This is a genomic window from Stenotrophomonas sp. Y-13 (assembly GCF_046267925.1).
GTDB lineage: Bacteria > Pseudomonadota > Gammaproteobacteria > Xanthomonadales > Xanthomonadaceae > Stenotrophomonas > Stenotrophomonas acidaminiphila_A.
This window is the reverse complement of record NZ_CP176501.1, coordinates 3,340,695-3,673,123: the sequence shown is the minus strand read 5'-3', so window position 1 is coordinate 3,673,123 and position 332,429 is coordinate 3,340,695. Positions and strand designations below refer to the sequence as shown.

The window sequence follows — 332,429 nt, the reverse complement described above, 5'->3', positions numbered from 1 at the left end:
CAGGAATAATCGTAGAAGGCACGCGGGACGGGCGCAGCGAGCCGCCCGGCCACGTGCCGGAGTAGGGGAAAGTGGATGGCCCAGACTACCACCGCGCGGCGGGGGCGGGAATGCTTGTCCCTGACTTGTTCACAGGATCATCCACAGCCTGTGGATGAAACCCCTGCGGCGCAGGCCGGACAAGGCTTGACGCAGTGGGGGTGGGGTCTATAGAATTTCCGGTTCTTTCCGTCCCATTCATACAGGTGCCCCCATGGCCACCAAGCGCACGTTCCAACCCAGCAACCTCAAGCGCAAGCGCGATCACGGCTTCCGCGCGCGTATGAAGACCGCTGACGGCCGCAAGATCCTGTCGCGTCGCCGCGCCAAGGGCCGCAAAGTCCTCAGCGCTTGATTGCGTTGCCGCCCCGTGCGGCAGATGCAACTCCGATCGTGAGCAGCACCGACCCGCGCAAGCGATTTCCTCGCTCTGCGCGGGTTCGTACGCGTGCCGAATATACAACGGTCTTCAACGGCGCCCGCCGTGTATCCGACCCGCTGATGACACTGCACTGGCTGAAAGGGGATTCCCCCGCCCGGCTGGGCTTGGCCGTGTCACGCAAGGTCGATACGCACGCGGTGGGCCGCAACCGTATCAAGCGTGTGCTGCGTGATGCCACACGCCACCTCCGGGCGGGCATGGCCGGGGGTGACTACGTCGTGGTCGCCCGCTCGGCGGCCAGACTTGCCAGCAACCGGCAGATCCGCGAGGCGTTCGAACGCCTGCTGCGCCGTGCCGGCGCATTGCCCGCCGTGGTCGCTGACGGCACAATGCCGCCGCGCGAGGGCAACGAACCCTCTTCTTCCTTGAACGCGCCGGGCACCCTGCCTGGTCGAGCCGAGCCTGCCTGCTGATGAACCAGACCCGTGTATTCCTGATTTTCGCCTGGCTGATGGTGGCGGTGCTGCTGTGGATGGAGTGGGGCCGCGAGAAGAACGCGCCGGACCCGGCCACCGTCGCCGCGACCCAGCCCGCGGTACCGGCGGCAAACGATGCCGACCTGGCACCGCCGGCCGCCGGCAACGTACCGCAGGCGGCCGTTCCCGGGCAGGCCACGGCCACGCCTCCGCCGGCGCTGGAAGCGGCCACCACCGCGCCCCGCGTGAACGTGACCACCGACGTGCTGAAGCTGGTGCTCGACGGCCGCAGCGTGCTCGACGCCGACCTGCTGCAGTTCCCGCAGACCAAGGCTGCCGGCAGCCCGCCGGTGCAGCTGCTGACCGAGGAAAAGGCGCATCCGTACAGCGCCACCAGCGGCTGGGTCGGCCAGGGCGGCTCGGCCGCGCCGGGCGCCAACGGCTTCCAGCCGGTGCAGGCGGCGAAGGACTACACCCTGGCCGATGGCCAGAGCGAGCTGCAGGTGCCGTTCGTCTGGAACGGCCCGAACGGCGTCAGCATCCATCGCACCTACACCTTCAAGCGCGGCGACTACGCCATCGGCGTCAAGGATGAAGTGGTCAACGCCGGCACCACGCCGTGGCAGGGCTATGTGTTCCGCAAGCTGGACCGGGTGCCGCCGGTGCTCAGCCGCAGCATGACCAACCCCGATTCCTTCAGCTTCAACGGCGCCACCTGGTACGACAACGACAAGAAGTACCAGCGCCGGCCCTTCGCCGATTACCTGGAGGACGGCAACCTCAACCAGACCATCACCGGTGGCTGGGTGGCGATGCTGCAGCACCACTTCTTCACCGCGTGGATCCCGCAGGCCGACCAGGCCTCGCTGTACCTGCTTTCGCAGAACGGCCCGCGCCATGTCATCGAGGCGCGCGGCCCAGGCTTCACCGTGGCCCCGGGCCAGAAGGTGAGCACCCAGGCACGCCTGTGGGTCGGCCCGAAGCTGGTCAGCCAGATCGCCAAGGAAGACGTCCCCGGCCTGGAGCGCGTGGTCGACTACAGCCGCTTCTCGCTGATGGCGATCATCGGCCAGGGCCTGTTCTGGGTGATGAACCAGGTCCACAAGCTGGTCGGCAACTGGGGCTGGTCGATCATCGGCCTGGTGATCCTGCTCAAGCTGGCATTGTTCCCGCTGGCCAATGCGCAGTACAAGTCGCAGGCCAAGATGCGCAAGTTCCAGCCGCGCATCGCCCAGCTCAAGGAACGCTATGGCGACGACCGCCAGAAGTTCCAGACCGCGATGATGGAGCTGTACAAGAAGGAAAAGATCAACCCGATGGGCGGCTGCCTGCCGCTGCTGATCCAGATGCCGATCTTCTTCGCCCTGTACTGGGTGCTGGTGGAATCGGTGGAACTGCGCCAGGCACCGTGGTTCGCGTGGATCCAGGACCTGACCGCGCGTGACCCCTACTTCATCCTGCCGGTGATCAACGTGGCGGTGATGTGGTTCACCCAGAAGCTGACCCCGGCACCGGGCATGGACCCGATGCAGCAGAAGATGATGCAGTTCATGCCGCTGGTGTTCGGCGCGATAACGGTCTTCATGCCGTCCGGCCTGGTGCTGTACTGGGTGGTCAACGGCGGGCTGAGCCTGGCCCAGCAGTGGTGGATGACCAAGAAGCACGGCGAGGACGCACCGACGCCGCCGGCCAAGGCCGAAGCCAAGTAAACGCGAAAGCCCGCCGCAAGGCGGGCTTTTCGCATGCGCGGCGCGGGTGCGCGCCGTCGTGCTGCCCACGGGGCCAGCGGCGCAGGCGCCGCTCCACTAGAATCGTCCGGCCTCCGCCCGTCTTCGCCTGCCATGTCCCGTTTTCCAGCACTGCGCGGTTTCCTGTTGCCCGTGGCGATCGCCGCGTTGCTGGGCGCGTGCGGTGGCGGGCAGCAGGACGTACCGCCGGCCCCGGCAGTGGAACAGGCCGCGGCCGCCGACCCTGCCGCCGCGCCCCTGCTGGCGGCATTGCAGAAGCAACTCGACGGCCACCGCCGCATCATCGTGCTGCTGGCCGACGAGGGCGCGCAGGGCGAGCGCGACCGCGCCACGTCCACCCGCATCGGCCAGCAGTTGTTCCACCAGGGGCTTGAGCAGCGCGAGGCGATCGCCGCGCAGTTCGATGCGCTGCTGCGCACCGCCAGCCCGCAGCGCTTCGCCACGCTCGGCGTGGTGCTGGACTACATCGAGTCGGCGCCGGATCTGTTCGATGCCGACCGCCTGGCGTTCCGCGAGGTGCTGCGCGACCTGCACGCGCGCATCGGCGCCGATTCCTCGCTGCCGGCGGTCAAGCTGCACCAGCGCATCGGCGAGGATCTGGAGGCGCTGGACGAGATCGAGCGCAACTACAACCAGGAAGTGACCCGCATCTTCAGCCGCTTCGATCGCACCCGCGCCATCGCGCTCAAGCGCGAGAAGTGGGAGGACTACCTGGCCCACCTGCGTACCCGTTACGAGCGCGAGGCGATCCTGCGCGACCATGGGGTGATCGAGCCCTACCCGATGTCGATGAAGGACAGCGAGCGCGAGATCTTCGGCCGCGACCTGCCGGCCAAAACCGTGGTGCTGACCTTCGACGATGGTCCGCACAAGGCGCATACCGAGGAGATCAGCGCCATCCTCAAGCGCTACGACGTCCCCGGCGTGTTCTTCGAGGTGGGCCGCAACATCGGCACCGTCGCTGCCGACGGCACGGTGACGCTCGGTGCGATGGCGGGCATCAGCCGCCAGTTGATGGCCGACGGCTATGCGGTGGGCAACCACAGCCTGACCCACGCGCAGCTGTCGCGCACCAGCGGCGACGCGCTGCGCGAGCAGGTGCTGGGCACCGACACGCTGCTGCGCCGGGTCGGTGGCGAGCGCGCGCCGCTGTTCCGCTTCCCCTACGGCGCGCGCAACGCCGAAGGCCTGCAGCTGCTCGGCGAGGCCGGGCTCAAGTCGATCATGTGGAACATCGATTCGATGGACTGGGCCGACCCGGTGCCGGAGTCCATCGTGCAGCGCGTGCTCGAGCAGGTGCAGAAGGAGCAGAAGGGCATCATCCTGTTCCATGACATCCACGATCGCGCGGTGAAGGCGCTGCCGCAGATCCTGGACCGGCTGATCGCCGACGGCTACCAGTTCGCCGGCTGGAACGGCCGCGATTTCTCCGTCAGCCGCGCGCGCCGCGATGCCGGCAACCCAGCCACCGTTACCACCGGCTACGAGAAGTCCTGGGCGATCGTGATCGGCATCGACGACTACGCGAAGTGGCCGAAGCTGGAGTATGCCAGCCGCGACGCGCAGGCCGTGGCCGACACCCTGACCGCCCAGTTCGGCTTCCCTTCCTCGCAGGTGATCGTGCTGAAGAACCACGAGGCCACCCGCAACAACATCCTGGCGGCGTTCCACGACCGCCTCGCCGATGGCCGCACGCAGAAGAACGACCGCGTGTTCGTGTTCTTCGCCGGCCATGGCGCCACCCGCCAGCTCGCCTCCGGGCGCGACCTGGGCTACATCATCCCGGTGGACTCGGACCCGCGCGAGTTCGCCACCGACGCGATCGCGATGACCGACGTGCAGAACATCGCCGAGAGCCTGCAGGCCAAGCACGTACTGTTCGTGATGGACGCCTGCTACAGCGGCCTGGGGCTGACCCGCGGCGGCGCGTCGTCTTCCGCGTTCCTGCGCGAGAACGCGCGGCGTGCCGCGCGGCAGATGCTCACCGCCGGTGGCGCCGACCAGCAGGTGGCCGACAGCGGGCCCAATGGCCACTCGGTGTTCACCTGGGTGCTGCTGCAGGCACTGTCCGGCAAGGGCGACCTCAACGGCGACGGCCTGATCACCGGCACCGAACTGGCCGCCTACGTCGCGCCGGCGGTGTCGGCGGTATCGCGGCAGACCCCGGCGTTCGGCAGCCTGCCAGGCTCGCAGGGCGGTGAGTTCGTGTTCCAGGTACCGGACAGCCAGGAATTCCTCAACGCCGGCACCACCCAGCTCTCGGCCGACGCCATCGCGCTCAACAGCCGCGTCGATGCGGCCCAGGGCGGTGCCGAGGCCGCGGTGAAGGTGGCCAGCCTGCAGGGCGGCAGCAGCACGCTGGTAGTGCCGGCGGCGGTGCCGGCGTCCGACCGCCAGCGCGCCCAGCAGGCCAACGACCGTGGCCTGCAGCTGTACCGCGAGAAGCGCTACGACGAGGCGGTGGCACAGTTCACCGAAGCGCTCAAGCTGCGCCCGGATTTCGCCCAAGCCGCCAACAATCTGGGCTTCGTCTACTACCGCCAGCAACGCTACGCCGAAGCGGCGCGCTGGCTGGAGAACACACTGAAGATCGACCCGTCGCGCGCGGTGGCCCATCTCAACCTGGGCGACGCCTATTTCCACGCCGGCGACAAGCCCCGGGCGAAGCAGGCCTACGCCACCTACCTGGAACTGCAGCCGCAGGGCAGCGGCGCCGCGCAAGCCCGCGCGCAACTGCAGAAGCTGTAAGCCATGAACGACAGCGCCGGGCGCGACACCATCATTGCCATCGCCAGCGGCGCTGCGGCCGGCGGCGTCGGCATCCTGCGGCTTTCCGGTCCCGCATCGGCGGCGATCGCACGCGGGCTCGGCTGCCCCGCGCTGCAACCGCGGCATGCGCACTACGCGCGCTTCCGCGATGCGGACGGCGAGGTGCTCGACGACGGCATCGCGTTGTACTTCCCCGGTCCGCGCAGTTTCACCGGCGAGGACGTGGTGGAACTGCAGGGCCACGGCAGCCCGGTGGTCCTGCGCCAGCTGCTGGAGCGCTGCGTCGCGCTCGGTGCGCGCCAGGCGCGGGCCGGCGAGTTCAGCGAACGCGCCTTCCTCAACGGCAAACTCGACCTGGCCCAGGCCGAGGCCATCGCCGACCTGATCGCCGCCGGCGACGTACGTGCCGCCCGCGCTGCCCGCCGCTCGCTCGACGGCGTGTTCTCGCGGCGCGTGGAGGACGTGGCCGAACAGCTGGTGCGGCTGCGCATCCACGTCGAGGCCGCCATCGATTTCGCCGACGAGCCACTGGATACGCTGGGCGGCGCGCAGGTACGCGCCGGCGTGGCCCAGGCGCGCGCGGCGCTGGCGCGGCTGCGCGCCGACGCCGAACGTGGCCGCAAGCTGCGCGACGGCCTGCACGCGGTGCTGATCGGCCCGCCCAACGCCGGCAAGAGCTCGCTGCTCAACGCCCTGGCCGGCAGCGAGCGCGCCATCGTCACCGACATCGCCGGCACCACCCGCGACACCCTGCGCGAGACCATCCGCATCGACGGCCTGGAGCTGGAGCTGGTCGACACCGCCGGCCTGCGCGAAGGCGGCGATGCCATCGAGCGCGAGGGCATGCGCCGCGCCCGCGCCGAAATGCAGCGCGCCGACTTGGCCATCGTGGTGCTGGACGCACGCGACCCGGAAGCGGGCCGCCAGGCGGTCGGCGATGCCGCCGCCCAGGCCGCGCGCCAGCTGTGGGTACTGAACAAATGCGACCTGCTGCGGCAATGGCCGCAACCAGCGGGCGGCGACGTGATCGCGATCTCCGCCGCCAGTGGGCAGGGGCTGGATCAGCTGCACGCGCGCCTGCGCGAACTTGCCAGCGAAGGCGCCGGTGAAGGCCAGCAGGGCGAGTTTTCCGCGCGCCTGCGGCATGTGCAGGCCATCGCCCTGGCCGCTGCGCACCTGGACGATGCCGATGCGCAACTGCGCCACGACCACCTGGAACTGGCTGCCGAGGAACTGCGCCTGGCGCACCAGGCGCTGGGCGAAATCACCGGCCGCATGACCGCCGACGACCTGCTGGGCCGGATCTTCTCCAGCTTCTGCATCGGCAAGTAGCCGGCCGCCGGCATTGAAACGTTCATCGGCGGCCGGTTAGTCTGCGCGGGCCGCCGTGATGGCGGCCCTGAAGGAGTCCGGTCCAATGCGCCATTGATGCCCGCCCCGCCAGCACGCGCTGGTGAGGCCTCGCGAAGTCCCGCTGCCGCCGGCAGCCGGGTGATCCGGGCATGGATGGAATGCAATGACCACGACTCCCTTCCTGACGCTTGAACGCGTCTCCTGGCAGCTGCCCGACGGCCGGCTGCTGTTTTCCGATCTGGACGAAACCTTCGACGCGCGCCCGACCGGGCTGGTCGGGCGCAACGGCGTGGGCAAGAGCGTGCTGGCGCAGGTGCTGGCCGGCCGCCTGGCGCCCACCCGCGGGCGCTGCCTGCGCTCCGGGCCGGTGGCGTGGCTGCCGCAGCAGATCGACGCTTCGCCGTCCGCGAGCGTCGCCGAACTCGCCGGCCTGGGCGATGCGCTGGCGGCGCTGCATCGTATCGAGCAGGGCAGCAGCGACCCCGCCGATTTCGAAGCACTGGGCGAGCGCTGGCAGCTGCGCGAACAGCTGCAGGCCGCACTGGAGCGTATGCAGCTGCACGGCGTCTCCGCCGAGACGCCGGTGCGCCGGCTCAGTGGCGGCCAGCGCATGCGCGTGGCCCTGGCGGGCGCGTTCCTGTCGGACGCCGATTTCCTCATCCTCGACGAGCCCACGAACCATCTCGACGCGCCGGGCCGGCAGCTGCTGCGCGACCAGTTGCGGGGCTGGCCACGCGGCCTGCTGGTGGTCAGCCACGACCGCGAGCTGCTGGGCGACATGCAGCGCATCGTCGAGCTGTCCTCGCTGGGCCTGCGCAGCCATGGTGGCAACTACGACTTCTACGCGGCGCGCAGCAGCGAAGAGCGGCGCCAGGCCGCGGACACGCTGCAACAGCGGCGCCACGAACGCCGCCAGGGCGAACGGATGCTGCGCGAGCAGCAGGAACAACGCGAGCGTCGCGCCGCCCGTGGCAACCGTGAAGCGGCGCACGCCAACCAGGCACCGATCCTGCTGGGCCGGCAGAAGCAGCGCGCGCAGGCCAGCGCCGGCAAGGCGCTGCTGCAACGGCAACAGCAACGCGAGCAGCTGCAGGAACAGGTACGGCAGGCGGCGGCGCAGGTGGATGCCGCGGCCCCGGTGGTGTTGCTGCCGGCCGCCGCCGCCGGCGCTGCGCCCGCCCGGGTGGCCGCACTGCAGGACGTGGTGCTGCCGTTCGTCGAAGGTGCGCTGGCGCGGATCGACCTGCTGCTGGGGCGGGGCGAGCGGCTGGCCCTCACCGGCCGCAATGGCAGCGGCAAGTCGGTGCTGCTGCAGCTGCTGGCCGGACGGCTGGCACCGCGGCACGGCACGGTGCAGGTCAACGTGGCGCATGCCTGGCTCGACCAGCATCTGTCCCTGCCGGTGCCGCAGGGTACGGCGGTGGAGCAGCTGCGCCATGCCACCCCGGGCATGGCCGAACCCGAGCTGCGCACCCGGCTGGCGCTGCTGGGCCTGGCTGCCGGGCACGCCGACGCGCCGGTCGCCGCGCTCAGTGGCGGCGAGCGCATGAAGCTGGCGCTCGCCTGCGCCGTGTACGCGCAGCCACCGGCGCAGTTGTTGCTGCTCGACGAACCGGCCAACCATCTTGATCTGGAGGCGACGCAGGCGCTGGAAGCGCTGTTGCGGCATTGGCCGGGCACGCTGCTGGTGGCGGCACACGACGAAGCGTTCCTGCGTGGCATCGGCATCAGCGGCCGCCTGCATGCCGGCGCCGGCGGCTGGTGCCGGTTGCCGCCGTGAATCACGCCAGCCGCACGCGATGCGGGCAGTGGCGGCGCTGGGCGCGGCCATGTCCCATGCCGGTCACATCCACCCCGCACACTCCCGCTTCCTTCAATGACGGCAACAGGAGCGGGCGGTGTCCGGCAAAGCGGTGATGGCGGTGGTGGCAGGGCTGTGCATGATGGCATCCTCGACGGCAATGGCCGCCGCTCCCGTTCCCCCATCGCCGCAGGTATCGGTGTACGCGCACCGTGGCGCCAGTGCGCTGCTGCCCGAGCACACGCTGGCGTCCTACGCGCAGGCCATCGTCGATGGCGCCGACTACATCGAGCCGGACCTGGTGATGACCCGCGACGGGGTGATGGTCGCGCGCCACGAGAACGAGATCGGCGCCACCACCGATGTCGCCGCGCACCCGGAGTTCGCCGCCCGGCGCACCAGCAAGGTGATCGAGGGCAGGCGCGTCGAGGGCTGGTTCAGCGAAGACTTCACCCTGGCCGAACTGAAGACCCTGCATGCCCGCGAGCGCCTGCCGGAGCTGCGCGGCACCGCGTTCGACGGCGAGTTCCGCATTGCCACCCTGGACGAAATCCTCGAGTTCCTGGTGCAGCAGGCGCGGCGCAGCGGGCGCGGCATCGGCCTGGCGCCGGAGATCAAGCACGGCAGTTACTTCCGCGGCATCGGCCTGGCGATGGAGGAGCGCCTGCTCGACGCCCTGCGCGGCAATCCCTACACCCGTGTCGCACCGGTACTGGTGCAGTCGTTCGAGACCGCCAACCTGCGCCAGCTGCGCGCGCGCATCGGCCGCCAGTCCAACATCCGCCTGCTGCAGCTGCTGGGCGACGCCCAGGCGCGGCCTGCCGACGTGGCACTGGCCGGTGGCGAGCTGACCTACGCGCGCATGGCCACGCCGGCCGGCCTGCGCGAGGTGGCCGGCTATGCCGATGCGATCGGCGTCGAGCGCCGCGCGCTGCTGCCGCTGGATGCGCAGGGGCGGTTGGCCGCGCCCACGCCACTGATCGCCGACGCGCATGCCGCCGGCCTGCAGGTGGTGGCCTATACCTTCCGCCCGGAAAACCCGTTCCTGCCGCCGGACCTGCGCCAGGGCGCAGCCGATGCGCGCAACCCACAGGGGTCCATCGCCGAGATCCGTGCCTATCTGCGGGCCGGGATCGATGCCTTCTTCACCGACGACCCGGCGCTGGGCCGCCGCGCGGTGGACGGCGATGCCCCCGTTGCCGGCGGCGCCGGCTGATGCCCGGTCACGACGGGTCGCGGCGCGGGCGCGGGCGCAGCTGCACCACCACCTCGTAGTCGCGGCCCTCGCGCGGCTGCCACAGCACCGGCACCTGGCCGGGCGACGGCGGCTCCAGCTCGGCATCGGCCAGCGGCGCATCGGCGTCGTCCTGTTCGTCCTCGTCCTCCCAGCTGTAGCGCTTGCGCGGTGCCAGCGGGTCGGCATGGCGGAACAGCAGGGCGGCGATCACGCCTGCGGCCGCGCCACCCATGTGCGACTGCCACGACACGCCGGGCTCGTGCGGCAGCACGGTCATCACCATGCCCCCGTAGAACAGCACGCCGATCATGCCGGCGGCGATCGCGGCGCGGTCGCGGCGCAGCAGGCCCAACCCCAGCACCAGGAACATCAGGCCATGGGTGATGCCGCTGGCGCCCAGGTGGTGGCTGCCGGGCTCGCCCAGCATCCACGCACCGACGCCCGAGCCCAGCCACAGCAGTGGCAACGCGCGCAGCGTCGCCTTCGGGTAGACGGCGCCGGCCAGGGTTCCCAGGATCAGCAGCGCGGCCGCGTTGGCCGCCAGGTGTTCGATGGAACCGTGCAGCAGCGGCGCGCCGAGCAGCCCCAACAGGCCCGCGGTGTCGTGCGGGCCCACCGCCCAGGGCCGCCAGTCCCAGCCGGTCTGCTGCAGCGCGAACATCGCCACCAGCAGCAGCACGAAACCCAGGCTCAGGTTGAAGGCGCGCAGCACGCGACGGCGGTCGCTGCTGCGGTCGGTGGCCGAGGTCTGGCCGGTGTCTGGCGTGTTGGAAGTGTCCATGGCTTTCGGGATTGCGGCGCCCTGCAGTGAATGCAAGGGCGCCGCCTCGGGACGCCGGCGTACCACCGGCGGGACAATCGCGGCGTGTGCCGGTTCCGGGTCAGGCCTTGTGCCCGCCCTTGGGCGGCAGCTTCAGGCTCAGCACCATCGTCACCACCAGGATCGCGGCGACCACGCCCAGCGACACCGGCACCGGGATCTTGTACAGGTCGATCAGCAGCATCTTGGCGCCGATGAAGCCCAGGATCACCGCCAGGCCGTACGGCAGCAGGTGGAAGCGGTCGGCCATGCCGGCCAGCAGGAAGAACATCGCGCGCAGGCCCAGCACCGCGAACACGTTGGAGGTCAGCACGATGAACGGGTCGGTGGTGATGGCGAAGATCGCCGGGATCGAATCCACCGCGAAGATCACGTCGGTGACCGCGATCAGCACCAGCACCACGAACATCGGGGTGAACCAGCGCACGCCGTTCTTCTCGGCCATCAGGCGGTTGCCGTTGTACTCATGGGTGATGCGCAGGTGCCGGCGCATGAACTTCAGCGCGGGGTTGTCGTCCAGGCTCGGTTCCTGGCCGGCGGCGAACCACATCTTCCAGCCGGTGAACAGCAGGAACGCGCCGAACACGTAGAGCAGCCAATGGAACTGGCTGACCAGCACGGTGCCGGCGAAGATCATCACCGTACGCAGCGCAATGGCACCCAGGATGCCGATGATCAGCACGCGCTGCCGCGCCGTCTCGGGCACCGCGAAGTAGCCCATGATCAGCAGGAAGACGAAGATGTTGTCGACCGCCAGCGCCTTTTCGATCAGGTAGCCGGTCAGGAACTGCAGGCCGATTTCATTGGCCACCGCGGTACCGGCGGTCTCGTTCAGGTAGTACCAGAGGCCGGCGTTGAAGGCCAGGGCCAGGGCGACCCAGCCGATCGACCACAGCAGGGCTTCCTTGAAGGTCACCTTGTGCGGGCCGCCGTGGCGCATCAGCACCAGGTCGATCAACAGGGCGGCGATGACGACGGCGACGAAGCCGCCCCAAAGCCAGGGATTACCGATTGTCTGGATCATGGGAGTTCCGGTCATGTGGAGGTTCTGGGAACCGCAGGGGCCAAGAACTGGACACGGAATCGGGGAGACCGGGGACAGAGCTTCGCCTATGCGGCGAAGGTCTTGCTCACAGCCCCGGGGCCGGGACTGCCGTTGCACCGGAGCCTTGCGGCTCGAACTGACGGCGACAACGTCTGGGAGCTACTCCCCTTCAGCCGCCGATAGTGCCGGTTTGACGCTTTGCCGTCAATGAATGCGCCGCGGCGGCGGCCCGGCGCCCGTTACAATGGCGCCCATGAATACCCCCCTTCCCGTCGTACGCCTGAAGAACGCGTGGCGCTCCAGCCACCCGTGGATTTTCCAGAAGCTGGTCGAAAAGCCCGTCGCCAAGCCCAAGCCCGGCACCATCGTCGACGTGGTCGGGGTGGATGGGGAGTGGATCGGCCGCGGCTTCTACAACGGCCACTCGCGCATCGCCGTGCGCATCCTGGAAACCCGCCGCAACGTAGACGTGGACCAGGCCTGGTTCGCCGCCAGGATCGCCGACGCGGTGTCGCTGCGTCGTGACGTGCTCAAGCTGGACCAGGTGTCCAACGCGTGGCGCGTGGTGCACAGCGAGGGCGACGGCCTGTCCGGGCTGGTGGTGGACCGCTACGACGACCTGATCGTGGTCGAGTTCTTCGCCGCCGGCATGTTCCGCCACCGCGAGTGGATCTACGAGGCGCTGCGCGCGCAGTTTCCGGGTTGCCGCTTCCACAGCTTCGCCGACGAACACGTGCAGAAGCAGGAGAGCTTCGACTTCCACGGCAACACCACCACCGAACCAGCGGTCATCACCGAGTACGGCATCAAGTTCCGTGCTGACCCGGCCGGCGCGCACAAGACCGGCTTTTTCGCCGACCAGCGCGAGAACCGGCAGTGGCTGAGCCAGCAGGTCGAAGGCAGGAGCGTGCTGGACCTGTGCTGCAACACCGGCGGCTTCGCCGTGTACGCGGCCGCGCGCGGCGCCAGCGAGGTGCTGGGCGTGGACATCGACCAGGACGTGATCCAGATCGCCAAGGGCAACGCCCGGCTCAACAACGCCAAGCCGAAGTTCGTGCAGGCCGACATCTTCCCGTGGCTGCGCGATGCCGCCAACCGCGGCGAACAGTACGACGTGGTGATCCTGGATCCGGCCAAGATGACCCGCGACCGCGACCAGGTGATCAACGCGCTGAAGAAGTACCTGGACATGAACAAGCTGGCGCTGGGCGTGGTCAAGCCCGGCGGCCTGTTCGCCACCTTCTCCTGCACCGGCCTGGTGTCCGAGGAGCAGTTCCTGGACATGCTGCGCCGCGCCGCGTTCTACGCCGGCCGCACCCTGCAGATCCTGAAGGTGGCGGGCGCCGGCCCGGACCACCCGTTCATGGCGCACGTGCAGGAATCGCGCTATCTCAAGGCGGTGTTCTGCCGCGTCGTGGACTGAGCATTCCAGGGGAGCGGCAACGGTCGCTCCCATAGCGCGCGGATCGGGCGCCATGCCCGGCGGCTATGGCTGTAGCAACGGCGGGTACTACCGGTCCGCGCCGCGGCGGCGGTATGGTCGTGGCCTTTCCCCGAAGCCGAGGCCCGCATGTCGCTGCGTCGTCTGTCCCTGCTGCTCGCCCTGGCGCTGGGCGCCCCGTTGTCCGCCCAGGCCGTCGAATTCACCCAGGCCGAACTGGCGCGCGCCAAGGCCCTGCAGCAGCGCCTGCTGACCCTGGACAGCCACCTGGATACTCCGGCCAACCTGGCCCGGCCCGGCTTCGACATCCTGCACCGCCACGACCACAACGCGCTGTCGCAGGTGGATTACCCGCGCATGCTCGACGGCGCGCTCGACGGCGGCTTCTGGGCGATCTACACCGACCAGGGCGACCGCAGCCCCGCCGCGCACCTGGCCGAGCGCGACCACGGCCTGATGCGGCTGATCGAGATCCGCGAAATGCTGGCCGCGCACCCGGACCGCTTCCAGCTGGCGCTCACCGCCGACGATGCCGCGCGGATCAAGGCCGCCGGCAAGCGCGTGGTCTACATCAGCATGGAGAACGGCAGCCCGCTGGTGGCCGACCCGTCGCTGCTGGGCTTCTACCACAAGGCCGGGCTGCGCCTGCTGTCCACCGTGCACTTCGCCAACAACGAGTTCGCCGATTCGGCCACCGACCCCAAGGGCGCGGAGTGGAAGGGCCTGAGCCCGGCCGGCAAGGCGCTGGTGCACGAGGCGGTGCGGCTGGGCATCGTGATCGACCAGTCGCATGCGTCCGACGCGGTGTTCGATGACCTGGCGGCGATGCTGCCGGTGCCGTTCATCCTCTCGCACAGCGCCGCCAAGGCGGTGTTCGACCATCCGCGCAACCTGGACGACGCGCGCCTGCGCCAGCTCGCCGCCAAGGGCGGGGTGATCCAGGTCAACGCCTACGGCGGCTACCTGCTCGACGAGACCCCCAGCCCGGAGCGCAAGCAGGCCGAGGAAGACCTCGAAAAGCGGCTCGGCGGCTGGGATGGCATGCCGATCGAACAGGGCGTGGCGCTGGCGCGGGGGATGGCCGAGCTGGACCAGCGCCTGCCGCGGCGGCGGGCGACGCTGGACGACTTCTTCGTCCATTTCGCCCACCTGCTCGATGTCGTCGGCCCCGACCACGTCGGCATCGGCATGGATTGGGACGGCGGTGGCGGCCTGCCGGGCATGCGCGACGTCACCGACCTGCCCAAGATCACCGCCTGGCTGCAGCGCCGCGGCCTGAGCGATGCGCAGATCGCCAATATCTGGAGCGGCAACGTGCTGCGGGTGATGCGCCAGGCGCAGGACTACGCGGCGAAGAACGCCGCGAAGTAACCGGGCGCCATTGCCACCGCTGCGTCGCGTGGCCGCGCTGGCCGCGCGACGGCGACAACGAGCGCCGCATGCCCGGCGCCTTCGCTGCCACGGCAGCGGCAGCGCCGGTTCCCGGGTCGGCCGGTCTGTCCGCGGCCGTGATCGGCCGCCGCCGTTTCCCTGGGATGGATCCGCCCTGCGCGCCTGGCGCTGCGCTGCGTACCCGGGCACGAAGCCGCGGCGGTCGCCGCGTGCGCGCGTTGCCCGCGTGGGTCAACGCACGTTGCCCCGCCGCATGGCGGGGTCGCCGCCGGGGTCAGCCCGGCTGCTTGCCGAGCACCGCATTGCGGCGGCTGTAGAGCACGTAGACCACCAGACCGAACACGTTCCACAGCGCGAACCACAGCTGGGTGCGGGTGGGCAGGCTGAAGAACAGGTAGATGCAGCCCAGGATCGCGATCGGGCCGACCACCCACGCCAGCGGCGTGCGGAAGGTACGCGCGCGGCCGGGTTCGCGCCGGCGCAGCACCAGCAGGCACAGGCCGACCGCGGTGAACGCGGCCAGGGTGCCGGCATTGGCCAGCGCGGCGATCTCGTCCAGCCGCGCCACCCCGGCCAGCGCGGCCACCAGCACCGCGGTGAACACGGTGATGGTCACCGGGGTGCCGGTGCGCGGGTTCACCAGCGACAGCCCGCGCGGCAGCAGGCCATCGCGCGACATCACGAAGAAGATGCGGCTCTGGCCGTAGAAGAACGCCAGCAGCACGGTGGGCAGGGCGATGATTGCGACCACGCCGATCACCAGCGCGGCGGTGCCGTGGCCCAGTTCGCGCATGATCAGTGCCAGCGGCTCGGCGCTCTTGCCGAACACCGTGTAGCTCATGGCGCCGACCGCGGCCAGCGCCACCAGCAGGTAGATCAGGGTGCAGCCGACCATCGAGCCGATGATGCCGATCGACAGGTCGCGCCTGGGGTTCTTGGTTTCCTCGGCGGCGGTGGAGATCGCATCGAAGCCGTAGAAGGCGAAGAAGATGATCGCCGCCGCGGCCATCACCCCGCGCTCGACCCCGTCCGGACCGAGCGACTTGGGGAAGCCATAGGGCATGAAGGGCTGCAGGTTGGCCGGGTCGAACGCCGGCAATGCCACCCACACGAACACCGCCAGCGCGATCAGCTTGAGCACCACCAGCACCGCGTTGACCGTGGCGCTCTCGCGGGTGCCGGCGATCAGCATGCCGGCGACCAGGAAGGTGATGACGATGGCCGGCACGTTGAGGAAGCCGCCTTCCACGTGCGGGCCCGCGGCCAGCGATGGCGGCAGCACCACGTTCCAGCCGAAGGAGGTGTGCAGCCATTCCAGGAAGCCGACGAAATAGCCGGACCAGCCCACCGCCACCGTGCTGACCACCAGCGAGTATTCCAGGATCAGGCTCCAGCCCACCACCCAGGCGATGGTCTCGCCCAGCGCGCTGTAGCTGTAGGTATAGGCGCTGCCGGCAGCCGGCATCATCGTCGACAGTTCGGCATAGGCCAGCGCCGCGCAGGCGCAGACGATGCCGGCGACGATGAACGAGATCAGCACTGCCGGGCCGGCCTTGTCCGCACCCACGCCGATCAGGGTGTAGATGCCGGTGCCGACGATGGCGCCGATGCCCAGCGCGACCAGGTGGGGCCAGCTCAGCGACGGGATCAGGCGGCGGCCTTCCTCGTGCTGGGTGAGCTGGTCGATGGATTTGCGCCGGAGCCAGGACTGCATGCGGACCTCGCGGTTCGTGGTATTCGGGAAAGGGGCCGAGTTTCGCCGAACGCAGCGCAGCAAAGCCAGAATTTCCCGTTGCTTTCATGGGCTTTGGCGATGGGCGGTAGCCGGGGCGACGGATCCGGCACAAAAGCCGCCAGCCAGGTGTTGATGGCGCCGCCCGCCAATGCGCCCGGGGGCGGCGTGGACGAAGCGGGGCAGGGCGCCCGATGCAGCGCCTGCGGTCGATGGCGGGGACAGGAGCTGCCGGCAAGATGCGGCGCATCCACGTCGTGGCCATGGGGCTCACTGTGCCGGGCTTCGCCGATGGCGCGCCGCGGCGAACCCCGTACGCGGCAAGCCCCGTACCTACGCGCGGCGCGGATGCGCCAGCAGGTACTCGCGCAGGGCCACGGCCTGGTTGTGTTCGGTGTCGCGGGCGGCGTACACCAGGGTCACCGGCCCGGCGTCCAGCGCATCGCGCAGCGGCGCCAGCAGCCGTGGCTGCGCGGCCAGCTCGCGCCAGTAGCGCTGGCGGAATGCGTCCCAGCGCTCGGCGCGGTGGTCGAACCACTGCCGCAGTTCGTTGCTGGGCGCCACGTCCTTGAGCCATTGCGCCTGCAGCCGGGCGCGGCTGACCCCGCGCGGCCACAGGCGGTCGACCAGGAAGCGCTGGCCATCGGTGGCGGTGGCGGCTTCATAGGCGCGCTTGCAATGGATGGGCATGCCGACCTCCCGGCGCCGGGGCTCAGCCTTCCAGCCCGAGCCGTACCCCGAATGCGATCAAGCATACGCCGACCGCGCGCCGCAGCCACACGCCCACGCGTGGGTACCCGGCCAGGCGCCGGGCGATGAACTGACCGCCGAAGATCAGCACCGAGCACCAGCCCACGCTCAGCACCGCGATCAACCCGGCCATCAGCCCCAGGGTCAACGCGCCACGCTGCGTGGCCGGGTCGATGAACAGCGGGAAGAACGCCATGTAGAACAGGATCGCCTTGGGGTTGAGCACGCCCACCAGCAACGCCTGCCGGAACCAGCGCCGGCCCCATTGCTGCGCCGTGGCGCCGGCCGCGGCGGCCGGTTCGCGCAGCAGTTGCAGGCCAACCCAGACCAGGTAGGCCGCGCCGACGTAGCGCAGCCCGGCGAACAGCAGCGGATGTGCCTTCAGCAGCGCGGCCACGCCGGTGGCGGCGATGGCGATCAGGATCTGGTCGCCCAGCATCAACCCGGCCAGCGTCGCGTAGCCGGCGCGCACGCCGCCGCGCGCGGTGGCGGTGAGCAGGGTGAAGGTGCCCGGCCCGGGCAGCATCAGGAACAGGATGACGGCCACCACGAAGGTGCCCAGGTCGTTGATGCCCATCCACGGCATGGCGTTGGTCCCGGCCGGCTCAGCGCGCGCGCTGCATGGCAAGGCGCTGTTTCACCGCGGCGATCAGCGCCTGCAGGTCGTCATGCCGCGGTACCTGGTAGCGGTCGCCGGTGATGTCCAGATTGCCCTTGCGCCAGAAACCCGCCGGCGCGGCCACCAGCAGCTTGCCCGAGCGCGCATACAGGCCGAACTCGAGCAGGGTGACCGGACTCTGCGTGCCCGGCGCGAAGTACATCAGCACGATGTCGGCCTGTTCCAGTGCTGCCAGCTCCCATTCCACCTGGCGACGGAACTCCGGCTCGTCGGCCTCGGCGCGCCAGGCCGGGTTCCAGTCGGCGCGGCGTGGGTTGAGCAGCACCACGTCCTCGTCGGCCAGCGCCTGCTGCACCTGCTGCTGCCAGTCGCCGGCCCTGCCCATCTCGATGCTGCCGGCCAGGAACACCCTGGGCCGTGCATCGCCCGCGGGAATGGGGGCGGGCGAGGTGATCGTCTGCGAACCCGCCGCGGCGACCGGCGACAGCAGCAACAGGCAGGACAGCAGCAACGGCTTCATGGCGGGCGGGAATGCGCGTGGGGTGCACATGATCGCAGAAGCGGCGCAGCCGGTGAGACGCGCGGGGCTACACTTTGCCCCATGCAAACCGAAACCCTGATCCTGGCCGGCCTGCTGTTGGCCGTCATCGTGCTGCTGGTGTTCCTGTTCCGTCGCATTGGCGGCAACGGGCACGCCGAAGCGCTCGCCCGCGACCTGGACACCGAACGCCAGCGCGCCAACGCCGCCGCCATCGACGCCGGCCAGCTGCGCGGGCGCCTGGAATCACTGGCCGCGGAAATGGAACACGAGCGTCGCGAACAGACCGAGCAGGCCCGGCAGCTGGCCGCCCTGAACCAGCGCATCGAACGCGAAGCCACGCAATCGGCCGAGGCCGCGGTGCGCCTGGCCGAGCGCGAGGCGGCGCTGGCCGACGCCCGCGCGCAGCTCGCCGAACTGAGCGCGTCGCTGGAACGCGAGCGCCAGGCCCTGCACGCCGCGCGGGCCGACAGCGCGCGCCTGCAGGCCGAGCTGCAGCATGCGCGACAGGCGCAGGAACAGCTGCGCGACTGGATCGCCGCGGCGCGCGAGAACCTGTCCGGCGCCTTCACCGAACTGGCCGCCAAGGTGTTCGACGAGAAGGGCCAGCAGTTCGAGAAGAACGTGCGCCTGGCCACCGGCCAGTCGCGCGCCGACATCGAGACCCTGCTCAAGCCGTTCGCCGACAAGCTGGGCGAGTTCCGGCAGCGGGTGGACACCCTGTACGGTGAAGAGGCGCGCGAGCGCGCCAGCCTGCTCGGCGCGGTGGGTGAGCTCAAGACCCTCAACCAGGACATGGCGGCGCAGGCCGCCGCGCTGACCAGCGCGCTGAAGGGCAGCGCCAAGGTGCGCGGCGACTGGGGCGAACTGATGCTCGACAACGTGCTGCGCGGCTCCGGCCTGGAAGAGGGCATCCACTACGAGCGCCAGGCCCATGCCACCACCGACGAAGGCGACAGCCTGCGCCCGGACGTGGTGGTGCGTTTCCCCGACCAGCGCGCGGTGGTGATCGACAGCAAGGTCAACCTCATCGCCTGGCAGGAAGCGATGAACGCGGCCACGCCCGAGCAGCAGGACGAAGCCCTGCGCCGCCATGCCATCGGCCTGCGCCAGCACGTCAAGGACCTGGGCGACAAGAACTACCCCAAGGCCATCGGCGGTGACGCACTGGACGTGACCATCGCCTTCGTCCCGATCGAAGGCGCGCTCTCGGCCGCGCTCGGCGTGGACATGGACCTGCAGTCCTATGCGTTCGATCGCCGCGTGGTGTTCGCTTCGCCGAACACGCTGATGGCGCTGCTGCGCGTTACCGAGCGGCTGTGGACGCGCGACAAGGTGCAGCGTCAGGCGCTGGAGATCAGCGACACCGGCGGCAAGGTGCTCGACGCGCTGGTCGCCTTCCTGGCCGAGTTCGACATGGTTGGCAGGAAGCTGGAGGAGGCGGGCAAGGCCTTTGCCCAGGCGCGCAACCGCCTCACCGAGTCGCCGCAGTCGGTGTCCAACCGCGCCCGCCGCCTGGCCGAACTCGGCAGCAAGGCGCGCAAGGCGCTGCCGCCGGAACTGCAGCCCGAAGCGGTACGCGCGCTGGCCGATGGGTCGGGAACCGGCGACGACGCGGTAGCGGACTGAAGGCACCGCGGCGGTTGCCGGCCTGTCTTCATGGGCCGGGCTTCCGTCCTGCTGCCGCCGGTCCTGCCTTTCCGGTAGCGGCCCAGGGAACGGGATCACGTCGCGGCGTTCGGCCAGGGCAATTCCCGCCCCCCGGCGCGGCGACGGGAAACGTGCGGCACCCGGTCCCGCGCGGGACCGGGTGCCGCCCTGTTCAAGCCGCCATCAGAACTCGTAACTGGCGGAGAACGTCACCGTGCGCGGATCGTTGTAGTCCGGCTGCATCCACAACTTGTTGATCGCCGTGCGCGACGAGGTGGACTGGGTGTTGTAGATCACCGCAGTGCGGGTATCAAGCACGTTCATCACGTCCATCGACAGCTTCAGGCCCTTGGCCCACTGCGGGCTGTAGCGCAGGCCGAGGTTGAAGGTGACCAGCCATGGCGTCCGCCCTTCGGAGCCGCGCCAGGTCGTCTTGAACGCATCGGTACCCGCCACGCCACAGTAGAAGTAGTAGGCACTGTCGTAGCTGGGCAGCTTGGTCGGGTAATGCGCGTAGCAGTTGATCGGCCGGCCGCTGACCGCGCTCATGCTCCCGCCCAGGCTCCACTCGTCGTTGAACTGGTAGGTACCGTAGGCCTTGAGCTGGTGGCGGCGATCGTTGTTGAGGTAACCGTTGGCGCGCTCCATCAGCAGGGTCTTGTCATAGTCCTGGGTGGTGCTGGTGGAGTCGTTGAAGCCGGAATCGGCGCTGGACGCGCGGTCGCTGTTGACCGGGCCTTCGGTGTTGCCGTAGCTCTTGGAGAAGGTGTAGAGGAACTTGGCGCTCCATTTGTCGTTGAACGGGTGCTCCAGGTAGAAGTCCAGCGCGTAGTAGCTGCGCTTGGCCTTGGGCATGCCCAGCTGCTCGGCGGTGTAGCTGACCTTCTCGTATGAACCATTGTCCTGCTGCACCCAGAAGGTGTTGCCCTTGCCGGCGTTCACGATGTAGCACTTGCCGTTGAAGATGTCCGGGCAGGTGTCATCGACCACGTTCTTCAGGTCGCGGTAGGTGCCCTTGACGCCCCAGATCCAGTTCTCGCTCAACACCTGGTCCAGCCCCAGGATGAACTCGTCCTGGTACATCGGCTTCAGGTCCGCCGCCACGCGCGCCCGCGGATCCTTGGCCGCACCGCAGTCGAAGTTGGACGAATACAGGTTGGTACCCGGGCAGATGGCCGCATCGGGAGCATTCGATACCGCGATCGGGTTCAGCCCGGTCGGTACGCCGGTGACCGGGTCGATGCCGGTGTAGGTGTAGTACTGGTTGCCGCGGATGGTGGCCGACAGCACGCTGGCAGTCGCCAGTCGTGCCGGCAGCGCCAGGTGGTACCGGCCCAGGTTGCCATACAGCTTGATGCTGTCGTCGCCGCGCAGGTTCCAGGTGAAGCCCAGCCGTGGCGCCGGTTGCCAGGTCTGCTTCATGTAGGCTTCGCCGGCGCTGGTGTAGTTGGTGAACTGCTCGTTGCGCAGGCCCAGGCTCAGCAGCAGGTTGTCGGTGACATGCCAGCGGTCTTCGATGAACTGCGAAAGCTGTTCGGTGGAAGGGGTTTCATGGCTGTGCCGGACCACGTAGTAGGCGTAGTAGCCCTGCGGGCCGTAGCCACCCGCGGCGCCGGGCGCGCCAACACTGCCATTGATGGCTTCGTTGGGCTTGTTGGCCTTGGTGAACACCCAGTAGCCATTGGCCTTGTCGCCGGCATCGCCGGTGGGTGCACCGGTGTAGCGCGTACCGGTCAACGATTCGGCCTCCAGGTTGTCCACGCCGAAGTGCAGTTCGTGGTCGCCCAGCACCCACGCCACGTCCAGGCGCCAGCCCTTGGTTTCGTCGTAGGCACCGGCGATGTCCACCGACTGGACACTCTGGCAGCTGTCGACATAGGTCAGGCCAGGCGCCTTGTTGGCATTGGCCGGTGGCGCGAAATAGGCGCAGTTCGCCGGGCCCAGGCCCGCTGCGGTGGAACCGTGCTTGATCTTCTGGGTGCCGTACAGCGCGGACAGGGTCAGGTTGTCGGTCAGATAGCCGGTGTACTTGGCCACGTACAGCCGCGCATCGTCATCGGTGAAGTTGCCTTTGGCTTCGTGTTCGTTGCCGTGGCTGAGGGTGGCGTTGTCCCAGCTGGATTTGTAGGTTTCGTACTTGCGCCGGTCCTGTACGCCGGTCAGTTCCAGCAGATGGTCGTCGGTGATGTACCAGTCGACCTTCGCCGTCCAGCGCGGATACGTGTAGCTGTAGTCGTTCCAGCCCGTGGGCGAGCCCGATACGCCGAAGTAGTTGGTGCTGTTGCTGTGGCCGTCGGTCTTCTGCCGCTCGGCGTTGGCGAACACGAACAACCTGTCCTTGACCAGCGGACCACTGACCCACAAACCGGTGTTGAGCGATTCGGTGCCGTTGTCGCGGTTGTAGCGGTACAGCTTGCCGTCGGAATAGTCGGCTTCGCCCTTGGTGGCGAAGGGATGGTTGCTCTCGTTCCAGTAGCCGGTGTCGGGGTAGTAGTCGTTCTTCGGCGTGCCCTTCAGGCTTTCCGGGGTGTAGCGGGCATAGACCCCGCCGTGCCACTCGTTGCCGCCGCGCCGGGTGACGATGTTGATCACGCCACCGGTGGAGCGGCCGAACTCGGCGCCATAACCGCCGGTCAGCACCTGCTCCTGTGCGATGGACCGGAACGGCAGGCTCTTGTAACCCAGGTTGTTGAGCGGATTGGTGACCGGGAAGCCGTTGATGAAATAGGCGTTCTCCGCACCCGAGGAACCGCCGAAGCTGATGTTGGACGAACCGGTGGAGGCCACCACGCCCGGGGCCAGCATGGCCACACTGGCGATATCCTGGAGGTTGCCACCGAAGGGCAGTGCCTCGATGTCCTCGGCGGTGAAGACAGTACGCACGTCGGTCTGCGACAGGTCCACCGCCACCGGAGTTCCGGTGACCTGCACCGCGTCCAGCAACGTCGCGTCCGCGCCGGCCGCGGGCACAGCGGTGAAATCGATCTGTGCACCGCTGGCAATCTGCACCAGCACGTTCTCGCGCACGCCCACGATCCTGCCGTCCTTCTGCAGTTCCACCTTGTAGCGGCCGTTCGGCAGCGCCAGCGCGCGGTACTTGCCGTCCGTTCCGACCGGCACCGTACGGGTGAGCCCGGTATCCAGGTTCTGGATGACGACCGTCTCGCCAGGCTGCGCCGAGCCGTAGATGCTGCCGGTGATGTTGGATTGTGCGTAAAGGTTCGCACTCAGGCACAGGCCCGCGCCGAGCGCGATGCTCAGGGCCGAGCGACGGAATTTCCTCCGGCGCGGGCCGGACGATTGCATGGTCATGCAGGATTTCCCCGAAATGATTGCGTGTCTTGAAAGAGTCCGTGGCGTCGCGGATGTGACGCACATCAGACAGGCCCTGTCTCCCTGGGGGCCTGGACCGAACTTAACCAGCCGGTGACCTGACTTCCACGAAAGGTTTCAATTGTGCTTTTTGTCTTTTGCCGGCAAACCGCCGCGCGACGGGCGTGTCCACGTTCTATGCTTGGCATCTTCCCCAACGCCATAGACAGCCATGACCGCATCCATCCAGGACATCCCCCTGACCACCCTCGACGGCGCCCCGGCCTCGCTGGGCGACTACCGCGGCAAGGTGCTGCTGCTGGTCAACGTCGCTTCCAAGTGCGGGCTGACGCCACAGTACGAAGGGCTGGAGAAGCTCTACCGCGAGAAGAAGGACGCCGGGCTGGAGGTGCTGGGTTTCCCGGCCAACAACTTCAACGGCCAGGAGCCGGGCAGCGAGGACGAGATCCGGCAGTTCTGCTCGCTCACCTACGACGTGACCTTCCCCATGTTCGCCAAGATCAGCGTCGCCGGCGCCGACGTGCACCCGCTGTACCAGCAGCTGATCGCGGCGCAGCCGGTGGCGACCGGCGAAGGCCCGATGCGCGAGAAGCTGGTCGGCTTCGGCATCGAACCCAACCCGGCGCCGGGCATCCTGTGGAATTTCGAGAAGTTCCTGGTCGGCAAGGACGGGCAGGTCATCGGCCGCTTCTCGCCGGATACCACCGCCGATGACGCCGGCCTGCGCGCGGCGATCGATGCCGCGCTCGCGGCCTGAGCCCCGCCACCGATCGCGGCCCGGGCGGCAGCGGTCGGTTTTCGCGCCCCGCATCGGGCAACAGACTGAAGAGGCGATCGCAGGATGACGGCAGGCAATTCCGGTGGGTTCGCGGTCGGCTGGTTCACCCTGGCGCTCATCAACGCCGGGCTCGCCCAGGGCAAGGGACGCAGTGGCATGAACTGGGGGCTGCTGTCGCTGCTGCTTGGCCCGCTCGCCACGCTGTTGCTGGTGCTCCAGGCATCCCGGCACCCGGACGGCAGTTGAGTCCCGGTCCAAGGCGCCGACGCCGGCCCGGAAAAAAGAAAGCCCGGGATTACCCCGGGCTTTTTTCGTACCTGCATTGCACACCGCGTGCTCAGCGCCCCCATTCGGGCATCGGCATCGCATCGACCGGGATGGTGGTCTGCTCGTCGTCGCCGTGGCGGCGGCGGTCGTGGCGCAGGTCCTTCTCGATCTGGTAATTGCGCCGCTGCAGCCAGGCATCGCGGGTGAGCGCGTACTCGTCCACCGCGTTGTCGCGGATGTCGTCCAGCGACAGCAACTGCACCCGGGTGTCGACCAGCTGCAGGCCCTGCAGGCCGATGCGCAGCGTGTCCGTGTCCACCCGGCGTAGCGGCGACAACGGTACGTCGCCGGCCAGGCCGAACACGTCGCGCACGGTACGCGGGCCGAAGAACGGCAGCTCCACGTAGCGCGACTGGCGCCAGCCCCAGGCACCCAGGGTCTGCCCGAAGTCCTCGCTGCGGCGCGGCACCATGGCCTTGCTGGCGGGGTCGAACAGGCCGCCGATGCCGAGCGTGGAATTCATCAGGAACCGGCCCAGCGAGTCCCAGGCGTCGTCGGCATGGCCCTGCAGCAGCTGGTTGACCATGGTCACCGGCAAGCGCAGGTTGCTGAAGAAGTTGCTGACCCCGGTGCGCGCCACGCGCGGCACCACCTGCACGTAGGCGGTAGCCAGCGGACGGGCGATGCCGCGGTCCACCGCCAGGTTGAAGCGGTGCATACGGCGGTTGTACTTCTCCCACGGATCGTAGGTCGGCGTGGCACCATCGCCGCCGCTGCCGGGCTCCGTACCGGGGGGGCCGTACAGCGCGGCGAAATCGTCCTCGGCATCGGTCGCCGCGGTCGGGCTGGGCGGGGTCGCCTGCGCCTGCGCCGGGGTACCCGCGAGCGTGTCGTCGGATGCCCGGGTGGGCTGCGCCGCCACGTCGGCGACCGGGACCGGCGCCGGTGCAGTGGCCGGCGCCGGTGCGCCCGCGCAGGACGCGGCGTTGGCGCAGCCGGACGGCTCCGCGCCGACGCTGGCGCTGGCGGGCGGTGCGGTCGCGCGCACGGGCTTGCCGGCGCAGGCGCCCAGCACGAGCACGGCGGCCAGGAGCGGGAGGGTGCGGAAGAGGTTCATGTCAGTGTTCCGCCGAAGAGGCGTTGAAATCCAGGTCCGGTGACAGCCGGTACGCCGCGCGCAGCTCGTCCAGGCCCACCGGTGCGCCGACGATGGTAGCGCCGCCATTGCTACGCATGCGTGCAGACAGCTCGGCCAGCAGTGCCACCCCGGCGCTGTCCACGCGCTCGACGGCGTTCAGGTCGAGCCGGCGCAGCCCGCCCACCTGGCGCAGCAACTGCGGCCACAGCGCTACCGCCGCGGCGCGGTCCAGCGTGCCGGCCAGGTGCAGGGCGTCGCCTTCGACGCGCGCGGTGGCGTCACTTGCCACGGGGTGCCGGGCCCGCGGTGGCCTGCATGCTGCCGTTGCGCAGTTCGGCCGCCACTTCTTTGATCGACTTCTGCCGCAGCGGGGCGTCGAACTGGTTCTTGAAGGTCTGCACGTAGGAGATGCCTTCGATCATCACGTCGAAGATCTTCCACTGGCCGCCGACGTTGCGCATCAGGTATTCGACCGGGGTCGGCTCGGCGCCGGTGCGCACCAGTTCGGTGGACACCTTCACGCCACGGTTGCCCGGCAGCGCGGCCTCGCCCTTGTAGCGGAAGCTGGGCTTGCCCTGGATGTCGAGCAGGGCCGAGCCGTAGCGGGCCATCAGGTTGTCGGCCATCGCGTCGGCGAACAGCTTGACGTCGGCATCGGCCGCGCCGCGGCCATGCACGCCCAGCACCAGGCGGGCGGCGTAGTCGCGGTCGAAGCCACGGCTCAGTTCGCTGTCGATGAAGCCGCGCAGCGCGGTCGGGTTGGCGCGGAACTCGCCGCGGCGGGTTTCCAGCGTGGACAGGATGCGCGAGCTGGCGTCGAGCACGGTGCGCGCGGCGGCCGAAGGCTGCGCGGCGCTGGCTGCCGGGCGCGCCTGCGCCATCGCCAGCGACGGGGCGGCGGCGAGCAGAGCCGCGGCGAGCGCGGTGGTGAGCAGTCGGGTTTTCATGATTAGGGTTCTTCCTTGGTGGGCGTCTCGTGGGGGCCCGGGGGGGACGCGGCGTTGTTGCCGCCGCCGCTGAACATGTACTTGCCGACCAGCTGGATCAGGTCCACCGCCGGCTGCGTGAACACGATCTCGTCGCCGGACTTGAGCACGTCCGGGTCGCCGCCCGGCTGCAGGCCGATGTAGCTTTCGCCCAGCAGGCCGCTGGTGAAGATGCCGGCCGAGGTGTCGGCGGGCAGGTCCTTGAACTTGCCGTCCAGCGACAGGGTGACGATGGAGTCGTATTTAACGGGGTCCAGCTGAATATCGGCCACTTGGCCGATGGTCACCCCCCCTACCTTCACTGGCGCCTGCGGCCGCAGTTGGCCGATCTGGCTGAAACGCGCCTTGAGCACGTAGTCGCCGCCGCCGATGCCGAAGCGCTGGTTGGTGGATGCCACCGCCAGTACCAGCAGCGACGCCAGCGCCAGCAGCAGGAAGGCGCCGACGGAGAATTCGAGTCGAGGTCCACGAATGGCCATGTTGTTGTCTCACTCCTGATCCAGCAGGTGCCTCGCCGGTGTGGGCGAAGCGGGTTGTTCGTCGGATCCGCGCACCGCCACGCGCGGGTACCCGGCAGGGATTGGCATCAATGGAACATCAGTGCGGAAAGCACGAAGTTGAACATCAGCACCAGCAGCGAGGCATTCACCACCGCGCGGGTGGTGGCCACCGAGGTGCCTTCGATGGTGGGTTCGGCGTGGAAGCCGACATAGGCGGCGACCAATGCGGCGGTGCCGCCGAAGATCGCCGACTTGAGCAGCGCCACGGCGAAGTCGTCCCAGAAATCGACGCTGCTGCGCAGCCCCGACCAGAACGTGCCGTTGTCCTGGCCCAGCACCTTCACCGCCTCGAACCAGCCGCCGGTGATGGCCAGCGAACAGAACACGCCGGTCAGCAGCGGCACGGTCAGCACCGCTGCCCAGAAGCGCGGCGCCACCGCCTTGGCCACCGGGTCGATGGCCATCAGTTCCAGTGCCTTGATCTGGTCGGTGGCGCGCATCAGCCCCAGCTCGGCGGCGATGGAGCTGCCGGCGCGGCCGATGAACAGCAGCGCGGTCAGCACCGGTGCTAGTTCGCGGTACAGCGACAGCCCGAGCAGGGTGGACAGCGCATCGGCGGCGCCGAAGGTGGTCAGCGTGCGGTAGCCCTGCAGGGTCAGCACCAGGCCGACGAAGGCGCCGCCCACGGCGATGATCGGCAGCGAGCGCGCGCCGATCTTGTAGATCTCGCGGGTCAGCTCGGCGAGGAAATCGGGCGTCGGCAGCGAGCCGCGCAGCACCGTCAGCGAGAACAGGCCGGCGCGGCCCAGCGAGCGGATCGAGGACACGAACGGCATCAGGCAGCCCTCGGCCGCGGCGCGGCGTCGAACGGGATCGGGCCGTCGGGCTGGCCGTGCAGGAACTGCCGCACCAGCGGGTCGCTGCTGGCCTGCAACTGGTCAGGCGTGCCGGAGAACACGATGCCGGCGTTGGCGATGACCACGGCGTGGTCGCAGATCGGCAGGGTCTCGTGCACGTGGTGGCTGACGATGACGCTGGTCAGCCCCAGGCTGTGGTTCAGGCGCTGGATCAGGCTCATGATCACCCCCGAGGCGATCGGATCCAGCCCGGTCAGCGGCTCGTCGTAGATCATCAGCGGCGGGTCCAGCGCCAGCGCGCGGGCCAGCGCCACGCGCCGCGCCATGCCACCGGACAGTTCGCGCGGCCATGCATCGGCCGCGGCCAGCAGGCCCACCGCGTGCAGCTTCATCCGCACCAGGCGCTGCAGCACCGGCTCGGGCAGGCGGGTGTGGGTCCGCAGCGGCAGGGCGACGTTCTCGGCGACCGTCAGGTCGGTCAGCAGGCCGTTGCCCTGCAGCAGCACGCCGATGTTCTTGCGCATTTCCAGCAGCGCGCGGTTGCCCTGCGGAATGTCCTGCCCGAACAGGCGCACCTGGCCGCTGACCGGGCGCAGTTCGCCGGTCAACGCCGCCAGCAGCGTCGATTTGCCGGTGCCCGAGGGGCCGAGCACGGCGGTGATGCTGCCGCGCGGCACGTCCAGCGAAACGTCGCGCAGGATCGTGCGCCCGCCGCGGTCGATGCGGACGTCGGACAACTGCACCAGGGGTGTCCGGGGAAGGGACATGGCGGCCTTTAACGGAAAACCAACGTGGCAGGATTATCGGGTCCGCCTGAACAAAAGAGAACTGGACCGTGCAGTATTGTCGCCGGACCGGCGCCGGGCGTCAGTGACCATGCGCGGAACGCCCAGTCTCCCTGGTGTCGTCACACGCGCCGCGGCGGCGCGTGCCCGCGTCCGTGGTGGACGGCACGCGATCCGCGCTGTCCGCCGCCGATCACCGCCGCGTCCACGTCGCGCCCGCGCGCGTCGCAGTCAACGCGACGCCGCTCCGGCACAATGGCGCGGCCATGCCTGATGCCGCCGCGGATTTCCGCCTCTACCACTCCAATGCGCTGGACGTGCTCGCCTCGCTGCTGGCGCACGCGCTGCGCGCGCCCGCGCCCGGGCAGCCGCTGCTGGCGGCCGACACGGTCCTGATTCCGCAGGTGGCGATGCGCCGCTGGCTGCAGTCCACGCTGGCCGCCGAATACGGCATCGCCGCCAATCTCGAATTCCTCACGCCGGGTGAGTTCGTTGCCCGCGCGCTGCAGGAAAACGTGCCCGGCGAGCAGGACGACCTCGGCGCGCCCGGGCTGCAGTGGCGGCTGTACGCGGCCCTGACCGACCCGGCGCTGATGCGGCAGCCGGCGATGGCCGCGCTGCGCACCTATCTGGGGGCCGACGCGCCCGGCGCCGGCGACCCGCTGCGGGCGTGGTCGCTGGCCGCCGAACTGGGCGGGGTATTCGAGAAGTACCAGGCCTGGCGCCGCGACTGGCTGCTGCGCTGGGAGGCCGGCGCCGATCCCGCCGATCCGCAGGCCATCCTCTGGCGCCGCATCGCCGGCGGCCAGCAGCACCGCGCGCGCCGCATCAACGACTACCTGGCGCGGTTCGAGGGCGCCGGCCAGCCGCTGCCGCGCGGCCTGCCGTCGCGCCTGTTCGCCTTCGCCACGCTCAACGTTTCGCCCGACGTGCTGCGGGTGATCGCCACCCAGGCGCGGGTCGGTACGCTGCATTTCTACCTGCCCACGCCCACGCGCGCCTATTGGGGCGACCTGCAGACCCTGGCCGAACGGCTGCGCGGCGGCGTCGACGATCCGTTTGGCAGCGACGCCGGCGAGAACCCGTTGCTGCAGGCCTGGGGCGCGGCCGGGCGCGACTTCATGGCGGTGCTGGGCAGCTACGAAGTGGTGCACCCGTCCGGCGAGATCGCCGCCTATGCCGATCCCGAGCGACGCGACGGGCCAACGCTGGACCAGGGCGGCCTGCGCGACAGCCTGCTGCATCGCCTGCAGGCCGACCTGTTCCACCGCCGCGCGCGGCCGCCGGCGCCGCTGCGCCCGGCGCTGCGGCTGGACGACCCCAGCGTGCAGGTCCACGCCTGCCATACCCGCCTGCGGGAAATGCAGGTGCTGCACGACCAGTTGCGCGCGCTGCTGGACGACCCGCGCTTCGACCCGCCGCTGCAGCCGCGCGAGATCGCGGTGCTGGCGCCGGACATCGACCCCTACGTGCCGTACCTGGAATCGGTGTTCGGCGGCCGCGGCGGCGGCGAGGGCCACATTCCGTGGGCACTGGCCGACGCCAGTCCGCTGCAGGGCGAGCCACTGGCCGACGTGTTCGTGCAGCTGCTGGGGCTGCCGGTGTCGCGCTTCGGCCTCAACGAGATCCTCGACCTGCTCGCCAGCCCGCCGCTGGCCGCCGCCGCCGGACTGGACGCGGCCGCGTTCGAGCGCCTGCACGGCTGGCTGCAGGCCGCCGGCGCGCGCTGGGGGCTGGATGCGGCGCACCGCGGCCAGCACCAGGCGCCGCTCGACGACGCCTGCACCTGGCAGTTCGCCCTGGACCGGCTGCTGCTCGGCCACGCCAGCGGCAGCGACGACGACCTGGCCGGCGTCGCGCCGTGGCCGGAGCTGGAAGGCAGTGCACTGGCCGCGCTGGATGCGCTGATCCGCCTGCTGCGCGTGCTCGCCCGCCACCAGAAGGCGCTGGCCGAGGCGCTGGCGCCGGCGCAGTGGCGCGAACGCCTGCTTGGCCTGCTGGACGCGCTGTTGCCGGAAACGCCCGCCGAGCCGTCCACCCAGCGCGCGCTGGATCGGCTGCGCAAGCTGATCAACGCCTTCGCCGAGGACGCGGAAAAGGCCGGCTTCGATGCGGCGGTGCCCGCCGAGGTGGTGCGTGCGCACTTTTCCACGGTGTTGTCCGAGGCCGACACCCGCGCGCCGCTGCTCACCGGCGGCGTCAGTTTCGGGCGCATGGTGCCGATGCGGCTGCTGCCGTTCCGCGCGATCTGCGTGCTGGGCCTGAACGACGGCGACTTCCCGCGCCGCGACCCGGCCGCCGGTCTGAGCCGGCTCACCGCCGAACTCGGCACCGGGCGGCGCCGCCACGGCGACCGTTCGCTGCGTGAGGACGACCGCTTTCTGTTCCTGCAGTTGCTGGCGTCGGCGCAGGACGTGTTCTACCTGAGCTACCTCGGCGCCGACGCGCGCGACGGCAGCGAACGCGAGCCTTCGGTGCTGGTCAGCGAGCTGATCGACGCGGTGGCTGCCTGCCATGCCGATGCGGCCAGCGCGCGCCAGGCGATGGTCGTGCGCCATCCGCTGCAGCCCTTCGCCCCGGCCGCGTTCGGCGGCGATGGCGAGCAGCGGCGTTTCAGTTACCGCCGCCAGTGGCACCCGGCCGCCGGCGCGGTCGGTGGGCAGCGCCAGCCGCTGGCGCCCTGGTCCGCCGGTGCACTGGACGCGCCGCTGCCCGACGCCCTGCGCGAACCCACGCTGTCGCTGGATGCGCTGCGCCGCTTCCTGGCCGACCCGGCCGGGCAGTTCCTGGAACAGCGGCTGGGGCTGCGCCTGGGCGGCGAGATCCTGCCCGGTGACGACCTCGAACCGCTGGTGCTGCCCGAACGCGGGCGCGAGCACAGCGCGTTGCAGCAGCAGGTACTCGGCGCATTGCTGGAAGGCAGCGAACAGGGCCTGTACGAGCGCCTGCGGGCGCGCGCGCTGCTGCCCTCCGGGGCGCTGGGCCGGCAGCAGTTCGAGCAGCTGCTGGGTCGCATCCGCCCGTGCGCGGACAGCTTCGCGCAGTGGTACGACGGCGCGCCATTGCAGTCGCAGCGGCTGGAGGTGGCGATCGACGGCACCACCGTCCACGGCCGTGTCGCACAGATCCATCCACAGGGGCTGCCCCGCCTGCAGGCCGGTGCGCCGGGCGTGGCCTGGGTGCTGCGCAGCGGGTTGGAATGGTTGCTGGCCAATGCCGCCGGCGTGCCGCTGCCGCTGCTGCAGTTCATTGATGCCGGCGATGGCGGCTTTGGCCCGCACATCCTGCCGCCGCCACCGGCTGAACAGGCCCGCGCCGCCCTGCAGGCCCTGCTGCAGCTGCGTGCGCGGGGATTGCAGGCGCCACTGCCGTTCGCCCCCTACACCGGCTGGGCGATCTACAACGCCGATCCGGACGCCCGCGAAAAGGTCGCGCGCGAGAAGTGGCATGGCAGCGACCGCAGCTGGGGCGAGCGTGACGGCGAAGCCCTGCAACTGGCGCTGCGCGGCGCCGATCCGTTCGCCGATGCGGCCACTACCAACAGATTTATCCACAACAGCCTGGTGGTGTTCACCGCGCTGCGCGAGGGCCGGGTGGCGACCGGCGGCGGGGACCGCGCATGAGCGCCGCAGCACCTGCGAACGACCCGTACCTGGAGCTGCCGCTGGACGGCCTGCGCCTGATCGAGGCCAGCGCCGGTACCGGCAAGACCTTCACCCTGGCCACCCTGTTCACCCGGCTGGTGGTGGAACGGCACCTGCGCATGGGCCAGATCCTGGCCGTCACCTTCACCGAAGCGGCGACCCAGGAACTGCGCCGGCGCATCCGCGAGCGCCTGGACCTGGCGGCGCGGCTGGCCGAGGCCGCGCCGGCGGCGGACGCGGGCCACGAGGCCGCGCTGACCGGCGCCATCCTGCGGCGTTACCTGCAGCTGGGCACCGAAAGCGCCGCGCAGCTGGCGCGGCGCCTGCGCATCGCCGCCGAGGAAACCGACCTGGCGGCGATCTTCACCATCCATGGCTTCTGCGCCCGGGTACTGGCCGAACACGCGCTGGAGAGCGGCCACAGCTTCGCCGCGCCGGAACTGCTGACCAATACCCGCGCGCTCCACGCCGGGCTCGCGGCCGACCTGTGGCGGCAGCATGCCGCCCGCGGCGATGCGCTGGCGGCCCTGACCGCGCTGTGGAAGGGCCCCGACGCCCTGGCGGCCGACCTGCCGGTACTGGTCGCCGACCTGCCGCTGCTGCCGGCGCTGCCGCCAGCGCCGCTGGACGATGCCGGCCCGCTGCGCGACGCCGCCGCGCGGCGCCTTGCCGGCGGGCTGGCCGCGCATGGCGACGCCTACCTGCAGCAGCTGCGCGCCGCGCTGGAGGGCGGCGTGCTCAACAGGAGCAGCTACAAGGCCGAATGGATCGAACCGCTGTTCCGGCAGCTGCTGCACTGGGCGCGCCATCCCGATCCGGCCGCCGCGCTGGACGAGCGGCTGCAGCGGCTCACCCTCGACGCGCTGACCGCCCGCACCGTGAAGGCCAAGGCCGGCAGCACCCCGGTGTCGCCGCTGCAGCCATTGATCGCCGACTACGTGCAGGCGCAGGCGCGCTTCGCCGAATGGCGCCGGCAGCAGTCCATCGTCCTGCTGCATGCACTGCGCGACGACGCCCGCCAGCGCCTGGCGCGGCACAAGCAGCAGTACCGGGTGCAGACCTACGACGACCTGATCGACGGCGTGCATGTGGCGCTGGACGGCGAAGCCGGCATGGTGCTGGCCGAACGCCTGCGCGCGCAGTACCGCTTTGCCCTGGTCGACGAATTCCAGGACACCGACCCGCGCCAGTGGGACATCTTCCGCCGGGTGTTCGCCGAACCGCCCGCCGCCGCCGCGCTGTTCCTGATCGGCGACCCAAAGCAGGCCATCTACGGCTTCCGTGGCGGCGACGTGCACACCTACCTGCAGGCCCGCGAGCGCGCGGCCGAGGCGCCGCGGCTGGCGCACAACTTCCGTTCGCGTCCCGGGCTGCTGCGCGCGATCGACGCGCTGTACGCCAACGCCGGCGAACAGGCTTTCCTCGACCCGCGCATCCGCTTCGAGCCGGTCGAGCCCGGCTCCAAGCGCAGCGATGCCGACTACCTGCTCGACGGCGTCCCCGCGCCGGCGCTGACCCTGCACCTGCTCGACGCCGACGCCGATGGCAAGCCGCTCAAGGCCGATGACTCGCGCCACGCCGCCACCGTGGCCTGCGTGGCCGACATCCACCGCGTGCTGTCCGCGGCGCGCCAGGGCAGGGCGCTGGTCGATGGCCGCCCGGTGCGCCCCGGCGACATCGCCGTGCTGGTGCGCTCGCACCGCGAGGCCACGCGCATCCAGCAGGCGCTGGCCGCTGCCGCCATTCCCGCGGTGGCCGCCGGCAAACACAGCCTGTTCGCGACCGCCGAGGCGCACGAGCTGCGCCTGTTGCTGCTGGCGCTGCTGCAACCGGCCGACGAAGGCCGCCTGCGCGCCGCGCTGGCCACCGTGCTGCTGGGCGAAAGCGCCGCGTCCATCGCCGCGATGGAGCACGAGGGCGACCGCCAGCGCCGGCACCAGGAGCGCCTGCTGCAATGGCGCGAGCGCTGGCAGCGCGGCGGCGTGCTGGCGATGCTGTCGGACCTGTGCGCCGAACAGGCCGAGCGCCTGCTGGCGCTGGTCGACGGCGAACGCCGCCTGACCAACTACCTGCAGCTGGGCGAACTGCTGCAGGAAGCCGGCACCCGCAGCATCGGCCTGCATGGCCTGCTCGACTGGCTGCAGGCGCGCATCGCCCACGCCGACGATGGCGACGAGGCCCAGCTGCTGCGCCTGGAATCGGACGCGCACCGGGTGCAGGTCATCACCCTGCACAAGAGCAAGGGCCTGGAGTACCCGCTGGTGTACCTGCCATTCGTCGGCATCGACGGCGGCGCGCCGGCCACCGATGGCCACCGCATCGTGCACGATGGTGAGCGCCGCGTACTGCACTGGAAGATCGACAAGGACGCGGCGGAGTGGAAGGCGGTCGGCCAGCAGGCCGCCGCCGAGGAGGCGGCCGAAGCCGCGCGCCTGCTTTACGTCGGCCTCACCCGCGCCGAGCACGCGCTGTGGATCGCCGGCGGCGCGCTGGCCGGGCTGCCCGGTTCGCGGCTGGGGCCGCTGCTGGATGACATGCAGCGGCTGGCCGCGCACCCCGACATCCAGATCGTCGCGGGCAGCGTGGATGCGCTGCCCGCGCGGCTGCCGCCCGCGCACGAGCCGGCGGTGCCGCCGGTGCGTGGGGTGCGCCGCGCGCTGTCGCTGGACTGGTGGGTCTACAGCTTCACCCAGCTCGCCCACGCCGAGGCCGGCCACGACACGTCGGCCGCCGCCACGCAGGACAGCGGCGGCGCCGCCGACGAACCGGCGCAGGGCGAAGACGATGCCGGACAGGATCCCGTCACGGCGCAGGAGGCCTTCGATCCGCGCTTCGCCGGCAGCCGTTTCGGCAATGTGCTGCATGCCGCGCTGGAGAACACCGACTTCGGCGCCTGGCGCGGCTGGCGGCCGGGCGACGCGGCGCCTGCGGGGCAGGCCGGAGTAATCGCCGCGGCACTGCGCGCCGAAGGCTATGCCGGGGCCGACATCGACGACGGCGTGGCCCTGCTCACCGTGCTGGTCGGCCAGACCCTGACCGTGGACTTGCCCGAAGGCGGCGCGCTGCATGCGCTGGCCGCGGGCGAGCGCCGTGCCGAGATCGAATTCCACTTCGCCATGCAGCCCACCGCGGTGCCGGTGCTGCTGCGCGTGCTGCATGCGCACGGCGTGGTGCGCGGCCGCCACGGCTTCGGTGCGCGTGGCCGCCTGGAAGGACTGATGACCGGCAAGATCGACCTGACCTACCTGCGCGACGGCCGCTGGTACGTGCTCGACTACAAGTCCAACCGCCTGCCCGGCTACGCCCCGGCGCAGCTGGAGGCGGCCATGCGCCACAGCGAGTACGACCTGCAGGCGCTGATCTACACCGTGGCGCTGCACCGCTGGCTGCGCTTCCGGTTGGGCGACGGCTATGACTACGCGCGTGATTTCGGCGGCATCCGCTACCTGTTCTGCCGTGGCCTGGATGCGACCCGCACGCCTTCGCCGGGGGTGTACGCGCATGCCTTCGCGCCGGAACTGGTGCACGCGGTGGACGCGCTGTTCGCCGGCGGTGACGACGCCCACGCCGCGCTGCTGGCCCGGCTGGGAGGCCAGCCATGAGCCTGCTGGCCGCACTCAACAAGGCCGGGGCGCTGCGTGCGCTCGACCACGCGTTGGCGCAAAGCCTGCGCCGGCTCGATCCCGATACCCCCGACGCGGTGCTGGCTGCCGCGGCGCTGGCCTCGCTGGCCGTCGCCCACGGCCACGCCGGGTTCGACCCGGCGCGGCCGACGCGGCTGGTCGAGGCCGCGCTGCCCTGGCCCGACGCGCAGGGCTGGATCGCGCAGCTGCAGGCATCGCCCTGGGTGGCGCGGCCCGACGACGATGCCGACGAGGCCACACAGGCGCCGCTGGCCTGGGAACACGGCCTGCTGTACCTGCGGCGCTATCGCGAGTACGAGCGGCGGCTGGCGCTGGGCCTGCAGCGCATCGGCCAGGCCCCGCTGCAGGCCGCCGATCCGGCGGCGCTGGCGCCGCTGTTCGCGCGGCTGTTTCCCGGCAACGCGGCCGCCGCGCCGGGCACGGCGGTCCTGCAGGGTGACCTGTTCGCCCAGGTGTCCGCCGCTGCGGCCGCCGGACCCACCGACGCTTCCCCCGCTGGCGACCAGCAGGCCCGCGCCGCGGCGCTGGCCCTGCGCCACGCGCTGCTGCTGGTCACCGGCGGGCCGGGTACCGGCAAGACCACCACCATCGCGCGCCTGCTGGTGCTGCTGGCCGCGCAGGCCCAGGCTGCCGGCCGCGCGCCGCCGCGGGTGGCGCTGGCCGCGCCCACCGGCCGCGCTGCCGAGCGCATGGCCGAAAGCCTGCGCAACGCCGTGCAGCAGCTGCCGCGGCTGGGCGTGGACGCGGCGCTGTGCGCGCAGCTGCCGACCACCGGCACCACCCTGCACCGCCTGCTGGGCGTGATTCCGGATTCGCCGCGCTTCCGCCACCACGCCGACAACCCGCTGGCGTACGACACGATCGTGGTCGACGAGGCCTCGATGATCGATCTGCCGCTGATGGCCAAGCTGGTCGAGGCGGTGGCCAGCGGCACCCGGCTGGTGCTGCTGGGCGACCCGGACCAGCTGCCCTCGGTGGAAGCCGGCGACGTGCTCGGCGCCATCCTGCGCGCCGCCGGCGACGGCACGCGCATCGCGCCCGACGACGCGCAGGCGTTGCAGGGCCTGCTGGGCGCGCTGCCGGCGGCATCCATCGCGCCGCCGGCGACCGGTTTCGCCGGCACCCGCGTGCAGTTGCAGCGCGGCTACCGGCAGAGCGAGGCGCTGCAGCTGGCACCGCTGGCCGCGGCGATGCGCGGCGGCGACGCCGCCCGCGCGCTGTCGCTGCTGCGCGACGCGCAGCTGCCCGGCGTGCACTTCCACGAGAACGAGGACGATCCGCTGCAGGCCTGGCGTGAACCGCTGCAGCGCTACTGGGAAGCACTGGCCGCCGCGCAGACGCCGGCACAGGCGCTGGCCCTGGCCGGGCGCCTGCGCCTGCTCACCGCCGTGCGCGAAGGCCCGCAGGGCGCGCGCGGGCTCAACGCGCGCATCGAGGAACTGCTCGGCGGCACGACCCCGCGCGGCGGCGCCCCCGCCCACTTCCACGGGCGCCTGCTGCTGGTTACCGAGAACAGCTATCGCCACCGCCTGTTCAACGGCGATGTCGGCATCTGCCTGCGGGACGGCACCGGCCGCGGTACCACCGCCTGGTTCGCCGGCGACGATCCCGACGCGCCGCGGCCGTTCCACCCGGCGGCATTGCCGGCGCACGAAAGTGCCTTTGCCATGACCGTGCACAAGGCGCAGGGTTCGGAGTTCGACGAGGTCTGGCTGCAGCTGCCGCACCGCGACAACCGCGTGCTCAGCCGCGAACTGCTCTACACCGGCATCACCCGCGCCCGCCACGCCCTGCACCTGGCCGGCGACGCGGCGGTGATCGAAGCGGCGCTGTCGCGCCACGCCAGCCGCTGGTCGGGCCTGGCGCAGCGGCTGGGCCGCTCGTAGGAGTACAGCTTGTGCTTGCATCCTAGACTGTCGCGGACAGGTGAACGGGGCGCTGGAATAATGAGAGATGATAAGGAAGCGCAAGGTAGGAGTAGCCAAGGATGATCGAATCACTGCGTACCGTTGCCGATTTCGAGGCTCTGGCTGAAACAGCGGATCTGGAATGCAAGCTGGCGGAAGGCAGGGACGGCAAAGGTGCCATCCCCAAGGATTTCTGGCCCAGCTATTCCGCGATGGCTAATGCCGATGGCGGCTGGATACTGCTTGGCGTGCGTGAGCAGCAGGGGCGCTTCACTCCGGCAGGCGTGGCCAATGCGGAGGTTCTGCGGCGCGACCTCTTCAACGCCTTGAACAACCGCGAGAAAGTCAGCATCAACTTGCTCACCGAGGCCGATGTCCGTATTTGCAAGGTGGATGACAAGCAAGTCTTGGCAGTCCACATCCCCCGAGCCAGCCGCCGGCAGCGACCGGTTTTCATCAACGGCCAGCCGTTGGGCAACACCTGGCGCCGTCTGCATGACGGTGATCGACGATGCGATGATGAAACCGTCAAGCGCATGCTCGCCGAGCAGGTGGAGGATGAACGCGATGCCCGTATCCTGCCGCATTTCAGTTTGGCTGATCTGGATATAGATAGCGTTCGTGTCTATCGCCAGATGCTGCGGGATGAAAAGCCCGCGCACCCGTGGCTGGAGCTGGCCGATGCGGACTTTCTCCGCCAGTTGGGTGCATGGCGACGCGACCGCGAAACGAACGTGGAGGGGCTGACCCTTGCTGGCTTGTTGATGTTCGGCAACTGGCCATCGATACAGGAGGCCTTGCCGCATTACTTCGTTGATTATCAGGAGCAGCCTGAGGCGCGGGCCGAGCGGCGCTGGGTGGATCGTCTGGTGCCGGACGGTACCTGGTCAGGCAACCTCTTCGAGTTCTATAGGCGTGTCTATCGCAAGTTGGTGACCGACCTGAAAGTGCCGTTCGCACTGCAGGATGGGCAACGCAAGGAAGACACTCCCATACATGAGGCGCTCCGCGAAGCACTGGTCAACACCTTGGTACATGCCGATTACAGCGGCCGTGTATCCGTCCTGGTGGTCAAGCGGCCGGACATGTTCGGCTTTCGTAATCCCGGTGGGTTGCGCTTGCCTCTGGAGCAGGTACTGACGGGAGGTGAGAGCGATTGCCGCAATCGTCTCATGCACCAGATGTTCCTGATGATAGGTTTGGGCGAGCGCGCTGGTTCAGGCATGCCCAAGATCGTTAGTGGCTGGAAAAGCCAGCATTGGCGGCAACCCTTGCTGCGCGAAAAGAGCGAGCCGGAGCAGACCCTGCTCGAACTGCACATGCTTGACCTGCTGCCGGCCCCGGTGCTAGCCGAGCTCAATGAACGATTTGCCGAGCGCTTCGGTGAGCTGGGCGAACTGGAACGGGTAGTGCTAGCCACGGCGGTCATTGAACGGGTGGTCAACCATGCGCGCCTGGCGGAAATCTGCCAGCACCACCCGCGCGACCTGAGCGCTGTGCTGGCAAGGTTGGAGCGCGAGGGCTTTCTTGCTTCCCAAGGACAATCCAAGGGCAAGGTCTACTACCTGACGGGCCAGGCCCCGTTGTCGCCCGAGCAGGTGTTCATTGACATGGACAGCTCGGTACACAGTGCCACCAGCTTGGTACATAACGGCCCCAGCTTGGTACATAGCGCCTCCAGCTTGGTACATAGCCCCCCGGGGGACGGAGTGGAGGGCGCCTCCCTCGAATCAAGCCCTCCAGGTCGCGACCCCAATGGCCGCCTGTGCGTTCCCGAGCTCGATGCCCCGTTGATCGACCGTCTGGACCTGTTGGTCGAGGCTGAACGTACCGCTTTGCACGAGCTGGCCCGCCTGCCACGGGTCAAGCGCCGCCTGGCACCGGATGAAATGGCCGAAGCGATCCTCGCCCTGTGTCGGGACTGCTATCTCACCGTCGGCGTGCTGGGGGAAATCACCGACCGCAACCCGAAGGCACTGCGCATGCGTCACCTGGACCAGTTGGTGAAGGATGGCCGACTGCAACGTGCCTTCCCGGCCAATCCCACGCATGAAAAGCAGGCCTATCGAGCTACCGGAAAGCGCGCCTGAGCCATGCCGGTAGAGAACTGTCATCCGCCTGGGTAATGGGCACGAGCGCAGTATTTTTTAGTTCATCAACATCTGTTGCCGGCGGGGCCAGCTGCTCGCTTGGCACGCGAATCAGTGTACCTCCGTCGCCCACGGCGCGCGTTCCAGCCCGGCGGCGAGGTAGTCGATCAGCCGCTGTACGCGCGCCGGGCGGCGCAGGCCGGGTGGGGTGACGATGTGCAGCGCGATCGGCTCCACCTGCCAGTCGTCCATCGCCGTTTCCAGGCGGCCGGCGCGCAGGTCGTCCCAGACCATGAACTCCGGTTGCAGGGCCAGTCCCAGCCCGCCGCGCAGCGCCGCGGCGAACACTTCGGCGTTGTTGGCCTGCAACTGGCGCGGCACGGTCTGCGCATATTCGCCGTGGCGCGGGTGGCGGAAGCGCCAGGTGTTGCCACCGCGGGTGTAGCTGTACTGGAAGCCGCGGTGGCCGGCGAGGTCGCGCGGGTGCTGCGGCCTGCCATGCTCGGCGAAATAGGCCGGCGCGCCGACCAGCAGGATCCGCACCTGGCACAGGCGCCGCGCGCGCAGGCTGGAGTCGGCCAGGGTGGAAATGCGCAGCGCCAGGTCGAAGCGCTCGGCCACCAGGTCCACCTGCGCGTCGCTGAGCTGGATATCCAGCTCCACGTCCGGGTGCGCACGCATGAACGCCGGCAGCAGCGGCGCCAGCTGCGCCACGCCGAAGGACATCGGCGCGGCCACCCGCACCAGCCCGCGCAGCGTGGCCGAACGGTCGGCGACCTCGGCCTCCACCGCCTCGCCCTCGTCGAGGATGCGCGCGGCGCGCTCCAGTGCCGCGGCGCCGGCGTCGGTCAGCGACATGCGCCGCGAGGTGCGGTGGAACAGGGTGGTGCCGATGCGCGCTTCGAGCCGGGTGATGGCCTTGGACACGGTGGTCTGCGACAGCCCCAGCGCTTCGGCCGCACGGGCGAAGGAGCCGGCTTCGGCGACCCTGGCGAAGATGGCCCAGGCTTCCAGGTCGGGCAGTTGGCTCATGGCGGACGCTGTGGGAGGAGGAGATTGGATCATGTCACAAACGGAAATGATGTATTTTCATTCCTTCCATTCCGGATGCAAACGCGCGTGCCTAGACTGGCCCCCATCGCAACCACCCCGCAGGACACGACCATGATCGAGCGTCGCCCGTTTGCCACCCTTGGCGGAGCCAACCACGGTTGGCTGGATGCCAGGCACCACTTTTCCTTTGCCGGCTACCACGACCCGGCGCGCGTCCACTGGGGCGCCCTGCGGGTGTGGAACGACGACACCATCCAGCCCGGCACCGGCTTCCCGCCGCATCCGCACGCGGACATGGAGATCGTCACCTATGTGCGCGAGGGCGCCATCAGCCACCAGGACGACCAGGGCAACAAGGGCCGTACCGAGGCCGGCGACGTGCAGGTGATGAGTGCCGGCACCGGCATCCGCCATGCCGAATACAACCTGGAGCCGGGGGTGACCCGCATCTTCCAGATCTGGATCATCCCGGATGCGCGCGGCGGCGCCCCGGCGTGGGGTACCAAGCCCTTCCCCAAGGGCGGGCGCTCCGGTCGCTTCATCGCCCTGGCCAGTGGCATGCAGGGTGACGAGGAGGCCCTGCCGATCCGCGCCGATGCCCGCGTACTGGGCGCGTCGCTGAAGGCCGGCGAGAGCACCACGTACCACTTCCGCGACGCCACCCGCCACGGCTACCTGGTGCCCAACACCGGCAAGGTGGAAGTGAACGGCGTGCCGCTCGAAGCCCGCGACGGTGCCGCCATTGCCGGTGAGGGCAGCATCACCGTGCGCGCGCTGGAAGACGCCGAACTGGTGCTGGTGGATACCGCCGCCTGAGCGGCGGGACCGCCTGGTGATCGACGCAAGGGCGCGGGCGACCGCGCCCTTGCGTCGTCCGCGAAGGCAAGCCGGATGCGGGAGCGACGCAGACACCCGTGCCTTCCGCTAGAACCCGGGCGCCACTGCCGCTGCGGATTCGCCGCGACATTCCCGGCGCCGCGCGGGTTCTCCCCGGCATGGCGTACGAACGCGGGTGGGTCAGCGCATCGCTTCGCGACGGCGGGTCGGAGGCGACCGGCCTGCGCATGCGCGGACAGCGCCGGGCCGGGGAGCCGCAGGAAGCAGGCACCTTGTCCGCCAATCCGTGCAGGGCGCCACAGGCAGCGGTTGCGCTTGCCGCCATACTGCGGACTGGCCGGCCACGGTACCGCGACGACATGCGTGACTTCCTCTACTACTCTTCCCTGCTCCTGCTGGGATGGGCCTGGTACCGGTTCGGGCAGAAGCAGCTCCAGAAAGCGCCCTTCGACGAGAACGGCGCACCGACCCAGGGGCTGGTGGGGCCGGTGGGCTTCCTGATGACCGCCGGCGTGGCGGGCTATGCGCTGTTCGCCGTCATGCGCGCGCTGGCGCGGGGCCAGATACCTTGCCTCGGCAAGGGCTGCGCCGGGCAGGTGTATACGCTGGTCGCGCATGCGGGCGCGTACTGGGCCAACGTTCTGTTTCTGGTGTGGCTGGTGCTGGCGCTGGGTTATGGGCTGTACGTGACGCTGAAGATCTGGTTCCGCTGATGGTCTACCGTGGGCTTTGCGGGTAGCGCCGGCACCGGCAATGGCGGCATGCGCGGTCCCCGCCTAGACTGCTTTCCTTGCCAACCCGGGAATCCCGTCATGCAGGCCAAGGGCGAGTTCGACATCACGCGCGTCCCGCAGGAATCGCTGGACATCGGCGGCGGCGCGGTCGTCGGCCATGTGCGTTTCGACAAGCGCTTCCATGGCCCGTTGGACGCCAGCAGCGTGGTGCACATGCTGGCGATGATGTCGCCGGTATCCGGCTCCGGCGCCTACGTCGCTCTGGAACGCATCGAAGGCACCCTCGACGGCCGCCGCGGCAGCTTCCATGCCCAGCACAACGGTGTCATGGACCGCGGCGCGCCGCGGCTCGACCTCACCGTGGTGCCCGACAGCGGCACCGGCGAGCTGGCCGGCCTGCACGGCCGCATCGCCATCGACATCGTCGACGGCAGGCACCACTACACCTTCGATTACGGCTTCCGCGATACCTGAGGCGAAAGCCAAGCCGCCCGCGTCCGCCCAGGAGCGCGTTTGCAGGAGCGTGCTGCGGTGCGCGATGAAGTTCTTCCTGTCAGGCCCCGTCGCGCATTGAAGTGCGCTCCTGCGGGTGCGTGGGTCATTGCGGCTTTTTGCGCCGCTGGCTGCGCGTGGGCCTGCGGGCGGCCGCGGCGCCATCGGCGTCGCCGCCGCTGGCCGTGCTGCCGCCGAGCTGCTCCAGCCACGACAACGCGTCGGTGTAGGCGACGAAATGCTGCAGGTAATCGGGGCAGACCTCGCGCATCAGCGCCATGGCGCGGTAGGTGAGCACGCTGGAATGCAGCGGGCCGGCGTCCTCGGGCAGGTCGTCGAGGCAGTGTCGCAGCAGGCCGTCGATGCGGATGCGGGTCCACAGCTGCTGGAACTCGTCCAGTACCGGCATCGGCGCGGCCAGATCGACGACCGGCACGGTGTCGCCGGCGTCGCCCGCTGCACCGGGTGCAGCCGGGGCGGCGGACTGCGCCGGTGCCGCCGCCGGCCGCGCCTGGCCGAACCGGTCCAGCAGCTGTCGCAGCGGGCTGGCACCGGCGGCGTGCGTCGATTGCGGCAGCCCGGTGGGCGGTGGCAGTGCGGCATAGGCATCGGCCAGCTCCTGCAGGCGGGCGTCCAGGCGCTGCCGCAGCGCGCCGTCGTGGCGCGCCGCGTGCCGTGCCAGCGCGCGCATCAGCGCGAAGCGCAGCGGATCGATGCGGTCGGCGCCCTGCTGCTGCCAGGCCTCCAGCCGCGCGTGGACATCGCCGGCCTCAGCGGCCATCGGCCTTGCCATCGGGCGCGTGGCGCGGGATCGGCGCGATCTCCACGCGCCGGTTCTTCGCGCGGCCGGCCTCGTCGTCGTTGGAGCTGACCGGCTGCTCGGCGCCGAACGCGGCGGCGAACACCGACGACGACGGCACGCCGTCGGTGATCAGGGTGCGGGTGACGGTGAGCGCGCGCGCCGCCGACAGTTCCAGGTTGTCGGCGAAGCGGGCGTTGGCCGCGCGCACCGGCTGGTTGTCGGTGAAGCCGCTAACCATCAGGATCTCGTCGCGCGCGGACAGGTAGTCGCGCAGCGGCCCGGCGATGCTCTGCAGCAGCTCGCGGCCCTCGGGCTGCAGCTGGTCGGAGTTGAGCGCGAACAGCACGCTGCCGCTGATGCCGATGCGGCCGTCGATCACGGTCACCCGGCCGGCCGCCAGCGGCGCGGCCAGTGCCTGCTCCAGGGTCTTCAGCCGCGCGGCCTCGGCCTGGCGCTGCTTCACTTCCTCGTCCAGGCGGTTGTGCAGCAGCAGCTGGATGCCGATGACGCTGGCCAGGATCAGCACGAACGCGCCCAGCAGCACCGACATCAGGTCGCCGAACGCGGCCCAGGTGGTGGCGCTGGATTCGGCGTCGAACTCGATCTCGTCGCTCATGCGCCGGCGGCCCCGTCGCCGGTCCTGGCCAGTTGCTGCAGCTGGCCGATGATCTGCTTCTGCGACAGCATGCTCAGCTCGATCACTTCGCGTGCCTGCGCCACGTAGTAGGCGAGCTGCTCGTCGCTGCGCGCCAGCGATTTCTCCAGCGCCGATTCGATGGCCTGCAGGCGTTCATTGAGGCTGCCGGTGGCGTCGCCGAACGCCTGCACCGCGCCGCCGAACGCTTCGCCCAGGCTCGCCACTTCCAGCGCGCTGCCGGTGACGTGCGCGGCGGCGGCGTCGAGCCGCCCGGCCTCGCCTTCGACCTGCGCGCTGAAGCGGCTGCCCACGCGCTCCAGCAGCTCGGCCGAGGTCGAGACCAGCGCGTCGATGGCGCCGCGTTGTTCGTGCGATGCATGGTTGACCGCGTCGAGCAGGGTCTGCAGGGTCTCCAGCAGGCGCCCGCGCTCTTCCAGCATGGCGGTGTCGCGGACCATGCTGTCGGACAGCTTCTGGCGCAGCTCGGCGACCACTTCGGCGGCGGCGCGCGGCGCCTCGGACGCGGTGGCGACCAGCCGCCCGATCTCGGCCAGGGTATCGCGCGCCTGTGCCTGCGCCTGTGCGTGGATCGCCTGGGTGGTCTGTACCAGGGTGTCGCAGACCTGCTGCTGCTGCGCGGCGACCTGGGCGCTGCTGTGTTCCCAGCGCTGGCCGAATTCGCCGGTCAGCGTAGCGAAGGCATCGCGCCATTGCGCCAGGCGCTCGGCGTCGCGCGCCTGCAGGGCGTCCTGCAGTTCGCCATGCGAACGCTGCAGGGCGTCGATCATGGCGTCGCTGCGCCGGGCGAAGTCGGCGGCGGCGTCGGTCAGCGCCTGCGCGTTGCCGGCGATGCCCTCCAGCGCGCCGCCGGCCGCGGCCTGCAGCTGGGCCGAGACCTCGCCTGCGGTGCGCGCCAGCGCGTCGCACACCTGCTGCTGCTGCTGCGCGACCTGCGCGCCGTTGCGCTGCCAGTTCTCCTCCAGCGTGGCGAGCATCGCCGCCAGCGACTGCGACCAGTGCGCCAGCCGCTGTTCGTCGCGCGCGGCCAGTGCCGCCTGCAGTTCGCCGTGCGCCTGTCCCAGCGTGTCGACCAGCGCGCGTGCATGCCGGTCGAGGTGTTCGGCGGCGGCCACCAGCGCCTGCTCGTTGCGCTCGGCCAGCGCCGCATGGGCGTCGTGCTGGCGCGCCAGTGCGCTGTTCCAGGCGTCGGCGGTCCGGCTACTGCTGTCTTCCAGTCGCGTTGCCACCCCGTCGACCAGCGCGGCCGAGCGCTGCTCGAAGGTGGCGGCGAACTGCTGCAGCGCCTGCTGCAGGCCATCGGCCAGTGCCGCGTTGCCGCGCTGCTGCTCGGCGACGGCGGCGCTCCAGCTCTCGCGCGCGGCGCTGGCCGCGCCCTGCACGGCACTGTCCAGGCCGTCGAGCTGGCGGTGCACGGCCTGTTCGATGGCTGCCTGCAGGCGGTCGGACTTCTGCGCCAGCGCGGTCATGGTGGTGTCCACCACCGGCTGCAGCGCGGCACCGACGGCGTTGGCCTGCTGGGCGATGCCGTCGCGCAGCGCCTGCTGCAGCGAACCGGCCAGCTGCGTCCACGCCGCCTCGCTGTGCTGGTGGAATGCCTGCTGGCTGGCCTGCAGGCGTTGCCCGGCGTCGTGCTGCTGCCGCTCCAGGGTGTCGGCCAGGGCCTGCAGGCGCTCGACCAGCGCTGGCATCAGCGCGTTCTGTTCCTGCAGCAGGCGGAAGGTCTCGCGGCGCTGCACCGTGTGCGACAGGTGCCCCAGGTGCGTGGCGATGCCCGCGTCGAGCTGCTGTACCGCCTGCGCGCGTTCGCGCCGCAGCAGCGCCGACAGCAGGCCCAGCGCGGCCGAGCTGGCGACGCCGGCGATGGAAGTGCCGAACGCGAAACCCAGGCCCTTGACCGGCGCGGCCAGCGAACTGCGGATGGCGTCCAGGTCGGTGGCGCTCTCCAGTGCCAGCCCGGTGCCGCGCAGGGTCGCCATCATGCCCAGCAGGGTGCCGAGCATGCCCAGCAACACCAGAAGGCCGACGAGGTAGGGGGTCAACGCCGGTGCCGGCAGGCCGACGCGGTCGCCCTGGATGCGCAGCCGCACGCCGTGGCGCAGGCCCGGCTGCAGCCGCGACAGCCAGCCATCGAGGTCGCCGGCGGCCTCGCCCAGCGATGGCAGCGCCTGCACCAGGGTGGCGGTGGCCTGCCGGTAGCGCAGCAGTTCGAAGCCGCCGGCCAGGTAGCACGCGGCGATCAGCGCGGCCACCGCGGCGGCCAGCGGATGGCTGCCGAGGTAGCCGATGCCGATCCAGCACACGGCCAGCAGGCCGGCCAGGAACACGACGGGAACGATGGGGTTTCTGGACATGGAGAGGCGGTTACCGGGTGCGCAACGCGGCGAGCAGGCCGTCGATGGGGTGGAAGCGGACGTCCAGTTCGGCCAGCAGCGCGGTGCGCATGTCCTGGCGGAACCGTGCCAGCCAGGGGCCGGCGGCGGGAGCAGCGGGAGTGTCGTCCGCCGCGTCGGCGGCGGCGGTATCGGGGGTGTCCGGGGCGCCGGCATCGCGCAGCCGCTGGAAGTGCAGGCCGAGCAGGCCGGGGACGATCGCCAGCAGCGCCTGTTCGCGCGGGCTGAGCGTGGCTTCCATCACCGCGTCGACCTCGGCCAGGCGTGCCTTGGCCGGCGACTGCAGTGCCAGCATGTCGCGCAGGCGGCCGCGCAGCAGGCCGGTGGCCGCCTGCATCGCGCGCTGCGCGGCCAGGCAGTGCTGCCGGTAGGGCAGGTAGCCGGGGTCGATGTTGGCGGCGCTGGCGTCCTTGCGGCGCGGCGCGGACAGGTCGACGTCGGCGTCGATGGTGTCCAGCAGCGAACGGCGCAGGCGCGCGCATTCGGCTTCCTGGGCGGTGTCGAAGGCGGGACCGTCGGCGGGGGCCGGCAGCCGGTTGTCCAGCGCGCGCGACAGGGTGATGGCGCGGTTCCAGTCGAACCACTGCGCCAGCCGCTCGGTCAGCACCGGCGGCGTGCGCGGGAGGTCGGCGTCGCCGAAGCGGGCCAGCAGGCGAATGAACGCCGGGCCCAGCACGGGCGCCCGTGTGGAAGCTTTCGCCATGGTCCTGACCGAAAAATCGGGCATTTTACATGGCCCGCCAGGGGGTGCCCCGGCAGCCCGCATTCATGCCTGGCCGGCGGGCCCGGGCGGCGTCACCGCGCGTGCCGCCTGAGCAGTTCCAGCAGCACCCCGGCCTCGTCCGCGCGCCGCGCCGGATCGGCCTCGGCCACGACATGGTCGCTGAGATGGCCGGCCATCACCTCCAGCATCAGCCCGTGCATGGCGCCCTTGGCGGCGGCAATCTGCACCAGGACCGCGTCGCAGTCGTCGCCGGCTTCCAGCGCCTGCTGCAGCGCGGCCACCTGGCCGGCGATGCGGCGCACCCGGGTGAGCAGCTTCTTCCTGTCGCGCTGGATATGGGCCATGGCCGGATCGTATACCCTATGGGGGTATCTGAGAAGGTGTCACGCCATGAATCCCGAAACCCTTGCCCGCTCCCGCCAGCACAGCCACGCGTTCAGCCATGGCAACCCGATGGCCGAAAAGAACACCCGCCGCGCGATGGCGCTGACCCTGGTGATGATGGTGGTGGAGATCGCCGGCGGCTGGTGGTTCAACTCCATGGCGGTGCTGGCCGATGGCTGGCACATGAGCTCGCATGCGCTGGCATTGGGCCTGGCCGCGTTCGCCTACGCCTGCGCGCGGCGCTACCGCGACGACCCGCGCTTCGCCTTCGGCACCTGGAAGATCGAGATCCTGGCCGGTTACACCAGCGCGATCCTGCTGCTGGGCGTGGCTGGGCTGATGGCCTTCGAGTCGATCGCGCGGGTGTTCAAGCCCAGCCCGATCCACTACCAGCAGGCCATCGCCATCGCCGTGGTGGGGTTGGGGGTGAACCTGTTGTGCGCGTGGTGGCTGCGCGACCAGCACGACCATCACCACGACCATGGGCATCACCACCCACATCACCACCATGGCCACGAACCCCACGGCCACCATGAGCACGACCTCAACCAGCGTTCGGCCTACCTGCACGTGCTGGCCGATGCCGCCACCTCGGTGCTGGCGATCATCGCGCTGCTCGGCGGGCTGTACTTCAATGCGTCGTGGCTGGACCCGCTGATGGGTATCGTCGGCGCGGTGCTGGTATCGGTGTGGGCCTGGGGCCTGATCCGGCAGACCGGCCGGGTGCTGCTCGACGCGGAGATGGACGCGCCGGTGGTGGCCGAGATCCGCGAGGCGGTGGAACAGGGGCCGGTGCCGGCCCATATCAGCGACCTGCATGTCTGGCAGGTCGGCCGCGGCCGCTTCGCCTGCGCGATGGAAGTGGCGACCGTGCCGGGTGTCGACGCCGAGCTGTTCCACCGCGCGCTGTCGGTGCACGAGGAGATCGTGCACGTCACCGTGGAAGTGCGCAGCGCCGCGCCCTGAGCACGGCGGCGCTCAGATGACCCGCAGCGTGATCGCCTTGAGCACCGCGCGGGTACGGTCGCGGGTGTCGAGCTTGTCCAGGATGGCCGAGACGTAGTTCTTCACCGTGCCCTCGGCCAGGAACAGGCTGGCGGCGATCTCGCGGTTGCTGTAGCCGCCGGCCATCAGCCGCAGCACCGCCACTTCCTTCTGGCTGAACAGCTCGCGCGGCGCATCGTCGGCGTGGTAGCGATAGCGCTGGCGTACCGGGTCGGTGCTGACCGGCTGCAGCAGGGTCTGCCCGGCGACGATGCGCACGATGGCGTCGCGCAGGTCTTCCGGCGCGGCGTCCTTGAGCAGGAAACCCTGCGCGCCGGCCGCGGTGGCACGCAGCAGCAGGTCGCTCTCGTCGAAGGTGGTCAGGAACAGGCAGGGCGTGAGGTCGCCGCGCGCGCGCAGCGCCTGTAACGCCTGGATGCCATCCAGGCCCGGCATGCGGATGTCGGAGACGATCAGCTGCACCGGCTGCTGCGCCAGGCGTGCCAGCAGCGCCTCGCCGCTGTCGGCTTCGAAGGTGATGTCGATGCCCTGTTGCTGCAGCAACGCGCGCAGGCCGGCACGGATCAGGGCCTGGTCGTCGACCAGGGCGATGCGCGGGGCGCTGCTCATGCCGTGAACTCCGCCTGGATGTGCAGCGCGCCGTCCGGCTTGCGCCGCAGCTGCAGCCTGCCGCCGTGCTCGGCGACGCGTTCGCGCATGCCGGTCAGGCCGTTGCCCTCGCGCAGTTCGCCGCGCAGGCGGCCGTCGTCGTGCATGTCCAGCAGCAGGCGCCCGTCGTGCTGCCGCAGGGCGACGTGCAGCACCTGCGCGTCGCCGTGGCGCGCGCTGTTGGTCAGCGCTTCCTGCACACAGCGCAGCAGCGCCTCGGCCAGCGCGGTGTCGCGCACCCGCACGTTGTCGTCCAGCTGCAGGTGCAGGCGTGGCCGCGGCAGCGGCGCGGCCAGCGCGTGCAGGGCGGTGGCGATGTCCAGCCCGCCGCCGTCGCGCAGTGACTGCACCACGGCGCGGATGTCGCCCAGCAGTTCGGCGGAAAGCCGTTCGCACGACGCCAGCCCAGCCGGTGCGCCCGGCTGCGTGGCCAGCGCGCGCAGCTGCAGGCGCAGCGCGGTGAGCGTGTGCCCGGCGACATCGTGCAGGTCGCGCGACAGCCGCAGGCGCTCGGCGTCGCGCGAGCTTTCGGCCAGCAGCGCACGGGTGGCGAGCAGGTCGGCGTTGACCAGCGCCAGGCGGTCGCGGGCCAGCTCGGCGCTGCGCGCGTAGTGCGTGGTCAGCATGGCGAAGGCTTGGAAGCCGGCGAAGATCATCACCACCACCCCGGCATGCGCGTTGACTCCGTGCAGCACGGCGTACATGCCCAGGTCCAGCGCGGCGACCGCCAGCAGGGCGATGCGCAGCGGCCAGGTGGCGGCGACCTGCGCCGCCAGCATCACCAGCAGCGCCGGCGCCACCCCGCTGTAATGCGCCAGCCGTACCAGCGCCAGCGCCGCAATGGCTTCCACCAGCAGCAGCGCGGCGCGTTGCCAGGACGCCCGCGGCAGCGCCGTGGCCACCAGGAAGGCGGCCAGGAACAGCAGGGCACTGCCCCAGCGCCAGGGCAGCAGCGCGGTGTCGCCATAGGACAGGGTGAAGGCAACCGCACACCAGGTGAGCAGTCCGGCCAGATTGAGGGGGTGGAGAAGTCCGCGCCAGCGCGACTGCGAGCCGAGTTCCATGCATGCATGCTGGTGGGCGCGCCGGCCGGCGGCAAGGGGGACGCTGCAGAAAGTGACTTCCGGCAGGGTCCGGAGGTGACCACGGCGACTGCCGTGGCCGACGCCGTGCAACGAATCTGTGCACCAGCCGCCGCATTCCGCCGGCCGCCATCGGAGGATGTCATGCCTGGGTATTCGTTGTTCGTCGCGCTGCATGTGCTGGCCGGGGTGGTCGCGCTGGCCGGCTTCTGGTCGGCGGCGCTGATGAAGAAGGGCTCGCCGCGGCATCGTGCGCTGGGCAAGGTGTACCTGCTGGCGATGGCGGCGATCGTCGCCACCGCGCTGCCGATCACCGTGGAGTACGCCTGGTTCCGCAAGCAGCCGCTGTCGGCGCTGTTCCTGGCCTACCTGATGGCCCTCACCGGCAACGCCGCCTGGCTGGCATGGCGCGCGGTCACCGACAAGCGCGACTGGAAGCGGCTGGTGGCGCGCGTCGGCTGGAAACTGGCGCTGTGGCCGGTGCTGCTGCTGGCGCTGGCCACGCTGGTGGTCGGCGTCCGCCATGGCCAGCTGCTGTTCCTGGGCTTCTCCACGATCGGCCTGTGGGTGGGCGGGCGCATGTGGAAGTTCGCCCGTCGCGGCCCGTCGCGCCCGGACTGGGCACTGCGCCAGCACTACCAGTCCATGCTGGGCGCGGGCATCGCCACCCACGTGGCGTTCCTTGGCATCGGCATGCGCCCGCTGTGGCAGTGGCTGCAGGCGCACGCCGCGGTGCCGCCGCTGCTGGTCGAGCTGTTCCCGTGGATGGCGCCGGTGGTGGTGGCGGTGGTCATCGGCCTCCGCCTGGACCGCAGGTACGGCCGCCGGACCATGCCCGCGCGGTGAGCCGCGGCGGGCGCCAGCTGCCAACGAAAACGCCGCCCGTGGGCGGCGCTTTGATGTGCATGTCCCGCGATGCGCCGCTCAGACGTCGCCGCCGTCGGCCCAGCCTTCGCCGCTGCCGCGCTGCAACACCCGGTCGCCGTCCTGCACGTCGCCGGCCGGCAGGTGCGGCTGGTCGGCGAGCCGTGCGTAGAGCGGGGTGAAATCCGGCTCGGTCGCCGCCATCAGCTGCTCGAAGCTGTCGATCACGAAGTAGGTCTTCTGGAAGGTGTCGATGCGGTAGCGGGTACGCATGATCCGCTCCAGATCGAAACCGATGCGGTTGGGCGCCGCCGACTCCAGCGAATACAGCGACTCGCCCTTGGACGAGACGATGCCGGCGCCGTAGATGCGCAGGCCGTCGGCGGTGTCGATCAGGCCGAACTCCACCGTGTACCAGTACAGGCGGGTGAGGTTCTGCAGCGCGTCCGGACCGATGGCGTGCGCCTTGACGCCGCCGCGGCCGTAGGCGGCCATGTAGTCGGCGAACACCGGGTTCATCAACAGCGGCACGTGGCCGAACAGGTCGTGGAACAGGTCCGGCTCGGCGATGTAGTCGATCTGGTCGGGGCGGCGGATCCACCACGTCACCGGGAACCGGCGGTTGGCCAGGTGCTCGAAGAAGTCCAGTTCCGGCAGCAGCCCCTCCACGCCCACCAGGGTCCAGCCGGTGGCCGCGCCCAGTACCTCGTTGAGCTGGTCGAAGCGCGGGATCATATGCTCGCTCATGCCCATCTCGTCCTGGGCATCGAGGAATTCGCGGCAGGCGCGGCCGACCAGCAGTTCGCGCTGGCGCCGGTACAGCGTGCTCCAGGTGGCGTGGTCGTCGGCGCTGTAGCCGTCCCACGGCTGCTCCACCACGGCGGTGGTGTAGACCGGCACATAGCCCTTGTCGGTCTGCTGGTGTTCTACGCGGCGCGGGGACGTGTCCATGGCGGCATTCCGGAAAGTGGATCGCCCTGATGGTAGAAATCCGGCCGCGCAACAGGTGTGCGAAATTGCGCTGGGCAAGCGGCATGGCGCAAGATTATTGCGTCGATTCAATGTTGCGGGGCAACAAAATGAACGCCATCTCCCTCGACCGCACCGATCTGCGCCTGCTGGCGGAGATCCAGCAGCAGGGTCGCGCCACCAATGCCGAACTGGCCACGCGGGTGAACCTCTCGCCGTCGGCCTGCCTGCGCCGGGTGCAGCGGCTGGAAGCGGACGGGGTGATCGCCGGCTACGGCGCGCGCCTGGAGCCGCGCGCCATCGGCCTGGGTCTGCAGGCGTTCGTGCGCGTGCAGTTGTCCAAGCACGGGCAGGCGGCGATCGGCCATTTCGTCGAGGCGGTGCAGTTGTGGGACGAAGTCGTGGCCTGCCATGCGCTCACCGGCGACATGGATTACCTGCTGCACATCTACGTGCGCGACCTGGACCACTTCTCGGCGTTCCTGCTCGACAAGCTGCTGGACGCCACCGGCGTGGCCGACGTCAATTCCAGCTTCGTGCTGCGTACCGTCAAGGAGTTCCGCGCGCTGCCGTTGTCGCAGCTCGGTCGCGGTTGACGCCGGCCGGCGCTGCCCGACGCACTGCGGCCGGGCGCCGGATCCACCGGTGATCGCCGTTGGCTTGATCGGCGTCATGGTGGTCGCGGGGGCCGGCGCCGACGATGGCGCCATCCCCACCCGGAGCACCTCCATGTCGATCCGCCTTGCTGCTGCCCTGCCTCTCCTGCTGGTCGCCGCCCCGGCGCTGGCGGCCGATGCCGGCGGAGCGCCGTTGCTGGACCTGCGCTACCGCTACGAGCATGTCGCGCAGGACGGCATCGCCCGCGACGCCGACGCCCACAGCGCCCGGCTGCGGCTGGGTTATCGCACCGCGCGCTGGCATGGCTGGTCGGCGCTGGGCGAGGTGGATGGCGTGGCCCACCTGGGCGGCGAACGCTTCAACGACACCCGCAACGGCCGCACCCGCTACCCGACCGTGGCCGACCCGGACTACGTCGAACTCAACCAGGCGCTGCTGCGCTACGACGGCGGCCACGGCAACGTGCAGCTGGGCCGCCAGCGCATCAACCTGGGCAACCAGCGCTTCGTCGGCGGCGTGGGCTGGCGCCAGAACGAGCAGACCTATGACGGCGCGATGATGGAACTGGCGCCGGCCGCGCGCTGGAAGCTGACCTACGCCTACGTGACCAACATCAACACCGTGTTCGGCCCGGACCAACCGCCGGCCCCCAGCCTCACCGCGCCGGCCAACATCCACGGCGACAGCCACCTGCTGCAGGCGCGGTTCGCGCCCGGCACGCAACTGGCGTTCACCGGCTATCACTACCGCCTGGACCTGGAGAACGTGGCGGTGGCCGCGGGCGCGCCGCGCGGCACGCTGTCGGCCGACACCACCGGCCTGCGCGTGCAGGGCAGCCACGGCGCCTTCGGCTACGTGCTGGAACATGCGCGCCAGGTCGATGGCCACGGCAACCCGTGGTCGCTGGACAGCCGCTACTGGCTGGGCGAGGCCAGCCATGCCGCCGGCGAGGTGAAAAGCACGCTCGGCTATGAAGTGCTCGGCGCCGGTGCAGGTGGCCCCGGCAATCGCGCGTTCCAGACGCCGCTGGCGACCAAGCACGCCTTCCAGGGGTGGGCCGACCAGTTCCTGACCACGCCCGCCGATGGCCTGCGCGATGCGTATGCGGGCGTGGTGGTGCCGTTGGCCGGCGGCAAGGCGCAGGCGTGGTACCACGATTTCCGCAGCGATCGCGGCAGCTACCGCTACGGGCACGAACTCAACCTGTCGTGGGAGCGCGCGGTGCCGCAGCTCAAGGGCCTGAGCGTGCTGCTCAAGGCCGCGCGCTACCGCAGCGCCGACGCCGTGCGTACCCGCGATGCCGACAAACTCTGGGTGCAGCTGCAGTACACGCGGTCCTAGCCGCGGCGTGCCGCGCTCAGCGCGCCGGCGCGGTGCAGCTGCCTTCCTTGCCGCGCAGCTTGTCCAGCCGCGAACGCCCGTCCAGACAGCGCTGGTAGGCCTCGGCCGCGGCGGCGCTGGCCCGCGCATCGGCGTTGCGTGCGCTGGCCGCGTGCGCCTGCTGCAGGCGGGCGACGCCGGCGCGGATCTGCGCCATCGCCGCCATGGCCGCTTTCTCGCCCTCGAGGATGGCGCGCCCGCGCTGTTCGAAATCGGCCGCGCCGATGTCCAGCACCTGCGGCCGGATCACCACGTCGGCACGCGCCAGCTCCTGCTCGCCCAGGCGCTGGCCCATGATCGCGATGGACTGGTTGACCGTGCCCAGCAGGCCGCTCGGGCGCTGCCCACTGGCCTTGCTGGAAATGTCCACGGCGATGACGAACTCGGCGCCGAGCTGGCGTGCGGCATCCACCGGCACCGGGCTGACCACGCCGCCATCGACGAACGTCTTGCCGCCGATGGTGACCGGTTCGAACACCCCCGGCACCGCGCTGGACGCGCGCACCGCCTGGCCGACGTTGCCACGCACGAACACCGCGCGCTCGCCGGTCTCCAGCTGCGTGGCCACCGCCGCGAACGGCTTCTTCAGCTGCTCGGCGGGCTTGTTGGCGACCTGCGCGTTGACGTAGTCCTGCAGCTTCTGGCCCTGGATCAGGCCGCCGGAGAACAGGCGCACGTCGCGGATGCTGGCCTGGTCCAGCGATACCGCCTTCTGCTGCATGTCGAAGGCATTCATGCCACTGGCGTACAGCGCGCCGACCACGCTGCCGGCACTGGTCCCTGACACCACCACCGGCTCGAAGCCGTTGGCTTCCAGCATCTTGATCACGCCGATATGGGCGAAGCCCTTGGCCGCGCCGCCGCCCAGCGCCACGCCGATCTTCACCGGCTTGGCCGCGGTGACCGGCCGGCCCGCGGCCGGCGCCGCGGGCTTCACGTTCTCGCCGCCGCACGCGGCCAGCAGGCCGGACAGCGAAAGGGACAGCAGCAGGCGGACGGTGCGCGGCTTCATGATGAACGGGTGGGGGCGTTGAAAAGGGCGCCAGCATAGCGCTTTGCGCCGGGCACGGGCCGCGCCGGCCGCGCGGCCGTTTAGGCGCCACTTCGTTGCCGCCGCGTGGTGGTGGTCAGGCGTCGCCGGTCAGCAGCACCAGGCTGGCCAGCGACATCAGCCAGAACAGGCCGCCCGGCACCAGCCAGAGCCAGTTGGCCAGCGTCAGCCGCGCATTCGCCGCGCCCGCGGGGTCGCCGCTGGCCAGGTTGGCCGCGCGCTGCGCGTGGACCATCGCCAGGGTGCCGCCGGCCAGGCTCAGTACGATCAGCCCGAAACCCGGCCCGAATGGCAGCACCGAATCGGGGAGGCGGCTGATGATGCGGCCGCTGATCGCCGAGACCACGAACAATGTGGCCCAGGCGCCGGGTGACCAGGCATGGCGGCTGCCGGAGCGTTGCAGCCGCTGGTCGATTTCGCGGTTCAGGCCGTGGGCGAAGAAGATCGAGAAGAGGGCGCGCGGGACCGGCCAGATGTCGAGCTTCCTGTCGAGCTTGTGCAGTTTCCAGTGACGCCAGAACCAGTACAGCGAATACAGCCCCAGGGTGGCGAACGAGAGCAGTACCAGCTTGGTGACGGACACCACGTAGAACGGCGGCAGGCGCGGCCGTTCCGTGGGAGCGGCGACCAGCGCCGCCCGTGGTGCCGCGTAGACATCGTCCTGCGCGTCCATGCCACCCCTCCATCCCTGCAGGTGATTGCGGCGAGTATGCGAGGGCGCGCGCACGCCGACAAGCGGCGCCGGCCCGCGCGCCGGTCTGTCCGGCCGCGGTGGCTCAGAACCGGTTGTCGCCGTCCAGGATGCGCCCCAGCCCGCCCAGCACCGAGCCCTCGCCGCGGCTCTGGCCGCCGCCCTGCGGTGCGGCCGCGTACATGCGCCCGGCCAGGCGCGAGAACGGCAGCGACTGCAGCCACACCTTGCCCGGTCCGGTGAGGGTGGCCAGGAATACGCCTTCGCCACCGAAGAACATGCTCTTCAGGCCGGCCACGCGGCGCACGTCCATGTCCACCCCGGCGTGGTAGGCGACCACGCAGCCGGTATCCACGTCGATGCGCTCGCCGGCGGCCAGCTCGCGTTCGACCACGCAGCCGCCGGCGTGCACGAACACCCAGCCGTCGCCCTCCAGCTTCTGCATGATGAACCCCTCGCCGCCGAACAGGCCGGTCATCACCTTGCGCTGCAGGTGCACCCCGACCTGCACCCCGCGCGCGCCGGCCAGGAAGCTGTCCTTCTGGCAGATCAGCTTGCCGCCGTGCTCGTCGAGCTTCATCGGCAGCACGGTACCCGGGTAGGGCGCGGCGAAGGCGACCCTGGCCTTGCCCTGGCCGCCGTGCGTGTAGAGCGTGGCGAACAGGCTCTCGCCGGTGATCACGCGCTTGCCCGCCGACAGCAGCTTGTCCATGAACCCGGTGCCCTCGCTTTCGTGGCGGCCGTCACCGAACACGGTATCCATGCGCACCGCGGCGTCCTTGTACATCAGCGCGCCGGCCTCGGCGATGGCGCTTTCGCCCGGGTCCAGCTCGATCTCCACGAACTGCATCTCGTGGCCGACGATGCGGAAGTCGATGTCATCGGCGCGATTGCGGCGCCCGCCGACCGGCGGCGGCATCGGCGGTGGCGAGGCCTGCCCGCCGAGCTCGGGCAGCGACCCGGCCGGCTGCCAGCCCTGCAGCCCCTCGCGCCAGGCCAGGGCGTCACGGTGCAGCTGGGCGTGGCGGCGGGCGGCCTCGTCGTCGAGCGGGCCGATACGGTCGGAGTGTCCGGGGGTGTGGAAGTACCACTGGCTCATGGGCGTGCCTGGCGGGAAGAAGACCGCCAGTCTATGACGCGCTGGCATGCGCAGGCACCTGCGGTCGCTCCACCGGCCGCTGGCCGGTCAGCGCGCGTGCAGCGCCTTGTGCAATACGTCCAGCAACTGGCCGTCGTCCAGCCGCTGTTCCCAGTACATGATGCCGCCGAGCCGGTTGCGCCTGACGTACGCGGCCTTGATCGCCAGCGACTGCGGGTCGTCGTAGGTGATCAGCTGGCGGGTGGCGGGGTTCCACAGCCACGGCGCCTGCGCCTGGGGATCCCAGTGGCGCTCCCAGCCCGGCGCGCCAAGGCGGCCGCGCACGATCTCGCGCCAGTCGATGAAGCCGCCTTCGCTGCCGTACTTCCGGTACAGCCCGGCGTCGACCGGCTCCACGTCGCCGAAGCGGCGGCCATAGAACGGCACGCCGACATTGATCTTGCCCGCCGGCACGCCGGCCTCCAGGAAGTAGCGCACCGCGCCTTCGGTGGTACGCGCGCCCGCCGGTGCCCGCGCCGAACGGGCCAGCCCGCTGTGGTGGCCGGTGGCCGGTGGTCGGGGTCAGGCTGCCGTGGAAGTCGTAGGTCATCAGGTTGATCCAGTCCAGCGAGCGGGCGATGCGCGGCAGTTCCAGGCCGTCGGCGAAGCGGCCCTCGGCGGCGGCGATGGTCAACAGGTAATGGCGCCTGCCGCCGCCTTCGCGGTCCAGGCGCGCGCGCAGCGCTTCCAGCAGCACGGTGAAATTGCGGCGGTCGTCCGGGCTGTGGCTGATGTCGGCGTCGCCCAGGGTCGGGTACTCCCAGTCGATGTCCAGGCCGTCCAGGTCGAAGCGGCGCAGCAGGGCGACGCCGCTGTCGATGAAGCGCGCACGCGCCGCTTCGGTGGCCGCGGCCTCGGAGAAGTTGCCGGCGCCCCAGCCGCCGATGGACAGCACGATCTTCAGCGCGGGGTTGTCGGCGCGATGCGCGACGAGCGCGTGCACGTGCGCCGGGTCGACCTTGTCGGGCAGGTACACGCTGCCATCGGGTGCGACCTTGGCGAAGGCGAAGTTGACCACGTCCAGCTGCGCGGCCGGCAGCCGCGGCGGCGTCGGACCGTCGGTCACGTAGCCGATCAGGCGGAAGGGCTGCGCCAGTGCGGTGGCGGCGAATGCGAGCAGCGCGGTCGCCAGCAGGGCACGCAGGCGGCGATGGGGTGCGGACATGGAAGGCCCCGGCATGGATCAGCGCCCCACTCTAGCCGCAACGGCGGACGCCGCCGCGTGCGGTAACGCCTGAAACCGTGTGAAGCGCGGCGGGGCGGGCGCACGCCGCCGGCCCTGCCCAGCCGCGCCCGGGTCAGCGCGCTTCGCGCAGATCGGTCGCCAGCGCCGCGGCTTCGGCGGCACAGTCGCGTGGCAGCGGTCGCGGGTGCCTGCGCGCGGCGGCGATTTCGCGCTTCGCCGCGTCCAGGTCGGCGCGGAACGCCGCGTTGTCGTGCAGGCGCGCGACCGTGGCCGCGGCCAACGCCTGGCCCTGCTGCACGTCGCTGTACCAGTGCACGTTGCACACCAGCCGGCTGTGGCCGTAGTTGCGGCCGCGCTCGAGCAGCGCGGTGGCTTGCCCGGGGGCGATCTCCGACAGGATCAACGCCCAGGCCCAGCCGATGGCGGTGTGCCCCGACGGATAGGAGCCGCTGCCGCGCAGGTGCGGTTCGTCGTCCGGGGTACAGGTCGGCTGGCCGTTGACCATGAACGGGCGTGGCCGCTGGTACCGGTTCTTGGCCGCGCGGGTGGCCGCGCTGGCGTCGATCAGGCTGCGCTGCAGCAGGCGGTACAGGGCCGGCGTGTGCGTGTCGTCGACGGCCACCCCCAGCGCGCAGCTGAACTGCCCGGCGCCGGCGGGAAAGCGCAGGTCGGCGTCGGCGCTGGCCTGGGTGAAGCGCGCGCTGTCGCGCAGTGCGATGGCCTCGCCGGCGACGGCGTCGTCCAGCGCCGCCCAGGCCGAGCCCGGCGCGGGCGGTGGCGGGCTCAGTGCCAGGCTGTCGGGAATCGCGTCCGCCTGCAGGTAACCGGTGGGCGCCGGTGCAGCCGGCGCGTCGTGGCCGGGGGCGTGCCGGGCAGGCGTACCGGCGCAGGCGGCGAGCGCGACGGCCAGGACGGTGACCGCGCCCAGGCGCAGCGCAAACGGGGAACGTGACATCAACGCGGGCATGATCGGCGGAACGGACCGGCATCATCGCACCGATGCCCCCGCCGACCTAGATGGCGCGGGCCCACGCGCTCAGCCGGCCGTCTTCCTCCTGCACCTCGATCGGGCCGCCGAACACCTCCGACAGCGGGCCCGCGCGCAGCAGCTCGCCGCGCGTGCCGTCGGCGAAAATGCGCCCGCCCTTCATCAGTACCACCCGCTGGATCTCGGGGATCACCTCCTCGATGTGGTGGGTGACCAGCACCAGGGTGATGCCCTGCCCGGCGAGGTGGCGGAGGCTGTCGATCAGGTGCTGGCGCGATACCAGGTCCAGGCCGGTGGACGGCTCGTCGAGCAGCAGTGCACGCGGCTGGTTGACCAATGCGCGGGCGATCAGCACGCGGCGGGTCTCGCCGGCGGAAAGTTCGGCGTAGCTGCGGCCGAGCAGCGGCAGGGCGCGCGCCAGTGCGAGCGCCTGGCGCGCGCGCTCGCGCATGCTGTCGGTGACGTCGCGGTGCGCCGGCACCACGTAACTGGCGAAGAAGCCGGAGATCACCGCCTCCTCCACCCCCAGCCCGGGCATGTCGGCCAGGTTGCCGGACAGGTCGCCGCTGACGATGCCCAGCTGCGCGCGCAGCCGGTCCACCTGCCAGCGGGTCTGGCCCAGCACCTTGACCGGCACATGGCCGTCGGCGCGCGCCAGCGGGTACAGCTCGCGGGTGATCAGCTTGATGAAGGAGGACTTTCCGCAGCCGTTGGGGCCGAGGATGGCGGTGTGCTGGCCCTGCTCGATGCGCAGGGCCAGGTCGTGCAGGACCCGAACCTGGCCGCGGACGACGCAGGCGTGGTCGAGCTCGATCAGGGGGGCCGCGGTGGCGGCGGTGGCGGTGGACATCGTTCAGGCGGGAGTGGGCGGGGGGCGGCGCAGCTGAAGGATTGGACCAAAGTCGGGCGCCGGGTGGATGAAGTTTGCCGCCGCAGGCCCCATCATGTGTATCCACAGTTTCATCCGCCACCGAACGGCCTGGAGTTCCGCGATGCCCGATACCCTCCTCGACTTCCTCACCGGCGGCGTCGCCGGCCTGGGCTGGTGGGGCATGCTGGCAGTGCTGCTGGTGTTCACCCAGCTCACCATCTTCGCGGTCACCCTGTACCTGCACCGCAGCCAGGCCCACCGCGGCGTGGACTTCCACCCGCTGGTCGCGCACTTCTTCCGCTTCTGGACCTGGCTGACCACCTCGATGATCACCCGCGAGTGGGTGGCCATCCATCGCAAGCACCACGCCAAGGTGGAAACCGACGAGGACCCGCACAGCCCGGTGACCAAGGGCATCGGCCGCGTGTTCTGGCGCGGCGTCGAGCTGTACCGCGAGGCCCGCACGATGCGCGCCGACATCGAGCAGTACGGCCGCGGCGCGCCCGAGGACTGGATCGAACGCCGGCTCTACACCCCGCACGCCAACCTCGGCCCGGTGGTGCTGTTCGCGCTGAACTTCGTGCTGTTCGGCCTGCCGGGCATCGCCCTGTGGGCGATCCAGATGGCATGGATCCCGTTCTGGGCCGCCGGCGTGGTCAACGGCCTGGGCCACTGGTGGGGTTACCGCAACTTCGAATCGGCCGACACCTCGACCAACCTGACGCCGTGGGCGTTCTGGATCGGCGGCGAGGAGCTGCACAACAACCACCACGCCTTCCCCAGTTCGGCGCGCTTCTCGATGCGCCGCTGGGAGTTCGACATCGGCTGGCAGGCGATCCGCCTGCTGCAGGCGCTGGGCCTGGCCAAGGTGCTGCGCGTGGCGCCGACCATGGACATCCGCCCGAACATCGCCGTGCCCGATACCGACACCCTCAAGGCACTGCTGTCGCACCGCTTCCAGGCGATGACCGATTACCAGCGCAACGTGTTCGCCCCGGCCCTGCGTGAAGAGGCGGCCGCCGCCGGCGCCAAGCTGCGCAAGATGCTGCCGCGGCGCATGCGCAAGGGCCTGGTCAATGACGGCCGCTGGCTCAAGCCGGCCTGCCGCGAGCAGCTGCAGCAGTGGGTGAGCCAGCGCCCGCGCATCCAGCTGCTGGTGGAGCACCGTGCGCGCCTGTCGGCACTGCTGGAGGCGCGCACCCATGACGCCGCCGAGCGCCTGCGCCACCTGCAGCAGTGGTGCCACGAGGCCGAGGCCAGCGGCGTGGCCGCGCTGCAGGCCTATGCGGCGCGGCTGAAGGGTTACTCGCTCAACGCGGCATGACCACCCGCGCCGCCGCACCGGGCCATGGGCGCCGCCCCGCGCGGCGCCTGCCGGCCCTGCTGGCGGCGCTGCTGCCCTGGGCCGCACCGGCACAGGTGCAGGACGCCGGCGACTACCTGCGGCGCATGGATCTGGATGGCGACGGCCGGGTCGCGCCGGACGAATACCTGCGATGGATGCGCTACGCCTTCGAGCGCATGGACCGCGACGGCAACGGCGTGCTGGAGCCGGCGGAACAGCCCGGCGGCCGCGGCCGGCCGATCACCCGCGACCAGCACGAGCAGGCGATCCTCGCCCGATTCCACCGGCAGGATGCCAACGGCGATGGCTTCCTGGATGCACGCGAGCTGATGGCGCCGCCGCGTTGACCGTGGCTCTCCCGGCCTGGCGGGGCCTGCCCGACAAGCGGCCATGCCGGGAACGCCCGGGCGCGGGGCAAGCCCGCCTCTGCCGTGGCCTGCCGCCTGCCTGGAGCGACAGCGCGGCGCGGTGGCGTGGTCCCACGCCTACAATGGCCGCCATGCCCGAACTGCCCGAAGTAGAAACCACCCGCCGCGGCCTGGAACCGCACCTGCAGGGGCGCCGCATCCATGGCGTGATCCTGCGCCGGCCGGACCTGCGCTGGCCGATTCCACCGGACATCGAGCGGGCGTTGCCCGGCCAGCGCATCGCCGCGATCCGCCGCCGCGCCAAGTACCTGCTGCTCGATACCGATGCCGGCAGCGCGCTGCTGCACCTGGGCATGTCCGGCAGCCTGCGCGTGCTGCCCGGCGACACCCCGGTGCGCGCGCACGACCACGTCGACATCAGCCTCGAGGACGGGCGCCTGCTGCGTTTCAACGACCCGCGCCGGTTTGGTTGCCTGCTGTGGCAGCCGCCGGGCCAGACCCACGAACTGCTGCGCGGGCTCGGCCCCGAGCCGCTGGACGCGGCGTTCGACGGCGACTACCTGTTCGCGCGCAGCCGCGGCCGCAGCGCACCGGTCAAGACCTTCCTGATGGACCAGCGCATCGTCGTCGGCGTCGGCAACATCTATGCCGCCGAAAGCCTGTTCATGGCCGGGATCAATCCGCTGCGCGAGGCCGGCAAGGTGTCGCGCGAGCGCTACCAGCGCCTGGCCACCGCGGTGAAGGACATCCTCGGCCATGCCATCACCCGCGGCGGCACCACCCTGCGCGATTTCATCAGTCCCGACGGCGCCCCCGGCTACTTCGAGCAGGAGTTGTCGGTGTACGGACGCGAAGGCCAGGCCTGCGTGCGCTGCGGGCGCCCGCTGCGCCATGCCAGCATCGGCCAGCGCGCCAGCGTGTGGTGCGGCCACTGCCAGCGCTGAGCGGCCGCGGCGGGCCGGCGCGTGGCCGGGCCGGCCTTCACCCGCGGCTTACCTTCGTTCACCCGCCGCTGCCTATCATCCGCCCACCCCTCACCGGACGACCGCATGGATCGACGCGACTTCCTCCAGCGCGCCTCGCTGGCCCTGGCCGCCTTCGGACTGCCGGCGCTGCCGGCCTGCGCCGCCGCCGAACGGCAGGTGGGCCTGCGTCGCATCGGCCAGCCGCAGCCGTTCGACTTCGCCGCGCTCAAGGGCCAGGCGCGCGCGCTGTCGCAGGCACCGTACCGCAGCCACAAGCGCACCCTGCCGCCGGAAGTGGAAGCGCTGGACTGGGACCAGTACCAGTCCATCCGCTACCGCCAGGACCACGCGCTGTGGGCCGACCAGCCCGGCAGGTTCCAGGCGAAGTTCTTCCACCTGGGCCTGTACTTCCATTCGCCGGTGCGCATGTTCGACGTGGTCGACGGCCAGGCGCAGGAGCTGGCCTACGACGGCGCCGCGTTCGATTACGGCAACAGCGGCATCCACGGCGGGCGGCTGCCGCCAGACCTGGGCTTCGCCGGCTTCCGCCTCAACACCCGCAGCGACACCGAGCGCGACTTCGCCGCGTTCCTGGGCGCCAGCTACTTCCGCGCGGTGGGCAAGGAGGGCCAGTACGGCCAGTCCGCGCGCGGACTGGCGATCGACACCGGTACCGGCAGGCCGGAGGAATTCCCTGATTTCATCGCCTACTACCTGGAACAGCCCGCGCGCGATTCGGACACCGTGGTCGTCTATGGCCTGCTGGATTCGCCGAGCGTGGCCGGCGCCTACCGCTTCGCCATCACCAACGGCGACGTGCTGCTGATGGACATCGACAGCGCGCTGTACCCGCGCCGCGAGATCGAGCGGCTGGGCATCGCCCCGTGCACCAGCATGTACCAGGTGGGCGAGAACGACCGCCGCATGGCCTGGGACTGGCGCCCGGAGATCCACGATACCGACGGCCTGTCGATGTGGAGCGGCGCCGGCGAGTGGATCTGGCGCCCGCTGTGCAACCCGGCGCAGCTGCGCTTCAACATGTTCGTGGACAACAACCCGCGCGGCTTCGGCCTGCTGCAGCGCGACCGCGATTTCGACCATTACCAGGACGACGGCGTGTTCTACGAGAAGCGCCCGTGCCTGTGGGTCGAGCCGAAGGGGCAATGGGGAGAGGGCTCGGTGCAGCTGGTGGAGATTCCCACCGTCGACGAGACCTTCGACAACATCGTCGCGTTCTGGAACCCGAAGCAGAAGCCGCAGCCGGGGCAGGAACTGCTGGTCGGCTACCGGCTGTACTGGGGCGCGCAACCGCCGGCGCGGCCGCCGCTGGGCTACTGCGTGGCCAGCCGCACCGGGCTGGGCGGGGTGATCGGCAAGAAGCGCGAGTATTTCTCCTGGCGCTTCGCGGTGGACTTCGAGGGCGGCGACCTGGCCAGCCTGATCGACAAGGCCGAGGTCGAGGCGGTGGTGCAAGCCAGCAGTGGCCGGGTGGAAGTGGTGTCGGCCCGGCCGCTGCGCGAGATCAACGGCTACCGCGCCATGTTCGACCTGGTGCCGCCCGACAACGGGACCGGGCAGATCGACATCCGCCTGTACCTGCGCAGCGGCGGCAAGGCCCTTACCGAGACCTGGCTGTACCAGTACAACCCGCCGCCGGCGGACCAGCGCACGCTGTACTGAGCCGCCGCGTCCCGGCATGTCCGGCAGTGTGCGGCCGGGGGCTGCGGCGCAACGGCCGGGCCGTCGGCCGGCACCGTGCACGCGCGCTGACCGGTGCATCGGCAGGCATCCGTTGACAGCATCGCCGGATCGCGCCTAAAACGGCCGACGGTCCGTCGCCGCCCGGGGAAGGCGCATGGCGCGAGGCGACCGTAGCGCAAGGGCCCTCCACGGCGCCGCAAGGGCGGACCTGGCGCGCCCGCGGTGACGACGACAACGAGATCGGGATGCCATGACGCAGAAAACCCGCTGGTCGCAGTTCGGTGTGCTCATCACGGTGTTTTTTTTCTGGGGCTTCGTCGCCGCCAGCAACGACATCCTGATCCCGGTCTTCCAGAAGGCCTTCAACCTCAGCCACGCGCAGAGCCAGCTGGTGTCGTTCGCGTTCTACATCGCCTACACGGTCGGCTCGCTGGCCTATTTCGGCGTCTCCCGGCTCGCGGGCCAGGACCTGCTCAACCGCATCGGCTACCGCAACGGCATCTGCCTGGGCCTGCTGGTGTCGGCACTGGGCACGCTGCTGTTCTATCCGGCGGCCAACAGCGGCTCGTTCGTGCTGATGCTGTCGGGCCTGTTCATCGTCGGCCTGGGGTTCTCGCTGCAGCAGATCGCGGCCAACCCGCTGGCCATCGTGATGGGCAATCCGGCCACCGGCGCGCAGCGCCTGACCCTGGCCGGTGGGGTCAACAACTTCGGCACCACCATCGGCCCGCTGCTGGTCAGCGTGGCGATCTTCGGCAGCGTGGCCAGCGGCAACACCGAAGCCAGCATCGAGAGCGTCAAGATGCCCTACCTGGTGCTGGGCGCGGCCTTCGTGCTGGTGGCGCTGTTCCTGAAATTCTCCTCGGTGCCCAACCATATCGACCTGGAGGGCGTCGCCCGCAGCGAGGCGCAGGACACCGCCAGCCTGGCGCACCGGTCCTCGGCGTTCGCCTACCCGCAGCTGCTGCTGGGCATGCTCGCGATCTTCCTCTACGTCGGGGTGGAAGTGTCCACCGGCGCGCACCTGCCGGCCTACATGCGCGAGCACCTGGGCGTGGACACGGCCGCGGTCGCGCCCTACGTGTCGCTGTACTGGGCCAGCCTGATGATCGGCCGCTGGACCGGCGCCGCCGGCGCGTTCGAGATTGCCGGCGGCGCCAGGCGCATGCTGACCCTGGTCCTGCCGTTCGTCGCCTTCGGCGTGTTCCTGGCGGTGAACGCGGCGCTGCGCCACGAGGTGGCGCAGTTCTACGGCTATGCCGGGGTGATCGTGGTGATGATCGCCGCCACCCTGCTCAGCCGCGGCAACCCGGCGCGGATGCTGCTGTACTTCGCCTTGTGCGGCATCGCCGCGCTGCTGGTGGGCATGGCCAGCGACGGCCGCACCAGCGCCATGGCCTTCATCAGCTCGGGCCTGTTCTGCAGCACCATGTGGCCGTGCGTGTTCGCACTGGCCATCGCCGGGCTCGGCCGCCATACCAACCAGGGCAGCAGCCTGCTGGTGATGATGATCATGGGCGGCGCGCTGGTGCCGCTGCTGCAGGGCGTGCTGGCCGACACCGCCGGCATCCACATGAGCTTCTGGGTGGGCGTGGCGTGCTTCGCCTACCTGGCGTTCTACGCGCTGCGCTCGGCCGCGATCCTGCGCCGCCAGGGCATCGACCTAGACCGGCTGGCCGCCGAAGGCGGGCATTGAGCCCGCCGCTGGCCAGCCGCCGCGCCGGCCGCGGATGCCGGCGCCACGGCCGTGCCGTCACAGGGGCAGCGGCGCCTGCATCGGTTCGATCCGGCCCTCGCCGCGGGTGATCTTCTTGAACTCGGCGCGGCTGACCGACACGTAGCGGTCGTTGCCACCGATCTCCACTTGCGGCCCGTCCTGCACCGCGAAGCCGTTCCCGTCCACGCGCACGGTCATGGTCGCCTTCTTGCCGCTGTGGCAGATGGTCTTGATCTCCTGCATCTCGTCGGCCCACGCCAGCAGGTACTGGCTGCCCTCGAACAGCTCGCCGCGGAAATCGGTGCGCAGGCCGTAGCACAGCACCGGGATGCGCAGCTGGTCCACCACCTCGCTCAGCTGCCACACCTGCGCCTTGGTCAGGAACTGCGCCTCGTCCACCAGCACGCAGCCCAGCCGCCCGTGCGCGGCGATGTCGCCTTCGACCAGGCGCTGCAGGTCGGTGTCGTGGTCGAAAGCGGTGGCCTCGGCCTGCAGACCGATCCGCGAGGCGACCACGCCGTGGCCGGCGCGGTGGTCCAGGCGCGGGGTCAGGATCGCCACGCGCATGCCGCGTTCGCGGTAGTTGTGCCCCGATTGCAGCAAAGTGGTGGTCTTCCCGGCGTTCATCGCCGAGTAGTAGAAGTAGAGCTTGGCCATGGGGCATTTTAGCCGGGCGCGTGGTCCAGGCGCGCACCGATATCGAGGGGCTCCCCCAAGGGCACCGGTTACCCGGAAACCGAGCTCAGCTCATGCCGACGGCTGCCGAAACCCGGGCGCGCAAGACGCAGGCGATTACGGCCTGTCCATGACCGGTCGGCCGACCCTGACCTGGGAGAAAAGTGTGGGACCAACACGCTCCTTCCAGTCCATGTCCTGTTGTCGAAAGTATTGCTGGGGTTGCCAGAGCGAAGAGTGATAGAACTTGCCGCCCGGAATACGTGTCGATGGGACGGCCGCCGCATCGTGAGAGGCCGATGGAGCCCCGCTTCCACCTTCCAGCAGAGGCCCCACGATGGTCACGCTGCCCCCGAAACCCGTGCGGCTTCCGGTCACTTCGCGCATGCCTCGCCGCAGCACCCTCGCCAGCTTCGGCCTGGCGACTTCGTCCCCGTAGCGTGTATATATCGAAGAGCCGGACGCCAGAGCCTGAGAGCGTTCTGCCGCAGTCAGGTTGGCCCAGTATTTTTCACGAAGCACTACGAGTTCCGGATAGCCCCGTTCGGCGGCCATATCCATCCATACGTAGGCCGTGGCGGGATCGCGGTGAAGTCCAAACCGGCCTTCCAGGTAGGCCTCGGCGATGATGGCCTGTGAGGGCTTGTCGGAATAGCTTGCTGCACGCAGAAGCGCCTTCATCCCCCTCTCGTGGTGGCCGCGTCCCAGAAGGTCCATGCCGAAATTCCGATACAGGATGTCCGGGTGGGACGACAGGAGCCCCGCAGCTACAAGATCCTGGTCGAATTCCTGTGGCACGCCCGACGACTGTGCGGTTGCGGCGCTGGTGGGTAAAACAGCGATACAGACGGCTGCAAGTAGCAACACCCCTACATTCCCTATTCTGCGCATACAGCCTCCGGATCCTTGGCTGTGGCGGAGCGTAGCACATGGATTCTCGCTAGAATCCATAACGATATCCCCCCCCATACCCATGCTGGACTCCCTCAATCCCCCCCAACGCGCGGCGGTGCTGCACACCCAAGGCCCCCTGCTGGTGCTGGCCGGCGCCGGCAGCGGCAAGACCCGGGTGATCGTGGAGAAGATCGCCCACCTGATCGGCAGTGGCCGCTACAGCGCCCGCCGCATCGCCGCGATCACCTTCACCAACAAGTCGGCCAAGGAAATGCGCGAGCGCGTGGCCAAGCGCCTGCACGGTGGGCAGGCCGAGGACGTGACCATCTGCACGTTCCACGCGCTGGGGCTGAAGTTCCTGCAGATCGAACACGCCGCGGTGGGGCTGAAGCGCGGGTTCTCGATCTTCGATGCCGACGATGCGGCCGCCCAGGTCAAGGACCTGCTCGGCGGCGGCAATGCCAAGCCCGACGACATCGAGGACATGAAGAACCTGATTTCGCGGGCCAAGAACAGCGGCCTGTCGCCGGAACAGGCGATGGCCGCCGCGCGCAGCAACCGCGAGAAGGACGCGGCGATGGTCTACGCGCTGTACCAGGCGCGGCTGACCGCCTTCAACGCGGTCGATTTCGACGACCTGATCCGGTTGCCGGTGCAGGTGCTGGAAGAGAACCCGGACATCGCCCTGGCCTGGCGCGAACGCATCGGCTACCTGCTGGTGGACGAGTGCCAGGACACCAACGATGCCCAGTACCGGCTGCTCAAGCAGCTGGCCGGCCCGGCCGGCAACTTCACCTGCGTGGGCGACGACGACCAGTCGATCTACGCCTGGCGTGGCGCCAACCCCGAGAACCTGCAGAACATGGCGCTGGAATACCCGTCGCTGCAGATCATCAAGCTCGAACAGAACTACCGTTGTTCCAACCGCGTGCTGCGCGCGGCCAACGCGCTGATCGCGCACAACCCGCACGAGCACCTGAAGACGCTGTGGTCCGACCAGGCCGACGGCGAGCGCATCCGCGTGTGGGAATGCCGCAACAGCGAGCACGAAGCGGAAAAGGTGGCCGCCGAGATCCAGTTCATCGCCACCAGCCGGCGCGTGCCCTGGAGCGATTTCTGCATCCTGTTCCGCGGCAACTTCCAGAGCCGGCCACTGGAAAAGGCGCTGCAGATGGTCGGGGTGCCCTACCACCTGACCGGCGGCACCGTGTTCCTGGAACGGCAGGAAGTGAAGGACACCCTGGCCTGGCTGCGGCTGCTGGTGAACCCCGACGACGACACCGCGTTCATGCGCGCGGTGCAGGCGCCCAAGCGCGACGTCGGCGCCGGTACCCTGGCCAAGCTGGCGGAGCTGGCATCGGACAAGGGCATGTCGATGGCGCAGGCCGCCGAGGCGATGGGCGCGCTGGCGCAGTTGCCGCCGCGCGCGGCCAACAGCCTGAGCCGCTTCACCGACATCCTGCGCGCGCTGCGCATGGACATGCGGCAGATGTCCTCCGGCGACCTGGTGCGGCGCGTGGCCAAGGATTCGGGCCTGCTGGCCGAGCTGCGCCACCAGGCCAAGGACACCGCCGGCTACGAGCGCCGCGCCGCCAACCTCGAGGAGCTGGCCTCGTGGTTCGAGAACGGCCCGCGTGGCGCCAGTGCCGCGGACATGGCCGCGCAGCTGGCGCTGATCTCGCGCAGCGACAAGGACGACGGCGGCAACCAGGTGCGGATGATGACCCTGCACGCCTCCAAGGGCCTGGAGTTCCCGTATGTGTTCATCGTCGGCTGCGAGGACGGCGTGCTGCCGCACCAGGTCAGCCTCGACGAGGGCAACCTGCAGGAAGAGCGGCGCCTGCTGTACGTGGGCATCACCCGCGCCAAGATCCAGCTGTGGATGAGCTACAGCCGCCTGACCCGCAAGTTCGGCGAGCACGTGCGGCTCAAGCCCAGCCGCTTCTTCGACGAGCTGCCGGCGGCCGAGATCCAGCGCGACGGCGCCGACCCGGTGGCCGACGCCGCGCACAAGAAGGAACGCGCGCAGGCCGGGTTGGCGGCGATCCAGGCGCTGTTCGACTAGCCGCCGGCGGACGCTTGCGCCCACGCCTGCGTGGAGCGACCCTGCATGCAACGACCGCGGCGGGCCAGGCAATGCTGATAGAAACCGAACGACTGCGCCTGCGCCTGCTGCGCGACGACGACGGCGATGCCGCGGCGATGCTGGAGCTGCTCAACGAGCCGGGCTTCCACCGCTACATCGGCGACCGCGGGGTGCGGACCCTGGAACAGGCGCGGGACTGCATCCGCAACGGGCCGATGGTGAGCTACGAACGGCACGGCTACGGCATGTACGCGGTCGAGCGGCGCAGCGACGGCGCCTGGCTGGGCAATGCCGGGCTGGTGCACCGCGCCGCGCTGCCGCATGCCGATCTCGGCTACGCCCTGCTCGCGCGGCATACCGGCCAGGGCTATGCGCTGGAGGCGGCGCGGGCGGTGCTGGGCCATGCACGCGCTGTGCTGCGGCTGGGGGCGCTGTGCGCGATCGTGACGCCGGGCAACGCGCGGTCGGTCGCATTGCTGGAAAAGCTTGGATTCCAGGCCAACGGCAGCGTGCGCCTGCCCGGCAAGGACGAGGACCTGCTGCTGTTCCTCAACACGCCGGCGACGGGCTAGCTGTGTAAACCCAGCAGGTTGTTCAGTGGTATGCGGGAGATGGGTGGTTTGTAGCCAAGACTGGCGTGAGGGCGGTGCCAGTTGTAGTGGTGCAACCAGCCATGGAGGGCATCGGCGCGCTGCCCGGAGTTGTCATAGGCGCGGGCATAGGCCCATTCGCGCAGGCTGGTCTGCACCAGACGTTCGGCCTTGCCGTTGGTGCGGGGCGTATAGGGACGCGTGCGCAGGTGGCGCAGGCCGAGCCGACGGACCAGGCGCTGGAAGCGGCGCGACCTGTAGCAGGTGCCATTGTCGGTCAACACCCGCTCGAAGCACACGCCCAGGCTGCGGTAGTAGCGCACCGTACGGATCAGGGCCTTGCAGGCACTGGTCCCGCGCTCGTCCGGCTCGATGGAGGCGAAGGCCACGCGCGAGTGATCGTCGATGGCCAGGTGGACGTATTCCCAGCCGATGCCCCGGTGCCGGCGCGACCGGTCGCCGGTGACACGGTGGCCGGGGGAACCGATCCGCCCCAGCTTCTTGATATCCAGATGCAGCAGTTGGCCCGGCAGGGCGTATTCGTAGCGGTTGTGCGGCAGCGCCGGTTCCAGTTCGGCCAGCCGATGCAGGCCGGCGCGGCGCAGCACCCGGGCGATGGTGCTTGGCGCCACGGACAGGCGCTGGGCAATCTGGCGATAGGTCTGGCATGAGCGGCGCTGCTCCAGCACCTGCGCCACGATCACCGGGGATAGGGCGTGGGGACTGGAATGCGGTCGGGAGCTGCGGTCCGTCAAACCATCCGGACCCTCCTCCCGGTAGCGCTTGAGCCACTTATAGGCCGTGCGTACGCTCACGCCGGCCGCGTGGGCGGCCTCTTCAATGCGCAGGCCCTGCACCAGGATGCGGTCCACAAGCAGGGCTCGACCGCGTGGGCTCAAACGGGCATGTTTATGCAGGTTCATCCGGGGCTCCTGGGGGCTGGTTGGCTTCGTAACCCCCATCTTCCAGCGATGCCCCGGATGAACAACCTACTGAGAGATCACAGCTAGCCCGGGCCGCACCTGGGACGTGCCCGGGCGGCGGGGCGCGCCTGCCGGAGGCATGGCCGCGGCATGCATCGCGGCGCGGCGGTGGGCCTTGGCCGCTGGCGGGGCGTCCACGGTGATGCCCCTGCGGGGCAAGCCCCGCAGCTACGTTGGCTCAACCGTTCCGGGCAATGCCCTCTGTGGGGCAGGCCCCGCAGCTACGTTGGTTCAATCGTCCAGCCGGGACTGCAGCTGCGCCAGCTGTTCCTGCAGCGCCGCCACGGTGGCTTCGAGCTGCGCCACGCGGTCCTCCAGCGCGCCGTTGTCCGCCGCCGCACCCGCGGGTGCGCGGAACTGCGCCGCCAGCGCGTCCACGTCCACCGGGCCGCCGAGCAGGTGCATGTAGCGGTCCTCGCGCTGGCCGGCCGCGCGTGGCAGCTGCACCGCCAGCCCCCGCTGGATCAGGCGCCCGAGCTGGTGGCGCAGGTCCTCGGCGTCGGCGAACTTCGCCATCCGCTCGCTGCGCGTGGCCAGCTCGCCGGCGGTCTGCGGGCCGCGCAGCAACAGCAGGCCCAGCAGCGCGACCTGCTGCCGTGGCAGGTCCAGCTTGCCGCCAAGCAGGTGTTCATAGCGTTCGGCGCGCGCGGAGAAATGCTGGCGGGCCAGGCCCATCGCTTCCAGCTGGCGCAGGGCGTGCTGCACGGTACCCGCATCCAGGTTCATCACCGGGTCGCGCGCGGTCTTCTGGTTGGCCGCGGTCTGCGCGGCGTTGACGGTCAGCGGGTAGGTCTCGGGCGTGGTCGCTTCCTTCTCGACCAGGCAGCCGAGCACGCGCATCTGCGCGGCGTCGAGCACGGGTACGGGCAAGGGGGCAGGGGTGTCGGTCATCGTGTCGGCATCCGGTCGCGCGAGGGGGCGCAAGCATAGCCGAGGGCACGTCGCCGACGCCGGGCGGGTGGCGAGCCGGTAAACTTGCCGGGTTTTCGTTCTGTCCGGTAGCCGTGCCCATGTCCCGAATCCGCCACTCCCTCCTGCTCGCCGGCGCGCTGCTGTCGCTGGCCGCGTGCAGCACGTCCCGGCCCCTGGTCCACGGCGAGCCCGCCGTCCCGGCGCCGCTGGCGGCCGCCAGCGATGGCCCCAATGACAACCTGAACGCGGTGCTGTGGGTGCAGCGCTCGCAGGAATACCGCGCCAACGCCCTGCAGACCTGGCGCGCCGCCGCCGCGCAGCTGGACCGCGCGCTCGCCGATCCGTCCTGGACCGCGCTGCTGCCGCAGGAAGGCGGCAGCCAGCAGTCGCCCGGGCTGAAGCCGGCGGTGGTGGTGGACGTGGACGAAACCGTGCTGGACAACTCGCCCTACCAGGCGCGGCTGGTGCGCAACGGCGGCAGCTACGACGACGTCAGCTGGGACGCCTGGGTGTCCGAAGGCAAGGCCGGCGCGCTGCCGGGCGCGGTCGAGTTCGCGCAGGCCGCGGCGGCCAAGGGCGTGACCATGATCTACGTCACCAACCGCACCGAGCACATGAAGGACGTCACCCTGGCCAACCTGCGCCGGCTGGGCTTCCCGGTGGCCGGCGACGACGTCTACCTGGGCCTGGACAAGTACGTGCCCGGCTGCGAGCAGGAAGGCAGCGAGAAGGCCTGCCGCCGCCAGCTGGTGGCGCGGCAGTACCGGGTGCTGATGCAGTTCGGCGACCAGCTCAGCGACTTCGCCGCGATCGGGGTCAACACCCAGGCCGGCCGCGATGCGCTGCTGCAGGCCCACCAGGGCTGGTTCGGGCAGCGCTGGTGGATGCTGTCCAATCCCACCTATGGCGGCTGGGAGCCGGCGCAGTTCAACAATGCCTGGTCGTTGCCCGAAGCCGAGCGCCGCACCGCCAAGCGCGCCGCGCTGGAGCTGGCCCAATGAGCCGCGGGCCGCTGCCGCTGCGCACCGACGAGCGCCTGATCTTCGCGCTGGACGTGCCTGGGCGCGCCGAGGCCATCGACTGGGTCGAGCGGCTGGGCGATGCGGTGTCGTTCTACAAGATCGGCATGGAACTGCTGGCTTCGGGCGAGTACTTCGCCGTGCTGGACGAACTGGCCAGGCGCGACAAGCGCGTGTTCGTGGACCTGAAGTTCTTCGATATTCCGGCCACCGTCGCCGGCGTCATCCGGCGGCTGTCGCAGTGGCCGGTGAGCTACTGCACGATCCACGGCTGGCATCCGGCGATGATGCAGGCCGCCGTCGCGGCCAACACCTCGGACATGCGCCTGCTGGCGGTGACCGTGCTGACCTCGATGGGCCGCCCCGACCTGGCGCAGATGGGCATCGACCGCGAGCCGGTGGACGTGGTGGTGGAACGCGCGCTGGCCGCGCAGCGCGCCGGCATCGACGGCGTGATCGCCTCCGGCCAGGAGGCCGCGCCGATCCGCGCCGCCACCGGCCGTGGTTTCTCCATCGTCTGCCCGGGCATCCGTCCCGGCGGCCCGGTGGGTGACGACCAGCAGCGCACCGTCGGCGTGGACCAGGCGTTCGCCGATGGCGCCGACGCCATCGTCGTCGGCCGGCCGATCCGGCTGGCGCCGGATCCGCGCGCCGCAGCCCAGGCCATGCAGCGCGAGATTGCGGATTTCTTCAATTGAAAATCAATGAGTTAAGTATTGATTTATGAAGTGTTGCATTAACTGAAGCGGGCGCGTAGGCTGTGCCCCGTCCCGGCCCTGCCGGTGATGTGTCACATGTCCCCGGCTCCGCCGGCTTGAGGAGGTTCGCCACCGGCAACGGGGCGGCCTCTTTTTTTTTGCCTGTAACCCGGGCGGCGCCGGTTTCGCGTCCGCGCTTGCCGCTGTCACCGTACAGGCCGCAAGATGCGACGGCCCCGGGGGAGGACCAACGACGCCATGCCACGCCGTTCATCTCGCAGCCGTTCGCGTCTGGTCCTGCTCTCCCTCTGTGCAGTGGCGGTCCTCGCCGCCGGGTGCCGGCGCACGCCGGAGCCCTTGCCGGGTGCGGCTACCGAGCCGGCAGCGGCCGTGCGCCAGCTGGTCCAGCACCTGCACGACAACGACCTGGCCGGCTATGCCCGCGCGGCGGTGCCGCCGGCGCAGTACGCGGAGCTGGAGGCGGCCTGGGCCCAGGGCCACAGCCGCTGGCCGCTGGACCAGTTGCCCCTGCACGACAAACTGCCGGCGCTGCTGGCCACGCTGTCCGCGCCCGATGCCGAAACCCGGCTGCAGCGCGCGTTCAAGGCGCAGATCGCCGGGCAGGCCGCCGGCGTGCGCCAGGCCGCGCACTCGCTGGGCCTGTTCGGCGAGCAGTACATCAGCCACCAGGGCGACTACAGCGACGACGAACGCGCCCACTACGTGCAGCTGGTCAAGGCACTCAGCGCCTGGGCGCAGGCCGCGCCGCTGTCCGATCCCAAACTGGCCGGCTCCACCATCACCACCCTGACCACCGCCGCGCGCGCCACCGGCCTGGACAGCGACGCCGCGCTGCAGGCGGCGGGCATGACCGGCAGCCTGCAGCGGCTGTCACCGTTCGCCGCGGCCAGCAAACAGGTGCTGGCCAGTTACGGGTTGTCGCTGGACGACAGCGTCGCGCAGATGCGCACCGGCCTGGCCAGCCAGGACGGCGACCATGCCGTGGTCCACGTGCAGTACCCGCTGGCCGGCCATGACATCGACCTGCAGGTGGCGCTGCAGCGCCGGGAGGGCCACTGGTACCTGGCCCGCACCCTGGCCGAAGTGGACGCGGTGCTGGCGGCCGCGCGTGCCGCCGCGCCGCCGCCGGCGGACACCGTGTCCCCCGGGGCCGGCACCGCCGCCGACGCGGATGCCCACGCCGGGAACAGCCGGGCGGCGGCAGCTACGCCATAATGTCGCCGATGTCGAAACAGAATCCAGGGCCCGACCAGGGCGAACTCCTGCCGCCGGGCGACACCAGCGCCGCGGCCGCCTCCCCCCTGCCGGCCACGGCCGGCCGACCGCCCGTACGCCCGGGCCGGCGCCCGCTGTGGGCGCGCCTGCTGGGCCGCCTGATCGAGCCGTGGCTCGGCCTGAAGATCGAGCCCGAGCAACTGCAGCACGACCCGGCGCAGCCGGTGGTCTACGTGCTGGAGGACTACGGCCTGTCCAACGCGCTGATCCTGGACAAGGCCTGCCGCGACGCCGGGCTGCCGTCGCCGCTGGTGCCGCTGGCCGGCGACCCGACCGGGCGCAAGCGCGCCTATGTCGCGCTGTCGCGGCGCTCCAGCAACAACGCGCTGATCCCCGAGCAGCGCGGCGCCCGCACCCATTCCGACTCGCTGGCGCGGCTGCTGCAGGCGCACCGCGCCAACCCGGCGCTGGACGTGCAGCTGGTGCCGGTGTCGATCTTCGTCGGCCGCGCGCCGGACAAGCAGAGCGGCTGGTTCGCGGTGCTGTTCTCGGAGAACTGGGCGCTGGTCGGCCGCTTCCGCCGCCTGCTGGCGGTGCTGCTCAACGGCCGCGACAGCATCGTGCGCTTCGCCGCGCCGATTTCGCTGCGCGAGACCGTGGAAGAGGGGCTGGAGCCCGAACGCACCGTGCGCAAGCTGCAGCGCGTGCTGCGCGCGCACTTCCGCCGCATCCGTGAATCGATCATCGGCCCGGACCTGTCCACCCGCCGCCTGCTGGTGGACAAGGTGCTGGAGGCCGAGCCGGTGCGCGAGGCCATCGCCGCCCAGGCCAAGCGCGACAACTCCCGGCCGGCCGATGCCTGGAAGAAGGCGCAGGGCTATGCCTGGGAGATCGCCGCCGACTATTCCAGCCCGGTGGTGCGCTCGGCCAGTTTCATGCTGACCCACGTCTGGAACCGCATCTACGCCGGCGTGCTGGTCCACCACCTGGACAAGTTCAAGGAAGCCGCGCCCGGGCACGAAGTGATCTACGTGCCCAGCCACCGCAGCCACATGGACTACCTGCTGCTGAGCTACCTGTTGTACGACCGCGGCATCGTGCCGCCGCACATCGTGGCCGGCATCAACCTCAACCTGCCGGTGGTCGGCACGCTGCTGCGCAAGGGCGGCGCGTTCTTCATCCGCCGCAGCATCCGCGGCAACGCGCTGTACTCGGCGGTGCTGAGCGAATACGTGGCGCAGCTGGTGGCCGGTGGCTATTCGATCGAGTACTTCGTCGAGGGCGGGCGCTCGCGCACCGGGCGCCTGCTGCAGCCCAAGGGCGGCATGATCTCGATGACCCTGCGCGCGTTCCTGCGGCAGCCGCGCAAGCCGGTGCTGTTCCAGCCCATCTACATCGGCTACGAGAAGCTGATGGAGGGCAACAGCTACCTGGACGAGCTGTCCGGGCGGCCGAAGGAAAAGGAGTCGATCTGGGCGCTGCTGTGGGGCATCCCCAAGGTGCTCAAGCAGAATTACGGCCAGGTGGTGGTCAACTTCGGTGAGCCGATCGCGCTGAACGACGTGCTGGCCGAGAAGGCGCCGGAATGGGATGGCCAGCCGGTGTCCGAGGACGAGAAGCCGTCGTGGCTGTCTAGCACGGTCGATACCCTGGCCGAGCAGATCCAGGTACGCATCAACGGCGCCGCCGACGTCAACCCGATCAACCTGCTGGCGCTGGCGCTGCTGTCCACGCCCAAGCACGCCATGGGCGAGGCCGACCTGATCGCGCAGATCGAGCTGTGCAAGAAGCTGCTGGTGGAGCTGCCGTATTCGGACCGGGTGACGGTCACCCCGCATTCGCCCGAGCGCATCATCGCCCACGCCGAGGAGATCAACGTCCTCACCCGGGTCAAGCACCCGCTGGGCGACGTGCTCAGCGTCAGCGGCGATACCGCGGTGCTGCTGAGCTATTTCCGCAACAACGTGCTGCACCTGTTCACCGCGTCCTCGTGGGTGGCCTGCTGTTTCCAGAACAACCGCCGCATGAGCCGCGCCGGCCTGCTGCGGCTGGGCCGCGGGCTGTACCCGTTCCTGCAGCAGGAGCTGTTCCTGCCGTGGACCGAGGACGAATTCGCCGCGCGCATCGAGCAGACCATCAACGTGTTCGTGCGCGAAGGCCTGCTGCAGCAGGTGGGCGAGGACGAGGGCGGCATGCTCGCGCGCAGCACCGGCCAGACCGATGAAGTATTCCGCCTGCGCGCCATCGGCCACTCGCTGCAACAGGCGTTCGAGCGCTATTACATCGCCATCTCGGTGCTGGTGAAGAACGGCCCCGGCGTGCTCGGCGCGGCCGAACTGGAGAGCCTGTGCCAGCAGGCCGCGCAGCGCCTGAGCCTGCTCTACGCTCCGGCCGCGCCGGAGTTCTTCGACAAAACCCTGTTCCGCGGTTTCATCCAGAAGATGCGCGAGCTGCGCCTGGTGTGGCCGGACGAGAACAGCAAGCTGCTGTTCGACGAGCGCCTGGACGCCTGGGCCAAGGACGCCAAGTTCATCCTCGGCCGCGAACTGCGCCACACCATCGAGCGGGTGAGCCCGGAGGCGGTGAAGCCGGAGGAACCGGCGGCGGGCTGAGGATTCCCCTGCACCGGGCAGTGGAAGGAGACGGCAATGCGGCCATCGGATTTTTTTTGGGGGGTGGCGATCGCCAGCGTGTTCGCCGCGCTGCACGCCCTGCGCCCGCCGCGTGATGTTTCCGCCTTGCCCGACCCGTCGGACGCGGTGAAGGCGCTGCTGCGCAGCGGGAACAGGATCGCCGCGATCCGGGCCTACCGCCGGCAAAGCGGTGCATCGCTGCTGGAAGCGAACCGGGTCATCGCCCGCCACGCGGCCTGAGTGGCGGGCGTGGCGGCGCTGCGGTTCAGGCCGGCTCGTCGGGAATCAGCATGCTTTCCAGGCGGGCGATGCAGTCCTTGAGCTGCAGCCTGCGCTTCTTCAGCCGCTTCGCGTCCAGTTCGTCATCCGGGTTGGCGGCGAGCCTGCCGATGCGTTCGTCCAGGCTGCGGTGCTCGGCCCGCAGTTCGGCGATGCGCTGGCTGATCTCGGCGAGGGACGGCAGCTCGGACATGCCGCCAGCTTAGCCGGTCAGCGGGACCAGTTCACGTACACCGGATTGCCCAGCATCAACAGGCTGCCGTCGGCATCGCGCGCATCCACGCGCAACCAGTGCCGCTTGCCATCCGAGCGCCAGCGCAGGCTGGCCCGCTGGCTGCCGTCCGCGCCGGTTTCCACCGTGGCGGGGTGGCGCTGGCCGTCGATGACGAACTCGACGCGCAGCGGGCGGGGATAGTCCAGCTCGGCGTGCACGGTGGCCCACTGTCCGGCGGCCAGGTCCCGTTGCTGGCCCATCCCGGTGCGCTGGCCGTCCGCGCCGCGCAGCCACAGGTCCAACCGGCTGCCGGCGACGTTGCGCACGTCCACCACCACCCGGCCCTGCCTCAGCGCGGCGAGGATCGCGTCGCGCGACAGCGCCGGCGCATGCACCAGGGTGGCGGGCCGGCCGATCGGCGAGGGGCCATCGGCCGCGCCCGGATCATGGCTGTCGCTGCCGCCGATGGCGGTCATGCGCCGGCCCTGCTGCAGCTGCTGCTCCCAGAAGCCGACGCCCGCGCGCGGGCCATCGGCCTGGCTGGCGTTGACCACCTCCACCGCGGCGACCGCGTCCATGTCCACCGGTCTGGCGGGGGTCCAGCCGCAGCCCATGCACGCCTCGCCCGAGGCCAGCGCCGGGTGGTTGATCGACAGCAGCGCACCGCTGTCGTTGACCTGGCGCAGCAGCGGGTTCCAGTCGGGCAGGGTGTCGCCGAGCCGGAACGGCAGCGGCCCGTTGACGCCGAACACGTTGGCGTGGCCCTGGAAGGTGGTGACCTCCATGCCCGGAATCAGCAGCAGGCGGTCGAACCATGGCTGGTGGCGGGCGAGCTCCTCCAGGTGCGAAGCCGTGTTGTGCTCGGTGACCGCGACGAAATCCAGGCCCTGCCGCGCCGCCGCCTGCAGGCTCAGGAACAGCGGGCAGGGCACCTTGTTGCCCTGCTGGCTGGCGCAGCTGCCGTCGCTGTGGGTGCTGTGCATGTGCAGGTCGCCGCGGTACCAGGCCGGCTCCTCGCGCAGCACCTGCGGCACGCGGTCCCTGCCGGCCTGCACTTCGCCCTCGTCCCACAGCGTCACGCTGACGGTGTAGGGCGTGCGCGCCGTGGCACGGATGTTGGGAATGCCCAGCAGCACCTTCCACTGGCCTGCCGGCAATGCGCCGGGCAGGTAGCCACCCGTGGCGTCGTAGCGGGAAACCGTGACCGCGCGCCGCGAACCGCCGCTCCAGCCGCGGAAGCCCTGTGCGTCCAGCAGCCCGAGGTCGATGACGGTGCGCTCGCCGGCGCCGTCATGATGCAGGGTGATGTCCACCCTGCCGGTGCCCTCGGGCACGCCGAACGGCAGCTCCAGGTAGCGTTGATGGTCCTTGCCGCTGAGCGTGCCCTGCAGTTGCAGGGTCTGCGCGGCGTGGGCGCCGGGGCTGGCGGCAAGTGCCGCCAGCATCATCGCGGACAGGGCGCGCATCAGAACCGGTACATCAGGGCCAGGCGGTAGTTGCGGCCCAGCAGTGGCCGCGCGATGAAGGCGCTGGCGCCCGCGTCGCTGCTGGCCAGCTCGCCGGCGCGCGGATTGCCCTCGGTCAGGCCCAGCGAGTTGGTGACGTTGTCGATGTAGCCGTACATCGACACGCGGTCGGTCAGCTCGTAGCGCGCGCTGAGGTTGAGCAGCCGGTAGGACGGCAGCCGCACCGAGTTGGCGGTGTCCACGTAGCGCTCGCCCTGGTGCTCGGCGGCGGCCTGCAGGCGCAGGCGCTGGTCGAGCAGGTTGAGGCCCGCGACCACGCGCGCGCCCAGCTCCGGTACCCGGATCAGCTGGTTGCCGACGAAATCGCGCAGCACCGGCGCGCCATTGACCAGTTCGCTGTAGCGCAGGTCGCGGTACTGCGCATCCTGCCAGGTGGCGTTGACGCGCAGGTCGAACCAGTCGCTGGGGTACCACGCCGTCTCCAGTTCCAGGCCGAACGTGCGGGTGCTGGCATAGCCGGCTTCGCGGGTGGACACGCCGGTGTCCGGGTTGAAGCGGTAGTTGCTGAAGCCGACGTTGTCGTACTTGGTGTAGAACGCCGTGGCGTAGGCGCTGAACAGCGGGTTGGCGAACTTGAAGCCGACTTCGGCCAGGTCCATCGTCTGGGTGTCGGCTGCCTTGCCGTTGGCCGCTGCGCAGGCGGCGACGGTCGCCGCCGAGGTCGGGTCGCAGTTGTCGTTGCGGGTGAGGTAGTTGCCCAGGCTGGGCAGGCGGAACGCCGAGGTCCAGCGGCCGAACACGCCCATGCCGTCGTTGAACTGCCAGTTGGCGCCGACCGACCAGCCCAGGTCGTCCGACGCCAGGTCGTGGTTCACGTACAGGCCCGAGCCGGTGAGCATCTGCGAGGTCGCCAGGGTGCCGCCGTTGACGCTGCGGCGCACCTCGTTCCAGCCGCTGCTGCTGGCCTTCTCCCAGCGCATGCCGCTGTCGATGCGCAGCCTGTCGTTCACCTGCCACTCGTCGCTGACATAGAAGGCCTGGGTCTTCTGTTCGCCGGAGGCGTTGTTCCACTCGTAGCCGTAGCGCCACACGCCGTTGTCGCTGAGCGTGCGCACCACGTTGCCGTTGGCATCCAGCGCGACCAGGTCGAGCAGGCGGGCGTTGTTGGCCGCATCCATCAGCACCGAGGACGAATAGCGGGTGTAGTCCTCGCGGGTGGAGGCCAGGTAGTAGCCCACGGTGAGGTCGTGCTGCTGGCCACCGAGCGCGAAGCTGCGCATCAGCCGCGTGTCGCTGACGAACTCGCGCACCGGGATGTCCAGCCCGCGCAGGCCGCCGACCACCAGCAGGCCGTTGCCATTCTGGCTGGCGGTGTCGAAGCCGCCGCTTCCATTCACGTAGCGCAGGCCCAGCGCGGTGGCGCCCGGCACCGACGCCAGCAGCTGTTTCTGCCCGGCGAGGAACGTGGCCGCCGGCGTCAGCGAGTTGGGGAACACGCCGTTGCGGATGGTGTCAGTGCGGCTGAAGCGCGCCGATTGCGCCAGTTCCCAGTCGCCGCCCAGTGCGGTCTCCAGCTTGAACGTGAGCTGGTCGCGTTTCACATGGGTGCCTTCGCTGTTGTCGAAGTCCCAGCCGCGGCCATCGGCGGTCTTCATCGACAGGTAGCGCGTTTCCGGGCCGGCCAGCGTGCCATGGTTGCCATCGAAGCCGGGCACCGCGCGGATGTCGCCGTTGCCGTTGGTGTACATCGGGATGCCCAGGTACAGGGCAACGCGGTCATCCATGCGCTTGGCGTCGATGCTGAAGCGCCCGCCCTCGAATTCCCGGGCCAGGTTCAGCCGGAACTGGCCGCCGTCGTTGCTGTTGAAGCCCGGGTCGCGCACGCCGTCCTCGACCCGGTAGAAGCCTCCCAGCAACAGCTTCCAGCCATTGGCCAGCGGGCTGCCGTAGGCGAAGTCCAGGCGGTTCAGGCCGCTGTCGCCGGCGGTGTACTTGAACACGCCGCTGGCGTCCTCGCCGACCTGGCGCGGGATGAAGTTGATCGCACCGGCCGGCGCGTTGGAATACATCACCGACGCCGGGCCGCCGCGGACCACCTCGATGCGTTCGATGGTCTCGTCCAGGCGGAACGCCTGGTCGCCGTTGAGGTAGCCCAGCGCCGGGTCATGCACCACCGGGATGCCGTCTTCCAGCAGGGTGACCGAGCCGAAGCCGTCGACCGGGATGCCGCGAGCGCGGATGTTGCCGCTGGCCTCGCCGCCGGAGGCTTCCACCCAGAACCCGGGCACCGACTTGAGCGCTTCGGTCACGCTGGTCGGTGCCTGCATGCGCAGCTGCTCTTCCTCGATGTTGGTGATCGAGTAGCTGGTCTCGGCCTTGGTGCGCACGCCGGTGCCGCTGCGGCCGGTGACGATCACCGTATCCAGGTCCTTGGCGGAGGAGTGGGAGGCGCTGGCGGCCTCCTGGGCGAGCACGGAAGCCGGGGCAAGGGCGGAGGACAGCAGCAGCGCACGGCAGACAGCGGAAGCAAGACGGTTATCGAGCACGATGGACCCAGGGGCTGGACGGGGGAGCCCGGGATGCTGTCAGCGCGGCGTGACGTCGCCATGACGCTTTTGTGCCAGCCCGTGTCACCCGCCCCTGTGGAGCGCGGGGCCAGCCGGTAGAATGCATGCGATGAGTGCCGTCATTCCCCTTCCCGATCCCGCCCCGCGCGCCCGCGATCCACGCGTGGCCGAACGCGAACACCACAAGCTCGGCAAGCGCCTGCGCCGCCAGGTCGGCCAGGCCATCGCCGACTTCGGCATGATCGAGGCCGGCGACAAGGTCATGGTCTGCCTGTCCGGCGGCAAGGACAGCTACACCCTGCTGGACATCCTGCTGCAGCTGCAGAAGAAGGCGCCGGTGCCGTTCGAGCTGGTGGCGGTGAACCTGGACCAGAAGCAGCCGGGATTCCCCGAGCACGTGCTGCCGGAGTACCTGGCCGGCATCGGCGTGCCGTACCACATCATCGAGCAGGACACCTATTCGGTGGTCAGCCGGGTGATCCCGGAAGGCAAGACCATGTGTTCGCTGTGCTCGCGCATGCGCCGCGGCTCGCTGTACAGCTACGCCGAGGCCAACGGTTTCACCAAGATCGCGCTGGGCCACCACCGCGATGACATGGTGGCCACGTTCTTCATGAACCTGTTCCACCACGCCAAGATCTCGGGCATGCCGCCCAAGCTGCGCAGCGACGACGGCAAGCACGTGGTGATCCGCCCGCTGGCCTACGTGCGCGAGAGCGACATCATCGATTACGCGGCGGCGCGCCGGTTCCCGATCATCCCGTGCAACCTGTGCGGCAGCCAGGAGAACCTGCAGCGCAAGCAGGTCGGGCTGATGATGCAGCAGTGGGAGAAGGACCACCCCGGCCGCATCGAGCAGATCGCACGCGCGCTGGGCGACATCCGACCCTCGCAGATGGCCGATCCCAACCTGTTCGATTTCATGGCGCTGGGCCGCCGCGACGACGCGCCGCTGCCCGATGCGCACGCATGGCTGGCCGGTGGCGACAAGCAGGCCGCGCTTCCGCAGGAAGAGGACTGAGGCGGCGCGGCCGTCATGATTCATGCGCCGCGTCGCGGCGCTTTTTCCGGGCGGGAGGATTCCTTCCGCCGATCACGCATTTCGCAGGACATCCATGTTCTTCAAGAATCTCACCCTGTTCCGCTTCCCCACCTCGGTTGATTTCTCCGAGGTCGACACCCTGCTGCCGCACGTCGCGCTCAAGCCGGTCGGTGCGCTGGAAATGAGTTCGCGCGGCTTCATCTCGCCGTTCGGGCGCGAAGAGAAGGAGCAGTTCTCGCACCGCATCGGCGATGCGCTGTGGCTCACCGTCGGCGGTGAGGAGAAGATCCTGCCCGGCGCGGTGGTCAACGACCTGCTGGCGCGGAAGCTGGAGGAGATCGAGGAGAAGGAAGGGCGCAAGCCCGGCGGCCGCGAGCGCAAGCGGCTCAAGGACGACCTGCTGCACGAGCTGCTGCCGCGCGCCTTCGTCAAGAGCTCGCGCACCGACGCCTTCCTCGACCTGCAGCACGGTTACGTCGCGGTGGACAGTTCCAGCCGCAAGACCGGCGAGAACGTGATGAGCGACATCCGCGGCATGCTCGGCAGTTTCCCGGCGATGCCGCTGAACGCCGAGGTCGCGCCGCGCGCGATCCTGACCGCGTGGATCGCCGGCGAGCCCCTGCCCGACGGCCTGAGCCTGGGCGAAGAGTGCGAGATGAAGGACCCGGTGGAAGGTGGCGCGGTGGTCAAGTGCCAGCACCAGGAACTGCGCTGCGACGAGATCGACAAGCACCTGGACGCCGGCAAGCAGGTCACCAAGCTGGCGCTGGTGTTCGAGGACAACCTGTCGTTCGTGCTCGGCGACGACCTGATCGTGCGCAAGCTCAAGTTCCTCGACGGCGCCCTGGACCAGCTCGAACACATCGACGAGGAAGGCCGCCGCGCCGAACTCGACGCCCGGTTCGCACTGCAGAGCGGCGAGATCCGGCGCCTGTTCCTGCTGCTGGAGCAGGCGTTCAAGCTGAGCAAGGCCGACAGCTGAACGGGCGATCCGCCGACCGTCCCGGCGGCCGCCCAGGGACTATGCTGGAGCGATGACCACCCTGTTCCGCCGCCTGGCCGCCGTCGCCGCGCCCGTCATCCAGCGCGACACCGTGCGGCTGCGCCTGGACGATGCCGAGATCGACGTGCTGCGCGTGCGCGACCCGCGTGCGCGGCGGCTCAAGCTCAGCGTCGATGAACGCGGCGCGCGGCTGACCCTGCCGCTGCGCGCCAGCCTGGCGTCCGGCGAGCGCTTCCTGCAGGCCAACCGGCAGTGGCTGCAGCAGCAGCTGGCGCGGTTCGATGGCGAGGGCCTGCTGGCGCCGCCGCTGGCATTGCGCGAACCCGGCGTGCTGCCGCTGCGCGGGGCGTTGCTGCCAGTGCGCTGGCAGGAAGGCCGTTTCACCCGGATCGAGGTGGATGCCGGAGGCGCCTGCATCCAGCTGCCGGCGCGGGCCGGCGACGCTTCGCTGCGGCGCGTGCTGCGCGAGTTCTACGAGGCGCGGATGCGCGCCGATGTCGGGCACTGGCTGCCCGCTTACCTGCCGGGGCTGCCACGCGCGCCCGCGCGGGTGCGGCTGAAGGTGATGTCCTCGCAGTGGGGCTCGCTGGCGCCGGACGGTTCGCTGGCGCTGGACCTGGCGCTGGCGCTGGCGCGGCCGGCGGCGTTCGAGTACGTGCTGGTCCACGAGCTGTGCCACCTGCTGCAGGCCAACCATTCGCCGGCCTTCTGGGCCGAGGTGGAGGCGCGTTTCCCGCACTGGCGGCACGAACGCGACTACCTGCGCGAGGAAGGCCGCCGGCTCAAGGCGACGCTGCGGCAGTTGCTGCGCGGCGCCTGACGCAGCCGCCCGGCGCGCATCCGCGCGCGGTCGCCGCGGTCTCAGCCGCCGGGAATCGTCCCGAGGAAATCGCGGATCACCGCCGCCACCGCTTCGGGCTGGTCCATGTGCAGGTGGTGGTGCCCGGGCAGGGTGTGCAGGCGGCCATGCGCCAGCAACGCCGCGCGCTGGCTGCGCTCGGGCTCGGGAAAGTAGGGTTGCGCCGGCGTGGCGTAGATCACCTGCGCCGGGCATTGGATCGCGCCCAGCACGTCGCGCACCTGCTCTTCGGTCATGCGCACCGCGGTGGGCAGCATCAGCCGCGGGTCGCTGCGCCATCTCCAGCCCCCGGCGACCGGGCGCACGCCGCGTTCAACCAGCAGCCGCGCCGAGGCCTCGTCCAGCTGGTTGGCCAGCATGCGCGCGCGCACCGGCGCGGCGATATCGGCGAACACGCGCAACTGCTTGTCGCTGAACGCGGCCAGTGCCGCCACGTGCGCGCGCAGGCGTTCGACGGTCTGCGAGGCGGGTGCGGCAAGGCCGCCCAGCGCCTCGATGGCGACCAGCGCCTGCGTCCGCCGTGGCGCCACCGCCGCCACCAGGCTGGCGATCGCCGCACCCATCGAGTGGCCCAGCAGCACGCAGCGCTCCCAGCCCAGCGCGTCCATGATCGCCAGTACCTGCACGATCGCCTGCGGCGTGGTGTACGCCGCCTCGGCAGGCAGAGGGTCGCTCAGGCCGTGGCCGGGCAGGTCCACCAGCGCCCAGTCCAGCGCCGGCAGCCGCGCCGCCAGCGGGACGAAGCTGGCGGCGTTGTCGAGCCAGCCGTGCAGTGCCAGCACCGGCGTGCCGCCGCGGGTGCCGGCGCGGAGCCCGGCCACGCGCAGGCCGCCGGCGTCCAGTTCGAACGGTGTGGTCATGCGCCCTGGGCGACGGCCAGCGCGGCCAGCGCGCGGGCATGTGCGGGAGCGTCGTTCAGGCAGGGGATGTAACGCATGGTGGCGCCGCGCTCGGCGACGGTGGCGGTGAAACCCATCGCCACTTCCTCCAGCGTTTCCAGGCAGTCGGTGGCGAAACCCGGGCAGACCACGTCCAGCGTCCGCGCGCCGCCCTCGGCCAGCGCCCACAGCGTGGGTTCGGCATAGGGCTGCAGCCAGCGCTCGCGGCCGAAGCGCGACTGGTAGGCCAGCTGCCAGTCGCCGTCGCCCAGTTCCAGCGCCGCGGCGATCGCCCGCGCGCTGGCTTCGCAGCGCTGCGGATACGGGTCGCCAGCGTCCGCCAGCCGCTGCGGGATGCCATGGAAGGAGAACACCAGGCGGTCGCCGCGGCCGTGCGCCTGCCAGTAGTCGCGGATCGAGGCGGCCACCGCCGCCACCCATTGCGGGTCGTCTGCATAGTCGCGGATGGTGTGGACCTGTACGTCGCGGTGGCGGGCCTGCCACTCCTGCACCTTGTCCTCGACCGAGGCCGTGGTGGTGGTCGAATACTGCGGGTACAGCGGCAGCACCACGATGCGCGTGGCACCGGCCGCGGCCAGCGCGTCCAGCGCCGGCTGCAGCGCCGGCTGGCCGTAGCGCATGGCCTCGCGTACCTGCCAGTGCGGCAGTTCGCGGGCGATGTTGGCCACCAGGCGGCGGGTATGCACCGCCAGCGGCGAGCCCTCCGCCATCCACACCTGTGCGTACTTGTGCGCCGAGCGGCCGCCGCGCAGCGGCAGGATCAATCCATACAGCAGCGGCTTCCACAGCAGGGGGGGAATCGAGACCACGCGCCGGTCGCCGAGGAACTCGGCCAGGTAGCGACGTACCGCCGGGGCGGTGGGTGTCTCGGGCGTGCCTAGGTTGACCGCGAGCAGCGCGGTGGTGGGTGCGTCGGACATGCGCGCATTGTGGCTGAAAGCCGGGAACGAGTGGAGAGGGACGAGAGGGCAGAGTAGGGGAAGGGGAGTGAGGAGTGAGGAGTGAGGAGTGAGGAGTGAGAGAGAAGCAACGGCAAAGCCCAAAACCAAGGCTGTCATCCATGACAAAAGGTAGAGTCGTCATCCGCCGTGCAGGCGGGAATCGCTCCTGCTCTGCCTTTTCTCACTCCTCACTTCTCTTCACTCGCCCTCGTCCATTCCTCGCCCGTTCATCGCCCCGCTTCCAATCTCGACACCTTGCCGTATCTTTCCGTGCATCGACCTGTGGAGTCCGCCATGCGCCGCCTGCCGTACATCGCCCTGCTGTTGTCCGCGAGCCTGTTGTCCGCCACTGCCCTGGCCGGGCCGCAGGAGGACCAGCGCGCCCGCAACGCCGTGCGCGTGCTCGGCGAGATCCAGGAGATCCCGGAGCAGGCCATTCCCGACAAGCTGCTCGACGAGGGCCGCGCGATCATCGTCATCCCCGACACGATCAAGGCCGGGCTGGTCCTCGGCGGCCGCCGCGGGCATGGCCTGATGTCGGTCAAGAACCCCGATGGCAGCTGGTCCAACCCGGTGTTCGTCAAGCTCACCGGCGGCAGCATCGGCTTCCAGGCCGGGGTGCAGTCCTCCGACGTGATCCTGGTGTTCCGCAACAACCGCAGCCTGGACAACATCGTCAACGGCAAGTTCACCCTGGGCGCCGACGCCGGCGTGGCCGCCGGCCCGGTCGGCCGCAGCGCCGCCGCCGCCACCGATGGCCAGCTCAAGGCCGAGATATGGTCGTGGTCGCGCGCCCGCGGGCTGTTCGCCGGGGTGGCGCTGGACGGCGCGGTGCTGTCCATCGACGATGCCGCCAACCTCGACGCCTACGGCCAGGGCACCACCCCGCGGATGATCCTGGAGGGGCGCCTGAATGCGGCGCCTTCGGCCGACGTGGTCGCCTTCCGCGACCGCCTGGAGGAGTCCACCTACGCCGCGCGCGAGAAGCGCGGTACCCAGGGCACCGCCGCGCCGGTGGCGTCGTCGGCGCCGCGCACCCAGCCGGTCGCCGTGTCCGGCAACGCCCCGCAGCAGGGCAGCGAGGCGACCACCCAGCCGCTGCAGCCGGCCACCGCCGAGCCCGCGCCGCAGCAGGGTTTCCAGCCGGTGTCCGAAGGCGAAATCCGCACCGAATCGCTGGACGGCGGCAACTGACCTTCGGCACGGGCGTCCGGCGGGGCCGGGTGCGCTATGCTCACTGGCCTCCACACCGAATAACGCGAGCGGATCATGGGCAGTTTCAGCATCTGGCATTGGTTGATCGTGCTGGTCATCGTCGTGCTGGTGTTCGGCACCAAGCGGCTGACGAGCGGCGCCAAGGATCTGGGCAGCGCGGTCAAGGAATTCAAGAAGGGCATGCGCGATGACGACACCCCGCCTGCGCGCCTGAACGACGAATCGCGCGAGCGCGAATCCAGCCGCGATACGCAGGCCGAGCGCGACCGCGAGACGCGCTGAACCGAAGGTTCCCCGCGTGTTCGATATCGGCTTCAGCGAACTGCTGCTGATCGCGGTGGTGGCGCTGGTGGTTCTGGGCCCCGAACGGCTGCCCAAGGCGGCGCGCTTTGCCGGGCTGTGGGTGCGCCGTGCGCGCAACCAGTGGGATTCGGTAAAGCAGGAGCTCGAGCGCGAACTGCAGGCCGAAGAGCTGCAGCGCAACCTGCGCAGCGTGCGCCAGTCGGTGCAGCAGGCTGAGCGCGACCTGCACGAGGGCGCCACCCGGCTGCGCGGCGACGTCGATGCGCTGCGCGATGAAGTCGATGCCGTTGCCGCGCCCGCGCCGCCCGCCGCCGATGCAGCCGCGGACCCTGCGGCGCAGGCGCTGCCGGCGCCCGACGCCGTGCAGACCCCGGCAGCGGACCTGACCGGAACGACGGGTGCACCGCTGCCGCCGGAGCGCGCGCCATGAGCGAGAACTTCAACGAAAGCCCGCTGATCGAGCACCTGGTGGAACTGCGCGCGCGCCTGGTGCGCGGGCTGCTGGGGCTGGGCGTGGTGCTGCTGGCGCTGCTGCCGTTCGCGCGCACGCTCTACAACCACCTGGCCACGCCGCTGGTGTCGCAGCTGCCGGCCGGGCAGTCGATGATCGCCACCAATCCGGCCGGGGCGTTCTTCGCGCCGCTCAAGCTGACCTTCTTCACCGCCGTGTTCATTGCCGTGCCGTGGCTGCTGTACCAGGCCTGGGCATTCGTCGCGCCGGGCCTGTATGCGCGCGAGAAGCGCCTGGCGGTGCCGCTGCTCGCCTCGGCGGTGGCGCTGTTCTACATCGGCTGCGCGTTCGCCTATTTCCTGGTGCTGCCGGCGGTGTTCCATTTCCTGACCACCTTCCGCCCGGAGGTGATCGCCATCACCCCGGACGCCAATGCGTACCTGGATTTCGTGCTGGCGATCTTCTTCGCTTTCGGTGCGAGCTTCGAGCTGCCGGTGGCGATGGTGATCCTGGTGCTGCTGGGCTGGGTCACGCCGCAGCAGCTGCGCGAGGGGCGCGGCTACGCCATCGTCGGCATCTTCGTGCTGGCCGCGGTGCTGACCCCGCCGGACGTGGTTTCGCAGCTGATGCTGGCCATCCCGATGTGCGTGCTCTACGAGCTGGGCATCCACGCCGCGCGCTGGCTGCAACCGCGCAAGCAGCCGGTTTCCGAACCGTAGGCAGGCGCGCGGCGGCGCACGACGCCATGCCCACCGCCTGGCCGGCGCGGTTGCGTACCGCACCGCCGCCGTGGCGCGGCTCAGGCTTGATGACGTGCATGTCCGGCGCCGCTGCCGTCTTGGCCGCGGCCGGACCGAGCCTCTGTGTCCAGGCCGCTCAAACCGGCCGGCGAACACCGGCATCAGCACCGCCATCAGCAGCGGCTGCGCCAACGCCATGGCCACGGTCTGGCCAGCCAACAGGTCGACGATGATCGCCAGGCACGACGCCGTGCCACCGCTTGGCCGGCGCGGTTGCGTACCGCTCCGCCGACGTGGCGCGGCTCAGGCTTCGATGACGTGCATGTCCGGCGCCGCTGCCGTCTTGTCCGCGGCCGGGCCGAGCATCTGCTTCCAGGCCGCGTACACCGCGCCGGCGAACACCGGCATCAGCACGGCCATCAGCAGCAGCTGCGCCAACGCCATGGCCACGGTCTGGCCGGCCACCAGGCCGACGATGATCGCCAGGATCATCACCGCGAAATAGATCGCGAAGATGGCGATGAAGGCCAGCACGAAGAACACCAGCATCGCCGGCAGGTTGCGCAGGCTCGAGCGCAGGCTGCGGCGCAGCGCATGCCAGCCGCCGATGCGCTGGAACATCACCTGCGGCGGCATCACGAACAGCGCCAGGGTCAGTGCGGCGAAGGTGGCCAGCATCAGCAGCAGCCACAGCAGGATGCGCCCGGCCGGCAGCGTCGCCACCAGCGCCTCGATCTGCGCCGGGTCCGGCTGCGCGCCGGACTGGCTCAGCTCGTTGATCCGCAGCATCACCTCCGACAGCCGCTGCAGGCCGTCGCTGCCGACCAGCACCAGCAGCAGCGTGCCCAGCAGCAGCGCGGCCACCAGCTGCGGCAGCAGCGCCACCAGCAGGTGCGGGGCGCGGCCTTCGCGCACGCCCTCGAGCAGGTGCGCCGGCCGCGCCGGCCGGTTCTGGTCCACTTCGCGCACGGCCCACAGCAGGCCGCCCATGAACAGCGGCCCGGCCAGCAGCAGCAGGAACTGCACCAGGGTGCCCAGCGCCGGCACCAGCAGCGACAGCGACAGCACCAGCGAAGCGCCCACGCCCCAGAGGATGCCCAGCGAACCCAGCGCCAGCGGCGCGCGCCTGAGCAGGCCGAAGCCGGCCAGCAGCCATTCCGCGCCGGCGGAGGCCGGCACCTTGCGAATATCGCCCATTGCAGTTCCGAAAAGGGGGAGCGCCGGCACCACGCCAGCGTGGGCGGATTATCGCCCGAACCCGGCTGACGGGCGAGTCGCGCCGCGGAACCCCGCATTCCGCCAGCGGCGTGGAGCCGGTGCGCGCGCCGGCGCGGGCATCACACCGCGCGGGCGTGGCGCACGAAACGGCGCAGCAGCTGGCGCGCCTGCGGCGCGGCGCTGACCTGGCGCGCCACGGCGCGCGCGCAGCCACCGTGGCGGGCAATGCAGTCGGCGCGGGCGCGCACGTAGCCGCGCATGTGGTGGGTGGCGAATTCCGGGTGGAACTGCAGGCCCCAGGCGTGCTCGCCCCAGCGGAAGGCGTGGCAGCCGTCCTGCGCCGAACGCGCCAGCACGGTGGCGCCGACCGGCGCCTGGAGCACGGTCTGCAGGTGGGTGGCCTGGGCCGGGAAGCTGGGGGGCAGGCCGGCGAATAGCGGGTCGGCGGCGGCGGCCGGGTCCAGTTCCAGGCGGATGGTGCCCGATTCGCGCCCGGCCGGGTTGTAGTCCACCTGCCCGCCGAGCGCATGCGCCAGCAGTTGGTGGCCGTAGCAGATGCCCAGCAGCGGCATGCCGGCGTGGGCGGCGTCGCGCAGCCAGTCGGCGCTGCGCTCGCTCCACTCGGCGCGGTCGGTGACGAACGCGGCCGAGCCGGTGACGATGGTGGCGGCGAAACCCTGGCGCGCGGGCAGGCGTTGACCCTGTTCGACGTTGACCACCACGGTCTCGGCCTGTTCCAGGCCCGCGGCGACGCGGATCCAGTGCGGGAAACGGCCGTAACGGCGCAGGCTCGGGAACGGCTGCCCGGTTTCGATGATGAGGAACGGCGGGGGTTTCATTCCGCTGGGGGCAGGACCGACAGGACTTCCTCGATTGTAGTCAGCCCCTGCGCCACCTTTTCAAGCCCGGTCCGGCGCAGCGTGCGCAGCCCCTCGGCGCGCGCGGCATGGCTGAAACCGGCCAGGTCCATGTCCGCGCGGATCAGCGAACGCAGCCGCGGGCCCAGTGGCAGCAGCTCATACAGGCCGATCCGGCCCAGGTAGCCGGTGCGCCGGCACTCCAGGCAACCCACCGGCGCACAGGCGTGGATGGCATCAGGTAATGCCTCATTGCCATCACGCAGCGGCGCCCAGTCCTCGTCGTCGAGCACGTCGGCGCGCTTGCAGTGCGGGCACAGCGTGCGCACCAGCCGCTGCGCCAGCACACCGTTGACGGTGGAGGCGATCAGGTAGTGCGGTACGCCCAGGTCGAGCAGGCGGGTGATGGCCGAGGGGGCGTCGTTGGTGTGCAGGGTGGACAGCACCAGGTGGCCGGTCAGCGAGGCCTGCACCGCCATCTGCGCGGTCTCCAGGTCGCGGATCTCGCCGATCATGATGATGTCCGGGTCCTGGCGCAGCAGGGTGCGCACGCCGCTGGCGAAGTCCAGGTCGATGTTGGTCTGCACCTGCATCTGGTTGAACTCGGGCGCGATCATCTCGATCGGGTCCTCCACCGTGCACACGTTGACGTCCGGCGTGGCCAGCCGCTTGAGCGTGGAGTACAGGGTGGTGGTCTTGCCCGAGCCGGTGGGGCCGGTGACCAGCACGATGCCGTGCGGGCGCGCGACCAGCTCGTTCCAGCCGGCGGCCTCCTCCGGGCTGAAGCCCAGCTGCTCGATGCTCTTGAACGCCGCGTCCGGGTCGAAGATGCGCATCACGCACTTCTCGCCGAACGCGGTGGGCATGGTCGACAGGCGCATCTCGACCTCGCGCCCGCCCGGGGAGCGGGTCTTGATGCGGCCGTCCTGCGGGCGCCGGCGCTCGGCCAGGTCCATGCGCCCGAGCACCTTGATGCGGCTGACCACGGCGGTCATCACCGCCGGCGGCAGCTCGAACACCTTGTGCAGCACGCCGTCGATGCGGAACCGCACCCGGCCCATGTCGCGGCGCGGTTCCAGGTGGATGTCGCTGGCGCGCTGCTCGTAGGCGTACTGCAGCAGCCAGTCGACGATGCTGACCACGTGGTGGTCGTCGGCGTTGACGTCGCCGGCGCGGCCCAGTTCCACCAGCTGCTCGAAGCTGGGCAGGCTGCTGCCGTCGCCGCGCGCGTCGCTGCGGGCACTGCGCACCGAGCGGGTGACGCCGAAGAACTCCATCGAGTAGCGGTGCAGGTCCAGCGGGTTGACCAGCACGATCTCGATCCGGCGCCGGGTCAGGTGCTGCAGGTCGGGTATCCAGTCGCGCGCCATTGGCTCGCTGGTGGCCACCAGCACCCGTTCGGCGTCCATCGCCAGCGGCAGGATCCGGTGGCGCCGGGCATAGGCGTGCGAGACCACGGCGGTGGCGTTGGCCACGTCCACCCGGGTCGGGTCGATGCGCAGGTAGCGGACCCCGGTGCGGCCGGCCAGCCATTCGGTCAGCCGCTCCAGCCCGAGTTCGCCGGAAGCCGGGGGCGCTGCGGCCAGCTTGAGGTTGGCCAGCAGCACCAGCGGGTGCACCTCGCTGGCGTTGCGCGCGCCCTGCGCCGAGAAGCGGATGCGTTCCTGGTCGTGCGCGGCCACCAGGCCGTCGCCCAGCACCGCCGCGGCGATGTTGGCGAACTGCAGCCGGCCGGGGGCGATGGCCACCGGGGATGGCGGGGTCGGGACGCTCGATGCGGCCGTGTGTTCCACCTGAAACTCCTTGCTGGCGCGGCCGCCGCGCGGTCGCTCGCTATACTAGCGCACCCATCCGTACGGCCCAGGCAGCATGTCCGCGACTCCCACCGTTCCCATCACTTTCCAGGGCCTGATCCAGACCCTCAACGACTACTGGGCGAAGCAGGGCTGCGTGCTGATCCAGCCGCTGGACCTGGAAGTGGGCGCCGGCACCTTCCACCCGGCCACGTTCCTGCGCTCGATCGGCCCGGAAAGCTGGAACGCCGCCTACGTGCAGCCCAGCCGCCGCCCCACCGACGGCCGCTACGGCGAGAACCCCAACCGCCTGCAGCGCTACTACCAGTACCAGGTGGCGATGAAGCCGAGCCCGGACAACATCCAGCAGCTGTACCTGGATTCGCTCAAGGCGCTGGGCATCGACCCGCTGGTGCACGACCTGCGCTTCGTCGAGGACAACTGGGAATCGCCGACCCTCGGCGCCTGGGGCCTGGGCTGGGAAGTGTGGCTCAACGGCATGGAGGTCACCCAGTTCACCTACTTCCAGCAGGCCGGCGGCCTGGAGTGCAAGCCGGTGCTGGGCGAGATCACCTACGGCCTGGAGCGGCTGTGCATGTACCTGCAGAACTGCGACAACGTCTACGACCTGGTGTGGACCTACGGTCCGGATGGCACCCCGGTCAGCTACGGCGACGTCTACCACCAGAACGAGGTGGAGCAGAGCACCTACAATTTCGAGCATGCCGACGTGGCCGAAATGTTCCACCGCTTCGACGCCTGCGAGCAGGAAGCGCAGAAGCTGGTCGAGGCCGGGCTGCCGCTGCCGGCCTATGAGCAGGTGTGCAAGGCCAGCCATTCGTTCAACCTGCTGGACGCGCGCCGCGCCATCTCGGTGACCGAACGCCAGCGCTACATCCTGCGCGTGCGCGCGCTGGCCCAGGCGGTGGCCAAACTGTACGAGGCCAAGCGCCTGGAAGCGGTGGCGGCCAAGGAGGTGCAGGCATGAGCATGCAGCCGCTGCTGATCGAACTGGGCGTGGAGGAGCTGCCGGTCAAGGCGCTGCCGGGCCTGGCGCAGGCGTTCTTCGACGGCGTGATCGACGGGCTGGCCCGGCGCGGTATTGCCTTCGAGCGCGACGACGCCAAGCCGCTGTCCACCCCGCGCCGCCTGGCGGTGCTGCTGCCGGGCGTGGAAACCGAACAGCCCGAGCAGCACTCGGAAGTGTTCGGCCCGTACCTGAACATCGCGCTGGACGCCAATGGCGAACCGACCAAGGCGCTGCAGGGCTTCGCCGCCAAGGCCGGCATCGACTGGACCGCGCTGGAGCGCACCACCGACGCCAAGGGCGAGCGCTTCGTGCTGCGCTCGGTGACGCCGGGCGCGAAGACCGCCACGCTGCTGCCGGAGATCGTGCGCGAGGCCATCGCCGCGATGCCGATCCCCAAGCCGATGCGCTGGGGCGCGCACGAATACGCCTTCGCCCGCCCGGTGCACTGGCTGGTGCTGCTGCATGGCAACGACGTGGTCGACGCCGAGCTGCTCGGCCTGAAGTCCGACCGCTTCAGCCGCGGCCACCGCTTCATGGCCGACAAGCAGGTGTGGCTGAGCCACCCGTCCGACTACGTCGAATCGCTGAAGGCGGCCTGCGTGCTGGTCGACGCCGACGCGCGCCGCGAGCGCATCGTGCACGAGGTCAACGCCGCCGCGGCGCAGGCCGGCGGCGTGGCGCGCATCACCGACGACAACCTGGAGCAGGTGGTCAACCTGGTCGAATGGCCGTCGGCGGTGCTGTGCAGCTTCGAGCGCGAGTTCCTGGCGGTGCCGCAGGAAGCGCTGATCGAAACGATGGAGATCAACCAGAAGTTCTTCCCGGTGCTGGATGCCGCCGGCAGGCTGACCGAGAAGTTCATCGGCATCGCCAACATCGAATCGAAGGACGTGGCCGAGGTGGCCAAGGGCTACGAGCGGGTGATCCGCCCGCGCTTCTCCGACGCCAAGTTCTTCTTCGACGAGGACCTCAAGCAGGGCCTGGCGGCGATGGGCGAAGGCCTGAAGAGTGTCACCTACCAGGCCAAGCTGGGCACGGTGGCCGACAAGGTGCAGCGGGTCAGCGCGCTGGCGCAGGTGATCGCGCCGCAGGTGGGCGCCGACCCGGTGCAGGCCAGGCGTGCCGCCGAGCTGGCCAAGAACGACCTGCAGTCGCGCATGGTGGGCGAGTTCCCGGAACTGCAGGGCATCGCCGGCCGCCACTACGCCGTGGCCGGTGGCGAATCGCCCGCGGTCGCACTGGCCATCGACGAGGCCTACCAGCCGCGCTTCGCCGCCGCCGACATCGCCGCCTCGCCGCTGGGCAAGGTGCTGGCGATCGCCGAGCGCCTGGACACCCTGGCCGGTGGCTTCGCCGCGGGGCTGAAGCCGACCGGCAACAAGGACCCGTTCGCGCTGCGCCGCAATGCGCTGGGCCTGGCGCGCACGATCATCGAGTCGGGGTTCGACCTGGACCTGCCGGCGCTGCTGGCCGCCGCCAATACCGGCCTGGCCGGGCGCGGGGTGCAGGCGGACCCGGGCGAACTCTATGACTTCGTCATCGACCGCCTGCGCGGCTACTACGCCGACAGGGGCGTGCCGGCCACGCACTTCAACGCCGTGGCCGAGCTGAAGCCGGCCTCGCTGTACGACTTCGACCGCCGCATCGACGCCATCGGCACCTTCGCCCAGCTGCCGGAAGCCGAGGCGCTGGCCGCGGCCAACAAGCGCATCCGCAACATCCTGCGCAAGGCCGAGGGCGACATCCCCGGCACGATCGACCCGGCGCTGCTGCGCGAGCCGGCCGAGAGCGAACTGGCCGAGGCGGTGGCCGCCGCAATCGACGACACCGGCGCGGCGCTGGCGCAGAAGGACTACGTCAGCGTGCTGGGCCGGCTGGCGCGGCTGCGGCCGCAGGTCGATGCGTTCTTCGACGGGGTCATGGTCAACGCCGAGGACCCGGCGCTGCGTGGCAACCGCCTGGCGCTGCTGCGCACCCTGGGCGACCGCCTGGGCAGCGTCGCGGCGATCGAGCACCTGTCCGGCTGACGCATGGACGTGGCCGCCTCCTGGCAGTCCGCGCAGGCCGCCCTGGCCCGTCGTGACATGCCGGAGGCGCGCCGGCACCTGCTGGCGGTGCTGGAGCGGCAGCCCGCGCACGCCTACGCGCGGGTGATGCTGGCCGGCACCGTGCTGGCCCAGGGGCGCGTGCGCGAGGCCGTGCAGCAGCTGCAGCAGGCTGCCACACAGGTGTATGACGATCCCGCGCTGCTGCTGCGGGTGGCGCAGGCGCTGCTGCGGGTGGGCGACAGCGAAGCCGTGGCCACGCTGATGCGACAGGCCTGCGTGGCGCGCTGCGACGATGCGTCCACCCTGGCGGCGCTGGCCCACGTGCTGCAGTCGCTGGGCCTGCACGCCGAGGCGCTGCGGCTGATGCGGCGCGCCGCCGCGGCCGGTTTCGACAACGCCGACTTCCACTACTTCCTCGGCGTGCAGCTGCAGTTCAACGGTGAGCTGGAGGCGGCCGGGCAGGCGCTGGCGCGCTGCCTGCAGCTGCGCCCGGGCCATGGCCGCGCCGCGCTGACGCGCGCGCGCCTGCGCCGCTGGGACGCCGGCGAACACCATGTCGACGCACTGCGCCGGCAGTTGCAGGCGGTGGCGGCCGACAGCGAGGACACGGCGGCGTTGTGGTTCGCGCTGTACAAGGAACTGGAGGACCTGGGCGATCTCGACGGCGCCTGGGAAGCGCTGCGCCAGGGCAACGCGGTGATGTGGCGGCGGCTGCGCCACGACCCGTTGGCCGATGGCGCCCAGCACGCGGCCATGGCGCGGCTCGCGGCCGACGGGGTCTTCGCCGCGGCCGATGGCGCCGAGGACGACGGCGGCGCCCAGCCGATCTTCATCGTCGGCATGCCGCGCTCGGGCACCACGGTGCTGGAGCGCATGCTCGGCAACCATTCGCAGGTGGCCGCGGCCGGCGAACTCGGCGATTTCGCCCAGCAGCTGCGCTGGGCCGCCGACCAGGCCGGGCGCGCGCTGCTGGACCCGCCGCTGCTGCAGGCGCTGGCGACACTGGATTACCGCGGCATCGGCCGCGGCTACCTGCGCCAGGTGCGCTGGCGGCTGCAGGGCCAGCGTCGCTTCATCGACAAGCTGCCGCCCAACTACCTGCTGGCCGGGCCCATTGCCCGTGCGCTGCCGCAGGCGCTGATCGTATACGTGCGCCGCGACCCGATGGCGGTGTGCTTCTCCAACTACCGGGCGATGTTCGGCGACTCCTACGGCTACAGCTACGACCTGGATGCGCTGGCCGCCCACCACCACGCCCACGCGCAGCTGATGCGCGCCTGGCAGCGGCACCTGCCCGGGCGGGTGCTGGAGATCGACTACGAAGCGATGGTGCGCGATCCCGACGCCGCGCTGGCGCAGGTGCTGGCCCGCTGCGGGCTGGCCCCCGAGCAGGGTGCCAGCGACCTGACCCGCAACGCCGCGGCCACCGCCACGCTGAGCAGCGTGCAGGTGCGCGAGCCCGTGCATGCGCGCAATGTCGAGGAGTGGCGGCGTTATGCCGACCGGCTCGCACCGCTGCGCGGGCGCCTGCAGGCGGCGGAATGAAAAAACAGGGGCGGCCATGGCCGCCCCTGTTCGTTCCCCTGGCCGCGCGGATTACTGGCTGCGCCCGAAACGCCAGTTCACCTCGAGCATGTAGGAGCGGCCGTAGCCGTTGTAGTTGAAGATGTTGTAGTACGGATAGCTGGTGTAGGTACGGTCGCGTGGCGGCCGTTCGCCGGTCAGGTTGTTGGCGGTCAGGCTCAGCGAAACGTCGTCGGTCACCGCGTAGTCGACGGTCAGGTTGAAGGTGGTCCACGCCTTGACCCGGCCGGCGTTGTTGGCGGCATAGCCCTGGGTGCTGTCCTGCGCGGCGAAGTTCGGCGTGCGCCCGTAGCGGATGCCGTACAGGGTGGTGGTCCAGTCGCCCATCTGCCAGCCCACGGTGCCGCTGAAGATGTTCTTGAACTCGGACGAATAGTACGGATCGCGCAGCAGGTCGATCACCGGGTCTTCCGGATACTGCTGGCTCTCATGCTTGAGGGTGACGTTGTAGCGCGCGCCCAGCATGAAGCTGCCCCACGCATCGGTGGCCCAGCGGTAGTCCATGTTGGCGGTGATGCCGCTGACATCCTCCTTGGCGACGTTGATCGGGTTCACCGCCACCGTATTGATCTGGTTCGGCTGCGGCGCGTTGGGCCCGGCGCGGCCGATGCGCTGCAGGGCATCGACGCAGGTGGGCGAGCTGGCGTCCAGCTGGCCCTGGCGGCAGGCCGCCTCGTTGCGCAGCAGCAGGTCCAGGTCGAGATCGGCGACCTTGTTGTCGATCTTGATGCGGTAGTAGTCGGCGCTGACGGTGAACTGCGCATTGGGCGACCACACCACGCCGCCGCCCCACGACTTGGCGGTGATCGACTTCAGGTCGGGGTTGCCCGCGCGCGAGCCGCGTACCTGTTCGTCGTTGTAGGAGCACTGGCTGATCGGCACGCCAGGTTCCTCGGTGGCGCAACGGTAATAGTCGGGCACGAAGGTGTAGAAGCCGCTGTCGCCGGCGAACACGTAGGCCATGTCCGGCGACTTGAACGCGGTGGCGTAGTTGGCGCGCAACAGCAGCGAATCCAGCGGCCGGAACTCCAACGCCGCCTTCCACGTCGCGCGCGAATCGCTGCCACCGCCCTTGTTCTTGTAATCGTCGTAGCGGCCGGACAGGCTGGCGGTGAGCCGGCTGAAGATCGGCACGCGCAGTTCCACCGCCGCGGCCCAGTTGTCGCGCTTGCCCGCGCCCTGGGTGCCGCTCAGGCCCCAGAACTGGTCGTTGACCACGCGCGGGTCGGTGGGGTTGCTCCAGGACTGCTGGCCGGCCTGCAGCACGCCGGCGAAGCCGACGTCGCCGGCCGGCAGCGAGAACAGCGAGGTGTTGGTGAACTGCAGGTTGACATTCTGCGTCCAGGTCTTGGACTTGGTGCGGATCTCGCCCTGGAAGCTGCGGTACTGTTCCGGCGTCAGCGGCTTGTAGAAGCCGGCATCGTTGGGCTCGTAGATCGGGTAGCCGTAATAGTCGCCCAGCTGCGGCCCCAGGAAGTGCTCACGGAAGAAGTCTTCCATCTTGTCCTTCAACGGCCACCACTGGCGGCTGTCGATGTGGTACTCCGAGCGCGCGTAGTAGGCGTTGTAGTCCCAGTTGGACTGGCCCACGGTGCCCTTGATGCCCAGCGCGACGTTGTAGGAATCGGCGGTCTGGCGCTCGTTGTTGAAATCGCGGTCCCCGGTTTCCTCCGGCGAGAAGATGCGCTGGTAGCTTTCCAGGTCGCCGGTGAGGTTGTTGAAGATGTAGCCGCTGGTATCGATCGACGGCTGCCAGAAGCGCGAACCGGAGTTGCTCTCGTTCTTGGTGCGGTTGAGCAGCACGGTGGCGTAGAGGTCGGTGCTGTCGTTGAGCGCATAGTTCAGGTTGGCGTAGCCCGATGCGCTGCGTTCCTTGTTGAGGATGGTCGAATACCCCGGCTCATAGCGGCTGCCGCAGTAGTTGCCGCGCCCGGGGCGGGTGTCATAGATGGTGGTGCCGCCGAACAGGCCGGACAGGGGCGCGCAGGCAGCGGCGCCCGGATCGATGTACGCGCCATTGCTGGCGTTGTGGACGAAGGTGCGGCTGCCATAGCGCGCGGCCGGGTTGGGATTGTCGTTGGTGGAGTCGAAATCCTTGCGGTTGAAGCCGTAGATCGGGTCCTGGTTGCTCAGCTGCAGGCCGGCGGTCAGGTCCAGCTTGTCCCAGCTGTGGCCACTGGTCAGCTGGAAGCGCTGGTTGCCGCCGCCGCCGCCGTCGTAGCTGCCCATGCGGAAGCTCATCTGGGTGCCGTCCAGCCGCTTCTTCAGGATGATGTTGACCACGCCGGCGATGGCGCTGGAGCCGTAGATCGACGACTGGTTGCCGGGTGCGATGTCGATCCGCTCGACCATCGAGGTGGGGATGCTGGCCAGATCGACGAAATTGCTCTGGCCGTTGTAGAGCAGCGGGTAGTCGGCCATGGGGCGGCCGTCGATCAGGACCAGGGTGAAGCCCGGGTCCAGGCCCAGCAGGCTGATCGGCTTGGCGCCGGGGGTGAAGCCGCCGGAGAACTGGCTGTCCTGTACCGCACCGGTGGCCAGCGGCTGCGAGCGCAGCACCTCGTAGACGTCCTTGAAGCCCTGCTTCTGGATGTCCTGCGCGCTGATCGAGGTGATCGGGGTGGCGGTTTCCACCTGGACCTGCGGGATCAGCGAGCCGGTGACGGTGATGCGGTCGAGGGTCTCGACGCCCTTCTTGTCGCCGCTGTCGTCGGACTGGGCGAAGGACAGTGGCGAATAGGCGGTGATGGCGGCGCAGATCGCGGCGCTCAGCAGCTGGCGTTTCATTGGATGGATTCCTGGCTCGTGGCGGGTGGACGGTGGAACCAGTCGGACCGGTGCTCTTCCATGAGCGGGCTCGCCCGCGGCGGTGCCGCGACGACGCATGCATGACCGGAATGGCTGGATGCGTTCACGATAATTTAACCGTCCAGGTGAAACCGCCGTGATGATTCCGGCCTTCACAAGCGCCCGGTATGCTGTCGCTATGCTGCCCAAGACCCCCGCATTTGCCCTTGTTCTGGCGACGTTCGCCGCCGTTCCCTTCGCCCATGCCCGCGGCACGATCGAAAAGGTCCAGATCAAGGGGCTGGACAAGGGCGACGACGCGGCGATCATCGAGAACATCGAGGTGTCGCTGTCGCTGTACGACACCATCGGCAAGGTGCAGGGCGAGTCGCGCCTGGAATACCTGCTGTCGCAGGCCGAGCGGCAGACCCGGCAGGCGCTGGAACCGTTCGGCTACTACAACCCGACCATCAGCGTGGACGCCCCGCGCGAGGGCGACACCGTGCGGGTGGTGATCGAGGTCGACAAGGGCGAGCCGGTGCGGGTACGGCAGTCGGAGGTGGTCATCACCGGCCCGGCCGCGCGCGACCGCTACCTGCAGCGGGACCTGGAGGACTTCCAGCCGCGCGAGGGCGAGCCGTTCGACCACAGTACCTACGAGGCCAGCAAGGTCGTCATCACCCGGCGCCTGTCCGAGCGCGGCTACTTCGACTCGGACTTCACCCAGCGCAAGGTCGAGATCACCCGCGCGCAGAACGCGGCCGACATCTTCCTGAGCTGGGACAGCGGCCGCCGCTACAACATGGGCCGGATCAGCTTCAACCAGGACTACTTCCGCCCCGGCCTGTTCGACCCGCTGGTGTATTGGGAGCAGGGCAGCTACTGGCACGAGGGCAAGCTCGACCGGCTGCGCGAATCGCTGACCAAGCTGGACTACTTCAGCACGATCGACATCCAGCCGCGCCCGGAAGACGCCTATGGCGACGGCGAGGTGCCGGTGGACGTGAACCTGACCCTGGCCAAGCGCACCATCTACACCGCCGGCCTCAGCTACGGCAGCGAGAGCGGCCCCGGTGTGCGCGGCGGGGTGGAGCGGCGCTACGTCAACAGCCGCGGGCACAAGCTCAATACGCAGCTGGACTATGCGCAGAAGCGCAAGAGCCTGGTCACCAGCTACCGGATACCCGCGTTCCGCTGGCTCGACGGCTGGTACACCTTCGCGGTCAGCGCCTACGACGAGCAGACCCGCTACATCGACATGCGCAATTTCAAGCTGATCGGCAGCCGCAGCGGCGAGATCAACGAGTACTGGACCGCCATCGCCTCGGTCAACGCACTGCGCGAGCGCTGGCGCTACAGCTCCGGCGACCAGTTCACCGACGCGGTCTACCAGTACTCGACGCTGGTGTACCCGCAGTTGACCGCCGACTACGTGGACGTGGACGACAAGGCGTTCCCGCGCCGCGGCTTCAGCGGCAACGCCACCCTGCGCGGCGGCATCGAGGGCGCCGGTTCGGATACCAGCTTCATCCAGGCCGATGCCACGCTGCGCTGGTATGTGCCGCTGGGCGACAGCGACCGCCTGATCCTGCGCGGCCAGGCCGGCACCACCTGGACCAGCGACCTGGTGGCGATGCCGCCGAGCCTGCGCTACTTCGCCGGTGGCGACCGTTCGATCCGCGGCTACGCATGGCGTGAAGTGGGGCCGCGCACGCCCGCCCCGGACAAGTACGCGCTCGGCGCCAAGCACCTGGTGGTCGGCTCGGCCGAGTACGAGCATTACTTCGGTGGCGGTCCGTGGGGCGCGGCGGTGTTCGTCGATACCGGCAGCGCCTTCGACAACACCATCGACCTGCATACCGGCGTGGGCCTTGGCGTGCGCTGGAAATCGCCGGTCGGGCCGGTGCGCATCGACATCGCCCATGGCCTGAACCACCCCGACTCGCAGTTCCAGCTGTACCTGAACATCGGAGCCGACCTGTGAGCCGCCGTCCCGCGTCCGCCGCGCCTGCCGACATCACCCCCGAGGAACGCGAGGCGCGCATCGCCGAACTGCGCGCGCGGCGCCGCGCGCGGATGCGCACGCTGGCGATCCGCAGCGGCATCGGCATCGGCGTGCTGGTGGTGCTGGCGTCGCTGGCGCTGTACTGGCTGCTGCAGACCGTGGCCGGCCGCGACGTGCTGCTGGCGCAGGTGGTGGCGCGGCTGCCGGCCGATTCGTCGCTGACCTGGAGCAAGGTCGAAGGCCCGCTGGCCGGGCCGCTGGTGCTGCACGACCTGGACTTCCGCTACCAGGACATCCACTTCAGCGCCGCCCAGGCCTACCTGGACCCGGACATCCGCCCGCTGCTGGGGCGCAAGCTGCGCCTGGACCTGCTGCGCATCACCGACGCGCAGCTGGAACTGGGGCCGCCGGAGGACAAGCCGTTCGAGCTGCCGCGCTGGCCGGACGTGCTGCCGGCCATCACCCTGCCGCTGGCGTTGCAGGCCGACACCATCGAGATCGATGGCCTGCGCATCGTCCAGCAGGATGCGCCGCCGATCGACATCACCCGCCTCCGCGGCGGCCTGGAAGCGGCCGACGGTGAGTTCCGCGCCATCGGCCTGCAGGTGGACGGCAACCTGGGCGATTTCCGCATCGACGGCCACTACCTGCCGCGCCAGGACTACCGCACCGACCTTACCGTGCGCGCGCTGATGCCGGCGCGGCCGGGCCAGCCGCGGGCGCGGTTGGGGCTGGTCGCGCGCGGCGACCTGGCGCACATGGAGGTGGCGCTGGCCGGTTACGCCCCGCGGCCGCTGCATGCCAGCCTGGTGCTGGACGGCCGCGACGACCCGGTATGGAGCGTGGCCGCGCGCAGCGAGGAACTGGACCTGGGCCAGCTGGTGCCGGCGCAGTATCTGGCGCAGGCGCCCGCGCCACTGGCGCTGGATTTCAACGCGCGCGGGCGTGGCGGCAGCGCGCGGCTGCAGGGCCGCGTGCGCCAGGGCGACCAGGAACTGGTGCTGGCACCGTCCAGCATCGTCATCGACAACCAGGTGCTGACCGTCTCGCCGCTGGTGGCCGAGGCCTTCGGTGGCGAGCTGCGCCTGCAGGGCAGCGCCGACTTCAGCGACACGCAGAACCCCGGCTTCCGCTTCGCGGTGGTCGCCAGCCAGCTGACCTGGACCCCCGCGCCCGATCCGTCGGCGCCCGGCGTCACGCCGGTGCCGCTGCACCTGAAGGAAGCGCGCCTGGGCGTGGCCGGCACCCTGAAGAACTGGGCGGCGATCGGCAAGGCCGAGGTGGCGCGCGAGAACCAGGACGCCCGCCTCGACTTCGACCTGCGCGGCAGCGACCAGCAGGCGCGCATCGAGAAGCTCGAGGCGAGCACGCCCGGCGGCTCGCTCGGCCTGACCGGTTCGGCGGCCTGGCAACCGGCGCTGTCGTGGGACGTGGATGCGCGCCTGGCCAGCTTCGACCCCGGCTATTTCGTGCCCGGGTGGGAAGGCAACCTGTCCGGCACGCTGGCCTCGCGCGGCAAGCAGCTGCCGTCGCCGGCCGGCGCCGCGGACATGCGGTTCGAGGCCACCCTGGACGTGCCGCAGCTCAAGGGCAGGTTGCGTGGCCGCAGCGTCGACGCGCGTGCCCGGCTGGCCTTGCAGGGCACCCAGGGCGAAGGCGACGTGCGCCTGGTGATGGGCGACAGCCGCATCGAGGCCAAGGGCAAGGTGGGCGAGCGCCTCGCCGTGGATGCGCGGCTGCAGCCGCTGCACCTGTCCGACCTGCTGCCCGGCGCCAGCGGCAGCCTGGCCGGGACCCTGCAGCTGCGGGGCACGCCGGCCCAGCCGGACGTCACCGCCGACCTGCGCGGCGACGGGCTGCGCTGGGACGACTGGAAGGCCGGCCACGTCAGCATCACCGGCCACCTGCCATGGAAGGGCGACAACGGTGCGCTGCAGGTGCAGGGCAGCGCGGTGGAGGCGGGCGTGCTGCTGGACAGCGTGCGCCTGGATGCGCGTGGCAGCGTGCAGAACCTGCGGCTCGACGCCGATGTCCGCAACGACCTGGCGGCACTCGCCCTGGGCGGCAGTGTGCGCCAGGCCGGGCCGGCATGGCGCGGCGAACTGGCGGCGCTGCGGGTGGCCCCGGCCAAGGGCGCACCCTGGCAGTTGCGCCAGGCCGCGGCCTTCAGCGTGCAGGGCGGCAACATCGCCCTGGGCGACACCTGCCTGGGTTCGGACACCGGCGGCGCGCTGTGCGTGGGCGCCAACTGGCCGCGCGAAGGCGTCCACCTGCGTGGCGATGCATTGCCGCTGGCGCTGGTGCAGCCGTGGCTGCCGCCGAACGCGGGCCGGCGCATCTACCTGCGCGGCGAGGTCACCCTCGATGGCCAGCTGCGCCCGCGCGGCAAGGCCTGGGAAGGCAGCTTCAAGGTCGCCTCGGCCGAAGGCGGCATCCGCCTGGGCGACAACGCCCGCGGCGAACTGGTGCGCTACGACCACTTTTCCGTGAACGTGGACATGCAGCCCGGTGGCATCAACGGCTACCTCGGCGTCGGCTTCCAGGGCGACGGCTTCGTCGACGCCAAGGTGCGGACCGGCTGGGAGCCGAGCGCCGCGCTCAACGGCGAGCTGTACCTGAACATGTCGCGGCTGTACTGGATGGAGCTGTTCTCGCCCGACCTGGTACGGCCCAAGGGCCTGGTCGAAGGCCATGTCAGCCTGCGCGGCACGCGTGCCCAGCCTTCGCTTGGCGGCGAGGCCAGGCTCAGCGATTTCAGCGGCGAGTTCCCGGCGCTGGGCCTGGCCCTGAGCGAAGGCAAGGGCAGCTTCACCGCGCAGCCGGATGGCTCGGCGCGCATCGCCGCGGAGGTGAAGACCGGCGGCGAAGGCGCGCTGAAGGTGCAGGGCGGCCTGTCCTGGTTTGGTGACGCGCAGCCGCTGCAGCTGCACATCGGTGGCGACAGGGTGCTGGTGTCCAACACCAGCGAACTGCGCGTGGTCGCCAACCCCGACCTCGATTTCACCCTGGCCGGCACCGCCATGGAGCTGCGCGGCAGCGTGCACGTGCCCGAGGCGGCGATCGACCTGGAGCGCCTGGACCGTGGTACTTCGGTGTCCGAGGACGTGGTGGTGCTCGACCCGGTCGATCCGGAGGAATCGCGTGCCTCGCCGCTGGACATGGACCTGGCGGTCAGCCTCGGCGACAAGGTGAAGATGAGCGGCTTCGGCCTGAAGGGCGCGCTCACCGGCAAGATGCAGGTGCGCGCCCGCCCCGGCCGCGAAATGACCGCCAACGGCGGGCTGGAAGTCAGCGGCCGCTACAAGGCCTACGGCCAGGACCTGACCATCACCCAGGGCCAGCTGCTGTGGAACCACGGCATCGTCTCCGACCCGCGCATCAACATCCGCGCCCAGCGCGGCATCGGCGAGGTCACCGCCGGCATCGTCGTCACCGGCCGCGCGCAGCAGCCGCGCGTGGACGTGTGGTCCGATCCGGCGATGTCGCAGTCCGAGGCACTGTCCTATCTGGTCCTCGGCCGCAGCCTGAGCATGGCCAGCAGCGACCAGGCGCAGCAGGTCAATGCCGCCTCCGCGGCGCTGTCGGCCGGCAGCGGCCTGCTCGCCGCGCAGGTCGGCGCCCGGCTCGGCCTGGACGACGCCGGGGTCAGCCAGTCGCGCGCGCTGGGTGGCGCGGTGATCGGCGTGGGCAAGTTCATCACCCCCAAGCTGTACATCGGTTATGGCGTATCGCTGATCGGCAGCGGCTCGGTGCTGACCCTCAAGTACCTGCTGCGCCGCGGCTTCGACATCGAGGTCGAATCGAGCACGGTGGAGAACCGCGGTTCGGTGAACTGGCGCAAGGAGAAGTAGCCGGCGCCGCGCCGGGCCCGCGTGCCGTGTCCGCGGTCTCCCGGGCTACCGGTCCACCGACCGGGCGCGGCATGGCCAGGCGCATGCGCGGCGGGCAACGCCACACCGCCGCGCCGCCCGGTTCACGGCGCGGACGCGGCGGCGACGGGGGAGACGACCGTCCCGCGCAGCACCGGTCTGCCGGCGACCACGTCGGTCCATACCAGGCGTGCGTTGCCGCGGTCGGCGAGCAGGCGCGGGAAGCCGGTGCCGCGCCCGCGGCCCTGCAGGAGCGCAACCCGCAGGCGGCCGAGCTCGCGCTCCAGCGAGGGGCTGTAGCGGGCAAGCCACAGCGATTGCCCGCGCGCATCCTCGCGCAGCCATGCCAGCCACAGGCCATCGGCGTCGGCTGCTACCTGCACCCGTCCCTGCACCGCGGTGCCGCGGTCCGGCACCCGCGGCGCGCCGAAAGTGGCGCCGCCGTCGCCGCTGTGGGCCAGGCGCAGCAGTGGTTCGCCCTGCGGCGCGGTGTACCACGCCACCCAGGCCTCGTCCCCGTAGGCGGTGACCGCGGGGCCGTTCACCGGACACGCCGGCATGACCCAGTCGTCGGCGTGCACCCGCCGTGACGGCTGCCAGCCGCCGGCGACGCGGCGGCGCAGGTGGATGTCGCGGACCTCGCCGGCGTCGCGACCGCGATACACCAGCAGGATGCCGCTGGCGCCGGCGTGGGCCCCGGTCTGGCAACAGTCGCAGGTCATCGCGTCCAGCTCCTGCTCGTCGTGCTTGCGCAGCCGGGCATCGAAGCGCGCACTGCGCAGGGTCATCGCGCCTTGGCCATTGCCTTGACCGTGGCCGTCGCCGTCGCCGTGCCCGGTGCCTGCGGTGCGACGTCCATCCAGCCAGGCGATGCCCATGCCATCGGCGCCTTCGGGCCACAACGAGACGAAGCCGTGCTCGGTGGCCGTCCCGTCATCGTGTACGGTGACCGGTGCCGACCACTGCCGGCCATCGGCTGAGCGCGCCAGCAGCACGTCGTAGGCATGCGGGTTGCCGGCGGACCGGCGCAGCCATTGCGCCCACAGCGCGCCATCGGCACTGGCGCGCAGGTGCGGGGTGTCGGCCCAGTTCACGAACCAGTCGTCGCCGCGTGCGATCTGCCGCGCAGGCTGCCAGCGGCCAGCGGAAAAGCGCGCGTAGCGCAGCTGGTGGCCGCGCGCGTCCGGCGCCAGCCACGACAGCAGCAGGCTGCCGTCGGGTGCGGCCACCAGGTCCGGCTGCGCGGCGCTCGCATCGGCCGGCAACGGCCACGGTTCGGCGTGCAGCTGCAGGGCCGGGCCGGCGGCCGGCGTCGTGGGCGCCGGCACATCGGCGGAACATGCACCGAGCAGCGCGCACGCCAGCGCGAGGGAAGCGGGGAAGATGCGCATGTGCGCAGGATAGCGGCATCGTGACCGTTGGCGGTTGCCCGCCCACCGGGGCCCGGCTACTGTCGCCGCCTGTTCTGTACCTGCTGGAGTTCCGATGAAGCGCACACCGCTTGCCGCCGCCATGGCGCTGGGCATGAGCCTGGCTGCCGCCGCCAACGCCAACGAGGGCATGTGGATGCCCACCCAGTTGCCGGCACTGGCGAAGACGTTGAAGGAGGCCGGTTTCAAGGGTGACCCGTCGACGCTGGCCGACGTCACCGCACCGCCGCTGAGCGCGGTGGTGCGGGTGGGCGGCGGCACCGGCGCGTTCGTCTCCGGCGATGGCCTGCTGCTGACCAACCACCACGTTGCCTACGGGGTGATCCAGTACAACGCCAGCAAGGAGCACGACACCATCAACGACGGCTTCATCGCCCAGGGCCGCGATGACGAGCGCGCGGCCAACCCGGACTACCGGGTGCTGGTGACGGTGGGCTTCGACAAGGTCACCGACGAGGTGCTGCAGGAGGCGCGCGGCAAGACCGGCCGCGCCTACTACGACGCGGTGGAGAACGCGCGCAAGCGCATCGTCGCCGACTGCGAGGCCGAGGGCGGGGTGCGCTGCTCGGTGGCCAACATGTACTACGGCAGCGATTTCTACCGCATCCGCCAGCTGGAGCTGACCGACATCCGCCTGGTCTACGCGCCGCCGCGCGCGATCGGCAATTACGGCGACGAAATCGACAACTTCATGTGGCCGCGCCACACCGGCGACTTCACCCTGCTGCGCGCCTACGTCGGCAAGGACGGCAAGCCGGCGCCCTACAGCAAGGACAATGTGCCGTACCACCCGCCGGCACACCTGAAGATATCGCTGGACGGCCCCAGGGAAGGCGACTACGCGATGCTGGCCGGTTACCCGGGCACCACCTACCGGCTGCGCACCGCCGCCGAGTTCGCCAACCAGATTGACACCGTGCTGCCGCGCCGCGTGGAAGTGTTCCAGCAGCTGATCGACGTGATCGAGGCGCAGGGCAAGGGCAATGCCGACGCGCGCACCCGCTACGCCTCGCAGCTGCAGTCGCTGAAGAACAACCGCAAGCGCGCCGCCGGCGAACTGGAAGGCCTGCTGCGCAGCGACGCCAAGACCCAGCGCGCGCAGGACGAGCAGGCGATGCTGGCCGCCACCGACGCCCGCTACAAGGCCGACATCGACGCGTTGTCCGCCTCGCTGGCCGCCGAGCGCGACGCCGGCGCCGGCGACTTCCTGGTGACGCTGATGTCCAGCCAGACCCAGCTGCTGCGCTCGGCCATGCTGCTGGAGCGCCTGCGCATCGAATCGGCCAAGCCCGACGCCGCGCGCGAGAGCGGTTACCAGCAGCGCGACCAGGCGCTGATCGAAGGCGTGCTCAAGCAGGTGCAGCGCCGCTACGACCCGGCGGTGGAGAAGGCGCTGCTCACCGCGTTGCTCACCCGTTACCAGCAGTTGCCGGACGCCCGCCGCGATGCCCGCTACGACGCGTTGTTCGGGCGCACCCCGGAACAGCTGCGCAAGGCGCTGGACACCCTGTACGCCGATACCCGGCTGGGCGACGAGGCGCAGCGGCTGTCGCGCTTCGAGGCGGCGCGCAAGGGCGGCGCACTCGAGGCCGACCCGCTGCTGGCGGCGGCCGCCACCCTGGTGGCGGCGCAGCTGGACGCCGAGCGCGAAAGCAAGCAACGCGAGGGCGAACAGCTGCGCCTGCGCCCGTCCTACATGCAGGCGCTGTTCGCCTGGCGCGCCAGCCAGGGCCGCGCCGTGTACCCGGACGCCAACAGCACGCTGCGCATCAGCTACGGCAAGGTCGAGGCGCTGCATCCGCGCGACGCGGTCAGCTACTCGCCGGTGACCACCGTGGCCGGCATCGTCGAAAAGAACACCAACACGGTGCCGTTCGACGCACCCAGGCCACTGCTGGCGGCCATCGCCAAGGGTGATTTCGGCAGCACCGCCGATCCGGCGCTGAAGACCCAGACGGTCAACTTCCTGACCAACCTGGACACCACCGGCGGCAACTCCGGTTCGCCGGTGCTCAATGCGCGGGGCGAGCTGATCGGCCTGAACTTCGATTCCAACTGGGAGTCGGTGAGCGCCAGCTGGTGGTTCGACCCGCGCTACAAGCGCGCCGTGCACGTGGACATGCGCTACCTGCGCTGGCTGCTGGCCAAGGTCTACCCGGCGCCGGCGCTGCTGGCCGAGATGGGCCTGCAGCGGGAGTAGGCGCCTGCGCGACGCCGGGCCCGGCCGGATGCCGGTCGGGTCTTGGCGCCGCCCCGTCCGGCCAGCGCGGCCGGGGTAGTGGGACACCGCTGGCCTAGAATGGCCGGGCGAACAGGGCGGGACAGGTCGTGGGGAAGCACTGATGCAGGTGGATCGTGAACTGGCGGCGGCCGAGGCCGGCGCCAGGCTGGATGGCATACGGATCTGGGTCGTCGAAGACGACCCCGAGTGGCGCGGCATGGTGGTCGACGAGCTCGAGTACCACGGCGCCGAGGTGCGCGGCATCGACAGCGTCGAGGCGCTCTACCGCGAACTGGCGGTGGACCGCTGCGACATCCTGGTGCTGGACGTCGGCCTGCCCGGCGAGGATGGCTTGAGCGCCACCGGCCACCTGCGGCGGATGGATGGCATGGGCATCGTGCTGGTCACCGGCCGCAGCGGCACCGCCGACATGGCCCACGGGCTGTCCGTGGGCGCCGATGTCTACCTGCCCAAGCCGCTGGAACTGCCGGTGCTGGTGGCCGCGCTGCACAGCCTGCACCGGCGCATGTCGCAGTCCGCGCCGGCGCTGGCCGCCGCCGGCGAAACCGTCGCCGCGTGGAGCCTGCGCTCGGACGGATGGGATCTGCAGGCCCCCAGCGGCAAGGTACTCACCCTGACCGTGGCCGAACGCGGCTTCCTGCGCGAACTGTTCGCCGCCCACGGCGAGGCGGTCGAGCGCGAGCGGCTGATCGCCGCGGTGACCGACCAGCCCTGGGATTTCGACCCGCACCGGCTCGAGGTACTGGTGCACCGCCTGCGCACCCGGGTACGCAACGCTACCGGCGCCATGCTGCCGGTACGCGCGCTGCGCGGCGTCGGCTACCTGCTGGCGTCCGAACCCGCCGGCTGACTCCGGTTCCGCTTTCCAGCTGCCGCTGTGGGTGAACGCCGGAGAGCGACGGAGATTCTCTGATACTGCCGCTGCGCCGGCTGCTGCCGAGAATTCCACCCCGACGCCGGAGCCGCGCATCGCGTGGCCGGCGTGCATGGGGAGCGGCATTGGAAACGACACAGGAAGGGCCGCCGCCAACCGCGCCGCGCCCGCTGCAGGGCATCCGCATCCGGGTGGTGGAGGATGATCCGGAGTGGTGCGCGCTGGTGGTCGACGAACTCGCGCGGCAGGGCGCGGCGGTGCGTGGCCTGGGCAGTGTCGAAGCCCTGTACCGCGAGCTGGCGGTGGACGCGTGCGACATCGTCGTGCTCGACGTCATGCTGCCGGGCGAGGATGGATTCAGCGCGACCCGCCACCTGCGCCGCACCGGCGACATGGGCATCGTGCTGGTGACCGGGCGTGGCGCCGCCGCCGACATGGCCCATGGGCTGTCCGTGGGCGCCGATGTCTACCTGCCCAAGCCACTGGAGCTGCCGGTACTGGTGGCGGCATTGCACAGCCTGCATCGGCGCATGGCCGCGCGCACCGCTGCACCGCCGTGCCCGGCGCCGGAGCCCGCGCCGCCTCCAGGCGACGGCTGGAGCCTGCGGGCAGGCGGCTGGGAACTGGGGTCGCCCGGCGGCCACGCCGTGGCCCTGTCCAGCGCCGAGCGCGCGCTGCTGCACGCACTGATCGCCAGCCCCGGCACGCCGGTCGGCCGCGAGCGGCTGATCGCCGCACTGACGCCCACGCCCCGGGATTTCGATCCGCACCGCCTGGAAGTGCTGCTGCACCGCCTGCGCGCGCGCGTCCGCGACGCCACCGGCCTGGCCCTGCCGGTGCGCGCACTGCGCGGCCAGGGATACCTGTGGGTGCCCACGCATTCGTGATCCCCGGCTCCCGCTGCATGGCGCCGCGCGGCGCCGCTGAGAGCGAGTGTGAGCGAGCGTCAGGAACTGCTACTGCCTTGGCTGCGCCCGCTGCAGAGAATGCCGCCCGGATGCCCTGACCGGGTGTCCCGCGCCTGCCCGCAATGGCAGGCACCGACAACACGCAAGGCCCGGCACGTCGTCAGCCGGGTGGGGCGCAACAGCTGCAGACGCAGGGGAACACCCGTGTACCAATCTCACGAACAGGCCGCTCGCGCGACGTCTTTGCGCGCGCACGCAAATGGATCTGCCGTCCGCGCGATGAAGCTCGCCGGCCTGTTGGCCGCGGTCGGCTTCATGGCGCCGGCGGCCCACGCCGCCGTTACCGCGACCCAGGTGACCACGGCCGCGGACATCGGCATCGGCCAGGACGTGAACGTCACCGTCGACTGGACGCGTACCAGCGCGGGCGGCGACACCGTCACCGTCGTCATCCCCGCCCAGCTCGGCGCCAACCCGCCCGCGCCCCCGGCCGGCTGCACCTACACCGCGCCGAACATGGTGTGTTCGACCACCGCCGGCAGCAGCGGCACGGTGAGCTTCCCGGTGCGTGGCGTGACCGCCGGTGGCTTCAACCTGACCGCCACCGGCACCTCGGGCCCGTCCGCCGCGTTCTCCGGCAACGTGCGCAACGCCGGCGACCTCACCGTCGGCAAGGCCATGACCGTGCCGGCGAGCGGCAGCCCGCTGACCGGTGGCAACAGCACCTTCCGGCTGACGCCGAACATCGCCGCCGGCGGCAACAACGTGCCGGTGGGCGGCAGCATCGTCATCACCGACAACCTGCCCGGCAGCGCGGCCACCGGTTTCGTGGTCACGGGAATCACCTTCGGCGGTCCGCTGACGCCGGCGTGCACCGCGGTGGCCACGGCCAACAGCAGCCGCGTACTGACCTGTACCTATACCGCCGGCGGCTCGGCGATCAGCGCCGCGCAGCTCAACAGCAGCTGGATCGATGTCAGTGGCACCACCCGCAGCTACGGCAGCTTCGTCAACACGGCGTCGATCAGCTCCGCCAATACGCTCTACATCGACCTGGCCGCGGGCAACAACAGCGCCAGCCTCAACTACAACACCGAGCCGGCCACCGACCTGGTGGCGACCATCGCCACCACGCTCAGCAACAGCTCGGCCTCGCCCTCGGCGGGCCTGAGCAACCAGACCATCACCCTGGGTGTGACCAACAACGGGCCCATGGTGTCGGCCGCCGGTGCCGTGGTGGAGACCCTCGTTCCGGCCGGCTTCACCCTCGGTACGCTGCCAGCCGGTTGTACATCCACGCCGGCCAGCAGCCTGACCATTGTCCCGCCGGTGAGCGGCGGTACCCAGACCGGGACCTGGAACGGCACCAAGGTCAGCTGCACCGCGGGCACGCTGAACGTGGGGCAGTCCGCACCGTTCGTGATCCCGGTGACCCTGGACAACGTGCGCCGCACCGGCGAGTACCTGCCCGCCGTGCTGACCCTGCCGCCCGGCCAGGACGATGGCCAGCCGAACAACAACAGCGCCACCGTCCGTTACTGGATGGCGCCGTCGGCGGCCGACCTGGGGCTGATCAAAAGCAAGCCGGCCAAGGTGGCGCCGGGACAGACCATCAACACCACCCTGACCGTCACCAACCGGGGGCCGGAAACGGTCAGCTGGAGCCCGTCGCAGCCGCTGCGCGTGGTGGACTGGCTGGATCCGCGCGAAATCACCAATGCCTCGGTCACCGCCAGCAACGGCTGGGTGTGCACCGTCACCCCGGCCTCGCCGCGCGCCGATGGCGCCAACCCCGCGCAGACGACGCAGGTTTCGTGCGAGCTGCCCGGCCCCGGCACCCTGAACGTCGGCCAGGCGCGTTCCTTCAGCTTCGCCCACACCATCGCCGACGCCGCGACCCTGGGGCCGAACCCGGTGACGCTGACCAACATCGCCTGCACCGGCAGCGAGGTGCTGCGCCTGCTGGGGCTGAACGCGGGCAACGGCCCGCAGCCGGCCGACCCCGACGAGGCCGGCGCGACCGGCGGCATCGCCGAGAACGGCACCAACGGCCAGGACTGCCAGTCCGCCAACGGCATCGGCACCACCCTGGAAGACGTGCGCGTGGGTATCCGCAAGGAGTCCTCGGTGGACGGCACCACCTGGCACGACGACGTCGCCGACGCGCCGACCCTGGCCGCCGCCGACAACGACATGCACTGGCGGATGACCATCACCACCGCCGCAGCGCAGGCGACGATCCCGACCCTGCAGGTGAAGGACATCTATCGCGGCCTGATGCGTGCCGCCGCCGCGGCACCGACCTATGTCACGCCGAACATCAGCTTCAACTACGACCTGAGCCAGGCCGCGGGCGCGACGCACAGCTGCCTCGCCAGTATCCCCGGCAATCCGAACTCGTACGGCCAGGGCGGCAATACCATTGAATCCGGCAATACCACCGAGCAGGTCTGCAGTTTCAACAACGTGCCGGCCGGCGCCACCATCGTGGTCACCGCCACGCTGTCGCGCCCGTTGGGGGCGCCCACCGGCCAGCTGGACAACACCGCCACGCTGGATTCGCCCAATGCGTTCCTGAAGGACCTGTCCGGCGGCAACGTGATGAGCGACAGCGCGCGGGTGCGGGTGCTGCCGCGGGCCGACGTGGCCATGGCCAGCAAGACGGTGACGACCAGCATCCCGGCCAGCGGCGGCAACAACCCGATGGCATCGGTGGGCGAGACCGTGCTGTTCACCCTGGTCGCCCGCAACCAGGGCCAGGACCACATCGCCGCCGGCAATTTCCGCATCACCGACAGCCTGTTCACCGGCGCGGCGACGTTGTCCACCCCGGCCTTCGAGGTGCTGGAAGTCAAGCCGGCCGACGTGGCCAAGATGAGCTGCGCGGCCAGCAACCTGGCCAGCGGTTCCATCTCCTGCGTCAACGTCACCACCCTCTCCCGCCATGAGGTGCAGACGGTGACCGTGCGCGCGCGCGTCAAGAAGCCGCCGAGCTACACCGGTGCGCTGGGCGACAAGCTGTACGAGAACGTCACCAACACCGCCCAGGTCCACCTGGACAACATGTGCGAATACCGCGCCGATGGCGTGGCGAACTCGAGCAGCTGCGGCGACGCCAACGCGCTGGCGAACAACACCGCCTCGGCCGTGTTCGACGTCACCGTGCCGTCGTTCGACCTGCAGCAGGGCAAGGTGCCGGTGTTCCCGGCCGGGCAGAGCGAGTTCCGCGCCGGCGACGACCTGCGCTACCGCTTCAGCATCCGCAACGCCGGCCCGTCGATTGCCGAAAACATCGAAATGACCGACACCCTGACCGTGCCGTCCGGGTTCACCCTGGCGCTGCAGGGCACGCCGCAGAACCTGAACGCGGGCGCGGCAAGCGCCGGCTACAGTCTGGCCAGCAAGACCGTTGCCTGCACCCAGGCGGCGCCGAACGCCGCGACGGTGTGTACGTTCGGCACCCTGGACGTGAACGAGGAAGTCAACTTCGAGCTGGTGTTCCGGCCCACCGGCGTGTCCACCGCGCCGGTGATCTTCGGCAATGCCGTGCACGTCTGCGCCGACGAGACCAACAGTTACGAATCCTCCGGCAAGTGCACCGCCGATCCGCTGCAGGCCGGCAACAATCTGGCTGCGATCAACAACGTGCTGTTCCCGAGCACCGACCTGGAAGTGGTGAGCAAGACCGCCATGGTCTCGCCGGCCGACGTCGGCCAGGCCGTGCCGTGGCAGATCGTGCTGCGCAACAACGGCATTTCCACCTCCACCCAGATGCGCGTGGTGGATACGCTGCCGTCCGGCTTCGAGTGGATTCCCGGCACCGCCCCGGGCGTGGGCAGCGCCACCGGCGGCGCCACGCTGGCCGCGGCCGGCGGCACCCTGGCCGTGCAGCCCGGCCCGCCGGCGCCGGACGCGGCCGACGTCTGCTACGTCTCCAACGGCGTGGCCAGCGTCACCAGCGCGACCCCGGTGCAGCAGGTGACCTGCCACGTCAACGGCAACTTCCCGGCGGGCAGCGGCTACACCCTGACCCTGCATGCGCGTCCCAAGGCGGGCGTGTACGCCGGGCCGTGGCTGACCGACGTGGACAATCACGCGGCCGTGCAGCCGGGCAAGGACGCGGCCAACGAGGACCTGGCCAAGGACAGCAACCCCAACAACAACGAGCAGGACGGCCCGGTGCAGGTGCGCAACGCCAGCATCGCCGGCCGCGTATTCCTGGACCAGAACAACAACGGCGACACCGACGCCGGCGACACCGGCCTGGCCAATGTCAGCGTGCGACTGACCGGCACCGACGTGTACGGCAACGCGATCGACGTGACCGTCACCACCGACGCCAACGGCGACTATGCGTTCAACGGCCTGGCGCCGTCCGACGCCGCCGGTTACACCCTCAGCCAGGACCAGAGCACCGTGTCCGGCGGCTACAACAACGGCATGCCGCAGCCCAACAGCGCGCGCAGCGTGCGCAACGGCGCCAGCACCGGCGTGACCGACAAGGGCAGCGCCGGCATCGTCGCCAGCGGTGGCGTCATCAGCGGCGTGGTGCTGGGCAGCGGCGGCCAGGGCGTGCAGTTCGACTTCCCCGAAGTCACGCTGTACACGCTGTCCGGCCACGTGTTCCTGGACAAGAACGTCAACGACGTGCGCGACCCGGGTACCGACGAGCCCATCGCCGGCGCCACCCTGGAACTGCTGGAGCTGGTCGGCGGCGACTACGTGCCCGTCGGCGGCCCGACCGGCACCGCGCTGACCGATGCCAACGGCTTCTACAAGTTCGTGGGCCTGGACCCGGCCAGGACCTATGCCGTGCGCGAAGTACTGCCGGCCGGCCATCTCAACCGCCCCAGCGCGGTCAAGCCCGGCACCTGCGGTGGCGCCGGCTGCAGCGCCGGCAGCGCGCAGACCGGCGTGGCCGGCGACGCGCCCACCACCGACCGCATCAGCGGCATCCGGCTCACCGGCAACGGCGAGAACTACGACTTCGGCGAGCAGGAAGGCGCCGAGATCCACGGCCGCGTGTTCATGGATTACGACAACGACGGCGTGCAGAACGGCAGCGACGGCGGCATCGGTGGCCAGACCATCGAGCTGCGCGATGCCGGCGGTACCGTGGTCGCCACCACGACCACCGCCAACGACGGCACGTTCTCGTTCACCCAGCTGCTGCCGGGCACCTACACCCTGCACCAGCCGAACCAGCCGGCCGGCACCGCCAACGGCATCACCACCGCCGGCACCGTCGGCGGCATCACCACCGGCACCGCGACCGGGGTGAACACCACCCCGTCGCAGATCGCCGCCATCACCGTGGCCCCGGGCCAGAAGTCGCTGGAGAACCTGTTCGCCGAGATCCCGACCCGCAGCACCGTCGCCGGCCGGGTATGGCTGGACGGCAACGACAATGGCGTCATCGACGTGGGCGAGCAGGGCATCGCCGGAGTCACGGTCGAGCTGACCGGTACCGACGTCAACGGCAACGCGATCACCCGGACCACCACCACCGGCACCGACGGCAGCTACCTGTTCGCCGACCTGCCGGCGGGCACCTATGCGCTCACCGAGCCGAACCAGCCGCCGCTGACGCTCAATGGCAAGACCGTGGCGGGCAACATCGGCGGCGTGCCGCTGGCCGGCGCCACCGCGACCGGCAAGGCCACCACGCCGTCGGCGATCGGCAACCTCGTGCTGGGCGAGAACCAGCACGCGGTGCAGAACAACTTCGGCGAGATCCCGATGAACGGCTCGATCGCCGGGCGGGTGTGGCTGGACCGCAACAACGATGGCGTCATCTCCGTCGGCGAGACCGGCATTGCCGGCGTCACCGTGCGCCTGACCGGCACCGACGCCCAGGGTATGCCCGTGGTGGCCGAGGTGCGGACCGACGCGAACGGCGACTACCTGTTCGACGGGCTGGCGCCGGGCACCTACACCGTGACCGAGCCGGAACAGCCGGCCGGCACCTTCAATGGCCGTACCCGCGCTGGCAGCCATGGCGGCGACGCCACCGCGGTGGCGACCACGCCGTCGGCGATCAGCGGCATCGTGCTGGGCGCCAACGAGAACTCGGTGGCCAACAACTTCGGCGAGATCCCGCCGGCATCCATCGCCGGCCAGGTCTGGTACGACGACAACGACAACGGGCGCGTCGACGCCGGTGAAACCGGCATCCCCGGCCAGGAGATCGTGCTGGAAGGCGTGGACGACCTCGGCAACCCGGTCCGCGTGACCGCGGTCACCGACGGTGACGGCCGCTACTACTTCCCCGACCTGCGCCCGGGCCGCTACAAGCTGACCCAGCCCAACCAGCCGCCGCAGACGCAGAGCGGGCAGACGGTGCCGGGTACCACCGGTGGCGACGGCACCCCGAAGAGCGAGCCGGTCTCGGTGATCAGCGGGCTGACGCTGGAGCCGGGCATCCACTCGCAGTCCAACAACTTCGGCGAGCTCAACACCGACGTGCCCGACCTGCGGGTCAGCAAGTCGGTGGAGCCGGCGACCCTGGTCACCGGCGGCGCCGCGAGCTACCGCCTCGTGGTGCGCAATGCCGGCCTGGCCGCGACCAGCGGCGAGTACGAGGTAGTTGACCGCCTGCCGCAGGGCGTGACCCTGGCTGCTGTCCCCACGGGCGACGGCTGGAGCTGCACCGGCAGCGCCGGCGACACCCGCTTCAGCTGCCGCAGCAGCACCGTGCTGGCCGCCGGGCAGACCTCGGCCGCGACCCTCAGCGCGCCGGTGCGGGTGGGCGCCGATGCCAGCGCCGGCACCGTCAACAATGCGGTGCTGGTCGCCGGCGGCGGCGAGCCGGAATCGCGCCGTCCGACGCCGGAAGAACAGCAGGCGCTGGAAGGCGGCGATGTCGGCACCCTGCCGGTGTGCGGGGCCGAGGTGGTGCACAACGCCTGCCGCCTGCCGAGCGAACTGGTGAAGGCATGGCCGGACGTGGTGGTCAGCAAGGCCGCCGACAGCGCCGTGTTCACCGTGGGCCAGCCGGCCAGCTACCTGATCCGGGTGCGCAACATCGGCGAGCGCGCCACCGACGCCGAGTACGTGGTCAGCGAACACCTGCCGGCCGGCATCGTGCTGTCGGGCCTGCCCGCCGGTGACGGCTGGGCCTGTACCGGCAGCGTGGGCGAGCGCCGCTTCGCCTGCGCCAGCGCGCGCGAACTGGCCGCCGGCGCGACCCATCCGGGCGCGATCAAGGTGCCGGTGGACGTGCTGCCGGAAGCCGTGGGCCAGGGCACCGTGAACAACGCGGTGATCGTGTCCGGCGGCGGCGAGGATCCGCAGCGCAAGCCCACCGATGAGCAGTGGAAGCAGTTCGAGGAAACCCCCGGGCAGCTCGACCTGTGTGACCCGCAGATCAGCCAGAACCTGTGCCGGGTGCCGAACGAGGTGCAGGACGCGCCGGAAGACACGCAGCTGGTGATCAGCAAGCGCGGCGACCGCGCCATGGCCGAGATCGGCGACACCGTGCAGTACACCATCGAGGTGCGCCACGTGTCCGGCAGCGCCGCGCGCACGGTGAACATCGTCGACGTGCTGCCGCGTGGCTTCACCTACCTCGACGGCAGCGCCCGCGTCGACGGCCGTGCGCTGGACGAACCGCGGGGCAGGCCGGGGCCGCGCCTGGGCTTCGACCTGGGCCCGATCGCCGCCGGCGGCCAGCTGCTGCTGACCTACCGCGCGCGCATCGGCGTGGGCGCGCTGCAGGGCGACGGCATCAACCGCGCGCAGGCGCACGGCTGCTCCATTGCCGGCGGCTGCATCGACCCGGTGGGCCTGAACCCGCTGCCGGGCTCGACCCCGTCCAACCACGCCCAGTACCGCGTGCGCGTCACCGGCGGCGTGTTCACCGACGAGGCCTGCGTGCTGGGCAAGGTGTTCGTGGACTGCAACAACAACCACGTGCAGGACCAGGAAGAACTGGGCATCCCCGGGGTGCGCCTGTACTTCTCCGACGGCACCTGGCTGGTGTCCGATTCGGAAGGCAAGTACAGCTACTGCGGGCTGCCGCCGAACAGCCACACGCTGAAGGTCGATCCGTCGACCCTGCCGGTCGGCTCGCGCCTGACCACCAGCAGCAACCGCAACCTGGGCGACGCCGACAGCCTGTTCCTGGACCTGAAGAACGGTGAGCTGCACCGCGCCGACTTCATCGAGGGCAGCTGCGCCAACCCGCTGCTGGAGCAGGTCAAGGCGCGCCGTACCCAGGGCGAAGTGCGCGCACCGGAGAGCGAGCCGGGCCAGTCGCCGCTGCGTTTCGAAAGCAAACCCGTCCGTGCGCCGCAGCAGGCCACGGATTCGGCCAACCAGAGACCGATCGTGGAACCCAGACCCAACCCGCCCACCGCATCGGCTTCGCAGGAGGTGCAGCCATGAGCCGCCGTCGCGTGCGCGCGATGCCGCGCCTGAGCCTGCTGGCCTGCGCGCTGGCCACGGCCGCAACCCCGGCCCTGGCCCAGAACGTGGGCAGCAGCACCCGTTTCACCCCGGTGCTGGGCGACGCCTCGACCCTGTACCCGCGCTCGCCGGCGAGCGTGGACGCGGCGCCGGAAGTGGTCGCCGCCCGTCCGGGCGCGCTGGACTACAGCCGCAACGGCGGCGTGGATCGGGTCCGCGTCGAGGTCGATCGTGACGGCGTGCCCGCCGACGGGCAGACGCCGGTGCATGTGCGCGTGCAGCTGCTCGACGGGCAGGGCAGTCCGCTGTCCGGTACCGCCTACGCCACCATCGAGCACAGCGGCGGCCGCATCCGCCTGCCGGGCTCGCGTACCGACGAGTTCGGCCCCGGCGCCGCCGATGCCGACAGGGTCACCCCCGGCGTGCAGCTGGTGGTGCGCGACGGCGTGGCCGAGTTCGACCTGCTGGCTCCGCACGAGCCGCAGGACGTGGTGCTGCGCATCACCGCCGGCGGCCAGGCCGCCGAGGGCGTGATCGGCTTCCTGCCGGAAATGCGCGAGCTGCTGGCCACCGGCCTGATCGAAGGCATCGTCAACTTCCGCAACAAGTCCAACGCCGGGCTGATCTCGCCGGTGCAGCACCACGACGCCTTCGACCGCGACATCCGCCGCTGGGAGAAGCAGTTCAACAACGGCAAGGCCAATGCCGCCGCGCGCACCGCGTTCTTCGTCAAGGGCCGGATCAAGGGCGAGTACCTGCTCACCGCTGCCTACGACTCGGACAAGGACGTGCGCGGCCGCCTGCTGCGCGACATCCAGCCCGAAGAGTTCTACCCGGTGTATGGCGATGCGTCGCTGCGCGGTTTCGACGCGCGCTCGGCCGAGCGCCTGTACGTGCGCATCGACAACAAGCGCAGCTACCTGCTGTACGGCGATTTCCAGACCGGCGACACGCTGGCCACGAGTACCGGCATCGGCGGCAGCGGGCCGATCCCGCAGCGCAGCCTGGGCACCTACAACCGCACCGCCACCGGCCTGGGCTGGCATTTCGAAAGCGAGCGCGCGCGCGGCAACGTGTTCGCCATCGAGGACTCGCTGCGCCAGGTCATCGAGGAGTTCCGCAGCCAGGGCAGTGGCCCGTACGCGCTGCGCAACAACGCGGTGCTGGAAGGCAGCGAGCGGGTGGAAGTGATCGTGCGCGACCGCAACCAGCCCACCCGCATCGTCTCGGTCCGCCCCTTGGCCAGGCTCGTCGACTACAGCTTCGAGCCGTTCTCCGGGCGCATCCTGCTCAACCAGTTCATGCCGTCCTTCGACAGCGACCTCAACCCGGTGTCGCTGCGCATCACCTACGAGCTGGACCAGCAGACCGAGAAGTTCTGGGTGTTCGGCGCCGACGGCCAGTTCAAACTGACCGACCGGCTGGAAGTGGGCGCCTCGGCGGTGGAAGACCGCAACCCGTACGCCGAGTTCCGCCTGGGCAGCGCCAACGCCGCCTACCGCTTCGGCGAGAACACAATGCTGGTGGCCGAGTTCGCGCGCACCCGCAGCGAGGTCAACACCAGTTCGCTCAACCAGATCACCTCGCAGGGCCTGAAGGACGTGGTCGGCGAGGTCGAAGGCGATGCCTGGCGCGTGGAGTTCGCGCATGACGGCGACAGGTTCGATGCGCGCCTGTTCGCCGCCCGCACCGACCCGGCGTTCAACAACCCGGCCTCGCCGCTGTACGGCGGTCGTGGCGAGTACAACGCGCGGCTGGGCTACGCGGTCGGACCGCGCCTGGAGCTGTATGTCGAAGGCCTGCGCAGCGAGGACCGCAATCCCGATGGCGGCAAGCGCGATGCCGGCGGCGCCGGCGCGCGCGTGGGCGCCACCGAGCGGCTGACCCTGGATTTCGGCCTGCGCAGCGTGCGCGAGACCATCGGCGTGACCTCGCCGTGGTCGATGGGCGCGCCGTTCGGGCAGACCGGCGGCCTGACCGGCGGCTTCGCCACCGGTGCCGGCGGCGGCGCGCTGGGCTATGGCCAGCAGGCGCTGGACCCGGCTACCGGCCTGATGGTCATCAACGGCCCGTCGTCCGGCAGCCCCATCACCAGTGACCTGCCGATCGGCACCAGGCTGGAATCGGACAGCGCCCGCATCGGCCTGGGCTACCGCTTCAGCGAGAAGTTCAGCGGCGGCGCCGAGGTCGAGCAGAGCGTCAGCGGCGAGGACCGCCACCGCGTCGCCGCCGGCGTCGACTACCAGGTGTTCGAGCGCAGCCGCCTGTATGGCCGCTACGAGAAGCAGACCGGCCTGACCAGCGCCTACGGCATCACCACCACCGACCGCGAGGCCGATGCGCTGGTGTTCGGCGTGGACAGCAGCTACCTGCGCGACACCCAGGCGTTCAGCGAATACCGGCTGCGCGATGCGATCAGCGGCCGCGACGTGCAGGCCGCCTCGGGCATCCGCAACAACTGGGACATCCGCCAGGGCCTGCGCCTGAGCAGTTCGGCCGAGCGGGTCAACGTGATCGCCGGCGACACCGGCGACAGCACCGGCCTGGCGCTGGCGCTGGACTACAGCGCCAACCCGCTGTGGCGCGGCGCGGTGCGCGTGGAGCACCGCATCTCCGAGGACGTGGCGCACACCGAGGCCAACGAGGCGTTCGACACCACGCTGCTGCAGTTCATGCTGGCGCGCAAGCTCAGCCGCGACTGGACCCTGCTGGGCCGCAACTACCTGTTGGCGACCAACTACAAGGAACGCGGCGACGTCCTGCAGGACCGCTTCCAGCTGGGCCTGGCCTACCGCGACACCGACCGCAACCGGGTCAACGCGCTGATGCGCTACGAGTACAAGCTCGAGCGCGACGAAAGCGGGCTGACCCTGCTCGACGGTCAGGCGGTCAATGGCACCAGCCAGGACGTGCGCACCCGCGCCCACATCGTCTCCTCGCATGCCGACTGGCATCCGTCGCGGCCGTGGTGGCTCACCGGGCGCGTGGCCGGCAAGTGGCAGCGCGACCAGTTCGCCCTGGGTGACGGCGCCCGCGTCAACAGCAGCTTCCGTGCGCTGCTGTTGTCCGGCCGCATCGTCTACGACATCACCGAGAACTGGGACATCGGCGTGCTTGGCTCCACCTTCCGTGGCCAATCCGGCAGCAACCAGTACGCCTATGGCGTGGAAGTGGGCCGCCTGCTGCGGCAGAACCTGTGGCTGTCGGCCGGTTACAACTGGACCGGCTTCGAGGGCGACCGCGACCTCAACGGCTACGAATACACCCAGCAGGGCGCGTTCCTGCGCCTGCGCTTCAAGTTCGATGAAGACCTTTTCCGCCGTGACCCGGTGCGCTACCGCGACCCGGCCCGCTGAGGACGACCCGATGAAATCTCCGCATAACCGTTCCACCCTGTCCCGCGCGCTGCTGTCCGCCGCCCTCCTGTCCATCGTGGCCGGCAGCACCGGCGCCCAGCAGACCCGGCTCAACCCGCAGGAAAAGCGCATCACCGACGAAGCCATCCATGCCGACCTGCAGGGCTACGAAGCCACCCAGGGCCGCATCCAGGCGCTCAACGACGCCGGCCGCCCGGTGCGCGACTACGGCATGGCCAAGGCGCAGTGCTGGCTGGACGTGTCGTTCCACGAATACACCCGCAACGACCGCAGCGCGTTCCCGCAGGACGCGCTGACCGAGTCGGAGAAGCTGATCGTGGCCATGGAGAACGGCGTCGCGCCGCTTCCCACCGACACGCCCCTGGTCAACAACGCCAGGTACCTGCGCGACGACCTGTGGCAGCGCCTGAAGGCGATCCACGGCACCCCGGGCTTCAGCTGCGCACAGCAGGCCGTGGCCTGCGGCGAGGTCGAGCTGGTGCACGCCGGCAACGAGTTCAACCAGCAGCAATGGCGCCACTCCAAGCCGTACATCCAGATCGCCGAGGACCTGGTGAACGATGCCGAGGCGCTGGCGCGCCAGTGCGGCGTGGCGCCGGACGCCGCGCCGGCGGCCACGCCGGGCCCGCTGATCGCCAACGTGCTGTTCGAGTTCGACCGCGACGGCCGCAAGGACATCCGTACCTACTCGCTGGAGAGCATCGACCGCGCGCTGGCCACCCTCGCCGGCGAGAAGCGCGAACTGGCCGGGGTCACCCTGGTCGGACACGCCGACCGCATGCAGGGCAGGGGCTTCGACTACAACCAGGGCCTGTCGCAGCGGCGCGCGCAGACGGTGCGCGAGCTGCTGATCGGCCGCGGCATCGACCCGGACGCGATCCGCTACGAATACCGCGGCGATACCCAGCAGGTGCAGCAGTGCGACGGCGTCACGCTGCGTGCCGCGCTGCTGGAATGCCTGCTGCCCAACCGCCGGGTCGAAGTGCGCTTCGAACTGGCCCGATGAGCGCACGCGCCAGGTGAAAGGCCGCGGTCTGCATCGGTTGCCGGGTGCGCGTGGCCGGCGGATGCCGGGTTCAGGGCAGATGGGACATCCGGTTGGGGCCGCGGTTTTCGTCGCGCGCCGGCGCGGCGGCGACCTCGCGCGGTGGCGCCCACGACATCGGCCGGCCGCCGCCGATCGCGATCCAGCCCTGCGCCAGCGCGTGCTCGGGATCGCGCAGGATGCTGTAGAGGTCGACCGTGCGACCGTCGGCCAGGCCCCACAACCCGGCCCAGGTGCCGACGCCGCTGCGGCGCGCCACCTGCAGCGCCCGGCTGACCGCGCGCAGGGTGTCGGTCTGGTTCGCGGTGGCCCCCGGGAACAGCGGATGCGGGGCCACGCCGGCGGACAGGCTGGGGGTCAGGCACTGGCCCGGGGCGACATCCACCTGCAGCCGTTCGATGCGGCGGCACAAATGCGCGGCCAGTGCGAACGCCGCGGCCTGCGACGTGTTGGCGCGGATCACCACGAACGTGGCCCCGCCCCAGCGCGCCACGTGGTCGTGCTGGTCGCTGCCGCGGACCAGTTCCTCGGCCACCGCGCGCAGCAGCAGGTCGCCGGCGGCATGGCCATGCAGGTCGTTGAGCGCCTTGAAGCCGTCGATCTCCAGCAACAGCACGGCGCTGCGCGCCTCGCCGGTGCGCGCTGACATGGCGGCGTCCAGCAGGCGCTGCGCCTCGCGCCGGTTCGGCAGCCCGGTGAGCGCGTCGATGGTGCCGAGCCTGCGCAGCTGCCGCTGCTGGCGGCGCATGCGCAGGTACAGGGCGCCGCCGCCCAGCAGCAGGATCAGCGCCGCCGCCAGTGCGGCATTGCGCAGCAGGCGGTCGCGGCTGGCTTCCTGGACGGCGTTGATGCGGGCCGGGTCCAGCGCCTTCTCGGCGGTGGCCTGCAGCCTCGCCAGCCGGTTGAGGTCGTCGCCCTTCATCCGTGCCTGGTCGATCTGCCTGGCCTGGCGCAGGTAGTCGCGCGCCTGGGCGGTATCGCCGAGTGCCACGCTGGTTTCGGCCAGAATGTCCAGGCTGTCGCGGGTTGCTTCGGGGAACTTGCCGGTTTCGGCCAGCGCCAGCGCCTGTTCGCCCAGCTCCCGCGCCTGCCGCGGCTGCTGCTGCTCGAGCGCGATCCGTGCCAGCCGCTGCAGGGTGACGATCTGCCCGAGCGGGTCGTTCTTCGCCTGCCACGGCAGGATCGCGAGGAACTGCGCCCTGGCCGCCTCCAGGCGGCCGCGGGCATGCTGGATTTCGGCCCGGTGGCCGCGGATCCGGTGCAGCATCACGTCCTGGCTGGACACGCGCCCGGCGATGGATTCGGCGCGGGCGAACGCCCGCTCCGCCTCGTCATGGCGCTTGAGCCGCAGCAGCGTGTAGCCATGGTTGTAGTGCAGCATCACGTCCTGCGGCAGCGGCGGCCGGCGCAGGTGGTCGGACAGCGCCAGCGCCTGCTTCAGGTAGTGCAGCGCGCCTTCGGGGTCGTCCATCTGCTCGCCGCGGATCAGGGCGATGCCGGTCAGCGCGGTGATCTGGCTGCCCACGTCGCCCTCGGCGATGCCGCGCTCGAGCATCGATTCGAGCAGCTGCAGGCCTTCCGTGGTCTGGCCATTGCGCTGCAGCAGGGTGGCGGCCATCTGCAGCGCACGGCCGCGTTCGAAGGCCGGTAGCCCCGGTGTCCGCAGCAGTGCCTGCAGGCGCGCGGCCGATTCCAGGCTGGCGTCGCCCTGGCCCAGCAGCTGGCTGGCGAAGCCGCGGCACCCTTCGGCGCCGATTTCGACCACCACGGGCAGCGCCGGCGTGGCCAGCAGCCGGGTGGCGATTGCCAGCGCCTCGCGCGGGGCGCCGTGCACCGTCGCGTGGCAGCGTGCCACCTGGTCCATCAGCCGTGCATCGGCTTCCACGGTCTGGGCGCCTGCGGGGCCGGCCACGACCGTCGCCAGCACCGCCCATGGCATCAGGCGGCGGAATCGGGTGGCACGAAGCGGTCGGGGCATGGCGTCCGGTGGTTCCAGGCGGGGGAGCGTCCGGCCGGCTGGCGGCGCGGCAGATCGCGCGACGGACGCCGGTAATATAGCCGTACTGCCCGCATGCCGGGCGCCGCCGGGTGGCCATCCGGCGCCGCGTCCGCGCCGCGCCGGCCCATTGCCGCCGGCGGGCCCGTAATATGGCGGCGACCCATCCATTTGCCGCGTGGCCGCCCGCCGCGCCGGGGATTCCGCCCGATGCTTTCCCGCACTACCCGGCCCGGGGATCCGGCCGAGTCATCCCGGCGCATGCGTGCCAGCGACGCGCCGCGCGCGCCGGCGGTGGTCGACGCCACCGAGGCACGCGCCATGGCCATGCTGTTGCGCCTGCTGCTGGCCGTGGCCGGCTACCAGTTGCTGCTCCTGCTGTGGGAGGGGCCGGCGGCCGGCGCGCTGCCGCGGGTGCTGGGCGTGGCCGGCATGCTCACCTGCCTGGTTTCGCTGGAACTGCTGCGGCGCCGGCGCCTGCACCTGTCGGCAATGGCCTTCGTGGTGCTCAACCTGGTGCTGACCTCGGTGGCCTACGGTTACTGGGGCCTGCGCGCGCAGATGCACGGGCAACTGCTGCAGCTGCTGCCGGTACTGCTGGCCGGTGCGCTGCTGGGGCGTCGCGCGCTGTGGCTGGCGACTGCCTGGCTGGGCGCGCTGCTGGCGCTGGGCGCGTGGCAGGACGCGGCCGCCGGCTTCTACCTGCCCTCGCGCGTGGAGCTGGTGCTGCGCGACCTGGCGCTGTCCGGCTTCGGCACGGTGGTGGTCGCCTTCGTCCTGGACCAGTCGCTGTCCGCGCTGCGCCACAACCTGCGCATCGCCCAGCGCCGCGGCGCCGACCTGGCGCGCAAGCGCGACGCGCTGCAGCTGGAGATGCAGGAAAAGGAACGCTCGCGCGAGCAGCTGGTGCATGCGCTGAAGATCGAGAACGTGGGCCGGCTGGCCAGCGGCGTGGCGCATGATTTCAACCATCTGCTGGCGCTGATCATGGGCTACGCCGGCAAGGGCCGCCGCAGCGACGATCCGGCCGAGCTGAAGGCGGCGCTGCAGGGCGTGGAGTCGGCGGCGCGGCGCGCCGGCGCGGTGACCCGCCGGCTGCTGGACTTCAGCCGCCAGGACGTGGCCCGGCCGCAGCTGCTGGACGCGGCCCCGACCATCGCCACGATGGAGCCGATGCTGCGCCAGTTGTTCGACGCGCGCACGGTGTTCGAACTGGATACCGGCCGGGTGCAGTGCCAGATCCATTTCGATCCGGCGCAGCTGGAACTGGTGCTGTTGAGCCTGGCCGCCAATGCCCAGCAGGCGATGCCCGACGGCGGCACCTTCCGGCTGGCGCTGTGCTGCCCGGAGCCGGGCAACGAACTGCGCATCGAAGTGAGCGACAGTGGCCATGGCATGAGCGAGGAAGTGCGGCAGCGCTGCATGGAGCCGTTCTTCACCACCAAGCCCAGCGGCCAGGGCACCGGCCTGGGCCTGGCGGTGGCCGGCAACCTGGTCGCCGCGGCCGACGGCCGCATCGAAGTGGACAGTGCCCCGGGCGAAGGCACCCGGTTCCACCTGTACCTGCCGGCGCGGCCGCTGCCCGCCGGGCCGGTGCCCGCGGCCGGGGGCGGCGAAGCGCTGCCCTGCTGACCGGCGCCGGGTGGCCGCCGCGGCGCGGGCCTGGCAGCGGCTACACTGCGGCACGGCCCGTCCGGAAACTCGTCCTTGGTCTCAAGCTGGATCCTGCTGCTGGTCTCGCTCGGCTATGCCGCGCTGCTGTTCGGCGTGGCGTGGTGGGGCGACCATCGGCCGATGTATCCGGACCGGCCATGGCTGCGGCCGGTGGTCTACAGCCTGGCACTGGCGGTGTACTGCTCGTCGTGGACCTTCTACGGCGCGGTCGGCACCGCGGTGCGCTATGGCATCGGCTACCTGCCGATCTACCTGGGGCCGCTGCTGCTGCTGCTGTTCGGCTGGCGCATCATCGAGCGGCTGGCGCTGATCGCGCGCAGCGAGAACGTGGTCTCCATCGCCGATTTCATCTCCTCCCGCTATGGCCGTTCGCGGCGCCTGGCCGCGCTGGTGGCGGTGATCGCGCTGATCGGCGTGGTGCCGTACCTGGCGCTGCAGTACAAGGCGGTGGCGATGAGCCTGCAGGTGCTCACCGGCGACAGCGGCGGTGGCGGCGTGCTCACCGATCCGGCGCTGTACGTGGCGCTGCTGATGGCACTGTTCGCCACCCTGTTCGGCACCCGCCAGGTGGACGCCACCGAACACCACCACGGCATGATGCTGGCCATCGCGCTGGAGTCGATGATCAAGCTGCTGGCGATGGTGGCGGTCGGGGTGTTCGCCTACGTCTGGCTGTCCGACCGCGGCACCGCGGTGGTGGCCTCGGCGCGGACCCTGTTCGAAGGCACGCCGCCGGTCGGTTTCGTCTCGCAGACCCTGCTCAGCTTCCTGGCGCTGATCTGCCTGCCGCGCCAGTTCCACGTGGCGGTGGTGGAGTGCGGCGACGTCGGCGACGTGCGCCGCGCGCGCTGGCTGTTCGGTGGCTACCTGGTGCTGATCTCGCTGATGATCGTGCCGATCGCGGTGGCCGGCAACGCGCTGCTCGGCAGCGGCGGAGTGGTCGACGACGCGCTGGTGCTGGCGCTGCCGATGAGCACCGGCAACACCGCGCTGGCGCTGGTGGCCTATGTCGGCGGCTTCTCGGCGGCCACCGGCATGGTGATCGTGTCCTCGATCGCGCTGGCGACGATGATCAGCAACGACCTGGTGATGCCGCTGCTGCTGCGCCGCAGCGGCGACCACCGCGAGGCCGCCGACGTCGCCTCGCGGGTGCTGTGGATCCGCCGCCTGGCGATCCTGCTGCTGGCGCTGGTGGCGTACGGCTATTACCGCGGCAGCAACAACGACACCATGCTCGCCACTTACGGGCTGATGGCCTTCGCCGCGGTGGCGCAGTTCGCGCCGGGCCTGATCGGCGGGCTGTACTGGCGCGGCGCCAGCCGCCGCGGCGTCGGCGCCGGCATGGCGGTGGGCTTCGCGCTGTGGGTCTACACGCTGCTGCTGCCGGCGCTCAGCCACGGTGGCTGGCTCGACGTGGCGCTGGTCGAGCACGGCCCGTTCGGCATCGACTGGCTGCGCCCGGAACAGCTGTTCGGCCTGCGCGGCTGGGACCCGCTGACCCATGGCACCTTCTGGTCGCTGCTGCTCAATGCCGCGACCATGCTGCTGGTGTCGATGCGCTGGCGCCCGGGGGTGGCCGAACGGCTGCGCGTGGCGCCGTTCCTGGAGCCGTATGCGCGGCGCCCGGCGGTGGCCGGCGACTGGCCGGCGCACGTCAAGGTGCGCGACCTGCTGGCGCTGGCCACGCGCGTGGTCGGCGACGTGCGTGCGCGGCGCGCCTTCGTCGAGCAGGCGCAGGCGCTGCAGCGCGAGTTCCAGCCGGCCGCCGCCGCCGACCGCGCCTGGGTGCAGTTCACCGAACGCCTGCTGGCCGCGTCGATCGGCGCCGCCTCCGCGCGCCTGCTGCTGACCAGCCTGCTGCGCGGCTCGGGCATGGACCTGGGCGAAGTGGTCGCGGTGCTGGACGAGGCCGGGCAGGAGCTGCGCTTCAACCGCGAGATCCTGTCGACCACGCTGGAGAACATCAGCGCCGGGGTCAGCGTGGTCGATCCGGACATGCGCCTGACCGCGTGGAACCGCCGCTACCAGCAGATGTTCGGCTACCCCGACGGCATGCTCTACGTGGGCCGCCCGGTCGCCGACCTGATCCGCTACAACGCCGAGCGCGGCGAACTGGGCGAAGGCGACATCGAGGTGCAGATCAACCGCCGCATCGGCCACATGCGCGCCGGCACGCCACACGTGTTCGAGCGCACCGGCGCCGACGGCAAGGTGATCGAACTGCGCGGCCAGGCCCTGCCCGGCGGCGGCTACGTCACCAGCTACAACGACATCAGCGACTTCAAGCGCGCCGAGCAGGCGCTGCTGGAGGCCAACGAGACCCTGGAACAGCGCGTGGCCGAGCGCTCGCAGGCGGCCGAGGCGGCGCAGCAGTCCAAGACCCGCTTCCTGGCCGCGATCAGCCACGACGTGCTGCAGCCACTGAACGCCGCGCGGCTGTTCGCCTCGGCGCTGCGCGACGGCCTGCACGAGAACGACGAACAACGCCATCTCGCCGAGCGCGTGGATGCCTCGCTGCGCGCGGCCGAGGAGCTGCTCGACGGCCTGCTCGACGTGTCGCGGTTGGATGCCGGCGGGCTGCGCCCGACCCTCACCGATTTCGATGCCGCGGTGCTGGTGCGCGAGCTGGCCGCGCAATACACCCCGGTGGCGGCCGGGCGCGGGCTGCGGCTGCACGTGTTCGCGCGCCCGGCGTGGGTGCGCAGCGACCGCCGGCTGCTGCGCCGGGTGCTGCAGAACTTCATGGCCAACGCGCTGCGCTACACGCGCAGCGGGCGCATCGTGCTGGCATTGCGGGTGCGCGGTGGCCAGGTCGAGCTGCAGGTGTGGGATACCGGCCCGGGCATTCCCGAGCACCACATGCAGCAGATCTTCAACGAGTTCCACCGCTACCAGCAGCCGTTCGACTGGGGCGAGCAGGGGCTGGGCCTGGGCCTGTCGATCTGCCAGCGCATTTCGCGCCTGCTGGGCCATGGCCTGGATGCGCGCAGCCAGCCCGGCCGCGGCAGCATGTTCTCCATCACCCTGCCGCGGGTGCCGACCCCGGCGGTGGCGCCACCGCCACGCGCCATGCCGGGGTTCGGCGGCGACGAGGCGCTGGCCGGGCTGCGCGTGCTGTGCGTGGACAACGACCAGGAAATCCTCGACGGCATGCGCGCGCTGCTCGGCCGCTGGAAGGTGGAAGTGATCGCTGCCAGCACCGTGGACATCGCGCTGCAGAAGATCGCCGAGCACCCCGACGTGATGCTGGTGGACTACCACCTGCATGACCGCATGGACGGGCTCGACGCGCTGGTTGCACTGCGCGCCGCCGCCGGCCGGCCGCTGCCCGGCGCGCTGCTCACCGCCGACGGCCGCGACGAGTTGAAGCGGATGGCGCGCGAGCGCGGCTACCGGGTGCTGACCAAGCCGGTGAAGCCGGCCTCGCTGCGCGCCTTCCTGACCGCCTGGCGGTAGGGCCTCGTGGAAGCCGGTTGCGCCGGCGATTGCCGGCCGCACCGCTTCATGTAGATGCGCTGCTTGCCGCGCATGGGGTCTCACCGGGAAAGCCCGTGCGGGGCGAGCCCCGCACCTACGTGGAGCTTCGTTGCTGCCCGGCGGTAGAACCTCGTCGGCGCCGGGCGAACCGGTGATTGCCGGCCGCGCCGCTCCGCGTAGATGCGCTGCTTGCCGCGCATGGGGCCTCACCGGGAAAGCCCGTGCGGGGCGAGCCCCGCACCTACGTGGAGCTTCGTCGTTGCCCGGCGGTAGAACCTCGTCGGCGCCGGGCGAGCCGGCGATTGCCGGCCGCACCGTTTGCGTAGATGCGCCGCTTGCCGCGCATGCGGCCTCACCGGGATAGCCCGTGCGGGGCGAGCCCCGCACCTACGTGGTTCCTCGCCGCCTGATGGTAGAGGCCCGTGGGCGCCGGCCGCACCGCTCCGCGTAGATGCGGGGCTTGCCCCGCATGCGGCCGCTCCGCGTAGATGCGCTGCTTGCCGCGCATGGGGCTTCACCGGGAAACCCGTGCGGGGTGAGCCCCGCACCTGCGTGTCAGGCCGCGCCGTGCAGGTGTTCGTACAGGATGCTGGCGCCGATGACGATCAGGATCACGCCGCCGACGATCTCGGCGCGCTTGCCGACCAGCGCGCCGAGCACGCGCCCGAGCATGATGCCCAGGGTCACCATGACCAGCGTGCACAGGCCGATGACCAGCGCCACCACGCCGATATGCACGTCCAGGAAGGCCAGGCTCACGCCGACCGCGGCCGCGTCGATGCTGGTGGCCAGGCCGGTGGCGGCCAGCGTCAAGAAGCGGTGGTGGCGGTTGTCGCCGGCGTCCTGGGTTTCCTCCTCGGCATCTGGGCGCAGCCCGGCCACGATCATGTGCACGCCCAGCGCGCCGAGCAGGACGAAGGCGATCCAGTGGTCGAACGCTTCCACGTACTGCGAGGTGGCGCGGCCCAGCAACCAGCCCAGCAGCGGGGTGATGGCTTCGATCACGCCGAAGATCAGGCCGGCGCGCAGTGCGTCGGGCAGGCGCGGCCGGCGCATCGCCGCCCCCTTGCCGATCGCGGCGGCGAAGGCGTCGGTGGACATGGCGAAGCCGATCAGGAGGATGGAAAGTGGGGACATCGGGTTTTCCTGGCCGGGCGGACACGGACGGCACGCGGCGCGCCCGACCTGACGTTGCGCTCGCATGCCGTTGGTCTCGCCAACCGTGGAACCGGTCGCACGCGCCACGACGCAATGGTCGAGTGTGTTGACGCGTGCGCTTCCAGACGCTGGAAGCAGGCTACTCCCCAAGGGAGCGCGGATTCTAGCACGCCGCCGTGGCGCCCGCGGCCCTCGCCTGCGGCCGCTGACATGCGCCTGTCATCAGGCGCTGGCCTCATTGCGCCGCGCGCCGCCCGCGGCGCGCCTGCGTTCGCCGGACGTCCTAAAGAAAGCGCGGCAGCGGCCGATCCAGAGGCGTTCCCACGCCCGGAGTCGTGCAATGAAGTTCCCGCTTGGAATCGCCCAGAAGCTGCGGTTGAGCCTGTTGGCCCTGGTGGTCGGCCTGGCCGTCATCGGTTCAGCCTATGCCTGGCTCAGCGCCGGCACCCGTGCCGCCGACCAGCGCCTGCAACGCTACCAGCAGGACGCGGCGCGGCTGGAGAACCTGGCGCGTGCCTTCGCCGAAGCGCGGCGCGCGCAGGCCGAGTATGCCATGTCGTTCTCGACCACCGCCGGGCAGGCGTTCGGCAAGGCGCGTGCGCAGCTGGGCCAGGCATTGGCGCCGGTGCCTGGCGCCGAACCGTGGCCGCCCGGGCTGGCCACCGCGCTGCAGGCCTACCTGGAATCGGCGCGGCTGCTGGACGAGCGCATCGGCGAGCTCGGCCACGATGCCGACAGCGGCATGCAGGGCGAACTGCGCGCCGCGGTGCATACCGTGGAGAACCTGATCGGCGAATACCGCGAACCGGAGCTGCAGGTGTCGATGCTGAGCATGCGCCGCCACGAGAAGGACTTCATCCTGCGCCGCGACCAGAAGTACGCCGACGAACTGGGCGCCGAAGCGATGCCGTTCGAACTGCTGCTGCAGCGCGCGCGCATGCCCGAGCCGGTGCGCGCGCAGGTGCGCGAGGCGATGCAGCGCTACCAGGGGGCATTCCTGTCCTATGCGGCGGCGCGCTTCGGCGTGGACAGCGAGACCCAGGCGCTGGACGACTATGCCGCGCAGGTGGACCCGGTGATCCTGCGCCTGCAGCGCGACCAGCGCAGCGCGCTGCAGGCGCAGCAGGCCGGGCAGGCCGCCGCGCGCAACTGGATGAACGCCGCCTTCGCCGCCACCGTGCTGATCGTCGGCGCGCTGCTGGTGACGCTGCTGGTGCTGCTGCTGCGTGCCATCGACCGGCCGCTGGCCGCGGCCGCGGCGTTCGCCGGGGCGATTGCCGACGACCACCTGGACGGCACCCTGGTGGTGCGCAACCGGCATGACGAGATCGGCCGCCTCGCCACCGCGCTGATGCAGATGCAGGCCAGCCTGCGCGAACGCATCGCCAGCGAACGCGTGGCCGCGCTGGCCAACCAGCGCGTGCGCCAGGCGCTGGACGTGGCGCGCGCCGCGGTACTGGTCACCGATGGCGACGGACGCGTGGTGTACGCCAACGATGCCCTGCGCCAGACCTTCGCCGAGGCGGGCGTCGATGCCGCGGTGGATACCGGCGCCGACGTGGCTGCACTCGGCACCGAGGTGGCCGCGGTGCTGGCGCGGGCCCGCGGGGAGGGCGCTACGGTCGATGCCGAAGTCGAGCTGGGCAACACCGGCTTCCTGCTGCGCGCCAGCCCGGTGCTGGAACAGGCGCGGGTGCTGGGGCTGGTGATGGAATGGCAGGACCGGCGCCTGGAGCGGGTGATCGCCCACGAAGTCGCGGCGGTCGTGGCCGCGGCCGCGGCCGGCGACCTGCAAGGGCGCATCGAACTGGCCGACAAGCAGGGCTTCGTGCGCGAGCTGGCCGGGCGCATCAACGCGCTGCTGGACAGCGTGCAGACCCAGGTCGGCGATGCCACGCGGGTGATCGGCCACTTCGCCCGTGGCGACCTGAGCGCGCGCATGCGCGACGATGGCGACGGCATCTACGCGCGGCTGCGGCAGGGGCTGGAGGTGGCGATGCGCCAGGTCGGGGCCATTGTCTCCAGCATCCAGCAGTCGGCCGGCAGCGTGCAGTCGGCTGTGGCCGACATGGCCAGCGGCACCCGCGAACTGTCCGCGCAGGTCCAGCAGCAGGTCGACGACGTGCACGACGCGCTGCAGCGCGTGCGCTCGGTGGCCGGGGAGGCACGCGAGAACGCCGACAGCGCGCGCCACAGCGCCGAGATCTCCGAAGCCGCGAGCGTGGCCGCCGAACGCGGACGCGAGGCCACCACCGCCGCGGTGGCCGGCATGGAGCGGCTGCGCGCGTCCTCGCGCCATATCCGCGAGATCGTCGCCACGGTCGACAGCCTGTCGTTCCAGACCAACCTGCTGGCGCTCAACGCGGCGGTGGAAGCTGCGCGCGCCGGCAGCCATGGCCGCGGCTTCGCGGTGGTCGCCAGCGAAGTGCGGCAGCTGGCGCAGCGCTCGGCCGCGGCGTCGCAGCAGATCCGCGCGCTGGTGGATGCCTCGCTGCAGCAGGTCGAGGCCGGCGCCCATCTGGTCGACAGCAGCGGCGAGGCGATGCAGGACATCGGCGGCCGCGTGCAGCAGGTGGTGGTGGCGATGGCGCGCATCGACGCGGCGTCGGCGCGCCAGGTCAGCGCGGTGGACGACGTCGAGCGGCTGCTGCGGCGCATCGGCGACGGCACCCGCCAGAGCGGCAACGTCGCCCGTGCGTCCTCGCAGGCGGCGTTGGCCATGCACGAGCAGGCGCAGGAGCTGGCGGCGGCGGCGGAAACCTTCGTGGTGGACGGCGCCGCCGCGCCGCGGCTTTCGCCGGCGGCCTGACCGTGGACGCGACGGCGGGGCGGCGGCGTGCCGCCCCGGCATGGCGTGGCTCAGTCTTCTTCCGGCGGCAGCACGATGCTGTCGTCGTCGATGGCCAGCTTGCCGGCCATCAGCACCGCCTGGGTGCGGTTGGTGACGCCGAGCTTGCGCAGGATCGCGGTGACGTGCGCCTTGATCGTGGCCTCGGACACGTTCAGGTCGTAGGCGATCTGCTTGTTGAGGCGCCCGGCGCCGAGCATCTGCAGCACCCGGAACTGCTGCGGGGTGAGTTCGCGCAGGCGCTGGCCGACCTCGCGTTCCTCGTGGTCGGTGGGCGGCACGTTGTGCGCCTCGGCCGGTGCCCAGCGCTCGCCGTCGAGGATGGTGCCAAGGGCATGGCCGATGGTGTCCGAATCGGCCGACTTGGGGATGAAGCCGAACGCGCCATGGTCGAGCGCGCGGCGCATCACCGTCGGTTCCTCGCGCGCGGACACCACCACGATCGGCAACTGCGGGTGCAGCGAGCGCAGGTGCACCAGCGCGTTGAACCCCTGCGCGCCTGGCATGTTCAGGTCCATCAGCACCAGATCGGCATCGGGATGCTGCTCGGCCAGCGCATACAGCGCCTCGACGCTGTCGGCCTCCAGCAGCTGCACCCCGGGAATGACCCGCTGCACCGCGCCGCGCAGCGCTTCGCGGAACAGCGGGTGGTCATCGGCGATCAGCAGGGTAGGCATTGGAGCAGGAGTGGCTGAAGAGGAGTGAGGAGTGAGGAGTGAGAGAAGGCAAAAACAAAAGCCGGTCTGCTTGCGGGGAGAGGTTGGGAAAAGGGCGGAGTGAGAAGCGGGCAATCAAACCACTGCTGCTTTCTCTCACTCCTCTTCACTCATCTCCTGGCCTCACCGAACCTTGCGCTCTTCCACCAGCGACGCCACCACCGAGGGGTCGGCCAGGGTCGAGGTGTCGCCGAGCTGGTCCGGCGCATTTTCGGCGATCTTGCGCAGGATGCGGCGCATGATCTTGCCCGAGCGGGTCTTGGGCAGCCCCGGCGCCCACTGCAGGTGGTCCGGTGCGGCGATCGGGCCGATCTCCTTGCGCACCCACGCCACCAGTTCCTTGAGCAGCTCGTCGGTCTGCGCCTCGCCGGCCACCAGGGTGACGTAGGCGTAGATGCCCTGGCCCTTGATGTCGTGCGGGAAGCCCACCACCGCGGCCTCGGCCACCTTCGGGTGGCTGACCAGCGCGCTTTCCACTTCGGCGGTGCCGATGCGGTGGCCAGAGACGTTGATCACGTCGTCGACGCGGCCGGTGATCCAGTAATAGCCGTCCTCGTCGCGGCGGCAGCCGTCACCGGTGAAGTAGCTGCCCGGGTAGGTGCGGAAATAGGTGTCGATGAAGCGCTGGTGGTCGCCGTAGACGGTGCGCATCTGCCCCGGCCACGAGTCGCGGATGATCAGGTTGCCTTCGGTGGCGCCTTCCTGGATCTCGCCGTCGGCGTTGACCAGCGCCGGCTGCACGCCGAAGAACGGCAGGGTCGCCGAGCCGGGCTTGAGGTCCACCGCGCCGGGCAGCGGCGCAATCAGGATGCCGCCGGTCTCGGTCTGCCACCAGGTGTCCACGATCGGGCAGCGCGCGTCGCCGACCACGTCGTGGTACCAGCGCCAGGCTTCGGGGTTGATCGGCTCGCCGACGCTGCCGAGCAGGCGCAGGCTCCTGCGCGAGGTGCGCTTGACCGGCGCCTCGCCGTCGCGCATCAGCGCGCGGATCGCGGTGGGCGCGGTGTAGAAGATCGTGACCTGGTGCTTGTCGATCACCTGCCAGAAGCGCGAGGTGTCGGGGTAGTTCGGCACGCCCTCGAACATCACCGAGGTGGCGCCGTTGGCCAGCGGGCCGTAGACGATGTAGCTGTGGCCGGTGACCCAGCCGACGTCGGCGGTGCACCAGTAGACGTCGTCCTCGCGCAGGTCGAACACCGCCTCGTGGGTGTAGGCGGCGAACAGCAGGTAACCGCCGCTGGTATGCAGCACGCCCTTCGGCTTGCCGGTGGAACCGGAGGTGTAGAGGATGAACAGCGGGTCCTCGGCGTTCATGCGTTCCGGCTCGCACTGCGCCGGCTGGGTGTCCACCACGTCATGGAACCAGCGGTCGCGCGGCGCCTGCATGTCCACCGCCGCACCGGTATGGCGCACCACCAGCACGGTTTCCACGGTGTGGGTGCCGGGCAGCTTCAGCGCGGCGTCGACGTTGGCCTTCAGCGGCACCTTGCGGCCGCCGCGCAGGCCTTCGTCGGCGGTGATGATCAGCTTGCTGCCGCAGTCGCCGACGCGGTCGGCGATGGAATTGGCGGCGAAGCCGCCGAACACCACCGAGTGGATCGCGCCGATGCGCGCGCAGGCCAGCATCGCCACCGCGGCGTCGACGATCATCGGCAGGTAGATGGTGACGCGGTCGCCCTTGCCGACGCCGAGGTTGCGCAGCGCGTTGCCGAGCCTGCACACGCGTTCGTGCAGCTCGCGGTAGGTGACCTTCTGCGCCGGCATGTCCGGGCTGTCCGGCTCGAACAGCAGCGCGGTCTTGTCGCCGCGGGTGGCCAGCTGGCGGTCCAGGCAGTTCACGCTGACGTTGAGTTCGCCGTCCTCGAACCACTTGATGCGGAAATCATCCAGCTGGTAGCTGACGTTCTTGATCCGGGTGGGCTTGGTGAACCAGTCCAGGCGCTCGGCGGCCCTGGCCCAGAACGCATCGGGGTTTTCCACCGATTCGCGGTACTGCTGCTGGTACGTGGTCTTGTCGATCCGCGCCCGGGCGGCGAACGCGGGATCGACGGGATAGAGATCAGCCATGGCAATACCCTCACCTTTGCACTTGTAACCAATGGGGGAGCCGCATCTGCGACGCGGCCGCGACCTCCCAAGTGTGCCGCATCACCCCAGTCGCGCGCTGCCCCCCGGCTTAGACGATGGTCGAATACCCGCACGCTTTCGACTAATGGCGAATAGCCGCCCGCGGTGAACGCCGCGCACCCTGCCGTGGACCGTGCGACCGACGCGGCCGTCAACGCCAGCCGGAGAGAGGCAGACCTGATGAACAGACACGTGTTGAAACGCGCGGACCGCGCGTTCCCCGCCACGACGATGGTGCGCCGGCCACTTGCCGCCGCGTTGTTCGTGGCGCTGCTGGCGCCGGGCATGGCCCTGGCCGGCACGGCGAAGGAGAAGGCGCTGGAAGCGCGCGTCGCCGAACTCGAGCGCCAGGTGCAGCTGCTGCTCTCCACCCAGCAGCAACAGCAGGGCGCGATCGCCCAGGCCCAGGGCGATGTGCAGCAGGTGCGCGCCGAACAGGCGGCGGCCGCCGCCGCACCGGCCAGGCCCGCGGTGCCGGCCGGCAAGCAGCCGATCCAGGTGACCAGCATCACCCCGGGCGCCACGCCGGGCACCACCTTCAAGTTCGGCGGCTTCATCAAGGCCGACTTCCTGGCCACCCGCACCGGCGACGGCCAGCTTGCCGACGACGCCACCGGCCGTTCGCTGTACCTGCCGGGGCAGACCCCGGTGCATGGCGCCGGCGGTTCGGGCAAGGCCTCGGGCGTGGACTACAACGCCCACGCCAAGTTCTCGCGCTTCAACCTGGGCGTGGACCACGTCGCCGAGAACGGCGACAAGGCCGGCGCGCTGGTGGAGATGGACTTCTTCGGCAACGCGCTGGGCAACCAGACCGCGACCAACACCTATGGCGTCACCCTGCGCCATGCCTACATGTACTGGAACAACTGGCTGGCCGGCCAGACCTGGTCCAACTTCATGGACGCGGCCTCCATTCCCGAGGCGGTGGACTTCGTCGGCCCGACCGACGGCGTGATCTTCGTGCGCCAGGCACAGGTGCGCTACACCCGGGGCGGCTTCAGCGCCGCGCTGGAGAACCCGGAAACCACGCTGGTCGGCGCCACCAGCTCCGACCGCGGCTCGCTGCCCGACCTGACCGTGCGCTACGGCTGGAAGGGCGACTGGGGCACCTTCGGCGTGGCCGGCCTGCTGCGCCAGCTGAAGGTGGACAGCCAAGCCACCGGCGCCCACGCCACCGCCACCGGCGGCGGCCTGACCGTGGGCGGCAAATGGGTGATGGGCGGCAGCGATTCGCTGCACTACCAACTCACCGGCGGCCAGGGCATCGCCCGCTACATCGGCCTGGGCATCACCGGCGACAGCGCCTGGGACGCGGTGCGCGACGAACTCGACCCGACCGGGGTGATCGCCGGCTACGTCGGCTGGCGCCACGCCTTCACCCCTAAGCTGCGCACCAACCTGATCTACGCGCGCAGCGACTACGACAACGATGCCTCGCTCACCGGCGCGCTGGTGACCAAGAGCGTGCAGTCGATCCGCGGCAACGTGTTCTACACGCCCATGCCCAAGGTCGATATCGGCGCCGAGCTGATGTACGGCGTGCGCGAGATCGAGAACGGCCGCAAGGGCGACATCAGCCGCGTGCAGTTCACCACCAAGTACAGCTTCTGAGTCCGGCAGCGGCGTCGCCACGGCGCCGCTGCCACCGCGGTAAACGCAGTCCCCTTCTCCCTACCCCCACGGGGAGCACTCATGCCCGCACCGGCGCGCAGCGCACGCCGGGGCCCGTATTCCCGAAATCTGGAGAATCCCGATGAATGCTTCCGTCGATCCCCGTGTTGAGCGGATCGCCTCCCACCCGGCCTACCGGCGGCTGCGACAATCGCGCAACCGCCTGGGCTGGATCCTCACCGTGCTGATGCTGCTGGCCTACTACGGCTACATCGGCCTGATCGCCTTCGACAAGGCGTTCCTCGCCACCCCGCTGGGCGCGGGCCGCATCACCACCATCGGCATCCCGATCGCGCTGGGGCTGATGGTGTTCACCATCCTCATCACCGGCTTCTACGTACGCCGCGCCAACAAGGAGTTCGACCAGTTGACCCAGCAGATCGTGGAGGACGCGCAATGACCCGTCCGTTCCTGCGCCCGGCCGCGCTCATCGCCCTGCTGGCCGCCAGTGGCGCGGCCCTGGCGGCCGGTGGCGACATCGGCCAGACCGTGCGCCAGCCCACCAACTGGACGGCGATCGTGATGTTCGCCGCGTTCGTGCTGGCGACCCTGGGCATCACCAAGTGGGCCGCCGCGCGCACCCGCTCAGCGTCCGATTTCTACACCGCCGGCGGCGGCATCACCGGCTTCCAGAACGGCCTGGCGATCGCCGGCGACTACATGTCGGCGGCTTCGTTCCTGGGCATCACCGCGGCGGTGATGGCCAACGGCTACGACGGCCTGATCTACGCCATCGGCTTCCTGGTCGGCTGGCCGATCCTGACCTTCCTGATGGCCGAACGGCTGCGCAACCTCGGCCGCTTCACCTTCGCCGACGTCGCCGGCTACCGCTTCGCGCAGAAGCCGATCCGGCTGTTCGCCGCCTCCGGCACGCTGGTGGTGGTGCTGTTCTACCTGATCGCGCAGATGGTCGGCGCCGGCGCGCTGATCAAGCTGCTGTTCGGCCTGGACTACTGGATCGCGGTCGTGCTGGTGGGCGTGCTGATGATGGTCTACGTGCTGTTCGGCGGCATGACCGCCACCACCTGGGTGCAGATCATCAAGGCCTGCCTGCTGCTGTCCGGGGTGACCTTCATGGCGCTGATGGTGATGTGGCAGTTCGGCTTCAGCTTCGAGAAGCTGTTCGCCACCGCGGTGCAGGTCAAGACCCAGATCGCCGCCAATGGCGGCAAGAGCGCGGAAGAGGCCGCCGCGGCCGGCCTGTCGATCATGGGCCCGGGCGGGTTCGTCAAGGATCCGATCTCGGCAATCTCCTTCGGCATGGCGCTGATGTTCGGCACCGCCGGCCTGCCGCACATCCTGATGCGCTTCTTCACCGTTCCCGACGCCAAGCAGGCGCGCAAGTCGGTGTTCTGGGCCACCACCTGGATCGGCTACTTCTACATCCTGATCTTCATCATCGGCTTCGGCGCCATCGCCCTGGTGCTGACCAACCCGGCCTACGCCGACCCGGTCACCGGCACCATCCAGGGCGGGCCGAACATGGCCGCGGTGCTGGTCGGCAAGGCGGTGGGCGGCAACCTGTTCATGGGCTTCATCTCGGCCGTCGCGTTCGCCACCATCCTGGCGGTGGTGGCCGGGCTGACGCTGTCCGGTGCCTCGGCGGTGTCGCACGACCTGTACGCCACGGTGATCATGAAGGGCAGGCCGCCGGCCGGCACCGAACTGCGCGTGTCGCGCGCCACCACCCTGGTGCTGGGCGTGGTCGCGGTACTGCTGGGCATCGCCTTCGAGAAGCAGAACGTGGCCTTCATGGTGTCGCTGGCGTTCGCCATCGCCGCCTCGGCCAACTTCCCGGTGCTGATCCTGTCGCTGCTGTGGAAGGACTGCACCACCCGCGGTGCGGTGATCGGTGGCTTCCTCGGGCTGGCCTCGTCGCTGCTGCTGACCCTGCTGTCGCCGTCGGTGTGGGTCGACACGCTGGGCAACCCGGCCGGCAGCGCGCCGTTCCCGTACACCAGCCCGGCGCTGTTCTCGATGACCATCGCCTTCGTCGGCATCTGGCTGTTCTCGGTGCTGGACAACAGCGCGCGGGCCAAGGCCGAACGCGCCGCATACCCGGCGCAGCAGGTGCGTGCCGAGACCGGCGTGGGCGCCAGCCGGGCCGCCGATCACTGATCGCGGCCTGGCAGCAGCCACGACGAAGGCCGCCCGCGACGGGCGGCCTTCGTCGTTTGCGGGGGTGCCCCCTGGATCGGCCGTGCCGTTACCATGCCGGTCGCACTCCCGCATCCGTTCCATGCCAGAGGATCTTCCATGACCGTCCGCGTCCGTCGTTCCCCGCACCCGCGCCTGCAGGCGTCCCTGCTGGCCTCTGCCCTGCTGCTGGGCAGCCTGTGCGCCCTGCCGACGGTAGCCATGGCACGGCAGGCGCCGCCGCAGCCGCTCGCGCTGCAGGCCGAGGCCGAGCGCCTGGCGGCGCAGCTGCCGGGCGACGTCGGCGTGGCGCTGGTGCATCTGCAAAGCGGTCGCGCGGTCTATCTCAACGCCGACCAGCCGCTGCCGATGGCCAGCACCATGAAGGTGCCGGTGGCCGTGCACATCCTCAAGCTGGTCGACGAGGGCAAGCTGGGCCTGCAGCAGCAGGTACTGCTGGGCCCTGACGACATCTACCCCGACATGGGCGGGCCGATGGACACCCATCTCAGCGCCGGTTCGGCCATCACCATCCGCGACCTGCTGCACATGATGATCACGGTCAGCGACAACAACGCCACCGACATCCTGGTCCGCACCGGCGGCGGCCCCGAGGCAGTGCAGCAGCGCATGCGCGCGCTGGGTGTCGAGGGCCTGCGCGTGGACCGCTACATCTGGGAACTGCTGGCCAACTACTACGGCGACGCCGCCTCGCACGCGCAGCCGCTGGGCCCGGCCGCCTATGGCGAGCTGTCGCGCAGCGAACGCAGCGAGGCGCAGCGGCGAACCAACATGGACGCCTGGAACGCCGACCCGCGCGACACCAGCAGTGCCCGCGCCATGGCGCAGCTGCTGCAGCGCACCTGGAAGGGCGAGATCCTGTCGCCGCAATCGACCCGGGTGCTGCAGCAGATCATGCTCGACACCCGCACCGGCAGCGCGCGCCTGCGCGGCATGCTGCCCAGCGGCACGCCGGTGGCGCACAAGACCGGCACCGTCGGCGATGTGATCAACGACGTCGGCGTGATCGAGCTGCCGAACGGCCGCGGCCAGGTGGTGGCCGCGGTGTTCATCCGATCGCGCGCCTCCACCGAAGCCCGCGACGCCGCCATCGCGCAGCTGGCGCGCGCCGCGCACGACTACTTCCTGTTCGTGCCCTGAGCGGCGGTCCGCGCTAGCCGCGCCGGCGCAGCGGCTCGACCGCGTCAGCCGCCTCGCCGCCGTCGAACACGTCCTCCAGGTTGCGGTACTCGCTGGGCGTCATGCCGACGGTGGCCTTGAACTGGCGCGCGAACGCGCTCTGGTCGCTGAAGCCGCAGCGCTGGCCGATGCCGGCGATGCTGCCGGGCTCGCGCAGCAGGCGCATGGCCATCTCGATGCGCAGCTTGATCAGGTACTGCTGCGGGGTGAGCTGGAACACGTGGCGGAAATGCCGTTCCAGCTGTGCCAGCGACATGCCGGCCAGCTCCGCCAGCTGCGGCGCGCGCAGGTTGGATTCGAAATGTTCCTGCATGTGCGCCACCACCCGGTCGAGCTGGGCGAAGGCCGAGTGGCGGCTGTTGGGCCGGCCGAGATCGCGGGAAACGCCCATCAGCCCGCAGATCACGCCATCGCGGAACAGGGGCCGCTTGACGGTCAGGCACCAGCCGGGGCGGCGGTTCGGATACAGGTGCACTTCCAGGCGGTCGGCGATGGGATCGCCGGCCAGCACCTGCCGGTCCTGCAGCAGGTAGCGGTTGCCCAGCGGCGCTGGGAACACTTCCAGCGGCGAGCGGCCGATGACCTCGCCGCGCTTCCTGCGGCCCAGCCGCTGCACCAGGGTGAGGTTGCAGTGCGTGTAGCGCCCCTCGCGGTCCTTCACGAAGAACACGGTATCCGGCAGCGCATCGAACAGGTGCTGTACTTCGCTTGAGGAATGCTGGGCGTCCATGGGCGTCGTCTTCGCGTTGGCGGTCGTCGGCGTGGCGTGCGGCCGATGCTAGCGCATGCTTCCACGCCGTGGCGCGGCGTTCATGGGGTTGTGCCGAATTCCGCATGAGGGTGCCGAATGCACTGCTATTCGGCCCTGCGGCCGCGGTGGGAGCATGTCCGCATGCACCGGATAGACATCATCGATTCGCATACCGCCGGCGAGCCCACCCGGGTCGTGCTCGGCGGCTTTCCCGACCTTGGCGGCGGCAGCCTGCGCCAGCGCCGCGAGCGCCTGGCCAGGGAATTCGACCATTGGCGCGCGGCGCTGGCCTGCGAGCCGCGCGGCTCGGACACCATGGTGGGCGCGCTGCTGCTGCCACCGGAAGATCCGTCGGCGTGCACCGCGGTGATCTTCTTCAACAACGTCGGCTGCCTGGGCATGTGCGGCCACGGCACCATCGGCGTGGTGCGCACCCTGGCCGAGCTGGGCCGTATCCAGCCCGGACGGCACCGCATCGAGACACCGGTGGGCATGGTCGGCGTGGAACTGTTCGACGATGGCCGCGTGGCGGTGGACAACGTGGAGAGCTGGCGCCACCTGCACGATGTGGCGGTGGACGTGCCCGGCCACGGCGTGGTGCGCGGCGACGTGGCCTGGGGCGGCAACTGGTTCTTCATCACCACGCAGGCGCCGTGCGTGCTGACCCTGGCCAACCAGCGCGAGCTGTCCGCCTATACCGAAGCGATCCGCCTGGCGCTGGAGCGCGACGGCATCACCGGCGCCGATGGCGCCATCGACCATGTCGAGGTCAATGCGGCCGCGCCCGACGGCAGCGGCGCCGCGCGCAACTTCGTGCTGTGCCCGGGCCTGGCCTACGACCGTTCGCCCTGCGGCACCGGCACCAGCGCCAAGCTGGCCTGCCTGGCCGCCGACGGCAAGCTGGCCGAAGGCGCGAGCTGGGTGCAGCAGGGCATCCTCGGCAGCGCGTTCGAGGCGTCGTACCGGCGGGGCGCGCGCGGCATCCTGCCGCGGATCATCGGCCAGGCCTGGATCACCGCCCGCGCGACCCTGCTGATCGATGATGCCGATCCGTTCGCCTGGGGCATCGGCAGCCAGGCGCCGTGAGCGGAATCAGCCGCCACGATCTGATCGTCATCGGCGCCGGCATCGTCGGTGCCGCCTGCGCCGAAGCCGCGGTCGCCGCGGGGCTGCGCGTGGCGGTGGTCGAACGCGGCGCCATCGGCGGCGGCGCCAGTGCCGCCGCGATGGGCCACCTGGTGGCGATGGATGGCGACCCGCACGAACTGGCGCTGTGCGTGTACTCGCTGCAGCTGTGGCAGCGCTGGGCACCGTGGCCGGAGAGCGAACACCAGCGCTGCGGCACGCTGTGGGTGGCGCGCGAGGAAGCGGAACTGCAAGGCGTCGCCGCGCGCGTGGAAGCGTTGGCGGCTGTGGGGGTACATGCGGAGGCGCTCGACGCACGCGGGGTGCAGGCGTTGGAACCCGCGCTCGCCAGCGGCATGAAGGGCGGCATGTGCGTGCCTGACGACGCGGTGGTGTACCCGCCGCGCGTGGCCTGGCGCCTGATCGACGCGGCACGCGTGGGTGGTGCGCAGCTGTTCATCGGCGCGCGCGCCGAACGCCTGGTCGACGGCGGCGTGCGCCTGGCCGACGGCCGCGAGCTGCGGGGGCCGGTGCTGGTGGCCACCGGCGTGGCCGTGCCGGAACTGCTGCCGGAACTGCCGATGCGCCCGCGCAAGGGCCAGCTGGTGATCACCGAGCGCCATCGGCCGCTGCTGCGCCACCAGCTGATCGAAATGGGCTACGCCGCCGCCGCGCATGCTGCGGACGCGGCCAGCGTGTCGTTCAACGTGCAGCCGCGGCCCAACGGCCAGCTGCTGATCGGTTCCTCGCGCGAGTACGACGCCACCGGCACGGAGATCTCGCTGCCGCTGCTGCGGCGCATGCTGCAGCGGGCCATCGGCTTCGTGCCGGCGCTGCGCGAGGTGCGCGCGCTGCGCAGCTGGTGCGGCTTCCGCCCGGCCACCGCTGATGGCCTGCCGTATCTTGGCCCGGTGCCGGGCCGCCGCGACGTGTGGGTGGCCGCGGGCCATGAGGGCCTGGGCATCACCGCGGCGCCGGGCAGCGCGCGGCTGGTGGTCGACGCCCTGCTCGGGCGCGCGCCGGCCCTGGCGCTGGCGCCGTACCTGCCGGAACGCGCGCTGCGGGGCAACACATGAACAGCATCATCCTGAGCGTCGATGGCGTGCCGGTGGAAGTGCCCGATGGCGCCAGCGTGGCCGCCGCGGTCGCGCATCGCGGGCCGATCTTCCGCCGTTCGCCCAGTGGCCAGCCGCGCGCGCCGCTGTGCGGCATGGGCGTGTGTTTCGAATGCCGGGTCCGCATCGACGGCGTGGCCCAGCTGCGCGCCTGCATGGTGCTGGCGCGCGCGGGCATGCGCGTGGAGACGCAGTCATGAAGCAGCGGCGTTTCGACCTGCTGGTGGTGGGCGCGGGGCCGGCCGGCCTGGCCGCCGCGCATGCCGCCGCCCGGCGCGGGGCGAAGGTCGGGCTGGTGGACGCGCAGCCGCGCGCCGGCGGCCAGGTCTGGCGGCACGACCTGCGCTTCGGCGCGCCGGCGGTGGCGCGCGCGCAGATCGAGCGTCTCGGCGCTGCCGGCATCGAATGGCTGCCCGGGCATGAAGTGGTCCTGGCCGACGACCATGCCGTGGTCGCCGACCATGCCGACGGTGCGGTGGTGTTGCACTGGCGCAAGCTGGTGATCGCCACCGGCGCGCGCGAACTGATGCTGCCGTTCCCCGGCTGGACGCTGCCCGGCGTGACCGGTGCCGGCGGCCTGCAGGCGCTGGCCAAGCAGGGCTGGCCGCTGGCCGGCAAGCGCGTGGTAGTGGCCGGTACCGGCCCGCTGCTGCTGGCGGCCGCAGTGACGCTACGCCGCCATGGCGCGCGCGTGCTCGGCATTCACGAACAGGCGCGCAGGAGCACGCTGTATGCGTTCGCGCGGCGGCTGTGGCGCTGGCCGGCGCGGCTGGTGCAGGCGGTGGAGCTGCGCGCGCGCCTGGCCGGCGTGCCGTGGCACGCCGGCAGCACGGTGCTGGCCGCGCAGGGCGATGACCGGCTGCGTGCGGTCGAGGTGGACCGCGGCCACGGCCGCGAATGGATCGAATGCGAACAGCTGGCGGTCGGCTGGGGGCTGGTGCCGAACGTCGAACTGGCACGGCTGCTGGGCTGCGCGCTGGACAGCGCGGCCGTGCATCCGGCCGTGCGCGTCGATGCGTGCCTGCGCAGCAGCCAGGCCGACATCCACGCCGCCGGCGAGGCCCTGGGCGTCGGCGGACGCGACTGCGCGCGCATCGAAGGCGCGATGGCGGCCTGCTTCGCGCTCGGTGACGAGCGTGGCGGCGAAGCCCTGCGTGCGCGCCGCGACCGCGAGCGTGCCTATGCAACCCTGCTGCACGAACATTTCGCGCCCGATGCGCGCGCCCGCGCGCTGGCGACGCCGGACACGCTGGCCTGCCGCTGCGAGGACGTATCGATGTCCGCGGTGGCCGCGCATGCCGATCCGCGCCAGCTGCGGCTGGTCACGCGTTGCGGCATGGGCGCCTGCCAGGGCCGCGTCTGCGGTGCCGCGCTGCGCGAACTGCGGCTGGCCTCGCCCTCGTTCTCCCCCACTGCCGTGCGGCCGCCGCTGACTCCGGTCGCGCTGGCCGCACTGGCCGATGTTCCTTCCGACGAACCCGAACAAGGTAAAGAAAGATGAGCAATGCAGGTTTCTGGCGCGGCGTGCTGCCGGCCATCACCACGCCCTTCACCGCCAGCGGCGCGGTCGACCACGCTTTCCTGGCCGAGCACGCCAAACGCATGCTCGCCGCCGGCTGCAGCGGCATCGTGCCGCTGGGCTCGCTGGGCGAGAGCGCCACGCTCAGCTTCGAGGAGAAGATCGCCATCGTGCGCACCCTGGTCGCGGCCGTGGAAGGGCGCGTGCCGGTGGTGGCCGGCATCGCCGCGCTGTCCACCGACGAGGGCGTGGCGCTGGTGCAGGCGGTCAAGGCCGCCGGCGCCGGCGGCGTGATGGTGCTGCCGCCCTACGTGTACTCCAGCGACGCGCACGAGATGGGTACCTACATCCGCACCATCCTCGCCGCCACCGATCTGCCGGTGCTGTTGTACAACAACCCCATCGCCTACCGCACCGACTTCAGCCCGGCGCAGATCGCGCAGTTCGCCGCCGAGTTCCCGCACGTGCAGGCGGTCAAGGAATCCTCCGGCGACGTGCGCCGCCTGGCCGCGATCCGCGAGCTGATCGGCGACCGCCTGGTGCTGCTGGTCGGCGTCGACGACCTGATCGTCGAAGGCATCGCGATGGGTGCCGAAGGCTGGATCGCCGGCACTGTCAACGCCTTCCCGGAAGAAGCGGTACAGCTGTTCGAGCAGGCACGCAGCGGCGGCTACGCGGCCGCACGCGAGCTGTACGAATGGTCGCTGCCGCTGCTGCGCATGGATACGGTTCCCAAGTTCGTGCAGTTGATCAAGCTGATGCAGGCCCGCGTCGGCCTGGGCAGCGAGCGCGTGCGCGGACCGCGGCTGGTGGTGGAGGGCGTGGAGCGCGAACAGGCGTTGGCGCTGATCGACCACGCCATCGCCACCCGGAAGCGCTGAGGTGGAGACGCTCGCGCCCGTGTTCATCAGCGGCCGCTGGCGGAGCGCGGGGGACTGCACCGGCAGCTTCCACGCGTTCGATCCGGCCAGCGGACAGGCCATCGGGCCGGCATTCCCGCGCAGCGGCGCGGCCGACGTGGAACAGGCGCTGGCCGCGGCCAGCGCCGCCGCGCCGGTGCTGGCCGCCACCGACCCGGAACGCATCGCCGCCTTTCTCGACGCCTACGCCGCTGCGTTGGAGGCCGACGCCGACAGGCTGGTGCAGCTGGCGCAGGCGGAAACCGGGCTGCCGGCCGTGCCGCGGCTGCGCGGCAACGAACTGCCGCGCACCTGCGACCAGTTGCGCCAGGCCGCCGCCGCCGCCCGCGGCCGCAGCTGGACGCAGCCGGTGATCGACACCGCCGCCGGCCTGCGCGCGCACCACGCGCCACTGGGCAAGCCGGTGCTGGTGTTCGGGCCGAACAACTTTCCGTTCGCCTTCAATGCCGTGTCCGGCGGCGACTTCGCCGCCGCCATCGCCGCGCGCAATCCGGTGATCGCCAAGGCGCATCCCGCGCATCCGGCCACCAGCCAGTGCCTGGCCGGCCACGCGCAGCGCGCCGCCGAGGCCGCCGGCCTGCCGCCGGCCACGGTGCAGCTGCTGTACGACGTCGAGCCGGCGCTGGGCCTGGCGCTGGCCGGCGACGCGCGGCTGGGCGCGGTCGCCTTCACCGGCAGCCGCACGGCGGGCCTGGCCCTCAAGCAGGCCGCCGACGCCGCCGGCATTCCTTTCTTCGGCGAGTTGTCCAGCCTCAATCCGGTGTTCCTGCTGCCTGGTGCGCTGGCCGAGCGCGGGCCGGCACTGGCCGAGGAGTTCAGTAGCTCGTGCCTGCTTGGCAGCGGCCAGTTCTGTACCAACCCGGGGCTGGTGATCGTGCCGGAAGGCGCGGCCGGCGATGCCTTCGTCGCCGACGTGCAGGCGCGCTTCGCCGCGACCGCACCGCTGCTGCTGCTGTCGCACGGCGTGCTGGCCTCGCTGCGGCAGGCGATCGCCGTGCTGCGCGACGCGGGCGCGCGGCTGCTGTGCGGTGGCGAGGCGGGCGATGCCGGATTCCGCCATGCACCCACGCTGTTGATGGTACGCGCGGAGCAGTTCCTCGCCGATCCGCGGCGCTTCCAGTCCGAGGCCTTCGGGCCGTGCAGCCTGCTGGTGCGCGTGGCCGGTGCCGCGCAGATGCAGGCCATCGCCGCGACCCTGGAGGGCCAGCTCACCGCCACGCTGTACCGCGCCACCGATGGCCGCGACGATGCCGCGTGGCAGCCGCTCGCCGCCACGCTGCGGCCGCGCGTGGGCCGGCTGATCGCCGACCGCATGCCCACCGGCGTGCGGGTCAGCCCGGCGCAGCAGCACGGCGGTCCGTTCCCGGCTTCGACCCAGCCCGGCTTCACCGCGGTCGGCCTGCCGGCGGCGATCCTGCGTTTCACCGCGCTGCAGGCATACGACAATGTGCCCGATGCGCTGCTGCCGCCCGAACTGCGCGACCGCAACCCGGGTGGCCTGCCGCGCTGGATCGACCAGCACTGCACCACCACGGATATCGGAGCCACGCCATGACCACGCAGATCGGACACCTCACCCTGGAACAGGCGCGCGCGCAGCTGGCGCCGTGGCCGCACCGCGCCGCGCCCATCAGCGACGCCGAGCACGCGCAGCGGCTGGAACGCGCGCGCGGGCTGATGCGCGCGCAGGGCGTGGACGCGCTGCTGGTCACCGCCGGCACCTCGCTGCGCTGGTTCGCCGGCGTGCCGTGGGGCGGCAGCGAGCGGCTGGTGGCGATGCTGCTTACCCTGCAAGGCGAGCCATTGATGGTCTGCCCGGTGTTCGAGGAAGGCTCGCTGGACGCGGTGCTGCGCATCCACGCCGGCAAGCGCCTGTGGGAAGAACACGAGGACCCGCATGCATGGGTGGCGCAGGCCATGGCCGAGCGCGGCGCGCGCACGCTGGCACTGGACCCGGAAGCGCCGTACCGCGTGCAGGTGGGCCTGGCCGCGCATCTCGGCGCGGCTGCCATCACCTCGGCCGCGGCGATCATCGACGGCTGCCGCATGTGCAAGTCCCCGGCCGAACTGGCGCTGATGCAGCAGGCCTGCGACATGACCCTGCAGGTGCAGCGGCTGGCCGCCGGCATCGCCCGCGAGGGCATCGGCACCGACGAACTGGTGCGCTTCATCGACGAGGCCCATCGCGCGCTCGGCGCCGATGGCGGCTCGACCTTCTGCATCGTGCAGTTCGGCCATGCCACCGCCTTCCCGCACGGCATTCCCGGCGTGCAGCACCTGCGCCGCGGCGAACTGGTGCTGATCGACACCGGCTGCAGCGTGCAGGGCTATAACTCCGACGTCACCCGCACCTGGATCTTCGGCCAGGCCGATGCCGAGCAACGGCGCATCTGGGACCTGGAGCGCGCCGCGCAGCAGGCCGCGTTCGACGCGGTGCGTCCCGGCGTGACCTGCGAGGCGGTGGACCAGGCCGCGCGCGACGTGCTGGAAGCGGCCGGGCTCGGGCCGGACTACCGCCTGCCCGGCCTGCCGCACCGCACCGGCCACGGCTGCGGGCTGGCGATACACGAGGCGCCGTACCTGGTGCGCGGCAATCGCCTGCCGCTGGCACCGGGCATGTGCTGCAGCAACGAACCGATGATCGTGGTGCCGGGCCGGTTCGGCGTGCGCCTGGAAGACCACTTCCATGTCACCGCCGACGGCGCGCAGTGGTTCACGCCGCCGTCGGTGGCCATCGACCAGCCGTTCGCCGATTGACGCCAGGTGGGAGCGCCGCTTCCCCAATGCGAATCGCGGGGGGTGCGCGCCGCGGGGCGCGTAGCGGGGCAGGGCGCCTTCCCCCGACAAGGACAGCGCAGCACACCAAGGGAAACGACGCATGCTTCATTTCGCAGATCTTCGCCGCCACGCCTTCGCCTGCCTGCTGGCACTGTCCTGCGCCGCCATGCCGCCCTCGGCGCAGGCCTCTCCGCCCGACGCGCCGGATGAGGCCGCCTACCGGCGTTCGCTGCAGCTGCGCGAGCAGTGGATGTACCTGACCACCGGCCTGGCCGGCCCGGCCACCTGGATCGACGGCGAGCGCTACCGCTACCGGCGCACCACGCCGGACGGTTTTGAATTCGTGGTGCGCCGGCTGGGGCAGGCGCAGGCACAGGCCGCGTTCGATCAGGCACGGCTGGCCACCGCGCTGGCGCCGCTGCTCGGCCGCGCGGTGGACGGCCGGCGCCTGCCGTTCGCCGACTACGAGATGGACAAGGACGGCCAGGCGCTGCGCGCCTGGATGGACGACGGCTGGGTGCGCTGCGAACTGGGCGGCGAATACCGCTGCGCGCGCTGGAGCGAACCGGGCCCGGCGCCGCGGCCGCGCGCCTGGGGCGTGGTACGCGATCTTTCGATGGCGGCCGACGCTACGCCGCGGCGCTCGCCCGACGGGCGCATGGAGGCCTTCGTGCGCGACGGCAGCGTGCTGCTGCGCACGCTGGCCGATGGCAGCAGCAAGGTGCTGGCGCGCGACGGCGCCGACAACGATTTCTACGACCCGGAGAGCATCACCTGGTCGCCCGACTCCAGCCGCTTCATGGTGCTGCGGGTAAGGCCCGGCGACGCGCGCCGGGTGACGCGGGTGGAAACCGCGCCGCGCCACCAGGTGCAGCCGCGCGTGCGCACCCAGCTGTACCCCAAGCCAGGCGATGCGGTGGACAGCGACCGCCCGGTGATCTTCGAGGTCGCCAGCGGCCGCCGCATCGATGTGCCGACCACGGTGTTTCCCAACCCCTACGAGATCAGCGCGCCGCAGTTCCGCGCCGATGGCCGCACGCTGGCGTTCCGCTACACCGAGCGCGGCTTCCAGCGCGTGCGCCTGATCGAGGTGGACGCGCATACCGGCGCCGCGCGCAGCGTGGTGGAAGAACGCAGCGACACTTTCGTCAACAGCTGGTGGCACCGTGCCGATTTCCACGACGTGGGTGGGCGCGGCGAGCGCATCGTGTGGATGTCCGAGCGCGACGGCTGGAACCACCTGTACATGATCGACGGCCGCAGCGGCCGCCTGCGCCAGCTCACCCGCGGCCCGTGGGTGGTGCGGCAGATCGTCAAGGTGGACGAGCAGCGCGGCCAGATCTGGTTCGCCGGCAACGGCCGCGAGCCGGGCGACCCCTACCTGCAGCACTTCTACCGCGTCGACTTCGACGGCGGCAACCTGCGCCACATGACCCCGGGCGATGGCTGGCACGAACTGAGCCTGTCGCCGGACATGAACCACTACGTCGATACGTACTCGCGGCTGGACCGGCCCAACGTCACCGAGTTGCGTGATGCGCATGACGGGCGCCTGCTGGACACGCTCGAACGCGGCGACGCCGGCGCGCTGTTCGCCGCCGGCTACAGACCGCCGGAAACCTTCAGCGCGCCGGGACGCGACGGGCGGACGCCGATCTGGGGACTGGTCGTGCGGCCCACGCACTACGACCCGTCGCGCCGCTATCCGGTGATCGAGAGCATCTACGCCGGCCCGCACGATTCGCACGTGCAGAAGAAGTTCTGGCCGTTCGACAACCAGTCCAGCAACGAGCGCCTGATCGGCGCGCAGGCGCTGGCCGACCTGGGCTTCATCGTCGTGCAGATCGACGGCATGGGCACGATGAACCGCTCCAAGGCCTTCCACGACGTGGCCTGGAAGAACCTGGGCGACGCCGGTTTCGCCGACCGCATCGCCTGGCACCGGGCACTGGCCGCGCGCGACCCGTCCTACGACATCAGCGGCGGCGTGGGCATCTACGGCGCTTCGGCCGGCGGCCAGAACGCGCTCAACGCGCTGGAGTTCCACCCGGACTTCTACACCGTGGCGGTGGCCTACAACGGCTGCTATGACAACCGCATGGACAAGCTGAGCTGGAACGAGCAGTGGATGGGCTGGCCGGTGGACGACAGCTACGCGCGCGCCTCGGGCGTGGACAACGCGCACCGGCTGCGCGGCCAGCTGCTGCTGATCGTCGGCGAGCAGGACGAGAACGTCGACCCGGCCTCGACCTACCAGGTGGCCGATGCGCTGATCCGTGCCGGCAAGGACTTCGACCTGCTCACCGTGCCCGGCACCGGCCACGGCGTGGGCCGCTCGCAGGAGCCCATCGACTACATCCAGCGCCGCAAGTTCGACTTCTTCGTGCGCCACCTGCTGAAGCGGCCGACGCCGGACTGGAACGCCCGCGACTGAATACGATTCCGCTTTCCCGCGGTGGCACTCGCCACCACCGGCACGCGCCCGCAATCCCTTTCCCTGCGCGGGAGGGGCGCGCGCATTGGCGCATCGGCGCATTGGTGCGTTGACCGCGCGGCGCGCGCTGGAGCCGCGACGGCGTGGCGCTGAACCACCTGCGGCGCCGGCAGGACGTGGACCACCTGTCGGCCATGCGCAGCCGCAATGCGGCCATGGCGGCGCCGGCGGCGGGCCGTTCCCGCGGCGGCTGTGCCACGAGCAGGGCCGCAACGCGATGCGCGGCGACAGCATCGGGCTGCAGGTGCGCTGCGGCGCGCGGGGCGCACGCATGCCGATGTCCGGCGGGAACGACGGCCCGGCGTGGACCTGACCAGCGACGCGCGCTGGCGCCGGCCGGCACCGCGCAGCCCGATGATCTGCACCGACGGCCGCGCCGTGGCCCTGCATGAACGGCAACGGCCACCGTGACCTTGCCGTGTCACGGTGGCCGTGGTGCCGGGCATGCCCGGATGGCAGTTCAGAGCCGGTATTCGATGGTCATGAAGTACTCGGTGCCGGCCGGGTTGTACTTGCTGATGTCCGCGTACGGCCACCATTTCTCCGACGCATGGCGCCAGGGCTTCTTGTCCAGCACGTTGACCACGGCCAGGTTGAGGGAGAGCGCTTCGGTGGCGCGGTAGCCCAGCGACAGGTTCAACGTGGTCCATGGCTTGAAGCGCTCATACGCGTCGGCCCAGCGTACCGGCGAGGAACCGAGCCGGTTGATGTGCACGTAGCTGGACACGCGCCCGTAGTCCCAGCCCACGGTCATGTTGGAGCGGGTACGGAATTCGTTGTTCCACTGTCGGTCGCGGATGTTCTCGACTGCGTCCTCGGGCAGGTAGCGGCTGAGCGTCCTGAGGATGTGGGTATAGCCGATGCGCGCCGAGAAGCGGCCCCAGCGCTCGGTCGGCAGGCTCGAATTCCAGGTCATGTCCACGCCGTCCTGGCGGTACATGCCGGTGTTGAACGGGCTGGTGATGACCGACTGCACGCCGTCGCCGCGGCCACCGCGCTGCACGCGCGCCAGCATGGTCTGGCATTTGGGCGAGCCGGGATCCACGTCGCGGCCCTGGATGTCGTAGCCCAGCGTGCATTCGGCGGCATAGCGCAGCACGGCGTCGGCACCGATAACCCCGACCTGGTCGTTCAGTTCGACGCTGTACCAGTCCAGGCTGAAGGAATGGTTGCTGCCAAGCTGGGCGACCAGCCCGATGGTGTCGCTGGAGCCCTTCTCCTCGCGCAGCGCCGGGTCGCCTTCGGAGTACTGGCGGATCGACCCGGTGCCGTACTTCTCGCCGCAGCCCTGCCAGCTCGCGCCGCGCGCCAGGCCCTCGCCCTTCACGCAGCTCAGGTAATCCACGCCGCTGGTATAGGACGAACTGCGCTCGGCGAACATCACGTGCATGTCCGGGGCGCGGAACGAGGTGGCGCGGGAGGCGCGCAGCAGTAGCCAGTCCGACGGCCGCCAGCTCAGGCCCGCCTGCCAGGTGAAGGCGCCGCCGACGTCGGACGCATCGTCGTAGTAGTCGTAGCGCGCGGCCAGCTTGGCGTCCCACTGGCCGAAACCGGAGCCGGCGGCCAGCAGCGGCACCGAGAACTCGGTGCCCAATGCGTAGTGGTTGCGCTTGCCCTGGCCGCGGATGCCGCTCCAGCCGTAGATCTCGCCATCGACGGTGGGCTGGTCGGTGATGAAACGGTAGGTGTCGCGATTGGCCTCGGCCACGGCGGCGAACGCCAGCGGCCCGGCCGGCAGTTCGAACAGCGCGCCGGACAGGTCGGCGGTGAACGCCTGCGAGGTGGAGCGGCCATCGCCGACCGAGGTGTACATCGCGTCGCGGAACTGTTCCGGGGTGAGCGTGCCGAAGAAGTCCAGCGCGCCGTTGGGCAGCAGGTTGCCGTCGAGCCGGTCCTTGCCGACCCGTACCCAGCGGCTGCCGGCCCAGGGGAACGACCAGTCGCGGCCCTGCTGCCCGAACAGCAGCGAAAGCATGGCCTGGTCATTGAAGCGGTCCACGCTGTCGCGGTAACGGTAGCGGCCATAGTTGTAGTTGAGGCTGTAGTCCAGCGAACCCACGGTGCCGCGGATGCCGGCGATCAGCACGTCGTTGTCTTCCTTGAACGACTGGTTGCTGCCGCTGAACTCGGAGTTGCGGAAGGTGCGGTAGACGTGCCGCCACGCCGTCGCGTCGGGCACCGGCGCCTGCATGTCCTCGACCACTTCGTAGTCCACCGCGAAGCCATAGCGGTACAAACCGGCGTCGGCGCGCGAGCGGGTCGACAGCGCGGTGGCATACAGCTCGTGGTCGCCGAGGCGGTGGCTGAGGTTGAGGAAGCCGAACAGGCGCCTGCGGCCGTTGCGCACGGTGTAGCTGTCGAAATCGTTGTCGCCGCAGTATTTCTCGCTGCCGTCGCCGGCCCAGCCAGGACGCACCGCCTCGTAGCCCAGCGCGCCGCAGCGGTTGCCGATGTCCAGCAGGTCCCAGCCGGTGTCGCGGTCCCAGAACGACATCACCTGGGTCGGCTCACGGTACGCGGGGTCGGGCGAGCGCTCGGGCGAGGCGAACCAGCTGCGCTGGTTGCCGCGGATCGGCCAGCGCTTGTCCCATTCCAGCCCGGCGCTGACGCGGGTGTCGCCGAACTCGAAGCCGGTGGTGAGCGTGGCGCGCTCGGAGCGGCCACCGCCGTGCACGGTGTCGCCATGCCGCCAGGACACGGTGGTGCCTTCGATCCGGTCCTTGAGGATGACGTTGACCACGCCGGCCACCGCGTCCGACCCGTAGATGGCCGACGCGCCGCTGGTCAGGATCTCGACCCGGTCCACCGCCGAGGTCGGGATCATCGCCAGGTTGGTGACGTTGCCGCTCACGCCCCCCGACGGCTTGGGCAGCACCGGGATGCGGCGGCCGTTGAGCAGCACCAGCGTGTAGCCTGGCCCGAAGCCGCGCAGGTTCAGCGCCTGCGCGTTGGCGTTGAAATTGTTGGTGCTTTCCTCGCCGACGAAGATGCCGGTGTTCATCGACAGGTTCGACAGCGCGTCGTAGACGTTGGCGAATCCCTGGTGCTCGAGATCCTGCGCGGTGACGACCAGCACCGGGTCGATGCCCTCGATCTCGGTGCGCTTGATGCGCGAACCCGTGACTTCCACCTTGTCCAGCGACGTGGTGGTGCTGCCGGTTGCTTCCTGCGCGACCGCCAGCGATGGCAGCAACGCCGCGGTGACGGCACAGGCGATGCTGCTGCGTTTCAGTGAAATCCTCATATCCCCTCCCCGAAATGTGTCGGCCGCGCATGCGTTGCATGCCACGGCAGAAAAAGACGCAATGGCGCCTCTGCCATGGTCTTGAGTGCGGCGTGCCCGCCGATAGCACGAAACACGGAGCCCTGATGCGGAACTCCGCACAACGATTGCGGGCATCGGCGCGGGGGGGGGGGGGCGACAAAAAAAACGACCGTGCCATGGCGGCACGGTCGTGGCGATACCGGAGGGAGGGAGAGAGCGACCGGTAACGTAACCTGCAGTGATCAGTAAGCCGCGGCTGGCAGCGGCTGCGCCAGTGCCGCCGCGGTGGCCTCGCATCCGGCCACTGGCGCGGTGCCGCGCCGGCGCGCCATGGCCAGTTCCACGCGCGCCGCGTCCATGTCGCGGCGGAACCGCGGGTCGGCGTGCAGGCGTGCGACCACCGCCGATCCCATGAACCGCCCCGAGAGTACGTCGCTGTGCCAGTGCACGTTGCACACCAGCCGGCTTTCGCCATAGCTGCGGCCACGGGCGAGGATGGCGTCGCTGCGGTCCGGCGCCAGCTCGGCCAGGATCAGCGCCCAGGCCCAGCCGATGGACGTGTGGCCCGACGGATACGAGCCATTCTCCGCCAGCCCGGCCTCCTTGTCCGGCGTGCAGGTAGGCTCGCCGTTGACCATGAACGGCCGCGTGCGGTTGTAGCGGTGCTTGGCGGCGTCGCTGACCACCGCCGCGTCGGTGCGGGTACGGCGCAGCAGGCCGTACAGGCGCGGCGTGCCGGCTTGGTCGATGCGGGTGCCGATGGCGCAGGCGGAGATCGACGCGGCCTCGGGGAACTGCAGGTTGGCGTCGGCGATGGCCTGCTGCCAGCGTGGCGTGCCGCGCAGGGTATGGGCCTGGTTGACCTGCTCGTCCAGCGCGAACGCAGCCGAGCCCGGCGCGGGTGGCGGCGGCAGCAGGGCGATGCTGTCCGGCAGCTGCTCCGTCTCCAGATAGCCACGGGCGACGCCCGGACGGATCTCGGGCACCGCTGGGCGCGCGGCGGGCGTGGCGCAGGCGCTCGCCAGCAGGCACAGGCCGGTGGCGATCAGGAGCGGAAACGGATTGCGCAGCGTGCGCATGCCGGCCTCAGCCCAACCGCGCGGCGATGCGCTCGCGCAGCGCCTGCAGGTCCTTGGCGAAAGCATCGATACCGGTGGCCAGCTTCTCGGTGGCCATCGGGTCGGCGGCCATGTCGGCGTCGAACTTCGCCTGGTCGATCGGCGCGACGTCCACCGCCTCGGCGGCGCCCGGCACCAGCCTGCGCGGCAGCTCGCCCAGGTCGGCGTCGAGCTTTTCCAGCAGGTCCGGCGAGATGGTCAGGCGGTCGCAGCCGGCCAGCGCCTCGATCTGCGCGGTCGAGCGGAACGAGGCGCCCATCACCACCGTCGGCGAACCGCGGCGCTTGAACTCGGCGTACACCCCGCGCACGAACCGCACGCCCGGGTCCTGGTCGATGCTGGCTGGCGCCTGGCCATTAGCCACGTACCAGTCCAGGATGCGGCCCACGAACGGCGAGATCAGGAACGCGCCGGCTTCCGAACAGGCCAGCGCCTGGGTCGGGTTGAAGATCAGCGTCAGGTTGCAGTCGATGCCCTCGGCCTGCAGCACGCGGGTGGCTTCCACCCCGGCCCAGGTGGCGGCGATCTTGATCAGCACCTTGTCGCGCGGCACGCCGGCCGCTGCGTACATGGCGATGAACCGGCGCGCCTTGGCGATGGTCGCGTCGGTGTCGTGGGCCTGGTCGGCATCGACCTCGGTGGAAACGCGGCCCGGCACCAGCGCGGCCAGCATCGCGCCCACGCCGATGGTCAGGCGGTCGACCACCGCCTTGGCGACCTCGGCGCGGTCGCCGGGCTGGGCGCGGCCCCATTCCAGTTCGCGCTCGATCAGCCCGGCATACACCGGCAGGTCCAGCGCCTTGCGCACCAGCGTCGGGTTGGTGGTGCAGTCGACCGGGCGCAGGCGCTTGATGGCGTCGTAGTCGCCGGTATCGGCGACCACGACGGACAGTTCACGCAGCTGGGCGAGCTTGGATCGGGTCATGGCAGGTTCCTGGTCAGGGCGTGGCGTCGTCGTCGGCGACACGCGCGAGCACCGCGGCGGTGTCCTGGTCGAACACCGGCGCGGCGAACGGCTGCGGGCCGGGGGTGCGGCCGAACACGATGGGGCGGGTGATGCCGCGGTAGCTGCCCAGCACCGGGTGCGGCAGCGTGGTGATCATCCCGCCGGCCTGCACCTGCGGGTGCTCGAACATGTCCTCGACCTTGCGCGCGGCCGCGCACGGCACGTCCTCGCCGAACAGCGCTTCCCATTCCAGCGCGCCGCGTGCGGCCAGCGCCGCATGCAGCCGCGCCAGCAGTTCGTCCGAGTGCGCGGCGCGCTTGCGCACGGTGTCGTAGCGCGGGTCCGTGGCCAGTTCCGGCAGCCCGGTCTTCTCGCACAGCGCCTGCCAGAAGTGCGGCGTGTTGGCCGAGATGTAGAGCCAGCCGTCGGCGGTGGGATGGATGCCGGTGACGCCCCCCGAGCGCATGTCGCGACCCACCGCCTCCGGTTCGCCTTCGGCCCAGATCATCCGCGCCGACTGCATGGTCAATGCGCTGCGCAGCAGCGACACGCCCACGTACTGGCCTTCGCCGCTGCGTTCACGCTCGTACAGCGCGGAGGACACGCCCGCGGCCACCAGCGCGGCGGCGTAGTAGTCCACCACCGAGCCGTAGAGGATCTCCGGGGCACCGCCGGGCTTGCCCTGCATGGCGCACATGCCGGTCATGGTCTGCAGCACCTGGTCGTAGCCGGCCTTGTCGCGCAGCGGCCCGGTCTCGCCGTAGCCGGTGACCGCGCAGTACACCAGACGCCGGTTGAGCCGCTGCAGGCTGTCGAAGTCGATGCCCAGCCGCGCCGGCACGTCCGGGCGGAAGTTGTGCACCAGCACGTCGGCCTCGCGCACCAGGCGCATCAGCACCGCGCGCTGGTCGGGCTGCTTCAGGTCCAGCACCACGCCGCGCTTGGAGCGGTTGACGCCCAGGAAGGCGCGGCTTTCCGCTTCCAGCGTGGACGGGTACTTGCGCAGGTTGTCGCCGGTTGGCGGCTCCACCTTGATCACTTCCGCGCCCTGGTCGGCCAGCAGCGTGCAGCCGTAGGGGCCGGCGATGTACGCGCTGAGATCGAGCACGCGCACGCCACTGAGCGGGCCGCTGGCGCCGTCGCGACGGGCGATGTCGAAGGGAGAGGGGCTGGGGCTTCCTGTCATGGGGTGCGCTCGATTCCTTGATTGCAGTTTCCTCCGCGTGGCCGGGAAGAAACATATCGTGCGGGTATTTTCAGCGAGGACTTAAAGCGGTGAATGGCCGCGTGGCCGGCGCCTTCACGGCGCCAGCGACAGCCAGGTCAGCCGCCAGGCGCCGTGCTCGCGCCCGCCGCAGCGGTAGTAGGGCTCGAACACCAGCGGCGCGCGGCAGTCCAGCCGCATCGTCACCGGCGCGCCTTCGCCCTGGTCGTCTCCGACCTGCAGCCAATTCGCCTGATCGCCGGCCGGCAGCTTCACCGTCTCGTCGGTCTTGTAGCCGTCGATCAGCCCGGTGGCGTACACCAGTGGACCGTAGGTCAGGCCGATGTACTCCCAGCGCAGCACTTCCTGCGCCACCGGCGAGCCATCCGGCGCGCGCGATTCCTGCACGTTGACGTTGGCCGCGCGCTGCAGCTGCGGCCGCAGTGGCAGCACCACGCTGACCATGTCACCGGCCTGCCATTGCCGCCGCAGCTGCACGAAGCCGTCCGCACCCGCCTGCACCGGCACCTCGACGCCGTTGACCTGGATGCGTGCGTCCTCGGCCCAGCCGGGGATGCGCAGGCCGATGCCGAAGCTGGCGCTGTTTTCCGGTGTCACCCGCAGCGTGATCCGGCCATCGAACGGATAGCGCGTGTGCTGCTGCAGCGTCACCGCGCCGGCCTCCGGGTGCTGCAGGGTCGCCTGCCCGGCGCCGTACAGGTTGACCCGCAGGCTGCCGTCGGCGCTGGTGCCGTAGGCGACCTGCGGCAGTTCCTCCACCGCCATCGCGCCGGAGGACTTGCAGCAGCGCCAGTAGGTGGTGTGTACCCGCTTGCCGTTGGGGAAGGTGTAGTAGCACCAGTCCTCGCCATCGGGTGCCATCGCCGCCAGCAGGTCGTTGTAGGCGGTGCGTTCCAGTTCGTCGGCGTAACGCGCGTGGCCGGTGATCGCGAGCAGTTCGCGGTTCAGCTGCATCCATGCCAGCACCGAGCAGGTTTCCACGTAGGCCTGCGGGAAGAACGTGCGCGGCGCGTTGAACACTTCACGCGACCGGTGCGCCACGCCGCCCCACGGGCCGCCGCCCAGGGTGAGGTGATGGGCGCGGATGTTGTGCCACAGCGTATCGACCGCGACGCGGTACTCGTCCTTGCCGGTGGCCTTGTACAGCTTGGCCAGCCCGACCAGGTTCCAGCACAGCTGGTAGGCCTTGCCGGTGGCGATGAAGGCCGCGTCCTCGCCGGCCAGCGCCTTGTCCAGCAGCGCCAGGCGTGGGTTGGCGTTGGCCTGCTGCAGGATCTTCTCGGCCAGCGCCAGATAGCGGGGTTCACCGGTGGCCAGGTACAGGTCGGCGGCCGGGTCCAGCAGCACCGTGGCGGACATGCCGTGGTGGTTGCCCAGCGTGGTGATGTCGATGCCCGATTCCAGCGCCTGCCAGCACAGGTCGGCGATGCGCCGCGCGGCCTGCAGGTAGCGGTCGTCGCGCAACGCGCGCCAGGTCTCCAGGAACCCCAGGATCAGGTAGCTGTGGGTCCAGATGTCCCAGGTGCGCAGCGCCGGCTCGCCGTTCCAGCTTTCCGGCCGCGGCGGCTGCGGCACGGTGAAGCGGCGGTCGGCGGCGTAATTGCCGAGGTAGCCGTCATCGTCCTGCTGGCTGACCAGCCAGTCGGCCACGCGGCGCAGGTTGGCCTGCAGCTGTGGCTGCCCGCCCTGCGCCACCGCGCGGGCGGTGGCGGACAGCCATTTGCCGGCATGCTCGCCGTACCAGTCGCCTTCCTGGTTCTGCTGCTTGTGCGCCTGGCCGAAGATGCGGATCGACGGGCTGTCCTCATCGACGATGAAGTGGCTCAGCCGGCCGCCGCGATTGGCCGCCAGCATCTGCCCGAACAGGCCGTCGAGCCGCACCGCCGCGGGCGCGGCCAGCTGCTGGCCGCTGCTGATCGCCGCGCTCATGCCGCGTCCACCACGCAGCGGAAGCCGAGCATGCCGCTGCGGTCCTTGGCCGGCGCCATCAGCAGGTACTTGCCGTGCTGGTCCAGCCGGTAGGCCTGCGGGAAGTACCAGTGCGAGGTCTGCGGCTGATAGCTGGAACCGCCGCGCAGGATCGCCGCGCGGGTGTGCTCGTCGACGAACTCGTCGGTCCACTGCCACACGTTGCCGACCAGGTCCTCCACGCCGAACGGGCTGGCGCCGTCCGGGTGCGCGTCGACGTCGTCCGGCGGCAGGATGCGGCGGCCGCGGTTCACCCGCGGCACCCGGGCCGGGTCCCAGTCGTTGCCCCACGGATACCGCCGGCCATCGCTGCCCTGTGCGGCGTACTGCCATTCCCATTCGTGCGGCAGGCGCTTGCCGGCCCACGCGGCGTAGGCGCGCGCGTCCTCCAGCGATACCCAGGTCACCGGCTTGTTGCCCCAGCCGGGGCGCGGCGCGCCGTCCACCCAGTGGGCGAGGAAATTGATGTCGTCGGCCGGGTGGTAGCCGGTGGCGTCGATGAACGCCTTGAACTGCGCGTTGGTCACCGGATGGCGGTCGATGTGGAACGCGTCCATCCGCATGCGCCGGCGGTGGTGGCGACGCGGGCAGTCCTCCCACGGGAACTGCACGTCCTGGCCGGCCCAGTTGAAGCCCTCGATCTCGACCCCGCCGACGGCGAACACGAACTCGCCGGCCGGAATGGTGACCATGCCCGCCGGCGCGCTGGCCTGCGGCGGCGTCGGCGCGATCGCGCGCAGCTGCTGCGGGGCCGCCTTCCAGGCGCCGGAGTAGCTGTTGAGCGGCTGTGCCGCGCGCCGCGCGGTCTCGGCCAGGAACGCGTCCAAGCCATCCAGCACCACGCCCGGGCCGACGCTCAGCACCGCGCCGAAGCCCCGTGCTTCCATCGGCAGTTCGATCACCGCCACGCCGTCACGGATCGACGGCGACAGCTCCACGCCGTGCCACACGTCGTAGTAGCGCGTGCCGTCCACGTGCGGCAGGCCGATCTGCTCGCCGTTGACCGCGTATTCGTTGCGGTTGATGAAGGTATGCAGGCACAGGCCCTCTACCGGGAACTGGCTGGCGAAGATGCCGCCTTGGTAGCAGACCTGGTACGGCTCCCAGTCCTGCGACACCACCAGTTGCGGGAACTGGCGGTAGATCGCGGCGATGCGGCGCAGCGTTTCGCCGTCACGCGCGGTGAACTGGTTCCAGATGCCCCAGATGTTCTCCCAGGCGTTGTAGCCGATGCCGTTGAAGAAGCAGTACTGCAGGTCGTGGTTGCGGTTGCGGCCCCAGCGGTTCTCGTAGTTGACCATGTGCCGCGGCTCCAGCCACTTCCACTTGGACACCGGCGGCACCGGGCCATCAGGCGCCTTCTTGCCCCAGCTCTGCACGTTCCAGATCAGCTGTTCCTCCGAGCTGATGGTCGACTCGGGCTGCACCACCACCGGGTTGCCGTTGGCATCGCAGGCGTCGAAGAACGCGCGCGGCACGCCGTTGAAGGTGTCGCCGTTGATGCCGTCGGCGCCAGTGGCCTGGATGATCTGCGCCATCCCGTCCCAGTGCGTCACGCCCGGGTCGCGGGTGCCGTGGTCCCACGGCTTGGCCGGCAGGAACACGCGCACGCCGCGCTTCTGGAACGCCTGCACCGCGGCCTTCAAGCCTTCCAGGCCGCCGGGCAGGGTGTGCGCCAGGTCGAACTGGTTGCGGTCGTCGATGCCGATGTTCGGGTAGACGTACCAGATCAGCACCGAATCGATCCCGCCGAAGCGCGCGACCAGGTCGTCCAGGTACCTGTCCACGGTGTACTGCGCGGTGTCCACGTCGAAGAAATAGCGGTCCTCGACCATCATCTGCGCGTGCACGAAGTTGCGCTGCGCCCACTGCAGCTCCGGGCGCCGGTAGTTCACGTCGGTGTAGCCGATCCGCACCAGGTGCTCGCGGCGCCAGTCCTTCAGTTCGGTCAGCCAGTCACCGGCGCTGGCGTTGGCGTCGATCATCCAGCTGCCGATGTCGGCGAACGGCCAGGCTGGCGCCTTGCCCGGGGTGGGCAGGTAGCGGCCGGTGGTGACGTGGGAGAACTTGTACTCGGTGGTGATCGCCTCACGCCCGTGGTCGGCGGCTTCGTTGTCGTAATCGGGCGTGGTGTACGGCGTGGTCATGGCATTCATCCAGCGGAAAACGGAAAGGGTCAGAGCGCGCAGGCGGTCGCCAGCGCGGCATGGGCGTCGGCAGCGGGGACGCGGGCGGCATCGGCCAGCAGTGCGGCGACCTCGGCATGGTCGGGGATGCTGGCCTGCGCCCCCAGCCGGGTGCAGGCCAGCGCAGATGCGGCGCTGGCGCCGAGCAGCGCCTGTTGCAGCGTCTTGCCGCGCGCCAGCCACGCCACCAGCGTGCCGCAGAACGTATCGCCGGCGGCGGTGGTGTCCACCGGTTCGATGGCGAACGCCGGCTGCAGCAGGATGCGGCCCTCGCTGCGCGCCAGGCAGCCGCGCGCGCCCAGGGTGACGATCACGCACGGCACCTGCAGCCGCGCCAGGCCGGTGGCCAGGTCCGGCGGGTGGCCGGCGACCACGTCCAGTTCGCCCTCGTTGACGATCAGCATGTCCAGTTGCGCCAGCAGCGCCGCCGGCAGCACCTGCGCCGGTGCGGCGTTGAGCGCCACCTTGACCCCGGCCGCGCGTGCGGCGCGTGCGTAGGCCAGCACGGCATCGAGCGGGGTTTCCAGCTGCAGCAGCAGCCATTGCACCCCGTCCAGCGGCGGCAGGTGCGCCGGTTGCAGCGCCAGGTTGGCGCCGGGCGCGACGGTGATGGCGTTCTCGGCGTCGTCGGACAGGCAGACGAAGGCGGTGCCGGTCGGCAACCGTGCGTCGCGCACGAGATGCAGTTGCACGCCGGCATCGCGCAGGGAGGTTTCGATGGGCCTGGCGAAATCGTCCTCGCCCAGCGCCAGCAGCATGCGCGTATCGGCGCCGCCGGCGCGCGCGCAGGCCACGGCCTGGTTGGCGCCCTTGCCGCCGGGGAAGGTCTGGAAGTCGCGGCCGAGCACGGTTTCGCCCGGCGCCGGCACGTGCGCGGCGCGCACCACGAAATCGAGATTGGCCGAGCCGGCAACGAGGACGGTAGAGCTCATGGAATGGCCTGGTAGACGAGGTTGTAGAAGCGGGTCGAAGGCGAGGCCAGCGGCCGGTTGCCAGCGGGCAGGTACTGCAGCATCAGGATCGCCACCAGCTGCTCGCGGCGGTCGATGGTGAAGTAGGTCGATGCGGCACCCGACCAGCCGAACTGGCCGGCGCTGCCCAGCCTGCCGCGCGCGGCGGGGTCGGTGACGACATACCCGCCGAGGCCGAAGCCTTCGCCCGGCCCCTGGCTGGCCACCGCCGGCGCGAAGCCGCCGAGCTGGTCGGCCATCATCAGATCGATGGTCTTGCGCGACAGCAGCTGCCGCCCGTTGCCGCGGCCGCCGTCGAGCAGCATGTGCGCGAACCGCAGGTAATCGGCGGCGGTGGAATACAGGCCGCCGGCGCCGCTGTCGTAACCCTTCAGGCGTACGCCGGGGGTGCGGGCGCTGGCGGTATCGGCCAGGCGCAGGCGGCCGCCGTCGCCGCTGGTGGGCAGTTCGACCACGCGTCCGCGCTGGGCGACAGGCACCTCGAAGCCGGTGTCGTGCATCGCCAGCGGATCAAGGATGCGCTGCTGCAGGAACCGCGCGAACGGCTGGCCGCTGACCACCTCCACCACCCGCGCCAGCAGTTCGGTGTTGCTGCCTTCGTAATGGAAGTGGGTGCCGGGCGCGTCGGCCAGCGGCACGTTTGCCAGCCGCGCGGCCACGTCCGCCAGCGACGTGGCGCCGTCGACGCCGGCGGCGTCCAGCAGCCCGCTGGCGACCGGGTGCGCGGCCGGGTCCGCGGCCAGCCCGCTGGTATGGGTCAGCAGGTGGCGCAGGGTGATCGCCCTGGGCGACGGCGCCAGCCGCGGATGCGCGGGATCGCCGCCGACCACCACCTGGCGGTCGGCGAATGCCGGCAGGTAACGCGACAGTGGATCGTCCAGCGACAGCCGGCCTTCCTCCATCAGCATCAGCACCGCCACCGAGGTCACCGGCTTGGTCATCGAGTAGATGCGGAAGATGCTGTCCTCGCGCAGCGGCCGGGTGCCGGCGCTGTCGGCATGGCCGCGATGGCCGCGGAAGACCACGCGGCCCTGGTGCTCGACCACCGCCACCGCGCCGGGAAAACGGCCGGGGCCGGTAGTGTCCTGCAGGAAGGCGTCCAGCCGCTGCCAGCGGTCGTCGTCGCGGGCGCCGGCCGGCGCGGCGCAGGCGGCGGCCAGCAGCACCGCCAGCAGCCAGCGCGCGGGCGATCGCCCTGCCGGGGATGCGGTGGTGCCGGTTGTGGATGCCGTGGAGTGCATGCTGCGGTTCCGTATGGCCGGCCGTCGAGGCGCGGAAGGGAGCGGGGCGTGCATTGGCGCCGGGTGCGCCTTGCCGGGACCAGCCTAGACGCAGGGCGCGCCGGCGCAAAGGGAAGTCCGCTTGCTTCAGGCCACAGCGATGCCGGGGTGATGCCGGCGCGCGCGGGGTGCAAACGAAAGCGGCGCCCCGGTGAACCGGGACGCCGCTGGGGGTGACGCGATCAGAACTTGATGCTGTGGCTCAGCGAGACCATGCGGCCACGGCCGGACCAGTAGTTCTGCCAGCCCGGCAGCTGCGACCAGCTGAGGATGTACTGCTTGTCGAACAGGTTCTCGATGCCCAGCGACAGCTTGCCGTAGCGGCCGGTGTCGTAGTTCACCACCAGGTCGAACAGCACGTAGCCTTCGGTGTTCTCCTCGTTGCGGTACACCGTGCCGGTGTCCGGACGGGTGTGGGTGGCGCGCAGGTCGCGGTCCAGCAGCTTGGTGGCGCCGAGGGTGACATTGGCTTCGGGCAGGAAGTTCCACGCCACCGAGGCGCCGATCTTGTCCGGGTTGATGTCCAGCACGCCCATCTTCTTGATCAGGCCCGAGCCCGGGTAGTACTCGGTGGTGCCGCGGATGCGCGAGTACAGCGCGGTGACCTTCCAGGCGTCGCTGAAGCGCCATTCGCCGTTGGCTTCGAAGCCCTTGATGCGGGTCGGTGCGCGGCTGAGGATGAAGTCATTGGTGCGCGGGTCGATGGCCAGCGAGGTGCCGAACTCCGAGCGGCTGTCGTAGTAGGACATGCCCAGCGCGCCACGGTCGCCGCGCCAGTTGAAGCCGTACTCGCGGTTGTCGACGATGATCGCCTGCAGGTCGGCGATGCGGTCCACCGACTGCCCCGGCACGTTGATGTTGCGCAGCGGGATGCCGATGTTCGGCAGGCCGAAACCTTCGCCGTAGGAGGCGAACACCGACAGCTCGTCGGTCACGCGCCAGATCGCGCCGAGGTTCTTCATGTTCTCGGTGTACTTGAGCCCGCCACCCTGCACGAACACGCTGTTGCGGTAGGCGGTGGTGGTGTAGCTGTCGACCTTGAGCTCGCCGTCCTCGCGGCGCAGGCCGCCGCTCAGCGTCACCGGGCCGATGTCCCAGGTCAGCTGCGCGTACGGCGCGGTGCTGCTGTACTTCATCGGCGGCACCCACAGGCGGTCGGTCAGCGCCAGCCGCTGCGCGGCCTCGTCCTTGACCAGGTCCACGCCGGCGCGCAGCTGCAGGCCTTCCACGCCGAACACGTCGCCGCGGGTCCAGGAGCTGCGCAGGCCCTGTTTCTTCGAGGTGATTTCGGACTGGTCGAAGATGCGCTGGTTCTCGTCGAAACCGGGGCCGACCTTGACCAGCTGCTTGTCGTCGCCGTTCTCCGGCAGGTAGCGCATGGCCTGGTCGGCCCAGTAGTAGTCGGCCACCAGGGTGCCGCCGAACAGGTCGCCGTTGCTGTAGTTCAGCGCGAACTGGGTGAAGTCGTTGAACTCGGCCAGCGAGCCGGCGACAGCGCCGCGCTCGGAGGTATTGGTGGTCGGCACGGGGCAGGTCACCGGGTCGTAGCGGCAGCCTTCGACCTGGCGGTAGTTGGCCTTGCCTTCGATCTTGAAGCGGCTGTAGCTGGCCTGCAGGCGCTGCGCGCCGGATTCGCCGAAGTTGTAGCCGGCCTTCAGGAACAGGTTGCGGGCCTCGGAATCGGAGGTCGAGCCGCTGGTGTTCATGCCGATGCGGCGGCCATTGCCGTCGTAGGAAATGCCGCGGTCGATGTACGACGCGCTCAGCAGCGCATCCACGTCGTCGCCCTTGTAGGCGTGGTTCACGCCCAGCTTCCAGCCGGCGCTGTCGTCGCCGAACTGGGTGGAGTAGCGCGACACGACCTCGGTCTCGTGGCCCTCGACGGTCGGCACCTTGGAGATGTAGTTGATGATGCCGCCGGCCGCGCCGATGCCTTCGGAGGCGGACGGGCCGTTGATCACCTCGATGCGGCCGACCACGCCCATGTCGGTGAAGGTGCCGTTGCGGTTGCCCTCGCGCAGCGGCGAGCCCTGCGGGATGCCGTCGAACAGGCGCAGCGCGATGCGGCCGCGCAGGGTTTCGCCGGTGTTGCTCATCGCCTGCGACGACTCGGCGTAGCCGGGAACGGTGCGCGCCAGCACCGCGGTCGCGTCTTCGGTCAGGCTCAGCGTGCGCTGCACTTCTTCCTTGGACACCAGGGTGATGGCGCCGGGAATCTTGTCGATGGCGGTGGCGGTGCGGGTACCGGTGACGATCACCTGGTCCAGGTCGATGGCCTTGTCCTGGCGCTTGTCCTCGGCGTCCTGCGCCCAGGCGGCGCCGGTCATGCCGGCGAGCAGGGCCATGCCGATGGCGGCCGTAAGTGGCTTGATCATTGATTCTCTCCCCCCGAAGTGGATTGCGGCGCCGACGACCGGGGAGTCGACCGTGCCGGATATCGCGTCCGGGCTTGCGCCCGTCGGGCCGGGGTGGAGGACGATCCTCTACGGGATCTGGCCACGCACCGGCCGGTCTTGGCCGAAGACTAGGTGCGGCTTCATGACGATAGAAGCGCGCAATCGTATGTTCACTGCCTAGGATTTGTTGCCGATCGCGCCGCTCCGGCGCATGCGCACAGGGCGCCCGGCCGGGCGCGGCGGGCGTGGCTAGGACTTGCCGGGCAACAGTTCGGCGCGGCTTTCTTCCAGCAGCGCGTTGACCTGGCGGATGCGCACCGACGAGCGCGACCAGACCATGCCGATGCGGCGCGGCTCGCACGGTTCGGGCAGCGGCAGCCGCGCCACCGCCAGGCCTTCGGGCCATGGCCGCGCCCAGTCCGGCACCAGCGACACGCCCAGCCCGCGGTCCACCATGACCGCGATGGCGTTGAGCGCGTTGAGCTCGAACCGCTCGCGCGGCACGATGCCGACCCGGCGCAGGTACTCGTCGGCCTGGCGCCCGCCCCATTCATGGCGGTCGTAGCGGATCAGCGGCTCGTCGCGCAGCAGCGCGTGCGGGTCGCGCGAGGCCAGCCGCGCCGGCGCCAGCACCACCATGGGTTCCTCGCGCAGCAGCTGCCAGTCGCAGGTCTTGGGCAGCGAGAACGGCGCCTGCAGCACCATCGCCGCGTCCAGGTCGCCGGCTTCCACCGCGCCGTACAGGTCGGCCGAGTAGCCGGGGCGGATGAACACGTTGATCTCGGGGAACTTGGCCACCATCCGCGCCAGGATGTCCGGCACCAGCCCGGCCAGCGCGGTCGGGCAGGCGCCCAGCCGCAGCTCGCCGGCCATGCCGCTCTCGTTGGCCACGCTGCGCAGGTCGGAGACGTCGCGCAGCAGGTCGCGCGCGCGCTGCAGGATGCGTGCGCCCTCGGCGGTGACGCTGACCGTGCGCCCGGCGCGGGCGATCAGCGGCGCGCCCAGCTCGCGTTCCAGCGTGCGGATCTGCTGGGCCACGGCGGCCGGGGTGATGTGCAGCGAACGCGCCGCCGCGGCCATCGAGCCGCGGTCGACGACGGTGACGAAGGTATTGAGGAACTGGGTTTCCACGGCTATGCCCTTTGGCTCGGGGGCAACGCTACAGCAGGGTCCGGCGCGCGGCATCCGACCAACGTCACGGTCGCGCGCCGGCCGTTCATGTGGCGTCCTGGCGGTAGATGGTCAGGCCCTTGAGCGAGCGCGCCGGCGCCGGGAAGCACAGGCTGGCCAGGTAGCCGATCACGATGCACAGCAGGATCGAGATGCCCAGGTAGAAGTACGGGTGCACCAGGTCGAACGACCACGCCAGCAGGGTCAGGGCAATGCTGCCGGCGATGCCGATGGCCACCCCCGGCGAGTTGGCGCGGCGGGTGAACATGCCCAGCGTGTAGGCACCGGCGAAACCGCCGCCGAGCAGGCCGGCCAGCTCGATGGACACGTCGAACAGCGAGTGGATGTCATAGCGCGAGAGCACCAGCGCCAGGCCCATGCCGGCCAGGCCGACGACCACGGTCATGATCTCGGCGAAGCGCACGCTGCCGCGTTCGGTCGGGTTCTTCGCCAGCTTGTCGTAGAAGTCCACCGACAGCAGCGTGGCCACGCTGTTGATGATGCTCGACAGCGTGGACATGGCCGCGGCGAAGATGCCGGCGATGATCAGGCCGGTGACGCCCGGCGGCAGCTCGGCGGCGATGAACAGCGGGAACGTCGCGTCGATCGGCAGCAGCGGGTCCAGCCGCCCCGGGTTGTGCTTGTAGTACATCCACAGCGCGGTGCCGATGCTGTAGAAGATGAAGCCGCCGGGGATCATGATCGCGGCGAAGATCCAGATCGAGCGCCCGGCCTCCTTGTCCGACTTGGTCGCCAGCGTGCGCTGCATCAGCACCTGGTCCTTGGGGAAGGTCAGCACCACGTCGAACACCACCAGGAAGATGAAGCCCCACACCGTGGCCTTGGTCAGGTCGAAGCTGAAGTCCAGCAGCTTGGTCTTGTGCTCGGCCATCGCCGCTTCGCGGATGCCGTCGAAGTCGGCGCCCAGGGTCCACACGATGAAGCCGATGGCGAAGATCGCCCCGCCCATCTTCACGAACACCTGCACGAAGTCGGTCCAGACCACCGCGCGCATGCCGCCCATCACCGTGTAGATGATGGTGAAGATGCCCATGATCAGGATGCTCCAGACCACGTCGATGCCGGTGATGGTGGCGATCGCCAGCGCCGGCAGGAACAGGATCACGCTCAGCCGGCTGCCGACCTGCATGGCGATGGCCAGGGCGCTGGCGAGCATGCGGATGGCCGGGTGGAAGCGGGTCTCCAGGTAGGAGAACACGCTCATCAGGTCCAGCCGCCGCAGCAGCGGCACGATCCACACCGCCACGAACATCAGCCCCAGCACCGCCACCAGGTTGTTGGTCAGGTACTGCCAGTTGGTCTCGTAGGCCTTGGCCGGGATGGCGATGAAGCTGATCGAGCTGGTGTTGGTGGCGTACAGGCTGATGCCGGCGGCCCAGAACGGGATGCTGCGGCCGCCGACGAAGAACTCCGATTCCGACGCGGTCTGGTCCTTCAGGTAGAAGTACACGCCGATGCCGATCATGCCGGCCAGGTAGATGACGATCACGCTCCAGTCCAGCCAGCCCAGCAGGTGCTTGCCGCCCTGTACCTCGGCGTAGTGCACGCCGCCGTCGGCGCCGGTCCAGGCCAGGCCGTTGCCGCGCGCGGCGATCTGTACCGGCGGCGGCGCCTCGGCCGCGTCGAGCGTGGCCCAGGCGCTGGTGATCGTGTGGAAAGTGCGCAGGCTGACGTCGCCGGCCTCGCGCACCAGCATCAGCAGGTGCGCCTGGCCCAGCGCGCGCAGCGAGCCGGGCAGGATGTGCCCGCCCGGTGCCGGCGCTTGCTGCCAGCCCTTGTCCGCGGTCCAGCGCCACAGCGCATCACCGGTGGCGTCGCCGATGACCGCGTACAGGCCGCCCTTCTGGCCCTGCAGCGCCACCAGCCGCCCGGCGCCCGGCCAGGCCGGCTGTGCCTGCCAGCTGCCGCCCTCGGCCGCCAGCGCGTGCCGGTACAGGTGCATCGTGCCGTCGGCGCCGGTGCCGGCCACGTACAGCACGTCGCCGAGCGCGGTCGCCTGGGCCTGGCCCAGCGTCGCCGGCAGCGCCAGGGTGCGCCCGGTTGCCAGGGTGCCACCCTGCAGGCGCACGCCCTGCAGGCGGTCGCTGCGGTCGCCGCTGCCACCGCGCAGCAGCCAGGTCTGGCCGCCGGCGGCGACCGCCATGCGGATGTCGTCCGTGGCCGCGGCCGGCGCCAGCGCCAGCGGCTGCCAGGCCTTGCCGTCGGTGGACAGCGCCCAGGCCCTGTCGGCGGACAGGGCGACGTCGCGGCCGTCGATCACCAGCAGGCGCGGTTCGGCCGCATCGGCCGGCAGCGGCGCCAGGGTGCCGGACGTCACCGTGGTCAGGTTGTCCGCCGCGGCGGTGCCGCCCAGCGCCAGCAGTGCCGTCGCCGTGAGCAGGCGCAACCCGCGCAGCAGGCGTCGGGGCAGGGAATGGACGGGCGCTACTGCGGGTATCGGCATCGATGTGGCTCGGCAGGGCAGGGGGTCAGGACGCGGCGTGGGCGCGGCCGGCGGTGGCCAGCAGCGCTTCGGCGCGGCGCAGGAAAGGCAGGTCGATCATGCGTCCCTCGAACAGGAACGCGCCGCGGCCCCGGGCGCTGGCGGCCGCGGCGGCGGCGACGATGCGCCCGGCTTCGGCGAGCGCCGCGTCGGACACGCCGAACACCGCGTTGGCCAGGCCCACCTGGCGCGGGTGGATGCAGCTCTTGCCGATGAAGCCCAGGTCGCGGGCCAGCCGCGCCTCGGCACGGAAACCGTCCTCGTCGGCCACGTCGGGGAACGCGCCATCGCAGGCGAACACCCCGGCCTCGGCCGCCGCCATGCGCAGCGCGAACAGGGTGGCGTGGACGTTGTCCGTGGTGCGGGCGACGCCGTTGGGTGCGAACAGGTCGCCGAGGCCCAGCTGCAGCCCGGCCACGCGTGGATGCGCGGCGGCCAGCTCGGCGGCCAGGCGCAGGCCGCGCGGCGTCTCGATGTTGAGCAGCAGGCCGATCGGCCGCGCGACGCCGTTGCCGGCCTCGGCGCGTTCCAGCATCGCGACTGCCTGGTGCACCTGCGCCACCGATTCGACCTTGGGCAGGTTGAGCAGCCACACCGAGGGCAGCGCCACCGCGGCCAGGTCGGCGGCGAAATGGGCGGTGTCGGTGCCGTTGCAGCGTACGATCAGCAGCCGCCCGCTGGCGGCGACGTCCGCGCGGCGCAGGAACCCGCCGACCTGTACCCGGGCGGCGGCCTTGCCGGCCTCCGGCACCGAATCCTCCAGGTCGAATGACAGGACATCGGCCGCGCCGGCCAGCGCCTTGTCGAACAGTTCCGGGCGTGCGCCGGGCACGAACAGCTTGCTACGCATGGTTTCCCCTCATCCTGCGGGGCAGTCTGCGCGATTCGGAACGCTGAAAAAGTGTATTCCCCGACATTCATGCAATAGCGTTTGTTTGTAGTGCCGGCGCCGCCGCCGGCCCGGTGCGCGGCGCCAGGCCGTAGAATCGCGCCATGAAAATCGCCTCGTGGAACGTCAATTCGCTCAATGTCCGCCTGCCGCACCTGGAACAGTGGCTGGCCGGCTTCGCCCCGGACGTGGTCGGCATCCAGGAAACCAAGCTGGAGGATCACAGGTTCCCGGACACGCGGCTGCTGGAACTGGGCTACCGCAACGTGTTCGCCGGGCAGAAGACCTACAACGGCGTGGCGCTGCTGGCGCGTGACCCGATCGAGGACGTGCAGGTCGGCATCCCCGGCTTCGACGACGAGCAGAAGCGGGCGATCGCCGGCACCGTCAATGGCGTGCGCGTGGTCAACCTCTATGTGGTGAACGGGCAGGACGTGGGCACCGACAAGTACGCCTACAAGCTGCGCTGGCTGGAGGCGGTGCACGGCTGGATCGCCGACGAGCTGCGGAAGTACCCGAAGCTGGTGGTGCTGGGCGACTTCAACATCGCCCCCGACGACCGCGACGTGCACGACCCGGCGGTCTGGAACGGCGACCACATCCTCACGTCGACCGCCGAGCGTGGCGCGCTGAACAAGCTGCTGCAGCTGGGCCTGCACGACGGTTTCCGGCTGCACAACGACGCCGCCGGGGTGTTCAGCTGGTGGGATTACCGCGCCGCCGGCTTCCGCCGCGACCTGGGCCTGCGCATCGACCTGACCCTGGTGTCCGAGGCGCTGCGGCACAAGGCGGTGGCCGCCGGCATCGACCGCGAGCCGCGTACCTGGGACCGCCCCAGCGACCATGCGCCGGCCTGGGTGGTGGTTGAGGAGTGAGAGAAAAGAAGGAGTGAGAAGTGAGAGAAAGGCAGGGGCGCGCCCGCTTTTTCCCACTCCTCACTCCTCTTCACTCACTCCTTGGTTCTACCGGATGCTCTTGCGCGTGAACAGGTTGACGATGGCCAGCAGGATCACCGCGCCCACCAGTGACAACAGGAACGACCGCAGGGTGATGGCGCCGTTGATGCTGCCGCCGCTGAACAGGAAGCCGGCGATCATTGCGCCGATGATGCCCACCACGATGTTCAGGATGATGCCCTGCTGCGCGTCGCGGCGCATGATGAGGCTGGCCAGCCAGCCGACTACGCCGCCCACGATCAACCAGATGATGATGCCCATGCCGATGTCTCCTTTCGTGTGTGCACCCGGAGCGGTGCGACCGGTGCAGTCAAGACGATCGGGCGTGAAGCGCTTGTGGACCGCGGCGTGGCGTTGATGCAGACGCTTCAGGCCTGGCGCTTCGGGCAGGTCAGGGTATGGCAGCTGCCGCACCAGCCCGGCGCGCGTGGCGAGCCGCAGGCGCGCGAACTGCTGGCGGCCGAACTCGGCACCACGCCGCAGGCGCTGCCGCTGACCCGCGACGAGCGCGGGCGGCCCTGGCTGATCGGCGAACTGGCCCATTACGGCACCGGCTGGAGCCACAGCGGCGGCCACCTGCTGGTGGCGCTGGGCGAACACGCCCGGCTCGGCGTGGACCTGGAACAGCAGCGCCCGCGCCGGCAGATGCGGCAGGTGATCGCGCGCTTCTTCCATCCCGACGAGATCGCCTGGCTGGACGGCCTGGACGATGCCGCCCGCGAACACTGGTTCTTCCGCGTGTGGTGCGCCAAGGAAGCGCTGCTCAAGGCGCATGGCCACGGCCTGTCCTTCGGCCTGCACCGGTTGTGCTTCGCTCCCGGCGCGGACGGTGCGCTGCGCCTGGCCTGGTGCGACCCCGGGCTTGGCGAAGCCGCGCGCTGGCACCTGCACGAATGGCAGGCCACGCCGGACTTCCGCGCCGCGCTGGCCTGGTACCCGTTTTGAGGAGTGAGCGAAGAGGAGTGAGAAGTGAGTAAAAGCCAAGCGCTCCCGCTTCTTCTCACTCCTCACTCCTCTTCACTCACTCCTGCCCTTTGCGATAATCCGCCGATGAACGACATTTCCCTCCCGCCCGGCGTGGCCGACGAACTGCAGCGCGGCCTGCAGGCCATGGGCCTGGACGCCGCGCTGGCGCCGCCGCTGCTGGCCTACCTGGCGCTGCTGGTGCGCTGGAACCGCACCTACAACCTCACCGCCATCCGCGACCCGCACGAGATGGTCACCCGCCACCTGCTCGATTCGCTGGCGATGGTGCCGCACGTCGAATCCGGCACCCTGGCCGACCTCGGTACCGGTCCCGGGCTGCCCGGCATCCCGCTGGCCATCGCCCGCCCGCAGCTGCAGGTGACGCTGGTGGAGAGCAACGGCAAGAAGGCGCGCTTCCTGCGCGAAGCGGTGCGCCAGCTCGGCCTGGGCAACGCCCGCGTCGCCGAATCCCGCGCCGAAGCGCTGGACGAGCCGGCCGCCTACGACAACCTCACCGCGCGCGCCATGGACACCCTGGCCGGCATCGTCGCGGTCGGCGGCCACCTGCTGCGCCCCGGCGGCCACCTGCTGGCGATGAAGGGCGTATACCCGCACGAGGAAATCGCCGCGCTGCCGGCCGACTGGCACGTGCTCGAGGTGCGCCCGCTGCCGGTGCCGGGGCTGGTCGGCGAGCGCCACCTGGTGGTGTGCAGCCGCGGGAGCACCGGGCAGGACGGCAAGTAGGCCACCCTCGACGCGCTCTGGTATCCGCGCTTCCTTCCGTCCGTCCCGGGCCGGGCCGGGCCGGGGGCGGCGGTGGCTGGATCGGCAGCCATCGTTCCCGCTGAGAGCCGGCGCCCGGGTTGCCCGCAGCTCAATGTGGCGGAGAACCCGCCGTCCACGAGCGGATAGCCAGCAAGAGACTCCGTCCGCGCGCCGACAGGTTCCCGGGGTGCCGGTCAGCTAATGGCAGGCCGAGAGCTCCTCATGCAATCCGTTCATGCCCCTGACCTTGGCAAGTTCGGCTGATTTCGAGCGATATCCGATGGCCTGCGTGCAATCGGCATAGCCGTTGGCCAGGAGTACGCCGATGACATCAGCGCTGCCTTCAAGAATGGCGGTGGCCATGGCATCGGCGTGGCCCGGGGTGCGATAACCCGCGGGTACGCCAAGTTTCAGAATGGCCTGCGCCGACCTTGGGCTGTTGCACAGGGCCGCAGCGGCCAGGACGGCAAACTTCTGCTCTGTGGAAACATCGAACAGAACGCCGTCAGAGATGCGCTCCACCAGCTCGGCATCGTCGTAAGCGACGGCGATCTTTGAAATGGCCTCGTAATTGTCGCGTACCTGGTCCACATTGCCTTCCAGGATGGCTGCCCAGGGAGCGCCGTCCGCCCGGGCCCTTTTGCCGACGATCGTCAGGATTGGCGAGGCTTGATAGGTGACGTCCGTTTCGACGATTTCCCGGCAGGGGTACGCGCCGGCCAGGATTGGCTGGCCACAAAGCCAGAAGAACAAACAGACCGCCACTGCCCGGGGGATCATTCGCCACCTCCATGACCTTGACCTGGCCGGATTCCCGGCCAGGCACTCGCCCGCGTAGGGCACATCATTCCCGCATCGGCCACGGCAGGTTGCCCACGCCTGCCAGGGCGTGTGGCCCGCCGCGTCCGGGTTGGGCACGCCTTGGCGCTCAAGCAATTCATTGCCCGGGTTTCCCCTGCGTGACCGCATCAGGCCGTTGCCCGCGCCGGCTCACCGGATCATACCGTTGAAGCGATGGGATTCACCTGGCGTCCGGCGGGCCGCAGGCACTGCTGGATTCCCCTGCAGGCCTGGTGGGCAGGACCATACCGCGTCCGCATCGGGGTGGCACCATTGGTCCGGCTCGTGAGCATGGGCGGGCCTTGCCGAGGTGCCAGGGGTGATTCCCACGCCACCCACGCGCGGCAGGACCGTGTGGTCTCCACAAGGACAAAGACGCCGTTGGTCGTCTGGCAATGCTGGAATCCGCTGCGGCCCATCGCCCGGCCTGGCGGGCCCGGCCACAGGGTTCCCGGGGCGCCATCGTCTGTTCGCGGGCCCGGATTTCCCCGATCCGGCCCCCAGCCCGCATAATGGCCAGTCCCAACCTTCCAGCCCATGAGGCCCATCCGCATGGCTCGCATCATCGCCATCGCCAACCAGAAAGGCGGCGTCGGCAAGACCACCACCGCCGTGAACCTGGCCGCCGCCCTCGCCGCAGCGCCCCGGCGCGTGCTGCTGGTCGACCTGGATTCGCAGGGCAACGCGACCATGGGCAGCGGCGTGGACAAGCGCGAGGTCGCGGCATCGACCTGCGACCTGCTGCTGGGCGAGAGCGCCGCGGCCGATATCCGGGTGAAGGCGCCGGAGGGCTACGACCTGCTGCCGGGCAACATCGACCTGACCGCGGCCGAGATCCAGCTGATGGAGCAGGAAGGCCGCGAACAGCGGCTCAAGCGCGCGCTGGCGCCGATCCGCGGCGAGTACGACTTCATCCTGATCGACTGCCCGCCGGCACTGTCGCTGCTGACCCTCAACGCGCTGGCCGCCGCCGACTCGGTGCTGGTGCCGATGCAGTGCGAGTACTACGCGCTGGAAGGCCTGAGCGCGCTGGTGGAGACCATCGAGGCGCTGCGTGCCAACCTGAACCCGGCGCTGGAAATCGAAGGCGTGCTGCGCACCATGTTCGACGTGCGCAACAACCTGGCCAATGCGGTCTCGGCCGAGCTGACCGAGCATTTCGGCGACCGCGTTTTCCGCACCATCGTGCCGCGCAACGTGCGCCTGGCCGAGGCGCCGAGCCACGGCCAGAGCATCGTCGGCTACGACCGCACCTCGCGCGGCGGCGTGGCCTACCTCGGCCTGGCGGGCGAACTGATCCGCCGCACCGATGAACGCAACAGGGCCGTCAGGGCCATGGAGGCTGTCTGATGAGCGCTGCGAAGAAACGTGGACTGGGCCGTGGCCTCGATGCGCTGCTGGGCCCCAAGGGCGCGGTGACCCCGGTATCGGTGGCGGCGGTGGCCGAGCCGCAGCCGGGCGAGGTGCTGCGCAAGCTGCAGATCGACCTGCTGCAGCCGGGCAAGTACCAGCCGCGCCGCGAGATGGACGAGGCCAAGCTGTCCGAGCTGTCCGAGTCGATCAAGGCCCAGGGCGTGATCCAGCCGATCCTGGTGCGCCAGGTCGAGGGCGGCAGGTACGAGATCGTCGCCGGCGAACGCCGCTGGCGCGCCTCGCGCCTGGCCGGGCTGGACGAAGTGCCGGTGGTGGTGCGCGAACTGGAAGACCGCACCGTCATCGCCATGGCGCTGATCGAGAACATCCAGCGCGAGGATCTCAACCCGCTGGAAGAAGCCGAGGCGCTGCAGCGGCTGATCTCCGAGTTCTCGCTGACCCACGCCGAAGCCGCGCAGGCGGTGGGCCGCTCGCGCGCCTCGGTGTCCAACCTGCTGCGCCTGATCGACCTGCCCGCCGGCGTGCGCGTGCTGCTGGAAAGCCGCCGCCTGGAAATGGGCCACGCCCGCGCGCTGCTGACGCTGGCGCCGGAGCTGGCGACCAAGCTGGCGCAGGACGCCGCCGACGAAGGCTGGTCGGTGCGCGAAGTCGAGCACCGCGCCCAGCAGTTCGCCGCCGGCAAGGTGCCGGGCGCACGCAAGTCCAGGCCGGCGCCGAGCGCGCCGCAGGCCGACATCGCCTCGCTGGAGACCGAGCTGTCCGAATCGCTGGGCACCAGGGTCGCCATCAACCACGGCCGTGGCGGCAAGGGCAAGCTGGTCATCCACTACACCGACCTGGACACGCTCGACGGCGTGCTGGAGAGGCTGCGTACCCGTCAGCACGGCTGACGTTCCCTCCCACCCCCGAGGTGCATGCAAGGCAATGAACCCCACCAAGGTCGACCGCAATCACCTGTTGCGTCTGACCGACCTGCCGAATGTCGGGCCGGCCTGTGAAAAGGATCTCCGTCTGATCGGGATCGGGGTTCCCGCGCACCTGCGCGGGCGTGATCCCTATGACATGTACGCGCAGCTGTGCCTGAAGACCGGCGTGGTGCACGACCCCTGCGTGATCGACGTGTTCCTGTCGGTCGTGCGTTTCATGGAGGGCGGCGATCCGCAGCCGTGGTGGGCCTTCAGCCGCGAGCGCAAGGCCGCCCTGGCGCGGGACCCGCTGACGCTGTGAGCGGGCGTCCCGGTCCACGCCGGGAGGCGCGGCGGCGATAATGGCCGGCATCCACCCACCGCCGCCCCGCGGGGCCGGGTGTGCAGCGGCGGCCCAGGCGCCGCACGCCGCATGCCGCGCAACCGCTGCCGGCCGGTGGTGGTGCCGGCGCCGATGCCGCTTCCCCGTGGAGCGGCGCTTGACCCAGTTTTTTTCCGGACCAGACAGATGACCGTTCTCGTCACCGGCGCCGCCGGCTTCATCGGCGCCTACACCTGCCAGGCCCTGGCCGCGCGCGGCGCGCGCGTGGTCGGGCTGGACAACTACAACGACTACTACGACCCGCAGCTCAAGCGCGACCGCGTCGCCGCGCTGTGCCCGCAGGTCGACATCCGCGCGCTGGACCTGACCGACCGCGACGGCCTGGCCGCGCTGTTCGACGAGATCCGCCCGTCGCGGGTCATCCACCTGGCCGCGCAGGCCGGCGTGCGCTACTCGCTGCAGAACCCGCATGCCTACGTCGACAGCAACCTGGCCGGCTTCGTCAACATGCTCGAGCTGTGCCGCCACCGCGACGTGCAGCACCTGGTCTATGCATCCAGCAGCTCGGTGTACGGCGATTCGGCCACGCCGCCGTTCTCCGAGGACCAGCGCGTGGACCGGCCGCGCTCGCTGTACGCGGCGACCAAGGCCGCCAACGAGCTGATGGCATACACCTACGCGCAGCTGTATGGCCTGCGCGCCACCGGCCTGCGCTTCTTCACCGTGTACGGCCCGTGGGGCCGGCCGGACATGGCGCCGCTGCTGTTCTCGCGCGCGGTGCTGGCCGGGCGGCCGATCGAGGTGTTCAACGAAGGCCGCATGCGCCGCGACTTCACGCATGTTTCCGACATCGTCGCCGGTATCCTCGGCGCACTCGACCACCCTTCGGAGGACGGCGTGCCGCACCGGGTATTCAACCTCGGCAACCACACCCCGGTGGAGCTGGAACGCTTCATCGAGGTGATCGCCAGCGCCGCCGGGCGCCCGGCGCTGAAGGTCTACAAGCCGATGCAGCCGGGCGACATGGTCGAGACCATGGCCGACACCGCGCGCGCCCGCGCCGCCTTCGGCTTCGACCCGGCCACCCCGATCGAGGCCGGACTGCCGCCGGTGGTGGCCTGGTGCCGCGACTACTTCGGCGCCGCCGCCTGACCCCTCTTCCAGCCAGCCGCGTACCCGAAAATGCGCGGTCTTTCCTCTTACTGCACGAACGGATCCCGCGATGAGCCAACCCGCACTTTCGGTGGTCGTCCCCGTCTTCAACGAACGCGACAACGTCGCCCCGCTGGTCGCCGAGATCACCGCGGCGCTGCGCGGCCGGGTCGATTTCGAGATCGTCTACGTCGATGACGACTCCAAGGACGACACCCTGCAGGTACTGCGCGCGCTCAAGGCCGCCACCCCGGAGCTGCGGGTGCTGCACCACGTCAGCCAGAGCGGGCAGAGCACCGCCGTGCGCACCGGGGTCAAGGCCGCGCGCGGGCCGTGGATCGCCACCCTCGACGGCGACGGCCAGAACGACCCGGCCGACATCCCGAAACTGCTGGCCGCGCGCGACGCCGCCGCGCCCGCGGTGAAGCTGTTCGCCGGCTGGCGGGTCAACCGCCAGGACTCCGGCTCCAAGCGCTGGGCCAGCCGCTGGGCCAACCGCATCCGCGCACGCATGCTGCGCGACGACACGCCCGATACCGGCTGCGGCATCAAGCTGTTCGAGCGCGCGGCGTTCCTCGACCTGCCGTACTTCGACCACATGCACCGCTACCTGCCGGCGCTGATGCAGCGTGCCGGCTGGCAGACCGTGAGCGTGCCGGTCAACCACCGCCATCGCACCGCCGGGGTGTCCAAGTACAACAACCTCGGCCGCGCCCTGGTCGGCATCCGCGACCTGCGCGGCGTGGCCTGGCTGATCGTGCGCAGCAGGCGCACCGCGGTCGAGGAGGTCTGAGCATGGATTTCATGAGCCAGCCGCTGCCGTGGCTGGAATGGACCGGCGTGCACATGTCGCCGTGGAAGCTGATCGGCCTGACCGGCACCCTGATGTTCGGCGGCCGCTGGCTGGTGCAGTTCATCGCCAGCAAGCGCGAGGGCAAGCCGGTGATCCCGCGCCTGTTTTGGTACATGAGCATCCTCGGCAGCCTGATGACGCTGAGCTACTTCATCTTCGGCAAGAACGACGCGGTGGGCATCCTCGGCAACCTGTTCCCCACGTTCACCGCGCTCTACAGCCTGTACCTGGACATCCGCCACCGCGGCTGGAAGCGGGACAGGGCCGGGCACTGAGCCACCGGCGGCAGCCGCCGTCGCGCGGCCGCGCCGATCCGGCCCGCGTCCCGGCACGGCGCGTGCGGGCAGGACTTTCGAACCATGCACGGCCGCGCCGCCGGTGACATGATCGGGCTCTGTTTCCCGAAGAGCCCGCCGTTCGTGAAAACCACCCTGTCCGCCGCCCTGCTGCTCGCCCTTGCCCTGCCGGGCGCCATCGTCCACGCCGCCCCCGCCAGGACGTCCGCCCCCGCGGCGCTGGCCGTGCAGGATGCCGATGCGCAGTTCAAGGCGATCTACACCAAGGAATGGGCCTGGCGCCAGGCCGGTGGCGGCGAGGCCAGCGAGGACGCGGACGGCCCGGCCAACGCCACCCGCCTGCCGGACGTCGGCGCCGAGGCGCAGGCCGCGCGCCTGAAGGTGTGGGACGAAGTGCTGCAGCAGCTCAAGGCGATCGACCCGGCCACGCTCTCGGCCGAGAACCAGGTCAACTACGCCATCTACAGGTACCAGGTCGAGAACCTGGCCGACGCGGTGCGCCTGCGCACCTACGAGATGCCGTTCAACTCCGATTCCTCGTTCTGGTCGAACCTGGGGTTCATGGCCCGGCGCGAGATGAAGACCGCGCAGGACTACCGCAACTACATCGCGCGGCTGAACGACGTGCCGCGCTATTTCGACCAGCAGACCGCCAACATGCGCGCCGGCCTGGAGCGTGGTTTCAGCGTGCCACGCGCGGTGCTCGACGGCCGCGATGTGTCGATCTCGACCGTGGCCGCGCTCAAGGACCCCACCGAATCGCCGCTGTACGCGCCGTTCCGCAGGCTGCCGGCCGGCATCCCGGCCGATGAGCAGCAGAAACTGCGCGAGGAAGCGCAGCAGGCGATCGCCGGCAGCGTGGTCCCGGCGTTCGGCAAGCTGCTGGCGTTCTTCCGCGAGGAATACGTGCCGCAGGCGCGCACCACCCTGGCCGCGGAGAAGATGCCCGGCGGCAAGGCGTTCTACCGCCAGCAGATCCGCGAATACACCACCCTGGACATGAGCCCGCAGCAGATCCACGCGCTGGGCCTGAGCGAGGTCAACCGCATCCAGCAGGAGATGAACGCGATCATCGACAAGGTGGGATTCAAGGGAAAGAGCGAGCAGACCCGCTTCGCCGATTTCCTCGAGTTTCTGCGCACCGACCCGCAGTTCTATGCCAAGACGCCGGAAGAGCTGCTGTGGCGCGCGGCCTGGATCTCCAAGCGCGTGGACGGCGTGATCGGCAAGTTCATGACCCTGCCGCGGGCGCGCTTCACCATCGTGCCGGTGCCGCCGGACATCGCCCCGTTCTGGACCGCCGGCCGCGGCGGCATGGGCACCTACTGGGTCAACACCTACAACCTGCCGGCGCGCCCGCTGTACAACCTGCCGGCGCTGACCCTGCATGAGTCCGACCCGGGCCATGCGCTGCAGGGCGCACTGGCCGCCGAGCAGGGCGAGCAGCCGGATTTCCGCCGCGGCGCCTACATCTCCGCCTACGGCGAGGGCTGGGGCCTGTACAGCGAGAAGCTCGGCATCGAGATGGGCATCTACGAAACCCCGTACGAGGATTTCGGGCGCCTGACCTACGAGATGTGGCGCGCCTGCCGCCTGGTGATCGACACCGGCGTGCACCACTACGGCTGGAGCCGCGAGCGTGCCATCGCCTACCTGCGCGACCACACCGCGCTGAGCGAGCACGAGGTGACCACCGAGGTCGACCGCTACATCTCCTGGCCGGCGCAGGCGCTGAGCTACAAGCTGGGCGAAATCACCATCGTCAAGCTGCGCGCGCAGGCCGAGAAGGAGCTGGGCGACAAGTTCGACGTCAAGTCGTTCCACGACGCCATCCTCAGGCAGGGCTCGGTGCCGCTGCCGGTGCTGGAGCGGCAGATCAAGGCCTACATCGAGGAGCGCAAGAAGGCCTGACCGCCCGACGCTCGGTGCGTCCGCCGGCCCGCAGTGCGTCGTGCCGGGTGCCCGGGCATGCGGCCCGCCGCTGGCGGCACCATCCCGGGCCGTGCGCCGGCCGCTGCCAGTGCCAGTGGCCGGCGGCCCCGCACGGCGTCCGCGCGGCCGGAGCGCACGCCCGCAGCGCGTCGCACGCCCTCGTCCACGGCGACCGACGCCAGCCGCCTGCGCTACTACACGCCTGGCAATGCGCATGAACGCGTGGATCGCCGCGAGGAACGTGCGCGGATCGGCGCCGCGCGTGGCGCTCGCGCGACGGCGCGGGTTGCTGCAACGGGCCGATGGCCGTGGTGCCAGCGCACCGCCGCGCGATCGTGCGCCACTGCCACGCGCGTGTTCCCCCGCGAAGATGGCCGGCAGCCGGGCGCAGTTCATCCGCTGGAGCCGCAGCGCCGTTGGCGCACGCGTGTCGCGTCGTTTCCGCGGAGGGTCGTGGGCGCATGCCCGCCGGGGGCGCGGTGGCCGCGCTGCCGGCAACCGCGTTGGCACCGCCCAGTGGCTGTGCGCCCCGCACGGCTGTGGGCGCGGTCGGCAGGCCGCGTGCCTGAATGCAAAGGCACCGTGCGATTGTGTAACGCGGCAGGCCGCCGCTACCCTGCCGCGCATGATCGCGTTCCTGCGCCGCCGTCCGCCGTCGCTGCTGCTCCGCCTGCTGGTGCTGGCGGTGATCGCGCTCGGCACCGCCGGCGGCGCGCTGGCGTCCGCACTGGGCGAACTGCACGCCCTGAGCCACGCCGATCATCCGTCGGCCACGCACGATCCGGTGCTGGAAGCCGATACCGGCCATGACGACGCCGACGACAGTGCCCGCCTGCTGCACGCCCTGGTGCATTGCGGCCACTGCCATGGCCACGGCGGCGTGCTGCCGTTCGCGTCGGTGGCCTGGGACGTGCCCATGCCGCCGGCGGCGACGGGCGCCACCGCGCACGACACCCACTGGCGCCCGGCGCCCACCGAAAGCCTGCTGCGCCCTCCGATTCGGGCCTGATCCACGTCCGCCGCGCGGACGTCCCGATCCCTTCCCGAAAACCGGAGATTCCCCATGTGGAAACGCCTGGCCGCGCTTGCGGCCCTGGCGATCGCACCGTGCGCCATCGCGCAGGTGCCGTCGCCGCCTGAACCCTTGACCCTGGACGCGGCGATCAGCCGCGTCGCCCGCACCCATCCCGACCTGCGCCTGCCCGTCCTGCAGCGTGCCGCCGCCGAGGCCCGCTACGAGGGCGCCGGCTTCAAGCCACCGCTGGCGTTCGGGGTCGATATCGAGAACGCCCTGGGCACCGGCGCCAGCCGCGGCTTCGACGCCAGCGAGGTCACCGTCTCGCTGGCCGGCGTGCTCGAACGCGGCGGCAAGCTCGACGCCCGCCGCGCCTTGGCGCAGGCCAACATCGACACCCTCGCGCCGCAGCGCGAGATCACCCGCCTGGACCTGATGGCCGAGGTGGCGCGCCGCTACCTGGCCATCACCGCCGCACGCGGCCAGCGCCGGATCGCGCTGGACGACATCGAGCAGCGTCGCCGCGCGGTCGCCGCCGCGCGGGTGCGGCTGCAGGCCGGCGCCTCGCCCGCCTCCACGCTGATGACCGCGCAGGCGGCATTGGCCCAGGCCGAACTGGACCGCGACCGTGCCGTGCAGGCCGAGCGCGCGGCACGGCTGGCGCTGGCGGCGCTGTGGAACGCGCGCGAAGCCGACTTCACCGAGGTCAGCGGTGAGCCGCTGCAGCTGCCGGCGCTGGAGGACTTCCAGCAACTGGCGGCGCTGCTGTCCGATACCCCGGAGCTGGCGCTCATCGCCGGCGAGGCGCGGGTGCGCGAGGCCCAGCTGCAGCTGGCCCGCAGTGAGCTGCGCGGCAACCTGTCCTGGCAACTGGGCATGCGCAACAACCGCGACAGTGGCGACACCGCCCTGGTCGGCGGCTTCAGCCTGCCGCTGGGCAATGCCCGCCGCGCCGGGCCGGAGATCCGCGCCGCCGAGGCCGAGCTGGCGATGAGCGCGGTGCAGCGCGAATCGCGTGCGCTGCAGCTGTACTCGACGCTGGCCGAGGCCCATGGCCGTTACGCCACCGCGCGGCTGGAAGTGGCGCGCCTGGACAGCGACGTGCTGCCGCAGCTGCAGCGTGCCGAGAAGGCCGCCGAGAGCGCCTGGCGCGCCGGTGCCATCAGCTACCTGGAATGGGCGCAGCTGCAGGCCATGCGCATCGAGGCGCGGCAACGCCAGCTCGATGCCGCGCTCGCCGCGCAGACCGCCCTGATCGAAATCCAGCGCCTGACCGGGCAGCCCCTGGTCGCCACCGCTTCCGAAGGAAACACGCCATGAAGGCTTCGCTGACTGCTTTCCCGATGTTCCGCCTGGCCGCGCTGGGCCTGCTGCTGGCCGCGCTCACCGCCTGCGGCGGCGACCCCGCCGCCACCGCCAAAGATGCCGCCGCGGACGACCACGGCCACACCGGCGACGAGGGCGGGAACCACGCCGACGAGGACACTGCGCCCGAACAGACCACCATTCCCGCCGCGCGCGCCAAAGCCGCGGGCATCGTCAGCGCCGCCGCCGGCCCGGGCACCATCGCCGACGAACACGACGTGCAGGGCCTGCTGGCGCCGATCGACGGGCGCATGGCCCAGGTCACCGCGCGCTTTCCCGGCCCGATCCGCGCGCTGCGCGCCAACGTCGGCGACCGCGTGCGCGCCGGCCAGGCGCTGGCCAGCATCGACAGCAACCTGAGCCTGACCACCTATGGCGTCAGCGCACCGATCTCCGGCGTGGTGCTGTCGCGCCAGGCGCAGGTCGGCGGGGTCGCCGCCGAAGGCCAGCTGCTGTTCGAGATCGGCGACCTCTCGCAGCTGTGGGTGGACCTGCACATCTTCGGCGCCGATACCCAGCACATCACCGCCGGGGTGCCGGTCACCGTCACCCGCATGACCGATGGCGTCAGCCAGTCCACCACGCTCGAGCGCGTGTTGCCGGGCACCGCCACCGCCAGCCAGAGCACGGTGGCCCGCGCCACCGTGGACAACGCCGACGGCCTGTGGCGGCCGGGCGCGGCGGTGCGCGCGCGCATCGTCGTGGCCAGCACCCCGGCCGACATCGTGGTGCCGCTGACCGCGCTGCAGAGCATGGACGGCCGCGACGTGGTGTTCGTGCGCAACGGCGACACCTACCAGGCGCGGCCGGTCACCCTCGGCGCGCGCGACGCGCGCCAGGTGGCGGTCAGCGCCGGGCTGCGCGCCGGCGAAGAGGTGGTGGTCGAACAGAGCTACACGGTGAAGGCCGACATCGGCAAGGCGGGGGCGGGCCATGAGCACTGACTTCGCGCCGCGCCGCGGCCTGCTCGAACGCATCATCGGCGCGGCCATCGCCCATCGCTGGCTGATGCTGCTGCTCACCGGCGTGCTGGTGCTGCTCGGTGCCTGGAGCTTCAGCCGGCTGCCGATCGACGCCACCCCGGACATCACCAACGTGCAGGTGCAGATCAACACCTCCGCACCGGGCTACTCGCCGCTGGAAACCGAACAGCGCATCACCTTCCCGGTGGAGACGGTGCTGGCCGGGCTGCCGAAGATGGAGAGCGTGCGCTCGCTGTCGCGTTACGGGCTGTCGCAGGTGACGGTGGTGTTCGAGGACGGCACCGACATCTACTTCGCCCGCCAGCAGGTGGCCGAACGCCTGCAGCAGGCGCGCTCGCAGATCCCCGACGGGCTGGACCCGCAGCTCGGGCCGATCGCCACCGGCCTGGGCGAGATCTTCATGTACACCATCGATGCCGACCCCGACGCGCGCAAGGCCGATGGCAGCCCCTACACCGCCACCGACCTGCGCACCCTGCAGGACTGGGTGATCCGGCCGCAGCTGCGCAACGTGCCCGGGGTCACCGAGGTCAACACCATCGGTGGGTTCCAGCGCCAGGTGCACATCACCCCGGACCCGGCGAAGCTGCGCGCGCTGGGCTTCACCCTGGAAGACGTCGCCGCCGCGGTCCAGGCCAACAACCAGAACGTGGGCGCCGGCTACATCGAGCGCAACGGCCAGCAGTTCCTGGTGCGCGTGCCCGGCCAGGTCGCTGACCTGGAGCAGATCGGCAACATCGTGCTCGACCGCCGCGAAGGCGTGCCGATCCACGTGCACGACGTGGCCACGGTCGCCGACGGCCCGGAGCTGCGCAGCGGCGCGGCCACCCAGAACGGCCACGAAGTGGTGATGGGCACGGTGGTGATGCTGATCGGCGCCAACAGCCGCGAGGTGGCGCAGGCCGCCGCGGCCCGGCTGCAGCAGGCGCAGCGCAGCCTGCCCGAGGGCGTCACCGTCACCGCCAGCTACGACCGCACCGCGCTGGTGGACCGCACCATCCAGACCGTGGCGAAGAACCTGCTGGAAGGCGCGTTGCTGGTGATCGTGGTGCTGTTCCTGCTGCTGGGCAATTTCCGCGCGGCACTGATCACCGCCGCGGTGATCCCGCTGGCGATGCTGTTCACCCTCACGGGCATGGCCCGCGGCGGCGTGTCGGCCAACCTGATGAGCCTGGGTGCGCTGGACTTCGGCCTGATCGTGGACGGCGCGGTGATCATCATCGAGAACTGCCTGCGCCGCTTCGGCGAGCGCACCCATGCACTGGGCCGGGTGATGACCCGCGCCGAGCGCTTCGCCGAGACCGCCGCCGCCACCGCCGAGGTGATCCGCCCCAGCCTGTTCGGGCTGGGCATCATCACCGCGGTGTACCTGCCGATCTTCGCCCTCACCGGGGTGGAAGGAAAAATGTTCCACCCGATGGCGATCACCGTGGTGCTGGCGCTGAGCGGGGCGATGCTGCTGTGCCTGACCTTCGTGCCGGCGGCGATCGCGCTGTTCCTCGGTGGCCGCGTGCAGGAGAAGGAGAACCGGCTGATGGCGTGGCTTCGCCGGCGCTACCAGCCGCTGCTGGACCTGGCCCTGCGCCGCGGGCGCTGGATGGTGGCCGGCGCGCTGCTGCTGGTGGTCGGCTGCGGCCTGCTGGCAACAAAGCTCGGCAGCGAGTTCGTGCCCAACCTGGACGAAGGCGACGTGGCGATGCATGCCATGCGCATCCCTGGCACCAGCCTGACCCAGTCACTGCAGATGCAGCGCCAGATCGAGCTGCGGCTGCTGCAGTTCCCGGAAGTGGCCAAGGTGTTCTCCAAGATCGGCACGCCGGAGGTGGCCTCCGATCCGATGCCGCCGTCGGTCGCCGACACCTTCATCATGATGAAGCCACGCAGCCAGTGGCCGGACCCGCGCAAGCCGCGCGCAGGCCTGCTGGCCGAGCTGGAGGCGGCGGTGGAGGAGCTGCCGGGCAACAACTACGAGTTCACCCAGCCCATCCAGATGCGCATGAACGAGCTGATCTCCGGCGTGCGCGCCGACGTGGCGGTGATGCTCTACGGCGACGACCTGGACACGCTGGCGGAGGTGGGCCGGCGCATCGAAAAGGTGGTCGCCGGCGTGCCCGGCGCGGCCGACGTGCGGCTGGAGCAGACCAGCGGGCTGCCGCTGCTCACCGTCACCCCGGACCGGCAGAAACTGGCCGGCTATGGCCTCAACCCGGGCCAGGTGCAGTCCACCGTGGCCACCGCGGTCGGCGGGCAGGTGGCGGGGCAGCTGTTCGAGGGCGACCGCCGGTTCGACATCGTGGTGCGCCTGCCGGAGGAGCTGCGCCAGGATCCTGCGGCCCTGGCGGACCTGCCGGTGTCACTGGAAACCGCGCTGGCCAGCGGCAACGCCGATGAACTGAGCCGCGGCGGCGCCGCCGGCGTACTCACCGGCAACCCGCGTACGGTGCCGCTGCGCGAACTGGCACGCATCGACACCAGCGAAGGCCCGAACCAGATCAACCGCGACAACGGCAAGCGCCGCATCGTGGTCACCGCCAACGTCCGCGACCGCGACCTGGGCAGTTTCGTCGGCGAGCTGCAGCAGGCCATTGACGCCGGGGTGAAGCTGCCGGCCGGCTACTGGGTCGACTACGGCGGCAGCTTCGAGCAGCTGATCTCGGCCAGCCAGCGGCTGGCGGTGGTGGTGCCGGCGACGCTGGTGCTGATCTTCGCGATGCTGTTCTGGGCGTTCGGCTCGGGCAGGGACGCGGCCATCGTGTTCAGCGGCGTGCCGCTGGCGCTTACCGGTGGCGTGCTGGCGCTGGCCCTGCGCGGCATCCCGCTGTCGATCTCGGCGGGCGTGGGCTTCATCGCGCTGTCCGGGGTGGCGGTGCTCAACGGGCTGGTGATGATCAGCTTCGTGCGCAGCCTGCGCGCACAGGGGCGGCCGCTGCTGGAAGCAGTGCGCGAAGGCGCGCTCGGCCGCCTGCGGCCGGTGTTGATGACCGCGCTGGTGGCGTCGCTGGGCTTCGTGCCGATGGCCTTCAACGTCGGCGCCGGCTCGGAGGTGCAGCGGCCGCTGGCCACGGTGGTGGTCGGCGGCATCGTGTCCTCGACCCTGCTGACCCTGTTGCTGCTGCCGGTGCTGTACCGCTGGCTGCATCGCCGCGAAGCGTGACTCCAGCCCCGGCCCACGCCATCGGCGTGGGCCGGGGACGTTGCGCTGCGGGGTGCGCTGCAAGCCGTGCCCGCCGGTGGGACAATCGGCCCTGGCATCGTGTCTGGAAGCGGAATGAGCGACTGTTGCGGCTGTGGCCGGGCCCTGGAGGTCGGGCGCATGCAGGCACGCCAGCGGCGTGTGCTGGTGTGGGTGCTGGTGATCAACCTGCTGACCTTCGTGATGATGATGGCCGCGGCCTGGCACAGCGGTTCGGCGTCGCTGCTGTCCGGCAGCCTGGACAACCTGGGCGACGCGCTGACCTATGCGTTGAGCCTGGCGGTGGTGGGTGCCGGCCTCGCCGCCAAGGCGAGGGTCGCCCTGCTCAAGGCGGCCTTCATCCTGGGCGCGGCCATCGCGGTGGCCGTGGGCATCGGCTGGAAGCTGGGCCATCCGCACCTGCCGTTGTTCGAGAGCATGGGCATCGCCGCGCTGCTGAACCTGGCCGCCAACCTGCTGTGCCTGCGCCTGTTGTGGCCCTATCGCCAGGGCGACATCAACCTGGCCTCGGCCTGGGCATGCTCGTTGAATGACGCCTACGAAGGCGGCGCGGTGATCCTGGCCGCGCTGGCGGTGTGGGCGTTCGGTGCCGGCTGGCCGGACCTGCTGATCGCGGTGGCCTTGCTGCTGCTGTTCCTGCGCTCGGCCTGGAAGGTGGCGCGCACGGCCTGGCGTGAGCTGCGTGGCGCGCGGGCGCGCGCGTCCTGATTTGATCCGCACCTGCCGGGTTGGCTAGAGTCCGGCGGTATCTCCAGGGAGCGGACCCATGCGATCGCGCCAGCTTGTCGTGCCCTTGCTGTTGTCGCTGTGCGGCCCGGCCGCCGCGCAGGACAGCGGCATCTACATCGAGTTCCTGTGGTCCAGGACCCCGGCTGACGCGCTTGCCCGCCAGCAGACCCGGCAGTTCGTCATGACCGGCGATCACGCGCACCAGATCTGTGTGGCCGGCACTGCCGCGACCGGCGATGCCGGCGGCCTGCAACTGGAGTTGCGCGATGCCGACGGCAAGCGGGTGTCCCTGCAGCGTCATGACGACTACCGCGGCAGCAAGCGCTGCTACCGGGCCGACCTGGGCAGCGGTGGCCGGCCGGGAGACTGGACCGCGCATGCGGTCCTCGGCGACGGTGGCAGCAACACCGCGACGATCCGTGTCGATCCACGGCTGGAGGACTCGCCCTTGTTCCAGCAGCGCGACGTTCCCTATGTCGCCGGCCGCCCGAACTACGATGCCTCGATCGCCCCGGAACAATGGGGGGGCCGGCTGGTCTGGGCGATGGACGTCGATCCGCAGGGCAAGGTCACCCATGTGGAGGTCGAAGTGGCCGAAGGCGTGGGCGAACGCCTCCGCGACCGTGCCATCGCCGCCGGCTACCTGAGCCTGTTTCCGCCGGACCCGGGCCGGGCCGCCACGCCGCTGCGCTGGCGCCGGAGCCTGGATTTCGCGCCCCGGTAGGGCCGGCCGCGGCCGGCGGTTTGCACTCGGGGCCTTGGCCCGGCATAATTGCCGGCTCGCTGTGTCCGGAAACCTCCGGATCGGTGGCCGGGAACGTGTCATCCGCCCACCCTCGTCAGCGTAACCCTTTGATTCCCATGACACGTGGCGGGCAACCGCCGGGGCCGCCCTCTTCCTGGCCAAGGAAGAGACAACCGACATTACCGAGGTGCGCAATGTCCCGAGTTTGCCAAGTTTCCGGCAAGAAGGTGCAGACGGGTAACAACGTCTCGCATGCCAACAACAAGACCCGTCGTCGTTTCCAGCCGAACCTGCACGAGCGTCGTTTCTGGGTCGCCAGCGAGAACCGCTGGGTCAAGCTTCGTGTTTCCGCGCATGCACTGCGCACCATCGACAAGAACGGCATCGATTCCGTTCTGGCTGAGCTGCGTGCGCGCGGCGAAAAGGTCTGAGGAGTAAACCATCATGGCAGGCAAGCGCGACAAGGTCCGTATGATTTCCTCGGCCGGTACCGGCCACTTCTACACCACGGACAAGAACAAGAAGAACACCCCCGGGAAGATGGAATTCCTGAAGTATGACCCGGTGGTCCGTAAGCACGTGATGTACAAGGAAGGCAAGATCAAGTAATCCGCACGGATTGCCTGGATCGCCGTTCCACACCGGACCCGCCGCAAGGCGGGTTCGTTGTTTCCGGGGCATGCGCGGCGCCATCAGCATGCTCCATCAGCACATGCGGCGGCGGCATCATGCCGCGCCGGGCGCATCGCCTACAATCGGCGCATGACCGTTCCCGACCCGATGCAGACCTGCGACATCGCCATCATCGGCGGTGGCGCCGCCGGCGTGCTCACCGCGATCGGCGTGCTGCGTGGCGCGCGCGGCGAGCTGCGCGTGGTGCTTGTCGAACCGCAGCTCCCGCTCGGCCGCGGCGTGGCCTACGCCACCCGTCGTCCCGAGCACCTGCTCAACGTGCCGGCCGGCAAGATGAGCGGCTTCCCGGACCGGCCCGACGATTTCCTCGATTACCTGGTCGCGCACGACGCCCTGCCGGGCACCGGCCGCGACGCGCTGGCGCAGGCCTTCGTCGCCCGCCACCACTACGCCGCCTATCTGCGGCAACGCCTGCAGGAGGCGGTGGATGCCAGCCCGGCGCGGCTGGACGTGCGCGCCGCGCGGGTCCACGCCCTGGAGCGCCACGCCGACGGGCTGCTGCTGCAGCTGGACGCGGGCCCGCCGTTGCGGGCCGCCGCGGTGGCGCTGTGCAGCGGCAACGCGCTGCGGCCGCTGCCGGCGCGCGGCGCCGGCGCGGTGCCGCCGGGCAAGCGCATCGAGGCCTGGGACTACGACGCGGTGCAGGATGTCGCCGCCAGCGCCGACGTGGCCATCGTCGGCTCCGGGCTGAGCATGGCCGATTGCGTGGCCTCGCTCGCGGCGTCCGGGCACCGCGGGCAGGTGCACGTGCTCTCGCGCCACGCGCTGCTGCCACTGCCGCACGCCAGCGGCGCGGCCGCCGACTACGACCCCGGACCGCTGCTGGCGATGGGCCTGCGCCAGCGCATGCGCGCGCTGCGCCGGCATGCCGCCGACGCGGCGCGCCGCGGCATCCCCTGGCAGAGCGTGATGGAACGCATCCGCCCGCTGGGGCAGGCGCTGTGGCAGTCGCTGTCCTTCGACGACCAGCGCCGTTTCCTGCGCCACGTGGTGCGCTACTGGGACGTGCACCGGCACCGCATCGCCGCGCCGGTGCATGCGCAGCTGCTGGAGCTGCGGCGGCAGGGGCGCCTGCACCTGCACCGCGGGCGCCTGGAAACGGCCATCGCCGAAGGCGCCTGCGTGCGCCTGGGCGCGCTCGACCCGCGGCGGCAGCCGTTCCAGATCGACGCGCACTGCGTGGTCAACGCCACCGGCGTGGAGATGCGCGCGCAGGCCATGCGCAATCCGCTGCTGCAGCAGCTGCTGGGCAGCGGCATTGCGCGCCCGGGGCCGCACGGCATCGGCCTGGACAGCGCGGACGATGGCAGCCTGCTCGACGCCGATGGCGTGGCCGAGCCGCGCATACAGGTGGTCGGCAGCCTGCGTATCGGCCGGTTGTGGGAGAGCCTGGCCATCCCGGAACTGCGCGGCCAGGCCGCGCAGGCGGCCGCGCGGCTGTTGCCGCCGCAGGCATGAACGCGGCGGTGGCCCCCGCCGGGCCGGGTATTCCTCGTCCCGGCCCGGCCGCGCAGGGCGCCGGCGCCTGCGGTTTCTCGGCTTTTGGTCGCGCTACGCCCTAAAATGCCGGGATGGATGTTTCCCACCTGCTCGACGGGCTGAACCCGGCCCAGCGCGAGGCCGTTTCCGCTGCTCCCGGCCATTACCTGATCCTCGCTGGCGCCGGCTCCGGCAAGACCCGCGTGCTTACCCACCGCATCGCCTGGCTCAATGAAGTGCACGGCGTGCCGACCCACGGCATCTTCGCGGTGACCTTCACCAACAAGGCCGCCGGCGAGATGCGCCACCGCATCGACCTGCAGCTGCGCAACGGCGCGCGCGGCATGTGGATCGGCACCTTCCACGGCCTGGCGCACCGCCTGCTGCGCCTGCACTGGGCCGACGCCAGGCTGCCCGAAGCGTTCCAGGTGATGGATTCGGACGACCAGCTGCGGCTGGTCAAGCGCGTGGTGCAGGCGCTGGAGATCGACGACGGCAAGCACCCGCCCAAGCAGATCGCCTGGTGGATCAACGAGCAGAAGGACGAGGGCCGCCGGCCGCAGCACATCCAGCCCGAGCCGCACGATGCGTGGCTGGAAACCATGCGCCAGGCCTACACCGAATACCAGGCGCGCTGCGACCGCGCCGGCCTGGTCGACTTCGCCGAACTGCTGCTGCGCGCGCACGAACTGCTGCGCGACAACCCGGCGCTGCTGGCGCACTACCGCGCGCGCTTCGGCGAGATCCTGGTCGACGAGTTCCAGGACACCAATGCCATCCAGTACGCTTTCGTGCGGGTGCTGGCCGGTGATACGGGCCACGTGTTCGTGGTCGGCGACGACGACCAGGCGATCTACGGCTGGCGCGGCGCCAAGGTCGAGAACGTGCAGCGCTTCCTCAAGGATTTCCCGGGCGCGCAGACCATCCGCCTGGAGCAGAACTACCGCTCCAGCGCCAACATCCTCAATGCCGCCAACGCGGTCATCGCCCACAACCCGGACCGCATCGGCAAGCAGCTGTGGACCGACAGCGGCGACGGCGAGCCGATCGACCTGTACGCCGCCTACAACGAGATGGACGAGGCGCGCTACCTGGTCGAGCGCGCGCGGCAATGGGTGCGTGACGGCGGCAGTTACGGCGACATCGCCGTGCTCTACCGCAGCAACGCGCAGTCGCGCGCCTTCGAAGAGGCGCTGCTGTCCGAGCAGGTGCCGTACCGCGTGTACGGCGGCATGCGCTTCTTCGAGCGCGCCGAGGTCAAGGACGCGCTGGCCTACCTGCGGCTGCTGACCAACCGCAACGACGACGCCGCGTTCGAGCGCGCGGTGAACACGCCGGCGCGTGGCATCGGCGAGCGTACCCTGGACGAGGTGCGGCGCATCGCGCGCGCGCAGTCGCTGTCGCTGTGGGAGGCGGCGATGCTCGCCACCCAGGGCAACGACCTCGCGGCGCGCGCGAAGAACGCGCTCGCCGGCTTCCTCAACCTGGTCCAGCAGATCGGCAGCGAAACCGCGCAGATGACCCTGGCCGAGCGCATCGACCACGTGCTGGTGCGTTCGGCGCTGCGCGAACACTGGAGCAAGGAGAGCCGCAACACGCTCGACTCCGAATCGCGCAGCGACAACCTCGACGAACTGGTCTCGGTGGCCTCGCGCTTCGTCCAGCGCGACCAGGACGAAGAGGGCGCCGCCGACATGAGCGAGCTGGTGGCCTTCCTGTCCTACGCCTCGCTGGAGGCCGGCGAAGGCCAGGCCCAGGCCGGCGAGGACGGGGTACAGCTGATGACCCTGCATTCGGCCAAGGGCCTGGAGTTCCCGCTGGTGTTCCTGGCCGGGCTGGAGGAAGGGCTGTTCCCGGGCGCGCGCTCGCTGGAGGAAAGCGGCCGGCTGGAGGAAGAGCGCCGGCTGGCCTACGTCGGCATCACCCGCGCCCGGCACAAGCTGGTGCTGGGCTACGCCGAGTCGCGCCGCATCCACGGCCAGGACAACTACAGCCTGCCGTCGCGGTTCCTGCGCGAGATCCCGCGCGAGCTGCTGCACGAAGTACGGCCCAGGGTGCAGGTCTCGCGCCCGGCCTCGCTCGGCAGCAGCCGGGTGGCCGGCCATGCCGCGCTGGAGGCGCCGGCGATCCGCCTGGGCGCCAGCGTCAGCCACCCCAAGTTCGGCGAGGGCGTGGTCACCGACTACGAGGGCAGCGGCGCGCATGCGCGGGTGCAGGTGGAGTTCGCCGAGGCCGGCAGCAAGTGGCTGGTGATGGCCTACGCCAACCTGAACGTGCTCTAGGCCGCGGCCCGGCCCGGGCGGGGCGGTTTGATCAGGCTCAATGCACGCCGGTGGCATCGGGTGTGTAATGCTCGCCTGCCACCCTTGCCGAGGAACACCGCCATGTACAAGCGCATCCTGATCGCGACCGATGGTTCCGAGCTGGCCATGAAGGGCCTGCAGAAGGGCCTGGAACTGGCGGCGCAGCTCGGCGCCAAGGTCGACATCGTCACCGTGTCCGAGCCGTGGGCGGTGGGCATGTACGACGCCATGGGCTGGAGCGCCGGCTACGAAGCCAGCCCCGAGTACAAGCAGGACCGCGAGGCCGCGGCGCAGAAGATCCTGCAGCCGTCGCTGGACGCCGCGCGCGCCGCCGGCGTGGCCGAGGTGACCGGCCACCACGTACTCGACCGCTATGCCGCCGACGGCATCATCGAGACCGCCGATGCCTGCGGCAGCGACCTGCTGGTGATGACCTCGCATGGCCGCCGCGGCATGACCCGGGTGCTGCTCGGCAGCCAGACCGCCGAAGTGCTGGCGCGCAGCAGGGTGCCGGTGCTGGTGATCCGCTGAGGCAGGCCCTGCGCCTGCCCGGCCCGGGACGTCCCCCGCGGCGTCCCGGTGGCGGCCTGCGGCCGTCGCTTTCCCTTTTTCAGCGTACCCCCTTCATCGCCATCGTTGCCGAAGGGGGCTTTTCTTTGATGGCCGGGGTGATGGCCGGGGTGATGGCCGCGGGGTCGCCGCCGGGCGGCGCCCAGGCCGTGGCGCGGCTGGCTGGCCGCCGTCGCGGCAGCCGCCCCGGCATCACCAGCTGTACAGCTTCCAGTAGACCGGCGACACGCCGTCCTTGTCGTTGTCCATGCGGCCGTCGCCATTGCGGTCATAGAGGTAGAACGGCGCACCCCGCGCGGGGGTGACCTTGACCATGCGCAGCTGGCTGCCGACGCGGTACTCCTCGATGGTGTCGCCGTTGTCGAGGCTGCGGCGGGTGACATCGGCGCCGGTCACGTCCACCGGCGGCGCATCGGCGTCCCGACCCATGCTGGCGCAACCGGCCAGGGCGAGCAGGGGGATCAGCAGCAGGTGTTTCATGACGGCGGCTCCTCGCATCGGTGTCCGGGTGATTATGCCTGCCTGCGGCGGGTGCGCGCGTCGTCGTGGGCCGGCCGCGTAGAATCGCCGGATGAGCAGATTAGTCCTGATCGACGGGTCCAGTTACCTGTACCGCGCGTTCCACGCGTTGCCGCCGCTGTCCAATGCCGCCGGCGAACCCACCGGCGCGCTGTTCGGCGTGGTCAACATGCTGCGGGCCACGCTGAAGGAAAAGCCCGACTACGTGGCCTTCGTGGTCGACGCCCCCGGCAAGACCTTCCGCGACGACCTGTACGCCGAGTACAAGGCCAACCGCCCGCCGATGCCCGACGACCTGCGCGCGCAGGTGCAGCCGATGTGCGACATCGTGCACGCGCTGGGCATCGACATCCTGCGCGTGCCCGGGGTGGAGGCCGACGACGTGATCGGCACCCTGGCCCTGGCCGGCGCCGCCGACGGGCTGGAGGTGACCATCTCCACCGGCGACAAGGACTTCGCCCAGCTGGTGCGCCCGGGGGTGATCCTGGTCAACACCATGACCGGCAGCCGTACCGATTCCGATGCCGCGGTGATGGACAAGTTCGGCGTGCGCGCCGACCAGATCGTCGATTACCTGGCGCTGATGGGCGATGCCGTGGACAACGTGCCCGGCGTGGACAAGTGCGGGCCCAAGACCGCCGCCAAATGGCTGGCCGAGTACAACGACCTGGACGGCGTGATGGCCGCCGCGGCCACCATGAAGGGCAAGATCGGCGAGAACCTGCGCGCCGCGCTGCCGCGGCTGCCGCTCAACCGCGAGCTGGTCACCATCCGTACCGACGTGGCGCTGGAACAGGGCCCGCGCGACCTGCGCCTGCGCGAGCAGCACGTGGACAGCCTGCGCGAGCTGTATGGCCGCTACGGCTTCACCCAGGCGCTGCGCGAGCTGGGCGGCGTCGCCGCGCCGGCCGCCGCCGACGAGGCCAGGGTCAGCCTGCGCGGTACCGCCGCCGGCTTCGCCCGGTCCGCCGAGGCGGCGCCCGCCGTCGCCGCGGACCCGGCGCTGGCCGGCAAGGGCGAGTACGAAACCGTGTTCACCGACGAACAGCTGCGGGCCTGGGTCGAACGCCTGCAGGCCGCCGCCGAATTCGCCTTCGATACCGAAACCGATGCGCTGGATGCCATGCGCGCGCGGCTGGTCGGCGTGAGCCTGGCGGTCGAGCCGGGCACGGGCGCCTACATCCCGGTCGGCCACGACTACCCGGGCGCGCCGGCGCAGCTGCCGCTGGCGCGCGTGCTCGACGCACTGCGGCCGCTGCTCGAGGACCCGGCCAGGCGCAAGCTCGGCCAGCACGGCAAGTACGACATCCACGTGCTGCGCCGCCACGGCGTGGAGGTGCGCGGCTACGCCGACGACACCATGCTGGAGAGCTTCGTGCTCAACTCCACCGCCACCCGCCACGACATGGATTCGCTGGCGCATCGCTACCTGGGCTACACCACCACCAAGTTCGAGGACGTGGCCGGCAAGGGCGCCAGGCAGATCCCGTTCTCGCAGGTCGGCATCGAAGAGGCTGGCCAGTACGCCGCCGAGGATGCCGACATCACCCTGCGCCTGCACCGCGTGCTGGCGCCGCAGCTGGCCGCCGAGCCGGCGCTGGAAAAGGTCTACCGCGAGATCGAGATGCCGCTGGTGCCGGTGCTGGCGCGCATCGAGGCCAACGGCGTGTGCATCGATGCCGCCGAGCTGCGGCGGCAGAGCGCGGACCTGTCGGCGCGCATGCTGGCCGCGCAGCAGAAGGCCACCGAACTGGCCGGGCGCAGCTTCAACCTTGACTCGCCCAAGCAGCTGCAGGCGGTGCTGTTCGACGAGCTGGGCCTGCCGGCGCTGGTGAAGACGCCCAAGGGCCAGCCCAGCACCAACGAGGAGGCGCTGGAAGCCATCGCCGAGCAGCACGAGCTGCCGCGGGTGATCCTGGAGTACCGCGGCCTGGCCAAGCTGCGCAGCACCTACACCGACAAGCTGCCGGAGATGGTCAACCCCGACACCGGCCGCGTGCACACCAGCTACCACCAGTCCGGCGCGGCCACCGGGCGGTTGTCCTCGTCCGATCCCAATCTGCAGAACATCCCGATCCGCACCGACGACGGCCGCCGCATCCGCAGGGCCTTCGTCGCGCCGCCGGGGCGCCGGCTGATGGCCTGCGACTACTCGCAGATCGAGCTGCGCATCATGGCCCACCTGTCCGAAGACCCGGGCCTGATCCGCGCCTTCGAGCAGGGCGTGGACGTGCACCGCGCCACTGCCGCCGAAGTATTCGGGCGCGCGCTGGAGGATGTCACCGCGAACGAGCGCCGCGCCGCCAAGGCGATCAACTTCGGCCTGATGTACGGCATGAGCGCGTTCGGCCTGGCCAAGAACCTGGGCATCGACCGCGGCCAGGCACAGGATTACGTGGCGCTGTACTTCAGCCGTTACCCGGCGGTGCGCGATTTCATGGAGCGCATGCGCGTGCAGGCGCGCGAGCAGGGCTACGTGGAGACCCTGTTCGGCCGCCGCCTGTACCTGAACGACATCCACGCGCGCAACCAGGGCCTGCGCGCCGGCGCCGAGCGCGCGGCGATCAATGCGCCGATGCAGGGTACCGCCGCGGACATCATCAAGCGCGCGATGGTCAGCGTGGATGGCTGGCTCGCCGCGCACCGCGAACGCGCGCAGATGATCCTGCAGGTGCACGACGAACTGGTGTTCGAGGCCGATGCGGACTTCATCGACAGGCTGCGCGCGGAAGTGGAATCGCGCATGGCCGCCGCGGCGCAGCTGCGGGTGCCGCTGGTGGTCGATACCGGTGTGGGCGACAACTGGGACCAGGCCCACTAGGCGTGCGGGCGGCGCCACGGCTCACGCCTGTCGCGCCGCCCCGGGGGCCGCTGCCGGGTGCGGCCGGCACGCCGCGCTGGCGTCGCGGCTTCACCTGTATTCGTGTTGCCAATGGCGCCCAGTGGGTTTGGTGATGCCTGCCGCTGCAATTGCGGAATGCAGCACGGATTGTCGATGGATCGACGTGCGAAATGCCACTTCTGGAACGTTGCGTCACGCACGTAATGGGTAATGGCGCACACCTTGTTTTGCGGATGAATCCCTCCTTAATCGTCCGGAAATAAATAGCCGCTCTTCACGAACCATCAATGTGCGCGATGGTCATATAGCCCGTGACAGGTGCAACGCCTGTCGCGGATCTCTCCCATCCCCTGGAGCAGATCTCGGAGCGGGGATTCCTCCCCAAATCGCCGCTCCTCGAGCCCCGTCGACCCCCCCCTGGTCGGCGGGGCTTTTTTTGTGCCGGCCGCGCCCCGCGCAGCCATGTCCAGCGTGCACCGGTGCGGTGGTCTGGGCATCATGGCCGCACAGACAGAAAGGGGGGTGGGCCGATGTCGGACATGTTCGCGCTGGCGATGCCGTGGTGGGAGTTCGTGCTGCGCGCGGTGGTGGTCTACGTCGTGGTGCTGGGAATGGTGCGGCTGACCGGCAAGCGCGCGCTGGGGCAGATCACGCCGTTCGACGTGCTGTTGATCGTGCTGCTGGGCAACGCCGTGCAGAACGCGCTGCTCGGCCAGGACACCTCGCTTGCCGGTGGCCTGTTGCTGGCCGCGACGCTGATCACCATCAACTACGCGGTGGGCTGGCTCACCACCCGCAGCCGCCGGGTTGAGCGGCTGGTGGAAGGCGAACCGGTATTGATCGCGCGCGATGGCCGCCTGCTGGATTCGGTGCTGCGCCGCGAACTGATCACCCACGCCGACTTCGACGCGGCGATGCGCCAGCAGGGATGCCGTGGCGTCGATGAGGTCGAGCTGGCGCTGCTGGAAACCAATGGCCACATCACCATCGTGCCGCGCCGCCGCGACTGACCCGGCCATGGCCGCGTGCGCCGGCCGGTGCCGGCGCGGGGCGGCGGCCGTTACAGCCAGTCGCGCGGGACCAGGTAGCCGGCCAGCCGCGCCTCGTCGCTGCCGGCTTCGGGCTGGTAGCCGTACTCCCAGCGCACGCGCGGTGGCAGGCTCATCAGGATGCTCTCGCTGCGGCCGCCGCTCTGCAGGCCGAACAGCGTGCCACGGTCGTAGACCAGGTTGAATTCCACGTAGCGGCCGCGGCGGTACAGCTGGAACTCGCGTTCGCGCTCGCCATACGCGGTGTCCCTGCGGCGCGCCACGATCGGCAGGTAGGCATCGAGGAAGCCGTCGCCCACGGCGCGCATATAGGCGAAATCGCGCTCGAAATCGCCCTGCAGGTCGTCGAAGAACAGGCCGCCGACGCCACGGGTCTCGTTGCGGTGCTTGAGGAAGAAGTACTCGTCGCACCAGCGCTTGTGCGCGTGGTAGCGCTCGGCGCCGAACGGCGCGCACAGATCATGCGCCACCTGGTGCCAGTGGCGCACGTCCTCGTCGAACGGATAGAACGGGGTCAGGTCGAAGCCGCCGCCGAACCAGGCCGCGACCGCCTTGCCGTCGCGCTCGGCCTGGAAGTAGCGCACGTTGGCGTGGGTGGTGGGCAGGTAGGGATTGAGCGGATGGAACACCAGCGACACACCGCAGGCGCGCCACGACGCGCCGGCCAGTTCCGGGCGGTGCGCCGAGGCCGACGGCGGCAGGCGCGTGCCGGACACGTCGGAGAAGCCGATGCCGGCCTGCTCGAACACCGCGCCATCGCGCAGGACCCGGGTGCGGCCGCCGCCGCCCAGCAGCGGCGCGGAGCCGCCGGCGTCGGCGCGCTGCCAGCGGTCTTCGACGAAACGGGCCCGGCCGTCGGCGGATTCGATGGCCTGGCAGATGCGGTCCTGCAGGCCGGTGAGGTAGTCGCGTACGCGTTCGAAATCGTCCATGCGCGTACTGTAGCGCAGGCGTTCAGCGGAACAGCGCGCGGACCTCGTCGCGGCACAGCTTGACCACCAGCCAGGCGTGCAGGCCGGCGAACGCCAGCGCGGTGGCGCCGGCGCTGAGCAGCGCGGTCCAGCGGCTGGCCTGCATCTGCGCCATCGCATGGCGGCCGTCGGCCGAGTCGTGGAAGCCCGGTGGCAGCACCGCCTGCATCGCCGTGAACAGGCCGTCGACCAGCGGCAGCATGGCGAAGTTGGCCAGGGCCACCACGACCAGGAACACGATGAAGCCGATCCGTCCCCATTCGTGGTGGCGCAGCAGCGCCCACGACACCGCGAGCAGGGCCACGGACAGCAGCAGCATCAGCACGCTGAGCGACAGCGCGTGCTGTGCGGCCCAGTGCAGCGCCGCCGGCACCGGCAGGCCCTGCTGCTCGAGCCAGCCCAACGGGTCGAGCCGGCCGAGCAGGGCCACCAGCAGCAGCTGCAGCAGGCTCCAGCCGATGGACAGTACCGCCATCGCCAGCGACAGCCGGGCGGTGACGTCGACGAAGCTGGCGGCGGTCTGCGATGCGCGGTGGAGTGGCGGGGGAGCGGATGGGATCACGCGGAGGCGCTGTCGGTTGCGGTGGCGGGCACTATCGCCGGCTTCAGCCGGCTTGCCCAGCCCCCAGCCAGCGCCGCACCGCCGGCAGTACATGGCGTTCGCTCAACGGCGCCAGTACCACGCCATGCGGCGGGTGCAGCGGAATCCAGGCCAGCTCGGCGATCTCGGCGCGCGCGCGCGGCGTGCCGTCCACCTGCACCAGGAACGATTCGCCCTGCACGCGCCGCCCGGGTTCGTTGACCGCGTCGTCCTCGAAGGTGCCCAGCGCGTGCGCGCCGCCGGCACGCAGCGCCACGCCCAGTTCCTCGCGCAGTTCGCGCGCCAGCGTGTGCAGCGCCTGTTCGCCGGCCTCGCGCTTGCCGCCGGGCTGGATGAAGGCGCGCGAACCCCGCTTGCGCACCACCAGCACGCGGCCGGCGGGGTCCAGGATCACCGCGGTGACGATGCGGAAGGGGGAGGTCATCGGCTGGAATCCGCCGCGCGGCGTGGCCTGCCCGCGGCGGTACCCGGTGTCGTGGACGCCGTGGCCCAGGCCACGAGGCGGCGGCGCGCCGGTGCCACCGGAAAGGCGGCGCACCGCGCAGGGGCGGCGCCGGGCCGCCCCTGCCGGGTGCTCACTTCAGCGTTTCCTCGAACAGCTTGAGGATGCGCTTGTACTGGTCCAGCCAGGAATCGGCGCGGGTGTAGCCGTGGCGTTCCAGCGGGTACGGCGCGATCGACCAGTTGTCCTTGTGCAGCTCGATCAGGCGCTGGGTCATGTTGACCGAGTCCTGGAAGAACACGTTGTCGTCCATCATGCCGTGGGCGATCAGCAGGTGGTCCTGCAGGCCTTCGGCGTACTCGATCGGCGAGGACACGCGGTAGGCCTCCGGATCGATGTCCGGGGTGTTGAGGATGTTGCTGGTGTAGCCGTGGTTGTACTGGTGCCAGTCGCCGACCGGGCGCAGCGCGGCGCCGGCCTTGAACGTGCCCGGCGCGCGGTACAGCGCCATGAAGGTCATGAAGCCGCCATAGGAGCCGCCGTAGATGCCGGCGCGGTCGCGGTCGCCCTGCTGGGTCTCCACCAGCCAGTCCAGGCCGTCCAGGTAGTCCTCCAGCTCGGGGTGGCCCATGTTGCGGTAGATCGCGGTGCGCCAGTCGCGGCCGTAGCCCTCGCTGCCGCGGTAGTCCATGTCCAGCACGATGTAGCCCTTCTGCACCAGCAGGTTGTGGAACATCTGCTCGCGGAAGTAGGTGGGGTAGCGCTGGTGCACGTTCTGCAGGTAGCCGGCGCCGTGCACGAACATCACCACCGGGTACTTCCTGCCCGGTTCCTTCTGCGCGGGGCCGTAGTACTTGGCCCAGACCACGCCGGCGCCGTGCTTCGACGGCACCGCCACCAGCTGCGGCTGGATCCACTGCCGCGCCTTGAACTCGGCGCTGCGGGTGTCGGTGAGCACGCGCGCGCTGCCGCCCGCGGCCGGCACCACCGCCAGCTGCGGCGGCAGGTAGGCGCCGGAGTAGCGCACCAGCAGCTGCTGGCCGTCGGGCGAGAGCGAGAAGTCCTCCACGCCGTTGAGGTCGGTCAGCTCGCGCACCTGGCCGCTGGCGACGTCGACGCCGCACACCTCGTAGTCGTGCGGCGCCTGCGGGTTGCACAGCACGTAGAAGCCCTTGCCGTCGGCCGAGGGCACCGGCGCCGAGGTCTCCCATTTGCCGCTGGTGAGCGCGCGCGGCCTGTCGCTGCCGGTCTGGGTATACAGGTGCGAGAAGCCCGATTCCTCGGACAGCAGCCACAGCGTGCGGCCGTCGGCCATCCAGCCGAAATCGTTGAAGCCCCAGTTGATCCAGCCCGGGTCGGTGAGCCGGTGGCGGTTCTGCAGGCGGCCGTCGTCGCCGACGCTGACGATCCAGCGGTCCTTGTTGTCGTTGGCGCGCAGCATCACCGCCGCCTGCCTGCCGTCGGTGCTCCAGCGGATGCCGCCGCCCATGAAGTCGCCCATCACCTGCACGCTGCGGTTGCCCTTGAGCGGCTCCTTGCCGGCGGCCTTGCGCAGCGCGGCCAGCGGGTCGCTGCCGATGCCGGGCAGCGCGTCCAGCGCCAGCGGCCGTACCTGGCCGGTGCGGGCGTCGGCCAGCCACAGCGCGTGCGGGGCGAAGCCGTTGCGGCCGACCCGGGTGCGGGTGTCCTCGGTCTCCTCGTAGCCGGATTCGGTGACGTACAGCGGCATCTTGCCGCCGCGGCCGTCCTCGAAGTTCTTCGGCTTGGTCACCACGATCAGGCGGGTGGCATCGGGCGACAGCGCGCTGTCCACGATCTCCACGTCCGCGCCCAGGTAAAGCGGGCCCGGGGCGCGGGTCGGATCGGCCTGGCGCCAGCGCTCGCCCTGCTCGCGCAGCGCTTCGCGCTGGGCGCGGTCGCGGCGCAGGGTCTCCAGCGTGCGCATCTGCTGGTCGCGCAGCACGTCGGCCTTGGGCGCATCGGCGGGGTTCTTCTCGGCCTTGAGCTGGGCGACCACGGCGATGGCGCCGCTGCCCGCGTTCCAGTGGTACCAGGTGTTGCCGACGCTCCAGATCACGCCGCCGTCGGTGGCGAAATCCACGCCCGCGGCGCGCTCGTTGCCACGCGTGAGCTGGGTCAGCGCGCCGCTGCGCAGGTCGCGCACGAACACGTCGCCGTTGCGCACGAAGGCCATGCGCTGGCGCTGGCGGTCATACACGCGGGTGGCCGCGTCCAGCGTGCCGCGCTGGTCGTCGGCAACCTGCTGCGCCGCGCCGCCGTCGACCGCCTGGCGGAAGGTGTCGCGTACCGGGCTGCCCTTGCGCTTGAGCGTGTACTCCACCTGCTGGCCGTTCCACGACCACCAGGCCGATTCCACCGGCGGCCCGATCCAGTCCGGGTCGGCCATCGCCTGCTCGATGGTGATCGGCGTGGGCGCGGCGTGGACACCGCCGGCGGCGGCCAGCAGCAACAGGGACAGGGGCAGGAATCTGGACATCGCGGGCACCGGTGGAGAAAACCGGCAAAGCCTAGCAGCACGCCCCGCCGCAGGGCTGGGCCACAGGTCATGGACGGGCGCGCAGACCGCGCCCGGGCCCTGCGCGCCCGCGCTCCGGCGCGTCCGCGTTTGTGCGGCTTCCGCCAGCGGCTATGCTGGGCGCCGGCCGCGACCTCCGTTGCGCGGCGGTTTTTCCCGAAGGTCGTCCCGCGTGCCCGCTGCCCATCCGATTTCCTGCTGCCTGCATCCCCTCGCCACCGGCGCCCGCGCGCGACCACTGGCGATGGCCGCCGCGACGATCGACCTGGATACGTTCCTCGCGCATGTGCGCGGGGTGGCGGCACTGCTGCCGCCGGGGCGCCACGCGGTCAACCTGTGCGAGGACCGCTACCGTTTCCTGGTCGGTTTCTGCGCCATCGCCCTGCGTGGCCAGGTCAACCTGCTGCCGCCCTCGCGCGCGCCGGCGGTGGTGGACGACGTGCAGCGGCGCCACGAGCAGGCCTGGTGCCTGGGCGACACCGCTCCGGATCCGCTGCCGGCGGGCTGGTTCGCGTTGCCGGAGGTGCTGCCACGGCTGCCGGGCGAGGTTCCGTTGCTGGATGCGGCGCAGCTGGTCGCCATCGGCTTCACCTCGGGCAGCACCGGCGCGCCGGCGGCCAACCCCAAGACCTGGGGCGCCTTCGTCACCAGCACCGCGCAGAACCTGCAGGCGCTGGGCGACCTGTGGGGCGAGCGCATGCCGTCGGTGGTCGCCACGGTGCCGCCGCAGCACATGTACGGCATGGAAATGTCGGTGCTGCTGCCGCTGCTGGCGCCGGCGATGCTGCATGCCGGCCGCCCGTTCTTCCCGCAGGACGTGGCGCAGGCGCTGGCCGAAGTGCCCGCGCCGCGGCTGCTGGTCACCACCCCGGTGCACCTGAAGGCACTGGTCGAATCGGGCGTGGCGCTGCCGCCGCTGGCCGGCATCGTCACCGCCACCGCGCCGCTGCCGCAGCCGCTGGCCGCCGCGGCCGAAGCGCGTTTCGCCACGGAAGTGCGCGAGGTGTTCGGGTCCACCGAGACCTGCATCTTCGCCCGCCGCCGCACCGCCCGTGAACAGGCCTGGACGCTGCTGCCGGGCGTGCGCCTGGAGCCGCGCGACGACGGTACCCGGGTGCATGCACCGCACCTGGCCGAGCCGGTGCTGCTGGCCGATCTGGTCGAGCCGCTGGCGCACGACCGCTTCCTGCTGCGCGGCCGTCGCGCGGACCTGCTGGAGATCGCCGGCAAGCGCGCGTCGCTGGGCGACCTGACGCGGCGCCTGCAGGCGGTACCCGGGGTGCGCGACGCGGTGATGGTGCAGCTGGACCCGGAGCCGGGCCAGGCGGTGGGGCGCATCGCGGCGCTGGTGGTGGCACCGGAGCGCGGGGAGGCGGACATCCTGCGCGAACTGCGCGCGGGCATGGACCCGGTGTTCCTGCCGCGGCCATTGCGCCGGGTGGCGTGCCTGCCGCGCAACGAGACGGGGAAGTTGCCCAGGGATGCGGTGCTGGCGTTGCTGCGCGGCGGGGAATAGTTCTGCCGCTGCCGTGATTTTGCCGTTGCTCCCCGCTTTTGACTTCCGTGTCCCCTTCCGGAGCGACGGAGCCGGCGGGAATAACCCGAAGGGCGACGCACATGGATGTGCGTCGTTTTTCGACGAGACAGGGATGTCTCGTCGAAAAATCCCGCCGGCGGAGTGGACCCACGGCACGCAGTGCCGTGGGCGCGGAGGCAGGGGCGTGCTTTCTCTTGGTTACTTCTCTTTGCACGAGCAAAGAGAAGTAACTCGCTCCTGCGAAGCAGGGGCGAAAGCTCTGCTTTCAAGCTTTCGCTTCTCGCTTTGCCTCTGGCTCGATCCACCGACTTTTTGGCCACCGCTTTGGTACGGGTGCTCGGATCTTCGCTCTTGGCGACCCAAGGGAAGCCAGAACAAGGGCAGAAACAGAATCAAAGGCTTTCGCTCCCCTTCGGGGCGCGAGCCACCTTTCTTTGCTCGTGCAAAGAAACGTGGCCCAAAGAAAGCACGCCCTGCCTACGCGCCCTCCGTGCCTGCGGCACTCCGGGTCCACTCCGCCGACGGGATTTTTCGACACGACATCCCTGTCGTGTCGAAAAACGACGTGCATCCATGCACGTCGCCCCTGCGGGGTCTTGTCCGTCGGCTCCGTCGCTACGGAAGGGGGACCCGGAAGTCAAAAGCCAGGCAAAAGCAAAATCACGGCAACGGCAACGGCAACGGCAACGGCAACGGCGGTCAGGCGCCGTGGACCCCGTCGATCTCCACCCGCAGGTCGCGCCGGCACACTTCGGCATGCAGCACGATGTACGCCACCTCCGGCGGCAGATGCCGCGCCAGCGCCTGCCGTATCGCCGGGATCTCCGCCGCGTCGCGCACGTACACCTTCAGCCGGCTGCCCGCGCCGAAATGCGCCGGCAGGGACGGCAGGCGCGCGCGCGCGGTGCCCACCAGCGCATCGAGATTGGCGAACGTCTCCTCCAGCTGCCGCAGCGTGTCCTCGCCGTGCAGGGTGGCGTGGCCGACCACGCTGGCGGTGCCCGACAGCAGCAGCGGCACGCTGCTGCCCGGTGCGGCCAGCATGCCGCGGGCGAAGCTGGGCGACTGCGGGCCGTACTGCCTCGGGTAGCGCCAGGCGCTGACCTGGCGCGGGTTCTCCAGCGGCGTGCCCGGCACGCGCGCGGCCAGCCAGTAGACCTGCAGCACGCGCACGCCGTCGAGGCGGCCGATGGCGGTGGCCGCCGGCAGGGTGCCGGGGTCGATGGTGCCGATGCCGCGTGCGCGGCCCACGCAGAACTGGCGGTAGCGCTCGTCGTCGCCCTCGCCCTCGGTGATCGCGTCCAGGTAGTTCCAGATCCGCAGCAGGTGCGGATAGCCCTGCCGGGGCAATGACGACAGCAGCCGGGCATAGGCGTGCGCGCCGGCTTCCAGGATGCCGCCGTGGCGGGCTTCGTCGATCTGCAGCGCGCCGAACATCAGCGCGCCGTCGCTGGCCCAGGCCAGGCCGTCGGCCTCGCGGCCGCTGTGCACCGTGCCGGCGCTGCGCCAGACCTCCAGCCGTGGTTCGCCTTCCGGTTGCAGGCCGACCTGCAGGTAGCGCGGGTCGTCGCTGGCCGGGGCGCTGTCGCCGGCCTGGAAGCCGAACACCGCCAGCACCCGGGGGTCGGCCAGCAGCGCGGGCAGCCGCGCCGGGTCGGCGTAGTCCACCTCCAGCCCGGCCGCGGGCGCGAAGCCGGATACCGCGTTCATCGCGCGCTCCGGCGACCAGGGCGGCCGGCAGCGCGGGCGGGCGGGGGAGCGGAAGCGGGGCAGGGGAGCAGGGACGTCATCGTGCGGGCGGATCGGTGCTGCAGAAACCGCCATGATACCGCGCGCGCGGTGAGGGCCATGGTTGCGCCGCGGGCGGTGATACCGGATCGTTGCGCATCAATCTCTTCATGGAAGTGGCAATGTCGCAACAAACCGAGGCCGAGCGCGAGCTGGCCGAACTGCTGGTCGAGAGCCTGAACCTGGAAGACGTGGACCCTGCGTCGATCGACCCGGAGGCGGCGCTGTTCAACGACGGACTGGGCCTGGATTCGATCGACGCGCTGGAGCTGGCGCTGGCCATCGGCAAGCGCTACGGCTTCCAGCTGCGTTCGGACAACGACGACAACCGCCGCATCTTCGCCTCGCTGCGCGCGCTGTCCGCGCACGTGCAGGCGCACCGCACCACCTGAACGCCATGAACCACGCCGGCCATGCGCCCGGCCCCGGGGCGGCCGCCCACCTGCTGCGGATCGCGTTGCTGCTGTCCTACCCGGTGCTGTCGCACGTGGCCAGCCTGCGCAGCGAGGGCGGCTGGGCGGCGCTGGCGCTGTTCGGGCTGGTGCTGCTGTGCCTGCTCGACGCACTCGGGCGGCGCCGGCCGCTGGCGTGGGCCGCGCTGCTGGCATCGGCGCTGCTGCTGGCCTGGCTGGGGCGCTCGCCGTGGGCGTGGATGCTGCTGCTGGCGCCACCGGTGGTGTTCCCGCTGCTGGTGGCCTGGGGCTTCGCGCGTTCGCTGCGGGCCGGCCGGGTGCCGTTGATCACCCGCATCGTGCAGGCGCTGCACGCGCGCGCCGGGGTGCCGGTGGAGCCACGGCTGCAACGCTATGCGCGGCGCCTGACCGCGGCCTGGGCGCTGCTGCTGGCGCTGCTGGCGGCGATCAACCTGGCGCTGGCGATGAGCGCGGTGCCCGACGGCCTGCTGGCCGCGTTCGGCCACCAGCCGCGCTGGCCGCTGAGCCATGCGCAATGGTCGTGGTGGGCGAACGTCGCCGATTGGGGCCTGATCGGCGGCTTCTTCGTCGCCGAGTACGCGCTGCGCTGCCGGTTGTTCCCGCACCGGCCGTACCGCAGCGCCGGCGAGTTCGTGCGCCAGATGGGGCAGCTGGGCCCGGCGTTCTGGCGCGACCTGCTGCGCTGAACCGGCGGGGCCGCGGGTATCCTGTGGCCCCCGCCGCCGCCCGCCCCGCCATGCAGTTCAGCATCCATCCCGACCATCCCTGCCTGCCCGGCCATTTCCCGGGGCGGCCGCTGGTGCCGGGCGTGGTGGTGCTGGAACAGGTCCTGCGCGCGGCCGAGGCCGTGGCCGGGGAACCGCTGGGCGCGCTGCGCCTGCCGCAGGTGAAGTTCATGGCGCCGCTGTTGCCCGGGCAGGTCGCGCGGATCGAACTGGACGGCGCAGCGCCGCACTGGAAGTTCCGGGTGTGGCGTGGCGACGAATTGCTTGCGCGCGGCGAACTGGTGGCCGGCGACGGACCGGCGGCATGAGCGATGCCGACTGGAAGCGCCGTCCCGAGGGCGGTGGCCGCGCCGCGGTCCGCCTGATCGCGGCCATCGCCCGCCACGGCGGGCGTGGCATCGCCCGGCTCTGCCTGTACCCGATCACCGGCTACTTCCTGCTGGTACGCGCCAGCGAGCGCCGCGCCTCGCGCGCCTACCTCGGCCGCGTGCTGGGCCGCCGCGCCCGGCTGCGCGACGTGGCGCGCCATATCCACACTTTCGCCGCGACCATTCTCGACCGGGTATTCCTGCTCGGCGGGCGCATGGACCTGTTCGATATCCGCACCGAAGGCACCGGCGAGCTGCTTGCGCAACTGGACGAAGGCCGCGGCGTGCTGTTGTTCGGCTCGCACCTGGGCAGCTTCGACGCGCTGCGCGCGCTGGGCCGGCAGCGGCCGGACCTGAAACTGCGCGTGCTGCTGGACCGCGGCCACAATGCCGCCATCACCGAACTGCTGGCCGAGCTCGACCCCGGCCTGGCCGCGGGCATCATCGATGCCGGGCAGGGCGGGCCGGCGGTGGTGCTTGCGATCCAGCAGGCACTGCAGGAAGGGGCCATGGTGGCGCTGCTGGTGGACCGCGCGCGGCCGGGCGAAACCGCGCTGGCCGCGCCGCTGCTGGGCGCGCCGGCACCGTTCCCGACCGCACCGTGGCTGATCGCCAGCGTACTCAAGGCACCGGTGATGCTGGCCTTCGGCCTGTACCGCGGCGGCAACCGCTACGATCTGCTGTTCGAGCCGTTCGCCACGGCGGTCGACGTACCCCGCGCGCAGCGGGCCGAGGCGCTGTCGGCGCTGGTTCACCGTTATGCCGGCAGGCTCGAACACCACCTGCGCGGCGCCCCCTGGAACTGGTTCAACTTCTATGATTTCTGGCATTCCCAAGCCTCACTCCCCGCGCCGCTGGATGGTGGCGGTGCTCCTGGCCGCGTGCAGCAGCGCGCCGGCGCTGGCGGCCGACGTTGATGCCGGCTGGATCCTGCGCCGGCTGGCGCAACCGGTGCCCAGCCAGACCGGCTTCGTGGAACTGCGCGGTTCGGCGCTGCTGAAGGAGCCGCTGCGGGTGGAAGGCCAGTACCGCCGCCCGGACCCGGCCACGCTGGTACGCGAAGTGCGCGTGCCCTACGCCGAAACCACCACCATCGCCGACGGCAAGGTCAGCATCGCCCGCGCCGGCAAGCCGCCGCGGGTGTTCTCGCTGCAGCGGGTGCCCGAGCTGTCGGACCTGCAGGCCAGCTTCGGTGCGCTGCTGTCCGGCGACCTGGCCGCGCTGGAGCAGGCCTATCGCCTGCAGGCATCGGGTACCGCGCAGCGCTGGCGACTGGTGCTCACGCCCAGGGCACCGGCGCTGGCGGCGCGGGTACGCGCGGTGACGCTGCGTGGGCGCGAGGGCGAGCTGCGCTGCATCGAAACACAACCGGCGCGGGGCGAACTGCAGCGCACCCTGCTGGGCGCCGCGGCCACGGCCGCCGACCGCGTGCGCCAGGCCGATGCGCTGGCCACGCTGTGCCATGACGGCGCGCACGATGGCGCTGCCGCGGCCGGCCTGGACGGGAGCCGGCGTTGAAGCTGACCCCGCGCCTGCGCATCGGCCTGGCGATCACCTGGTTGCTGCTGCTGGGCCTGCTCACCGCCTGGCTGAGCGGGCGCATGCAGGTCAGCGGCGACCTGCGCAAGTTCATGCCCGATGCGCGCACCCCGGCGCAGAAGCTGCTGCTCGACGAACTGGGCGAAGGCCCGGGCGCGCGGCTGCTGCTGCTGGCGCTGTCCGGTGCCGCGCCGGAGCAGCTCGCCGGGCAGTCGCGGCAACTGCAGCAGGCGCTGGCGGAAGACCCGCAGTTCGAGCTGGTCGCCAATGGCGGCCAGGCCGGGCTGGAGGCCTTCCCCGAGCGGCTGCTGCCCTATCGCTACCTGATCGACGCGTTGCCCGCCGATGCGTTCAGTGCCGATCGCCTGGGCGAGGAACTGCAGGCGCGGCTGCAGGACCTGGGCTCGCCGGCGGGGGCGCTGGTCGAGCCGCTGCTGCCGTCCGATCCCACGTTGCAGGTGCTGCGCGTGGCCGAGGCGCTGCAGCCGGCCAACGCACCGCAGCGCATCGACGAGGTCTGGTTCGACCGCAGCGGCCGCCAGGCGCTGCTGCTGGTGCAGACGCGCGCGGCCGGGTTCGACCCCGGCGCGCAGCAGCAGGCGGTGGACACCATCACGGCCGCGTTCGCGGGCATCGCCGGCGACAGCGGCAGCCGCCTGGAGATGAGCGGGCCGGGCGCGTTCTCGGTGAAGATCGGCAACCGCACCGCGCGCGAAGCCGGCACCATCGGCACCATCGACACGCTCGGCATGATCCTGCTGCTGTGGATCGCCTACCGCAGCTGGAAGATGCCGATCCTGGGCTTCCTGCCGCTGGCCAGCGCCGGCCTGGCCGGGCTGTCGGCGGTGGCGCTGGCCTTCGACGGCGTGCACGGCATCACCATCGCCTTCGGCTTCACCCTGATCGGCGTGGTGCAGGACTACCCGATCCATTTCTTCAGCCACCAGCGCCCGGGCCGCTCGCCATGGGACAACGTGCGCGCGCTGTGGCCGACCTTGGGCACCGGCGTGGTCGCCACCTGCATCGCCTATCTCACCTTCCTGTTCTCCGGGGTCGACGGGTTGAAGCAGTTGTCGGTGTTCACCATCACCGCGCTGGCCACCGCGGCGCTGGCCACCCGTTACCTGCTGCCGGCGCTGGTCGACCCGGCGACCCGCGATTTCGCCGATTCGGCAGCCCTGGCGCGGCTGTGGCGCCACACCCGGCGGCTGCCGCGCCCGCGCCGTTCGCTGGCGCTGCTGGCGGTGGCGGCGCTGGGGGTGCTGGTATGGGCGCCGGGGCCATTCTGGCAGAACGACCTGGGCAAGCTGACCCCGGTGGATCCGGCCGACCTGCAGCGCGATGCGCAGCTGCGCGGCGAACTCGGCGCGCCCGACGTGCGCTACGTGATCACCGTGCGCGGCGCCGACGCGCAGGTGGCGCTGGCCGCCAGCGAAGGCCTGCGGCCGGTGCTGCAGCAACTGGTCGCCGATGGCGCGCTGGACCGCTACGACATGGCCGCGCGCTACCTGCCCAGCGCCGCGCTGCAGCGCCAGCGCCAGCAGTTGTTGCCGGATGAAGCCACGCTGCGCGGCGCACTGGCCACCGCGGTGGCCGGGACCCCGTTCCGCGACGACGCGTTCGAGCCGTTCATCGCCGATGTGCAGCGCGCCCGCAGCGCGCCCGCGCTGCAGCCGCAGGACCTGCACGGCACGCCGCTGGCCACCGCGGTCGATGGCCTGCTGCTGCAGGGCCAGGGCCAGGGCCACGCCACCGCGCTGGTGTCGCTGAGCGGACTGCACGACGTGGCCGCGGTCGCCACCAGCGCGCGCCTGCATGGCGCCGAACTGCTGGACCTGAAGCATGCCTCCGAATCGCTGGTGGCCGAATACCGCGGCCGCGTGCTGATGGCGCTGGCGGTGGCGGTACTGCTGTTGTCGGCCACGGTGTGGGCGGCGCTGCGCTCGCCGCGCCGCGCGCTGCGGGTGCTGCTGCCGATGCTGCTGACCACGCTGGTGGTGCTGGCGCTGCTGCGCGCCAGCGGCGTCGAGCTGAACCTGTTCCACCTGATCGGGCTGATCCTCGCCGCCGGCCTGGGCCTGGACTACGGCCTGTTCTTCGAGCACGCCGGCGACAGCCACGCCGACCAGCTGCGCACCCTGCATGGCCTGCTGGTGTGCAGCGCGATGACGCTGCTGGTGTTCAGCCTGCTCGGGCTGTCCTCGATCCCGGTGCTGCGCGCGATCGGCAGCACCGTGGCGCTGGGCGTAGTGTGCAATTTCGTGCTGGCGCTGCTGGTCTCGCGCCACCCCTGGCAGGAGGCCGCCGATGCTGCGGCGTGAGGACATCCTGCCGCTGGTGCCGCACCAGGGCGACATGTGCCTGTGGGACGAAGTGCTGGCGTGGAGCGCCAGCGACATCGTCCTGCGCGCGCACAACCACCGCGATCCGGCGCACCCGCTGCGCAGCGACGGCCGGCTGCGCGCGGTCCACCTGTGCGAATACGGCGCGCAGGCGATGGCGGTGCACGGCGGCCTGCGCGCGCGCCAGCGCGGCGGCGCGGTGCTGCCCGGCGTGCTGGTGGCGCTGCGCGACGTGCGGCTGCATGTCGCGCGCATCGACGATCTCGATGGCGCCATCGAAGCGACCGCGCAGGTCCTGGCCGAGACCGGGGCCAGCCAGCAGTACGGGTTCCGGATCAGCCACGGCGGGCGGCTGCTGGCCGAAGGACGCGCGGCGGTGATGCTGCAGCCCGGACAATGAGCGCAACGACATGCAGGAAGAAATCGTGATGAATACGAAGCGACGCGCGCTGGTGACTGGTGGCAGCGGCGACCTGGGCGGGGCGATCTGCCGGCGCCTGGCCGCGGACGGCGCGCATGTGATCGTGCATGCCAACGGCAACCTGGCGCGCGCGCAGGCGGTGGCCGCGGAGATCGCCGCCGCCGGCGGCAGCGCGCAGCCGGTGGCGTTCGACGTGGCCGACGGCGAGGCCACCGCGGCGGCGCTGGAAGGCCTGCTGGCCGACGGCCCGATCCAGATCGTGGTCAACAACGCCGGGGTGCACGACGACGCGCCGATGGCCGGCATGGACGCGGCGCGCTGGCGGCGGGTGATCGACGTGTCGCTGCATGGCTTCTTCCACGTCACCCAGCCGCTGCTGCTGCCGATGGCGCGCACGCGCTGGGGTCGCATCGTCAGCGTCTCGTCGGTGGCGGCGGTGCTCGGCAACCGCGGCCAGACCAACTACGCCGCGGCCAAGGCGGCGTTGCACGGGGCCTCGAAGTCGCTGGCGCGGGAAATGGCCAGTCGCGGCATCAGCGTCAACGTCGTCGCCCCGGGGGTGATCGAAGGGCGGATGGCCGGCGATGCGTTTCCGCCGGAGCTGATCCGGCAGACCGTACCGGCCGCGCGCGCGGGCCGCCCGGAGGAAGTGGCGGCACTGGTGGCGTTCCTGTGCAGTGACGACGCCGGTTACATCAACGGCCAGGTGATCGGCATCAACGGCGGCATGGGCTGAGCCGCGCGCAGGCGCAGCCGCTGGACCGGCTTCACCGCGGCGGCGCTTGCCCGCCCGCGCCGTCGTCGATCAGTGGCGGGTTGGCGCGGATGCGGCGGTGGACCCTGCGCACGTCGCCATGGCGCAGCGCCAGCCGCACGATGTGCACGGTGATCCGGGTCAGGTCGCGCAGCGGGCGGAAGTGGCTCGGGCGGAAGCACTCGTCGCGGTCGGCGCTGCGGTAGCGCGATTCGATCGGCACCGACACGCAGCGCGTACCGAGCTGCCGCGCCGCCGAGATCAGCAGCTGCGCCTCGAACACGAAATCCTCGCCGGGAATGTCGCGCATGGCGATCACCGCGGCCGGGTAGAAACGCTGGCCGCTCTGGCTGTCGGCCACCTGGTAGTGCGTACCCCAGGCCACGCCCCAGTCGCCGAATTCGTTGGCCAGGCGCCGCAGCAGCGGCTGCGAGGCGCGCTTGCGCAGCCGCGCGCCGATGACGATGCAGCCGGGGTGGCGGTTGGCGCAGGCCAGCAGCCGCGGCAGGTCGGCGGCCGCGTGCTGGCCGTCGCCGTCCATGGTCAGCACCCCGCGCAGGCCGCGCCGCACGGCTTCGGCGAAGCCGCTGCGCAGCGCCTGGCCCTTGCCGCTGCGCCGCGCATGGCGCAGCACGGTGACCGGCAGGTCGGCGATGCAGTCCACGGTCCCGTCGTCGGAGCCGTCGTCGACCACGATCACGTGCGGGCAGAACGCAAGCGCGCCGCTCACGACCTCGCGGATGCGCAGCGCTTCGTTCAGGGCGGGGATCACCACCGCCACGTCATCCGGGCCCAGCATGCGTTGCTCAGCCATGGCCGATCCCGACCTGCAGCCATTGCTCCGGCCCGGCCGGCAGCAGCACCTGGGGGCGCTCCAGCGCCAGCGCTTCGAGCAGCGGCAGCGCCGGCTGCATCGCGTTGCCGGCCAGCAGCCGCGTCAACGGCCCGGGCGCGTCGGCACTGCCGTCGCCGCTGCCGGTGGCCATCGCTACGCGCAGCGTCGGCAGCCCGGCGCAGGGGCTGTTCGACAGCACCAGGGCGACGCCCAGCAGGCCCTCGCTGGGGGCCATTTCGCCGAGCGGGCCACAGGCCGGGCCGTCGTAGGCGACCAGCAGCACCGCCTCGCTGCCGGCGGCCAGCTGCGCCATCGCTTCGATCAGGCCCTGCGCGAAACTGCCGCGACCGGCGCTGATCGCGGTGGCCGGCACATGCGCGCCGGTGCCGATCGTCCAGTAGCCGGCGGCGGCGTTGTGCACCGAGTTGTGGAAGCGGGTGGGCGACACCGCGCGCGGGTCGCTGGCCAGCGTGGTGCACATGTAGTCGCTGATCGACATTTCGCCATGGGTGGACGCGAACACCGACGGCAGCGTCGCTGCCTCGCGCCCGGCCGCCTCGCAGGCGGCGAGTGCGGCTTCCAGCGCCACCGCCACCGTGGCCGGCGCGCGGCGGCGCTCGTTGGCGGCCAGCAGCAGCGGGGCCGGGCGCGCCGGCACCTGCGCTGGATGCACGCCGCCCCGCGCCCAGGCGCACGCCGCGTCCCAGTCGGGCAGCCCGCTGCCCCAGAATCCGATGCCTTCGACGACCGCCTCGCGCATGCGCCTCATCCCACCTTGCTGAATACCAGCGAGCAGTTGTTGCCGCCGAAGCCGAAAGAGTTGTTCATCGCGTGGCGGATATCCACCCGCGCATTGTCGAACCGGATCTGCGGTCCGCAGGCCGGGTCGGGAACCGTGCTGTTGAGCGTGCCCGGCAGCAGCCCGTCGGACAAGGCCAGCAGCGCGAACACCGACTCGACGATGCCGGCCGCGCCCAGGGTGTGGCCGGTCCAGCCCTTGGTCGAGCTGGCATGCAGCGACGGTGGGAACAGCGCCGCCACCGCGGCGGCCTCGATGCCGTCGTTGGCCGGGGTCGAGGTGCCGTGCAGGTTGAGGTAGCCCAGCTGCGCGGGCTCGAGCCCGGCGCTGTGCAGCGCCTGGCGCATCGCCAGGCGCGCGCCCAGCCCCTGCGGATGCGGTGCCGACATGTGGTGGGCGTCGCTGGATTCGCCGTAGCCGCCCAGCTGCAGCGCGGTCTCCGGGCCGGCGCCGGCGCGTTCCAGCACCGCATAGCCGCCGGCCTCGCCCAGCGACAGCCCGCTGCGGCGCGCGTCGAACGGCTGGCAGGGCGCCGTGGCGACCAACTGCAGCGAATGGAAACCGAACAGCACGCTGCCGCACAGGGTATCGACGCCGCCGACCAGGGCCGCATCGGCGAAACCGGCATGGATCAGCCGCGCGGCCTGCGCGAACACCTTGGCGCTCGACGAGCAGGCGGTGGCCACGGTCACGCACGGGCCGCCGAGCCCGGTGGCGGCGCGGACGAAGTCGCCGAGCGCGTGCGGGGTGTGGATGCGCGGGCGCTGCAGCTCCGGCGGGAAATGCGCCACGCCCGCTTCATCGGTGTGCAGCCGCGCATATGCCGCTTCGGTGGCGCCGATGGCCGAGGTGGAGGTGCCCATCACCACCGCCACGCGGTGCGCGCCGTGGCGGGCGACAACCGCGGCCACCGCGTCGAGCAGGCCGTCCTGCTGCAGCGCCAGCCATGCCAGCGCGTTGTTGCGGCAGTCGAAGCCGGCCAGCGCCGGCGGCAGCGTCACGTCCTCCACGCCGTCGACGCGGCCGATCCAGCAGTCCAGCGGGTCGTTGCCGAAGTCGTTGCGGCGCAGGCCGCTGCGACCGTGCGCCAGCGCCTGGCGCTGCGCATCCAGTCCCGCGCCCAGCGCGGTGGTGGCGCTGTGCGCGAGGATGTTCAGTGGGAGCAGGCGCGGTGGCATTGCGGCGGTCACGCGGTCTTCCGGACATGGGGCGGGGCGCGAGTATATCGGGGTGCCCGTCCACCGTACGGCGTCCCGCCAGGGTGATGGCGTGCGCATTTCTTGATGAAAATGAATGAAGCTCCGGCAAAGCCGCGGACGGCTGCGTACGGCAATGCCTTTCACCGGCGTCGGGTTTCCGACACAATCTCCTGCATTCCCAAGCAGGGCAACGCCCGCGGGCATGCAAGCCTACGTCTACAAAAGCCAACGCAAGCCGGACACCTACGTCTACCTTGCCAAGCGCGACGACTTCGACGCGATCCCGGCCACGCTCGGCGCCACCCTGGCACCGTTCGCGTTCGTGCTGGAAGTCGCGCTGACCCCGGAACGGCGGCTGGCCCAGGCCGACGCCGCGCTCGTGCGCGCCAACCTGGCCACGCACGGCTTCCACCTGCAGCTGCCGCCGCAGCCCCTGGCGCCGGTGAAGATCGCCCGCATCGACGGCCGCGATGACTGACGCCCGCCGCAGCCGTGCCCTCGGCGCGCTGGCGCTCGGCGGGTTGCTCGCGCTCGCCACCGCGCTCGGTGGCCTGCCGGCCGCCGTGTGCGGCCTGCTGGCGCAGCCGGCGTTCGCGCTGGCGGTGTCGTGGTGGCGGCGCACGCGCGCCACCGCGCCGCTGGCCGCGCTGCCGCGGCATGACCTGCCGGGGCTGCTTGTGGTCTGGGCCGCGGGCACCGGGCTGCTGGCGCTGCTGGTGTCCTGGCCATTGGCGGCGCTGCACGACAGCGGCAGCCTGCAGGCGGTGCTGGCACTGTGCGTGGCGCTGAGCATCGCGGTGGCGGCGCTGTGGCGCACCTGGCCGCTGTGGCAGGCGCTGGAGCGCGAAGGCGGCACCCTGCGCGCGCAGGCCCAGGCGTTGTCCGCGCGCGCCATGGATTCCTGGCACGGCGTCGGCGCGGCGCTGCTGCTGTGCCTGCTGTGCGCGGCGGTGGTGGCGCCGGCCTGGCCGGGTCTGCTCGGCGACGGCCTGCGCTGGCCGCTGGCCATCGCCACCGCGCTCCTTTCGCCGGTGCTGCACGCTGCGCTGCAGGCGTTGCCCGCCGCGCCAGCGGCCGCGCCGGCGATGGTGGCGCCGGCGTTCGATCCGTTCGCCGAGGCCCTGGCCGAACCGGCGCCGCTGGAGCTGATGGCGCAGCACGAATGGGTGCCGCAGCTGTACGAGGCCGCGCGTGCCGGACGCGTGGACCGCGCCCTGCAGCTGCTCGACGCCGGCGCCGATCCGCATGCGCCGCCGCCGGCTGATTCGCGCGACCAGCGCAGCCTGGTGGTGCTGGCCGCGGTGCTGCCCGACCTGCGCCTGCTGCGCGCGCTGATCGGCCGCGGCGTGGACGTGAACCTGGCCCATCGCGGCATGACCCCGCTGCTGGCGGCCACCCGCGACAGCTGGCACGGGCGTCCCGAGGCGGTGATGACCCTGCTGGCCAACGGCGCCGATCCGCGCGCCACCGACGCCGATGGCAACACCCCGCTGCACCATGCCGCGCGCAGTTCCGACCCCGGCGTGGCCGCACTGCTGCGCGATGCCGCGGCTGAAATCGACGCGCTCAACCACGACGGTCACAGTCCGCTGGCGGTGGCCTGCCAGGCCGGCAACTGGCGGCTGGCGCGGTTCCTGCTCGAGCGCGGCGCCAAGGTGGAGCCCGCCGACGGCGTGCCGGTCCTCATTCCCGCCGCGGCCACCGAAGACGACGATGCCGCTGGCGTGCAGCTGCTGCTCAAGCACAAGGCACGGCTGGACGCGCGCGACCGCCGCCGCCGCAGCGCCCTGCACGAGGCCGCCGCGGCCGGCCATGGCGACATCGTCGATGCGCTGCTCGCGGCCGGCGCCAATGTCGAACCGCGCGATGCCGCCGGCCGCACGCCGTGGCTGGACGCTGCCGCGCATGGCCATGCCGGCGTGCTCGAGCGCCTGCTCGCGCACAAGCCCGATGTCACCGCGGTCGATGGCGAGGGCTGCAACGCGGTGCTGCTGGCCTGCCGCGCGGAGAACGTGACCGCGGCGCTGGTGCGGCGCCTGCTGGACCTGGGCATCGCCGCCGATGCGGTCGCCGCCGACGGCCGCCGCGCCATCGACCACGCGGCCGCGGCCGGGCGCTGGAGCATCGTCTCGCTGCTGGACCCGGCCTATCCGCTGCCCGCCGCGGTCAGCGACGCGCTGGCCGGCGCCGACGCCGGCGATGGCGCCGCCGCGGCGCCGCCGCTCAACGACCGCCCGCCGCTGGTGCTGCTGCGCGAGGCGCTGGCCTTCGGCAACACCGAGGGCATGGCGCCGCTGGCGCGGCTGTGTTCGGCGCGCGAGCTGGGCACCCTGCTGCACGCCGTGGAACTGGCGCTGCAGCCGCGCGTGGTCGACTGGCTGCTGGCCCACGGTGCCGATGCCGAAGTACTCGACGCCTGCGGCGACACGCCGATGTTCGCGTTGCTGGCGCGCGGGGTGGATGCCATCCCGACGCTGCAGGTGCTGCTGCGGCACGGCGTTTCGCCTGCCGGGCGCGGTGGGCTGGGGCGCCTGCTGGCCGCCTGCGTGCAGCACGACCAGGGCTCGCGCGGTACCGAACAGTTCGTACTGGAGCTGCTGGAGCGCGGCGCCGATCCGTTCGGCGGTTCGCCTGCCGGCGATCCGCCGCTGGCGCTGGCGGTACGCCTGGGCTGGTTGAAGGTGCAGCACTGGCTGCTGGTGCACGGCGCCGACCGCGAAGCGCGCGACAGCCACGGCATGACCGCGCTGCACCTGGCCACCGCGCTGGCACGCGAGGCGTCGCTGAAGCAGCTGGTGATGCAGGGCGCCTCGCCGGACGCGCGCGCCGCAGACGGGCAGACGCCGCTCGGCGTGGCCCTGTCCAGCGGTCGCCGCGACCTGGCCGACTGGCTGGACTGGCGTGGCTGGCCGCTGCCGCTGCGGCCGCTGCGCGAAGCCGACGTGCCGGCCGCGGCGATGGCCGGCGATGCCGACGCCGTGCGCCGGCTGATCGAACTGGGCCTGCCGGTGGATGCGGTCGATGCGCAGGGCTGCACCGGCCTGCTGCGCGCGGCCGGTGGCGGCCACGTCGCCACCGTGGACCTGCTGCTGGCGCGCGGCGCCGATCCGCAGCATGCGGCCGCCAGCGGCGCCACGCCGCTGTCGGCGGCGGTGAGCATGCGCCAGGCGGCCATCGTCACCGCCCTGCTCGACGCCGGCGCGCGCATCGACCACCGCCTGCCGGGCGGCGTCACCGTGCTGATGCTGGCTGCCGCGCTCGGCTTGCCCGACATCGCCGCCAAACTGCTGACCGCAGGCGCCGACGTGCACGCCGGCGATGACCAGCAGCTGGCGCCGCTGCACTGCGCCGCGCTCTACGGGTTCACCGCGCGCGACCGCACCCGGCTGCTGGCGCTGCTCGACACCCTGCTGCTGGCCGGCGCCGAGCCGGACCAGGCTTCGGCCGGTACGGTCACCCCGCTGCTGCTGCTGCTGGGCGCGCGCGCCGAGCCGGGCACCGCCTGTGACGAGCAGGTGGTGCTGGCCGCGGTCGAGCGCCTGCTCGATGAAGAAGTGGCGCTGGACGTGCGTGATCCGCGCGGCTTCGGCCCGCTGCACCTGGCCGCGCTGCATGGCCTGCCGTTGCTGGTGCAGCGCCTGCTGCGCGCCGGCGCCGACCCCGATCTGCGTGATGCGCTAGGCCGCAGCCCGCGCGAGATCGCGGTCATGCGCGGCTTCATCGATGTCGCCGGCGAGTTCGAGCCGGCGGTGCCGGGGGTGTCCTCGATGGCCCGGTTCCTGCGCGACCGCGGCTGAGCGCGGCCCGCCCGCGACCCTGGCGGCCGCCGCCGCTGTCACAGGCCGCCGCGCCGCGGTTTCAGTCGCCGCTGCCGCAGCGCGCGGGCCTCATTCGCGGTTCGTCGCCGGCCGCTCCGCCGTCCCGTCGTCCTCGCCGGCATCGGCCTCGAACAGCTGCATCAGGTCGGCGCGCGCATCGCGCGAGGTCTGCATCACCGCCGCCTCGTCGTCGTAGACCAGGTGCTGGGCCTTGAGCAGCTTCTCGTCATGCTCGCGGAAACGGCGCACGTGCTCGCGCGCGGTGTTCTCGGCGATGCCCAGCGCGGTCAGCACCCGTTCGCTGATCTCCAGGCTCGACCCGAACACTTCGCGGAACGGCTCGGCCGACATGTCCATCAGCTTCCAGGCGTGCTGGCGGTTGCGCGCGCGCGCCAGCACCTTGGCCTGCGGGTACAGCCGCCGCACCAGGCGCACCGCGCGCAGGTTGGTGTCGGGGTCGTCCATGGCCATCACGAACACCCGGATCTGGTCGCCGCCGGCCGCGCGCAGCAGGTCGGGCCGGGTGGGATCGCCGTAATAGAGGTGGTTGCCGAAGCGGCGCAGGTCTTCCACCGTACCCGGGTCGGCTTCCAGCGCGACGAACGGGATGCGCTGCGCGGTGAGCAGCCGCGCGACGATCTGGCCGAAGCGGCCCATGCCCGCGATCAGCACCTGCGGGTGCTGCGCCTGGGCCTCGTTCAGGTTGTCCGGCGCGCGTTCCGGGCCCCGGTTCGGGGCGCGCGGCCGCACCAGTTGCTTGAGCCCGATCATCAGCAGCGGGGTCAACGCCATCGACAGGCTGACGATGGCGACCAGGCGGTCGTGATTGATGCGCCCCAGCAGGTTGACGCGCTCGGCCTCGTTGAACACGACGAAGGCGAACTCGCCACCCAGCCACAGCACGCTGCCCAGCATCAGCGCGCTGCGCAGCGGCATCCGCGCGGCCAGGCCGATCAGCACCAGCAGCCCGAATTTCACCGCCAGCAGCACGCCGACGCCGATCGCGATCACGGTCGGCTCGGCGGCGATCCGCGCCAGGTCGATGCTCATGCCCACGGCGATGAAGAACAGCCCCAGCAACAGGCCCTTGAACGGCTCGATCTGCGACTCGATCTCGTGGCGGAACTCGGAGTCGGCCAGCAGCACGCCGGCCAGGAACGCGCCCAGGCTCGGGCTCAGCCCGGCCTTCTGCATCAGCCATGCGGTGCCCAGCACCACCAGCAGCGCGCTGGCGGTGAACACCTCGGGCATGCGCGTGCGCGCGACCATGCTGAACAGGTGGCGCAGTACCGGCCGGCCCAGCAGGATCACCACAGCCAGCGCGCCGACCGCGGTGGCCACGTTCTGCCAGGTCAGGGTCTCGTTGCGGATCCCGCCCAGCAGCGGAATCGCCGCCAGCAGTGGGATCGCGACCAGGTCCTGGAACAGCAGGATGGCGAAGCCCAGCCGCCCGTAGTCGGTGTTCAGGGCCTTGTGCTCGGACAGCAGCTGCAGGCCGATCGCGGTGGAGGACAGCGCCAGCGCGGTGCCGATCACCAGCGCGCTCTTCCACTGGAAGTGGTACAGCAGCAACAGCCCGCCAAGCACCCCGGCGGTGACCAGCACCTGCAGCGCGCCGCCGCCGAACACCGTGCGCCGCATCACCATCAGCCGCGACGGCGAAAGCTCCAGCCCGATCACGAACAGCAGCATCACCACGCCGATCTCGGCGGCGTTGAGGATGCGGTCGGCGTCGTGCACGAACGCCAGCACGTGCGGGCCCAGCACCACGCCGGCGGCCAGATAGCCCAGCACCGCGCCCAGCCCGAAGCGCTTGAACACCGGCACGGCGATCACCGCCGCCAACAGCAGCACCAGGGCCAGTTCCAGACCGCCGCCATGCATCGGGATCACGCTCGGAGAATAGAGAAGGGGAAAGGCGGAGCGGCGGCCGGGGCGGGCGCATGCCGATGCCTGTACGAAAGAGTACCGCGCGCCCGCGGCCTTGGAAAATTTCACGGCACGCCGCTTGACCGCGCCGCGCGCCGGTCGCAGACTCGCGCAGCCGCCGGCCCCTGCCGTCGCGGCAACCCTTCGGAGTCCCACCCATGCCCAGCGACAGTACAAGTCGATCTCGTCCGACGTCGGTGACGGCCAACGCCTGAGTGGGTGTTTCGCCGCTGCCGGCGTTGCGCCCGCAACCCAGCAGCCGACCCGGTCGGCAAGGCGAAACACGATGAACCAGAAGCAACTCCTGCGTCCGGCAGCGGACGCCAGCGCCCTGGGCGCACCCCTGGCCGGGTTCAACACCGCCGACGCGGTGGTCTATCTCAACCAGCTCGAACAGGCCGAAGCCGGCGCGGTGCTGGCGGCATTGCCGTTGCCGCGCGCGGTCAAGCTGCTGGAAGCGCCGGAGCTGCAGCATGCCGGCGAGCTGGTCGCGGCGATGCCGCCGGCCCGGGCCGCCGCGCTGCTGGGGCTGATGGCCGACGACCGCGCCACCGACATCGTCCATGAGCTGGACGAGGACGAGCGCGCGCGGCTGATCCCGCTGCTCGACCCGGCCGCGCGCCGCTCGATCCAGCTGCTGCTCAGCTACCCGCCCAACACCGCCGGCGCACTGATGACCACCGAGTTCGTCAGCGTCCCCGCCGACTGGACCGTGGCGCGCACGCTGCAGCACATCCGCGAGGTCGAGCGCAGCCGCGAGACGGTCTACGCGATCTACGTGCTCGACCCGCGCACCGCGCAGCTGCTGCAGGTGGTGACCATGCGCCGGCTGATCACCGGCGCGCCGTCGGACTCGATCCTCGACGTGGCCCAGGTCAACCCGCCGGTGAGCGTCGGCCCGGAGCTGGACCAGGAGGAAGTGGCGCAGCTGATCCGCCGCCACGACCTGCTGGCGATCCCGGTGGTGGACGCGCAGCGGCGCATGCTGGGCATCGTCACCGTGGACGACATCCTCGACGCGCTGATCGACGAATCCACCGAGGACGTGCACAAGTTCGGTGGCGTCGAGGCGCTGGACCGGCCGTACATGCAGATCGGGTTCTTCGACATGATCCGCAAGCGCGCCGGCTGGCTGAGCGTGCTGTTCCTGGGCGAAATGCTCACCGCCAGCGCCATGCAGCATTACGAGGACGAACTGGCGCGCGCGGTGGTGCTGACCCTGTTCATCCCGCTGATCATGAGTTCGGGCGGCAACTCGGGTTCGCAGGCGACCTCGCTGCTGATCCGCTCGCTGGCGCTGCATGAGCTGCGCCTGCGCGACTGGTGGAAGGTGGCGCTGCGCGAACTGCCGACCGGCGCGGTGCTCGGCGGCATCCTCGGCCTGCTGGCCATCGCCCGCATCAGCATCTGGCAACTGACCGGCCTGCACGACTACGGCGCGCACTGGAAGCTGCTGGCGCTGACCATCGGCGCGGCGCTGGTGGGCATCGTCACCTTCGGCTCGCTGTCCGGGTCGATGCTGCCGTTCGTGCTCAAGCGGCTGGGCTTCGACCCGGCCAGTGCGTCGGCGCCGTTCGTGGCCACCCTGGTCGACGTCACCGGGCTGGTCATCTACTTCAGCATCGCGGCGATGATCCTCGGCGGAACGCTGCTGTAGCGGGCGAGGGCCGGTTGGCACGCACGCGGCACGTGGCCGGCGTCGGCGCCGCCGGCGCTGCCACGGCAGGCGCGGGGCAGGGCTCCGGTGCCGTCGCCCGGGTGGCGCCCGGTGCTGCCCACCGGCATCACGCGCCGCGGATGGCCGCCCGTGGGGCGCGGTGCGCCAGGCCGGCACGGCCCGGCGTGCCCCGCCGCCAGCCGTCGCGACGGGTGCGCAGGGCACCGTGCCGCTTGATCGTGCTCATGCCGCGGGTACCGCGACGCGTGTACCTTTGACCGCGTTCCCGTTGCCGGCATCGCGATGAGCACCTACCACCTGCAGACCGTGTTCCGTCCCCGTTCCGTGGCCGTGGTCGGCGGCAGCCCGCGCGAGCGCTCGGCCGGGCGCGCGGTGGTGCGCAACCTGCGCGCGGGCGGCTTCGCCGGGCAGATCGGCTGGGTCAACCCGCGCCACGCCGAGATCGACGGCATGCGCACGGTCAAGCGGCTCAAGGACCTGCCGTGGATACCGGACCTGATGGTGGTGACCACGCCGGCGGCGATGGTGCCGCAGGTGGTGGCCGCCGCCGCCGGGCTGGGGGTGGCCGCGGCCATCATCCTCACCGCCGGGCTCGGCCGCGGCCCCGGCTCGCTGGCCGCGCAGGTGGAAGCGGCGGCGCGGCCGAAGGGCATGCGCATCCTCGGCCCGCACTGCCTGGGGGTGATCGCGCCGCACGCGCGGCTCAACGCCTCCATCGCCGCGCACACCCCGCAGGCCGGCGACCTGGCGCTGATCTCCGAATCCAGCGCGATCGCCGCCGCGCTGGTGGAGTGGGGCGTGGCACGCTCGATCGGGTTCTCGGCGGTGGTGTCGCTGGGCGACGCGCTGGACGTGGATTTCGGCGACCTGCTCGACTACTTCGCCGCCGACTACCGCACCCGCGCGATCCTGCTCTACGTCGACCAGATCAGCGACGCCCGCAAATTCATGTCGGCCGCGCGCGCGGCGGCGCGCGCCAAGCCGGTGGTGGTGGTCAAGTCCGGGCGCCAGCCGCGCAGCGCCGGGGCGCGCGCCGAGACCCACGCGCAGACCCTGGCCGCATCCGATGCGGTGTACGGGGCGGCGTTCAACCGCGCCGGCCTGCTGCGGGTGAACGCGCTCGACGAACTGTTCACCGCCGCCGAGACCCTGGGCCGGCTCGGCACGTTTCCGGGCAACCGGCTGGCGATCCTCAGCAACGGCGGCGGCATCGGCCGGCTGGCGGTGGACCAGCTGCAGGCCCTGGGCGGCACCCTGGCGGCGTTGTCGCCGGCGACCGTGGCGCACCTGGACCAGGCGCTGCCGCAGGGCTGGTCGCGCGACAACCCGGTGGACATCATCGTCGATGCCGGCGGCGACCGTTACGCCGCGGCGGTGGAGGCGCTGCTGGCCGACGAGGCCAACGACGCGCTGCTGGTGGTCAACGTGCCCACCGCGTTCACCTCGTCGGCCGATGCGGCGCAGGCATTGACCCGCACCCTCGGGCTGCGCTCGCGGCAGCTGCGCGACAAGCCGGTGTTCGCGGTGTGGCTGGGCAACGACGAGCAGGCCACCGCCACGCTCAATACCGCGCGGGTGCCCACCTATCCCAGCGAGGCCGAGGCGGTGCGCGGGTTCCAGCACCTGGTGCGCTACCGCCAGGCGCAGGCGGCGCTGATGGAGACGCCGCCCAGCCTGCCGGCCGATTTCGTGGTGGACGCGGCGGCCGCGCGCGCGCTGGTGGAGTCGGCGCTGGCGCGTGGCCAGCAATGGCTGGACCCGGTGGCCACGCACGCGCTGCTGCAGGCCTATGGCATCCCGTCGCTGGCGGTGATGGTCGCGCGCGACGCGCACGAGGCGATGGAGCTGGCGCAACCGCTGCTCGAGCGCGGCGCGACCGTGGCGGTCAAGGTGCTGTCGCCGGACATCCCGCACAAGTCCGACGTCGATGGCGTGCGCCTGAACCTGGGCACGCTGCAGGCCGTGCACATGGCGGCGACCTCGATCCTGCAGCGCGCGCGCGAACTGCGCCCGCAGGCGCGCATCGAGGGCGTGCTGCTGCAGCAGACCCTGGTGCGGCCCAAGGCGCGCGAGCTGATCGCCGGCATCGCCGACGATCCGGTGTTCGGGCCGGTGCTGGTGTTCGGCCGCGGCGGCACCGCGGTGGAAGTGATCGACGACAAGACCCTGGCGCTGCCGCCGCTGGACCTGCGCCTGGCGCACGAGGTGATCGGCCGCACCCGGGTCTCGCGCATCCTCAAGGCCTACGGCGACGTGCCGGCCGCCGACGAACGCGCGGTGGCGCTGGTGCTGGTCAAGCTGGCGCAGCTGGCCGCCGACATCCCCGAGATCCGCGGCCTGGACCTCAACCCGCTGCTGGCCGACCGCGACGGGGTGATGGCGCTGGACGCGCGCATCGCCATCGCCCCGGTGCGGCGCCTGCACAAGGGCCGCGGCCATCCGCGCTTCGCGATCTTCCCGTATCCGACCGAATGGGAGCGCAACATCGAACTGTCCGACGGTGCCCGCGCCTTCGTGCGCCCGGTGCGGCCGGAGGACGACGCGCTGTTCCGCGCGTTCTTCGCCCGCGTCACCGACGACGACCTGCGCCTGCGCTTCTTCCAGTCGGTCAAGCATTTCAGCCACGAATTCATCGCGCGCTTGACCCAGCTCGACTATGCCCGCTCGATCGCGCTGGTGGCGATCGACCCGAAGAGCGGCGACATGCTCGGCGCGGTGCGCCTGCACGCCGACGCCGACTACGACCGCGGCGAGTACGGCATCCTGATCCGCTCCGACCTCAAGGGCCACGGCATCGGCTGGAAGCTGATGCAGATCATGATCGAGTACGCCGGCTGGCAGGGCCTGAACGTGGTCGAGGGCCAGGTGCTGCGCGAGAACAGCACCATGCTGGCGATGTGCCGCACGCTCGGTTTCAAGGTCAAGCCCGATCCCGACGACCCGGCGATCATGAACGTCACCCTGCCGGTGCATTCCACGGGTGACGGTACCGGCTGAGTGCCGGCGGCGCGACAATGGGCGCCATGCACACCACCGCCGCCGGGAATGCTCCCGGGAAGATCCCGCTGCTGTTGCTGCCGGGCCTGCTCAACGACGCCGAGCTGTGGCGCGCGCAGATCGCCGACCTGTCCGGCATCGCCGACTGCATCGTCGGCGACCAGACCCGCGGGACGACCCTGCAGGCGGTGGCCGCCGACGTGCTGGCGCAGGCGCCGCCGCGGTTCGCGCTGGCCGGGTTCTCGCTGGGCGGCTTCGTCGCCCAGCAGATCCTGCGCGTCGCCCCGCAGCGGGTCGGGCGGCTGGCGCTGATCGGTACTTCGATCCACGCCGATTCGCCGCAGCGCGCCGCGCAGCGCCGCGCGCAGCTGGCCAGCGTGCGCCTGCCCGGCACCTTCCACGGTTTCGGCGACCGGCTGATGCGCAGCTACATCGACGCCTCGCGCCTGCACGACGAGGCGCTGGTGCGGCGCGTGCGCGACATGACCACGCGCCTGGGCGCGGCGGTGTTCCTGCGGCAGAGCGCACTGGAGCGGCGCGATGGCCACGACGTGCTGGCCGCCTACCGCGACCCGCTGCTGATCGTGTGCGGGGCCAACGACCGCATCACACCGCCGGCGGTCAGCGAGGAAATGCATGCGCTGGCGCCGCACTCGCGGCTGTTGCTGCTGCCCGGCTGCGGGCACCTGGCGCCGATGGAAAAGCCCGATGAGGTCAGTGCGGCGCTGCGCGACTGGTTGCTGGCACCGGGCTGAAGCGGCGCGCCTGATCCAGGGGTTGCGCCCGGCGGGCGTGGTGCCAGGCGTGGCGCACCCGCCAGCGGGCCTCGTCCCAGGGCACCGCCAGCGCCGGCGCATGGCGATGGTAGCTGTCCTGCAGCGCGCGGTAGAGCTGCTCCTCGCTGGCGTGCGGCCATGCCCGGTAGAGCCCCAGGCCCATCTGCAGCAGTCGCCGGTACGGGTCGGACGCGAGCCGGCCGAGCCGGCCGATGGCGTGGATGCTGCGCCAGTACGCCATCTCCGCGTCCACATCCAGGCCGTGGCGGTCTGCCCCGTGCGGGTTCTGCATGAGCGGTCTCCGTTCGCGGTCCGCCCCCTGTGGCACGGATGCTACGACCGCGCCGGCGCCGGGTTCAACCCACGGCGCATTCAGTCCCCCGCGCTGGCCGTGTCGAGCTGGGCGATGTCCGCGGCAGACAGCGCCAGCCGCGCGGCGGCGAGCACCTCGTGCAGCTGTTCCACGCCGGTGGCGCTGACGATCGGCGCGGTGATCCCGGGCCGCGCGATCAGCCACGCCAGCGCGACCTGCGCCGGTGTCGCCCGGTGCGCGGCGGCGATATCGTCGAGCGCGGCGAGGATGCGCAGGCCACGCGCATCCAGGTAGCGCGCGACCACCCTGGCACCGCGCGCGCCGCTCTTGCCGGCGTCGTCGGCGCTGCGGTACTTGCCGCTGAGGAAGCCGCTGGCCAGCGCGTAGTAGCCGATCACCCCCAGCCCCTGTTCGCGCGCCAGCGGCTCCAGTTCCGCTTCGTAGCCGGCCCGGTCGTAGAGGTTGTACTCCGGCTGCAGGCTCTCGTAGCGCGGCAGGTGGTAGTCGGCCGATACCTTCAGCGCGTCGCGCAGGCGCGTGGCGCTGTAATTGGAGGCGCCGATGGCACGCACCTTGCCGGCCTCGACCAGGCGCGCAAAGGCGCCCAGGGTCTCCTCCAGCGGCACCGACGCGTCGTCCTCGTGCGCCTGGTACAGGTCGATCACGTCGGTCTGCAGGCGCCGCAGCGAATCCTCCGCCGCAGCATGGATGTTGCCGGCCGACAGCCCGGGGCGCTCGGCCCATTTGCCGACCTTGGTCGCCAGCACCACCTGGTCGCGCTTGCCGCTGCGCCGGAGCCAGCGGCCGATCATGGTTTCCGACTCGCCGCCGGTGTTGCCCGGCACCCACGCCGGATACACGTCGGCGCTGTCGACCAGGTTGAAGCCGGCCTCGACGAATGCGTCCAGCAGGGCGAAGGCGGTCTTTTCGTCCACGCTCCAGCCGAATACGTTGCCGCCGAAGGCGACGGGGGCCACCTGCAGGCCGGAACGGCCGAGTTCGCGTAAACGGGTCATGCGCAGCTCCTTGGCGTCGGCGCTCCAGCATATACGCAGCGGCCGGCGGCCCGCCGCGCACGCATGCTAGGCTCGCCGGACTCCAACCGTGGAATCTCCCGATGAAGACCATTGCCCCGCTGGTTGCCGCCTGTCTGCTGTTCGCCGCCCTGCCTGCCGCCGCGCAGGACCACGCACACGCCGGCCACGACCACGCCGCCATGCATGCTGCGCCGGCCGCGTCTGCGTCCGCGCAGCTGCAGGCCGCGGTCGGCGGTGACTGGCGCAGCCCGGCCAATACCGCGCGCGACGCGTACCGGCACCCGCTGCAGACTCTGGAGTTCTTCGGCGTGCAGCCGCAGCAGACCGTGGTCGAGATCACCCCGGGCGGCGGCTGGTACGCCGAGATCCTCGCGCCCTACCTGCGTGCCCACGGCCAGTACGTGGCCGCGGTGGTCGACCCGATGGCGCTGCCGGCCGGCAAGGGCCGCGACTACCAGCAACGCACCCGCGACGGGCTGGAGAAGAAGTTCGCCGCCGCGCCGGCGCTGTTCGACAAGGCCACCGTGGTCGCCTATGACCCGGCGGCGCCGGTGCTGGGCAAGCCGGGTTCGGCCGACGTGGTGCTGACCTTCCGCAACGTGCACAACTGGCGCGCGGCCGACCAGGCCGAGGGCATGTTCCGTGCGTTCTTCGCGGTGCTCAAGCCCGGCGGCACGCTGGGCGTGGTGGAACACCGCGCCAAGGCCGACGTCGCCGCCGACGACAAGAGCGGTTACGTCGGCCAGGCGCAGGTGATCGCCATGGCCGAAGCCGCCGGCTTCAGGCTGCAGCAGACCAGCGAGATCAACGCCAACCCGCGCGACACCAAGGATCACCCCAATGGCGTGTGGACGCTGCCGCCATCCAACAACCACGACGCCGCCGATGCCGCCCGGTACAAGGCGATCGGCGAAAGCGACCGCATGACGCTGCGCTTCGTGAAGCCCTGAGCGGCGCCGAACGCAGGGCGGGGCGCATCGACGCCCGCGCGGCACGCCTTGCCGGCGGCCGCGCGCCCTGCCGTTCCGGCCGGTTGCGCAGCGCGGGTGGATGACGCCGCGGCTGCGGCCATCCCCGTCCGCCACCGTCATCGTCGTCGTTGTGCCCGGCTGCCATGCTCATCGCCTTCAACAAACCCTTCAACGTACTGTGCCAGTTCACCGACCGCAGCCAGCCGCCACGGGCGACACTGGCCGGCTTCGGCCTGCCCGGCAACGTGTACGCGGCAGGGCGCTTGGACTACGACAGCGAAGGCCTGCTGCTGCTCACCGACGACGGCGGCCTGGCGCACCGCCTGACCGATCCGCGGCACAAGCAGGACAAGACCTACTGGGTGCAGGTGGAAGGCGTGCCGAGCCCGGAGCGGCTGCAGGCATTGCGTGACGGCGTGCTGCTCAATGACGGGCCGACGCTGCCGGCGCGGGTGCAACTGCTGGAAACACCGCCGGCGCTGTGGCCGCGCGACCCGCCGGTGCGGTTCCGCAAGACCGTGCCCGACGCGTGGCTGGCGATCACCCTGCGCGAGGGCCGCAACCGCCAGGTGCGGCGCATGACCGCGGCGGTGGGCCTGCCGACGCTGCGCCTGGTGCGCGCGGCGATGGGGACGCATGCGCTCGATGGCCTGCAGCCCGGGCAGTGGCGGGTGCTGCAGGGGTAGGACAGGGACGGGCGCGCCGCGTGGCGCGCCCGCATGGGTCAGGCGTCGCTGCCGATGTCGCTGGTCTCGTCCACCGTGGTCTGCGCGCGGCGGCGCTGGGCGATCTGCTGCGACTTGGCCTCCAGTGCGGCGTTGTCGCGCTTGTTCTTGCGATAGACCGCGTAGCCGATCAGGCCCAGGCCGACCGCGGCCACGGCGATGGTGGCGGTGGGATTGCGTCGTGCCACCCGGCCCACGGCGCGGCCGCCGGTCTTCATGGCGCCGATCGCGGCGCCGGCCTTGAGCCAGTCGGCGGCGTTGGAACCGCCGTGCCTGAGGCTGTCGCCGGCGTGGCCGGCCAGTTCCATGGCCCGTTCCAGGGCCGATCCGGTGATGTCGCTGAACTTGCTCATGGGGGAATCCTCGGTTGCGGGGGCGGGCATGCAGTGTCGCGGGATGCGCGTGCAGGAAATGTTAGTCACCAGCGGGGCGGACGCACTCCTCCGTAGGTGTGGGGCTCGCCCCACACGGCCTTCCGGTCGTTGCGTGCGGGGCGAGCCCCGCACCTACGATGATCCGCATGCCACGGGGTGTCGGGCCGCGTCAGGCATGAATCCATGGTCCATTCCGCTTTCACCGTCGCCACGGGAGACGATCTTTCACGTCCCGCGGGGTTTTGCCCGATGCGTTGCGGTTGCGCTCCAAGGATCATCAGGCCACGGATGCCGGGGGTACCTGCCCTTCATCTCCTTGCGCACCTCCGCATAGGTGTTCTCCCAGAAGTTGCGCAGGTCGCCGGTCACCTGCAGCGGCTTGCCGCCGGGCGAGAGCAGGTGCAGCAGCAGCGGCACGCGGCCGTCGGCGATGCGCGGGGTGTCGGCCAGGCCGAACAGTTCCTGCAGCTTCACCGCCAGCACCGGCGGACGCGGGCTGATGCCGTCGTCGTCCAGGGCATAGTCGATGGCGCGCTCCAGCCCCGACGGCACGCTGATCCGTACCGGGGCGTGGCGGTCGATCTGCTGGCGCAGGTTCCAGTCGACGCGCGACTTCAGCGCTTCGCCCAGCTCCGCTTCGGCCAGCGCGTCGAGCCGGGTCTTGCCGGCGAAGGCCGGCAGCAGCCAGTCGTCGAGCGTGCCCAGCAGCGCCGCGTCGGACAGGTCGGGCAGTTCCAGTTCCGGCATCCACTGGCGCAGGCCCTGCACCCGGTAGCGCCACTGGCGCAGGGCGTCGGTCCACGGCAGTGCTTCCAGCCCCAGTTCGCGCACCGCGTCGGTGAGCGCGCGCGCGGCCTGTGCCGGATCGACCCTGCCGGCCGGGCGGCTGTCCAGCACGATGCGGTCGAAGCCGGATTCGCGCCGTGCCTCCAGTGCGCGCCGCTCGCCGTTCCAGCGCACCACGTCGCGCTGCTGGAAGCGCTGCGGGAAATCGGCACGCAGCCGCGCCTCGTCCACCGGCGCGGCGCGCAGCAGCAGCGCGTCGCGCGCCTCGAAGCGCAGTTCGCTGACCACCAGCCAGGGTTCGCCGCGCAGGTCGCTGGTGTCGAACAGGCGCGCGCTGCGGCCGTTGGCCAGCTGGTAGCGCAGCGGGTCGGTGGGATGGCGCGCGGCGATGCGGTCAGGAAAGGCGTGGGCGAGCAGGTCGCCCAGTTCGTGCGCCTCGAGGTCGGCCGGCGGCGTGGCATCGCAGCGCAGGCGCCGCCGCCATTGCCGCGCCGCCGTGTCGATGGCGGCCAGGGCGCTGCGGCTGGCATCGTGCGGCGCGCGCCCGTTGCGGAACGCGGCCAGCGCGCGCCAGCGGGCGGCCAGCGCATCGCCGCCCTGGCGCAGCGGGTCGCGCGCCTCCAGCAGTGCGGCCAGATCGGCGGCCAGGGCCTGTTCGCGCGGATTGGCCGCGGCAAGCAGCATCGCCGCCAGCCGTGGGTGGGTGCCCAGCGCCAGCATGCGCCGGCCGCTGCCGGTGATCGCGGTGCCGTCGAGCGCGCCAAGCCGTTGCAGCAGCTCGCGCGCGGCGGCCAGCGCGCCGGCCGGTGGTGGATCGACGAAGCGCAGCGCGTCGCTGCCCCAGGCGGCCAGCTCCAGCGCCAGCCCGGCCAGCTCCACCTGTGCCATCTCCGGGCGCCGCTGCGGTTCCAGCCGCTGCGATTGCGGCCACAGCCGCAGCGCCCAGCCGGCGGCCACGCGGCCGGCACGGCCGGCGCGCTGGTCGGCCGAGGCCTGCGAGATCGCCACCGCGTCCAGCCGGGAAAAGCCGCTGTTGGGGTCGTAACGTGGCTCGCGCGCGAGGCCGGCGTCGACCACCACGCGCACGCCGGGCAGGGTCACCGAGGATTCGGCGACGTTGGTGGCCAGCACCACGCGGCGGCGGCCGTCGGGGTCGGGCTGCAGCACCCGCGACTGTTGCTCGATCGGCAGTTCGCCGTGCAGCGGCAGGACGTCCGTGGCGGCCGGGAGCACCGGCTCCAGCGCGGCCTGTACGCGCGCGATCTCGCGCTGGCCCGGCAGGAATACCAGCACGTCGCCCGGATGCGCCGCCAGTGCGTGCTCGACCGCACGCCGCGCCTGCGCTTCCAGCGCCTCGTCGCGCCGCGCCGGGAAATGCGTGATCTCCACCGGAAAGCCGCGGCCCTCGCTGGACAGGCGCGGCGCGTCCAGGAACGCCGCCAGCCGCTCGCCGTCGAGGGTGGCCGACATCACCACGATGCGCAGGTCCTCGCGCAGACCGGCCTGCACGTCCAGCGCCAGGGCCAGGCCGAGGTCGGCCGACAGGTGGCGCTCGTGGAATTCGTCGAACAGCAGCGCGCCGACGCCTTCCAGCAGCGGGTCGTCCTGCAGCATGCGGGTGAGGATGCCCTCGGTGACCACCTCGATGCGGGTGCGCGCGGAAACCTTGTTCTCGAAGCGGATGCGGTAGCCGACGGTCTCGCCGACCGCTTCGCCGAGCTGCCGGGCCATGAACTGGGCGGCGCTGCGCGCGGCGACGCGGCGCGGCTCCAGCATCAGAATGCGGCCGCCCTGCAGCCAGGGCGCATCGAGCAGCGCCAGCGGCACCTGGGTGGTCTTGCCGGCACCGGGCGGGGCTTCGAGTACCAGCCGCGGGTGCGCGGCCAGGCTGTCGGCGATGGCCGGCAGCAGCGGGGAAATGGGGAAGTCGGGGCGAGCCATCGCGCAAGGATAAGGGTTCGTGCCGGCGCGACCGCCTACAATGCGCGGTTTCCGTCTCCGCACCCCTGCCCACGGCCATGCAACTGATCGACATCGGCGCCAACCTCACCCACGAGTCCTTTGCCCATGACCTGGACGCGGTGCTGGAGCGCGCGCGTGCCGCCGGCGTGGTGCAGATGGTGGTGACCGGCGCCAGCCGCGAGCACTCGCCGCTGGCGCTGGCGCTGGCGCAGCGGCATCCGGGGTTCCTGTACGCCACCGCCGGGGTGCATCCGCACCACGCGGTCGAATACACCGATGAATGCGACGCGCAGATGCGTGCGCTGCACGCGCACCCGGAAGTGGTCGCGGTGGGCGAATGCGGGCTGGACTACAACCGCGATTTCTCGCCGCGACCGGCCCAGCGCCGCGCGTTCGAGCGGCAACTGCAGCTGGCCGCGGACCTTGCCGTCGACGGCGTGGGCAAGCCGCTGTTCCTGCACCAGCGCGACGCGCACGACGACTTCCTGGCGATGATGAAGAACTTCGACGGCCGGCTGGGCCCGGCGGTGGTGCACTGCTTCACCGCCGAGCGCCGCGAGCTGTTCGACTACCTGGACCGCGACTGGCATATCGGCATCACCGGCTGGCTGTGCGACGAGCGCCGCGGCGCGCACCTGCGCGAGCTGGTGAAGCACATCCCGGCCGGGCGGCTGATGATCGAGACCGACGCGCCCTACCTGCTGCCGCGCACGCTGCGGCCGTTGCCCAAGGACCGCCGCAATGAACCGGCGTTCCTGGCGCACATCGTCGAAGAGCTGGCACGCGACCGCGGCGAGCCGGTGACGCTCACCGCAGCCAACGCCGCCGCCGCCACCCGCGCGTTCTTCCGCCTGCCCGAGGCCGGCTAGGGCGTGGTGCCGGCCGGACCCGGGCGCCCGTCGCCCGCTCCCCAGGCGTCCGCCAGTCCCTCGCGGTAGCTGCGGAAACGCGGCTGCCATTGCAGCGCCTGGCGCGTGCCACGGCTGTCGATGCGTTTGTTGCTCGCATGGAAGCGGCGCAGCATCGGCTCCAGCGAGGCGTCATCCCAGGCCTGTGCCGGCGGCATCGCGAAGCCGCCGAGCCGCGCCGCATGCGCCAGCACGTCCTGCGGCGGCGCCGGTTCGTCGTCCGCCGGCAGGTACAACGCATCGCGGAGCGGACGGCGCATCGCCGCGACCACCGCTTCGGCCAGGTCATCGACGTGCAGCCGGTTGAACACCAGCCCGGGCCGCACGATGTGGCGCGCGTTGCCCTGGGCCAGCCGCACCAGCGCGTTGCGGCCGCGGCCGTACAGGCCGGGCAGGCGCAACGTGGCCGAGGCGATGCCGCGCGCAGCGGCCAGCGCGCGCCATTGCGCTTCGGCACGCAGCCGCCGCAGCGCGACGGCATCGCCGGCATCGGCTTCGGCGTTTTCGTCGACCCAGCCGCCGCCGCGGTCGCCGTAGACCCCGGTCGAGGACAGGTAGCCCACCCAGCGCAGCGCCGGGCTGGCCTGCAGGGCAGCGCCGAGCAGGCGCAGCGCGGGGTCGCCATCGGCGTCGGGCGGCACGCTGCACAGCACCGCGTCGGCGCGGGCGACGGCGGCCAGCAGCGCCGGGTCGGGGGCGTGGTCCGGATGCAGGCGGTGGCGCGCGATGCCATCGCCGGGCGCGGCCGCTGGATCGCGCACCGTGCCCGCCACGGCGACGCCCAGCGCCTGCAGATGCAGCGCAAGCGCGCGCCCGGCAAAGCCCAGCCCCAGGATCAGCACCCGCTGCGGCAGCGCCCCGGCGGTGGTCATGCGCGCCGCTGCGCTTCGTAGGCCTGCAGGTGGCAGTACGCAGCGCGCAGGTGCGGCGCGGGGTGTGCGGCGGCCAGCGCGCGGTCGAGCATGTCGCCGACGATGTGCGCCGCTTCCACCGGCTGGCCGGCCTCCAGGTCGCGCAGCATCGACGCCTTGATCGGCGAGCCGGCCCGGGTCAGCGCCGACAGGGCGATCTCCTGCGCCTTGGCCGGTATCGGCTGGCCGGCGTGCGCGGCCGCGGCCAGGCATTCGCCGTACAGCGCCTGCATGAACGCGACGCCGTGGTCGGTGGCGACGATGTGGCCGACATCGGCGCGCATCGCGCAGGTGGCCGCGGCCAGCGCGGCGAGGAAGGTGAACTTGATCCACTGCTCGCCGGTGATGTCGTCCGTGGCGAGATGGTCGATGCCGGCGGACTGGCATGCGCCCGCCAGGGCGGCGACGCGTGCGCTTGCACCGGTGCCGTCGCGCTCGCCGAAGGTCAGCCGCGCCGGCCGGTCCAGGTGCACGATGGCGCCATCCGCGGCCTTGGTGGCACTGATGAAGCACAGCCCGCCGAGCACCGCCGCGCGGCCGAAGCGGGCGTCCAGCGCGGGGTAGTGGCGCAGGCCGTTGAGGATCGGCAGCAGCGTGGTATCCGCGCCCATCGCCGGTGCGATGGCCTCGATCGAGCTGTCCAGGTCGTAGGCCTTGCAGCTGAGCATCACCAGGTCGAACGGCCGCGCCGCGGCCACGGCCGGCAGCGCGTCGGCGGTGACATGCGCCACCGCGAACGCGGCGTCGCCGAGCGGGCTGCGGATCACCAGCCCGTCGCGCTGCAGCTGCGCCGCGCGCGCCGGCCGCACCAGGAAGGTCACGTCGCCGCCGGCCTGGGCCAGGCGGCCGCCGAAGTAGCCGCCGGTACCGCCGGCGCCAAGGATCAGGATGCGCATGTTGCCGGCTCCATCGGGATCAGGGAAAAACCGGCCGCGCTCAGCTGCGCAGGCCGACGCCGCGCCGCAGCAGCCACAGCGACAGCGCGGTCAGCGCGGCGACGAAGCCGAGCATCAGCGCGTAGGACACCCACAGCGGCACGTCGCTGGTGCCCAGCAGGCCATAGCGGAACGCGTTGACCATGTAGAAGATCGGGTTGGCCTTGGTCAGCGCCTGTGCCCAGCCCGGCAGCAGCGTGACCGAGTAGAACACGCCGCCCAGGTAGGTCAGCGGGGTCAGGATGAAGGTCGGCACGATGGCCACGTCGTCGAACTTCTTGGCGTACACCGCGTTGATGAAGCCGGCCAGCGAGAAGATCGTCGACCCCAGCAGCACCGTGCTCAGCGTCACCAGCGGATGCGGCACGTGCACCCGGGTGAAGAACAGCGCGATCATCAGCACGATGGCGCCGACCATCAGCCCGCGCAGCACCGCACCGGCGACGTAGCCCCACAGGATCACCCAGTTCGGCATCGGGCTGACCAGCAGCTCCTCGACGTGGCGGCCGAACTTGGCGCCGAAGAACGAGGAGCTGATGTTGCCGTAGCTGTTCTGGATCACGCTCATCATCACCAGCCCGGGCACGATGAACTGCATGTAGCTGTAGCCGCCCATGTCGCCGATCTTCGAGCCGATCAGGCCACCGAAGATCAGGAAGTACAGGGTCATGGTGATGGCCGGCGGCACCAGGGTCTGGCCCCAGATGCGCAGGATGCGGTTGACCTCGCGGCGGACGATGGTGCCCAGCGCCACGCGGTTGCGGGCGCTGTCGGTCAGGGGAGCGGGCGTGCTCATGCGGCGGTGTTCTCCAGGTTGCCGGTGAGGCGCACGAACAGCTCCTCCAGGCGGTTGCTCTTGGTGCGCATCGAGCGCACGCGGATGCCGGCGGCGCCCAGCGCGTCGAACACGCGGTTCAGGTCCATCGCCCGCGGCATGTCCAGGTCCAGGGTGTGCGCGTCGACCGCGGCCAGCTGCGCGCCTTCGATGTGCGGCAGCTGCGCCGGCAACTCGCCGTCGATGTCCAGCACGAACCCTTCCACGTCCAGCTTGGCCAGCAGCGCGCGCATCGGCCCCTGCTCGACGATCCGGCCGTGGTTGATGATGGCCAGGTTGCGGCACAGCTGCTCGGCCTCTTCCAGGTAGTGCGTGGTGAGGATGATGGTGGTGCCGGCGGCGTTGATCTCCTGCAGCGTCTTCCACATGTCGCGGCGGATCTCGATGTCCACCCCGGCGGTGGGCTCGTCCAGGATCAGCAAGCGCGGGCGGGTCATCATCGCGCGGGCGATCATCAACCGCCGCTTCATGCCGCCGGACAGCGTGCGGCTCATCATCTGCGCCTTGTTCCACAGGTGCGCGCGCTTGAGCTCCTGCTCGGCGCGGGCCTCGGCCTCGGCGCGCGGGATGCCGTAGAACCCGGCGTAGTTGACCAGGATGTCGAAGGGCTTTTCGAACAGGTTGAAGTTGATCTCCTGCGGCACCAGCCCGATCAGGCGCATGGTTGCGCTGCGTTCGGCCACCAGGTCGGTGCCGAACACCTGCACGCTGCCCGCGCTCAGGTTCACCAGCGACGAGACGATGCCGATCAGGGTGGACTTGCCGGCGCCGTTGGGGCCGAGCAGGGCGAAGAAATCGCCCGGGGCGACCTCCAGCGAGACGCCCTTGAGCGCCTCCACGCCGTTGTCGTAGGTCTTGCGGAGATCATGGACGCGCAGTGCCGGCGCGACGGGAGGGATTCGGGAGTCCAAGCTCGGGCCTTCGCGCCGGGGTGACGGCGCCGGATGAGTGCGAGGGGCTATTATAGGAGGCCCCGCGGCACCAGCCCGGCTACACACTGTTTCCCGTTCGTGCCTGTCCAATTCCCCCTCAAGCTGGTCGGTCGCCGCATGCTGGCGCCCACCGTCGGTCATTACCAGTTCGTCCGCGACGACGGCCAGCCGCTGGATTTCCAGCCCGGGCAGTTCATCCAGGTGCACTTCCACTACGCCGACGGCACCGCCACCAAGCGCAGCTACTCGCTGGCGACCCTCCACGACCACGCGCTTGGCCCGGGTGATGCGGTGGACATCGCGGTCAGCTTCGTGCCCGGCGGTGCCGCCACGGCCCTGTTCGAGGGCCTGGAGACCGGCCAGTGCATCACCGCCAGCGGCCCGTTCGGGCGCTTCTGCCTGCAGCCGGGCGACCACAACGGCCGTTACCTGCTGATCGCCACCGGCACCGGCGTCACCCCGTACCGCTCGATGCTGCCGCTGCTGGCCAGGGCGATGGCCGGGCGCGGGGTGGAAGTGGTGCTGCTGCAGGGCGCGCGTACCCCGGCCGAACTGCTGTACGCCGATGATTTCCGCGCCTTCGCCGATGCCCACCCGGGCTTCCGCTACATGCCGTGCCTGTCGCGCGAGCTGCCGGCCGATCCGCACCCGGACGTGCGTAGCGGCTACGTGCAGCAGCAGCTGGCCGAAATCGCCCCGGACCCGGCCCGCGACATCGCCTACCTGTGCGGCAACCCGGTCATGGTCGATGCCTGTTTCGAGGCGCTCCGCGCGGCCGGCCTGCCGCTGCCGCAACTGCGCCGCGAGAAGTACGTCAGCAGCAAGTAGGCTTGTGCCCACGCGCCACGCGGCGCGATGATCCGGCAGGCTGCTCCACCCTCGGCGGTGCCGCTCGACGCAAGGACACCGGGCATGACCACGCTGGACTTTCCCACCATCGCCGCCATCGGCCTGCTGCTGAACATCGGCCTGGCCGCCGGTTTTTCGCTGATCCTGCTGGTCCTGCGCCGCCAGACCGTGCCCCGGCTGTGGGCCGCAAGCATGTGGGCGGGCGCGGCCAGCACGGTGCTGGTCAGCGTGCCGCTGCCGCTGCCGGTGGCGGTGGGCATCCTGGCGCGCAACGGATTCGCGGTGCTGGGCAGCATGCTGATGCTGTTCGGCGTGGCCCTGCATGTCGGCCGCCGCGCGCCGGTGCGCCCGGCCCTGGTGCTGGGCGCAGGCTACCTGCTGGCGATCGCCTGGTTCAGCGTGGCCAGGCCCGACCTCGGCATCCGCCTGGCGCTGTACAGCGCGCTGATCATCATCTGGAAGACTTGGGAGGCCTGGCTGCTGCTGCGCCATGCCCCGGTCGACGTGCGCCGCAGCTGCCGGCTGGCGGCGGTGGTGTTCCTGCTGGATGCGACGCTGTTCCTGGTGCGGGCGCTGATCCCGGTCGCGCCCGGCGCCGATGGCGACATCCTGCGCGCCGGCCTGCCGATGAACGTCACCTACGTCGGCGGCATGTTCGTGATGCTCGCCCACACCTTCGCCCTGGTGCTGCTGATCGTCGAGCGGCAGATGGTGGACCTGCGCCGGCTGGCCCGCCGCGACGGCCTGACCGGGCTGCTCAACCGCACCGCGCTGATGGGCGACGGCGAGCAGCAGCTGGCGCAGAGCCTGCACCAGCAGCAGCCGTTCGCGGCGATGCTGCTGGACTTGGACCACTTCAAGCGGATCAACGATACCCGCGGCCATCCGGTCGGGGACGAGGTGCTGCACCACGCCGCGCGGACCCTGCGGCGCTCCCTGCGCGGCCGCGACCAGCTGCTCGGCCGCTATGGCGGCGAGGAGTTCGTGCTGCTGCTGCCGGACACCGGCATGGAACAGGCGATGGCCCTGGCCGAACGCCTGCGCGCGACCCTGGAGGCCAGCCCGCTGCAGCGCGATGGCGGCACGATCGTCATCACCGCCAGCATCGGCGTGGCCGTCGCCGATGCCGTGCCCGGGCTGGAGAGCCTGCTGGCGCGGGCCGATGCGGCGCTGTACCGGGCCAAGGCCGCCGGCCGCAACCGCGTTGCCGGCGACCTGGGGTAGCGCCGGCGCCGCGGCCTTGAGCGTCCGGCCGCATCCGCGCCGGCGGCGGGCCCGTCGATGGCGGCGCCCGCGCAGCACCGGGCTGTAAAGCTCGCTTGACAGATGGCGGATGGCCGCTGCATCCTCCTGTAAAGCTTGCTTGACAAGGGTGGGGCCATGGGGGGCGCGGACATGAAAGCAGCAGTAAGCCAGGCAGGTACCGGCGCGGCGTTCGCGGGCGTCGCCGCGACCGGCCAGGCCGCGTTCGTCGCTGGACGCACGGCCACCGTCGCGCCGGGCCGGGTGGTGCTGGCGCGCGTGCGCGGAGGGGGCTGAGCCATGGCGCGCGCACTCGACCGCTGGATCATCGCCGCCGCCTTCGCCACCGCGGCGATGGGCCTGGCGCTGCTGCGGCTGATGCCGGGCGACAGCGCCGACATGCTGGGCGGGATCTGCCTCGGCGTGGCCGTGGGCCTGTTGTTCGTGCTGCTGCTGCGGCGGCAGCTGCCCAATGCCTGCGACACCGCGCCGCTGGCGCTGCGCCGGCGCTACAGCCGCGAGATGATGATCGCCATGAGCGCCTACGTGGTGCTGCTGGTGCTGTCGATCCTGCTGCTCAAGCGCGTGGAAGGCACCGCGCTGCGTGCCTGCATCGCACTGCTGCCGGTGCCGCCGATCGCGATGACGCTGCGGGCGATGATCCGCTACATCCGCGACGCCGACGAACTGCAGCAGCGCATCGAGCTGCAGGCGGTCAGCTTCGCCGCGGCGTTCGTCTCGCTGCTGTATCTCACCGGCGGCCTGCTGCAATCGGCGCGGGTGCTGGACGTGGCGGCCAGCGCGGCGATGATCTGGGTGTTCCCGCTGGTATGCCTGGCCTACGGCCTGGCCAAGATCGTCGTCTCCCGGCGCTACGGTTGAACCGCCCCCCATGGACAACCGACTGCGTGAACTGCGCGAAGCCCACGGCTGGTCGCAAGGGGAATTGGCCGAGCGGCTGGAGGTCTCGCGGCAGACCGTCAACGCGCTGGAGACCGGCAAGTACGACCCCAGCCTGCCGCTGGCGTTCCGCATCGCCCGCCTGTTCGATGCCAGGATCGAGGATATTTTCTTTCCCGCTGTCACATGACGCCGCCAGCCCCGTCTTGGGCTGGCAGGACCCAACCCGTTCCATCAACCACAAGGGGCTGTTCCGATGATGTCCCGCAAGACCCGTATCCTCCTGGCGGTGGCCGCGCTTGGCGCCGTGCTCGGCTACCGCGCGCTCAAGCCCGCACCCGATGAGGCCGAGGCCGCCAAGGCGCCGCTGCCCGCCACCGAGGCGGAGGTCAAGCCGCTGATGCTCGGCAGCCTCGCGTTCCGCCCATGCACCCTCGATTCGCCGAACAGCCGCGACAGCCTCGAAGCCCAGTGCACCACCTTCGAGGTCGCCGAGGACCGCGGCAACCCGCAGGGCCGCAAGATCGCGCTGAACATCGCGCTGCTGACCCCGGACAAGCCCGAAAGCGCGCTGCCGGACCCGGTGTTCTTCCTGGCCGGCGGCCCCGGGCAGTCCGCCACGCAGAGCTATCCGCAGATCGACCCGGCCTTCGCCGAGGTGCGCAAGCGGCGCAACGTGATCCTGCTCGACCAGCGCGGCACCGGCAAATCCAACCTGCTGTCGTGCGAGCCGCCGGAGGACGACGACGCCAGCGCGGAAGCAATGCAGGCCAGCGCCGCCGCCTGCGTGGCGGCGTTGTCGGGCAAGGCCGACCTGCGCCACTACACCACCACCGACGCGGTGGCCGACCTGGACGCCGTGCGCCAGGCGATCGGCGCGGCGCAGATCAACCTGGTCGGTGTCAGCTACGGCACCCGCGTCGCGCAGCAGTACGCCATGCGCCACCCGCACAGCACGCGCAGCATCGTGCTCGACTCGGTGGTGCCCAACACCCTGCAGCTGGGCAACATCTTCGCCCGCAACCTGGACGATGCGCTGGCGCTGCAGTTCGCCCAATGCACCGGCAACCCCGCGTGCAAGGCCGCGCTGGGCGATCCGCGCGCCGAACTGGACGCATTGCTGGCCGCACTGCGCGCCAACCCGGTGACGGTGCGCTACCGCGATGCCAGCACCGGGCAGGAGCACGAGGACGTGCTGCGCGCCGATACCGTCGCCGGGCTGGTGCGCATGTACGCCTACATGCCGGAAGCCGCCGCGCTGCTGCCCAAGCTGATCCACGAGGCGCGCAATGGCCGCTACGGCGACCTGATGGCGCTGGCGAAGATGCTGCAGGGCGGCATGAAGGACAGCATGGCCATGGGCATGCAGCTGTCGGTGATCTGCAGCGAGGACGACCAGGGCATGGTGGCGCGCGCCGAGGACGCGGACACCGTGCTTGGCAACCGCATGGCCGACAGCCTGGCGGCGATGTGCAGCACCTGGCCGAAGGGCCGGATGCCGGCCGATTTCCACACGCCCCTGGCCACCGCGGTGCCCGCGCTGGTGCTGGAAGGCGAGTTCGACCCGGTCACCCCGCCGCGCTATGGCGAGGAGGTGGCCAAGCAGCTGCCCAAGGGGCGCCTGTTCGTGCTGCGCGGCCAGGGCCACGCGGTCATCGGCGCCGGCTGCATGCCCAAGCTGTTCGCGCAGTTCGTCGACACCACCGACGCCGCCGCGCTCGATGCCACCTGCCTGGAAAAACTCACCTACGTGCCGCCGTTCACCAGCTTCAATGGCTGGGAACCGTGACCGTCCACGCACCACTGAGGAATCCGCTTCCATGATCGTTGCAGAACGACTCCGCAAGACCTTCCCCGGCAAGGGCAAGGACAAGACGCCGGTGATCGCGGTGGACGACGTCGGCTTCACCGCCCACGACGGCCAGATCACCGGCCTGCTCGGCCCCAACGGCGCCGGCAAGACCACCACGCTGCGCATGCTCTACACGCTGATGACCCCCGAGACCGGCAAGGTCATGGTCGATGGCGTGGACGCCGCGGCCGACCCCGACACGGTGCGCCGCAGCCTGGGCGTGCTGCCGGACGCGCGCGGCGTGTACAAGCGCCTGACCGCGCGCGAGAACATCGAGTACTTCGGCCAGCTGCATGGCATGGATGCGGCGGCGATCGCCGCGCGCATCGCGCGCCTGGCCGCGGCGCTGCAGATGGAGGACTTCCTCGACCGCTCGACCGAAGGCTTCAGCCAGGGCCAGCGCACCAAGACCGCCATCGCCCGCGCGCTGGTGCACGACCCGAAGAACGTGATCCTCGACGAACCGACCAACGGCCTGGACGTGATGACCACCCGCGGCCTGCGCGGCTTCCTCAAGGAGCTGCGCGGCGAGGGCCGCTGCGTGATCTTCTCCAGCCACATCATGCAGGAGGTGGCGGCGCTGTGCGACCGCATCGTCATCGTCGCGCATGGCCGCGTGGTGGCGCAGGGCACGCCGGACGAGCTGCGTGAGCATGCCGGCGAGAGCAACCTGGAAGACGCGTTCGTCAAGCTGATCGGCAGCGAAGAGGGCCTGCACGCATGAACAAGACCGGATTCATTGGCAGCATGTTCACGGTGATGCGCAAGGAGCTGCGCGATTTCGCCCGCGACCGCCGCACCTTCTTCCTGACCCTGTTCATCGCGCCGCTGCTGTACCCGCTGCTGTTCCTGGGCATCGACAAGCTCAGCAACCTGCGGGTGTCCAACCAGCTGGAAAAGGACATGGCGCTGTCCGTGGTCGGCATGGAGCGCGCGCCCAACCTGATGGCGTTCCTGGCCAGCCAGGGCATCACCCCGCGCGAGGCGCCGGACGACTACGAAGCCCGCATCCGCGCCCAGCGCGAGGACGTGGCGCTGGTGGTCGCGGCGGACTTCGCCGACGACTGGCATGCCGGCAAGCCGGCCAAGGTCGAGGTCGTCGCCGACACCACCCGCCGCACCAGCGACGTGCAGGTGGCGCGCGTGCGCAAGGTGCTGGCGGCCTACGGCCAGCAGGTGGGCGCGCTGCGGCTGATGGCGCGCGGCGTCAACCCCGCGGTGGCCATGCCGGTCAGCGTGGGCACGCGCGACCTGGCCACCGCCGAGGCCAAGCGCGGCATCCTGCTGTCGGTCATCCTGCCGATCCTGTTGATGATGTCCGCCTTCATCGGTGGCTCGCACCTGGTCATGGACACCACCGCCGGCGAGCGCGAACGGCAGTCGCTGGAACCGCTGCTGGCCACCCCCGCGCCACGCGGCGCCCTGGTCAGCGGCAAGATGCTGGCATCGACCCTGGTCGGGCTGACCGCGATCCTGCTGATCCTGCTGTCGTTCAAGTTCAGCGCCAGCCTCGGCCGTGGCGTGGGCAGTTCGCTGGACGTGAGCTTCATGGCGATGGGCAAGCTGCTGCTGGTGCTGCTGCCGCTGGTGCTGATCGGCACCGCGCTGCTGACCTGCCTGGCTGCCGGCGCCAAGAGCATGAAGGAAGCGCAGAGCCACATCGTCTGGCTGATGATGATGGCGATGATGCCCGGTTACGCGCTGATGGCCTATCCGCTGAAGGACACCCAGCTGTGGCAGTACGCGGTGCCGTTCCTGTCGCAGAACCAGATGCTGGTGAAGGTGACCCGCGGCGAAATGCCGGGCGCCGAGCAGTGGGGCGTCTACCTCGGGGCCTCGCTGCTGCTGACCGTGGTGCTGTGGGCCATGGCGGTGTGGCGCTACAGGCAGGAAAAGCTGGCGATCTCGGGTTGAGCCCGCATCGCCGCAGGAGAAGCGAGAGGCCCGGATCGCTCCGGGCCTTTCGTTTTTGTGGGTGATCCGGGCGTTCCGTCTTCGTAGGTGCGCGGCTTGCCGCGCACGCTTCAATGTTTGCCGCGCACGCTTCACCTGCCGCGGCGGCAAGGCCCAGGCGGGGCAAGCCCCGCCGCTACGAATGGGAACGCTTCGGTCCCGCAACAAGAATGGAGGCCGGATCGCTCCGGGCCTTCCGCCCTCGTAGGTGCGCGGCTTGCCGCGCACGCTTCAATGTTTGCCACGCACGCTTCACGTGCCGCATCGGCAAGGCCAAAGCGGGGCAAGCCCCGCCGCTACGAATGGGAACGCTTCGGTCACGCAACAAGAATGGAGGCCGGATCGCCCCGGGCCTTCCGCCTTCGTAGGTGCGCGGCTTGCCGCGCACGCTTCACGTGCCGCATCGGCAAGGCCCAGGCGGGGCAAGCCCCGCCGCTACGGACGGAACATTCCGGACCCGCAACGAAATGAAGGCCCGGATCGTTCCGGGCCTTTCGTCTTTGTGGGTGCTACGGGCGTTCCGTCTTCGTAGGTGCGCGGCTTGCCGCGCACGCCTCAATGCCCGGCGCACGCTTCGTCGCACACGCCTTCCGCCGGCAAGCCTCCTGCGGCTACTGGTTGGGCTGGAATGCCAGCGTGCGGCGGGTCGTGGTCGGGCTGGAAATCGGCTCGAAGCGCCAGCGCCGGACCGCGTTCAGCGCCTCGCGGTCGAATACCCGCGGCGGGTTGGCACGCAGCACGCGGGCATCGGTCACCGAGCCGTCGGTACCGATGGTGAGTTCCACCAGCACTTCGCCGGAAGTGCCCGACCGCAGCGCGTCGGCGGGGTAGCGCGGGGCCGGCGTGCTCACCGCGCGCAGGGTCGGTGCGGCCGCGGCCGGCTTCGGTGCGGCCGCCACCTGCTGCGCCGCGGCGCGGGCGTCGGCCTCGCGCTTGGCCGCGGCCTGGCGCTCGGCCTCCAGCCGCTCGCTTTCCTTGCGCGCCGCTTCCTGGCGCGCGGCAAGCTGCTGCGCGGCACTGGCCTCGGCGGCCTGCTGCTGTGCCAGCCGCTGCTGTTCGACCAGCTGCTTGGCGCGGTTCTCGGCGTCCTTCTTGACCTTGTCGGTCTCTTCCTGGGTGCGCTTGACCGCCACTTCCATGCCGCGGGTGATGCCCTGCTTAAGGCGCGGCAGCGCCGGTGCCGACGGGTCCACCTTCTCGATCAGCGCCACCAGGCGCTGCGCTTCGGGGAAGTCCTCGCGCGCCAGGCTCTGCTCGGCGGCGATCAGGGTGTAGGGCTGCAGGTCGGTCAGCGCGCTCTTGACCGCCGCGTCGTCGGGCAGCTTGTCGCGCAGGGCCAGGTAGTACTCCATGGCGTTGTCGCCCGCCGGCGCGTACATGCGGTTCTCGCGCAGCGCGGTGCTGGCCGAGTCGCGCAGCTGGTCGGTGCCCATCGACTGCACCTTGGCCGAAACCGCGGGCTCGGCCGGGGTCGCGGCGGGGCTAGCGGGCGTGCCGGCGGCAGCCGCCGGGGCGGAATCGTCCTTGCCCGAGCAGGCTGCCAGGGCGACGGCCAGCAGGGCGGGCGCCAGCAGGCGCGCTTTGCCGTGGATCGTGACGTACGACATCAATCTTCCCCTTGAATCGACGAACGCGAATGGTGGTTCGCCCGGGCCGTCATGGATGCGCGGCGTTTCCCCACGTCGGCCGGACCCGGTGCGAAGGGAGAATCTAGCATTGCCGCCCCGGGTTGCACGAGGCGGGGGGCGCATGGCGCTGCCGCCGATGGCCGCCGCACGGCGGGGCCAGCGGCCGCGCGGGGCGTCGATCAGTGCCCGTTCTGTTTGGAATGCCCGTTGGACATCAGTTTGTCGGTCCAGGCGATGCCGACCGCCGACAGGATGAACACGCAGTGGATGATGGTCTGCCACATCACCCCGGTGGAGGTGAACTTGGTACACGCAACGCCCGTGGCCGCTTCCGACCCGCACAGCGGCAGCCCCAGCTGCCCGGCCTCGATGAAGGTCTTGAGCAGGTGGATCGAGGAGATGCCGATGATCGCCATCGCCAGCTTCACCTTCAGTACCGATGCGTTGACGTGGCTGAGCCACTCCGGCTGGTCCGGGTGACCCTGCAGGCCCAGGCGCGAGACGAAGGTCTCGTAGCCGCCGACAATCACCATCACCAGCAGGTTGGAGATCATCACCACGTCGATCAGGCCGAGCACGATCAGCATGATCTGCTGCTCGCCCAGGGCGTTGGCGTCGTGGATCAGGTGCCACAGTTCCTTGCCGAACAGGAACACGTAGACGCATTGGGCGATGATCAGGCCGAGATAGAGCGGCAGCTGCAGCCAGCGCGAGGCGAAGATCAGGGCCGGGAGGGGGCTGAGCGGTTTGTGTTCGGACATGGCAGGAATGCTGCGTTGCGGGAAGGCGGCAGGTTAACGGTCGTCCGGTAGGCTGCCAAGCGTTACCGTATCGATCCCCGGTGACGGTTCCCCCCCACGGAGACGCATTCATGATCGACCTTTATTACTGGCCCACCCCCAACGGCCACAAGATCACCCTGTTCCTGGAAGAGGCCGGGCTGCCGTACCGCCTGATACCGGTCAACATCGGCAAGGGCGACCAGTTCCAGCCCGAGTTCCTCGCCATTTCGCCGAACAACAAGATGCCGGCGATCGTCGACCATGCACCGGCCGACGGCGGCGCGCCGCTGAGCGTGTTCGAGTCCGGCGCGATCCTGTTGTACCTGGCCGAGAAGACCGGCCGCTTCCTGCCGAGCGACCTGCGCGGCCGCGCCACCGCGCTGGAGTGGCTGTTCTGGCAGATGGGCGGGCTGGGGCCGATGAGCGGGCAGATGGGCCACTTCAACGTGTATGCGCCCGAGCGCATCGCCTATGCCATCGAGCGCTACGACAGCGAGGTACGGCGCCTGCACCGGGTGATGGACAAGCGCCTGTCCGAATCGGCCTACCTGGGCGGCGACGAGTACGGCATCGCCGACATGGCCAGCTACCCGTGGATCGGCGCCTACAGCAAGTTGCCGGCCGACTTCGACGCCTTCCCGCACCTGCACCGCTGGCACCAGGCCATCGCCATGCGCCCGGCCACGCAGCGCGCCTACGCGCTCGGCCCGACGGTGAACCCGGACGCCGGCAAGCCGCTGAGCGAGGAGGAGCGGCAGCACCTGTTCGGCAAGCGCTGAGCCGCGGTGCCGTGGCGGCCTGCGGCCAATGGCCGCAGGCCGGCCCGCCGTCCGGATTGATCCAACGCAAGGCCAGCCACGGCAGCCCTCCCTACGCTGCCTCTATCGACAACGGCACGGGGGAGGGGACGATGCATCCGATACTGCGCGACATGCTGACGCAACCGGTGGGCTGGCTGACGATCTGCGGGGCGTTGATCATCCTGGGGATTCCGGTTTTCACGGTGTTCTTCATCCGCCGCCGGCTGCGCGAGGAGCAGCGCAACCAGCGCTGAGCCGCGGGCGGGACTGACGGCAGGGGGCAGGCGCGGGCGGGCTCGGCTAGGATGGTGCGATCCATGCTGTCCATGACAGGAAGCCCATGCGCCCCTTGTTCCTCGCCCTTGCCATGATGCTCGCCACGCCCGCCGTCCACGCCGAAAAACTCACCCTGGAAGCCATCACCGGCAGCGCGCCGCTGTCCGGGCCGACGCTGATGAAGCCCAAGGTGGCGCCGGATGGTTCGCGCGTGACCTTCCTGCGTGGCAAGGACAGCGACCGCAACCAGCTGGACCTGTGGGAATACGACATCGCCAGCGGCCAGACCCGGCTGCTGGTCGATTCCAAGGTGGTGCTGCCCGGCACCGAGACCCTGAGCGACGAGGAAAAGGCGCGGCGCGAGCGCCAGCGCATCGCGGCGATGACCGGCATCGTCGATTACCAGTGGTCGCCCGATGCGAAGACCCTGCTGTTCCCGCTCGGCGGCGAACTTTACCTGTACGACCTGGGCAAGCAGGGCCGCGACGCGGTGCGCCAGCTCACCCACGGCGAAGGCTTCGCCACCGACCCGAAGATCTCGCCCAGGGGCGGGTTCGTCAGCTTCGTGCGCGAGCGCAACCTGTGGGTGATCGACCTGGCCAGCGGCAAGCCGCTGCAGCTGACCCGCGACGGCAGCGCCACCATCGGCAACGGCGTGGCCGAATTCGTCGCCGACGAGGAAATGGACCGCCACACCGGCTACTGGTGGGCACCGGACGACTCGGCGATCGCCTTCGCCCGCATCGATGAATCGCCGGTGCCGGTGCAGAAGCGCTATGAGATGTACGCCGACCGCGTGGAGATGATCGAACAGCGCTACCCGGCGGCCGGCGACCGCAACGTGCGGGTCAAGCTCGGTGTGGTGGCACCGCGTGCCGGTGCCGCGCCGAAGTGGGTCGACCTGGGCAGGGAGCAGGACATCTACCTGGCCCGCGTCACCTGGCGCGACCCGCAGCGCCTGACCTTCCAGCGGCAGAGCCGCGACCAGAAGACGCTGGAACTGATCGAGACCACGCTGGCCGACGGCCGCCAGCGCACCCTGGTCACCGAGACCAGCCGGACCTGGGTGCCGCTGCACAACGACCTGCGCTTCCTCAAGGATGGCCGCTTCGTGTGGTCGTCCGAGCGCAGCGGCTTCGAGCACCTGTACCTGGCCAGCGAGGACGGCGCCACGCTGACCCCGCTGACCTCCGGCCCCTGGCCGGTGGATGAACTGCTGGCGGTGGACGAGGACGCGGGCAAGGTCTATTTCCGCGCCGGGATCGAGTCGCCGCTGCGCAGCGAGATCCATGCCGTGCCGCTGGCCGGCGGCGCGCCGGTGAAGCTCTCGCGCGCGGCGGGCATGCACAGCGCCGCGTTCGCCAACAACGCCAGCGTCTACGTGGACAGCTGGTCCAACAGCACCACGCCGCCGCAGATCGAGCTGTACCGCGCCAATGGCGAGAAGATCGCCACGCTGCTGGACAACGACCTGGCCGACCCGGCGCATCCGTACGCGAAATACCGCGACGCGCAGCGGCCGGTCGAGTACGGCACGCTCACCGCCGCCGATGGCCGCACCGAGCTGCACTACAGCCTGATCAAGCCGGCCGGCTTCGACCCGGCCAAGCAGTACCCGGTGGCGGTCTACGTGTATGGCGGCCCGGCGTCGCAGACGGTCACCGACAGCTGGCCCGGCCGCGGCGACCACCTGTTCAACCAGTACCTGGCACAGCACGGCTACGTGGTGTTCTCGCTGGACAACCGCGGCACGCCGCGCCGCGGCCGCGATTTCGGCGGCGCGCTGTACGGCGTGCAGGGCACGGTGGAAGTGGCCGACCAGCTCAAGGGCGTGGAATGGCTGAAGCGGCAGCCGTGGGTGGACGGTGCGCGCATCGGCGTGCAGGGCTGGTCCAACGGCGGCTACATGACCCTGATGCTGCTGGCCAAGGCGTCGGACCAGTACGCCTGCGGCGTGGCCGGCGCGCCGGTCACCGACTGGGGCCTGTACGACACGCACTACACCGAGCGCTACATGAACCTGCCGGCGGCCAACCCCGACGGTTACCGCGAAGGGCGCATCCTCACCCATATCGATGGGCTGACCTCGCCGCTGCTGCTGATCCATGGGATGGCCGACGACAACGTGCTGTTCACCCACTCGACCAATCTGATGAGCGCGCTGCAGAAGCGCGGCCAGCCGTTCGAACTGATGACCTACCCGGGCGCCAAGCATGGCCTGTCCGGCAGCAACGCGCTGCACCGCTACCGCGTCGCCGAGGACTTCCTCGCGCGCTGCCTCAAGCCCTGAGCCGGACAGGAGGACACGGATGTCGTCACCGCCCCCTCCCCTGCCGGGCGCCCGCACGCCCGGCCAGCGGCCGCCGCGCAACTGGCTGCAACGCAACCTCAAGTGGGCGTTGCCGCTGTTCGTGCTGCTGATCGTCGGTGGCTGGTCGCTGACCTCGTGGATGGGCCTGCGGCAGATGGCCGCGCCGCTGGAGCGCAGCGAGCCCTACCGCGAGGCGCTGGCGCGCGCCGGCCGCGACCCGGAAGTGGCCGCCGCGCTCGGGCAGCCGCTGCGGGCCAAGCCGTTCCCGTTCGGCAGCATCAACCAGTTCGGTGATGACGGCGGCGCCGACATGGTGATCCGCATCCAGGGACCGCATGGCAGCGGCAAGCTCGACGTGCGCGCGCAACGCCGCCAGGGGCGCTGGTCCTACCCGCGGCTGCAGGCGGAACTGCCGGGCCGGCATGCGCCGGTGGACCTGCGCGACGAACGCGACCGCGACTGCGCGATCTTGCCCGGTTGCCGCTGACTGCGTAGGGTCACGGCTCCACCCCCGGAGCCGCGCGCATGAAACCGATCGTCCTCGCCGTCGCCCTTGCCCTGGCCGCGCCCTTGCCGCTGGCCGCGGCCACCACGCCGTCGTCCCCGGCGGCCACATCCGCGCCGGCCTGGGTGGCGCACAGCAACGCGCTGGCGCAGATCCTGCTGCGCGCGCAGGCACCGTTCCGGCCGGAGATGGCCAGCTTCTTCGGCGTCCCGGGCTACGACGACAAGGTCGTCGACCTTGGCCCGGACAACGCCGCGCGCTACCGCGCCGCGCTGGAGCAGGCGCGTACCCAGCTGCGCGAAAAACTCCAGCTCGAACGCGACCCCAACGTGCGCCAGGACCTGGAGATCATGATCGCCGCGGCCGGCCGCGGCATCGAGGGCAGCGCGCTCGAGGAGCAGCACCTGATGCCGTGGGTGGACGTGCCGCAGAGCGTGTTCGGTGGCCTCAACGGGCTGCTGTCCGACCAGGTGCCGGCGGAGCGCCGGGCCCGGGCGCTGGACCGGCTCAAGGCCTATATCGGCCAGGCCCCGGGCAGCCAGCCGCTGGCCACCCTGGCGCGGCAGCGCTACGCCGAGAAGAGCGGCACCCCGGGCCTGCTGCAGCCGACCCGGATCGAGGTCGAACAGGCCATCGCCAATGTCGATACCTACATCGACGGCATCGGCAAGCTGTTCGCAAAGTACGACATCAAGGGCGCGGACGCCGCGCTGGCCACACTGGCCACGCAGATGAAGGAGTACATCGCATGGACGCGCCGGGACGTGCTGCCACAGGCGCGCACCGACACCCGCCTGCCGGCCGAGTTGTATGCCTTCCAGCTCAAGGACGTGGGCGTGGACATCGACCCGGCGCTGCTGGTGCAGCGCGCGCAGCTGGAGTACATGGAAACCCGCGCGATGATGCGCCAGCTGGCGCCGCTGGTGGTGCAGGCCAAGGGCCTGAAGGTGGATGATGCCAACGACCATGCCGCGGTGATCCGCGCGCTGAAGCAGGACACGATCGGCAACGACCGCCTGGAGGCGCACTACCGCGGCATCATCGACGCCATCGACCCGATCATCCGCCGCCAGCGCATCGTCGACGTGCCACAGCGCCCGCTGCAGATGCGCCTGGGCAGCGCGGCCGAGAGCGCCGCGTCGCCGGCGCCGCATTACCTGCCGCCGCCGCTGGTCGGCAACACCGGGCAGCAGGGCACCTTCGTGCTGCCGCTGGGCAACCCGGCCTCGGGCGGCAAGGCGCAGTACGACGATTTCAACTTCGGTTCGGCGGCATGGACGCTGAGCGCGCACGAAGGCCGCCCGGGCCATGACCTGCAGTTCGCGGCGATGGTCGAGCGCGGCGTCTCGCTGGCGCGCACGCTGTTCGCGTTCAATTCGGTCAACGTCGAGGGCTGGGCGCTGTACGCCGAGGCCGAGCTGGTGCCGTTCGAGCCGCTGGACGGGCAGATGATCGCGCTGCAGTTCCGGCTGCTGCGCGCCGCCCGCGCCATGCTCGACCCGATGCTCAACCTCGGCCTGACTGACCGCGAGCAGGCGCGCAAGGTGCTGGTGGAAGGCGTCGGCCTGTCCGAGGCCATGGCCACCCAGGAACTGGACCGCTACACCGTGCGGGCGCCGGGCCAGGCCTGCAGCTACTTCTACGGCTATACCCGGATCATGGAGCTGCGCATGCGCACCGAGCTGGCGCTGGGCGACCGCTTCGACCGCCTGGCGTTCAACAACTTCCTGCTCGACCAGGGGCTGCTGCCGCCGGACCAGCTGGCCACCGCCGTGGACGAGGTGTTCATCCCGGCGCAGCGCCGCAGGTGAACGGCACGGGGCGCCTGCGGGCGCCCCGTGCGCGCGCTGTCCGTCGGGGGGCACGCGGGAACACGCCGGCGCCGGGCGCGGCATGCCGCGGTCGATCGCCGCCGCCGTGGCGTGGCCTACCTGGCCGCGCCCGGCGGCACCCAGATCGCCACGCCGGCGGCGCGCTTCTGCTGGGTCGGGATGCCCACGCTCAGGCCCCCGCCACCATGCCGGCCGTAGCTGCCACCGCCGACCGACATGCCCACCGGCGAGCCGCCGGCGCCCACCCCCATCAGGATCACGCCGTTGGCGCCCAGCGCCGCGGCCTCGCGCTTGAGCCGGGCAATGGCCGCATCGGTCTGGCCCTGGGTGCCGAAGCCGACTGCGCTGGAGGCCTCCAGCTGGGCGATCTCCACCGCGCCGGCCGGTGGCGTGGAATAGATCTGCACGCTGGCTGGATCGACCGGCGCGCGCGCCTGGCCGAGCATGACCCGTGAGGTGCTGGCGCAGCCGCCGGTGGCCAGGGCGATGCCCAATGCGATGGCGAGCGGTAGTTTCATGGGTTCACTCCCGGGTGGGTGATGGCGGGATCATCGGCGCGCCCGCGTGAATCAGCCGCGAACCGCGTGGAACGTTTGATCGCGGGGATTTCCGGGCTATCTTGCGCGCATCAACCAGCGGAGGGAACGACATGGGACTGATCAGCCTGGTCTGGGGCATCGTGGCGCTGCTGTGGATGGTGTTGGCCTTCATCCCGCTGCTGGGCTGGGGCAACTGGTTCCTGATCCCGTTCGCCGCGGTCGGCGCGGTCATCGCCGCCATCGGCCTGCTGTTCACCCGTGAGGGCAACCGCGGCCGCGCCAAGGCCGGGCTGCTGCTCAACGTGGCGGTGATCGTGGTCGGGGTGATCCGCCTGGGCCTGGGTGGCGGCCTGGTCTGACCGCGGGGCGTAGAATGGCGGACCCTGCCGGCTGACGATCCGGCGCCCAGGGCCCGCAGCCGGCGTGACCCCCCACCGATGATCATCCGACCCCGCCCCCGCGGCTGGCAGCTGCTGTACATACTGCGCGGTTCGATCGTGCCGGCCATCGCCCCGCGGGTGCTGGCGATCGGGGTGCTGGCGGTGGCCGTGGCACTGCTGGCCAAGCTGCATCATCCATTCGCCGCCAATGGCCTGGCGGTGGCGCCGTTCACCCTGCTGGGGCTGGTGCTGTCGATCTTCCTGAGCTTCCGCAACAACGCCTGCCACGAGCGCTGGTGGGAAGGTCGCAAGCAGTGGGGGCAGCTGCTGATCGAGACCCGCAGCTTCGTGCGCCAGGCCAACGCGCTGCTGGCCGACGACGCGCCACTGCGCCGGCGGGTGTCGCGGCTGCTGGTCGGTTTCGCCCATGCCCTGGCCGCGCGCCTGCGCGGCCGCGACGCCGCCGCCGCGGCCGCGCCGTGGCTGGCGCCCGGGCAGCAGGCGCTGCTGCAGCGGCAGAACATCCCCGACGGCCTGCTGGCACTGGTCGCCGCCGAACTGGCGGTGCCGCTGCGCGCCGGCCGCCTCGACCCTTACCTGTACGCCTGCTTCGAACAGCGCCTGCATGCGCTGTCCTCGGTGCAGGCGGCGTGCGAGCGCATCGCCGGCACGCCACTGCCGTTCGCCTACACCCTGCTGCTGCACCGCTGCGCGTGGCTGTTCTGCGTGCTGCTGCCGTTCGGCCTGGCCGGTGCGCTGGGCTGGGCCACGCCGGTGGTGTCGATGCTGCTGGCCTACGCGTTCTTCGGCCTGGACCAGCTCGGCGAGGAGCTGGAAGAGCCGTTCGGCCTGGAACCCAACGACCTGCCGCTGGACGCCATGGTGCGCACCCTCGAGATCGACGTGCTCGACGCACTGGGCGAGCACCCGCTGCCCGAACCGCTGCAACCGCAGGGCTACCTGCTGCAATAGCCATTCCCCCCATCCCGGAGTCCCACCATGTTCCACCCCCGTTACCGCCCGCGCCGCATGCGCCACGATGCCTTCTCGCGCCGGCTGATGCGCGAGAACACCTTCACCGCCGACGACCTGATCTGGCCGGTGTTCGTGCACGAGCTGGCCGGCCGCGCGCCGGTGGCATCGATGCCGGGCGTGGAGCGCCTGTCCATCGACGAACTGCTGCGCGAGGCCGAGCAGGCGCTGGAACTGGGGGTGCCGGTGATCGACCTGTTCCCGGTGGTCGACCCGTCGTGCAAGTCGCTCGACGCCGCCGAGGCCTGGAACCCCGACGGGTTGGCGCAGCGCGCGGTGCGCGCGCTCAAGCAGCGCTTCCCAGAGCTGGGGGTGATGACCGACGTGGCCCTGGACCCGTTCACCGTGCACGGCCAGGACGGCATCATCGACGCGCGTGGCTACGTGCTCAACGACGTCACCGTCGATGCCCTGGTGAAGCAGTCGCTGTCGCATGCCGAGGCCGGCGTGGACATCGTCTCGCCCTCGGACATGATGGACGGGCGCATCGGCGCGATCCGCCAGGCGCTGGACGACGCCGGCCACATCAACACCCGCATCATGGCCTATTCGGCCAAGTACGCCTCGGCCTTCTACGGCCCGTTCCGCGATGCGCTGGGCAGCGCCGGCAACCTGGGCAAGGCCGACAAGCACACCTACCAGATGGACCCGGCCAACAGCGACGAGGCGCTGCGCGAGATCGCGCTGGACCTGGACGAAGGCGCGGACATGGTGATGGTCAAGCCGGGCATGCCGTACCTGGACGTGGTGTACCGGGTGAAGCAGGAGTTCGGCGTGCCGACCTTCGCCTACCACGTCAGTGGCGAGTACGCGATGCTCAAGGCGGCCGCCGCCAACGGCTGGCTGGACGAACGCCGCTGCGTGATGGAGACCATGATCGGCTTCAAGCGCGCCGGTGCCGACGGCGTGCTGACCTACTACGCGCCGCAGATCGCGCGCTGGCTGCGGGAAGGCTGATGGACGCGCCCGGCATGCAGCCCTGGCAATGGGTGGTGTGGGTGGTCGGGGTGACCGCGTTCGCGGTGGTGATCGGGTTGGTGATCGCCGCGGTTGTCCGCGCCGCGCGGCGACCGCCGGAGCTGCCGTCGGCCGCGCAACGGCTGCAGCGGCAATCACCGCTGCCACCGGAGGTCGAGGCACGGCTGCGCGAACTGGCCGGCCTGCGGCAGGCCGGGCGCATCGGTGAAGTGGAGTACGAGCGGCGGCGCGCCGAAGTGCTTGCCGGCAACCCGGCTCCCGGTAGCGACTCCCAACCGTAGAGGCGGGGCTTGCCGCGCAGGTGGCTTTCCCGGTGAGGCCCGTGCCGGGCGAGCCCGGCACCTACGGGCCTGCTGCCCCAACCCATGCACTCCGCGGATGCGGGGCTTGCTGCGCATGTGGCCTTCCCGGTGAAGCCCGTGCCGGGCGAGCCCGGCACCTACGGGCCTGCTGCCACCGTCCACGCACTCCGTGGATGCGGGGTTTGCCGCGCATGTGGCCTTCCCGGGGAAGCCTGTGCCGGGCAAGCCCGGTACCTACGGGCCTGCTGCCACAACCCATGCATTCCATGGATGCGGGGCTTGTCGCGGATGTGGCCTTCCCGGGGAAGCCCGTGCCGGGCGAGCCCGGCACCTACGGGCCTGTTGCCACCATCCACGCACTCCGTGGATGCGGGGCCCGCCGCGCATGTGGCCGTACCGGTGAAGCCCATGCCGGGCGAGCCCGGCACCTACGGGCCTGCTGCCACCATCCACGCACTCCGTGGATGCGGGGCTTGCCGCGCATGTGGCCTTGCCGGGGAAGCCCGTGCCGGGCGAGCCCGGCACCTACGGGCCTGCTGCCACAACCCATGCATTCCGTGGATGCGGGGCTTGCCGCGCATGTGGCCGTGCCGGTGAGGCCCGTGCCGGGCGAGCCCGGCACCTACGGGCCTGTTGCCCCAATCCATGCACTGCGTAGATGCGGGGCTTGCCCCGCATGAACCTTGACCGTCCTCACCGCCGCACGACGCATGCGCGGTGCCGGGGCGTTGGCTCCCGCTAGCGGCAGTCGCCGCTGCCGTCGCTGGCCGGCGCCCGCATCCGGTACAGGTCGAAGCCGCCGGCACGCGGCGCGCGCGCATGGCCGCTGACCAGCAGTTCGCCCGGGGTACTGGCGTCGACCAGCGCCGCCCGGGTATCGCCCTCGGTGGTGTTGAACGACAGCGCCAGCGGTTGCGCCGCGCTCCACTGTCCCTGGTGGCAGTGCGACAGCTGCAGCTGCGCACGCCCTTCGCCCTCGCCGCGTGCGAACACCACCGCGCGCCCACCGGCCAGCCAAGCGCCGTCCAGTTCGTCGTCGGCACCGTTGAGGCCGGTCATCGGCTGCGGCGCGGCAAACCCGTCGCCGCCACGGTGCGCGCGCCACAGGTCCCAGCCGCCGGCGCCGCCCGCGCGGTCGCTGGCCAGCAGCAGGCTGCCGTCGTGGTCGTGCACGGCCGGCGAGCGTTCGTGGTCGGCGCCATTGATGGCAGCGCCCAGGTTCTGCGCCGGGCCGAAGCCGCCATCGTCGCGCAGCGCCGCGCGGTACAGGTCGAAGCCGCCATGGCCGCCCTTGCGGTTGGAGGCGAAGTACAGCCAGCGGCCGGCGGCATCCAGGAACGGATCGACCTCATCGGCCGCGGTGTCCAGTGGCAGCGGGCGCGGGTCGCTCCAGCGCGCGTCCTGCCAGGTGGCCTGCCACAGGTCCCAGCCGCCTGCGCCACCGTCGCGGTTGCTGGCCCAGACCAGGCGCCGGCCATCGGCCGAGCGCGTGGCGCGCAGCTCGTCGGCACGGGTGGACACCACGCCGATGCCTTCGATGCCGAATTCCGCCAGTGCCGTCACCCGCGGTGCAAAGAGTAGACTCATGGACAGCGCGAGCAGCAGCGATCGGGTCCGCATGGAGGTTCCGCAAGCCAGGGATCGCGCCAGTCTAGGTCATGCAGAGGATCACCATGAGCGTCGCCCGCTACGCCGTCTTTGGCCACCCCATCGCCCATTCGCAGTCGCCGCACATCCACGCCGCCTTCGCCAGGGCGCAGGGGATCGAGATCGATTACCGCGCCATCGATGCCACCGCGCAGGATTTCACCGCGGCGCTGGACGCGTTCGCCGCCGACGGCGGGGTGGGCGCCAACGTGACCCTGCCGCACAAGGAAGCGGCGTTCGCGCTGTGCGCCACCACCACTTCGCGCGCGCAGCGTGCCGGCGCGGTCAACACCCTGCTGCGCAAGGGCGAGCGCTGGCATGGCGACAACACCGACGGCATCGGCCTGGTGCGCGACCTCACCGGCCGCAACGGGCTGGACCTGCGCGGTCGCCGCGTGCTGCTGCTCGGCGCCGGTGGCGCCGCGCGCGGCGTGGCCCCGGCGCTGCTCGACGCCGGCATCCTCGAACTGGTGGTGGCCAACCGCACCCCGGAGCGCGCCGATGCGCTGGTGGACGCGATGAGCGAACCGGGCCGCGTCATCTCGGCCTATTGGGACGCACTGCGCGAGCAGGGCGACTTCGAGCTGATCATCAACGCCACCTCGGCCGGCCGGGGCGAGGGCGCGGCCTTCACCCTGCCGCTGTCGCTGGTCAACAGCCTGACCACCGCGGTCGACCTGAACTACGGCGAGGCGGCGATTCCTTTCCTGGCCTGGGCGCGCGCGGCCGGGTGCCGCAATGAGTTCGACGGCCTGGGCATGCTGGTGGAGCAGGCGGCGGAAAGCTACCAGCAGTGGCACGGGGTGCGCCCGGAGACCGACGCGGTCTACGCCGGGCTGCGCGCACGCGCCGCCACCCTGGTCACCGCGGACTGAGCGGCGTGGACCAGACGCAATTGCTGGGCTCGCTGCTGGTATCGGTGGGCTACCGCCTGCCGGTGATGATCGCGCTGGGCGTGGCGCTGGTCCTGCTGCTGGGGGCGCCGAAGGCGGTGGCGCGCAGCGCCGCGCTGTGGGCGCTGGCGATCCTGATGGCGAGCACGCTGTTCGGCGCGGTGCTGGCGGTGTTGCCGCTGCTGCTGATCGCCGCGGGCAACTTCGATGGCATCGCCGCGCTCAATACCGCGCTGGGCGTCGGCCACTTCGCGGTGTCGCTGCTGGAAGCCGGCGGCTTCGTGCTGTTGGCCTGGGCGCTGGCCAGGGCCCTGCGCGGGCCGGCGAAAGCTTGAGCCGCGACGCATGGCCGCGAACCCGTGCCGGGCAAGCCTCCGTGCCGGGCAAGCCCGGCACCTACGGGGCATGTGCCGCGCCGGTATGGGAAAATGCCGGGCATGAAGGTAGCAGGCGGCAGGTCGGCGTGACGGAGAAAGTGGAAGCGCCGCGTGCGTTGACCGAGGAAGTGAAGACGGCCATCCGCGACGCCTACGCGAAGCTGCAGGCCAACACGCCCGGATTCAGCACGCGGCGCTCGCAGAGCCAGATGATCGGCGTGGTCTCGCGCGCGCTGGCCAGCGGTGGCGTGGGCGTGGTCGAGGCGCCGACCGGGGTCGGCAAGAGCCTGGGCTACCTGACCGCCGGCGTGCCCATCGCGCTGGCCTCGAAGAAGAAGCTGGTGATCAGCACCGGCACGGTGGCGCTGCAGTCGCAGCTGGTCGAGCGCGACATTCCCAGTTTCCTCAAGGCCACCGGCCTGCAGGCCACGGTGGCGCTGGCCAAGGGCCGCACCCGCTACCTGTGCACGCGCAATGCCGCCGAAGCGCAGGGCGAGGGCGCGCAGGAGGGCATGTTCGGCGACGAAGTGCTGCTCTACGAGCGGCCGCTGGCGCCGATCGAGATGGACGTGGCCGGTCGGCTGGTGCGGGCCTTCAGCGAAGGCCGCTGGAACGGCGACCTGGACAATGCACCGGAAGCGGTCACGCCCGGCCTGCGCCTGCGCATCACCACCCCGGCCTCGGGCTGCGCCGGGCGCCGCTGCGCCTATTCGACCCAGTGCCCGGTGCTGCGCGCGCGCAACGAGGTGCGCGAGGCGCAGATCGTGGTGACCAACCACGCGCTGCTGCTGTCGGCGCTGTCCATCGGCGAATCGGACAACGGCCAGCCGCTGATCGCCGCGCCCGCCGACATGCTGCTGGTGCTGGACGAAGGCCACCACATCGGCAACGTCGCCATCGACCAGGGCGCGGCCAGCCTGCCGCTGGATGACATGGCGCGGCGCACCGGGCGCCTGCAGATCATCATCGCCGGCGCCTACCGCGCGGTGGACAAGGACAGGATCGGCAACCTGCTGCCGAACGAGGCGATCGACGCCGCGGCGCGCGTGGCCAAGCTGCTCAAGGCGTTCGCCGACGGCATCGCGCAGGTGTGGACGCCGGCGCCGGACGAACGCGAGCCGCTGTGGCGCGCCGCCAACGGCCGCCTGCCGGAGGCCTGGCGGCAGCCGGTCGAGGAACTGGCCGACGAGACCCGCACCCTGCTCAACTGGGCCACGGCCGCGGCCGCGCAGGTGGCCAAGGGCAAGCCCGAGGACGCCGCCCACGAGCGCCTGCAGCGCAGCCTGGGCATGGCACTGGAGATGATCCAGCAGCAGTACGACCTGTGGGCCGGCTGGCGCCGCGAGGACAAGGAAGGCCAGCCGCCGATGGCGCGCTGGATCACCCTGACCCGCGACGGCGAGCATGTGCTGCACTGCTCGCCGGTGTCGGCGGCGATGGTGCTGCGCAAGCTGTTGTGGGACGAAGTGGATTCGGTGGTGATGACCTCGGCCACGCTCACCGGCGGCGGCGATTTCCAGGCGCTGGCCATCGACAACGGTATTCCCGCCGAGGCGGAAATGGTGTCGCTGGCCTCGCCGTTCGACCTGCCCAACCAGGCGCAGCTGGTGGTGCCGCCGTTCCCGGTGACGCCGGACGACCGCGAGCGCCACCCGAAGGAAGTGGCGAAGTACCTGGCCGCCGAGCTGGACTGGGACAAGGGCAGCATCGTGCTGTTCACTTCGCGCTGGAAGATGGAGAAGGTGGCCGAGCTGATGCCGGCCACGCTGCGCCGGAAGGTGCTGGTGCAGGGCGAAGGCGCCAAGCAGAAGATGATCGACGAGCACCTGCGCCGCACCGCCGCCGGCGAGGGCTCGGTGCTGTTCGGGCTCAATTCGTTCGGCGAGGGCCTGGACCTGCCGGGCGAGGCCTGTACCACGGTGGTCATCACCCAGGTGCCGTTCGCGGTGCCGACCGATCCGCAGACCTCGACGTTGAGCGAATGGTTCGAGAGCCGCGGGTTGAATTCCTTCAACCTGATCGCGATCCCGCATGCGCTGCGCACGCTGACCCAGTTCGCCGGGCGCCTGATCCGCACCTCCACCGATACCGGGCGCGTGGTCATCCTCGATTCGCGGCTGCTCACGCGCCGCTACGGCAAGCGCATCATCGACGCGCTGCCGCCGTTCAGGCGGGTGATCGGCTGACGCCGCCGGCCGCGTGCCGGCGCCGCTTCGGCGGCACCGGCGCGGCGCCGCGAAGGGCGTGCTTCATTCCTCGCGCTTGTTCAGCGCCGAGGTCACTGCCGCGGCGTCCTCGCGCGACAGGAACAGGTATTCCAGCTCGCAGCCGCCGAACCTGTCCTCCAGCTCCTGCATGCGCACCGGGTGGCTGCCGAACCGGTAGTGCTGGCTGTCGTTGTCGGTGTCCTGGACCAGGTAGACGCCGAAGGAAGGGGGATTGGTGAGGGTGCCTTCCAGCTTGACGGATGACGGGTCTATGGCGCGCTGGATGAGGTCTTCGAGGTCGGTCATGGCGTTGCGTGGGGAGTCGTGTCGTACTTTCGGGGGCAAGTGGAATCGTTGGCGGGGCCGGCGTCAATGCCTTTCGTGTTTCCAGTGGCGGCGCTTGCCCTGGGCCAGCCATTCGATGGCCTGGGCGATGCGCTGCTGGCGGGTGGTTTCGCGCCTGGCCTGGCCGATCCATTCCAGGTAATCGCGGCGGGCGCCGGGCGCGAAGCCGTCGAACGTGGCCCCGGCCTGTGGCGCCGCGGCCAGCGCCTGGGCGAACGCCGGCAGCATGGGTAGCGGCGGCCGCGGCGCGCGCTTGAGGACGGGCGCGCCGCCCTCGATGCGCTGCATGGCCTGGTGTAGCTGGGCGGCGAACCCGCGCCTGGCGGGCAGGTCGGCCACCGAGCGCAGCCGCCCGTACTGGCCCATGCCCCCGCCGGCGCCGCTGTCCCCGGCGTCCCGCGCCCACAGGTTCAGCGCGGCGTGCGCCTTGAACGCGGCCATTCCGCACAGCAACCGGCCACGGTGCAGGAAGGCCGGCATGCCCCATCTGATGGCTTCTTCCACCCCGGGGCAGGCCGCGTGCACGCGCTGGCGGATCTCATGCAGGATCGGCTGCGCGAAGGCGGCGGCGCGGGCGATGTAGGCGTCGACACGGGGATCGGGCGTGGGCATGGCGCGGGTCTCGGATGGGCGGAGCCTGCCGCCCCCCGCGCGCCAATACAAGCCTGGCCTGGACGGGCCCGGTTTGCGCGGGCCCGGTGGCGTCGTCAGCCGCCGCGGAAGCGCCGCGCCAGCGCGTTGAACACGGCGATGGCGGCGGTCAGGGCGGCCATCGACAGGAACTGCAGGCGGGTCTCGGGCGCCGACAGCAGCAGCGCGAAGATCAGCACCAGGATCGCCAGCGCCAGTACCGTCAGGTAGGGGAAGCCGGCCATGCGGAACGGCAGCGGCGTGCCCAGGCGCTCGGCGCGGCGCCGCAGCACCAACTGCGAGACCAGGGTGATGGTCCACACCAGCAGGCAGGTCGAACCGACCACGTTCAGCAGCACCGGCAGCACCCGGTCCGGATACAGCAGCTCCAGCACGGTGGCGGCGAAGCCGAACAGCACGCTGGCCAGCACCGCCAGCACCGGGACCTGGCGGCGGCTGACCCGGGCCAGCCCGCGTGGCCCCTCGCCGCGCGCCGCCAGCGAATGGATCATGCGCGAGGCGCCGTAGAGATTGGCGTTGAGCGCCGACAGCAGCGCGATCACCGCGATCAGGGTGATGGCGGTGGCCGCGCCGGGGATGTTGGCGACCTGCAGCACCGCCGCGAACGGCGACTTCAGCGATTCGCTGGTCCACGGCACCACCGCGATGATCACCCCGATCGAGCCGATGTAGAACACCAGGATGCGCCAGGCTACGGTGCGGATCGCGCGCGCCAGGCTGCGTTCCGGGTCCTGGGTCTCGGCCGCGGCGACGGCCACGATCTCGGTGCCGCCGAAGGCGAACACCACCACCAGCAGTGCCGCGCCGATGCCGGCCAGGCCATTGGGCGCGAAGCCGCCGTGCCCGAACAGGTTGGACAGGCCGGGCGAGGGCACGCCGGGCAGCAGCCCGCACAGCAGCGCGATGCCGATCACGATGAAGGCGACGATCGCGGCGACCTTGAGGATGGCGAACCAGAACTCGAACTCGCCGTAGTTGCGCACGCCCATCAGGTTGATGACGGTGAAGGCCACCATGAACGCCAGCGAGGTCAGCGGCACCGACAGCTGCGGCCACAGCGTGGCCAGCAGGCCGGCGGCGCCGACCGACTCGGCCGCGATCACGATCACCAGCTGCACCCACCACAGCCAGCCGATGGTGGCGCCGGCGGTGGCGCCCAGCGCATCGGCGGCATACACCGAGAACGCGCCGCTGGCCGGGCGCGCCGCGGCCATTTCGCCCATGGCGTGCATCATGATGATCACCAGCGTGCCGGCGACCAGGTAGGACAGCAGCACCGCCGGGCCGGCGGCGTGGATGCCCACCCCCGAGCCCAGGAACAGGCCGGCGCCGATCGCGCTGCCCAGGCCCATCATGATCAGCTGGCGCGGTTTGAGCGCGCGTTCCAGTTTCTGCGACGGCGGAGCCGGGGCGGCGACGGACGGGTTGGCGGGCATCGGCGGGCTTCGGAGGGCGGAAAGGGCGACACCATACCGCGTCGGCCGCGTGCCGTGCCTGTTCCGTTGGTTGGGCCGGCCCGCGCCCGGCGGGGGGGTATGGAGGCCGTTGCCGGGCCGCCGGTGGCGGCCAGCCCCGGGGCCACGTGCGCTCGCAGCGACTTTCCCCGTGCGGATGGACTACCTTATTCATCCACCTTCCCGGCCGTGATGGCACTTTCCGAGACAGCAATGACTTTGAAGACCCTCAACCCCTTCGACCTGTTCGATGTGCGTTCGCTGCTGAGCGAGGAAGAGCGCGCCGTGCAGGACTCCGTTGCCCGCTTCACCGACGAACGCGTGCTGCCGATCATCGGCGACTGTTTCGACCAGGGCCGCTTCCCCGACGAGTTGATCCCCGAGATCGCCGAGATGGGCCTGCTGGGCAGCACCCTGCCGGAGCAGTACGGCGGCGCCGGACTCAATGGCGTCAGCTACGGCCTGATCTGCCAGGAGCTGGAGCGCGGCGATTCCGGCCTGCGCAGCTTCGTCTCGGTGCAGAGCTCGCTGTGCATGTACCCGATCTACGCCTACGGCTCGGAAGAGCAGCGCATGCGCTGGCTGCCGGACATGGCACGCGGCAAGGTCATCGGCTGCTTCGGCCTGACCGAGGCGCATGGCGGCTCGGACCCGGCCAGCATGAAGACCCGCGCGGTCAAGGACGGCGGTGACTGGATCATCAACGGCTCCAAGATGTGGATCACCAACGGCTCGGTGGCCGATATCGCCATCGTCTGGGCCAACACCGACGAGGGCGTGCAGGGCTTCGTGATCGAGAAGGGCACCCCGGGCTTCACCGCGCAGGAGATCAAGCACAAGATGAGCCTGCGCGCCTCGGTGACCGGCGCGCTGTTCTTCGACAACGTGCGCGTACCCGACGCCAACCGGCTGCCCAACGTCAAAGGGCTGAAAGGCCCGCTGGGCTGCCTGACCCAGGCCCGCTACGGCATCACCTGGGGCCCGCTCGGCGCGGCCATCGCCTGCCTGGACGAAGTGCTGGCCTACACCAAGGAGCGCATCCTGTTCGGGCGTCCGGTGGCGGCCACCCAGAGCGCGCAGATCAAGATGGCCGACATGGCCCGGCGCATCACCGCCGGCCAGCTGCTGGTGCTGCAGCTGGGCCGCCTGAAGGATGCCGGGGAAATGCAGCCGCAGCAGGTGTCGCTGGCCAAGTGGAACAACTGCCGCCTGGCCATCGACATCGCCCGCGAGTGCCGCGACCTGCTGGGCGGTGCCGGCATCACCACCGAGCACGCGGCCATCCGCCATGCGCTGAACCTGGAGTCGGTGATCACCTATGAAGGCACCGAAACCGTGCACCAGCTGGTGGTCGGCCGCGAACTGACCGGCATCAACGCGTTCTGAGCGGTATCGCGACGAACGCTGGACGCCCCGGAAGCCGCGCTTCCGGGGCGCAATGGGGAACACCGCGATGAACCTGCTCGACGGCGTGCGCGTGCTCGACCTGTCGCGCATCCTGGCCGGGCCGTGGGCCACCCAGGTGCTGGCCGATTTCGGCGCCGACGTGATCAAGGTCGAGCGCCCGGGCGTGGGCGACGACACCCGTGGCTGGGGGCCGCCGTTCCTCAGGGACGCCGCGGGCAATGACACCGCCGAGTCGGCGTACTACCTGTGCGCCAACCGCGGCAAGCGTTCGGTCGCCATCGACTTCACCCAGCCGCAGGGGCAGGCGCTGATCCGCGCGCTGGCCGCGCGCTGCCAGGTACTGGTGGAAAACTACAAGGTCGGCGGGCTGGCGAAGTACGGGCTGGACTACGCCAGCCTGCGCGCGCTCAACCCGGCGCTGGTGTACTGCTCGATCACCGGTTACGGCCAGGACGGGCCTTACGCGCGGCGCGCCGGCTACGACGCCGCCATCCAGGCCATCGGCGGATTGATGAGCGTGACCGGTGAACCCGACGACGCGCCCGGCGGTGGCCCGCAGAAGGTGGGCGTGGCCGCGACCGACCTGATGACCGGCATGTACGCGGCCACCGCGATCCTGGCGGCGCTGCGCCATGCCGAACGCACCGGCCAGGGCCAGCAGATCGACCTGGCGCTGCTGGACACGCAGGTAGCGTGGCTGGCCAACCAGGCGTCCAACTGGCTGGTCGGTGGCCAGGTGCCGGGCCGCCAGGGCACCGCGCATCCGAACATCGTGCCGTACCAGGTGATGCCGGCGGCCGATGGCCATTTCATGTTGGCGGTGGGCAACGACGCGCAGTTCGCGCGCCTGTGCGCGGTGATCGGCACCCCGGAGCTGGCCGCCGATGCCCGCTATGCGACCAACAGCGGGCGGGTGGCGCATCGCGCCGCACTGGTGCCGCTGCTGCAGCAGCGGCTGCGCACGCGCAGCGCCGGCGAATGGCTGCAGGAGCTGGAACGGGCGCAGGTGCCGGCCAGCCCGGTCAATCGCATCGACCAGGTCTTCGACGATCCACAGGTCCGCGCGCGCGGACTGCGCATCGACCTGCCGCATGCGGCGGGCGGCAGCGTGCCGGGGGTACGCAACCCGGTGCGGTTCTCGGCTACGCCACTGCAGTACCGGCAGGCCGCCCCGGTGCTGGGGCAGCACACCGCGCAGGTGCTCGAAGAGGTGCTGTCGCTCGATGCCGGCCGCCTGCGGGCGTTGCAGGCGGTGGGCGTGCTGGGCGGCGGGTGAGTCCGCCGCCACCGGGGGTCAGGGAATTATTTCCGGCCGGCTGATGCCGGTCTTGCGCATGACGTCCATGCTGCGCTCGCGCGCCGCGGCGCGTTCGGCGACCGTCATGCAGATGGTCTGCGGGCGATTGCTGCCGGTTGGCATTTCCCGGCGGCACACCAGGCGGCTGTCCGCCCTGGCCTTGGCAAGCAGGGTGTTGACCAGTTCCTGGTCGTTGACCACGTCCGCCTGCGCGGCCGGATGCAGGCCGGACAGGACGCCGTCGCTGCCCAGCTTTTCCTGGATGCGCGACAGCGCATTGACCACCTGCGCATGGTCGGCCGGTTTCAGTTCGCTGTAGATCTTGTGCCCGGCCAGCTCGGCCTGGATGCGCTCGATCTGCGCGGCCGTGGGCCGGGTGGTGTCGATGACCGGGTTCGCCGAGGCGCGGAGCGGGCCCAGGGCCACCAGGCCGATCAGCCCGATGGCAATTGCGATGCGCTGCATTGATCCTTCCATTGATTGGCGCATGGGTATGCGGGACCGGCGAGCATACCGGAGCGGCGCCGCCTTTCGTCGTTGCCGGGCGCTGCGGTTACTGGCCGCCGGCGAAACCGTGCTGGCGCCAGGCCTCGAACACCACCACGGCGACCGAGTTGGACAGGTTGAGGCTGCGGTTGTCCGGCTGCATCGGCAGGCGCAGGCGATGGCCGGCGGGCAGGGCGTCGAGCAGTGCCTGTGGCAGGCCGCGCGTTTCCGGGCCGAACAGGAAGGCGTCGCCGTCGGCAAAGCGCACCGTGTCGTAGCGCACGCTGGCGCGGGTACTCATGGCGAACAGGCGGCTGGGCGCGATCCGCGCCAGCGCGGTGTCCAGGTCCGGATGGACCTGCAGGCGCGCGTATTCGTGGTAATCCAGGCCGGCCCGCTTGAGCTGCCTGTCGCTGAGGTCGAAGCCGAGCGGTTCGATCAGGTGGAGCCGCGCGCCGGTGTTGGCGCAGAGCCGGATCACGTTGCCGGTATTGGGCGGGATCTCGGGCTGGTACAGCAGTACATGGAAAACGGGGGCGACGGTCATCGGCGCAGTTTACGCCGTGGCAATCCGGCTAGGACCTGTCCGCGCCGCTGCAGCCTGCCGCGGGCGAAGCGGTGCCGCGTGCCGGGTACCGCCGTGGCACGGACAGGTCCGGATCGCGATGACGACTCACTTGGCGACCATCCCGTTGGCGACCTGGCCCAGGGTATCGCTGGCCAGCTCGGTAGCCAGCGCCTTGACCTGCTGGGCGTCCGGGCGGACGGTGATGGCCGGCAGCGAGACCATCCACTGGCCGATGCTGGCGCCGATCGCCACCGGGGTGTGTGCGGCCAGCTGGGCGGCGGCCTGCTCGGCGGCCAGTTCGACGATCTGGCCGGCGGTCGGGCGCACCTGCACCGACGACAGGGTCGGGATGGCGCTGGAACGTTCGTGCTCGGCCTGGGCCAGCTGGTCGGCGGACGGACGCACCTGCACGGTTTCCAGGGTGACGATGTTGGAGGCATGCGCGGAGGTGGCGAAGCCGGCGGCAAGCGCGAAGGCGATGGCGATGGATTTGGTGTTCATGGCGGGCCTGTTTGGTGTGTGTGAGCGGTGGTGTGGTAGTAAGGTAGTACACCAAATCTCGGGGCGCAAGCGATTTTTTGCTTTCCGTCGATTTGTTCAGCGTCCAGTCATGTCTTGTTTGATCTGGCTGCGCTGCAGGTAACCCTGAAGCAGGATGCGTGCCACATTTATCCTGTTGATTCCTATGTGTTTTATCTCGATGCGCGGTGTCCGCTGTCCGGACGGTGGCGCCGGTGACCGGCGTCCGCGGACATCCGCGCGGCCGTGAATGCCGCAGCGGTCATGACCCACGCAGGCCGCGCGGATGGGAGACGCGGCGCGACAGGACCGCCCCCGTGCCGATCACCCCCCATGACCCATGGCGTATGCGGCCGGCCGGCCCGGGCGGTTAGGATCGGCGTTCATATTCATTGCTCAAGGAAAGTGGGATGAACGCAGCAACACCCCGGACCGCGCTTCTCGCCACCGCGCTCGGCCTTGCCCTGGGCGGATTCGCCGGCCTGCCCCTGCCGGCCGCCGCCAAGGCACCCGCCCCGGCCACGGCCGTGGACATCCCGTTCGAGGAGTTCACCCTGCCCAACGGCCTGCGCGTGGTGGTGCACACCGACCGCAAGGCGCCGATCGTGGCGGTCAACATCTGGTACCACGTCGGCGCCAAGGACGAGCCGTCCGGCCGCACCGGTTTCGCCCACCTGTTCGAGCACCTGATGTTCCAGGGCAGCGAGAACCACCACGGCGAGTTCTTCGAGCCCTTCAAGCAGGTCGGCGCCACCGACCAGAACGGCACCACCAACACCGACCGCACCAATTACTTCCAGAACGTGCCCACCACCGCCCTGGACATGGCGCTGTGGATGGAGTCCGACCGCATGGGCCACCTGCTCGGCGCGATCGACCAGGCCGCGCTCGACGAGCAGCGCGGCGTGGTGCAGAACGAGAAGCGCCAGGGCGAGAACCAGCCCTATGGCCAGGTGTGGGACAAGCTGACCCGCGCGCTGTACCCGGCCGGCCATCCGTACCACCACGGCGTGATCGGTTCGATGAACGACCTCAACGCCGCCTCGCTGGAAGACGTCAAGACCTGGTTCCGCACCTGGTACGGCCCGAACAACGCGGTGCTGGTGTTGGCCGGCGACATCGACGTGGCCACCGCCAAGGAAAAGGTCGCCCGTTACTTCGGCGACATCCCGGCCGGCCCGACCATGGCCCAGCCGAAGGTGGACGTGGCCAAGCGCGCCGCCTCCACCCGCGAGGTGATGACCGACAAGGTGCCGCAGGCACGCATCTACCGCGCCTGGAACGTGGCCCAGGTCGGCACCACCGACATCGACCAGCTGCAGCTGTTCGCGCAGGTGCTGGGCGGTGCCAAGTCCTCGCGCCTGGACCAGCGGCTGCTGCACCAGGACAAGCTGGTGGACAACATCGGCACCATGGTCGGCCCGTCGCAGCTGGGCTCGAACTTCATCATCATGGCCACGGTCAAGCAGGGCGTGGACCCGGCCAAGGTCGAAGCGGTCATCGACGAGGAACTGAAGCGGCTGGTGGCCGAAGGCCCCAGCGCCGAGGAGCTGGCGCGCGCCAAGACCGCGTTCCGTGCCGGCTTCATCCGCGGCATCGAGCGCATCGGCGGCTTCGGCGGCAAGGCCGATGCGCTGGCCGAGTGCGCCGTGTACGAGGGCGACCCGGGTTGCTTCCGCGCCTCGCTGTCCAACATCCAGAACGCCAGCGTCGCCGACCTCAAGGCGGTCGGTGCCAAGTGGCTGGGGGTGGGCGACCACACCCTGGTGGTCGAGCCGGGCGAGCGCGTGGCGCTGGCCGAGCTGCCCTCGGGCAAGCCCGCGCCGTTCAACGTGCCGGCGGTCGACCCCAAGTACCGCGTGCTGCCCTCGCAGGTGGACCGCAGCGCCGGCGTGCCGCAGACCGCGACCTTCCCGGAGCTGAAGTTCCCGCAGCTGCAGCGTGCCACGCTGAAGAACGGCACGCGGGTGGTGCTGGCCGAACGCCATGACATCCCGGTGGTGCAGTTCAGCTACGAGTTCCCGGGCGGATTCACCGCCGACCAGGGCCGCAAGCCGGGCACCGCCAACTTCACCATGGGCATGCTCGACGAAGGCGCCGGCAAGCTCGGCTCGCTGGCCTTCGCCGATGCCGCCGACGCGCTGGGTGCGCGCATCGGCGCCGGCGCCTCGCTCGACGGCGCCAATGTCTACCTGTCGGCGCTGAAGGAGAACCTGGCGCCGTCGCTGGCGCTGTATGCCGACGCGCTGCGCGCGCCGCGCTTCGACCAGAGCGAGATCGACCGCATCAAGGCCACCTGGATCGCCGGCATCAAGCAGGAGAAGGTCAACCCGAACGCGGTGGCGATGCGGGTGTTGCCGCCGCTGCTGTACGGCAAGGGCCATCCGTACGCCATCCCGTTCACCGGCAGCGGCGACGAGGCGGCGATCCAGGCGCTGGGCCGCGACGACCTGCTGTCCTTCCACAAGGACTGGGTGCGCCCGGAGAACGCCACCCTGGTCGTGGTCGGCGACACTACGCTGAAGGAGATCGTGCCGCTGCTGGACCGCCAGCTCGGCGACTGGAAGGGCGAGGGCCCGGCGCCCAAGGTGGCCGCACCGGCTGCGGTCGCGCGCCCGGACAAGGCCCGCGTGTACCTGATCGACCAGCCCGGCGCGGTGCAGGCCAACCTGTTCGCCGGCCAGGTGGTGCCCTCCACCATGGACGCCGGCGCGACCCGTTTCGACATCGCCAACGGCGTGCTGGGCGGCGACTTCACCTCGCGCCTGAACATGAACCTGCGCGAGGACAAGCACTGGTCCTACGGTGCCCGTTCCAGCGCCAGCGGCGCGCTGGGGCAGCGGCCGTGGATGGCGGTGGCGCCGGTGCAGATCGACAAGACCGGCGACGCGATGAAGGAAATGCAGGCCGAGATCAGCCAGTTCGCCAGCGGCCAGCGGCCGCCGACGACGGACGAAGTCGCCCGCATCCGCAACATCCAGACGCTGAGCCTGCCGGGCGCCTACGAGACCGCCTCGGCGGTGATGAACACCATCGGCGGCATCGTGCGCTACCAGCGCCCGGACGACTACGTGTTCAAGCGCAAGGCCGAGATCGAGGCGATGACCCCGGCGCAGGTGGCCGAAGCGGCGCGGACGCTGGACCCGGCGCGGCTGACCTGGGTGGTGGTGGGCGACCTCAAGCAGACCGAGGCACCGGTGCGTGCGTTGGGCCTGGGCGAGGTGACCGTGATCGACAGCGACGGCAACCCGGTGCCGGCCGCCAAGTGATGCAGCACCATCGCGGCCCGCTCCCCCGGGAGCGGGCCGCGGATCATCACCGATTCATCCATGCCCGGCACAATCCGTTCCGATTCCAACAAGGACCTGTCCATGCGCGCTCTGCTCCTTACCGCCCTGATTGCCAGCACCGCCGCCTGCACCTGGGTGCCGATCGAAAGCGGTGGCAAGGCGGTGCGCGTGCTGCCGGCCGGTCCGGTGGCGCCGGGCTGCGTGGCCAAGGGCGAGATCGTGGTCTCGGTCAAGAGCAAGGTCGGCTTCTACAACCGCAACCCGCTGCGCGTGCAGGAAGAGCTGGAAACCTTGGCGCGCAACGAGGCGCCCAGTGCCGGTGCCAACGCGATCCAGGCCCTGGCCGCGCCGGCCGACGGCAGCCAGCGCTACGCCGCCTGGCAGTGCCGCTGACGCGACGCGCGCGGGCCCGCGCCAGCGTCGCCCGCCCGCATTGGGCTGAGCCGCCACCGGCGCACGCGGCGTCCGGAAGCACGCCCGCTGCCGGGCATCCGGCCGATCGGGTGGCGGTCCGCTCCCCATACGCAGCGGCCGCAAACCGTTAAAGATGCGTCAAACCCGGGCAGCCGCTAGAATGGCGCCCCCTTCGCCTGAGTCCTGGCGCCTTCCGATGCCCTTCCAGAATGTCTCCATCGCGGGACTGGCGCATGTCGACGCGCCGCATACCCTGACCTCCAAGGAAATCAACGAGCGTCTGCAGCCGACGCTGGACCGTCTGGGCATCCGTGCGGACATGCTGGGCGATGTCGCCGGCATCCATGCGCGCCGCCTGTGGGACCCGGGTACGCAGGCGTCCGACGCGGCCACCCTGGCCGGGCGCAAGGCGCTGGAGGACGCCGGCGTGTCGCCGGACCGCATCGGCCTGCTGGTCAACACCTCGGTCAGCCGCGACTACCTGGAGCCGTCCACCGCGTCGATCGTCTCGGGCAACCTGGGCATCGGCGAGGACTGCGTCACCTTCGACATCGCCAACGCCTGCCTGGCCTTCATCAACGGCATGGACGTGGCCGCGCGCATGATCGAGCGCGGCGACATCGACTATGCGCTGATCGTCGACGGCGAAAGCTCCAACCTGGTCTATGAAAAGACCCTGGAGCGGATGAGCGCGCCCGACGTCACCGCGCAGCAGCTGCGCGACGAGTTCGCCGCGCTGACCACCGGCTCCGGTGCCGCCGCCATGGTGCTGGCCCGCGCCGAGCTGGTGCCCGACGCGCCGCGCTACAAGGGCGGCGTGACCCGCGCGGCCAACCAGTGGAACAAGCTGTGCGTGGGCAACCTGGACCGCATGGTCACCGATACCCGGCTGCTGCTGATCGAAGGCATCAAGCTGGCCACCAAGACCTTCGAGGCCACCCGCCAGGCGCTGGGCTGGGCGGTGGACGAGATCGACCAGTTCGTCATCCACCAGGTCAGCCAGCCGCATACCAACGCCTTCATCAAGGCGTTTGGCATCGACCCGAAGAAGGTGATGACCATCTTCGGCGAGCACGGCAACGTCGGCCCGGCGTCGGTGCCGATCGTGCTGAGCAAGCTGCGCCAGCTGGGCAAGCTCAAGAAGGGCGACCGCGTGGCGCTGATGGGCATCGGCTCGGGCCTGAACTGCACCATGGCCGAGGTGGTCTGGTAAGCCAGCGGCTGCGTTGCCGCAATGGCCCGCCCGGCCGTACGGGTGTGAGCCGCTGAAACGCCCGCAAGCCGCACTTGCGGGCGTTTTGCGTGACAGCACCCGCCGCGCAGGTCGGCGCCAACCAGGCGCCTGGCGGAGGTGGGGCCCGGCCCGCACGACCGGGGCGGGAGCGCGTGGCGCGATCCCCGGACCTGTGCCGGGCCGGAGAGGCCGGCAGTGCATCCCCGGCCCGGTTCCCGCGTCCGGGCTGGCCGTGGCGCCGTCGCCCGGCAGCGACCGGCTGGGCAGGCTTGCCGGGCGCGCTCAGTTCAGCCCGCAGCACTTCTTGTATTTCTTTCCGCTGCCGCAGGGGCAGTCGTCGTTGCGGCCGGGTCCGGCGTCGCGGCGGATCGGCACGCGCGGGGTCAGGGTATCCACGCGGTGGTGGTTGAGGTCGGCCAGCATCGCCGGCAGTTCCATGCAGATATCCAGGCGTTCGCGATAGCTGACCCTGGCCGGCGGGGCGTCGGGGTTCTCCGGATCGATCCGTTCGCCGCTGGCCAACTGGTCGAGCAGGTCGAAGATCTCCTCGATCCATGCGTGTTCGTCCAGCCACGCGTCCCATTGCGCTTCATGCAGCATGACCGCGGTGAAAAAGCCCATCGCCCAGTCCCGGCCGACATCCAGCTCGGATTCGTCCAGGGCTTCCTCGGCCTGCTCCGGGTCCTCCGGCAACCACATCAGCGGCGCGAGGTGGTCGGGCAGGTCGTCGCCCTCGAACCGCGCGCGCGCGGCGCACATGTTCCAGTGGCCCATCAGCAGGTTCTGTACCTGCAGGGCTTCGTCCTCGTCGTTCCAGCGCGGTGCCTGGCCGCCCCAGACCTGCGGCTGCCATTGGCCCGGCGGTGCAGCCACCGGCGCAACCACCAGCGCCGAGAGGAAGCCGTCCAGCGCTTCGAGGTTGAGGCCCTTGAAGGGCACCGCGCGCTGTTCGAGCAGGCTGGACAGCCGTTCGATCTGTTGGTCGTCGAGGAAACTGGGAGGCGTGGACATGGCGGCCGTTCGGTGGGGTGGGCGTGCATGGTAGTCGCTGCGGGGGCGGAACCCCCATCCGGGCGCCGGCGACGTTCCGCTGCTGCGCCAGTCGGCGCTGGCCGGTCCTGGAACCGCGGCGTTGCGCCGGCTCAGCCGGCCAGCTGTCCGCCGCCCGCGCGCCCTGCCGGCAGCAGGTCGCGTTCGAGCCCCGGGTTGCGGGTGAGCCACCGCCGGCTGCGCGGGCCGGGGCGGGGCAGCGGTCGCATGCCGCGCGGCAGGTGCTGCCGCCAGGCCTGCACGGTTTCAGTGGGCGTGCGCCGCGCCGTTTGCCGCACAGGCCGGTCGCCAGCCCGGCGTCAGCCGCAGCCGTTCCCGTCGTGGCGGGCACCGCGGTTGCCCGCCGGGGGTGCATTCCGGGCGTGGCGGCAGGTCGCCGTTGCGGCCGGTGCCCGGGAAGCAGAAGCCCATCGGCACGATGACCACCGCTGGCGCGACGTGGAACACCGCCCTGTCGATCCTGCGCCTGCCGCCGTGGCCGGTGAAACGAATGCCGGTGGCGCGCACCCGGCAGGCGCGCCCGTGGCGATGCCTGCAGCACCGGGCGGCAACCCCGCGGACGCCGGCTCTGGCCCGGGCGGCAGGCGCGGATGCACGGCATCCGCGCAGCGAAGGGGGGCGCTCACGGTTGCGCCGTCTTCGGCTGCCCGGTGTGCCGCCACCGGCCGCCGCGGGCCGCCCGGCGCATTGGCCTACAATGCGCGCCCCGCCCGCGATTGCGTGAAGCCGCCGATGCAGTTCCCCGGTTACCCCGCCACCCGCCACCGTTTCGACGTCCGCCCCGGCCTGTCGATGAACTACATCGACGAAGGCCCGCGCGACGGCGAGGTGGTCGTCATGCTGCACGGCAATCCGTCGTGGAGCTACCTGTGGCGGCACCTGGTCAACGGCCTGAGCGATAAATATCGCTGCATCGTCCCCGACCACATCGGCATGGGCCTGTCCGACAAACCGGACGACAGCCGCTACGACTACACCCTGCAGTCGCGGGTGGACGACCTCACCGCGCTGCTCGACCACCTCGGCATCCGCGGACCGGTGACGCTGGCGGTGCATGACTGGGGCGGCATGATCGGCTTCGGTTGGGCGCTGTCGCACCACGCCCAGGTCAGGCGGCTGGTCATCACCAATACCGCCGCCTTCCCGCTGCCGGCGGAAAAGCCGATGCCGTGGCAGATCGCCATGGGCCGGCACTGGAAACCGGGCGAGTGGTTCATCCGCACCTTCAATGCGTTCTCGGCCGGCGCCTCGTGGCTGGGCGTGTCGCGGCGCATGCCGGCCGACGTGCGCCGCGCCTACGTGGCGCCCTATGACAGCTGGGCCAACCGCATCTCCACCATCCGTTTCATGCAGGACATCCCGCTGTCCCCCGCCGACAAGGCCTGGCCGCTGCTGGAGCGCGCCGCCGCGGCGCTGCCGTCCTTCGCCGACCGCCCGGCATTCATCGCCTGGGGCCTGCGCGACATCTGCTTCGACCACCACTTCCTTGCCGGCTTCCGCAAGGCCTTGCCGCAGGCCGAAGTGATGGCCTTCGAGGACGCCAACCACTACGTGCTCGAAGACAAGCACGTCGTCATCGTGCCGGCGGTGCGCGCCTTCCTGGAGCGCAACCCGCTCGACTGAGCCTCGGCGTGCCCCTGCCCCGCTCCTGCAACGCGACGGCCTGGCGCCATCCGCGACCAACGAAGCGCCCCCTTGGGTCAAGGGCGCGCGCCGACAGGCGCGGGGGATCTGGAAAAGGCTGAGCCGGGGCCCGCGGTCTGCAATGCAAACCGTGGGGTGGCGTAGCGCGAATCCGCGCTCAAGCCGCGCGTGGCGAGGACGGGCTGTTGCCGCTGTCGTCCGGATGGTCGTCGTTGTCGGCGTCGTCGCGCCAGCGCCAGTCGGCCAGGGTCAGCGGCGCCATGCCATGGGCGATGCGCGCGCGGTCGCACTGCGAACTGGCCTTGCCGTATTCCCACGAGGCATCGACTTCGCGGCACACGCTGGGGCGGTTGGGGTGGATGCTGCAGCGCGAATACACGCCGATCTCCGAATCCAGCGCCACGCAGCGGATCGGGTCCGAATAGGTGCCGCGCATGCACAGCCGGTGCGCATCCAGGCGTTCGGTCAGCTGGTGCGGCACGCCGCCTTCGGTGACCTCGTCCGATTCCATCCAGTGGAAGGCGACGCGGTACTGGGTGCAGCAGGCGCCGCAGGTGAGGCAGGGATGGAGCATGGCGGCCGGCCTTCGGGCGGCGGTGCGGGCGGGAGGAGGTGGAAAATTTTCCACGCGGCCGGGCCACGCGCAAGAATTTTCTTCAGCAGCGACAATAGGAAGATGAACGAACCGTGCAACATCGCCGCGCGCCTGCCGCAACTGGCGCGCGAACGGCCCGACCAGATCGCCATCCGCTGCCCCGGCCGGCCGGGCGCCGGCGGCATGGCCGCCTACGACGTCGCCCTGGACTACCGCACCCTCGATGCCCGCAGCGACGCCATCGCCGCCGGCCTGGCCGCCCATGGCATCGGCCGTGGCGTGCGCACGGTGGTGATGGTGCGCCCGGGGCCGGCATTCTTCCTGCTGATGTTCGCCCTGTTCAAGATCGGCGCGGTGCCGGTGCTGGTCGACCCCGGCATCGACCGCCGCGCGTTGCGCCAGTGCCTGGACGAGGCGCAGCCGCAGGCCTTCGTCGGCATTGGCCTGGCGCACGTGGCGCGGCTGCTGCTCGGCTGGGCGAAATCGGCCACCCGGCTGGTCACGGTCGGCAGCCGCTGGGGCTGGGGTGGCACCACCCTGGCGAAGATCGAGGCGGCCGGCGCCGGTGCCGGCAGCCAGCTGGCCGACACCGCGCCCGACGACGTCGCCGCGATCCTGTTCACCAGCGGTTCGACGGGGGTGCCCAAGGGCGTGGTCTACCGCCACCGTCATTTCCTGGGCCAGGTCGAGCTGCTGCGCAATGCGTTCGGCATCGAGGCCGGCGGCGTGGATCTGCCGACCTTCCCGCCGTTCGCGTTGTTCGACCCGGCGCTGGGGCTGACCAGCGTGATTCCGGACATGGACCCGACCCGGCCCGGCAGCGCCGACCCGCGCCGGCTGCACGACGCCATCGCCCGCTTCGGCGTGACCCAGCTGTTCGGCTCGCCGGCGCTGATGCGGGTGCTGGCCGAGCACGGCCAGCCGCTGCCGACGGTGACCCGGGTGACCTCGGCCGGCGCGCCGGTACCGCCGCAGATCGTGGCGAAGATGCGCGGACTGCTGCCGGCGCACGCGCAGTTCTGGACGCCCTACGGCGCCACCGAATGCCTGCCGGTGGCGGTCATCGAAGGCCGCGAGCTGGAGGACACCCGCGAGGCGACCGAAGCCGGCGCCGGCACCTGCGTCGGCCGCGTGGTGGCGCCGAACGTGGTGCGCATCATCGCCATCGACGACGCGCCGATCCCCGACTGGAGCGGCGTACGCGAACTGCCGGCCGGGCAGGTGGGCGAGATCACCGTCGCCGGCCCCACCACCACCGACAGCTATTACAACCGCCCGCAGGCCACCGCCGCGGCCAAGATCCGCGAGGCGCTGGGCGATGGCGGCGAACGCATCGTGCACCGCATGGGCGATGTCGGCTGGTTCGACGACCAGGGCCGGCTGTGGTTCTGCGGGCGCAAGACCCAGCGCGTGGAAACCGCCACCGGGCCGCTGTACACCGAACAGGCCGAGCCGGTGTTCAACACCGTACCCGGCGTGCGCCGCACCGCGCTGGTCGGCGTCGGCGAGTTCGGCAGACAGTTGCCGGTGCTGTGTTACGAACTGCTGCCCGGCGCCGATGCGGCCACGGTCGAGCCACAGCTGCGCACACTGGCCGCACGCCACCCGCACCTGGCTGGCATCGGCCATTTCCTGCGCCATGCCGGGTTCCCGGTCGATATCCGCCACAACGCCAAGATCGGCCGCGAGAAACTCGCCGCCTGGGCCGCCACGCAACTGAAGGAACACGCATGAAGATCCTGGTCACCGGTGGTGGCGGTTTCCTCGGGCAGGCGCTGTGCCGCGGGCTGGTCGAGCGCGGACACGAAGTGCTCAGCTTCAACCGCGGCCATTACCCGGCGCTGGCCACGCTGGGGGTGGGCCAGATCCGCGGCGACCTGGCCGATGCCAGCGCCGTGCGCCATGCCGCCGCGGGCGTGGATGCGGTGTTCCACAACGCCGCCAAGGCCGGTGCGTGGGGCAGCTACGACAGTTACTTCCAGGCCAACGTGGTGGGTACCCGCAACGTGCTCGATGCCTGCCGCGCGCATGGCATCGGCCGGCTGGTGTACACCTCCACGCCGAGCGTGACCCACCGCGCCACCCATCCGGTGGAGGGGCTGGGCGCGGACCAGGTGCCTTACGGCGAGGATTTCCAGGCGCCGTATGCGGCCACCAAGGCCATCGCCGAACAGGAAGTGCTGGCCGCCAATGGCCCGGAGCTGGCGACCGTGGCGCTGCGCCCGCGGCTGATCTGGGGCCCGGGCGACAACCAGCTGGTGCCGCGCCTGGCCGAGCGCGCCCGCGCCGGACGCCTGCGCCTAGTCGGCGACGGCCTGAACAAGGTCGATACCACCTACATCGACAACGCCGCGCAGGCGCACTTCGACGCCTTCGACCACCTGGTGGCGGGCGCGGCCTGCGCCGGCAAGGCCTACTTCATTTCCAATGGCGAGCCGCTGCCGATGCGCGAGCTGCTCAACAAGCTACTCGCGGCGATGGGCGCGCCGGCGGTGGAGAAGTCGATCTCGTTCAAGGCGGCCTACCGCATCGGTGCGGTCTGCGAAAAACTGTGGCCGCTGCTGCGCCTGCGCGGCGAACCGCCGATGACGCGCTTCCTCGCCGAGCAGCTGTGCACGCCGCACTGGTATTCGATGGAACCGGCGCTGCGCGATTTCGGTTACGTGCCGCGGGTATCGATCGAGGAGGGCCTGCGCCGGCTGCGCGACAGCGTACGGGTGGCCGGCTGAGGCGCGCCGGCGCCCATCATCTGGCGATCACGTCCCCGTCACCGTGCCGCCACCGCGCTTTGCCGAGGATGGAGCCCGGGTTCTCACACAAAGGGAGATGCTGATGCTCCACTACGCCGTCGTGTTCTTCGTCATCGCCATCATCGCCGCGCTGCTGGGTTTTTCCGGCATTGCCGGTGCCGCCAGCAACATCGCCTGGATCCTGTTCGTGGTGTTCCTGGTCCTGGCGGTGATCTCGCTGTTCCGCAAGAAGGGATGACCCCGCAGGCGCAGGGATGGCCCCCGCTCAGGGCGTGGGGCCAGTTTCCTGCGGCAGCATGCGCTGGAGGACGGGCAGCCCGGCCAGGCACAACGCCGCGAACAGGCCCCCGGCCCAGAAGGTCGCCGACGGCCCCCAGGCATCCCACAGCGCGCCGGCGATGAGGCTGGCCGCGAGCAGGGCGACGCCGCTGACCAGGTTGAACATGCCGTAGGCGGTCCCGCGCAGGTCGGCCGGCGCGGTGTTGGCGACCATCACCGACAACAGCCCCTGGGTCATGCCCATGTGGATGCCCCACAGCGCGACGCCGGCGATCACCATGCCCCAGTGCCGCGCCGTCGCCAGCAGCACGTCGGACACGATGAGCACGGCCAGGCCCCCGCCCAGCAGGTGGACATGGCTCAGCCGGTCGGAAAGCCTGCCGAACGGGTAGGCGCTGGCGGCATAGACCAGGTTCATCGCCACCATCACCAGCGGCACCAGCGCCACCGCGATGCCCACCTGTTGGGCGCGCAGCACCAGGAACGCCTCGCTGAAACGGGCCAGGGTGAAGACCGCGCCCAGTGCCACCACCCACCAGTACGTCCCGTGCAACCGGCGCAGATTGTCGCGGCGGATCGGATTGCCGCGCCGCACGCCGTCCAGGCGGGGCGGTTCGCGCACGCCCAGCGCCAGCACCGCCACCGCGAGCAGCCCGGGAATCACCGCCACCCAGAACACCGCGCGGAAATCGTTGGCCCACAGCAGCATCAGTCCCACCGCCAGCAACGGCCCGACGAACGCACCGACGGTGTCGAGCGATTGCCGCAGCCCGAACGCGGCGCCGCGGATCGCGGCCGGGGTGATGTCGGCGATCAGCGCATCGCGCGGTGCGCCGCGGATGCCCTTGCCGACCCGGTCGGTGAGGCGCGCGGCCACGATGAGCCCGGCGCCGGGGGCGAGGGCGAACAGCGGTTTGCTGAAAGCGCCCAGCGCATAGCCCAGCAGCGCCAGCGCCTTGCGCCTGCCCAGCCAGTCGCTGAGCACGCCGGAGAACACCTTGACGATCAGCGCGGTGGCCTCGGCCAGCCCTTCTATCAGGCCGACCGCCAGCGCCGTGAGGCCGAGCGTGCCGACCATGAACATCGGCAGCAGGCTGTGGATCATCTCCGAGGAGATATCGGTCAGCAGGCTGACCAGGCCCAGCGCCCAGACCATGGCCGGGATGCGCGGCAATGGGCGTGGAGGCTGGGCGGCCATGCGCGCAACGGCTCCCGGTCAGGTCCGCGGCGCGCGATGGCCGGCGGCGCGGGCGGCCATCATCAGGCGCCGGTGATCGAGCTGCGCAGCGCCTTGTCGGCGGCGTGGCGCTCCAGCGCCAGTTCCACCAGGCGGGTGATCAGCGCGGTGTAGTCCAGCCCGCTTGCGCCCCACAGCTTGGGATACATGCTGATGCGGGTGAAGCCGGGCAGGGTGTTGATCTCGTTGATGACCACCTCGCCGGCCGGGGTCAGGAACACGTCCACCCGGGCCATGCCGGCGCAGTCCAGCGCCTGGTAGGCGCGGATGGCGATGGCGCGGATGCGCTCCTGCGCCTCGGCCGGGATGTCGGCCGGGATCACCGTTTCGGCGCCGTTGGCGCTGATGTACTTGGTGTCGTAGGCGTAGAAGTCGTCGTGCACCACCACCTCGCCGCAGACGCTGGCCTCGGGGTGGTCGTTGCCGAGCACCGCGCACTCGATCTCGCGGCCGACGATGGCCGATTCCACCAGTACCTTGTGGTCGAAGGACAGCGCCAGCGCCATCGCGCGGGCGAACTCGCCGGCATCGCGCACCTTGCTCACGCCCACCGACGAACCCTGGTTGGCCGGTTTGACGAACAGCGGCGTGCCCAGCCGCGCGACCAGCGTGTCGTAGTCGGCGCTGGCCGCGGTGGCGCGGCTGAAGCACACGAACGGCGCCACCGGCAGGCCGGCATCGCGCAGCAGGCGCTTGGCCACGTCCTTGTCCATCGCCACCGCCGAGCCGAGCACGCCGGAGCCGACGAAGGGCAGGTTGGCCATGCGCAGCAGGCCCTGCAGCGAGCCATCCTCGCCCAGCGTGCCGTGCACGATCGGGAACACCACGTCGATCTGCGCCAGCGCCGTGGCCGGGTCGCTGGGCACCAGCTGCGCCTGTTCGCGGCCGGGCAGCACCGCCAGCGCGTTGCCGGAGCGGTTCAGCGCGATCTTCGCCGGGTCGCCGGGGTTGAGCAGGAACTGCTGCGGGTCGCTCAGGTGCCAGTGGCCCTGCTTGTCGATGCCGATCAGGCTGACGTCGAAGCGCTCCTTGTCCAGCGCGTCGAGGATGTTCTTCGCCGACTGCAGCGAGACCTCGTGTTCGGCCGAACGACCGCCGAAGATGATGCCGACCCGGGTCTTGCCCATTGCCTGTTGCTCCTGCCGATTGCACTGATGCGGGTGTGCATAGCATGGGGGAATGGCCGGGAATGGGGAACAGGCAAAGGCGCGGACGGGCTCGCCGGTGCCCGGCGCGTTCACCTGCCCGCCCCTGTGCGCGGCACCCCCGCCCGCCGCGCCCGGGCAGTCCGCGTTCGCCATTCCCGCGTTCCCGCTTCGGTAGAATGCCGCGCATGCCTGCATCCCCCTTCAAGTTCATCAAGCCGCTGGCCGGCCGCGCGCTGGAAACGGCGCTCAACCGTGCGCTGGCGCTGGATCCCGATACCCGCGCCGCGCTGGCGCCACTGGACGGCCGGCGCATCGCCCTGACCCTGGAGTCGCCCGCGCTGGCGCTGCAGATCGGGGTGGCCGGGCAGCGCCTGACGGTCGGCCCGGTGGACGCTGCGCAGGAGCCGGACCTGGCCGTGCGCAGCACCCTGGGCGGGGTGTTGGCGCAGCTGCCGCTGCTGGCCAACGCGCGGCGCAGCGCCGGCGCGGCACCGGCCGGGCGGGTGAAGGTATCCGGCGACGCCGAACTGGCGCGGCGCCTGCAGCAGCTGGCCACGCGTTTCGATCCGGACTGGCAGCAGCCGTTCGTGGCGGTGTTCGGCGAGGTGCTGGGGGTGCAGGTGGCGCAGACCCTGCGCGCGGCGCTGGTGCAGGCCCGTCGCAGCGCCACCGACCTGGCCCGGACCGCGGCCGAATACGTGACCGAGGAATCGCGCGACGTGGTGCCGCGGGCCGAACTGGATGCTTTCCACGATGACGTCGATGCGATCCGCGACGACGTCGAACGCCTGGCCGCGCGCGTGGCCAGGCTGCGCAGCGGGGGCCGGTCATGAAGGCGACCCGCGCGATGTTCCGCGCTAGCCGCATCGGCCGGGTGATGCTGCGCTACCGGCTCGACGACCTGTTCGACGGTACCCCGGCCGAACGCTGGCTGCGCATCGCCAGGCCGTTCGTGCCGCGCGCGCGCGGCGACATCGCCTCGCTGCCGCGCGGCGCGCGCCTGCGCCTGGCGCTGCAGGAGCTGGGGCCGATCTTCGTCAAGTTCGGGCAGATCCTGTCCACCCGCCGCGACCTGGTGCCGCCGGACGTGGCGGTCGAACTCACGCTGTTGCAGGACCGGGTGCAGCCGTTTGACGGCGAGCGCGCGCGGCAGATCGTCGAGCAGGCGCTGGGCCGGCCGGTCGCCGAGGCGTTCGCCAGCTTCGACACCGTGCCGCTGGCGTCGGCCTCGATCGCGCAGGTGCACGCGGCCACCCTGGCCGGCGGCCGCCAGGTGGTGGTCAAGGTGCTGCGCCCGGACATCGAACGGCAGATCGACGCCGACATCGCGCTGCTGCGTTCGTTGGCCGCGCTGGTCGAGCGCACCCACCCGCGTGCGGACAAGATCCGCCCGCGCGAGGTGGTGGCGGAGATCGAGACCACCCTGGCCGCCGAGCTGGACCTGCAGCGCGAGGGCGCCAACGCCAGCGTGCTGCGCCGCTTCTGGCAGGACTCGGACGACCTGTACGTGCCCGAGGTGATCTGGAGCCACACCGCCGAGCGCGCGCTGACCCTGGAGCGGGTCTGGGGCATTCCCTCGGACGACATCGCCGCGCTGGACGCGGCCGGCATCGACCGCAGCGCACTGGCCGCCAAGGGCGTGCGCGTGTTCTACACGCAGGTGTTCCGCGACAACTTCTTCCATGCCGACGCGCACGCCGGCAACATCTGGGTCGACACCGACCCGGCGCGGCGCGACAACCCGCGCTTCATCGCGCTGGATTTCGGCATCATGGGCCAGCTCTCGGAAGAGGACCAGTACTATCTGGCCGAGAACTTCATGGCCATCTTCAACCGCGACTACCGGCGCATCGCCGAACTGCACGTGCAGGCGCGCTGGATGCCGGCCACGGTGCGCATCGACGACCTGGAGGCGGCGGTGCGCGCGGTGTGCGAACCGTACTTCACCCGCCCGCTGTCGCAGATCTCGCTGGCCGAAGTGCTGCTCAAGCTGTTCCGCACCGCGCAGCGCTACCAGCTGACCCTGCAGCCGCAGCTGATCCTGCTGCAGAAGACCCTGCTCAACATCGAGGGCGTGGGCCGCCAGCTCGACCCGCAGATCGACATCTGGGCGGTGGCCCGGCCGGTGCTCGAGCGCATCCTGCGCGAGCGCTACAGCCCGCGCCGCGCGCTGCGGGAACTGCGCCGCCGGTTGCCGGAGATCATGACCCGCACCCCGGACATGCCGGTGCTGGTGCATGCCTGGCTGCGCCAGCAGGTCGAGGGCCAGCATGTCTTGTCGATGCGCTCGCGCGACATCGTCAACCTCGACCACACCCTGCAGCGCATGCAGCGGCGCGTGGTCACCGCGGTGGCCGGTGCCGGCCTGCTGGTGGTGGCGGCGCTGCTGCACGGCCTGCATGCCGGCGGCCCGCAGTGGGCCACGGTGCCGCTGTGGTCGTGGATCAGCGGCGGCGTGGGTGCGCTGGCGCTGGCCTCGGCATGGCTGCGGCGATGAGCGCCGGCGCCGCCACGGCCGCCACGGTCGTCAGCAACGCGCGCATCGACCGGGACCGCTTCACCGGTGCCACGGTCGCCAGCACGCATTTCCGCAACTGCGATTTCTCCGGTGCCGACCTGACCGGCACGACGTTCGTGAACTGCGTTTTCTACGATGCGGACACCCAGGCCGGTTGCCGCTTCAACGGCGCCCAGCTCAAGGAGGCCCGTTTCCGCCAGTGCGACCTGAGCCTGTGCGGTTTCGCCTTCGCCAAGGCGCTCGGGCTGGAGATCGTGGAATGCCGGGCGCAGGGCGCGGATTTCTCCAGGGCCAGCTTCATGAACCAGATCACCGCGCGCAGCTGGTTCTGCAGCGCGGTGATCCGCCAGTCCAATCTTGCCTATGCCGATTTTTCCGGAGTGACGCTGGAGAAGTGCGCGCTGCCGGACAACCGCTGGACCGGCGCCAACGTCGCCGGTGCGAGCTTCAGCGGCTCGGACCTGTCCGGCGGGGATTTCTCGGCGCTGGACTGGCGCTCGGCCGACTTCACCCACTGCGACCTGACCGCCTCGGAACTGGGCGATCTGGACCTGCGCGTGGTCGACCTGGAAGGTGCGCGGCTGGACACCCTGCAGGTCGCGCAGCTGATGCTGCGCATGGGCATCACCGTCGCGCCGATGAAGTCCTGACGCCCGGCGTCTTCCCCGCTCCGCTGCAACGGGGCTTCCACGAACCGGGCGCGCAGGGCGTGCCCGAGCAGGTATGCCGAACCATGGATCACGACACCACGCCATCGCTGCCCGACCGGACGTTGCCGGTGCTGTACGCCGACGACTGGCTGGCGGTGGTCGACAAGCCGGCCGGGCTGATGGTCCACGACAGCAAGCTGGCGCGCGGCGAGGACGACTTCCTCGCCGACCGCCTGCGCGAACAGCTGGGCCGGCCGATCTTCCTGATCCACCGCCTGGACCGTGCCACCAGCGGCTGCCTGCTGCTGGCCCTCGACCGCGACACCGCCAGTGCGCTGGGCAAGACGCTGATGGGCGGCGACGTCGGCAAGGACTACCTGGCCGTGTGCCGCGGCTGGCCGGCGGAGGACGCCTTCAGCGTCGACCACGACCTCGACGGCGGCCCCGGCAAGCCGCTGAAGAAGCCGGCCGTCACCCACTTCCAGAAACTGCTCACCGGCGAGTTGCCGGTGCCGTCCAACGGCTTCCCGACCTCGCGCTACGCGCTGCTGCGCTGCCAGCCGCAGACCGGGCGCTTCCGCCAGATCCGCCGCCACCTGAAACACGTGTTCCACCACCTGATCGGCGACACCAGCCACGGCGACGGCCGCCACAACCGCACGTTCCGCATGCACGGCGTGCACCGCATGCTGCTGCACGCGCAGCGGCTGTCGTTCCCGCACCCGCAGGACGGGCGCCGCATCGAGGTGCAGGCGCCGCTGGACGCGGAGTTCCGCAAGGCGTTCGCGCTGCTGGGCTGGGACCAGGACGCGCTGGACCCGCGGCGCGACTGATCCGGCAAGCCGCCGCGTGTGGGCCCAGCCGCGAGCCGGCAAAGCGGCCTTCCGCGGCGGCGCTGGATGCCTCTGCCGGTGGCCGGCAAGCGCCGCTGGATCAGCGGCCGGCGGCCAGCGCGGCCAGCACGATCAGCGCCACGCTGCAGGCGAAGCCGCCCAGCCACGCCAGGCTGCGCGGCAACGGCTTGTCGCCGACATAGAGCACGCCATGCAGGACGCGGAACACCACGAAGGCGATGGCCAGCGGATTGACCGTCGCCGGGTCCACGCCGGCCAGCTGCGCCAGGATCACGCCGGCGGCGAATGGGGCGAAGTTCTCGAACGCGTTCAGGTGCGCGCCGTTGGCGCGCTGCACGAGGTAGTTGTCGCTTTTGGCGACCCAGGCGCGTGGATTGCGGTTGTTGTAGCCGGGCCGCATCTTGGCCACCGCCACCCAGACGTAAGGCAGGATCGCGGCGATCAACACACACCAGTAAGCGCTCGACATGGGCTGCTCCTTCCGGGAAAGGTGCAGCCTAGCCGATGCCGCCGCCCGTTGTCGGCTCCCCGCCCGGCCTAGCGGGAAGCGTCCGCCGGCTGCTTCAGCCGCTCCAGCAGCGCATTGACCTCGGCGTTGTCCGGGGCCTGGGCGTGCAGCCGCTCGAGCAGGGCGCGCGCCTGCTCCGTCCGGTCCTGCCGGTAGAGCACCTGGGCCATGCCCTGCATCGCGTCGTTGTCGTCGGGCGAGAGCTTGAGCGCCTGCTCGAACGCGGTGGACGCGCCCTCCAGGTCGTCCAGGCGCAGCAGCGCGAAGCCCAGGCCACCCCAGGCGTCTGCCTTGGGGTCGGGCATCAGCGTGGCCCGCCGGAACGCATCGCGCGCCAGCACGTTCTCGCCGCGGCGCAGCTGGACCCAGCCGGTGAGCACGTACGCGGCATAGTCCATCGGCTGCACGGTGGCCAGTTCGCGCAGGGCGCCCGCATAGTCGTCCTGCTCGTACAGGCCCTGGGCGCGTTCGTTGGCCAGCTGTCGTTCGCTGCGCCCGTGTTCGAGCGAGCCGTCGAACTCGCTGGTGGCGGCCTGGCCGGCGTGCTGCTCCAGGTAATCGCGCACGCTGGCGGCGCGGTGCAGTCCCAGATAGCAGTGGATGTAGACCGTGCCCGGGCTGGCGATGGCGGCGTCGGCCGCGGCGCGCGAGTTGCGTTCGTAGTCGGCGCCGAAGCGCTGCCCGAGGATGCTGCCCATCGGGAAATTGAGCACCCGCATGCCCAGGCGCGCGGCACGTTCCTTCTCATCGTCGAGCAACGCCGCCTCGTAGGGCAGTTGCGGGTTGAGCAGGCTGATGATGGTGGTGATGCCCTCGGCCTTGAGCCGGTGCATGTCCGCATCCACCGGGTAGGGACCGAACACGAAGCGCGCACCGGTCACCGATTGCTGGGCGCGCCACGGCTGCACCACGAAGCTGGCCGGGTGCAGCAGGACCCAGACGCCGGCGGCACCGCCGAGCAGCGCCAGGCATGCGCCGAGGATCAGCAGCTTGTTTCTTAACGATTTCTTCATCTTCCCACTCCCGATGCAGTTGCACGTTGGTGAGCATGTGTGATTATTGTGACTCAAGTCACAAAAACTTTGCGTCTTTTTGCCGGTATTAGCCTAGAGATATTTCAACGCGGACATGGATGCCGCTTCTGTGACAGGGAGATGAACATGGACAGTCTTTTGCACGGTTCGCCGGTAGTGGTGATTGCATTCTGGGTTGCGGTGCTGACCATCACGATGTCCTGTCTGCTGCTGGCCGGGGTCGTGCTGCTGAGGATGCGCGCATTGCGGCGGGAAAGGCGCGATTTCCGCGAGCGCGAGCACTGGATGCAGGTACTGAAACAGGAGCTGGCCGGCGCCTCCCCGCCGTTGCGCCGGTTCGACGCGCGCCAGGCGCACGGGTTCATCGAGGCGTGGAACACGATCCATGAATCGCTGCCCGAGGCCGATTCGCGCCGGCTGGCGGCGCTGGGCGAGCGGGTCGGACTGGTCGAGACCGCGCGCCGGCAACTCGATGGACGCTACCACGACCGCGCGATGGCGATCATCGCCCTCGGCCACCTGCGCGACCCGCGGCTGTTCGACGAGCTGTCCGGCTTCCTCGAGAACCCCAGCCCGATCGTGTCACTGTGCGCCGCGCGCGCGCTGGCGCAGATCGACCCGCCGCGGGCGATGGCGCTGTTCGTGCCGATGATCGCTTCGCGCGAGGACTGGTTCCCGGGCAGCGTGGCGCGGATCCTCACCGACAACCACGACGGCAGCGCGGCGCGCGAGCTGTCCAGCGTGCTGCTGCGCGCCAACACCGACACGGCCGCTACCCTGGTGCGCCTGCTGGCGCGCATCGCCCCCGCGCAGGCGGCCGGGGTGGTGCGGCAGCTGCTCGACGCGCAGGTGGACGACCACGTCATCTCGGTATGCCTGCAGCTGCTCAATGACCCGCAGGACCGCGAGCGGGCCAGGCGCTTCCTCGATTCGCCGCGCTGGCACGTACGCATGCACGCGGCCGCGGCGCTCGGACGCATGGGCGAGCCGGGCGACCGCGGCCTGCTGGAACCGCTGCTGTCGGACAGTGTCTGGTGGGTGCGCTACCGCACCGCGCAGGCGTTGCTGGCGCTGCCCGGCGCGGGCCAGCAGGCGCTGCTGCAGATCAAGGAGCGGCTGGCCGACGCCTATGGCCGCGACATCATCGACCACGTGCTGTCCGAGCACCGCCTGGGGATCAAGGCATGAACACCTACTGGCAGATGGTCCTCGATCATTTCTACCAGGTGCCGTGGGTGCACCTGATGGTTTCGCTGCAATGGTTCTTCATGGCCTATTTCGTGGCCATCAACCTGGCGTACCTGGTGCTGAACTACATCTCGGCGTACCAGATCGTGCGCTACATGCGCGAGCACCGCGCCAACTACCTGCCGGAGGCGCTGCGCGAGTACCAGCCGCCGGTGAGCGTGCTGCTGCCGGCGCACAACGAGGAAAAATCGGTGGTGTCCTCGGTGCGCTCGCTGCTCAAGACCTGCTACCCGGACTACGAGATCGTGGTGATCAACGACGGCTCCACCGACGGTACCCGCGAGGCGCTGATCGATGCGTTCGGCCTGGTGATGGTGCCCGAGGCCTACCGCGCGCGGCTGAAGACCGAGGCGGTGAAGGGCGTCTACGCGTCGCCGACCCATCCGCGCGTGCGCATGGTGGACAAGGCCAACGGCGGCAAGGCCGATGCGATCAACGCCGGTATCAACTGCGCGCGCTATCCGCTGTTCTGCGTGATGGATGCCGACAGCATCCTGCAGCCGGAGAGCCTGTCGCGGGTGGTGCGGCCGTTCCTCGAGGACCGCCGGGTGGTGGCCAGCGGTGGCGTGGTGCGCGTGCTCAACGGCTGCACCGTCAGCGACGGGCAGCTGTCGCGGATCGGCCTGCCCGACCGCTGGCTGCCCAGTTTCCAGCTGGTCGAGTACCTGCGCGCGTTCCTGTTCGGGCGCGTGGGCTGGTCGCCGATGAACGCACTGCTGATCATCTCCGGCGCGTTCGGGGTGTTCTACAAGGAGCGCGTGGTCGCGGTCGGCGGCTACCGCGCCGACACCGTGGGCGAGGACATGGACCTGGTGGTGCGCATGCACCGCAGCCTGCGCAGGGAAGGCCGCGACTACCGCATCGTGTTCGTGCCCGACCCGGTGTGCTGGACCGAGGTGCCGGCCGACCTGAAGTCGCTGCGCAGCCAGCGCATGCGCTGGCAGTACGGCCTGGCCGAAAGCCTGTGGTCGAACCTGTCGCTGATGTTCAACCGCCGCGGCGGCGTCGTCGGCTGGATCGCCTTCCCGTTCATGCTGCTGTTCGAGTTCTTCGGGCCGGCGATCGAGGTCATCGGCTACGTGGCGATGATCTCGCTGGCCATCCTCGGCCTGGTGCCGCTGGATGTGTTCCTGGTGTTCCTGGTCGCGGCGGTGGGCATGGGCGTGCTGCTGTCGGTCAACGCCATGCTGCTGGAGGAGCTGTCCTTCGGCCTGTATGCGCGCCCGCGCCAGCAACTGCGGCTGTTCGTGGTGGCGGTGCTGGAGAACTTCGGCTACCGCCAGATCAACTCGCTGTGGCGCCTGGCCGGCACCGTCAACTGGCTGCTGCGGCCGCGCAAGCGCCATGGCTGGGGCCGCATCCAGCGCGACGGCTCCTGGCAGCAGCTGCCGGAAGACGACCTGCCGCCGGCCGCGGTGCCGGCAGCCCCCCTCCGCCCGGACCGTGGCGGACCCACCCCGTGACCAACAGGAATATTCCCGTGGCCGAGTCATCGCGTTTCCAATCCCCCCACCGGTCGCTGGCAAAGGGCCTGGCATTGGCGTTGGCCGTCATGGCCGGCCCGGCGCTGGCGCAGGACGGCGCGCCGGACAGCCTCACCGCGCAGATGGCGCAGATCCGCGGCCTGGCCACCGGCGGGCAGCGCGCCGAGGCGATCGAGCGCTACACCGCGCTGCTGGCCGAACACCCCGGCAACGGCGACCTGCTGCTGGCGCGCGGCCGCACCTATGCCTGGGACGGCCAGTACGCGGCCGCCGAGGCGGACCTGGGCACCGTGGTACGCACCAGCCCCGGCTACGCCGACGCGTGGTCGGCACTGGGCGACCTGTACCGCTGGAGCGACCGCCCGCAGCAGGCCGTGGACGCCTACGCGCGCTGGGTGGAACTGGCGCCGCAGGACCCGCAGGCGCGGATCGCGCGTGGCCGTGCGCTGCGCGACGCCGGCCAGCCCGCGGCGGCGCGCGCCGACTTCGATGCCGCGCTGGCGATGGGCGCGGATCCGGCCGAGGTCGATTCGCTGCGGCAGAGCCTGCTGCCGCGCACAGCCAACCCCGACGCGATGATCGCCGGCGGCTACAGGTGGGGTGCCAATGCCGGTTGGGACCACACCGGCTTCAGTGGCGGGCGGCAGAGCTGGAACGACGCCAACCTGACGCTGCGCCGCTACTTCGAGCGTGGTTCGCTGGGCCTGGAACTGCTGCGCGCCGACCATTTCGGCCGCAACGACACCGCCTGGGCGCTGGATGGCTACGTGCCGTTGTGGACCCGCGCCTACGCCAACCTGCGCTACCAGCAGGGGCCGTCGGCCGGCGTGCTGCCGAAGCAGGCCTGGCGCGCCGAGGTGTTCCAGGGCGTGGGCAGTGGCTGGGAGCTGTCGGCCAGCGTCGACCACCTGCGCTTCTCCGGCAACACCGAGTTCTACGGCATCGGCGTGGGCCGCTACGTCGGCAACTGGTATGGCCGCTACAAACTGCAGCACGTGCCGGGCGTGGGCTCGGGCAGCTGGAGCCACCGGGTGCTGCTGCGCAACTACTACCGCGGCGATGCGGACGACTACTGGGAGGTGAACGCCGGCACCGGCCGCAGCACCGACATGGACCGTTTCGGCACCGTGGTGCGCAACAGCAATGCCGCGGTCGGTGTTGCCTGGATGCATTATTTCGCGCCGCACTGGGGCCTCAAGCTCGGCGCCGGCTATGCCGACGACGACGGTGGCTTTGCCGAGAAGCGGCTGTCGCTGTCGGTCTATTCGCGCTGGTGACGGGAGTGCATCGATGAACACCGGACGCCAGGGCAGTGCGTACCCGCGGTTCTCCTCCGGCTTCCGGGCGCTGCTGCTGGCGCAGTGCGTACTGGTCGCGGCCAGCGTGATCGGCGGCAGCGCCGGCATGGCGTGGAGCAGCGAGGAAAAGTGGACGGTCGCCGGGGTCGCGCTGGCGCAGGCGCTGCTGGTGCTGTTGCGCACGGTGCCGGTACTGCTGCTGCTGTCGCTGCCGCTGCTGGCGCTGCGGCGGCCGCTGCTGCGCGCGGTGGCGGTGGCCGTGCCCTGGTCGCTGCTGATCATCGTGCAGGGCATGCTCGACCAGTACTACCAGGTGGCGCGCGTGCCGCTGGGCGCGGACCTGTTCGGCTACAGCCTGGCCGAAATACGCACCGCGCTTGGCGACGGGGCGCCGCTGGATGCCGGCACCGTGCTGGCCATCGGCCTGCCGCTGCTGGCGCTGTGGGCCGGGCTGTGGTGGTGGGTGCGGCGCGATGCGCGTGGCTCGGTGCTGTGGACCACGCTGCTGCTGGTGGCCGGGTTGCTGGCCTGGCTGGTACCGCTGCCGGCCGGCGCCGCGGCACTGAAGGACGAACCGGCGCGCGGACTGGCCAGCAACAAGCTGGCCTGGTTCGGCGCCGACGTATGGCGCTGGCAGGACAGTGCCGCGCCTGCCGCGGCCGGCGGCGCGGGCGCGGCCGCCGACCCCGGCGAGCCGGCGCTGGATCCGCACTACCCGTTCCTGCACGACGAACGCACGCCGGACACGCTCGGTCCCTGGTTCTCGCCCACTGCCGACGGCCGCCCGCCGAACGTGGTGGTCATCGTGGTGGAGGGGCTGGGGCGCTCGTTCTCCGGCCCGGAGGCCACGCTGGGCAGCTTCACCCCGTTCCTCGACGAGCTGGCGACGCGCAGCCTGTACTTCGACAATTTCCTGGCCAACCAGGGCCGTACCTTCGGCGTGCTGCCCAGCCTGCTGGGCTCGGCGCCGTTCGCCGACCAGGGGTTCACCGCGCTGGGCGACCGCATGCCGCCGCATCCGGGCCTGTTCAGCGTGCTCGGCCAGCAGGGCTACCACACCGCCTTCTACAACGGCACCGACACCGGCTTCGACAACGAGAGCGGTTACATGCGCCTGCAGCAGGTGCAGACGCTGGTGGACATGAACTCCTTCGGTCCGGGCTACGCGCGCAACCCGTTCAGTACCTGGGGCTACCCGGACAAGGAGCTGGTGTCGCGGGTGCTGGCCGACAGTGGCCGCCTGCAGCCGCCGTTCCTGCTGGCGATGCAGACCATCACCATGCACACCAGCTACCGCTTCCCCGGCCAGGACGCCTACCGCGCGCAGTTCGCCCAGCGCCTGGCCCAGCTGCGGATTCCCGAGGCGCAGCTGCCGTCCTACCAGGCGCAGGCGGACATCTACAGCAGCATCCTCTACACCGACGACCAGCTGCGCCGCTACTTCGACGAAGTGGCCAAGGCGCCGTGGTATGCCAACACCGTGTTCCTGATCACCGGCGACCATCGCCTGCCGGAAATCCCGATGGGCGAGCACGTCGATCGCTACCACGTGCCGCTGATCATCTTCTCGCCGCTGCTCAAGCGCGCCGCGCGCATCCGCGCGGTTTCGTCGCAGCTGGACGTGACGCCGTCGCTGCTGGCCCTGTTGTCGAACACCTATGGGCTGAAGCGACCGGCGCGGACGCCGTGGCTCGGCACCGGCCTGGACATGGCCGACACGTTCCGCAACATCCACGCGCTGCCGCTGAAGCAGACCAAGACCAGCACGGTGGAGTACCTGGCCGACCGCTGGTGGCTGTACGACGGCAAGCTGTACCAGCTGCAGGAGGGCATGCACCTGGCCGAAGTCGATGATGCGTCGCTGCTGGCGTGGGCCAATGCGCGCCTGCAGCGCTACACGCAGGCCAATGCGATCTTCATGCAACAGCAGGCGCTGGACCCGGACGCGGCCAGACCGGCGCTGGTGGCCTACCAGGCCGCGCCGCAGATACAGGTGCAGGCACCGGCGGGCCCGGCCATGGCCGGGCTGTCCATGGAATCGGCGCAGGTGGTGCCGGCCGGCAACGGCCTGCGCCTGTCGATGGTGTTCGGCAATGGCGACGGCGCACCCAGCCGCACGTTCGTGCCGTTGGCGGTGCTGACCGCCGCCGACGGCAGCGAACTGCACGAAGTGTACGGCCAGGCGCTGGCCTTGCCCGCGGGCGGACGGCAGCAGGTGCAACTGCAGCTGCCGCGGCCCGACGCCTGCAGCGCGCGCTGCTATGTCTCCGTGTTTCCGTCCGATCCGGACACCGGCAAGGCCATCGGGCAGGGGCGCTATCGCCTGCCGGTGGACGCGGTCAACGCAACGGGAACCTCGCCGTGACACACCTGCGCATCAGTCTGGGCCTGCTGTTGGTTCTGTGCGTCCTGCCGCTGGCGGCATCCGCCGGCGCCAGCCGCGCGATCTGGACCTGGGAGGCGGAGTCCTATGCGATGGTCGAGGATCCGGCCGTGGCCGAGGAGGCGGTGGCCTACCTCAAGTCGCAGCATATCGACACGGTGTACCTGTACGCCGACGCCTACCGCGGCCGCAACCTCATCGTCGACCAGCCGCAGCTGTACCGTGCCTTCATCGAGCGCCTGCACGGGCAGCGCATGAAGGTGTACGCGCTGCTGGGCTCGGCCTACCTCAACACCGAGAACTACGTGCTGCCGGCCTACCGCGCCGAGGCCGAGGCCATGTTCCGGCGGGTGGTCGAGTACAACGCCGCGGCGCCGGTGGCGGCGCGCTTCGACGGCGTCAACCTCGACATCGAGCCGCACATCCTCGACGAATGGAACGACCAAACCCGCGAGCGCCTGCTGGTCGGCTTCCTGGACATGAGCGACGCGCTGATGCGGATCAAACGCGCGTCCGGCGCCCAGTTGCAGGTGGGCCCGGCCATCCCGTTCTGGCTGGACGGCATCACCCTGGAATGGAAGGGCACGCTGCGCCCGGTCAGCGAGCATGCCATCGACATTTACGACTATGTCGCGCTGATGGACTACCGCGACAAGGCCGAGGGTCGCGACAGCATCCTCTCGCACGCGGCCGAGGAGATCGCCTACGCCAACCGCGTCGGCAAGCAGGTGGTGATCGGGCTGGAGGTGTCCTCCAACGACATCAACAAGGTCACCTTCCACGAGGAAGGCCCGAGGGTGTTCGAGCGCGAGGTGCGCAAGGTCGAGCAGGCGCTGGGCGCCGAACCGTCGTTCGCCGGCTTCGCCATCCACCACTACCGCGCCTACCGGCGCTGGGCCGCCCGCGACTGGCCCGACCTGTAGCCCGCGCGGCCGCCGTGCCCCCTCGCGGCGGCCGGCGACGCGCTTACAATGCGCCGATGGTCAGTGAAGCCCTCCAGGTCTCGGCGCGGCTGGCGATTCCGGAAGCGGAGATCGTCGAGCGCTTCGTGCGCGCCAGTGGCGCCGGCGGGCAGAACGTGAACAAGGTGTCCAGCGCGGTCGAGCTGCGTTTCGACGTGGCCGGCTCGCCGTCGCTGCCGGAGCCGCTGCGCGCGCGCCTGCTGGCGCGGCGCGACCGGCGGCTCACCGAGGGCGGCGTGCTGGTGATCGACGCGCAGCGCTTCCGTACCCAGGAGCGCAACCGCGCCGATGCGCGCGAGCGCCTGGCGGAGTTCATCCGCGCCGGGATGGTGGTCCCCAAGGCGCGGGTCGCGACCAAGCCCACCCACGGCTCCAGGATGCGCCGGCTGGAACAGAAGAAGGAGCGCGCGCAGGTCAAGCGCGGCCGCTCGCAACGCAACTGGGAGTAACGCTTGGACAACCCTTCCTCGCCGGCCCGGGGGCCGGTGGTTCCGCCCGTTCCCGCGAACGTGCCGCACGTGGGCGGCAGCGGCTTCGTGCGCTGGCTCGGGCGCACGGTCCTGCGCCTGGGCGGCTGGCGCGTGGTCGGGCCGATCCCCGACCTGCGCAAGGCCGTGGTCATCGCCGCGCCGCATTCGTCCAACTGGGACGGCCTGTGGGGCCTGGCGGCGAAGATGGCGCTGGGCATCGAGGCGCGCATCCTCGGCAAGGACAAACTGTTCTGGTGGCCGCTGGGCACGGTGCTGCGGCGGCTGGGCGTGGTGCCGCTGGACCGCAGTTCGCCGCAGGGCACGGTGGGGCAGGCGGTGGCGATGATCCAGGGCAGCGAACGCATCTGGTTCGCGCTGGCGCCGGAAGGCACGCGCAAGCCGGTGAAGGAATGGAAGAGCGGCTTCATCCGCATCGCGCGCATGGCGCAGGTGCCGATCGTGCCGGCGTACTTCCACTACCCGGACAAGGTCATCGGCTTCGGCCCGCCGTTCCATACCAGCGGCGACGACAACGCGGACATGGTGGCGGTGCGCCACTGGTACCGGCCGTGGATCGGCCGCAACCGCGGCACGGTGTAGGCCATGGGCATCGCACTGATCTGGCTGCGCGACGACCTGCGCCTGGATGACCACCCGGCGCTGCGTGCGGCGCTGGACCGCGGCCTGCGGCCGCTGCCGGTCTACATCCACGCCCCGCAAGAGGAAGGCGACTGGGCGCCCGGCGCGGCGTCGCGCGCGTGGCGCCGGCGCGCCCTGGCGGCGCTCGCCGAAGAACTGCAGCGGCGCGGTTCGCGGCTGCTGCTGGCGCGCGGGCCGACGCTCGCCACCCTGCAGGCGCTGGCCGCGCGCACCGGTGCCGAGGCGGTGCTGTGGACGCGCCGCTACGAGCCGGCCATCGAGCAGCGCGACGCGCACATCAAGCGCAGCCTGCGCCAGGCCGGCCTGCACGCGGAAAGCTTCAACGGCGCGCTGCTGTTCGAGCCGTGGGAACTGGCCACCCGCCAGGGCGACCCGTACCGGGTGTTCACTCCGTTCTGGAAATCGGCGCGCGCGCAGTGGCGGCCGCTGTCGACCTGGGATGCGCCGGCACGGCTGCCGTCGGCGGACGTCCCCGGCCTGCCCCCCGGCGAGCGCCTGGACGACCTGCTGCCGGCGCCGGTGCCGGCCTGGGATACGGGCTTCTGGGAGCACTTCACCCCCGGCGAGGCCGGTGCCCGCGCGGCCATGCAGGCGTTCCTCGACGGTGCCGTGCACGGCTACGCGCAGCGCCGTGATTTCGCCGCCGAGGCCGGTACCTCGCGGCTCTCGCCGCACCTGCACCATGGCGAGCTGTCGATACGCCGGATCGCCGCGGCGGTGCTGGATGCCGGCGATGCCATCGCCGAACCGGACCGCGACCGCTTCCTCGCCGAGCTGGGCTGGCGCGAGTTCGCCCACCACGTGCTGCACCACTACCCGCGGGTGCCGGAGCACAACCTCGACCCGCGCTTCGACGATTTCCCGTGGGCGGCGGCCGACGAGCCGCGGCTGGAGGCGTGGCGGCGCGGGCGCACCGGGGTGCCGATCGTCGATGCAGGCATGCGCGAGCTGTGGCATACCGGCTGGATGCACAACCGCGTGCGCATGGTGGTGGCCAGCTGGCTGACCAAGCACCTGCGCCAGCACTGGCTGCACGGCGCGCGCTGGTTCTGGGACACGCTGCTGGATGCCAACCTGGCCAACAACACCCAGGGCTGGCAGTGGACCGCCGGCACCGGCGCCGACGCCGCACCGTATTTCCGCGTGTTCAACCCGGTCAGCCAGGCGCGCCGGTTCGACCCGGAGGGCGCCTATGTCGCGCGCTGGGTGCCGGAACTGGCGCGGCTGCCGCTGCCGGCGCGGTTCGCGCCCTGGGAGCACCCGGAGCTGGCCCGGCGGCTGGCGCCGGGCTACCCGGCGCGGCCGCAGGTGGACCTGGCCGCGGGCCGCGCCGATGCACTGGCCGCCTTCGCCGCGCTGCGCGGCGGGCGGGCGGGCTGAGCAGCCGGCAGCGGCGGCACACCCAGGCGCCACCACCGGCACATGCCAGCGCGCGGCCGACGGAGTAGGGTGCGTGATCGCACGCATCCCCGTTCCGCAGGAGCACATCACATGTCGCGTACCCTCACCCTGGCCGCCGCCATCAGCCTCGCGCTGGCGGCCTGTTCCGGCAAGGAGTCTACTGCCCCCGTGACCGCCGAAACCGCTACCGCCGCGCATCCCGCCGCCACGTCGACCAACCCGTTCATGAGCGCCAGCACGCTGCCGTTCCAGGCGCCGGCGTTCGACCGCATCAAGGACAGCGACTACCTGCCGGCGTTCGAGGAAGGCATGCGCCAGCAGCTGGCCGAGATCGCCCGGATCACCGCCAACGCCGAGCCGGCCACGTTCGACAACACCCTGCTGCCGCTGGAGAAGTCCGGCGCCATCCTCGACCGCACCAGCCGCGTGTTCTTCGGCGTGGTGCAGGCCGACACCAATCCGGAACGGCAGAAGATCCAGGAACAGGTGATCCCGAAGCTGGCCGCGCACAGCGACGCCATCCACCTGGACCCCAGGCTGTTCGCGCGGGTGAAGGCGGTCTATGACGCGCGCGCCGGCGCCGGGCTGGATCCGGAGCAGCTGCGCGTGGTCGAGGAAACCTACAAGGGCTTCGTCAAGGCCGGCGCCCAGCTCAACGACGCCGACAAAGAAACGCTCAAGCAGTACAACGCCGAGGAAGCCACGCTCGCCAACGACTTCCACAACAAGCTGGTCGCGGCCACCGCCGCCGGCGCGGTGGTGGTCGACGACAAGGCGAAACTGGCCGGCCTGTCCGACGGCGACATCGCCGCCGCCGGGGAGGCGGCCAAGGGCCGCAAGCTCGACGGCAAGTGGGTGCTGGCGCTGCAGAACACCACCCAGCAGCCGGTGCTGGCCTCGCTGCGCGACGGTGACCTGCGGGCCCGGGTGCTGCAGGCGTCGGAGACCCGCACCGAGCAGGGCGACGGCAACGACACCCGCGCGATCATCCAGCGCCTGGCGCAGCTGCGCGCGGCCAAGGCGAAACTGCTGGGCTTCCCCAACTATGCCGCCTACAACCTCGGCGACCAGATGGCGCAGACCCCGGCCAACGCGCTGAAACTGCTGACCGACACCGTGCCGGCGGCCACCGCCAAGGCGCGCGGTGAACTGGCCGAGATCCAGAAGGTCATCGACGCCCAGAACGGCGGCTTCAAGGCCGCGGCCTCGGACTGGGATTTCTACGCCGAGCAGGTACGCAAGGCCCGCTACGACCTGGACGAGGCGCAGATCAAGCCGTACTTCGAACTGGACAACGTGCTGCAGAACGGCGTGTTCTTCGCCGCCAACCAGCTCTATGGGCTGACCTTCAAGGAACGCAAGGACATCCCGGTCTACCACCCGGACGTGCGCGTGTTCGAGGTCACCGATGCCAACGGCCAGCCGCTGGCGCTGTTCTACGCCGACTTCTACAAGCGCGACAGCAAGTCCGGTGGCGCGTGGATGGACGTGTTCGTCGAGCAGGACGGCCTGGCCGGTACCCGCCCGGTGGTCTACAACGTGTGCAACTTCACCAAGCCCGCCGCCGGGCAGCCGGCGCTGCTGAGCTGGGATGACGTCACCACGATGTTCCATGAGTTCGGCCATGCCCTGCACGGCATGTTCTCCAATACGAAGTACCCGAGCGTGGCCGGTACCGCGGTGCCGCGCGATTTCGTCGAGTTCCCGTCGCAGTTCAACGAGCACTGGGCGTCGGACCCGAAGGTGTTCGCCAACTACGCCAAGCACTACCAGAGCGGGGAGCCGATGCCGCAGGCGCTGGTGGACCGGATCGCCAGGGCCAGGACCTTCAACCAGGGCTACGCCACCACCGAGTACCTGGCCGCGGCGCTGCTCGACCTGGCCTGGCACACGCAGGGCGCCGATGCCCCGCGGCAGGACGTGGATGCGTTCGAGGCCGCGGCCCTGAAGCAGTACCGCGTCGACCTGCCGCAGGTACCGCCGCGTTACCGCAGCAGCTACTTCGACCACATATGGGGCGGCGGCTATTCGGCCGGCTACTACGCCTACTTCTGGGCGGAGATGATCGACCATGACGCTTTCGAGTGGTTCAAGGAGCACGGCGGCCTGACCCGCGAGAACGGCCAGGTGTTCCGCGACCGGATCCTGTCCATCGGCAATACCCGCGACCTGGCCACCGCCTACCGCGAGTTCCGCGGCAAGGATCCGAGCGTTGAGCCGTTGCTGAAGCACCGCGGGCTGAAGTAAGCGCTCGATCCGGCGTCCGCCGGCTGCACGAACGGCAGGGGCGACCCTGCCGTTCGTGCCTGTGCCGCCGGCGGCGCGCTCACAGGCGCACCAGCAGCAACAGGCGTACCTGCGCCGGCAGCGCGTCGTGCCGGCGCGCCGCCAACCCGCAGATGTGCTGCAGCAGCGCCTGCGGATCGTCGCCCGGCAGATCGCCGGCGCCAACGCTGACGCCGATCTGGCCCCACCAGCGGGGGTGACCGTCGGCGATGATCTCGTAGCCGGCCGCGTAGTGGCGGGTGCCGCCGTCAGGTGCCGACATGCACCCGCTCACCGGCGTCGTTGCAGGCCAGGTGCTCCAATGCCACCTCCAGCGCCAGCACGTAGCTCTGCGCGCCGCACCCGTGGGCGACCGCAAGGCGGTGGCCCGCGTTTTCCGGCAGCTGCGCTGGGTTGGCATCGGCGGCGGTGTCATGTACTTCGACATAGGCGTTGCGCAGGCGCGGCAACAGCCGCCGCAGCCGCTCGCTTGAGACGCAGGTACCGGGCGCCAGCAGCACGACGTCGGCCGGGTCGTGGTCGGCAACGCACAGGGCCTCGATGAGTTCCTGTTCGGAGCGGCAGTCGCGCAGGGCCAGCGTGGTGTCGGCCTCGAGCGCACGGCTGACCACCGACTGCAGCACCGCGGCGGGCAGCGGGGCGGGCATGTGGGGCGCGTTGCCGGGCAGGTCGGGCCCGCGCAGCAGGAAGACCGACTGCGGCCTGTGGGCCGGCGCGGGGGTGGGGTGCAGGCAGGGACGAGGCATGATGGCTGGATGTCAGGCGCGGGAAGCGCGGTGACGCCACGATGCGCCGCCGGCGCGTAAAACCGCCATGCAGCCAGGCCGCTGGCGGCGTAAACAATGCGTAGCTTCGGGAACTTGCCGGTCGCCGCCGGGGTCGCATGCGGCAGTATCCGGAGGGAGCGCGCCATGCATGTCGATTCGTCCGCCCGTCCCGGCCACGTGCCACGGAGGCCGTGGCAGTGGCTGCGCAGGGAGGCGCCGCCGCTGGCGCTGATGCTGCTGTTGCTGTGCGCCGCGCGCGACACGCTGGCCAATCACTACCAGGTGCCCAGCGGCTCGATGCAGCCCACGCTGCAGCCCGGTGACCGGGTCATGGTGGACATGCGCGCGTACGGGCTGCGCCTGCCGTTCACCGGACTGCGCCTGCTCGATACCGGCCACCCGCGGCGCGGCGACGTCGCCGTGTTCGACTCGCCGGTCGATGGCACGCGGCTGATCAAGCGCGTGGTGGCGGTGGCGGGCGACCGGGTGGAACTGCACGACGGCTACCTGCGCATCAACGGCCAGCGGCTGAGCCGCGTGCCGCGCCAGGAGCGCTTCGGCGAGCGGCAGGTGACGCTGGACCTGGCGGCCGGCGGAGGCCCCGACATCGACGGCATCCTCATCCCCGCCGGCAAGCTGCTGGTGCTCGGCGATCACCGCGGCAACAGCCTCGATGGCCGCTTCTTCGGCCTGGTGGATGCCGACGCGGTGTACGGCAGGGCGCGGGCGGTGTACTGGCGGCGGGGCAGCGGCCCGGCCTGGCGGCCGCTGTAGCAGGTACCGACGCGTTTCTGCGTCAGGATTGGTCTGTCCAATACATGCGCGCTGCCATGATCTAATGCGTTCTTCGCGGGGCCTGTCCCTGCCGTGCGGGCCGGAACCGGCAGTTATGGATCATTTGGTAATACCAATCGTGACCGCGGCGGGCCGGCAAGGCAGCGCCGGCCGCGTGCGACCGGAGTGGACATGAAGCATTCGCCACACTTCCATGAGCGGGCGCGTCGTGCCGGGGTGCCGCGCCCGGCCGCCTGCGCGCGGCCCGGGGAGCGGCGCCGGTGAACGTGCCGCGCCGCCCGCCACAGCGGGTGTCGGACAGGGTCGCCGAACAACTGCAAGCGCTGGTGCGCGAGCGGCGGCTGCGGCCCGGCGACCGGCTGCCGGCCGAGCGCCTGCTGGCGGCGCAGCTGGGCGTATCGCGCACCGCGCTGCGCGAGGCCATCGCCCGCCTGGGCAGCCAGGGCCTGCTGGTCGCGCGCGTGGGCGGCGGCACCTTCGTCGCCGAACCGGCGGCACGCGCGCGGCAGGCCATCGAAGAGCCGCTGGCGCCGTACCTGCCGCTGTTCCAGGGCGACCCGGAGTACCGCTTCGACGTACTGGAGATCCGCCATGCGCTGGAGGGCGCCGCGGCCTGGCATGCCGCGCTGCGCGCCACCGCCGAGGACCGCGCGCGCATCGCCGGCGCCTACGCCGCGATGCTGGATGCGCACGGCAGGGACGACCCCGCCGGCGAAGCCCGCGCCGACGCCGACTTCCACCTGTCCATCGCCGAGGCGTCGCACAACCTGGTGCTGCTGCAGGTGATGCGCGGCCTGTTCGACCTGCTGCAGACCAACATCTCGCAGAGCCGCGAGCGGCTGTACACCTCGCCGCGCACCTTCGCGCCGTTGTCCGCGCAGCATCGCCGGATGATGGACGCGGTGCTGGCCGGTGACCCGCAGCGTGCGCGCGCCGCCGCGCTGTCCCACCTGGAGTTCGTGCACACCACGCTGCGCACGCTCGACGAAAACGAGGCCCGGCGCGCGCGGGCCTCGCGCCTGCCTTCCGCCACGGCCGACCCATGATCATCTCCGCTTCCACCGACTACCGCGCGGCCGCACGCCGCCGCCTGCCGCCGTTCCTGTTCCACTACATCGATGGCGGCGCCTACGCCGAGCACACGCTGCGCCGCAACGTGTCCGACCTGGCCGACGTGGCCCTGCGCCAGCGCGTGCTGCGCGACATGGCCGACCTGAGCCTGGAGACCGAGCTGTTCGGCGAAAAGCTGGCGATGCCGGTGGCGCTGGGGCCGGTCGGGCTGACCGGCATGTATGCGCGTCGCGGCGAGGTGCAGGCCGCGCGCGCGGCCGACAGCCGCGGCGTTCCGTTCACCCTGTCCACGGTGTCGGTGTGCCCGATCGAGGAAGTGGCACCGGCGATCCGGCGGCCGATGTGGTTCCAGCTGTACGTGCTGCGTGACCGCGGCTTCATGCGCAACGCGCTGGAGCGGGCGCAGGCGGCGGGCGTCACCACCCTGGTGTTCACCGTGGACATGCCGGTGCCGGGCGCGCGCTACCGCGATGCGCATTCGGGCATGAGCGGGCCCAACGCGGCGCTGCGCCGCTACCTGCAGGCCGTGACCCATCCGCGCTGGGCCTTCGACGTGGGCCTGCGCGGGCGGCCGCATGACCTGGGCAACATCTCCGCCTACCGTGGCCACCCGACCGGGCTGGAGGACTACATCGGCTGGCTCGGCAGCAACTTCGACCCGTCGATCTCGTGGAAGGACCTGGAGTGGATCCGTGCGTTCTGGAAGGGGCCGATGCTGATCAAGGGCATCCTCGACCCGGACGACGCGCGCGACGCGGTGAAGTTCGGCGCCGATGGCATCGTCGTGTCCAATCACGGCGGGCGCCAGCTCGACGGCGTGCAGTCCACCGCACGCGCGCTGCCGGCGATCGCCGATGCGGTGCAGGGCGAGCTGAAGATCCTGGCCGATTCGGGCATCCGCAGCGGCCTGGACGTGGTGCGCATGCTCGCCCTCGGCGCCGATGCCGTGCTGCTGGGCCGCGCCTTCGTCTACGCGCTGGCGGCGCGCGGCGAGGCCGGTGTCGCCCACCTGCTGGACCTGGTCGCCAGCGAGATGCGGGTGGCGATGACCCTGACCGGTGCGCGCCGCATTGCCGACATCGGCCGCGATTCGCTGGTGCGGCTGCCGTGAGCGCGGCGCTGCTGGGGCGCCTGCGCGCGGTCGTCGGCCAGCGCCACGTGCTGACCGGCGATCGGGCCACGCGCCGCTTCCGCCGGGGCTACCGCTTCGGCGAGGGCCCGGTGCTGGCGGTGGTGCGGCCGGGCACGCTGCTGGAGCTGTGGCAGGTGCTGCAGGCGGCGGTGCAGGGCGGCGCGGCGATCATCCTGCAGGCGGCCAACACCGGGCTCACCGGTGGCTCCACGCCCGATGGCGATGACTATGGCCGCCCGGTGGTGCTGGTCAGCACGCTGCGCCTGCACGGCATCCGGCTGCTGGACGGCGGCCGCCAGGTGCTGTGCCTGCCGGGCGCTACCCTCGACCGGCTGGAACAGGTGCTGGCACCGCTCGGGCGCGAGCCGCACTCGGTGATCGGCTCCTCGTGCATCGGCGCCTCGGTGCTGGGCGGCATCTGCAACAACTCCGGCGGCGCGCTGGTGCGGCGCGGGCCGGCCTATACCGAGCTGGCGCTGTTCGCGCAGGTCGATGCCGATGGCCGGCTGCACCTGGTCAACCACCTTGGCATCGCGCTGGGAGACAGCCCCGAAGAGATCCTGACGCGCCTGCAGGCCGGCGACTACACGCCGGCCGACGTCGGCAGTGGTGGCGGCCGCGTCGCCTCCGACCCGCATTACGCCACGCAGGTGCGGCAGGTGGACGCCGGCACCCCGGCGCGCTTCAACGCCGACCCGGCACGGCTGCACGAGGCAGCCGGCTCGGCCGGCAAGCTGGCCGTTTTCGCGGTGCGCCTGGATACCTTCGAGAAAGAGCCGGCCGAGGTCTTCTATATCGGCAGCAACCGCACCGACAGCCTCACCGCGCTGCGGCGCCAGCTGCTCACCGGTTTCGAGCGCCTGCCGATCGCCGGCGAGTACATCCACCGCGATGCCTACGACATCGGCGAGCGCTACGGCAAGGACGTGTTCCTGCTGATCGACCGGCTCGGCACCGCGCGCGTGCCGGCTGCCTTCGCCTGCAAAAGCCGGGTCGATGGCTGGTTCGAGCGGCTGGGCCTGCGCGGGGTGAGCGACCGGGTGCTGCAGGTGCTGGCCGGCCTGCTGCCATCGCACCTGCCCAGGCGCATGGGCGAGTTCCGCCTGCGCTACGAACATCATCTGCTGCTGAAGGTGTCCGCGCGCGACGCGGCGCAGACCGGGGCCTGGCTGCGCGGCTTCTTCGACGGCCACGAAGGCGGCTTCTTCCACTGCACCGCGGAGGAGGGACGCAAGGCGTTTTTGCACCGCTTCGCGGTGGCCAGCGCGGCGGTGCGCTACCGCGAAGTGCACCGCGACCGGGTGCAGGACATCGTCGCCCTGGACGTGGCGCTGCGCCGCGACGACCGCGACTGGTTCGAGCAGTTGCCGGCCGGGCTCGACGCGCGCCTGCTGCACAAGCTGTATTACGGCCACTTCCTGTGCCACGTGTTCCACCAGGACTACATCGCGCGCAAGGGCGAAGACCCGCTGGCGATCGAGCATGCGATGTGGGCGCTGCTGGACGCGCGCGGCGCCGAATATCCGGCCGAACACAATGTCGGCCACCTGTATCCGGCCAAGCCGGCGCTGGCCGCGTTCTACCGGCAGCTCGATCCTGGCAATGTCTTCAATCCGGGCATCGGCCAGACCAGCAAGCGGGCCGGCTGGAAGGACTGCGACTGCGCGCATTGAGCGCGCCATGCGCCGGGGGGGGGCAGTGAGTTGGCGGCCCGGTCACCGCGACCGGGCCGCCCGCAACGCGCACCGCGTCAGCGGCGGATGTCCTGCACGTGGGTGCCGACCGCCTCGGCCAGGCCGGGCACCCCGTCCGCGCCGGTCGGCACGGTGATGCTCGAGCCCTGGAAGTCAGCGCCGATGGGCTGCGCGCGGCCGCCCAGGCACTGCGCCAGGAAACCCTCCGCCACGGCGTTGAACGCCTTGCTGTTCTCCGGGCGCGCAAAGCCATGGCCTTCGTCCGGGAACAGCACGTAGGTGACCGGGATCTTCCGCTCGGTCATGGCCTTGACGATCTGGTCGCTCTCGGCCTGGCGTACGCGCGGGTCGTTGGCGCCCTGGCCGATCAGCAGCGGCCGGCGGATGGCGGACACGCGGGTCAGCGGCGAGCGCTCGGCCAGCAGCTGTTTGCCGGCCGCGGTGCGCGGGTCGCCCACGCGCTTGGCGAACTGCTCGAAGAACGCGGCCCAGTAGGGCGGGATGGTGGAAAGCAGGGTGTCCAGGTTCGAGGGGCCGACGATGTCCACGCCGCACTTGAACGTGTCGGGGGTGAAGGTCAGCCCGACCAAGGTGGCGTAGCCGCCGTAGCTGCCGCCCATGATCGCCACCTGCTCGCGGGTGGTCACGCCGTTCTTCACCGCCCAGTCCACCGCGTCGATCAGGTCGTCGTGCATCCTGCCGGCCCATTCGCCGTCGCCGGCGTTGGTGAAGGCCTTGCCGAAGCCGGTGGAGCCGCGGTAATTGACCGACAGCACCGCATAGCCGCGGTTGGCCAGCCACTGGTGGTAGGCGTTGTAGCCGTAGTCGTCGCGCGCCCACGGCCCGCCGTGCACCAGCAGCACCATCGGTACCGGGGCATCGGCCTTGCCGTCGCCGTTGGCGTCGGCGCTGCGCGGCAGGCTGAGGTAGCTGACCAGGGTCAGCCCGTCGCGCGAACGGATTTCCTGCGGCCATTGCGGCACCAGCGCCTTGCCCTCCAGCGCCGGGCGCGCGACGAACAGCTTCTCCGGCGTGCCGCCGCGCACATAGCGGTAGTAGGTGACCGGCGACTCGGCGGCGGAGTAGGCCACGATCCAGGTCTTGTCGTCGAGCGTGCGCGAGGTGACGCTGAAGCTGCCCGGGCCGATCGCCTTGAGCTTGTCCAGGTCCGGTGCGATGGCCGGGTCGACCGCCTTCCATTCGTTCTTCAGGTAATTGACCGCCACCGCCTGCGCGCGCTGGGTCATGGGGTCGTCCAGCGCGCTGTCGATATCGGCGCGGGCGTCCTCGTAGACCAGGGTCTTCGCCCCCGTGCCGGTGTCGATGGCATACAGCGCGGCGGTGTCGCGGTCGCGCGAGTCGAAGAAGTAGCGGGTCTTGCCGTCGCTGGTGTAGCCGCCCGGGAAGCTGGTCAGGGAATCGGCGAACGGGATCTGCCCGGTGACCTTCCAGCCGCCCTTGCCATCGGGTTCGAGCAGGTCGTTGCCGCCGTCCTCGCGCGCGCGGCTGGCCATGCGCACCTTGAAGTCCGGGTCGGCGATGTAGCCGGCGATCTGCCGGGTGTTCTTCTCCAGCAGCGTGCGCTGCCCGCTGGTCAGGTCCACGCGGTACAGGTCGTGCCACTTCGGGTCGCGGTCGTTCATCGCCACCAGCACCGATTCCGGGTGCAGGTGGCTGACCCCGACGACCTCGGCGCGGGTGGCCGGGAAATCGCTCAGGTCGCGCGCCTGGCCGCTGGCCAGGTCCACCGCGAACAGGTGGAAGTTCTCGTCGCCGCCGGTGTCGCGCAGGTACAGCAGGGTGTCGGGACGGTGGCTCCAGAAGTACTGGCGGATGCCACGGGTCTTGTCCGTGGTGACCGCGCGCGCCTTGCCCAGGTCGTCGGCCGGGGCGACCCAGACGTTGAGCACGCCGTCGACCGCGGCGACCCAGCCCAGGTAGCGGCCGTCGGGGCTGATCTGCACGTTGGCACGCTCGGGGTTGCCGAACAGGGCGTCGCGCGGGATCAGCCCGGGCGGCGCGGCGGGCGTGCCGCTGGCGGCCGGTGCGGGCGGGGCGTCGTTGCCGGCCGGCGTGCGGTTGCAGGCGGAAAGGGACAGGGTGAGGGCGAGACTGACAGCGAACAGCAGAGTGCGATCCATGGCGGAGCTCCGGTATGCCGCGCTGGCGGGTGCGGCCACGCTAGCGCGGAACCGCGCCTGCTGCGTTAAGCCGCGCCCCGGCGCGGCTCAGCGCTCCGAATGGCCGGTGTCGTCGTACTGGCGCGGGGCGAACAGGTCGGGCCGGATCAATGCGATGAAGGCGCGCGCCTGCGGCGACAGCACCTTGCCGCGGCGCACCGTCACCCCGTAGCTGCGCGTGGGGAAATAACGCGTCATCGGGCGGATCGCCAGGCGTTCGCGGTCGGCGTCGTTGAGGCACAGCGCGGTGACGATGGAAATGCCCATGCCCATGGCCACGTACTGCTTGATCACCTCCCAGCCGCCGACCTCCAGCGCCACGGTGTACGGCACGCGGTGGCGCTGGAACACCAGGTCCACCAGCCGCCAGGTGATCTGCCGCTTGGGCGGCAGGATCAGGGGGAACGCCGACAGGTCCTCCAGGGTGATCTCGCGCCTGCCGGCCAGCGGGTGCCCGCGCGGGGTGATCAGCACCTGCTCGAAGTCGTAGACCGGCGCGTAGCTCAGGTCGCCCGGCACGTCCAGCATCGAGCCCACGGCGAGGTCGGCGGCATCGCCGCGCAGCAGTTCGGTGCCGTCGGCGCTGATCGCGTCCTGCAGCACCAGGCGCACGTCGGGGTGGCGCTGGCGGAACGCCTCGACGATCTTCGGCAGCAGGTACAGGATCGTCGAGGTGTTGGCGGCCACGGTCAGTTCCCCGGCATCCAGGCCGCGGACCTTGTCGCGGAAGCTGGCTTCCAGCCCGTCCAGGCTCTCCACCAGCGGCTGCGCCATCTCGTACAGCAGCTGGCCCTCGCGGCTGGGCACCAGGCGCCGGCCGCTGCGCTCGAACAGCACCACCCCCAGCTCCCGCTCCAGCGCCTGCAACTGCAGGCTCACCGCCGGCTGGCTGACGAACAGCGCCTCCGAAGCACGCGACACCGAGCCCAGTCGGACCGTCTGGCAAAACGCGCGCAGCGGTTTGAGCCGGTCGGACTTGTAGGAAAAACGCGGGCTTGCGGGCGTCTTCGGCGTCATTTCGGCTGATTATTAGCACAACTTATGTTGGGTATTGCAAAAACTGTTTTGATAAATAAGTGACCCCGGCGGCACGGTGGAGTCCCCCGACACCCGCAGGGTTCCGCCATGTCCGCCGTCGCCACCTCTGTCCCGTCCACGCCCGCCCGCCCGACGCCGGGCATCACCGTGGCCGCCCGGCTCGCCGGCCAGGCGGAACTGCTGCCGGCCGGGGTGCTGGCCCTGCTGGTGTCGCTGCACCGGGCGGTGGAACCCGAGCGCCAGGCACGGCTGGCGGCGCGGCGCCAGCGCCAGGCGTTCTTCGACCAGGGCGGGCTGCCGGATTTCCGCGCCGACACCGCGCACCTGCGCCAGGGCGACTGGACGGTGGCGCCGATCCCGGCCGCGCTGCAGGACCGCCGCGTCGAGATCACCGGCCCGACCGACCCGAAGATGGTCATCAACGCGCTGAACTCCGGCGCGCGGGTGTTCATGGCCGATTTCGAGGATTCGACTTCGCCGACCTGGCGCAACCTGCTGGCCGGCCAGCAGGCGCTGATCGGCGCGGTGCGCGGCGACCTGGAGTACACCGCGCCGGCGGCGGCCGACGGCACGCCCGGCAAGCACTACACGCTGCGGCCGTTCGCCGAGCAGGCGGTGCTGATCGTGCGCCCGCGCGGCTGGCACCTGGACGAGAAGCACGTGCTGGTCGACGGCCAGCCGATCGCCGGCGGCCTGTTCGACGCGGCGCTGTTCGCCTTCCACAACGCCCGTGCGCTGATGCGCCGCGACCGCGGCCCGTACTTCTACCTGCCCAAGCTGCAGTCGATGGAGGAGGCGGCGCTGTGGGAAACCGCGCTGGCGCACATCGAGGGCATGCTCGGCCTGCCGCACGGGCAGATCAAGGTCACGGTGCTGATCGAGACGCTGCCGGCGGTGTTCGAGATGGACGAGATCCTGCACGCGCTGCGCGGGCGCGTCGTCGGCCTGAACTGCGGCCGCTGGGACTACATCTTCTCCTACCTGAAGACCTTCCGCCGGCATGCCGACAAGGTGCTGCCCGAGCGCGGCCAGGTGACCATGACCCAGCCGTTCCTGAAGGCGTATTCGGAACTGCTGATCCAGACCTGCCACCGCCGCGGCGCGCATGCGATGGGCGGCATGGCCGCGCAGATCCCAATCAACCACGACCCGGCCGCCAACGAGCAGGCCATGGCGCGGGTGCGCGCGGACAAGCTGCGCGAGGTCAGCGCCGGCCACGACGGCACCTGGGTGGCGCACCCGGCGTTGATCCCGGTGGCGCGCGCGATCTTCGACGAGCACATGCCCGGCCCCAACCAGCACCACGTGCTGCGCCGCGACGTGCACGTCACCCGCGACGAGCTGGTGGCCCCCTGCGCCGGCACCATCACCCGCGCCGGGTTCGAGAACAGCGTGGAAGTGTGCGTGCGCTACATGGCCGCATGGCTGGACGGCAACGGCTGCGTGCCGATCCACAACCTGATGGAGGACGCCGCCACCGCCGAGATCAGCCGCAGCCAGCTCTGGCAGTGGCTGCACGCCGGCAACCAGCACCTGGACGACGGCACCGCCATCGACGGCGCGCTGCTCGACGCCACCCTGCGCGCGCTGCCCGCGCGCCTGGGCGACACCGCCGCGCTGCCCGGCGGCGGCCGCATCGCCCAGGCCATCGACCTGCTCGACACGCTCAGCCGCGCCGACGAGCTGGCCGAGTTCCTGACCCTGCCCGCCTACCGGCAGATCGACTGAGCCCCCCGCTGCCATTCCCCCTTTCCGCACGCCCGCCCCCCAAGGAGTTCCACCATGAGCACCTACACGCAACAGATCGACGCCCTGCAGCACGACTGGGACAGCAACCCGCGCTGGGCCGGCGTGCGCCGCCCGTACAGCGCCGCCGACGTGGTGCGCCTGCGCGGCACCGTGCAGCCCGAGCACACCCTGGCCCGGCGCGGCGCCGAACGGTTGTGGAAACTGCTCAACGGCGATGCCCGGAAGGGCTACGTCAACGCGTTCGGCGCGATCAGCGCCGGCCAGGCGATGCAGCAGGCCAAGGCCGGGCTGGAAGCGGTGTACCTGTCCGGCTGGCAGGTGGCCGCCGACGGCAACACCTCCGAGACCATGTACCCGGACCAGTCGCTGTACGCCTACGACTCGGTGCCGACCATGGTCCGCCGCATCAACAACACCTTCCAGCGCGCCGACGAGATCCAGTGGAAGAACATCGTCGACGGCAAGCTCAAGGCCGAGGACGCCATCGACTTCTTCCTGCCGATCGTGGCCGACGGCGAGGCCGGTTTCGGCGGCGTGCTCAACGCCTACGAACTGATGAAGAACATGATCGTGGCCGGTGCCGCGGGCGTGCACTTCGAGGACCAGCTGGCGGCGGTGAAGAAGTGCGGCCACATGGGCGGCAAGGTGCTGGTGCCCACCCAGGAGGCGATCCAGAAGCTGGTCGCCGCGCGCCTGGCGGCCGACGTGCTGGGGGTGCCGACGATCGTGCTGGCGCGCACCGATGCCGAGGCCGCCAACCTGCTGACCAGCGACTTCGACCCCAACGACGCGCCGTTCGTCACCGGCGAGCGCACCGCCGAGGGCTTCTACCGGGTGCGCAACGGGCTGGAGCAGTCGATCAGCCGCGGCGTGGCCTACGCGCCGTATGCCGACCTGGTGTGGTGCGAGACCGGCACCCCGGACCTGGGCTTCGCCCGCGAGTTCGCCCAGGCGGTGCACGCGGCCAGCCCCGGCAAGCTGCTGTCCTACAACTGTTCGCCGTCGTTCAACTGGAAGAAGAACCTGGACGACCGCACCATCGCCCGCTTCCAGGACGAACTGTCGGCACTGGGCTACAAGTACCAGTTCATCACCCTGGCCGGCATCCACATCAACTGGTTCAACACCTTCAAGTTCGCCCACGACTACGCCCGCGGCGAAGGCATGCGCCACTACGTGGAGCAGGTGCAGGAGCCGGAGTTCGCCGCCCGCGGGCAGGGCTACACCTTCGTCTCGCACCAGCAGGAAGTGGGCGCCGGCTACTTCGACGACGTGACCACGGTGATCCAGGGCGGCGCCTCCAGCGTCACCGCGCTCACCGGGTCCACCGAGGAGGCCCAGTTCCAGGCCGGCAAGGCCGCCTGAACGGCGTTTTCGATACGTTTTCAGCAGCCGGGGTATGGTGTTGGGGCGGCCGCGACGGCCGCCCTTGTTCTTGGCCGGCTGAATGGGGCTCACGCCGGTTTCCGGCATCGTCCGCGCCGGGTGGCGGTGCTATCCTTCCGCGCTAGCCCCTGGGGACGGAGGGGCGGTGGGGCTGAGGGAATGACCAGCGACAATGCTGCAATCATGGCCGATGATCGCGAGCTGGGCGTCGCTCATATGGCGATGGCCGAAATCGTGCATCCGGTCCTGTCGCCCGACGAGTTCGCGCTGTTCTCGCGGTTCGGCCGGCAGCGCGAGGTCGCCGCCGGCGAGGTGCTGTTCCGCCGTGGCGATTCCGGCGATGCCATGTTCGTCATCGTCAGCGGCATCGTCGACCTCAATTTCGGCGAGGACCTGGTGGTCAAGTACCTGGGTCCGGGCGAGTTCTTCGGCGAGCTGGGCCTGCTGATCGGCGACCATCGCCGCGGTGCCGATGCCCGCGCCGCGACGGAACTGTCCCTGCTCGAACTCGGGCACCCCGATTTCCAGAAGCTGGTGGACCACGACCCCGGCCGCGTCGCATTCTTCCTGCGCCGTACGATCATGCGCGTGGTCTCCAACGAACAGATGCTGATCCGGCAGCTGCGCCGCCGCAACCACGACCTGGAAGCGGCGCTGGACAACCTCTACACCACCACGCACCAGCTCAACCACACCGAGGAACTGGTGCGGACCGACGAGCTGACCGGCCTGCACAACCGCCGCGGGCTGACCCTTTACCTGCAGGAATGCCGGCAGCCGTCGCGGACCCCGCCGCAGGGGCTGCTGCTGATCGACTGCGACCGCTTCAAGTGCATCAACGACGAGCACGGCCACCTGGTCGGCGACCGCGTGCTGCAGGCGGTCGCCAACATCCTGCGCTCGGTGGTGCAGCCCGGCGGCCTGGCCTGCCGCCTGGGCGGCGACGAGTTCTGCCTGCTGGTGCACGAGGCCGATGCCGCGGCGCTCGAACACGTGGCCGGCTTCATCCTGCACGCCGTGCATGGCCTGCTGGAACGTTCGCAGCCGGTGCCGCGGGTCTGCCCGGTGAGCATCGGCGCCTGCCTGCTCGACCCGGCGCGCGACTGGAACGACTGGTACGCCCATGCCGACAGCGCCCTGTACGAGGCCAAGCGGCGTGGCGGCAACCGGCTGCAATGGCCGGTGGACTGGCTGGGAGCCGGCTGACATGCAGCAGGCCCCCGCCACCCCCGACATGGATCCCGCGGCGGAAGCGCCGGCCCCCCGCGTGCACACGCTGCTGCTGACCGACCTGTGCGATTCGGTGGCACTGGTGGAGCGGCTCGGCGACACCGCGGCCGCGGAACTGTTCCAGGAGCACGACCGGCTGGTATTGCGCCTGCAGCAGCAGTGGAAGGGGCGCATGATCGACCGCTCCGACGGCCTGCTGCTGTTGTTCGAGCGCCCGGTCAACGGCCTCGGCTTCGCCCTGGATTACCGGCAGGGCCTGGAGCAGCTGGGCAAATTGCGTGGCATCGACCTGCAGGCGCGCACCGGCATGCACGTCGGCGAGGTGCTGACCTGGCACAACAGCGTCGAGGCGGTGCAGGCCGGCGCCAAGCCGCTGGAGGTCGAGGGCTTGGCCAAGCCGCTGGCGGCGCGCCTGATGGCGCTGGCGCGGCCCGGGCAGATCCTGCTCTCGGCGGTGGCCGAATCGCTGGCACACCGCTCCGCGCGCGAACTGGGCGCGCGCAGCGGGCACCTGCTGTGGAAGTCGCATGGCCGCTGGCACTTCAAGGGCGTGCCGACCACCCAGGAAGTGTTCGAGGTCGGCGAACCGGGGTTCGCCCCGCTGCGCACGCCGCGCAGCACGCCCAAGGCGTGGCGCGACCTGCCGTTCTGGCGGCGCCCGATGGCGCTGGTGGCGGAGGCGGCGCTGCTGGCGGCGCTGTGCGTGGGCGCCTGGTTCTTCATGCGCCCGGAGCCGGCCATCGCTTTCGCCGAGCGCGACTGGGTGGTGCTGGGCGACCTACGCAACCTGACCGGCAATGCCCTGCTGGATGATTCGGTGATGCAGGCCCTGCGTGTCAGCCTGGAGCAGTCGCGGCACGTCAACGTGCTCAGCGACATGAAGACGCGCGACACCCTGTCCCGCATGCGCCGCGATCCCGTGGCTTCGCGACTGGACCGTACGTTGGCTTCCGAAGTGGCGCTGCGTGACGGCGCACGTCTGGTCATACTGCCGGCGGTCTCCGAGGTTGGGGGCAAGCTGCGCCTGAGCATGGAGATCGTCGACCCGCATACGCAGGCCACGATCCGTTCGGATTTCGTCGATGGCCGCGGCCTGGATTCGCTGCTGGCCTCGGTCGATGCCATCGCCTCGCGGTTGCGCGGGCATCTGGGTGAAACCCGGGCATCGGTCAAGGCTGCGTCACAGCCATTACCATCGGTGACGACGTCAAACCTTCATGCCTTGCGCGCATATGCGCTCGGATTGCAGGCCACGCGTGAGGGAAAGTGGCAGCAGGCGATGCAGATGTATAACGAGGCCACCACGCTGGATCCCGAGTTCGCGCTTGGCTACCTTGGCGCGGCGCGGGTCATGGTGGCGCGTTCGCAGCGGCCGTCTGCGATGCCTTTCCTCGACCGCGCACTGGCCCTGCGGCACCGCCTGCCCGATCGGGAGCGCCTCTACCTGGATGCCTGGGAGGCCGAGTTGCGGGCGCCGGTGCAGGCGTTGGAAAAATGGCAACTGATGGCCGGTCTCTATCCCGACGACTTCGCCGGCCAGGCGAACTCCGCGTGGCACCTTTTCACCGTCAATCGCATGGACGAGGCTTTGCCATATGCACAGGCGGCCGATGTACCGCAGGATCCGTTGCGACCGCTGGCGGCCGACTTCCTGGCGCGCGTCCTGCTCGCCAAGGGAGCGGCGGAACCTGCGTTGAAGCGCTTGCGGGAAATCGGGAACGAGACTCAGGCGGGCCAGGGCCGGCGTATCGCCAATGTGCTGGCGGTGCTTGAACGACCCGTCGAAGCCATGGCCGCACTGGAGGCCATCAGGCCCAGCGGCTATGCGGCTACCGATCTGGTGCCCATGATCGACCGGGTGTCGTTGGCGCTTGACCAGGGAAGGTGGGAGCAGGCCCGGGCAGCAGTGGAAAACGCCGTTGAGACGAGCGGCCAGCAGGATGCGTTCATGAACCTGCAGTTCCGCTTCATCTCAAGCGTGGTGGCGCAGACGGCCGGTGTGTCCTTGCCGAGATCGCGCCGTTTGGCGACCGCCCAGGCGCTGGTGAGCGCGATCGCCGACCCCGCCTGGGATCCTTCCAACCGCGCGGATCTCACGTCGATGTTGCTGGCTAACGCCTGGCTGGCGCAGCGTGAGGGGGACACCAGCCTGGCGGCCAATGCGCTGAGACAGGTCGATGCATTGCCTGACAAGGAGAGGCTGGGCACAACCACCGCGGCAATGCAACGGATCGTGCAAGCCGGGCAGCTGGCTGCGAACGGGCGTCACGACGAGGCCAGCAGGCTGTTGTCGCCCCGTGCCGACGACCTGTACCAGTCGCGGGTCGCCCTGTATCGCGTACTGGCCGCCGCGGGCCGCCATGCCGAAGCTGAAACACAGGCACGCTGGCTGCTCAAGCAACGTGGGCTTGCCTACATCGAAGCCAATGCATCCCAGGCACTGCAGCCCCTCAACGTAGCCGACTCGCGCCTCGCGCGGCTGTGGCTTGCCGAATCGCTGGCGGCACAGGGGAAACACAGCCAGGCCACTGCCGAAATGCAGGCGTTTCTGCGGCAGTGGCCTGCCTCGGTACTGTCTCCTCAGTTGTTGTCCAGGGCCGAGGCGATCCTCTCGGCTTCGAAGCAGAAGACCACCGCGTGATTACCCGCCCGCGTGAGGTGGGCCTGCAGCTCGCTGCGGGCGGCGGCGATCTCTTCCTTGCTGGCCAGCCGGGCGGTGGTCATGCAATAGAACGGATCGCCCGCGGCAGGCGTCATGGGCGCCAGCGCCTGCGCCGCATCCACGCCAAGATCGGCCAGCGCCTGGATGGGGTTTGCGTGGAAAAGCGCACGGAATGCATCATCGCTGGACAGCTTTTCCAGCAGCGTGTCCGCCATCACCGCATCCAGGCCGGGGTGGCCAGCCGCAGCGTCGTCATTGTTGGAGCCGTTGCTCATTGTTCCCCCTGTCCGGTTGGGGGGCGCCAGGGGCGCTTGACCGGCTTCTTGAAGTTGTATGGATATGCAGCGCCCCCCCGCGCGGCATGAGGATCATACCCATGAACGTGCGTCGCTGCGCATGCGTTTTTTTTGAATCGCGGGAGACTGCGAGCTTTGATCTGGCCGGGCTGCTCGCTGGCGGTGTGGGGGTTGCGCGTACCCGTCGCTGGCTCGCACTGGCGCCGCACCTTGAGCAGGAAATCGAGGTGTCGGAGGCAGAGATGGCATGGCTGGGGCGTTTCAGTCCGCAGCTGTGGAGCGTGGCCGATGCCATGCCGGAGGACATCCTGTCGCGCCTGCTGGAAACAGGACTGCTGATTTCCGATGAGCCCCGCTTTGCATCGCAGTGCGCGGCCGATGAACGCCACCGCGCATTGAACTGGTGGCCACTGGCCGCGGTCGTGCACAAGGCCAGTTGCTGGAGCGGCGTGGACAGCGTGGCCTCGATGCAGCGGCTGGGCATGGATACGGTCGCCGGCCTGCTACGTACCTGCGGCACACCGCCGCCGGCTGTGGTCGAACGGGAGGGCTGCGGCCCGGACATCCCGCTGCAGCGTGTCCCTGCCGACAGCCTGGACAGGCTGCTCGAAAGACGCACCACATGCCGCAACTTCGATAGCGGGCGGGAACTGGAGCAGGCCATGTTCGCGCGGATGCTGGACCGCGTCTTCGCCGCGCAGGGCAGCGTAGTCGCGGGCGAAGGCATCGAGTTCCTGAAGAAACATACTCCCTCAGGTGGAGGGTTGCATGCCACCGAGGCCTACCTCCTGGTGCAACGGGTGCAGGGGGTGCCGCCAGGCCTGTACCACTACCGCCCACACGTGCATGCCTTGCGTCCGTTGCCCGCCCCGCCCATGCCGCTGGATGAGCTGGCGCGCAGGGCACTGGCGGGGCAGTGGTGGTTTGCCCAGGCGCCGGTGCTGGTGATCTACGCGCCTCGCGTGGCGCGCAGCTATTGGAAGTACCGCGACCATCCCAAGGCCTATCGAGCACTGCTGATGGACGTTGGCCACCTCTCGCAGACGCTGTGTCTGAGCGCCACCGACCTGGGCCTGGGCGCGTTTGTGACCGCGGCGATCAACGAAGGCGAGCTGGAGCGCGCCTTCGGCCTGGCGCCCCTGTGCGACGGACCGGTCGCAGTGGGTGGATTCGGCTGGCGCGCCGCGCAACAGGAAGTCGCCGAGTTCGATCCCGGAGGCAGGGTCTGGGAACGAGCCGAATGAATCGTGGCCGCCGCAGCGGCACTGGCGCGCATCGACGCGGATTCTTGACGACGACTCCTCTTCGATCCGCCGGTCAGGCCTGTTGGTCGCCAGCGGACCTGCGCCGGGAGTTGCCTGGCTGAAGGCGGTCAAACCGTATCCGCCCAGGCATGCGCTCGGGGATGGCGCATGGCGCGCCCATCGCCCCGCGAGTCGCATGGTGGGGCGATGGCCAGCGATCACATGGGATGGATGCGGTCCTGCTGGCAGTGAGGGCAAGTCGCACCGCCGCACCGATCATGCGCCGGTTATCCCGATTCTGATGATGGTTGCAACCTGATCGCCTCCGGGACAATGTGCGGATCAGCTTTCCGGGCCCGCCTCGAAATCCACCAGCACCGCGCCGTCGCCCACCTGGTCGCCGCCGCGCACGCGGTAGCCGTTGACCACGCCGTCGGCCGGCGCCTGCAGGGTGTGTTCCATCTTCATCGCTTCCATCACCAGCAGCGCGGTGCCGCGGGTGACCTTGCTGCCCGGCTCGACCAGCAGCGCAATGACCCGGCCGGGCATTGGCGCCAGCAGGCTGCCACCGTGGTCGCTGCCGGCGTCGGCCTCGGCGACCGGATCGTGCACGGTGAAGCGGCGCTGGCCGCCTTCGCCGAAGAGGTAGAGCGCATTGCCGTCGTGCAGGACGTTGCCGCGGTACAGGCGGTCGCCGGCCTGCAGGGCGTAGCTCGCTCCGTCCACCTTGCCGTCGACCCGTAGCGGATCGACGTCGCCGCCGTGGACCTGCCAGCCGTCGGCGTGGCGGCGCACCCGCAGCGTGCGTTGCTGCTGCAGGTATTCCAGCGTGACCGCGCGCGCGGCCGGGCCGGTCAGGCGCCAGCCGTCGGCGATGGACCAGGCAGACGCATCGGCCGGCGTTGCGGCGCCTGACCCGCTGGCGAGTACCGCGGCCACGGCCCAGTCGGCGTCGCTCGCGGCGTGCTGGGCGATGTCCAGCGCGTCGCGTTCTCGCTCGATCAACGCGGTGTCGAGATCGGCATGGCGGAAGGAGGCGGTTGCCACCAGCCGATGCAGGAACGCGGCATTGGTGGTGACGCCGGCCACCTGGCAGCGCGCCAGTGCGCGCCGCATGCGCAGCAGGGCACGCTCGCGGTCCTCGTCCCAGACGATCAGCTTGGCGATCATCGGGTCGTAGTAGGGGGTAATGGCATCGCCCGGTTCGACCCCGGCGTCCACCCGCACATGGGCATCGGGCGGCGGCAGGCGCAGGTGGCGCAGGGTGCCGGTGGAGGGCAGGAAGCCGCGGTCGGCATCCTCGGCGTACAGCCGCGCCTCGATGGCGTGGCCGCGGATGGCCAGCTGCGCCTGGGTCTTCGGCAGCGGCTGCCCGGCGGCCACGCGCAGTTGCCACTCCACCAGGTCGGTGCCGGTGATCATCTCGGTCACCGGGTGCTCGACCTGCAGGCGGGTGTTCATTTCCATGAACCAGAACTCGCCGGTGGGCGCGGCGATGAACTCCACCGTGCCCGCGCCGACGTAGCCGACCGCGCGCGCGGCGTCGGTGGCGGCCTTGCCCATCGCCGCGCGGCGCTCGGGCGTCATGCCCGGCGCCGGGGTTTCTTCCAGCACCTTCTGGTGGCGGCGCTGCACCGAGCAATCGCGCTCGAACAGGTGTACGACGTTGCCATGGCTGTCGCCGAACACCTGGATCTCGATGTGCCGCGGCCGTTCGATGTACTTCTCCACCAGCACGTGCGCGTTGCCGAATGCGGACTGCGCCTCGCGCTGGCAGCTGGCCAGGGCGGCGTCGAAATCCGCGCTGGCCTCGACCTTGCGCATGCCCTTGCCGCCGCCACCGGCGCTGGCCTTGATCAGCACCGGGTAGCCGATGGCGTCGGCCTGCGCGCGCAGGAACGCCGGTTCCTGGCGGTCGCCGTGGTAGCCGGGCGTCAGCGGCACGCCGGCCTGCTGCATCAGCGCCTTGGCCGCGCTCTTGTCGCCCATCGCATCGATGGCGCTGGCTGGCGGGCCGATGAAGACGATGCCGGCCTCGGCGCAGGCGCGGGCGAAACCGGCGTTCTCGGACAGGAAGCCGTACCCGGGATGGATCGCCTGCGCGCCGCTGCGGCGCGCGGCGTCGAGGATGGCGTCGCCGCGCAGGTAACTTTCCGCCGCCGGCGCCGGGCCGATGCGCACGGCCTCGTCCGCCAGTCGCACGTGCCGCGCGTCGCGGTCCGCGTCCGAATACACCGCCACGGTAGCGATGCCCAGGCGGCGGCAGGTGGCGATGACGCGGCAGGCGATTTCGCCGCGGTTGGCGATCAGGATCTTGTCGAACATGGCGTATTCCATGACGTGCTGCGCGGTGGCAGCAGAAGGGGAAAAGCACCCGTGTGCAGGTTCCTGCGGTTGCTTCGGCCTGGGCGGTTGCGGTTGATCTTCAGAGTCCCCTTCCGCAGCGACGGAGCCGACGGTAGGAACCCGAAGGGCGGCGTGCATGGATGCACGTCGTTTTCCGACGAGACAGGGATGTCTCGTCGGAAAATTCCGGCGGCGGAGTGAATCCGGCGCGCAATGCGCGCCGGACGCGAAGGTAGGGCGTGTTTCTCTTGGTTAACTTCTCTTTGCACGAGCAAAGAGAAGTAACCCGCTCCCCGAAGGGGAGCGAAAGCCCTTGCGCTTGTTTCCGCTGCAGGAACGTCGCGCATGCGAACTACATCCGGAACACGCCGAAGCGCGTGTCCTGCGCCGGCGCGTTGAGGCTGGCGGCCAGCGCCAGGCCGAGGATGCGGCGGGTGTCGGCCGGGTCGATCACGCCGTCGTCCCACAACCGCGCGCTGGCATAGTACGGGTGGCCCTGGCGTTCGAACTGCTCGCGGATCGGCGCCTTGAACGCCTCCTCCTCGTCGGCCGGCCACTGCCCGCCCTTGCCCTCGATGCCGTCGCGCTTGACCGTGGCCAGCACGCTGGCGGCCTGTTCGCCGCCCATCACCCCGATGCGCGCGTTCGGCCACATCCACAGGAAGTGCGGCGAATAGGCGCGGCCGCACATGCCGTAGTTGCCGGCGCCGAACGAGCCGCCGATCACCACCGTGTACTTGGGCACGCGCGCATTGGCCACCGCCATCACCAGCTTGGCGCCGTCCTTGGCGATGCCGCCGTGTTCGTATTTGCGGCCGACCATGAAGCCGGTGATGTTCTGCAGGAACAGCAGCGGGATCCCGCGCTGGCAGCACAGCTCGATGAAGTGCGCGCCCTTGAGCGCCGATTCGGAGAACAGGATGCCGTTGTTGGCGATCACGCCGACCGGGTGCCCATGCACGTGGGCGAAGCCGGTGACCAGGGTGTTGCCGTAGCGCGGCTTGAACTCGTCGAAGCGCGAGCCGTCGACGATGCGCATGATCACCTCGCGCACGTCATAGGGCTTGCGGGTGTCGCTGGGGATCACGCCATACAGTTCGCGCGCATCGAACAGCGGCGCGTCGGCGGGCTGCAGCGCGACGCGCGGCTCGGGCCTGCGCCAGTTGAGGCTGGCGATGATGGCGCGCACCCGCGCCAGCGCCTGCAGGTCGTTGTCGGCCATGTGGTCGGCGACGCCGGAAATGCGCGTGTGCACGTCGGCCCCGCCCAGTTCCTCGGCGCTGACCACTTCGCCGGTCGCCGCCTTCACCAGCGGCGGGCCGCCGAGGAAGATAGTGCCCTGTTCCTTGACGATCACCGTCTCGTCGCTCATCGCCGGCACATAGGCGCCGCCCGCGGTGCAGCTGCCCATCACGCAGGCGATCTGCGGAATGCCCTGCGCCGACAGGTTGGCCTGGTTGTAGAAGATGCGGCCGAAGTGGTCGCGGTCGGGGAACACCTCGTCCTGCAGCGGCAGGAACGCGCCCCCGGAATCGACCAGGTAGATGCAGGGCAGGTGGTTCTGCTGCGCGATCTCCTGCGCGCGCAGGTGCTTCTTGACCGTCACCGGGTAGTAGGTGCCGCCCTTGACCGTGGCGTCGTTGGCGACGACCAGGCATTCCACGCCCTCGATGCGGCCGATGCCGGCGACCATGCCGGCGCCCGGCACCGGGTCGTCGTACATGCCGTGCGCGGCCAGCGGCGCGATCTCGAGGAACGCGCTGCCGGGGTCGAGCAGCGCGTCGATGCGCTCGCGCACCAGCAGCTTGCCGCGCGCGGTGTGCTTGGCCCGGGCCGCATCGCTGCCACCACGCGCGGTGCGTTCCAGGGTGGCGCGCAGGTCGTCGACCAGCGCCTGCATTGCCGCGCGGTTGGCTTCGAATGTCTCGCTGCCGGGCTGCAGCTGGGTTTTCAGTACGCTCATGGCAGTGGTTCCTGCGGTGGCCTGGGTGCCGTCGGTGGGGGCGTCCGAAGGGCGGGTGCGGGGCGCGCCGGGATCATGATGCGCGAACCCCGTCGATGCCGTTCACCCGCCAGCCCCCCGGGGAGAGGTCCGGCGGTCGCCGGGCCTGGATCACGCGGTGCGCTGGAACAGCTCGCGCCCGATCAGCATGCGGCGGATTTCCGAAGTGCCGGCGCCGATCTCGTACAGCTTGGCGTCGCGCCACAGGCGCCCGGCCGGGTACTCGTTGATGTAGCCGTTGCCGCCGAGGATCTGGATCGCCTCGCCGGCGGCCCAGGTGGCCTTCTCGGCCGAGTACAGGATCGCGCCGGCCGCGTCCTGGCGGGTGGTGCGGCCCTGGTCGCAGGCCCTGGCCACCGCATACACGTATGCGCGGCACGCGTTGAGGCCCACGTACATGTCCGCCAGCTTGGCCTGGATCAGCTGGAAAGTACCGATCGCCTCGCCGAACTGCCGGCGCTCGTGCACGTACGGCAGCACCACGTCCAGCGCCGCGGCCATCAGCCCGAGCGGGCCGCCGGACAGCACCACGCGTTCGTAGTCCAGGCCGGACATCAGCACCTTGACCCCACCGCCGACCTCGCCGAGCACGTTCTCCACCGGCACTTCGCAGTCCTGGAACACCAGCTCGCAGGTGTTGGACGCGCGCATGCCCAGCTTGTCCAGCTTCTGCGCGGTGGAGAATCCCTTCATGCCCTTCTCGACGATGAAGGCGGTGATGCCGCGCGACCCGGCCTCCGGGTCGGTCTTGGCGTAGACCACCAGCACGTCGGCATCCGGGCCGTTGGTGATCCACATCTTGTTGCCGTTGAGCACGTAGTGGTCGCCGCGCAGGTCGGCGCGCAGCTTCATCGACACCACGTCCGACCCCGCGCCCGGCTCGCTCATCGCCAGCGCGCCGACATGCTCGCCGCTGCACAGCTTCGGCAGGTACTTGTGCTTCTGCGCCTCGCTGGCGTTCTTGCGCAGCTGGTTCAGGCACAGGTTGGAGTGCGCGCCGTAGGACAGGCCGATGCCGCCGGAGGCGCGCGAGATCTCCTCCATCGCCACCACGTGGGCGAGATACCCCATGCCGCTGCCGCCGTATTCTTCCTCCACGGTCATGCCGAGCAGGCCCTGCTCGCCCAGCTGGCGCCACAGCGCATTGGGAAACTGGTTGCCGGCGTCGGCAGCGGCCGCCAGCGGCGCGATGTGCGCGGCGGCGAACTGGGCCACGCTCGCGCGCAGCATGTCGATCTCTTCGCCGAGATCGAAGGAAAGGGTGGGAACGTGCATGGGGGCGGCTCCGGTACGGCAGGACGGGTGGGCGCTCCGGGAGGGGGACGGGCGGACCGTCGGCACGGGCGTTTGCGCGCAGCCTAGCCGGTCTCCATGAAAAAGTGAATACAAATTCAATAATTGAACATAGAATCAGCCCATGGCCTACAAACGTTCGGAACTGATGGAAAAGCGCCTCGCCGGCAACCGCGAGGCGATCCTGGCCGCGGCCCGCCGGCTGGTCGCCGCCGGCGGCTACCGCAATGCGCCGGTCACCGCGGTGGCGGCCGAGGCCGGGGTATCCACCGGCCTGATCTATCGCCATTTCCCGTCCAAGGCCGACCTGTTCGTGGAAGTGCTCACCGCCGCGGTCGAGCATGAGCTGGACATCCTCTCGGCCATCGCCGACCAGCCGCAGCCGGCGGCGCTGCGCCTGCAGCAGGCGGTGGCCTCCTTCGTGCGCCGTGCACTGGCCGGGCCGGCGCTGGCCTATGCCTTCATCGCCGAACCGGTGGACCCGGAGGTCGAGGCCGAGCGCATCCGCTGTCGGCGCCTGTTCGGCGACGTGTTCAAACGCATCCTCGGCGACGGCGTGCGCAGTGGCGAGTTCCCGCCGCAGGACCTGGACGTGGGCGCGGCCTGCATCGTCGGTGCGTTCACCGAGGCACTGGTCGGCCCGACCGCGCCCAGCCGTGACGGACTGCGCGGCGGCGAGCCGCTGGTCGAGGCGATCGGGGCCCTGTGCCTGCGCGCGGCCGGTGCCGGCATCGGCGCGCAGCGCGCCTGATCGCGGCCGGCCCGTGGCCACCGGTGCCCGTTGCCGGTGGGTGGGGGCGCTGGTCTATACTCCGCCGGTAGCTGTGGTCCACCGACTACTTGCCAGGGGTGTTGATACGTGCGGAATTACGACCTGCAGTTCCTGAAGCGCTTCTCCATCGTGATCGCCATCTTGGCTGTCGTCACGGTCGGGTTGATCATCTTCGCGTCGTTCCTGCAGCGCGCGATTCCCACCGAAGCATCCCCGCAGGCGGTCGCGCGCGTCGAGCAGCGCATCGCCCCGGCCGGCGCGGTCTACGCGGGCAGCACCGGCGCCGCGGCGCAGGCCGCGGCGGCCGAAGCCGCGGCAGCGCAGGCCGCGGCCGCGGGCGGCGCCTACGGCGGCACGCTCGATGGCAAGGTGATCTTCGACAAGCTGTGCACCGCCTGCCACCTGACCGGCGTGGGCATGGCGCCGACCCTGGACCATGCGCACTGGGACAAGCGCATCGCCCAAGGCAAGGAGACGCTCTACAAGCACGCCATCGAGGGCTATACCGGCCCCGACGGCGGGGTCATGCCGCCCAAGGGCGGCAACGCCGGCCTGAGCGACGAGCAGATCCACGCCACCGTCGACTGGATGCTGGCAAACCTGAAATAAAACGTGCCCATCATGGACACGCGGCGCCGCCCTCCCGGGCGGCGCTTTGCTTTCCGCCGTTCTGGAGTCCGCCCCATGCGCCATCTTCCCCCGCTGCTCGCCCTCTCGCTGTCCCTGGCCCTTGTGCCGCAGGCGCTCGCCCGGGGGCCGGCGGTCACCGCCATCGGCCAGGTGCAGGGCAGTGGCCCGCGCAGCCCGCTGGAAGGGCGCCAGGTCACCATCGAGGGGTTCGTCACTGCCGACCTGCGCGCCGGGCTCGGCGGCGTCTTCCTGCAGGATGCCGGCGATGGCGATCCGGCCACGTCCGATGCGCTGTTCGTGCAGCTGGACCCGGCGCGCGCGCTGCCCGCGGGGCAGTGGCTGCGTGTCACCGGCACGGTGCAGGAGCTGGCGGCCGGCAAGGGCGGCCAGACCCTGACCGCGCTGCAGGCCGAGACGCTGGCCGCGGCCCGTGCCCGCCCCGCGCCCGCGGTCACCGTGCTGGACGCCGTGCCCGCCAGCTGGGAAGCGCTGGAAGGGATGAAGGTGCGCATCACCGCACCGCTGACCCTGGCCGGGCAGGACCAGCTGGCGCGTCACGGCGAGCTGGCCGTGGCCTTCGACGGGCGGCTGTGGCAGCCGACCGAGTTGGCCGCCGCCGGCACCGCGGAGAACGCGGCGCTGGTGGCCGACAACGCGCGCCGCCGGCTGCGCCTGGACGACGGCAGCAGCCAGCGCGATCCGGGCCGCGTGTCCTACCTGCCCGAGGCCGCGCAGCTGCGCACCGGCATGGTGTTCCGCGGCGTCGAGGGCGTGGTCGACCAGCGCCATGACGGCGACTACCGCCTGCAGCTGACCGCCGCGCTGCCGGTGCCGGCGATCGAGCGGCCGCAGCCGCCGGTGGTGGCCGGCGCACTGCGCATCGCCGCGTTCAACCTGGAGAACTACTTCAACGGCGATGGCCACGGCGGCGGCTTCCCGACCCTGCGCGGCGCCAAGACGTTCGCGCAGTTCCAGGCGCAGCAGGCCAAGCTGGTCGCCACCATCCGCGGCCTCGACGCGGACGTGGCCGCGCTGATGGAACTGGAGAACGACGGCTACGGCCCGGACTCGGCGATCGCCGGGCTGGTGCGCGCACTCAACGAGGGGCAGGGCAAGGACCGCCACTGGGCGTTCGTCGACGCCGGCAAGGGGCCGGGCGACAACCCGATCCGCGTGGGCATCATCTACCGCGCCGCGCGGGTGGCGCCGGTGGGCAAGCCGGCGGTGCTGGAGCGCGAGCCGTTCGGCGAGCGCAGCCGGGTACCGCTGGCGCAGGCGTTCCGCATGGGCCGCAAGGGCCGGCCGTTCGTGGTCGTGGCCAACCATTTCAAATCCAAGGGCTGCAGCGAGGCCAGTGGCGCCGATGCCGACCAGAACGACGGCCAAGGCTGCTGGACTGCTACCCGGGTGGAATCGGCGCGCCTGCTGCACCAGTGGCTGCAGCGCGACCCGACCGACAGTGGCAGCGCCGATGCGGTGTTGCTGGGTGACTTCAATGCCTATGCGATGGAAGCACCGATCCGCCAGCTGCAGGCCGATGGCTGGCGCGACGCGTTCAAGGTGGCCGGCGTGCCCCAGCCCTACAGCTACGTCTACAACGGCTTGACCGGGCGCCTGGACCACGCGCTGCTCAACCCGGGCATGGCGGCGCGGTTGAAGGGCGCGGCCGAATGGCACATCAACGCCGATGAAGCCGACGACGCCGGCTACCAGGGGCGCAACGTACCCGGCCCGTGGCGCAGCTCGGACCACGATCCGCTGCTGCTGGGCTTCGATCCCTGAGCCCGGGCGAAGCGGGCGCCGGTGTCATGTGCCTGGGGCCGGTGCCCCTCAGTGCGCGTGCCGCCGCGCCGCGTTCCACAGGTGGGCACTGGCCAGTGCCAGGCTGCCGGCGACGGTAAGCGGCGTTTCGGCCCGCGCGCCCAGCCTGCCGCACGCCCCGGCCAGCAGCAGTGCCAGCCCGGTGCCCGCCAGCAGCCACAGCGCGACCGGCAGCGGGCGGTGGCGATGCGCGCGCCACAGCGCGTAGCTGGTCAGCGGCGCGGCGATCAGCACGAACAGCCCATGCACCCATTCGGCCTCGCTCCAGGTGCCGAGCAGCGGCAGCAGCGCGGCCAGCAGCGGCAGCGCCAGGCAGTGCAGCAGGCACAGGCCGGACAGGGCGAGGGCGGAGACATCGAACAGGGCGGCGGCATGCTTCATCGGATCGGCTCCATTTGTTACAAAGTAACATAATGAGGCGGATCATCCCCCCCGGACAAGGAGGCCGTGCTGCAGGCTCAGCCCAGCGCGCCGCGCGCGATCAGCGCGATCGCCACCACCGCCAGGCCCAGGCCCAGGCGGTTCCAGGTGCTGGTCTTCTCGCTGAAGGCCAGTACGCCGACCAGCGCACCCAGGCACACCACGCCGATGTTCATGCCGGCGAAGATGGTGGCCGGGCTGTGCGGCAACGCCTGGTGCGCGCGCACGTAGAACAGGATGTTGCCGAAGTTGATCGCGCCCAGCAGCAGGCCGAAGCCAAGGTTGCGCGCCTGCAGCCGCTGGCGGCCGCGGTAGTGGCGCAGCAGCTGCCAGCCCAGCATCAGCACGAAGGCGATGGCGAAGCTGGCCAGCAGCGCCGCGGTGGCCGGGGTGCCGGCCAGTGCCACCTGCTTGAGCAGGATGTCGATCAGCGCGAAGCCGGCCCATACCGCCAGCAGCCAGCGCCAGCTCGACGCCGTGCCGGCGCCGCGCTCGCCGCTGCGCGCACTCACACCGACGATGGCCAACAGGCCCAGCCCCAGCCCGGCCAGTTTCCAGCCATTGGCGTGTTCGCCGAACAGCACGAACGCCGCGCCCAGCGACAGCAGCAGCGACAGCCGCTGCGCCACGTCGCTGCGCACGATGCCGGCTTCGCGCACGGCGCGCGCCAGCACCAGGAAGATGCCCGGCAGCGCCAGCGCCAGGCCCAGCAGCGCCGGCCACGGCGCATGGCCGTCGCGCAGCGACTGCAGCGATGGCCTGAGCAGCAGCAGCGACAGCACGCTGGCCGCCAGGTAGTTCCAGGTCACGGCCTGGGCGATGTCGATGCCGCGCCGCGGCGCCAGCTTCAGCAGGACCGAGACCAGCACGCTGCAGATCACGCTCAGGATCAGGAAAGGCATTGCCGTCGCTACCGGGGATGGCGGTGAAGCCGGTGAAGGGGGCCGGTATTATGGCGGCATGAGCAATCCTTCCTTTCCCCGCGAACCGGCGGTGCTGATGCTCGAGGGCCCCTGCGGGCCGCTCGAGGTCGCGGTCGATCCGCCCGAGGGCGATGTCGCCGCGCGGCCGGTCGTCGCCGTCATCTGCCATCCGCTGTCCACCGAAGGCGGCAGCATGCACAACAAGGTGGTGACCATGGCCGCGCGCGCGCTGCGCGAGCTGGGCATCACCACGGTGCGCTTCAATTTCCGCAGTGTCGGCGCTTCGGCTGGCAGCTACGACAACGGCGAAGGCGAGCAGGACGACCTGCGCGCGGTGGTGGCCTGGGTGCGCGCGCAGCGCCCGGACTGCGCGCTGTGGCTGGCCGGTTTCAGCTTCGGCGCCTACGTCTCGCTGCGCGCCAGTGGCGTGCTGGCGCCGCAGGCGCTGATCTCGATCGCGCCGCCGGTCGGCCGCCGCACCTGGGATTTCGACGCGCTGCAGCCGCCGGCGCAGTGGCTGGTGGTGCAGGGCGACGCCGACGAGGTGGTCGACGCGCAGGCGGTCTATGCGTGGCTGGAGACGCTGGCCGACCCGCCGCAGCTGGTGCGCATGCCCGACACCAGCCATTTCTTCCATCGCAAGCTGATCGACCTGCGTGGCGCGATCCAGCACGAAGTGCGGCGCTGGCTGCCCGACGGCAGTTGCTGAGCATGGAGGCGACGACCCCCTCGCAGCGCTACGCCGCCGGCGTGGCCCGTGGCGACTGGCGCGACGATCCGGCCCAGCACCCGGCACTGGCCGAACTGGACCGCATCCACGAGGCCATCGTCGATTCGGCGCAGGACGGCTGGCTCGACCGGCTGTCGGCCTTCTGGAAGAAGCCCGAGCCGGTCAAGGGCCTGTATTTCTGGGGCGGCGTCGGCCGCGGCAAGACCTTCCTGGTCGACCTGTTCTACGACGGTCTGCCGATCGAGCAGAAGTACCGCACCCACTTCCACCGCTTCATGCGCGGCATCCACGAGCGCCTGCGCGAACACCAGGGCCAGAGCGACCCGCTGGCCAAGATCGCCCAGGAATGGCGCAGCAGGCTGCGGGTGCTGGTGCTGGACGAGTTCTTCGTCACCGACATCGGCGACGCGATGCTGCTGGCGCGCCTGCTGGAACGGCTGTTCGCCGAAGGCGTGACCCTGGTGACCACCTCCAACACCGCGGTGGAGAACCTGTATCTCAACGGCCTGCAGCGCGACAGCTTCCTGCCGGCCATCGCCCTGCTGCAGAAGTACTGCGTGGAGCTGTACGCCGAAGGCACCGAGGACTACCGCATGCGCGCGCTGACCCGCT

The 332,429-nt window shown here is 70.8% G+C and carries 269 protein-coding genes and 1 pseudogene (1 of these 270 only partly in view); 164 read left to right on the top strand and 106 right to left on the bottom strand.

Translation table 11 applies throughout. From position 1 onward, the window contains the following. Window positions 1–253: 253 nt before the first annotated feature. The 7 genes from rpmH (at window position 254) to ACJ7VY_RS16495 (ending at window position 9,784) form a co-directional block, all read left to right on the top strand. A complete protein-coding gene (gene rpmH / locus ACJ7VY_RS16525) occupies window positions 254–394 on the top strand; it encodes a 50S ribosomal protein L34 (RefSeq protein WP_006404565.1) in 141 nt (46 codons plus the stop codon). 38 nt (window positions 395–432) lie between these two features. Beyond that, the gene (gene rnpA / locus ACJ7VY_RS16520) at window positions 433–894 is read left to right on the top strand and encodes a ribonuclease P protein component (protein WP_054668516.1); all 462 of its coding nucleotides are present in this window, start codon (window positions 433–435) and stop codon (window positions 892–894) included. Then, a complete protein-coding gene (yidC, locus tag ACJ7VY_RS16515; protein ID WP_313256011.1) occupies window positions 894–2,606 on the top strand; it encodes a membrane protein insertase YidC in 1,713 nt (570 codons plus the stop codon). The genes rnpA and yidC overlap by 1 nt, the downstream gene beginning before the upstream one ends. A gap of 132 nt (window positions 2,607–2,738) precedes the next feature. Next, complete coding sequence (locus tag ACJ7VY_RS16510; protein ID WP_409476084.1) at window positions 2,739–5,393, top strand: polysaccharide deacetylase family protein; 2,655 nt, start codon at window positions 2,739–2,741, stop codon at window positions 5,391–5,393. A 3-nt stretch (window positions 5,394–5,396) separates the two neighbouring features. Next, the gene (gene mnmE / locus ACJ7VY_RS16505; RefSeq protein WP_409476083.1) at window positions 5,397–6,746 is read left to right on the top strand and encodes a tRNA uridine-5-carboxymethylaminomethyl(34) synthesis GTPase MnmE; all 1,350 of its coding nucleotides are present in this window, start codon (window positions 5,397–5,399) and stop codon (window positions 6,744–6,746) included. A gap of 184 nt (window positions 6,747–6,930) precedes the next feature. Continuing rightward, complete coding sequence (locus ACJ7VY_RS16500) at window positions 6,931–8,547, top strand: ABC-F family ATP-binding cassette domain-containing protein (RefSeq protein WP_409476082.1); 1,617 nt, start codon at window positions 6,931–6,933, stop codon at window positions 8,545–8,547. Between the two features lie 160 nt (window positions 8,548–8,707). Next, window positions 8,708–9,784, top strand: coding sequence for a glycerophosphodiester phosphodiesterase (locus ACJ7VY_RS16495; RefSeq protein ID WP_409476835.1), 1,077 nt, complete (start codon window positions 8,708–8,710; stop codon window positions 9,782–9,784). Window positions 9,785–9,791: 7 nt separating this feature from the next. Here ACJ7VY_RS16495 and ACJ7VY_RS16490 read toward each other — a convergent pair whose 3' ends face one another. Both ACJ7VY_RS16490 and ACJ7VY_RS16485 read right to left on the bottom strand, forming a co-directional pair. Further along, window positions 9,792–10,586 (bottom strand): rhomboid family intramembrane serine protease, encoded by a 795-nt coding sequence (locus ACJ7VY_RS16490; protein ID WP_104940051.1) that lies wholly within the window; start codon window positions 10,584–10,586, stop codon window positions 9,792–9,794. Window positions 10,587–10,686: 100 nt separating this feature from the next. Next, window positions 10,687–11,646 (bottom strand): TerC family protein, encoded by a 960-nt coding sequence (locus ACJ7VY_RS16485; protein WP_104940328.1) that lies wholly within the window; start codon window positions 11,644–11,646, stop codon window positions 10,687–10,689. Window positions 11,647–11,923: 277 nt separating this feature from the next. On the opposite strand from ACJ7VY_RS16485, the gene ACJ7VY_RS16480 reads away from it, so the two are divergent. After that, on the top strand, window positions 11,924–13,093 hold the full coding sequence (locus tag ACJ7VY_RS16480; protein WP_409476081.1) for a class I SAM-dependent rRNA methyltransferase: 1,170 nt from the start codon (window positions 11,924–11,926) through the stop codon (window positions 13,091–13,093). Between the two features lie 147 nt (window positions 13,094–13,240). Continuing rightward, window positions 13,241–14,482 (top strand): dipeptidase, encoded by a 1,242-nt coding sequence (locus tag ACJ7VY_RS16475; RefSeq protein WP_104940049.1) that lies wholly within the window; start codon window positions 13,241–13,243, stop codon window positions 14,480–14,482. Between the two features lie 295 nt (window positions 14,483–14,777). On the opposite strand, the gene ACJ7VY_RS16470 is transcribed toward ACJ7VY_RS16475, so the two are convergent. From ACJ7VY_RS16470 to ACJ7VY_RS16455, 4 genes are all read right to left on the bottom strand, one after another. Then, window positions 14,778–16,217, bottom strand: coding sequence for an amino acid permease (locus ACJ7VY_RS16470; RefSeq protein ID WP_161614243.1), 1,440 nt, complete (start codon window positions 16,215–16,217; stop codon window positions 14,778–14,780). Window positions 16,218–16,568: 351 nt separating this feature from the next. Next, window positions 16,569–16,925 carry a DUF488 domain-containing protein gene (locus ACJ7VY_RS16465; RefSeq protein WP_409476080.1) on the bottom strand — a complete coding sequence of 119 codons (357 nt, stop codon included), beginning with the start codon at window positions 16,923–16,925 and terminating at the stop codon, window positions 16,569–16,571. 22 nt (window positions 16,926–16,947) lie between these two features. Then, a complete protein-coding gene (gene leuE / locus ACJ7VY_RS16460; RefSeq protein WP_104940046.1) occupies window positions 16,948–17,571 on the bottom strand; it encodes a leucine efflux protein LeuE in 624 nt (207 codons plus the stop codon). Window positions 17,572–17,590: 19 nt separating this feature from the next. Further along, window positions 17,591–18,124: a nucleoside 2-deoxyribosyltransferase domain-containing protein gene (locus ACJ7VY_RS16455; protein ID WP_161614241.1), complete on the bottom strand. Its 534-nt coding sequence runs from the start codon at window positions 18,122–18,124 to the stop codon at window positions 17,591–17,593. 81 nt (window positions 18,125–18,205) lie between these two features. Between ACJ7VY_RS16455 and rmuC the strand changes: the two genes are divergently transcribed. After that, window positions 18,206–19,771 carry a DNA recombination protein RmuC gene (gene rmuC, locus ACJ7VY_RS16450; RefSeq protein ID WP_409476079.1) on the top strand — a complete coding sequence of 522 codons (1,566 nt, stop codon included), beginning with the start codon at window positions 18,206–18,208 and terminating at the stop codon, window positions 19,769–19,771. 204 nt (window positions 19,772–19,975) lie between these two features. Here the strand turns inward: rmuC and ACJ7VY_RS16445 are convergent, their stop codons facing one another. Continuing rightward, window positions 19,976–23,104, bottom strand: coding sequence for a TonB-dependent receptor (locus ACJ7VY_RS16445; RefSeq protein WP_313247970.1), 3,129 nt, complete (start codon window positions 23,102–23,104; stop codon window positions 19,976–19,978). A gap of 232 nt (window positions 23,105–23,336) precedes the next feature. Between ACJ7VY_RS16445 and ACJ7VY_RS16440 the strand changes: the two genes are divergently transcribed. Together ACJ7VY_RS16440 and ACJ7VY_RS16435 are read left to right on the top strand one after the other, a co-directional pair. Then, window positions 23,337–23,882, top strand: coding sequence for a glutathione peroxidase (locus ACJ7VY_RS16440; protein ID WP_313247971.1), 546 nt, complete (start codon window positions 23,337–23,339; stop codon window positions 23,880–23,882). 84 nt (window positions 23,883–23,966) lie between these two features. Continuing rightward, window positions 23,967–24,149: an antitermination protein NusB gene (locus ACJ7VY_RS16435; RefSeq protein ID WP_104940041.1), complete on the top strand. Its 183-nt coding sequence runs from the start codon at window positions 23,967–23,969 to the stop codon at window positions 24,147–24,149. A gap of 91 nt (window positions 24,150–24,240) precedes the next feature. Here the strand turns inward: ACJ7VY_RS16435 and ACJ7VY_RS16430 are convergent, their stop codons facing one another. From ACJ7VY_RS16430 to ACJ7VY_RS16405, 6 genes are all read right to left on the bottom strand, one after another. Then, window positions 24,241–25,287, bottom strand: coding sequence for a VacJ family lipoprotein (locus ACJ7VY_RS16430; RefSeq protein WP_409476078.1), 1,047 nt, complete (start codon window positions 25,285–25,287; stop codon window positions 24,241–24,243). A 1-nt stretch (window position 25,288) separates the two neighbouring features. Continuing rightward, complete coding sequence (locus ACJ7VY_RS16425) at window positions 25,289–25,597, bottom strand: lipid asymmetry maintenance protein MlaB (RefSeq protein ID WP_104940040.1); 309 nt, start codon at window positions 25,595–25,597, stop codon at window positions 25,289–25,291. After that, window positions 25,587–26,255 carry a phospholipid-binding protein MlaC gene (locus ACJ7VY_RS16420; protein WP_161614556.1) on the bottom strand — a complete coding sequence of 223 codons (669 nt, stop codon included), beginning with the start codon at window positions 26,253–26,255 and terminating at the stop codon, window positions 25,587–25,589. The genes ACJ7VY_RS16425 and ACJ7VY_RS16420 overlap by 11 nt, the downstream gene beginning before the upstream one ends. Before the next feature lie 2 nt (window positions 26,256–26,257). Beyond that, a complete protein-coding gene (gene mlaD / locus ACJ7VY_RS16415) occupies window positions 26,258–26,773 on the bottom strand; it encodes an outer membrane lipid asymmetry maintenance protein MlaD (protein WP_161614557.1) in 516 nt (171 codons plus the stop codon). A 107-nt stretch (window positions 26,774–26,880) separates the two neighbouring features. Further along, window positions 26,881–27,630 (bottom strand): MlaE family lipid ABC transporter permease subunit, encoded by a 750-nt coding sequence (locus tag ACJ7VY_RS16410; RefSeq protein ID WP_104940038.1) that lies wholly within the window; start codon window positions 27,628–27,630, stop codon window positions 26,881–26,883. Beyond that, window positions 27,630–28,418: an ABC transporter ATP-binding protein gene (locus tag ACJ7VY_RS16405; RefSeq protein WP_104940037.1), complete on the bottom strand. Its 789-nt coding sequence runs from the start codon at window positions 28,416–28,418 to the stop codon at window positions 27,630–27,632. The genes ACJ7VY_RS16410 and ACJ7VY_RS16405 overlap by 1 nt, the downstream gene beginning before the upstream one ends. 284 nt (window positions 28,419–28,702) lie before the next feature. Between ACJ7VY_RS16405 and recC the strand changes: the two genes are divergently transcribed. The 4 genes from recC (at window position 28,703) to ACJ7VY_RS16385 (ending at window position 39,721) form a co-directional block, all read left to right on the top strand. Then, on the top strand, window positions 28,703–32,059 hold the full coding sequence (recC, locus tag ACJ7VY_RS16400; RefSeq protein WP_409476077.1) for an exodeoxyribonuclease V subunit gamma: 3,357 nt from the start codon (window positions 28,703–28,705) through the stop codon (window positions 32,057–32,059). Next, complete coding sequence (locus ACJ7VY_RS16395; protein WP_409476076.1) at window positions 32,056–35,682, top strand: UvrD-helicase domain-containing protein; 3,627 nt, start codon at window positions 32,056–32,058, stop codon at window positions 35,680–35,682. The genes recC and ACJ7VY_RS16395 overlap by 4 nt, the downstream gene beginning before the upstream one ends. Next, window positions 35,679–37,610, top strand: coding sequence for an exodeoxyribonuclease V subunit alpha (gene recD, locus ACJ7VY_RS16390; protein WP_409476075.1), 1,932 nt, complete (start codon window positions 35,679–35,681; stop codon window positions 37,608–37,610). Before ACJ7VY_RS16395 ends, recD begins: the two co-directional genes overlap by 4 nt. A 101-nt stretch (window positions 37,611–37,711) precedes the next feature. Further along, complete coding sequence (locus tag ACJ7VY_RS16385; protein WP_409476074.1) at window positions 37,712–39,721, top strand: RNA-binding domain-containing protein; 2,010 nt, start codon at window positions 37,712–37,714, stop codon at window positions 39,719–39,721. Window positions 39,722–39,832: 111 nt separating this feature from the next. Here ACJ7VY_RS16385 and ACJ7VY_RS16380 read toward each other — a convergent pair whose 3' ends face one another. Further along, entirely contained in the window at window positions 39,833–40,753 is a 921-nt protein-coding gene (locus ACJ7VY_RS16380) for a LysR substrate-binding domain-containing protein (protein ID WP_409476073.1), read from the bottom strand. A gap of 132 nt (window positions 40,754–40,885) precedes the next feature. Here ACJ7VY_RS16380 and ACJ7VY_RS16375 point away from each other — a divergent pair, with 132 nt between their 5' ends. From ACJ7VY_RS16375 to ACJ7VY_RS16365, 3 genes are all read left to right on the top strand, one after another. Then, window positions 40,886–41,590 (top strand): pirin family protein, encoded by a 705-nt coding sequence (locus ACJ7VY_RS16375; RefSeq protein ID WP_104940030.1) that lies wholly within the window; start codon window positions 40,886–40,888, stop codon window positions 41,588–41,590. A gap of 179 nt (window positions 41,591–41,769) precedes the next feature. After that, window positions 41,770–42,324, top strand: a complete 555-nt coding sequence (locus tag ACJ7VY_RS16370; protein ID WP_409476072.1) for a hypothetical protein — start codon at window positions 41,770–41,772, stop codon at window positions 42,322–42,324. 99 nt (window positions 42,325–42,423) lie between these two features. Then, a complete protein-coding gene (locus ACJ7VY_RS16365; protein ID WP_054668490.1) occupies window positions 42,424–42,819 on the top strand; it encodes a DUF3224 domain-containing protein in 396 nt (131 codons plus the stop codon). Between the two features lie 124 nt (window positions 42,820–42,943). Here ACJ7VY_RS16365 and ACJ7VY_RS16360 read toward each other — a convergent pair whose 3' ends face one another. From ACJ7VY_RS16360 to ACJ7VY_RS16340, 5 genes are all read right to left on the bottom strand, one after another. After that, window positions 42,944–43,618 carry a DUF2894 domain-containing protein gene (locus tag ACJ7VY_RS16360; RefSeq protein ID WP_409476071.1) on the bottom strand — a complete coding sequence of 225 codons (675 nt, stop codon included), beginning with the start codon at window positions 43,616–43,618 and terminating at the stop codon, window positions 42,944–42,946. Next, window positions 43,608–44,255: an OmpA family protein gene (locus tag ACJ7VY_RS16355; protein ID WP_104940027.1), complete on the bottom strand. Its 648-nt coding sequence runs from the start codon at window positions 44,253–44,255 to the stop codon at window positions 43,608–43,610. Before ACJ7VY_RS16355 ends, ACJ7VY_RS16360 begins: the two co-directional genes overlap by 11 nt. Further along, window positions 44,252–46,648, bottom strand: coding sequence for a DUF802 domain-containing protein (locus ACJ7VY_RS16350; RefSeq protein ID WP_409476070.1), 2,397 nt, complete (start codon window positions 46,646–46,648; stop codon window positions 44,252–44,254). Before ACJ7VY_RS16350 ends, ACJ7VY_RS16355 begins: the two co-directional genes overlap by 4 nt. 10 nt (window positions 46,649–46,658) lie before the next feature. Next, a complete protein-coding gene (locus ACJ7VY_RS16345; RefSeq protein ID WP_240213047.1) occupies window positions 46,659–47,390 on the bottom strand; it encodes a DUF3348 domain-containing protein in 732 nt (243 codons plus the stop codon). A 92-nt stretch (window positions 47,391–47,482) separates the two neighbouring features. Beyond that, window positions 47,483–47,755, bottom strand: a complete 273-nt coding sequence (locus tag ACJ7VY_RS16340; protein WP_104940024.1) for a metal/formaldehyde-sensitive transcriptional repressor — start codon at window positions 47,753–47,755, stop codon at window positions 47,483–47,485. Window positions 47,756–47,801: 46 nt separating this feature from the next. On the opposite strand from ACJ7VY_RS16340, the gene dmeF reads away from it, so the two are divergent. After that, the gene (gene dmeF, locus ACJ7VY_RS16335; RefSeq protein WP_409476069.1) at window positions 47,802–48,761 is read left to right on the top strand and encodes a CDF family Co(II)/Ni(II) efflux transporter DmeF; all 960 of its coding nucleotides are present in this window, start codon (window positions 47,802–47,804) and stop codon (window positions 48,759–48,761) included. Between the two features lie 12 nt (window positions 48,762–48,773). Here the strand turns inward: dmeF and ACJ7VY_RS16330 are convergent, their stop codons facing one another. After that, window positions 48,774–49,409 carry a response regulator gene (locus ACJ7VY_RS16330; protein WP_409476068.1) on the bottom strand — a complete coding sequence of 212 codons (636 nt, stop codon included), beginning with the start codon at window positions 49,407–49,409 and terminating at the stop codon, window positions 48,774–48,776. Beyond that, on the bottom strand, window positions 49,406–50,512 hold the full coding sequence (locus tag ACJ7VY_RS16325; RefSeq protein WP_409476067.1) for a sensor histidine kinase: 1,107 nt from the start codon (window positions 50,510–50,512) through the stop codon (window positions 49,406–49,408). The genes ACJ7VY_RS16330 and ACJ7VY_RS16325 overlap by 4 nt, the downstream gene beginning before the upstream one ends. Window positions 50,513–50,674: 162 nt before the next feature. Between ACJ7VY_RS16325 and ACJ7VY_RS16320 the strand changes: the two genes are divergently transcribed. Next, window positions 50,675–51,376, top strand: a complete 702-nt coding sequence (locus ACJ7VY_RS16320) for a hypothetical protein (RefSeq protein WP_313255967.1) — start codon at window positions 50,675–50,677, stop codon at window positions 51,374–51,376. A gap of 78 nt (window positions 51,377–51,454) precedes the next feature. On the opposite strand, the gene phhA is transcribed toward ACJ7VY_RS16320, so the two are convergent. Further along, window positions 51,455–52,345: a phenylalanine 4-monooxygenase gene (phhA, locus tag ACJ7VY_RS16315; protein ID WP_313255966.1), complete on the bottom strand. Its 891-nt coding sequence runs from the start codon at window positions 52,343–52,345 to the stop codon at window positions 51,455–51,457. A gap of 128 nt (window positions 52,346–52,473) precedes the next feature. Between phhA and ACJ7VY_RS16310 the strand changes: the two genes are divergently transcribed. Both ACJ7VY_RS16310 and ACJ7VY_RS16305 read left to right on the top strand, forming a co-directional pair. Further along, window positions 52,474–52,959 (top strand): Lrp/AsnC family transcriptional regulator, encoded by a 486-nt coding sequence (locus ACJ7VY_RS16310; RefSeq protein ID WP_161614570.1) that lies wholly within the window; start codon window positions 52,474–52,476, stop codon window positions 52,957–52,959. A gap of 133 nt (window positions 52,960–53,092) precedes the next feature. Further along, window positions 53,093–54,322, top strand: a complete 1,230-nt coding sequence (locus ACJ7VY_RS16305; protein ID WP_313255964.1) for an alginate export family protein — start codon at window positions 53,093–53,095, stop codon at window positions 54,320–54,322. 16 nt (window positions 54,323–54,338) lie between these two features. On the opposite strand, the gene ACJ7VY_RS16300 is transcribed toward ACJ7VY_RS16305, so the two are convergent. The 7 genes and pseudogenes from ACJ7VY_RS16300 to ACJ7VY_RS16270 all read right to left on the bottom strand — a co-directional run bounded on the left by ACJ7VY_RS16300 (window position 54,339) and on the right by ACJ7VY_RS16270 (window position 60,265). Then, window positions 54,339–55,373 (bottom strand): patatin-like phospholipase family protein, encoded by a 1,035-nt coding sequence (locus tag ACJ7VY_RS16300; RefSeq protein WP_313255963.1) that lies wholly within the window; start codon window positions 55,371–55,373, stop codon window positions 54,339–54,341. Window positions 55,374–55,488: 115 nt separating this feature from the next. Beyond that, entirely contained in the window at window positions 55,489–56,085 is a 597-nt protein-coding gene (locus ACJ7VY_RS16295) for a hypothetical protein (RefSeq protein ID WP_312344813.1), read from the bottom strand. A gap of 103 nt (window positions 56,086–56,188) precedes the next feature. Then, the gene (locus ACJ7VY_RS16290) at window positions 56,189–57,202 is read right to left on the bottom strand and encodes a TIGR00266 family protein (protein WP_313255961.1); all 1,014 of its coding nucleotides are present in this window, start codon (window positions 57,200–57,202) and stop codon (window positions 56,189–56,191) included. Between the two features lie 87 nt (window positions 57,203–57,289). After that, window positions 57,290–57,730 carry a glycosyl hydrolase family 18 protein gene (locus ACJ7VY_RS16285; RefSeq protein WP_409476834.1) on the bottom strand — a complete coding sequence of 147 codons (441 nt, stop codon included), beginning with the start codon at window positions 57,728–57,730 and terminating at the stop codon, window positions 57,290–57,292. A gap of 88 nt (window positions 57,731–57,818) precedes the next feature. Beyond that, window positions 57,819–58,406: pseudogene (locus ACJ7VY_RS16280) on the bottom strand (glycosyl hydrolase family 18 protein); the annotation flags it as partial. A gap of 133 nt (window positions 58,407–58,539) precedes the next feature. After that, complete coding sequence (locus ACJ7VY_RS16275; RefSeq protein WP_313255959.1) at window positions 58,540–59,382, bottom strand: phosphatase PAP2 family protein; 843 nt, start codon at window positions 59,380–59,382, stop codon at window positions 58,540–58,542. 58 nt (window positions 59,383–59,440) lie between these two features. Next, a complete protein-coding gene (locus ACJ7VY_RS16270) occupies window positions 59,441–60,265 on the bottom strand; it encodes an ATP-binding cassette domain-containing protein (RefSeq protein WP_313255958.1) in 825 nt (274 codons plus the stop codon). 142 nt (window positions 60,266–60,407) lie between these two features. Here ACJ7VY_RS16270 and ACJ7VY_RS16265 point away from each other — a divergent pair, with 142 nt between their 5' ends. The 5 genes from ACJ7VY_RS16265 (at window position 60,408) to ACJ7VY_RS16245 (ending at window position 66,361) form a co-directional block, all read left to right on the top strand. Further along, the gene (locus ACJ7VY_RS16265) at window positions 60,408–61,610 is read left to right on the top strand and encodes an acyl-CoA desaturase (protein ID WP_104940013.1); all 1,203 of its coding nucleotides are present in this window, start codon (window positions 60,408–60,410) and stop codon (window positions 61,608–61,610) included. Continuing rightward, entirely contained in the window at window positions 61,607–61,978 is a 372-nt protein-coding gene (locus ACJ7VY_RS16260) for a hypothetical protein (protein WP_104940012.1), read from the top strand. The genes ACJ7VY_RS16265 and ACJ7VY_RS16260 overlap by 4 nt, the downstream gene beginning before the upstream one ends. A 152-nt stretch (window positions 61,979–62,130) precedes the next feature. Continuing rightward, window positions 62,131–62,943, top strand: a complete 813-nt coding sequence (gene mutM / locus ACJ7VY_RS16255; RefSeq protein WP_293758913.1) for a bifunctional DNA-formamidopyrimidine glycosylase/DNA-(apurinic or apyrimidinic site) lyase — start codon at window positions 62,131–62,133, stop codon at window positions 62,941–62,943. A 105-nt stretch (window positions 62,944–63,048) separates the two neighbouring features. Beyond that, on the top strand, window positions 63,049–64,644 hold the full coding sequence (locus tag ACJ7VY_RS16250; protein ID WP_313247993.1) for a glucan biosynthesis protein D: 1,596 nt from the start codon (window positions 63,049–63,051) through the stop codon (window positions 64,642–64,644). Window positions 64,645–64,915: 271 nt separating this feature from the next. Next, window positions 64,916–66,361: an MFS transporter gene (locus tag ACJ7VY_RS16245; RefSeq protein ID WP_240213066.1), complete on the top strand. Its 1,446-nt coding sequence runs from the start codon at window positions 64,916–64,918 to the stop codon at window positions 66,359–66,361. A gap of 57 nt (window positions 66,362–66,418) precedes the next feature. On the opposite strand, the gene ACJ7VY_RS16240 is transcribed toward ACJ7VY_RS16245, so the two are convergent. Further along, window positions 66,419–67,039, bottom strand: a complete 621-nt coding sequence (locus tag ACJ7VY_RS16240; protein ID WP_409476066.1) for a thymidine kinase — start codon at window positions 67,037–67,039, stop codon at window positions 66,419–66,421. A 135-nt stretch (window positions 67,040–67,174) separates the two neighbouring features. Next, on the bottom strand, window positions 67,175–67,924 hold the full coding sequence (locus tag ACJ7VY_RS16235) for a hypothetical protein (protein ID WP_313247995.1): 750 nt from the start codon (window positions 67,922–67,924) through the stop codon (window positions 67,175–67,177). Window positions 67,925–68,033: 109 nt separating this feature from the next. Here ACJ7VY_RS16235 and ACJ7VY_RS16230 point away from each other — a divergent pair, with 109 nt between their 5' ends. After that, window positions 68,034–70,016 (top strand): UvrD-helicase domain-containing protein, encoded by a 1,983-nt coding sequence (locus ACJ7VY_RS16230; protein ID WP_313256065.1) that lies wholly within the window; start codon window positions 68,034–68,036, stop codon window positions 70,014–70,016. A gap of 71 nt (window positions 70,017–70,087) precedes the next feature. Further along, window positions 70,088–70,609, top strand: a complete 522-nt coding sequence (locus ACJ7VY_RS16225) for a GNAT family N-acetyltransferase (protein WP_104940007.1) — start codon at window positions 70,088–70,090, stop codon at window positions 70,607–70,609. On the opposite strand, the gene ACJ7VY_RS16220 is transcribed toward ACJ7VY_RS16225, so the two are convergent. Both ACJ7VY_RS16220 and ACJ7VY_RS16215 read right to left on the bottom strand, forming a co-directional pair. Next, window positions 70,606–71,550 (bottom strand): IS481 family transposase, encoded by a 945-nt coding sequence (locus tag ACJ7VY_RS16220; protein ID WP_313255955.1) that lies wholly within the window; start codon window positions 71,548–71,550, stop codon window positions 70,606–70,608. The genes ACJ7VY_RS16225 and ACJ7VY_RS16220 overlap by 4 nt on opposite strands. A gap of 291 nt (window positions 71,551–71,841) precedes the next feature. Next, window positions 71,842–72,501, bottom strand: coding sequence for a YceH family protein (locus ACJ7VY_RS16215; protein WP_161614581.1), 660 nt, complete (start codon window positions 72,499–72,501; stop codon window positions 71,842–71,844). Between the two features lie 119 nt (window positions 72,502–72,620). Between ACJ7VY_RS16215 and ACJ7VY_RS16210 the strand changes: the two genes are divergently transcribed. From ACJ7VY_RS16210 to ACJ7VY_RS16190, 5 genes are all read left to right on the top strand, one after another. Next, the gene (locus ACJ7VY_RS16210; protein ID WP_409476065.1) at window positions 72,621–73,523 is read left to right on the top strand and encodes a 5'-nucleotidase, lipoprotein e(P4) family; all 903 of its coding nucleotides are present in this window, start codon (window positions 72,621–72,623) and stop codon (window positions 73,521–73,523) included. Then, the gene (pyrF, locus tag ACJ7VY_RS16205; protein WP_054668457.1) at window positions 73,520–74,239 is read left to right on the top strand and encodes an orotidine-5'-phosphate decarboxylase; all 720 of its coding nucleotides are present in this window, start codon (window positions 73,520–73,522) and stop codon (window positions 74,237–74,239) included. The genes ACJ7VY_RS16210 and pyrF overlap by 4 nt, the downstream gene beginning before the upstream one ends. A gap of 390 nt (window positions 74,240–74,629) precedes the next feature. Further along, a complete protein-coding gene (locus ACJ7VY_RS16200) occupies window positions 74,630–75,475 on the top strand; it encodes a hypothetical protein (RefSeq protein ID WP_409476064.1) in 846 nt (281 codons plus the stop codon). Next, on the top strand, window positions 75,475–78,087 hold the full coding sequence (gene plsB, locus ACJ7VY_RS16195; protein ID WP_161614585.1) for a glycerol-3-phosphate 1-O-acyltransferase PlsB: 2,613 nt from the start codon (window positions 75,475–75,477) through the stop codon (window positions 78,085–78,087). The genes ACJ7VY_RS16200 and plsB overlap by 1 nt, the downstream gene beginning before the upstream one ends. Window positions 78,088–78,150: 63 nt before the next feature. After that, the gene (locus ACJ7VY_RS16190) at window positions 78,151–78,348 is read left to right on the top strand and encodes a hypothetical protein (protein ID WP_161614586.1); all 198 of its coding nucleotides are present in this window, start codon (window positions 78,151–78,153) and stop codon (window positions 78,346–78,348) included. Window positions 78,349–78,373: 25 nt separating this feature from the next. On the opposite strand, the gene ACJ7VY_RS16185 is transcribed toward ACJ7VY_RS16190, so the two are convergent. The 3 genes from ACJ7VY_RS16185 to ACJ7VY_RS16175 are packed head-to-tail and all read right to left on the bottom strand — an operon-like array spanning window position 78,374 to window position 82,613. Then, window positions 78,374–78,580 carry a YdcH family protein gene (locus ACJ7VY_RS16185; protein ID WP_240213070.1) on the bottom strand — a complete coding sequence of 69 codons (207 nt, stop codon included), beginning with the start codon at window positions 78,578–78,580 and terminating at the stop codon, window positions 78,374–78,376. 17 nt (window positions 78,581–78,597) lie between these two features. After that, a complete protein-coding gene (locus tag ACJ7VY_RS16180; RefSeq protein WP_240213071.1) occupies window positions 78,598–80,067 on the bottom strand; it encodes a CehA/McbA family metallohydrolase in 1,470 nt (489 codons plus the stop codon). Then, the gene (locus ACJ7VY_RS16175; RefSeq protein WP_409476063.1) at window positions 80,067–82,613 is read right to left on the bottom strand and encodes a TonB-dependent receptor; all 2,547 of its coding nucleotides are present in this window, start codon (window positions 82,611–82,613) and stop codon (window positions 80,067–80,069) included. The genes ACJ7VY_RS16180 and ACJ7VY_RS16175 overlap by 1 nt, the downstream gene beginning before the upstream one ends. Before the next feature lie 130 nt (window positions 82,614–82,743). Here ACJ7VY_RS16175 and ttcA point away from each other — a divergent pair, with 130 nt between their 5' ends. The 3 genes from ttcA to ACJ7VY_RS16160 all read left to right on the top strand — a co-directional run bounded on the left by ttcA (window position 82,744) and on the right by ACJ7VY_RS16160 (window position 85,499). Beyond that, window positions 82,744–83,655, top strand: a complete 912-nt coding sequence (gene ttcA, locus ACJ7VY_RS16170) for a tRNA 2-thiocytidine(32) synthetase TtcA (RefSeq protein WP_199776740.1) — start codon at window positions 82,744–82,746, stop codon at window positions 83,653–83,655. Window positions 83,656–83,749: 94 nt separating this feature from the next. Continuing rightward, window positions 83,750–84,658: a recombination-associated protein RdgC gene (locus ACJ7VY_RS16165; protein ID WP_104939995.1), complete on the top strand. Its 909-nt coding sequence runs from the start codon at window positions 83,750–83,752 to the stop codon at window positions 84,656–84,658. Window positions 84,659–84,710: 52 nt separating this feature from the next. Continuing rightward, entirely contained in the window at window positions 84,711–85,499 is a 789-nt protein-coding gene (locus ACJ7VY_RS16160) for a M48 family metallopeptidase (RefSeq protein ID WP_409476062.1), read from the top strand. Between the two features lie 41 nt (window positions 85,500–85,540). On the opposite strand, the gene ACJ7VY_RS16155 is transcribed toward ACJ7VY_RS16160, so the two are convergent. Together ACJ7VY_RS16155 and hemH are read right to left on the bottom strand one after the other, a co-directional pair. Further along, window positions 85,541–86,398 carry an alpha/beta fold hydrolase gene (locus ACJ7VY_RS16155; RefSeq protein ID WP_409476061.1) on the bottom strand — a complete coding sequence of 286 codons (858 nt, stop codon included), beginning with the start codon at window positions 86,396–86,398 and terminating at the stop codon, window positions 85,541–85,543. Beyond that, window positions 86,395–87,357 carry a ferrochelatase gene (hemH, locus tag ACJ7VY_RS16150; protein ID WP_104939992.1) on the bottom strand — a complete coding sequence of 321 codons (963 nt, stop codon included), beginning with the start codon at window positions 87,355–87,357 and terminating at the stop codon, window positions 86,395–86,397. The genes ACJ7VY_RS16155 and hemH overlap by 4 nt, the downstream gene beginning before the upstream one ends. Window positions 87,358–87,672: 315 nt before the next feature. Between hemH and ACJ7VY_RS16145 the strand changes: the two genes are divergently transcribed. From ACJ7VY_RS16145 to tatC, 4 genes are all read left to right on the top strand, one after another. Then, window positions 87,673–88,572: a lipid-binding SYLF domain-containing protein gene (locus tag ACJ7VY_RS16145; protein ID WP_240213075.1), complete on the top strand. Its 900-nt coding sequence runs from the start codon at window positions 87,673–87,675 to the stop codon at window positions 88,570–88,572. A 75-nt stretch (window positions 88,573–88,647) separates the two neighbouring features. Beyond that, on the top strand, window positions 88,648–88,875 hold the full coding sequence (tatA, locus tag ACJ7VY_RS16140) for a Sec-independent protein translocase subunit TatA (RefSeq protein ID WP_104939991.1): 228 nt from the start codon (window positions 88,648–88,650) through the stop codon (window positions 88,873–88,875). A 16-nt stretch (window positions 88,876–88,891) separates the two neighbouring features. Then, complete coding sequence (gene tatB, locus ACJ7VY_RS16135) at window positions 88,892–89,326, top strand: Sec-independent protein translocase protein TatB (RefSeq protein ID WP_104939990.1); 435 nt, start codon at window positions 88,892–88,894, stop codon at window positions 89,324–89,326. Further along, entirely contained in the window at window positions 89,323–90,066 is a 744-nt protein-coding gene (gene tatC, locus ACJ7VY_RS16130) for a twin-arginine translocase subunit TatC (protein WP_240213077.1), read from the top strand. Before tatB ends, tatC begins: the two co-directional genes overlap by 4 nt. A 324-nt stretch (window positions 90,067–90,390) precedes the next feature. Here tatC and ACJ7VY_RS16125 read toward each other — a convergent pair whose 3' ends face one another. The 3 genes from ACJ7VY_RS16125 to ACJ7VY_RS16115 form a co-directional block, all read right to left on the bottom strand. Beyond that, window positions 90,391–91,284, bottom strand: coding sequence for a BPSS1780 family membrane protein (locus tag ACJ7VY_RS16125; RefSeq protein WP_409476060.1), 894 nt, complete (start codon window positions 91,282–91,284; stop codon window positions 90,391–90,393). A 140-nt stretch (window positions 91,285–91,424) separates the two neighbouring features. Beyond that, the gene (locus tag ACJ7VY_RS16120) at window positions 91,425–92,144 is read right to left on the bottom strand and encodes a glutamine amidotransferase (protein WP_409476059.1); all 720 of its coding nucleotides are present in this window, start codon (window positions 92,142–92,144) and stop codon (window positions 91,425–91,427) included. Further along, on the bottom strand, window positions 92,141–93,910 hold the full coding sequence (locus tag ACJ7VY_RS16115) for a GspE/PulE family protein (RefSeq protein WP_104939983.1): 1,770 nt from the start codon (window positions 93,908–93,910) through the stop codon (window positions 92,141–92,143). The genes ACJ7VY_RS16120 and ACJ7VY_RS16115 overlap by 4 nt, the downstream gene beginning before the upstream one ends. A gap of 121 nt (window positions 93,911–94,031) precedes the next feature. Between ACJ7VY_RS16115 and glyQ the strand changes: the two genes are divergently transcribed. From glyQ to ACJ7VY_RS16100, 3 genes are read left to right on the top strand one after another with little or no spacing between them, the layout of a single operon-like run. Next, window positions 94,032–94,943, top strand: a complete 912-nt coding sequence (glyQ, locus tag ACJ7VY_RS16110; RefSeq protein WP_104939982.1) for a glycine--tRNA ligase subunit alpha — start codon at window positions 94,032–94,034, stop codon at window positions 94,941–94,943. After that, entirely contained in the window at window positions 94,940–97,012 is a 2,073-nt protein-coding gene (gene glyS, locus ACJ7VY_RS16105; protein ID WP_409476058.1) for a glycine--tRNA ligase subunit beta, read from the top strand. The genes glyQ and glyS overlap by 4 nt, the downstream gene beginning before the upstream one ends. Before the next feature lie 3 nt (window positions 97,013–97,015). After that, a complete protein-coding gene (locus ACJ7VY_RS16100) occupies window positions 97,016–98,578 on the top strand; it encodes a sulfotransferase (RefSeq protein ID WP_409476057.1) in 1,563 nt (520 codons plus the stop codon). 51 nt (window positions 98,579–98,629) lie between these two features. On the opposite strand, the gene ACJ7VY_RS16095 is transcribed toward ACJ7VY_RS16100, so the two are convergent. After that, a complete protein-coding gene (locus ACJ7VY_RS16095) occupies window positions 98,630–101,404 on the bottom strand; it encodes a TonB-dependent receptor (RefSeq protein ID WP_104939979.1) in 2,775 nt (924 codons plus the stop codon). Between the two features lie 199 nt (window positions 101,405–101,603). On the opposite strand from ACJ7VY_RS16095, the gene ACJ7VY_RS16090 reads away from it, so the two are divergent. Then, complete coding sequence (locus ACJ7VY_RS16090; protein WP_313248008.1) at window positions 101,604–103,388, top strand: autotransporter assembly complex family protein; 1,785 nt, start codon at window positions 101,604–101,606, stop codon at window positions 103,386–103,388. 92 nt (window positions 103,389–103,480) lie between these two features. Then, window positions 103,481–107,260: a translocation/assembly module TamB domain-containing protein gene (locus ACJ7VY_RS16085; RefSeq protein WP_409476833.1), complete on the top strand. Its 3,780-nt coding sequence runs from the start codon at window positions 103,481–103,483 to the stop codon at window positions 107,258–107,260. A gap of 122 nt (window positions 107,261–107,382) precedes the next feature. On the opposite strand, the gene ACJ7VY_RS16080 is transcribed toward ACJ7VY_RS16085, so the two are convergent. Continuing rightward, on the bottom strand, window positions 107,383–108,669 hold the full coding sequence (locus tag ACJ7VY_RS16080; RefSeq protein ID WP_409476056.1) for a hypothetical protein: 1,287 nt from the start codon (window positions 108,667–108,669) through the stop codon (window positions 107,383–107,385). A gap of 94 nt (window positions 108,670–108,763) precedes the next feature. Between ACJ7VY_RS16080 and ACJ7VY_RS16075 the strand changes: the two genes are divergently transcribed. From ACJ7VY_RS16075 to ACJ7VY_RS16050, 6 genes are all read left to right on the top strand, one after another. Beyond that, window positions 108,764–110,908, top strand: a complete 2,145-nt coding sequence (locus tag ACJ7VY_RS16075) for a S46 family peptidase (RefSeq protein WP_409476055.1) — start codon at window positions 108,764–108,766, stop codon at window positions 110,906–110,908. A gap of 142 nt (window positions 110,909–111,050) precedes the next feature. Further along, window positions 111,051–111,800 (top strand): response regulator transcription factor, encoded by a 750-nt coding sequence (locus ACJ7VY_RS16070; RefSeq protein WP_409476054.1) that lies wholly within the window; start codon window positions 111,051–111,053, stop codon window positions 111,798–111,800. Window positions 111,801–111,949: 149 nt separating this feature from the next. Beyond that, entirely contained in the window at window positions 111,950–112,711 is a 762-nt protein-coding gene (locus ACJ7VY_RS16065) for a response regulator transcription factor (RefSeq protein WP_293758944.1), read from the top strand. 300 nt (window positions 112,712–113,011) lie between these two features. Next, window positions 113,012–121,117, top strand: coding sequence for an SdrD B-like domain-containing protein (locus ACJ7VY_RS16060; protein WP_409476053.1), 8,106 nt, complete (start codon window positions 113,012–113,014; stop codon window positions 121,115–121,117). Next, window positions 121,114–124,494, top strand: a complete 3,381-nt coding sequence (locus ACJ7VY_RS16055; protein ID WP_409476052.1) for a hypothetical protein — start codon at window positions 121,114–121,116, stop codon at window positions 124,492–124,494. Before ACJ7VY_RS16060 ends, ACJ7VY_RS16055 begins: the two co-directional genes overlap by 4 nt. Window positions 124,495–124,504: 10 nt before the next feature. Then, window positions 124,505–125,521: an OmpA family protein gene (locus ACJ7VY_RS16050; protein WP_313248013.1), complete on the top strand. Its 1,017-nt coding sequence runs from the start codon at window positions 124,505–124,507 to the stop codon at window positions 125,519–125,521. Window positions 125,522–125,591: 70 nt separating this feature from the next. Here ACJ7VY_RS16050 and ACJ7VY_RS16045 read toward each other — a convergent pair whose 3' ends face one another. After that, window positions 125,592–127,538: a diguanylate cyclase domain-containing protein gene (locus ACJ7VY_RS16045; protein ID WP_409476051.1), complete on the bottom strand. Its 1,947-nt coding sequence runs from the start codon at window positions 127,536–127,538 to the stop codon at window positions 125,592–125,594. A 228-nt stretch (window positions 127,539–127,766) separates the two neighbouring features. On the opposite strand from ACJ7VY_RS16045, the gene ACJ7VY_RS16040 reads away from it, so the two are divergent. Next, the gene (locus tag ACJ7VY_RS16040) at window positions 127,767–129,188 is read left to right on the top strand and encodes a sensor histidine kinase (protein ID WP_409476050.1); all 1,422 of its coding nucleotides are present in this window, start codon (window positions 127,767–127,769) and stop codon (window positions 129,186–129,188) included. 75 nt (window positions 129,189–129,263) lie between these two features. Next, window positions 129,264–132,686: a NahK/ErcS family hybrid sensor histidine kinase/response regulator gene (locus ACJ7VY_RS16035; protein ID WP_409476049.1), complete on the top strand. Its 3,423-nt coding sequence runs from the start codon at window positions 129,264–129,266 to the stop codon at window positions 132,684–132,686. A gap of 576 nt (window positions 132,687–133,262) precedes the next feature. On the opposite strand, the gene ACJ7VY_RS16030 is transcribed toward ACJ7VY_RS16035, so the two are convergent. Next, on the bottom strand, window positions 133,263–133,844 hold the full coding sequence (locus ACJ7VY_RS16030) for a manganese efflux pump MntP family protein (RefSeq protein ID WP_409476048.1): 582 nt from the start codon (window positions 133,842–133,844) through the stop codon (window positions 133,263–133,265). Between the two features lie 361 nt (window positions 133,845–134,205). Between ACJ7VY_RS16030 and ACJ7VY_RS16025 the strand changes: the two genes are divergently transcribed. Next, entirely contained in the window at window positions 134,206–136,674 is a 2,469-nt protein-coding gene (locus tag ACJ7VY_RS16025) for a methyl-accepting chemotaxis protein (RefSeq protein WP_409476047.1), read from the top strand. A 50-nt stretch (window positions 136,675–136,724) separates the two neighbouring features. Here ACJ7VY_RS16025 and ACJ7VY_RS16020 read toward each other — a convergent pair whose 3' ends face one another. Both ACJ7VY_RS16020 and acs read right to left on the bottom strand, forming a co-directional pair. Next, entirely contained in the window at window positions 136,725–137,390 is a 666-nt protein-coding gene (locus ACJ7VY_RS16020) for a response regulator transcription factor (RefSeq protein WP_054668422.1), read from the bottom strand. A gap of 162 nt (window positions 137,391–137,552) precedes the next feature. Then, a complete protein-coding gene (gene acs, locus ACJ7VY_RS16015) occupies window positions 137,553–139,496 on the bottom strand; it encodes an acetate--CoA ligase (RefSeq protein WP_313231994.1) in 1,944 nt (647 codons plus the stop codon). A gap of 240 nt (window positions 139,497–139,736) precedes the next feature. Between acs and ACJ7VY_RS16010 the strand changes: the two genes are divergently transcribed. From ACJ7VY_RS16010 to bla, 4 genes are all read left to right on the top strand, one after another. Continuing rightward, window positions 139,737–141,167 carry a DcaP family trimeric outer membrane transporter gene (locus ACJ7VY_RS16010; RefSeq protein ID WP_409476046.1) on the top strand — a complete coding sequence of 477 codons (1,431 nt, stop codon included), beginning with the start codon at window positions 139,737–139,739 and terminating at the stop codon, window positions 141,165–141,167. 142 nt (window positions 141,168–141,309) lie between these two features. Continuing rightward, window positions 141,310–141,627 carry a DUF485 domain-containing protein gene (locus ACJ7VY_RS16005; protein WP_104939961.1) on the top strand — a complete coding sequence of 106 codons (318 nt, stop codon included), beginning with the start codon at window positions 141,310–141,312 and terminating at the stop codon, window positions 141,625–141,627. Further along, the gene (locus ACJ7VY_RS16000; RefSeq protein WP_313255917.1) at window positions 141,624–143,345 is read left to right on the top strand and encodes a cation acetate symporter; all 1,722 of its coding nucleotides are present in this window, start codon (window positions 141,624–141,626) and stop codon (window positions 143,343–143,345) included. Before ACJ7VY_RS16005 ends, ACJ7VY_RS16000 begins: the two co-directional genes overlap by 4 nt. Window positions 143,346–143,483: 138 nt before the next feature. Further along, the gene (gene bla / locus ACJ7VY_RS15995) at window positions 143,484–144,524 is read left to right on the top strand and encodes a class A beta-lactamase (protein WP_312344917.1); all 1,041 of its coding nucleotides are present in this window, start codon (window positions 143,484–143,486) and stop codon (window positions 144,522–144,524) included. A gap of 13 nt (window positions 144,525–144,537) precedes the next feature. Here bla and ACJ7VY_RS15990 read toward each other — a convergent pair whose 3' ends face one another. Next, window positions 144,538–145,293 carry an AraC family transcriptional regulator gene (locus ACJ7VY_RS15990; protein ID WP_104939958.1) on the bottom strand — a complete coding sequence of 252 codons (756 nt, stop codon included), beginning with the start codon at window positions 145,291–145,293 and terminating at the stop codon, window positions 144,538–144,540. 162 nt (window positions 145,294–145,455) lie between these two features. Here ACJ7VY_RS15990 and ACJ7VY_RS15985 point away from each other — a divergent pair, with 162 nt between their 5' ends. The 8 genes from ACJ7VY_RS15985 to ACJ7VY_RS15950 all read left to right on the top strand — a co-directional run bounded on the left by ACJ7VY_RS15985 (window position 145,456) and on the right by ACJ7VY_RS15950 (window position 155,205). After that, window positions 145,456–146,400, top strand: coding sequence for a proline racemase family protein (locus ACJ7VY_RS15985; RefSeq protein ID WP_409476045.1), 945 nt, complete (start codon window positions 145,456–145,458; stop codon window positions 146,398–146,400). Further along, window positions 146,373–147,515, top strand: coding sequence for an NAD(P)/FAD-dependent oxidoreductase (locus ACJ7VY_RS15980; protein ID WP_409476832.1), 1,143 nt, complete (start codon window positions 146,373–146,375; stop codon window positions 147,513–147,515). The genes ACJ7VY_RS15985 and ACJ7VY_RS15980 overlap by 28 nt, the downstream gene beginning before the upstream one ends. Then, complete coding sequence (locus ACJ7VY_RS15975; protein ID WP_293758963.1) at window positions 147,512–147,754, top strand: (2Fe-2S)-binding protein; 243 nt, start codon at window positions 147,512–147,514, stop codon at window positions 147,752–147,754. The genes ACJ7VY_RS15980 and ACJ7VY_RS15975 overlap by 4 nt, the downstream gene beginning before the upstream one ends. After that, window positions 147,751–149,055, top strand: coding sequence for an FAD-dependent oxidoreductase (locus ACJ7VY_RS15970; protein WP_409476044.1), 1,305 nt, complete (start codon window positions 147,751–147,753; stop codon window positions 149,053–149,055). Before ACJ7VY_RS15975 ends, ACJ7VY_RS15970 begins: the two co-directional genes overlap by 4 nt. After that, complete coding sequence (locus tag ACJ7VY_RS15965; protein ID WP_409476043.1) at window positions 149,052–149,954, top strand: dihydrodipicolinate synthase family protein; 903 nt, start codon at window positions 149,052–149,054, stop codon at window positions 149,952–149,954. Before ACJ7VY_RS15970 ends, ACJ7VY_RS15965 begins: the two co-directional genes overlap by 4 nt. Window position 149,955: 1 nt before the next feature. Then, complete coding sequence (locus ACJ7VY_RS15960; RefSeq protein WP_409476042.1) at window positions 149,956–151,548, top strand: aldehyde dehydrogenase family protein; 1,593 nt, start codon at window positions 149,956–149,958, stop codon at window positions 151,546–151,548. After that, on the top strand, window positions 151,545–152,750 hold the full coding sequence (locus tag ACJ7VY_RS15955; protein WP_409476041.1) for a M24 family metallopeptidase: 1,206 nt from the start codon (window positions 151,545–151,547) through the stop codon (window positions 152,748–152,750). Before ACJ7VY_RS15960 ends, ACJ7VY_RS15955 begins: the two co-directional genes overlap by 4 nt. 187 nt (window positions 152,751–152,937) lie before the next feature. Further along, on the top strand, window positions 152,938–155,205 hold the full coding sequence (locus ACJ7VY_RS15950; protein ID WP_409476831.1) for a DPP IV N-terminal domain-containing protein: 2,268 nt from the start codon (window positions 152,938–152,940) through the stop codon (window positions 155,203–155,205). 520 nt (window positions 155,206–155,725) lie between these two features. Here the strand turns inward: ACJ7VY_RS15950 and ACJ7VY_RS15945 are convergent. From ACJ7VY_RS15945 to ACJ7VY_RS15890, 12 genes are all read right to left on the bottom strand, one after another. After that, window positions 155,726–158,509: a TonB-dependent receptor domain-containing protein gene (locus tag ACJ7VY_RS15945; RefSeq protein WP_409476040.1), complete on the bottom strand. Its 2,784-nt coding sequence runs from the start codon at window positions 158,507–158,509 to the stop codon at window positions 155,726–155,728. Window positions 158,510–158,772: 263 nt separating this feature from the next. After that, on the bottom strand, window positions 158,773–159,609 hold the full coding sequence (locus ACJ7VY_RS15940) for an acid phosphatase (RefSeq protein ID WP_409476039.1): 837 nt from the start codon (window positions 159,607–159,609) through the stop codon (window positions 158,773–158,775). 7 nt (window positions 159,610–159,616) lie between these two features. Beyond that, the gene (locus ACJ7VY_RS15935; protein ID WP_409476038.1) at window positions 159,617–160,573 is read right to left on the bottom strand and encodes a transaldolase; all 957 of its coding nucleotides are present in this window, start codon (window positions 160,571–160,573) and stop codon (window positions 159,617–159,619) included. A 13-nt stretch (window positions 160,574–160,586) separates the two neighbouring features. Continuing rightward, complete coding sequence (locus tag ACJ7VY_RS15930) at window positions 160,587–161,780, bottom strand: CaiB/BaiF CoA transferase family protein (protein ID WP_409476037.1); 1,194 nt, start codon at window positions 161,778–161,780, stop codon at window positions 160,587–160,589. A gap of 114 nt (window positions 161,781–161,894) precedes the next feature. After that, complete coding sequence (locus ACJ7VY_RS15925; RefSeq protein ID WP_409476036.1) at window positions 161,895–163,748, bottom strand: glycoside hydrolase family 127 protein; 1,854 nt, start codon at window positions 163,746–163,748, stop codon at window positions 161,895–161,897. Continuing rightward, on the bottom strand, window positions 163,745–165,934 hold the full coding sequence (locus tag ACJ7VY_RS15920; protein ID WP_409476035.1) for a formylglycine-generating enzyme family protein: 2,190 nt from the start codon (window positions 165,932–165,934) through the stop codon (window positions 163,745–163,747). Before ACJ7VY_RS15920 ends, ACJ7VY_RS15925 begins: the two co-directional genes overlap by 4 nt. A 29-nt stretch (window positions 165,935–165,963) precedes the next feature. Continuing rightward, window positions 165,964–166,905: a ribokinase gene (locus tag ACJ7VY_RS15915; protein WP_409476034.1), complete on the bottom strand. Its 942-nt coding sequence runs from the start codon at window positions 166,903–166,905 to the stop codon at window positions 165,964–165,966. Next, a complete protein-coding gene (locus ACJ7VY_RS15910) occupies window positions 166,902–168,185 on the bottom strand; it encodes a serine hydrolase domain-containing protein (protein ID WP_409476033.1) in 1,284 nt (427 codons plus the stop codon). Before ACJ7VY_RS15910 ends, ACJ7VY_RS15915 begins: the two co-directional genes overlap by 4 nt. A 221-nt stretch (window positions 168,186–168,406) precedes the next feature. Next, complete coding sequence (locus ACJ7VY_RS15905; protein ID WP_104939946.1) at window positions 168,407–170,599, bottom strand: TonB-dependent receptor; 2,193 nt, start codon at window positions 170,597–170,599, stop codon at window positions 168,407–168,409. Window positions 170,600–170,869: 270 nt separating this feature from the next. Further along, window positions 170,870–171,751, bottom strand: a complete 882-nt coding sequence (locus ACJ7VY_RS15900; protein ID WP_199776739.1) for a LysR family transcriptional regulator — start codon at window positions 171,749–171,751, stop codon at window positions 170,870–170,872. Window positions 171,752–171,836: 85 nt separating this feature from the next. Continuing rightward, window positions 171,837–174,197, bottom strand: a complete 2,361-nt coding sequence (locus ACJ7VY_RS15895; RefSeq protein WP_409476032.1) for a sodium:solute symporter family transporter — start codon at window positions 174,195–174,197, stop codon at window positions 171,837–171,839. An 82-nt stretch (window positions 174,198–174,279) separates the two neighbouring features. Beyond that, window positions 174,280–175,143 carry an HpcH/HpaI aldolase/citrate lyase family protein gene (locus tag ACJ7VY_RS15890; protein WP_409476031.1) on the bottom strand — a complete coding sequence of 288 codons (864 nt, stop codon included), beginning with the start codon at window positions 175,141–175,143 and terminating at the stop codon, window positions 174,280–174,282. A 143-nt stretch (window positions 175,144–175,286) separates the two neighbouring features. Between ACJ7VY_RS15890 and xth the strand changes: the two genes are divergently transcribed. Beyond that, entirely contained in the window at window positions 175,287–176,057 is a 771-nt protein-coding gene (xth, locus tag ACJ7VY_RS15885; protein WP_104939942.1) for an exodeoxyribonuclease III, read from the top strand. Between the two features lie 87 nt (window positions 176,058–176,144). Here xth and ACJ7VY_RS15880 read toward each other — a convergent pair whose 3' ends face one another. Further along, window positions 176,145–176,399: a GlsB/YeaQ/YmgE family stress response membrane protein gene (locus tag ACJ7VY_RS15880; RefSeq protein WP_104939941.1), complete on the bottom strand. Its 255-nt coding sequence runs from the start codon at window positions 176,397–176,399 to the stop codon at window positions 176,145–176,147. A gap of 87 nt (window positions 176,400–176,486) precedes the next feature. Between ACJ7VY_RS15880 and ACJ7VY_RS15875 the strand changes: the two genes are divergently transcribed. After that, window positions 176,487–177,083, top strand: coding sequence for a 4'-phosphopantetheinyl transferase family protein (locus ACJ7VY_RS15875; RefSeq protein WP_161615188.1), 597 nt, complete (start codon window positions 176,487–176,489; stop codon window positions 177,081–177,083). Window positions 177,084–177,188: 105 nt separating this feature from the next. Next, a complete protein-coding gene (rsmG, locus tag ACJ7VY_RS15870) occupies window positions 177,189–177,848 on the top strand; it encodes a 16S rRNA (guanine(527)-N(7))-methyltransferase RsmG (protein ID WP_409476030.1) in 660 nt (219 codons plus the stop codon). 219 nt (window positions 177,849–178,067) lie between these two features. On the opposite strand, the gene ACJ7VY_RS15865 is transcribed toward rsmG, so the two are convergent. Continuing rightward, window positions 178,068–178,649, bottom strand: a complete 582-nt coding sequence (locus ACJ7VY_RS15865; protein ID WP_321989560.1) for a hypothetical protein — start codon at window positions 178,647–178,649, stop codon at window positions 178,068–178,070. A 612-nt stretch (window positions 178,650–179,261) separates the two neighbouring features. Here ACJ7VY_RS15865 and ACJ7VY_RS15860 point away from each other — a divergent pair. The 18 genes from ACJ7VY_RS15860 (at window position 179,262) to ACJ7VY_RS15775 (ending at window position 198,600) form a co-directional block, all read left to right on the top strand. Beyond that, entirely contained in the window at window positions 179,262–180,059 is a 798-nt protein-coding gene (locus tag ACJ7VY_RS15860) for a ParA family protein (RefSeq protein WP_054668374.1), read from the top strand. Next, the gene (locus ACJ7VY_RS15855) at window positions 180,059–180,973 is read left to right on the top strand and encodes a ParB/RepB/Spo0J family partition protein (protein ID WP_409476029.1); all 915 of its coding nucleotides are present in this window, start codon (window positions 180,059–180,061) and stop codon (window positions 180,971–180,973) included. The genes ACJ7VY_RS15860 and ACJ7VY_RS15855 overlap by 1 nt, the downstream gene beginning before the upstream one ends. 34 nt (window positions 180,974–181,007) lie before the next feature. Next, complete coding sequence (locus tag ACJ7VY_RS15850; protein WP_409476028.1) at window positions 181,008–181,310, top strand: helix-hairpin-helix domain-containing protein; 303 nt, start codon at window positions 181,008–181,010, stop codon at window positions 181,308–181,310. Window positions 181,311–181,517: 207 nt separating this feature from the next. Beyond that, on the top strand, window positions 181,518–182,483 hold the full coding sequence (locus ACJ7VY_RS15845; RefSeq protein ID WP_293755557.1) for an SDR family NAD(P)-dependent oxidoreductase: 966 nt from the start codon (window positions 181,518–181,520) through the stop codon (window positions 182,481–182,483). Between the two features lie 70 nt (window positions 182,484–182,553). Further along, window positions 182,554–183,276 (top strand): glycosyltransferase family 2 protein, encoded by a 723-nt coding sequence (locus ACJ7VY_RS15840; RefSeq protein ID WP_104939936.1) that lies wholly within the window; start codon window positions 182,554–182,556, stop codon window positions 183,274–183,276. Window positions 183,277–183,278: 2 nt separating this feature from the next. Further along, window positions 183,279–183,611, top strand: coding sequence for a lipid-A-disaccharide synthase N-terminal domain-containing protein (locus tag ACJ7VY_RS15835; RefSeq protein ID WP_409476027.1), 333 nt, complete (start codon window positions 183,279–183,281; stop codon window positions 183,609–183,611). A 144-nt stretch (window positions 183,612–183,755) separates the two neighbouring features. Beyond that, a complete protein-coding gene (locus ACJ7VY_RS15830) occupies window positions 183,756–185,543 on the top strand; it encodes a DUF885 domain-containing protein (protein WP_409476830.1) in 1,788 nt (595 codons plus the stop codon). Between the two features lie 235 nt (window positions 185,544–185,778). Continuing rightward, complete coding sequence (locus ACJ7VY_RS15825; protein WP_409476026.1) at window positions 185,779–186,573, top strand: hypothetical protein; 795 nt, start codon at window positions 185,779–185,781, stop codon at window positions 186,571–186,573. 54 nt (window positions 186,574–186,627) lie between these two features. After that, window positions 186,628–187,899: a TolC family protein gene (locus ACJ7VY_RS15820; protein WP_240212563.1), complete on the top strand. Its 1,272-nt coding sequence runs from the start codon at window positions 186,628–186,630 to the stop codon at window positions 187,897–187,899. After that, complete coding sequence (locus tag ACJ7VY_RS15815) at window positions 187,896–188,888, top strand: efflux RND transporter periplasmic adaptor subunit (RefSeq protein WP_409476025.1); 993 nt, start codon at window positions 187,896–187,898, stop codon at window positions 188,886–188,888. Before ACJ7VY_RS15820 ends, ACJ7VY_RS15815 begins: the two co-directional genes overlap by 4 nt. A gap of 19 nt (window positions 188,889–188,907) precedes the next feature. Continuing rightward, window positions 188,908–192,081 carry an efflux RND transporter permease subunit gene (locus ACJ7VY_RS15810; RefSeq protein WP_409476829.1) on the top strand — a complete coding sequence of 1,058 codons (3,174 nt, stop codon included), beginning with the start codon at window positions 188,908–188,910 and terminating at the stop codon, window positions 192,079–192,081. Between the two features lie 114 nt (window positions 192,082–192,195). Next, complete coding sequence (locus tag ACJ7VY_RS15805; RefSeq protein ID WP_321989559.1) at window positions 192,196–192,828, top strand: cation transporter; 633 nt, start codon at window positions 192,196–192,198, stop codon at window positions 192,826–192,828. Window positions 192,829–192,886: 58 nt separating this feature from the next. Then, window positions 192,887–193,573, top strand: a complete 687-nt coding sequence (locus ACJ7VY_RS15800; RefSeq protein ID WP_312344993.1) for a hypothetical protein — start codon at window positions 192,887–192,889, stop codon at window positions 193,571–193,573. Window positions 193,574–193,788: 215 nt separating this feature from the next. Further along, the gene (gene rpmB / locus ACJ7VY_RS15795) at window positions 193,789–194,025 is read left to right on the top strand and encodes a 50S ribosomal protein L28 (RefSeq protein ID WP_054668347.1); all 237 of its coding nucleotides are present in this window, start codon (window positions 193,789–193,791) and stop codon (window positions 194,023–194,025) included. A gap of 10 nt (window positions 194,026–194,035) precedes the next feature. Next, window positions 194,036–194,203: a 50S ribosomal protein L33 gene (rpmG, locus tag ACJ7VY_RS15790; protein ID WP_172675037.1), complete on the top strand. Its 168-nt coding sequence runs from the start codon at window positions 194,036–194,038 to the stop codon at window positions 194,201–194,203. Window positions 194,204–194,356: 153 nt separating this feature from the next. Further along, window positions 194,357–195,745, top strand: coding sequence for an FAD/NAD(P)-binding protein (locus ACJ7VY_RS15785; RefSeq protein WP_409476024.1), 1,389 nt, complete (start codon window positions 194,357–194,359; stop codon window positions 195,743–195,745). A gap of 113 nt (window positions 195,746–195,858) precedes the next feature. Next, window positions 195,859–198,048, top strand: coding sequence for a DNA helicase II (gene uvrD / locus ACJ7VY_RS15780; protein ID WP_104939929.1), 2,190 nt, complete (start codon window positions 195,859–195,861; stop codon window positions 198,046–198,048). A 102-nt stretch (window positions 198,049–198,150) separates the two neighbouring features. Then, window positions 198,151–198,600, top strand: a complete 450-nt coding sequence (locus ACJ7VY_RS15775; RefSeq protein WP_161614597.1) for a universal stress protein — start codon at window positions 198,151–198,153, stop codon at window positions 198,598–198,600. A 231-nt stretch (window positions 198,601–198,831) separates the two neighbouring features. Here ACJ7VY_RS15775 and ACJ7VY_RS15770 read toward each other — a convergent pair whose 3' ends face one another. Beyond that, window positions 198,832–199,119 carry a DUF2782 domain-containing protein gene (locus ACJ7VY_RS15770; RefSeq protein ID WP_161614598.1) on the bottom strand — a complete coding sequence of 96 codons (288 nt, stop codon included), beginning with the start codon at window positions 199,117–199,119 and terminating at the stop codon, window positions 198,832–198,834. A gap of 91 nt (window positions 199,120–199,210) precedes the next feature. Between ACJ7VY_RS15770 and polA the strand changes: the two genes are divergently transcribed. Together polA and ACJ7VY_RS15760 are read left to right on the top strand one after the other, a co-directional pair. After that, a complete protein-coding gene (gene polA, locus ACJ7VY_RS15765) occupies window positions 199,211–201,979 on the top strand; it encodes a DNA polymerase I (RefSeq protein WP_409476023.1) in 2,769 nt (922 codons plus the stop codon). 551 nt (window positions 201,980–202,530) lie between these two features. After that, the gene (locus ACJ7VY_RS15760; protein ID WP_321989555.1) at window positions 202,531–203,010 is read left to right on the top strand and encodes a DUF421 domain-containing protein; all 480 of its coding nucleotides are present in this window, start codon (window positions 202,531–202,533) and stop codon (window positions 203,008–203,010) included. Between the two features lie 50 nt (window positions 203,011–203,060). Here ACJ7VY_RS15760 and hemF read toward each other — a convergent pair whose 3' ends face one another. The 4 genes from hemF to ACJ7VY_RS15740 form a co-directional block, all read right to left on the bottom strand. Continuing rightward, complete coding sequence (hemF, locus tag ACJ7VY_RS15755) at window positions 203,061–203,981, bottom strand: oxygen-dependent coproporphyrinogen oxidase (protein WP_104939925.1); 921 nt, start codon at window positions 203,979–203,981, stop codon at window positions 203,061–203,063. Window positions 203,982–204,003: 22 nt separating this feature from the next. Beyond that, entirely contained in the window at window positions 204,004–204,582 is a 579-nt protein-coding gene (locus ACJ7VY_RS15750) for a hypothetical protein (RefSeq protein WP_409476022.1), read from the bottom strand. A gap of 43 nt (window positions 204,583–204,625) precedes the next feature. After that, on the bottom strand, window positions 204,626–205,045 hold the full coding sequence (locus ACJ7VY_RS15745) for an NUDIX hydrolase (protein WP_409476021.1): 420 nt from the start codon (window positions 205,043–205,045) through the stop codon (window positions 204,626–204,628). A gap of 151 nt (window positions 205,046–205,196) precedes the next feature. Beyond that, the gene (locus ACJ7VY_RS15740; RefSeq protein WP_409476020.1) at window positions 205,197–207,560 is read right to left on the bottom strand and encodes a prolyl oligopeptidase family serine peptidase; all 2,364 of its coding nucleotides are present in this window, start codon (window positions 207,558–207,560) and stop codon (window positions 205,197–205,199) included. A gap of 283 nt (window positions 207,561–207,843) precedes the next feature. On the opposite strand from ACJ7VY_RS15740, the gene ACJ7VY_RS15735 reads away from it, so the two are divergent. Further along, a complete protein-coding gene (locus ACJ7VY_RS15735; protein WP_409476828.1) occupies window positions 207,844–209,115 on the top strand; it encodes an AMP-binding protein in 1,272 nt (423 codons plus the stop codon). A 720-nt stretch (window positions 209,116–209,835) separates the two neighbouring features. Here the strand turns inward: ACJ7VY_RS15735 and ACJ7VY_RS15730 are convergent. Then, window positions 209,836–210,846, bottom strand: coding sequence for a pteridine-dependent deoxygenase (locus ACJ7VY_RS15730; RefSeq protein WP_409476019.1), 1,011 nt, complete (start codon window positions 210,844–210,846; stop codon window positions 209,836–209,838). A 200-nt stretch (window positions 210,847–211,046) separates the two neighbouring features. Between ACJ7VY_RS15730 and ACJ7VY_RS15725 the strand changes: the two genes are divergently transcribed. From ACJ7VY_RS15725 to fabG, 8 genes are read left to right on the top strand one after another with little or no spacing between them, the layout of a single operon-like run. After that, complete coding sequence (locus tag ACJ7VY_RS15725; RefSeq protein WP_104940315.1) at window positions 211,047–211,316, top strand: phosphopantetheine-binding protein; 270 nt, start codon at window positions 211,047–211,049, stop codon at window positions 211,314–211,316. 5 nt (window positions 211,317–211,321) lie between these two features. After that, entirely contained in the window at window positions 211,322–212,044 is a 723-nt protein-coding gene (locus tag ACJ7VY_RS15720; protein WP_409476018.1) for a ketosynthase, read from the top strand. Window positions 212,045–212,094: 50 nt separating this feature from the next. Next, on the top strand, window positions 212,095–212,391 hold the full coding sequence (locus ACJ7VY_RS15715) for a hypothetical protein (protein WP_409476017.1): 297 nt from the start codon (window positions 212,095–212,097) through the stop codon (window positions 212,389–212,391). Continuing rightward, window positions 212,388–213,368, top strand: a complete 981-nt coding sequence (locus ACJ7VY_RS15710; RefSeq protein ID WP_240212542.1) for an acyltransferase — start codon at window positions 212,388–212,390, stop codon at window positions 213,366–213,368. The genes ACJ7VY_RS15715 and ACJ7VY_RS15710 overlap by 4 nt, the downstream gene beginning before the upstream one ends. Continuing rightward, entirely contained in the window at window positions 213,310–213,969 is a 660-nt protein-coding gene (locus tag ACJ7VY_RS15705) for a LolA-related protein (RefSeq protein ID WP_409476016.1), read from the top strand. The genes ACJ7VY_RS15710 and ACJ7VY_RS15705 overlap by 59 nt, the downstream gene beginning before the upstream one ends. Continuing rightward, complete coding sequence (locus tag ACJ7VY_RS15700; protein WP_409476015.1) at window positions 213,966–216,311, top strand: MMPL family transporter; 2,346 nt, start codon at window positions 213,966–213,968, stop codon at window positions 216,309–216,311. The genes ACJ7VY_RS15705 and ACJ7VY_RS15700 overlap by 4 nt, the downstream gene beginning before the upstream one ends. Beyond that, window positions 216,298–216,732 (top strand): phosphotransferase, encoded by a 435-nt coding sequence (locus ACJ7VY_RS15695; protein ID WP_409476014.1) that lies wholly within the window; start codon window positions 216,298–216,300, stop codon window positions 216,730–216,732. Before ACJ7VY_RS15700 ends, ACJ7VY_RS15695 begins: the two co-directional genes overlap by 14 nt. A 28-nt stretch (window positions 216,733–216,760) precedes the next feature. After that, a complete protein-coding gene (fabG, locus tag ACJ7VY_RS15690) occupies window positions 216,761–217,489 on the top strand; it encodes a 3-oxoacyl-ACP reductase FabG (protein ID WP_313255262.1) in 729 nt (242 codons plus the stop codon). Between the two features lie 31 nt (window positions 217,490–217,520). Here the strand turns inward: fabG and ACJ7VY_RS15685 are convergent, their stop codons facing one another. The 3 genes from ACJ7VY_RS15685 to ACJ7VY_RS15675 are packed head-to-tail and all read right to left on the bottom strand — an operon-like array spanning window position 217,521 to window position 220,319. After that, complete coding sequence (locus ACJ7VY_RS15685) at window positions 217,521–218,321, bottom strand: glycosyltransferase family 2 protein (protein ID WP_409476013.1); 801 nt, start codon at window positions 218,319–218,321, stop codon at window positions 217,521–217,523. Further along, window positions 218,314–219,102 carry a beta-ketoacyl synthase chain length factor gene (locus ACJ7VY_RS15680; protein WP_240212537.1) on the bottom strand — a complete coding sequence of 263 codons (789 nt, stop codon included), beginning with the start codon at window positions 219,100–219,102 and terminating at the stop codon, window positions 218,314–218,316. The genes ACJ7VY_RS15685 and ACJ7VY_RS15680 overlap by 8 nt, the downstream gene beginning before the upstream one ends. Before the next feature lie 5 nt (window positions 219,103–219,107). After that, the gene (locus ACJ7VY_RS15675; protein ID WP_409476827.1) at window positions 219,108–220,319 is read right to left on the bottom strand and encodes a beta-ketoacyl-[acyl-carrier-protein] synthase family protein; all 1,212 of its coding nucleotides are present in this window, start codon (window positions 220,317–220,319) and stop codon (window positions 219,108–219,110) included. A 223-nt stretch (window positions 220,320–220,542) separates the two neighbouring features. Here ACJ7VY_RS15675 and ACJ7VY_RS15670 point away from each other — a divergent pair, with 223 nt between their 5' ends. Continuing rightward, window positions 220,543–220,818: a YcgL domain-containing protein gene (locus ACJ7VY_RS15670; RefSeq protein WP_104939915.1), complete on the top strand. Its 276-nt coding sequence runs from the start codon at window positions 220,543–220,545 to the stop codon at window positions 220,816–220,818. Further along, on the top strand, window positions 220,811–224,137 hold the full coding sequence (locus ACJ7VY_RS15665) for an ankyrin repeat domain-containing protein (RefSeq protein WP_409476012.1): 3,327 nt from the start codon (window positions 220,811–220,813) through the stop codon (window positions 224,135–224,137). The genes ACJ7VY_RS15670 and ACJ7VY_RS15665 overlap by 8 nt, the downstream gene beginning before the upstream one ends. Window positions 224,138–224,227: 90 nt before the next feature. On the opposite strand, the gene ACJ7VY_RS15660 is transcribed toward ACJ7VY_RS15665, so the two are convergent. Then, window positions 224,228–226,042: a monovalent cation:proton antiporter-2 (CPA2) family protein gene (locus ACJ7VY_RS15660; protein ID WP_409476826.1), complete on the bottom strand. Its 1,815-nt coding sequence runs from the start codon at window positions 226,040–226,042 to the stop codon at window positions 224,228–224,230. Window positions 226,043–226,373: 331 nt separating this feature from the next. Here ACJ7VY_RS15660 and mgtE point away from each other — a divergent pair, with 331 nt between their 5' ends. From mgtE to ACJ7VY_RS15645, 3 genes are all read left to right on the top strand, one after another. Next, the gene (gene mgtE, locus ACJ7VY_RS15655) at window positions 226,374–227,744 is read left to right on the top strand and encodes a magnesium transporter (protein WP_104939913.1); all 1,371 of its coding nucleotides are present in this window, start codon (window positions 226,374–226,376) and stop codon (window positions 227,742–227,744) included. 303 nt (window positions 227,745–228,047) lie between these two features. Continuing rightward, complete coding sequence (locus ACJ7VY_RS15650; protein ID WP_409476011.1) at window positions 228,048–230,762, top strand: bifunctional acetate--CoA ligase family protein/GNAT family N-acetyltransferase; 2,715 nt, start codon at window positions 228,048–228,050, stop codon at window positions 230,760–230,762. A 26-nt stretch (window positions 230,763–230,788) separates the two neighbouring features. After that, window positions 230,789–231,517 (top strand): alpha/beta fold hydrolase, encoded by a 729-nt coding sequence (locus ACJ7VY_RS15645; RefSeq protein ID WP_313248054.1) that lies wholly within the window; start codon window positions 230,789–230,791, stop codon window positions 231,515–231,517. On the opposite strand, the gene ACJ7VY_RS15640 is transcribed toward ACJ7VY_RS15645, so the two are convergent. Beyond that, window positions 231,477–231,830: a hypothetical protein gene (locus ACJ7VY_RS15640; protein WP_409476010.1), complete on the bottom strand. Its 354-nt coding sequence runs from the start codon at window positions 231,828–231,830 to the stop codon at window positions 231,477–231,479. The genes ACJ7VY_RS15645 and ACJ7VY_RS15640 overlap by 41 nt on opposite strands. 80 nt (window positions 231,831–231,910) lie before the next feature. Further along, window positions 231,911–232,867: an aldo/keto reductase gene (locus ACJ7VY_RS15635; RefSeq protein WP_240212531.1), complete on the bottom strand. Its 957-nt coding sequence runs from the start codon at window positions 232,865–232,867 to the stop codon at window positions 231,911–231,913. A 101-nt stretch (window positions 232,868–232,968) separates the two neighbouring features. Here ACJ7VY_RS15635 and ACJ7VY_RS15630 point away from each other — a divergent pair, with 101 nt between their 5' ends. Together ACJ7VY_RS15630 and ACJ7VY_RS15625 are read left to right on the top strand one after the other, a co-directional pair. Beyond that, window positions 232,969–233,838 carry a class I SAM-dependent methyltransferase gene (locus ACJ7VY_RS15630; RefSeq protein ID WP_409476009.1) on the top strand — a complete coding sequence of 290 codons (870 nt, stop codon included), beginning with the start codon at window positions 232,969–232,971 and terminating at the stop codon, window positions 233,836–233,838. A 164-nt stretch (window positions 233,839–234,002) separates the two neighbouring features. After that, complete coding sequence (locus ACJ7VY_RS15625) at window positions 234,003–234,545, top strand: pseudouridine synthase (protein ID WP_104939910.1); 543 nt, start codon at window positions 234,003–234,005, stop codon at window positions 234,543–234,545. A gap of 38 nt (window positions 234,546–234,583) precedes the next feature. Here ACJ7VY_RS15625 and ACJ7VY_RS15620 read toward each other — a convergent pair whose 3' ends face one another. Next, window positions 234,584–234,937: a hypothetical protein gene (locus ACJ7VY_RS15620; RefSeq protein ID WP_240212529.1), complete on the bottom strand. Its 354-nt coding sequence runs from the start codon at window positions 234,935–234,937 to the stop codon at window positions 234,584–234,586. 246 nt (window positions 234,938–235,183) lie between these two features. After that, window positions 235,184–237,685, bottom strand: coding sequence for an ATP-dependent helicase HrpB (gene hrpB / locus ACJ7VY_RS15615; protein ID WP_409476008.1), 2,502 nt, complete (start codon window positions 237,683–237,685; stop codon window positions 235,184–235,186). A 77-nt stretch (window positions 237,686–237,762) separates the two neighbouring features. Between hrpB and ACJ7VY_RS15610 the strand changes: the two genes are divergently transcribed. Further along, window positions 237,763–238,575 (top strand): TatD family hydrolase, encoded by an 813-nt coding sequence (locus tag ACJ7VY_RS15610; RefSeq protein WP_409476007.1) that lies wholly within the window; start codon window positions 237,763–237,765, stop codon window positions 238,573–238,575. Here ACJ7VY_RS15610 and ACJ7VY_RS15605 read toward each other — a convergent pair. From ACJ7VY_RS15605 to ACJ7VY_RS15590, 4 genes are read right to left on the bottom strand one after another with little or no spacing between them, the layout of a single operon-like run. Continuing rightward, complete coding sequence (locus tag ACJ7VY_RS15605; protein WP_409476006.1) at window positions 238,572–239,486, bottom strand: NAD-dependent epimerase/dehydratase family protein; 915 nt, start codon at window positions 239,484–239,486, stop codon at window positions 238,572–238,574. The two genes, ACJ7VY_RS15610 and ACJ7VY_RS15605, sit on opposite strands and share 4 nt — an antisense overlap. Further along, window positions 239,483–240,421: a 2-dehydropantoate 2-reductase gene (gene panE / locus ACJ7VY_RS15600; RefSeq protein ID WP_409476005.1), complete on the bottom strand. Its 939-nt coding sequence runs from the start codon at window positions 240,419–240,421 to the stop codon at window positions 239,483–239,485. The genes ACJ7VY_RS15605 and panE overlap by 4 nt, the downstream gene beginning before the upstream one ends. A gap of 40 nt (window positions 240,422–240,461) precedes the next feature. Then, on the bottom strand, window positions 240,462–241,256 hold the full coding sequence (locus ACJ7VY_RS15595; RefSeq protein ID WP_104939904.1) for an ABC transporter permease: 795 nt from the start codon (window positions 241,254–241,256) through the stop codon (window positions 240,462–240,464). Further along, window positions 241,253–242,206, bottom strand: a complete 954-nt coding sequence (locus ACJ7VY_RS15590) for an ABC transporter ATP-binding protein (protein ID WP_104939903.1) — start codon at window positions 242,204–242,206, stop codon at window positions 241,253–241,255. The genes ACJ7VY_RS15595 and ACJ7VY_RS15590 overlap by 4 nt, the downstream gene beginning before the upstream one ends. 99 nt (window positions 242,207–242,305) lie before the next feature. Between ACJ7VY_RS15590 and ACJ7VY_RS15585 the strand changes: the two genes are divergently transcribed. The 8 genes from ACJ7VY_RS15585 to ACJ7VY_RS15550 all read left to right on the top strand — a co-directional run bounded on the left by ACJ7VY_RS15585 (window position 242,306) and on the right by ACJ7VY_RS15550 (window position 248,984). Further along, complete coding sequence (locus ACJ7VY_RS15585) at window positions 242,306–243,055, top strand: FAD-binding oxidoreductase (protein WP_233996251.1); 750 nt, start codon at window positions 242,306–242,308, stop codon at window positions 243,053–243,055. An 84-nt stretch (window positions 243,056–243,139) separates the two neighbouring features. Beyond that, window positions 243,140–244,300, top strand: coding sequence for a GGDEF domain-containing protein (locus ACJ7VY_RS15580; RefSeq protein ID WP_409476004.1), 1,161 nt, complete (start codon window positions 243,140–243,142; stop codon window positions 244,298–244,300). A gap of 171 nt (window positions 244,301–244,471) precedes the next feature. Beyond that, window positions 244,472–244,615: a hypothetical protein gene (locus ACJ7VY_RS15575; protein WP_312345072.1), complete on the top strand. Its 144-nt coding sequence runs from the start codon at window positions 244,472–244,474 to the stop codon at window positions 244,613–244,615. Between the two features lie 3 nt (window positions 244,616–244,618). After that, window positions 244,619–245,200 (top strand): hypothetical protein, encoded by a 582-nt coding sequence (locus ACJ7VY_RS15570; RefSeq protein WP_312345074.1) that lies wholly within the window; start codon window positions 244,619–244,621, stop codon window positions 245,198–245,200. Window positions 245,201–245,210: 10 nt separating this feature from the next. Continuing rightward, on the top strand, window positions 245,211–245,408 hold the full coding sequence (locus ACJ7VY_RS15565) for a helix-turn-helix transcriptional regulator (RefSeq protein WP_104939899.1): 198 nt from the start codon (window positions 245,211–245,213) through the stop codon (window positions 245,406–245,408). A gap of 66 nt (window positions 245,409–245,474) precedes the next feature. Then, window positions 245,475–247,007, top strand: coding sequence for an alpha/beta hydrolase (locus tag ACJ7VY_RS15560; protein WP_312345079.1), 1,533 nt, complete (start codon window positions 245,475–245,477; stop codon window positions 247,005–247,007). A 31-nt stretch (window positions 247,008–247,038) separates the two neighbouring features. Continuing rightward, window positions 247,039–247,794 carry an ATP-binding cassette domain-containing protein gene (locus ACJ7VY_RS15555; protein WP_161614629.1) on the top strand — a complete coding sequence of 252 codons (756 nt, stop codon included), beginning with the start codon at window positions 247,039–247,041 and terminating at the stop codon, window positions 247,792–247,794. After that, entirely contained in the window at window positions 247,791–248,984 is a 1,194-nt protein-coding gene (locus ACJ7VY_RS15550; protein WP_104939897.1) for an ABC transporter permease, read from the top strand. The genes ACJ7VY_RS15555 and ACJ7VY_RS15550 overlap by 4 nt, the downstream gene beginning before the upstream one ends. A gap of 650 nt (window positions 248,985–249,634) precedes the next feature. Here the strand turns inward: ACJ7VY_RS15550 and ACJ7VY_RS15545 are convergent. Then, window positions 249,635–250,630 (bottom strand): energy transducer TonB, encoded by a 996-nt coding sequence (locus ACJ7VY_RS15545; protein WP_104939896.1) that lies wholly within the window; start codon window positions 250,628–250,630, stop codon window positions 249,635–249,637. Window positions 250,631–250,830: 200 nt separating this feature from the next. Continuing rightward, window positions 250,831–251,412, bottom strand: coding sequence for a TIGR00645 family protein (locus tag ACJ7VY_RS15540; RefSeq protein ID WP_104939895.1), 582 nt, complete (start codon window positions 251,410–251,412; stop codon window positions 250,831–250,833). 110 nt (window positions 251,413–251,522) lie between these two features. Between ACJ7VY_RS15540 and ACJ7VY_RS15535 the strand changes: the two genes are divergently transcribed. The 5 genes from ACJ7VY_RS15535 to ACJ7VY_RS15515 all read left to right on the top strand — a co-directional run bounded on the left by ACJ7VY_RS15535 (window position 251,523) and on the right by ACJ7VY_RS15515 (window position 257,136). Beyond that, the gene (locus ACJ7VY_RS15535) at window positions 251,523–252,212 is read left to right on the top strand and encodes a glutathione binding-like protein (protein WP_313229872.1); all 690 of its coding nucleotides are present in this window, start codon (window positions 251,523–251,525) and stop codon (window positions 252,210–252,212) included. 56 nt (window positions 252,213–252,268) lie between these two features. Next, a complete protein-coding gene (locus ACJ7VY_RS15530; RefSeq protein WP_409476003.1) occupies window positions 252,269–252,487 on the top strand; it encodes a hypothetical protein in 219 nt (72 codons plus the stop codon). Between the two features lie 86 nt (window positions 252,488–252,573). Beyond that, window positions 252,574–254,799, top strand: a complete 2,226-nt coding sequence (locus ACJ7VY_RS15525) for a S9 family peptidase (RefSeq protein WP_409476002.1) — start codon at window positions 252,574–252,576, stop codon at window positions 254,797–254,799. 19 nt (window positions 254,800–254,818) lie between these two features. Continuing rightward, window positions 254,819–255,307, top strand: a complete 489-nt coding sequence (locus ACJ7VY_RS15520) for a cytochrome c oxidase assembly factor Coa1 family protein (RefSeq protein WP_161615617.1) — start codon at window positions 254,819–254,821, stop codon at window positions 255,305–255,307. Between the two features lie 38 nt (window positions 255,308–255,345). Then, a complete protein-coding gene (locus tag ACJ7VY_RS15515; RefSeq protein ID WP_409476001.1) occupies window positions 255,346–257,136 on the top strand; it encodes a DUF885 domain-containing protein in 1,791 nt (596 codons plus the stop codon). Between the two features lie 116 nt (window positions 257,137–257,252). Here ACJ7VY_RS15515 and ACJ7VY_RS15510 read toward each other — a convergent pair whose 3' ends face one another. Then, entirely contained in the window at window positions 257,253–257,675 is a 423-nt protein-coding gene (locus ACJ7VY_RS15510; RefSeq protein WP_161615615.1) for a hypothetical protein, read from the bottom strand. A 131-nt stretch (window positions 257,676–257,806) separates the two neighbouring features. On the opposite strand from ACJ7VY_RS15510, the gene ACJ7VY_RS15505 reads away from it, so the two are divergent. From ACJ7VY_RS15505 to ACJ7VY_RS15490, 4 genes are all read left to right on the top strand, one after another. Then, complete coding sequence (locus tag ACJ7VY_RS15505) at window positions 257,807–258,055, top strand: hypothetical protein (RefSeq protein ID WP_312345100.1); 249 nt, start codon at window positions 257,807–257,809, stop codon at window positions 258,053–258,055. Between the two features lie 78 nt (window positions 258,056–258,133). Then, a complete protein-coding gene (locus ACJ7VY_RS15500; RefSeq protein ID WP_293755686.1) occupies window positions 258,134–259,048 on the top strand; it encodes a bestrophin family protein in 915 nt (304 codons plus the stop codon). Between the two features lie 27 nt (window positions 259,049–259,075). Further along, window positions 259,076–260,065: a porphobilinogen synthase gene (gene hemB, locus ACJ7VY_RS15495; protein WP_240212514.1), complete on the top strand. Its 990-nt coding sequence runs from the start codon at window positions 259,076–259,078 to the stop codon at window positions 260,063–260,065. Further along, window positions 260,065–260,367, top strand: a complete 303-nt coding sequence (locus ACJ7VY_RS15490; RefSeq protein ID WP_409476000.1) for an SHOCT domain-containing protein — start codon at window positions 260,065–260,067, stop codon at window positions 260,365–260,367. The genes hemB and ACJ7VY_RS15490 overlap by 1 nt, the downstream gene beginning before the upstream one ends. Before the next feature lie 759 nt (window positions 260,368–261,126). Here the strand turns inward: ACJ7VY_RS15490 and ACJ7VY_RS15485 are convergent. After that, window positions 261,127–262,008, bottom strand: a complete 882-nt coding sequence (locus tag ACJ7VY_RS15485) for a TolB family protein (protein WP_409475999.1) — start codon at window positions 262,006–262,008, stop codon at window positions 261,127–261,129. Window positions 262,009–262,061: 53 nt separating this feature from the next. Between ACJ7VY_RS15485 and aroE the strand changes: the two genes are divergently transcribed. The 3 genes from aroE to dinG all read left to right on the top strand — a co-directional run bounded on the left by aroE (window position 262,062) and on the right by dinG (window position 265,491). Beyond that, window positions 262,062–262,910 carry a shikimate dehydrogenase gene (aroE, locus tag ACJ7VY_RS15480; RefSeq protein ID WP_240212511.1) on the top strand — a complete coding sequence of 283 codons (849 nt, stop codon included), beginning with the start codon at window positions 262,062–262,064 and terminating at the stop codon, window positions 262,908–262,910. A gap of 5 nt (window positions 262,911–262,915) precedes the next feature. Continuing rightward, a complete protein-coding gene (locus ACJ7VY_RS15475) occupies window positions 262,916–263,263 on the top strand; it encodes a hypothetical protein (protein ID WP_293755699.1) in 348 nt (115 codons plus the stop codon). Between the two features lie 128 nt (window positions 263,264–263,391). Further along, window positions 263,392–265,491, top strand: coding sequence for an ATP-dependent DNA helicase DinG (dinG, locus tag ACJ7VY_RS15470; protein WP_240212508.1), 2,100 nt, complete (start codon window positions 263,392–263,394; stop codon window positions 265,489–265,491). Between the two features lie 63 nt (window positions 265,492–265,554). On the opposite strand, the gene ACJ7VY_RS15465 is transcribed toward dinG, so the two are convergent. The 3 genes from ACJ7VY_RS15465 to ACJ7VY_RS15455 form a co-directional block, all read right to left on the bottom strand. Continuing rightward, window positions 265,555–265,818, bottom strand: a complete 264-nt coding sequence (locus ACJ7VY_RS15465; protein WP_104939881.1) for a hypothetical protein — start codon at window positions 265,816–265,818, stop codon at window positions 265,555–265,557. A gap of 63 nt (window positions 265,819–265,881) precedes the next feature. After that, window positions 265,882–266,469 (bottom strand): YdeI/OmpD-associated family protein, encoded by a 588-nt coding sequence (locus ACJ7VY_RS15460; protein WP_409475998.1) that lies wholly within the window; start codon window positions 266,467–266,469, stop codon window positions 265,882–265,884. 95 nt (window positions 266,470–266,564) lie between these two features. After that, complete coding sequence (locus tag ACJ7VY_RS15455) at window positions 266,565–267,944, bottom strand: amino acid permease (protein ID WP_313229903.1); 1,380 nt, start codon at window positions 267,942–267,944, stop codon at window positions 266,565–266,567. Between the two features lie 231 nt (window positions 267,945–268,175). Between ACJ7VY_RS15455 and ACJ7VY_RS15450 the strand changes: the two genes are divergently transcribed. Both ACJ7VY_RS15450 and ACJ7VY_RS15445 read left to right on the top strand, forming a co-directional pair. Continuing rightward, window positions 268,176–269,348, top strand: coding sequence for an acyl-CoA dehydrogenase family protein (locus tag ACJ7VY_RS15450; RefSeq protein ID WP_409475997.1), 1,173 nt, complete (start codon window positions 268,176–268,178; stop codon window positions 269,346–269,348). A 67-nt stretch (window positions 269,349–269,415) separates the two neighbouring features. Then, entirely contained in the window at window positions 269,416–270,645 is a 1,230-nt protein-coding gene (locus ACJ7VY_RS15445; protein ID WP_313248073.1) for a CaiB/BaiF CoA-transferase family protein, read from the top strand. Window positions 270,646–270,663: 18 nt separating this feature from the next. On the opposite strand, the gene ACJ7VY_RS15440 is transcribed toward ACJ7VY_RS15445, so the two are convergent. The 3 genes from ACJ7VY_RS15440 to ACJ7VY_RS15430 all read right to left on the bottom strand — a co-directional run bounded on the left by ACJ7VY_RS15440 (window position 270,664) and on the right by ACJ7VY_RS15430 (window position 272,221). After that, window positions 270,664–271,131, bottom strand: a complete 468-nt coding sequence (locus ACJ7VY_RS15440) for a hypothetical protein (protein ID WP_313248074.1) — start codon at window positions 271,129–271,131, stop codon at window positions 270,664–270,666. A gap of 88 nt (window positions 271,132–271,219) precedes the next feature. Then, window positions 271,220–271,699, bottom strand: a complete 480-nt coding sequence (locus tag ACJ7VY_RS15435; protein ID WP_104939878.1) for a tRNA (cytidine(34)-2'-O)-methyltransferase — start codon at window positions 271,697–271,699, stop codon at window positions 271,220–271,222. A gap of 126 nt (window positions 271,700–271,825) precedes the next feature. After that, on the bottom strand, window positions 271,826–272,221 hold the full coding sequence (locus ACJ7VY_RS15430; RefSeq protein ID WP_104939877.1) for a hypothetical protein: 396 nt from the start codon (window positions 272,219–272,221) through the stop codon (window positions 271,826–271,828). Window positions 272,222–272,649: 428 nt separating this feature from the next. On the opposite strand from ACJ7VY_RS15430, the gene ACJ7VY_RS15425 reads away from it, so the two are divergent. From ACJ7VY_RS15425 to ACJ7VY_RS15415, 3 genes are all read left to right on the top strand, one after another. After that, on the top strand, window positions 272,650–275,508 hold the full coding sequence (locus ACJ7VY_RS15425; RefSeq protein WP_293755716.1) for a M16 family metallopeptidase: 2,859 nt from the start codon (window positions 272,650–272,652) through the stop codon (window positions 275,506–275,508). Between the two features lie 102 nt (window positions 275,509–275,610). Then, window positions 275,611–275,922, top strand: a complete 312-nt coding sequence (locus ACJ7VY_RS15420; RefSeq protein WP_104939875.1) for a DUF4156 domain-containing protein — start codon at window positions 275,611–275,613, stop codon at window positions 275,920–275,922. Between the two features lie 217 nt (window positions 275,923–276,139). Next, window positions 276,140–277,156, top strand: coding sequence for a 3-oxoacyl-ACP synthase III (locus tag ACJ7VY_RS15415; protein WP_104939874.1), 1,017 nt, complete (start codon window positions 276,140–276,142; stop codon window positions 277,154–277,156). A gap of 303 nt (window positions 277,157–277,459) precedes the next feature. Here the strand turns inward: ACJ7VY_RS15415 and ACJ7VY_RS15410 are convergent, their stop codons facing one another. Then, the gene (locus ACJ7VY_RS15410; protein WP_409475996.1) at window positions 277,460–278,188 is read right to left on the bottom strand and encodes a UPF0149 family protein; all 729 of its coding nucleotides are present in this window, start codon (window positions 278,186–278,188) and stop codon (window positions 277,460–277,462) included. 771 nt (window positions 278,189–278,959) lie between these two features. Between ACJ7VY_RS15410 and ACJ7VY_RS15405 the strand changes: the two genes are divergently transcribed. After that, window positions 278,960–279,850 (top strand): alpha/beta fold hydrolase, encoded by an 891-nt coding sequence (locus tag ACJ7VY_RS15405; RefSeq protein ID WP_313248075.1) that lies wholly within the window; start codon window positions 278,960–278,962, stop codon window positions 279,848–279,850. 178 nt (window positions 279,851–280,028) lie between these two features. Here ACJ7VY_RS15405 and ACJ7VY_RS15400 read toward each other — a convergent pair whose 3' ends face one another. Beyond that, window positions 280,029–280,445 carry a YkgJ family cysteine cluster protein gene (locus tag ACJ7VY_RS15400; protein WP_104939872.1) on the bottom strand — a complete coding sequence of 139 codons (417 nt, stop codon included), beginning with the start codon at window positions 280,443–280,445 and terminating at the stop codon, window positions 280,029–280,031. Between the two features lie 102 nt (window positions 280,446–280,547). Here ACJ7VY_RS15400 and oleC point away from each other — a divergent pair, with 102 nt between their 5' ends. From oleC to ACJ7VY_RS15385, 3 genes are all read left to right on the top strand, one after another. Continuing rightward, entirely contained in the window at window positions 280,548–282,200 is a 1,653-nt protein-coding gene (gene oleC, locus ACJ7VY_RS15395; protein WP_409475995.1) for an olefin beta-lactone synthetase, read from the top strand. After that, window positions 282,197–283,195 carry a 2-alkyl-3-oxoalkanoate reductase gene (gene oleD / locus ACJ7VY_RS15390; protein ID WP_409475994.1) on the top strand — a complete coding sequence of 333 codons (999 nt, stop codon included), beginning with the start codon at window positions 282,197–282,199 and terminating at the stop codon, window positions 283,193–283,195. The genes oleC and oleD overlap by 4 nt, the downstream gene beginning before the upstream one ends. A gap of 103 nt (window positions 283,196–283,298) precedes the next feature. After that, window positions 283,299–283,454, top strand: a complete 156-nt coding sequence (locus tag ACJ7VY_RS15385) for a DUF1328 domain-containing protein (protein WP_161614482.1) — start codon at window positions 283,299–283,301, stop codon at window positions 283,452–283,454. Window positions 283,455–283,481: 27 nt separating this feature from the next. On the opposite strand, the gene ACJ7VY_RS15380 is transcribed toward ACJ7VY_RS15385, so the two are convergent. Both ACJ7VY_RS15380 and ddlA read right to left on the bottom strand, forming a co-directional pair. Beyond that, window positions 283,482–284,693, bottom strand: coding sequence for an MFS transporter (locus tag ACJ7VY_RS15380; protein ID WP_409475993.1), 1,212 nt, complete (start codon window positions 284,691–284,693; stop codon window positions 283,482–283,484). Window positions 284,694–284,755: 62 nt separating this feature from the next. Beyond that, window positions 284,756–285,859 carry a D-alanine--D-alanine ligase gene (gene ddlA, locus ACJ7VY_RS15375; RefSeq protein ID WP_104939868.1) on the bottom strand — a complete coding sequence of 368 codons (1,104 nt, stop codon included), beginning with the start codon at window positions 285,857–285,859 and terminating at the stop codon, window positions 284,756–284,758. A gap of 206 nt (window positions 285,860–286,065) precedes the next feature. On the opposite strand from ddlA, the gene ACJ7VY_RS15370 reads away from it, so the two are divergent. The 4 genes from ACJ7VY_RS15370 to ACJ7VY_RS15355 all read left to right on the top strand — a co-directional run bounded on the left by ACJ7VY_RS15370 (window position 286,066) and on the right by ACJ7VY_RS15355 (window position 289,881). Then, window positions 286,066–286,713, top strand: coding sequence for an SCP2 domain-containing protein (locus ACJ7VY_RS15370; RefSeq protein WP_409475992.1), 648 nt, complete (start codon window positions 286,066–286,068; stop codon window positions 286,711–286,713). Next, window positions 286,710–288,377: a ubiquinone biosynthesis regulatory protein kinase UbiB gene (gene ubiB, locus ACJ7VY_RS15365; RefSeq protein WP_409475991.1), complete on the top strand. Its 1,668-nt coding sequence runs from the start codon at window positions 286,710–286,712 to the stop codon at window positions 288,375–288,377. Before ACJ7VY_RS15370 ends, ubiB begins: the two co-directional genes overlap by 4 nt. After that, the gene (locus ACJ7VY_RS15360) at window positions 288,374–289,048 is read left to right on the top strand and encodes a Qnr family pentapeptide repeat protein (RefSeq protein WP_240212494.1); all 675 of its coding nucleotides are present in this window, start codon (window positions 288,374–288,376) and stop codon (window positions 289,046–289,048) included. The genes ubiB and ACJ7VY_RS15360 overlap by 4 nt, the downstream gene beginning before the upstream one ends. 83 nt (window positions 289,049–289,131) lie before the next feature. After that, window positions 289,132–289,881 carry a pseudouridine synthase gene (locus tag ACJ7VY_RS15355; RefSeq protein WP_409475990.1) on the top strand — a complete coding sequence of 250 codons (750 nt, stop codon included), beginning with the start codon at window positions 289,132–289,134 and terminating at the stop codon, window positions 289,879–289,881. 100 nt (window positions 289,882–289,981) lie between these two features. Here ACJ7VY_RS15355 and ACJ7VY_RS15350 read toward each other — a convergent pair whose 3' ends face one another. Next, window positions 289,982–290,371, bottom strand: coding sequence for an MAPEG family protein (locus ACJ7VY_RS15350; RefSeq protein WP_293755744.1), 390 nt, complete (start codon window positions 290,369–290,371; stop codon window positions 289,982–289,984). A 68-nt stretch (window positions 290,372–290,439) separates the two neighbouring features. Then, the gene (locus tag ACJ7VY_RS15345) at window positions 290,440–291,423 is read right to left on the bottom strand and encodes a tetratricopeptide repeat protein (RefSeq protein ID WP_312345162.1); all 984 of its coding nucleotides are present in this window, start codon (window positions 291,421–291,423) and stop codon (window positions 290,440–290,442) included. Window positions 291,424–291,570: 147 nt separating this feature from the next. On the opposite strand from ACJ7VY_RS15345, the gene ACJ7VY_RS15340 reads away from it, so the two are divergent. The 9 genes from ACJ7VY_RS15340 to dcp all read left to right on the top strand — a co-directional run bounded on the left by ACJ7VY_RS15340 (window position 291,571) and on the right by dcp (window position 303,597). Then, window positions 291,571–292,632, top strand: a complete 1,062-nt coding sequence (locus ACJ7VY_RS15340) for a HEAT repeat domain-containing protein (RefSeq protein ID WP_409475989.1) — start codon at window positions 291,571–291,573, stop codon at window positions 292,630–292,632. Further along, window positions 292,629–294,155: a glycosyltransferase family 2 protein gene (locus ACJ7VY_RS15335; protein ID WP_409475988.1), complete on the top strand. Its 1,527-nt coding sequence runs from the start codon at window positions 292,629–292,631 to the stop codon at window positions 294,153–294,155. Before ACJ7VY_RS15340 ends, ACJ7VY_RS15335 begins: the two co-directional genes overlap by 4 nt. A 17-nt stretch (window positions 294,156–294,172) precedes the next feature. Next, a complete protein-coding gene (locus ACJ7VY_RS15330) occupies window positions 294,173–295,453 on the top strand; it encodes a YaiO family outer membrane beta-barrel protein (RefSeq protein ID WP_409475987.1) in 1,281 nt (426 codons plus the stop codon). A 13-nt stretch (window positions 295,454–295,466) separates the two neighbouring features. Next, window positions 295,467–297,839 (top strand): LTA synthase family protein, encoded by a 2,373-nt coding sequence (locus ACJ7VY_RS15325; RefSeq protein WP_409475986.1) that lies wholly within the window; start codon window positions 295,467–295,469, stop codon window positions 297,837–297,839. Further along, complete coding sequence (locus ACJ7VY_RS15320) at window positions 297,836–298,780, top strand: hypothetical protein (RefSeq protein ID WP_313248085.1); 945 nt, start codon at window positions 297,836–297,838, stop codon at window positions 298,778–298,780. The genes ACJ7VY_RS15325 and ACJ7VY_RS15320 overlap by 4 nt, the downstream gene beginning before the upstream one ends. A gap of 56 nt (window positions 298,781–298,836) precedes the next feature. Then, complete coding sequence (gene arfB / locus ACJ7VY_RS15315) at window positions 298,837–299,268, top strand: alternative ribosome rescue aminoacyl-tRNA hydrolase ArfB (RefSeq protein ID WP_161614492.1); 432 nt, start codon at window positions 298,837–298,839, stop codon at window positions 299,266–299,268. 36 nt (window positions 299,269–299,304) lie between these two features. Then, on the top strand, window positions 299,305–299,889 hold the full coding sequence (locus ACJ7VY_RS15310; protein WP_233996395.1) for a lysophospholipid acyltransferase family protein: 585 nt from the start codon (window positions 299,305–299,307) through the stop codon (window positions 299,887–299,889). A gap of 3 nt (window positions 299,890–299,892) precedes the next feature. After that, window positions 299,893–301,329, top strand: coding sequence for a cryptochrome/photolyase family protein (locus ACJ7VY_RS15305; protein WP_409475985.1), 1,437 nt, complete (start codon window positions 299,893–299,895; stop codon window positions 301,327–301,329). 111 nt (window positions 301,330–301,440) lie between these two features. Next, entirely contained in the window at window positions 301,441–303,597 is a 2,157-nt protein-coding gene (dcp, locus tag ACJ7VY_RS15300) for a peptidyl-dipeptidase Dcp (protein ID WP_409475984.1), read from the top strand. 79 nt (window positions 303,598–303,676) lie between these two features. Here dcp and ACJ7VY_RS15295 read toward each other — a convergent pair whose 3' ends face one another. Then, window positions 303,677–303,898, bottom strand: coding sequence for a hypothetical protein (locus ACJ7VY_RS15295; protein WP_240212484.1), 222 nt, complete (start codon window positions 303,896–303,898; stop codon window positions 303,677–303,679). Further along, on the bottom strand, window positions 303,885–304,283 hold the full coding sequence (locus tag ACJ7VY_RS15290) for a 3-dehydroquinate dehydratase (protein WP_409475983.1): 399 nt from the start codon (window positions 304,281–304,283) through the stop codon (window positions 303,885–303,887). Before ACJ7VY_RS15290 ends, ACJ7VY_RS15295 begins: the two co-directional genes overlap by 14 nt. Window positions 304,284–304,547: 264 nt before the next feature. Between ACJ7VY_RS15290 and lepB the strand changes: the two genes are divergently transcribed. The 4 genes from lepB to dld all read left to right on the top strand — a co-directional run bounded on the left by lepB (window position 304,548) and on the right by dld (window position 309,074). Continuing rightward, complete coding sequence (gene lepB, locus ACJ7VY_RS15285; RefSeq protein ID WP_104939854.1) at window positions 304,548–305,177, top strand: signal peptidase I; 630 nt, start codon at window positions 304,548–304,550, stop codon at window positions 305,175–305,177. 281 nt (window positions 305,178–305,458) lie between these two features. After that, entirely contained in the window at window positions 305,459–306,244 is a 786-nt protein-coding gene (lldR, locus tag ACJ7VY_RS15280) for a transcriptional regulator LldR (protein ID WP_409475982.1), read from the top strand. After that, complete coding sequence (lldD, locus tag ACJ7VY_RS15275; protein WP_409475981.1) at window positions 306,241–307,380, top strand: FMN-dependent L-lactate dehydrogenase LldD; 1,140 nt, start codon at window positions 306,241–306,243, stop codon at window positions 307,378–307,380. Before lldR ends, lldD begins: the two co-directional genes overlap by 4 nt. Then, window positions 307,377–309,074: a D-lactate dehydrogenase gene (gene dld, locus ACJ7VY_RS15270; protein ID WP_409475980.1), complete on the top strand. Its 1,698-nt coding sequence runs from the start codon at window positions 307,377–307,379 to the stop codon at window positions 309,072–309,074. Before lldD ends, dld begins: the two co-directional genes overlap by 4 nt. Window positions 309,075–309,151: 77 nt before the next feature. On the opposite strand, the gene ACJ7VY_RS15265 is transcribed toward dld, so the two are convergent. Together ACJ7VY_RS15265 and ACJ7VY_RS15260 are read right to left on the bottom strand one after the other, a co-directional pair. After that, window positions 309,152–311,236, bottom strand: a complete 2,085-nt coding sequence (locus ACJ7VY_RS15265) for a S9 family peptidase (protein ID WP_409475979.1) — start codon at window positions 311,234–311,236, stop codon at window positions 309,152–309,154. An 87-nt stretch (window positions 311,237–311,323) separates the two neighbouring features. After that, entirely contained in the window at window positions 311,324–312,292 is a 969-nt protein-coding gene (locus ACJ7VY_RS15260) for a LysR family transcriptional regulator (RefSeq protein ID WP_409475978.1), read from the bottom strand. A gap of 108 nt (window positions 312,293–312,400) precedes the next feature. Here ACJ7VY_RS15260 and aceB point away from each other — a divergent pair, with 108 nt between their 5' ends. The 4 genes from aceB (at window position 312,401) to ACJ7VY_RS15240 (ending at window position 319,319) form a co-directional block, all read left to right on the top strand. Further along, window positions 312,401–314,041: a malate synthase A gene (aceB, locus tag ACJ7VY_RS15255; RefSeq protein ID WP_104939850.1), complete on the top strand. Its 1,641-nt coding sequence runs from the start codon at window positions 312,401–312,403 to the stop codon at window positions 314,039–314,041. Between the two features lie 54 nt (window positions 314,042–314,095). Continuing rightward, on the top strand, window positions 314,096–315,427 hold the full coding sequence (aceA, locus tag ACJ7VY_RS15250) for an isocitrate lyase (RefSeq protein WP_240212477.1): 1,332 nt from the start codon (window positions 314,096–314,098) through the stop codon (window positions 315,425–315,427). Between the two features lie 180 nt (window positions 315,428–315,607). After that, window positions 315,608–316,654 carry a diguanylate cyclase gene (locus tag ACJ7VY_RS15245; protein ID WP_161614504.1) on the top strand — a complete coding sequence of 349 codons (1,047 nt, stop codon included), beginning with the start codon at window positions 315,608–315,610 and terminating at the stop codon, window positions 316,652–316,654. Window position 316,655: 1 nt separating this feature from the next. Beyond that, a complete protein-coding gene (locus ACJ7VY_RS15240) occupies window positions 316,656–319,319 on the top strand; it encodes a putative peptide modification system cyclase (protein ID WP_313229980.1) in 2,664 nt (887 codons plus the stop codon). Here the strand turns inward: ACJ7VY_RS15240 and ACJ7VY_RS15235 are convergent. Then, window positions 319,259–319,615 (bottom strand): NHLP-related RiPP peptide, encoded by a 357-nt coding sequence (locus ACJ7VY_RS15235; protein ID WP_409475977.1) that lies wholly within the window; start codon window positions 319,613–319,615, stop codon window positions 319,259–319,261. The genes ACJ7VY_RS15240 and ACJ7VY_RS15235 overlap by 61 nt on opposite strands. A gap of 101 nt (window positions 319,616–319,716) precedes the next feature. Between ACJ7VY_RS15235 and ACJ7VY_RS15230 the strand changes: the two genes are divergently transcribed. Further along, window positions 319,717–320,880, top strand: a complete 1,164-nt coding sequence (locus ACJ7VY_RS15230) for a putative peptide maturation dehydrogenase (protein WP_409475976.1) — start codon at window positions 319,717–319,719, stop codon at window positions 320,878–320,880. A gap of 342 nt (window positions 320,881–321,222) precedes the next feature. Here the strand turns inward: ACJ7VY_RS15230 and ACJ7VY_RS15225 are convergent, their stop codons facing one another. The 3 genes from ACJ7VY_RS15225 to ACJ7VY_RS15215 form a co-directional block, all read right to left on the bottom strand. Further along, window positions 321,223–323,205: an acetyl/propionyl/methylcrotonyl-CoA carboxylase subunit alpha gene (locus ACJ7VY_RS15225; RefSeq protein ID WP_409475975.1), complete on the bottom strand. Its 1,983-nt coding sequence runs from the start codon at window positions 323,203–323,205 to the stop codon at window positions 321,223–321,225. 373 nt (window positions 323,206–323,578) lie between these two features. Further along, window positions 323,579–325,189, bottom strand: coding sequence for a carboxyl transferase domain-containing protein (locus tag ACJ7VY_RS15220; RefSeq protein ID WP_409475974.1), 1,611 nt, complete (start codon window positions 325,187–325,189; stop codon window positions 323,579–323,581). A gap of 150 nt (window positions 325,190–325,339) precedes the next feature. Beyond that, window positions 325,340–326,503 (bottom strand): isovaleryl-CoA dehydrogenase, encoded by a 1,164-nt coding sequence (locus ACJ7VY_RS15215; RefSeq protein WP_161614509.1) that lies wholly within the window; start codon window positions 326,501–326,503, stop codon window positions 325,340–325,342. A gap of 142 nt (window positions 326,504–326,645) precedes the next feature. On the opposite strand from ACJ7VY_RS15215, the gene ACJ7VY_RS15210 reads away from it, so the two are divergent. From ACJ7VY_RS15210 to ACJ7VY_RS15200, 3 genes are all read left to right on the top strand, one after another. After that, window positions 326,646–327,272 (top strand): TetR/AcrR family transcriptional regulator, encoded by a 627-nt coding sequence (locus ACJ7VY_RS15210; RefSeq protein WP_240212471.1) that lies wholly within the window; start codon window positions 326,646–326,648, stop codon window positions 327,270–327,272. Between the two features lie 108 nt (window positions 327,273–327,380). Beyond that, window positions 327,381–327,902 carry a c-type cytochrome gene (locus ACJ7VY_RS15205; RefSeq protein WP_104939843.1) on the top strand — a complete coding sequence of 174 codons (522 nt, stop codon included), beginning with the start codon at window positions 327,381–327,383 and terminating at the stop codon, window positions 327,900–327,902. Between the two features lie 75 nt (window positions 327,903–327,977). After that, entirely contained in the window at window positions 327,978–329,705 is a 1,728-nt protein-coding gene (locus tag ACJ7VY_RS15200) for an ExeM/NucH family extracellular endonuclease (RefSeq protein ID WP_409475973.1), read from the top strand. Between the two features lie 48 nt (window positions 329,706–329,753). On the opposite strand, the gene ACJ7VY_RS15195 is transcribed toward ACJ7VY_RS15200, so the two are convergent. Together ACJ7VY_RS15195 and ACJ7VY_RS15190 are read right to left on the bottom strand one after the other, a co-directional pair. Continuing rightward, window positions 329,754–330,125: a MerC family mercury resistance protein gene (locus ACJ7VY_RS15195; protein ID WP_409475972.1), complete on the bottom strand. Its 372-nt coding sequence runs from the start codon at window positions 330,123–330,125 to the stop codon at window positions 329,754–329,756. A 77-nt stretch (window positions 330,126–330,202) separates the two neighbouring features. Then, a complete protein-coding gene (locus ACJ7VY_RS15190; RefSeq protein ID WP_409475971.1) occupies window positions 330,203–331,066 on the bottom strand; it encodes an EamA family transporter in 864 nt (287 codons plus the stop codon). A gap of 58 nt (window positions 331,067–331,124) precedes the next feature. On the opposite strand from ACJ7VY_RS15190, the gene ACJ7VY_RS15185 reads away from it, so the two are divergent. Together ACJ7VY_RS15185 and zapE are read left to right on the top strand one after the other, a co-directional pair. Further along, a complete protein-coding gene (locus ACJ7VY_RS15185; protein WP_293755823.1) occupies window positions 331,125–331,796 on the top strand; it encodes an alpha/beta hydrolase in 672 nt (223 codons plus the stop codon). A gap of 2 nt (window positions 331,797–331,798) precedes the next feature. After that, on the top strand, window positions 331,799–332,429 hold the 5' portion of the coding sequence (gene zapE / locus ACJ7VY_RS15180) for a cell division protein ZapE (RefSeq protein WP_312345218.1). It continues 464 nt past the right edge of the window; 631 of the gene's 1,095 nt are visible here — the first part of the coding sequence; it begins with the start codon at window positions 331,799–331,801; its stop codon lies off the right edge, out of view.

What these genes read in the sequence shown, in the direction of transcription:
- leuE (WP_104940046.1), bottom strand. Translation starts at nt 17,571, where the DNA reads ATGCCGTGGATGGGCATCAACGACCTGGGCACCTTCGTGGTGGCCGTC.
- ACJ7VY_RS15225 (WP_409475975.1), bottom strand. Translation starts at nt 323,205, where the DNA reads ATGTTCGACAAGATCCTGATCGCCAACCGCGGCGAAATCGCCTGCCGC.
- ACJ7VY_RS15500 (WP_293755686.1), top strand. Translation starts at nt 258,134, where the DNA reads ATGATCATCCGACCCCGCCCCCGCGGCTGGCAGCTGCTGTACATACTG.
- ACJ7VY_RS16455 (WP_161614241.1), bottom strand. Translation starts at nt 18,124, where the DNA reads ATGAAGCCGTTGCTGCTGTCCTGCCTGTTGCTGCTGTCGCCGGTCGCC.
- yidC (WP_313256011.1), top strand. Translation starts at nt 894, where the DNA reads ATGAACCAGACCCGTGTATTCCTGATTTTCGCCTGGCTGATGGTGGCG.
- ACJ7VY_RS15815 (WP_409476025.1), top strand. Translation starts at nt 187,896, where the DNA reads ATGAAGGCTTCGCTGACTGCTTTCCCGATGTTCCGCCTGGCCGCGCTG.
- ACJ7VY_RS15450 (WP_409475997.1), top strand. Translation starts at nt 268,176, where the DNA reads ATGACTTTGAAGACCCTCAACCCCTTCGACCTGTTCGATGTGCGTTCG.
- ACJ7VY_RS15710 (WP_240212542.1), top strand. Translation starts at nt 212,388, where the DNA reads ATGAGCGATGCCGACTGGAAGCGCCGTCCCGAGGGCGGTGGCCGCGCC.
- ACJ7VY_RS15715 (WP_409476017.1), top strand. Translation starts at nt 212,095, where the DNA reads ATGCAGTTCAGCATCCATCCCGACCATCCCTGCCTGCCCGGCCATTTC.
- ACJ7VY_RS15525 (WP_409476002.1), top strand. Translation starts at nt 252,574, where the DNA reads ATGCGCCCCTTGTTCCTCGCCCTTGCCATGATGCTCGCCACGCCCGCC.
- ACJ7VY_RS15720 (WP_409476018.1), top strand. Translation starts at nt 211,322, where the DNA reads ATGAACCACGCCGGCCATGCGCCCGGCCCCGGGGCGGCCGCCCACCTG.
- ACJ7VY_RS16215 (WP_161614581.1), bottom strand. Translation starts at nt 72,501, where the DNA reads ATGACCGACACCCCTGCCCCCTTGCCCGTACCCGTGCTCGACGCCGCG.
- ubiB (WP_409475991.1), top strand. Translation starts at nt 286,710, where the DNA reads ATGAAGGCGACCCGCGCGATGTTCCGCGCTAGCCGCATCGGCCGGGTG.
- ACJ7VY_RS16055 (WP_409476052.1), top strand. Translation starts at nt 121,114, where the DNA reads ATGAGCCGCCGTCGCGTGCGCGCGATGCCGCGCCTGAGCCTGCTGGCC.
- ACJ7VY_RS15340 (WP_409475989.1), top strand. Translation starts at nt 291,571, where the DNA reads ATGGACAGTCTTTTGCACGGTTCGCCGGTAGTGGTGATTGCATTCTGG.
- ACJ7VY_RS15245 (WP_161614504.1), top strand. Translation starts at nt 315,608, where the DNA reads ATGACCAGCGACAATGCTGCAATCATGGCCGATGATCGCGAGCTGGGC.
- ACJ7VY_RS15550 (WP_104939897.1), top strand. Translation starts at nt 247,791, where the DNA reads ATGAACAAGACCGGATTCATTGGCAGCATGTTCACGGTGATGCGCAAG.
- acs (WP_313231994.1), bottom strand. Translation starts at nt 139,496, where the DNA reads ATGGCTGATCTCTATCCCGTCGATCCCGCGTTCGCCGCCCGGGCGCGG.
- bla (WP_312344917.1), top strand. Translation starts at nt 143,484, where the DNA reads ATGACCGTCCGCGTCCGTCGTTCCCCGCACCCGCGCCTGCAGGCGTCC.
- rsmG (WP_409476030.1), top strand. Translation starts at nt 177,189, where the DNA reads ATGAACGACATTTCCCTCCCGCCCGGCGTGGCCGACGAACTGCAGCGC.
- ACJ7VY_RS16005 (WP_104939961.1), top strand. Translation starts at nt 141,310, where the DNA reads ATGAATGCTTCCGTCGATCCCCGTGTTGAGCGGATCGCCTCCCACCCG.
- ACJ7VY_RS16440 (WP_313247971.1), top strand. Translation starts at nt 23,337, where the DNA reads ATGACCGCATCCATCCAGGACATCCCCCTGACCACCCTCGACGGCGCC.
- ACJ7VY_RS16385 (WP_409476074.1), top strand. Translation starts at nt 37,712, where the DNA reads ATGATCGAATCACTGCGTACCGTTGCCGATTTCGAGGCTCTGGCTGAA.
- ACJ7VY_RS15905 (WP_104939946.1), bottom strand. Translation starts at nt 170,599, where the DNA reads ATGATCAAGCCACTTACGGCCGCCATCGGCATGGCCCTGCTCGCCGGC.
- ACJ7VY_RS16325 (WP_409476067.1), bottom strand. Translation starts at nt 50,512, where the DNA reads ATGGAACTCGGCTCGCAGTCGCGCTGGCGCGGACTTCTCCACCCCCTC.
- ACJ7VY_RS16185 (WP_240213070.1), bottom strand. Translation starts at nt 78,580, where the DNA reads ATGTCCGAGCTGCCGTCCCTCGCCGAGATCAGCCAGCGCATCGCCGAA.
- ACJ7VY_RS15465 (WP_104939881.1), bottom strand. Translation starts at nt 265,818, where the DNA reads ATGACCGACCTCGAAGACCTCATCCAGCGCGCCATAGACCCGTCATCC.
- ACJ7VY_RS16260 (WP_104940012.1), top strand. Translation starts at nt 61,607, where the DNA reads ATGACCACCCGCGCCGCCGCACCGGGCCATGGGCGCCGCCCCGCGCGG.
- ACJ7VY_RS15740 (WP_409476020.1), bottom strand. Translation starts at nt 207,560, where the DNA reads ATGTCCAGATTCCTGCCCCTGTCCCTGTTGCTGCTGGCCGCCGCCGGC.
- ACJ7VY_RS16410 (WP_104940038.1), bottom strand. Translation starts at nt 27,630, where the DNA reads ATGCCGTTCGTGTCCTCGATCCGCTCGCTGGGCCGCGCCGGCCTGTTC.
- hemH (WP_104939992.1), bottom strand. Translation starts at nt 87,357, where the DNA reads ATGTCCGACGCACCCACCACCGCGCTGCTCGCGGTCAACCTAGGCACG.
- oleC (WP_409475995.1), top strand. Translation starts at nt 280,548, where the DNA reads ATGAACGAACCGTGCAACATCGCCGCGCGCCTGCCGCAACTGGCGCGC.
- ACJ7VY_RS15455 (WP_313229903.1), bottom strand. Translation starts at nt 267,944, where the DNA reads ATGCCCGCCAACCCGTCCGTCGCCGCCCCGGCTCCGCCGTCGCAGAAA.
- ACJ7VY_RS15920 (WP_409476035.1), bottom strand. Translation starts at nt 165,934, where the DNA reads ATGACCACGCCGTACACCACGCCCGATTACGACAACGAAGCCGCCGAC.
- ACJ7VY_RS15865 (WP_321989560.1), bottom strand. Translation starts at nt 178,649, where the DNA reads ATGATCCCCCGGGCAGTGGCGGTCTGTTTGTTCTTCTGGCTTTGTGGC.
- ACJ7VY_RS15760 (WP_321989555.1), top strand. Translation starts at nt 202,531, where the DNA reads ATGTCGGACATGTTCGCGCTGGCGATGCCGTGGTGGGAGTTCGTGCTG.
- polA (WP_409476023.1), top strand. Translation starts at nt 199,211, where the DNA reads ATGAGCAGATTAGTCCTGATCGACGGGTCCAGTTACCTGTACCGCGCG.
- lepB (WP_104939854.1), top strand. Translation starts at nt 304,548, where the DNA reads ATGCATGTCGATTCGTCCGCCCGTCCCGGCCACGTGCCACGGAGGCCG.
- ACJ7VY_RS16365 (WP_054668490.1), top strand. Translation starts at nt 42,424, where the DNA reads ATGCAGGCCAAGGGCGAGTTCGACATCACGCGCGTCCCGCAGGAATCG.
- ACJ7VY_RS16480 (WP_409476081.1), top strand. Translation starts at nt 11,924, where the DNA reads ATGAATACCCCCCTTCCCGTCGTACGCCTGAAGAACGCGTGGCGCTCC.
- ddlA (WP_104939868.1), bottom strand. Translation starts at nt 285,859, where the DNA reads ATGGGCAAGACCCGGGTCGGCATCATCTTCGGCGGTCGTTCGGCCGAA.
- ACJ7VY_RS16010 (WP_409476046.1), top strand. Translation starts at nt 139,737, where the DNA reads ATGAACAGACACGTGTTGAAACGCGCGGACCGCGCGTTCCCCGCCACG.
- ACJ7VY_RS16155 (WP_409476061.1), bottom strand. Translation starts at nt 86,398, where the DNA reads ATGACCACACCGTTCGAACTGGACGCCGGCGGCCTGCGCGTGGCCGGG.
- ACJ7VY_RS15230 (WP_409475976.1), top strand. Translation starts at nt 319,717, where the DNA reads ATGAACGTGCGTCGCTGCGCATGCGTTTTTTTTGAATCGCGGGAGACT.
- ACJ7VY_RS15850 (WP_409476028.1), top strand. Translation starts at nt 181,008, where the DNA reads ATGAACCCCACCAAGGTCGACCGCAATCACCTGTTGCGTCTGACCGAC.
- ACJ7VY_RS16220 (WP_313255955.1), bottom strand. Translation starts at nt 71,550, where the DNA reads ATGAACCTGCATAAACATGCCCGTTTGAGCCCACGCGGTCGAGCCCTG.
- ACJ7VY_RS16000 (WP_313255917.1), top strand. Translation starts at nt 141,624, where the DNA reads ATGACCCGTCCGTTCCTGCGCCCGGCCGCGCTCATCGCCCTGCTGGCC.
- pyrF (WP_054668457.1), top strand. Translation starts at nt 73,520, where the DNA reads ATGAGCCGCGGGCCGCTGCCGCTGCGCACCGACGAGCGCCTGATCTTC.
- ACJ7VY_RS15825 (WP_409476026.1), top strand. Translation starts at nt 185,779, where the DNA reads ATGAACGCGTGGATCGCCGCGAGGAACGTGCGCGGATCGGCGCCGCGC.
- ACJ7VY_RS15335 (WP_409475988.1), top strand. Translation starts at nt 292,629, where the DNA reads ATGAACACCTACTGGCAGATGGTCCTCGATCATTTCTACCAGGTGCCG.
- ACJ7VY_RS16210 (WP_409476065.1), top strand. Translation starts at nt 72,621, where the DNA reads ATGTCCCGAATCCGCCACTCCCTCCTGCTCGCCGGCGCGCTGCTGTCG.
- ACJ7VY_RS15185 (WP_293755823.1), top strand. Translation starts at nt 331,125, where the DNA reads ATGAGCAATCCTTCCTTTCCCCGCGAACCGGCGGTGCTGATGCTCGAG.
- ACJ7VY_RS15520 (WP_161615617.1), top strand. Translation starts at nt 254,819, where the DNA reads ATGTCGTCACCGCCCCCTCCCCTGCCGGGCGCCCGCACGCCCGGCCAG.
- ACJ7VY_RS15570 (WP_312345074.1), top strand. Translation starts at nt 244,619, where the DNA reads ATGGCGCGCGCACTCGACCGCTGGATCATCGCCGCCGCCTTCGCCACC.
- ACJ7VY_RS15855 (WP_409476029.1), top strand. Translation starts at nt 180,059, where the DNA reads ATGAGCGCTGCGAAGAAACGTGGACTGGGCCGTGGCCTCGATGCGCTG.
- tatC (WP_240213077.1), top strand. Translation starts at nt 89,323, where the DNA reads ATGAGCGAGAACTTCAACGAAAGCCCGCTGATCGAGCACCTGGTGGAA.
- dcp (WP_409475984.1), top strand. Translation starts at nt 301,441, where the DNA reads ATGTCGCGTACCCTCACCCTGGCCGCCGCCATCAGCCTCGCGCTGGCG.
- ACJ7VY_RS15935 (WP_409476038.1), bottom strand. Translation starts at nt 160,573, where the DNA reads ATGACCCGATCCAAGCTCGCCCAGCTGCGTGAACTGTCCGTCGTGGTC.
- ACJ7VY_RS15610 (WP_409476007.1), top strand. Translation starts at nt 237,763, where the DNA reads ATGCAACTGATCGACATCGGCGCCAACCTCACCCACGAGTCCTTTGCC.
- hemF (WP_104939925.1), bottom strand. Translation starts at nt 203,981, where the DNA reads ATGGACGATTTCGAACGCGTACGCGACTACCTCACCGGCCTGCAGGAC.
- ACJ7VY_RS16045 (WP_409476051.1), bottom strand. Translation starts at nt 127,538, where the DNA reads ATGCCCCGACCGCTTCGTGCCACCCGATTCCGCCGCCTGATGCCATGG.
- ACJ7VY_RS15840 (WP_104939936.1), top strand. Translation starts at nt 182,554, where the DNA reads ATGAGCCAACCCGCACTTTCGGTGGTCGTCCCCGTCTTCAACGAACGC.
- ACJ7VY_RS15490 (WP_409476000.1), top strand. Translation starts at nt 260,065, where the DNA reads ATGGACGCGCCCGGCATGCAGCCCTGGCAATGGGTGGTGTGGGTGGTC.
- ACJ7VY_RS15445 (WP_313248073.1), top strand. Translation starts at nt 269,416, where the DNA reads ATGAACCTGCTCGACGGCGTGCGCGTGCTCGACCTGTCGCGCATCCTG.
- panE (WP_409476005.1), bottom strand. Translation starts at nt 240,421, where the DNA reads ATGCGCATCCTGATCCTTGGCGCCGGCGGTACCGGCGGCTACTTCGGC.
- hemB (WP_240212514.1), top strand. Translation starts at nt 259,076, where the DNA reads ATGTTCCACCCCCGTTACCGCCCGCGCCGCATGCGCCACGATGCCTTC.
- ACJ7VY_RS16445 (WP_313247970.1), bottom strand. Translation starts at nt 23,104, where the DNA reads ATGACCATGCAATCGTCCGGCCCGCGCCGGAGGAAATTCCGTCGCTCG.
- ACJ7VY_RS16240 (WP_409476066.1), bottom strand. Translation starts at nt 67,039, where the DNA reads ATGGCCAAGCTCTACTTCTACTACTCGGCGATGAACGCCGGGAAGACC.
- ACJ7VY_RS15670 (WP_104939915.1), top strand. Translation starts at nt 220,543, where the DNA reads ATGCAAGCCTACGTCTACAAAAGCCAACGCAAGCCGGACACCTACGTC.
- ACJ7VY_RS15360 (WP_240212494.1), top strand. Translation starts at nt 288,374, where the DNA reads ATGAGCGCCGGCGCCGCCACGGCCGCCACGGTCGTCAGCAACGCGCGC.
- hrpB (WP_409476008.1), bottom strand. Translation starts at nt 237,685, where the DNA reads ATGGCTCGCCCCGACTTCCCCATTTCCCCGCTGCTGCCGGCCATCGCC.
- ACJ7VY_RS15845 (WP_293755557.1), top strand. Translation starts at nt 181,518, where the DNA reads ATGACCGTTCTCGTCACCGGCGCCGCCGGCTTCATCGGCGCCTACACC.
- ACJ7VY_RS15805 (WP_321989559.1), top strand. Translation starts at nt 192,196, where the DNA reads ATGAGCGACTGTTGCGGCTGTGGCCGGGCCCTGGAGGTCGGGCGCATG.
- ACJ7VY_RS16340 (WP_104940024.1), bottom strand. Translation starts at nt 47,755, where the DNA reads ATGGCCCATATCCAGCGCGACAGGAAGAAGCTGCTCACCCGGGTGCGC.
- ACJ7VY_RS15640 (WP_409476010.1), bottom strand. Translation starts at nt 231,830, where the DNA reads ATGCAGAACCCGCACGGGGCAGACCGCCACGGCCTGGATGTGGACGCG.
- rmuC (WP_409476079.1), top strand. Translation starts at nt 18,206, where the DNA reads ATGCAAACCGAAACCCTGATCCTGGCCGGCCTGCTGTTGGCCGTCATC.
- ACJ7VY_RS15975 (WP_293758963.1), top strand. Translation starts at nt 147,512, where the DNA reads ATGAACAGCATCATCCTGAGCGTCGATGGCGTGCCGGTGGAAGTGCCC.
- ACJ7VY_RS16490 (WP_104940051.1), bottom strand. Translation starts at nt 10,586, where the DNA reads ATGGACACTTCCAACACGCCAGACACCGGCCAGACCTCGGCCACCGAC.
- ACJ7VY_RS16090 (WP_313248008.1), top strand. Translation starts at nt 101,604, where the DNA reads ATGCTGCCCAAGACCCCCGCATTTGCCCTTGTTCTGGCGACGTTCGCC.
- ACJ7VY_RS15505 (WP_312345100.1), top strand. Translation starts at nt 257,807, where the DNA reads ATGGGACTGATCAGCCTGGTCTGGGGCATCGTGGCGCTGCTGTGGATG.
- ttcA (WP_199776740.1), top strand. Translation starts at nt 82,744, where the DNA reads ATGAGTGCCGTCATTCCCCTTCCCGATCCCGCCCCGCGCGCCCGCGAT.
- ACJ7VY_RS15425 (WP_293755716.1), top strand. Translation starts at nt 272,650, where the DNA reads ATGAACGCAGCAACACCCCGGACCGCGCTTCTCGCCACCGCGCTCGGC.
- arfB (WP_161614492.1), top strand. Translation starts at nt 298,837, where the DNA reads ATGGTCAGTGAAGCCCTCCAGGTCTCGGCGCGGCTGGCGATTCCGGAA.
- ACJ7VY_RS15650 (WP_409476011.1), top strand. Translation starts at nt 228,048, where the DNA reads ATGAGCACCTACCACCTGCAGACCGTGTTCCGTCCCCGTTCCGTGGCC.
- ACJ7VY_RS15685 (WP_409476013.1), bottom strand. Translation starts at nt 218,321, where the DNA reads ATGGCTGAGCAACGCATGCTGGGCCCGGATGACGTGGCGGTGGTGATC.
- aceB (WP_104939850.1), top strand. Translation starts at nt 312,401, where the DNA reads ATGTCCGCCGTCGCCACCTCTGTCCCGTCCACGCCCGCCCGCCCGACG.
- glyS (WP_409476058.1), top strand. Translation starts at nt 94,940, where the DNA reads ATGAGCATGCAGCCGCTGCTGATCGAACTGGGCGTGGAGGAGCTGCCG.
- ACJ7VY_RS16225 (WP_104940007.1), top strand. Translation starts at nt 70,088, where the DNA reads ATGCTGATAGAAACCGAACGACTGCGCCTGCGCCTGCTGCGCGACGAC.
- ACJ7VY_RS15200 (WP_409475973.1), top strand. Translation starts at nt 327,978, where the DNA reads ATGCGCCATCTTCCCCCGCTGCTCGCCCTCTCGCTGTCCCTGGCCCTT.
- ACJ7VY_RS16030 (WP_409476048.1), bottom strand. Translation starts at nt 133,844, where the DNA reads ATGTCCCCACTTTCCATCCTCCTGATCGGCTTCGCCATGTCCACCGAC.
- ACJ7VY_RS15580 (WP_409476004.1), top strand. Translation starts at nt 243,140, where the DNA reads ATGACCACGCTGGACTTTCCCACCATCGCCGCCATCGGCCTGCTGCTG.
- ACJ7VY_RS16085 (WP_409476833.1), top strand. Translation starts at nt 103,481, where the DNA reads ATGCGCACGCTGGCGATCCGCAGCGGCATCGGCATCGGCGTGCTGGTG.
- ACJ7VY_RS16375 (WP_104940030.1), top strand. Translation starts at nt 40,886, where the DNA reads ATGATCGAGCGTCGCCCGTTTGCCACCCTTGGCGGAGCCAACCACGGT.
- ACJ7VY_RS16355 (WP_104940027.1), bottom strand. Translation starts at nt 44,255, where the DNA reads ATGAGCGACGAGATCGAGTTCGACGCCGAATCCAGCGCCACCACCTGG.
- mnmE (WP_409476083.1), top strand. Translation starts at nt 5,397, where the DNA reads ATGAACGACAGCGCCGGGCGCGACACCATCATTGCCATCGCCAGCGGC.
- ACJ7VY_RS15985 (WP_409476045.1), top strand. Translation starts at nt 145,456, where the DNA reads ATGCACCGGATAGACATCATCGATTCGCATACCGCCGGCGAGCCCACC.
- ACJ7VY_RS15290 (WP_409475983.1), bottom strand. Translation starts at nt 304,283, where the DNA reads ATGCCCGCCCCGCTGCCCGCCGCGGTGCTGCAGTCGGTGGTCAGCCGT.
- ACJ7VY_RS15665 (WP_409476012.1), top strand. Translation starts at nt 220,811, where the DNA reads ATGACTGACGCCCGCCGCAGCCGTGCCCTCGGCGCGCTGGCGCTCGGC.
- ACJ7VY_RS16310 (WP_161614570.1), top strand. Translation starts at nt 52,474, where the DNA reads ATGAACGCCATCTCCCTCGACCGCACCGATCTGCGCCTGCTGGCGGAG.
- ACJ7VY_RS15345 (WP_312345162.1), bottom strand. Translation starts at nt 291,423, where the DNA reads ATGAAGAAATCGTTAAGAAACAAGCTGCTGATCCTCGGCGCATGCCTG.
- ACJ7VY_RS16025 (WP_409476047.1), top strand. Translation starts at nt 134,206, where the DNA reads ATGAAGTTCCCGCTTGGAATCGCCCAGAAGCTGCGGTTGAGCCTGTTG.
- ACJ7VY_RS16435 (WP_104940041.1), top strand. Translation starts at nt 23,967, where the DNA reads ATGACGGCAGGCAATTCCGGTGGGTTCGCGGTCGGCTGGTTCACCCTG.
- uvrD (WP_104939929.1), top strand. Translation starts at nt 195,859, where the DNA reads ATGGATGTTTCCCACCTGCTCGACGGGCTGAACCCGGCCCAGCGCGAG.
- ACJ7VY_RS15235 (WP_409475977.1), bottom strand. Translation starts at nt 319,615, where the DNA reads ATGAGCAACGGCTCCAACAATGACGACGCTGCGGCTGGCCACCCCGGC.
- ACJ7VY_RS15645 (WP_313248054.1), top strand. Translation starts at nt 230,789, where the DNA reads ATGCACACCACCGCCGCCGGGAATGCTCCCGGGAAGATCCCGCTGCTG.
- ACJ7VY_RS15405 (WP_313248075.1), top strand. Translation starts at nt 278,960, where the DNA reads ATGCAGTTCCCCGGTTACCCCGCCACCCGCCACCGTTTCGACGTCCGC.
- ACJ7VY_RS15915 (WP_409476034.1), bottom strand. Translation starts at nt 166,905, where the DNA reads ATGAGCTCTACCGTCCTCGTTGCCGGCTCGGCCAATCTCGATTTCGTG.
- ACJ7VY_RS15575 (WP_312345072.1), top strand. Translation starts at nt 244,472, where the DNA reads ATGAAAGCAGCAGTAAGCCAGGCAGGTACCGGCGCGGCGTTCGCGGGC.
- ACJ7VY_RS15460 (WP_409475998.1), bottom strand. Translation starts at nt 266,469, where the DNA reads ATGCCCACGCCCGATCCCCGTGTCGACGCCTACATCGCCCGCGCCGCC.
- ACJ7VY_RS15540 (WP_104939895.1), bottom strand. Translation starts at nt 251,412, where the DNA reads ATGTCCGAACACAAACCGCTCAGCCCCCTCCCGGCCCTGATCTTCGCC.
- ACJ7VY_RS15680 (WP_240212537.1), bottom strand. Translation starts at nt 219,102, where the DNA reads ATGCGCGAGGCGGTCGTCGAAGGCATCGGATTCTGGGGCAGCGGGCTG.
- ACJ7VY_RS15860 (WP_054668374.1), top strand. Translation starts at nt 179,262, where the DNA reads ATGGCTCGCATCATCGCCATCGCCAACCAGAAAGGCGGCGTCGGCAAG.
- ACJ7VY_RS15930 (WP_409476037.1), bottom strand. Translation starts at nt 161,780, where the DNA reads ATGACAGGAAGCCCCAGCCCCTCTCCCTTCGACATCGCCCGTCGCGAC.
- ACJ7VY_RS16300 (WP_313255963.1), bottom strand. Translation starts at nt 55,373, where the DNA reads ATGAAGCCGCGCACCGTCCGCCTGCTGCTGTCCCTTTCGCTGTCCGGC.
- ACJ7VY_RS16160 (WP_409476062.1), top strand. Translation starts at nt 84,711, where the DNA reads ATGACCACCCTGTTCCGCCGCCTGGCCGCCGTCGCCGCGCCCGTCATC.
- ACJ7VY_RS16080 (WP_409476056.1), bottom strand. Translation starts at nt 108,669, where the DNA reads ATGCGCATCTTCCCCGCTTCCCTCGCGCTGGCGTGCGCGCTGCTCGGT.
- ACJ7VY_RS15435 (WP_104939878.1), bottom strand. Translation starts at nt 271,699, where the DNA reads ATGACCGTCGCCCCCGTTTTCCATGTACTGCTGTACCAGCCCGAGATC.
- ACJ7VY_RS15785 (WP_409476024.1), top strand. Translation starts at nt 194,357, where the DNA reads ATGACCGTTCCCGACCCGATGCAGACCTGCGACATCGCCATCATCGGC.
- ACJ7VY_RS16290 (WP_313255961.1), bottom strand. Translation starts at nt 57,202, where the DNA reads ATGAGCCAGTGGTACTTCCACACCCCCGGACACTCCGACCGTATCGGC.
- ACJ7VY_RS16020 (WP_054668422.1), bottom strand. Translation starts at nt 137,390, where the DNA reads ATGCCTACCCTGCTGATCGCCGATGACCACCCGCTGTTCCGCGAAGCG.
- ACJ7VY_RS16100 (WP_409476057.1), top strand. Translation starts at nt 97,016, where the DNA reads ATGGACGTGGCCGCCTCCTGGCAGTCCGCGCAGGCCGCCCTGGCCCGT.
- ACJ7VY_RS16070 (WP_409476054.1), top strand. Translation starts at nt 111,051, where the DNA reads ATGCAGGTGGATCGTGAACTGGCGGCGGCCGAGGCCGGCGCCAGGCTG.
- ACJ7VY_RS16370 (WP_409476072.1), top strand. Translation starts at nt 41,770, where the DNA reads ATGGCGTACGAACGCGGGTGGGTCAGCGCATCGCTTCGCGACGGCGGG.
- ACJ7VY_RS16275 (WP_313255959.1), bottom strand. Translation starts at nt 59,382, where the DNA reads ATGTCACGTTCCCCGTTTGCGCTGCGCCTGGGCGCGGTCACCGTCCTG.
- ACJ7VY_RS15260 (WP_409475978.1), bottom strand. Translation starts at nt 312,292, where the DNA reads ATGACGCCGAAGACGCCCGCAAGCCCGCGTTTTTCCTACAAGTCCGAC.
- ACJ7VY_RS15415 (WP_104939874.1), top strand. Translation starts at nt 276,140, where the DNA reads ATGCCCTTCCAGAATGTCTCCATCGCGGGACTGGCGCATGTCGACGCG.
- ACJ7VY_RS15820 (WP_240212563.1), top strand. Translation starts at nt 186,628, where the DNA reads ATGTGGAAACGCCTGGCCGCGCTTGCGGCCCTGGCGATCGCACCGTGC.
- ACJ7VY_RS16120 (WP_409476059.1), bottom strand. Translation starts at nt 92,144, where the DNA reads ATGAAACCCCCGCCGTTCCTCATCATCGAAACCGGGCAGCCGTTCCCG.
- ACJ7VY_RS15925 (WP_409476036.1), bottom strand. Translation starts at nt 163,748, where the DNA reads ATGAGCGCGGCGATCAGCAGCGGCCAGCAGCTGGCCGCGCCCGCGGCG.
- ACJ7VY_RS15635 (WP_240212531.1), bottom strand. Translation starts at nt 232,867, where the DNA reads ATGACCCGTTTACGCGAACTCGGCCGTTCCGGCCTGCAGGTGGCCCCC.
- ACJ7VY_RS16475 (WP_104940049.1), top strand. Translation starts at nt 13,241, where the DNA reads ATGTCGCTGCGTCGTCTGTCCCTGCTGCTCGCCCTGGCGCTGGGCGCC.
- ACJ7VY_RS16250 (WP_313247993.1), top strand. Translation starts at nt 63,049, where the DNA reads ATGGATCGACGCGACTTCCTCCAGCGCGCCTCGCTGGCCCTGGCCGCC.
- ACJ7VY_RS15210 (WP_240212471.1), top strand. Translation starts at nt 326,646, where the DNA reads ATGGCCTACAAACGTTCGGAACTGATGGAAAAGCGCCTCGCCGGCAAC.
- ACJ7VY_RS15595 (WP_104939904.1), bottom strand. Translation starts at nt 241,256, where the DNA reads ATGAGCACGCCCGCTCCCCTGACCGACAGCGCCCGCAACCGCGTGGCG.
- recD (WP_409476075.1), top strand. Translation starts at nt 35,679, where the DNA reads ATGAGCCTGCTGGCCGCACTCAACAAGGCCGGGGCGCTGCGTGCGCTC.
- ACJ7VY_RS15950 (WP_409476831.1), top strand. Translation starts at nt 152,938, where the DNA reads ATGCCGCCCTCGGCGCAGGCCTCTCCGCCCGACGCGCCGGATGAGGCC.
- ACJ7VY_RS15485 (WP_409475999.1), bottom strand. Translation starts at nt 262,008, where the DNA reads ATGCGGACCCGATCGCTGCTGCTCGCGCTGTCCATGAGTCTACTCTTT.
- ACJ7VY_RS15355 (WP_409475990.1), top strand. Translation starts at nt 289,132, where the DNA reads ATGGATCACGACACCACGCCATCGCTGCCCGACCGGACGTTGCCGGTG.
- fabG (WP_313255262.1), top strand. Translation starts at nt 216,761, where the DNA reads ATGAATACGAAGCGACGCGCGCTGGTGACTGGTGGCAGCGGCGACCTG.
- tatA (WP_104939991.1), top strand. Translation starts at nt 88,648, where the DNA reads ATGGGCAGTTTCAGCATCTGGCATTGGTTGATCGTGCTGGTCATCGTC.
- ACJ7VY_RS15800 (WP_312344993.1), top strand. Translation starts at nt 192,887, where the DNA reads ATGCGATCGCGCCAGCTTGTCGTGCCCTTGCTGTTGTCGCTGTGCGGC.
- ACJ7VY_RS15420 (WP_104939875.1), top strand. Translation starts at nt 275,611, where the DNA reads ATGCGCGCTCTGCTCCTTACCGCCCTGATTGCCAGCACCGCCGCCTGC.
- ACJ7VY_RS15370 (WP_409475992.1), top strand. Translation starts at nt 286,066, where the DNA reads ATGCCTGCATCCCCCTTCAAGTTCATCAAGCCGCTGGCCGGCCGCGCG.
- mlaD (WP_161614557.1), bottom strand. Translation starts at nt 26,773, where the DNA reads ATGGCCATTCGTGGACCTCGACTCGAATTCTCCGTCGGCGCCTTCCTG.
- mutM (WP_293758913.1), top strand. Translation starts at nt 62,131, where the DNA reads ATGCCCGAACTGCCCGAAGTAGAAACCACCCGCCGCGGCCTGGAACCG.
- rpmH (WP_006404565.1), top strand. Translation starts at nt 254, where the DNA reads ATGGCCACCAAGCGCACGTTCCAACCCAGCAACCTCAAGCGCAAGCGC.
- phhA (WP_313255966.1), bottom strand. Translation starts at nt 52,345, where the DNA reads ATGGACACGTCCCCGCGCCGCGTAGAACACCAGCAGACCGACAAGGGC.
- ACJ7VY_RS15735 (WP_409476828.1), top strand. Translation starts at nt 207,844, where the DNA reads ATGGCCGCCGCGACGATCGACCTGGATACGTTCCTCGCGCATGTGCGC.
- ACJ7VY_RS15940 (WP_409476039.1), bottom strand. Translation starts at nt 159,609, where the DNA reads ATGCGCACGCTGCGCAATCCGTTTCCGCTCCTGATCGCCACCGGCCTG.
- ACJ7VY_RS15965 (WP_409476043.1), top strand. Translation starts at nt 149,052, where the DNA reads ATGAGCAATGCAGGTTTCTGGCGCGGCGTGCTGCCGGCCATCACCACG.
- ACJ7VY_RS15660 (WP_409476826.1), bottom strand. Translation starts at nt 226,042, where the DNA reads ATGCATGGCGGCGGTCTGGAACTGGCCCTGGTGCTGCTGTTGGCGGCG.
- ACJ7VY_RS16050 (WP_313248013.1), top strand. Translation starts at nt 124,505, where the DNA reads ATGAAATCTCCGCATAACCGTTCCACCCTGTCCCGCGCGCTGCTGTCC.
- ACJ7VY_RS16265 (WP_104940013.1), top strand. Translation starts at nt 60,408, where the DNA reads ATGCCCGATACCCTCCTCGACTTCCTCACCGGCGGCGTCGCCGGCCTG.
- ACJ7VY_RS15195 (WP_409475972.1), bottom strand. Translation starts at nt 330,125, where the DNA reads ATGAAGCATGCCGCCGCCCTGTTCGATGTCTCCGCCCTCGCCCTGTCC.
- oleD (WP_409475994.1), top strand. Translation starts at nt 282,197, where the DNA reads ATGAAGATCCTGGTCACCGGTGGTGGCGGTTTCCTCGGGCAGGCGCTG.
- ACJ7VY_RS16495 (WP_409476835.1), top strand. Translation starts at nt 8,708, where the DNA reads ATGATGGCATCCTCGACGGCAATGGCCGCCGCTCCCGTTCCCCCATCG.
- ACJ7VY_RS16330 (WP_409476068.1), bottom strand. Translation starts at nt 49,409, where the DNA reads ATGAGCAGCGCCCCGCGCATCGCCCTGGTCGACGACCAGGCCCTGATC.
- ACJ7VY_RS15605 (WP_409476006.1), bottom strand. Translation starts at nt 239,486, where the DNA reads ATGACCACCGCCGGGGCGCTGCCGCAGCGGGTGCTGATCCTGGGGCTG.
- ACJ7VY_RS16165 (WP_104939995.1), top strand. Translation starts at nt 83,750, where the DNA reads ATGTTCTTCAAGAATCTCACCCTGTTCCGCTTCCCCACCTCGGTTGAT.
- xth (WP_104939942.1), top strand. Translation starts at nt 175,287, where the DNA reads ATGAAAATCGCCTCGTGGAACGTCAATTCGCTCAATGTCCGCCTGCCG.
- ACJ7VY_RS15625 (WP_104939910.1), top strand. Translation starts at nt 234,003, where the DNA reads ATGCTCATCGCCTTCAACAAACCCTTCAACGTACTGTGCCAGTTCACC.
- ACJ7VY_RS15770 (WP_161614598.1), bottom strand. Translation starts at nt 199,119, where the DNA reads ATGAAACACCTGCTGCTGATCCCCCTGCTCGCCCTGGCCGGTTGCGCC.
- ACJ7VY_RS15220 (WP_409475974.1), bottom strand. Translation starts at nt 325,189, where the DNA reads ATGAGCGTACTGAAAACCCAGCTGCAGCCCGGCAGCGAGACATTCGAA.
- ACJ7VY_RS15745 (WP_409476021.1), bottom strand. Translation starts at nt 205,045, where the DNA reads ATGACCTCCCCCTTCCGCATCGTCACCGCGGTGATCCTGGACCCCGCC.
- ACJ7VY_RS16500 (WP_409476082.1), top strand. Translation starts at nt 6,931, where the DNA reads ATGACCACGACTCCCTTCCTGACGCTTGAACGCGTCTCCTGGCAGCTG.
- ACJ7VY_RS15305 (WP_409475985.1), top strand. Translation starts at nt 299,893, where the DNA reads ATGGGCATCGCACTGATCTGGCTGCGCGACGACCTGCGCCTGGATGAC.
- ACJ7VY_RS15675 (WP_409476827.1), bottom strand. Translation starts at nt 220,319, where the DNA reads ATGCCACCGCGCCTGCTCCCACTGAACATCCTCGCGCACAGCGCCACC.
- ACJ7VY_RS16145 (WP_240213075.1), top strand. Translation starts at nt 87,673, where the DNA reads ATGCGCCGCCTGCCGTACATCGCCCTGCTGTTGTCCGCGAGCCTGTTG.
- ACJ7VY_RS16040 (WP_409476050.1), top strand. Translation starts at nt 127,767, where the DNA reads ATGCTTTCCCGCACTACCCGGCCCGGGGATCCGGCCGAGTCATCCCGG.
- ACJ7VY_RS15910 (WP_409476033.1), bottom strand. Translation starts at nt 168,185, where the DNA reads ATGCACTCCACGGCATCCACAACCGGCACCACCGCATCCCCGGCAGGG.
- mgtE (WP_104939913.1), top strand. Translation starts at nt 226,374, where the DNA reads ATGAACCAGAAGCAACTCCTGCGTCCGGCAGCGGACGCCAGCGCCCTG.
- glyQ (WP_104939982.1), top strand. Translation starts at nt 94,032, where the DNA reads ATGTCCGCGACTCCCACCGTTCCCATCACTTTCCAGGGCCTGATCCAG.
- ACJ7VY_RS16305 (WP_313255964.1), top strand. Translation starts at nt 53,093, where the DNA reads ATGTCGATCCGCCTTGCTGCTGCCCTGCCTCTCCTGCTGGTCGCCGCC.
- ACJ7VY_RS15555 (WP_161614629.1), top strand. Translation starts at nt 247,039, where the DNA reads ATGATCGTTGCAGAACGACTCCGCAAGACCTTCCCCGGCAAGGGCAAG.
- ACJ7VY_RS16350 (WP_409476070.1), bottom strand. Translation starts at nt 46,648, where the DNA reads ATGTCCAGAAACCCCATCGTTCCCGTCGTGTTCCTGGCCGGCCTGCTG.
- ACJ7VY_RS16095 (WP_104939979.1), bottom strand. Translation starts at nt 101,404, where the DNA reads ATGAAACGCCAGCTGCTGAGCGCCGCGATCTGCGCCGCCATCACCGCC.
- ACJ7VY_RS16345 (WP_240213047.1), bottom strand. Translation starts at nt 47,390, where the DNA reads ATGGCGAAAGCTTCCACACGGGCGCCCGTGCTGGGCCCGGCGTTCATT.
- rpmB (WP_054668347.1), top strand. Translation starts at nt 193,789, where the DNA reads ATGTCCCGAGTTTGCCAAGTTTCCGGCAAGAAGGTGCAGACGGGTAAC.
- ACJ7VY_RS16320 (WP_313255967.1), top strand. Translation starts at nt 50,675, where the DNA reads ATGCCTGGGTATTCGTTGTTCGTCGCGCTGCATGTGCTGGCCGGGGTG.
- ACJ7VY_RS15880 (WP_104939941.1), bottom strand. Translation starts at nt 176,399, where the DNA reads ATGGGCATCATCATCTGGTTGATCGTGGGCGGCGTAGTCGGCTGGCTG.
- ACJ7VY_RS15890 (WP_409476031.1), bottom strand. Translation starts at nt 175,143, where the DNA reads ATGCGTAGCAAGCTGTTCGTGCCCGGCGCACGCCCGGAACTGTTCGAC.
- ACJ7VY_RS15725 (WP_104940315.1), top strand. Translation starts at nt 211,047, where the DNA reads ATGTCGCAACAAACCGAGGCCGAGCGCGAGCTGGCCGAACTGCTGGTC.
- recC (WP_409476077.1), top strand. Translation starts at nt 28,703, where the DNA reads ATGCCTGATGCCGCCGCGGATTTCCGCCTCTACCACTCCAATGCGCTG.
- ACJ7VY_RS15545 (WP_104939896.1), bottom strand. Translation starts at nt 250,630, where the DNA reads ATGTCGTACGTCACGATCCACGGCAAAGCGCGCCTGCTGGCGCCCGCC.
- ACJ7VY_RS15695 (WP_409476014.1), top strand. Translation starts at nt 216,298, where the DNA reads ATGCTGCGGCGTGAGGACATCCTGCCGCTGGTGCCGCACCAGGGCGAC.
- ACJ7VY_RS16380 (WP_409476073.1), bottom strand. Translation starts at nt 40,753, where the DNA reads ATGAGCCAACTGCCCGACCTGGAAGCCTGGGCCATCTTCGCCAGGGTC.
- ACJ7VY_RS15295 (WP_240212484.1), bottom strand. Translation starts at nt 303,898, where the DNA reads ATGTCGGCACCTGACGGCGGCACCCGCCACTACGCGGCCGGCTACGAG.
- ACJ7VY_RS16465 (WP_409476080.1), bottom strand. Translation starts at nt 16,925, where the DNA reads ATGCCCATCCATTGCAAGCGCGCCTATGAAGCCGCCACCGCCACCGAT.
- ACJ7VY_RS15385 (WP_161614482.1), top strand. Translation starts at nt 283,299, where the DNA reads ATGCTCCACTACGCCGTCGTGTTCTTCGTCATCGCCATCATCGCCGCG.
- ACJ7VY_RS15240 (WP_313229980.1), top strand. Translation starts at nt 316,656, where the DNA reads ATGCAGCAGGCCCCCGCCACCCCCGACATGGATCCCGCGGCGGAAGCG.
- ACJ7VY_RS15730 (WP_409476019.1), bottom strand. Translation starts at nt 210,846, where the DNA reads ATGAACGCGGTATCCGGCTTCGCGCCCGCGGCCGGGCTGGAGGTGGAC.
- ACJ7VY_RS15990 (WP_104939958.1), bottom strand. Translation starts at nt 145,293, where the DNA reads ATGGACGCCCAGCATTCCTCAAGCGAAGTACAGCACCTGTTCGATGCG.
- ACJ7VY_RS15380 (WP_409475993.1), bottom strand. Translation starts at nt 284,693, where the DNA reads ATGGCCGCCCAGCCTCCACGCCCATTGCCGCGCATCCCGGCCATGGTC.
- dmeF (WP_409476069.1), top strand. Translation starts at nt 47,802, where the DNA reads ATGAATCCCGAAACCCTTGCCCGCTCCCGCCAGCACAGCCACGCGTTC.
- ACJ7VY_RS15955 (WP_409476041.1), top strand. Translation starts at nt 151,545, where the DNA reads ATGACCACGCAGATCGGACACCTCACCCTGGAACAGGCGCGCGCGCAG.
- ACJ7VY_RS16405 (WP_104940037.1), bottom strand. Translation starts at nt 28,418, where the DNA reads ATGTCCCTTCCCCGGACACCCCTGGTGCAGTTGTCCGACGTCCGCATC.
- ACJ7VY_RS16270 (WP_313255958.1), bottom strand. Translation starts at nt 60,265, where the DNA reads ATGTCCACCGCCACCGCCGCCACCGCGGCCCCCCTGATCGAGCTCGAC.
- ACJ7VY_RS15190 (WP_409475971.1), bottom strand. Translation starts at nt 331,066, where the DNA reads ATGCCTTTCCTGATCCTGAGCGTGATCTGCAGCGTGCTGGTCTCGGTC.
- ACJ7VY_RS16360 (WP_409476071.1), bottom strand. Translation starts at nt 43,618, where the DNA reads ATGGCCGCTGAGGCCGGCGATGTCCACGCGCGGCTGGAGGCCTGGCAG.
- ACJ7VY_RS15630 (WP_409476009.1), top strand. Translation starts at nt 232,969, where the DNA reads ATGAAGACCATTGCCCCGCTGGTTGCCGCCTGTCTGCTGTTCGCCGCC.
- ACJ7VY_RS15265 (WP_409475979.1), bottom strand. Translation starts at nt 311,236, where the DNA reads ATGGATCGCACTCTGCTGTTCGCTGTCAGTCTCGCCCTCACCCTGTCC.
- ACJ7VY_RS16395 (WP_409476076.1), top strand. Translation starts at nt 32,056, where the DNA reads ATGAGCGCCGCAGCACCTGCGAACGACCCGTACCTGGAGCTGCCGCTG.
- ACJ7VY_RS16060 (WP_409476053.1), top strand. Translation starts at nt 113,012, where the DNA reads ATGAAGCTCGCCGGCCTGTTGGCCGCGGTCGGCTTCATGGCGCCGGCG.
- ACJ7VY_RS15430 (WP_104939877.1), bottom strand. Translation starts at nt 272,221, where the DNA reads ATGAACACCAAATCCATCGCCATCGCCTTCGCGCTTGCCGCCGGCTTC.
- ACJ7VY_RS15945 (WP_409476040.1), bottom strand. Translation starts at nt 158,509, where the DNA reads ATGAGGATTTCACTGAAACGCAGCAGCATCGCCTGTGCCGTCACCGCG.
- ACJ7VY_RS16510 (WP_409476084.1), top strand. Translation starts at nt 2,739, where the DNA reads ATGTCCCGTTTTCCAGCACTGCGCGGTTTCCTGTTGCCCGTGGCGATC.
- ACJ7VY_RS15835 (WP_409476027.1), top strand. Translation starts at nt 183,279, where the DNA reads ATGGATTTCATGAGCCAGCCGCTGCCGTGGCTGGAATGGACCGGCGTG.
- ACJ7VY_RS15410 (WP_409475996.1), bottom strand. Translation starts at nt 278,188, where the DNA reads ATGTCCACGCCTCCCAGTTTCCTCGACGACCAACAGATCGAACGGCTG.
- ACJ7VY_RS15620 (WP_240212529.1), bottom strand. Translation starts at nt 234,937, where the DNA reads ATGAGCAAGTTCAGCGACATCACCGGATCGGCCCTGGAACGGGCCATG.
- ACJ7VY_RS16295 (WP_312344813.1), bottom strand. Translation starts at nt 56,085, where the DNA reads ATGGACGCGCAGGACGATGTCTACGCGGCACCACGGGCGGCGCTGGTC.
- plsB (WP_161614585.1), top strand. Translation starts at nt 75,475, where the DNA reads ATGTCGCCGATGTCGAAACAGAATCCAGGGCCCGACCAGGGCGAACTC.
- aroE (WP_240212511.1), top strand. Translation starts at nt 262,062, where the DNA reads ATGAGCGTCGCCCGCTACGCCGTCTTTGGCCACCCCATCGCCCATTCG.
- ACJ7VY_RS15515 (WP_409476001.1), top strand. Translation starts at nt 255,346, where the DNA reads ATGAAACCGATCGTCCTCGCCGTCGCCCTTGCCCTGGCCGCGCCCTTG.
- ACJ7VY_RS15535 (WP_313229872.1), top strand. Translation starts at nt 251,523, where the DNA reads ATGATCGACCTTTATTACTGGCCCACCCCCAACGGCCACAAGATCACC.
- ACJ7VY_RS16075 (WP_409476055.1), top strand. Translation starts at nt 108,764, where the DNA reads ATGAAGCGCACACCGCTTGCCGCCGCCATGGCGCTGGGCATGAGCCTG.
- ACJ7VY_RS15350 (WP_293755744.1), bottom strand. Translation starts at nt 290,371, where the DNA reads ATGTCGAGCGCTTACTGGTGTGTGTTGATCGCCGCGATCCTGCCTTAC.
- ACJ7VY_RS15775 (WP_161614597.1), top strand. Translation starts at nt 198,151, where the DNA reads ATGTACAAGCGCATCCTGATCGCGACCGATGGTTCCGAGCTGGCCATG.
- ACJ7VY_RS15510 (WP_161615615.1), bottom strand. Translation starts at nt 257,675, where the DNA reads ATGAAACTACCGCTCGCCATCGCATTGGGCATCGCCCTGGCCACCGGC.
- ACJ7VY_RS15565 (WP_104939899.1), top strand. Translation starts at nt 245,211, where the DNA reads ATGGACAACCGACTGCGTGAACTGCGCGAAGCCCACGGCTGGTCGCAA.
- ACJ7VY_RS16430 (WP_409476078.1), bottom strand. Translation starts at nt 25,287, where the DNA reads ATGAACCTCTTCCGCACCCTCCCGCTCCTGGCCGCCGTGCTCGTGCTG.
- ACJ7VY_RS15440 (WP_313248074.1), bottom strand. Translation starts at nt 271,131, where the DNA reads ATGCAGCGCATCGCAATTGCCATCGGGCTGATCGGCCTGGTGGCCCTG.
- aceA (WP_240212477.1), top strand. Translation starts at nt 314,096, where the DNA reads ATGAGCACCTACACGCAACAGATCGACGCCCTGCAGCACGACTGGGAC.
- lldD (WP_409475981.1), top strand. Translation starts at nt 306,241, where the DNA reads ATGATCATCTCCGCTTCCACCGACTACCGCGCGGCCGCACGCCGCCGC.
- ACJ7VY_RS16470 (WP_161614243.1), bottom strand. Translation starts at nt 16,217, where the DNA reads ATGCAGTCCTGGCTCCGGCGCAAATCCATCGACCAGCTCACCCAGCAC.
- ACJ7VY_RS15325 (WP_409475986.1), top strand. Translation starts at nt 295,467, where the DNA reads ATGAACACCGGACGCCAGGGCAGTGCGTACCCGCGGTTCTCCTCCGGC.
- ACJ7VY_RS16125 (WP_409476060.1), bottom strand. Translation starts at nt 91,284, where the DNA reads ATGGGCGATATTCGCAAGGTGCCGGCCTCCGCCGGCGCGGAATGGCTG.
- ACJ7VY_RS16245 (WP_240213066.1), top strand. Translation starts at nt 64,916, where the DNA reads ATGACGCAGAAAACCCGCTGGTCGCAGTTCGGTGTGCTCATCACGGTG.
- ACJ7VY_RS16420 (WP_161614556.1), bottom strand. Translation starts at nt 26,255, where the DNA reads ATGAAAACCCGACTGCTCACCACCGCGCTCGCCGCGGCTCTGCTCGCC.
- ACJ7VY_RS15970 (WP_409476044.1), top strand. Translation starts at nt 147,751, where the DNA reads ATGAAGCAGCGGCGTTTCGACCTGCTGGTGGTGGGCGCGGGGCCGGCC.
- ACJ7VY_RS15705 (WP_409476016.1), top strand. Translation starts at nt 213,310, where the DNA reads ATGGTGGCGGTGCTCCTGGCCGCGTGCAGCAGCGCGCCGGCGCTGGCG.
- ACJ7VY_RS16180 (WP_240213071.1), bottom strand. Translation starts at nt 80,067, where the DNA reads ATGCGCGCCCTGTCCGCGATGATGCTGGCGGCACTTGCCGCCAGCCCC.
- ACJ7VY_RS15560 (WP_312345079.1), top strand. Translation starts at nt 245,475, where the DNA reads ATGATGTCCCGCAAGACCCGTATCCTCCTGGCGGTGGCCGCGCTTGGC.
- ACJ7VY_RS15400 (WP_104939872.1), bottom strand. Translation starts at nt 280,445, where the DNA reads ATGCTCCATCCCTGCCTCACCTGCGGCGCCTGCTGCACCCAGTACCGC.
- ACJ7VY_RS15215 (WP_161614509.1), bottom strand. Translation starts at nt 326,503, where the DNA reads ATGCACGTTCCCACCCTTTCCTTCGATCTCGGCGAAGAGATCGACATG.